This is a genomic window from Novosphingobium sp. TK71, assembly GCF_055361505.1.
Genome location: NZ_CM143962.1, coordinates 119,414 through 577,984 on the forward strand (window position 1 = coordinate 119,414; position 458,571 = coordinate 577,984).

Sequence of the window (458,571 nt, forward strand, 5' to 3'; positions counted from 1 at the left end):
CGCAGAGGCGCATGTGATTGGCGGCGCCTTCATCGCCGAAGGGGGGCGGCACCGGGGCGTGGACGGCGAAATGCGCGTCATTGGCGAAGGCGATTCGGAGCTGCGCCAGCGTCTCCTGCCATTCGTGGCTGCGGTGCGGCATCGTGACGAGGTTCGCCGCAGTGAGATGGCAGCGACCGTCGGCGGTGTCGGGCGCGGGAGAGACAGTGGCGGCATTGGCGGCCCACATCGACGAGGCCGAGAGGGCATTGGCCCGGAGCGTTGCGCTCGCCGTTTCGGGCGTGGTGCCGAGCCGGGCCAGCCAACCTGCATCGGGGCGGCGCTGGGGCAGGAAAAAGCCCTGCGCCAGCCCGCGTTCCAGGTTCGCGCGCATCTTGGCGATGCCCTGCAGGGCTGCGGCGCGCGGGGCTGAGACCTTGCCGAGGTTCCGGGCCGAGGCGAGATTGCCGAGGCTGAGGCCTGCATAGTTGTGGGTCGGGCCGACGATGCCGTCGAAATTGATCTCGGTGAGCATGAAGGGCCTCAGGCGCTGGCGTAAGTGATCGTGTCGCCCGGCGCGACGCCGAGCAGGGCTGCCGCCGCACTGTCCAGCACGACGCCGCCATCCGCCGTGTCGACATGGCCGAGGCAGGAGCGGAACGTGGCGAGATGGCCGGTGGCGACGAGGTGGCTGGCCTCGGTCCCGTCATCCTCCACCAGGGCGGTGATCGGCGCCGTGCGGGCTTCCTGCACGGTGCGGATGTGATCGGTGCGGGCGATCATGGTCGGCCCGCCGTCGAAGATGTCGACGTAATTCTGGAAGGCGAAGCCCTCGTTTTCCAGCATCCGCATCGCCGGACGGCCCGAATAGTGCGGCTGGCCCATGACCTGCCGCGCGGCTTCGGAAAGGAGCGCGGTGTAGATCGGATGCTTGGGCATGAGGTCGGCGATGAACTGGTTGCCGTGCTTGGCGTTGAATTCGTCGGCATCGCGGAAGCTCATGTCGAAGAAGCGCCCGGCGAGCCCGTCCCAGAACGGGGAGTTGCCGGCATCGTCGATGGCGCCGCGCAGTTCGGCCAGCGTGGTGTCGCCGAACCGCGCACGGTGCATCTGGATGAACAGGTAGCGGCTCCGGGCGAGCAGTTTCCCCACGCCCGCCGAACGCTCGGTGGCGTCGAGGTAGAGCCCGCCCACTTCGCTCGCGCCGTCGAGATCGGTGCAGAGGGTCAGCATGTCGGCGCGGAACGTGCGGTCCAGCTCCTTGGAATGCTGGGTGATGCGGCCGATGCGATAGGAATAGAACGGCAGTTCCGTGCCGACTTGCGAGAACGCCTGGCAGGTGCCGCGCACTTTGCCGGATTCGGTGTCCTCGAGAATGAATACGAAGAGATCGTTGGCGATCTCGTCGCTCTCGCGCGCGAAGCTCTTCGCGGTGCGGGTGAGCTTGGCTTCGAGTGTCGGCTTGTCTGGCGGGAGATTGGTGAAGCCGCCCCCGGTGCCCTTGGCCATGCGGTAAAGGGCTTCAAGGTCCTTTTCCTGTGCGGTGCGCAGGAGGAACGTCATGCGGCAAGTACTCCGGTGCGGTCCAGACGGTGCAGGACCAGGGCGGTGAGGCGGGCGCGGGCGTCGAGGGAATCGGCCAGCAGGAATTCGTCGGGCGAATGGATGGCGCCGCCCAGCGCGCCCATGGTGTCGAGCACCGGCACGCCGCAGGCGGCGATATTGTTGCCGTCGCACACGCCGCCGGTGTCCTTCCAGCTCATCGGCTGTCCCAGATCGGCGGCGGCCTTGCTGACGAGGCCGTAGAGCGCCTCGGTCCCCGCGGAGATCGCCTTGGGCGGGCGCGAGACGTGACCGTGCAGGTGGACATGCACGTCGTGGATGGCGGTCACTTCGGCCACCATGGCATCGATCAGGGTCTGCGCCTCGGCGGCGAGTTCGGGGGTGGCGGGGCGCATGTTGAAGTGCAGGATCGCAAGGTCCGGCACGGTATTGTTAGGGGCGCCGCCTTCGATCCTGGCGGGGTTCACGGAAAGGCCCGGGCGCCGCATCGCGGCAAGGCGAAGGGCGAGGTCTCCGGCCGCGACCACCGCATTGCGCCCGTCCTCGGGATTGCGCCCGGCGTGGGCCGAGCGGCCTTGAACGACGACCGCGTAGTTGCCCGAACCGGGCCGCGCCCGCGCCATCTGCCCGCCGGGCAGCGCGGGTTCATAGGTCAGCGCCGCCAGCTTGTCCTTCGCCAGACCGGCGATCAGGGCAGCGGAGGAGAGCGAACCGGTCTCCTCGTCGCTGTTGACGAGGACGTCGTAGCCCAGCGTCGGCCCGGATCGTTCGTAGGCGGCAAGTCCCGCCAGCATCAGCGCGAGGCCGCCCTTCATGTCGGCGGTGCCAGGGCCGTGAAGCGTGTTGTCGTCCAGCCAGTCGCAAGTCTGGAACGGATGTTCGCGAGGGTAGACGGTGTCCATGTGGCCGGTGAGGATCACGCGCCGTTCGGCCTGCGGGCGCACGGAGACCACCAGATGGCGGCCATGGACGACTTCGCGGAGCCGGCCCTGCGCGTCGACTTTTTCGACCGGGGCGGGATCGACCAGCCGGACATCGCCCGGCAGGATCGCGAAGGCATCGGCAAGGCGCGCGGCCATCGCCGCCAGCCCCTCGACATGGGCGGTGCCGCTGTTGATCGCCGCCCAGTCCAGCGTGTGGGCGAGGATCGGTGCACGCGCGACCGGGGCGAGCAGTTCCTGTTCGGCTCCGGTCAGGCCCGCCATCAGCGCAGCTTGCCGGTGAGTGCGCCGCTGTTGCCGGCAACCGTTGCCGCCTCGAAGCTGGCGACCGGATAGGCGCAGTAGTCGGCCGCGTAATAGGCGCTCGGCCGGTGATTGCCGCTGTCGCCCAGACCGCCGAACGGCATCGAGCCTGCAGCGCCCGTGGTGGGGCGGTTGCGGTTGACCACGCCGGCGCGGCTTTCCAGCACGAAGCGGTCCCACAGGGCGTCATCGGCGCTGACAAGCCCGGCGGAGAGGCCGAAGCGGGTCGCGTTGGCGGCGGCCATGGCGGCGTTGAAGCCCGGCGCGCGGGTGATCTGGATCACCGGGGCGAAGATTTCCTCGTCCGGCACCGCGATCCCGGTCACGTCGATCATGCCGGGGGTGACGAAGGCGCCGCTGCGGCCTGCCACGCCGCCGAACGGGCGGACGATCCTGGCACCGCGCGCGGCGAGTTCGGCGAACCGGTCGATCGCGGCCTCGGCGGCGGCTTCCGAGATCAGCGGGCCGATCCAGGGTTCGGGCGTCTCGTTCCATTCGCCGATCGCGATCCGGTCCGCCAATGCGCCGACGGCATCGACGAGCGCGGCACCGAACGGGCTGTCCGGCACGATGACGCGGCGGGCGCAGGAGCAGCGCTGGCCGGTGGTGATGAAGCTCGACTGGACGATGACCGAGGCGGCTTCATCGACGTCGCCGTCCCAGACCACCAGCGGGTTGTTGCCGCCGAGTTCGAGGGCGAGGATCACGTCGGGCCGATCAGCGAAGATCCGCCGGAAATGCGCACCCGCGCCTGCCGAGCCGGTGAACAGCAGCCCGTCGATATGTCCGGCGACCAGCGCCTCGCCGGTTTCGCGGGCTCCGTGGACGATCTGGAACACGCCTTCGGGCAGCCCCGCTTCGGCCCAGGCATCGGCCATGGCCTGCCCGGTCGCGGGGGTCATTTCCGAGGGCTTGAAGACCACGGTGTTCCCCGCCAGCAGGGCAGGAACGATGTGGCCGTTCGGCAAGTGGCCGGGGAAGTTGAACGGCCCGAGCACCGCCATGACGCCGTGCGGGCGGTGGCGCAGAACGGCCTGTCCGAACGGCATGTCGCTGCGCTTCTCGCCGGCACGCTCGGCCTGCGCGGCGATCGAGATGCCGACCTTGCCGATCATCGAGGCCAGTTCGGTGCGGGTTTCCCAGAGCGGTTTGCCGGTCTCGCGCGAGATCGTCTCGGCAATCGCCTCCTTGCGGGCTTCGAGCACGGCCTTGAACCGCTGTGCCGCCTCGACGCGCGCGGCGACGGGAAGCGAGGCCCAGCCGGGGAAGGCCGCGCGGGCGCGGGCGAGCGCGGCGTTCACGGCTTCCGGGGTGGCGATCTCGCCCTCCCAGACGAGCGCACCGCTCGCCGGATCGTAGGACCGGAGCTCGCTCATGCGTTCCTCGTGACGGCGAAGATTCCGGTGGCATTGCCGGAATCGAAAGTGAGATCGAGCTTGCCGGTTTCCGGATCGATATCGCGGGTGATGAATTCGTAGAACGACCCCGGCACTGGCAGCGGCACTTCGGCGCCGTCCGCCTCGCGGAAGGGGCGCACCACCTTGTCGGCAAGGATCGCGGTCTGGCGCACGCGGCCGTTCCGGGAAATCTCGACCGAAGGCTTCATCGGATAGCCGTCCTCCCTCAGTTCCTCGGCCAGCGCGATCACGTTCGCAACGCGGGTCGTGGCATGGTTGAAGGCGTTGCCCTCCGTGGCGATCCAGGCCCCTTCCTTGGTGGCGGGGAGCAGCACCTCGTAATCCGCAAGGGCGGGCGGTTCGTGCTGGCGCCCGAAAGCGGCCAGCGCGCCCTTGAGGGCGGTGACGGCTTCGTCGAAGCTGGCTTCGCCATGCTCGGAAAGGGCACCGAGCGCCTGCCATTCGGCCGTGCCCAGCGGATCGGCCGACGTGCCGAACACATTGGCGCAGGCGGTCTGTGCGGCTTCGGGCAATTCCGAGACGTGGAGTTCCGAAACGAAGAACTGGGGGATCGTCTCTGGCAGATCGCGCTGGACATAGGCGCGCCCGGTCATTTTCAGCGCGGGAAGCGGATAGAGGCCGCCCACTTCATAGCCCAGCGGCGCGAGGAAGCGCGCGAAGGCCGTGTGCCCGCGCGGGAGTTCGCCGGTCTCGCCGTCGATCGTGCGAAGCGCGCCATGGTCGAACACGATGGTTTCGCCCGCGTCGCGGATCGATTGCACGTAGCGGGCCGCGGTCGGCACGCGGTCCAGCAGGTCCACGAACAGCGCCGCGTTGAGCGCCATCGCGACTTGCGCGCGACTGGCGCTGTCTCCGGTGCCGGCAAGCGCGGGATCGATGGCAAGAGTGGTCAGGGCAAGGGTTGCCGGCTGTTCGCCGACGACCGCGGAAAGCAGCCGGTACAGCATCTGGTCCCGGTTCGCGAAAAGGCTGGAGGCAGAGGGCATCGGTTCCCGTCGTTTCTCTGTTGCGCGTTATGGAACGACATAGGAAACGGCCATGGGTAAGTCCATGCCGCCCAGGGGTAAGCGGCGCTTTTTTGTCTATACTTTTAGGCAGCAAGTGCAGCACGATTCCGAGTCGCGACCGTGCAGATGTGAACGCAGGGACGCGGTTCGTTCGGCAGGTCGCCATTTGGCACCGTTTTGGCGCGTTATGTGAAGTTTTTTGCAGTGCAGCGGGAAACTCATGCCATGCTCGCGAATTGAGCAAGCAATCTCCTCCATTATGCAGACGGGGTGCGCATGAACCTGATGCCTCGTGACGATGAACCCGGCCAGAAATCGGGCTCAGACAAGATACGTTCGATTTTCGAAGTTACTCCGCCGGCATTGCCTCCCAAGGGGGAGGAACTGTTGCGTATTGCGCTTGTCGGCAATTTCGCGCCTCGCAAGTGCGGGATCGCGACGTTTACGACCGATATCTTCGAAAAGCTGCGCGAACATCATCCCGAAGTGGCGGTAGAGGTCCATGCCCTCGACGATCCGGCACTGCCGCTCGATTACCGCCACGTCGCCGGCACTATCACCTGCAACGATCCCCAGGACTATGCCCGCGCCGCCCGGCAGATCAACGAATCCGGGGTGGAGGCGGTATGGGTCCAGCACGAATACGGCATCTTCGGCGGGCCGGACGGCGAGATGGTACTCGATTTAGTGGACCGCCTTGCGGCGCCTCTCGTCCTCACGCTGCATACCGTCCTGTCCGAGCCTTCGGAGCGGCAGGACGCGATCATGCGGCATCTGGTCTCGCGGGCTTCGCGGATCATGGTCATGTCACGCCGTTCCCGCGATCTGCTGGAAAGCCGTTACGAGGTGCCGTCCCGCATCGTCGAGGTGATCGAGCATGGCGCGCCGGACCGGCCGTTCGGTCGGCACGAGGAATTCAAGGCGCGTCAGGGCCTGTCTGATCGCAAGGTGCTGATGACCTTCGGCCTGCTCGGACGCGGCAAGGGGCTGGAACATGCCATCGGCGCGCTGCCGGCGATCGTCGCGCGGCATCCCGAGGTGGTCTATCGCATCGTCGGCGCCACGCACCCCAATCTCGTCGTACGAGAGGGTGAGGCTTACCGCGAGGAACTGGAGGCGCTCGCCGCCGAACTGGGCGTGGCGGACCACATCGCGTGGGAAAACCGCTTCCTCGAAACCGACGACCTGCTTGACCAGCTCGAATCCTGCGACATCTATCTTACGCCCTATCCGGGGCTGCAGCAGTCGACCTCGGGCACGCTCAGCTACGCCGTTGCGCTGGGCAAGGCCGTGGTTTCCACGCCTTACGTTCATGCGCGCGAACTGCTGGGCGAGGATATCGGCAAGCTGATCGAGCCCGGCTCCAGCGAGGCGATCGCCGAGGCCGTGACGGCGCTGCTCGACGATCCCGATGAACTCGCCGCGCTGCAACGCCGCGCCTGGGTGCGGGGACGGGAGATGATCTGGCCCCGGTTCGCCGATGCCAGCGTGCGGCTGGTATCCCGCGCCCGCGCGCCCGATCCCGCGCTGCCGCCGATCACCGCGACGCCGGGCCTTTCCGCCATTCTCGCCATGAGCGATGCCACCGGCATGCTCCAGCATTCCATCGGCGTGGTGCCCGATCGCCGCCATGGCTATTGCCTCGACGACAATGCCCGCGCGCTCATGCTCATGAACGTGGCGCGGGGGCTGCCGGTGGGCGAGCGGATGAAATGGAGCCTGGCTTACGCGTCCTTCGTGCAGTTCGCCTGGAACCCGGATGCCGGGCGCTTCCGCAACTTCATGCGCTTCGACCGGTCATGGTGCGAGGACGAGGGTTCCGAGGATTCGAACGGCCGCGCCGTCTGGGCGCTCGGCCAGACGTCCGAGCGGGCCGGGGATCAGGGGCTGGCGGAGTGGGGCCTGCAACTCTTCGACACTGTGCTCCCCTCGCTGGCGGACGTGGACGCGCCGCGCGCCAAGGCTTTCACCATGCTCGGCGCCTGCGCCGTGCTGCGCCGCCATCCGCAGCATCAGGCGGCCATCGCCTGCGTGCGCGAGGGCGGCGACTTCCTGATGCGGCTGCTCGGCCACGGTCGGCGGCCGGACTGGGCCTGGTTCGAGGCCGTGCTCGGCTACGATAATCCGCGCCTCCCGCAGGCTTTGATCGAGGCCGGGCTGGCGCTGGGCCAGGAAGCATGGATCGGCGCCGGGCTCGAAACGCTGGAGTGGATCTGCCGCCAGCAGCTTTCCGCGCGGGGGCAGTTCCGGCCGATCGGTTCGGAGAGCTTCCACAAGCCGCACAGCTATCTGCCGTTCGACCAGCAGCCGCTGGAAGCGCAGGCCGCGATCGAGGCGGCGGCCAGCGCATGGCGCGCCACCAACGGTGCGTTCTGGACGGAACATGCGATGACGGCCTGGCGCTGGTTCTTCGGCGGCAACGACCGCGGCGTCGTTCTGGCCGACATTGCGACGGGCCGATGCCGCGATGGGGTCACGCCGAGGGGAGTGAACGGCAATTGCGGCGCGGAATCCATTCTCGCCTTCCAACTTTCGCACTATGCTCTGGCCGAGCTTGCCGTGTCGGCACCGCTCGGACGTGGAGGAGGATTGCTTGAATCGGCCCGAGAACGTCTGGTCTGAACCGCTCCATGTCTTCGAGACTCGCCTCTATGCCGATCCGGCACGAGTCGTGCTGCGTCCGTTCCACCTTGGCTGGCAGGGCAAGAACGCGCCCGGCGGCCGTGCGAACAAGCTGGTGGAAGATATCGCGGGACTCAGCGAGGAGCAGGTTGCTTCCGAATACGAACGCGTCCTGCGCGATTTCAAGGAACGCCACTGGCAGACCGAGAATATATTCGCCGACCGCTTTCTGGAGGTCGCGGCGAACCTCGAACTCGATCCGGGGCAGTTTTCGGAAACCCGCCAGCGCCTGATCGGGGCCTATTTCTGCCACGAATACACGTTCGCGGCGGCGGCGCTGATGAATCCCTCGATCGTGCCTGCGCCTGACCAGTCGGGCATGCAGGACGGCGCGGTGCGCTTCATCATGTCGCTTCGGGCGGTGGGTGAAGGCCACATCAGTTCCATCGCCTTTCGCGAGGGCATAGCCGAGGCCGACGGGACGTTCTGTCTCTGGCCGCAGGCCTCTTTCGCTACCTCGGTCGAACTCGACGAGGAAGGCGAGGTCGATGCCGACGGCACGGTTGCGGTCCATCGCCATCCGGAGTCCAGCCTGTCCAACACCGTGATCTTCCCCATCACCGAGCAACAGCGCGGCGGACTGGAAGACTTGCGCCTCGTGCGGTTCGACCATGGGGACGGGGATTACGAATGGGTGGGCACCTACACCGCCTATTCCGGCAGCTCCATTCGCTCCGAACTGCTGCGGACCCGCGATTTCCGGGCGTTCGAACTGGAACCGATCCGGGGCAGGGCGGGCCGCAACAAGGGCATGGCGCTGTTCCCGCAGAAGATCGACGGCCAGTTCGCCATGGTCGGCAGGCAGGACGGCAAGAACCTGTTCCTGCTCCGGTCCGACTCGCTCGACATCTGGGATGATGACGGCGTTCTGCTGATGGGGCCGAAGTACCCCTGGGAATTCATCCAGATCGGCAATTGCGGCAGCCCGATCCCCACCGAGCATGGCTGGCTGCTGTTCACGCACGGTGTCGGCGCGATGCGCAAATACGCGCTCGGCTGCGCATTGCTCGACCTCAAGGACCCGTCGAAAGTGCTGGCGCGCACGACGGAGCCGGTGCTGACCGCCGAAAACGCGGATCGCTCGGGCTATGTGCCCAACGTGGTCTATACCTGCGGTGCGCTCAAGGTGGGGGAACGGCTGCTTCTGCCATATGGTATTTCCGACAGTACAGTCGGCTTCGCGACCTGCGAGATCGAGGGGCTTTTGAAGCTGATGGCGTGATGTGAAGCGCAGTGCGGGAGATGCACTGTTTTTTACAAATCAATGCTGCGTCCGGGGAGCGTTGACCGCTCCGATGGCGCGATGTTACGTTTTTTCATATTGTTGAAAGGATGTGCATATGCGCCTGGCTATTTTGCTTGCGGCAGCGGCTCTCGTTTCCACGCCTGCCTTTTCTCAAGTTCTTCAGTCGGGCGCATTGTCCGCCGGAGCGGATCGGTCTCTGGGCGTTCCAGCCTTTTCCGGCATTCCGATGCAGCCTGCCTTCTCCGGGCCGGGACGAGGCGCCGGTCCGCAAATGACGCTGGTGCGCACTCTACTTGCGGAAGGCAAATATGCCGAAGCAGACCGGATATTGACTGATCTCGTCCACCGCTCGAACAATAGCGAGACCTATTTCCTGAAGGGCGTTTCCTCGCTCGGCACAGGCCAGTCGGCGTCGGCCCGGACCTATTTCAAGTCCGTGCTGATGAGCCGGAAAACGCGGCATGCCGGCGCCATGACGGGCCTTGCGCTTTCGGAAATTCAACTGGGTAATAGGCCGGCGGCAGAGCGAATACTCGAAACTCTCAAGTCGCAGGACGATCGCTGCGACGGACGCTGTTCGCGCAGCACTTCGATAGAGCAGGCCGTTTCCACCGTCGAAAAGGCCCTGGGCTAGCCGAAGCTCATGCCCCCGCCCGGATGAGCGGGGGCATTTCCGCTTCTTCACCCGTGGGCGCCGAACTCGTTCGCCAGCGCCGTGGTGATCCGCAGTGAAAGCGCATAGGAGCGTGCGATCGGATCGATGTAGTCGCGGTGAATAGGGGTATATCCGGTCGCGCTTGAATCCGGATAATCGCTTGGCAGTTCCACCTTGAAATCGTCGATCGAGGGGAAGCTCGTCGGGAAGGCGCGGCGAAGCTGGGCGAGGCCGTCCTCGACGCGCAAGGTGAAGAACATCTCCAGCACGTCGTCACGGCTGATATCGTTCGCGCGGCTGAACTGCGGCACCATGACCACACGCAGGAACATGTGCTTGAACAGGGCGATCCGCAGCGATTGCAGCACGCCCAGGCTGCGGCGGGTATGCTCGCGGTCCGGCAGCGGTGCTTCGTTCGGCAGCAGGTCGAGCAGGAAGTGCAGCTTCATCGCATCGACCCTGAGGCGCGAGGCGAGGCGGCGATAGACGCCGGTGCGGTCATCCTTGGTCAGGTATTCGGCCAGCTTGAGGCAAGCCCCCGCGATGTGCTGCTCGTCGCCGCGATAGGGGCGGCTGGCCCAGTAGGCCGAGTTGAACAGTTCGCCATAGGCCGCCACCGTCTTGATCGAGGCCAGCGCGTTGGCATGCCGGGCAAGCCGCATCAACTGCTGCCCGCGCTCGCTTTCGCGCAGCAGGGCGGCCACTTCCTCGCGGTTGCCGTCGGACGCGGTGCCGATCCCGGCGATCACGTTCACCGGATAGCCCAGTTGCTGGAGGATCGCGTTGTGCGGGATCGCGCGGATCTGGCGCAGGCTCATCGAGCGGTCGGCCGCAAGGTCCGACTGGCGGCGCGACTTGCGGCTGCCGGTATCGTTGAGCAGCCCCAGACCGAAGGCCGTGATCGCGCGACTGTAAGTGCTGCTTTCCAGATGCTCGTGCTGCACGCCGCGAATGGCGCGGTAGAAATCGAGGCTGAGGTCGGTGCGGCGATAGAACAGGTCGGTCGGCGCTTCGGCGTCGGCCCCCCACAGCGGCATTTCGGCCATGCGGGTGAGCGTGGCGAGCGCCAGTTCGTCCGACCCGAACCAGAGATAACCGTCACCGCCCTGGAACGAGACTTCGGGCTCCAGCCGGATGCCCGCGCGCAGGAAGCGGCGGCGGGCCCAGGGGCTCATCGGCCAGTCGAACCGGTCCTTGAGGCTGGAGGGATGCGCGCCGCGGCCCATCGATTCGCCGTGGGTGTTGAAGATCAGCGCCGAAACGTCGGTGAGGCCGTTCGCCACCATGGCTTCGGAAAGGCGGCCCTGCAGTCGCTCGATGGCGAGCGCGGCGGGAACTTGCCCGACGAAGCGGCCCGCGTCCGAGAAGCCGGTCTGGATCGAGACGCGGCCGCGCTTGTGGGCATATTCGCGGTAGGCGGGTTCTGCCAGCACCGCGTCGAGGAAGCGGCCGCCATGCTCCAGCGCGCTTTCCGTTTCGAACAGCGGCGAGACGTCGACTTTCTCGTCGATCCCGAACATCCGCGCGAAGTAGAGCGCGGCGAGGATCGTGGTGGGCTCCTCGCACTCGGCCACGAGCATGCGGATCGGCGCATCCGCGTCGATATGGGCGAGGATCTGCGCCATCGCCAGGAACTGGCGCACGGCGGTGGAATTCTCGATGGCGAGTGCGGCGAAGTTCGACCTGAGCGGGCGGACTTCGGCCAGCAGCTCGCGCATGCGGACCAGCGCGGCCTGGCTGGCGAGGTTCAGCTTGCCTTCCGGGTCGATACGCAGGCGGATCGCGTTCTGGAGCTGCGAGGCGTTCACGCGGAAGTGGATCCAGCCCATGCCAAGCCCGTCCGCCCGCATGGCGGCGGCGGCGACCAGCAGTGTGCGGGCCTGGTCCTGATCGGCGTGGCGCGCTTCGTATTCGAGGTCGCTCACGATGCCTTCGAGGCTGACGAGCTTGTCGGGATGTTCGGCGGTGAGCGCGTTGGCTGCTTCCGACAGCGCCTCTGGCGAGGAGAAGTCCTGCGCGAAGTGCGCGGCCATGTCCCCGGCGAGCGTGCCGGCGCGGGCCAGCCTGGCCGCGGTGTCCGGGGCTGCATGTTCCAGCATCGCGGCATAGCCGGCAAGACGCTGTGCCTTTTCCTCCAGCCGGTAGCGGATCGAGGTGGACCAGCCGATATCGGTGCGCCCGTCCATGTCGTAGCCCACCCACGAGGCGAAGCGCACGGGCATGGGGTTCAGGCCCTTCCAGCGCTTGGGCCAGCGGGCGGCGGCAATGTCGAACAGGCGTTCGTTGATACGGTCGCGGGCCTTCTGGCCGCGCGCGATCGCCTCCATCGCCTTGCCGTGCTCGTAATCGAGCGTGATCGTATCACGGTCGGGCGAGGCGGCACAGACGGTGGCCTCGCTGTGATCGCCGGTGGAGGCGGCGTGAGTCACGGCTTCGGTCTGGGCGGTGGAGAGCAGGAAAGTAGGGTGCCCGGTGAAGACGACATGGGCGGCGGGGCGCTGCCAGCGCACGGCGAAGGCGGTGAAGTCTTCTTCGCTGGCGGCTTCGTCGAGCCGCTTTTCGTTTTCGGCCGTGGCGATGGGGGCGAGCATGCGGTCAAGCCGCGCGGCGCGGGCGCGCAGCCCCTCGCACTCCATCTCGGCGACGAGGGCCTCGATCTGGTCGAGGCCCATTTCGCCGTTTTCCAGCTGGCGCGACAATTCGAGCCCCAGCTGGAAAACCGGATTGTAGAGCGGCGTCTGGGCGGTCAGGACATGGAGTTCCTGAAGGCGGCGGTCGAGATCGTCGACCGTGGTCAGCGCCGCCCCCGTCATCGCGGGAGCCCCGCGGCGAGGCGGGCGGCCGCCTCGATCTTCGCCACATCGGGCTTGCCCTTGGGCACCATCCAGCTGCCGCCGACGCAGAGCACCGCATCAAGCGCCAGCCATTCGGGGGCGTTTTCAGGCGTCACCCCGCCGGTCGGGCAGAACTTGGCCTTGAACAGCGGGGCAGAGATCGCCTTCAGGGCCGGAGGACCGCCCGCCGCCATGGCGGGGAAGAACTTCAGCCGGTCGAACCCGCATTCCAGTGCGAACATCACGTCGCTGGCATTGGCGGTGCCGGGCAGGAACGGGATCTGCGACTTGTAGGCGGCTTCGGCCAGCATCGGGGTGAGGCCGGGCGAGACGATGAATTCGGCGCCCGCATCGATGGAGCGCTTCAGGTCGTCGGGCGAAAGCACGGTGCCCGCGCCGACCACGGCTCCGGGAACCTGCTTCATCACCTTGATCGCCTCGATCGCGCATTCGGTGCGCAGCGTCACTTCGAGCGCGGGCAACCCGCCCGCGACGAGCGCTTCGGCGATCGGCAGGGCGTGTTCGATATCCTCGATCACCAGCACCGGGATCACCGGGGCCAGACGCATGACCTTTTCGACGGCTTCGGACGGGCTGCTCATTGAACGTGCTCCCTGACATAGGCGGCAGCCGCGCCGAACAGGCCGGGCTGCGGATGGGTGATGAGCTTGACCGGCATCTGCGCCATCATGCCGGCAAAGCGGCCCTTGGCGCAGAAACGCTCGGCAAAGCCCGAGGACAGAATGGTTTCGCGGATACGGTAGCCGAGCCCGCCGGCGATCACGACGCCGCTGGCACCGTGCGCCAGCGCGCAGTCGCCCGCCGCGCTGCCGAGTGCCAGGCAGAAACGGTCGACGGCGGCGGCGGCCAGCGGGTCGGAAAGGTTGGTGCCCGCAGTCCAGATATCGACGTCGGTCATATCGTGAACCGCGCGGTTCTCCATGGCGGCGAGCGTCTGGTAGATGTCGACGATGGCGGGGCCGGAGACGACGCGCTCGGTGGAGACGCGGTTGTGCCGCTTGCGCAGACGGGCGAGGATCGCGTCCTCGATCAGGTCCAGCGGCGCATAGTCGGTATGGCCGCCTTCGGTCGCCTGCACGTGGTAGAACCCGCCCTGGCCGTGGGGCAGGCCGTTGCGCCACAAGTGCGCCACGCCAAGCCCGGTGCCCGGGCCGAGCACGCTGAGCGTGCCCGATACCGGCAGCGGCACGTCCGGCCCGGCCAGATGCAGGAACTGGTCTTCCGGCGCCAGCGCCACGGCATAGGCCACCGCCGCGAAGTCGTTGACCACGGTGTAGCGTTCCACGCCCAGCTTTTCCGGGATCAGGCCGGGGCGGATGATCCACGGGTTGTTGGTGAAACGGATCACGTCGCCGCCGACCGGACCGGCGATGGCAATCGATACCGCCGGCGGGACTGTCCCGCCGTTCCGCTCACGGAAGGCCTGCCAGGCGAGCTGGAAGCTGCCGTGGTCGCTGGTGTGGAGCGTGACCGGCTCGTCCAGCGTGATCTGGCCCTGTCCATCGACTGCGGCCAGCGCGAAGCGTGCGTGCGTGCCGCCGATATCGACGGCTACGAGTTCGGTACTTCCCTGGGCGCTCACAGTCCCGCGACCTCCAGCATCGAGGAGCCGCCCTGTTCGGCGCCGCCCGCATTCATGCGGAACATCGCGAAGAGTTCGCGGCCCATGCCTTCGGCAGGCGCGGGCAGCGGGGCGGGCGAGCGACCGGAAAGGTCCGCCGTGGTGGAAAGCGTGCCGTCTTCCGCCGAGAGGCGCACGATATCGCCGTCCTGCAGATAGGCGATCGGGCCGTCGGCCAGCGCTTCCGGGGTGACGTGGATCGCGGCGGGAACCTTGCCCGAAGCGCCCGACATGCGCCCGTCAGTGACCAACGCCACCTTGAAGCCGCGATCCTGCAGCACGCCGAGCGGCGGGGTCAGCTTGTGCAGTTCGGGCATGCCGTTGGCGCGCGGGCCCTGATGGCGCACGACCACCACCACGTCGCGGTCCAACTCACCCGCCTTGAAGGCGTTGATGACGGCTTCCTGCGTCTCGAACACGCGGCACGGCGCCTCGATGGTCCAGCGCTCCTGATCGACCGCGCTGGTCTTGAAGGTGGCGCGGCCCACGTTGCCGGAAACGAGGCGCATGCCGCCGTCGGGCAGGAAGGGCTTGGCCACCGTGCTCAGCATGGCGTCATCGCCGCTGACGGCAGGCGCGGGCTTCCACTTGAGTTCGCCATCGTCGAGCGTGGGCTCAGTGGCATAGGCGCGCATGCCGCCGCTGGAGACGGTGAGGATGTCCTCATGGGCCAGCCCTGCATCGAGCAGCTCGCGCACCACCCAGCCCATGCCGCCGGCGGCGTGGAAGTGGTTCACGTCGCCCGAACCGTTGGGATAGACGCGGGTGATGAGCGGCACCGCGCCTGACAGTTCGTCGAAGTCCTGCCAGTCGATGTGGATGCCGGCGCAGCGGGCCATGGCGGGCAGGTGGATCGCGTGGTTGGTCGATCCGCCGGTGGCGAGCAGTCCGACGATGGCGTTGACGATCGCCTTCTCGTCCACGACGTGGCCCATCGGGCGGAAATCGTCGCCCTTGCGGGTCATCTCGGTCACGCGGTGGACGGCGGCGCGGGTCACGGCCTGACGCAGCGAGGTGCCGGGCGGCACGAAGGCGGCGCCGGGCATGTGCAGACCCATCATCTCCATCATCATCTGGTTGGAGTTGGCGGTGCCGTAGAACGTGCAGGTGCCCGCCGAGTGATAGGAGGCGCTTTCGCTGGCCAGCAGTTCCTCACGGCCGACCTTGCCCTCTGCATAGAGCTGGCGGACCTTCTGCTTCTCCTTGTTGGAGATGCCGCTGGGCATCGGGCCGGAGGGGATGAACACCGCCGGAAGATGGCCGAAGCGCAGCGCGCCCATGACCAGGCCCGGCACGATCTTGTCGCAGATGCCCAGGAGGGTCATGCCGTCATACATCGCATGGCTCAGCGAGACGGCGGTGGAGAGGGCGATGGTGTCGCGGCTGAACAGCGAGAGTTCCATGCCGTCGAAGCCCTGGGTCACGCCGTCGCACATGGCGGGCACGCCGCCTGCGACCTGTGCCGTAGCGCCTACTTCGCGGGCGTAGAGCTTCATCTGCTCGGGATAGCGGCCATAGGGCTGATGGGCCGAGAGCATGTCGTTGTAAGCGGTGACGATGCCGACGTTGATCGCCTTGCCGGTGGCGATGGCGGGCTTGTCTTCGCCGCTGGCCGCAAAACCATGCGCGAGGTTGGAGCACGAAAGGAACGAACGGTCCGAATGACGGCCGGCTTCGCGTTCGATCATGGCGAGATAGCGTTCGCGGCTGGGCTTCGACCGCTCGATAATGCGATCAGTCACGCGGGCGACCACCGGGCTGAGATTGCTCATGGGGTTACTCCTGCACTTTCCGTCTGTCTTTTTGTCTCAGCCTCCCGAAGCCGCCGCAACAGGATCTCCCGAGCGAAGGCTTGAAGGCATTTAGGTAACCGGTGTCAACATCTATCTTCCACCGGTTTGCGGGGGAACGGGGGCGCGGGACGACGCGCGCACCCTGGCATATAGGGTGCGCTGCGAGGTCATGCCCGCCCTGGCCTTTTTACTCTGGCCCGGTCACTCATGCCACGTGACGCCGTCGCGCTCGGCGAGGGCGATGGCGGCGGAGGGGCCCCAGCTTCCGGCAGTGTAGGTCTTGGGCTCCTGGGCCTGTTCCTCCCACTCGGCGCGGATGGCGTCGATCCAGTCCCACTGGGCTTCCACTTCGTCACGGCGGACGAACAGCGTCTGCTCACCCTCGATCAGGTCCAGCAGCAGGCGCTCGTAAGCGATGCGGCGCTGCGGGCCGGCGAAAGCGTCGGGCATGGTGATGGCGAGCGGGATCGAGCGCAGGCCGAAGCCGTTGCGATCGAGGCCCGGCACCTTGGCCATGAGCGAAAGCGTGATGTTTTCGCTCGGCTGGATGCCGATGACGAGGCGGTTGGGCACCGTGCGGGCGCCCCTGCCATGGAAGATCGAGTGCGGCACGTCGCGGAACTGGACGACGATCTCGGTCGTGCGCTTGGGCAGGCGCTTGCCGGTGCGCAGATAGAAGGGCACGCCCTGCCAGCGCCAGTTGTCGATATGCGCCTTGATCGCGACGAAAGTCTCGGTGTTCGAATCCTTGCCCAGTTCGTCGTCGTAACCGGGCACGGCCTGGCCGCCGATGGCGCCGGCGCGGTACTGGCCGGTGACGGTCTCGTTGGCGGCAACCTTGCGCAAGGAGCGCAGGATCTTCACCTTTTCGTCCCGCACGCTGGTGGCGTCGTAGCTGACCGGCGGCTCCATGGCGACGAGCGCGAGCAGCTGGAGCATGTGGTTCTGCACCATGTCCCGCAGCGCGCCCGAATCGTCGTAATAAGCCACGCGCGATTCGAGGCCCACGGTTTCGGCCACGGTGATCTGCACATGATCGATATGCGCCGCGTTCCACAGCGGTTCGAACATCAGGTTGGCGAAGCGCAGCGCCAGCAGGTTCTGGACGGTTTCCTTGCCCAGATAGTGGTCGATGCGGAAGATGCGGTCTTCCGGGAAGGCGCGGGCCACAGCGTCGTTGATGACCTTGCTGGAGGCAAGATCGATGCCGAGCGGCTTTTCCAGCCCGATGCGCACATTGTCCCCGGCAAGGCCGCTGGCCTGCAGGCCGCGAATGGTCGGCTCGAACAGGCTGGGCGCGGTGGACAGGAAGATCGAGAGACCGTCCTGCGGCTGTCCGACCTTGGCCGCCAGTGCGTTGAAGCCTTCCATCTGGTTGGCGTCGAGCGTCTGGTACGACAGGCGGTTGAGGAACCGCGCCATGCCGCCGCGCCGGTCGGCGGGCAGGAACTGTTCGAGCGAGGCCCGCGCGAAATTGCGGAACTCGGCGTCGTCATGGTCGGAACGGGCCGTGCCGATGATCTCGACCTTGGGGTCGAGCAGGCCCTCGGCATCGAGGGCGCAGAGCGAGGGAAGGAGCATGCGGCGCGAAAGGTCGCCGGTGGCGCCGAACAGGAGCAGACGATCTGACGTGAATGGGGCCGATATGGAATTGGTCACTGGGCGCAGTCCACCTTCTGGGGGTTATCCACCTATATGGTCATTTTCCGCCGGGGATCGACGGGCTCCTCCTCCAACAATCCAGTCATATGCAACACGAGGAGAAAGGGTCGGCCATGGGATAGAGTCGATCCTGGAAGTGGGCAGGATGTCACGATCGGGGTATCAGGCAGGACGTCTGGTCTTCGCGGTTGCAGCATAACATGGACTGCGTGCGAAGTGCTAGGCGAGAGCGCGGCAAACCTCAACCACGTTTGCACGGATTGAACGCAACAAGTGCCCGTATACGTATTTAGCACCGGCTCGCGGCAGGATTTTCCGCAAGTTCGTTGCCCGGGCGTCTTTGTCCTGTCGTCCGGCGCGGGCATGGAGAAGGATCGGCGCCGATCGGAACGGCGCGCAGAAGGACGGAAGGCGAATAGATCATGGCCGGTGAGGGCGTACACCTCCTCGAACACCTCCAGACACCCGCGATGATGGTTTCGCGGGGCCAGGTCCGTTTCGCCAACAGCGCCGCGCGTGCCCTGCTGGGCGCGCATATCGTGGGGCAGGACGTCCGCATCGCAATCCGCGAGCCGCGCGCCGTGGCGGCGATCCTCAGCGATGAGGGCGGCACCGCCCGCGTCAGCGGGCTGTCCACCGGCGGCAGCGTCTGGGAAGTCGATTGCCGGGTGGTTTCGGTGACGGACCGGCTGGTCAGCCTCTACGATCTTTCCGAACGGGTCAGCGTGGCCAAGTCCCATGCCGATTTCGTCGCCAATGCCAGCCACGAACTGCGCACGCCGCTGGCCAACGTGCTGGGCTATGTCGAAACCCTGCACAACCCCAAGGCGGGCGGCGACGAAGGCGTGCGCAAGCGCTTCCTAGACACGATTCGCCACGAGGCCCAGCGCATGGAGGCGCTGATCTCGGACCTCATGTCGCTTTCGCGGATCGAGGCGGTGAAGCACGAGGTGCCCTCCGAGCGGGTGGAGATGGTGTCGCTCGCCAACGAGATCGCCGGTGAGGCGCGCGGCGACGCGCAGATCGCGGTGCAGTCCAACTGCGAGCAGGCGGTGGTCGCCGGCGATCGCGGCCAGCTTGCGCAGGTCCTGCGCAATCTCATCGACAATTCGCTGAAGTATGGCAAGTCGGGCGGGCCGGTGGACGTGAGCCTGGAGGCGACCGCGACCGGCTGGGTGCTGGTGACCGTGCGCGATCACGGCGAGGGTATCGCGCCGGAGCATCTTCCCCGCGTGACCGAGCGCTTCTACCGCGCCGACACCAGCCGCAGCCGTGCCGTGGGCGGCACCGGGCTGGGCCTGTCGATCGTCAAGCACATCGTCGAGCGCCACCGGGGCCGCTTCGATATCGACAGCCGTCCGGGGCAGGGGACTACCGCCTCGCTGATGCTGCCGCTGCGCAAGGAAGCGGCGGCGGGTTAGGTATACAACCTAGGCGGCGGGCCTGCCTCCCGGCAGGCTGTTCGCCCTCAGAAATCCAGTTCGAACCGGGTGCCGATGACCTGCGCGTCGTAGTCGGTCTTGCCGGAGGGCAGGGCCTTGGCGCCGGTATAGTCCATCAGCGCATAGTTCACGTTGAAGCGCAGGTTCTGGATCGGCTCCCACACCAGCGCGGCGATGTAACCGTTCTGGGTGCCGCCGCGAATGTCACGGTCGTTGAGGTCGAGCCAGTCGTAGCGCAGCGTGAACAGGACCGAGCCGATGCCGCCTTCGCCCACCGGGTGGGCAGGCTTCTCGACGCGGAAGATGCCTTCCTTGTAGCCGCGATGATCGCCCTTGGTCAGGAACAGGCCGGTCTCGGCATAGGCGCCCTGGAAGGTGACGGTGGAGGCGTCGACGCGGTTGGCGGTGAGCGCGTGATATTCGGCGGCGGCGTGCCAGCGGCCACGAATGGCGGCGAATTCCACGCCGTAGTGATCCTCCTCCGAGACGTTCATCGCCGGGGTGCCGATCAGGCGCGTATTGGTCGAATGGACGAAGGGGCGCTGGCGGTAGCGGGTGTCGCTTTCGGCAAGGCGGCCGAGGCGGCGCCAGTGGGCCGAGCCGCCGAAGTGCAGCTGGAGATCGCCGATCTTCGGCGCGAAGACGAGGCGGCCGTCGAGGCCGTAGCTGTTGTTCTCGTCGCCGCCGTTCTCGCCGTCGCTGTCGTTGGCGAGCGCGGAAATGTCGTCGGTGAACACGCCCGCCTGCGCCAGCCACGGCCCCTTGCCGTACTGGAAGGCGAGACCGAGGCGGCGTTCGAAGTTGAAGGCGTCGGTGAAGGCGGCGCGTTCCATCACGCTGCCGGAGGTGTCGCCGGTCAGTTCGTCCAGCGACTGGAAGGAGTTCTGGTTGCCGAGCCGGATCTGCCACGGGCCGGTGTGATAGCCCACATAGGTATCCACCAGATCGACCGCGTTGTCGGACAGTTCCAGTTCCAGCTTGTAGTCGAAACCGGCGCCCAGCGCGCCTTCGGCGCCGAGTCGGATGCGGCGCATCTCGTTGTTGAAGCCAAGGCCCTTGTCGTCGAGGCTGCCGGGCGCGCTGACATAGTTGGCGTCGGCCTGGATGCGGCCCTTGACCTTGAATGCGCGGTCGCCCTGCGCGAACTGCGGGCTGCCCTTCCAGTCGATGCTGGTGGCGTCCTTGTCGCCGGCGCGGGGGGCGGGAGCGGCGGTGCCGGCGGCAATGGCAGGCGTGCCGGCCGGCGCGGCGGCAGGAGCGGCGCTCTGGGCGGCGGTGCCCTGTGCCGCGGCTGCGGCGGGGGAGGCTTGTGCCGCGGCTGCGGCGGGAGAGGCCGCGTTGAGCCGCGCTTCCATCGCCTCCATCTGGGCCTTCATCGTGCGGATCTGCGCGCGGAGAACTTCCGCTTCCTCAGCCGAGATCGCCTGCGCATGGGCGCCGGGGGCGGACAGAACGATGGCGACGGCGGTCGCGCAGGCCATGACGAGGCGCATATCAGGCATTCTCCAGAGCGCTGCACCGATGTGCTGGGCGCGACGAGGCCGACTATTGCCGTTCAGTGACAGTTTGATGACGATTGTGACTGCGAATATGACGAATATGACGATCGGCGCGGGGGGCTTCGTTCGGGTATCCGCGCCCGATCCGGGATTCGGCCGGAGTCGCACCGGCGACATGATCGAGTTTCTCATCGACACGGGCGGGAAACAATCCCGACACGTCGCGCAGGAGAGGCGCCGGGCCGCAGCGCGACTCCGGAACCGGCGGCTGAACGGCCGGGCGCCTCCCTGCGCGACGTCTCACGATTGTCATCCTGCTGACCCGGCCGAGGCCCAGAACAGGTTCGCGGCGCCTGGCCGGGTGGCGGTTCGAAGCGCTGGAACCCCAGCATTTGCGTGACTTGCCGAGTTATGTCACTTCATTGTCATGGAAGTGTCATGCTATCCCAATAGGGGCGTCGCAGAAGAAATCCCAAGGGGTCAAATCCATGCGTCCGACCAAGACAATCATTGTTGCCGCCGTTTCCGTGCTGGCCCTGAGCGCCTGTGGCGGTTCGGGCGGCTCCACCGCGGGTTCGCGCAATTTCGTGCGAGCCGTGGGCTCCTCCACCGTGGCGCCTTTCGCCAACGTCATTGCCGAACAGTATGCGAAGACCGGCGCGCAGTCCCCGGTGGTCGAATCGACCGGCACCGGCGCCGGCATGAAGCTGTTCTGCGCGGGCGTCGGCGCCCAGCACCCCGACGTCGAGGATGCCTCGCGCCGCATCAAGAAGTCGGAATTCGAGGAATGCCGAAAGAACGGCGTGACCGAGATCGTCGAGATCCAGGTCGGCCTTGACGGCATCGCCTTTGCCGAGGGCAAGAACGGCCCCGGCATGAAGCTGACCCCGACCGACGTCTACAAGGCGCTGGCTGCCAATCCCTATGGCAAGCCGAACACCGCCAAGACCTGGAAGGACGTGAATCCGTCGCTCCCGAACGAGCCGATCCTGGTCTATGGCCCGCCTTCGACTTCGGGCACGCGCGATGCTCTCAAGGAACTGATCCTCGAAGCAGGCTGCAAGACCGATGCCGTGACCGCCGCGCTCAAGGAAACCGCCAAGGACAAGTACGAGGCGATCTGCCACGACATCCGCGAGGACGGCCCTTATGTGGACGCCGGCGAGAATGACAACCTGATCGTCCAGAAGATCTCGCAGAACCCCAAGGCGATCGGCATCTTCGGCTTCTCGTTCCTCGAGGAAAACACCGGCACCATCAAGGGCATCACCATGTCCGGGATCGAGCCGACCTACGCCACCATTTCCGATTTCACCTATCCCGGCGCCCGTCCGCTCTACATCTACGTGAAGAAGCAGCACCTCGGCCCGATCAAGGACCTCCAGGGCTACGTGGCCGAATGGGCCAAGTCGTGGGGCCCCGACGGTTCGCTCAAGGCCAAGGGCATGGTGATCGCGCCTGAGGACGTGCGCCGCAAGAGCGCCGAGATCGCCGCCAAGATGACCGTGCTCGACCCGGCCGAACTGAAGTAATCACCTTGGACGACTGGGACGCGAAGGGCGGCCATTCATGATTCTCACCGGAGTTCTCCTGGCCGTCCTCGGCCTCGGTCTCGTCGGCTGGTTTGCCGCACGGGGCCGGGCCCGGCTGCTCCATACCGGCCGGGGCTCGATGCATTCGATGCCCGGCTATCACGCATGGCACGTCGCCCTGTGGATCGTCATCCCGGCGCTGGTCGCCTGGGGGGCGTGGCAGGCGATCATGCCTGGCCTCGTGGACGGGGCGGTCATGGCCGACCCCGCCGCGCAGCAGCTTCCCGCCGATGCGATGAGCCGCGCGGCGATCCTTGCCGAAGCGAAGACCATCGCCGACAATCCCGATGCGGTGGCGTTCAATCCGCTGTCCAACAGCCTGTCCGTCCCGGTCCGCGAGGCGCATGGCCGCTTCGGGCTGATCGGCGGGCTGCTGGTGGCGATCGTCGCGCTGGCCGGCGGCGGCTGGGCCTTCACCCGCATCCGGGCCGGCTATCCCGCGCGCACCCGCGTGGAACGCGGCGTGCTGGGACTGCTGCTGATCGCCTCGCTGATGGCGGTTCTGACCACGTTCGGCATCGTCGCCTCGCTGGTGTTCGAGGCCGGGATGTTCTTCAAGGACGTTTCGCCGATCGCGTTCCTCACCGGCACGCACTGGTCGCCCGGCAATGCACGGCCGGACAACCTGGCCGACAGCTTCGGCGCGGTGCCGCTGTTCTGGGGCACGATCTACATAGGCGCGATCATCGCCATGATCGTGGCGATCCCATTGGGCCTGATGAGCGCGGTCTACCTCACGCAATATGCCTCGGGCACGATCCGCAAGTGGCTGAAGCCCATGCTGGAGATCCTCGCGGGCATTCCCACGGTGGTCTACGGCTACTTCGCCGCGCTGACGGTGGCGCCGATCTTCCGCGACTTTGCAGGTTCGCTCGGCATGTCCAACCCGTCTACCGAGAGCGCGCTGGCTGCCGGCGTCGTCATGGGCGTGATGATCATTCCCTTCGTCTCCTCGATGGCGGACGATGCTCTGGCTGCCGTGCCCCGCGCGATGAGCGACGGTTCGCTGGCGCTGGGCGCCACCAAGTCGGAAACGATCAAGAAAGTGCTGCTGCCCGCCGCGCTCCCCGGCATCGTCGCCGGCGTGATGCTGGCGATCAGCCGCGCCATCGGCGAGACCATGATCGTCGTCATGGCCGCGGGCGCTGCCGCGAACCTTTCGGCCAATCCCTTCGCCTCGATGACCACGGTCACCTACCAGATCGTGCAGATGCTGACCGGCGACCAGGAATTCAACAGCCCCAAGACCCTGTCCGCCTTCGCGCTGGGCCTGGTGCTGTTCATCGTCACGCTCATCCTCAACATCATCGCGCTGCGCGTGGTGAAGCGCTTCCGGGAAGCTTATGAGTAACGCATCTCTCAGTGACGCGCGCGGGGGCACCGCCGGGGGCGCCGTCCCCCACGGCACCCACGGCAATGCACGCTGGCAAACGCCCGAGGCATTGCGCCGGATTTCCCGCCGCAATGCCTCCGAGCGCCGCTTCAAGCTGATCGGTCTTGGCGCGATCGTCCTCAGCCTCGCCTTCCTGGCGCTGCTGCTGGTCATCATGCTGAAGAACGGCCTCGGCGGGCTGGACTGGAACTTCCTCTCCGGCTCCGATTCAACCGATCCCGACGTCGCCGGCGTCTGGGGGGCGGCCAAGGGTTCGCTGCTGACGATGCTCGTCACCCTGCTGCTCTCGTTCCCGATGGGCGTGCTGGCGGCGATCTACCTCGAGGAATTCGCTCCCCGCGCGCGCTGGATCGAATGGGTCGAAGTCTCGATCAACAACCTCGCGGCGGTGCCCTCGATCATCTTCGGCCTGCTGGGCCTTGCGGTGTTCATCAACACGCTGGGCATGCCGCGCTCCTCGCCGCTGGTCGGCGGCCTCACGCTGGCGCTGATGACGATGCCGGTCATCGTCATCTCGGGCCGCAACGCGATCAAGGCGGTGCCGCCCTCGATCCGCGACGCCGCGCTGGCGATCGGGGCGAGCAAGATGCAGACGGTGTTCCACCACGTCCTGCCGCTTGCGCTGCCCGGCATCCTCACCGGCACCATCATCGGCATGGCCCGCGCGCTGGGTGAAACCGCGCCGCTGCTGATGATCGGCATGCGCGCCTTCGTCGTCACCCCGCCGGGCGGGATCACCGATCCCTCCAGCGTGCTGCCGATGCAGATCTTCCTGTGGTCTGACGAGATCGACGCCGGTTTCGTCCAGAACACTTCCGCTGCGATCATCGTCCTGCTGGTTTTCCTGCTGGCGATGAACGGCCTCGCGATTTACCTTCGAAACAAGTTCGAAGTGCGTTGGTAGAGACATGACAAAAGCCAAACTCACCGCCCGTAACGTCGACGTGTTCTACGGCCCCAAAAAGGCCATCAACAACGTCTCTATCGAGATCGACAACGGCCTCGTCACCGCATTCATCGGCCCGTCGGGCTGCGGCAAGTCGACGTTCCTGCGTTCGCTGAACCGCATGAACGACACGATCGCGGATGCCCGCGTCACCGGCGAGATCCTGCTGGACGGCGAGGACATCTACGCCGCCTCGATGGACCCGGTGGCCCTGCGCGCCCGCGTCGGCATGGTGTTCCAGAAGCCGAACCCGTTCCCCAAGTCGATCTACGAGAACATCGCCTATGGCCCGCGCATCCACGGCCTGGCGCCGTCCAGGGCGGACCTCGACGGGATCATCGAAAGCTCGCTGACCAAGGCGGGCCTGTGGGACGAGGTGAAGGACCGCCTGCAGGAGCCCGGCACCGCGCTGTCGGGCGGCCAGCAGCAGCGCCTGTGCATCGCCCGCGCCATTGCCGTCAGCCCGGAAGTGATCCTGATGGACGAGCCGTGCTCCGCGCTCGACCCGATCGCCACCGCGCGCATCGAGGAACTGATCGACGAGTTGAAGGACACTTACGCCATCGTCATCGTCACGCACTCGATGCAGCAGGCCGCGCGCGTTTCGCAGCGCACGGCGTTCTTCCACCTCGGCAACCTGGTGGAATATGGCGACACCAGCCAGATCTTCACTACCCCGCGCGAGGAAAAGACCAAGGACTATATCACCGGCCGCTACGGCTGATCGGCCCGCCGCCGGTGCTATAAGTCAGGGAAATTCAGGGAAGACACCAAATGGTCGATCATACAGTCAAGGCCTTCGACAGCGAGATCGGGCAGCTTCGCGGCCTCGTCGCCGAAATGGGCGGGCTCGCCGAAGTCGCGATCCGCGACGCCATCGTCGCGCTCACGCAGCATGACGAGGAACTCGCCGCGCAAGTCGTCGCGGCCGATGCGCGCCTCGATGCGCTGGAAGCCGAAGTGGACCGGCTCGCCGTCCGCACGATCGCGCTGCGCGCGCCCATGGCCGACGATCTGCGCGACGTGATCGCCGCGCTGAAGATCTCCGGCGTGATCGAGCGCATCGGCGACTATGCGAAGAACATCGCCAAGCGCGTGAATGCGCTGGAAAACCGGGGCAAGATCGAGCCGCTCGAACTGGTGCCGATGATGGCCGAGATCGCCGAGGGCATGGTCCGCGACGTGCTCAATGCCTATGGCTCGCGCGATGCCGCGCTGGCGCAGGAAGTGATCCGCCGCGACGAGAAGCTGGACCAGTTCTACAACACGCTGTTCCGCTCGCTGCTGACCCACATGATGGAGAACCCGGCGACGATTTCCAGCGCCGCGCAGCTTCTCTTCATCGCCCGCAACCTCGAACGCATCGGCGATCACGCCACCAATGTCGCCGAAATGGTCTACTATGCCGCGACCGGCGAATACCACGCCGAGCGCGACAGCCAGACCGACGATACAAGGGACCTGCCGTGAACCCTTCCGTCCTTGTCGTCGAAGACGACCGCGCCCTTTGCGAACTGCTCACCTGGAACCTCAGCGCCGAAGGATACCAGGTGCGCAGCACCGGCGACGGCGAGGAAGCCCTGCTGATGGTGCAGGAACAGGTGCCCGATGCCATCATTCTTGACTGGATGATCGAGCATGTGCCCGGCATCGAGGTCTGCCGCCAGCTTCGCAAGGACAAGGACACGGCGCAGATCCCGATCCTCATGCTCACCGCCCGCGGCGAGGAGGAGGACCGCATCCGCGGCCTCAAGACCGGCGCGGACGACTATGTGACCAAGCCGTTCTCCCCGCGCGAACTGCTGGCCCGTATCGAGGCGCTGCTGCGCCGCGCCCGGCCTTCGCTGGCGGGCAACGTGCTCCAGTGGGGCGACATCGAGCTGGACGCCACCAGCCACCGCGTGCGCCGCGGCGGCGAGGCACTGCACCTCGGCCCCACCGAATTCCGCCTGCTGCGCTACTTCATGGAACGCCCGAACCGGGTGGTCTCGCGCCAGCAGATCCTTGACGGGGTCTGGGGCATGGACTCCGACATCGACGAGCGCACGGTGGACGTTCACATCCGCCGGTTGCGCAAGGCGATCAACCGCGACGGTGACACCGATCCGATCCGCACCGTGCGCGCCGCCGGCTACGCGATGGACGTCACCTGACCTGACGGGAGGGTGAGGGCCGGGCGCCCTCATTCTCCATGGGCGTGAGTGGACTTGTCGAGGTGCGGGCGATGCCCCGTCATCCGCAAGTAGAACCGCGAGAAGTACGACGGGTCCGAGAAGCCCAGTTCGTTCGAGACCTGCACCACGCTGGCATTGGCGAAGCAGAGCAGGCGCTGCGCTTCCAGGGCAAGGCGGGCGTGAAGCAGTTCCTGCGGCGAGCAATCCAGCTTTGCACGGCACAGGCGGGTGAGGGTGCGCGTGGTCATGCCCAGCCGCTGCGCATACCAGCCGATCGGCAGCTGGTCCCGAAAGTGCAGTTCCACGAGGTGGCGCAGGCGCGAGAGGCGCAGGTCGCTGCCGTGGTCGCCGCCGTCGGCCTCGATCTCCGGCACCAGCGAGCGCAGCAGGGCTTCCGCCATGGCCAGGAACAGGCCGCTCGGCCGCCGCCAGTCCTGCGTGATGCCCAGCATTTCGGCGGACAGGAATTCCACCCGATCCTGCACCTCCGCCGGCGTCATCCCGGCGCGCCCGTGCGTGAGGGCATGCAGCATCGGATCCGCGTCGCCGCTGCGGCGCTGCGCGAAGCCGCTCGACAGCGTCAGCACGTAGCCGACCGTTTCCGGCCGGAAACGGAAGCCATGGACGCTGCCCACCGGCACGACGATGTGGCACGGCCCCTCCAGCGTCTCGGTGACATTGTCGATCGTGAGCGTGACCTGTCCCTTCGATACCAGCATGACCTGCACGCTGCGCACATGGCGATGCGGTGCGATTTCCCAGTCGTGCAAGGAACTTCGGGCCGCGATCGTCTCGATATGACCGAATTCCGGCGAGCTGTCGGGTATGTCCTCGCCATAGAGGACATAAGAGGGGACGGGCCGGGCTGTTGTCATGGCATGTCTCGAAAGTACCGGAAGAATGGCCGTCCGGTGCATTCCGCCAGGTGGCGGCGCCTGTCAATCCCAAGGGCGAAGCGAGGCTCCCCCGCAAGAGGAGCGAGAGCCCGCAGGTCTGAAATTGGGAGAATGCGAACATGCGCACTCAAGTCGCCATCGTCGGGGCCGGCCCGGCCGGTCTTCTGCTCGGACACCTACTGCGGGCCGAGGGCATCGACTGTGTCGTCGTCGAGCGGCAGACCGGCGAATATGTCCTCTCCCGCATCCGCGCCGGCGTGCTCGAACAGGGCACCGTCGCACTGATGGAGCGCCTCGGCCTCGATGCCCGGATGAAGGCCGAAGGGCTGCCGCATGACGGGTTCAACCTGGCCGACGGCGAACGCCTGATCCGCATCGACATCAAGGCGCTGACCGGCAAGCAGGTCATGGTCTACGGGCAGACCGAACTCACGCGCGACCTGATGGAAGCGAGCGAGGAACGCGGCCTCGAAGTGATCTACCAGGCCGTCGATGTCGCCCTGCACGATATCGAGAGCGACGCGCCTTTCGTGACGTACGCGAAGGACGGCACGGAGCACCGCATCGACGCGCGCTTCATCGTCGGCTGCGACGGTTTCCACGGTCCCTCGCGCGCGGCGATCCCGGCCAGCGTCGGCCAGACTTTCGAGCGCGTCTATCCCTTCGGCTGGCTCGGCATCCTGGCCGATGTGCCGCCGTGCAATCACGAACTGATCTATGCGCACCACGAACGCGGCTTCGCGCTCGCCTCGCAGCGCAGCCACACGCGCAGCCGCTATTATATCGACGTGCCGCTGACCGAGAAGCTGGAGGACTGGAGCGACGAGCGCATCTGGGACGAACTCTCGATCCGCCTCGGCCCCGATGCCGCCGCGCACATCACGCGCGGCCCTTCCATCGAAAAGTCGATCGCGCCGCTGCGCTCCTTCGTGTTCGAGCCGATGCGGCACGGCAGCCTGCTCCTCTGCGGCGATTCCGCGCATATCGTGCCGCCCACCGGCGCCAAGGGCCTCAACCTTGCCGCCAGCGACGTCTACTACGCCTGCGAGGCGCTCGGCGCGTTCTTCAAGGCGGGCGACAACGACGCCGTGGCGGGCTACTCGGCCAAGGCGCTGCGCCGGGTCTGGGCTTCTGAACGGTTCAGCTGGTCGCTCACCAAGCTCATGCACCGCTTCCCCGACGATGGCCCCTTCGAGCGCCGGATGCAGCTTGCCGAGCTCGACTATATCGCATCGAGCGAACACGCCCGGCGGGTGATCGCCGAGAACTACGTGGGGCTTCCGGTCTAGGTCGTAAACTGGCGGAGCCCCTGCTCGCCGGCCCACGCCGCCTGACCGCGAAGCATTTCGACAACTCTCTTCCGTCCCGTGCGTTCGGTTCCCGAAGCCGAATGCACGGGAGGATGGGACGTTCGATGAATTACGGTCTGGCCAGCGGGAAAACGGGCGCCGAAAGGGATGTTCCGGCCTGCGGCGGCGATGGGGTTTTACCCCGAACTGCAAGAAGTTGGTGCCTTCGCATACGCAGCACGATTGCCTCAGCGAACATTGCTGCTATCGCAGCCAACGTGCGAAACCATGCTGTCATAAGCCGCGCGGGCGGCCCGCTCGTACTGGCGCTGGCCGGTGCGCTGCCCCGTTCGTTGCCCCGTGCCCTGGCCGCTACGGTGCCACTTGCGCTGGCCGCCTGCGCCACGCCGCAGGCGCCCGAAGTTCACGCCAGCCTGTCGCTGGCGCCCCCCGTGGAAGCGCCGACCGATGGGGACTGGTGGAAATCGGCAGGCGATCCGCTGCTCGCGAACCTCGTGGAGCGGGGCCTTGCCGCAGATGGCGATCTGGCCTGCCGGGCCGCGCGGCTTCACCAGCAGGAGGAAAGCGACGCGGCGGCTTCGCGGCGGCTTGCCGGGAAGGTCCGCGCGCTGGTGGGCAAGGACGAGGCGCCCGAGCGTGACGCTGCCCGCTCCGCCTGGGCCTATGCCTATGCGCAGGCCCGCGCCGACCGCGCCAGCGAAGTGGCGCAGGCCTATGTGCAGGTCCGCAGGCTCCAGCTGATCCTCGTGCTGCGGACAGAGCGGCTCGACCAGTTCCGCGACAATGCGGTGATCGCCGAGTTCCGCCGCCAGGCCGGGCTCGTCACCGCGATCGACGGCGGGCTGGGCAACAGCATGGCCGGCGTGGTCGATGCCGATGTCGCTTCCACGCGCGCCCGCTTCGATGCCGCGCGCGCCGCGCTTGCGGCGATGACCGGGATGGACGGCGATGCCCTGCTGACCGCGCTCGGCGAAAGCGCCGAGATTCCCGCTTTCCCGCCGGGCACCGCGCCCGCCCCCGATGCTCCGCTTCACCGGGCGGACCTCATGGCCCTGCGCAGCCGCCTCGAATCCAGCCTTGCGCACGAAAAGGTGACGCAGGAGCAGCTCGACGCGGCGCGTGCCGACCCGGATGGCGCGGCCGTGCCGCCGTCCTTGCGGGAGGCGATTCGCAAGCTCGACAAGACGCAGGCCGATGCCCGCGCCGAGATCGCGTCCGCGCGTCAGGCGCTTGCCGCATTCGGCCCCCGAGAAGCCGCGCTGGCCGATGCGGCCGCGCAGGCGAAGCGCGCGGTTACCGATGCGCGCGCGGCCTATCGCGCCGGTTTCGGCGATTTCGCCACGCTCTACGTCACCGAGGCGGCAGCACTGGCCGCCGAAGAGGCGCGGGTTTCGCTCCATGCCGACCGCGCGGCGGCGGTGATTCGCCTGCACAGGCTGGAAGGCGCGGGCTGGTCCGCCGCCGACCTCGAACCGCCGGTGGGGGGCGCGGCCTGTGACTGAAGCCGAAACGGGCGTACTCGATACATTCCTGGGCGCGGGCAACCGGCGCGGGCGGGGGCACAAGCTCAGCCTCGCGCTGCTGGCGCTGGCGGTGATCGCCTCGATCTTCCTGCTGATGCGGTTCCTGGGCGGCACCGATTCTCCTTATTACACCGCCCTGGTCGAACGCGGCGACGTGACGCCGCTGGTGTCCGAGCGAGGCACCGTCCACGGCAGCGGCGAAGTCGTGCTGGCGGCGGCGCTGGACGGCACCGTCACGGCGGAAGGCGTTCCGGCCGGCGGCAAGGTGGAGGAAGGGCAAGTCCTTGCCACCATCGACGCCGAGCCCCTGCGCAGCACGCTCGCCGCGGACCGTGCGCTGGTGTCCGCCGCCGAATCCGACCTTGCGGCCGCCCGCGCCGCGCGCGAGGAGGCGGCGGCCAAGCTCGGCCGGTTCGAGGATGTCTGGCGGCGCTCCGGCCACCGGGTTCCCGCGATCAACGAACTCGAAGGTGCGCGCGGCGCCGTGGAACGTGCCGGCCGCGAGGTTTCCGCCGCCGAAGCCCGGCTTTCCGCCGCAAGAAGCAGCCTGAAGGCCGATAGCGAGAAGCTGGCCTCCGCCGTGGTCCGCGCGCCGTTCTCGGGCTTCGTGGTCGATCGCAACATCAGCAACGGCCAGCGCGTCCGCACCGGGATGCGCCTGTTCACGCTGGCGGCCAGCGACGAGACGCTGGAGATCGAGGTCCCGCTGGCCAAGGCCGGCAATGCCGAGATCGGCACCGGCACGGTCGCGCGGGTGCGGCTGGATGCGATGCCGGACGAAGCGCAGCAGGCCACGCTGGCGCGCGTGCTGGTAGACCGCGCCGATGCGCCGGGTTCGCGCCGCGCGGCGTTCACGCTGGAAAATCCGGCGCAGACCGTTCGCCCCGGCATGGCCGCCACGGTCGAGATCGCCCTGCCGCCGCGCAAGGGCGTGATGCTGGTGCCCGATGCCGCGCTGACCTTCGAACCGGAAAACTCGGCTGATCGCAGCAGGGCGCGCATTTATCTCGTTTCGGCGGACGGAGAGCCGCGCCGGGTCTATGTTGCGACCGGCGCGGGCGATGGCAAGCGCACCGAAGTCATCGCGAACGACCTCAAGCCTGGCGACGAGGTCATCATCGGATGGCGCAACCCGCCTGCTCGCTGAGACTGCCCGGCTCCCCGAAATCGCCGGCAAGACCGCGCGCCGGGGGCTGCACAACAGAAGGACCTTCACGACGCGGACGAAACTTTGCTTTCGTCCAAGCGTATTGACCGCATGAAGCGAATTAACATGAGGGACGCAGGCACGATCGCGACCGAGGTCGCAAACAGATCGATCGCCCGGCGCGAATTTTCCGGACTTGTGGCCGCGCTCGCCGGTTTCGTGGCCCTGCCGCCGATGGCGCGGGCCGCGGCGCAGCCCCGCTTCGCCCCCGCGCGTCCGTTTTCGTGGGACGTTCTGGTCCAGCAGGCGCGCGCTCTGGCCGCACGGCCATGGGCGGAGCCGCAAGTCTCGCCCCATGCGGTTGCCGATTTCGATGCGGTGGGCAAGCTCACATATGGCCCGGCACAGGCGCTCGGCGGCGATGTCAGGCTGTTTCCCACGGCGCGGGGAACATCGCCCCATGCGGTGACGCTGCATCTGGTGGAGAACGGCTCCGCGCGGCAGCTCGTCGATGCGCGCGGGTTGTTCGTGGGCGGCAAGCAGGCCGATCCCGCAGGTTTCCGCGTCATGACGCAGGACCAGCATTCGGACTGGCTGGCCTTCCTCGGCGCTTCCTATTTCCGCTCCTCCGGTTCGCGCGACCAGTACGGGCTTTCCGCGCGCGGCATCGCGGTGGACACCGCCTTGCCCAAGGCCGAGGAATTCCCCGCCTTCACCGAGTTCTGGATCGAGAATCTCGGGCCTGACCGGGTGCGCATCCATGCCCTGCTCGACGGGCCGAGCGTGACGGGCGCCTATGCCTTCGATTGCCGCAAGGGCACCGCGGGGGTGACGCAGGACATTCGCGCGGCGCTGTTCTTCCGCCGCGATGTCGAGCGGCTGGGCGCCGCGCCGATCACCAGCATGTTCTGGTACGATCAGTCCGATTCCGCCAGGCGCGCGGACTGGCGCCCGGAAATCCACGATTCCGACGGGCTCGCCATATGGTCCGGCAGCGGGGAGCGCATCTGGGTGCCGCTGTCCAACCCCGCGGCGAACCGCACGAATGCCTTGCGGGCGGACCATGTGAAGGGCTTCGGCCTGCTCCAGCGCGACCAGGCGTTCGACCACTATCAGGACGACGGCGCCTTCTACGACCGCCGCCCCTCGCTCTGGGTGGAGCCGCAGGGAGACTGGGGCGCAGGCACGGTCATGTTCTACCGCATGCCCACGGGCAGCGAGACGCAGGACAACGTGGCCGCCTTCTGGGTTTCCGACCAGCCGGCGAAGGCGGGGCAGGGCCGCGAATTCACCTATCGCCTCACCTGGACCTCCCAGGATCCGACGGCGGGCACGGCGGCGCGCTGCGTCGATAGCTGGCAGGGCGCGGCGGGGCGGCCCGGCGACGAGCCCGTCTCGCAGGAGGCGCGCAAGTTCGTGTTCGATTTCGATGGTCCCGCGCTCAGGGGCCTTGGCCGCGACAGCGGCGTGACCGCGGCGACCAACCTGCCGCCCAAGGCCCTGCTTCACGCCGCCGCCTATCCGGTGGCGGGGCAGGACGGGCGCTGGCGGGTCACGCTCGACGTGCGGCCTGCGGCCGTGCCCTCGCCTGAATTCAGGCTCTATCTGAAGCGCGGGGATCAGGCGCTCAGCGAAACGGTAATACAGGGAGTCCAGCCATGAACCGCGCCTTGAGCCCGCTTCCGCCCGAAGCGCCGCTGGCCATGCCGGTGCAGGACCTGGACGGCATCGCGCCGGGCACCATCGCCGTTGCCACCAGTCCGCACGGGATGCTGGTGAAGCGCCTGCTGCTGATCGCGCTGACCGCGATGATCGGCCTTGCCGCCTCCAGCGAAGTGCGTTTCGCCTTCTCGCGCGATGGGCTCGACGCGATCGAAGTGATCCTGCTGCTGTTCTTCGTGCCGCTGTTCTGCTGGATCTCGTTCGGCTTCGTCACTGCGACGATCGGCTTCCTCCAGCTCATCAGCGGCAAGCATCCCGGCTTTACCGCGATCCCCAGCCCGGCATCCTCGCTGCGGCATCGCACCGCCGTGCTCATGCCGGTCTATAACGAGAGCGTCGAGGCCACGTTCGGCCGCGTGCGGGCGATGACCAATTCGATTGCGGCTTCGGGCGCGGCGGAGTGGATCGACTTCTTCGTGCTCAGCGATTCCAACGCCTTCCACGGCAAGCGCGAGGAAGCCGCCTGGCGCGAACTCGCCGCCGAGGCGCCGATCGCGCTCTATTACCGCCGCCGCGAGAAGAACATCGCGCGCAAGCCCGGCAATATCGCCGAATGGGTCCAGCGCTTCGGCGGCGCTTACGAGAACATGCTGATCCTCGATGCGGACTCGCTGATGAGCGGCGATGCCATCGTCGGCATGGCCGCGATCATGGAGGAGCGCCCCTCGATCGGCCTGCTCCAGACCGTGCCGATGATCATCAACGCCAAGACGGTGTTCCAGCGCTGGATGCGCTTCGCCAGCGAGGCCTACGGGCCGATCGCCTCGGCGGGGCTGCTCTGGTGGTCGGGCGCGGAATCGAACTTCTGGGGCCACAACGCCATCGTCCGCACGCGCGCCTTCGCCGAAGCCTGCGGCTTGCCCGAACTGCCGGGCAAGGCGCCGTTCGGCGGGCACATCCTCAGCCATGACATGCTGGAATCCGCGCTCCTGCGCCGCCGGGGCTGGGCCGTCCACATGGTCATGATCGACGGCAGCTACGAGGAATTCCCGCCCACCATCGTCGATCACGCGATCCGTGACCGGCGCTGGATGCAGGGCAACCTCCAGCACTTGCGCCTGCTCGATGCATCGGGCCTGCACTGGGTGAGCCGCCTGCACCTGCTGATCGGCGCATCGGCCTATCTCACCTCGCCGGGCTGGCTGCTGCTGCTGCTGACGTCCATCGCGCAGGCCGCGGCCAGCAAGGGCGGCCAGCTTCTGGGCGTGGGCACCCCGCCGAGCGTGCTGTGGCTTACCGTGCTGCTGCTGTTCGGTCCCAAGCTGATGGGGACGATCTGGGTTCTGGCCGACGGGACGCGCCGCCGCAGCTTCGGCGGCTTCGGCGGCGTCCTGCGCTCGGTCGCGCTGGAAGTGCCGCTGGCGATCCTGCTGGCGCCGGTGACGATGGTGATGCAGGTCAAGGCGCTGTTCGGCCTTGCGCTGGGCATTCCGGCGCACTGGAACACGCAGGAGCGCGATGCCCGCCGCATTTCGGTGCGCGAAGTGTTGCCGGACCTCAAGGAGCACATCGCGCTCGGCCTCGTCTTTGCGGCCACGGCATTCATCGATCCGGTGACGGCGCTGTGGCTTTCGCCGCTGACGCTGGGCCTGCTCGCCTCGCCCTGGCTCATCAGCCTGACGTCGAGCCAGCAGCTTGGCGAACGGGCGGAGCGCCACGGTTGCTTCGCCGTTCCCGCTTCGACGATCGACGATCCGGTCGAACACGCCAACGACGATATTCAGGAGGGCGGCACGCCCCCGCTGGTCATCGGGTAGTCTGCACCTGGGTCAGGCGCTGGCTTCGGCCAGCCTTGCGGGCAACTGCGCGCGCAAGTGCGCCACCAGCGCGCTGACTTTGGGGGAGAGGTGCCGGCGCTGCGGATAGACCGCCCAGATCGGCTCTTCTTCCGGCGCCAGCGCCGCCAGCACCGGCTCCAGTCTTCCGGCGGCCACACGGTCGCCGAGGTAGAACGCCGGTAGCTGGCAAATGCCCATCCCCGCCAGCGCCGCTTCCAGCAGGGCATTGCCGCTGTTGCAGCGCCAGCGTCCTTGCGGGCGAAAGGTCCGGCCGCCCCGGAAATGCCACTGCGCCGCCGAGCCGACGAGGCATTCGTGGCGGGAAAGGTCGGCGATATCGGAAGGACGCCCCCGCGCGTCGAGGTAGGCGGGCGAGGCCAGCGTCACCAATGTCCGCGAGGCGACGCGGGTGGCCACCAGCCGCGAGTCCTCCAGATGGCCGGTGCGGATCGCCAGATCGTAGCCATCGGCGATCAGGTCCACCAGCGAGTTGTCGAGGTCCAGCGTCACCGAGATCGCCGGATAGGCCTGCGACAGTTCGCGCACCAGCGGCGCCACGAACTTCTCGCCCAGCGCATAGGAACAGGTGACGCGCAAATGCCCGCGCGGCTCGCCTTGCGAGGTGATGGCGGCGATGGCCTCGTCCCGTTCCTCGATCAGGCGGCGGCAGGTTTCGAGGAATATCTGCCCCGTCTCGGTCAGCCGCAGCGAGCGCGTGGTGCGGTGGAGCAGTTGCACCTGCAGGCGCGCCTCCAGCCGCGCCAGCGCCCGGCTCATGTGCGTAACCGAAGCGCCGTAGGCCTCGGCCGCCTGCGTGAAGCTGCCGAGGCGCGCCACGATCACGAACTCCTCGATACCGTCCCACTGGCCGAGCATCATTGTCCCCGTATGGTGATAATCCTTTTCAGAACGGCCGCTTTATCACAGCAAGGCGCGGTCCTACAAAGGCCTTCAGAATTTCAGGAGCATACCCCATGAAGACCCGCGCCGCCGTCGCCTTCGAGGCCAAGAAGCCGCTCGAAATCGTCGAACTCGACCTTGAAGGCCCCAAGGCGGGCGAGGTTCTGGTCGAGATCATGGCGACCGGCATCTGCCATACCGATGCCTACACGCTGGACGGTTTCGACAGCGAGGGCATCTTCCCCAGCGTGCTCGGCCATGAAGGCGCGGGCGTGGTGCGCGAAGTGGGCGCGGGCGTCACCTCGGTGGTGCCGGGCGATCACGTGATCCCGCTCTACACTCCGGAATGCCGCCAGTGTAAGTCGTGCCTCTCAGGGAAAACCAACCTCTGCACCGCGATCCGCGCCACGCAAGGGCGGGGCCTGATGCCGGACGGCACCACGCGCTTCTCCTACAAGGGGCAGCCGATCTACCACTACATGGGCTGCTCGACCTTCTCGAACTTCACCGTGTTGCCCGAGATCGCCGTCGCCAAGATCCGTGAGGACGCGCCGTTCCAGTCCTCTTGCTACATCGGTTGCGGCGTCACCACGGGCGTCGGCGCGGTCATCAACACCGCCAAGGTGCAGGTGGGAGACAACGTGGTGGTCTTCGGCCTTGGCGGCATCGGCCTCAACGTGATCCAGGGCGCGCGCCTTGCCGGGGCGAACAAGATCATCGGCGTGGACATCAACCCCGACCGCGAGGAATGGGGCCGCCGCTTCGGCATGACCGACTTCCTCAATACCAAGGGCATGAGCCGCGAGGACGTGGTCGCCAAGATTGTGCTGATGACCGACGGCGGCGCGGACTATACCTTCGACGCCACCGGCAACACCGAAGTGATGCGCACCGCGTTGGAAGCCTGCCATCGCGGCTGGGGCACCTCGATCGTGATCGGCGTGGCCGAAGCGGGCAAGACCATCGAGACGCGCCCGTTCCAGCTCGTCACCGGCCGCAACTGGCGCGGCACCGCGTTCGGCGGCGCCAAGGGCCGTACCGACGTGCCCAAGATCGTCGACATGTACATGACCGGCAAGATCGAGATCGACCCGATGATCACCCACGTCATGGGCCTGGAAGAGATCAATACCGCGTTCGACCTGATGCACGAGGGCAAGTCGATCCGTTCGGTCGTCGTCTTCTGATGGAGACGGTTTCGACCAACCGGGCGTTCGGCGGGGTACAGGGTGTCTACACCCACGCCTCCGCCGAAACCGGCTCACCGATGACCTTTTCGGTCTTCGTGCCGGATCATGCGCCGGGCACGAAGCTGCCGGTGCTGTGGTTCCTCTCGGGGCTGACCTGCACCCACGCCAACGTCACCGAAAAGGGCGAGTTCCGCCGCGCCTGCGCCGAGCATGGCGTGATCCTCGTCGCGCCGGATACATCCCCTCGCGGAGACGATGTGCCGGACGACGAAGGCTACGACTTCGGCAAGGGCGCGGGCTTCTACGTCGATGCCACGCAGGAACCCTGGAGCGCGAACTTCCGCATGCGCTCCTACATCGAGACCGAGCTTCCCGCCGTGATCGTCGAGCACTTCCCCGCCGACATGGCGCGGCAGGGCATCACCGGCCACTCGATGGGCGGCCACGGCGCGCTGACGATCGCGCTGCGCGATCCGTCGCGCTTCCGCTCGGTCAGCGCCTTTGCACCGATCGTCTCGCCGCTCAATTGCCCATGGGGCGAGAAGGCGCTGACCGGCTATATCGGCGGGGACCGCTCGGCATGGCGCGAATACGACGCCTGCGCACTGATCGAGGACGGCGCGCGCCTGCCGGACCTGCTGGTGGATCAGGGCACGGCCGACGGCTTCCTTGAAGGCCAGCTCAAGACGCATCTGCTGGAGGAGGCTTGCGCCAGGGCGGGCCAGCCTGCGACGATCCGGATGCAGGAGGGCTACGACCACTCCTACTACTTCATCTCGACGTTCATGGCCGAGCATGTCGGCTGGCACGCGGAAAGGTTGAAGTAGAAGAGGAAGACCCGGGGGATGATCCCCCGGACCCTCGGAATATCGACCTTGTGCGCGCAGATGCCTCGTGCACTCCCTGCGCCGCAGGCTTTTTATGTCTCCCGATGCAATCGGCGCGCCAACCGCGAATGCGGGGCGCGCCGAGAAAGTCGGGGGTGCAGGGGCGATGGCCCCTGCTTTTCCCTTTATCTTAAAGCTCTTCCGGCCAGTAAAGCCGCATCGGATTGGTCACGAGCAGCTTCTGCTGAAGCTCCACCGTGGGCGCGATGCGGGGGATCATGTCAACGAGGTGGCCGTCGTCCGGGATGTTGTCCTGCATGTTCGGGTGCGGCCAGTCGGTGCCCCAGATCACGCGGTCCGGATAGTCCGCCACCAGCGGCGCGACTGCTTCGGCGAACTTGTCCCACGGGTCATTCGTCGGGTCGAGACGGTCGGGGCAGGTGGCCTTGAACCAGATGTCGTCCCGGCTTTCGAGCAGCGTGCGGAACGCCTTCATGTCCGCGCCGTCCGGCCCCTGCGTCACGTCCGGGCGGCCCATGTGGTCGATCACGACCGGCACCGGGATCGCGGCGATGAAGGCACGCATTTCCTCGAGGATATCGGCCTCGAAGTAGATCACCACGTGCCAGCCTTCGGGCAGGCGGCCGGCGACTTCGAGGAACTTGTCCTTCGGCGCATCGTCCACAAGGCGCTTCAGGAAGTTGAAGCGGATGCCGCGAATGCCGCCTTCATGCAGCTTCGCGAGGTCCGCGTCCGAGATCGCCGGATCGACCACGGCCACGCCGCGCGCCTTTCCGTCCGACCTGGCGATGGCGTCCAGCGTCGCGGCATTGTCGGTGCCGTGGCAGCTTGCCTGCACGATCACGTTGCGGGCGAAGCCCAGGTGATCGCGCAGGGCGAAGAGCTTGTCCGGCCCGGCGTCCTCGGGAAGGTACTTGGCCTTGGCGCTGAACGGGAACTGCGCCATCGGGCCGAAGACGTGGCAATGCGCGTCAATGGCGCCGGCGGGCGGCGTGTAGAGCGGTTTGCTCGGGGCCGCGTGCCACGAGGTGATCCGCTCAGACATACTTGAGGCCTTCTTTTTCGAGGCGCTCGCGCATCTTGTACATGTCGAGGCCGAGCACGCCTGCGGCCAGCTTCTCGCGCTTTTCGCCTTCGTTGGCTTCGCGGGCCTGCGCGGCGGCGAGCACTTCGGCGGCCTTTTCCCGGGGGACCACGACCACGCCGTCATCGTCGGCCACGATCACGTCGCCGGGATTCACGGCGGCATTGGCGCAGACCACCGGCACGTTGACCGAGCCGAGCGTGTTCTTGACGGTGCCCTGTGCGTGGATCGCCTTGGACCAAACCGGGAATTCCATCTCGGTAAGATCGCGCACGTCGCGCACGCCGGCGTCGATGATCAGGCCGCGGCAGCCGCGCGCGATGGCGCTGGTGGCCAGCAGGTCGCCGAAATAGCCGTCCTCGCAGGGGCTGGTGGGGGCAAGGAGCAGCACGTCGCCTTCCTTGAGCTGCTCGATGGCGACATGGACCATCCAGTTGTCACCCGGAGGGGCGCTGATGGTCACGGCCGAACCGGCAATGCGGGCACCGCGATAGATCGGCGTCATGTAGCTGGCGAGAAGGCCGGTGCGACCCTGGGCTTCATGGACGGTTGCGACGCCGCACTTGGCGAGGCCGTCGATCACGGCGGGGTCGGCCCGCTCGATGTTCTGGACGACGATACCACTCATCACGTGCTCTCCTGCATTATCGAAATTTCAGGCCGTCATTCTAGGCCCGGCGCCGCAGGAAAGGCGAAGGGGATTGCCCTGAGAGGCGATTAGTTCTGGCTAATCGTGGTTTCGGCGGCGGGTTCGTCGGGGACGTTGCGCATCCAGTCGGCAAGGCGGGCCATGGCATCGTCGATGGCGCTTCTTGCTGCTTCGTCGGCCACGGTCTGCGCCAGCGCCCCGCGCATGCACAGCAGCCATGCATCGCGCGCGGCGGAATCGATCGGCACGCGCATATGGCGCTGGCGCATGCGGGGATGGCCGCGCACCGGAGAGAACAGCGCCGGGCCGCCGAGCCATTCGGAAAGGTAGTCCTTCAGCACCTGGCCAAGCGGGGCAAGGTCCTGCGGATGCATGGCGCGGATGGTGCGCGCTGCATCGAGTTCGTCCATGCGGGCATAGAAGCTGTCGACAAGGGCATCGATGGTCGGCGCGCCGCCGATCCGGTCGTAAAGCGTGGTCTCGGTCATGGCGCTTGTCCTTTGGACAGGCAGGCGCGGCAGGCAAGCGGGAAATGAGGCGCTTCTGGCACCCTCTGCGGCGTTCTACCCCTTCTCTGTCGCTCTCTGTCAGGTGCATTTTGCAGGAGATTCAGGGCTTAAGTGATGGATTGAATGATTTTTCCAGATCCTCATGCGTTTTGGGTAACGGCTCCGTAATGGCGCAGTGGTCCGTAAAAATGCCTGTATTGGAAAATTCCCATGGTCCATCGCGGAATGGGATGTTAGCGAAGGAACCTCCTTACGAGGAAGGCGAAAACGAACATGCTGCGTCCCTGGCAGGTCACTCTCGGCGAACGTATCGATCCCGAGCGCGGAACGCCGATCTATATGCAGATCATCCATGCGCTCATCCGGGATATCGAGACCGGGCGGCTCGCTTCGGGCACATACCTGCCGAGCAGCCGCGAACTGGCGGGGGCGCTCGGCGTCAATCGCAAGACCGTGGTGCTCGCCTATGAGGACCTGATCGCGCAGGGCTGGCTTTCCACTGAGGGGACGCGCGGCACCGTGGTTTCGCGCTCGCTGCCCAGCAGCCAGTCGCCGGAAGCGGCGGCTGCCGAGGGCGGGCAGGAAGCGGATCGGCGGTTCGAGCAGACGCATTACCGCTTTTCCGAACCGCCCGAGAGGCCGCTGGCGCTGCCCGGCGGCAAGGGCATCAAGCTGGACGAAGGCGCGCCAGACGGGCGGATTTTCCCGGCAGACCAGCTTGCCCGCGCCTATCGCTCGGCGATCAGCCGCGCCTCGCGCGCCAATCGCCTGCAATACCGCGATCCGCGCGGTTCCGAACTGCTGCGGGAACAGATCGCCGAGATGCTGCGCAGCCAGCGCGGACTGCCCGTGACCCCGGCCAATATCTGCATCACCAGGGGCAGCCAGAACGGCCTGTTCCTCGCGCTTCAGGTGCTGATCGAACCGGGCGATGCGGTGATCGTGGAGGAACTGACCTATGAGCCCGCCGTCGCCGCGATCCGCGCTTTGGGCGGCAAGGTGATCCCGGTGGGGCTAGACGACGAGGGGATCGACGTGGGCGAGGTCGAGGCGATGTGCCGCCGCCACTCGGTGCGCGCGGTGTTCCTGACGCCGCACCATCAGTTCCCCACCACGATCGCGCTTCGCCCGGAACGGCGGCTGCAATTGCTTGAAATCGCAAGACAGTTTGGTGTCGCGATCATCGAGGACGATTACGACCACGAATTTCATTTCCAGTCTCAGCCGCTGTTGCCGATGGCGGGCTATGCGCCGGGGCAGGTGCTTTATCTGGGGTCGATGTCGAAACTGCTGCTGCCGGCGCTGCGCATCGGCTTCCTTGCTGCGCCCGAAGCGGTGATCGACGCCGTGGCGCACCGGGTCTCGCTGACCGACGGCATGGGCAATACCGTTACCGAGGAAACCGCCGCCGAACTCATCCGCAACGGTGAACTGCGCCGCCATGCCCGCAAGGCGTGGCGTGTCTATTCCGAACGCCGCCAGTCCTTCGCGGCCTTGCTTGACGCGCATCTCGGCGAACATGTCGATTTCGCGGTCCCGGACGGCGGGCTTGCGTTCTGGGTGAAGTTCCGCGGCGATCTCGACCGGATGGAGGAGCGCGCACGGGCGCAGGGCCTGCGTTTCGCCAGCTACCGCTCGTTCATGGCGCGCGATACCGCGCCGCGGGGGCTGCGGCTCGGCTTCGCCAGTCTCAACGATACGGAAGCGACAAGGGCGATCACCGCGCTGGCGGAGGCTGCGCGGTAGGGAGGCGGACTGGACCCGTCGGGTTTTTTCGAATTGGCCGTTTCGGGCTCCACCGCGCCCGCTCATGTTCGGAAGAAGACTTCCACCACCCGACGGGACGCAAGATGACAGCACTAAACCGCCGAAACTTCATCACCCGCACCGCCGGCGCCGCAGCGGCCGGGCTTTTCTATAGGCAGGCGGCGTGGGCGCGGGGCGTTCCGGTGGATACGATCTACACCAACGGCCGCATCTGGACGGGCGAGGGGCGCGAGATATTCACAGACGCCATCGGCCTCGTCGGCTCGCGCGTGGTGGCGCTGGGGGCAGAGGCCACGCGGAGCCTCGCGGACAAGCGGACGCGGGTCGTCGATCTTGGCGGAGCGTTCGTCACGCCCGGCTTTACCGATTGCCACGTCCACTTCACCATGGGCTCGGCCACGATCGGCCAGCCTTCTCTTCGAGAGGCGCACAATCGCGAGGCTTTCGTGAAAGTGATTGCCGACGCGGCCAAGGCGATGCCGGCGGGGGAATGGCTGCTCGGCGGCAACTGGGACAACGATTCCTGGGGCGGCGAACTGCCGAGCCGCGACTGGTTCGATACGGTGAGCCAGCAGACGCCCGTCGCCGTGGTCCGCTACGACTTGCATATGATCGTGCTGAATTCGTTGGCGCTCAGGATGCTGAACCTCGGCGAGGATACGCCCGATGTGGCCGGCGGCGTGATCGTTCGAGACGGCAAGGGCCGCCTTACCGGCGTGTTCAAGGACGCCGCCAAGGACATGGTGATCGAGCGCATTCCGCGCCCCACCGACGCGCAGATCGATGCAACGAACCGCCGGGGCATCCAGCTTGCCCTGTCAAAGGGGGTGACGCAGGTTCACGAGACCGGGATCGACTGGAACACCTTCGAATCCGCGCGCCGGATGCGGGTTTCTGGCAATCTGCCGTTCCGCTTCTATGCGATGACCCCGCTCAAGGACTGGCAGAAGCTCGACGCGATCATCAAGGCCGAGGGGCGCGGCGATGAATTCGTGCGCTGGGGCGGTTGCAAGGTCGTGTTCGACGGGTCGCTCGGCTCGCGCACGGCGCTGTTCTACGAGCCTTATCTCGACGATCCCAAGACGCAGGGCATCACGGTGACCGATCCTGACGAGATGCGATCGCTCATGCTGGCGGCGGATGCTGCGGGCCTCCAGATCGCCACGCATGCCATCGGGGACCGCGCCAATGACATGGTGCTCGATTTCTGGGCGGAGGTGGTTAAGGTCAATGGCCCGCGCGATCGGCGGGGGCGCATCGAACATGCACAGCACCTCAACCCCGCATCCATCGGCCGTTTCGCCGAACAGGGAGTGATCGCCTCGGTCCAGCCGTTCCATGCCGTGGACGACGGCCGCTGGGCGGTGCGCCGTATCGGCCCGGAACGGCTCAAGACCACATATGCTTTCGAATCGCTCATCAGGAGCGGCGCGCATGTCTCGTTCGGTTCGGACTGGCCGGTGGCGCCGATCGATCCGCTGACCGGGCTCAAAGCGGCGGTGCTGCGCCAGACGCTCGACGGGGCCAATCCGAACGGCTGGTATCCCGAACAGAAGGTCGAGATCCATGACGCGCTGCTCGCCTATACGCGCGGCGCTGCTTTCGCCGGACGATCGGAGGCAGACACCGGCACGCTTTCGCCGGGGAGACTCGCGGACTTCGTGATCTGGGACCGCGACCTGACCGCAATCGATCCGGCCGATCTGGACAAGGCCAAGGTCGTTTCGACCCACCTTGGCGGAACGAAAGTCTACGGCTGAAACGCTTCGATCTTCCCGGATTTCCGTCTCGGTTGCGCAGGATTCGATGGCACGGTTTCCCAATGACGATGTCGATCCCGAAATCCGGTCATGGCTGACCGCGATGTTCGCCGCCTCGGCGGCGCTCGGCTCGCGGCCGGGGATTTCGGTCTCCGAGCGACGTGCGATTGCCGAACGGCAGCGGGAGCCATGGCGAGCGGGCGGCCCGGCGATGGCCGCCGCGGATGAGTTCCATGTCGGAGCCTCCTGCGTGCGAATCCGCATTCACCGGCCCTCCGTCGAAGCGAACCTGCCCGTGCTCGTCTACCTTCACGGCGGCGGATGGACCCTGTTCAGCATCGACACCCATGACCGGCTGATGCGGGAATATGCAGGCCGAGCCGGCTGCGCGGTGCTGGGCATCGATTATCCGCTGGCGCCGGAGCAGCGCTTCCCTTGCGCCATCGAGGCGATCACGGAGGTACTGGACTGGCTTGCCGGTGCAGGGGCGGCGCACGGCCTGGACCCGGCGCGTTATGCACTGGGCGGAGACAGTGCGGGCGCGAATCTCGCGGTTGCCGCAGCCCTGCGCCACAGGACCGTCGGGGCTGTGATGCCGCTTGGCCTTCTGCTCAATTATGGCGCTTGGGACGGCACCTGGACAGGAAGCTATCGCCGTTATGGGGATGGCGATCGCTACATGCTCACCGGGCCGGAGATGGACGAATTCTGGGCGAGCTATCTCGGCCAGGAGCCGGTTGACGATCCGCTCGCCCGGCCGCTTCATGCAGAGCTTGGGGGGCTTGCGCCTTCATGGCTCTGCGTAGCCGAATGCGATGTGCTGCTTGACGAGAACCTTGAGATGGCGGCGCGACTCGCGAAAGCAGGCGTGGCGACCGAACTGCGCGTCTATCCGGGCACCACGCATAGCTTCCTCGAAGCCGTTTCCGTTTCGGGTCTTGCCGATCGGGCGATTGGCGAGGCTTCGCAATGGCTTGCGGGAATTCTCGCCGAAAGGTGATCGACAAGGCGCGCGCTTTTGGGGTGAACCGCCCGGGAAGGTGAACTCTCCCTCACTGCTGCGCTCCGGTTTACGGGCACATCGCCGGGGCGAGGGCGCGTTGTGAGCCGTTGGGGATTTTCTTTCCGCTTCAAGCGGGTTTGCCATAACGGCACCCCGCCGGCCCCGCAAAGCCGTGGCGTCCTGGACCGAACGGGTATAAGGGCCCGCGAATGTTACGCTTGTCCGACCTTACCCTGCCGCTCGACCATGCCCCTGAGGAACTCGACGCCGCCGTCTGCGCGCGGCTGGGGATCGAACCCGGCGCTCTCGAGCGCGTCACGGTGGTGCGCCGCGGTAATGACGCGCGGCGCAAGAACGCGATCAAGCTGGTCTACACGCTGGACGTGCTGGTGAAGGACGAGGCCAAAGTGCTGGCGGCGCATCATGGCGACCAGCACGTGCGCCCGACGCCGGATACGTCATACAAGTTCGTCACCCATGCGCCGGAAGGCTTCGATGGCCCGCGACCGGTGGTAATCGGCGCCGGTCCCTGCGGACTGCTGGCCGCGCTTGTTCTCGCGCAGATGGGCTTCAGGCCGATCATCGTCGAGCGCGGCAAGGCCGTGCGCGAGCGGACGAAGGATACCTGGGGGCTCTGGCGCCGCTCGGTGCTCGATACCGAGAGCAACGTCCAGTTCGGCGAGGGCGGAGCGGGCACGTTTTCCGACGGCAAGCTCTACAGCCGCATCAAGGACAGTCGCCACCTCGGCCGCAAGGTGCTGACCGAATTCGTCAAGGCCGGTGCGCCGGACGACATCCTTACCGAGGCCCACCCGCATATCGGCACGTTCCGTCTCGTCACCATGGTGATGTCGATGCGCGAGACGATCGAGCAGCTGGGCGGCGAATACCGTTTCGGCACCCGCGTCGACGATTTCGAGGTCGCGCAGGGTGAGGACGGCGAGCGCCGCATCACCGGCCTGCATCTCTCCAACGGAGAATTCCTGCCCGCCACCCACGTCATCATGGCGGTGGGCCATTCCGCGCGTGATACTTTCGAGGTGCTGCACGGCCGCGGCGTCCATATCGAGGCCAAGCCGTTCGCGATCGGCGTGCGCATCGAGCATCCGCAGAGCTGGATCGACACGGCGCGTTATGGCGACAACGCGGGCAACAAGATCCTTGGTCCTGCCGCCTATTCGATTGCGCACAAGGCTTCGAACGGGCGCACAGTCTACAGTTTCTGCATGTGTCCGGGCGGGCGGGTCGTGGCGGCGGCAAGCGAGCCGGGCCGCGTCGTCACCAACGGCATGAGCCAGTATTCGCGCGCCGAGTTCAATGCCAATTCCGGCCTCGTGGTCGATATCGATCCGGACAAGGACTACCCCGGCGATCCGCTGGCGGGCATCGCCTTCCAGCGCAAGTTCGAGGAACTGGCCTACAAGGCCGGCGGTGAAAACTACAAGGCGCCCGGCCAGAAGCTGGGCGATTTCCTGGCCGACCGGCCTTCGAGCGAGTTCGGCGAAGTGATTCCGAGCTATCAGCCTGGTGTCCACCTGACCGAACTCAAGCAGTGCCTGCCCGATTTCGTGGTGGATGCGATCCGCGAGGCGCTGCCGGTGTTCGGCCGACAGGTGCCGGGTTACGATCACCCCGACGTGGTGATGACGGGCGTGGAAACGCGCACGTCATCGCCGGTTCGGATCACGCGCGGCAAGGACCTGCAGAGCCTCAATACGCGGGGGCTTTACCCTGCGGGCGAAGGGGCGGGCTACGCCGGGGGCATCCTCTCGGCTGCGGTTGACGGCATCCGCGTGGCCGAAGCGCTCGCGTTGGATCTGGCGCCGGCATGACGGCATCCACGGCGGGCATCGTGCCATACGATGTCATCGTTCTCGGCGCCGGCGCGGCCGGGCTGTTCTGCGCGGCGACTGCCGGACAGCGCGGCAAGCGCGTGCTGCTGCTCGACCATGCCGATCAGCCGGGCAAGAAGATCCTGATCTCGGGCGGCGGGCGCTGCAACTTCACCAACGTTCACACCGCGCCCGACCGCTACCTTTCGGGCAATCCTCACTTCGCGAAATCCGCGCTCAGCCGTTATACTGCGGCCGATTTCATTGCGCTGGTCGATGCCTATGGCATCGCCTGGCACGAAAAGACGCTGGGTCAACTGTTCTGCGACGGTTCGGCCAGGCAGATCGTGGCGATGTTGCTGGAGGAATGCGCCAAGGGCGGCGTCGCAGTGAACTGCGGCGATGCGCTTGGTGAAATCGATCATGCCGACGGGGTCTACCGCGTCGCTTTCGGCGAGCGCATGGCGACGGCCCCGGCGCTCGTGATCGCGACCGGGGGGCCTTCGATCCCGAAAATGGGCGCGACCGGGATCGCCTATGACCTGGCCCGCAAGTTCGGGCTCAAGGTTGTCCAGCCGCGCCCCGCCCTGGTGCCGTTGACGCTTTCGGGCGACGAGGCCTTGTTCCGCGAGTTGTCCGGCGTGTCGACCGAGGTCGTCGCGCGCATAGACGGCAAGGCGGGCGGCAAGGCCGCGTTCCGCGAGGCGGCGCTGTTTACGCACCGCGGGCTCTCCGGCCCGGCCATCCTCCAGATATCGAGCTACTGGCAGCGCGGACAGACCGTGACGACGCAGTTCCTGCCGGACCGGGGCGAAGGCTGGCTGAGGGACGCCAAGCGCGATCGCCCGCGCACGGCGCTCCGCAAGGTGCTGGGCGAAGGACTGCCGGAACGGCTGGTGGATGTGCTGTGCGAAAGGCTCGGCCTGAACGGCGAACTCGGCGCCATGTCCGACAAGGCGCTCGCGGCGGCCGAAGCGAAGCTGGCGCGCTGGCCGTTCGTGCCGGACGGTTCGGAAGGCTTCGCCAAGGCGGAAGTTACCGCCGGGGGAATCGATACCGGCGGCATCTCCTCCAAGACGATGGAGGCTCGCAAGGTTCCGGGGCTGTATGTGATAGGCGAGGCTGCTGACGTGACGGGCTGGCTTGGCGGCTACAATTTCCAATGGGCCTGGGCCAGCGCGCGGGCAGCGGGGTTGGCGGTCTGACGCTTCAGAGCGTCATCAGGATATCCCTGCGGTTCTTGCCCCGCCAGCCCAGCGTCTTGTCGAGCAGGGCGATGGTGACGGCGCAGCGGTTGGCATCGCTGCTCTTGCCCTGCATCGCTTCGGCGACCTCGCTCTGGCTGAGTTTGGTGGCTTTCATCACGTCTTCGATGAGCGTGCCGGGGACCATCGCGCTGTGCTGGTCGCTGGCCTTGGGCGCTCCGAGGGCATGGCTTTCTACCAGTTGCACGGCATAGTCGCGCTCCTTGCCGCGCAGTTCGGGCGAAACCTCCAATGAGTCCAGCCAGCCGGAGTTGCCCAGTTGGCGACAGGCGGATGCTCCCTGTTCGCGCGCCGCGCGAAGTTGGCCGAGGCGCAGCCGCATCGCCTTTTCGAACAAGTCGCCCGAAAGGTCCCGTCCGTTCCGGTAGCTGCGTTCGCGAACGATCGCGATGGCCTTGTCGATCAGGACCGGCTCTTCCTCGCCGGTCTTCACGCCGTTGCGGGCATTGGCGGTGAAGACTTGCGCCAGTTCCGGCTGGAACGTCTGGAGCCAGTTCATGTCGCGATCCTCGCCAAAGGCTTCCCTGATCGAAGCCTGGACGATCCGGGTAACGGCGCCGTCTCCGGGCACCGTTTCCGCTTCCTCGCCCTGAGCTTCCAGCGGGCTTGCGGCGGCGACCCGGTCCGGCCGCGAGGATGGGGAGTTCGAAGTCTGCGCGACGGCGAGCACGATGGCGAAGGCGATGAGGCCGAGGGCGACCAGAAGCCCGGTCATGAACGGATTGCCGCCCTCCCACGAGGCGACGCGTTCGGGAGCGAAATGCGATTCGAGCTCGGGAAAATTCTTGCGCACCCCGCGCAGCAGCGCGTCCACATCCCCCTGGCTCGGGCCGCTGAGCATGCGGAAAGGGCTTGCCTTGCCGGGACGGACAAGTTCGTTCCACGCCTTGTTGTAGCGATGGCCGGGTTGGAGGACGTTCTGCTGGAAGCGGTAGCCACGCAGCCTTGCGCCAAGGAAAGCCACGCCGGCGCGCGCGTCATGGGCCGCCCATTCGCGCTCCCAGCCGAAAGCGGCATTGGCATCTTCCAGAAGCGGCGCGGAGCGCGGCCAGCCGCGTGCCAGGACTTCGGCCAGCCAGTCTTCTATCTGCTGCTGGCGCGTGACGTGGGACTGCGCCGCATCGTCGAGAATCTTGCGCAGGGCCCGCGTCGCCTGCCGGGCTTCGGTCTCGGTCAGAGGCTCTGCCGCGGTCTCGCTCTCGGGATCGAGAAGGATCGCGAGCCGTTCCGCCGGGCTTTCGCCGGGGCGCAGGCCAAGGGCATCGTCGGCTGCGTGATTGCCGGGGAGGAACGGGGCGGTGAAGGGATCGATCGTGGTGAGCGGAATGCCCGCGCCGCTCACGCCTTCCCGCGCGGCGGCCGCCGCCCAGGCCATGCGACCAAGCATCGTCGAATCGTCCGGCTCGCCGGGACGGGCGGCCAGATCGGTACCCGTCTGCCATTCACCCGGAAGTTCCGGCGCGGCGTAAGTCCAGCGTGGAGGCGCCTCGGGTGAGGGGCCGAATTCCGGCTCCGCAGCGGTTTCGGCTTCCTCTTCCACCGGCGGGAGGTCGATGTTGCGGGCGAGGCGCAGGGCCAGGTCCCGGGCTTGCCGCAACTGAGCGAAGCCGGTGACATCCCTGTCCACATCCATCGCCTTCAGCCGCGCGGCATAGGCTTTGCGGATGGCTGCGCTATCGGAGGTCTTCTCGATGCCCAGGATCGACCAGGGCGCGCCGTCGCTCATAATGGCCCCGCGCTCTCGATTTCATCGAGCCGGGCGGCCAGCATCGTGCGGGCATCGGCAATGCGGCGCGGATCCTGCGTGTCGAGCGCGCCGGCGAACTGGGTTATCCAATGGCCGATCGCCTGCCGCACCTCGCCGATGTGGTCTTCGTAGCAGCGTTCCGCGCGCGCCATCAGCGCCACGTTGCCTGCATCCTCGCGCGGATGGAACTTGAGCTTCGCGAGCGCGGCGCGGCGGCTTTCCAGTTCCCTGCGGTCCGGCCGGTCCTCTTCATCGACGATGACGAGATTGCGTTCGATGCCGCTGGCCGGCACGTGGACGTCGATCTCGAGCAGGCCGGAACTGTCGTAGGAAAAACGCACTTCCGCAGAGACTTCTCCGGCCGGGCGCGCCGGGACCGGGATCGTGATCTCGCCCAGCTTGACGTTGCCCTTCACTTCGCGCGCTTCGCCTTGGTAGATGCCGAATTCCAGCTTCTTCTGGTTGTCTCCCAGGGTGGAGTAGACGTTCATGCGGCTGATCGGCACCGGCGTGTTGCGCTCGATCACCGGAGAGAACAGCCCGCGCTGAAGGCCGCCGTAACCGTCCTGCTCGGCCACTTCCACGCCAAGGGTGAAGGGGCAGACGTCGGTAATGCGGATTTCGTCCAGCGCGGCATCGCGGCCTACCAGCGCGGCCTGCATCGCAGCGCCCAGCGCCACGGCATGGTCGGGGTGGACCGAGCTGTTGGGAAACCGGCCGAACAGGCGGGTGATCGCGCGGCGCACCACCGGCATGCGCGTGGCACCTCCCACCAGCACCACTTCGGACAGTTCGGCCGCATCGATCGCGCAGTCACGCAATGCGCGTACCACGGGTTCACGCAGGCGGCGCAGCAACGGCTCACAGGCCGCCTCGAACTCTGCTTCGGTCACGGTGGCGGCAAGGCGCTCCTCGCCGACGACCACGGCGAATTCGGCTTCGTTCGCGGAACTCAGCGTGCGGCGGCAGGCTTCGGCGGCGCGCTTGAGCAGTGCTTCGCGGTGTTCGGCCGAAAGCGATTCAAGCCGGTGCTCCGGATCGATGCGCGGCTTCATCAGGGCGGCCAACACCAGGTCGAAATCGTCGCCGCCAAGACGGTTGTCGCCCGCGGAAGCGCGGACCTCGACGATGCCGTCGAACATCTCGACGATGGAGACGTCGAACGTGCCGCCGCCTAGATCGAAGACCAGGAACGGTTCGCGGTCGCCCTTGTCCTGAAGGCCGAAGGCCAGCGCGGCGGCGGTCGGTTCGTTGATCAGGCGGCGCACGGTGAGGCCGGCCAGTTCGCCGGCGCGGCGCGTGGCCTTGCGCTGGCGGTCGTTGAAGTAGGCCGGTACGGTGATCACCGCCTCTGTCGGGCGTTGACCCATGAGGGCCTCGACATCGCTCACCAGCGCGCCGAGTACCAGCGCGGACAGGTCCTCCGCCCCGTAGTCCCTCCCGCCCAGCCGCGCGGTGCTGGCGGTGCCCATCAGGCGCTTGAAACTGCTGGCGGTATCCTGAGGCCAGTTCGCGAGCCTATCCAGCGCGGAGCGTCCGATCCATGCCTGCCCGCTTTTCTCGATGGAGACAGCCGAGGATGTGAGAAGTTCGCCGAGGGCGTTCGGGACGAGCGTGGCTTCGCCGTCGCGCCAGATCGCAACGGCACTGTTCGTCGTCCCCAGATCGATACCGATCAGCATGGCGCCATGCCGCTCACTTTCAGAGCCACCTGAAAATTTCCCCTCATTGTCGCACTTTGCCGCCGGAAACGTGATTCCGGTTCGGGCCCAACGCTGACTAGCGTCATAGATCCGTTACCGGAAGCATGAAGTGGCGGGGAAAAAGAGTGAGGCGTGAGCGGGTATCAGGCCCGCGTTGTCTGGCGTATCACCAGCTTGGGCGGCATGACGAGGCTGAGGGTGGTTTCACCCTCGATCCGCGCCTTGAGTTTCTCCACTAGCGCGCGGGCGCCCTCCGCTATCTCCTGACGGATGGTGGTGAGGGGCGGCGTTGTTTGCGCGGCGAGAGGAAGGTCGTCGAAACCGACGATGCGGACTTGCCCGGGAACGGACCGGCCCATGTCGTGCAGCGCGCGCAGCGCGGACATGGCGACAAGGTCTGAGGCTGCGACGATCCCGTCTATCTCGAGATCGGCGCGGGACAGGGCTTCCTCGATCTGCGGCCCCATCGATGCATCGGCCAGTTCGACGGGGAGATAGGCGAAGGGCGCGCCCGCCGCTTCGGCAGCCGCTGCCGCGCCGCGAAAGCGGGTGGCGATCTCGATCCCGCCGGTCTGACCGAGGAAGGCGAGATTGCGGGCCCCGCTTGCGAGCAGGTGTTCCACCGCGATGCGGCCGCCTGCTTCATTGTCTGTGCCGACGGCGCAGTGCGTCTGCCCGCTGCGGTAATGGCCCCATACCACCATGGGCCGGTAGCTCTGGGCGGCGCGTTCAATCAGGTGGTACTGGTCGGACTGGCCGATGACGATAAGGCCGTCCACCATGCCGGAGCCGGTGAGACGGTCCAGCCAGTTCGACGTGCCGTCGGGCATGGCGCGGCTGAGCATGACGTCGAAGCCGCTTTCGGTCAGTTCGTCCGCAAGATGGCCGAGCAGGGTCAGGAAGAACGGATCGGAGATGTGCTGGCGTTTCTCGTGGCTCAGCGGAATGACGACGCCGATCACCCCGGTTCGCCCGGTACGCAGCTTGCTGGCCATCTGGTTCGGCTGGAACCCGTGCTGGCGGGCGAGCGCCTGGATGCGATCGCGGGTTTCGGGATTGACGAGCGCTTTCCCCGCCAACGCCCGCGATACCGTGCCCGCTGAAACGCCGGCGATGCGCGCCAGATCGGCGAGCGTGCGCACTTGCAACCTGATGCCACTTTCGCTCGTGCGATCGGTGTCATCCTCTACCGTGATTGTCGGTTCTACCTTGCCGGCCATCCAACTTCCCTTTTTCCGGCCATTAACAGTTCGAATCCCGCGGCGGAAGCGGGGCATCGGAATATCGTTCGCGTGTCCCTTCATGTGGCAGGCGGGAAGGGCCGACGAACCACGTCGCACCTGCACCGGCCAGCATGAAGATCCCGGCCAGGATCAGCGCGGCGCGCGGATCGGAGGCCAGCAGGGGGTTATAGAGCAATGGCACCGTCAGCGTCTCGATCAACATTGGAATCACGATTAAAATATTGAAAATCCCCATGTACACTCCGACCCGGTCATGCGGGATTGCTTCGGCAAGCATGACGTAGGGATTGGCCATCATGCCGGCCCAGCCGAGGCCTACGCCCAGCATCAGGAAAGCGAGCACGGCAATGGAGGGGGCGGCGGGGATCAACAGCATGGCAAGCCCGGACGCGGCGAGGCAGGCGACATGCACTTTCCGGGCTCCCAGACGCCGAACGAGCGGTATCAGTGCCAGCGCGCCCAGGAATGCGACGGTATTGTAGAGCGCGCCCAACTCCTGCGCGGCAAGCGTCGCCGCGCGATAGGCGGGAGTGGCCGGACTGGCAGTGTCGAACAGCGATCGTGCGATCGCCTCGGTAATGTACTGCCAATAGACGAACATCGCGTACCATTGGCAAAGCATCGCCGGGATCATCCTGCGCATCGGCCGCGGCATCTCGTGCAGGGCTTGCACCACTTCGCGCAGCAGGGCGCGGGGCCTGAAGCTCTTTCCGGCGATGGCGGCATGTTCTTGCGGTGCGAGGGGTAGTTCGGGAACGCGCAGGATCGACCAGACGATCGTCGAGACGGAGAGCACGGCCCCGATCGTGAAGGCGGCCCGCACGATGACCGGTATTCCGTTAGGGCCGAGCAGTTCGCGGTCGATCATGAAGGCCAGAAGCGAGGGAGCGAGGTAGGCAAGGGTCTGGGCAAGCCCGGTGAAGGCGCTTTGGGTGAGGAATCCGGTGGCCTGTTGTTCCGGCGAGAGACGGTCGGCAATGTAGGCGCGGTAGGGCTCCATCGTTACATTGTTGCCGGCATCCAGCAGCCAGAGCAGGGCCGCCGCCGCCCAGAGCGCGGGAGAATGCGGCATCGCCAGAAGGCAGAGCGAGCAGAGCACTGCACCGATCAGGAAGTAGGGCGTTCGCCGCCCCATTCTCGATCGGGTGCGGTCGCTCATCGCGCCGATCAGCGGCTGTACCAGCAGCCCGGTTGCAGGGCCGGCGAGCCAGAGCAGTGGCAGGCTGGCCTCGGATGCGCCGAGCGTGCGGTAGATCGGGCTCATGTTGGCCTGCTGCAGGCCGAAGCTGAACTGGAGCCCGAAGAAACCGGCGTTCATCTCGCAAATGCGCAGCAGCGAGAGTTTCGGCCTTCGGGCAGGATGCATAGACTGGTCTCCGAAATGACGCGGCCCATCTGCGGCGTAACCGGACGCACGGCCTGTTCGATTTCGGAATGGCCGCGGTCGGAATTGCAAAGGAATGCAGGATTTTCGGTCCCAAGGCGACCCCGGTTGAATCCACTACGGTTCTATGCGTACTTGACGTGAAGGGAGGGATGTCTTGCAATCCATTGCGCATCCGGGGCCTATTCGTGCGGGGGGACAGCCGTTTCATGTCGGACACCGAGATCGCGATTTCGCCGCTGCGCTGGTCGCCCGCCGATCTTTCCCGTTTGTCGGGCAACACGATCAACCGCGCACCTGTCATCGACAAGGTGGCGCGGGACACGCCGGGGCTCGACGTGTGGGATTCCTGGCCGCTTGCCGATGGTGACGGAAGGCCGGTTCCATGGCGTGGCGGCGAACTGTGGTTCGCGCTTGCCGCTGACGTATTCGACGATCCCGAACAGCGTCACGCCCATGCCCGCATCCATCATTTCCATCGTACTGCCGCAGGCTTCCATCATCTCGGGCAGACCTTCCGGGAAGGTTTCACGCCCGGTAGCCGCGAATGGTCGGGCTCGGCGAAGTTGGATGCCGGCCAGGTCGTGCTGCGCTTCACGGCGGCAGGTGAGAGGGGGGAGCACGTGCCCTCGTTTCGGCAGCGCCTGTTCGCGAGCCGGGCACGACTGGCCGACGAGGGGCAGGTTTTCAGTGATTGGACCGAACCGGAGGAGATCGTTGCACCGGCGGACCTCTTCTACATGAGCCGTCACGAGGGCGCCGGGCGGAGCGGGCAGATCAAGGCTTTCCGCGATCCGGCACCCTATCGCGCGCCCGACGGGCGGAGATACCTGCTGTTCACGGCCTCCTCCGCCGCCAGCGAGGAGGCTTACAACGGCGTCATCGGCTTCGCTCGTCAGGAGGACGACGGAACCTATCGCAAGTTGCCGCCTGCGATCGATGCTGCAGGCGTGAACAACGAACTCGAACGCCCGCATGTCGTTGTGCATGATGGCCGGTGCTACCTGTTCTGGTCCACGCAAGCACACGTATTCGCGCCGGGAGTGGAGGCACCGACCGGGCTCTACGGCGCTGTAGCGTCGGATATCCGCGGTCCGTGGCACCTGCTCAACGGGCACGGGCTCGTCTTTGCCAATCCCGAGCGAGAGCCGTTTCAAGCCTATAGCTGGTGGGTGCTCCCTGACCTGACCGTAGCCAGCTTCGTCGATTACTGGGGGCTCGACGATCCGAACGCCCTTGCCAAGCCCCAAGGGCGCGCGCGGTTCGGCGGGACATTCGCACCTTTCCTCAAGCTGCGGCTGAGTGGCCGGAACGCCTCTCTCGAGTGATACCGGCGGAGCGTTCGTCTTCCAGATGCAAATTATTCAATTTCGCGCGGTTAAACGAATATTGCGCGATAGGGAAATGGCGTTACAACTCCGCCTAACGCCGAACAGACCGGCCGGTCGCTTCGGGCTGCTGTGGTGCAAGGTCGCATCACCGGAAAGGCTACACCGCTACCCTTGCCAAAAAAGGGCTGGCGGTGGATGCCGGATCGCACGACCGGCCCTATATTTGTCGTGGGGCAGCTGACGCGCCGCGAAACGCGCAGTTGCCGCATGCCGTTGATTTGCGGGAGAATGCAATGAGCGCAGACGATCTGACCGCCGCCCCCAAGACCCGATCCAAAGCCGGACGGAAGGCTTCCGCGCTGCAACCGGCGCTGGCTGCGCGCATTCGCGATTCGCTGCTGCCCGGCGATGTGGCGAGCGACACGCCCGATGGCAGTGCCTGGGTTGAAGAAGCGGCGCATGTGCTGCTCGCGCTTGCTGCGCACCGTGAGCCCGGCAAGGCGGTGATCGACATCGCTTCGGAGAACGAGGAGCGGCGTTATCTGCGCATCGCGCTCGTCAACGACGACATGCCGTTCCTGGTGGATTCAGTGGCGGCAGCGGTTGCCGAGGCAGGGCTCGTCATCGATCGCCTGGCCCATCCCGTCGTGTTCGTCGAACGCGATGCCCAGGGTGAACTGGCCGCGCTGCCCGATGCCGCAACGGCCGGTACGCGCCGCGAATCGATGATCTACATCGAGACCGACCGCATCGATGCGCGGCAGCGCCGGGATCTCCAGGCGGCGCTGGAAACCACGCTGGCCGATGTGCGTGTTGCCGTTGCGGACTGGCCCCGCATGGTCGAGGCGATGGACGCCGATGCCGACCGCGTGGACGACAGCGAAGGCGCGGAACTGCTGCGCTGGTTCGCCGGCGGTATGCTGACCCAGCTCGGCCATGTAACCCGCTACCGCGACGGGACGCATGCCGACCTGCTCGGCGTGTGCAAGCGCGACGCGCGCGATCTCCTGTCGGATGCCAGCTACGATCGCGCTTTTGCGGTGTTCGATGCCCAGCTCGCAGCGGGCGAGGTGCGTTCGCCGATGGTCATCAAGGCCAATGTCATCGCCACCGTGCACCGCCGCGTGCCGTTCGACCTGTTCCTGGTGCCGGTGATCGAGGACGGGAAGCTGATCGCGCTTTCGGTTCACGCGGGCATGTGGACGAGCGCCGCGCTCGCGGCAGCGCCTGACCGGGTTCCGCGCTTGCGCCGCCTGCTGGCAGGTCTGGGCGCCAAGCTCGGCTTCGATCCGGGTGGCCATACCGGCAAGGCGCTGGCCCATGCCATGACCAGCCTGCCGCACGATCTGGTTCTCGGCTTCGGCGAGGCTGACGTCGAGCGCTTGGCGACGACGATGACCGCGCTGGTGGACCGGCCGCGTCCGCGTCTGGTCGTTACCACTTCGCCGCTCTCGCGCCACCTGTTCGCCTTCGTCTGGATCGCGCGCGACACGCTCTCCACGCAGATGCGCAAGCGCATTCAGGCAATGATCGAGGAAGCCGCGCAAGCGCCGACGCTGGACTGGTCGCTCAGCGTCGAGGCGGGCAACCTTGCCATGCTGCGCTATACGGTCGATATTCGCGACGGCGCCCAGGTGCTTGACGAAGAGGCGCTCGATCGCCGCTTGCAAGTCATGCTGCGCGGCTGGGGCGAGGCGGTCGAGGCCGCACTTGCCCAGACGCTGGAGCCGGGCCGTGCCGCCGCAATCGCCACGCGCTATGCCGATGCCTTCCCGATGGCCTATCGCAGCGATTATGGCCCGGCCGAAGCCGCGCTCGACATTGCGCATATGCGCGGTCTCGTGGTGGGCGATGCCGGCACCGACTTGCGCGGCAGCCGCGGGGTGCGCCTCTATCAGCACGATGGCGGCGAGGCGCCGCAGCTTCGCCTCAAGATCTACCAGGCCGAAGGCAGTTTGCCGCTGTCCGATGCCGTGCCCGCGCTGGAGAATTTCGGCTTCCGCGTGCTCGCCGAGATGCCTACTCCGCTCGACAAGGGCCGGATCGGCACGATCCATGATTTCACGCTCGCGCTGCCGTCCGGTAGCGAAGTGCGCGAAGTGCTCAAGCTGGCGCCGATGATCGAGGACGCCCTGGCCGGCGTGCTCAATAACCTTGCCGAGAACGATCCTTTCAACCGTCTCGTCCCCGGGCTCGGCCTGTCCAAGCGTGAGGCGGACTGGCTGCGCGCCTGGTATCGCTACTTGCGGCAGGCAGGCATGCATTTCGGGATCGGCACTGTGGTCGATGCTCTTCTTGGCGCACCGGCGGTCACGCTGGGTATCGTCGATCTGTTCCGCGGCATTCACGATCCTGCCTTCAAGGGAGATCGCGCGCAGGCCAAGGCACAGGCGCAGGAGGCGATCCGTGCGGGCCTTGCCAATGTCAGCGCCATCAACGACGACCGCGTGCTGCGCGCTTTCCGCGATGTCGTCATCGCCATGCTGCGCACCAATGCCTTCGCGCCCGCGGCGCAAGTCGCGCTGGCCTTCAAGCTCGATTCCGCGCTGGTTCCGGGGCTGCCCAAGCCGCTGCCGTGGCGCGAGATCTTCGTCTATTCGCGCCGGGTCGAGGGCATTCACCTGCGCGCCGGGCCGGTTGCGCGCGGCGGCCTTCGCTGGTCCGATCGCCGGGACGACTATCGCACCGAAATCCTCGGACTGATGAAGGCGCAGCGCGTGAAGAACGCTGTCATCGTGCCGACCGGCGCCAAGGGCGGCTTCTATCCCAAGCAGCTGCCCGACCCTACCCTCGACCGCGCCGGCTGGGCGGCCGAGGGGCAGGCGAGTTACGAGGTGTTCATCGGCACCCTGCTGTCGATCACCGACAATATCGTGGCGGACAAGGTGGTCCATCCCGAGGCGGTGGTGATCCTCGACGGCGAGGATCCCTACTTCGTGGTCGCGGCCGACAAGGGAACGGCCAAGTTCTCCGACGTGGCCAACGGCATCGCCGAATCGCGCGACTTCTGGCTCGACGACGCTTTCGCCAGCGGCGGCTCCAACGGTTATGACCACAAGGCCATGGGCATTACCGCGCGCGGCGCGTGGCTTTCGGTGCAGCGCCACTTCCTTGAAATGGGCGTCGACGTGCAGAGCGACCCGGTCCGCGTGATCGGCTGCGGCGACATGTCCGGCGACGTGTTCGGCAACGGCATGCTGCTCTCGAAGTCGCTCAAGGTGGTGGCCGCCTTCGATCACCGCCATATCTTCCTCGATCCCGACCCGGATGCGGCAAAGAGCTGGGCCGAGCGCAAGCGCATGTTCGACCTGCCGCATTCGAGCTGGGACGATTACGACAAGGCCCTGATTTCGCAGGGCGGCGGCGTGTTCTCGCGCAAGTCTAAATCGATTACCTTGACGAACGAGGTGCGCGAGGCGCTTGGTATCGAGGCGACGGAACTGGACCCGGAATCGCTGATCTCGGCGATCCTCTGGGCGCCGGTCGACCTGTTGTGGTTCGGCGGCATCGGCACTTACGTGAAGTCCTCGGGCGAGAACAACGCCACCGTGGGCGATCCGGCCAACGACGCGCTGCGCGTCAGCGCCAACGAACTGCGCGTGCGCGTGATCGGGGAGGGCGCCAACCTCGGCGTCACCCAGGCCGCGCGCATCGAATTCGCTTCGCGCGGCGGGCGGATCAACACCGACTTCATCGATAACTCGGCGGGCGTTGATTGTTCGGACAACGAGGTCAACATCAAGATCGCGCTGGCCGCCGCCAAGCGGGCCGACAGGCTCACCGAGGAAGAGCGCGTCGAACTGCTGCGCGAGATGACTGACGAGGTTGCCGAACTGGTGCTGGAGGACAACCGTCTCCAGGCGCTGGCGCTCTCGATCGCCGAGCGCGGCGGGGCCACTGCGATGCCTTCGCACATCCGCCTGATCGAGACGCTGGAAGAAGGCGGCAACCTTGATCGCAAGACCGAAGGGCTGGCCGACAACGAAGCGCTGGGCCGCCGCGCACAGGACGGGCGCGGGTTGACCCGTCCCGAACTCGCGGTGCTGCTCTCGAGCGGCAAGCTGGTGCTGCAAGCCGCGATCGAGGCCTCCGACCTCGCTACCGACGCCACGCTCCAGCCGATGCTGCTCGCGGCGTTCCCGCAGCCGATGCAGGCGAAGTATGCCCGGTTCATCGAAGGCCATCGCCTCGCCGGTGAGATCATCGCGACCAAGCTGGCCAATCGGATCGTCAACCGGCTCGGCATCGTCCATCCCTTCGAACTGGCCGAGGAAGAGGGCGCTGACCTGTCGCAGGTTGCCGCAGCGTTCGCACTGGCGGTGAAGTTGTTCGATCTCGACGTGCTGTGGGAGCGTCTCGAAGTCGCACCGATGTCGGAAGACGCGCGTATTGCGCTGTTCGACCGCACGGCGGGCGTCGTGCGCGGCCACATGGCCGACCTGCTGCGCGCCGGAGCCGGACAGGTTCCGCCGGCCGAACTGCTCGAACGCATCGGTGCCCCGGTCGCCGCGCTGTCGGTGGATACGCATGAACTGCTCGGCGAACGCATCGTCGTGCATTCCAGGAAGCTGCGTGCGGGCCTGCTCGAACTCGGGGCTCCGGAAGAAGAGGCGGCGCTGGTCTCCAATCTCTACGACCTCGACGGAGCGGTGGGCATCGCCGATCTCGCCGCCGAGACCGGGATCGACGCGCGCCGGCTGGTGGGGGCCTTCACCCGCATCGGCGCCGGACTGGGGCTTGACTGGGCGCAGGCCAGCGCCACGATCATGAACCCGTCGGACCCATGGGAACGCCTGCTCGTCGCCGGCCTCGCCCGGGACTTCCAGCAGATGCGGCTCGACTTCCTCAAGCGTCTGGCGCGCACGAAGTCGGGCAAGTCCGACCCGGCGGCGGCGGCCGAGGAATGGGGCCGCGCACATATCGCCGCGATCCAGACTTTCCGCTCGATGGTCCAGCGTGCGGAGAACACCGTGCCGCTGAGCCCGGCCATGCTGGCCCAGATCGCCAGCCAGGCGCGAAACCTCCTCGGACGCTAGGAGCCGGAAAAACAGGGGCAGGAGGCGGCGGCCTCCTGCCCTTTTCCGTTACGGCGCGTCCCAGACGATCGGCAGGTTGCGGATCGAGAGCAGTCCCGGAAACACCGCCGTATCCGCGCCGGGCTTGACCCGGAATTCGGGAATGCGCGTGAACCATTCTTCCAGCAGCAGCCGAAGCTCGCGCCGGGCGAGATGGGCGCCAAGACAGATATGGACCCCGCCGACAAAGGTGAAATGGCGGTTCGCCTTGCGTTCGGGATCGAAGGTTCGCGGATCGTCGAATCGCGCGGGATCGAAGTTGCCGGAAGGATTGAGGCAGGCGAACGTGTCGCCCTTGCGGATTTGCACGCCGTGCCACTCGAAATCCTTCGTGGCGGAACGGGACGAGGAGAGGATCGGCTGGGTGCGCAGGAATTCCTCGACCGCCGAGTTGATGATCGCCGGATTCTCGCGGATGCGCTTTTGCAGTTCGGGCTGGAGCGCGAGGCGGCGGAACATCTGCGCGATCGTGGCCGCCACGGTATCGAGCCCGCCCAGCCACAGGAACCAGACCATGCCGATCTTCTCGTCCTCGGTCGGCGCGCGGCCCTCGATCTTTCCGTGCACGATCGAGGAGACGAGATGCTCGTCGGGATGGACTTCCTTCTCGGCGATGAAGGCGCGCAGGAATTCGAGCACGCCGCGCAGCGCCGCCTGCATCTTTTCGAGGCTGCCCGAGTGAAGGATGTCCCACTCCCAGTCCAGGAACTGCTCGAACTTCTCGTCCGGAAAACCCATCAGGCCCATGAAGATGCGCACGGGATAGACCCGTGCGAAATCCCAGGCCATGTCCACTTCGCCCTTGTCCGCCACGGCGTCGATCATCTCGGTGACGACCTTGCGGATGCGGGGTTCCAGTTCGCGGGTGATCCGCGCCGGTGAGAAATAGGGCATCAGGTAGAGCCGGTACTTGGAATGGTCCGGCGGATCGATGGCCAGCGGGATCGACTTGAACGTCTCTCCGATCAACCGCTGGAATTCCGCCGTGCCCGCGTTCGAGAAGTGCGCGTTGTCGGTATAGACGCGCTCGATATCCTCATAGTGGCTGACGACCCAGCTGCCCGCGCGATTGCCGCTGATCGCGCCGAGGCCGTGGCGGGCGGGCGGATTGTAGAGCAGGCGCGGGATCTCCGGGCCGGATAGCCATTCGCAGGGTTCGTAAGGGTCCAGGAGGTCGTTGGGCTGGCCGCCCATGGCGAAGCCGAGGTCCACGATGCGATCCTTCGGAACGTTGTCCGGTGCATCGAAATCGACTCGGATGTCGTCGAGCGTGTGCATCTGTGGCATAGTGTCGTCTCCCGAGGCCATGGATGCCCGGGCATCCTCCCCGCGGCAAGGCGCAGAGACCGATGCGCGCGGCCCGGCAGCGGCTCCTAGGACATTCATCGTCTCGGCGTTGGGCTCTTCGATTGCTTGCAGCCGCTCAGGTTGCGACATGGGTTCCAACACATCTTTTGGGAGATAAGGCCATGGCCGATGGCGACACGAAGGAAATGCAGGAATCTGCACGCAAGTACTGGTCCGCTGAGGGCTACACCAAGGGCGGCGTGATCCGCGAGGTTGACTATTCCACCCAGTCTGGCGGGCTTGATCCCTCGCTGGAAGGCATCAAGATCGTCGATACCGATACCCACCTCAGCGAACCGCCGACGCTGTTCACCGACCGCGCGCCGATCGGCCTGAAGAGCAAGATGCCGTTCGTAAAGCGTGATGCCGATGGGGTGGATCGCTGGTACATTGGCGATCGCAACTGCGGTTCGCTGGGCGGCAACGTGATCCGCAAGGACAACAACAAGCTGCTCGGCCGCCTTGCCTTCCCCACGCTGGAAGAAGCACATCCGGGCGGTCACGAAATCGCCCCGCGCCTTCAGGCGATGGATGACATGGGCGTCTATGCGCAGATCTGCTTCCAGAACTCGGGCGTCACCCAGGCGGGCATGCTGATGACGCTGGGCGATGACGATCTGGCCGTGACCATCATGAAGACGTTCAACGATTTCAACGCCGACTATCAGCGTGAATCGGGCGAACGCCTGTTCCCGATGGCGCACCTGCCGTTCTGGAACAAGGCGGAGATGGAGAAGGAAGCCCGTCGCTGCATCGACATGGGCCTGCGCGGCTTCGTGCTGCCCGATACCCCCGAACGCGTCGGCGTGCCCAGCTTCAACCACGAATACTGGACGCCGTTCCTGGAGATGATCGACGCCGAAGGCATCTCGCTCAACTTCCACCTCAACGCCGCGATCGACCCGAACACGCTGACCTGGGAAGGTTTCCAGTTCGAACAGACGCTGTCGGTGGTGGCGACGATGTTCTCGATCGGCAATGCGGCAACGCTGGGCAACTGGATGGTTTCTGGCCGTCTCGATCGCCACCCGAACCTCAAGATCGGTCTGATCGAAAGCGGCATGGGCTGGGTGCCCTTCGCGGTGGAAGCGCTGGAGCACCAGTTCCAGGAAATGCTGCCCAGCAAGCGCAACGTACTGAAGAAGCAGCCCTGGGACTACTTCCGCGATCACTTCATGTGCACTTTCTGGTTCGAAAAGGTGGCGCCCAAGCTGCTGCTGGAAACCATCGGCGTGGGCAACGTGATGTTCGAAACCGACTTCCCGCACCCCACCTCGCTCTATCCGGGCGTGCAGGCACACATCAAGGACGTGCTGGGCGGCTACGACTTCGCCACCAAGAAGAAGGTCCTGCAGGACAACGCGGTGCGCTTCTACAAGCTGCCGTTCTAAGGTTCCGGCAAGACCGGGTTCAGGGAAAAAGGCCGGGGCGAGCAATCGCTCCGGCCTTTTCATTTCCAGTCGTTTCGCGGGGCGGATTGCCGCGTTCAGCGGCAGAAGCTCGCGCCGTCGGCTTCCAGGTGGAAGTGATTGCGGTGAGCCTCGTTGTAGTCCGGCCCCAGCGTCGTGCCGAAGCGCTTGCAGGCGCTTTCGTGCACCGTGCGCAGGAAACGGCGCTCGGCCGGGGTTCCGCCGTTCCAGTCTTCCAGCACGCTGATGCGGCGGCCGTCACCCAGCACGAAGGCGGAAACGTCGATGGCATTGGCTATGGCATGGCCGGAGCGGCGGTTGGTGCCCGCGACATTGCGGCAACTGTAGCTGCCGAAGGTCTCGATCCGCACGATGCGGCTTCCCAGGATCTGTTGCGCGGCCCTGTCCACGCCGTAGCGCGTCCAGGCGGCGAAGGGCGTGGCCGTGGCGCATGTCACCGGGCCGAGGTTGGTGACGGTGATCGTGGCATTGTCGGTGTTGAGCGCGGCCAGCTTGACGGTGCCGAGTGTGGCGCAGCCATTGCCGTAGTATTTGTCCGTCACCTGAGTGAACACCGCGTTCTGGTTGCCGAGTGTCGCCATGCACTGGCGCAGTTCGCGCGTGGGCGGCGTTTCCGGGCGTGACGTGGCCGCTGGACGCGAGCCGCGTCCGCGTGGCGGTTCCGGCCGGTCGATACAGCCGCTGAGGACGGCGATCACGGGCAGGGCGAACAGCAATCGGTGCAGCGATTTCATCATCCGGCTCAAGCATCCGGGCCTTGGGTGAACCGGAGCTTACCCGTGCGGGAAGGGCGCGGGAATCGGGCGGTTCGAAGTTTTCCCCCGAATAACCTCTATGCATGAAACCGGCCTTTTCCGCGCAGCGAACCGCCTCGAAAGCCCGCAATCGGGAAACGATCTGGCGCAAGAGGCCGGAGAATCGTTTGACAAATTTCCCGGCCTCTTTAGACGCGGCGCCGGGCCACGCGGTCCCAACGCCGCGCGAGCTCTCTGTAAGGAGAGTCAGAAATGACTGATATTATTAGCGTTCCCGCGCGCAAACCTGCGCGTCCGCACTTCTCTTCCGGTCCCTGCGCCAAGCCGCCCGGATATGCCCCCGAAAAACTGAACACCGAAGCTCTCGGCCGCTCGCACCGCGCCAAGATCGGCAAGACGCGCCTTGCGTACTGTATCGATCTGATGCGCGAAGTTCTGCAGCTGCCCGATACGCATCGCATCGGTATCGTCCCCGGTTCGGACACCGGCGCCTTCGAGATGGCCATGTGGACCATGCTCGGCGCTCGCGGCGTGACCGCGCTTGCCTGGGAAAGCTTCGGTGAGGGCTGGGTTACCGACGCCGTCAAGCAGCTCAAGCTGGAACCCACCGTGTTCCGCGCCGACTATGGCCAGCTGCCCGACCTCGACAAGATCGACTGGTCCGACGACGTGCTCTTCACCTGGAACGGCACTACCTCGGGCGTGCGCGTTCCGGATGCCAACTGGATCCCGGCAGACCGTGAAGGCCTGTCCTTCGCCGACGCCACTTCGGCAGTTTTCGCCTACGACATCGACTGGTCCAAGATCGACGTTGCCACCTTCTCCTGGCAGAAGGTTCTGGGCGGCGAGGGCGGCCACGGCGTCCTGATCCTCGGCCCCCGCGCGGTCGAGCGTCTGGAGAACTACACCCCGGCCTGGCCGCTTCCCAAGGTGTTCCGGCTTGTGTCGAAGGGCAAGCTGGCAGAAGGCGTGTTCAAGGGCGAAACCATCAACACCCCCTCGATGCTCGCCGTCGAGGATGCGATCTTCGCTCTGGAATGGGCCAAGGGTCTCGGCGGTCTCGAAGGACTGAAGGCCCGTTCGAACGCCAATGCCCACGCGCTGGACAAGATCGTTGCCGAGCGTGACTGGCTTGGCCACCTTGCGGTTGATTCCGGCACGCGTTCGAAGACCTCGGTTTGCCTTACGGTCGAAGGTGCGGATGCAGACTTCATCAAGAAGTTTGCCGCCGTCCTCGAAAAGGAAGGCGCGGCTTACGACGTCGCCGGATACCGCGATGCCCCTGCGGGCCTGCGCATCTGGTGCGGCGCGACCGTGGACACCGCCGACATCGAGGCGCTGGGACCGTGGCTCGACTGGGCCTACGCCACCGTCAAGGCTGCCGCCTGATTTTCAACGTCGTCCCAGCGAAAGCTGGGACCGCTTCCAACCGAGCGCCGCGCTTGCGGCCTGCGATCCCGGCCTGCGCTGGGATGACGAGTGAAGGAAAAATTCCATGACCAAGCCCCGCGTCCTCATTTCGGACAAGATGGACCCCAATGCCGCCCGTATCTTCGAGATCCGTGGCTGCGACGTAGACGTCATCACCGGCGAAACGCCCGAGCAGCTGATCGCCCGCATCGGCGACTATGATGGCCTTGCCATCCGTTCGTCGACCAAGGTCACCAAGGAAATCCTCGCCGCCGCGAAGAACCTGAAGGTGATCGGCCGCGCCGGTATCGGCGTCGACAACGTCGATATCCCGGCCGCTTCGGCCCAGGGCGTCGTGGTGATGAACACCCCGTTCGGCAACTCGATCACCACCGCCGAACACGCCATCGCCATGATCTTTGCACTGGCCCGCCAGATCCCCGAAGCCAACGCCCAGACGCAAGCGGGCCTGTGGCCGAAGAACGGCTTCATGGGCGTTGAAGTCACCGGCAAGACGCTGGGCCTGATCGGTGCCGGCAACATCGGCTCGATCGTCGCCAGCCGCGCGCTGGGCCTGAAGATGAAGGTCGTCGCCTTCGACCCGTTCCTCACCCCGGAACGCGCCGTGGAAATGGGCGTGGAAAAGGCCGATCTCGACACCCTGCTCGAGAAGGCGGACTTCATCACGCTGCACACGCCGCTGACCGACCAGACCCGCAACATCCTCTCGGCCGAGAACCTGGCCAAGACCAAGAAGGGCGTGCGCATCGTCAATTGCGCCCGTGGCGGGTTGATCGACGAAGCCGCGCTGAAGACCATGCTCGACAACGGCCACGTTGCCGGTGCCGCGCTCGACGTGTTCCAGACCGAGCCCGCCAAGGACTCGCCGCTGTTCGGCACGCCGAACTTCATCTGCACTCCGCACCTTGGCGCATCGACCACCGAAGCGCAGGTCAACGTGGCCCTTCAGGTGGCCGAGCAGCTGGCCGACTTCCTGGTCAACGGCGGCGTCACCAACGCGCTCAACATGCCTTCGCTTTCGGCCGAGGAAGCGCCGAAGCTGAAGCCTTACATGAAGCTGGCGGAAATGCTCGGCTCGATGGTTGGCCAGCTGACCCGCGATTCGGTTCCCCGCATCTCGATCCACGTCGAAGGCGCGGCTGCCGAACTGAACCAGAAGCCGATAACCGCCGCCGTGCTGGCCGGTTTCATGCGCGTACAGTCGGACACCGTGAACATGGTCAATGCGCCGTTCCTCGCCAAGGAGCGCGGCCTTGAAGTGCGTGAAGTGAAGACCGAGCGCGAGGGTGACTACCACACGCTGATCCGCGTCTCGGTGAAGACCGAAGCGGGCGAGCGTTCGGTGGCCGGCACGCTGTTCAACAACCGCGAGCCGCGTCTGGTCGAGATGTTCGGCATCAAGGTCGAAGCCGAACTCGCCGGTGACATGATGTACATCGTCAACGAGGACGCGCCGGGCTTCATCGGCCGTATCGGCACCCTGCTGGGCGAAAACGCGATCAACATCGGCACCTTCAACCTCGGTCGCCGCGATACCGGCGGCGAGGCGGTTCTGCTGCTCTCGGTTGACAGCGCCGTGTCGGAAGACGTGCTCAAGGCAGCCACTTCGCTGCCGGGTGTGAAGACCGTGAAGGCGCTCAAGTTCGTCTGATCGGGCGGATTTACAAGCTCCCAACGGAAGGGGCCGGTGCGCAAGTGCCGGCCCCTTTTCCTTTGCGAAAATGTGCCTGAACGGGCTGCTTTCAGCAACCAATCGACAATTCTTCCTCATCCCGCTAAGGCCCCGACCATCATGCAGGACAACGACCGCGATCTCTTGCCCGAAGGACTGGGCGACCGTCTTCCGCAGCAGGCCTGGGCCTCCCAGCAAGTGCGCCGCATGGCGCATGACGTGCTGACCAGCCATGGCTACGAACGCGTCGAGACGCCGCTGATCGAATTCGAAAAGGCGCTCGCCAGCCGCATGGCCGGCGTGCAGGTGCGGCGCATGTTCCGTTTCGTCGATCCGGTGTCGATGAGGATGCTCGCGCTGCGCTCGGACATGACAGCGCAAGTCGCCCGCATCGCCGCCACCGGCCTTGCCGAGGCGCCGCGCCCGCTGCGCCTGTCCTATTCGGGTCAGGTCTGCACCATCAAGGGCGACGGGCTCGACCCGCGCCGCGAACGTCTTCAGCTCGGCGCGGAGCTGATCGGCACCGATTCTGTTGCCGCCGCCGGTGAGATCGTGGAACTGGCGATCGAATCCCTTCGCGCAGCGGGCGCGACCGGGATTTCGGTGGACTTCACGATGCCGGACCTCGTTGACGCGCTGTCGGCGGAAGCGCTGCCGCTGCCCGAGGGCCGGATAGAGGCCGTGCGCCAGATGCTGGACGCCAAGGACGCAGGCGGGCTGGTGGATGTTGGCGGCGAAGCCTATCTGCCACTGCTCTACGCCGTCGGCCCCTTCGCCACCGCGATCGAGCGACTGGCCGCCTTCGATGCCCCGGAGGGTGTCAGCGGCGGCGCGCTGGCCAGCCGGATCGCCGGGCTTCGCGAAATCGCGGCGCGCCTGGGCGACAAGGCGCGCATCACACTCGACCCTTCGGAGCGTCATGGCTTCGAGTACCAGTCGTGGTTCGGCTTCACGATCTATGCCGAGGGTATCTCCGGCAGCCTGGGGCGCGGCGGCACCTATCGCATCCTCGGCCAGACCGGGCACCACCCCGAAGCCGCGACCGGCTTCTCGCTCTATCCGGACCCGCTGGTGGACCTGCTGGCCACCGAGCCGCCAGTGCAGCGCAAGCTGTTCCTGCCGCTGGGGCACGATCCGCGCATCGCCGGGCAGCAGCGCGCGGTGGGCTGGGCCACCGTGGCGGCGCTTTCCGAAAGCGACGATCCGGTCGCGCTGGGCTGTTCGCACCTGTTGGAAGGCGCGGAAGCGATACCGCTGGCCTGAGCGCGCTCTTGACTAGCCGGGGGGCTTGCCCCTAGGGCGCCCAACGAAAAGCCGGGGCGCTTCCGCCCTAATGACAATCCATATCGCCGAGTCCTGTCGAAGGGCGTTATTGGATCCACCGAGGCAGGGTGGAGGAGTATATCCATGGCTAACGTAACCGTGATCGGTGCCCAGTGGGGCGATGAGGGCAAGGGCAAGATCGTCGACTGGCTGGCAAGCCGCGCCGATGCCGTGGTCCGCTTCCAGGGTGGCCACAACGCCGGCCACACGCTGGTCGTGGGCGAGCAGGTCTACAAGCTTTCGCTGCTGCCCTCGGGCATCGTCACCGGCACCCTGTCGATCATCGGCAACGGCGTCGTCCTCGACCCCTGGCACCTCAAGTCGGAAGTCGAGAAGCTGCGCGGCCAGGGCGTGGAGATCAATCCCGATAACTTTGCGATCGCGGACAATTGCCCGCTGATCCTGCCGCTTCACCGCGATCTCGACGGTCTGCGCGAATCGGCTGCCGGTTCGGGCAAGATCGGCACCACCGGACGCGGCATCGGCCCGGCTTACGAGGACAAGGTCGGCCGCCGCGCCATCCGCGTCTGCGATCTTGCGCACCTCGATGCGCTTGAGCCGCAGCTCGACCGTCTCTGCGCCCACCACGACGCACTGCGCGCCGGTTTCGGCCAGCCGCCGGTGGACCGTGAAGCGCTGCTCGCCGAACTGCGCGAGATCGCGCCCTTCGTGCTCCAGTTCTCGCAGCCGGTGTGGAAGCGCCTCAACAAGGTGCGCAAGGCCGGCGCCCGCATCCTGTTCGAAGGCGCGCAGGGCGTGCTGCTCGATGTCGATCACGGCACTTATCCCTTCGTCACCAGCTCGAACACGGTTTCGGGCACGGCGGCTTCGGGTTCGGGCCTCGGTCCTGCGGCGACGGGCTTCGTGCTCGGTATCGTGAAGGCCTACACCACCCGCGTCGGCTCGGGTCCGTTCCCGACCGAGCTGGAAGACGAAACCGGCCAGCGCCTGGGCGAACGCGGCCATGAATTCGGCACCGTCACCGGCCGCAAGCGCCGTTGCGGCTGGTTCGACGCGGTGCTGACCCGCCAGTCCTGCGCGATCTCGGGCGTGACCGGCATCGCTCTCACCAAGCTCGACGTTCTCGACGGCTTCGAGAAGGTGAAGATCTGCACCGGCTACCGCCTCCACGGCAAGGTTCTGGACTATTTCCCGAGCCACGCCGCCGATCAGGCCAATGTCGAGCCGATCTACGAGGAAATGGACGGCTGGCAGGGCACCACCGCCGGCGCCCGTTCCTGGGCCGATCTGCCTGCACAGGCGATCAAGTACATCCAGCGCGTGCAGGAACTGATCGAAACCCCGGTGGCACTGGTTTCGACCAGCCCCGAGCGCGAGGATACCATCCTCGTGCGCGATCCTTTCCAGGACTGATCCGGTGCGGCGCGGGTCCAGACTCGCGCCGCTCCTGCTACTGCTCGGTATCGGCGCCGCCGACGCCGAGCCTGCGCCGCCGCTTCCCGAAATCGACCTGATCCGCGTGCGCAAGGCGGCGCGGTTCATGGAACTCTGGTCCGGCGACCGGCTCGTTCACAGGATCGAGCATATCCAGCTGGGCGACGAGCCGACCGGCCCCAAGCGCTTCGAGGGCGACGAGCGAACCCCCGAGGGGCGCTACGAGATCGACTGGGGCAACCCTGCCAGCGCCTATCACCTCTCGCTCCACATCTCCTATCCCGGCCCGCAGGACCGCGCCTATGCACAGGCGCGCGGGCGTTCGCCGGGCGGGATGATCATGATTCACGGGCAGCCCAACTCCCTGCCGCAAGGCCGGGTGCCGGGCGACTGGACCGATGGGTGCATCGCCGTTTCCAATGACGAGATCGAATTCCTCTGGGAATCGGTCGGCGATGGAACCGCGATAGAGATCCTGCCCTGATCGCGCCGATGCAGCCATTGTGGCTGCGATGTCCGCCCGATTTCGCCCGGGATACGCCGTGTCGAGGCTGTCTTGCGTTTTAAGAAATTTAATCCTGCACTATGGATGTGTACGGGGAATCGGGGAGCCGTTGCCGGGATTCGGCCAGGTGAGGCTCGCGCGCCCTTTCGCGACCGGTTCGCACGGCAGGACTATCTGCCGGGAGCCGGTCTCTGGTTCAACATTGCCACCCTTGCGACGGGGCGGCGCGGTCGGAACGCCTCCTCGATGCTCCCGCAAACCATCCTGAACGACGAGCAGGGCCGCCTTGCCGCCCTGCAGAACCTCGAAGTGCTCGACAGCGAGCCGGAGGAGGCTTTCGAGCATGTCGTCTCTCTGGTGCGGGCCGTGCTTCGCGTGCCGATGGCCGCCGTCACGCTGGTCGATGCCGACCGCCAGTGGTTCAAGGCGCGCAGCGGGCTGGACGTTTCGGAAACGCCGCGCAGTGTCTCGTTCTGCACGCATGCGATCCAGCAGACCGCACCGTTCCTGATCTCCGATGCCCGGCTCGACGCGCGCTTTGCCGACAATCCCTTCGTGGCGACCGAGCCCGGCGTGCGCAGCTATGCCGGTATTCCGCTGCTGACGCCGGAGGGTTACAACGTGGGCGTCCTTTGCGCGATCGACGACAAGGTGCGCGATTTCAACGAAGCCGAAGTGGCGATCCTCTCCAATTTCGCCCGTATAGTCATGAACGAGCTGGAACTGCGCCGCATCGCCGAGCGGGACCAGCTTACCGGGGCGCTGACCCGGCGCGGTTTCGTGGACAAGGCGAAGCAGGAGATGACCCGCTTCCAGCGCTACGGCCGTCCGTGCTGCCTCGTGCTGATCGATCTCGACCACTTCAAGCGGGTGAACGACACGCATGGCCATCCGGCCGGAGACGCGGTCCTGCGCGAAATGGCGGCGACGGTGGTCGGCTCGACGCGGCCGGTCGATTTCCTCGGCAGGCTCGGCGGCGAGGAGTTTGCCGTTCTCCTGCCGGAAACCGAACCGTCCGATGCTCTTGCGGCGGTGGAGCGTTTTCGGGAGACGCTTGCCGCCCGTGACATTACGCTGCCGGGCGGCGGCACGATCCGTGTCACGGCCAGCTTCGGCATCGCCCCGCTGAATGCGGCGATCGCCAGTGTCGAGGACTGGCTCGCGGCGGCAGATGGGCCGCTTTACGCCGCGAAGCGGGGCGGACGGAACCGCTGCGAGCTCTTGCATTGAGGACAGGCAGGGGTCTGGCCCCTGCCTGTCCCGATGTTTCTCAATCGAACCGGAACGCCGAGATCGCCGTCTTGAGCACGATATCGGAGTAGACTTTTTCCCCGGCGCCCTGTGCGGCACCTGCAGCCACCATCAGCGGCAGCAGGTGTTCCTCGCGCGGGTGCGAGAACCGCCCTCCGGGAGCATCCGCCCAGCGCGACAGGGCCTTGGCCCGGTCATCCGGTCCGGCTTCGGCAGCCTCGGTCAGCCACTCGTCGAATGCCAGCGAAGGTGCGGTCGAGGCCGGATTGCCGTAGCCGCGCATGTTGTGGAAGCTCATGCCCGATCCCAGGATCAGCACGCCTTCGTCGCGCAGCGGGGCGAGGGCCTGCCCGGCGGCGAGGTGCATTGCCGGATTGAGCGAACGGTCCAGCGACATCTCCACGACAGGGACATCCGCAGCGGGCCACGCCACCTTCAGTGGAACGAACACCCCGTGGTCGTACCCGCGCTGCGGATCGGCGGCTGCCGCGAAGCCGGCCTCGCGCAGGAGCTGGCTCGCGCGGGCTGCCAGCCAGGGTGAGCCGGGGGCATCGAAGCGCAGCTCGTAAGTGTGCTGCGGAAAGCCGTAGTAATCATAAAGCAGCGCGGGTCGCTCGGCGCCGGTGAAGGCGAAGCCGTGCGTTTCCCAGTGCCCGGACACCACGAGGATCGCCTTGGGCGCTTCGGGCAGGCGGGCGGGCAGGCCGCGCAGGAACTCGGCCATCGTTTCCCAGTTGCCTTGCGGGTCCGGCATGAAGAAGCAGGGGCCGCCGCCGTGGGGAATGAAGAAGCTGGGTTGGCGGGTCATGGTGCGTGTTCCTTTCAGCGCCGCGTGGGGATCAGTGCGTGGGCACCGTCTCCGATCAGGGCGAGGACGAAGAGGGTGATCGACCAGAAGGCGGGATATTCCCAGCCGCCACCCTTGGAATCGAAGAAGAAGCCGTTGGCTCCATGCACCATCACGATGGTGCCGAGCAGCAGCGGGATCAAGGCCAGCGCAACGACGCGGGCGTAGATGCCCAGGATCAGCGCAAGGCCGCCGAGAAGTTCGGCCGCCATCGTCACATAGGCAAGGCCGCCGGGAAGGCCGAGACTGCCAAAGAACGCGGCGGTTCCGGCAGGCGTGAAGACGAACAGCTTGAGCGCGAAATGGGCGAGGAACACTGTGCCGAGCGCCACGCGCAGGACGAAGGCGCCGTAAGGTGCGGTCTGGGGGGAGGGGATCGTCGAAGGCTGGTTCATGGGGGGGCTTCCTTTCGAGAGCCGATCTAGACCTTCTCCTGATTGGTGATAATCATGCAGTTTGTTGAATGACTTTTTATCACAGGTGTTGAATGGACCGGCTGAAGGGCATCGAGGTTTTCGTCAAGGCGATCCGTCTGGGCGGCCTTTCGGCAGCGGCGCGCGATCTCTCGATGTCTCCGGCGATGGCGGCCAAGCACCTCAATGCGCTGGAACAGCGCCTCGGCGCGACCCTGGCGAACCGCACGACGCGCCGCCTTGCGCTTACCGAAGTGGGGGCTGCCTATCTCGACAAGGCCGAGCGCGTGCTGGCGGAACTGGAGGATGCCGATGCGGAGGCCATGGCCCAGTCCGCGGCGGTGGAGGGGCTGCTGCGCGTCTCGGGGCCGGCCGCTTTCGGCAGCGCCTACCTCGTCGATCTCGTCACCGCGTTCCACGAACGCCATCCTGCCGTCACCGTGGAACTGGGGCTGAACGACCGTGTGGTCGACCTGCTGGAGGAGCGTTGGGATGTCGCGGTGCGCATCGGCCGACTGGCGGACAGCAATCTCGTCGCCCGCAAGCTCGCGCCCGTGCGGATGGCGATCTGTGCTTCGCCCGCCTATCTCGAAAGGCGCGGGACGCCGCATTCGCTGGACGATCTGGCAGGGCATGACTGCCTCGGCTACACGCTGGGCAACGAGACCGGCACCACGCGCTGGGGCTTCGGCCGGGACGGCAGCCGCGCGGTGGCGGTGCGCGGCTCGCTCCATGCGAACAACGGGCAGGTTCTTGCCCAGGCGGCGGTGGCGGGCATGGGCCTCGTCTACGGCCCGCGCTTCTTCGTGGACCGCGCCATAGGCGATGGGCGACTGGTGGAACTGGACCTGGGAGCGGAACTGCTGGATCTCGGCGCCGTTCACGCCGTCACGCACCGGACGCGGCGCCCTGCGGCCAAGACCCGCGCGTGGATCGATTTCCTTGTGCAGAGACTGCCGGCCATGGCGCAGGACTGGTAGTTCGGCAGCCGCTGCGATCGTTCCACCGTCAATCGATCAGGACGTTGCCCTCTGGATCATGGACCGTCGCCGCCAGCCCCAGCCATTCGGACAGCGACTTGTGGTCTTTGGCGACGCCCGGGCTGTAGAGCGGGCGCATGGAATCGCCGAGTGTAAGGATCAGCTTTCCGTCTTCGCTGCGGATTGAACTGCGCGCGAGGCCCTGCGCGGTGCAGCCGGTCAGGCGGCGGCAGAGGCGCACGGCAAGGCCCCAGCCGATTGCGCGGTCAAGGTCTTCCTGAACGGCGAGCCGGGTGAACTGCTCGGGCACTTCGGTCTGGCCGGAATTGGCGAAGACGGTCATCGCCATCATCCCGCGCCCGTGCATGTCGAGGCCGATCCAGCGTTTGCGCAGAGCCCAGGTCATGGCTTCCTCGGTGCGCAGGTTCGGTTCGGTGCGCATGGCGGCGAGGGCGAGCAGGCCGGAAGCCTGCCGCAACTGGCGATCCTGCGGCTCTTCGCGGCAGACCGGCGCGGTCCAGCGGGCGAGGGCCATGGCATCCTCGGCGGTGACGCGGGCCGAGGCGGAGAAGCCGGCAACGCTGGCCAGCATCGGGTCCTGCGCCTGGATTTCGGCCGGAAGCTGGGCGTGAAGCAGCCCCTCGCGCAGGCCCCAGGATGAAAACACCAGCTTGGAGGGTTCCAGCCGGGTAATAACCTCGACCATCAGCGCGGCGGCGTCCGGCAGGCTGGCGAGGCGTGAACCGGAGATGCGCGGATCGACGTCGTTCAGCTTGCCCTTCGCGAAGATGCGGGCGAGGCGCAGGGCCTCTGCCGCTTCCAGCTCGAAGCCGTGCGGATCGTCCACCGGGAAGTCGAGCGCGCGCATGGCCTGAAGCGCCAGCGCACGCCAGGAACCGCCGACGATATAGAGCGGCTGTCCGCGGCCCTTGTTCCATCCCGCCTTCTGGAGGCGGCTTTGCACGGTTTCGGAAAACGCTGCCTCGCCGGCTGCGCGAAGGTCCGGCAGGCGCAGGGTGCCGAGCGGGAGAGTGATGCCGCCGTTGCTCACGCCATCGGCGATCTCCACCAGTTCGAGGCTGCCGCCGCCAAGATCGGCCGCGATGCCGCGAGCGCCGGGGAAGGCCGCGATCACGCCGGTGGCGCTGGCGCGGGCTTCCTCCTCGCCCGAAAGCAGGCGGGGTTCGAGCCCGAGCTGGCGCACGGCGTCAAGGAATTCCTTGCCGTTCGAAGCGTCCCGCGCCGCGGCGGTCGCCACGCATTCGACATCCTTCACATCCAGCAGGCGGAGTAGCCCGGCAAACCGGCCAAGCGCGACGAGCGCGGTCTTCATCGCCTTTTCGGAGATCGCCCTGGTCTTCCCGAGATCGCGCCCGAGCCGGGCGTTCACTTTCTCGTTCAGGACGACGACCGGCGCACGGGGCGGCCCGTTGTATACGACGAGGCGCACCGTGTTCGAGCCGATGTCGATGATGGCGCGCTTTTCGCTGCTGTGGCTGATGCCGATCATTCCGTTCAGACGTATCGCATAGGCCCGGGTTCCGGGCGACCTGCGTTCCCTATGTCAGATATTACCGCGTCTTAGCGAGAGCTTTGGTACCTTTCGTCCACTGGCGAGTGAAGCGCCGCGGCCCGAGAGGGACGGGTTCGTCATGAAATAACGGTGGAGATTGAACGGGTTGTCGCTCTCGCCCACCCGTTCCGAGGTGCCGTCCGGATGCAGGATCCAAGACTGTTCGGTATCGAGCAGATTGGCCAGCATGACCTGATCGAGCACCTGATCGTGCACCGTCTTGTTGGTGATTGGCACCATGACCTCGACGCGGCGGTCGAGATTGCGACTCATGGCGTCGGCCGAAGTGATGAAGACCCTGGCGCGGCGGTTGGGAAGTTCGGCGCCATTGGCGAAGGCCCAGATGCGGCAATGTTCGAGGAACCGGCCGATCACGGATTTCACCGTGATATTCTCGGAAAGGCCGGTGATGCCGGGGCGCAGGCAGCAGATGCCGCGCACCACGAGGTCGATCTCCACGCCGGCCTCGCTGGCGGCGTAGAGCCGGTCGATCAGGTCCGGGTCGGTAAGCGAGTTGAGCTTGGCCCAGATCGTGGCGGGCTTGCCGGCACGGGCATTCTCGATCTCGCCGTCGATGCATTCGTACAAGGTCGAGCGCAGGGAGATCGGCGAGATCGACAGGCACTCCGTCACCTTGGGCTCGACATAGCCGGTGATGAAGTTGAAGAGCTTGCCCACATCACGGCCGATCGCGGGATCGGCCGTGAAATAGGACAGGTCGGTATAGATGCGCGCGGTGATCGGGTGATAGTTGCCCGTGCCGAAGTGGCAGTAGGTGCGATAGCCATCGCCTTCGCGCCGCACGATCATCGAGACCTTGGCGTGCGTCTTCCAGTCCACGAATCCGTAGATCACCTGGACGCCCGCACGTTCGAGCTGGCTGGCCCAGAGCAGGTTCTGCTCCTCGTCGAAACGGGCCTTCAGCTCGACGACGGCCGTGACCGACTTGCCCTGTTCGGCCGCATAGATGAGCGCGGAAATGATCGCGGACTGCTTGCCCGCGCGGTAGAGCGTCTGCTTGATCGCCACGACGTCGGGGTCGCGGGCGGCCTGGCGCAGATAGTCGATCACCACCTCGAAGCTTTCGTAGGGGTGCTGGACGACGATGTCCTTCTCGCGGATGGCGGCGAAGATGTCGCCGTCATGCTCGAGGATGCGCTCGGGATAGCGGGGGGTATAGGGTTCGAACTTGAGCTCGGGGCGGTCCTCGTCGCAGATCACGGAAAGGCCGGAGAAGCCGATCAGCCCCTCGGTCTTCATGATGAGCGCCTTGTCGAGACCGAGCTGGTTGCGCAGCAGTTCCTCGGCCGAGGGATCGAAGGCGCCCTGCAATTGGAGCACGATCACAAGCCCGCGTCGGCGGCGCTGGATCGCGGTGCGATAATAGCGCACGAGATCCTCGGCATCTTCCTCGATCTCGATGTCGCTGTCGCGCAGGATGCGGAACACGCCGTGGCCGTTCACCCCGAAGCCGGGGAACAGCTGGTCGGCATTGCGGCAGATCAGGTCCTCGATCGAGATCCAGGCCGCTTCCTCGCCCGGAATCCGCACGAAGCGCGGCAGCGGCGCGGGGATCAGCACCATTTCCATGACCGGGGCATCGTCGGCAAGGCGGGTCAGCGCGAAGAGCACGCCGATGCCCTGGTTGGCCACGAAGGGGAAAGGGTGCGCCGGGTCGATCGCCTGCGGGGTGATGACCGGCATGACATGTTCGAGGAAATATTCGCGCTGCCATGCCTCGCGCTCGGCATCGAGACGCTCGTCACCGATGACGCGGATACCTTCCTCGGCAAGCTGGACCTTCAGGCCCGCCCAGGTTTCCTGTTGGATCTGTTCGAGCTGCAGCACTTTCTCGTGCGTTGCGGCGATGGCCTGCGACGGGGTGAGGCCGTCGATCGAGATCTCCTCGATCTGGCGGCGCACCTGGCCGGCGAGCCCGGCGACGCGCACCATCAGGAATTCATCGATGTTGCTGCCCGAGATGGACAGGAAGCGGAGTCGTTCGAGCAGCGGATAGTTCGGATTGGTCGCTTCGGCGAGAACGCGTTCGTTGAACGCGAGCCAGCTCTGCTCGCGATTGAAGAAGCGGGCGGGCAGGGTGGAAAGCTGCGCGATCTCGCAGGTTTCCTGTTCTTCGGGTGTTTCGCGAATTTCGAGCATATCCTTGGTTTTCACGTCTGCTCCGTCCTAGGCGATTGCCCTTGCATGCCACGATGACAGTTTGGCGGCAATCACGACGATCCTCGGGTAATATTGTCTTATACGCAATTTCATCGTCATGCGGGCGTCAATCGTTGGAACATCGTTGCAGTGCAGCATTGTTTCAAGCACAGTCGCTTTCGATGATAAAGGCGGCCCTCCACCATCTCACGCGCTACCGCTATTCGCGGCGAGTGCGCCTCGGTCCCCAGCTGATCCGGCTTCGCCCGGCACCGCACAGCCGCACGGCGGTGCCCAACTATTCGCTGAAGATCAGTCCGCCGGAACATTTCCTCAACTGGCAGCAGGACCCCCATGGCAACTGGCAGGCGCGGGTGGTGTTCCCCGATCCGGTCGATCATTTTTCGATCGAAGTGGATCTGCTGGCCGAACTGGCGGTCATCAATCCGTTCGATTTCTTCGTGGAGCCGGAGGCGGAGAATTATCCCTTCGTTTATCCCGAAACCCTGAAATCGGACCTCGCCGCCTATTTCGAGGTGGAGGAGCAGGGCGAGCTGTTCGAATCGCTGGTGGCGTCCCACGCCGGGTACTCGGGGCGCACGGTCGATTTCCTCGTCGATATCAATCACAGGCTGCAGCAGCGCATCGGCTATGTGATCCGCATGGAAACGGGGGTTATGACCCCTGAGGAAACGCTGGGCGCCGGTATCGGCTCGTGCCGGGATTCGGCCTGGCTCCTGGTGCAGTTGCTGCGCCGCCTCGGCTTTGCGGCGCGCTTCGTCTCGGGCTATTCGATCCAGCTCGTCGCCGACGTGATCCCGAAGGACGGCCCCAAGGGCGTGATGGAGGACGTGACCGACCTTCACGCCTGGGCCGAAGCCTATGTGCCCGGCGCGGGCTGGATCGCGCTTGACGCCACCTCCGGCATGTTCGCGGGAGAGGGGCATATTCCGCTTTGCGCGGCGCCGCACTACAGGTCCGCCACGCCGATCGAGGGCATGGCGGAGCCGGCCGAAGTCGAATTCCACTTCGAGATGGGCGTCAGCCGCATTGCCGAGGCGGTACGCATCACCAAGCCCTTCACCGAGGAGCGCTGGCAGGCCCTGCTCGACCTGGGCGACCGGGTGGATGCGGACCTTGACGCTGCCCGCGCCAATCTGACGATGGGCGGGGAGCCGACCTTCATCGCCGATACCGATTTCGAGGCGGGCGAATGGAACGGCGATGCCGTGGGCCCGACCAAGGCGGCCTATGCGGACAAGCTGATCCGCCTTCTGCGCGAGAAGTTCGCGCCGGGATCGCTGCTGCATTACGGGCAGGGCAAGTGGTATCCGGGCGAGAGCCTGCCGCGTTGGGGATTCTCGATCTACTGGCGCAAGGACGGCACGCCGATCTGGCGCGACCCTTCGCTGATCGCGGACGAGAAGCCACGCGCCCGGGATGCAGAGGCGGAACCCGTGCCGACCGTCGATGTCGCCGTGGCCGAGACGCTGCTGCGCGAGACGGCGCGGGGGCTGGGCGTGGAGCAGAGCTTCGTCCAGCCGGTCTACGAGGATACCGGGGAATGGGCGGAGAAGGAGGCGGAGCTTCCGTTCAACGTCACCCCGCTCGATCCCAAGGTCGATGACGAGGAACTGGCCCGTCGTTTCGTGCGGACCTACCGGCGCGGGCTCGACAAGGCGGTGGGCTATGTCCTGCCGGTGCAGCGCTGGAATGCGGCCGATCTTTCGGTGCCGCGCTGGAAGAGCGAACGCTGGCGGGTACGCAAGGAGGTGCTGACGGCCGTGCCGGGCGATTCGGCCCTGGGCTACCGGCTTCCGCTGGGATCGCTGCCCTATGTGCCGCCTTCCGACTATCCCTATATCCACCCCCGCGATACGGCCGAGCCGCGCTCGCCGCTTGCCGATTTCCGGGAGCAGGTGGTCGAGCGCGGCCATGACACGCGCGAAGCTGCCGCCGATCGCCATGGTCTGCGCGTGCAGCAGGTGGAGCAGGCCGAAGGAGGCCACGCCGCACAGGACGTGGTCGAGCAGCAGATCATCGAGGGTGCGGTGCGCACCGCGATCACCGTGGAGCCGCGCGGAGATTATCTGGCGGTGTTCATTCCGCCGACCGAGCGGCTGGAGGACTATCTCGAACTCGTGGCCGCAGTCGAGGTGGTGGCAGAGACCCACGGCATGCCGATCCGGATCGAAGGCTATCCGCCGCCGCCGGATCCGCGCCTGCAGGTCCTGAAGATCACCCCCGATCCCGGCGTGATCGAAGTGAACATCCACCCGTCGGCATCGTGGCGAGAGACGGTGGAAATCACCGAAACCCTTTACGACTGCGCGCGCGAAGTGGGGCTGACTGCCGACAAGTTCATGGTGGACGGTCGCTCGATCGGCACGGGCGGCGGCAATCACATCGTGCTGGGCGGGCCGAGCCTGCTCGAAAGCCCGTTCATTCGCCGGCCGGACCTGCTCAAGAGCTTCGTGACCTACTGGCAGCGCCACCCATCGCTCAGCTATCTGTTCTCGGGCCTGTTCATCGGCCCGACCAGCCAGGCGCCCCGTATCGACGAGGCGCGGCATGACGCGCTCTACGAACTCGAAATCGCGCTTGCGCAGGTGCAGGGCCCGGTTCCCGGAGCCGGGGAAGCCGACCTTCCGCCGCCCTGGGTGGTGGACCGCCTGTTCCGCAACCTGCTGGTCGATGTCACCGGCAATACGCACCGCACCGAAATCTGCATCGACAAGATGTTCAGCCCTGACGGGCCGACCGGGCGTCTCGGCCTTGTCGAGTTCCGCGGCTTCGAGATGCCGCCGGATGCGAAGATGAGCCTGGCGCAGCAGCTCCTGCTGCGTGCGCTTGCGGCATGGTTCTGGAAGGAACCGCAGGGCGGATCGCTGGTGCGCTGGGGTACGCAGCTCCACGACAGGTTCATGCTTGGCCACTTCGTCTGGGCCGATTTCCTCGACGTGCTTGGCGACCTTTCGCGGGCGGGATACCGGTTCGATCCGGCCTGGTTCGAGGCGCAGCGCATGTTCCGTTTCCCGGTCCACGGCGAAGTGGAAGGCGGGGGCGTGAGCCTTGAAATCAGCCATGCGCTCGAACCCTGGAACGTCCTTGGCGAAACCGGGGCGATCGGCGGCACGGTGCGCTATGTCGACAGTTCGACCGAACGGTTGCAGGTGCGGGCGACGGGGCTGGTGCCCGGCCGCCACGTCATTTCCTGCAACGGCCGGCGCGTGCCGCTGACCGTGACAGGGCCGGGCGAAGGGGTGGGCGGTGTGCGCTACAAGGCGTGGGCGCCGGCCGAGTGCCTGCACCCCATGCTGGCGTCCAATGCCCCGCTAACGTTCGACATCTTCGACTTGTGGAACAATCGGTCGCTGGGAGGCTGCGTCTATCACGTCGCGCATCCCGGAGGCCGCAATTACGACGATGTGCCGATCAACGGCTACGAGGCCGAAGCCCGGCGCAAGGCGCGGTTCCAGCCGCACGGACATTCTCCGGGGCCCCTGGCGGTGCCGCCGGAAGAAGCACCGGGCGAATTCCCGTATTCGCTGGACCTTCGCCGCCCGCCGCGCGTAGTCTGATGCCATGTCCTCAAGTCCGCCCTCCAGCCCGCCGGCCGGCTTGACCGAAATCGCGACGGGCTGGCTGGATGCCTATCCGGTGGCGGTGACCGGCGGCGACCTGTTCGGCGACGCGGCCGAGCCGGTCGCGGCACACTGGCGCGCGGTGGCTTCCGGCCTCTCGGCGCTGGCGGAGGGCGATCCCGCCGTCCTGCAGGACACCGTCACGCGCCATGCCGCCGATCTCGGCCTGACCTTCCGCGTCACTGGCGACGAGGAGGAGCGGGACTGGCCGCTCAACGCCATGCCGCTGGTGATCGGCGCGTCCGAATGGGCGGGGATCGAGCGCGGCCTCGTCCAGCGGGCGAACCTGCTCGAGCGTCTCGCCTCGGACATCTACGGACCCCAGCAGCTGGTGAAGGATGGCCACCTGCCGGCCGCCGTTATCGCGGGGAGCCCGTTCTTCGCGCGCAAGATGCTTGGCCGTGCCCCGCGCGACGGGCGCTATATCCAGGTCTATTCCGCCGATCTCGCGCGCGGCCCGCGCGGCCAGTGGCGGGTCCTGCAGGACCGCGTGCGCATGTCCAGCGGGATCGGCTACGCGCTGGAGAACCGTCTCGCCATGACCCGGACCGGCGGGCACCTTCTGGCCGAGAGCCACGTGCGCCGCATCGTCGAGTTCTTCGACCAGATGCGGGAGGGCATGGTCGCCGCCTGCGGCCGGGATTCGCCGCGCATCGCCCTGCTTACCGCCGGGCGGTTCAACCAGACATATGCCGAACAGGCCCATCTGGCGCGCTATCTCGGTTTTCCGCTGGTGGAAGGCCGGGACCTTTCGGTGATGGACGACCGGCTCTGGGTCGGCACCATCGCGGGGCCCAAGCGGGTCGATGCGATCTGGCGCTGGATCAATACCACCGCGCTCGATCCGCTTTCCTTCGATGCCAAGTCCGAACTCGGCGTGGCCAACCTGTTCGAGGCCTGGGCAGGGGGCGGTGTCGGCATGGTCAACTGGCCGGGAACCGAAGTGCTGGAAAGCCCCGCTTTCGCCGCATTCCTGCCGCGTCTCTGCCGGGTGCTGCTGGGCGAGGAACCCTTGCTGCCGAACGTGGCGACATGGTGGTGCGGACAGGCGACCGAGAGCGCGATCGTGGCGTCCCGGCTTGACCAGCTTGCGCTCGTTCCCGCCTTCGGCCAGCCGGTCGAAGGGCTGGCGCGGCGCGAACCCGTGGCCGGGGCCGAACTGGAAGGCGCCGAACGGGCCGCGCTGCTGGAGGCGCTTTCCCGGCGGCCCATGGACTATTGCGGGCAGGAGATCGTGCATCTCTCCACCACCCCGGCGATCATAAATGGCGAACTGGCACCGCGCCCCTTCACCGTCCGCGCTTTCGTGGCCCGCGACGCGAAAGGGGACTGGACGGTCATGCACGGCGGGTTCGCGCGCCTCTCCTCGGGCAAGGCGCTGCCGACATCGCTGATGGGCGAGGGTGATCTTTCGGCAGACGTCTGGGTGATCGAGGACCGGCCGCCGGATGCGGCCCAGGTTCCCCGTGTCATCGACGAACCGCCGATCTCGCGCGGGGGCGGCATCCTTGCCAGCCAGGCGGCGGACAACCTCTACTGGTTCGGCCGCTACAACGAACGGGCGCAGTACGTTACACGGGTGCTGCGCGCCCTGCTCGACGGTTCGGTGGAGGTCGAAGGGGGCGTGAGCGACCGGATCGGCGTGTCCAATGCGCTGGTCGAACTGCTGGTGGAGGGCGCCGTGATCCCGCGATCGGCGGCCACCCGGCCGGCCGCCGCGATCTGTGCAGCCGCTCTTGTCGAAGCGCAGCTTCCCGGCGGCGTGACGGCGCTGATGCGCCGCCGCCAAGCCGTGGGCCTGTCCCTGCGGGAGCGTTTCGCGCGTGATTTCTGGCGGCTCGTCAGTCGTCCGATGCCGCCTGTCGATATCCATCGTCCGGCCACGCTGCTCGCGGCGGTGCGCATGCTGACGGAGCATTACAGCGCGCTTTCGGGTCTCGTCTCTGAAAACATGGTGCGCTCCGCGGCCTGGCGGTTCCTGGAAATCGGCCAGCGCATCGAGCGGGCGCAGGGCATCTGCCGCATGGTGCGCCGACTTGGCGAGCTGGAAGAGGGCGGGGAGAAAGACGGCGCGCTCGGTGTCCTGCTGGACCTGTGCGACAGCCAGATCATCTACCGGACACGCTACCTGACCGGGCCGATGGCCGGGCCGGTGCGCGATCTCGTCCTGCTTGATCCCGACAATCCCCGTGCGCTGGTGTTCCAGATCGCCGGTATCGTCGAGCATCTGGCCGCCTTGCCGAGCGTCCGCGACGATAATCTGCCCGAACCGCCGATGCGCCTTGCCCGCGCGCTGCTGGGGCAGGTCCAGGCGGCGAATGCGCAGGATACCGGTTCGCAGTGGCTGGCCGGGATCGAGGGGCAGTTGCTCGGCCTCTCGGATGCGATCTCGTCGCGCTATTTCCTCCAGTTCGAGGCGGACGAGGCGGAGAAACGGACGGCCCTGCTGTGATGCGCTATTCGGTCAGCCACCTCACCACGCTGAAATATGCAGCGCCGGTGCAGCTTGCGCAGTTCAACATCCGCCTGCGCCCCGCCGCCTGGCCCGGGCAGGTGGTGAGCGACTACCGGCTCACCGTCGATCCGCAGCCGGCGCAAGTGGTGGACGGCGAAGGCGGCTACTACATCAACGAGGCGCGCTTCGCGTTGCGCAAGCCGATAGCCCAGCTTCGGATCGAGAGCCGCTTCATCGTCGAGCGCGAGCCGCTGCCGTTCTTCGTCACCGGATCGAGCGGGCCGGGGCTTGCCGACTTGCGGGAGCGGGCGATGAAGAAGCCCGATCTCTCGGCGCGCGGCCCCGCGTCCTACATCTTCGCCTCGCCGATTGCCGCGCCGGAGCGTGACATCGCGCTCTGGGCCAGCGGCTTTCTCAACGATGCGATGCCGGTCATGGAAGCCGGCAGGGCGCTGATGTCGGCGATCCATGGACAGTTCGCCTACGATTCCGGGGCGACCGCCGCCGATACGCCCCCCATCGAGGCTTTTCACGCCCGCCACGGCGTCTGCCAGGACTTCAGCCACATCATGATCATCGCCGCGCGCGCGCACGGGATTCCGGCGGCTTACGTCAGCGGCTACCTGCGCACCCTGCCGCCGCCGGGCCGGGACCGGCTGGTCGGGGCGGACGCCATGCATGCCTGGGTCAACTTGTGGTGCGGCGAGGAACTGGGCTGGGTCGGCTTCGATCCCACGAACGACATGCTGGCCGATGCCGACCATATCTTCATCGGCATGGGGCGCGATTACTCGGACGTGGCACCGCTGGACGGTACTTTCAGGGGATCGTCACAGCAGAATATGTTCTTCTCGGTGGACGTGGCACCGCTGAATTGAGAAGGGCGGGGGGATGGACAAGGCTGATCTGGCGGGGCTCTACTTCGGAGCCGTGAACTTCATTGCTTTCGTGGCTTTCGCATTCGACAAGGAGCGGGCGATCCGTGGCGGTCGCCGGGTGCCGGAATCCAAGCTGCTCACATATGCCGCGATCGGTGGCTCCCCCGGGGCCCTGATCGCGCGGCGGATGCTGCGGCACAAGACACGCAAGCAGCCATTCGTGAACCGCCTGCGCCTGATCGTGGGCGTGCAGGTAACGGCGCTGGTCGCCGGACTGCTTGCCGTGAACGGCCTGCTGCCGGGGCTCTGAGCGGTCAGGCGGTGTTCCGGGCCGTGGCCTTCCAGCGCGACAGGTCGAGCCCGCAGATCGCCTCCAGTGTCTCGATGTCGCGTGCGTAGTAATCGGTGAGCCGTTCGCGCAGGGCTGGGCTGAGCGGCGGATAGGTTATCTCGCGTGCCAGCAGGGAACGCACGTTCTCGAACACCTGCTTGCCGCGCAGTGGGCGCACGCTGTCCTTGAGCGGCGCCAGCGCCTTGCGGAGCGGCAGCGGCAGGATGGCGGCCTGGCTGTTGTTCTCGCGTTCCGCCGCGGCTTCCTTCCGGAACACGGGGGCAACGCCGATATGCGCCGAGACCGCCTCGACGATCCGCTGCGGGTGAACGGCCACGTCTTCGTAAAGGTAGATCAGGATCTGCTCGCGGGGGAACAGGTCGAACCAGCGGGACAAGTGGCGGGCGTAAAGGCCGTCTTCCAGAAACCGCGGATAAGGCGATTCGGCGCCCTGGAGGTAATCTTCGGGCGGGCCTTTCGCCTGTCCCCGGCGGAAGAACATCTTGTAGTCCGAATAGGCACGGGCCACCGGGTTGCGAAGCTGCAGCACCAGCCGCGCCTCGGGGAGCGTCTGGGCAATGCGGTGTGCGGCGAGCGGATGGGCGAGATAGTCCGCGGACTTCTCGCCGATCACTTCCGCGGTCTCGGGCCGGTCTCTGAAGAAACTGCGATACCATTGCTCGCCGTGATCGAATCCGGAACTGAAGTAATGGGGTTCCGGGTCGGGCATGAATATCTGCGGATTTTCCTGAAGGCGCGCCTGTATCCAGGTCGTGGCAGCCTTGACCGCGCCGATGACGATGAAATCGGGATGCCAGCTGGGAGCCTTCATTGCGCTTTCGTCTCCATCATCGTTTCGCGCAGCCCTTCGGCGATGCGCTCCATGTCTGCCGTGTTCAGCGTGTGATCGACGGGGAACATCAGCGTCCGTCTCCCCAGGCCGATCGCGTTGCCCAGCCCCCCGTCGCGGCGGATCGGGATGCCGGAAAGGGCGTGCTCGCGGCTCATGTCGGGGCACGATCCGCTTCCCGCCGGGATTCCCCGCGCCAGCAGCCCCGCCAGCACGAGACGGCGGCGTTCCTCCACGATATCGTCGGGGTCCGTCAGCTGGACATAGAACTTGTACCAGGCATGGCCGGCTTCGGATGGCACGGCAGGCAGGAGGATGCCGGGCACTTGCACCAGGAGATCGAGCAGGACCTGCGCATTGCGCCGCCGCGCTTCGAGCCAGCGCGGCAGCTTGGCGAGCTGGCAGCGGCCCAGCGCGGCCTGCATCTCCGTCATCCGGTAGTTCGAGCCCGGCGTGTCGTGAACGTAGCGGAAGGCGCCCGGCGTGCCGCCGCCGTCCACGGTCTTGAGGTAGTTCTTGCCATGGTCCTTGATGGCCCAGGCGCGCAGCCATGTCGGGTGATCGCGAAACAGCAGGAGGCCGCCTTCGCCGCCGGTGGACATGATCTTGTCCGTGCAGAACGAGAAGGACGCCGCCGCCCCGAAGGAGCCGACCGGACGCCCGCGCCAGGTTGCGCCGTGGGCCTGCGCGCAGTCCTCGATCAGGTGCAGGCCATGCGTGTCGCAAAGCTCCGCAAGCGCGTCCATGTCGCAGGGCCAGCCCGCAAGGTGGACGCAGATCATCGCTTTCGTGGCGGAATTCACCAGCCGCGCGGCCGAACGGGGATCGATGTTCTGGCTTACCGGATCGACATCGGCGAAGACGGGGATCGCGCCCACGGCCAGAACGCAGCTTGCCGTGGCGAAGAAACTGCGCGCGGGAACGATCACCTCGTCGCGCGGCCCGATCCCCAGCGCGCGCAGGGCCACTTCGAGAGTGAGCGTGCCGTTGGCGATGCACATGCCTTCCGGCATTCCGATGAAGCGGCTGAATTCCGCTGCGAACGCGCGATTTTCGGTGCCATGGACAAGGGCGTTGACCCTGCCGGACCGCAGCACTTGCGCCACGGCCTCGATCTCGTCGGGTTCGTGATGGGGCCAGCGGCTGTGCACCGGCCGTGGCCGGATAGCGGCCCCGGCGCTTCCGGCACGGCCGCCTGACGGTTCCTCGATCGGAGCCAATGCGGGCGTGGACGCAAGGTTCACCGGCTTCATCTCCTCAGGCCTTCAGCGGTTCGCCGGCGCCGCGCGGGGCGGACAGGCTTTCATTCTCGATCACCTCGAACCCCGCGCTTCCGCTCGGCACCTTGACCAGGGTATGCGTGATGCGGCGCGCCTCGGTATGGTCGCCCAGCTCCACCGCGCGGGCGAGGCGGTCGATGCTGCGGGAGATGAAGGGCAGGGGAATCGGCTTGGACTGCGCCTCGAAGATGCCCTTGATGCCGGAGGGAAGCTGTTCCTCGCAGATGTCGAACAGCTCCTCGTAGAGCTTTTCGCCGGGGCGCAGGCCCACGAATTCCACCGGCACGTCGATCTCCGGCTGAAGCCCGTAGAGCCGGATCATCCGGTAGGCGAGGTCCACGATCCGCACCGCCTTGCCCATGTCGAGCACGAAGATCGTGCCGCGCTGGGAGTTCTGGCTGAGCGCGGCGGAACTGCTCTGCAGGATAAGCTGGACCGCCTCGCGCACGGTCATGAAGAAGCGTTCGATATCGGGGTGCGTCACGGTGAGGGGCCGCCCCTCGCGCAGCTGGCGGTGGAACAGCGGCACGATCGAGCCGCTCGATCCCAGCACGTTGCCGAACCGCACGGTCATGAAGCGCGGCGCATCGGCATCGTCCACCCCGCACATGTCCAGCGCCTGGCTGTAAAGCTCGCCCACGCGCTTGGTCGCTCCCATCATGCCGACCGGGTTCACCGCCTTGTCCGTGGAAACCTGCACCATCGCCTTGGCCGAGAATTCGCAGACCGCATCGGCCACGATCCGGGTGCCCAGGATATTGGTGTGCACCCCGGCGCAGGGACTGGCCTCGACGATGGGCACATGCTTGAGCGCGGCGGCGTGATAGACGATCACCGGCCTGTGCTTCTCGAACACCCGGCGCACTTCGTCCCGCTCGCGGATGTTGCAGAGCTCCGGCTGGACATCGAGATCGGGGAACTGCTCGCGCAGCTTCATCTCGATGGCGTAGAGGTGGTATTCGCTATGCTCGACCAGCACGAGGCGCGAGGGGCGGAAGCTGGCGAGCTGCCAGCACAGTTCACCGCCGATCGTGCCGCCCGCGCCGGTGACGAGCACGCACTTGCCGGTGATCTGGCTGGTGATCTGCTCTCCCTCCAGCGTGAATTCGCTGCGGCCAAGCAGGTCCTTCACCGAAAGCTCGTCCGGCGATGTGCCGTGGTTCCGCTGGAGGATATGGCTCCAGCCATCGCGAATGCGCGAGAGTTCGAGGCCGAGATTGCGCGCGCGCGAGGTGAGGCGCGCCATTTCGCGGTTGGAAAGGTCGGTGCCGTCGTCGCAGGCGATCACCAGCGATGGGCGCCGTCCCTGAAGGTCCAGCGTCTCCACGGCATGGGCAAGATCGTCGTGGCTGCCGAGTACGGGAACGCTGGCGATCTGCAGCAGCGTGTCGTTCACCGAAGGCAGCAGGATGCCGCAGATCGACAGGCTGGGCGTCGATTCGCGCTTCAGCATCTCGATGATGGAGAGCACCCAGTCGGGAGAGCCGACCAGCAGCGCGCCGCGCAGGTTCTTGCCGTCGGAAAAGGCGGGCAGCGCCTTGGCGCCCTGCGTCAGCTTCTCGCGCAGGGCGCGCCGGGCGCCGCGCACGAAGAACAGCGCGGACATCGCGAACAGCCACTGTGCCAGCGCGATCTGCAGAAGCTGGCCATGCTCGGCGCGGACGCCGGGAACCAGCAGGATCGCCACCCAGGCCAGCGCGAAGGACGGTGCGGTCAGCATCGCCAGCTGGATGGCGTGGGCAAAGCTGAAATAGCGCCAGCTCCGCCGGTAGAGACCCGCCGTGTAGAACACCCCCACCACCACGAGCCCGAACGACAGGATTGCGCCGAGATGGCCGTCGGACTTGGGAAAGCCGGTCTTGCCGATGAGTTCGAACGCGAGGGCCAGGGTCAGGGCCACCACCACGAAATCGATCGTCATCAGCACCGTGTTGCGAAAGGCGCGCCGCAGGCTGAACTGGGTGATCGACGATCGCGACCGCGCTTCGGACGAGCCGAACTTGCGCACGCGGAGGAACTTGTTCGCGGAACCGGAGGACATCGACGAGGCGCTGGCCCCCGCGGCGGTTTGGTTCATTGTTTCGACCTTCGCGTTTGTTCGGCCGCGTTTGTTTTGGCCGTATTGGCGTGACGCGCGGTTTTTCCCGGCGAGAAAACGTACCACTGCCCAGTCGGGCCTCATGTCGTTCATGATCTATTGACCATTCTCGGGCCGCGCACTTGTGCATGAAGTCATCAGCCGTAATTGCCGGGGCTCTTGCGAATAGGGGGCGATTTCGACTGTCGGGCAGAACTATGCCTCCAATGGAGCGCCAGTCCCGGTTCCCGCCCCTCCCTTAATCGCCGCCAGTCATCTCTATGGGCTATCAGCCGATAGGTTGCTTGCGGTCAGCGGCCCGGGGGCCATCATTCGGTCGACAAGGACGGGTGGTCACGCGGGGAGGGGCTTGCGCAGACCCGCCGCAGCGGCACCGTCCGTCAGCCTGGGGCTCGATTACGCAATGAAGGTACTTGTCCTGTCCAGTCTCGCCTATTCGCTCACGAATTTCAGGGGAGCGCTGCTGCGCGAACTGAAAGCGAACGGGCATGACGTGATTGCGGTGGCGCCTGACCGGAACCCGGCGGTCGAGGCGGACCTTTCGGCCTGGGGGGTCGGCCTGCGAATCGTGCCGATGGCCCGGACGGGGACCAATCCGGTGAAGGATGCGAGCCTCCTTTCGGCTTACCTGCGGCTGATGACCGCGGAGAAGCCCGATCTCGTTCTGGCCTATACGCAGAAGCCGATCATCTACGGCGGCATCGCCGCGCGGATGCTCTGCGTCCCGCGCTTCTTCGCGCTGATGTCGGGACTCGGCTATGTGTTCAGCGAGGGGAGCGGCGCCGGCAAGGCGCTGCGCTGGGCGGTGGCGCGGCTCTACCGCGAGGCCGTGCGCCGGTCGCGCGGCGTCTTCGTGTTCAACGCCGACGACCGCAAGGACATGATCGACCTGGGTATCGTCACGCCGCGCCAGAACGTGGTCCAGGTTCCCGGCTCCGGTATCGACCTCGAAAGGTTCCACCTCGAACCGCTGCCGCGCAACCGGCTTCGCTTCCTGCTGGTGGGGCGGCTCATGCGCGACAAGGGCATCTACGAGTTCGCTGAGGCGGCAAGGCAGATCAAGCTGGACCATCCGGACGTCGAATTCTGCGTGCTCGGCCATTACGAGCGGGACAATCCGACCGGGATCGACGAAGTGGAATGCGCCCGCCTCGCGCGGCAGTTCCCGGTGCAGTTCATTCCCGGAACCAGCGACGTGCGGCCCTATCTCGCCGGGTGCTCCGTCTTCGTGCTGCCGTCCTACTATCGCGAGGGGCTGCCGCGCACGATCCTCGAAGCGATGGCCACCGGGCGCCCCATCATCACCACCGACATGCCCGGTTGCCGGGAGCCGGTGATCGAGGGCGAGAACGGCTTCCTGGTGAAGCCGCGCGACGCCGGCGCTCTGCGGGCGGCGATGCAGCGCTTCGTCGATGCTCCGCAACTGGTGGCGGGAATGGCGGCGCGTTCGCGCGATCTCGTCGAGAAAATCTACGATGTGCGCAAGGTCAATCATCAGTTGCTCGACGAGATGGACCTCCTGCGCGAACCCTGGAACGAACCCGCGACGCTGCACGAGGCGCCCGACCCGCTGGACGATCTGCCGCGCAGCCCGGCCGGAATGCACGATGCGGCGACTTCACGGGCGATCGCCAGCTAATTTTCGACCGGGATCGAGCGGGGGCGCAAGGTCATGACGATGAAGGCAGTCGTAATCGGCGCAGTAGGCAGCACCGAAGTGCTGGTGGAGGAACTGGTCGCTGTACCGGGATGGGAGCTGACGATGATCGGCACGCTGCCGCCCGAGCTTCACGGGCGGCATTCCGACATCGTCGATCTTTCGGTGCTGGCCGGGCGGCACGGGGTGCGGCTGGCTCCCATCGCGCGAACCAACGATCCGCAAGTGCTGGACATGGTGCGCGCGGAGGCGCCGGACTATGTCTTCGTGGTCGGCTGGTCGCAGATATGCGGGCCGGAATTCCTCTCGATCGCGGCGAAGGGGGCCATCGGCTATCATCCCGCACCGCTTCCCCGTCTGCGCGGTCGGGCGGCGATCCCCTGGACGATCCTGCTCGACGAGCCGATTTCCGCCTCCAGCCTGTTCTGGATCGCCGAAGGCACGGACGACGGCGACATCCTTGCCCAGCAATACTTCCATCTCGCGCGGGACGAGACCGCGCAGGGGCTTTACGACAAGCACATGGCGGCGCTGCGTTCGATGCTGCGCGCGGTGCTGCCGGTGCTGGCGGCGGGAGATCAGCCGAGGCAGGTTCAGGACGAGCGCTATGCGACATGGGCGACGAAGCGCACCCAGGCGGACGGGCTGATCGACTGGCGCCAGCCGGCCTCGGCGATAGACCGCCTGATCCGCGCGGTGGGGCGGCCCTATCCGGGGGCCTTCACCCATGTCGCCGGGCGCAGGATCACCGTCTGGTCATCGCGCCCGGTTTCGGGCGGGGAGCGGCATCATGCCCTTCCCGGGCAGGTCATGGCGAACGGCGGCGGGGTACTGACCGTGCAGACCGGCGAGGGCCTGATCGAACTGGTCGACTGGGAAGTGGCGGAGGGCAGGCCGCCTGCGCTTCACGCCGTGTTGAAAGGATAGCGCTTGGCTTTGCAGCACTATGGAAAAGTCCTTGTCATCGCGCCGCATCCCGATGACGAAATCCTCGGCTGCGGCGGCACCATGGCGCGGATGGTCGAGGAAGGACTGGACGTGCAGGTGGCGGTCATCACCAGCGGCCGCCCGCCCGCCTTCGCTGCCGACGGCGTGGCGAGAGTGCAGGCGGAAATGCGCAGCGCCCATGCTCATATCGGCGTGAGCCGCACGCATATGCTGGATTTCCCGGCCGCCTCGCTCGACATCGTTCCGGCCGCGGAACTGAACGCCGCATTCTGCCGGATCGTGCGGGACGTGCAGCCCGACACGCTCTTCGTGCCGTTTCTGGGAGACATCCACCAGGATCACCAGCTCGCCTTCCTCGCCTCGATGGTGGCGGCGCGGCCGCGGGATCGGCAAGTGCCGACACGGGTGCTCTGCTACGAGACGCTGTCCGAAACCAACTGGTACGCGGCGCCGATGACGCCGCCTTTCGTGCCCAACGTGCACATCGACATATCCGGCACGCTGCAACGCAAGCTCGATGCCTTTGCGATGTTCGAAAGCCAGGTCCGCCCCTTTCCCGACGAGCGTTCGCTCATCACGATCGAGGCGCTGGCCCGTCTGCGCGGTTCGACCGTCTACTGCGAAGCGGCGGAAGGCTTCATCCTCGTGCGCGCGATCGAGCGCTAGGGGCAGGACCTGTTGATCACGCCTGCGAGTGTCCCGGATGGATTTGATCAAAATGGCCCAGTGCAGCGTCGGGAAGGCTTGAAATATCGACATATTCCAGCGCCTTCCCTTCTTGCGCTGAGCCATTTTGCCTCAAGCCTCGATGGTGCCATTTATGAGTTTACGACCTAGGCCGAATTCGTCCACGCCGCCTGGGTCATAACGGCCCGGTCACGGCTGCGTTTTCTTGTCACACGCCGCCTGGCCTTCCGGGGGCGGATGCAGACGGCGATCCTGGTTTTCGCAAGAACCGGACTTTTCAGGCAGCGCTTCAGGTATCCCGGTGTATTCGGAAGTACCCGTTTTGGACAGTCGTCATGTAATGAGTATCTATTACGGTCATTACTTGGAAAAATCAGCGTAGCCGGGGCGGCTGCTTTGTCGTCCGCTTGCGCGATGGGGGCCTTCAGAAGCCTTCGGGACGGAGATTTACCGTGGCTCGCCAACGATTTTCGCTACCTCCGACGCGCTTCGTTAGCTGACGATCGGTCAGCCCGTAAGGTGACGGCCTGTTCGATCCGCAGGGCATTGACGGGATTCGGGCGATGGGCGGTGCCGCGGGCAGGTTCATGGCCCTGGCGGGCCTTGCGTGCGTTCAAACGCATCGATCGGTGGCTTTGCAGCGGATGGCCCGAATGCGCGCAAGCACCGAAATTCGTGAGGGAAGAAGGCCGGACATTCCCGAGTCGCCGTGCTGAAACTGCCGATTTTCGGCTGCCATCCCGGATGATGGCGCCCATCGAACTTGAAGGTGATTCACCTTTGTGGCGATTGACGGTTGCGCAATTTACAGCGCGCAAAGTTAACATATTGAAATGGGTGAGTTTATATCTTTTATACCTCTTTCGGGGTAGGCTGTACCAGAATTATACGGTTCGCGTGTTACCCAGCCAAATGAACTTTCCGAAAGGGGCGTTATCATACTGAACATACGCCTCTTTTAAGAATATACGATTTATCCTTACGGAGCGGTAAGGTCGCCTGTCGGCCTCTCGACTTAAAGACGAGGATATGTTCTAAGGTGGTGTACCTAATGGTGTGGGGCTAAAAGGGGGACACGCAAGGGGGCTGGCCACTCGGTCTGTTCATCCGGTGATTGTCACGTAAAGGTTCATTTCAGGATTTCGAGGTATCGAGATCTTGATGTTCCCTCCTGCATCCGGGTTACGTCAGGGTAATTCAAAAAAATCAATAAGACGTTTTGGGTCGTCCGTATTTCCGCATTCAAGGAGAGAAAGACGATGGCGAATTTCGAAGAAGTCTGCGTGACGATTGTCGGCTTCAATTCCCTTGTCAGAGAGGGAATCTGCAAGATCCTGAATACCTGCGAGTTCAGGTGTTCACGGTTCTTCAAGGACTGCGATGACGTTCTCGCCGGAGAGATCGGCCTTCCGATAGGCCTTACCATTTTCGACATGGGGACCTGTGGGGACCTGCTGGCAAGCCTGCCGGCGCTGAAGGATCGGCATCCCTACATGCGCGCCGTGCTGCTGGCCGACGAATTCGAATTCGGCCAGATGGTGGAAGCATTCCAGCTTGGCGCTCATGCCTATCTGCTCAAGGAGATCGGTTCCGAGCCGCTCATCGAATCCCTTCGCTTGGTTAACCAGGGTGAAAAGGTACTGCCCAGCGCCCTGCTTCAGCACCTGCCGCAAAAGCAGGTCATGTCGGAAGGCCAGGCCGAAGTGCAGGTTCAGCTCAGCGAACTGCTTTCCGAACGGGAAATCGATACGCTGCGCTGCCTTGTGATGGGCTATCCCAACAAGGTGATCGCCTATCGGCTGGACATCAGCGAAGCCACCGTGAAGGTCCACGTGAAGGCGATCCTGCGCAAGCTCATGGTCCAGAACCGGACCCAGGCGGCAATCTGGGCGGTGAACCAGGGTGTCATCACGCAAGTCGGCGAATTCCGCGAAACGGCGGATTACGTGCCTGTCGAAGAAGTCAGCCGCGCTCCGGTGTCACTGGCGCTGGCACGCTGACATCGAGCATGGCCGGGGGTAACGCCCCGGCCTGCTGCCTCCGCGAAACCGGAGGCTTCAGCTTTCCCGAACCACGCAGCGAAAACCGATATGCGTCGTGGCCGTGTCGATCATCTCGGGATGGCGCGCGGCGGGGCGATAGCGCTGGCAGTAGTTCGCCGCGCAGAGGTGCGACCCTCCCTTGATGACCTTGCGCCCGATCCGCACCAGCGGCTGGGCGGGGTCGAAGCTGTCCTTGAGCTTGCCGCCGCGCGGATTGCTCAAGGCGCAGCAGGAACCGCCGGATTTCTTCGGCGCTTCCGGGCGCTCGGCCCACCAGTCGCGCGTCCATTCCCAGGTGTTGCCGATCATGTCGTGAAGGCCGTAGCTGTTCGCGGGGAAGGATCGGACCGGCGAAGTGCGCTCCCAGCCGTCGAGGCACTGGTTGGCAAACGGGAACAGGCCCTGCCAGTAATTGGCCATCATCCTGCCTTCAGGCGCGAGTTCGTCGCCCCAGGCATAGTCGGCGTTTTCGAGACCGCCCCTGGCGGCGAATTCGAACTCGGCCTCCGTCGGCAGATCCTTGCCCGCCCACTGCGCATAAGCTTCGGCATCGGCGTAGGCGACATGGACGACCGGATGATCCCAAAGACCAAGCGCATCGATATCGCTGCCCGGTCCGAGCGGATAGCGCCATGAGGCGCCGAATTCGAAGCTCCACCAGTTGGCGGGATTGGCCGTATCCACCGGCGTCGCGGTCTTGCGGAAAACCAGCGATCCGGCTCGCGCCATTTCCGGCGACATGCCGGGATAGTCCCTGGGATCAGGTGCGATCTCCGCCACGGTCACATGGCCGGTCGCCTCGACGAAGCGGGCAAAGTCGCGATTGGTGACGGGCACTTCGTCGATCCAGAAAGGATCGACAGTGACTCGCCGCAGGGGTGCTTCCTCGGGGTAGAACCTTTCCGAGCCCATCGTGAAGGTGCCGCCCGACACGCGGATCATGCCGTGCAGGCGCTCGCCGACTTCGGCCGAAGTCGGGCGCAGGGTCTGGGTCATTCAGGAGCCTCTCTGTCGATCTCTGTCCTCTCTAGGTTCGCTTTGACCCCACGCCAAATGCGTATTGTCAAAGCGAGCCGGGAGACGGTGCGGATCGACGCCGGCTCAGCCGAGTTCCTTTTCCTTCTCGGCGTAGAGCCGTTCCAGTTCGGCGCGGCTCTTCTTTTCGGCGGCGGTCTTGAGCTGGCCGCAGGCCGCGTCGATATCGCGTCCGCGCGGGGTGCGGACCGGCGCGGAGATGCCGCCCTTGAACACGATGTCCGAGAACGTCCTGATCCGGTCCGGCGTCGAGCACTCGTACTGCGCGCCCGGCCAGGGGTTGAACGGGATCAGGTTGACCTTGGCCGGAAGGTTGTACTTCTTCAGCAGGCGGACCAGTTCGTGCGCGTCGGCGTCGCTGTCGTTCTTGTCCTTGAGCATCACGTATTCGAACGTGATGCGGCGCGCGTTAGAGGCACCGGGATAGTCGGCGCAGGCCTGGAGCAGGTCCTCGATGCCGTACTTCTTGTTGACCGGCACGATCTCGTCGCGGACTTCCTTGGTCACCGCATGGAGCGAGACGGCCAGGTTCACGCCGATTTCCTCGCCGCAGCGGGCCATCTGCGGGATCACGCCCGAGGTGGAGAGAGTGATGCGGCGCTTCGAAAGCGCGAGCCCGTCACCGTCCATGACCAGCTTGAGCGCGTCGCGCACGTTGTCGAAATTGTAGAGCGGCTCGCCCATGCCCATCATCACGATGTTGGTGAGCAGGCGGCCGTCCGAAGTGTAGCTGCCTTCCTCTTCGTCGTCAGCCGCATCCGCGCCGTCGATCCCGTCGCCGAAGCTGAAGTCCATGCGGCCCTTGGGCCATTCGCCCAGCGCATCGCGGGCCAGCATGACCTGGCCGACGATCTCGCCCACCGTCAGGTTGCGCACGAGGCGCATGGTGCCGGTGTGGCAGAAGCGGCAGTTGAGCGTGCAGCCGACCTGCGAGGACACGCAGAGCGTGCCGCGATCGGCATCGGGGATGAACACCATTTCGAAATCATGGGCGTCCGCCGTGCGCAGCAGCCACTTGCGGGTGCCGTCGCTGGAGTGCTGGGCTTCGACGATTTCCGGGCGGCCGATCACGAAGCGTTCTGCCAACCAGGGGCGCATGGTCTTGGCGATGTCGGTCATCGCCTCGAACTCGGTGACGCCACGGTGGTAAAGCCAGTGGTAGACCTGCTTGGCGCGCAGCTTTGCGGCCTTCGCGTCAAGCCCGGCGCTTTCGAACAGTTCCGCGATCCGCTTCTTCGGCAGGCCGATCAGGTCCAGCCGGCCGTCCTCGCGCGGCGTGACCCCTTCGACGAGGTTGGGGCGGGGCACCGGCACGGGGTCGATATGGCCCGGGATCGGCATGGGGGCGCCGGAATGGGAAACTGGGCCGGTGGCGCCGGAAAGGGTGTGGGTCGCGTCTGTCATGATTGGGCGGGCATATAGTGCATCCGGGATAAAAACGGAAGATGCGCGCGCATGGGGGCTCGCGCGAACTGCCGCAAAGCTTGCCGGGTTCCCGCCGCCGGGCGCTTGCCGGGGGCGCTCCGTCGATCAAGTGTGACCGAAAAACATCAGTGTTTTCGTTGTGTTAGGTTCAGGAAACCGAGCCCCCATGACGATCATTTGACCAGTCCGGACGGGCCGGTCGCCATCAACGGATGCCCGCCCGAGAAAACAAGAATGGAGCATCCCATGAAGAAGATTCTCGTCTGCCTCGCCCTTGGAACCGCTGCAGGTACCGCCATCGCATCGGCTCCCGCCATGGCGCAGGATACCGGCCCGGCCCAGCCTTTCTCCGGCTTCCACGTCGAGGCGCTCGCCGGTTACGATGTGACCAAGGCCGGCAGCAGCGTCGATGACGACGTCAATGTCGACAACGACCAGTCGATCGACGGCTTCGCCTATGGCGTCGGCGCCGGCTATGACTTCCGCTCGGGCAACCTCGTCTTCGGTCCGGAAGCCGAAGTGACCTGGTCGACCGCCAAGACGAAGTTCAACGACGGCGATTTCGAAGGCTTCGGCATCGGCAACGTCAAGGCCAACCGCGATCTCTACGTCGGCGCCCGCGTCGGCTACGTCGTCACCCCCAGCACCATGATCTACGCGAAGGGCGGCTACACCAATGCCAAGTTCGACGTGCGCAACGCGGTCGGCACGGTCGAGACGAACCGCGATATCGATGCCGACGGCTGGCGGATCGGCGCGGGTGTCGAGCAGGCGATCACGAACAACGCCTTCGTAAAGCTCGAATATCGCTATTCGAACTACGAGAAGGGTGAACTCGACTACACCGGCGACATTCCGGACGGCAACCGCTTCAACCTCGACACTGACCGTCATCAGGTCATGGCCGGCGTCGGCGTTCGCTTCTGAGCCGCATCTAGATGCAGGAGAGAGGGCGGGGGCGAAAGCTCCCGCCCTTTTTCGTTGCGGTGGCGGAGCCGGCCTATGGCAGTTTGGCGCAGCCGATCAGGGCGGCGTCCATCGCCGAGGCCGCACCCGAAAGAGGCCAGGCATTGACGAAGCGTTTGCCCTGCCGGTCGCGCGCGGTGACGGTCATGCGCGGGGCGGAGCGCATGGCCGCGACGATGGCGGCATTGTCCTGTTCGTCACGTCCCCAGGCATCGCCTTCACCCGAAGCGAGGATGAAGCGCTGTCCGCCCAGCGAAAGGGTGACTTGCGTGCCTTGCGCGATCCGGCGCGACAGCCGGAAATGCACTTGCCCGCGCGCGCCGCGCCGGGGCCATGTGCCGATCGCCGCGAAGGGCTGATATTCCCGTGCCGCCGTGCTGGGTTCGGCCATGGCGATGGCATAGCAACGCGGGATCACCGGATCGCGAAATGCCCCCCAACTGGCGTAGATTCCCAGACTTTCGCGTGCGAGCGCCGGAACACCGGGCAGGGCCAGAGCGAGGCAGGCAGCGGCGGCGGCCAGGTGGCGGAAGCGGATGACAGGCATTGAGGGCGGCTCATGGCACGAAAGCGGCACGCCCGAAAGCCTCAGTGAAGACGGGCGATCAGCGCCGAAACGCCAGCCTCCAGGCCGCCGTCATAGTCGCCTCTGCGAAAATGCGGCACCATCTCCTGCTCCATGATTTCACTGCAAACCGTATCGGGAAGTTGCTCGGTCATGCCTTTGCCGATCTCGATCCTTGCGCCGCGTTCCCGAGGCGCGACCAGCACGATGATTCCATCGTTCACGCCCTTCCGGCCGATACCCCAGCGGTTGCCGAGTTCCCGGGTGTAATCGGAGATCGTCTTTTCACCTAGCGACGGTGTGGTCACGACCACGAGTTGATGACCGGTGGTGCGTTCGAGAGCTTCGGACAGGCGGGTCAGGCGTTCCTCGGCATCGGATGTCAATGCTCCGGCGGCATCGTTCACTCGCCCTTGCAGGGGCAGCGGCGCACCGGAGGGTTGCTCGGTCGATGCGGCAAAGGGCGCGCCCGTCGCATCGGCATCGCCTTTGCAGCCGAGGGTCATGAGCAGGGACGCACCCAGGAGGAGGCCAGCGAAGCCGCGAAATTTCATGAGGAAATTCTGATCGGGCCAGAGGCAGCCGTCAAGCTGCCGGCGCGATCAGGCTTGCGGGTATTCGATCTCCATGACTTCCCATTCCTTCTCGCCGGAAGGCAGGCGCACCATCTTCAGGTCGCCCACGGCGGCGCCGCGCAGGGCGCGGGCGATCGGCGCGCTCCAGCCGATCCGGCCCTTGGCAGCGTCCTGCTCGTCGTCGCCGACGATGGTGAGGGTCTTGTGGTTGTCGTCCTCGTCGGCGATGGTAACCGTGGCGCCGAAGAACACTTTGCCGCGCTCGGTCTGGTCCGCCGGGTTCACCACCCGCAGCGCCTTCATGCGGCGGGCGAGGTAGCCCAGTTCTCGGTCGATCTCGCGCATGCGCTTGCGGCCGTAGAGATAGTCACCGTTTTCCGAGCGATCTCCATTGCCCGCCGCCCAGGACACGATCTCGACGATCTCCGGGCGTTCCTTGCCGAGCAGGTGGTCGTAGCGGGCACGCAGCGCGGCCATGCCTGAAGGCGAGATAGGAGGACCGGCAGGTTTCATGACGAGATCCTTATAAAGCATTGCCGGTCCGGCCAAGTCCCTGATCCGCTTCGTCACCGGCTTGCGCGAAGTCTATTAGTCCGACAAAAGAGCGGCGAATGACGTACCGGGAATTGAGGATCAAGATGGATATTTCACGCCGCACTGCCTTGCTCGCCGCCGCTTCCGCGCCGCTGGCCGGGCTCGCCGCGAAGGCCGGCGCCCAGAACGGCGCACCGCAGGCGATCCTCGAACCGGCGCCCGGCGCCGCGCTCGCCCCGCGCCCACCGATGGGCTGGAACAGCTGGAACAGCTTCGCCGGGACCATTACCGAGGCGCAGGCGCTCGAAACCGCAGCGATCATGCGCACCAAGTTGCTGCCCTTCGGTTACGACGTCTTCACCGTCGACATCCAGTGGTACGAGCCGGAGGCCAGGAGCTACACCTACAACGCCAACCCGGTCCCGGCGCTTGACGCTCACGGCCGGATGATCCCCGCACCGAACCGCTTCCCGTCGTCAAAAGGCGGCAAGGGCTTTGCGCCGCTGGCCGCCAAGGTCCACGCCATGGGCATGAAGTTTGGCATCCACGTCATGCGCGGCATCCCGCGCCACGCCGTGAAGCTCAACCTTCCGGTGCTCGGCACCAAGCTGCGCGCGCAGGATATCGCCGACACCTCCAGCGTGTGCTCGTGGAACCCCGACATGTACGGCGTCGACATGAGCAAGCCCGGCGCCCAGGAATACTACGACAGCATCTTCAAACTCTATGCCTCCTGGGGCGTCGATTTCGTCAAGATGGACGACATGAGCCGACCATACGATGCCCACGCGCCCGAGATCGAGGCCGCTGCCAAGGCCATCGCCCGCTGCGGCCGACCCATCGTGCTCAGCCTCTCCCCCGGCGAGACCCCGGTCCTGCGCGGTGCCCACGTTCGCCAGCACGCACAGATGTGGCGCATTTCCGACGATTTCTGGGACGAATGGGCACAGCTCCACGCCCAGTTCACCCGCCTCGAAAACTGGACGCCGTTCCGTGGTCCCGGCTCCTGGCCCGATGCCGACATGCTCCCCCTCGGCCGCCTCGCGCTGGGAGACCGCGACACCCGCTTCACCCCCGACGAACAGCGCACGCTGATGACGCTCTGGTCGATTGCCCGCTCGCCGCTCATCATGGGGGGCGACCTGCGCCACCTCGACGCGCCGACACTGGCGCTGCTGACCAACCGCGAGGTGCTGGCGGTGAACCAGTCAAGCACCGACAACGCGCCGCTGTTCCTCGATGACGGCACCAAGGTCTGGACCGCGCGCGCGGAGGGCGGGGCGGATCGCTACGTGGCGCTGTTCAACGTAGCGGACCAGCCGCGCGAGGTGGGCGTGGCGCTCTCGCTGCTTGGTCTCGGGCGGAGAGCTTCGGTGCGGGATTTGTGGGAGGGCAAGGACCTTGGCCAGGTCGAAGGGCGCTTTTCGGCGCGGCTTGCTTCGCATGGGGCGGGGCTGTTCAGGGTGAAGGGCATTTAAACAGAGGAAGTCCTGGGGGATGATCCCCCAGACCCTCAAAATGTCAGAGTCGCGCGCGGCTTGACGTTTTGCGCTCCCTGCGGCGCAGCCAATAAGTCTCCCGACGCGACCATGGGCGCGCAGCGGATAGGCTGGGTATGACCTAGACGGTATTGGGGGTGCAGGGAGGCTATGCTCCCCTGCTTCTCGAAGCTTTTAAAACTTCACCCCGGCGACCGCTTCCCGATGAGCTGCGTAAGCGGCGTATTCCCGCGATAGCCCGACTGGCTCGGATACATCGATTCGTAGACCACGGCGTTCTCCAGCACGCGCTGGATGTAGTTCTTGGTCTCGTAGATGGGGATCTGCTCCAGCCAGTCGATCCAGTCGACCGCGCCGGTGCGCGGGTCGCCGTTGGCCGCGAGCCACTTGTTCACATTGCCCGCGCCGGCGTTGTAGGCGCCGACTGCCAGCGGCAGCGAGCCGCCGAAGTAGTTGCGCATGCGGGTGAAGTAAGCATCGCCGAGGCGGATGTTGTAGCTGGCGTCGCTGACCAGCTGGTTCTGGTCGTAGGCCATGCCGAGCTTGCCCGCCTGTTCGCGCGCGGTGGCGGGCATCAGCTGCATCAGGCCGCGCGCGCCGGCGTGGCTGAGCGCGTTCTGGGCGAACTGGCTTTCCTGCCGGGTGAGGGCGTGGACCATGGCGAAATCCGCGCCCGGCGGTACCGGGATCAGCGGATAGGCGATCTGCCCGAAGTCCTGGTATCCGTCGGAATGGGCGCTCTGGCCGAGGATGACGGCGAGATCGCGGCGGCCGATCTGCTGCGCCAGTTCGGCCACGAGGACGTGGTCGGCCTGGCTTTGCGCCTGGTCCGAAATCTCCCGGAAGAACTGGACGGTGGTGCGCCAGTCGCCGTCGCGGGCAACATCGCGCACCGCATTGGTCAGCGGCTTGGCGAAGAAGGCGGAGCGTTCGGCCGGGGTAGGTACGGCGCGGGGGCGGGTGTCGAGATTGGGCAGGGGGCGGCTCAGGCGTTCCAGCGCGAGCTGGCCGTAGAAATAGTGCGGGTAGGCGGCGGCCATCTCGAAGTAGCGATTGGCGCCTGCCGTGTCCCCGGCACGGGCCAGCGCGCGGCCGGCCCAGTAGAAGCCCTTGGAGCGGGTGCCGGGCGTCTGCGCGGCGGCGCCATAGCGATAGAACAGCGGAGCGGCGCGGCGGGCATCGCCCAATTGCCACAGCGCCTTGGTGCCGCCCAGCCAGACAAGCGTCGTGTAATCGTCGCGCAGGCGATAGGAGAGCTGGCTGATATCGGTGCCGGGCGGAAAGGCATCGTCGATCCCGCTGGCGATGCGCACGGCGGCATCGGCGCCAGCGCCCTTCGCGGCGGTCAACAGTTCGCGCACCCACTTTTCCGGTTCGGGAACGGGGGATGTCAGCGTTGGACGAGTGGACAGGAGCGAGATTTCGGCAGGTAGATTGCCGGTTTTCCGCGCCTGAACCGCACGGGCATAGATATATCCGGCGTCGGCATTCATCTGCGGCGTCAGCGCGAGGCCGAGCGATCCCGCCGGCGAGCCCTGAAGCATCGCCAGCCGTTCCATGAACAGGGCGCGGCGTTCGGCCGAGACGAAGGAGACCTGCCGTTCGGCCTGGGAGGTTTCGCTCTGCCAGAGCAGGCGGTCCATCCGCGCGTCGTGATCGGCGGCGGTCAGGGTTCCGCGATATGTGGCGAGAATCAGCGCTTCATCATTGGGTGACAACGTGCCGCCCCGCCATGCCGCGATGGCACGCACTTGCGCATCCGGGCGGCGCAGCGTGGTCAGTGCCGCGGCATAGCGACCGGCTGCCTGATTGGAGAGTGGGGGATAGCGGCTGAAGAACGAGACGACCGAATTGGCGTCGGGTGACTGGTTTATCAGCGCACGCTCTGCCGAAGCGCGAATCTTGTCGGCTTGCGGATAGCCGGGATAGGTCATCAGGAAGCTGGCATAGCTGCCGAAATCGAACTGATCGGACGCCACAAGCTGGCGCCAGCGGTCGATCGACTGGTGCACCACCATGTCGTGCGACTGCATCGCACGGGCCTTGGCGAGATCCCATTCACGACCGTCCTGCGCGGCTGCGGGGCTCCCGAAAACGATGCCAGACAAGGCGGTCGAAGCAAGCAGGACGAGGGGGGCGGCACGCTGCATGCTGGACATTTTGGGAAAAGGCTCCTTATCAGGCGCTGAACATCGGGTCCGTTGGCCCGATCATTGAACATCAGGTGAGGTAAAGTCCATGTTCTCGGGTTCCATTCCTGCGCTTGTTACACCGTTTCGCGACGGAGCGTTCGATGAGCAGGCTTTTCGGCGACTCGTGGACTGGCAGATCGAGTCGGGTTCTTCCGCGCTCGTTCCCTGTGGGACCACCGGCGAAAATTCGACGCTCTCGAACGCGGAGCATCACCGCGTCATCGAAGTCTGCATCGAACAGGCCGCGGGCCGGGTGCCGGTGATCGCGGGTTGCGGCAGCAACGACACGATGAATGCGCTGCTGCACATGAATTTTTCGAAGAAGTGCGGTGCTTCGGCCGCGCTGCTGGTGGCGCCCTACTACAACCGCCCGAGCCAGGACGGTCTGCTGGCCCACTTCAGCTACCTTGCCGAACACAGCGATCTGCCGATCGTGCTTTACAACGTTCCCGGCCGCACGGTCACTGACCTGCTGCCCGAAACGGTTTGCGAACTCGCGCGGCGCTATCCCGACCGGTTCATCGCCATCAAGGATGCCAGCGGCGACCTGTCGCGCGTGACCGATCACCGCATGGGGATCGGCAAGGGCTTCGTGCAGCTTTGCGGCGACGATGAGCTGGCCCTGCCGTTCAACGCGGCCGGCGGCGTGGGCTGCATCTCGGTGACGGCGAACGTCGCGCCGAAGCTCTGCGCGGAATTCCAGGCGGCCTGCGCGGCCAATGACCTCGAAGAGGCGCGCCGCCTTAACGACCTGCTCTATCCGCTGCACTATGCGATGTTCGAGGACAGCTCGCCCGGCCCCTGCAAGTATGCCCTGGCGCAGGTCCATGACTGGATCGAGAACGAACTGCGCCTGCCGCTGGTCCCTTGCAGCGAAAAGGCACGCACGGCGGTGGACGAAGCGCTGGTCCACGCCGGTCTGCTCTGAACAAAGGCATGATATCCCAGGTCCCCCGGATCGTTTCCGGGGGGGCTGGGGTTTTCTGGACGGCTCAGTCCGCCGGGTTATATTTCTGTACGAAGCGCATGGTTTCCAGCAGCATGCGTTTGCGCGTTTCCTCACGGGACAGCCAGTGGTCCTCACCCGGAAGCGTTACCAGTTCATAAGGCTTGCCCGCGTCCTTGAGCGCGTCCGCCATGGCCTGGCTCTGGCGATAGGCGACGACGGTATCGTCCTTGCCGTGGATCAGCAGGACCGGCGCATCGGCCTTCGCGGCGAACCGGCGCGGTGAAACCTCGCCATAGCGCTTCGGATCGCCGAGCTGTTCGCGCAGCGCCTTGCCGAGCATCTTGGAATCGCCGCTCTCCCGCACATCGGTGCTGTACATCATCGGAAGGTCGGCGACGCCCGCAACGGCTACGGAACAGCGATAGAGCCCGTTCTGGAGCGTGACCCCCGCCAACGCCGCATAGCCGCCATAGCTTGCGCCGACGATGCAGGCGCGCCTCGGATCGACCAGCCCGCGCTTTGCCAGTTCCGCGACGCCGTCCGAAATGTCGGTCTGCATCTTCCGGCCCCATTCGCCGTCGCCAGCATGGCGGAACGCGTCCGATCGCCCTGTCGAGCCCCGGAAATTGGGTTGGAATACCGCATATCCGCGTGAAGCGAATGCCTGAGCCCACCAATCGAATTCGGGCTTGTCGTGTGCGGCCGGGCCGCCATGGGGCAGCACGATCAACGGGAGGTTCCTGGCTTCGCGGCCGGGAGGCAGGGTCAGGACCCCGTCCATTTCCAGCCCGTCCTGCGCGGCATAATTGACCAGCGAGATCGGGCCGACCTGTTCGGGCGCGATCTTGGGGTGCTCATCGCCGATGGGGTCCGCGCGCCGATTGGGTACGTCCACGAGGAACCAGGTGCCGCTGTCCTTGTTGCCGGTGGTCCTTACGACCACCTTCGAAAAGTCCGGCGTCCAGTCTACCAAATGGGCTTCGCGGCCGGAGAACGCGCGGAATATCCGGGTCAGCGCACTCTGGTGGGCGGGATCGTCCATTACGGTCTTCCGGCTTTCCCCCGACATCCGGTAGCCGATCATGTTGCCGGTGCTGCGATCGACGAACAGCCGTTCTATGGCGATATCGTTCAGGATTTCCCTGGACTCGCCGCCGGCCAGCGGGACTTCGAACCAGCGGTCGTTACCGTCCTCGTCCTCGACCTGGTAGATCACGGTCGAGCCGCCCTTGCCGAAGGAGACGAGGCTGACGTCGCCGGTCGGGTCCACGCCGCGCGCCAGTTCCTGTCCCTTGGCCGGGGTGATTTTCCAGACGCCGGTGGTTTCGGAGATGTCCAGGGTCACGGCAACGTTGCCGGCCGCATCGACCAGCCAGTCCCGATAGTGATTTTCGGCCGGTGCCGCGGCGGCAATCCGCGCCCGATTGGTCTGTATGTCCACTGCGTAGAGTGTGGCGCGGCCATGGCGGAAGCGGGTTTCCCCGCCATCGACGTCGAGCGCGAGGCCGCCGAAATAGCCTACGGTGCGGCCGGCGATGTTGCGGATGCCGTAGCGGCCTCGCGTGGTCTTCGCGATGGCCTGGTTCTTTGCGAAGACAAGGCCGGATTCGTTGCCCGGCTTCATGGGCAATATGATCGTGCCGCTGAGTTCGTATTTTGCGGCAGCGAAGCCGAAGAGCGAAACCGTGCTGCTGTTGGTCAGCAACACGGTATCACTGTCCGCCCATTCGATGGCGCGCACCTTGGTCTTGCCGGACGAACCGTTCAGCAGGGGCTTGCCGTCCTTCATGACAATGACGCGGCGATCGCCTTCGTCCTGCGCGACGGTGGCGATGGCCTGGCCGTCAGGTGAAATGGCAACGTCCTCGATTCGAGGTAGTTCTCCATAGGCATCGAGCGGCGGTGCTTCCGGCGCAGCCATGGCATGTGCTGGATCAAGAACAAGCAAGGCGGACGGCAGAACCGACCGGAGCAGCATTCTCACGTAAATATCCCCCATTTGTTCTTGGTTATTCCGAGGGAATTTCCCCTTTGCAAGGGTGATTTACTGGTCACTAGGCGTTAAATTGCATTCATCTAAGGCCAACTACTTAGGTTCGTTCAACCGGGCGGGCCGGGGAGCCGAACGCCTTACCGGGCGACGGATCGGATGTGGCACACATCATGACGAAAGAGCGCAAACGGGGCGTTTCCTTTTTGCGCGCGAATCCCTACATGCCGGGACATCATGGCACGTCCGCAACACAAGACATTCGACAAGCACAAGAGCGTCGCGGAAAACCGCAGGGCCCGCTTCGAGTACTACATCGAGGAAACCTTCGAGGCCGGCATCGCGCTGACCGGCACCGAGGTCAAATCGCTGCGGTTCGGCGAGGGTTCGATCGCGGAGTCCTACGCCGAGATCAAGAACGGCGAATGCTGGCTGGTGAACTCCAACGTTCCCGAATTCAGCCACGGCAACCGTTACAATCACGTGCCGAAGCGCCCCCGCAAGCTCTTGCTGCACGAGCGGGAAATCTCGCGTCTGCAAGGCTCGGTGGAGCGCAAGGGCATGACGCTCGTGCCGCTCTCGATCTATTTCAACGGACGGGGGCGCGCGAAAGTCGAACTGGCGCTCGCCAAGGGCAAGAACGCGGCCGACAAGCGCGACACGATCAAGGAACGCGACTGGAAGCGGGAGCAGGGCCGCCTCCTGCGCGAACACAAGTGAGCACGCTGCTGCACCGCCTGGGTGCCTGGCTGCATGGCCAGATGCCCACGCATGCGCAGCTTGAGGCGAATCGCTTCACGGCGCCCTTCACGCGCCGCCCCGAACTGTTCCGCTTTACCCGCCGGTCCGTGCCGCGCGGCGTGGCGGTGGGCATGTTCATCGGCATCTTCGCACTGATTCCGGGAGTCCAGATCGTGGGCGCAGCGCTGATGTGCGTGCCGTTCCGCGGGAATATTCCGCTGGCTGCCGCCGTCACCTTCATCAGCAATCCGGTGACGACCCTGCTTATCATTCTCCCCGTGGCGGTCGCGATCGGCAACAGCTTCGGGTACCACGCCGATATCGCGACGGTAGAGGCGATGGTGCGTGAAGGCGCGGGTCTGGCCGAGTGGCGCAACTGGCTTGTCTCCGACACCGCCCCGGCGGTGGTGATCGGCCTGTTCATCCAGTCGGTGGTGGCCGCGTTCGTCAGCTACTTTCTCACGATGTGGTTCTGGCGCTACTGGATCGGGCGCAAGCATCGGGCGCGCCGCCACCGCTCGTTGTTCCGCCATGGCGAGGGTTCGGCGCCCGAAAAGGCCGGCGACACGGAAGGTACGGAAGGAATCGCATGAACGCAGGCCGGCAGCGCATCGGCGGACTTTCCGACACGGCGGTCGTCGGGATCGCTCTGGTGGCGAGCGCGGCGCTGGTCTGGCTGGTGAGCGGAGACGGGTTGCTCGTCTCCGTCCTTGTAGCCGTGCTGATCGCCTTCTCCGCCCTCGCATGGCTGGTGGCCAACCGCCGCCCGCAAGCGGCAGAGACCGAATTCGCGCAGCCCGACTGGTCGGTTACGGTGGCAGCGATAGACCGTTCCGACACTGCGATCGTGGTGACGGACCGGGCCGGGCGCCTCGCCTGCGCCAATGGCAGCTTCGAGCTGTGGTTCGGTACCGCCAATCCCCCGCCCAGGCTGCCGGTGGACGATGCCGGCCTGGAGCGTCTCACCGATGCCGTGCGCGCGGCTTGGCGGGACGGGCACGCCCGTGCCGACGTGCGTTCGGAAGGCGATCACGCGGCCGACTGGCGCGTGGAAATCCAGCGCTCTGGCCGGGCCGACGACTTTCTGGTGTGGCGTATCCAGCCGGTCAGCTCGGTTGACCTCGTGGGGGAACTGGTCCGGCAGATAGACGGAAAGCTCGGCAAAGGGCTGGCCCGCGCCGGGATTTCGGCGGCGCTCGTCGATCCTGACGGCATGATCCGCGCAGCGAGCGCGGGCTTTGCCCAGCGCGCGACCGGAGACGTGCTGGCCGACATGACCGGCCTGGATTTCGTTTCGCTCATCAGCCAGGACGAGGGCGAACGGATCGGCTGGGCGCGCGATACGGGGCGCGGCGGGCCGCTGGTGCTCTATCACGTTCCCGTGGCCGATCCGGATTCGCCCGTCGAACCCGATCCCAACACCACCCCTTCGCTGATGCTGGTGATGGAGGCGGGACAGGGTATTGGCGCTGGCGGCGGCGGTGGAACTGCTGCGCCGCATCTCGAAGCCCTGCTCAGCCAGTTGCCGCTGGGCCTTGCCATGGCCGACCGGGACGGCCGGCTGCTTTTCGCAAACCCCGCCTTCATGCGCGCGGCCGGGCAGGAGGGGCAATCGCCCCCGACTTATCCTACCGACCTGGTCGTGCGGGATGACAAGCGGGCGCTGTCCGAGGCGATCCGGCGCTTTGCGCAAGGACCGGCCGCGGCCGGCGATATCGCAGTGCGGCTTTCCAGTCAGCCTGACGATCCGGTATCGCTCAGCCTGGCCGGCGTGCGCGGCCTCGGCGAGGCGGCCGTACTGCTCGGCCTTACGGATACTTCGGAGGAAACGCGGCTCAAGCGGCAGGTCGCTCAGGCCACCAAGATGCAGGCCGTTGGCCAGCTCGCAGGCGGCGTTGCGCACGATTTCAACAACGTGCTGACGGCGATCCTGGGCACCTGCGATCTCATGCTGATGCGCCATACGCCCGGCGATTCCGACTATGACGATATCCAGCAAATTCGCGCGAATTCCAATCGCGCGGCGTCGCTGACGCGGCAATTGCTCGCGTTCTCCCGCCAGCAGACGCTGCGGCCCGAAGTGCTCCAGCTTCCCGACGTGGTGGCGGACGTTTCCCAGATGCTGCGCCGCCTGATCGGCGAGAAAATCCAGCTGGTCGTCAGTCACGACCGCGACCTTGGGCCCGTGCGGGCCGACCCGACGCAGCTTGAGCAGGTGATCGTCAACCTTGCCGTCAACGCGCGCGATGCGATGCAGATGCGCAAGGGCAGCGATGGTTCGGGCACGCTGACGCTCGCCACGCGGCGCATCACCAATACCGATGTGCGTGCGATGCGCAGCGAGATCATCCCGGCGGGCGACTATACCGCGCTCATCGTCGAGGATACCGGCGGGGGTATTCCGCCCGAGCATCTCGGCAAGATCTTCGAGCCTTTCTTCACCACCAAGGAGCAGGGCAAGGGCACCGGCCTCGGGCTTTCGACGGTCTATGGCATCGTCAAGCAGTCAGGCGGCTTCATCTTCGCGGAGAGCGAAGTGGGCAGGGGGACGCGCTTCGTCGTCTATCTGCCGGTCCACCATGTTGCGCCGGGGGCGGCGGCTGCGCCCGCACCGGTAGAGGAAGTGGAGGCGGAACCCAGCCAGTGGGCGGGCGGCGGCACGATCCTGCTGGTGGAGGACGAGGATCCCGTGCGCATCGTTGCGGAGCGGGCGCTCACCCGGCAGGGCTACGAGGTGACGTGCGCGCGCGATGGCGAGGAGGGGCTTGAACTGGTGCAGGAAGGCGGCCGGTTCGACCTGGTGGTTTCCGATGTGGTGATGCCCTCGCTCGATGGTCCGGCCATGGCGCGGGAGATCCGCCGCATTGCGCCGGACCTGCCGGTGCTGTTCATGTCGGGCTATGCGGAGGAGCAGCTGCGCAAGGAAATCGGCATCGCCAATGCGTGGTTCATGCCGAAACCCTTCTCGGTTCAGCAGCTCTCTGAAAAAGTCGGGGATGTTCTCGCACGCACGGCAGGCGGCGTTAAAAATAGGAAATAAGCCGGTGTTCGCCTCTTGTTCCGTGAGAACAAAGGCGATACATAGCTTCCCGCGACGTTGACCTTTCCGGTCAGGCCGGTAGCAAAGGGGAAGTGACATGGCTGCTCAGCTCAAGCTGATCCAGGAAGGCAAGGAAAAGGACAACATGGACCGTCAGAAGGCGCTCGAAGCCGCGCTTGCGCAGATCGACAAGGCGTTCGGCAAGGGCTCCGCGATGAAGCTGGGTTCCAAGGAGGCGATGCAGGTCGAGGCGATCTCCACCGGCTCGCTGGGGCTCGACATCGCGCTGGGGGTCGGTGGTCTTCCGCGCGGCCGTGTGATCGAAGTCTACGGGCCGGAAAGCTCGGGCAAGACCACTCTCGCGCTCCATGTCATCGCCGAAGCGCAAAAGTCCGGCGGCACTGCCGCCTTCATCGACGCTGAGCACGCGCTTGACCCGGTCTACGCCAAGAAGCTGGGCGTCAACATCGATGAACTGATCGTCTCGCAGCCCGATACCGGCGAACAGGCGCTCGAAATCACCGATACGCTGGTGCGCTCGAACGCGATCGACGTTCTGGTGGTCGACTCGGTTGCCGCGCTTGTTCCCCGCGCGGAAATCGAAGGCGAGATGGGCGACAGCCACGTCGGTCTTCAGGCCCGCCTGATGAGCCAGTCGCTCCGCAAGCTGACCGGTTCGATCAGCCGCTCGCGCTGCATGGTGATCTTCATCAACCAGCTGCGCATGAAAATCGGCGTCATGTACGGCAACCCCGAGACGACCACGGGCGGCAACGCGCTCAAGTTCTACGCTTCGGTCCGCCTCGACATTCGCCGCACCGGCCAGATCAAGGACCGTGACGACATCGTCGGCAATGCCACCCGCGTGAAGGTCGTGAAGAACAAGGTCGCGCCGCCGTTCAAGCAGGTCGAATTCGACATCATGTACGGCGAGGGTATCTCGAAGATCGGCGAGATCCTCGATCTGGGCGTCAAGGCCGGCATCGTCGAGAAGTCCGGGGCATGGTTCAGCTATGATTCGATCCGCATCGGCCAGGGGCGTGAAAACGCCAAGACCTATCTCAAGGAAAACGTGGAGATCTGCGACCGTCTCGAAAAGGCGATCCGCGCCCGCACGGCCGGCCTTGCTGAAGAGATGATGGTCGGTCCCTCGGCGGAAGATGCCGAATAAGGCATCGGATTATTGGAAATAAGAAAAACCCCGGTCCAAGCGACCGGGGTTTTCTTTTTGCCCTGCTTTGCCTTGTGCCGGTCAGCGTCAGGCGTAACGGGCCTTGACCAGCTGTTCGAGCACGGCGAGCGGCAGTGCACCCTTGAGCAGCACCGAATGGAAGGCGCGAGGGTCCCACTTCGCACCGGCCTTCGCGCGGGCCTCGTCACGCAGCTTCACCCACATCGTGTGTCCGATCTTGTAGCTGCAGGCCTGCCCCGGCCAGACGGTGTAGCGATCGATCTCGCCCTGGCTGCGCCCACGGGCGATGCCGGTGGTCGCTATCAGATAGTCGGTCGCCTTCTCGCGGCTCCAGCGCTTGGCGTGCATCCCGGAGTCCACTACGAGACGGGTGGCACGGAAAAGCAGTGACTGGAGGTAGCCGACCTGGCCAAGCGGATCGCCTTCATACATCCCCATTTCGTCCGCCAGTTGCTCGGAATAGAGCGCCCAGCCTTCGCTGTAGCCGCTGAAGCCACCACGCCGACGGATCATCGGAATGTCCTGCGATTCCAGCGCCAGCATGACCTGGAGGTGATGGCCGGGGACCGCCTCATGATGCGTAAGCGTGGCGAGGCCGAACTTCGGCCGGTCGAAAGTATCGCGCAGGTTTATGTAGTAGATCGCAGGGCGTGAGCCATCGAGCGAGGCGTTCTGATAGTAACCGCCCGGCGCGCCGGCCTGGATGGCAGGCGGCACGCGGCGGACTTCGACGGGCGCCTTGGGGAGCGTGGCGAATTGTTCCGAAAGCCGGGCCTGCATCTTGACGATCTGCGCGTTGAGTTCGCCGAGCAGCGAAGCGCGGCCCTCGTCGGTGTTGGGATAGAGCTGGTCCGGCCGCTGGTTGAGCGCAACGAGGCGTTCCCCCACGGTGCCCTGGCTCATTCCCTGCTTTTTGAGGATCGCATCGATCCGGCCGCCGATCTCGGCCACCTGATCCAGGCCGAGGCGATGAATTTCCTCACCGCTCATGCGAACCGTGGTCGCGGCCTCGGCCGCGGCGGTATAGTAAGCCTCGCCATCGGGCAGCCGCCAGCAACCGGCATCATGAACGGCTTTTGCGCGCAGTTCGTTCACCAATGCGCTCTGCCGGTCGAGCGCCGGGAACACTTTCTCCTCGACGATCCGGGTGGCTTGCGCCGCGCGTTCCGGCGGCAGGTTCGCCTTGGCGAGCTTGGTCGCGAACCCCGTCACGAGCCCGGTCTCTCCGGCAGACTTGTCCCGAAGGGCGGCGAACTGCCTGAGCGTGGTGTCGAGAATATAGTCGGGGGCATAGACGCCCCGCGCAGCATCCTCGCGCTGTCTCTCGCTTTCCTGATCCAGAACGGTTGCGAATGCGCCGAGCCGTGCCAGATAGGCATCCGCGTCTTCGGCGCTGTTCACACGGTGCTGGGTGTCGAGAAAGTCAGGCACATCCTGATAGGCGCCTGTGAGCTGACTGATCAGATAAGGTGTGAAGCGGCCGCCGCTGGAACCGTAAGTGAAGCTTTGCTGCCCGGCGATGCTCCGTTCGAGCTGATAGGTGACGACATCGTAATCGAGCTTGGCATCAGCGCCGAGCCCGCTGCTGCCGATCGCCTTCACCGCTCCGAGTTCGGCGCGGGACCGGGCAAGTTCGCGTGCACTGTCTGCCGTCGAACGGCCCGAAAGCCGGGACTTGAGGGCGGCATTCGCGCCGCTGTCGAGCCCGAGCCGCGTGGCGCCTTCCGGGTTTTCTGCCAGGCGGTCTGTGAAGATCCGGTCCAGCAGGGCTCTGAGAGCAGCGTCGCCATTGCGCGATCCGTTGCTGGCGGCGGCCAGCCCGGCCGGCATGCCTGCGACCAGCGCTGCAACGCTGGCCTGGCCCAGAAACGAGCGACGATCCATGAAATTCCCCTTTGAAATCTGTTTTGAGAGCCGGATCGCGCGAACCTAAGCGGGGCAGCGAGGGCAATGCAATGGCATGGGCGCTCGCTAGATGAACTATGCCCCAAGGTCGTTTCCTGTGGCCGTCAGCGCACACCGCTGCCGATTATCGCAAATCTCGACCAGTCTGACCGCAGCAACCGGCTTGCCGCCGCCGCGTCGCTGGATTATCGGCGCGGGTTATGCACACGACCAACGAAATCCGCCGGTCCTTCCTCGACTATTTCGCCAGCAATGGTCACGAGGCCGTCCAGTCCGCGCCGCTCGTTCCTTATAACGACCCGACGCTGATGTTCGTGAATGCCGGCATGGTGCCGTTCAAGAACGTGTTCACGGGCCTTGAAACCCGCGCCACGCCGCGCGCCACGTCGTCGCAGAAGTGCGTACGCGCCGGCGGCAAGCACAACGATCTCGACAACGTCGGCTACACCGCGCGCCACCACACTTTCTTCGAGATGCTGGGCAACTTCTCGTTCGGCGACTACTTCAAGGAACAGGCGATCACGCATGCCTGGACCCTGCTGACCAAGGAGTGGGGCCTCCCGGTCGAGAAGCTGCTGGTCACCGTCTATCACACCGACGATGAAGCCTTCGATCTGTGGAAGAAGGTCGCCGGCCTGCCCGAATCGAAGATCATCCGCATCCCGACGAAGGACAACTTCTGGGCGATGGGTGACGAAGGCCCGTGCGGCCCGTGCTCGGAAATCTTCTTCGACCACGGCGATCACATCTGGGGCGGCCCTCCGGGTAGCCCGGAGGAAGATGGCGACCGCTTCATCGAGATCTGGAACCTCGTGTTCATGCAGTTCGAACAGGCTGCGGGCGAGATCGTCGGCAATCTGCCCAAGCCCTCGATTGATACGGGCATGGGCCTCGAACGCATCTCGGCGGTCATGCAGGGCGTGCATGACAACTACGATATCGACACGTTCAAGGCGCTGATTGCCGCCTCGGAAAGCCTCACCGGCGTTGCCGCCGAGGGCGAGCAGCGCGCCAGCCACCGCGTGATCGCGGACCATCTGCGTTCCACCAGCTTCCTGCTCGCCGACGGCGTGCTACCGTCCAACGAAGGCCGCGGCTATGTCCTGCGTCGCATCATGCGCCGCGCCATGCGCCATGCTCACCTGCTCGGCGCGCGTGACCCGCTGATGCATCGCCTTGTCCCCGCGCTGGTCGCCGAGATGGGCCAGGCCTATCCGGAGCTCGGCCGCGCCCAGCCGCTGATCGAGGAAACGCTGGAGCGCGAGGAAGTGCAGTTCCGTCGCACGCTCGCCAATGGCCTCAAGCTGCTGGACGAAGCGACCGGCGACATGGGTGAGGGCGGCGAGCTCCCCGGCGAGACCGCGTTCAAGCTCTATGATACTTTCGGCTTCCCGTACGACCTGACCGAAGACGCCCTGCGTTCGCGCGGCATCGCGGTGGACCGCGCCGGTTTCGATGCTGCCATGGCCCAGCAGAAGGCTGCCGCCCGCGCCGCGTGGAAGGGTTCGGGGCAGGCCGCCGACAGCGAAGTGTGGTTCGACATCGCCGAGCGCGAAGGCGCGACCGAGTTCACCGGCTACGCCTCCACGACCGGCGAAGGCCAGGTCGTGGCGCTGGTGAAGGACGGCAAGGAGGTCGCTTCGGCCACTGCCGGCGATCAGGTTGTCGTGGTTACCAACCAGACCCCGTTCTACGGCGAATCGGGCGGTCAGGAAGGCGATCGCGGTGCGATCGCAGGCGCGAATGGCCTGAGGATCGACGTTGCCGACACCGCGAAGCCGCTCGGCCGCCTTCATGCGATGAGCGGTACGGTCGAGGCAGGCACGATCAAGGTCGGCGATGCCGTGAACCTCACGGTCGATGTCGAGCGCCGTGACGCGGTTCGTGCCAATCACTCCGCCACGCACCTCCTTCATGCCGCGCTGCGCAAGCGTCTGGGCGATCATGTTACCCAGAAGGGATCGCTGGTCGCCGCCGAACGCCTGCGCTTCGACTTCTCGCACCCGACTGCCCTCACCGCCGAGGATATCGCTGCGATCGAAGCCGAGGTGAACGCGGAAATCCGTGCGAACGACCCGGTCCTGACTCGCCTCATGACGCCTGACGACGCCATTGGCGCCGGCGCCATGGCACTGTTCGGCGAGAAGTACGGCGATGAAGTGCGCGTTCTTTCCATGGGCCGCACGGCGAAGACCGAAGGCGGCGAGCGCACTTATTCGGTCGAGCTTTGCGGCGGCACGCATGTGCGCGCCACGGGCGATATCGGTGTGTTCCGTATCGTTTCGGAAAGCGCCGTTTCCTCGGGCGTGCGCCGTATCGAGGCTCTGACCGGCGAGGGCGCGCGCCAGTGGCTGGTCGGCCGCGAGGACGCGCTGAAGGGCGCGGCCGGGCTGCTGCGCACCACTCCCGAAGATGTCGAAACCCGCGTCGCCGCGCTGCTGGACGAGCGTCGCAAGCTCGAACGCGAACTGGCCGAAGCGAAGAAGGCGCTGGCGCTCGGCGGCGGCGGTGCCAAGGCTGAAGCTGCCGACGAAGAAGTGAACGGCGTGAAGTTCTCGGGGCAAGTGCTCGAGGGGCTCGATCCCAAGGAACTGCGTGGCCTGCTCGATCAGGCAAAGCAGCGCATGGGCTCGGGCGTCGCCGCGATCGTCGCGGTGAACGAGGGCAAGGCGAGCATCGCCGCTGCCGTCACCGAAGACCTCACCGGCACGATCAGCGCCGTCGATCTGGTCCGCAAGGGTGTGGAAACGCTGGGCGGCAAGGGCGGCGGTGGCCGCGCCGACATGGCGCAGGGCGGCGGTCCCGACGGCGATAAGGCGGCGGACGCCATTGCTGCGGTGAAGGCCGTTCTGGCAGGATAGTTTTCACCTTGGGGGGCGGATGGGCATGAAAAAGAATAAGCTTGGCTATATTCTTGGCGCTGCGGGAATCTTCCTGCAGCCAGTCCTATTCGCGGAAGGGTGCCTGTTTACGATGGAGTGCACTATCGCGGGGTGCCGGTAGTTTGGAAGCTTCATTAAACAAGGGAACTTCGGGCGCTGACGCACCCGGCGCGGTTATCGCCGAAATCGCGGAGGAACTGCGCTTCGCCGACTATCGCGGGAAGGTGGCGGACTATATCCCGCCGCTGGCTGCCGTGCCGGACACCAAGTTCGGGATCGCGGTGGTCATGGCGGATGGCGCGGTGCACACGGCGGGCGATGCCGAAGAGGCGTTTTCGATACAGTCGATTTCCAAGGTCTTTGCGCTGACGCTGGCACTGGGCGCGGTGGGAGATCAGTTGTGGAGCCGGGTGGGCCGTGAACCGTCCGGCAGTGCGTTCAATTCGATCGTCCAGCTTGAAACCGAGCATGGCATCCCGCGCAATCCTTTCATCAACGCCGGGGCCATCGTCGTCACCGATGTGCTGCTCGGGCGCCTGGAGCCGCGCGAGGCGATCGGCCAGATGCTGCGCTTCGTGCGCGAACTGGCGGGTGACGACGGCATCGTCATCGACGAGGTCGTGGCTGCCGCCGAGAGCGAGACGGGTTTTCGCAACCGCGCGCTGGCCAATTACATGCGGGCTTTCGGCAATATCCACGGCGATGTCGAGCGGGTGCTGGGGACCTATTTCCACTTCTGCGCGCTCGCCATGAGTTGCCGCCAACTTGCGCTGGCCGGGCGCTATCTGATGAACGGCGGAATCTCGCACGGGCACCGCGTCATCAATGAGCGGCGTGCGCGGCGCATCAATGCGTTGATGATGTCCTGCGGCCACTACGATAACTCGGGCGATTTCGCCTATCGCATCGGGTTGCCCGGAAAGTCGGGCGTTGGCGGCGGAATTCTTGCCGTGGCGCCGGGCACCGCGAGTATCGCGGTATGGTCTCCCGGGCTCAACCAGAGCGGCAATTCGCACCTCGGGCAACTGGCGCTGGAGCGGCTTGTTCAGCGGACCGGCTGGTCCGTGTTCGAGCCGCGATCGTTGTAGCCCTCTCCGTCTAGGCCCGCTCGGGCTGCTTCAACTGGCCTGACTTGAGCGCAGGTTTCTGCGCCAGGCCGCCCTGTTCCTTGATCTGTTCGCGGAATTCGTCGCGCTTTTCGTGGATCGAGGCGATTACCGGCCCCATGGCGACGCCGATCTCGGTGAGTGCGGCTTCCGAGAGTTGCAACGAGCTTTCGAGCGTTTCGGGCACCGCGTGCGTGGCGCCGGCGCGATAGAGCACGGCAGCATGCTCGGCGTCGCGGGCGCGGGCGATGATCGGCAGGTCGGGAAAATCGGCGCGCAGCTTGCGGACGATGCGCTGGGCGGTGACGGGTTCGTCCATCGTCAGGATCACCGCCGCCGCACCGGCTGCGCCGAAGCGCAGCATGGCATCGCCGCGACCGGCATCCCCGAAGGCCACCGTGTAGCCATGGCGGCGCCCGTCCGTGACGAGGTCGGTATTGCTGTCCACCGCGAGGTAGGGGCGGCCGTGACGGGCCAGCATGTCGGCCACCAGCCGTCCGACGCGCCCGAAGCCGATGATGAGGGTCTGCGGCTTGTCGGTCGCCTCGGCGGGCTGGTGCGGCGTTTCCACGCTGTCCACCTGTTTGGCGAGCAGCTTGCCGATCATCGACAGCAGCGGGGTGACGGTAAGGCCCAGCGCGGTGACGATCTGCCAGAACATCGCCGTGCCTGGCTGGATGAGCTGTGCCGCGCCCGCCGCGCTCAGCACGATCAGCGTCGTTTCCGAAGGGCTCGACATCAGGATGCCGGTTTCGGTCGCGGTGCCGCGCCGGGCGCCCATCATGCGCAGCAGCAGGCCCGTCACCGTGGACTTGAGCAGGATCACGCCAACCGCGGCGATCAGGATCGAGGTGAGGTTCTCCCACACGATCCGAAGGTCGATGCTCATGCCGATGGTGATGAGGAACACGCCGAGCGCGAGGCCCTTGAACGGCTCGATGATCTGTTCGACCTCGGTATGGTATTCGGTCTCGGCGATCAGCAGGCCCGCGACGAGCGCGCCGACTATAGGGGAAAGACCGGTCGCCCCCGTCGCCAGCGAGGCCAGGATCACCACCAGCAGGCTGGCCGCCAGGAACAGTTCGGGGCTCTTGGTGCGTGCCGCCTGCGCGAAGAGCGGCGGGAGCAGGTAGCGGCCCAGCACCAGCAGCGCGGTGACGACCAGCGTGCCCCAGACCAGCGTGTGGATCAGGCCGTCCATTCCCGCGCCCTTGGCGTGGGGTGCCAGTGCGCCCAGCAGGAAGATGATCGGCACCAGCGCGATATCCTCGAACAGCAGCATGGCGAGCGCCGCGCGGCCGACCGGGGTGGTGGTGTCGGTCATCTTGAGGACGAGCGCCGTGGAGGATAGCGCCAGTGCGAGGCCGAGCGCCATCGCGCCGGAGAATCCCTGCCCGATCGCGGCGAAGAAGAATGTGAGGGCGCTGCCGGTCAGGATCAGTTCCAGCGAGCCGAGCCCGAACACGAAGCGCCGCATCGCCCACAAGCGGCCGAACGACAGTTCCAGGCCGATCGAGAACAGCAGCAGGATGATGCCGAATTCGGCGAATATCTCCAGCCCGTCGGGGTCGGTTATCGTCACCCAGGACAGCCACGGCGTATCGAACACCAGCCGGCCGAGACCGAAGGGGCCGACCAGCAGCCCTACGAGGATGAACCCGATCACCGGGGTGATGCGGAAACGGTTGAAAACGGGAATCACGATGCCCGCTGCACCCAGGATAACCAGTGCATCGGACAAGACGGGAGAGGAGAGAGCGTTGCTGCCGGCCATATCGGTCCGACTATGGCAGGCACGCCGCGCCAGACAATGCCGAACTTCGCCGATTCAGCGTCTAAGCCGGGGAAGAAATGCCTTCCTGTCGCCTTGCCGTGCAACTTCACTTGGCGTTCAGCAAAGCGCTGGTTATAGACCCGGCCATGTTCGAACGCTCGCGCTTCAAGATCGCCCTTCTCGCTGCCGCCACCGGCGCGATCGTCCTCACCGCAGGATGCGCAGGCGGGAGGGGCGGAAACAAGGACACCGCCTACGTCGCGCGCGACGTCGATACGCTTTACGCGGCCGCGCAGCAGCGCCTGAATCAGGGCCGCACCAAGCAGGCCGCCGCCCTGTTCGACGAAGTGGAGCGCCAGCACCCCTATTCGCCCTGGGCCCGCCGCGCGCAGCTCATGAGTGCGTTCAGCTACTATGCCGCGCGTGACTATACGAAGTCGATCCAGTCGGCGCAGCGCTTCCTCTCGATCCACCCGGGCAACAAGGACGCGCCTTACGCCTATTACCTGATCGCGATCTGCTATTACGAACAGATCAGCGACGTCACGCGCGACCAGAAGACCACCGAGCAGGCCAAGCAGGCGCTGACCGACGTGATGCGCCGCTATCCCGGCACGCCTTACGCCGCGGACGCGAAGCTCAAGATCGACCTTGTGAACGATCACCTCGCCGGCAAGGAAATGACCATCGGCCGCGGCTACGAGGCCAGCGGCAAGTGGCTCGCGGCAACCCTGCGCTTCCGCAACGTCGTCGACAATTTCCAGACCACCAGCCATGCACCGGAAGCCCTCTTCCGTCTGGTCGAGGGATATCTCTCGCTCGGCGTGCCCGAGGAAGCGCAGAAGGCGGCGGCCGTGCTGGAAAACAACTATCCGAACAGCAAGTGGTACGCACGCGCCTACAAGCTAATGGAAAAGTACGCTCCGAAGAACGTCGCCGCCTGAGGCGCCTGCGGTGCGGCTGCCTGAGCGGTGGGCGCAAAGATGCGTGACGGGCGAATAAGTTTTCGCTAGAACGGATCGCGAACATGCTGAACCGCCTCTCCATCCGCAACATCGTGCTGATCGAAGCGCTCGACCTCGATTTCGCAAGGGGGCTGGGCGTTCTCACGGGTGAAACCGGCGCGGGCAAGTCGATCCTGCTCGATGCACTGGGCCTCGTGATCGGGAACCGTGCCGACAGCGGGCTGGTGCGGGCCGGCGAAAGCCGGGCGATCGTCACGGCCAGCTTCGAATTCGCAGAGCTTCCCGGCGTCGTTCGCAAGGTGCTGGAAGAGGCCGATCTCGAAATCGAGCCGGGCGAGCCGCTGATCCTCAAGCGCCAGCTCAAGGCTGATGGCGGCAGCCGGGCCTTCCTCAACGACCAGCCGGTGGGCGTTGCGCTGCTGCGCGAAATTGCGCCGGCGCTCGTTGAGATCCACGGCCAGCACGACGATCGCGGCCTCGTGAACGCGAAGGGGCACCGCGCCCTGCTCGATCGTTTCGCGGGCGGGGACGTTGCCGGGGTGGAGGCTGCGTGGAAGACCTGGCGCACCGCCCAGAGCGCCCTTGACGGTGCGCGCGCGCAAGTCGCCAAGGCGGCCGAAGATCAGGACCTGTTGCTGGCGCACCTTGCCGAGCTGGATGCGCTGGGTCCGCAGGAAGGCGAGGAGGAAGAACTCGCCCATGCCCGCGCCGAAATGCAGAAGGGCGAGAAGCTTTCCGACGATCTCGTTGCGCTCCAGCATCTGTGGACCGGGTCCGATTCGGCGCTGGCTTCACTGCGCGGCGCGTCCCGCCGGCTTGACCGTATCGCCGGCGAGCATCACCTGCTTGCCGAAGCGCTCGAAGCGCTGGACCGGGCGGTGATCGAGGCGAGCGAGGCGGAAGACAAGCTGGACCGCGCCGCCGAGGCCCTGGCTTTCGACCCCGACGAACTCGACCGAATCGAGACGCGGTTGTTCGATCTGCGCGCCGCGGCCCGCAAGCAGGGCTGCCAGGTGGACGAGCTGCCGGAAAAGATGCGGGAGATGCGCAGTGCGCTGGACGCCATCGAAGGCGGAGAGGAGCATGTCGCCGGGCTTGAACGCACCGCGCAGAAGGCGGCGCTGGCCTATCGCGAACAGGCCGAGGCGCTGCACGACCTGCGCCGGGCCGCCGCCAAGCGGCTCGACAAGGCGGTGGCGGCCGAACTCGCGCCGCTGAAGCTCGATGCCGCCCGCTTCCAGACCTCGGTGATCCGCGTGCCGGAAGACCGCTGGGGTTCGCATGGCATGGATGCCGTCGAATTTCTCATCAGCACGAATCCCGGCGCCGATTTCGCTCCGCTTGCCAAGATCGCTTCGGGCGGCGAACTCTCGCGCTTCATCCTCGCGCTCAAGGTGGCGCTGGCCGAAGAAGGCGGCGCCGCGACGGTGATCTTCGACGAGATCGACCGGGGTGTCGGCGGCGCGGTCGCCAGCGCGATCGGCGAGCGTCTGGCGCGGCTTGCCTCGGAAGGGCAGTTGCTGGCGGTTACGCACAGCCCGCAGGTCGCGGCGCGCGGGCGGCGGCACTACATGATCGCCAAGTCCAGCGAAGGCACCGTCACGCGCACCTCGGTGGCGCTGCTCGACGAGGGCGAGCGCAAGGAAGAGATCGCGCGGATGCTCTCCGGGGCGGAGGTGACGGCCGAGGCTCGGGCGCAGGCGGATCGGTTGCTCGAAGTTTAAAAGGCAAGCCCCGGGGGATGATCCCCCGGACCCTCGGAACTTCAACCTCGCCCGTTGTCTGTCCGTAGTACCCTCCGCTGCTTTTCCTTTTCTTCCCTTTGCACTGCAAGGCAGGAAGCCTAGTGTCCGCCCCGACAATTCCCCCAGACGGACCACATCCCATGCCCAAGTTCCTCCTCGCCTCCGCGCTGCTCGCCGCGACCAGCCTCGTTTCCGCTCCGGCCCTTGCGGCGGAACCGGCCTACGATCTCGCCGTGCAGAAGGCGAAGCTGGCGACGATCCCGATGGAGGTGGACACGAAGTTCCTCTCGGCCGAGGAGCGGGACGTGGTGAACCTCCTCATCAAGGCTTCCGACCTGATGAGCGAGGTCTACTTGCGGCAGCGCTACGCGGAGAACCCGCAAGTGCGCCGCGCGGTCTCGATGAACCGCCGCGCCGACCGCGACCTGTTGGTCGAGATGTTCGACCGTAATTTCGGGCCCTGGGACGAACTGGCCGACCTGCACCCGTTCTGGGGCACCACGCCGATGCCGGAAGGTGCGGGCTTCTATCCCGAAGATCTTACGCGCGCCGATTTCGAGGCTTACCTTGCCGCGCACCCGGACCAGAAGGCGGCGCTGACCAGCCCTTACACGGTCGTCCGCAGGGACGGCGCGAAGCTGGTCGCGGTGCCTTATTCGGTCGCCTACAAGGCGTGGCTGGAACCGGCGGCCGGCCTGCTCGATCAGGCGGCGGCGCGGACGAGCAACGCCAGCCTGAAGAAATTCCTTTCGCTGCGGGCCAAGGCCTTCCGCACGGACGACTACTACGAGAGCGAACTGGCATGGATGGACCTGAAGGACACGCCCATCGAAGTCGCCATCGGGCCCTATGAGGTCTACACCGATCGTCTGATGGGCGCTAAAACGTCGTTCGAGAGCTTCGTGACGCTCAAGGACCCGGTGGAATCCGCTGCGCTTGCCAAGTACAAGGACTACTTGCGCGACATGGAAGCGAACCTTCCGATCGAGGATGCCTACAAGAACTTCCAGCGCGGGTTCGAAAGTCCGATTGCCGTGGCCGAACAGATTCGCGGCGGCGGCGACAATGTGCCGGGGCCGCAGACGGTCGCTTTCAACCTTCCCAATGACGAGCGCGTGCGCGAGGCCAAGGGCGCCAAGAAGGTGATCCTGTCGAATGTGCTGGGCGCAAAGTTCGAGCGTATCCTGAAGCCCATGGGCGCACTGGTGCTGGTGCCGTCGCAGGCGGGTCTGGTCGATCGCAAGTACATGCAGCTCGAAACGCTGTTCCATGAACTCTCGCACAGCCTCGGGCCGGGCACGATCGTCGTGAACGGTCAGACCACCACCGTGGACAAGGCGCTGAAGGAGCAGAACTCGGCAATCGAGGAAGCCAAGGCCGATGTCGCCGGGGTCTGGGACATCCTGTTGATGATGAAGAAGGGCGAGATTCCGGCATCCGAGCGTCCCCAGCTTTTCGCCACTTATGTCGCGGGCATCTTCCGCGCGGTGCGCTTCGGCGCGGTGGAGGCGCATGGCAAGGGCGCCGCGCTCCAATATGGGTACCTGCGCGACAAGGGCGCCTTCACTTACGACGCAGCGGCGCGGCGCTATGCTTTCGACGATGCGAAGATGGAGGCAGGGCTGCGCGACCTGCTGCACGACATGCTGATGCTTCAGGCCAAGGGCGACTACGAAGGCACGAAGGTCTTCATGGCGCGCTGGGCGAAGCTGGATCCCGAGGCGGAAGCCGTGATCGCGAGCATGGCGAGCCTGCCGGTCGATATCCGGCCGGTCTATCCCGAAGGCATCTGACCGCTGCCGGTCAGGGCCGCATAACCACATGGCCGAAGGGCTGGCCGCTGAGGATGAATTCGTAGGCTTCGGCGGCCTCGCACAAGGCGAACTCGTGCTCGATGGGAAGCTGGATGCCGCCCTGGCTTACGCGGGCCAGCAGGCGCGTGACTTCGTCGTGGATATCGGGCTCGCCCAGCGGGCCGGCGGGCGCGATGGCGAAGCGCCTGATCGTGGGGCCGCCTGCGCCTTCCTTGCCATATCCGATCGAGGCCAGACCGTTTCCGGCGGCTGAGATCGCGGCGTAGCGTCCGCCCGGTGCAACGAGACGGGCAAGCTGCGTGGACCTTTCACCGGCGCTGACGTCGAACACGAAATCGACGCCCTTGCCACCGGTCAGTTCCAGACATGCGGCCATCACGTCGTCCTGTTCGGGGTAGAGGGCGTGATGGAGGCCGAGTTCCCTCAGCCTGGCGCCGCGCGCCGGATCTCGGGATATTCCGATGACGGTGGCGCCCGTTTCGGCGGCGAGTTGCAGCGCGACGATACCGAGACTGCTGGTGATGTGATTGATGAGCAGGACTTCGCCGGGTTGCAGCTGGCCCCGTGCGAAAAGCGTCCCCTGCGCGGCGGCCAGCGTGAAAGGCGCGGCCGTCCCGAAGCCCGGATCGATGCCCTGGGGCAGGGGCCAGGTGGAAGCTTCCGGCGCGGCGAACAGTTCGGCATGGCTGCCCCAGCCGTGGCAGGCCACAACCCGGTCGCCGATGCGGAACCGGGTTACTTTCGCGCCGGTGGCGATGACGATGCCGCAGGCCTGGCTACCGGCAATGCCCGAAGGGGGGATCTCCGCAAGGCCGCTTTGATAGAGCGCCAGCTTCACCAGATCGATGGCTTCGATGGAAGCCAGCTCGACACGGATAAGCACCATGTCTGCCGCTACATCCGGTTCAGGTGCATCGCCAAAAGTCAGCATGGGACGTGCTCCGGGCCCGGAGTGAAAAACAGCCTTCAAACGATCCCCGCGTCTCTGGATTGAATTCGATCTTGTTGGACAACACTGTATAAAATCGATTGCACGTCAAGGCATTCCTGCGGGTAAACTGCTGCCATTATGGCTTATCTCTCAGTGTGATCGACGTTTTTCCACCGGCGCGAACCGGCAGGTAGAGCCCGCGTCCGCTGGCCTTGATGGTCCCTGTGTGCGTTTCGGTGACTTCGGCCCGGATCACGAATTCGCCTTCCCGCTTGTCGTCGATGGCGCGCGCGATCTTGCCGAGGAGGTCCCGGTAGTCGTTCTCGAAATTCTGCCCGAGCGCCGCGGAGAGCGTGCTGGACACGCCGGGCGTATTGGCAAGGGCCAGCAGGATATCGCCGCCCACCGCGTCCGTCGTGCCGCCGACATGGAAATCGGCGAAGTCCACCTTGCGCGAATTAGCGGCATTTACCGGGGTTGCGGTGATCCAGACCGTTCCATGTGCCGCCTTCAACCGTTCGGCTACGCCGCGGGCCGTGAAGTTTATACCTACCGCGATTCTGCCGCCGGTGGTTCCGTAGATGGTCGCCTTGTGGAAGGTGGCCATTACCGGGCCGATGTGCGGAACCGCGAACGGCCGCTGCGACCGCTTGACGAGCGCGCGCATCAGGACCGGCTCAAGCTCGCGATAATCGGCGATCACCGGGATGAAGAAAGCCAGCCGGCCGGCTTCCGCTGTCATCGGGCGCAGCGGGGGCAGGGGCGCGGCGGGCGGATCGGGCGGACGGTGGCCAACGAAGGTTTCGGTGAGCGCCTTGAGGCCCAGCCGCAGGACCAGCCGATGTCCATCCAGTTCGTACCCGCCGTACTGCAATTCCTGCGGCGTGATCCGCATCCAGACAGGCGGGTTCCTCTCATTCAGGGCGAGCGAGGTGAAGGCGGAGGCCCAGGCCCTTTCGATCTGCGGTCTCAGTTCCAGGCGGGCAAGCTGCCCGGGGAGAGTTGTTTCAAGCCGGGCGATCACCGGGGCGAGCTTGCGGTCCGCCGGTTCGGTGAGGTCTATGCGCTGGCCGAGGAAATCGAGATGGGGATGCTCGGTCCAGCTATAGCGGATGTCCACCGTGCCGCGCGGGGTCCAGTCCTGCGCGAGCGTGAGGCGGATCGTGGCGCGGGCCGTGGCATCTGCCGTTGCGGTTTCCCGCTTGAGGACGCCGGCGATATCCTCGGCGCGGACGACGGCGTGCAGCGGCATGGTCAGCACGATGTCGCGGCCCTTGCCGGTGAAGCTTACCGGACCGCGCGTGACTTCGCCGATGATGCGGCACTTGATGTCCGGGGTCTTGAGCTTGACGAAAGCCACCTTGACCTTCCTTGACGGAACGCAAGTGCTGTCCGGCCTGTCGATCGACCAGAGCCGGCGGGGAATCTCCCGCTCCAGCGCCCGGGCGAGTTCGCTTACGTCGGCATGGATGGGGACGGTGACGAGCGATGCCTGCGGTTCCATGCGAATGGCGTCGGTGGCGCGGGGCGGCGGCCCTTCATCGGCCCGGCGCTTACACCCCGCGAGCGCGAGCGCGAGGCAAAGCGCGAGCGTCGTCGCTCCCATGGCGCAGTGGCCCGCCGCACGGACCTTTCCTGTCCTCATTGCGCGAATGTCCCGGAAATTGTCCCCTCCGCACAGGACAATACGCGAGAATTGCGGCAGTTCCAATCACGGTGTGAAACGCAGGTAAGCCGCAATCCTGGAGCCTGTGTGGCGGTCGCGATAGCGGCCGGGGGCCAGGTCGTCCCCGATCGATGTCCCGGTATATCGCAGGCCCAGCGCGAGCCGGTCCATCTGCTGTTCGACGCCGAGATAATGGTCCCAGTAACTGCCGTCCGGGCGCAGGCGCTGGACGCGCATGGCGGCAAGAGCGGAATTCCGGGTGGAGCCGGTGCTGTAGCCGCCCCCACCATAGACGGTGAGCGCGGTGCCGGGAATGCCGACGGCAGCATTGGCTTCAAGGTAGAGATCGCTGCCGCCGATCGCCTTCTGCGAAGGCGCGAAGCTGGCGCCGAGGTCGAGACGGGCGGGGCCGATCGTGCGGGAGAGGCGCGTGCCGAGTTCGCCGTAGCTCAGGCCCGAGGCGCCGACGAAGACATGGCCGGTGGCTGCCGCGGAAAGCGTCCATCCGCCGCCGGAGTAGAGCGTCAATTCCGGAGACAGGGTGAGGCCTATGTCGGCGTCGCCGTGTCTTGCGCTGTCCCGCAGGCTGGCGGCGCCGAGATCGATCGAGACATCGGAGGACAAGGGCAGGCTGGCATCCACAGCCATGGCCGCGCGGCCGCCGCTCCAGCTCAGCCCGCGTGCGCGCAAGTCGCTGGTGGCCTCCAGCGAGACGCTGGCGGCGGCGGACTGGGCCTGGCTGTGGGCGGGAAAGACGATTGCGGCGGCCACGAGGGCCGCCGGGAAAGCGTATCTGGTCATCCCGACGCTCTAGCGCGGTTCAGTTCGCGGCGAAATCGCGTGCGGCGTCGATTGCGGCCAATGTATCGTGGTGGTCGGCGGATGCCAGTTCGCGGACGTGATCCGAAATCGCATCGGCCTTGCCCGCCACGAATTCGCCCCTCTGCCGGTCGTCGCGGCGGCAGTCTCCGGGTTGGCTCTGCGTGAAGGTCCTCGTGCCGGGAAGCACGGTGGCGATGGCCCTGGCGCCGCCCGCAGGCTGAATGCGCCGCTCGACCGAGACTTGCGCGGTAAGGATGCAGCGCCGGCTGCTGGTGCGGGCCGGGGGGGAGATGCCGATGGCCTTGGCGCGGGTCTCGATCCGGGTGACGTAATCGACCGTGTAGGCCGCGCCGCGATGCTGGACCTCGAGCGAATGGGCCGGAGCCGCGCGGGGAACTGCGGAGGCGGAGATGGCTGCGGTTGCGGCGAGAACCAGGAAGCTCAAGTGATCACCCTCTCATCTTTGCCTAAATAATAGGCATTAAATGCTTATTGTTTGGGCATCCTCGATAGCAGCGGCTATTGTCCCGTTCGTTTCCCGATCTTGAATTTCATTGTCTTTCCGGGCGGCCGAATTCGCGACACGCGGTTCAGTTTCGGGCGAAGAGCTGGCCAAGATCGGCGAAAGCCTTCATCTCGATGGCATTGCCGGAAGGATCGCGGAAGAACATCGTGGCCTGTTCGCCCGGCTGTCCGGCAAAGCGGATATAGGGTTCGATGCCGAACGCCATCCCGGCGTCGCGCAGACGCGCGGCGAGAGCCTGCCAGTCCTCCATCGCCAGCACGATCCCGAAATGCGGCACCGGCACGCCGTGTCCATCGACCGGATTGGATCCGGCATCGCCGCGCGCCATGTCCGGCACGTGATGGGCGACGATCTGGTGGCCATGGAAGTCGAAGTCGATCCACGATGCACTGCTGCGTCCTTCCCGGCATCCCATGACCCCGCCCCAGAATGCCCGGGCGGCGTCGAGATCGTGGACGGGAAAGGCGAGGTGGAAGGGGCGCAGGTTCATGGGGCGAGAGGTAGCGGGAATGCGCGCGCGCCCCAAATGGAAAAGCCGGCGATGCTTTCGCACCGCCGGCTTTCGCCTGGCCTTCGAAGAAGGAGCCGATCAGATGTGGATCGGCTTGCCCAGCACGGCCATGGCCGCTTCCTTGATCGCTTCCGAATGGGTCGGGTGCGCGTGGCAGGTGTAGGCGATGTCTTCCGAGGTCGCGCCGAATTCCATGGCCTGCGCGGCCTGGCCGATCATCGTGCCTGCCACCGAGGCGATGCACCACACGCCGAGCACGCGGTCGGTCTCGGCATCGGCGATCACCTTCACGAAGCCGTCCGGCTCGTGGTTGGTCTTGGCGCGCGAGTTGGCGAGCATCGGGAACTTGCCGACCTTGATCGCGCCGCGTTCCTTGGCGGCTTCCTCGGTGAGGCCGACGCCCGCGAATTCCGGCTGGGTGTAGACCACGCCCGGGATCACGTCATGGTTCACGATGCCGGTCAGGCCCGCGATGTTCTCGGCCACGGCAATGCCTTCGTCCTCGGCCTTATGCGCGAGCATCGGGCCGGGGATCACGTCGCCGATGGCCCAGACGCCGTCCACCTTGGTGGCGAAGTCGTGGTCGGTTTCGATCTGAGCGCGTGCGTTCAGTTCGATGCCGATCTTGTCGAGGCCAAGGCCTTCGGTGTTGGGACGGCGACCGATCGAAACCAGCACGACGTCGGCCTCGATCACTTCCGCGTCACCGCCCTTGGCGGGTTCGACAGTGACCTTGGCGGTCTTGCCTTCCACGGTCACGCCGGTGACCTTGGTGCCGAGCTTCAGGACCATGCCCTGCTTCTTGAAGATCTTGCCGGCTTCACGGCGCACTTCGCCGTCCATGCCGGGCAGGAGCTGGTCGAGGTATTCGACGACGGTGACTTCCGCGCCGAGACGGCGCCAGACCGAACCGAGTTCGAGACCGATCACGCCGCCGCCGATGACGACCATCTTCTTGGGAACGGAGGCCAGCTCCAGCGCGCCGGTGGAATCAACCACCACGCCGCCGGCATTGTTGATCTCGACGCCGGGAAGCGGGGTGACCGAGGAACCGGTGGCGATCACGATGTTCTTGGCGGTCACGGTCTTGCCCGCGACTTCCACGCTGTGCGCGTCCTTGAACTGGGCGTAGCCCTTCAGCCAGTCGATCTTGTTCTTCTTGAACAGGAATTCGATGCCGCCGGTCAGGCCCTTCACGGCGTCCTTGCGCTGGCCCTGCATGGTGTCGAGGTCGAGCTCGGGGGTCACCTTGATGCCCATCGCCGCCATCGCGCCGCCCTTGGCCGCCTCGAAGTATTCCGATGCGTGGAGCAGGGCCTTGGAGGGGATGCAGCCGACGTTGAGGCAGGTACCGCCCAGCGTCTCGCGACCTTCGGCGCAGGCGGTCTTCAGACCGAGCTGTGCGGCGCGGATCGCAGCGACATAGCCGCCAGGGCCGGCACCGATGACAAGGACGTCGTAATCGTAATCAGCCATTGTTCAGGCCTCCGTACGCTCGTGCTTCGCACTTTGGGCACGAGCGGAAAATAGTCATTTCAACTCAAGTGAAAACCCCGCCCGGCCAGATGTTTTTCAGGACGGGCGGGGTCTGCAACTCAGAGGTCGATGAGGAGACGGGTGGGATCCTCGATCGCTTCCTTGATCGTCTTGAGCGCGGTGACCGCTTCACGGCCGTCGATCAGGCGGTGATCGTAGGACAGCGCGATGTACATCATCGGGCGGATCACGATCTCGCCGTTACGGACGACCGGGCGATCCTCGATGCGGTGCAGGCCGAGCACGGCCGACTGCGGAGGGTTGATGATCGGGGTCGACATCAGGCCGCCGAACACGCCGCCGTTGGAGATCGTGAAGGTGCCGCCGGCCATGTCGGCCATGGTCAGCGTGCCTTCCTTGGCCTTCTTGCCGAAGTTCGCGATCGCCTTCTCGATGCCGGCGAAGCCGAGCTTGTCGCAGTCCTTCACGACCGGAACGACGAGGCCGTTCGGGGCCGAGACGGCGATCGAGATGTCGACGTAGTCGTGATAGACGATCTGTTCGCCGTCGATCTGGGCGTTGACCGCCGGGATGTCCTTCAGCGCCAGGACCGAAGCCTTGGCGAAGAACGACATGAAGCCGAGCTTGATGCCGTGCTTCTTCTGGAACACGTCCTTGTACTTCTCGCGCGCCTCGATGACGGCCGACATGTCGACGTCGTTGAAGGTGGTGAGAAGCGCGGCGTTGTCCTGCGCGGACTTCAGGCGCTTGGCGATGGTCTGGCGCAGGCGCGTCATCTTGACGCGTTCTTCGTTGCGCGCAGCCGGAGCGGCGGCGGCCGAAGCGGCGACAGGCGCCGAGGCGGGCTTGTTCTTGGCGGCTTCAAGGACGTCGTCCTTGGTGATGCGGCCGTCCTTGCCGGTGCCCTTGATGGTGGCCGGGTCGATGCCGTGTTCCAGGATCGCGCGGCGGACGGCCGGCGACAGGACCGAGGCACCGGCCGAACCTTCGTCGGCGGCAGCAGCCGCGGCCGGGGCGACGGCGGCAGCCGCGGGGGCCGGAGCCGGAGCGGCGGCGGCCGGTGCTGCGGCAGCCTTGGGAGCGGCGGCGGCGCCGGTGCCTTCCTCGATCGTGGCGATCAGCGCGCCGACGACGACGGTGTCGCCTTCCTTGGCGATCTGCTGGCCCATGACGCCCGCGTGGGGCGCCATGACGTCGATCGCGACCTTGTCGGTCTCGAGGCTGGCAATGGGCTCGTCAGCGGCAACGGCTTCGCCGGGCTGCTTCAGCCACTGGCCGATGGTGGCTTCGGCGACGGATTCCCCGAGGACGGGGACCTTGACTTCGGTGGTCATGATTTATCTCAAGCCTTCTGCTTGCGACGGAGTTCGGAACGAACGGAAAGATGCAGCGCATCGGCGACCAGCGCAGCCTGTTCGGCAACGTGGCGCTTGGCGAGACCGGTGGCAGGCGAGGCCGAGGCATTGCGACCGGCATAGCGCGGACGCGGCTGGGCGACGCCGGCTTCCTTGGCGGCAGCCTCGATCTGCGATTCGACGAAGAACCAGGAACCGTTGTTCTGCGGTTCTTCCTGGCACCAGACGACCTCTTCGAGGTTCGGCATGCGCGCCAGGCGCTTTGCCAGCGGCTCGCCCGGGAAGGGATAGAGCTGCTCGATGCGGATGATCTGGGTGTCGTCGATCTCGGCGGCATCGCGGGCTTCGAGCAGGTCGTAGAAGACCTTGCCCGAGCACAGGATGACCTTCTTGGTGGCCGCATCTTCCGAAGCCCTGGGGTCGGAGAGGATGCGCGAGAAGGTGCCGGTGGTGAACTCCGAGGCCTGCGACTTTGCCAGCGGGTGGCGAAGCAGCGACTTCGGGGTCATGATGATCAGCGGCTTGCGGAACGGACGGTGCATCTGACGGCGCAGAACGTGGAAGTAGTTCGCGGGCGTCGTGATGTTGCAGACCTGGATGTTGTCCTGTGCGCAGAGCTGCAGGTAACGTTCCAGACGGGCCGACGAGTGCTCCGGACCCTGGCCTTCGTAGCCGTGGGGCAGCAGCATGACGAGGCCGTTGGCGCGCAGCCACTTGGACTCCGCCGAGGCGACGTACTGGTCGATGATGATCTGCGCACCGTTGGCGAAGTCACCGAACTGGGCTTCCCAGAGCACCAGCGTCTTCGGGTCGGCGCTGGCGAAGCCGTACTCGAAGCCGAGCACGCCATATTCCGAAAGCGTCGAGTTCAGGACCTCGAAGCGGCCGTGGGGCAGGGTGGTGAGCGGCGTGTACTTGTGCTCGTCCTTCTGGTCGACCCAGACGGAGTGACGCTGCGAGAAGGTGCCGCGTTCGCAGTCCTGGCCGGACAGGCGCACGTTGTAGCCTTCGGTGACGAGGCTGCCGAAAGCGAGAGCTTCCGCCGTGGCCCAGTCGAAGCCGTCGCCCGACTTGAACATCTCTTCCTTGGCCGCCAGCACGCGGGCCAGCGTCTTGTGGACGGTCAGGCCTTCGGGAACGGTGGTCAGGGTACGGCCGAGGCTGTCGAACAGCTTGGTCTCGATCGTGGTGTCGACGTTGCGGCGCGCGGTTTCGGGATCGGCAGGCTTGTGGAAGCCGCTCCACTGGCCGGAGAACCAGTCGGCCTGGTTGGCCTTGTAGGTCTTGGCCGCCTCGAACTGCTCTTCGAGATGCGCGGTGAAGTCCGCTTCGGTCTTCGCCAGGAAGGTGTCGTCGATGACGCCGTCCTGCTTCAGACGGTCGCCATAGATCTGGCTGACCGGCGGATGCTGGCGGATCTTCTGGTACATCAGCGGCTGCGTGAAGCCGGGCTCGTCGCCTTCGTTGTGGCCGAAGCGGCGATAGCACCACATGTCGATCACGATGTCGCGGCCGAAGGTCTGGCGATAGTCGATCGCCAGCTTGCACGCGAACGTCACCGCAGCCGGATCGTCGCCGTTGACGTGCAGGATCGGGGCCTGGACGCCCTTCGCCACGTCGGACGGGTACGGCGAGTTGCGCGCGAACTGCGGGCTCGTCGTGAAGCCGATCTGGTTGTTGATGATGAAGTGGATGCAACCGCCGGTGTTGTAGCCCTTCACGCCCGAGAGGCCGAAGCACTCCCAGATGATGCCCTGGCCGGCGAAGGCCGCGTCACCGTGGATCAGGACCGGCAGCACCTGCTTGTGCTTGGCGCCGGGGCCGATGTCGTCGCCGATGTCGTCGGCGATGGTCTGGTAGGCGCGGACCTTGCCCAGCACGACCGGGTCGACCGTTTCGAGGTGCGACGGGTTGGGCATCAGGCTCATGTGGACCTTGATGCCGTCGAACTCACGGTCGGCCGAAGTGCCGAGGTGGTACTTCACGTCGCCCGAGCCGCCCACGTCTTCCGGGTTGGCGGTGCCGCCCGAGAATTCGTGGAAGATGACCTTGTAGGGCTTGGCAAGCACGTTGGCGAGAACGTTCAGGCGGCCGCGGTGGGCCATGCCGTACACGATTTCCTTCACGCCCAGCGCGCCGCCGTACTTGATCACGGCTTCGAGCGCCGGGATCATGGCTTCGCCGCCGTCAAGGCCGAAGCGCTTGGTGCCGACGTACTTCTTGCCGAGGAACTTCTCGTACTGCTCGCCGCGGACGACGGCCTGAAGGATTGCCTTCTTGCCTTCGGCGGTGAACTCGATTTCCTTGTTCGCGCCTTCCATCCGCTCCTGGAGGAAACGGCGTTCCTCGACATCGGCGATGTGCATGTATTCGAGGCCGACCTTGCCGCAATAGTTCGCGCGCAGGATCTGCACGATCTCGCGAACGGTCGTCCATTCGAGGCCGAGCGCGCCGCCGACGTAGACCGGACGGTCCTGCGCGGCGCCTACGAAGCCGTGGTATTCGGGCGTGAGGTCAGCGGGAAGCTGGCGCTGGTTGAGGCCGAGCGGGTCGAGATCGGCTGCCAGGTGACCGCGCACGCGATATGTGCGGATCAGCATCATGGCGCGGATTGCGTCGGCCGCGGCTTCGTCTATGCGGGACTGGTCGACCTTCTGGCCGCCCTTTGCCGCTGCCTTCTCGATCTGGACCTTGAGCGCGCTGGGGTCGAGGCCCTGGGTCAGGTCGTCCTCGAATTCCGCTCCTACGAGCGGCCAGTTCTTGCGCTGCCAGCTCGGGCCGGCCTGCGGGCCGTCGAGGGCATCATCGGGGGTGAAGTCGAAACTTTCGTCGCCCATCGGGTGTCACCTTTTGTCGCGCCGGAAAACGGCCGGCGCTACCAAACTCGTTCTAGGACGATGGTCCCGATGGTGGGGGCCTCTTCGTCCGCATCGCGTCCGGCATCTCAAACGTGCCGGATCGCTCGTGGGTCCCGTGGCGGCGCGGGTCCGAAGACACGCGCCGCCCGCGGGGATAGTGTCAGGCGAGTTCCTTGAGGACTTCCACAAGGGTTTCACCCAGAAGCGACGGCGAGGCGGAGACGCGGATGCCCGCTTCTTCCATCGCCGCGATCTTGTCCTCGGCGCCGCCCTGGCCGCCCGACACGATCGCGCCGGCGTGGCCCATGCGGCGGCCCGGAGGCGCCGTGCGTCCGGCGATGAAGCCCGCCATGGGCTTCTTGCGGCCGCGCTTGGCTTCGTCCTTGAGGAACTGGGCCGCTTCTTCTTCGGCGCTGCCGCCGATTTCGCCGATCATGATGATCGACTTGGTCTCGTCGTCGGCCAGGAACAGTTCCAGCACGTCGATGAAGTTGGTGCCGTTGACCGGGTCGCCGCCGATGCCGACAGCGGTGGTCTGGCCCAGGCCCGCGTTGGTGGTCTGGAACACGGCTTCATAGGTGAGCGTGCCCGAGCGCGAGACGACGCCGACCGAACCCTTGGAGAAGATGCTGCCGGGCATGATGCCGATCTTGCATTCGCCGGGGGTCAGGACGCCGGGGCAGTTCGGACCGATCAGGCGCGACTTCGAGCCCGAAAGGGCGCGCTTCACGCGGACCATGTCGAGAACCGGGATACCCTCGGTGATCGCGACGATCAGTTCCATCTCGGCGTCGATCGCCTCGAGGATCGAGTCGGCGGCGAACGGCGGCGGAACGTAGATGCAGGTGGCGGTCGCACCGGTCGCGGCCTTGGCTTCGGCGACGGTGTTGTAGTTCGGCAGACCGATGTGGGTCGTGCCGCCCTTGCCCGGAGTCACGCCGGCAACCATCTGGGTGCCATAGGCGAGCGCCTGCTCGGTGTGGAAGGTGCCGGTGGCACCGGTCATACCCTGGGTAATGACCTTGGTGTTCTTGTTGACGAGAATGGACATAGGGGAATCCTAATTCCTGTTCCTGGTGTAGGCCGATTCCGGCTTGGGAAGCGCCATGGCGCAAATTCCGCGAAGTGCAACCGTCCAAGTCGTAAAATCAACGGGCCAGTAAGCCGAGCCCGGCCCGCTCCGGCACTTTGCCGGGCGGGCCGGGCCGGTCAAACGGATCAGGCCAGCGAGCCGTCGATCGCCTTGCAGGCGACCAGCAGTTCCTTGACCGCGTCGATCGAGACCTGGAGACCGGCCTTCGCCTTCTCGTTCAGCTCGATCTCGATGACCTGCTCGACGCCATCGGCGCCGATCACGACGGGCACGCCGACATAGAGGCCGTCGACGCCGTACTGGCCTTCGAGGTGCGCGGCACAGGGCAGGACGCGCTTCTGGTCGCCCAGGTACGATTCAGCCATGGCGATCGCCGAAGCGGCGGGAGCGTAGAAGGCCGAGCCGGTCTTCAGCAGGGCCACCACTTCGCCGCCGCCGTTGGCGGTGCGCTTGACGATGGCGTCGATGCGCTCCTGGGTGGTCTTGCCCATCTTGATGAGGTCGGGAACCGGGATGCCCTTGACGGTCGAGTATTCGACCACCGGCACCATGGTGTCGCCGTGGCCGCCGAGCACGAACGAGGTCACGTCGCGGACCGAAACGCCGAATTCCCAGGCCAGGAAGGTCGAGAAGCGGGCCGAGTCCAGCACGCCGGCCATGCCGACGACCTTGTTGTGGGGCAGGCCCGAGAATTCGCGCAGCGCCCAGACCATCGCGTCGAGCGGGTTGGTGATGCAGATCACGAAAGCGTCGGGTGCGTTGGCGGCGATGCCTTCGCCGACTGCCTTCATCACCTTGAGGTTGATGCCCAGCAGGTCGTCGCGGCTCATGCCCGGCTTGCGGGCGACACCGGCGGTGACGATGATGACGTCGGCGCCGGCAATGTCGGCATAGTCGTTGGTGCCGGTGATCTTGGCGTCGAAGCCCTCGACGGGACCGCACTGCGACAGGTCGAGCGCCTTGCCCTGCGGCAGGCCTTCTGCGACGTCGAAGAGGACGATGTCGCCCAGTTCCTTCTGCGCGGCGAGGTGCGCGAGGGTGCCGCCGATGTTGCCGGCGCCGATGAGGGCAATCTTCTTACGAGCCATGATGCTTGCTTGTCCTTCCCAGAGGCGGGATCGACGGACGAAAAGGCGGCCTGCTGTGTCCCGCTAAAGGCAGGTGCCGGTGTTCAACGAGGGGCGACCTACGCCCCTCAAACCGACATTGCAACCGTGAAAAGCCCGCGCAAAGGGCTGGTGGGGCAGTTTTTACTGATAATAGTTCGCAATTGCAATAGTGGGCGGGAATGCGCGGAAAACGGGCCCGGGAAGCGGGGTTCGGAGCCTGTTTTGCGCAACCCGGCGGGCGCAGATTGCATCCAAGTGTCTCGCACGGCGGTATGACAGGCAAGCGTCGGGGAGGGCGAGTCGCCTTGGAGGAAGGGCAGGCGGTCGCGAGTCACGGCGGCGGCGGCGAGACTGTCAGGCGTTCGTGGTGAGCCGTCTGGCGAAGGCTTCGGCCATGCGGTGATCGAGCTGCCGGCAGATGGCGATCCACCAGTCGCAGGCCGCGATGTCCCCCGCGAGGCGCGCGGCGGCGGCATTGGCGCGGGCATGGGAGGCGGCGGACAGGCCGTGGCGGGCGAAATGGCGCAAGGCTTCGGCGAAGATGCGCTCGTTCGCGGCCAGGGTGGCCGCATCCTGCTGCTGCGCGGTGGCGTGCCCCTCCGTCCGCTGCCGGCGCGTTCGGCGACGAGTGCCGTTGTCGTTGACCGCGCCGAGCGGCACGGATGGACACAGCGCTCGCACGATCACAGGACACGTCCCGCCTTTGGCGGCGGAGAAGCGGATTGCCATGGTATCGGGCCTCTTGTCTTCGGCGTTAGGGGGTGGTGCCGCGACCCCGTTATAGGATTGCAGGCGCTAAGCCTTAATGAGGGCGTATGGTTGCCGAAACCTTGAGAGGGGAATCGGGAGGTTTACTGAACCGGTTGCCCGATCCAGCGCCCGGAATTGGCATACTCGGGCCTGATCCCATGGGCCTCGGGCAGGTTCCTCGCCCGGTATAGCGCCTCGCCGCCCCGTTCGCGCACGTCGCTGGCATAGGCGGGGACGGCGGCCTGCACGAGGGTGGCCGGAGCGGAGGCGGGCTGGATGGCGGTGTCCGGCCGGATCGGGGTTGCCGCCTCGAAGGCGCGCTGCACCGCGAGCGGGTCCAGCGCGGCGTTGGCCACCGCGCTGGCGGCGGAATCGTCATGGCGATGCGGCGCGGCGAGCGGCTCCCCGCCGAAGTAGGCGAAGCGGAAGGCCGAAGGGCTCCCCGCCGGTCCGCTCAGGGCATAGAAGCGGTGGGCGCCGATCGTCGAGAGATAATGGAGGCTCGGCGCCCAGTAGGGATTGACCTGGACGGTGTGGTAATGGGTGGCCAGGCCGACCGGCGCGTAGACGTAGCCCGAAAGCGCCGCGCGGGCGACTTCCTGCGCACGCTGCCAGAAGAAGCGCTGCGGCGCGCGTGCCAGCGACCCGTCGCAGGTGAAGGAGAACTGGCAGCCGGTCGAGCGTTCGGAGCCCTGGTAGACCACGCCGCAGACGGTCTTGGGATAGGCGGGATGGGCCAGCCGGTTGAGTACGACCTGCGCCACCGCGCGCTGGCCGGCATCCGGCTCGCTGGCGGCTTCGTAGTAGATTGCGGCGGTCAGGCACTGGAGCGCGCGGCTGCGGTCCACCCCGGAATTGTCGATGCGCAGCGCGCGGGCGACCGGGCCGGGGCCGGTCACGCCGTCATCGGCATCGGAATGAATGCCTTCGCCGATCCTGAGCACAGGCTCTTCGGCATCGAGATAGTAGAAGGCCGAACCGGGGAAGCTGGCTCCGGCCTGCTCGAAGGGCATCGGCAGGACCGTCTGTTCGGGGGACCGCGCATCGGCGATGGAGAATTGCTGCCAGGAACCCGGCGAGGCGAAGGCGGGCAGTGCCACGGCGGCCAGTGCGGCGAAACCCAGCGACCAGCGCCGGCGCGCGCGGCGTGCGACATGTCGCCGGCCGCCGCGCGCGAAGTGCCCGCGGAAATCGCGGGGACGCGCTTCCCAGGGTTCGAGGCAGGCAGGAAGGGCGGCAGCGGTCACGAATAGTCCTCTCGGCGCGTCCTTTCGGGGGACGGGCGCATCTTGCGCCTAACCCGCTTTGCGGCGCGCGGCATCCCTGCAGATCGGCACGTCCCGAAGCGGTACAGGCCCTGCCGATAGCCTTAATGGCTTAAGAGAATCTTCCGGTTTTCCCGGCGGCGATACCTGGCGCGGCCTTTACCGGCCCTGCTTGCCAATCCTCGCGCCGGACAGTATCGGCGCAAGCGACGTCATGGGTGGCCCGGAGCCGGGCCCCAGGATTGGAACCTGGTGGGAATTTCGGCGAAAGCCCGAAGCTGCCCCCGCAACTGTGACCGGGGAGCGCCCCCTCCACGCGATGCCACTGGGTCAAACCGGGAAGGCGGAGGCGGCGCGGCGATCCGGAAGCCAGGAGACCTGCCCTTGACGGTCGTTCCGCAGCCGGGCGGGGTGTCCCGGCATGCAGCGAGCACGCGCGCATGAGGAAAGGCGCGCGTCTCCGCCATGGACGGCAATGTCGTTCAAGGTTGGAGGAATTACCGTGAAGTATCTGTTTCTGCTGGGGACGGCCCTGTCCGTCGCCACTCCCGCGCTGGCGGACGAAGCCGCAAACGATAGCATCGCAGCGGACGGCATCGTCGTCACCGCGACCCGCACCGAGACCCCGGTGAGCGAGATCGGCCAGTCGGTCTCGGTCGTCACCCGCGAGGATATCGAGCGTACCCAGGCGGTCACCGCCACCGATGTGCTGGCCCGCCTGCCGGGCGTGACCTTCACCCAGTCCGGCGGCTTCGGCCAGCCCGCCAGCGTGTTCATCCGGGGCGCCGAGAATGCGCAGAGCCTCGTGCTGATCGACGGTGTGCGCATTAACGATCCGGGCGATGTCGGCGGCGGCTTCGACTTCGGCAGCCTGACCGTCGGCCAGTTCGACCGTATCGAAGTGGTGCGCGGCTCTTCCGGCGTGCTCTGGGGCAGCCGCGCCATCGGCGGCGTCGTCAACCTCATCACCGCGCGCCCGACCGAGCAGTGGACCGCGCGCGGCCAGGCCGAATATGGCTGGCGCGACCAGAAGCAGCTCGGCGCCTCGGCGGCGGGCAAGGTGGGCCCGGTCGGCCTGACGCTGGGCGGCAACTGGCTCAAGGGCGACGGCTATTCCGCCTTCGACGAGCGCCTCGGCGGCAAGGAGAAGGACGGCTTCGAAAGCAAGAGCGCCAATGCCCGGGCCGAAGTGGAACTGCTGAGCGGCCTGTCCGCCGACGCCGGGACCTACTGGACCAAGGCCAACTACGATTACGACAACACCGGCGCCGATGCCCTGAACGTGGGTATGAAGCGCGACACGGTGGGCTATGCGAACCTTCGCTACAAGGGGCTCGACGGCCGCCTGACCGCGCGCGTGGGCTACGGCCTCACCGACACCCGCCGCATCTCGGACGACGCGGTCTTCGGTCCCTACACCACCAACGGCCGCGCGGACCGCTTCGAGGGGCAGGTTTCCTTCAGCCCGATCGACATGGCCAGCATCCTGCTGGGCGCGGAGACCGAGAAGCAGAAATTCTCGAGCGATTACGCGAAGGACTCGACCTCGATCGACAGCTACTTCGGCATGCTGACGCTGCGTCCGGTCACCGGACTGACCCTGAACGGCGGGCTGCGCTACGACGACAATTCGGACTTCGGCCACAAGACCACGTTCTCGGCCAATGGCGCCTGGGTGATCGGCGGCGGCGAAAGCGCGCCGATCCTGCGCGCCAGCTATGGCGAGGGCTTCAAGGCGCCGTCGCTTTACCAGCTCTATACCAATGGCGGTTTCCGCGCGCTCGATCCCGAGACTTCGAAGTCGTGGGACGTGGGCGTCGAGCAGCCCTTCGCGGAAGGGCACGGGACGTTCTCGGTCACCTATTTCGACCGCAAGACCAAAAACCTGATCGACTACGATCTGGCCGAATGGAACTACTACAATGTCGGCCGCGCCCGCGCGAAGGGCGTGGAACTGGGCATGCAGGTGCGCGACTGGGAAGGCTTCGACATGAGCCTTTCCGCCACGTACCTCGACGCTACCAACGAGGATACCGGCGCCCGGCTCGCCCGCCGTCCCAAGACCAACCTCTACGCCAGCCTCGACAAGCACTGGTCGGACGGCTTCCGCCTCGGCGCGGACTTGCGCGTGGGCGGGGGGCGCTATGACGACGTGGCGAACACCTACTATCTTGGCGGCAATGTCGTGGTGGGCCTGCGCACGGCTTATGACGTGACGCGGAACATCCAGGTTTATGGCCGGGTCGAGAACCTGTTCGACGAGCACTACGAAGTGGTGCGGACATACGGCACGCCGGGCCGCGCGGCTTATGCCGGGGTTCGGGTGAAGATGTGATCCGAGCGCTTTCCCTGACACGGTCGGGACGGGGAAGGCGCAAGGCCCGCCTGCTCGCCGCCGCGCTGGCTCTTGCCGGCCCGGTGGCGGTGCTGGCGGGATGCGGGGGCGGCGATGCGGCCGACGCGCCCGGTTCCGCGAAGGCCGGTGGTCATCCCACGATCGTCTCGCTCAACCCCTGCACGGACGCGATCCTTGCCGAAGTGACAGGGCCGGGCCAGTTGCTGGCGATCTCGAACTACAGCCACGATCCCGAGAGCAGTTCGATGCCGTTGGAAGCGGCGCGTCGCTTCCGGGCGGTTTCGGGATCGGTGGAGGAAGTGGCGAGGATCGGCCCGCGTGTCGTCGTCGCCAGCGCCTTCCTCGATCCCGCAAGCGAGGCGGCGTTCCGGCGGCTGGGGTTCGAGCTGGTCAAGGTTCCGATAGCCTCCGACCTTCGGGCCGCGCGCGAGCAGGTGCGCCAGCTTGCACGGCTGGCCGGGCATCCCGAACGGGGCGAGCGGCTGGTCCAGCGGATCGATGCGGCCGTGGCCCGAAACGCGCCGCCCGCCGGAATGCGGCAAATTCCTGCACTGGTGTGGGAATCCGGTGGACTGGTGGCCGGAGACCGGACCCTGATCGTTGACATGATGGAGCACACCGGCTTTACGAATATTGCCGGCGCGCGCGGCCTCTCCCAGGCCGATTATCTGCCCTTGGAGCATGTGCTGGCGGACCCGCCGCGCGTGGTCTTCGCGGTAGGCGATCCGCTCGCCGAGGAGGACCGAATGCTGCATCACCCGGCGCTTTCCGCGCTGACCAGTACCCGGCGTTTCTTGCTGAGCCGCTCCATCCTGTGGTGCGGGGGGCCAACCATTCCGCGTGCGCTCGACGAACTCGCGGCGGCGCGCCGGGCGCTGGCCTCGCCGGAGCCATTGGGCGATTGGACTGTTTCCCTCAGACCATGAACCTGCGTTTTGTCCTGCTGCTGGCTCTCGCGCTTTGTGTCGCGGTGCCTTTGTCGCTGCTGGCGGGCCGCGTTTGGATCAACCCTTTTTCCCCGGAACTTCAGAACGCATCGATCATCCTCGTGCAGCTGCGACTGCCGCGCGCGGTATTGGCGCTGGTGCTCGGCGCCGGGCTGGGCGCGGCGGGGGCGGCGATGCAGGGCTACCTGCGCAATCCGCTTGCCGACCCCGGCCTGTTCGGCATAGCGCCCGGCGCGGCGCTGGGCGCGGTGCTGAGCTTCTGGACCGGCTATGCCTCGGCGCCTTGGATGCTGCCGGTCTTCGCGCTGGTCGGCGCGGGCGGGGCGATGACCCTGCTGGCGCTGATCGCCGGGCGCGGCGGCGGTGTGGCGTTGTTCACGCTGGCCGGGCTCATGGTTTCCAGTCTTGCCGGCGCACTGATGAGCCTTGCCATCAGCCTCTCCCCGTCGCCTTTCGCGATGAGCGAGATCGTTACCTGGATGATGGGCTCGCTGGCGGACCGTTCATGGCGGGAGGTCTGGATTGCCATGCCGCTGACCCTGGGCGGCATCGGCGTGCTGATCTACGCGGGGCGCGATCTCGATGCGATGACCCTGGGGGAGATGGCCGCCCGCTCGCTCGGCGTGGAGCCGCTGCGGCTTCAGGCGCTGATGATCCTGGGCGTGGGCCTGATTGTCGGTTCGGGCGTGGCGGTGGCGGGCATCATCGGCTTCGTCGGCCTGATGGTGCCGCATCTCGTGCGACCGATGACGGACCGCAAGCCGTCCTCGCTGCTCGTGCCTTCCGCGCTGGCGGGCGCTTTGCTGCTGCTCATGGCCGACTGTCTCTGCCGCATCCTGCCGCTGACCGGCGGCGAACTGCGGCTCGGCATCGCGCTCAGCCTGCTGGGCGCGCCGTTCTTCCTGCGCCTGCTGCTCAGGATGCGCCAGGGCATGGTGGCATGAGCTTCGGCGCTGACAAGGTCACTGTCGCCGGGCGGCTGGAGGATGTCTCGCTCAACTGCCGCCGCGGCATGATAACCGCGATCTGCGGGCCCAACGGCGCGGGCAAGTCCACGCTGCTTTCCGTGATCGCGGGGCTGCTCAAGCCCGATGGCGGCCGCGCCGTGATGGGCGGGCGGGCGCTTTCCGCGGTATCGCTGGCGCAGCGCGCGCAGTGGATCGGCTACCTGCCGCAGACGCCGGAAGTGGCCTGGGATGTCTCTGTCGAAGTGCTGATCTCGCTCGGCCGCCTGCCATGGCGCGGTGCTCCGGCCGCCGAGACGCAGGAAGCGATCGAGGACGCCATCGCCGCGATGGACCTTCAGGACTTGCGCCACCGTCCGGTCTCCACCCTTTCCGGCGGCGAACGCGCCCGCGCGCTCATGGCCCGCGTGCTGGCTACCCAGCCCGGCTGGCTGCTTGCCGACGAACCTTTCGCCAGCCTCGACCTTGCGCACGGTGCGGCGCTGATGCAGCGCTTCCGCCAGCAGGCGCGGGCCGGGAAGGGCGTCGTCCTCGTGCTTCATGATCTGGCGACGGCGATGAACCATGCCGATCAGGTGCTGGTGCTGGCCAAGGGCCGGGTGGAGGCCGAAGGCCCGCCCGAGATGGCCCTCTCGCGCGAGGTCATCAGCCGCGTGTGGAACTGCCCGGCGCACTGGCTGGGCGACCCCGGCGAACGCGCCCTCTCGATCGGCGCGCCGGCACCGCTGGCGGTGGATTTCCGGCAGCAGTTCTAGGCGGGGTCGGAATGAAACAAAAAACGCCGCCCCGTTTCCGGAGCGGCGTTTCGTGCATGGATTATCCCGGCGTTACTGGGCCTTCGGCGCCAGACCGCGCGCTTCCAGCATCGGTTCGACCTTGGGGTCGTGCCCGGTGAAGTCGCGGTAGAGCTGGGCGAAGTCCTTGGTGTGGCCCTGGCCGAGGAACGACTTGCGGATGTGGTCGCCGTTGGCGCGGGTCATGCCGCCGTGCTTTTCCACCCAGTCCCAGCCGTCGTGTGCCAGCATCTCGGTCCAGATGTACGAGTAGTATCCGGCCGCGTAGCCGTTATCCCAGATGTGGCGGAAGTAGGGCGTCTTGTAGCGCGGCGGGATCAGGTCGGTGTTGAGCCCGGTCGCGGCCAGCGCCTTGGCTTCGAAGGCCATCGGCGGCTGCGCGGCTTCCTCGGGGGAGAGCTGGTGCCACTGGATGTCGAGCATCGCCGCCGAAAGCGTTTCGCCCAGGCCCAGGCCCTGGTTGAAGGTCTTCGCCGCCTCGATCTTGGCGATCAGGTCCGAGGGGATCGTCGCGCCGGTCTGGTAATGCTTGGCGTAGTGGTTGAGCACGGCGGGGATCGTCGCGAAGTTCTCGTTGAACTGGCTGGGGAATTCCACGAAGTCACGCGCGGTGTTGGTGCCCGAGAGCGAGGGGTACTTCTGGCTGGCGAAGAAGCCGTGCAGCGCATGGCCGAACTCGTGGAACATGGTCTCCACGTCGTCGAAGCTGGCGAGCGCGGGTTCGCCATCGGCGGGCGGAGCGATGTTCAGGGTATTGCTGACCACCGGCTTTTCGCCCAGCAGGTAGGACTGCTCGACGAAGTTGTTCATCCAGGCGCCGCCCTTCTTGTTGGAGCGGGCGAAGGGATCATAGTAGAAGATCGCCAGCGACTTGCCGTCGGCGTCGAACACTTCATAGGCGCGCATGGTCGGGTGGTAGACCGGAAGGTCGGTGCGGCGCTTGAAGGTCAGGCCATAAGTCTGGTTCGCGGCGTAGAACACTCCGTCTTCCAGCGTGCGCCAGACTTCGAAGTAAGGCTTGATCTGGCTTTCATCGAGGTCGTACTTCGCCTTGCGGACCTTCTCGGCGTAGTAGGACCAGTCCCACGGCTCCAGCTTGATGGCCTGTCCGTCGGCCTTGGCGGCGGCTTCGAGCATGGCGGCCTCGCGGTCCTGCGTGGCGCGCAGCGCGGGGACGAAGCCCTTCATGAACTCCATCGCCTGACCCGGCGTCTTCACCATGCGGTCGTACATCTGGTACGTCGCGAAGTCGGGCGCGCCGAGCAGCCTGGCCTTCTTTGCGCGCAGGGTGGCCATCTGGGTGACCATTGCGGTGGTGTCGTACTCGTCGCCGCCCGAAGTGCGGTTCACGCTGGCGTCCCACAGGATCTTGCGGCTGGCGCGGTTGTTGAGGCTGGTCAGCGCGGCCTGCTGCGTGGTGTTGCCCAGCGCCAGCATGAACTTGCCGGGATGGCCCTTTTCGGCGGCGAGCTTGGCGGCGGCGGCGATCTCTGCCTGCGAAAGCCCGTCGAGCTGCGCGGCGGTGTCGAAGATCGGCGCCTTGGCGGCGGTGGCCGTGGTCAGCTTCTGCGAGAAGGCGGTTTCGAGCTTGGCGATCTCGAGGTTCATCGCCTTCAGCTCGACCTTCTGTTCGGCCGAAAGCAGGGCGCCGCGGTGGACGAACTTGTCGTAAGTCGTCGCCAGCAGCATGGCGTCCTCGCCGGTCAGGGCCTTGCCCTGCGCGCTGTCGTGCACGGCCTTGACGCGGGCGAACAGCGCGTCGTCGAGGTAGATATCGTCGTTCAGCGCGGAAATCTGCGGGCTTACGGCGGTGTCGATCGCGTCGAGCGCATCGCTGGTGTTAGCCGAAGTGAGCTGGCTGAACACGTTGTAGACGCGGTCATAGAGCGTGCCCGCGCGCTCCATCGCGACGATGGTGTTCTGGAAAGTCGGCCTGGCCGTGTTCGCGGCGATCGCCTTGATCTCGGCGCGCTTGGCGGCAATGCCGGCCTCGATGGCGGGCTGCCAGTCGCTATCCTTGTACTGGGTGAAGTCCGGCGCGTGGAGCGGGAGCGTGCTGGGCTTCGCGAAGGGGCCGGCATAGGCCGGAGTGGCGGTGCCGGTCTTTGCGGTGCCAGTCTTTGCGGTGCCAGTCTTTGCGGTAGCGGTCACGGAAAATCCTCCAAGCAGCGCTGCGCCAAGCACGAAGGGGGCGGCAGCGGCCATGAGCCGGGTCTTCATCGTTGTTTTCTCCTGACTTCGGCAGCCGGTGGGGAATGGAGCGAAAGGGGAGCGGCTGCGCCGTGCCCGAGTGCTGCGAATTGGCTGCCGAGGTATCTAGGAGCAGGGTTGAAGCGCAGAAAACCGGGCCTTGCAAGCGCCGGTCAGGCTTTGGAAAACCTGTTGCTCAAAGGACGTATGCGACATTTCGCGGCGCATACGATTTCGCGCCGGAGCGCAATCAAGTTGCGCTCCGGCGCGTCGTACGGTCGCACCGACAGGGGGAATCGGGTCCGGTCAGTTGGACCGGAAGCGACCGTTGGACCAAACAAGCATGGGATCGGAATCGGGATCGCGTTCCTGCTTTTGCTCTTCGCGCTGGCGGTCCAGGATCAACGATCCGGTCTTGCGCGCGAAGCGACTGCGCCGGAACGGGATTTCGGCTCCGATATTCATTTCAGGCTCTCCTCTTTGGAGGAGGAACGCGGGTACGACGGGAAAGTTCCCGATGATCGGGCCAATTGATCGGACCAGTAATTCTCGAAGAGTTTCGCTTCAGGAAGACTGTAAAAGCGGGAAGGGCAGCCGGGTTCCCATGGCGGCGTCGGCCAGCGTATGCGCGTCGAGTTCGGCGAGAAAGGCGGCCATGGCCTTGCGCAGGATCCCGGTGAGGCCGCAGGCGCCCTGAAGCAGGCAGTTGCCGCAATCGGCGGGGCTCATGTTGGGTTCGGTCAGCCGCACGACTTCGCCCAGCGCGATTTCCCGTGCAGGGCGGCCGAGACGAAAACCGCCGCCCCGCCCGCGAACCGTCTCCAGCAGCCCGGCATTGCCGAGCAGGTTGACCACTTTCATCGCGTGATTGCGCGAGATCGCGTGCGCCTCTGCAACCTGGGCGATCGAGAACAGCCGCTCCGGCTCCACGGCGGCGTGGAGCAGGATGCGCAGGGCGTAGTCGGTGTGCGCGGTGAGGCGCAAGGGCGGTCTCCGGTTAAAATGATGCGCCGTATTTACATCTTTTCCCTTCGGCGTATAGATGCATCAACAATGCATCTTTAAAGGACGAATCGAAATGGCCGCTCCGCTCAGCGAACAGACCGTCGCCACGATCAAGGCAACCGCGCCCGCGCTTCAGCAGCACGGGGTCGCGATCACCACCCGCATGTACGAACGCCTGTTCGAGAATGCCGACGTGCGCGCGATGTTCGACCAGGCCGCGCAGACCTCTGGCGAGCAGCCGCGCCGTCTTGCCGCCGCGATCCTGGGTTATGCGCAGAACGTGGACAAGCTCCAGAACCTCACCGGCGCGGTGGCGCGCATGGTGCAGCGCCATGTCGATACAGGCGTGAAGGCAGAGCACTATCCGCTGGTCGCCGAAGCGCTGCTGCCCGCGATCCGCGACGTGCTGGGCGAAGCGGCAACCGACGAAGTGCTCGCCGCCTGGGGCGAGGCCTACTGGTTCCTTGCTGACATCCTCATCGGCAAGGAGGCCGAAGTCTACGCGGAGCGCGAGGCAGCCTGAACGGGCTGCAATAGTGACAAATGCCGTTCACCGCCCGAATTTTGACGTCGCGCCGGTGACCCGGTCTTGTTGCATCTGGACAAGTATTTGATCGGAGTACTAACACACCGCCAAACGGGGGTGTGACATTCCGATTCAGCATTGGCTGGCGGCAGCGGTCTTGGCGGGCCTTGCCACCGGCGTAAGCGCGCAGGACGCGGCGGGCCAGGGGGCAACCGGCGCGCAGTGGCCTGCGGCGCAACCTGCCACGCATGCGGGCCTTTCGGCCGCGCAGGTTTTCGCACTGGCCGAGCAGGCCCGCGCGGAAGGTGACTTCGCGACTGCGGAGACGGCTTATCGGGCCCTGTCGCAGGACCGGGATCTCGAAGTGCGGACAGAGGCGCGTTTCCGTCTTGGCCTGATGCTGGGCGACGATCTCAAGCGCTATGCCGACGCCGCGCTCGAATTCCGCCGCATCCTTGACGACAAGCCCGGCGCGGCGCGTGTCCGGCTGGAGCTGGCCCGGATGCAGGCCTCGCTCGGCAATTTCGGCGCCGCCCGCAAGGAACTGCGCGCGGCCCAGGCGGCGGGACTGCCGACCTCGGTGGAACAGCTCGTGCGCTTCTATACCCGTGCGCTCAACGCCCGGAAGCCGTTCGGCGGTTCGGTGGAGTTCGCGCTCGCGCCGGACAGCAACATCAATCGCGCCACCCGTTCCGACACGCTGGGCACCGTGATCGGTGACTTCACGCTGGACGACGAGGCGCAGGCGAAATCGGGCGTGGGCCTCAACCTTCAGGGGCAGGGCTACTTCCGCCTCGGCATCCAGCCCGGAGCCGACCTGCTGGTGCGCGCCTCGACCAGCGCCACGCTCTACCGCGAGCCGGACTTCAACGACGTGACCGTGGGGGTGCAGGCCGGCCCGCAATATGCATGGGGCGGCAACCAGCTCACCTTCTCGTTCGGCCCTTCGTGGCGCTGGTACGGCCGTGATCCCTACAGCATGACGATCGGCGGCAACGTAAGCTGGCAGCGCCCGACGGGTAAGCGCAGCCAGATCCGCCTCGACGGCGGGATTTCCCATGTCGACAACAAGCGCAATGCGCTCCAGACCGCCGATGATTTCACGCTTTCCGCCAGCCTCGACCGTGCCTTCAGCGCCCGGTTCGGCGGCGGCCTGCAGGTCTACGGCTTCCGCGAGGCCGCGCGCGATCCCGGCTATTCCCTCGCGAGCGGGGGCGCCTCGGTCTACCTGTTCCGCGAAATGGGCCGAACCACCCTGGTCGGCACCATGGCCTACAGCCATCTGGAGGCGGACGAGCGCCTGTTCCTCTACCCCGAGCGGCGCCGGGAAAACCGCTACAGCGCCAGCATCGCCGCCACCTTGCGCGCGCTGCACCTCGGCAGCTTCGCACCGCTCGTGCGCCTCAAATGGGAGCGCAACCGCTCCTCCATCGAAATCTACGACTACCGCCGCGTTGCCGCGGAATTCGGCGTCACTTCGGCATTCTGAGGGATAAGGACATGAAGCTTTCGCATCCGATATTCGTCACGTCGATCAGCGTCCTGCTCGCGGCATGCGGCGGCGGGGGAGAGGATGTCGCCTCGCTCCCCAAGCCGCCCACGGGCCAGGGGAATGCCACTCTCGCGGAGCTGCGCGTCAGCCAGGACTTCACGGCCTACTACGCGCAGGCGAACTATTCGCTGTCCCGCGCGACCGGGGCCGCCAGCGGAAAGAGTTCGGTCCAGGCGCCGACCGAGGTGCGTTACGATGCCGCGAGCCAGTCCTACACCCTCGTCGGCACGACGATGGGCACCACGATCTTCCGCCCGGCCGACAAGCTCGGCGATACGGCCGCGACGACGGGTTATCGCAAGATTGCCGGCAATACGCAGGAAGACTTCGTCCTGTTCAGGCCGGGCGCGGGCAATCCCGACATGGCGCTCACTTACGCCAGCTACGGCGCCTGGCAGAAGATCGTCGACAAGGGCACCGATCTCGACGTGAGCACGGCATTCTTCACTTACGGCGTGACGACCAGCCCCTCCGACATGCCGAAGTCCGGCTCGGCGACGTATCAGACCAGGATCGACGGCCAGTACGCCGATGGAACCGGTGCCTATGTGCTGTCCGGCGCCAGCAGCTTCGCGGCGAATTTCGCAGCCGGAACCGTCCGCTTCGAGATGAGCCCGACAGGCCAGCACGTGGTCGACGGGCGCACCAAGGTCTTCGGCAATCTGCAGCTCGATGGCATCATCAAGACGCCCAACCAGTTCTACAAAGGCAACGAGTTCGAGGCATCCTCGGATTTGAACGCGGCTTATTCCGCGGACCTGCACGGGTTCTTCTACGGACCGGGTGCGACGGAAATGGGCGGAGCGTTCACGCTGCGCCAGGGCCTCGGCAACCCGGAGATAGGCAACGGCTCGGGCGCGGTCGTCGGCCGGAAGAACTGAAAGCACAGGCTTGTATTCTCGCCGAGGCAAGACGTGGGTGGCTTGCCTTGGCATTCTGAACAGGGGGATTGTTCATGAAGACCGTACCCGTCGCCAAGTTGGCGACCATGACCTCGCTTACGGCGCTCAGTCTGTTGCTTGCGGCCTGCGGTGGTGGCGGCGACGTCAACAGCACGCCGACGCCTACACCCACTCCCACTCCCACGGCAAAGAACGACGATCTCATCGGGCCGCTGGTCTCGGAGAACTTCACGAACGACGCGATCCTTGGCAAGATTTCAGTCTCGACCAAGACGGGCTCCGCGACCCATAGCGCCGGGAAGACGGCGCTGACGATCGCCTACAATGCCGCGAACCAGAGTTACACCCTGACCGATGGCTCGGTCAGCCAAGCATTCCGGCAGGCTGATATCGATCCTGCCCAGTCGAATGCGGCCGTCACCACCTACAAACTGACAGCCAAGTCGACGACCGACTTCCTGACGCTGTCCAAGACAGGGAGCGGAGCCGGCCAGACGCGCTATGTCGGCGCCGGGTTCTGGCAGCGGGTGACCGAAGGCAAGTCGAGCGTTGATGGGCGTTTTGATGCTTTTGCTTATGGTGTGAAGACAGCGGCCGCGGATATGCCGCGCACTGGTGCGGCTAGTTATGACGTCAAGTTGCTGGGCGTTTCGGCGTCCAACATCAATATCCACACTCTCGCAGGCAGCGGTCGGCTCGACGCCGATTTCGCGACGGGGGCCATCCACGCCAACGTGCCTTTCTCCATGACGGAAAGCGAGACGGGGCTGACCGGCTATGGCAGCATTCTCATTGCCAATGCGATGATGAAGTCCGGGACCAACGGCTTTGCCGGCATTCTCGGGACCACCACGAACTACGAAACTGGCACAAGTACGTTTCAGGGATCGTTCTACGGACCAGGAGCGGCGGAGGTGGGTGCTACCTTTTCCAGCGCCTATGCCGATGAAGCAACGGTCGGTGTGGTCTGGGGTGGCCGAAACGACTATCCGCTCAACCAGCACGGTAGCATCTTAAATCCTGAAAACGCCACTTTCTTCCGCGTGCGCGGGCAGAGTGTCTCGCTTTCGCTTGATGGCAACGGAAAGCTCGTTTCGACGGGGCAGGCCAGCGGGTTGTTCGCGAAGTATGCGGCATGGGGCCGCGGCGGACTGTTTTACCGGTCGTCCGGACAGGTCCTTGCCCCGTTGCAGCGCCGCGACGTTGAGGCGACTTACGACGAGACGACAGCCTTCTTGGGGATGGGGCAAGAGGCTGCCGTGGTCGCGGGGCTGCAATATGACCGGACCGGGCCGTCGACGATCCTCGATGCCTATGTCTACGGTGACGAGACGGCCTCCTCGGCTGTTCCGCGAACCGGAACCGGACATTACAATGCCAGGATCGGTGGTGCCGTGCTGGAAACGGGACAGCAATTGCAGACACTGGATGGAACCGGACGTCTTGCAGCCAACCTTGGAACGGGCACGCTATCCGGTTCGGGCGATTATCAACTCAGTCTGTTCAGTCCGGCCAGCATGATCGTGCCGGCGGGATCAGTTTACAGCGGCACAGACAACGGGACCTGGACGACCAGCGCTACGATATCCAGCACGACGAACGCGATTGCGGGCACACTTTCTCTCGATGGTACGAAAGATTATACCGGCAATCTCGATGCGCGGTTCTACGGTGACGCAGGCGATCAGATCGGTGGTACGTTTCTGCTTTCGAGCACGACCGGCGGAAAGGCGAACGGATATCTGATCGGCAGCACCGACCCTGCCATTTCTCCCCCCACGGGCCTGGCCAACATTACAGGCACTACGCTGTTACATGGGATCGGCGCCGAGGTGGCATATAGGGTTACTATAAACAATGACTATTCTGATAATTTCGCGGGTGCGACGACCACCGATTACGCTGTGGAACTGTCGTCCGGCTCGCCTGTCGGAGCGATCCGGGTGACCCGCAATTCGGGCAGCGGCACATACGCCGCCATGCAAAGCTCCGATGTCGACAGCGCGACATCCAATGCCGAGCGTACGGTTTATCGATCCGGGGCGGTGAGCAGCGGAGGCTTCTCCAGCTATGCTGCGGTGGATCGCTATATTTTCGATGGGAAGGGCGGTAGGATCGCTCTCACCTATTCTGGCTTCGCGAAGTACGTGCTGGCGGGAGGCGTGACACAATCGGGCGCCGGAAACTATAACATGGGCTATATCGCCTATGGTCAGGCCACGCCCAAAGGCCTCATGCCGACCACTGGAACGGCGAGCTATACGGGCGTCGCACATGGCAGCGCGGTCATCTACAACAATGATATCAGGATCGACATGTACGACGTTTCCGGGACGTCATCTCTCTCCGCAAATTTCGGAACGGGCAAGATATCCGGTCAACTCGCCCTCAGCGGCACCAATCTCGCCAATGGACGCGATCTGAGTTTCGGGACTACGAGCTTCGCCGGCACTATCGGGGACGTGACCGCCGACGCGCAGCGCGTAGGTGGCTTTTCCGCCACCCGTGGTGGCGGGCTTGAAGGAACCCTCAACGGCATGTTCTTCGGGCCGAATGCCAACGAAGTCGGAGGCAACTTCAATTTCGAGTACTTTTCGCCCAGTGTGGGAGGTGGCACGGTCAGAGGTGCCTTCGTCGCGGCGGGTCGCTGATACCGGTTGCGAGCTTTCTGCCCTCCCGGTTCACCGCGTTCCCACACCGCGCTCGAACTGCGATTGCAGGTTCGCCAGCGTCGCCGGGCTGACCGGGGGCAGTTCCTGCGCCGCCTTGCCCTTGCGCAAGGCGGCGCGGTCCTTTTCGGGGGGCTCCACCACGCGCACGCGCACGGCGGCCTTGCCCTTGTTCCGGATGCCCAGTTCTTCCGCCGCGCCTCGGGAAAGGTCGATGACGCGGGCGCTCTCGCCGAAGGGGCCGCGGTCGTTCACGCGCACCACGATGCGGCGGCCGGTGTCGAGCGAGGTGACCTCGACGTAGCTGGGCAGGGGCAGGGTCTTATGGGCGGCCGTGATCCACCTGGGGCGGAAGCGTTCGCCATTGGCCACTTTGTTGCCGGATTCGCTGCCGTACCATGTCGCATAGCCGAGCACGTCGTAACCGGGCTGGGTGGCGGGCGTGTAGGTCGTGCCGCGCACCTTGTAGGGCGGGCCGACGCGTACCGGCACGTCGCTGACCGGGCGGAACTTCGTGCCGCCGCCGCAGGCTGCCAGCGTGGACATCAGGGCTACTGCGAATAAGGGCTTGAGCGCCCCCGTTAAACTGCCGCTCATGCGCCATCCCTAGCTTTGTGCACTCGGGGCTGTCCACTCCGTCCGACCCCGGAGCAGGGCATGCCGCCGGAACCGGAGCCCCGTCAGCCCGGTTGTCCACCGCTGAAGGAGTGACGCATGTTCAAGTCGATAGCCGTGGCGGCGCGGGACCGGGCGCGGATGGCCGAAGTGTCGGCGGTGATCGTCCGGTTCGGTCTTGAGGCGCTGGCGGTGCGGCTGGGCCTCGGCGAAGGGGACGATGCGGGCCATGAGCCGCGCGACCTGCCGACGCGCACGCGCCGCGCGCTGGAGGCGCTGGGGCCGACTTACGTGAAGCTCGGCCAGATTCTCGCGACCCGGCGCGATCTGCTGCCGGATGCATGGATCGCGGCCTTCGAGCAACTCCAGAGCGATGCGCCGCGCCTGCCGTTCGAGGCGCTGCGCGGTGAAGTGGAGGCCGCGCTGGGCGAGCCGCCGGAAACCGCGTTCGCCCTGTTCGATACCGAGCCGCTGGCGGCAGCCTCGATCGCACAGGTCCACCGGGCGGTGCTGAAGGATGGCACCGAAGTGGTGGTGAAGATCCGCCGCCCGGGCATTCGCGCGCGGATGGAGGCGGACCTCAGGCTCATGCGCCATCTGGCGGCCATGGCGGAGGCGCGCAGCGGGCAGGTGCGGCGGATGCGGCCCACGGCGATGATCGAGCAACTGGGGCGCGAAATCCTCGACGAGCTGGATTTCACCGGCGAAGGGCGCAACGCCGACCTGCTCCGCGCGGACCTTGCCGCGCTCGACCGTGTCGAGGTGCCGCGCATCCATTGGGAATGGACCGGCGAGCAAGTGCTGGTCATGGATTATATCGCGGGCATTCCTCCGCGCGATCCCGAGGTCTTGAGAGCGGCCGGGATCGATCCCTCGCGCATTGCCGCGCTGGGGGCCGAACTGGTGCTGGAGATGGTGCTGATCGGCGGGCGCTTCCACGCCGACCCGCATCCCGGCAACCTGTTGTGCCTTCCCGGAGATCGGCTGGCCTTGCTCGATCTCGGCTCGGTGGGGGTGGTCAGTCCGCGCCGCCAGCACGAGTTCCTGACCTTCATCCTCGCCCTGCGCAGCGGCGATCCCGGCGGCGTGGCGGACATGCTGGCGATATGGTCGGAAAACGGGGAGATTTCGCGGGAGAAGCTGCTGCGTGCCTCCGAACGCCTGGTTGCCCGGCACGGCAGCGGGGCGCTGGTGCTGAACGCGATGGTGGCGGATTTCTTCCCGCTGCTGCGGCAGGAGGGGCTGGTTCTGCCGCCGGACCTCGTGCTGATCTTCAAGGCGATGGTGACGATGGACGGCGTACTGGCCGGAATCGCGCCCGGGTTCGACTTGTCCGAGGCGCTGGAGGGGATGCGCGGCCGGCTCGTCGCCTCGCGGATTTCCGGCCTCGCCGCGCCGGACAAGGTGGAGGCGGCGCTGCTGGAGCTTTCGCGCATTGCCGGGGAAGCGCCGCGATTCCTGCGCGCGGCCTCGGCGCGGATGGAGGCGCCGTCACCGCCCGCGCCTGACAATGGCACGGCGCGGGCGGTGAAACTGGCCGGGTGGCTGATCGGCGGTGCGGTGGTGTTCCATGCGCTCGCCGACCTGCTGGTCCACTGGACCTGACGGTTACTTGCGCACCGCGTCCGACTTGTCGCGCAGGCCCTTGAACTCGGAGCCGGGTTTCCACTGCGGCCACTTCGCCGAATTGGCGAGGTCGCGGCCGATCTCGCGGACCAGTTCCACGTCCTGCACCGCGCCTTCCATCTTCCAGTCGGGCGACCAGGCGTCGCAGGCCTGGTGGTAGCACTGGCCGGTATAGGCATCGATCCAGGCCTGCCCGGCCTTGACGCCGCCGTCCTTCAGGTCGGCCGCTCCGGCAAGGCCCATCATCAGCATTACCGGCACGCCGCGCTTGGCGAAGGAGAAGTGGTCCGCGCGGTAGAACAGCCCGCGCTCGGGCAGGCTCTCTACCGTCACGCGGCGGCCCTGGGTGGCGGCGACGCGCGCCATGTCGTCCTCCAGCGTGTCCTGGCCCTTGCCGATCACCGTCACGTCGTTAGCGGCGCCCGCGGTCTGGAGCACGTCGATGGTGAGGTTGGCGACGGTCTTCTCCATCGGGAACACCGGGTTGGCGGCATAGAATTCCGAACCGAGCAGCCCGCGCTCCTCGGCGGTCCACGCCGCGAAGACCACCGTGCGCTGCGGCGCCGGTTCGCTCTTCATGACGCGGGCGATGTCGAGGATGCCGGCAATGCCGATGCCGTCGTCATTGGCGCCGGCGCGGTAGATGCGGCCCTGCGCATCGGGCGCGCCCTTGCCGTAGGCGTCCCAGTGGGCGCCGAACATCACCACTTCGTCCTTGCGCGCGGTGCCGGGGATCTGCGCCAGCACGTTGTGGCTCATGACTTCCTCGTGGTTCACCGGCACTTCGGCGTCGAAGCTGACGCCCTTGAGCGTCACCGGCCGGAAATCCGGACGGCGCGCGGCGGCGGAGAGCTTGGTCAGGTCCAGCCCGGCAGAGGAGAACAGCCGCGTTGCCGCATCGGCCGAGAGCCAGCCCTGCAAGGCGAGGCTGGTCAGCTTGTCGGGCGAGCGCACGATGTCGTAGTTTTCGCCGCCCGGACTGGTGACGACGTTCCAGCCATAGCCCGCGCCTTCCGTCTCGTGGACGATCAGCGCCGCTACCGCGCCCTGCCGCGCGGCTTCCTCGAACTTGTAGGTCCAGCGGCCATAGTAGGTCATCGTCCGGTCGCCGAACTTTCCGGCGGCAGGCTCACCCTTTCCGGCGTGGAAGTCGGGGTCGTTGATGAGGAAGACCACGACCTTGCCCTTGAGGTCCATGCCCTTGAAATCGTCCCAGCCGCGTTCCGGCGCGTTCACGCCGTAGCCGACGAAGACCACGGGGGCGCCGGCGATGCGGGCGGTGTCATCGGGGCGCACGGTCGAGATGTAGATGTCCTTGGCCACGGTCACCGGCATGGCGCCCCTGGGGCTGGAGAAGGCCAGTGTCGCCGGCGTTTCGAGCCGGGTGTGCAGTAGCGGCACCTTCTGCACCCACTGGCCGTCCGGACCGGCGGGCTGGAGGCCGATATCCTGGAAGCGGGCGATGAGGTAGCCGATGGTCCGTTCCTCTCCCACGGTGCCGGGCGCGCGGCCTTCGAACGTGTCCGAGGCCAGCGTCTTCACATCGGCCACCATCCGCTCGGGATCGATCGCGTCCCTGGCGAGAGCGGGGTGGGCCGTGGCGGCAAGGAGGGCCGCGACCAGCGGGAGGGCGAGGCGGCGGGCGGAGCGGGGCGTGACGGTGGTGTTCATGCCCAGCGCTTTTAGGAGGCGGGGCCGGGGAGGCAAGCCCCGGCGCCCGGCGGCGCGCGCGGGCCGCCATTCTCCATCATCGTAGTTATACTTACGTCTTGATGGTTATTGTGGGTCTACCGGGGGCGGCGTAATTATACGTCAAATAAAAATGTCAGGGCCGCGAGTCTATTTCATGATGACTTGAGGGGAAACGGTCATGGCTGATGAATTCAAAGGGAATTCCGCGCCCTTGTCTGCGGCGGATTACGAAGCGGCCGCCAAGAAGATCGGTTGTTCGGTTGCCGCCATCCGGGCTGTATCGCAAGTGGAAAGCGCAGGCGGCGGTTTCCTTGCGGATGGACGGCCCAAGATACTGTTCGAACGGCACATCTTCCACAAACTGACGAAGGGCAATTACACCGCGGCCCACTCCGATATCTCCTGGCCCAAGCGCGGCGGCTATGTCGGCGGGGCAGGGGAGTATCCACGCCTCAGGCAGGCCATCGCGCTGGACCGCAAGGCCGCGCTCCAGTCGGCAAGCTGGGGCCGGTTCCAGATCATGGGCTTCAATTACGCTTCATCCGGCTATGCCGACGTCGAGGCGTTCGTGAAGGCGATGGTCGATGGAGAAGCGGGGCAGCTTGATGCCTTCGTCGGGTTCATCCGCAAGAACCGGCTGGACGACGAACTGATCCGGCTGGACTGGGCAGGCTTCGCACGCGGCTACAACGGGCCGGACTACGCGGCGAACGACTATCACAACAAGATGCGCCGGGCTTACGAGAGCTTCATGGCGGGCGGCGCGCGCACCGCCAATCCCACGCCGGTGCTGAAGCTGGGAGACAAGGGCCAGCCCGTGCTGCATCTCCAGCAATTGCTGGGATTGCCGATGGACGGCGATTTCGGCCCGGCCACCAAGACGAAGGTGATTGCGTTCCAGAAGGGCAAGGGTCTCTATGCGGACGGGATCGTCGGTGCGCAGACCTGGCTTGCGCTTCAGGCGCCTTCCTCTGCGCCGTCAGCCGCTGCCAGCCCCTCCGTCGATGCCGCGCTTTCACGCCAGCCGCTGCGCTTCGGCGACAAGGGCGAGGATGTCGCCTTCCTGCAGAAGCTGCTGAAGCTCCCCGCCGATGGCGCTTTCGGCTCGATGACGGCGCAGGCCGTGATGGATTTCCAGAAGTCGAAAGCACTCAAGGCGGACGGCGTCGTCGGCGCCGCCACATGGGCGGCGCTGCTGCCGTGAACGGCCATTGTCCGGGAGCTTGCCGTGCCGCCTGGAGGAAAGATCTGTCTCAGCGCTCGCAGCGGGAATAGTCGCCCGCGCGGCAGGCGGCGACATCGCGGCGCCAGCGGGCAAGGTCAGCCTCGTAATCGCGGCGGGCCCTGTCGTATTCGCGGGATTGGCGCGAATAGCTGCTGCCGCGCGGCGCGTCCTCCGCGTCCCCGTTCGCGTCCTCGTCGGCATAGTCGTTGCCGCCCCGGGCGCGGTCGTAATCCTTCCATCCGGCAGCATATTGCGCGTCGCGCTTGCGGACGTACTGCAACTGGTCATTGTTGAGCTTGCGAATGATCGCGCGATCGCGGGCGATATCCTCAGCGCTCATCCGGTCGTGAGGGTCGTCGGCCAGAGCCGGTCCCGCCGCCAGCACGAGTGTGCCGAACGCAATCAGAGCGCGCGCTCCCCTCATCGTAATCTCCATCCCTCGCTGGCTTTCCCGCGCTCTGGCGGGGCGATGGGGCGGATGCAAACGGCTATGCGACGAGCCGTTGCCCGGCGCGACGGAGCGGTTCAGGCGTGAGCCGCGCCGTTAGGCGGCGTGGGCGAATTTGCGGGCAAGAAGCCGCCGGCCGGATTTCTCCGGCCGGCGGAATCCCGATCCCTGGACGGCTCAATGGCTCCTTACGGCAACGATCGAAATCGCGCGGGTATTGGTCGCGATCCGGTCGGGCTGGCCGCGCGCGGCGATCCGTTCGGCGAACAGGGCATCACGCTGTGTGAAGGCCCTTTCCGAGGAATCGTCGCGGCACCGCATCATGTCGGAATATGCCGGCAGGTCGCGCATGTCCGCGCCGCCGCACACCTGGCGTACCGCGACGGTGAGGCGCCGCGTCAGCGAATCCTGACCGCTGGCGGTGGTGAGATCGAGGTCCCCGTAGCGGACCTCGCGGGTTGGCAGGTTCGAGTTGCGGACTTCCTTGACCACCACGTCCGCAAGGACGGGGGTGACAAGCGCGAACGAGGCCATGGCGAACATGGCGGTGGTGACGATTTTCGTGTGAATCCTGGTCATCTGCATTCTCCTGTTGCTCGAGAGTGCAGCCCCCGCACGCAGACCTTCGCGGATCTACGGGGCAGCGAACTGCTGGCGACCTCAATGGATGTGGAAAGTCGTTCCCAAACAGCCACAGGCTGTGGGGAGGGTGTCGACCTAAGTATAAATATGTCTATACTTTAAAAGGCCCCGCGATTATCACCCCGGCGTTCAAGATATGCGCGTAAATTTACTTGTATGAGTAAATTGCCATATCGCAAAAGGTGAGTCGGTACTTTTATCGGGCGATCCTGCTATTGCGCAGAACCATGTCGCTTTCAAGTCATAACGCGGTCTCTGTCGTCGAACGGCATTTGCGGATCGACGGGCGACATGACAGGCCCTGCCGCGCCCGGCGTTGCAATCGCGCAGGGCGTCCCCACATCGCGGCCTGGCATTTCGGCGAGGCGATCGGAGAGCGGCGCGGCTGCTTGCGCTTTGCGAACAAATCTGGAACACGTCACCTCCATGAGTCTCTCCCACATCACGGTGCGCGGTGCGCGCGAGCATAACCTCAAGGGCTTCGACATCGAGCTTCCGCGCGAGAAGCTGATCGTCATCACCGGGCTGTCGGGCTCGGGGAAATCGAGCCTCGCGTTCGACACGATCTATGCCGAAGGGCAGCGCCGCTATGTCGAGAGTCTCTCGGCCTATGCGCGCCAGTTCCTGGAGATGATGCAGAAGCCGGACGTCGAGCATATCGACGGCCTCAGCCCCGCGATCTCGATCGAGCAGAAGACCACCAGCCGCAACCCGCGCTCCACGGTGGCGACGGTGACGGAGATCTGGGACTACATGCGCCTGCTCTGGGCGCGCGTGGGCATTCCCTATTCGCCGGCCACGGGCCTGCCGATCGAGGCGCAGACCGTGTCCAACATGGTCGATCGGGTGATGGAACTGCCCGAAGGCACCCGCGCTTATCTGCTGGCGCCGGTGGTCCGCGGCCGCAAGGGCGAATACCGCAAGGAACTGGCCGAGTGGCAGAAGGCGGGCTACACCCGCGTCCGCATCGACGGCGAACTCTATGCCATCGAGGACGCCCCCGCGCTCGACAAGAAGTACAAGCACGACATCGAGGTCGTGGTGGACCGTATCGCGGTGAAGGACGGCATCCAGACCCGCCTTGCAGACAGCTTCGAACAGGCGCTGAAGCTGGCCGAAGGGCTGGCCTATATCGACCTCGCCGACGGCGTCGTTCCCGGCCGTGAGGAAGAGGGGAAGGGTGCGAAGAAGACCCTCAAGGGAACCGGCCTGCCGCCGAACCGCATCGTCTTCTCGGAAAAGTTCGCCTGCCCGGTCAGCGGCTTCACCATCGAGGAGATCGAGCCGCGCCTGTTCTCGTTCAACGCCCCGCAAGGCGCCTGCCCGGCCTGCGACGGGTTGGGAGAGAAGCTGCTGTTCGACCCGCAACTGGTGGTCCCGAACGAGCATCTCAGCCTCAAGCAGGGCGCCGTGGTGCCCTGGGCCAAGTCGAACCCGCCTTCGCCCTATTACATGCAGGTGCTCTCCAGCCTGGCCGAGCACTTCGGTTTCGACCTCACCACGCCGTGGGACGCGCTTTCGCCCGAGGTGAAGATCGTCATCCTCTACGGCACCGCGGGCAAGGCCGTGCCGCTGACGTTCAAGGACGGCAAGAAGGAATACACGGTCAACAAGCCGTTCGAGGGCGTGATCGGCAACCTCAACCGCCGCATGATCCAGACCGACTCTGCCTGGATGCGCGAGGAACTGTCCAAGTTCCAGACCGCGCAGCCCTGCGAGACCTGCGATGGCAAGCGCCTGAAGCCCGAGGCGCTTTCGGTGAAGATCGCCGGCAGCGACATCGCCGATGCCGCGCGCCTTTCGGTGGCGGATGGCTTCGCGTGGTTCGGGGAGCTTGAGGGCAAGCTGACCAGCCAGCAGCAGCAGATCGCCAAGGCCATACTCAAGGAAATCAACGAGCGCCTCGGCTTCCTCAACAACGTCGGGCTCGATTACCTCAACCTCGACCGCACCAGCGGCACCCTGTCAGGCGGCGAGAGCCAGCGCATCCGCCTTGCCAGCCAGATCGGCTCGGGCCTGTCGGGCGTGCTCTACGTGCTCGACGAACCCTCGATCGGCCTCCACCAGCGCGACAACGACATGCTGCTGGAAACGCTCAAGCGCCTGCGCGACCTTGGCAACACCGTGATCGTCGTCGAACATGACGAGGACGCGATCCGCACCGCCGACCATATTGTTGACCTTGGCCCCGGCGCCGGTGTCCATGGCGGCGAGATCGTGGCCGAAGGCACGCTCAAGCAAGTGCTGAAAGCCAAGAACAGCCTTACCGCCGCCTACCTCAACGGCACCCGCAAGATCGAGGTGCCGACCACCCGCCGCAAGGGCAACGGCAAGCAGATCGTGGTCGAGAACGCCCGCGCCAACAACCTCAGGAACGTGACGGCGGCCTTCCCGCTCGGCACCTTCTGCTGCGTCACCGGCGTTTCCGGCTCGGGCAAAAGCTCGCTCACCATCGACACCCTGCAGGCCGGCGCCTCGCGCCAGCTCAACGGGGCGCGCGTGGTGGCGGGCGCGCATGACCGGATCACCGGGCTCGAACACTGCGACAAGGTGATCGAGATCGACCAGTCCCCCATCGGCCGCACCCCGCGCTCCAACCCCGCCACCTACACCGGGGCCTTCACCCAGATCCGCGACTGGTTCGCGGGCCTCCCGGAATCGGAAGCACGCGGCTACAAGGCCGGGCGCTTCAGCTTCAACGTCAAGGGCGGCCGGTGCGAGGCATGCCAGGGCGACGGCCTCATCAAGATCGAGATGCACTTCCTGCCCGACGTCTACGTCACGTGCGAGGAATGCCACGGCAAGCGCTACAACCGCGAAACGCTGGAAGTGAAGTTCAAGGGCCACTCCATCGCCGACGTGCTCGACATGACGATCGAGGACGCGGAGGAGTTCTTCAAGGCCGTGCCGCCGATCCGCGACAAGATGCACATGCTGAACGAGGTGGGCCTCGGCTACGTCAAGGTCGGCCAGCAGGCGACCACGCTGTCCGGCGGCGAGGCGCAGCGCGTCAAGCTCGCCAAGGAACTGGCCCGCCGCTCCACCGGCCAGACGCTCTACATCCTCGACGAGCCCACCACCGGCCTCCACTTCGAGGACGTGCGCAAACTGCTCGAAGTGCTCCACCGCCTTGTCGAGCAGGGCAATTCGGTTGTGGTGATCGAACACAACCTCGATGTCATCAAGACCGCCGACTGGATCATCGACATGGGCCCCGAAGGCGGCGTGCGCGGCGGCGAGGTGATCGCCGAAGGTACGCCGGAGGATATCGTGAAGGTGAAGAAGTCCTTCACCGGGCACTATCTGAAGCCGCTGCTGGCCAAGTGATCGATCCGCCGCGCCGGGGATTGCTTGGCGCGGCGCTGTCGTTCCAGATCATCTTGAGTTGTTCGAAAGTCGACTTGCCGATCAAGTTCAGCAAGTTTGGCGGTGGCTTTGCGCCCATTACCGCCTCGGGCCGTCCAGTCGATTTCCCTAATAGCTGCCGTTCTCGGACGCCAGATGTTGCCGACGATCCGGTCCGTGGCCGGGTGCACCGGGCGATCGGCATGGTTCGCCCGGTGCCGGAATGGGTGTCTTTGCGCGTCCCCGGAAAGCTCACTCAATATGCTGGGCGAACGCCAGATAGCGTTCGTGCAATTCGTCTTCCTCGCTCTGGCTGAGATTGCGGGCGGCCAGCTTGATGTCCACCCGCTCGATCTTGCCGCCCTTGAAAGCGAAGGGCGGCTTGTAGGCGTCCGATACCGGCGATCCGCTATCCGCCCCAACTCCGAAGGTGTCGATCCCGAACCGGCCCGCGACCGTCTGTTCGATGCGGCCCCGGGCTACTTCCTCACCATCCAGCAGCAGAACCGCCTCGCCGCCCTTGCCCAGCCCGCCGCCGTCATAAGCGAAGGCGACTTCGATGGTCGACGTGCCCTTGGGAAGCGGCTTGCTCGACACGACGTTCAGCCGGTCCTTCTCGAAGAAGTTGTAGTGGTACACCGGCTTGCCATCGAGAATGTAGATGGCATAGCCAGCCGACCCGCCGCCTGCCGCAAGCAGGACGCCCTCGGCTTTGCCCGAATCGTTGTCGACCACCACCTTGATCGAGTGCGACCGGTTCTTGGTATTGGGCGCAGCCGTTTCCGGCAGGCGCGCGGCGCCCTCGTAATAGGTGAAGTCGGTGCGGTTTGGATCCGCGCCGCCCGGTGATGGCTTCGGCTCTGCGAGGCGGCCGGACCCGCGGTCGTCGAGCGGGTAGACGTTGTATTTCTCTGCTTCCTCATCGAAGATCCGCTTCAGTTCCTCCACCTTCTCCGGGTGCGTGGCGGCCAGGTTCTTGGCCTCGCTGAAGTCCTCGTCGATGTTGTAGAGTTCCCAGACATCGTTTTCCCAGTGGCCCGGCGCGAAGTCCTGCCGCCACGGGAATGTGTGCTGCGCGCAGGCGATCCAGCCCTTGTCGTAGATCGCCCGGTTGGAGAAAACCTCGAAGTACTGGCGTTCGCGAACGGCATGGGCATCGGCGCCTGCGAATGTCGACTGGATGGAAACGCCGTCCATCGGCTTCTGTTCGACGCCGTTGACGTAATCCGGCGCGGGAATGCCTGCGGCGTCCAGCAGGGTCGGCACGATATCGATCAGATGGCAGAACTGCGGCCGCAGCCCGCCCTTGTCCTTGATCTTGTCCGGCCATGAAATCACCATCGGATTGCGCGATCCGCCGAAGTGGGAGGCGACCTGCTTCACCCATTGGAACGGAGCGTTGCCGCTCCAGGCCCAGCCCAGCGGATAGTGCGGCTCGGTATTCGGGCCACCGATCTCGTCATAAGCGGCCAGATTGTCCTCGATCGACGAGGGGATGCCGTTGAGGTTCATCACCTCGTTGACGGTCCCGGTCATGCCGCCTTCGGAACTCGCGCCGTTATCGCCGACGATATAGATGATGATCGTATTGTCCGCGTCCGGCAGTCCGTGCACGGCGTCGATCAGGCGGCCACACTCGTGGTCGGCGAAAGAGAGATAGCCAGCAAAGTTCTCCATGAACCGCGCGAACAGCTTCTTCTCATCGCCCGACAGGCTGTCCCAGTTTTGCACCCAGTCCGGCTTCGCCGTGAGTTCGGTGTCCGGTGGGATGATGCCGGCAGCGAGTTGCCGCTGATAGGTTTCTTCACGGACCTTTTCCCAGCCTTTGTCGAACTGGCCCTTGAACTTGTCTCGCCACTCGGCCGGAGCATGATGCGGCGCATGGGCCGCGCCCGGCGCGAAGTAGCAGAAATAGGGCTTATCGGGCGCGACCGACTTCGAATAGCGGATCCAGTTGATCGCGCGGTCGGTCATGTCGGTCTGAAAATGGTAGCCTTCCTCCGGCGACTTGTCGGGCTCCACGGCGACGGTGTTCTCGAAGAGGACCGGGTAGTACTGGTGGGTTTCCCCGGCAATGAAGCCATAGAAATAGTCGAAACCCATGCCGGTGGGCCAGCGGTCGAACGGACCGGCGACACTGCTCTCCCAGTCAGGCGTATTGTGATTCTTGCCGAACCAGCTGGTCGCGTAGCCGTTTTCTTTCAGAATGCGCCCCACCGTAGAGGTCGATTGCGGGATCATATTATTGTAGCTGGGGAAGCCGGTCGCCCATTCCGACAGGAACCCGGTGCCGCAATTGTGGTGATTGCGCCCGGTAATCAGCGCCGCGCGCGATGGACCGCAGATCGCCGTAGTGTGAAACCGCGTGTAGCGCAGCCCGCTCCCCGCCAACTTGTCCAAAACCGGCGTCGGCACCGGCCCGCCGAACGTGCTCGCCTGGCCGAAGCCGACGTCGTCCAGCAATATGAGAACGACATTGGGCGCACCCTTGGGCGGCTGGGGCAATTCCGGCCATTGGCTTTCCGAATCCTGGTAGGTTTTGCCGACTCTGCCGGTGAACGGCGGCCGGGGAAGCGGAAGGCGGCTGCGATCGATCTCGGGCATGGGGCTGCTCCAATCCTTTCGAAGAAAGCCGCATTATGACGTGGTTGACCCTCGCTGGTATCGGGGTTGTCCCCAGCGGCGCGAGTTGAAAGACCTGAGAGCGGCAGCGCACCAGCAGTGACAAATTGGCTCGCTCAACGGCTCAAACCGATGCGCGAGCCCCGCCTTTGCAATGGCAGCTATCTGACGTTTCAATCCGTAACTAGTCGGGCAGGAGTCGGCCCCTTGCAGTCGTTAACCCGTCCGAGTCTTCGATGCTTCGTTTTCCTACACCTCCCCACATGCGATAAATGATCCGGTTCACCCCGGCGCGGCTGCGCCGGGGCTTTGGCTCCAGTCTTGGGGGTGAACCATGTCCGACCATTCAAACTCTTCGTATCCCACCGCTGCCGGGCGGGGGTGGATTCCGGGCTCTCGGGATATCGGGTTGCCGGGGGAGTCCTTTCCGCGCGGGCGGGGTGGGCGCTCGGCTGAGGGCGATCCCGGCTTTCGCCGGGACGACGAAGAAGGTGGCGCTTCGGCTTGCGACGCCTGGCCGGACGAGGCTCTCGGGGAGGGCGCTCCGGGGCGGCGGGGCGCGGCGGAAAGGGGCGGGGAGCGCGAGGGCGATGGCCCTCGCACTTCGCTTTCTTTTTCCCTGGCACCGGATGTCTCGCCCGTGGCCGTCCACGATCCTTCCTTCCGCGCTTCGGCAAGCTTGGGGCTCGCTGTGAGCGGTGATGGTATTCCTCTCCCTCGGGAGGGGGAGCAGGGGTGGTCTCCTGCGCGGAAGGTGCGTTTTCTCGACCGGCTCTCCGGCAAGGGGGATGTGCGGGCGGCGGCTGCGGCGGTGGGGATGTCGCGGCAGTCGGCCTATCTGTTGCGGCGGCGGGACCGGGTGTTCGCGCGGGGGTGGGATGCGGCGCTGGTGCTGGCGCGGCGGCATGTCGAGGACGTGCTGGCGACGCGGGCGCTCGATGGGGTGGAGGAGCCGGTGTTCTATCACGGCGAGCAGGTGGCGGTGCGGCGGCGTTACGACGCGCGGCTGCTGCTGGCGCATCTGGGGCGCCTCGACCGGTTGGTGGAGGCGGATGCGGCGGGCTCGGGAGAGCGGGGCGGCGACCTGGCGGAGCGGTTCGACGAAGTGCTGGCGGTGGTTGCGGGCGAGGCGCCGGCGGAGCTGTTCGAGGTGGCGCCGGTGCGGGCCGGGCGGCCGGAGCCGGTCCTGCCGCCGTCGCGGGAGGTCTATGCCGACCGGGCGGGCGTCATGCTCCAGGACGAGGCCGATGCGGCGTGGGAGCAGGCTGTGGCGGCGGGCGAGGCGGGGCCGGAGGACGAGCCCGATCCGCGCGTGGCGCTCTGGCGCGAGGCGGCGGCGGGTGAGTGGGATGGCTGGCGTCGCCGCGCGGAAGGTGCGGTCGATGCGGTGCTGGGCGGGGAGGGGAGGGTGTGCCGCCGATGGAGTTCAAGTCGGTCGGGGGCGGCTTTTCCTGCTCGGGACAGTGTAAAGCGTGTCAACCTGAGCGGCGCCGGGAACCCGATGCGGGGTGCGATGTTATGATGGGTGAAGGTCGGCGTGGTGCTTCCCCCACCCCCTCCGTTACCGCGTCGGCCTTCCCTGTTTCTGGTCCCGTTTATGGTCCTGCTTCAGGGATTTTCGCGGATTACTCGTCGTTGGCGTCGTCGGAAAAGACGGCCAGTTCGACTTTGCCTGAGCCCATGCGGGCGATGCCGATTTCCTTCGCGGCGGCCTCGGAAAGGTCGATCACGCGGTTGGAGTGGAACGGCCCGCGGTCGTTGATGCGGACCATGACGGAATCGCCAGTGAGCGCGTTGGTGACGCGCAGCTTCGTGCCGAAGGGCAGCGAGGGATGGGCGGCGGTGAGGTCGTCCGGGTTGAAGCGCTCGCCGCTGGCGGTGCGGGCTCCCCGGAGCGAGTGGCCATAGAAGCTGGCGGTGCCGCCCTTGATAGCCTCGAAGTCCTGCTCAAGCGATTGCGGCAGGGCGGCGACGGGCGTGGTGGCTGCGGGTGCGGCGACGATCGCGGCAGGTGCGGGTGCCTCGGCAGCGGCCTTTGCGGGCGCCAGCTTCGACTCGGCGATCGCCGAGGAGGCCGGCGCTACCAGCATGGCAGCGGTGGCTAGAGCAAAGCCGATCCGGGCAATCCGGCGGGCTTTATGCGGTTGGTTGTGCTTCCCCGTCATGGCGAGGAGTCCTACAGGCAGTTCGTCGCGCTGTGGACCCATGCAAAAGCGGCCCGTCGCACTTTGGCAACGGGCCGCCGGATGTCGTTAAGACGTTGAAAGGATTCGGAGGGCCGAATCCGCTGCCTGTTACTTCGCGTCGCGCTGGGCGAGCAGGCGGAGTCGCAGGGCGTTCAGCTTGATGAAGCCGGCCGCGTCCTTCTGGTCGTAGGCGCCGGCATCATCCTCGAACGTGACGTGGCGTTCGGAGTAGAGCGAGTCCGCCGACTTGCGGCCGACGACCGAGGCATTGCCCTTGTAGAGCTTCAGGCGGACGGTGCCGTTCACGCGCGCCTGCGAGTGATCGATCGCGGCCTGCAGCATCTCACGCTCCGGCGCGAACCAGAAGCCGTTGTAGATCAGCTCTGCATACTTCGGCATGAGCTCGTCCTTGAGGTGCGCGGCGCCGCGGTCGAGCGTGATCTGTTCGATGCCGCGATGGGCGCGAGCGTAGATCTCGCCGCCCGGCGTCTCGTACATGCCGCGCGACTTCATGCCGACGAAGCGGTTCTCAACCAGATCGAGGCGGCCGATGCCGTGCTTGCGACCCAGTTCGTTGAGCGCGGTGAGTAGCGAGGCGGGGCTCATCGCCACGCCGTTGAGCGCGACGCCGTCACCCTTCTCGAAGTCGACGGTGATGTATTCCGGTGCGTCCGGCGCGTCTTCCGGGTTGACGGTGCGCGAGTAGACGTAGTCCGGGGTTTCTTCCCACGGATCTTCCAGAACCTTGCCTTCGGACGAGGTGTGGAGGAGGTTGGCGTCGGTCGAGAACGGGCTTTCGCCGCGCTTGTCCTTGGGGACGGGGATCTGGTGCTGCTCTGCCCATGCGATGAGCGCGGTGCGGCTGGTCAGGTCCCATTCGCGCCAGGGCGCGATGACCTTGATATTCGGATCGAGGGCATAGGCCGAGAGTTCGAAGCGGACCTGGTCGTTGCCCTTGCCGGTGGCGCCATGCGCGACGGCGTCGGCGCCGGTTTCGTGCGCGATCTCGATCAGGCGCTTGGAGATCAGCGGGCGGGCGATCGACGTGCCGAGGAGATAGTCGCCTTCGTAGCGGGCATTGGCACGCATCATCGGGAAGACGAAGTCGCGCACGAATTCCTCGCGCAGGTCGTCGATATAGATGTTCTCGTCCGGCAGGCCCATCAGCTTGGCCTTGGCGCGCGCGGGTTCGAGTTCCTCACCCTGGCCGAGGTCGGCCGTGAAGGTCACGACTTCGCAGTTGTACGTGACCTGAAGCCACTTGAGGATGACGCTGGTGTCGAGGCCGCCGGAGTAGGCGAGGACGACCTTCTTGATGCTGTCGGACATGGGCGCAGGCTCCGCAGGAAAGGGCATTGAGATTCGGGGGCGCGCCTATCAGCACGCGCCCCGCTGCGCAATGAAGGAAAGGTGCGGGGCTATGCGCCCAGCAGTGCCGCTTCGGCCACGGGCATGTAGTCACGGGTGAGCGGAAGGGCGAGGCGGCTGCGGGTGTACTGGATCTGATAGTTGCACATGCCGCCGCTTTCGAAGGCCGCGGTGGCGCCGGCGAGGTAGAAGGTCCACATCCGGTAGAAGCGTTCGTCCATGAGGCTGACGATGGCTTCCTTGTTGGCGACGCAGCGCTTGTACCATTCCCGCAAGGTCAGCGCGTAGTGAAGGCGCAGGTTTTCGACATCCGTTGCGATCAGGCGGAATTTCTCGCTGGCTGCAACCGTTTCGCTGAGGGCTGGGATGTAGCCCCCGGGGAAAATGTACTTGCGGGTGAAGGCGTCGGTTGAACCGGGGCCGCCCATGCGGCCGATGGTGTGGAGCAGCATGACGCCGTCGTCCGTCAGCAGGTTGCCGACGGCCCTGAAGAACTGGCTGAACTGTGCCTGCCCGACATGTTCGAACATGCCGACCGAGACGATGCGGTCGAACTTGGCGCCGCGCGCGGCAAGGTCGCGGTAGTCGACGAGTTCGAAGGTGACCTTGTCGGTAACGCCCGCCTGCTCGGCGCGCTCGCGGGCGAGGGCGAGCTGTTCCTCGCTGAGGGTGATGCCCAGCACCGACACGCCGGCGTTCTTCGCAAGGTAGATCGCCATTCCGCCCCAGCCGCAGCCGATGTCGAGCACGCGCTGGCCCGGTTCGAGCGCGAGCTTGGCGGCAATATGCGCCAGCTTGGCGGTCTGCGCCTGTTCCAGCGTGATGCCGGGTTCCGGCCAGTAGGCGCAGGAGTACTGCATGTGCTCGATATCGAGGAACAGGTTATAGAGTTCGTTGCCGATATCGTAGTGGTGCGCGATGTTCTTCTTGGCGCTGGCCGCCTTGTTTATGCCGTCTACCAGCGTGACGACCTTGCCTTTCAGCTTCTTGAAGGCGGTATGTTCATGGAGTTCGCCGCCCTTGTCCCACTTGGCGTTGGCCCGGATCAGTTCGACCATCTCCATGATGTCGCCCTGCTCGATGACGAGTTGCCCGTCCATGAAGGCCTCCGCCGCGCCAAGGCGCGGATCGGTGAGGATGCGGCGTTCGCCCTTGGCATCGGTGAAGCGGATACGGACTTCGGGAAAGCCGGCGGCAGGCGTGCCGAACCGTTTCACGCTGCCATCGGGGCGGACAACCTCCAGAACGCCCTGGCGGACGCCTCTCTGGAGGAAACGATCGAGAATTCCCATTGCCATCAACCATTTGTGAAGGGCACTTTGGCCCGGTGCAAGAGGGTTTCGCTTGCGAACTGCGCAAGCGAAGGCGAGGTATCGTCTACTGCCTTCCTGGAGTTTTCACTGGCGTGCGAGGAACAACACGTCACGCGGCTGGGCGAGGAGGTGCTGGCCGGAATCGACGTAAAGGGTTTCGCCGCTTTCCAGCCATCCTTGCGAGAGGAACAGCGCGGCCGAAGCCACGTCTTCCGGGGTGGTCTTGCGATGGAGGAGGTTCAGCCGGTGCGAGATTTCGGCTTCCTCCTCGGTCTGGTCGTGGCTGGCGAGGATCGCGCCGGGCGCGAGGCCGTAGATGCGGTCATCCTCTGCCATGCGTGCCATCGACAGCATGGGGATCGTGGCCGCCAGTGCGTGCTTGCTCATCGTGTAGGAGAAGAAGTCCGGGTTCGGATTGAGCAGCTTCTGGTCGGTGACGTGGATCACCCGGCGTCCGGCGCGTGCGCGGGCATGGGCGAGGAAGGCTTGCGCGAGCCGGGCCGGGGTACCGGCATTGACCCGCATGGCTTTCTCGAAAGTGGGCGGATCGAGCATGGCGGCCGTATCGAGGTCGAACATGCCCGCGCAGTTCACCAGCACGCGCCAGTCCGGCAGGCGCGCGGCGAGTTCCTCGACCATGGCGGGGCCGGCGTCCCAGTCGTTCAATTCGCAGCCCACGATTTCCGAGGACGGCAGTTCCTGCGCCAGCGCCTCCGCCTGGTCCCGAGAATGTCCGTAATGGATGACGACATGCCATCCCGCCGCGCCGAACGAGCGGGCGATGGCGGCGCCGATCCGCTTGGCGCCGCCCGTTACCAGCATGGCAGGCCGATCGCTCATCGCGGCATCGCCATGCCTGCAGGTTGACACGGTTTACACTGTTCAGAGAGAAATCCGGGGCTAGGGAAAAAGCCGGTCCGCGCCCTGGCGGTCGTTCCGGTCCGGTATTGGAGGTGACGCGGCGAAGGGGGCAGGCGAACGTTCATCGGGCGGCATAGGAGCACAGACTGAAGCTGTAGGAAAGAGACTGTTTGGAAATTGCCGCATGGCCGGCTTTGCCTGCGTCTGGACAGGCGCGGAGGAAGGCATACGATGGCGTCCATGTCGTTCCTCGCACTGCTCGCCGCCGCCGCGCTGTCTTCCGCACCTGCAGTGCCGCCTTCGGCCGCCCCCGCGGTTCAGGCCGATCCCCTGACCCGCGAGGTCGCCGCGCTCGATGCGAAAGTGTTCGATGCCTACAATCGCTGCGATCTGGATGCTTTCGCGGGCTACTTCGATCCCGGCGTGGCCTTCTTCCACGATACCGGCGGCGCCACGTTCGATCGCGATACGGTGGTCGCCAATACCCGCAAGTACATCTGCGGCAAGGTTCGCCGGGAACTGTTGCCCGCCACGCTGCGCATCTATCCGATCAACGACTATGGCGCGATCGAGGAGGGCGAGCATCGCTTCTGCGAACTGGCTGCCGGACAGTGCGAAGGGATCGCCCGGTTCGTGATGGTCTGGGCCCACCGGGCGGACGGCTGGCGCATCACCAACGTGCTCAGCTATGGGCACCGCACGATGACGGAGGAGGAACGCGGCGCGATGCCTTCACCCGGCAAATGACGGGACCGGGGCGCCGATCGGGCCGGTCGCCCGCACGGTTGCCGGAATGCCGGTCAGCGCCTGGTGTCGCAGCGCGAGGTCGGCCTCGTAGAAGCTGTGGAGGAAGTCCAGCTGGCACGCGGTCGGACGTTCGCGGCATTCGCGGCTGCGGTTGAATTCCGGCAGGCTGGCAAGTTCCTCGCGGCCGAGCCTGCGCCCGATATCGCCGATCTGTTCATAGGGGATGAGGCGATCCACGGCCGGGCGTCCGCGGCCATCGAGCACGTACCAGCTTTGCGGGCGGAACACATGGTCGATGTCGAAAGGGGAACGTGCCTCGGCCAGATGGTCGATGGCGTCGTCGATCGTGTGAAATGTGCCGTAGTGCTTCCGGAAGGGGGCCGAAATCGTCCGGTGCCGGGTTCCGCCGGAGCGGGCGTAGCGGAAGGCCGAGAGAAAGCGGTCCACCGGATCGCGGATGATCGCGAAACTGGGCAGGGCCAGAACGTCGGGCGCGCACCTGGCGTAGTAGATTGCCGAGCAGTGCTTCATCTGCGCGCCATAGAGCCGGTCGCAGATCGAGGTTCCGGCGTTCTTGGGGACATGGATGAACAGCAGGCGGCTGTCGCGGATGCGGTCCAGTCGGCGGCGGCGTTTTCCGTCCAGCCAGGGGCGCAGTCCATGGCGGGAAAGCCGCTCGGGAATGTCGCTGACGAGCTTCACGCCGAAAGCGGAGGCGAGGATGCGGTTGACGCCGGTGGTACCGGTAGTCGGTTCTAACTCGGGTGCCATGGGAGCATGGCCTAGGGCGATCGTGTCGCCCGGTGATTTCGAAATATTTCAGTGGTGGCAACCGTGCGGCGCGCCGTCGGGAGCGGCGGCGCGCCGTGGTTCCTGAGCGATCAGCGGCAGCGCGGACGCGAGTTGTTGCGGTCGATCTCGCGGCCCAGCAGGGCGCCGCCGGCAGCGCCGAGGATGGTGCCGGTGGCACGATCGCCGCGGGTGTCGATCGCGCGGCCGGCCAGCGCGCCGGCAACGCCGCCGATCAGCAGGCCGGTGGTGCCGTTGGACTTCTTGCAGCGGTAACGGCCGTCATTTCCGCGCCAGTAACGGATACCGTTGTCGGTGCGGTGATAGCGGTGGCCGTGGTTGCGCGCTTCGGCAACTTCGGTGACGGCGAAAGTCGCGGGGATGGTAAGGGCGGCCATGGTCGCCGCCACGATGGCTTTGCGCATCGGGAAATTCCTTCTCGGTTTAATGTCTTGTTACGACCGACCCCGGCCTTTCCATTGCGCGGCAAAACGAGGGATGAACATTGGCGTCAATTTGACGATACACGGCGAAGTGGCCGAGGGCGGCGACGAACGGCGCCGTCGCAACCCTCCATCCAGCTTTTGCCGCCATGGGTGCGATGACGCCTTGCCGAAAGTGCACAGCCTGCATATGGATCATATATGATTCGTATATTCGGAACGGTTTGATGGGTATCGTCAACATCGAGGATGAGCTGCACGAGCAGCTCCGCAAGGCGAGCAAGGCGTCCTATCGCTCGATCAATGCGCAGGCTGCCTTCTGGATCAGGATCGGCATGCTTTGCGAACTCAATCCGCAGCTCACGTTCCAGCAGATCGTCATCCGCGAACTGCGGGAAGCGGGCGTCGATCCGGGGGATCTCGCGCCGGGAGATGCGGCGCGCAGCAGCGAGCGCGTTCCATGATAAAGTCTTCCGACGAAGTCGAGATCATGGCCGAATCCGGCCGCCTGCTCGCCAGCGTCTTCACGTATCTCGACGGGCTGGCGCTGGCCGGACAGACGACGATGCAGATCAACGACCTTGTCGAGCGCTTCATCGTCGATGAACTGCACGCGCGCCCCGCCAGCAAGGGGCAGTACGGCTACGGCTTCGTGCTGAACTGCTCGCGAAACGAGGTCGTCTGCCACGGCGTCCCCTCGACGCAGGATGTGCTTTCAAACGGCGATATCGTGAACTTCGACATCACGCTGGAGAAGAACGGCTACATCGCCGATTCCAGCAAGACCTACTTCGTCGGCGAGGTTTCACCCACCGCCCGGCGGCTGGTGGAGACGACCTACGAGGCCATGTGGAAGGGCATCCGTGCGGTCCGCCCCGGCGCCCGGCTCGGCGATATCGGCCATGCCATCGAGAAACATGCCAAGCGCGCCGGCTACTCGATCGTGCGCGACTATTGCGGGCACGGTATCGGGCGGGAAATGCACGAAAAACCGGAGGTCCTCCATTTCGGCAAACCCGGCACCGGCCTGACCTTGCGGGAGGGCATGGTCTTCACCATCGAACCGATGCTCAACCAGGGGCGCCGGATGGTGCGGACGGAAGACGATGGATGGACCGTCGTCACCGTCGACGGGAAACTCTCCGCCCAGTTCGAACATACCGTTGCGGTAACGCGCGACGGTGTCCGGGTGCTGACACTGCGCCCGGAAGAGCGATTTGCCCCGAAGTTCTAATCCGTCAGCTTCCCGAACGGCAGCAGTTTGCGTGCGGTTGCGGCGGCCGACTTGCCATCGCCCTTGCGCAAGGCCGGCAGGATGGCGAGGGCGGCGCGTTTCATCAGCGTGTCGAGCGGCGTGGGGGTCGGCGCGGTGGCGGCGTCCTCGGCCCAGCGGCGGGCCTGCGCAACCTGGCCGTGGTCCTTGCGGATCTGCATCAGCGCCGCCAGTCCCGGATAGAAAGCGCGGTCTCCGCCAAGGGCGACGGCGCGGGAGAGAGCCGTCTCGCCGGCCTGCGTCTTCGCGCCGAGCGCGGTGCGGGCCACCAGGCCGCCCAACTGGTCGATCGCGTCGAGGTGCCAGCCGGCGATGACCATCTGGGCTTCGGCGTCGCGCGGGTTCTGTGCGGCGAGACGCTCGAAGATGCCGAGCGAGGTTCGCGCGTCCGACCGGCTCCGGGTCAGCTTCGCGCGGTAACCGATGGCGACGCCGCGCTGGAGAGTGGCCTCATGATCGCCGGGCCGCGCGGCCAGTATCTTGTCGGACGCGGTGATGGCCTGCCCGATCAGGGCGAGCGCCCTGGCCTTGTCCGGTGCCTGGAAGGCGGCGGCGGTCAGCAGTTCGCGCGGCGTATCGGCCATCACGGCAGCCGGGGCCGCAAGCGCGGACAGACCGGTCATGGCACTCACGGCGATCAACGTCGGACGGTACACGCGCACTCCTGACAGGACGGATGCGCGGCACGATGACCGAGGAATCACCCGGTGGGAAGCACTTATTCGGACCTAGAACCCCACGGCCTTGCGCACCGCCATCGGCTTGCCGCCGCGGCGCGGGCGCTCGGCTTCGACCGGGCGCTGGTCCGTGCCCCGCTCGAAGCGGAACTTGCCCACCGTCGTCGCCATGGCATGGGCCTGTTCGGTAAGCGCGCGGGCGGCGGCGTTGGATTCCTCCACCATGGCGGCGTTCTGCTGGGTATTGGTGTCGAGCTGCTGGATCTCGGTGGAAAGCTCGCGCATGGTCTGCGCCTGGGTGGTGGAATAGCGCGAGATTTCGTCCGCCATATGCGTGGTTTCCGCAAGACGGGCGATGATCTCGTCCAGCGCCGAGCGGGTTTGCGCCACGAGATCCACGCCCTGGTGAACGTCCTGGGTCGACTTGGTGATCAGGTTCTTGATGTTGTTCGCCGATTCGGTGGTGCGATGGGCCAGCGCGCGCACTTCGGTGGCGACCACCGCGAAGCCCTTGCCCGCTTCCCCGGCCCGCGCCGCCTCTACCCCAGCGTTAAGCGCCAGCAGGTTGGTCTGGAAGGCAATGGCTTCGATCACGTCGATGATCTGGGCGATCTCCGTGGAGGAATTCTTGATCTTGTCCATGGCGACGACTGCCGATTCCATCACCTCGCCGCCGCGCCGGGCATGGCCGGCCACTTCGGAAACGCTGGAGTCGACGCTCTTGGCGCTGCTGGCGGTCGTGCCGATGGCGCCGGTGACTTCGCGCACGCCTTCTGAAATGCGGGCGATCGTCGCGGCCTGGCTTTCGGTGCGAAAGGCGAGGTCATTGGCGGCGGCGCTGATTTCCTGCGCGCTGACTTTCACGCTGTCGGCGGAATCGGTGATCTCCACCACCAGCGAACCCACGTGGTGGCGCATGTTGTGGAAGTCCTCTCCCAGCTTCTCGTAAGCTTCGGGAAGGTCTCCAAGCTGGGCCTGGAGGTTGCCGGTGGCCATTTCTGACAAGGCTTCGCTCATGGAATCCAGCACGCGGTTGCGGGCTTCGGCTTCGGCGTCGAAATAGGCGCCGAGTGCGATCTGCATGTCGTGGAGCGCGGCCTTGACCAGCGTGCCGATCATCTTGCCCGTGGCGCGGCTGTTCAATGGCGAGATGAAGCGCCTCGCCATCATCGCCTCGATCATGTCCTCCAGCACCAGCGCATAGCTGGTGATGTAATAGTCCGGCGTGAGCCCTACGCGGGCATGGATGTTGCCGATCTTCTCGCTGCGCTTGGCGGCGTCGCTGTCGAACCGGCCGGAGAACATCTTGATCCAGTGCTCGTATTGCGCATCGGAGGCGCGGCGGCGGATTTCGGCATCGGGCAGGAGCTGGCTGAGCGCGGGGGACGATTCGATCCGCCGGTACAGGCTCTTGAGCGCCACCGGAGCATGCTTGCGGATCGCTGCGAGAATGCGCGGGAAGGTCCGGTAGTTGGCTTCGTCGAGCGGCGCGATATTGGCTCTGGCGGCCTGGCCGCTGCCGTGACCCGTGCTGTGCGAGGTAGCGCTCATGTGCTGTCTTCTTCCCCTGCGTTGCATGACGGTGCCTTCCCGGCACCGAGGAGCCGGGAGCATGGGAAGGGCTTTTAGAGCCGATAGACTAAGATGGTTTTCCGCACCGTTTAGGGGGTGACCCTAGGCTGCTGCATGGCGCGGTTAGTTCGCAATGGCGTGAAATGACAAATAATTAACTATCATGCATTACATGCACGCGAGGGTATCAACGGGGTAGGGTTCCATCCGCATGAAGAGTCACGGCTTGCGCAATGTCGCTGCCGGCACCGGATTATCGGTGCTGACCACCGTGCTGCTGTTGCAACTGGCGCACGTCGTGCCGGGGCTGGCCATGGCTGACCGTGCGGCGAGCGGGAACGCAGGGGGGCTGCTGGTGCTGGGCGTGGTGATCGCACTTGCCGTGTCGGCACCGGTCTGCCTCGTGCTGATGCGGCAGCAGGTGCGGATCGCGGCGCTGCACGGGGAACTGGCGCAGGCCTTCAAGCGGTTGGAGCGTATGGCCCGGGTGGATGGGATGACCGGGCTCACCAATCGCGACGTCTTCATCGAGATGACCCGCGAGGCGATGGAGGAGCGTGCGGGCTGGCTGATCGTGGCTGATGTCGATCATTTCAAGCAGATCAACGACGGTTTCGGCCATAGCGTGGGGGACCGGGTGCTGGTGGCCATCGGCGATGCGATCCAGGCCAATCTGCGCGCGGGGGACTTGTGCGGAAGGCTGGGCGGCGAGGAGTTCGGCCTGTTCCTCCATGCCCGCAGCGGCCGTGAAGCCCATGCCGCCGCCGAGCGCCTGCGCGGCACGGTTGCCGATCTCGCGGTTTCGACGTTCTCTGGCGGCAAGGTCGTGCCCACGCTCAGCCTCGGCGTCTCGGCAACGCACGGACTATCGCTGGCGGAAGCCATGCGCCGCGCGGACGAGGCGCTGTACGAAGCCAAGCGACAAGGCCGCAACCGCACGGTTTCCGCAGCGGAACCGTCTCCGGAGCATCATCTCCGGCTCGTCTCGGGTCACCTCTGACGGCAACCCTGACGTTTACGACCTGATAAAAAAACGCGCCGTCCACGGGGACGACGCGCTTTTTCGTTCCTGTCCAGAGGCCCGGAATCAACCGATCAACGGCACTTCACGTCGCCCTTGTCGATCTCGCGGCCGAGCAGGCCACCGGCGACACCGCCGAGGATCGTGCCAAGGGTCTGGTCGCCGCTGCCGGCGATCTCGTGACCGGCCAGTGCGCCCGCGCCCGCGCCGATGATGAGGCCGGTCGTACCGTTGTCGCGCTTGCAGTAGTAGCGGCCGTCACGGCCGCGCCATGCGTGATCGTTGCGGGACATGCGGCGCGGCTCCTTGTAACGGCCGCGCGAATCGTAATCGCGGCGATCGTAACGGTCATGGCCGCGGCGATCGTGGTGCGGCGCGGCGGCCACGGGGGCGGCCATCGGCAGCACGAGCGCGGCCATGGTGAGCGCCAGCAGGGTCTTTTTCATCGAAGTTTCCTTCCTGGAATGGATCTTGTTGCTGTAACGGTCCGCCTGCGATCTTGCTCCTCAACCTTGAATGAACCGCAGAAAAAATCGCGAAGGGCCAAAGACGGGGCGAGGCTGTCCTGCGATGAAACGAGGCTATGCCCGAATGCCGGGATACGAAAGGCTACTCGAAAAAATGCAACTTGATCTGGTGGATGTGTTCGGCTCGGGGCCGCTCAGCGGGAATCCGCTGGCGGTCGTGCGCGGCGGGGAGGATCTCGACAGCGAAACGATGCAGCGGATCACCCGCTGGCTCGGCTATTCGGAAACGACCTTCCTGCTGCCGCCCACCGATCCGGCCGCGGATTACCGGGTGAGGATCTTCTATCCGGCGGGCGAACTGCCTTTCGCGGGGCACCCGACGCTTGGCAGCGCCCATGCCTGGCTGGCGGCAGGCGGCGTGCCCCGGACAGCGGGAACGATCGTGCAGGAGTGCGGCATCGGCCTCGTCGAAGTGCGGCAGGAAAGGGAAATGCTCGCCTTCCGCGCGCCGGCCCTGGTGCGGTCGGGGCCTTTGGACGCGGAGGATCTCGCCGAGACGATCAGGCTTTGCGGTGTTGACGAAGGCGATGTCCTTGCCGGGGTCCATGCCGCCAACGGGCCGGGGTGGAAGGTGCTCCACCTTACGTCGGCCGAAGCGGTGCTGGCGGCCGAGCCGGCGGCACGCGCGCCGCTGCATACCGATGTCGCGCTGCTTGGCCCCATAACGACGACCAGTGCGGCTGGCAGCGCGGCTGGCAGCGCGGCCCAGTGGGAGCTGCGGGCCTTCTTCGCCGATGCGAGCGGGCGCCTTTGCGAGGACCCGGTGACCGGCAGCCTCAATGCGGCGGTCGCGCAGTACCTCTTCGCCAGCGGGCAGGCGCAAGGGCCCTATGTCGCGGCGCAAGGGCGGAAGGTCGGCGCGGACGGGCTGGTCCATTGCCGCCGGGATGCGGATGGCGCGGTCTGGATTGCAGGCAAGGCTACCACGGTTTCGGAAGGCGGGGCACTGCCGGGGCCGTTCTGAGGAAATCTCGTCCCGGAGCGCGCCGGGACGAGTTTCACGATACCGTCGTCAGCCCGCCTTCTTCGGCAGTGCGATCTCCGCCGTGCCGGTGCACATGGTCTTGCCGTTCTGGTTGGTCATGAGGTGCTTGACGTGGACGAGATGGCGGCCTTCCGCGTCGACTGACTTCTCGGTCACTTCGGCGGTCTGGATCGTCACGTCGCCGGTGAGCGCCGGGCCGCGATAATTGGCGATGGAATGGACGACCATGCCATGCTCGCCCGCCCATCCTGCCAGGAAATCCGTGACCCACGAACCCATCGAGGCACCATAGCCGTAGCCGCGCGGCATGCCGATGCGGCGGGCGTATTTCGGGAACAGGTGTCCGCGCGAGGGGCCGTAATAGGCGCCGTCGGTGAGCGAGGGGTTGACCAGCATCATGTCCGGGTCGTTCTCGTACCCGGCCATCTCGCGCGTGAAGCCCAGCGCTTCGAGGTCGTTCTTGCGCAGGTTCATCGTCCCCCAGGTGTTGACGATATAGGCGCGCCACTCGGTCGCGAAGCTGGCGATCGAGTGCGGGCCGAAGACGCGTTCGGGAAGCTGGTCTCCCACCGCCACGTCATCCCACCAGCGCTCCTTGTGGCCAAGGTCGTGAAGCATCTTCACCCAGGCGAACTTGCGGTCTTCGAGTGCGGCGATCGCCTCGTCGGTCCATTCCGGCTCTTCGAATTCTTCGGCCTTCACGGAATCGCCGCCGGCATGGGCGAGGTAGCGGATCGCGGTGGAGCGCTGCGTGGCGATCTGCTCGCCTTTCTGGTTCGAATAGTTGTTGTCCCCGCGCTGGAAGCAGGTGGGGCCGAACCCGGTTTCCTTGACCTTGTAGTCGAAGGGGATGCGGGTGTTCGTCACCACGTCTCCGGCCTCGATGCGGGGGCCGTGGAACCACCATTCGTCACCGCCGAACAGCAGGTGCGAGTTCGGGATGCAGCCCACGCAGGCCGGTGCGGCGCCGTGGCCGTCGTCCGTGGCGATGGCGAAGCTCTGCGGGGCGACCAGGCGGCCCCAGCGGCTGGCCTCGAAAGTGGCCGGATCGAAGTGCAGCAGGTTGGCGTAATGCATGGCATGGACCCAGCGCCGGATGTCGTTGTTGGCGACAGGTTCGCGCATGGGCGAAAAGTCCATGGTCTTGCCGAGGTACTGGTCGATATCCGAAAAGTCGATCGTGGTGGTGCTCATGGCGAATAGATGTCCTGAAAATGCGGTGCGAAAACGGTCAGGCGGTGCGGATGCCGGTGGCCTCTTCGGGCCGGAACACGGGGATTTCGGTTTCCGCCTTCATCAGCACCAGCGGCAGGACCCGTTCGGTCGAGGTCTGGTAGGCGGCGTAGAAGGGGTGGCAGTCCACGAAGAAGTCCCAGACCTTCTCGCGCTCGGCGCCTTCGGGTTCGCGCCATGTGCCCCGGAAGGCCTGCGTGGCGATCTGGAATTCGACTTCGGGGCGGGCAACGAGGTTGAGATACCATTGCGGATGCGTGTCCGCTCCGCCCTTGGAGCCGCAGATCACCACTTCGCCGCCGATATCCGCATAACACAGGGGGGTGATGAAGACCTTCCCGCTCTTGCGGCCGGCGTACTTGACCAGGCAATGCGTGGCGAAGGCCCGGCCGCCGACGGGGGTGATGTCCATGATGTGCCCCTGCGCGCCGCCGGAGCCCAGATACATGTCGCGGTGTTCGGTAACCCAGTCGCGCCGCACGGCGCTGATCGCCGCTGCCGATTCGTCGCTCATGACGCGTTCCTCTCCTGATTTCGGCGGGAGGATCGCGAATGGCGCAGGCAGGGTCCAGCAGCGATGGACCGATGCCGCGCAGGTATCACCGGGGCGTAGTCCGCGCCCCGGTGATCAGGTCATGACCCATTGACCTTTCAGGCGTTGACCTGCCGGATCATCGGGGTCTGGTTGCGCCAGGAGTCCATCCAGTCGAGCACGTCGTCATAAGGCATCGGCTTGCAGATGCCGTAGCCTTGCCCGGCGTTGCAGCCGAGCGAGACGAGCAGTTCCTGCGTCTCGGGATTCTCCACGCCCTCGGCCACCAGCGGGATGCCGAGGCTTTCGCAGAGCACCACGAGGCTGTTGACGAGGGACTGGTCGAAGCGGTTCTCGGTGAAGCGCGAGATGAACGAGCGGTCGATCTTGATCTCGCTGATCGCGAATTCGCGCAAATAACCGAACGAGGTGAAGCCCGCCCCGAAATCGTCGATGGAGAGCGGGATCTTGTGCTCGTGCAGGCTTTCGATCACCCGCTTGGCCTGTGAGGGGTTGGTGATGAGCGCGGTTTCGGTCAGCTCCAGCGTCACCCGCTCGGGGGCGATGCGGTGGCATTCGATCAGTTCGACCACGCTGTCCACGAAAGTCGGCCGTTCGAGCATCCGGGCCGAGACGTTGATGGCGATGGACGCGCCGTCCACCTTGTCCTGGATGCGGGCGAACTGGGCCAGCACGGTATCGAGGCACTGGTTGGTGAAGGTTTCCAGCAGGGGCGACTGTTCGACCGTGCGGATGAGCTGGTCGGCGGGGATGTTGCCGCTGCGCGGATGGCGCCAGCGGACCAGCGCCTCGAAGCCGAGCACGCGCCCGTCGCGAAGGTCGACCTTGGGCTGCCAGTGCCATTCCAGGGCATCGTGGGAGATGGCCTGGTCGATCTCCTCCAGCATGTCCTTGGGATCGAAGGCAGGTGCGGCGGGCAGATTCTCGCGGCTGGTCACGAGCTTGTCGAGCCCGCGCTTGGCCGCATACATCGCATCGTCGGCGGCGGAAAGCAGGCCGGTGGGGGCATAGCCGCGCTGCGGGCACATGGCGATGCCGATCGAGGCGCCGACATGGAGGATGCGGTTCTCGTGGACGATCGGCTGTTCGATTACCCGTGCCAGCTTCCCGGCAAGGCCGGTTGCGGTGTCGTAGTCGGGCACGTCCTGAAGCAGCAGTGCGAATTCGTCGCCGCCGAGCCTTGCCACCGTATCGACCTCGCGCAAGTGGCCGCGCAGCCGCCGGCCGATGGTGGTGAGCACGACATCGCCGGCGGCATGGCCGAAGCTGTCGTTGATCTCCTTGAAGCGGTCGAGGTCGATCATCATCACCGCAAAGGAACTGCCGTTGCGGCGCGCGCGGGCACAGGCCTGTCCCAGCCGGTCGAACAGCAGGGTGCGGTTGGGCAGGTCGGTGAGCGGGTCGTGCAGGCTGCGGTGAGTGAGTTCCTCCTCGGTACGGCGCAAGTCATGCCGATACTTGCGCCAGGCGATCCCTTCCTCGACCGAGGCGGCCACCCGTTCGGGGGAAAGCGCGCGCTTGGTGAGATACTCGGTCATGCCCGCCTTGATCGAATCCGCGGCGATCTGCTCGTCGGCATTGCCGGTGACGGCGACGATCGGGCAGTCCTGATCGACTTCGGCACGGATGGTGGGAACGAGATCGCGCCCGTCCCCGTCGGACAGCCCGAAGTCGAGGAACACGATGTCGAGCGCGGGCTCGGCATGGCGGATGATCTGGAGCGCTTCGGCCTGCGAACTGGCCTCGATCACGTTGATCGACCTTGGCCCGCGCTGGAGCATGCGGATCAGCCGCTCCCGGTCGACGTCGTCGTCGTCCACCACGAGGGCGTGGATTTCGGTCTTGCCGTTGTGAGAATATTCCATCGTATTCGAGTCCTCCGGGGTTGGGCGACCGTGAGGCAAGCTCATGGGATCGTGTCGATCGGCCTGTTTCAGGGCAGGTTCTGGGTCGTTGCGTACTTGGTGATGAACTGGGCGAGCTGGGCGAACTGCGGGCCGACGGCGGACTTCACCATGTATCCGGCGACATGTTCGTCGTAGGCGCGTGAACGGTCCTGCTCGCGCGCGCTGGTACTGAGGATGAAGACCACGGTGCGCTTCAGCTCGGGATCGGCGCGCAGGGCCTCCAGGAACTGGAAACCGTCCATGTTCGGCATGTTGAGATCGAGCAGGACGATCACCGGGGTGGCGAGCTGCTTGGCGGGATGGCGGCCGCGCAGCACGTCCAGCGCCTCGCATCCGTCTCCGGCGGTCTGGCTGCGGCACGGCACGCCGTGGCGGCGGAAGCTGCGCAGCACGCCTTCGAGCGCCACGTCGTCGTCGTCCACGACCAGCACGGTGTAGTCGCAGGTGGTTTCGGGTGCGGGGCGGGTCTCATTCATCCTCGTGTTCCTTCAGGAGAATGCGCGGCCAGTGGATCTCGAACGAGGCGCCGCCGAGCGCGCCGGGCGAACGCACCGTCACCATGCCGCCGTGCGCGTTGATCATGCGCCGGGTGAAGGCGAGGCCGACGCCGTCTCCATTGGTGCCGGGCGAGGCGCGGTGGAACAGCTTGAAGATGCGCTCCTCGTTGCCGGGGGTGACGCCCTGACCGTCATCGTCGACCGTGAAGACCGAGAAGCGGCCTTCCTCGCGCATCGTGATGCGCACGCGGCCGGACGCGCCGCCGTGGTGCTTCACGGCGTTGCCGATGAGATTGCGCAGCGAGGTGGAGAGCGGCGCGCGCGGGGCGACGATATCGCCGCCCTGCAGGTCCACCTCGATCGTGAAGCTGTCCGGCACCAGGGCGAGGGCGAGCGCCTCTTCCACCAGTTCGGCGGGGGAGATCGTCTCCATGTCGGTGTCGCGCACGCCGGCGCGGGCATAGCGGAGGAGATCGTCGATCATCTGTTCGGCCCGGTCGATCCGCAGGGAAATCCGGTCGAAGTTGTACTGCACGTCGTCCGGCAGTTCGAAACCGCTCAGGTCCTCGCGAATCCAGGTGACGAGGTCGCCGATCCCGCGCAGTGGAGAGCGCAGGTCATGGCTGGCGACGTAAGTGAACTCCTCAAGCTGGGCATTGGTCTGCTGGAGCGCCGTCTCGCTGCGCTTGCGCGAGGAGATGTCGCTGACGATCGCCATGAACATCGGCTGCGCCGCGTTTTCCAGCCGGGTGAGGGCGATCTCGACCGGGATTTCCTGGCCCGAGCGGTGGAGCCCGGTGAGATCGCGGCCGGTGCCCATCATCCGCGATGCCGGCGCCGCGACATAGCCTTCGACATGTTCACGGTGCGCCGGACGGCAGCGGGCGGGCAGCAGCGTTTCGAGCGGCTGGCCGACCAGTTCCTCGCGCGGGTAGCCGAACTCGCTGGCGAGCGCGGAATTGACCTGGACGATGCGCTGGCGGGTATCGACCACCAGCGCGCCGAGCGGCAGGTTCTCGAAGACCTGGGAGAAGCGCTTTTCGGCGATGGTCTGGCGGGTCAGGCTCTGGAAATAGAGCAATGCGCGCTTGTCGAAGTCCCCCGGCGCGCAAGTCAGCGTCAGTTCCGCGGTTTGCCGGATGCCTTCCATCGTCTGGATCGGGACCACGCGGGACCAGGTGGGCCGGGCATCCGCCGGGGCGGCGAAGAACATGTCCAGCATCTGGCGCAGGACCTCGGCATCGTCTTCGGGCAGCCAGACGAAGGCCAGCGTCAGGCGCAGCGCCGCAGGGTCCGGTTCGCCGAGCAGGGCCGCGACCGCCTGGTTCGCCCAGGAGATGACGCCGGCTTCGTCGATTATCATGGCGCCGATCGGCGCATGAGCCAGCGCGGCGTGAACCTCGGCCTGATTCTGAAGCGCTATCGACACAGTCACTCCCTATTGCAGCGAATGGCCCGCTCCCCGCGAAGGGAGCCGGCGTAACGGTGCGACCGGGAGGTCGTGTTGCGTTCTTGAAACGACGCAGGATCGGCCTCCTGCGGCAATGATTAGGGGCAGCCCCTTTGCACCTGACGAAAGGTGCTTTCCGGGGATCTCCCTAGTTAACGATCATTAGCAACGATTGCGGTGTCAAATTGCCACGAATTTTCCGGCTTCGCGGTCCTTGCGGACCTTGAGCCCGTTAAACACCGAACCGTTCATCGTGATCCATACGCCTTCGGGGGCGGACTGGGTGCAGGCGAAGGCCATGCCGAGGTTGAAGGTGGCGTCGCTCTCGGCGAAACGTGCCGGGGCCAGCGCGCCGGTCAGCACCATGGTCTTGTCGGGGATGTCGGCAAGCACCTTGGCGGTGTCGGTCATGGTGTCGGTGCCGTGAGTGATGACGACATGGGTTTCCGGCGCGGCGGCGATGGTCGCCGCGATCAGCGCGCGGTCCTCTCCGGTGAGTTCGAGACTGTCCTTGCGCAGCAGCTCGACCACGCGGAACGGGTGGGCGACGCGCGCGACCTTGAGCAGCTTCTCGATCACGCTCTCGACGATCTGATATTCGCTGAGCGCGTCGAAGTACTGCTTGTCGAAGGTGCCGCCGGTGGTGATGACGAGAATGGGTGCCTGGGTCATCCCGCGCCTTTAAACCGGAAGGCGGGTGCGGAGCAACGTCCGAACACCGCCCGCCACCGGCCTTGCACTCAGCCTTTCGCCATTTCGCCCAGGGTCACATAGTCGATCTTGCCGGTTCCCAGCACCGGCAAGGCACCGAGCACCCGGATATCGCGCGGGATCATGAGCTCGGCAACGCCGTTGGCGCGGCCCCATTCCTGAAGCGCCTTGTGATCCGCGCCCCCGGCCGTGGTGTAGAGCACCAGTTGCTCGCCCTTTCTCGGGTCGGGCCGGGTGACGACCGCGTTCTCCGCATCGGGCCAGACTTTGGCGGCATAACCCTCGACCGCGGGAAGGGAGACCATTTCGCCCGCGATCTTGGCGAAGCGCTTGGCGCGGCCGCGAATGGTGACGAAGCCGATCTCGTCGATGGTGACGATATCGCCGGTGTCGTGCCAGCCCTCGGCGGGCGGCTGGAGCACGCCGGGCTCGCTCGCCAGCAGGTAGCCCGCCATGACATTCGGCCCGCGCACGTAAAGGCGGCCGCCCTCGGTGATGCCGGGCACTTCCTCGAGCCGCGCTTCCATCGCCGGCAGCATCCGGCCGACGGTGCCCGCCCTGAAGTGCATCGGCGTGTTTACCGCGATCACCGGCGCGCACTCGGTGGCGCCGTAGCCTTCGAGGATGCGCAGGCCGAACTTGTCGGCATAAGTACGCCGGGTTTCCTCGCGCACCTTCTCCGCGCCCGCGAAGATGTAGCGCAGCGAGTAGAAGTCGTAGCTATGCGCCATGCGGGCATAGCCGGAGAGGAAAGTGTCGGTGCCGAACAGGATCGTGGCATTGGCGTCGTAGGCGAGCGCGGGCACGATGCGGTAGTGCAGGGGGCTCGGGTAGAACACCGTGCGGATGCCGTTCAGCAGCGGCAGCAGGGTGCCCCCGGTCAGCCCGAACGAGTGGAACACCGGCAGCGCGTTCAGCACCACGTCTGCGGGGTTGAAGTCGATCCGCGCGGCAAGCTGCGCGCAGTTGGACAGCAGGTTGCGGTGAGTGAGCACCACGCCCTTGGGCGCGCCTTCCGAGCCCGAGGTGAACAGGATCACCGCCGGCGCATCGGGAGAGACCTTGCGGCGGGCGTGGCGGCCATCGGCGGCGCGGGCCGAAACCATGTGCCAGAGCTTGGCGAAAGTGCCGATCTCGGCGGCCAGGTCTTCGAGGTAGAGTACCTCGCGCCCGTCCGCCTCCAGCGCGGCGATCGTGGCTTCCAGCTTGCCCTGCTCGATGAAGGCGCGCGCGGTGACCACCGTTTCGATCTTCGCGGTGGCGCAGGCGGACACCAGGCTGGCCTGGCCCACGGTGAAGTTCAGCATGGCCGGAACCCGGCCTTCCGCCTGAAGCGCGAAGAAGGCCAGTGCCACGCCGCTGACGTTCGGCAGCAGCAGGCCCACCGCCTCGCCGGGGCGGGTGCGGAAGGCGAGGCGCTCGCCCAGCAGTTCGGCGCCGAGGATCAGGCGGTCGTAGCTGAGCGGGGTGCGCTTGATGTCCTCCACCACCCTGGTCTTGCCGCCATGCACTTCGCGCGCATCGCAGAGCGCGGCGAACAGGGTGCGGTCCGTGTGGCTGGTGTCGAAGATCATCCGGCTCATCTCGTCATAGAGACGGCGCCCGGCGATGGCGCGGCGCTGGCGGGCGGTCATCTCGCCCTCGATCGAGAAGCGACGCGCGGGCAGCACTTCGATCGAGACCTTGGGGAACCAGCGCTGGCGGACCTTGCCCTTGAGGTGGGAGAAGGGCGTGTACTGCGGCCCGTCCAGACGGACGGGCACGATCGGCGCGTCGGCCTTGTCGGCCACCATGCCGGGGCCGTCGAACACTTTCATCAGTGCGCCGGTCACGGTGATGCGGCCTTCGGGGAAGATCACCAGCGTCCGGCCTTCCTTTACGGCGCGGACCATCGCCTTGGCCGCCATCGGGTTGGTGGGATCGACCGGGAAAGCACGGAACAGCTTGAGGAAGGGCTGGATCCACCAGCTTTTGGCGATGGCGGTGTGGACCGCGAAAGTCGGCTTGCCGGGAAGGAAGGCGCCCAGCAGCAGGCCGTCGAGATAGGAGAGGTGATTGACCACGACGACCGCCGGTTGGCCGGGCTTCGGCATGTTTTCCATGCCCGTCACCTCGACCCGGTAGAGCGCCTTGAGCACGGCCCGGATCACCGCCTTGAACAGGGTTTCGGGCAGCAGCCAGATCGAGACCACCGCCACCGCCAGCGTGGCGAAGCCGAGAACGCCGATGACGCCCGGCACGCTCATGCCGCTGCCCAGCAGCACCGCGACAATGGCGATGGCGGCCACGGTCATGCCTGCGTTGAGGATGTTGTTGGCGGCAATGACCTGCGAACGTTCCTCCGGCGCGGAATGGATCTGGAGGATCGCGTAGAGCGGCACGATGAACATGCCGCCGGAGAAGGCGATCACCACCAGGTCCGCGAAGATCTTCCACGATTGCGGATCGGCGGCGAACTGGCGCACGGTGGCGTCGATCGCAGTGGGCACGAACCCGCGCGTGGAGAGCCACAGGTCGATCAGGCCGATCGACAGCATCAACGCGCTGACGGGAACGTAGCGGGCGGAAACCTCGCCCTTGAGCAGGCGGTTCACCGTCATCGAGCCGAGCGCGATCGTTACCGAGAAGATCACCAGGAACAGCGTCGCCACTTCCTTGCGCGCCTGCAGCGTGTCGGAGACGAGGGGAACGAACTCGGTCAGCAGCACCGCGCCTGCCGTGAAGAACCAGCTTATGCCGAGCACCGCCAGCCAGATGCCCCGGCCCTTGTGCGCGGCGACCAGCACGGCCCAGGTCCCGCGCGCGATGTTCCAGTCGATCGGATGGCCGTCACGGCTGGGCGGCGCGGGCGGAACGGCCAGCGCGGCCAGCCAGCCCACCACCGCAAGGCCCATGGCGACCAGCCCGGCTTCCCACGGCACCACTTGCCCGGCCAGCAATTGCCCGCCGAGGATCGCCAGGAAAGTGCCGGCCTCGATCAGGCCGGTGCCGCCCATGACCTCACGCTCGGACAGGTGCTGGGGCAGGATCGAGTATTTCACCGGCCCGAAGATCGTCGAATGAAGACCCATCAGGAACAGGCTGGCGAGCAGCAGCGCGATCGATTCCAGCGCGAAGCCGAGGAGCGCGATGCCCATGATCCCCACTTCCGCCGCCTTGATCCAGCGCACGAGGCGGGCCTTGTCGATCCGGTCGGCAATCTGCCCGGCCAGCGCGGAGAACAGGAAATAGGGCAGCGTGAACAGCCCGGTCGCCACGACCGAGAGCATCCCCGCCTTGTCCGGCGCATCGCGCAGCAGGCCGTAATTGGCCAGCAGCAGCATCGCGTATTTCAGCAGGTTGTCATTGAAGGCGCCCAGGAACTGGACGCAGAACATCGGCGCGAAACGCCGCCTCGAAAGCAATGAAAAATCAGGTGCCGACACGCCTATCCCCCTCGGTTGCCGTGGACGTTTCCATGGGCTCGGGAAAATTCACAAGCGGTAAATGCCCGAAGGCACTCCCGCCGTGACGATCGTGTGACACAAAAATATACGGCGCTCAATTTAATTCTGAGCGCCGATCAATTTCCTCGCGCGGCGTTCAGTCCGCAGCTTGCGGGCAGGGGCGGCGGGGCCAGTCGATCAGGCCGATGAGATCGTCCACGAAGCCTTCGCGTTCCTTGAGGGTGGGGCGCGCGGGCCGCATCAGGATGTCGGAGCGAAAGCCCACCAGCGCCGAAACCGTAAGCTGGGTCAGCCGCTCTGCCTCTTCGCGGGTGAACTGGGTTTCGTAGAACGAGGTCACGCAAGCCCGGAATTTCGACGGGCCGCGTTCGTAGAACATCTCGTTGATCTCGGGGAACCGTTCGCCCTCGCTGACGACGAGCCGGAAGAGCTGCACCGAATTCTCGCGCAGCAGGCAGTCGAGGAAGCGCAGGCAGGCGCGCCGCAGCGCGGCGAACGAGAAGGTCTGCCCGGTGAGCACCTCGTTCACGTCCTGCGAGAAGCTGTCGACCTTGTTGTCCACCACGGCGGCGAAAAGCTCTTCCTTCGAGCTGAAGTGCGCCCAGAGCGTGGCTTTCGAGCCGCCCAGTTCATCGGCGATCGAAGACATCGTGGTGGCGGCATAGCCCCGCTCGAAGAAGGACTTCGTTGCAACTTCCACGATGGCGGCGCGCTTTTTCGCCTTGTTGAGTTCTCTCTTGCCCGGATTTTCTGTCATAGTGGTACTGGTCAGTACACTTTTCCGTTGACAGGCGCAAGCCGGGCTCCGATAAAAACTGTACTGATGAGTACGATCAATCTTCCCCGAGTCGCGGCAGCTTCGATGCTCGCCGTAGGCCTTTCGCTGTCCGCCTGCGCCGTGCCCGACCTCGGGCCGAAGCCGCAGATGCGGGCTCCCGCAACCCTGGACAGCGCCCGTTCGCTGGCGTCGCCGCCGGGCGCGGCGTCCGACGGGGCATGGCCGCAGCAGCAGTGGTGGACCGCCTATGGCGATGCCCAGCTCGATGCCCTGGTGGCCGAGGCACTGGCCAATTCGCCCGACGTGGCCGAGGCGCAGGCCCGCATCATGCAGGCGCGCGGCGCAACCCTGGTGGCCGGGGCTTCCACCCTGCCGACCGTCAACGGGCAGGGTTCAGCGGGCGGTACCAAGCAGAGTTACAACAACGGCATCCCGGCCGACTTCGTGCCCAAGGGCTGGAAGAGCACCGGCGATCTGGCGCTCTCGGGCGATTTCGACCTCGATCTCTGGGGCAAGTACCGCAAGGCGCTCGCCGCCGCGACTTCCGAGGAGAAAGCCGCCGAGGCCGATGCCCGCCAGGCCGAGCTGATGCTCTCCTCGAACGTGGTCTCCTCCTACTTCGACCTCGCCCGCCTCGTGGCGCGCGGAGAGGCGCTGAAGGAAGCGGTGAAGGCGCGCGAGGCGATGGTCACGCTCAGCGACCAGCGCAACCGTCAGGGCCTCGACAGCGAACTGCCGCTGCGCCAGTCGCAGTCGCTTTCGGCTTCCGCACGGGCCGCGCTTTCCGCCAATGACGAGCAGATCCTGCTGCGCCGCCACGCGCTTGCCGCGCTGCTTGGCGCCGGGCCGGATCGCGGCCTCGCCATCGTGCCGACCGCGATTACCAGCCTGCCGGTCACGCCGGTTCCCGCCGATGCCGGCATCGGCCTGGTCGGTCGCCGTCCCGACATCGTTGCGGCGCGTCTTCGCGCCGAAGGCGCGGGCAAGCGGATCGATGCCGCCAAGGCCGCCTTCCTGCCCGATATCTCGATCAGCGGCCTGTTCGGCCTCCAGTCGCTCGGCCTCTCGAACCTGTTCAAGAGCGGGTCCACTTATGGAAACGCCGGCGGCGCGATCAGCCTGCCGATCTTCCAGGGCGGCCGGCTCAAGGGCGAATACACCAAGGTTCGCGGCGCCTACGATCTTGCGGTCGCGGACTATAACGGCACCGTGATCGGCGCGCTGCAGGACGTGGCCGATGCGCTCGCCACCCGCAATGCGGCGGCCGAGCAGGAACAGGCCTCGGCGGACGCGCGGGACCAGTCGGCCCGCGCTTACGACATCGCCATGAAGCGCTACAAGGGCGGCCTTGGCAACTACCTCGACGCGCTGAGCGCCGAGACCACCGCGCTCGATGCGCGGCAGGCCGCCGTCGATGCCCATTTCCGGACCCTTGCCAGCGAAGTCGCGCTCAAGCGCGCGCTGGGCGGCGGTTACGAAGACAATTCAAGCAAGAAGGCTCCCGAGTAATGAGTGACGAACAAACCAATGAGCAGGGCTCCGGGAGCGTTCTCAACAAAAACAAGCGCAAGCCGCTCCTGATCGGCCTCGCCGTTGGCGTGGCGGCGGTGGGCCTGATCTATTTCGCTTACGATGTCTTCATCGGCAGCCGCTCGGTCTCGACCGACAATGCCTATGTCGGCGGCGACAATGCGCAAGTGACCCCGCTGACTTCGGGCCGCGTGGTCGAAGTGCTCGTGACGGACACCCAGCCCGTCCGCAAGGGGCAGCTGCTGTTCCGCATCGAGGATGCCGACCAGCGCATCGCGCTGGCGCAGGCCGAAGCCGAACTCGCCGCGGCGCAGCGTCGCTACGGGCAGTCGCTGGCGCAGAACCGCGCGCTCGGCGCTTCGGCGGACGCCAGCGACGCGCAGATCAATTCGGCCAAGGCCAGCGTGGCTTCGGCGGAGGCCACCCTGACCAAGGCGAAGACCGACTTCGCCCGCCGTCAGGCCCTTGTCGGCAGCGGCGCGGTTTCGGGTGACGAACTGACCACCGCCCGCCAGCAGCTGTCTTCGGCGCAGGCCGCCGCCAGCGAGGCGCGCGCCATGCTCGCCCAGATGCAGGCCGCCGCCGTCAGCGCCCGCCGTCAGGAAGAGGCCTCGGTCGCTCTCACCAAGGGCACCACGGACACCACCGCCCCCGAGATCCGCCAGGCCCAGGCCAAGCTCGATCAGGCGAAGCTCGACCTCGAACGCACCGTCGTGCGCGCGCCGATCGACGGCGTGATCGCCAAGCGCGCCATCCAGGTCGGCCAGAAGGTCCAGACCGGCGGCGTGGCGATGACCGTGGTTCCGGTGGGCCACCTCTATGTCGATGCGAACTTCAAGGAGACGCAGCTCGGCAAGGTCCGCCCCGGCCAGAAAGCGACGCTCAAGTCGGACTTCTACGGCAGCGGCGTGGTCTACCACGGCAAGGTGATCGGCTTTGCGGGCGGCACCGGTTCGGCCTTCTCGCTGATCCCGGCCCAGAACGCGACCGGCAACTGGATCAAGGTGGTGCAGCGCCTGCCGGTTCGCATCGAGCTCGATCCCAAGGAGCTTGAGGCGCATCCGCTGCGCATCGGTCTCTCGATGGATGCCGAGATCGAACTGGCGGACGCCGACTGATGGCCAGCGCACCTGCTGCCGGAGCCGGAGCAGGCGAGGAAGGCACTCTGACGGGCGGGAAGCTGCTGATCGCGGGCTTCCTGCTGGCCATGGCGAACTTCGTCGTCGTGCTGGACATGACGATCGCCAACGTCTCGATCCCGCACATCGCGGGCGGGCTTGGCGTTTCGGTGTCCAACGGCACCTGGGCGATCACGTCCTACGCCGTGGCCGAGGCGATCTGCGTTCCGCTGACGGGGTGGCTTTCCGGCCGCTTCGGCACCTTGCGCGTGTTCCTCATGTCGCTGGTGGGCTTCGGCGTGTTTTCCGCGCTTTGCGGCATCGCGCACACTTTCCCGCTGCTGGTGGTGTTCCGCCTCGGGCAGGGGTTCTGCGGCGGTCCGCTGATGCCGCTTACCCAGACCCTGCTGCTGCGGATCTTCCCCAAGCACATGCACCCGCGCGCCATGGCGATGTGGGCGATGACCGTGGTGACGGCCCCGATCGCGGGCCCGATCCTGGGCGGCTACATCGCCGACAACTGGTCGTGGGAGTGGATCTTCTTCATCAACGTGCCGATCGTGATCCTGGTGTTCTTCGCGCTCGCCACGATCCTCAAGGGCATGGAGACGCCGACGCGCTCGCTGCCGATCGACATGGTGGGGCTGTTCCTGCTGATCTGCTGGGTCGGCGCATTCCAGATGATGCTCGATCTCGGCCGTGAGCACGACTGGTTCGGTTCGCCCTTCATCGTGGCGCTGGCCTGTATCGCGGTGATCTTCTTCATCGCCTTCGTGGTGTGGGAACTGACCGAGGAGCATCCGGTGGTGGACCTGAAGGTGTTCCGGCACCGGGGGTTCAGCGCGGCGACCTTCTCGCTGACCATCGCCTTCGGCACCTACTTCTCGTCCGTGGTGGTGATCCCGCAATGGCTCCAGACCTCGATGGGCTACACCGCCACGCAGGCGGGCGAGGCGATGGCCTTCTCCGGCGTGCTGGCGGTGATCGCATCGCCCTTCGTGCCCAAGCTGATGCAGCGTTTCGATCCCAGGCTGCTGGTGTTCATCGGCATTTCGTGGATCGCGATGTGCGCGGTGTTCCGCACCGGCTGGTCCAGCGATTCCACGTTCTGGGCGATTTCCTGGCCGCAGCTGGTGCAGGGTGTCGGGGTGTCGCTGTTCATGGTGCCGCTCACCACGATCAGCCTCAGTTCGGTGCGGCCCGACGAAACCGCATCGGCTGCGGGCATCGCCAACTTCGGCCGCACCCTGGCGGGCGCCATCGCCACCGCACTGGTCACGACGACCTGGGACGACATGTCCCGCCACAACAAGGCCGAACTTTCGGGAATGCTCAACGGTTCGGAGCAGACCGTGAACCAGCTTCAGCAGGCAGGCATGTCCATGGAGCAGGCGCGCGGCACGATCGACAACCTCGTTACCGCGCAGGGGACGGCGCTGGGCACCGTCCACGTCTTCGCCCTCTGCGCCATCCTGCTGCTGATCGCAGCCATGACCATCTGGATCGCCCCGCGTCCCCCGCGCGGTGCGAAGCCGGCTTCGGGCGGGCACTGATCCCTCGTCCCGCCTGAGGCCAGGAGAGCCGTCGATGCCATCCCCCCCGGCGTCGGCGGCTTTTCTCTGTCAGCCTGCGCCGCAACGGGCCAGCACGTCGGCCGCGAGATCCTCCAGCTTGAGTTCCGCATCCACCGCGCCCGCTTCGACCGCGGCGGCGGGGGCCTGCGGCACCGTGGCGCTCGCCCGGTCCTGCGCAAGGGTGCGGCAGCCCGCCGCCTGAAGCAGCTTGAGCCCCTTGGCGCCGTCCTCGCCCATGCCGGTCAGCACCGCGCCGATGGCGGGCATGCCGCCCCGGCCGATGGAGCCGAATAGCAGCGTGGCAGATGGACGGAAGCCCTCGACCGGATCGCGTTCGACCAGGCGAATGCGCGCCGGGGCGCCGGGTTCCACGATGACGTGGCGGCCGGGATCGAAAGCGATGTGGACCACGCCCGGCACCAGCTCGGCCCCGTCGGCAGCGGCCTTGACGGCGCAGGCGCTGTCCTTGTCGGCGCGGGCGATGAACATCTCGGCGAGCGCCGGTTCGGTCTGGAGCACGATCACCGTCGGCGGGCACGACTTCGGATAGTGGGAGAGCACTTCGGTCAGGGCGTCGACACCGCCCATCGATGTGCTGAAGGCGGCAAGCCGGCCATTGGCGACATAGCCGCCGTTGTTCTCGGCGGGCTTGGCGGCGCGGTGGCGGGGACGGTCCCTGACGTTGGAATTGGCGGCGGCAAGGACGATCTTGCCGAGCTTGCCCACGGTCTTGGCGAATTGTTCGGGCGTCGCCTTGAGCGGCTTGGGGAAACATTCCACCGCCCCCAGCTCAAAGGCTTTCAGTGACGTTTCAGTGCCGCTCTGTGTCAGGGCGGACAGCATGACCACGGGCATCGGATTGGTGCTCATGATCTCCTCCAGGAACTCGATTCCGCTCATTCCCGGCATCTCGACGTCGAGCGTGACGACATTGGGCAAAAGCTCGGCGATCTGGTCGCGGGCTTCGGCGGCGCTGGCGGCAGTGCCGACGACGCGCACGTTCTTGGACTGCTCCAGCACGTCGCAGAACAGCGCGCGCATGGCGGCTGAATCGTCGACTACCAGCACGCGGGCGTCATGCATGAGGGGGGCCTTCTCGTTTGCGAAAAACCGCATTGGGGCGCCCGCGATAGCGCCAAGGATGGAACGAAATCCCTCCATCCCGATACGGGACTCGCCTGAGCCCGGGGAAAACCCGCTGTTGGCATCGCGGCGGATAGGTGGATCGGACCGATCTTCTTTTGCGGGGCCCGACATGACCAGCATCATCCTTCCTGCCCGCTGCGACCGGGCCGCCGCCGAGGCGCTCTGGCCGGAACTGGCGGCGGCCATGGGCACCGAGCCCATGGGGATCGACGGTTCGGGGGTGGAGCATATGGGGCAGGCCATGTTGCAACTGCTGGTTTCGGCACGTCGCAGCGGCGGCGGGGCGGTGATCGCACCGTCTCCTGTCCTGCGCGATGTGGCGGCGCTGACCGGGCTGACCGCGGAACTCTTCGAGGATGCCGCGGCATGAGCCCCGAGGAAATCCAGCAGATCTTCTTTGCCGAGTGCGAGGAATCGCTTGCCGCCGCCGAAGCCGGTCTCGCCGCCTGCAAGGCGGGCACCCAGGACGCCGATACGGTCAACGCGGTGTTTCGCGGTGTCCATTCGATCAAGGGCGGGGCAGGCGCTTTCGGCTATGCCGCGCTCCAGGCCTATACCCATGTCTTCGAGACGCTGCTCTCCGACGTGCGGGAGGGATTGGTGCCGATCGAACGCAAGCTGGTCGACCTGCTGCTGCGCGCGCTGGACACGCTTTCCGACCATGTCGAGGCCGCGCGGGAGGACGGTGCGCCGCCGGCCGATGCGGCGTTGATTGCCGAGATGGAAGCGGCGATGGCCAATCCGCAGCACGCCCACGCCCATGCGCCTGAGCCGGAACCCGCCGCCATGCCCGCGCCGGAAGCCCCGGCCGCCGAGGATTTCGCGCTCGACCTCGATGCATTGCTTGACGATCTCACCGGCGGGTTCGACCTGCCGCCGCGCGAACAGCCGCGCTGGCAGGTCCACATTCGCCCCCGCGCAGGTGCCATGCGCAACGGCAGCGAGCCGCTGCTGATGCTGCGCGATGTGGCTGCGCTCGGCGGCGAATGCCTGCACTGCGACATTTCGCACGTGCCGCCGCTGGACCAGCTTGACGTTTCGCAGGGCTATCTCGGCTGGAGCTATGCGATGCCGGGCGATGTCGCCGAGGACATGGTACGCGAGATATTCGACTTCATCGGCGAGGACTGCGTGCTGGCGATCGGGGAGGGCGAGGCGATCCCGCCTGTCGAACCCGCCGAAATCGCCATGCCCCCGGCCGAAGCGGCGGCGAAAACGGTCCCGTCCGAAGCGCCTGCCGGCAGGGCCGAGCCGCTGCCGGGGAAGGGCGAGCCCGCCGCCGCGTCTGCCGCCGGGCAGTCGATCCGCATCGATCTTTTCAAGCTGGACCGCCTGATCGACCTGGTGGGCGAACTGGTGATCGCGCAGGCCATGCTCGTGCAGCGGCTGGAGGGGGCGGGCGTCACCGCGAGCGAGGAACTCTCGCTGCTCGAAGGCCTCACGCGGGACATGCAGGAAAGCGCCATGTCGATCCGGGCCCAGCCGATCGCCAGCGTGTTCAGCCGGGTTCCCCGCATCCTGCGCGATCTGGCCGCGACCACCGGCAAGCATGTGCGGCTGGAAGTGCTGGGGGAAACCACCGAACTCGACAAGACCGTGATCGAACGCCTCGGCGAGCCGCTGACGCACCTGATCCGCAACGCGGTGGACCACGGCATAGAAAGCGCCGAAGAGCGGATCGCCGCCGGAAAGCGTCCCGAAGGCACGCTGACCCTTGCTGCCGAGCATCGCTCCGGCCGCATCCTCATCTCCATCGCCGATGACGGCGCGGGCATCAACCGGGAGCGCGTGCTGGCCAAGGCCATCGACAAGGGCATCGTCGGCAGCGACACGCAGCTTTCCGCCGAGGAGATTGACAACCTGATCTTCGCGCCGGGCTTCTCCACCGCGGAAGTCGTCTCGAACATCTCGGGGCGCGGGGTCGGCATGGACGTGGTGCGGCAGAACGTGAAGGAACTGGGCGGACGGATCACGATCGAGAGCACGCCGGGGCAGGGCACGAAATTCATCCTCACGCTCCCGCTAACCCTCGCCATTTCCGACGGCATGATCGTCAACGTCGGCGACCAGACCCTGGTGGTGCCGCTCTCCCATGTCGTGGAGAGCCTGCGTCCCGGCGAGAACGAGGTGCAGGGCATCGGCACGAGCCGTCAGGTGCTCAACGTGCGTGGACGCTTCATCCCGGTCATCGCCATGCACGAGGCGCTGGGCGCGTGCGGCGGCGCACCTTCGGCGGGGGCAGGCGTGCTGGTCGTCGTCGATACCGAGAGCGCCGGGCAGGCTGCGCTGCTGGTGGACGACATCCAGGACCAGCGCCAGTTCGTCATCAAGAGCCTGGCGACCAACTTCCGATCGGTGGAAGGCGTGGCCGGGGCGACCATCCTGGGTGACGGGCGGGTGGCCCTGATCGTCGACGTGGACGGTCTGGTTGCCTGCGTCCTGTCGTCTCCGGCGATGCCGGGACCGGAGGCGTCCGGCCCGGAAAGGCAGGCGGCGTGATGGCCACGAGCGCGATGACCGACCCGGTTCCCGGCGTCAGCCCGGAAATCTACAGCACCGCCGATTTCACGGCGGTCTCGCGGATCGTCCACGAGGCGGTCGGCATCGTCCTGCCGCACGGCAAGGCGATGCTGGTCTATTCCCGCCTCGCCCCGCTGGTACGCGCGGCGGGGGCGGTCACGTTCTCGCGCTATATCGAGATGATGCGCGCGAACGGTGAGGAAATGGGCAGGGCGGTGGCGGCGCTCACCACCAACCACACCTTTTTCTACCGCGAGGCGCACCACTTCGAGCATCTGCAGGGCGAGGTCCGCCCGCGCCTCGTGGAAAAGCTCCACCAGCGCGACCCCGTGCGGCTGTGGTCGGCGGGATGTTCAAGCGGCGAGGAAACATGGTCGATCGTCATGACCCTGCTGGGCCCGGACCGGGCGGCGGGAATAGACCTCGCGCGCCGCGACCTGCGCGTGCTTGCCAGCGACATCGCCCCGCACGCGCTGCAGAAGGCGGCGGGCGCGACTTACGCGGCCAAGGATCTCAAGCCGGTGCCGCAGGACTTGCGCAGGCTCTGGACGGCCGAGCAGCACGGACACGTGACGCTGGCCGAGCCGCCGCGCTCCATCGTTCGGTTCCGCGCGCTCAACCTGCTTGGCGAATGGCCGATCCGGGGCCGGTTCGACGTGATCTTCTGCCGCAACGTCATGATCTATTTCGACGCCGCGACCAACGAGCGGCTCGTGCGCCGCTTCGCCGAGGCGCTGCTTCCGGGCGGCCACCTCTACATCGGCCATTCCGAGCGGGTGACCGGATCGGCGGCGGACCTGCTCGAACTGGTCGGCCCGACGATCTACCGCCGGAGGGGCGCATGAGCATCCGCGTCCTCATCGTCGACGATTCCCCCACCATGCGTGCGATCCTGATGTCCCGGCTGCGAGAGCAGGGCGACATCGAGGTGGTTGCCGCCGCATCCAACGCCGCCGAGGGGCGCGAGATGATCAAGCGGCTCGATCCCGATGTGGTCACGCTCGACATCGAGATGCCGGGTATGAACGGGCTCGATTTCCTCGAGAAGATCATGACCCTGCGGCCAACTCCGGTGATCGTCGTCTCCGGCGCGACGCAGGAGGGCAGCGAGGTTACGGCGCGCGCCCTCGGCCTCGGCGCGGTGGACTGCTATGCCAAGTACGATCGCTCGGGCCGCCTGACGCTTCAGGATGGCGGCGAACTGGCGGCGATGATCCGGCAGGCTGCGCAAGTCCGCTTTCACCGCCCGGCGACCCGGGCCGTGGCAGAGAAGGGCCGCCGTTCGATCCGGCGCGACACGCGGCTGATCGCGGTCGGCTCCTCTACCGGCGGGGTCGAGGCGCTGCAGGTTCTGCTGCGCGATTTCGCGGAAGACTGCCCGCCGACGCTGATCGTCCAGCACGTCAACCCGCGCTTCGCCCCGGCCATCGCGCGCACGCTCGACCAGGTGTGCCCGGCGCGGGTGCAGGTTGCGGCGCAGGATATGCCGCTGCGCCATGGCAACGTCTATCTCGCCGCCGAAGCGGACTGCCACCTCACAGTGAAGGCGGCGATGAGCGGTGGGGGAGGCGGCGCGCTGCACGCAAGGCTGCGCCGGGGGGAGCCGGTTTCCGGGCACATCCCGAGCGTGGACGCGCTGTTCGCTTCGGTTGCGGCGGAAGTGGGAAGCGGGGCCGTAGGAATCCTCCTTACCGGCATGGGGCAGGACGGCGCGCGCGGGCTGCTGGCGATGAGCCGCGCCGGAGCACACACCATCGCGCAGGATGAAAGCACCTGCACGGTTTTCGGAATGCCGCGCGCGGCGATTTCGCTCGGCGCTGCCAGCGTCGTCGCGCCGATCGACCGCATTGCGCGTCATGCATTGCATCAGGCGGCCTGAGGCGATGCTTGACAATCGGCTGGACGGCATGAGCCATGTCACCGTGCTCCAGGGGCAGTTCCGCGTGAGCGCCTCGCCGGCGGACGAGTTCGGCACCGTGCTGGGCAGCTGCGTCGCCACCTGCCTCCACGATCCCGCCGCGGGACTGGGCGGAATGAACCATTTTCTCCTGCCCAAGCCGCTGTCCGGCACCGAACGGGGCGAGGTCGACGTGCATTACGGCGTCTACCTCATGGAAATGCTCATCAACGAGATGCTGCAGCAGGGCGGGCGCAAGGACAGGATGCGCGCGCACCTGTACGGCGGCGCCAACCTCCACCGGGGGATGCAGCGGATCGGCAGCGCCAATGCCGAATTCGCGCGCAGCTTCCTCCTGCGCGAGGGGATCGATCTGGTGCGCGAGGATCTTGGCGGCCTTGCCGCACGTCGCCTCGATTTCCGCCCGGCTTCCGGTCTCGTGCGCTGCCGCATGGTGGCGGCGGCCGATGCGCCCGAGCCGGTCGTCCAGCCCCCCGTTCGCCCGGCCGCGCGCGGCGAAGTCGAACTGTTCTGAAGAAACGAGGCTCCCTATGTCCCGTAGCACCCGCATCCTGACCGTAGACGACAGCGCCTCGATGCGCGCGCTGCTCAACCATGCGCTTTCCACCAATGGCTTCGACGTGGCGCAGGCGGATGACGGCCTTTCGGCGCTGGAATGGCTTGCGGTGAACGAGGTGGACGTGGTCATCACCGACATCAACATGCCCCGGCTCGACGGGTTCGGCCTGATCGAGAAAGTGCGCGGTGGAACCCGCCACCGCGACCGGCCCATCCTGGTTCTCACCACCGAAAGCTCGGACGAGAAGAAAGCCCGTGCCCGGGCCGCCGGCGCTACCGGATGGATCGTAAAACCTTTCGACACCGACAAGCTTGTCGCGGCAGTTCGCCGCGTCGCACATTGAGGACAGGCTCGCCATGCACCGCGAACTCATCACTTTCGAAGTCGCCGGACAGATCTTCGCGCTCGACATCATGGCCATCCGCGAAATACGCGCCTGGACCCCGGTGACACCCATGCCGCGTGTGCCGCGCTATGTCGCCGGCGTGGTCAACCTGCGCGGAACCGTCCTGCCGGTGATCGACCTCGCGGCGCGGCTCGGCTGGCCCGCCACCGAGGCCACTGCGCGCCACGCCATCATCGTCTGCCAGGTGGGTGGGCAGGCGCAGGGGCTGATCGTGGATTCGGTTTCTGACATCGTCGCGCTCCAGTCGGAAACCTTGCAGCCCCCGCCCAATGCGGGGCAGGACGAGGTGACGCCGTTCCTCGAAGGGCTCGTCGCCATCGACGAGCGAATGGTCATGGTGCTCGACCTGCGGGCGCTGAGCGAAACCGGCGGTACGCCGGGCGACGTGGCGGCGGCGGCCTGAGCGGATGATCCACCAACCGATTTTCGAGCCGCGCTTCATCGCCATGGCCGAAGTCCTGGGCGAACTCGGCGCCGAGATCGAAGCCCTGGGCGAAGTGTTCTGCCGTGACGAGACTTTCGTTGCGCGGCACTTGCGCGAGCTTCAGGCGATAGACCTTATCGCCCAGAAGCAGCGTGCGCTCGCCGCGATCCTTGCGGCCGGGTTCAGCGAAGTGGAGATGCGGCGCATCAATCTTGAAACCCTGCATGAACGCTTCTGCGGGTTCATGGACGGAACCGCCGAGACTTGCTGCGAAGTCCCGATCGAAGACACCGCCGGGTGCGATCCGCTGGGCTTGTGGGAGTGATGCGGCGGGACTAGTCCCGCCGCATGAACGACGCTCGCCGCCATGCTCCCGCCGTTGCCCGCAACCGCGATCCTATCCTCGCCGTACTACGCGGTGCGTTGCCATCGAGCGGCCTTGTGCTGGAGATCGCCTCGGGCACCGGCGAACATGCGGTATACTTCGCACGGGCCATGACCGGGCTCGACTGGCAGCCGACAGATCCGGATGCTGCCGCCCGCGCCTCCATCGAGGGCTGGCGGGAGACGGAGCGCTTGCCCAACCTGCTGGCGCCCCTCGAACTCGACGCTGCCGCGCAGGACTGGCCTGTCGGCAGCGCCGATGCGATCGTGTGCATCAACATGGTCCACATCAGCCCCTGGCAATCGGCGCTGGGGCTCATGGCGGGGGCGGGACGTTTGCTGACCGCGGGGGCGCCGCTCGTGCTTTATGGTCCCTACCGCCGCGAGGGACATGCGATCGAACCGGGCAACGCGGCTTTCGACGAGGACCTCAAGCGCCGCAATCCCGAATGGGGCCTGCGCCTGCTCGAAGACGTCGCGGATATCGCCGCCGTCAGGGGGCTCGATCTGGAACAGGTGATCTCCATGCCTGCCGACAACCTGAGCCTGGTGTTCAGGAAACGCTGAAGCTGCGCCTTGCGAGGCGGGGCAGCACCACAGCCTGCCCCAGCCCGCGAATGACGAAGAACATCGTGAAGGCCGCCCAGAGGCCGTGGTTGCCCAGCGGATGGAGCAGCCAGAGCAGCAGCGCGTAACCTGCCATTGCGGCCAGCATCGTCCCCATCATCGCCCGCGTCCACCCGGCGCCAACGAACACCCCGTCAAGAACATAGGCCGAGACCCCGAGCAGTGGCAGCAGGGTGAGCCATGGCGCGTAAACCGCAGTGGCCGCGATCACCCCCGGATCGGTGTTGAATGCGGCCGCCAGCGCCTTGCCTCCCACCGCGTAAGCGAGCGTGAGGGCAAGGCCCATCACGCCGCCCCATAGCAGTGCCGAGCGAACCGTTGCCGCGAAGCCAGCCCGGTTTCGCGCGCCGAGCGCCTCGCCGCAGAGCACTTGTGCGGCGCTTTCGAAGCCGTCGAGCAGGAGGGTGGCGAGCATGAAGAGCTGGAACAGGATGCCATTCGCCGCCAGCGTCAGCGGCCCGGCCTGCGCACCGGCACGGGCGAATGCGAGCAGCACGGCGGTGAGCAACAGGGTTCGCAGGAACAGGTCGCGGTTGAGTGCGAAAAGGCGGGCCAGTTCGCCGCGCCGCCACGTTGTCCGGCACCGGGCCAGGGCGAAGGCCGTGCCGGCTTCGGGGCGGCGCAAGACGATGGCGGCGAGAACCAGAAACTTGAACAGTTCCGACGTCAGCGTCGCGGTTGCCACGCCGGCAACGCCCCACTTCGCGACGAGGACGAGCAACAGGTCGAGCGCGATGTGCAGGATATTGGCGCCGATTTCCACCACGAGGACATGGCGCACCAGTCGCTGTCCGATCAGCCATCCCACCAGCACGCAGTTGCCGAGCCAAAGCGGCCCTGCCCAATAGCGGATGGCGATATAGTCCCCGGCGCTTTCGCGCAGCGGCCCCCTCGCTTCGAGCAGGTCGAGCCCGAACGGGATCGCCACGGGCATCAGGCAGAGCAGCAGCACCCCGATGCCCATCGCCACGGCCATGGCGCGGGTTAGTGTTTCCGCCTGCGCTTGCCGGTCGGCGCGACCGGTCCCCTGAGCCGTCAGCGCGACGGTGCTGGTGCGCAGGAAGTTGAACACGTTGAGCAGGCCCATCATGTACTTCGCGCCGAGTTCCACCGCGCCTTGCGCCGGTGCATCGCCGAGGCGGCCTATGGCCCACATGTCGGCCAGCCCGAACAGGGCGGTGGCAACGTTGGTGAGCATCGCGGGAAGCGCGATGGACCAGAGCAGCCGGGCCTGTCCCTTGCGCGGCGGAGTGGGGTGGGGGACGGTCGGCTGGGTCAAGAACGGGCTCGCTGCTGATGTACCCCGCGGCTAGCCCAGGCGTTCCATGCCCGCAATCGAGATGCGGCCGGGCGGCGCGGCGAATCACTTCCTCCTGCGTCGCCACGCGATGAAGCCGCAGCAGGGCATGCTGCATCCGCTAACAAGCGGTGCTTCATGCAGCATGGCATCGATAACCCTGCCCCGCAATTTTGCGGAACAGGGTTGTCAAAACCGAATATTTGGATGATGTTGCACCTGCGAAGTATCGGCGCGCCGGAAAGGAAGTAGACCTCCCTCCCGGCGCGCTCTCTCCCAACGCCGGTAAAGCCGCTAGCGGCCTTTCGCCAAGCACTCTGCAACAATTTCTCGCGATCTCAAAGCGGAATTGCATGATCCGCGCTCGTTTGTGCATGGCTTTTGCGTGCGCAACGATTGCATCCTCGGTGCTGCAAGGCCGGGCACGAGGCCTTGCCCGGCTGCGGCGGCGCTCGCGGCCCTGGACTCCGGGTTGACTCAAGTGCGCCCGTTTCCGTTCGATTAACCACAGGCACTGGGCGGTGTCCCGCGCGCGCAGCGGGCTGTCGGACGAAAACGGAGTTAACTGACCTTCAATCCCGGCCGCTCGCGTGACAGCCATGGGGAAAGCTTCAGAACTTGGGAGAAAGCCCATGGACGAAGAGGCCCCGGGTGAAGAGCTGCCCGGAAGCAAGGGGAAAGGATCAAACCCCCGGAGCAACCGGTCGTTGCAGGACTCGGGGTCGCGAAAAGCTGCCGGGGACAGATCGAAACCGGAAACGCGGCGCGGGAAAGGCATAGCCGAACGGCATCTGCAGACTGACCCTCGGGGCGCATCGGGGCAGCACGCGACGAAGCGTGTGCGGAAACTGGCGTTGGAGCGGCGTGGGCCTTCGATGGTTCCGGCTGCCAATGATGACGGGAACGCCAGTGGGGGCGCTGAAAGCGGAGCGGCGCTGTGTCATGATCGCGGATGGATCTGGACCGCCCCCAGGCTGTGCACTTGCGGCCTGCGCGCCGGGTACGGTGCCTCGCAGGATCCGCTGCTCACCCTGCTCCGATCCTTGATGCAGCCGGTAGTAAAGGGGCGCCGGGAGGCCGCAAGGGCCAAGCCCGTACTGGCCGGAAACGAGCCGGTTTCCTGTGCGAAGGGCCACGGGCGGGGGACGGGTTCACTTCGGCAGGCGCGGCCAGGCCGTGACGGTCATCATGGGAGTTCAGGGCGCGCCGCCGGACTGTGGGCGGCGAAGTCCGGGGAGCAGGCGCCAAGGGTCGTCCCGCGCGCTGCTCGTGCGGCGCAGGCCTGTCAGGAGGCCTGCGCCGCTTTATCCGTGGACGAAGCCTTCGCGATGCCAATGTCCTCTGGGCCGGAACCCCTCACAAGCGATCGTGCGCCGGCCATCTGGCGCGATGGCGCGCTTGTCCTGATGGAGGCGTGGGTTCGTGCCTCGGCCAATCGGATTGCGGCCATGTTGCGGAGTGCCGCCCCGAATGCCGGCCCGCCGAAACGTAGGCCTGAACCGTCTCGGGTGGCTGTGCCGGCCATCGTCCGCGCCCACCGCGAGATCACCGCGCTGCGCGCAGAAAACGAAGGCCTGAGGCTGCAACTCGCAGCGATGGAGATCGCGCGGGATGCAATGACATGAAAAGGGAGCCGCACCGATTGGCGCGGCTCCCTTGGCTCGGTGCCCTTACCAGACCAGCGGCACGGCTTCGGGGCCGATCACGCCGCCGGGGCGGTACTCGATCCGGGTGCCGGGCTTGAGCGTGAAGTCAGGCACGCGCTTCAGCCATTCCTGCAATGCGATCTTCACTTCGAGCCGTGCAAGGTGCCCGCCCATGCAGCTATGAACGCCGACCGTGAAGGCGAGGATCGTCTTGCGGGGGCGGTCGAAGTTCACCGTCATCGGGTCGGGGAACACCTCAGGGTCGAAGTTGCAGGCAGGCAGGATGAAGGTGACGCGATCGCCCTTCTTCATCTGCACGCCGCGCATTTCATGATCCTGGTCAAGCACCCGGCCGGAGAAGGTCACTGACCAGCGGCGGAGCAGTTCCTCGACGATCCTGTCGATGTCCTGCGGACGGTCGATGATTTCCTGACGCTTCTCGGGGTTTTCCGCCAGCCAGGCCCAGATATTGTTGAGCGTGGCGAAAACGGTGTCGAGACCGGCGATGAACAGGAAGCAGACGAAGCCGAAGATTTCCTTGTCGGAAAGCGGCACGCCGTCTGGTTCCGCATGGGCGATCAGGCTGACGACGCCGTCGTCCGGGTTGGCCTTCTTCTCGGCGATGGCTTGCTTGAGATAGGCGGTGATCTTGGCCATCGACTGGCCCATGATCGCGCGGTCGTTCGAATGGAGCAGTTCCATTGCCCATTCCACGAACGTATCGCGCATGTCCTGCGGCAGGCCCATGATGTCGAGGAACACCGCAACCGGCAGTGGCCGCCCGAAGTCCTCGGTGAACTCACACTCGCCGCCTGCCGCGACCTTGGCCTCGATCTCGTCGATCAGGTCGTTCGCGCGCTGGTGGATCAGCCGTTCGAGCTTAAGCACGCCCTGCGGGCTGAACACCGGGTCCACGATGTTGCGGTACTTGCGGTGATGCGGGGGATCGATCTCGATCGGGATGAAGTAGAAATAGTCGTTCGGATCGCGCGGGAAGGGTGTGGCGCCTTCGTTCGAGAAGATCTGCGGATGGCGCAGACCGAACAGCGCGTCCTCATGCTTGGTGAGGTGCCACATGTTGCCCATCGGGCTGACGTCGTAATAGATCGGCGGCTGCTTTTCGTGCAGCGCGGCCATGAAGTCATGCGGGTTGGCCAGGAAATCGGGGCCGAAGGTGAGGCCGGACTGGCGGATCAGTTCGGGGGGGACATGATCGGGCACCTGGTCCATGCCGACATGGCGCGGAAAACTGGGCGGAACCGGGTTGGCGGCGTCGATAGGCATCGTTCTCTCCCTGTGTCCGGCTTCAGAACTGATGCTCGGGCATGTGCACCACGAGCCCGTCGAGGCTCTCGGTCATGTCGATCTGGCAGGAGAGGCGGCTGCTCGGCTTCACTTCGGCAGCAGCCGATTCCAGCAGTTCCTCCTCCGCCTGGGACGAAGGCCCGCCCACCGCTTCGGTCCAGTTCTCGTCTACGTAGCAATGGCAGGTGGCGCAGGAGAGGCCGCCGCCGCATTCGCCGGTGATGCCCTCTATTCCATTATAGACCGCACCGCGCATGACGTTTTCGCCGATCGCCACGTCCACGTCGGTCGTGTGACCTTCGTGATCGACATAAGTGACCTTGGGCATCGAACTCTCCTGTCCTTCATCCGTTGAGCGCGTTTCTGAGAACGCTGTTCTCCATTTTCTAGCCGCTCCCCCCCGGTGAAGTCAATCACCGGCGAGAACTTCGCAATTGCGGGCACTGGACCGGCGCGGACGGAGGGCCTAATCCATCGCCCATGGCCACTGTTCGACCGTCTCCCACCCAACTTGCCGAATTCGATGACGGCGAACGCGATCGGACGCGCCTGCTGATAGAGGCGGCGCATGACCTGCTTGACGAAGGCGGGCTCGAAGGCCTGACGATCCGGGCGGTGCTGTCACGCACGGGCCTGGCGCGGCGTGCCTTCTACGAGCGGTTCCAGAGCAAGGACGACCTCGTGCTGGCGGTATTCGATGCTTCGCTGCGGGCGGCGGCGTTGCAGTTCCGGGATATCTCGTCGCGCGCAGACAATCCTGTGGAGGCGTTGCAGGTTATCGTTTCCGGCATCGTCGTGGGCCAGTTGGGGCAGACGCGGAGCAGCGGCGCGCACTTGCGCAGCGCCGCGCTCAGCCGCGAACACCTCCGGCTTGCGCAGTCTCGCCCGGCCGAATTGCAGGCGGCGCTGCAACCGCTACTGGACCTGATTGCCGGCCATGTCGCCGAAGGCATCGAACAGGGGTTGCTCCTGCAGGCCGATCCCAGCCTGCAGGCACGGCTGATCTACAACCTCGTCTCGACCACGGTTCACACCGTGCTGCTTCAGGAGGAAGGCGGCGCCCCCGATCTTGCCGAGCGTGAAACGCTTGGGGTGGCAATCTGGGAGTTCTGCCGCCGGGCGATCGTAGTCTAGGTCGTAAACTCATAAACGGCACCATCGAGGCGCCCAAATGGCGAACAGCTCGGGCCGAAGCTCCCGCCGGGCGGGCTGGTTGCCCGTCCAAGGCAGCTTCGGTTCGAGATGGAAGCCATTTGGGCGTCCCTTCGGGATTTACCTTGCGGTGAACTACGTTTGACCAAAATGGCCCATCGCTGCGTCGGGAAGTCTTGAAATATCGACATATTCCAGCGCCTTCCCTTCTTGCGCTGAGCCATTTTGCCTCAAACCTCGATGGTGCCGTTTATGAGTTTACGACCTGGAGCGGTTCCACCCGTTCCAGCAGCCGGTCGATGTCTTCGGCGCGGGCGAGATCGGTGCCGGCGCGCAGCACGGCGGCGGAGCCGCCGGCCATGCCGCGGCGGAATGCCTCGAGTTCGCCGTCGCCCCGGCACAGGGCATGAACCATCGCCGCGACGAAGCTGTCGCCCGCGCCCACGGCGCTTGCCGCGTCGACCTTGAGGGCAGGCAGGAACAACGGCCCCTCGGCGCGCGCCAGGACCGCGCCTTCATGGCCCATGGTCACGGTGACGAACCTGGCCTTCTCCGCCTCGACGATTTCCATCGCCGCAGCCCCGATCGCGCCGACCGAGTCGAGCGTGCGTCCGGCATAATGCTGCAATTCGCTCTGGCTCGGTTTGACCAGCAGCAGCCCTCCGGCATCGATTCCGGCGACCAGCGCAGCGCCCGAGGTGTCGAGAACGACTTCGATACCGCGCGGGCGCAACAGGCGGGTGGCACGGGCGTAGAAGTCCTCCGGGACGCCCGGGGGGAGCGATCCGCTCATGACCATCACGTCGCAATCGGCTTCGGCGACGCGATCGAGGCATTCCCGCCATTCCGCTTCGCTGATTTCGGGTCCGGCGGGGGTGAATCGATATTCCTTGCCTGTTTCGTGTTCGAGGATGTCGGCAGCGATACGCGTGGATCCCGCGATGGGAATGCGGGTTCGGACCAGTTGGTGAAGGTCGATCAGGCCGTCGAGGGCAGGGCCGGTGGCGCCGCCGGAAAGATAGTAGCAGCGCGCATTGCCGCCGAGCCGGACGAAGACACGCGCCACGTTGATGCCGCCGCCGCCGGGAGCGTAATGCTCGTTGTCGGTACGCATCTTGTTGGTGTGGCGAACCTTGCCGACGTCATAGGATGCGTCGATCGTCGGGTTCATCGTCAGGGTGGCGATGTTCTTCATCCAGCGGCTCCTTGGACGGCTCTGGCGTGGGTCACGGCTTCATGCCCTGCCTCGCGCCGGATCGCAAAGTATTCGCCGGATTCAGTGACAGTTGCGGGAAGGATCAGGCGGCGTCGAGCGCGCTCGATGGCTGCGACGAAAAGCGCAGCATCGTGCCTGGCTGAGGGCGGCCGAACAGGAAGCCCTGGCCTTGCGTGCAGCCTTCGGCCCGAAGGTATTCGCGCTCCACCTCGCTTTCGATCCCTTCTGCCGCCACGGTGAGGCCGAGGCTGCGGCCCAGACCGATCACTGCCCTGATCACCGCGCGCGAATTGGCCTCTTCGTGGAGGTTGAGGATGAAGGACTTGTCGATCTTGATCTTGGTGAAAGGGTAATTGAGCAGGTAGCTCAGCGATGAATAGCCGGTCCCGAAATCGTCGAGCGAAATGCCGATACCGAAGGAGCGCAAGTTGCGGATGATCGCGGCAGGACGGGGGCCGCGCTCCATCAGCACGGCCTCGGTGATTTCCAGTTCAAGCCGGTCTGCGGCGAGGCCGGAACTGGACAGGGCGTTGATGACGGTGCCCAGGAGGTTTCCGTTGCGGAACTGGACCGGCGAGACATTGACCGAGAGGCGCACATCGTCAGGCCATTTCATGGCTTCGTGGCAGGCAGTCTGGAGCACGAAGCGTCCCAGCTTGTCGATCAGCCCGAGTTCCTCGGCAAGCGGGATGAACACTTCGGGCGAGACCTGGCCGCGCTCGGCGTGGTTCCAGCGAAGCAGCGCTTCGCAGCATTCGATGGTGTTCGTTTCGAGATTGAGCAGCGGCTGGTAATGGACTTCGAGTTCGCCGTCGCGGACGGCCTGGCGCAAGTCCTTTTCCAGCCGGCTCTTGGCCTGTGCGGCTTCGTCCAGCGCCATTTCGAAGGCGCGGCAACTGCCCCTGCGCTCGGCCTTGGCGGCATAGAGCGCAAGGTCCGCGAAGCGCATGAGCGTTTCGTGGTCGGTACTGTCGAAGGGCGCGCTGGCAAAGCCGACGGTGGCGCCGATGTGCAGGGTGTTGCCGTGGACGTGGAAGGGTTCGGAAAGCGTGGCGATGATCGCCTTGCTCACGAATTCGGCTTGCGTAAGGCTCGACCGGCGGAAGATGATCGCGAATTCGTCTCCGCCGATCCGGCAGAGCAAGGCGCCTGGCGGCACGAGTTCGCGCATTCTGCGCGCCGCGTCGGTTAGCAGGGCATCGCCGAAATGATGGCCGTAAGTATCGTTCACTGTCTTGAAGTGATCGAGGTCGATCAGAGCGAGCGTGACGGTTTCGGCAGGCGAGGCACTGCCGAGCATGTTACGCAAGGTATCGCGGCAGTGCGAGCGGTTGGCGAGGCCGGTCAGTTCGTCATGGCGCGCCATGTGTTCCATGCGCTGCTCGATCCGGCGGCGCTCGGTCACGTCGAAGATCGAGACGATCGTCACTTCCACGCCATCGAGGAGCAGGCGGCGGGTGGAGACAACCGCTTCCACCACTTCGCCGTCGCGCCGCAGCATCTGCCATCCGGCATCGCGGGTGGGGTTCCTGGCAGCCAGCATTCTGGCGGCGGCAGCCCAGTTATCCTCGCCGAACAGCTTTCGGGCGTTGAGGCCCGACATTTCGGCGGCGGAATAGCCGAACAGGCGGCAGGCGGATTCGTTGGCGGTATTGATCCGGCCGGTGCCGGAATCGTGAACCAGCATGGCCAGCGGGTTCTGTTCGAACAGCAGCCGGAAGCTTTCTTCCTTCTGCTTGAGGTCGGTAATGTCGACGCGAAGGCCGATCGAGCCGCCGTCCTCCGTCTTGCGTTCCTCGATCAGGATGCAGCGGCCATTGGACAGGCGCTGTTCGTGACGGCTGGTGGGCTGCTGGATAAGCGCAAGGCGGTCGTTCAGCCATTCTTCCTCGCGGCCCATGGCTTCGGGATAGTCGCCGCGCTGGACGCCCACTCGCAGCGTATCGGCCAGCCTGGCGCCCGGTTCCAGCAGGTCGGCCGAGCGGCAGTAGATTTCCTCGTACTTGCGGTTCCACAGGATGTATCGGCCTTCCTCGTCGAGGAACACCACGCCTTGCGGCAGCACGTCGATCGCTTCGCGCAGTCGCTGATCCGCCCGCGAAGCAGCAGCCAGTGCGGCTTCGAGCGTTCCGGTCGGCAGGTCGCCGTCCGGCATCACGTACTCTTTCTCAGCATTTCCCAGAACCAACGACCAAGCCCCTGTGCTGAAATCACCTTATGCCACAAGATGTTAATTTTTCTGCCAACGCAGGGCGGAGCATTTGGTTGCCGATGGGGAAGCGCATTCGAAGATAAAGTTAACTGACACGAGAAGCCCGCCGCACCGGAGTGCGACGGGCCTTGGCTTTCCTCCCCAGGAAAACGCTTGAGTGGTTATCCGGTCCCGAGGGGCCGGTCGCGCGGGTCGTCGGCGTTATCGATGCCGGCGTTCCCTTGCGGATTTCACTGGCTCAGCGCCGACCCGCGGTTCCGAGGCGGTGGTAGAGGTTCGAATAAGTCGACGAGACCGGATCGTCCTCGTGTGCACGCATGTAGAACAGCACGGCTTCCTGAAGCAGCTTGAAGTCCTGGTTCGAAAGCACCGCGCGGGCGCGGGCCGGTTCGGTGGTCATGGTGGTCATAGTACCTTCCTTTCCTTGCTATGCGGGGATCTTCCCCAAGGGCCTGAGGCCGCGAACTGGTTCGCCCGCTGCCTCAGAGCGAACTGGTTCCCTCCGCTGCCTCAGGCAGCGAACTGGTTCATCGTGTTGCCTGAGGCAGCGAACTGGTTCCCCCCGCTGCCTCAGGCAGCGAACTGGTTCCCCCCGCTGCCTCAGGCAGCGAACTGGTTCATCGTGTTGTGCGTGCCGCCGGCCTTGAGGGCGGCCTCGCCGGCGAAGTATTCCTTGTGGTCGTCGCCGATGTCGGAGCCGGCCATGTTCTGGTGCTTCACGCAGGCGATGCCCTGGCGGATCTCCTGACGCTGCACGCCCTTGACGTAGCCGAGCATGCCCGCCTCGCCGAAGTACTCCTTCGCCAGATTGTCGGTCGACAGGGCGGCGGTGTGGTAGGTCGGCAGGGTGATGAGGTGGTGGAAGATCCCCGCCTCGCGCGCCGCGTCCTTCTGGAAGGTGCGGATGCGCTCGTCGGCTTCTTGGCCCAGTTCGGTGCCGTCGTAGTCCACGCTCATCAGCCTGGCTCGGTCATAGGCGCCGGTGTCACGCCCTTCCGCTTCCCAGGCATCGTAGACCTGCTGGCGGAAGTTGAGGGTCCAGTTGAAGCTGGGCGAATTGTTGTAGACCAGCTTGGCATTCGGGATCACCTCACGGATGCGGCTGACCATTCCGCCGATCTGGCCGATGTGCGGCTTTTCGGTTTCGATCCACAGCAGATCCGCGCCGTTCCTGAGGGATTCGATGCAATCGAGCACACAGCGGTCTTCGCCGGTCCCGGGGCGGAACTGGTAGAGATTGCTGGGCAGACGCCGGGGCTTCATCAACTTGCCGTCGCGGCTGATGAGGACTTCGCCGTGGCCGAGCGTATCAGGCGACACCTCCTCGCAATCGAGGAAGCTGTTGTACCGGTCGCCGATGTCGCCTGCCTCGCGGGTAAAGGCGATCTGCTTGGTCAGTCCTGCACCCAGCGAGTCGGTCCGTGCCACGATAAGCCCTTCGTCCACGCCCAGTTCCATGAAGGCGTAACGAACCGCGCGGATCTTCGCGATGAAGTCCTCATGCGGAACGGTGACCTTGCCGTCCTGATGGCCACACTGCTTCTCGTCCGAGACCTGGTTTTCGATCTGGATGCAGCAGGCGCCCGCCTCGATGAACTTCCTGGCGAGCAGGTAGGTCGCCTCGGCATTGCCGAAGCCCGCATCGATATCGGCGACGATGGGCACGACGTGGGTTTCGTGGCTGTCGATCGCATGTTCGATCCGCTTGGCCTCGACTTCGTCTCCGGCGTCTCGCGCCTTGTCGAGATCACGGAACATCATGCCAAGCTCGCGGGCATCGGCCTGGCGCAGGAAGGTGTAGAGTTCCTCGACCAGTGCCGGAACCGATGTCTTCTCATGCATCGACTGGTCGGGCAGGGGGCCGAACTCGCTGCGCAGCGCCGCGACCATCCAGCCCGACAGGTAGAGGTAGCGGCCCTTGGTCGTGCCGAAGTGCTTCTTGATGGAGATCATCTTCTGCTGGCCGATGAATCCGTGCCAGCAACCCAGCGACTGGGTGTAGCGGGCAGGATCGGCGTCATAGGCGGCCATGTCCTCGCGCATGATGCGCGCGGTATGGCGGGCGATGTCGAGGCCGGTCTGGAAGCGGTTCTGCAGACGCATGCGGGCGACCGATTCCGGTTCGATGCCGTTCCAGGTGGGCTCGGTGCCGATGGTCTGGCCGGCTTCGCTGATCTTGCTCTGGTAGGTCACTGCCAAAAGTCCCCGTCGAAAGTGTTTGGGCGATGACCTTGAGTTAGGCTGGGATTGTGCAGTGCGAAACGCGCGGCGAAGTCCGGTTGTCAAACTTTACAGATATTCCTTGTAAAGATGTGTGGGCATGACAAGATTGCCGTCATGGCTGAATCGCGCCCTCTTTATCTCGGTCCCCGACTGCGCCGCCTGCGCCGCGAACTGGGGCTGACACAGCAGGCCATGGCCGACGATCTGGAGATTTCGCCCAGCTACGTCGCACTGCTGGAACGCAACCAGCGGCCCGTTACGGCGGACATGCTGCTGCGCCTTGCGCGGACCTACCGGCTCGACATGGCCGACATCGCCGGAGACGACGGCGAGGACTACGCCCGCCGCGTGGGCGAGGTACTGCGCGATCCCTTGTTCGCGGATATTGACCTGCCGCCGCTGGAGATCGCCGACCTTGCGATGAGCTTCCCCGGCATTTCCGAAGCGCTGCTGCGCCTGCACGGCGCCTATTCCCGCGAAAGCCAGGCGCTGGCGGAGCAACGCGCATCCGGCCCGGCGGCGGAGGAAAGCGAGCCCGTTCGCGAAGCGCAGCGCTTCCTTGGCCAGTCTCGCAACTATTTCCATGCGCTGGATGTTCGTGCCGAGGAACTTGCTGCCGAAATCGAGCAGGCGGGAGGGGCTGCGGCATGGCTGGGCGCAAAAGGCGTGCGGGTGCGCTTCCTGCCGCCGGATGTCATGGTCGATTCCCTGCGGCGGTTCGACCGTCATAACCAGCAACTCCTGATCGACGACACGCTTGGCCCCGCCAGCCGGGCGTTCCAGATCGCCACGCACATCGCTCATACCGCCATGCGCAGCGATATCGTGTCGGTCGTGCGCGCTGCGGCTTTTGCGCAGACCACGACCGCCACGCTCGTGCGGCGCGCGCTGGCCGGTTACGCGGCGGCGGCGATCCTCATGCCTTACGGCCGGTTCGCCCGTGCCGCAGAGGCGCGCGGTTACGATATCGATGCGCTCGGCGCCCTGTTCGGTGCCAGTTTCGAACAGGTCGCGCACCGACTGACCACACTCCATCGGCCGGGAGAGGAACGGGTGCCGTTCTTCTTCCTTCGCGTGGATGAGGCCGGCAATGTCTCAAAGCGGCTGGACGGCGCAGGCTTCCCTTTCGCGGCGCATGGCGGCGGCTGCCCCCTGTGGTCGGTACATCAGGTATTCCGCTGGCCGGGAGAGATACGCACCCAGTGGCTCGAACTGCCGGACGGGCAGCGCTTCTTCTCGATCGCGCGCACGGTGACGTCTGGCGAGGGGCGATATGGGCGCGCCAGGGTGACACGCGCCGTGGCGCTTGCCTGTGCGGCGGACGAGGCGGACAAGCTTGTCTATGCGGCAGGTGTGAAGGGTGGGACCGTCGCGGGAACGCCTATCGGGGTGACTTGCCGCCTCTGCCAGCGCGCGGAATGCGCCGCGCGTTCGGTTCCGCCGATCGGGCGGGACGTACTGGCCGACGACTACCGCCGCGCAGCGCAGCCCTATACTTTTGCCGAAAGCTGACAATTCCCTATAGTGAACGTATGTTCTCATATAGGGAATGACGCAGGGGCGATGCCCTTTGCCGGAAGCTTGCCCAGCCCTGCCGCAAGCCGCAGGATCGCTCTCGACAGGGCATGACCCCAGCGAGAGGATGATCGGGCAGTGACCAGCGAAGCGTGCGCGGAAGATGCGCCGGGCAAGGCCCGCACTTTCCCGGAACTGATCCGGTCGGCTGCGCGCGTCCATCGCGGGACATGCGCCATCACCCTCGAAACCGAGTCCGGTGTCGAGAGCGCCACGTTCACCGGTCTCGACCGCGATTCTGCGGCCCTTGCGAAGGGTTTGCTGGCCCGCGGGGTGGGCAAGGGTACGCGCGTCGGTTTCATATTCGGCAATGGACCGGGATTTGCCGTTACCTTGGCCGCGATAGCGCGGATCGGCGCCGTCGCCGTTCCGATCAGCACCATGATCCGCGCCAATGAACTGGTCCGCGTGCTGCGCCAGTCCGACGTGCAGGGCCTGGTGGTCCAGCGCGAGATGTTGGGCAAGGATATGGCGGCGCGATTGGCCGAGGCGGTTCCCGAACTGGATGGGCAGGTGGCAGGGGCGCTGCTCATCCCCCGCATTCCCTATTTGCGCTGGATCGTTTCCGATGGAGAGGCGCTTCACGAGGCTATCGCGCCGACGGCCTGGCTGATCGAGGCCGGGACTGGCGTGAGCGAAGACCTGCTCAGGGCGGTCGAGAGCGAAGTTCATCCGACCGACCAGATGATCGAGATCTACACGTCCGGATCGATGGCCCTGCCCAAGGGCGTGCGCCACCTCCATGGAGCGGTCATGGCGCGTGGCCATTGGCTGGCGGGAATGCTGGGAATCAAGGCGGGCGAGCAACGCGCCGCGCAATTGCCGATGTTCTGGGTTGGCGGGCTGATGCTTTCGCTGGTGCCGAACTGGGAAGTGGGTGCGGTAACGGTCTGTACCGAACGCACGCTCAGCAACAGCCGCTTCGCCATGGGGAGCGTACTGGCCGAGGAGGATCTGGAACGCATCCGGGGGCCGCAACCCTGGTGGGGCCTCGGCATGAGCGAGACTCTGGGGCCATACGGCTGGGGGGATGAATTCCGCGTGCCCGGCCGCCCCGTCTGCGCGCCGATGGACCATTTCGCCCCCGGCTACGACATCCGCATAGCCGATGAGGAGGGCAATTCCGTAGGTGACGGCGAAGTGGGCGAGATGCAGGTGCGCGGGCTCGCGGTTGCACCCGCCCTGCACAAGATAGAGCGCGCCGATCACTATACCGCCGATGGTTACTTGCGCACGGGGGACATGTGCCTGGTCGAGGATCATGCCGACGGGCGCCGCATTCATTTCGTCGGGCGGGGTGGGGACATGATAAAGGTGTCCGGCTCCAATGTTTCTCCCGCCGAAGTCGAGATGGAGCTTCAGGCGCTTGGCGGAGTGCACAGCGCCTATGTCGTCGGCCTGCCGGACCGGGAGCGCGGAACGCTGCTGGCGGCGGCGGTGGTTCCGCGCGAGGGGGCGGTGCTGGACTTTGCCGCCATCGAAGCAAGGATGCGCGCCAGCCTTTCCGGCTACAAGGTGCCCCGTGCTTGGGTGGAAATGGCGCGTGAGGACGTGCCGCTGCTCCATTCCAACAAGGTGGCCCGGCGGGAGATCGCGCGGGTCGTGGCGGAACGGCTCCGGCGGCAGGGGTAGGGCGCTATTGACGAAGATCGGTGCAGGGCATACCCGACGAATTCGAAATAGCGAAAGTGCCCATGTCGCGTTCCTCTCCCGGCGTCGCCCGCATGGCCGCCATCCTGAATTTCATCGCCGACCATCCGGGGCAGGCCTTCGCGCTGACCGATCTCGTCCGCGCGCTCAAGCTCAGCCGCGCGACCTGTCACGCCTTGCTGACCGGCCTTGTCGACGTGGGCTACCTCTATCGTACCAGCGACAAGACTTACGTGCTGGGCCCGGCGCTGGCGGCGATCGGCCGTACCGCCGCCGAGCATTTCTCGCCGCTACAGGTAGCCCAGCCGGAGATGCGCAAGCTGGCGGACGATTTCGATGTCGTCTGCGGCGCCTATTTCCTCGAAGGCGATGTGATCCACTTGCGCGAGCGTGCCGCTTCGGTGAGCCATGTGGGATATCCGGTTCCGCTGGGTACGCGGATGCCGCTGCGCTGGGTGCAGGCAACGGCGTTCTACGCGCGCAGCCCGCGTGACGCGGACGCCGCCCAGGCACGGATAAACCCGTCCCCCACGGCCGAGCAGATCGAGCAGCTTGCCGGCGGCATGGCCTTCGTGCGCGAGCACGGCTTCATCGCGCTGACCCGCCGGCCGGACAGTATCCCGGGCGAAAACGCGATCGTCACCAACCTGGAAGATCCGCCAGTCCTGCCTGAAACCGCTTTGGACGATGCGCGCAATTATCCGTTGATGGCGATCATGGCGCCGATCTACGAAGCGAGGGACAAGGTCTCGATCTCGCTGGTGCTGGCCGGATTCAACGGCCCCATGACCGGTGTGGAAATCCGCAGGGCGGGCGATGCGCTCGCCGAAGCCTGCACCCGCATTTCGCGCTTCCTGATCGGACATCCCGAAACCGACTGACACCCCGCTCCACGCGGCTTTCCTTTCAGGCGAGGCTCGCCTCGCTTGACCGCATCCGTGCGGCATCTTACAAATACCGAAAATAAATTCGCGATATCGAATAATCGTGAATGCAGGTGGGAGTAGGACTGGATGTCGGACGTGATCGTCGCGCCGGAGACCCGGAATCTCGAACAACTGGCGGTGACGCTCGCGCGCTGGCTCGGTGCGCGCATGCCGCAGGCGGCAGATGTCGAAATCCGCGATGTCGCCTATCCGCGCGGGGCCGGGCAAAGCCATGAGACGGTCCTGTTCGATGCCTGCTGGCGCGAACAGGGTGCCGAACGCCGGCAGGGCTGCGTGGTCCGTATCAAGCCGCGCGCTTTCACGGTCTTTCCCGACGACCTGTTCGACGAGCAGTACCGGGTCATGCAAGTCCTGGCCGATGACGGACAGGTTCGCGTCGCCCGGCCGCTCTGGTTCGAGCCTGACCCGGCGCTGCTCGGCAATCCGTTCTTCGTGATGGAGAGGAAGGTCGGGCGGGTGCCGGTTTCGGTCCCGCCCTATGCCCGTGAAGGGTGGCTGCGGGATGCGAGCCCCGCGCAGCGCCGCGTGCTCTGGCGCAATGCAGTGGGGCAGCTTGCTGCGGTGCAGGCGGTTCCGCTCGGCTCTCTCGATTTCCTTGCCGGGCAGCCGGACGCGCCGCGCGGGCTCGATCAGGAATGGGCCAAGTACAATCGCTTCGCGCGCTGGTTGCAACAGGTCGAGCCGCTGCCCGTGCTCGACGCGGCGCTGGCGCGCCTTCGCTCGCTCTGGCCGGATAATCAGCCCGAGGGCCTCGTCTGGGGCGATGCGCGGGTCGGCAACATGATGTTCGATAAGGATTTCGACGTGGTGGCGGTGATGGACTGGGAACAGCCCTCGCTTGGCGGGGCTCTTCATGACCTCGCGTGGTTCTGCGTACTGGCGGAAACGATGCATGGTCCGCGCTCGGCCCACGGGGCTCCGCTGGAAGGCATGGGCAGCCGTGAGGAAACAGTCGCGCTGTGGGAGGAACTGACCGGAAAGTCTGCCGCCGACCTTGAATGGTATGAGGACTTTGCGAAGTTCAAGATGACGTGCACGGGTATCCGGCTTGGCCATCTGCGCGGTTCGCCGATGATGGATGCTTCGGCGATGGCTGCGAGATTGAAGGTGGGGTGAGGGCGCTGGCGAAGGGGGAGCGCCCGCTGCGCTCACCGCCCCTGCTTTCGTTACGTCAGCCCCAACATCCGCCGGCAATTGTCATGGATGATCGCCCGTACATCCGCCTCCGGCACGCCCTCGAAGTCACGCAGGATAACCTCGCGCGAGCGGGGGAAGGTGGTTTCCGAGTGCGGATAGTCCGATGACCACATGATGTTGCGGCCGCCCGGCAGGTCCCGGTTCAGAATACCGGCGCGGTCCTGGATGAAGGAACCGTAGACGTTGCGGTCCATGTACCAGCTCGGCGGGTTCTTGAGCGGGGATTCCGTCCAGAAGCGCTGCTTTTCCCAGGTGCGGTCGTTGTATTCGGCGTACCATGCGAACCAGCCGACACCGCTTTCCATCGAGCCTATGCGAAGGGATGGGAAACGGTCGAACACGCCGTTGTAGATCAGGATGCCGAGCGGTTCGGCCATGGCCAGCTTGCTCATCGGCATGTCGGGCAGGAAGAACTGCTTCTCACCGAAGCGCGGCACCCGGGCACCCAGGTGAAACGTGACGACGAGATCGTGATCGCAGATCGCTGACCAGAGGCGATCGAACTCCGGCTGGTAATATTGCAGGCTTCCCTTCGGATCGCCGGTAAGCGCGGAGACCTGCCCCGGTTTGAGCGCGGCGACGCCGGAACTGGTGTTCCAGGCTTCGGGGTTCTGGGGGAAGGCAGGCAGGTTGATGGCGCGAAAGCCCTTGGCCGCAAGGCGGCGGACGTGGGCAACGGTTTCGCCGACATCGCGCATCGGCACGTAGCCCACTGGATAGAGCCGGTCCGGTGCGGCGGCGCAGAAGTCCAGAACCCAGTTCTGATAGGCTTCGTAGCTGGCGACGTAGAGTTCGTTGTCGAACGAGCCGAGCGGCCCGCCGCCGAACAGCAGGGCGGCGCCCATGCCGTCCGCGTCCATGTCGGCCAGCCGCGTTGTGGGTTCCCAGACCTTGCGCTGATCGGCGAGGCGGCCCTTCATCTTGAAGTTCCTGCCTTCCCGCCCGGCCTGGTTGTTTATCATCATGAAGGGACGGCGGTTGCCTTCGAAGCAGATGTAGTCGCCGTCCTCGGCGTGCTCGATGAAGGGCGCGCGGTCCTTGAGCCGCGCAGGAAGGTAGTCCTTCCACATGTCGTGGGGGGGATCGATATGCGCGTCGGCATCGAAGATCGGGCCATAGGGCCAGGATGCGGCTTGGGCGCCTTCCGGGGCCGGTTTCAGTGCCAGATCGGCTTCGCTCATCTCCCGATTCCTTTTTATTCGCAATACCGAACAAATGATCGCAATTAAGAACTGTCTAGTCAATTGGGCGACTCGGTCCGGCTGATACGATCAGTCGCGCCGCAGGATCATCGCGCCGTATCCATAGCCCCCGTTCGAGACGATTGCGGTTCTGGCGCCGGGCACCTGCCTGCCGCCACCGCGTCCCCAGAGCTGGACGGTTGCCTCATGAATGTGGCCATATCCGTGAAGCCGTCCGGCGGAGAGTTGGCCCCCGCCGGTGTTCAGCGGCAGTTCCCCCCCGATCGCGATACGTTCGCCGCCGCGTGTGAAGCGGCAGGCCTCGCCGCGGGGAACGAGGCCGAGCGCTTCCATCCAGAGCCAGACGAAGATGGAAAACCCGTCGTACATCTGCGCGCAGTCCATCTCGCGGGGCTTCAGGTCGGTACGGGACCACAGCATGTCTCCGGCGCGGCGGGCGGCGGGCAGCTGGGTGAAGTCGCCTTCGTGCTGTCCGGTCCAGAGGCCGCCCACGGCCATGCCCATGGCTTCGATATGGAGGGGCGGGTTCAGCAGGTCTTTGGCGGCATCCCGGTGGGACAGCACCAGCGCGGTGGCGCCGTCGACGTGCGCGTCGCAGTCGAACAGCCGCAGCGGCGAGGATATCACGCGGGCGGCCATGTACTGGTCCAGAGTGATGGGTTCGCGGTAGATCGCGGAAGGATTGTGCGCGGCGTTCGCGCGGGCGTTGACGGCGATGGCGCCGAGTTCCTCTGCCGCCGCGCCGTAGCGTTCGAAGTAGGCCTGGGCGTAAAGCGCGAAAGTGTTGACCGGCGAGAGGGCGTTGAAGGGTACCGTCCAGGCATTGTTGCCATCGACGCGCTCCCGGCTGGCCGCCATCAGCGTGGAGCCGCGGGCGTGCTGCCGCGCGCTCGCCTGAGCCACGGTGCGGAAAATGACGACATGGCGCGCAAGGCCGCAGGCGATGGCGGTGATCGCGTTGAAGATCGGCGCCATGTGGCTGAAGCCTTCCGAGGAAGCGAGAATCCAGCGTGGAGCGATCCCCAGTACGGCAGCGGCCTCGGATGGGCTGACCGGCGCGATCCCGCCGCCTTCGGATGACTTGCCGGGATAGGTGGCGATGCCGTCGATCTCGCGCGGGGAAAGGCCGGCGTCGGCGATGGCGGCGAGACAGGCGTCGGCGGTCAGTTGCAGCGCGGTTCGCCCGGATGGACGTGCGATCTCCGATAGGGCGGCGCCGGTCACGCAGACGTGTTTTTCGGGAAGCAGGGTCATGCGGTCTCGGGTGTGAACAAGGGCAGCCAGATATCCTCGTGTCGTTGGAACACGACCGTGACAGGAAGTCCGATGCGAGCGGTCGCCACGTCGGCAAGAAGGTTGCTGAAAACGTAGAGCCCGCGTTGCTCGGGCAGTTCGATTGCACAGAACACGAAGGGCACTTCGAGGCCGGGCAGCCATGGTTCGTTGTTGATCGTGAAGCTGGCCAGCACGCCTCTGCCTGAAACCGGTTCCGGCGAGACATCCTCGCTGCCGCACTGGGCGCACCGGGGCAGGGGAGGGTGCTGCCATGTCCCGCAGGCGAGGCAGTGCTGTATACGCAGCTTTCCGTCTTGGCCCGATGTCCAGAAGAAGGCGCTTTCCGGTTCCAGCATGGGCAGTTTGCGGGGCAACATCAGAACACCACGCCCTGCACCTTCAGGTCGATGATTTCGTCTTCGCTGTAGCCCAGTGCGGCAAGCACGGTGTCGCTGTCCGCGCCGAGTTCGGGCGAGCGGTCAGAGGGCAAGGCCTCGCCTTCGAACAGCATCGGCACCGAAACCATCGGGATCGTGCTGCCGTCCGCGCAGTGCACCGCCTTGAGATAGCGATTGGCGCGAACCTGTTCGTCCTGCGCCAGTTCGCCGACATCCTGCACCACATCCCATTGGCCGTCCTGCCGGGCGAGGATCTGCTTCCACTCCGCGAGCGTTTTCGAGGCGAACAGGGAGGTCACTTCGGCATGACAGGCGGCAAGATTCCGGCGCCGGGCCTCGGCATCGGTAAAGCGCGGGTCGGCGGCAAGGTCGGGGCGGCCCGAAACCTCGCAGAAGCGGGCCCAGTAGCGATCCGCCTGCAACATGCACAGCGCAAGGAAGCGGCCGTCGCGGGTGCGGTAGTTGGCGACCAGTACATTGTGCGGGTGGGCCGCATCGGGGCGCGGGAACTTCCGCACCCCGTCGGCAGTGGCCTGGCAGATCAGCCGCTGCTGCGACCACATGGCGGCGGCCAGCAGGGAAACATCGACTTCGCCTGCCTCGCCGGTCATCGCGCGGCGGGCTATGGCGGCGCAGATCCCGCCGGCGAGCATGGCAGCGGACAAGGTATCGCCGAAGGCCGGGCCGGGCGGGCCGACCGGATGCGGCGCCTCATCCGCGGTGAGCGAGGATGCGATGCCGCCGCGTGCCCAGAAAGTGATCGCGTCGTAGCCTCCACGGTCGCTTTCAGGGCCGTTGGGGCCGAGTGCGCTGCCGCTGGCGTAGATCAGGTTCGAGAACGTGCGGCGCAGCGTTTCCGCATCGATCCCCATGGCGCGCCGGGCCGGAGGCAGCAGGTTGGTGAGGAACACGTCGGCATCGGCGAGCAGGCGATCCAGCACGGCGCGGCCCGCCTCCTGCTTGAGATCCAGGGTGACGGAGCGCTTCCCCCGGTTGTAGCTCTCCCAGGAATAGTCGATCGTGCCTTTGCCCGATAGCGAGCCGATCGTGAGGCCGCGCAAGGGGTCTCCGCTGGGTGGTTCGACCTTGATGACGTCCGCGCCGAGATCGGCCAGCATGCCGCCGCAAGCCGGCACGAATGCCCACATCGCGACCTCCACGACCTTGATGCCTTCCAGCGGCCTGCCCATCGGCGATCCTTCTCCATCTCGCGAATTTCCGCAGCTTTCCCGGTCATTCGGGACTATTTGCGCGGGCACGATAAATTCTCTATTGCGAATTATGTACCGAAATAGAGAATTGTACAAGCCGGACGGAACCGGCCACGGGAGAACAGACATGCCGGAAGCCGCCATTCGGAAGAGGCCGCAGCAGATTAGCGCCCATGTTCCCCGCACACTCGCGGAGGCGCTCGATCCTGCCTGGTTGACCACGGTGCTCGCCGGGTTCTCGGGCGGGAGGGTGGTATCCGGGGTCGAGACCGTCGAAGTGATCCGCACGGTCGCGACCAAGGTACGGTTCACCGTCACTTTCGAGGGCGGGGAGAGCGGCGCGTTCTGTCTCAAGGGCCTGCTCGACGTGGACGAGACGACCGCACGCGGCGGACCGACCTGTGTTCTGGAGGCTGACTTCTACGGACGGATCGCGCCGACCGTCGATCTCACCGTGCCTGACTGCGTGGCGACGGTGATCGACCGGGGGGGCAGGCAGGCGGTGACGGTGATGCTCGACCTGATCGGACAGGGCGCGACGTTCTGTTCCGCTCTGGATAGTTTCAGTGCCGATGACGCGGTGCTCAGTCTGGGGCAACTCGCACAGCTTCACGCGCGCAGCGACCTGCTGGAAGGGGCAGACTGGATCCGCCCGCGCGTTTCGCAACTGGCGGAGATGACCTACGTTACACCGGAAACGCTCCAGGAGCTGCTGGACGGACCGCGCGGCGACGGTCTTTCCCGGCAAGTCCGCAGCGCACCGCGCCTGATCGCGGGAATCCGGGCGCTGGCGGCCCGCGATGGACAGTGCCCGCAATTCCTCGTCCATGGTGATGCCCATGCCGGAAACGTCTTCCGCCTTGGCGGGGGGGTGGGCCTGATCGACTGGCAACTGCTTCAACGCGGCGGCTGGGCGCTGGACGTGGCCTATCACGTCAATGCGGTGCTCTGCGTGGATGTTGCCGAAGCCGAGGAGCGCAGGCTGCTCGGTGAATATCTCTCGATGATGCGTGGCCACGGCCTGGCAATGCCCGGCGACGAGGAGGCGTGGCGGCAGTACCGCGAAGCGGCGATCTACGGCTATTATCTCTGGGCGATCACCCGCCGCGTCGATCCGCCGATCATCGCCACTTTCGTCGATCGCCTTGGCAAGGCGGTTACTCGCCATGAAAGCCATGCCCTGCTGGGGATCTGACTGCCGAAAGCGGAAGGGCCACGCCGGTGAAGGCGCGGCCCTGCCGGGTCTCTTACATTCCGAAGTGGTACTTGAGGCTCATCCCGTACATGCGCGGTGCGCCGACCGATGCGGTCTCGAAGCCGGTGCCGGATACGAGGCCGGGGTAGAAGTTGTAGTACTTCTCCTTGGTGACATTGGTGGCGAAGAGGGCAAGATCGACCGGGGCTCCCGCGATATTGTTCCAGTTGAAGTTCAGGTTGAGCAGGTCCGTGCTCTGGATGCGGCTGAGGCTCTGGATATAGGCGACCGTGGCAGGGTCGGAGACCGCGCCGGTCTGACAGTTGGGCATGTAGGTATTGGCCGTGCCGTTGCAGCCGAAGTAGAAGCGGTTGGACGGATTGCCGAACATGCTGTCGGTGTGCGTGAATGTGGCACCGAACGAGACCGCACCCACGGATTCCGGCAGCGGCAGCGTGTAGGTGCCGGTTATCGTGACCTTGTTCCTGGGCGAAAGCGCCAGTGGATCGCCCTTGGTATAGGCCCCGGCCAGCACATAGGGAGACCCGGGTTCCAGCGAGAAGGTGTCGATCGAGGTCAGTCTCGTGTTCAGGTAGGTATAGCCCACCTGAAGCAGCAGCCCCGCGAACGGATTGAACGAGGCTTCCACTTCGACGCCCCAGATACGCGACTTGCCGGCATTGACCGGCGCAGCCGTGGGCGAAACCGGCGCCGCCACGCAGTTGCCGTTGGCGTCGACCGACTGGCAGGGGTTGGCGTTGAAGCCGAGCTGGAGCTGCTGGTTCTGGAAGTCGTTATAGAAACCGGCGACATTGAACGTGCCCGGCATGGAACCGTGCCAGCCGGTCTTGGCGCCGATTTCGTAGGCATCGACTTTCTCGGGCTCGAACACGGCAAAGGCCGAGGTCACGTTCGGTGCGATGCCACCGGTGCGGTAGCCACGGGCATATTTGGCGTAGATCAGAACGTCGGTCGTGGGGGTATAGTCGATATCGATCAGCCAGGTCGGCGCCTTGGATTTCTGCTTGATATCGCGGCGGCAGCCGTCGATCGCGCCGGGATCCTGCACGGGCGCATCGGGATAAGTGCAGAACGTGGCGAGGGGGCCTGCCGGGATCGGCTGGAATCCGGGGAAGCTCAGCGGATAGCCGGTAATCGTGGTGGTCTGGACGCTGGTGTTCTTTTCGCGATCCCAGGTGTAGCGGAAGCCGCCGGTGATCTTGAACTGGTCGCTCAGCTTGTAAGTTGCCTGCGCGTAAAGGCCGACGTCGTGGAACGAGGTCCGGCCCGCCGTGGTGTTGATCGCGCCTGCGTGAGAGGTGGGGTCGAAGGCGCCGCCGGAAAACACCGGGGTGATCGCGCCCAGATAGCCCAGGATGTCGTAGCATTCGCTGGCTGCCACTTGCTCCGGCCCGGCGCAGGACTGGATGACCGGTGACTTGGACCCGACCACGTCGAGCGGACGCACCGATTCCAGATAGGCGCCGGCCTGCCAGTTCAGCTTGTCGTCCGTGCTGCGGCCCTGGAGCTGGAACTCTTCGGTGAAGGTCGATTCGTCGGCAGTGCGATGGCCGGGAAGCGACTGGCTGCTGGCGAAGCCGAAGCGATAGCTCGGCAGGCCGATCGGAGCGATGGCGGGGCTTTCGAAGGCGGTGCCGAAGATCGGATTGTTGAACAGGTCGCGCAGTTCGCCATAGCTCACGATGTTCTTCACCGTCAGCGTGTCGCTGGCGTGCCAGGTCGTGGTGTTGATGATCTGCCATGTCGTCAACAGGGAGCGGGCGTTCGGAAGGTCCTGCGCGAAGTCGTAGAAGCCGCCGCCCTGATAGTTCGGACTGTCGGGATCGAGCTGTTCGGCGGCGAAATGGCCCAGCGAATAGGCGGCGTCGGCCGCAATGAGCTTCTGCGCGTCACCATGCGTGTCAGACCGGCTGTACGTCGCGATCGTGTAGTTCTCCAGATCTGGCGTCAGTTCGGCAACCACGCTGAGGCGCGCGGACAGGTAGTCGACATCGTTGAAGTCTTTCGGCCCAACGCCGCTGTTGTTCTTCAGGTAGCCGTCGCGCTTCATGCGGTCGACGCCGAGGCGAACCTTGAACGTCTCGGCCAGTGGAACGTTCAAGACGGCCTGGACGCGGCGCATGTCGTAATTGCCGATCGAGCCCTGGACGTAGCCCTCCAGCACATCGGTGGGCTTCTGCGGCACCAGCAGGATCGCGCCGCCCGTGGTGTTCCGACCGAACAACGTGCCTTGCGGGCCTTTGAGGACCTGGACGTTCTGGAGATCGAAGTAGGCGCCAGGACCGGCGCCGTCGCCTGACGGAAGGCCGTTCGATGCGCCGCGCGGGGAAACCACGTCGGCGAAGTAGACGCCCACGGCCGGTGCGGTGCCGATTTCCTGCACGAAGCCGCGGATCGCGAAGGACGAGTTCTGCGAGCCGAAATTGTTGTTCGCCGAAAGCGAAGGCGTGCTCGTCGCAAGGTCGCTGGCGCTCACCACGTTCCGATTGTTGAGCTGCTCCTGGTTGAACACGGTGATGGATATGGGAACGTCTTGCAGGCGCTCTTCCGTGCGGCGAGCCGTCACGATGATCTCGCCCGGATTGATGGTCGGCGAACTCTGCGCCAGCGCCGGCATTGCCGCCGTGGTGCCGCCAAGCGCAGCGCCAGCCATCAGCGCTGCCCTGAAATTCCTTGCAACCATGTTCGTCCTCTCCTCCGGAAACTGTGTTCTCAGTTGTCGCCGAATTGAACGCCGGGTAGCCGGTCATTGCCGGTCCGTGAGTTACTGCGGTTGTCCAGGGTTGGATAAAGGTGCGGAATTACGACCCGAACTGGGCGTGATCCCGTAATTCCCCAGGTGCCGTCCCTCCCAAATCCCGAGCCGTATTCGGCTTCACAGGTCTTTGCTTCTCAATCCCAAAAGTCCCGCCCGCGTTGATTTTGCGCAGATGGCCGAGACCTCTCTTATGTTTTCGTTCTTTCGTCCGTGCCGGCTTTCAGACCGGGCACGGGATGGAAAATATGCCTCGAAGAGAACTTGCGCAATTCTCTCCTGTAGCGGGTCAGCGCGCTTTTTCGGGTATTCGTTGCTGTAAGGTAACATTTGATGGCGCATCTTCGCCGACCGTTTCGGCTAGCAGCCCAAGAGTGCCCATCCAGGCAATTCTGTGTGCTATTCGGTCATAGGCGATACCGGGTCCGAAGCCATCATGATCGGGATCGGTGAAGGCGTGCCTGGCTTTCGCAAAGCGCGTGACCTGATAGCGGGCGCGGGCGGCACCGAGTTCTGCTTGCAGGGCCTCGACATCTTCTTGCGGGACATAAGGGTCTTCTCCGCCGGTCCAGATCGAGATTTCGGCCTGGATCGTATCCGGCTGGGCAGGCGCATCGGTGGCCAGCAGGCCGTGGAAGCTGGATATTGCCCTTACCGGCTCTCCGCTGCGTGCCAGTTCGAGCACGCATTTCCCGCCGAAGCAGTAGCCGATCGCGGCGATGCGTTCGGGGTCGACACCGTCGAGCCCGCGAACGTGCCGGAACCATGCGACGGTGCGGTCCCGCAATAATCCCGGGGCGGCCATGAGGGCTGCGAACTGCGCGCCTGCGGCTTCTCGCGAAGAGAGGTCGGCACCTGCCTCGTACATGTCCGCGCTCACCACCAGATAGCCCATTGCCGCCAGTTCCCGGATCGCGCGGTCGAAGCTGGGGCCGGGGCCGGTTGCGCCTGGAAACATCAGGACGGCGGCGCCGTTCCATCGGCCTTGCGGCCGTGCGAGGCGGCCCGACAAGCGCGTGCCGTCATGAATGCATGGCAGTGGTTCGAAGCCGGTCATCGGTTCGCTCTCTCCTCGCGCGTTTCACCCTCGTTTTCGAATCGCGTCGAATTGGTGAATTTATGTTCGCAAATCGAGAATGGCTTCAATCAGTGGTCATGTCAAAGCACAGCCGGACATTGCCAGGGATGGCGGCGGCGTGGCATTCGAAGGCATGACCGGGGCCGATCTGAAACCGGCGCGCAAGGCGCGTCTTGGCGCGATAGCGCTGGTGACGATCCTTCATCTTGCGGCGATCGCGGTGCTGATCAGGGCCTTTACCCCGGAGATCGCCGCTTCGATCGCGGGTAGAGTGACGCAGGCCTTCGACATCCCGCTCGACCCGCCCCGGCCTTCACCGGAACCTCGCCCTGAACCCACGCTGGCGGTGACGCCGGTGGCTCCGGCCGCGGAAGGCGGCGCAGGGAGCCCGGGAAAGCGGGCCGCGCCGCGCGCCGTCGCCGTGCCCAGGGCGGTCATTGCCATCAGGCCCACGCAAGCGCCACAAGTCGTGGGGAAAGGGACGGAAAATGCGTCCGGCGCGCGGGATCAGGGAGACGGAACCGGGGCGTCCGGTCAAGGAACAGGCACGGGGGCCGGCACGGGCGGCTCCGGGCGAGGGGGAGGCGGAGCAGCCTCGGGGCCGGTCAAGATCGGCGGCGATATCAATTCGGCGCGCGATTATCCCCGCCGGAGCCGTGATTTGCGATTGGGCTCGGAAGTCATCGTGTCCTTGAAGGTGGGGGTGGATGGACGTGTGAAGGGCTGCCGCGTCATCAGGGCCAGCCCGGATGACGAAGCCGATCGCATCACGTGCCTGCTTGCTGCCGAGCGGTTTCGTTTCCGTCCGGCCCGCGATGCTGCCGGCAAGCCGGTGGAAGCGGAATTCGGATGGCGCCAGCGCTGGTTCCTGAGGGATGCCGGGTGAGGGATCTTCCGGCTGCCTCGCCGCGTTGATCCGATATGGTGGTGTCGATCCTCGCGAGGCAACTCGTCATCCTTTAGCTGATCTGGATCTCCGGAAGCCCCGGATCGGACTAACCGAGCGAAGGCAGGGCAGCCTCTGCCCGAAAGAGATGTTGCCCCGGCAGGAGCTTTGGATGAAATCGAACCTGATCGACTCCGTTGCATTGATGGAAGGTGCTACCATTAACGCGCCCAATGACGCCGATTTGGCCCCTTCATCGAGCCCCATGTCCCAGATCGTTCCAGTTATTCTGTGCGGAGGCAGCGGCACGCGGCTTTGGCCGCGCAGCCGCGTTGCCAAGCCCAAGCCTTTCCTGCCGTTGGTGGGAGAGAGCACGCTGTTCGAGGCGACGGTGTCGCGCTGCCCGCCGGATCTGGGTTTCGCGGCGCCGGTGGTGGTGACGGGACGGCAGCACCTCGAACATGTCGAGGCGCAGCTTCATGGACAGGAAGGCGCCTCGGTGATCGTCGAGCCGGCCGCGCGCAACACCGCTGCCGCCATCGCGCTGGCCGCCTGCCGCCTGCCGGATGACGCGGTGATGCTGGTCTGCCCGAGCGACCACCATATCGGCCGCCCGGACGTGTTCGCCCGTGCCGCGGCTGCTGCCGCCGCGCTCGCCAGGGACGGCTGGCTGGTGTCCTTCGGCATCGAGGCGACCGCGCCGGAAACCGGCTTCGGCTACCTCAGGCGCGGCGAGGCGATCGAGGGCACGCCCGGTTTCCGCACGGCCCAGTTCGTCGAGAAGCCCGACCTCGAACGTGCCCGCGCCTTCCTGGCTGAGGGCAATTACGCCTGGAACGGAGGCATCTTCGCTTTCCGGGTGAGCGATTTCATGGCCGAACTCGCCGAGCACCGCCCGCAGATCGCCGCCAAGGTGCGCGAGGCCGTGGCGAAAGGCACGCTCGACGGCCACCGCTTCCATCCCGACGCGGCGACTTTCGCCGAAGTGGAAAGCGATTCGGTGGACTATGCGGTGATGGAAAACACCCGCCGCGCGGCGCTGGTGCCGGCCGACATGGAGTGGTCGGACATCGGCAACTGGCACGCCCTGCACGAAGCGCTCGATCGCGACGCCGACGGCAACGCGGCGCGCGGCGCGGGTGAGGCGGAACTGGTGGATTGCCGCAATGTCCTGGTCGACAGCGACGGCCCGCGCGTCTCGGTCATCGGCCTCGAAAACGTCGTCGTCGTCGTCGATGGAAACGACATACTGGTCACCACCGTCCAAGGTGTGCAAAAGGTCGGCAAGCTATCCGGTGCCGTCAACCAGTAAGGACAAGTCGATGAATGCTGCGCTGCCTATCCGCCAGGTTGAAAAGCCCTGGGGTAAGGATGTCCTGCCCGCGCCGTTCAAGGCGCCGGAGGGGAAGCGCATTGGCGAGATCTGGTTCGAACCGCCTGCCGCGCTGCCGGACCTTCTTGTGAAGTACATTTTCACGAGCGAGAAGCTATCGGTGCAGGTCCACCCGAGCGACGCGCAGACGCTCGCCAAGGGGATCGGCAGGCAGGGCAAGGAAGAATGCTGGTTCATCCTCGCCGCAGAGCCCGGCGCCACGCTGGGGATCGGTTTCAACGCGCCGATCAGCGAGGAGGACATGCGCGAAGCTGCGCTTGACGGTTCGATCGAGGGATTGATGACCTGGCACGAGGTCGTGCCGGGGGATTTCTTCTATATTCCCGCCAACACAGTTCACGCCATCGGTATCGGCGTCAGCCTGATCGAGGTGCAGCAGAACAGCGACATCACTTACCGCCTCTACGACTATGGCCGGCCGCGCGAACTTCACCTTGAAGAAGGCATGGCCGTCTCGAAGGGCGAAGTTTACGATCTGGCGAAATGGCACAAGCGGGTGGCGGCGCATGCCACTGAAACCCTGGTAGATGGTCCCCTATTCCTGCTCGACCAGGTTGAAGGGCGCCCTTCGGCCGAAATCGCCGGCCGTTATCCCGACGCCTTGCTGGTCATCCCGCGCGAAGGCACTGTCAGGGTTGCGGGCGAGGCCATAGGGCCGGGCGGCTGCGGCTTGGCAGCCGCGCTGGAGGACGTCGAATTTGCGGAAAACGGCGTCTGTCTGCTGGCCAGGGCCTGTGCAGTCTGAGGCGTGTTTGCCATACAGGACACCATGATCGTCCAGACCATCCAGTTGGCCCTGACGCCGGTGTTCGTCCTCGTGGCGATCGGCAATATTCTGAATATCCTCTCGACGCGCCTCGGCCGGGTGGTCGATCGTGCGCGGACCTTGCAGCAGCTCCATAACGAAACGCAGGGCGCCGAGCATGACATGGTCGTGCTGGAGATTCGCCTTGTCGACAGGCGCATCACGATCATCACCAAGGCCATCCGCTTCATGGTGCTGTCGGCCCTGGCGATCGGCACGACCGTGGCGATCCTTTTCCTGCAAGGCCTGGCCGGGCTCGATCTCCATGGGCTGGCCGCGGTGATCTTTCTGGCCTCGATCGTGCTTCTGCTCGTGGCGCTGGTGCTGTTTCTGCATGAAACGCAAGTCGCCGCTCAGGCGCTCAGCATCCCGCGCGACTATCTGGAACTGCACCGCACCATCTGACCAGCGCTCTCGCGGGTATCGTCCCTGCGGTTGGTGATTTCCGCTTTCCCTTTAGGCTTCTGCGCCGAGGGAGAGAATTGCCATGAACAAGCCGCGCGTGCCGGGGCAGGCCGGGGAATGGAAGTCGGGCTGGACGCTCGTGCTTGCCTCGTCGATCGGATTTTCGTTCCTGTCCGTGCTGCTGGCGGGGACCGGCCTGTTCATGGAGCCGCTGTCGAAGGAATTCGGTTGGAGCCGCTCCCTGCTATCCGCCGGGCCCGGGCTGGCGACTTTCATCACTGCAATTCTCTCGCCATTCTACGGTGTCCTGATCGACAAGCTGGGATCGCGAAAGCTGGCCCTGCCGGGCCTCGTTGCCGTCATGGCGGCAACTTGCACCTTCGCATTGGCAAATGGATCGAAAGTGCAGTGGATCGCGCTCTGGCTGGTGTTCGGCGTGCTCCTTACCAGCATCAAGTCCACGATCTGGACCGCTGCGGTTGCCAGTGTGTTCGACAAGGGGAGGGGGCTCGCGCTGGGCTTTACCGTTGCCGGCACCGCGCTGGCGCAGGCGATCGTGCCGCCGCTCGGCAATTTCCTGATCGACGAAGTGGGATGGCGCGGGGCGTTCGTGTGGTTCGGGCTGGGGTGGGGCGGGCTGTCGCTGCTGCTCTGTGTGCTTTTCCTTTACGATGCGCATGACCGCGCGGCCAGGCGGGGCGAGACGGGCGTTTCGCGTGGCGGCGCCCATCTTCCGGGCCTGACCCGCAAGGAGGCCCTGCGCAGCCGTCCGCTATGGCAGGTGGCGATCTCGACGTTCGTGGTCATGTTGCTGACCATCGGTCTGGGTATCCATCTTTTTCCGATCCTTACCGAATCGGGGATGAGCCGGACCAATGCCGCCTGGCTCAGTTCGCTGACGGGCGTTGCCGGGATCATCGGCAAGCTGGCGACGGGCGCTCTGCTTGACAGGTTCCGGCCCAACTGGATCGGCGGCCTGACCATGGGGGTGACGGCCGTGACCTTCTTCCTGCTGACCGTGGCGATGGGATCGACGGCAGCGATCGTATTCGCCTTGCTGGTCAATGGCTATGCCGCCGGCACCAAGATGCAGATCTGCGCCTATCTGACGGCGGGCTATGCCGGCATGCGCAGTTTTGGCGCGATATATGGAATGATGTCCGCCATCGTTGCGCTCGCCTCGGGTCTAGGGCCGCTGATAGCGGGCGCGATCTACGACTATTCGGGAGGATATGGTCCGTTCCTGTGGGCCGGGACGATCGGCTGCATTCTCGGCGGCGGGCTGCTGGTGACGCTGCCGGCCTACCCGCGCTGGGATAGCGCTGAGCCTATGGACGAAGCAATCGCCTGAGCCGCCTGAAAACGAAACGGGCCGGAAAAGCGTGTAGCTTTCCGGCCCGTATTCCATTCAGGTTCCGCGGTTCAGGCGGCGAGCTTGAACGGTTCGATCTCGCCCGAAAGATAGAGCTTCTTGGCCTTGGCGCGGCTGAGCTTGCCCGAGCTGGTACGCGGCAGGCTCTTGGGGGGCACCAGTTCGACCACGCAGTTCATGCCGGTGATCGAACGCACCTTGTCGCGGATCAGGTCGCGCAGTTCGATGCGCTTCACCGGATCGGAGACGCGGCAGTGCACGAGAACGGCGGGGGCTTCTTCGCCATTGTCCATTTCCACCGAGAAGGCCGCGATGTCGCCATGGTTGAAGCCCGGCAGCTGTTCCACGGCCCATTCGATGTCCTGGGGCCAGTGGTTCTTGCCATTGATGATGATCATGTCCTTGGCGCGGCCGACGATGAACAGATAGCCGTTCGCCATATAGCCCATGTCGCCGGTGTCGAGCCATCCGTCGACGAGGCAGGCCTCGGTCGCTTCGGGATCGCGGAAGTAGGAATGCATGACGCTGGTGCCGCGGCACCAGACCTTGCCGATCTTGTGATCCGCAAGGCTTGCATCATTCTCGCCCCGGATCACCACTTCCATGTCGAGCACGGGCTTCCCGCAATTGACGATGGCGCGGTAGCGGGCCGGGCGGCTGAGGTCGCGCGGGCTACCGGAGAGACGTTCTTCCTCGACCAGTTCGACGCGGATGCCTTCGCCCGGGGGCATGATGGTGACGGCCAGCGTCGCTTCGGCAAGGCCGTAGCTGGGCAGGAAGGCAGAGGCCTTGAAGCCCGCATCGGCGAAGGCGTTGACGAAGTTCTGCATGACGTCCGGGCGGATCATGTCGGCGCCGTTGCCGGCGAGCCGCCAGCGCGACAGGTCGAAGCGGTCGTCGACATGGCTCTGGCTGGAAATGCGGCGTGCGCAGATGTCGTAGCCGAACGTCGGCGAGTACGAGATCGACGTGCCTTCGTTGCGGGTGATGAGGTCGAGCCAGGCCAGGGGACGGCGGGCAAAGTCCTCGGTCTTGAGGTAGTCGCCCGAGACCTGGTTAGCGATCAGCGAGAGGAAGCAGCCGACCAGGCCCATGTCATGGTACCAGGGCAGCCACGAGATGCAGCGGTCGTTTTCGGCCAGTTCCATGCCGTGGCTGTGCGCGGCAAGGTTCGACATGAGCGAACGATGCGTGACCGCGACGCCGTGCGGGAAGCGGGTCGAGCCGCTCGAATACTGGAGGTAGCAGATATCGTCCGGGCTGGCCTTGGGCAGTTCGACTTCGGGGGCGTCCTTGCCCGCGAAGTCGGCCCAGGTGGCGTGGCCGCAACCCTGGCGTTCGGCCGCCTTGGCTGTCATTTCGGCGATCTCGTCGGGGCCGACGAGCAGGATCGGGTCCGAGCTGGAAAGTTGGACGGCCAACTGCTCGATATAGTTGTCCTTGCCGCCGAAGCTGGTCGGCAGCGGGAGCGGCACCGGCCAGGCGCCAGAGTAGACCACGCCGCAGAACAGTGCCGCGAAATCGGAGCCGGTTTCGGCGATGAGCGCCACGCGTTCACCCGGTTTCACGCCGCGAGCGACCAGCGCATGGGCGACCTTGATCGAATCCTCGCGCAGCGCGCTATACGGATAGACCTGCTTCAGCGTGCCGCGCGGGTCATGAAAATTGAATCCACGCTGGCCCTGCGCCGCATAGTCGAGCGCATCGCAGAAGGTGTCGAAATCGGCAAACCGGCGGGCAAGCGCGTCCCTGTTGGGGGTGGCGACAAGTGCTTCGCTCGTTTGCGGCACCATGTTGATGGTGTCGTTCATTTCGTTCTAACCCGTTGTTGTTATAACGTTTATCTTATCGGAACCGGGCGCTTCTAACCGGCGTTACATGAACCGGAGATAGCTGTTCCACATGCCAAGTTCCGCGCGCTCTCCCCATTCCGAGCCGACTGTGGCACGAATAGGGCAAGATGTCCGCCAAGCGTCACAATCCACAGCCCCTTACGGGACCCCGCCTGGAAGAATTGGCGCTGGCCTATGTCGCGCGTTTCGCCACTACGCAAGGCAAGTTACGCGATTATCTCCAGCGCAAGCTGCATGAGCGTGGCTGGGACGAGGAGGAACGGCCCGATATCGACCGGCTGATCGCACGCTACGTGGAACTGGGTTACGTTGACGATGCCGGCTGGGCGCGGATGAAGGCGGGAAGCCTGCTGAGGCGCGGTTATGGGGCGCGGCGTGTGGGCGAAGCGCTCGGCCAGGCCGGTCTTGGCGAGGAACTGCGCGACGAGATGCGGCCCGATGCCGCGGCGGAGCGTCAGGCGGCGGTGGTCCTGGCGCGGCGGCGGCGGCTGGGGCCCTTCGCGCGGGAATTGCCAGATCGGCCTACGCGGGAAAAGCATATCGCGGCCATGCTTCGGGCCGGCCACCGGCTCGACATTGCCCGCAGGGTCGTCGAAGCCGACGATCCTGAAGCGGCCGAACAATGGGCCGAATCTGACTGCGGAGACTATTGAGTGCGCCTGACACGTTGCTTCGTTTTCGTGCTGGCCGGTCTGATGGCGGCCACGGGATGCTCTCAGGGCGATGACAAGGTGGCGGCCGGTCAGGCTTCGGGCAAGCCCGCGGTTCATTCCGAATCAGGTTTGCCGGTGGTTCCGCTCAAGGTGCAGTCGGGCGGCAGAACGCACACCTTCATGGTCGAAGTGGCGCGCAGCGAAGCGGAGCAGGCCAAAGGGCTGATGTTCCGCACGCAAATGGGGGCTGACGAGGGCATGATTTTTCCGGAGCAGACGCCGCGCCGTGCCGCTTTCTGGATGCGAAACACAGTGATCCCGCTCGATATCATCTTCATCGGGACAGATCACCGCATCCTCAATATTGCGGCGAATGCGGTGCCCTACGATGAAACCCCGCTGCCGGCGAAGGGCGTGGCGATCGGCGTTCTCGAACTCAATGGCGGACGTGCGGCGCAGCTGGGTATCAAGCCGGGCGATGAGGTGCGCTGGTAGGGCAGCGGACGGCGGGGCACGGGTCAGTCTTCCCCGCCCAATCGCTCGACCATGGCACGAACCGAACTGAGCTGCGGGCCATAGCGCGTGGCAAAGGCGGTTGACCCGGTATAGCCCCACCAGTCCCAGCAGCCCATCGGGTTGAACGGCAGGGGCTGGCTCTTCTCGACCTGAGGGTAGAGCACGATCAGCCCGTTGGTATCCGCCCAGTTATTGAAGCCGAGTTGGCCGTAGACATCGTCACCCACATATTTCGCGGCCTGACCGCACCCGTGGAATACGACATGTACCGCGCACTTCGCGCCGGATTTCCGGCATCCGGCGGGGACGTAGACGTAGCCGGTGTCGGCCATAGCGCTGAACGGGCTCAGGTAGGGGCGCTGGTCGAAGCTGCGCACTTTGCCGGAGAGCGTTTCGGCGCGCGCGCTCAGAGCCTGGCCGAGTATCTGCGTGAGGATTGCGCCGGGCTGATCGTAAGGCTTGTCGTCCACCTTGCAGCGATTGACGTAGGGATCTGCATTGGCATCGCAGGCCCCGCCCAGGGCGATGGACAGAAATGCGTGCCCGGCGGGCAAGTCTGCGATGTAGGCGAGATTGGCCGGCGGGACATGCAGGTCGGTGTAGAAATCGTGCACGGCCTTCATCGTTGCCGAGCCCACGATGCTGTCGGCAGTGCCATGGAAAAGGTAGATGCGCTGCCGGGCGATGTGGGCGATCGGATCGATTGCGCCCAATCCCTGATACCAGTTTGCGGCCCAATAGCTTCCGCTTCCGGAAGGTGTACCCTTCATGCAGGGCAGGGTGGCTGCCAGCCCCATGAGGCCGCAGCCGTAAGGCCCGCCAGCAACGATGCCGGCGCCGATGGTGCTTGCCGAATAGGTCACGGCGTACTGCACGGCCATGAACCCGCCCGAGGACAGGCCCGAGACCGAGGTTCTTGCCGAATCGGCACCCAGCTTCGGCAGTTGGGTGAGTGGCGGCGGCGTGCGGGCTGCCGCAAGGCCGGCATGTGCTGGTGCGAAAGTCGCAAGCACAAGAGCGCAAAGGACAATCCGGAAGAGTGACCATGGAGGCATGCGAACATTCCCCTGTTCGATATGGCGCTTCGATATCGATCAAACGCAGCTTTCGGCATTTCTCCCGAAGGCACGGTGTTCCCCGGCTTGCCACATGTCCAGCCTTGAGGCGGCCGGGTCGTATCGGAAACGGAGGTACTGCCGAATGGCGGAAGCTCGTATGGCTGTTTTGGGCATGTCTCGCGCGGATGGAGCGAATATGCCCGGTGTCCGCTTTCAACACGCTTGGCATCCGCTGCGAACAGCGCTAACGCGCCGCTCATGGGAATCCTGTCCAAGATCTTCACCTGGTGGGACGGCGCCACCATCGGCACCTCGCTCTGGAGCTCGCGCAATGGCGAGCACGTCGGCACCGACGCGCAGGGCAACAAGTACTATCGTTCCAAGCGGGACAAGGTGCGTACCACCGAGGGCTATGAACGCCGCTGGGTGATCTATGCCGGCGCGAACGATGCCAGCAACGTGCCTTCCGAATGGCACGGCTGGCTGCACCATTCCTATGACGGCGTGCCGGAAAGCCATCTGGCGCCGCCGCGCATCTGGGAAGTGGACTATACGCCCAACGCCACCGGTACCGCCGCCGCCTATCGCCCCCAGGGCGCGCTCGAGCGCGGCGGGAAGCGTGCCGCCGCCACCGGCGACTACGAAGCGTGGTCGCCCGACGCCTGAGGGGCGCTGCCTTGAAGCCGGTTCATGCCCTCGCACCCGTTCTCGTCCTGCTGCCGCTCCTCGCGGGGTGCGGTAGCGGCGAACCTGCGCCCGAGGCGCAGGACACCAGCGTTCCCGATGCCATCGCGGGGATGCAGGCTGGACCGGCGCAAGCCGCCAAGGGGCAGCAGATCGGCACGCCGAACAAGGACCGCGTGGTCACGCTCGGCGTCCTCAACAAGCGCAACAACCTGACGCAGGACCTGGTGATGAAGCCGGGCGAGGCGCGCCGCATCGGCAACCTCGTCGTCAAGGTGGCCACTTGCGAGAAGTCACTCCCTTGGGAGCGGCCGCAGGAAGAGGGTGCGTTTGTGCAGGTCTTCGCCGAGGAACGCCGCAATGCCGCCGAAAAACTCGGCTGGCGCAAGGTGTTCTCGGGCTGGCTGTTCAAGAATTCGCCGGCGCTCAACGTCGTCGAGCATCCGGTCTACGATGTCTGGGTCAAGGCCTGCGCTATGACCTTCCCGGGTGAAGAAGCCTTGCCCACGGCAGAGGCATCCTCCAGCAATGCCGCAAAAGCCGCCGGCAGTGCGAGCACGGCTTCCGCGCCTGCCGCTGTATCTTCGCCGACCGCCGCGCCATCGGCCGTCGCTCCGGCTCCTGTCGCGTCCCCCGAGGCTCCCGTCGAGGATTGAGCCTGCTGTAATAGCGCAAGATAGCGCTTCTGCGGCATTTCCACAGCGCCCAGCGATGCAAGGTGCGGCGTCATGAACTGGCAGTCCAGCAAGGTCGCACCGGCCCGCCGCAGCGCCGCTACCAGCCAGCATAGCGCCACTTTCGACGAATCGGTCTCCCGCGAGAACATGCTTTCGCCGCAGAATACCCGGTCGAAGCCGACGCCGTAGAGCCCGCCTACCAGTTCGCGTTCGCTCGATTCGCGTTCCAGCCAGACTTCGATCGAATGGGCATGGCCCAGTGCATGAAGGCTTTCGTAGCTGGACTGGATGCGATGGCTGATCCAGCTTCCGCCTTCGTCGTCGCTATCCGGGCGGACGCGGCGCGGCGCGGCGCAGGCGTCCATGACCTGCGAAAAGGCGGCGTTGCAGGTGACCGTGAAGCGTCCGCGCCGCAAGGTGCGAGCGAGTGAATGCGACATGTGAAAGCCATCGAGCGGAAGAGTCGCGCGGAGGCGTGGCTCGATCCAGAAGATTTCCGGATCGTCGCGGCTGTCCGCCATCGGAAAAATTCCGCTGCGATAGGCCAGCATCAGGAGTTCCGGCTCGATCGTGGTGGGGGAGCGGGGGGCGTGCACGTGTTTATCCTGAAGGGTTTCTGCGGAATTCCATCTTGAGTTGGGGCTTCTCCACGTCAAATTGCAAGGGGCGGGAATATCTTGTCATCATGCTGCTGCACCCTCTTGTATTCCTCTCCATCTCCTTCTAGAGGCTGCCTCGCCCGCAGGAGTGTAGCTCAGTTGGTAGAGCATCGGTCTCCAAAACCGAGGGCCCACGGTTCGAGTCCGTGCACTCCTGCCAGCTTTTTATGAAAAGCGGCGATATCGCCCGCCCCGGAATACTCCGCGGCGGGCGTTTTGCTTTTAAGGGTTTTTGCGCGGCTCATTCCGGCATTTGCGATGAACGGGGAAGCACGATACCGTGTCGCCCTTGTCAAACGCGGTGCTGTGACTAGGAGGGCCGCGTTTGGCGAATCGGGCATTTGCGCGGCTTCGGTCGACAGTGCGGCCCAGATTCGTTCGGCAACTTGCTCGGGAAAGAATCAGCGTAGATGCACGGAACCGCGCGACCGCAGACGGAACAGATCGGTCTCACACGGGCCTCATGGCGAGCCCGATGGCAACGCCTCGCCGAATTGCTCGGAGGGGACCGGGCGCTGTTGCTGGGCGTGCTGCTGGCCGCGATCGCGGCCTTGCCGGCGCTGGTTGCCTGGGCTCCGCAGATGACGGACTATCCCTCGCACCTTGCGGGATACAAGGTTGCGCTGGACCACGGCCAGGACCCCTACCTGACACGCTATTTCGTGTTCAACTGGGAGTGGACGGGGAACCTCGGCGTCGAACTGCTGATGGTGCCGATGGCGCCGCTCTTCGGTCTTGAGCAGGCCGGGCGAATCATCGTGGTGATGATTCCGTTCCTTTCGGGCCTGTCGATCATCGCGGTCTGCCGCTCGCTGGGCCGCCGGGTCGATGTCGGCCCGATTCTCGCCTTCGCGATGATCTGGTCGCCCTCGCTGCTGATGGGCTTCCTCAACTATTCGCTGTCGGTGGCCTTGGGGCTGCTGGCATTCGCGCTCTGGATCAGGCTTGAAGACCGGCCCTGGCGCTGGGCCGTGATGGTGCCGATCGGCTTCGTCGTCTGGCTCTGCCACGTTTCCGGCTGGGGCGTGATGGGCGTGCTGATGTTCGGCTATGAATGGAGCCGCCGCCGTAACTGGCTGGACTGGCGGCCCTTCATCAAGCCCTGGCCGCTGATCTTCCCGCTGTTCCCGATGCTGCTCGGCGTAGGCGCGAATTCCAAGGTTTCCTACGGGCGCTACGTCCTCGATTACAAGTTCGGCATCCTGTACAAGGCGATGCGCAGCTATGACTATTGGTTCGACATCGCCAGTGTCAGCGCGGTTGCCGCCTTGCTTGCAGTCGCCATCTTCCGTCGCCATTTCGACGGCAGGTTGGGCTGGGCAGCGGTCATCCTGCTGGTACTGACGCTGGCGGTGCCGCGCCAGATCTTCGGCGGCGATTATGCCGACTATCGTCTCAGCACGACCGCGCTTCTCGTCGCCTGCCTGGCGATCGACTGGAGCCTGCCACGCTGGGCGATCGTGGCTGCGGCTTCGCTGTTCATCTCGCGCACCGCTGTTACGACGGTCGTGTGGTATCAGGATGCGCAGACCGCGCGGCAACTGATCGCGGCGCTGGACCAGGTGCCGGAGGGCGCGCGAGTCGCTACGGCCGTCGCCATTCCGCGCGTCCAGTGGCGTTTCGGTCCGTTCGAGCACTTCGGCTCCTATGCCGTGGTCCGCCGCAGCGCGATGGAGAATTCGAATTTCGCGCTCCCCGACGTGCACATGCTGTCTATGCGCGATCTTTCCTATCGGTTTGCCGATCCGAGCCAGCGCATCCTCTATTCGCCGCGCCAGCATATCGACCTGCGCAAGTTCGCGCCGGCCCGTCATGCCGAGTACCTCTGGTATATCGGCAGGATAAAGCCCGTGGCGCTGCCGGACGGCGCGCGTATCCTCTACTCCAGCCCCAACTCGTTCCTGGCGCGCCTGGCCGATCCGGCGGATATCGCCAACTAGATCGTCCGGCGATGGGAAGGGCGACCCTTGCAAAATGCAGGGAGCGGGGCTAAGTCCGCGGTTCCTTCCGATATGCGGATCACGAATTGCCCCTCCCGGCCTCGGCCGGGGCGGCGATGGCCCCTATCCGGAAGAAACGAGACACATTTCTGCTCAGGCAGCAGGCAAGACGCGAGAACGACTGAAATGGCCAAGACCAGTCCCGGCGAATTCATCCGGCAGGTGCGTAACGAAGCCTCCAAGATCTACTGGCCCTCGCGCCAGGAGACGGTGACGACGGGGATCTTCGTCGGGCTGATGACTGTCCTGCTTGCGGTGTTCTTCCTTGGCATCGATGCGCTGTTCGGCTGGATCGTCACCTCGATCCTGTCGCTGCTGTGATCGCCTGAACCAGACAACGAAGAGAGAACCATGGCCCGCTGGTACATCATCCACGCCTACTCCGGATTTGAGAACAAGGTGAAGGAATCCATCCTCTCGGAAGCCGAGCGGATGGGTCTTTCGCAGCTCGTCGAGGACGTTCAGGTCCCGCACGAGACCATCACCGAGGTCAAGCGCGGCAAGAAGGTCCAGGTCGAACGCAAGACCATGCCCGGTTACGTGCTCGCCAAGCTCGCGCTGAATGACGACGTATACCACCTCGTCAAGAACACCCCGAAAGTCACCGGCTTCCTGGGGTCGAGCGGCAAGCCGCAGGCGATCAGCGAAACCGAGGCCGCGCGTTACTTCGGCGCCGCCGAAGCCGCTGCCGCCGCGCCGCGCAAGCAGATCAACATCGACTATGAGATCGGTGATTCGGTGAAGGTTCTTGACGGTCCCTTCGCCAGCTTCAACGGCCTGGTCGAGGAACTCGACTTCGACAAGAACAAGGTCAAGGTTGCAGTCTCGATCTTCGGCCGCGCCACGCCGGTCGAGCTCGATTTCGAGCACGTCGAACTCAGCAAGTAATCGGGGCCGGGCTTTCGGCCCGGCACCTCGCTCAAAGCGCCCCGCTCGCCGTCAGGCCTGCGGGGCGTATTGCGTGAAGCGTACAAGGCTGCGCTCGGTAAAGCCAAGCCGGCGATAGAGCGCGCGTGCAGTCGCGTTGTCGGTGTAGCTGTGAAGCACCGGTCGGCGCCCTTCCGCCCGGATCGCCGCCACCACGCGCCGGGAGAGCAGGGCGGCGAGGCCTCGTCGGCGTCCATCCGGATGAGTGCAGACGGCGCTGACTTCAATATGATGGCGGGTGCGCATTCGCTGGCCTGCCATCGCGAGCAGTCGCCCGTCCTCACGCAAGCCCCAGAACCGTCCCAGGTCACCGGTACGTGCCGCGAAGGGGCCGGGCTCGGTCAGGGATGCCAGGGCAAGCATTTCCGGATAGTCGCTTTCGCCGAGAGGCACGATGCGGGGATCGGCGACGGCGTGCTCCACCGCTTCCAGTGCAGCCTCGTCACCGGCGAAGACCATTTGCACGCCTTGCGCGCCGCGCACGATCTCGAGGTCCGGGATGATCGTGTCCTCGGCGACCCGGCTGCGGGCGAGGGCTAACGGGCCTGTAGTGCGCACAAGGTCGGCGAATTCGGCCAGGCATTCCGGGGAGAAATCGCGTACCGCCGCAAGCGGGCCGATTTCGGGGCGGAAGCGCCGTGCGTTCGCGGTTCCGATCGCAAAGCCGGCTTGCTCGCCCTCGAGGGCGTTCCAGATGAGGTTGTCGAGTTCGTGCCCGTGGTCACGGTCTCGGCCGGCGTCCTGTTTCTCGTGCATGCTGGCTTTCTATGGCGGTTGCACCGGGCGAGAGAAAGCCGGAAATCCTGCCCTTTCCTTTTATCCCGATATCGTTTAGGGGCGCGCACTTCGGATCGGCCTCGTGCCGGTGCGATTCCCTGCGGGAGGATGCTCCAGCGTCCGTAAGACCGCTAAACATGAGCATCTGCCGTGCAGGTGTGAAAGTGTGAAAGGAGTGGCCAAATGGCCAAGAAGATCGAAGGTTACATCAAGCTGCAGGTCAAGGCCGGCAGCGCCACGCCGTCCCCGCCGATCGGCCCTGCGCTGGGTCAGCGCGGCGTGAACATCATGGAATTCTGCAAGGCGTTCAATGCTGCCACGCAGGAGCTCGAAAAGGGCATGCCGATCCCCACCATCATCACGGTGTATGCGGATCGCAGCTTCACGTTCGTCACCAAGACCCCCCCGGCGACCTTCCTCATCAAGAAGGCCGTGAACCTGAAGTCGGGCTCGAAGGAGCCGGGCAAGATCAGCGCCGGTACCGTCAAGCGCTCGCAGCTTGCCGAGATCGCCCAGGTCAAGATGGCCGACCTCAATGCCAACGACATTGAAGCCGCCACCAAGATCATCGAAGGTTCGGCCCGCGCGATGGGCCTGCAAGTGGTGGAGGGCTGATTCCATGGCCAAGGTGACCAAGAAGCAGAAGTCGCTGACCGAGAAGCTCGGCGAAAACCTCAAGCACTACCCTGTCGCTGAAGCGCTGCAGACCCTGCGCGACCTGAAGACGACCAAGTTCGACGAAACCGTCGAAGTCGCGATGAACCTGGGCGTTGACCCGCGTCACGCCGACCAGATGGTTCGCGGCATGGTTTCGCTTCCGGCCGGCACCGGCAAGACCGTTCGCGTCGCCGTGTTCGCCAAGGGCGACAAGGCTGCGGAAGCTCTCGCCGCCGGCGCCGACAAGGTTGGTGCGGAAGACCTCATGGACGACATGCAGGCCGGCAACCTCGACTACGACCGCGTCATTGCCACCCCGGACATGATGGGCGTCGTCGGTCGTCTCGGTAAGCTGCTGGGTCCGAAGGGCCTGATGCCGAACCCGAAGCTCGGCACCGTGACCCCGAACGTCACGCAGGCCGTGAAGGACGCCAAGGGCGGCCAGATCGAGTTCCGCGTCGAAAAGCAGGGCATCATCCACGCCGGCATCGGTAAGATGTCGTTCTCGGACGCCGACCTGCTGACCAACTTCAGCGCGTTCGTCGATGCGATCGTCAAGGCCAAGCCCTCGGGCTCCAAGGGCAAGTACGTTCGCAAGATTTCGCTTTCGTCGTCGATGGGCCCCGGCCTGAAGATCGACACGACCGAAATCGCCGGCGCCTGATAGGCACCTGATCCTTCGGGATCATGCGAAACGGATAGAAGGGCCGGAGGGAAACCTCCGGCCCTTTTTTCGTTGCGGCGATCCTTCGGCAGGGCGCTCCTTCTTGCACCGTTCCGCCGAGCGGTGTATTTCGTGCTGAACAACTGTTCAAAACGATAAACTGGAGAGCGTGCCGCCATGGCCATCCGATTCGAGGACATCAAGGAACACATCGGTTCGCGTGTCGTATGGGACGACCGAGCGGACATCTTCACGCCGGAAGCGGCTGAGGCGATCCGGGCCAAAGTGGAAGAGCGTACCGTCGTGGTCTTTCCCGAACTGAACCTCACCGATGCCGAGCAACTTGCCATTACCGACGCGATGGGCGGCACCGTCAAGCTGACCGCGCGCAACAACGTCCAGCAGAACGACGAAAACGTCTATCAGGTCACGCTGGATGAGAAGATCAATCCTCAGCCGGAATATGTGCTGGGGACGTTCTTCTGGCACATGGACGGGATCACCGTGGACATGCCGCCGCCTTTCGCCACGCTGCTGTCGTGCCGCATCGCGCCTGCCATCGGCGGGGAAACCGAGTTCGCCAGCACTTATGCCGCATACGAGGGCCTGCCCGAGGAAGAGAAGCAGGCGCTCGAAGGGCTCAAGGCCGTGCACTCCGTGCGCGCCAGTCTGTCGCCGATCGCCGATGCCATTCCGGAAAAGCATCGTGAGCGCGTGCTCGGCATCGGGCTCGTCAAGGAGCATCCGCTGGTCTGGACACACGGATCCGGCCGAAAGTCGATGGTGATAGGGACTACTGCCGATCATATCGTCGGCATGGAGGTTCCGGCGGGCCGGGCGATGCTGATCCGCCTGCAGGAATGGGCGGCGCAGCCGGCGTTTTCCCTGCGCCACAAGTGGACCAAGGGCGATTTCGTGATCTGGGACAATACCGGGGCGATGCACCGGGCCATTCCCTATGACAAATCGACCGGTCGCATGATGCACCGTACATCGATCGCCGGCACTGAGACCGTGGCCGCCTGATCCGGGTCAGGCGTTCAGGAACGCCGCTCCGAATACTCGCTTTGCCAAGGCTGGCGGGTCACGGGCGGCGTCAGGGCTCCAGGTTGGCCGCCGTATAGCACTCGACCAGATAGGCCAGCGGCCGTCCATCGGGCAGCAGCAGCATCGCCTGATGGGTGGAAATGGTCTCGGGCGGGCAGTTCGCGGCCGCACCGGCGACTGTCGAGAGCGGCTTGCGGCGGAATTGGAGGGCGGCGACCGCCTTGCCGAAGGGGATATCGGTAGACCCCAGCGCCGCGTTCATGGCCGGCGTCAGGCGCTCCGGGACATACCAGTTCCATGCCACTGACAGGACCTTGGCGCCGCAGTTCAACCGAACATTGCGCAGGCTGACGGTGTCGCCATGTCCGATCGCCAACACCGTGCGAATGTCGTCCGGTGCCGGCTGATCCGCTCCCTGGACGAGGTGCGCCGTGATCCGCGCAGGATCGCCCAATCCTCGTGCGGCACACCATTCCTCCAGCGCCAGCGTGGCGCTGTCATGGCGGCTCAGCACAGCCTCGAATGCGTCCAGTGTGGGCGCGGCAGTCAGGGAAGGGGCAGGCGTGGCCATCAGCGCAAACGCGGCGGCAAGCTCAAATGCCACCTAGCACCGCGGCTCGGCCCATCGCTTCGAGGCCCTCGACCAGCGCGCGTGAACAGGCGGCGAGATCGTCGGCGCTGACGGAGCGGATCACGAAGTTGGCGCCGGTCTTGCCTTCCGCCCAGAACGGGTAGGAACCGATCTGGCAGCTCTCATGTGTCTTCTCGGTCTGCCGGAGCAATTCGGCGACTTCGCTTTCGCCCACCCAGCAGCCGATGGTTTCGGACAGCAGCGGCGCTCCGCCTTCGAGCTGCCCGGACAGGGCGTCAAGCATTCCGGCCGTTATGCTCGGGACGCCTGCCATGATGAAGACGTTTTCGTAACGGATGCCCGGGGCGCCGGTGTAGCGGTTAGGGATCAGGCTGGCGCCTTCCGGCGTGCGTGCCATGCGCAGCCGTGCCTCGGTCAGTCCGCCGCGAGTCTCGTAGTAGCCTTCCAGGATTGCGCGCGCTTCGGGGTGTACGCTTGCCGGTACACCCAGGGCCTCGGCGATCGCGTCCACCGTGATGTCGTCGTGCGTGGGACCGATTCCGCCGGTTGTGAAAAGGTAATCGTTGCGGGCGCGAAGGACGTTCACCGCTTCGACGATCGCGGCAGTGTCGTCCGCGACGACGCGCACTTCCTTCAGGCGGATACCTTGCACCTGAAGCCAGGTTGCGACTTGCGCGATGTTCTTGTCGTGCGTGCGACCCGAAAGAATCTCGTCACCGATGACGACGAGGGCGGCTGTGTAGATTCGCGAGGATTCGGCCATGGCGCATGGCTAGGACAAAGCTGCGCGCGCCGCCAGTCGTGCATTTGCTTCTCTTTCGCACGCGCGGGACCGGGGCAAAAAGAAAGGGCCGATCCGAAGACCAGCCCTGAAAAGTTTTGGGAGAGGATGCCTGAAAGGCCCGATCCTTATGATCCCGGACACGTTTTGCTGCAAATGCGAAAAACTTTCCTGCTGTTGCGTGGCGTGCAACCCATCGCTCAGGCGCTGGAAAACCGGCATTCCCTTCGGCTTCAGGACTTGCCGGAATTGCACATGAGGAAGGGCAAAGTGAACGATGCCGAGGCGCTCGTTCCTTGCGGCTGATGCACGAGGCATGATCGAATCTGGATCGGGGTTGCCTTGTCCTCAGGCCTCTTGCGTTCTCGCACGCACTTCTTGGTCCGAGAGCGATACCGATCGCCAGGCAAGGAAAGCCGGCAAAAAAATGGGCCGGTCCGAAGACCAGCCCTTTGAAAGTTTTTGGGAGAGGATGCCTGAAAGGCCTGCTCCATATGCTCCCGACACCGATTCGCCGCAAATGCGAAAAGATTGGGCAATGTTGCAAGACGTGCAACTCAGGCGTCTACCGCCGATGTCGTCAGCCGGTGGTGATCGCTCCATAAAGATCGTGCTCGTCGGCATCCTCGATGAGAACATCAACGATATCACCGACTTGCATGTCCTTCCCTGCATTGCGGAGGAAGACGTTGCCGTCGATCTCGGGAGCGTCGGCCTGAGAGCGGCCGGTTGCGCCGATGTCGCCATCCTCGTCGGCCTCGCCCACTTCGTCGATGATGACGGGCAGGATACGGCCGACTTTACCCTGGAGCTTGGCAGCGCTGATCGCGGCGGTCTTCTCCATGATCCGGGCGTAGCGTTCTTCCTTGACCTCTTCCGGCACGGCGTTCGGCAGGTTGTTGGCGCTGGCGCCTTCGACCGGCTCGAAGCGGAACGCGCCGACACGGTCGAGCTGCGCTTCGTCGAGCCAGTCGAGCAGGTACTGGAAGTCCGCCTCGGTCTCACCGGGGAAGCCGACCACGAAGCTGGAGCGGATGGCGATATCCGGGCAGATTTCGCGCCACTTGCGCAGGCGATCAAGCACCTTGGCTTCGTTGGCCGGGCGCTTCATCGACTTGAGCACCGAGGGTGCCGCATGCTGGAACGGAATGTCGAGGTAGGGGGTGAGCAGCCCTTCCGCCATGAGCGGGATCACCGCGTCGACGTGCGGGTAAGGGTAGACGTAGTGCAGGCGCACCCAAGGCTTGCGGCCTTGCGAATCGCGCAACTGGCCAAGCTCGCGGGCGAGATCGGTCATGTGGGTGCGGACCTCGTGGTCCTTCCACGTGCGCGTTTCATGGCGCACGTCAACACCATAGGCCGAAGTGTCCTGGCTGATGACCAGCAGTTCGCGCGTGCCCGCCTGCACGAGCTTTTCCGCCTCGCGCAGCACCGCGTCGATGCGGCGGCTCGCCAGCTTGCCGCGCAGGCTGGGGATGATGCAGAAAGAACAGGCGTGGTTGCAGCCTTCCGAGATCTTCAGATAGCTGTAGTGGCGCGGCGTCAGCTTCACGCCCGCTTCGTCGTAGATCTGCGGGATCAGATCGACATAGGGCGAAATCTCGGGCGGGGCGGCGTCGTGCACGGCCTCGACCACGGCTTCGTACTGGTGCGCGCCGGTTACGGCGAGCACGTCCGGGAAGCGCGCGCGGATCACGTCGGCCTCGTTGCCCATGCAGCCGGTGACGATCACGCGGCCGTTTTCGGCAATGGCTTCACCGATCGCAGCCAAGCTCTCTTCCTTTGCGGAATCGAGGAAACCGCAAGTGTTGACGAGCACGACATCGGCGCCGGCATAGTCCGGGCTCATCGTGTAGCCGTCGGCGCGCAACCGGGTGAGAATGCGTTCGGAGTCGACAAGCGCCTTGGGGCAGCCGAGGCTGACCATGCCGACCTTGGGCGGAGAGGGGATTTCAATAGCCATAGGAATGGCCGGCCCGATACGCTTATTACGGCCAAGAGTCACGAAAAACGAATCGTGCCCGCACTGCGGCCCCGCCAGTGCGCCTCACGATCTCACCGCGGCCTTGCGCCACGGCAACGAGCCTGCGCAAGGAAGGTCCTGTTGGAAAAAGGAATGTGGCAATGGGTCCGGTAAACTGGTTGGCCGTGGTTCTCGCAGCAGTGCTCGCCGTGGTAGTGGGCTTCGTCTGGAACGGACCGCCGTTTCAGAATGACCGCCGACTGGCGCCGGGAAAATCGGAACGCGCGGGGAACTACGGAATCGTCTGCTTCGTGTTTCTCGTCAGTTCGATCATGCTCGGGCACAACTTCGCGCGGATCGGCGCGGAAACGCTGGCGGCAAAGCCCTGGCTCTATTTCATGCAGACCGGCGGCGTCGCCATTGCCTTCGTCCTGCCCGCGATCTGGCTGACGCATGTTCGCTACCGTGCCGAGCCGATTCGCCGTGTGATGGACTGCCTGTTCTGGCTGGTTGCCTATCTGGCGATGGGGCTGGTGTTCTGGGCGCTAGGCTGACGGCTCGTCGTCGCTGCTCTTCGTAGGCGTGATCTCGACCACGATATCGCCCGGTTGCAGGGACTGCGCCTCGTCTTCCCAGAAGCCGATCGTGCGGTTTCCGCGATAGATCCTGAGGCCCTTGCCGCCGGTCGCAAGCTGGTCGAGCGAACGGCCCACTTCCGACGGTTCAACCGGTCTTTCGACAAGCTGGACGCGGCCTGCCACCGAAGCGAGGTCGGAGAAATAGTCCGCCACATGCTGCCCATCGGCCGAGCCGGCCAGCAGGAGGCCGGTGAAGCGAACCGGATTGATGACGTTGTTCGCCCCGGCCTGCCGGGCGAGCAGTTCGTTGTCGTCGGCGCGGATGACAACCGTGATCGGCACCTTGGGGGCAAGGTGCCGGGCGGTAAGGACGATGAGCACCGAGGTATCGTCTCGTCCGGCTGAGACCAGCACGGTTCTTGCCGTGGTCACGCGCACCGCGTTCTGGATCTCGTCGCGCGTGGCGTCTCCCTGGAGGACGTTGCAGCCCATCCTTTCGGCTTGCGCAAGCCGGGCCTGTACCGGATCGACGACAACGATGCAGGCCGGTTCGGTTCCCCGTTCGACGAGTTCCTTCACTGCTTCCGAGCCGCTGACGCCGAAGCCGAGCACGACGATGTGGTCTTCCAGCCGTTCCTGGATGCGCTTCATGCGCCATGTCTCCCAGCTGCGCTTGATGATGAAATTGTAGGCGGTGCCGACGAAAATGGTGATGACGGCGAGCCGGATCGGCGTGACCAGTACGGCCTCGATCAGGCGGGCACGATCACTGACGGGGGCGATGTCTCCAAAGCCTGTCGTCGTGATCGAGATCATCGTGAAGTAGACGACATCAAGGAAGCTGACCTGCCCGTCATGGACATCGTGGAGGCCCGCCCGGTCGCTCCAGTGGACCATGATGACGACGAAGATCAGGAAAAATGCGCCGCCCAGCCGCAGGGCCACGTCGGCCCACACCGGAACCGCCAGCGAGCGGCGCAGCGGCTTGAAAACGGGCGCCTTTGGCGGATTGGAGGCAGAGCGTCTCTTCGACATGCCCGGCGAGCTTACGGAGCCTTGGGCAGCTCGTCCAGCGGGTCAACCGGCTTGCCGTCCTGCCGGACTTCGAAGTGCAGTTCGTTGCCCTTGGCAAGGCCGGTGCTGCCGACCAGGCCGACGCGCTCGCCAATGGCGACTTTCGCGCCTTCCTTCACCGTGACCCGGCTGAGGAAGGCATAGGCGGTGAACCAGCCCTGGCCATGATCGATCACGACGAGGTTGCCGAACTGCTCCTTCTCCATTCCGGCGAACCGGACGGTGCCGGCGGCGGCGGCGCGGACCATCGTGCCTTCAGGCGCCTTGATGTCGAGCCCGTCGTGATGGTCGGCGCCGGTCGCGAAACCGCGGCGCACGGGGCCGTTCACCGGCCAGGCGAAACGCGCTGTCCCGGTGGACGGCGCTGCCTTCGGCGGGGGCGGCGCTGTGACCGCGGTGACGGGGGCGGCGCTGGTCGCGGGCGGATCGAGCAGGGTGGGGATCAACAGCGACTGCCCCGCCTTTACCGGAGCCGTTGGATCGAGGCCGTTGGCGAGGGCGATCTGCTCCCATGGCACGGCATATTTGTAGGAGATCGAGAAGCCGGTATCGCCTGCCTTTACCGCATGACGGCGGGTGCGCGGGATTTGCAGCTTCTGGCCCAGGCGCACATTGTAGGGCGGCTGCAGGCCGTTGGCCTCGGCGATCAGGATGCGCGGTACTTGGGCGGCGAGTGCGATGCTGCCGAGCGTCTCTCCGGGCTGGACGACGTGGACGCTCTCCTGCTCGGGCGGCCCGGCAGCGGCGATGGCGGCTCTTGCAGTCGAATTTGCGGCGGCTGCGGCCTTCTTTGCCGGCGCTGCCGGGTTCGCCGCGCTTTTGGCGGGCACCGGAGCGGCCTTGGTCGCAGCTACCTTGGCGCGAGGGATCGTCAGCTTCTGGCCGAGCTTCACGACGTAAGGAGCCTTGAGGCTGTTTGCGCTGGCCAGCGCCTCGGCGGAAACGCCCGCACGGTTGGCGATGCCGTTCAGCGTCTCGCCCGCCACGACGACGTGCACGGCCTCGCTTTCTTGCCTAGGGGGCGCGGCGAAGGCGGGCGCGATCGGCAGCGCGAGCGCCGCCAGCAGGAGAAGGGACTTCCGCATCATGCTTCGAAGCGGCTCGCGATCTCGGCCAGCGATGCGTCGTGCGTGAGGTCGAGTTGGAGCGGCGTTACCGAGATATAACCCTCGGAGATCGCTTCGAGGTCGGTGTTGTGGCCGGCCGTATGCTCGATGCCGTGAAGGCCGAACCAGAAGTAGGGGAACCCGCGAGGGTCCACGCCTTCGACCACCGAACCGCGTGCATAATCGTGAAAGCCCTGGCGGACCACGCGGATGCCCTTGACCTCGGCCCCGGCGACGGGCGGAAAGTTGACGTTGACCAGCGTTCGCGGCGCGAATGGCGCATCGAGCAGGGGCTTCAGTACCTTTGCGCCCCATTCCTCGGCAGCGGAGAAGCTGACGTTGTTGCCGTGCCCTTCGCCCGCATAGACCTGGCTCAGCGCGATCGAGCGGATGCCTGCGAGCGCGCCCTCCATCGCGGCCGAGACGGTGCCCGAATAGGTCACGTCATCGCCGAGGTTGGCCCCGCGGTTGACGCCGGAGAGGATCAGGTCGGGCGGTCCGGGCATGGCCTTCTTGATGCCCATGGTCACCGAATCGGTAGGCGTGCCGGTGACAGAGAAGCGCTTGGGCGCGTGTTCGCGCATGCGCACCGGACGACCGAGCGTCAGCGAATGGCCGGCCCCCGACTGTTCCTCGCTCGGCGCGCAGATCCAGATATCGTCCGAAAGCTGCGCGGCGATCTTTTCAAGAACGTAGAGGCCGGGGGCGTTGATGCCGTCGTCGTTGGTGAGCAGAATGCGCATGGTGTCTTTCTCGCAATGTGGCGCGGGCTTGGTGGTCCAAGCGAGGCGCCGGTCCATTCATCCTTCGACAAGCTCGGGATGAGCGGAGGGGAGGCTCGGCCTGCGTGAAATGGGAGGATGCCCCACTCAAATCCGCTCAGGCCGAGCTTGTCGAAGCCCCTTAGAAGCGGGGCTCCAGCTTTTCGATCCCGCCCATCCAGGGCTTGAGCGCCTCAGGCACCAGTACCGAGCCGTCCTCCTGCTGGTAATTCTCCAGCACGGCAACCAGCGTGCGGCCCACCGCGAGGCCCGAGCCGTTGAGCGTGTGCAGGAACTCGGTCTTCTTGGAGCCTTCCGGCTTGAAACGTGCGTTCATGCGGCGGGCCTGATAGTCGCCGCAGTTCGAGATCGAGCTGATCTCGCGGTAGGCCGCCTGGCCGGGCAGCCAGACTTCGAGGTCGAAGGTCTTCTTCGCGGTGGCGCCCATGTCGCCCGAGCAGAGCAGCACCTTGCGATAAGGCAGTTCCAGCGCCTGCAAGATCGATTCGGCGGCGGCGACCATGCGCTCGTGCTCGGCTTCCGACTGGTCGGGCTGGCAAACGGTGACGAGTTCGACCTTCTCGAACTGGTGCTGGCGGATGAACCCGCGTGTGTCGCGGCCCGCAGCGCCCGCTTCCGACCGGAAGCAGGGGGTGAGCGCGGTCATGCGCAGGGGCAGGGCGGCAGTATCGACGATTTCGTCCTGCACGGCATTGGTCAGCGAAACTTCGGCGGTGGGGATCAGCCAGCGGCCATCGGTGGTCTTGAACAGATCTTCCGCGAACTTGGGAAGCTGGCCGGTGCCGAACACGGCCTCGTCCTTGACCAGCAGCGGCACGATGCATTCCATGTAACCGTTGGTGCCGGTCTGGGTGTCGAGCATGAACTGCGCGAGCGCGCGGTGGAGGCGGGCCATCTGGCCCTTCAGGAACGTGAAGCGGGCGCCGGAAATCTTCGCGCCTGTCTCGAAGTCGAGACCGAGCGCCGGACCGAGATCGGCGTGTTCCTTCGGCTCGAACGCGAACGTGCCGGGCGTGCCCCACTTGGCGACTTCAAGGTTCTCGGTCTCGTCCGCGCCGTCCGGCACGTCGGCTACCGGGATGTTCGGCAGGGCGGCGAGCGCATTGTGCAGCTGCGCCGAAAGGTCTTTCTCCTCGGCTTCGAGCGCGGGGAGGGTGTCCTTGAGCTGGGCGACTTCGGCCTTCAGAGCTTCGGCCGTGGTGCTGTCGCCCTGGCCCATGGCCTTGCCGATCGCCTTCGAGGCCTCGTTGCGGCGATTCTGCCCTTCCTGCATGCGCGTGGCGACGGAGCGGCGCTGCTCGTCGAGGGCGAGGATTTCGGCGGCCACGGGGGCTACCCCACGGCGGGCGAGGCCGGCGTCGAATCCTTCGGGATTCTCGCGGATCAGGCGGATATCGTGCATGGCGCGCGCTATGCCGCCTCATGCCCGCACAAGCAAGATTTGTGCGGCCCGTTTCGACCGGAGTTGCATCGTGTTTTTGGGGAAATGTCCGCCTTTTTCAGCCATCCCGGATATAAGGGATGGTGGGCGCGGCAGGGATTGAACCTGCGACCCCACCCGTGTGAAGGGTGTGCTCTACCACTGAGCTACGCGCCCGCTGCTGGACTGTGTCCGTTGCGGAAGCGCGCCTCTAGATGAGTCGGATCGAATTGACAAGCGCCCATCTCCATTTAAATCGCGAGACATGACCGAAGAGACAAAAACCGGCGCCGACGTGCCGCCCGACCACCTTGCGATCAACCCGAAGAGCCCGTTCTTCGACGAGGAAAAGCTGCAGCGCGGCGTGGGCATCCGTTTCAAGGGAACGGTTCGCAACAATGTCGAGGAATATTGCATTTCCGAAGGCTGGGTGCGCGTTCAGGCCGGCAAGACGCTGGATCGCAAGGGTAATCCCCTGACGGTCAAGCTCGCAGGGCCTGTCGAAGCCTGGTATGAGGATCTCGGCGAAGACGCGCCTGTCGCCAAGGCCTGATGACGCATGATCGGCTGTCCGAAACGGGCGGCCGGTTCGCGGACCTGTCAGTAGTTTCCGGCGATGATGTCGCCGATAGGGTCGCTTCGGCGGCCCTTTTTCCTGGCTTTCACCCGTTCCCGGGGGGCTGCGGCCGCATCGGCTGTCTGGAACGCTCCGTCCTGCACCGTGCCGGGACGGGCGTTGTAGATGAAGCCTGTTACCGGCCAGTGCGTGTTGCCGAGATTGTGGATCGGCGCATACCAGACCCGCACTTCGCTCCAGTCATTCAAGGGAGATACGTCGAGAACGGTAACGTTCTTTTCGATCCGCCCCCGCTGCCCCTCGATGGGCGACCAGTTGGCATGGCTCACCAGGATCGTGCGCGAATCGACGACCTTGCTGACCGTGGCGACATGGCCGAGCTGCGAGCCTGCGTAAGGTTCCATCGCCATGACCGCGCCGATGCGCGGTGCGCGGCCGGTGGCGTAGCGACCCTTTGCCTGCTTCCACCAGGTATGGGCGTCGCCGTATATCTGGATGCCGGAAAGCTGGCGTGCATAAGGCACGCATTCGAGGTAATCCGGGCCTTTGGCGGCGGCGGAGCGGTCGTCGTCCATGCCGGCCAGGGCGTCGTCGATCGCGGAGCGGGCGCTGGCCGGAGAGGAGGCCGCGGCAGCCAGGCTCAACATGATTGCTATCGGATAAACCTTCATGTTTTCCAGATTTGCCCGATACGGTTAGGGGATTCCTTCGGCACATGGTTAACGCCGAAGTAAGAATTTGTTCCCGGGCTTCCCTGTTGCGCTGCGAAAATGCAGACGTTTCCATCTGCGCCGAATTCCCCTAGGGGCCGGAATCCTTTATCGAGTTATCAACATGCTTCCTCAGGTGATCATCATCGGCCGACCCAACGTCGGCAAGTCCACGCTGTTCAATCGGCTCGTCGGCAAGAAGCTCGCGCTCGTCGACGATCAGCCGGGCGTGACGCGCGACCGTCGTTTCGGCGACGCCGAGTTGCTCGGCCTGAAATTCCAGATCGTCGACACGGCGGGCTGGGAAGACGACGAGGCCGAAACCTTGCCCGGCCGTATGCGCAAGCAGACCGAAGCGGCGCTGGAAACCGCCGATGTCGCGCTTTTCGTGGTCGATGCGCGCGCCGGCCTGACGCCGCTCGACGAGGAGATCGGCCAGTGGCTGCGCGCCTCGCCGGTGCCGGTGGTCCTGCTGGCCAACAAGGCCGAAGGGCGCGCGGGTGAGAGCGGCGTCCTCGAGGCCTATTCGCTTGGCCTTGGCGAGCCGATCACGTTTTCGGCCGAACATGGCGTGGGCATGGCCGACCTGTTCGAATCGCTCCTGCCGCATCTCGATCCGCTTCAGCCCGAAGAGCCGGAATTCGAGGAGGAAGTTGACGAGGAGGCGCTGCTGCGCCGTCCGCTCAAGCTTGCCATCGTCGGCCGTCCAAACGCGGGCAAGTCCACCCTGATCAACCGGATTCTGGGTGAGGACCGGCTGCTTACCGGACCGGAAGCGGGCATCACCCGCGATTCGATCACGGTGGATTGGGAATGGACCGATCCCAAGACGCAGGAAGTCCGCCAAGTCAGCCTGATCGACACCGCCGGCATGCGCAAGCGCGCCAATGTCACCGAGAAGCTGGAGCGCATGGCCGTGGCCGACGCGCGCCATGCGATCGACTTTGCAGAAGTCGTCGTGCTGCTGCTCGATGCCACGCGCGGGCTGGAGCACCAGGATCTCACCATCGCCTCGAAGGTGCTCGAAGAAGGCCGTGCGCTGATCATCGCGATCAACAAGTGGGACGTTGCGGAAGGCGCCTCTGCGCTGTTCAACGGCATTCGCGGCGCGCTTGACGATGGCCTTGCCCAGGTGCGCGGCGTGCCGCTGCTGGCGGTTTCGGCGCGGACCGGAAAGGGGCTGGACGAACTCATCGCCGCCGGATTCTCGATTCGCGAGGCATGGAGCAAGCGTGTGCCCACAGCGGCGCTCAATCGCTGGTTCGACGATGCGCTGTCGGCCAATCCGCCGCCGGCGCCGGGCGGCAAGCGCATCAAGCTGCGCTATATCACGCAGGCCAAGACCCGCCCGCCGGGCTTCGTGCTGTTCGGCACCCGGCTCGACCTGCTGCCGGAAAGCTACCGCCGTTACCTGATCAACGGCATCCGCCGGGAACTCGGGTTCGACGCGGTGCCGATCCGGCTCAATTTGCGGATGCCCAAGAACCCGTTCGCCAAGTAACGAAAAAGGCCGCCGGAGATCGTCTCCGGCGGCCTGTTTCGTATCAGGAGGGGTGCGCTGCCACTTCGGCTTCGGAGCTGGGGGATTCGGCCTGTCTTTCCTCGACTTCCACTTCCTCGATGTCGATCGCGTCGGGTTCCAGCAGGCCGTCGCTGTTCTTGATCTCGCGCATGAGGTTCCACACCGCGATGAACAGGGCCGCGATCACCGGGCCGACGATGAAGCCGTTGAGCCCGAAGATCTGCAGGCCCGCCAGCGTTGCGATGAGCACCACGAAATCGGGCATCCGGGTATCGCGGCCGACCAGGATCGGGCGCAGGATGTTGTCGATCATGCCGATGATGAACATGCCGCAGAAGGCCAGGACCGCGCCTTGCCAGACCTGCCCCGTCGCGAAGAGGTAGCCGGCCATGGGTACCCAGACGAGGCCGGTGCCGACGGCTGGCAGCAGCGAGAAGAAGCCCATCATTACGCCCCAGAGCAGCGATCCCTCGATGCCCAGCAGCGAGAAGATCGTACCGCCCACCACGCCCTGCGCCACCGCGACAACCACGGTGCCCTTCATCGTTGCGCGCACGACGACGATGAAGTTGCTCACCAGCCGGTCCCGCAGATGCGGGCGCAGCGGCATGGCATCGCGGATCAGGGCGCCGTACCGGTCGCCGTCGCGCAGGAGGAAGAAGGTGAGGTAGAGCATCACGCCCAGCGCCGCGAGGAAGCTGAGCGCGCCTTGGCCCACCGAAAGCAGCCTTGCGGCGAGCCCTTGCAACCCGTTGGCGATGCCCGCGCCGAACTGGCGGCGAAGGTTCTCGAAATCGGTGAGCCCGTAGCGGTCGATCATCCGTTCCAGCGAATCGGGCAGGGCCGCGCGGAACTGTTCGAGCATGTGCGGGACATTGATCTGCCCGTCCCGGACCTTTTCGTAGATCGTCGAGACTTCCTGCACGAGGCTGGCGCCCAGCAGCAGGGTGGGAATGATGAAGATTGCCAGCAGCATCAGCAGCATGAGGCCTGCCGCCAGATTCTTGCGGCCGCCGAGGTGGGTGGCGAGCCTGGCGGTCAGGGGCTGAAAGAGGATCGCGGCGACCACGCCCCAGAGCACGGCTCCGAAATAGGGCAGCAATAGCCAGGCGAATGCCGCGGTGACGAGAATGACGAGGACGCCGAAACCGTAGTCCTCGATGGTGTAAGGTGGCCGTTCAGGTTGCTCCATGACCCTGTCTTAGCACGATTTCGGGAGAGGCAATCCCGGTAGGCATCCTGACTGGATTTTTCATCGGCTCTGCGCGACAGAGTGTCATCCTACAATTCGAGCGGGGAGCTCTCCATCTTGCCCAGATCTCTGGCCTATCGCGCCTTGCCCTTCCGGCTGGCTGTACTCGCGCTTTCCTGCGCGGCTGTTCCGCTTTCGCCCGCGCTGGCGGCGGAGGACACCGCGGCCAAGGGGCCCGAGCGCGGGTTCACTCCCGACGATCTCTTCAAGCTGTCCGGCGTTACCGATCCGCAGATTTCCCCGGATGGCAGCCGCATAGCCTACGTTCGCGCCGCGGCCGACGTGATGGCGGACAAGGTCGTTCCTTCGATCTGGCTGGTCGATGCGGCAACAGGGGTGCAGCGGCCTCTCGTCACGGGTGCGGGCGCGCACTTTTCGCCGCGCTGGTCGCCGGATGGCAAGCGGCTCGCCTTCGTTTCCAGCGACGGAACCGGCGCGCCGCAGCTTTACGTGCTCTGGCTGGACAGCGGCGCGAAAGTGAAGGTGACGGGACTTCCTGACAGCCCCGGCGGTCTTTCCTGGTCGCCAGACGGCCGCCAGATCGCTTATACCATGCGGGTGCCGGGCGAGGGTGCCAAGATGGGTTCGCAGCCGGCGAATCGGCCGGAGGGTGCGCAATGGGCTGAACCGCTCCAGGTGATCGACCGCGTGACTTACCGTTTCGACGGCGGCGGTTATGCGCAGCCCGGCTATGACCACCTGTTCCTCGTCTCCGCCGAGGGCGGCGCACCGCGCCAGCTCACTTTCGGCGATTTCGACGATGGCGGGCCGCTGTCGTGGACCCCGGACGGAAAGCGTATCCTGTTCAGCGCCAATCGCCACGAGAACTGGCAGCGCGATATCAACAACTCGGAAGTCTACGCGCTCGACCTCGCCAGCGGCGCGGTTACGGCGCTGACCTCGCGCAATGGGCCAGACGCCGGCGCCGTGGTTTCGCCGGATGGCAAGCATGTCGCCTATGTGGGCTTCGATGACGTCAACCGTTCCTACGAGAATTCAGACCTCTACGTCATGAATATCGACGGCACCGGTTCGCGGTTGCTGACCAAGGGCTTCGACCACTCGATCGATGCGCTCGACTGGGCGGGCAATTCGGCGATCATGGTTCAGTATGACGATCACGCGAAGACCCATGTCGCGCGGGTGGGGCTGGACGGTTCGATCAAGAACGTCGTCGAGGGGCTGAGCCCGGGTGATCACTTCGACCGTCCCTATACCGGAGGCGCCTTCAGCGTGTCCGGCAACGGGCGCATCGCCTATACCTCGGGCACGGCCCAGCGGCCAGCCGATCTCTGGGTGTCGGGCGGCGGGGCAGGGCGCAAGCTGACCGACATCAACGGCACATGGATGGATGCGAAGGCATTGGCGCCCGTTCGCAAGCTTGCCGTAACCGCGCCGGACGGCCGTTCAATCGATGCATGGCTGGTGACGCCGCCGGGCCTGGCGCCGGGCAGGAAGGCGCCCCTGATCCTTGAAATCCATGGCGGGCCGAACACGGCTTATGCACCGGGCTTCTCCACGGATTACCAGCTCTACGCGGCGCACGGCTATGCGGTGCTCTATACCAATCCGCGCGGGAGCACGTCCTACGGCGAGGAGTTCGCCAACCTGATCGACCGGGCTTATCCCGGCACCGACTACGACGACCTCATGGCTTCGGTTGACGCCGCGATCGCGGACGGGGTGGCGGATCCTGACAACCTCTTCGTCACCGGGGGATCGGGCGGCGGCGTGCTGACGGCGTGGATCGTCGGCAAGAACGACCGTTTCAAGGCAGCCGTCACGCAGAAGCCTGTGATCAACTGGATCAGCGAAGCCCTGACGATGGATGCCACGCCGTTCACATCGCGTTACTGGTTCGACAAGAAGCCCTGGGAAGATCCCATGGAATACTGGCGCCGCTCGCCGCTGAGCCTGGTCGGAAACGTCAAGACGCCGACCATGGTCGTGGTGGGATCGGACGACTATCGCACGCCCGTCAGCGAGGCTGAGCAGTATTACGCGGCGCTGCAGATCCGCGGCGTGCCCACCGCGCTGGTCAAGGTGCCGGGGGCTAGCCATGGTGGCATTGCCGCACGGCCCTCGCAATCGGCGGCGAAAGCCTCGGCGATCCTTGCGTGGTTCGACAAGTATCGCACCGACAAGGCCGCTGCTCCTGCTGCTAAGGCCGAGTAGACGAGAGTTCGGCGGCCAGCAGGGCAACCAGCTGCGCCGCCGGCAAGGCGCGGGACAAGGGTGCGCCCTGTCCCGCCCATTGCGCGCCGAACAGGGCCTCTCCTTGGCTCAGGGCAGCGGCGTTGAGCGCCTTTCCGGCATGATAAGTGCGCGGATAGGCCGGAACCGGCGGAAGATTCGCGCGCTGCCCAAGCTGCGTGAAGCGATTGGCGAGGCACCGCGCCGGACGGCCCGAGATCGCCCGGGTCATCACCGTGTGCCATGCGGCATCGGAGGCCAGCAGTGCGCGGTAGCCGTCATCGGCGTTGCTCTCGGGGCAGGCGACGAAAGCGGTTCCGAGCTGCGCGGCCACTGCGCCGAGATCGAGGGCGGCGCGAATGCCGCGGCCGTCCATGATCCCGCCCGCTGCGATCACCGGCAGTTTGCCCCATGAAACGAGCAGGCGTGTCAGCGCGAAGGTGCCGAGCCGGTCGTCCGGCGCATCGGGGGTGAACATGCCGCGATGACCGCCGGCCTCCCACCCTTGCGCAACGAGCACGTCGATCCCGGCGCTGCGCGATAGTTCGGCCTCGGCCAGACTGGTGACGCTGCCGAGCAGAAGGCATCCTGCCCGTTTCAGCGCATCGATCGTGGCGGCTTCCGGCAGTCCGAAATGGAAGCTGACGACCGCTGGCCTGGCCTCGAGGACCACATCCACCATGGCCGCGTTGCCGGCGAAGCTTTCGTAGATCGTTTCCAGCGCGGTGGGCGGCTGCGCGCCGTACAGCGCGAAAGTGGGAGCCAGCGCTTCGAGCCAGGCCTGCTCTCCGGCGGGATCGGGCCGAGGTGTCTCGTGAACGAAGAGGTTGAGGTTGAAAGGCCGGGCCGTGTGGCTGCGCAACTGGGCGATCTGTTGTCGCGCCGCTTCAGGGCCGATGGCGCCGAGGGCAATTGAGCCCAATGCACCGGCTTCGCAAACCTGAGCGGCGAGCGCGGGTGTCGAAGTGCCCGCCATCGGTGCCTGTATCAGGGGGACCGAAAGCTGGAGGCGCGCGAGAAAATCCATGCGGTCTTGCGCGCCTCCGGTTTCGGTCAGTCCTCGGCCGGCTTGCTCTGGAGCTGGCAGTAGTTCTGGATGCCCATACGTTCGATCATGTCGAACTGCTTCTCGAGGAAGTCGACGTGTTCTTCCTCGCTTTCGAGAATGCGGGCGAAAATCTCGCGGCTGACGAAGTCCCGCACGGTTTCGCAGTGTGCGATCGCATCCCGGAGCAGGGGGATGGCATCGTATTCCAGCGCGAGATCGGCCTTGAGCACTTCCTCGACGCTTTCGCCGATGCGCAGCTTGCCAAGCGCCTGGAAGTTGGGGAGGCCATCGAGATAGAGAATGCGATCGGCCAGCACGTCGGCGTGCTTCATCTCGTCGATCGATTCGTGGCGTTCGTACTCCGCCAGCTTCTTGATGCCCCAGTTGTCGAGCATGCGGTAGTGCAGCCAGTACTGGTTGATCGCGGTAAGCTCGTTGAAGAGCGCCTTGTTGAGATAGTCGATGACCTGCTGGTCGCCCTTCATGGGGGGATGCTCCTGAATTTGTTCGGGCGGATTATGGCCCCTCCGAACTGACAAGGCAAGCAGGCGCGCGAAAACACCCGACCGAAGCCGGGTTTGACCGCCTTGTTACAGGGTCAGGCTGCCGCGCTCAGTGGCGCGTTGGCGGTTGCCGATTCCTCGGCGATAATATCTTCGGCTTCGTCCAGGCACTGTCCGCACTGCGGCGCATGTCCGAGAGCCCCGTAAAGCGCCGTGGCATCGCCGCGGCAGCAGCGGGCAACGGTACGCAGGTCGGTCTCACGAATGGCATTGCAGATGCAGACGTACATGATGCGAATCCTCTTGGGAGACCATCATATGCAAATGCAAATGGATCGCAATAGCGTTCTTCATTTGCCTTTCAAGCCGTTGCGGGGAGGCGATTTTTCAACCGTTTTTGCAGTACGAGAGCCCTCCAGAGCAGCTCCAGCGGGCCTCTTTGGAAGCGACTCAGCCACAATTCGCTCCATCCCAGCATGGCCGCGCATCCAATCGCCACGAAGAGCCATTGGCCCAGCGGACCGACCTGTCCGTAAAGCCCCAGCCCCCATCCGTAGAACAGCCAGCACATCAGCAGGCTGGTCCCGATATAGTTGCTGAAGGCGACGCGCCCTGTCGCCATGAGCCGTCTTCCCAGGCCGGTGCGGGTCAGGCGCGGAGCGGCCAGTATCAGCAGGGATGCGTAGCCCAGCGCCGTCAGCAGGTGCGGCACGAACAGTCCTTCGCCCAGCAGCGCGGCCATGGCGATCGGCGGGAAGTGCCGGGACCAGCTCCACCAGAGAACGGCGCTCGTGAGAGCGAGGCCGGTCGCGCCAGCGCCAAGGCCCAGCGCGCATATCCTGCGGCGGGGCCATGTGCCGGAGAAGAAGCCGCCGCGAAGCAGCACGACGCCGATGAGCATGAGCGGCAGCACTTCGCTCCAGGCGTGGGCCGTCATCCGGAACAGCCAGAACGGATCGCCGCGCAGCTTGGTCAGCGCGATATCGGTGAAGTCCGAGTGGTACAGGAGGGCCTGCGCCGCGACATTCTGGCGGTAGAGCTCCAGCCGCGCGAAGACGTCCTGTTGCTGGGAGAGGCTGGCGGTTCCCAGCCTTACTGCTTCTTCTGCGCGAACGAGCGGGAGCGTGGACCAGAAGTCGATGGCCATGGCGGTGAGGGAAATACCTGCGGCAATGCCGAGCAGAACAGGGCCGGAAAGGCGCCGCAGGAACAGGAGGGCAAGGCCGCAGCAGGCGTAGACGAACAGGATGTCGCCCCACCAGAGCAGCAGGTAATGCAGGGTGCCGAATACCATGAGCCATGACAGGCGGCGCACCTGGATCACGTCGCCGTCGCGTCCTGCCGTATCCATGCGTTCGCATTGCAGGGCGATCCCGGCGCCGAACAGCATGGCAAAGAGTGCCCGCATCTTTCCTTCGAAGAACAGGAATCCGAAGCCCCACGCGGCTTCGTTGGCGAAGTTGCTTGGGGAAGGAAAGTCCGGCGATAATGTGCCGATGGCAGGCCCGGCAAAGCCGGACACGTTTATCGCGAGAATGCCGAGAATGGCTACGCCGCGGATCAGGTCGAGCGTGACGATGCGGCCGCCGCCGGGTGCGGGCGGTGTTTCGGGCGCACGGTGGACTGCACGGGCATGTTCGCCCGTGATCGTTTTCGGCATTCCTCATTCTCCCGGCCGGGAGAGTAAGCGATCAACCGTTTCGAGTCGACGGTGAGCCGAAGACTACGAGGTGACGATGCATTCCTTGCCCGAAGCCCTGAGCGCCCCGCAGGCCTTTTCCGCCTGTGCCTTGCTGGAAAAACCGGTGGCATAGAGTTTTGTCAGCTTGCCTGCGGGCACCAGTTGGCGCCGGCTTCCTGCCATTTCCGGGCGGCCTGAAATGGAGGCCCAGAGTTTTTCGGCATTGCCGGACACGCCAAAGGCGCCAAGCTGGAGCCGCCAGGAGCCACCGGCCGCGGCGGCCGGTGAAGTTTGTGGTTTCGGAGCTGGCGCTTTCGGAGCCGGCGCTTTCGGCGGCTGGGCCTTTACGGGCTCGGCCTTGGGCACCGGAGTTGCGGCGGCGATGCGCGATGGCGTGGAGGTGGCGGCCGGGCGGGGTGACGGGGCGAGCGTATAGTCCGCACCGGCATTGGCGGGTCCGTTCACCGCAGCCACCCTGGGAAGCGTGGGCGTGGGCGCAGCGCGCGCCGGGCTGCCAAGTTCGGCGCCCGCCGTCTGCCTGGCGCGATTCGCCTCGGCCTCACTGGAAAGCTGGGCGGCGAGCTGGACGCTTTTCTGGCGATCTTCCAGCGGGATATGCTCATCCATTTGCGCCAGCGCATTGGCGGCCTGGGGCAGTCCGGCTTGCCGGGCAAGGCTGACGAGCGCGTAAGCCCGGACCCAGTCCTTCGTCGCGACATCCCCGTTGAAATGCGCAACGCCGAGAATGTATTCCGCCCGTGCATCGCCCCTCGCGGCGGACGCCTCCAGATAGGGAAGGGCCTTCTGGCGCTCGCCCCGCTGGAACAGCATGAGCCCGTAAGTGTCGGCCGCCTGGATGTGGCCCTTGGCCGCTGCCTTGCCGTAGAGATCCTCTGCCTTGGCCGGATCGAGCGGAACGCCGCGGCCCATCTTGTAGGCCTGCGCCAGGTTGAATTCGGCGTCGGCGTCACCCTTGTCGGCAAGGGGTTTCCACTGCTGGACGGCGGCCTGGTAGTTCCCGGCGGACCAGGCATCGACTCCGGCCTTCACATCGGCCAGCGCCGGTGTGAAGGCGATTCCCGCCAGTGTGCAGCCGCACAGGCCGAGCCGAAGGGAGCGTAGATTTTTCCGCACGTTGCTTTGGCCCCAATTTCGTCGCCGGGTCCCGGTCATGGTAAGCGAAGGTGTTCGCCGTTCCATCCGAAGATCCTGGAAAATGCCCATGTAAGGGCGAAAGTCGCGTTAACCTCGATGGTAAAATAAATGTTGCGGCCGCGTCTGCCCCACCGCGGCCAACGGGGCGGACGCGGCATGGGAGAGGCCGGAACGGTCCCTCGGGATTAACCCTAAATTAGGAACGATCTGCGATCCAGCCTCTTGTGGGTCGCCGATTTTTTCCGGCGGCGTCCTCGGGGGGTAACGGCTTTGCGCGTACTGGCATTGGCATCGCAGAAGGGTGGTTCGGGCAAGACCACGCTTTCCGGTCATCTCGCCGTGCAGGCGCAGCGTGCCGGAGCTGGCCCCGTCGTCCTCATCGATATCGACCCGCAGGGCTCGCTTGCCGACTGGTGGAACGAGCGCGAGGCCGAATATCCCGCTTTCGCCCAGACTACCGTGGCCCGTCTCGCCGGCGATTTGCAGGTGCTGCGCCAGCAGGGCTTCAAGCTCGCCGTGATCGATACGCCGCCGGCGATCACCATGGCGATCCAGAGCGTCATTTCGGTGTCCGAACTAATCGTGGTGCCGACACGCCCCAGCCCGCACGACCTGCGCGCTGTAGGGGCGACCGTCGACTTGTGCGAACGTTCCGGCAAACCGCTGATCTTTGTCGTCAATGCGGCCACGCCCAAGGCCCGCATCACTGCCGAGGCTGCCGTCGCGCTGTCGCAGCACGGGACGGTCGCGCCGGTCACGCTGCACCAGCGGACGGACTTCGCCGCCTCGATGATCGATGGCCGCACGGTCATGGAAGTCGATCCCAACGGGCGCTCGGCACAGGAAGTGACGGCGCTGTGGAACTACGTTTCCGACCGTCTCGAACGCAATTTCCGCCGCACCGTCTTTTCCGCGCCCCAGCTTGCCGGACAGACGGCCACGCCCGGTGCGCCTCGTCCCGTCGGTGGCTTCGGCCGCCGTGTTGCAGGGTCCTGACGATGACCGGAATGAGCGAACACGGCTTTGCCTCGCTGACGCCGGGCCTGCTTGCCCGCAAGGGCCGCGCCCGCCCGGCGATGCGCCGTCAGGACGCGGCGAACTTCGGAATCGGCGGATTTCCGGTCGATACCGCACGTATCGAGGATCTCGGCTGGAACGACTGGGGCCAGAGCGAGGGCGCTCGGAACGATCCGGAGCGGTGCGATCGGGAACTTGCTGGTCTGCCGGAAACGGCGCCGCTGCCCGGTCCGAGCACCGAACTGCCTGCCAGCGCGCCGGTGCCTGACGTGGTCCGCCAGATCGAGGCGATCTCCGAGCGCATGAATCGCGGCGCCCTGCCGACGCGTTCGTCCGGGCTGGAAGGTCGCCGCGCGGCCTTCACGCTGCGTCTTGATGCGGAACGTCACTTCCGGCTCAGGATGGCCGGTGTGCTGCTGAACCGCAGCGCGCAAGTCCTCGTGACCGAGGCGCTCGACAAGTTCCTCTCCGAAATGCCGGAAATCGCGCCGCTGACCGTCACGGTCGGCGGGCGAGGTTGATGCCGGGCCAAAGGGTCGATCCGATGAACCGCCTCAACATTCGTGCCCGCAATGCCGGACTTGCCGTCTGCACCGCGATGGCCGCGGCGCTTCTTGTGAGCTGCGCGGGGCAGATGCCGCTGGCGGCGACCGGAGCGACTGCCATTTCAGGTGACGCCGAGGCCGGTCGGAGCGCCGACAGGGATCTCGCCCGTGCCGAACAGCGCGTGGCCCGCTCCCCGCGCGATGGTTCGGCCCGTGCTGCACTGGCGCAGGCCTATCTTTCCGCGGGTCGGTTCGATTCGGCGGCGACCACGTTCGAGGATGCCGTTTCGCTGGGCGACCAGAGCCCCCGGACGGGGCTCGGCACCGCGCTTGCCTATATTGGCGCAGGGCGCTCCGCCGAAGCGACGGCAGTGCTGGCACGCCTTCACGACCGGATTCCCGCCAGCGACTATGGCCTTGCCATCTCGCTTGCAGGGCAACCCGCCGAAGGCGTCGCCGTGTTGACCGACGTCGTGCGCGGCGGCGAGAATACACCCAAGGCCCGCCAGAACCTCGCCTATGCCTATGCGCTTGACGGGCGTTGGAGCGAAGCTCGCCTGATCGCTTCGCAGGACGTTCCGGCGGACCAGCTCGATGCGCGCCTCGGCCAGTGGGCTGCCGCCGCGCGGCCCGACCAGTCCCGCGCCCGCATCGCCGGCCTTATCGGCGCACCGCTGCGCAGCGATCCGGGGCAACCGGCCATGCTTGCGCTCGATACGCCTGCGGGCAACGTCCAGATGGCGCGTGTGGAAGCGCCCGAACCGGCGCCTGCCGCACCGACCGGCGAATTGCCGCCCGTCCAGACCGGCGAGAGCTTCTGGGGCACCAGCCGTACCGCCGAAGCGGCACCCGCACCGGTGGCCATGCCTGCCGCGCCGGTTCGGATGGCTGCCGCGAATCCCGCTCCGGTCCGCAAGGCAGTGCCTTCTCGCAAGCCGCAGACTGTGAGCTCAACCCAGGCTACGCATCTTGTCCAGCTCGGTTCCTTCCGCACGATGGACGGTGCCCGCCGCGCCTGGGGGATCATCCAGTCCCGCAATCCCGCGCTCAAAGGCCACGGTCTTCGCATTACCGAGGCGAAAGTGAACGGGCAGACCTATTACCGCGTCGCGGCCGAAGGCTTCGACCAGCGCGCCGCCCAGTCGGTATGTTCCAGCGTGCGACAGGGCGGCAATCCCTGTCTCGCCTATGCCCAGCAGCGGCCGCTGCCGGGCGGCGTCGGCACCAACCAGATGCGCCGCGCCGAGCTTTAGAGTTTCCGCGAGGCCCTGGCCTCGCACCTGAGTTCCATGTGAACTAAACGGCTCCTGTCTTCGGACAGGAGCCGTCTTTTTTTGGTTTCAGGGGAATTGGGGGCAGGGGCCTAAGCAGATACTTGGGGCCCGCCTATCCCTTACTTCGCCTTCACGGCAACGCCGCCCTTGAACAGCGCCAGCACGCGGCCCTGCACGGGTTGCTTGTCGAACGGGGTGTTTCCGGCAGCGGCCGCCATCTTGTCCGAATCGACGATCCACGGCCGGTCTGCATCGACGATCGCAATATCCGCTTCGGCCCCGATTTCCAGCTTGCCCGCATTGACGCCGAGGAGCCTTGCCGGATTGGTCGCGATCAGTTCGAAGGCGCGCGAGAGCGAGATCACACCGTCGCGCACGAGATTCATCGTCAGCGGCAGCAGGGTTTCGGCGCCGGCCATGCCGGGGGCGGAATCCGCGAAGGGCAGGCGCTTGTCCTCGGGGCCGCGGGGGTCGTGGCCGGAGGCGATCACGTCGATCGTACCGTCGCCGATCGCGGCGATCACGGCCTTGCGGTCGTCTTCCGAGCGCAGCGGGGGCGAGAGGTGCGCGAAAGTCCGGAAGCCCGCCAGCGCGAGGTCGGAGAGCATGAAGTAGGCGGGCGTGACACCCGCCGTGACCCTGAGCCCGCGATCCTTCGCACGGCGCACGAGGTCGAGGCCCCGGGCGGTCGTGACCTTGCGGAAGTGGATCGCGGCGCCCGCCAGTTCGGCAAGGGCGATATCGCGCGAAATGGCGATGGCTTCGGCTTCGGCAGGCGCGGAGGGCAGGCCGAGGCGGGTTGCCATCTCGCCCGAGGTGGCAACGGCTTTGCCCGTGATCCCGGCATCTTCCGGGTGCGAGAGCACGACCATGCCAAGCATGCCGGTATACTGGAGCAGACGGAGCATCGTGCCCGAATCGCCGATCCATTGGCGGCCGGTGGTCACGGCCTTCGCACCGGCGTCACGCATCAGGGCGATTTCGGCAAGCGCCTTGCCTTCAAGGTTCTGCGTCGCGGCGGCGAGCGGGTGGACCCAGAGGTCCGGCTTGCCCGACTGGGCCGCGAAGCGAACACGCGCCGGCACGTCGAGCGGCGGGTTCTGGTCCGGCATCAGTGCGGCGCGGGTGATCCCGCCGAAATGGAAGGCGGGCTTGTCGATGGCAAAGACGCCGATATCGACGAGGCCGGGAGCGATCAACTTGCCGCGGGCGTCGTGAACTTCGTCGCCGGGTTGCGGGGCGACGTCGGCGCCGAGGGCGGTGATGAAGCCGCCTTCGCTGCGCAGCGCGCCGGCGGTTACGGTGCCATCGGGCAGGATCAGCTTGCCGCCGGTCACGGTCAGGGGCGCGTTGTTGCTCATGCCCAGCCCTCCACACCGCGTGCCCGTCTGGTCAGAACTTCCAGGCAGGCCATGCGCATGGCGACGCCCATTTCCACCTGGGTGGTGATCTGCGAGCGGCCGACGAGGTCGGCGACATTGCTGTCGATCTCGATGCCGCGGTTCATCGGGCCGGGGTGCATGACGAGGGCATTGCCTTCCGCTTTGGCAAGACGATCGAGCGAGAGGCCGTAGAGGTGGCGATATTCGCGGGGCGAGGGGATGAACTGGCCTTCCATGCGTTCGAGCTGGAGGCGCAGCATCATCACCACGTCGGCACCTTTCAGCGCCGCGTCGAAATCGTGGAAGACCTTGACGTTCATTCGCTCGATATCGGCGGGCAGCAGGGCGGGCGGCGCGCAGACGCGCACCTCGGCACCCAGTGAATTGAGCGAGAGGATGTTGGAACGGGCAACGCGGCTGTGCAGGATGTCGCCGCAGATCGTTACGCGCAGGCCGTTGAAGGCGCGCTTGGCCTGGCGGATCGTCAGCGCGTCGAGCAGGGCCTGGGTGGGGTGCTCGTGCTGGCCGTCTCCGGCGTTGAGCACGGGGCAATCCATGAGATCCGAGATAAGATGCACCGCGCCCGAGCTGGCGTGGCGGATGACGATGGCATCGGCGCGCATGGAGTTGAGGGTCATCGCCGTGTCGATCAGGGTTTCGCCCTTCTTCACGCTGGACGTGGCGACCGCCATGTTCACGACATCGGCGCCCAGGCGCTTTCCGGCGATCTCGAAGCTCAGCAGCGTACGCGTCGAGTTTTCGAAGAAGGCGTTGATGATCGTCAGGCCGGAAAGCAGGTCCCGGCGCTTCTGCGTGCCCCGATTGAGATCGACCCATTGCTGGGCCTCGTCAAGCAGGAACATGATCTCATGCGGGGCGAGCCCGCCGATGCCCACGAGGCTGCGATGCGGGAAGGCTGCGGAGCCTTCCGGGTAAATGAATTCTGGTGCTGTCATCGAAGACAAGGCCTTAGGCTCGGGTGGGGGTGGGCTCAAGGTGTATTTTGGGTCGGCGGGCTATCTCTTGGGTACAGCGGCCTTGCTTGCGGGTTTGGCACGGACGGGAACTTGGGCGGTATCGGTTCCTTCCCTTTCGCTTGCTCTGGCCGCGCCGCCGTTCGGGCGTTATGGCATGGGGATCGAAAGGCTGGTGAATTCATGACGTTCGCGCGCAAGATCTGGAAACTGCTGGTGGGCGTGAAGGATGCCCTGGCGTTGATTTTCCTGCTGTTGTTCTTCGCGCTGCTCTATGCTGCGCTCACCGCACGGCCTTCGGCGGGCAAGATCGAGAACGGCGCGCTGCTCCTCGAACTCGACGGGAACATCGTCGAGGAGAAGAGCAACATCGATCCGCTCAAGCTGCTGATGAGCACCGAGGCACCTGCCGGAGAGTATCAGGCGCGCGATATCGAACGCGCGTTGACGCTGGCGGCAACGGATTCGCGGATCAAGGTGGTCGTGCTCGATCTGTCGCGCTTCCTCGGGGGCGGCATGGTGCACATCGAGGAGATCGGAAAGTCGCTCGACGCGGTGCGAAAGGCCGGCAAGCCGGTGCTCGCATTCGCCAATGCCTATGCCGATGACGGCGTCCAGCTGGCGGCCCATGCCAGCGAGGTCTGGGTCGATCCGATGGGCGGTGCCTTCGTCGCCGGGCCGGGTGGGAACCACCTCTACTTCAAGGGCCTGATCGACCGCTTCAAGGTCAACGCCCATGTCTACCGCGCCGGCACCTACAAGAGCTTCGTTGAACCCTATATCCGCAGCGACATGTCGCCCGCCGCGCGTGAGGCCTATCAGGATATCTACGGTGCGCTTTGGAGCGGCTACAAGGCCGACATCGCGCGCGCCCGTCCGCAGGCCCGGCTTGACCAGATGACCGGCGATCCGATCGCCTGGGCCAAGGCCTCGGGCGGCGATTTCGCACAGGGCGCCAAGGCTTCGGGTCTGGTCGACCGTATCGGCGACCGTACCGAGTTCGAGAACCGGGTCGCCGAAATCGCGGGCAAGGACGAAAACGGCGACTTGCCTTACAAGGCAACCCGCCTTCAGCCGTGGCTCGCTGCGAATCCCGAGAAGGGTGAGGGCGCCAAAATCGGTGTCGTCACCATCGCGGGCGAGATCGTCGATGGCGATGCCGGACCGGGACAGGCCGGGGGCGACCGTATCGCCGACCTGCTGGACGACAATATCGACGAGGGCTTCAAGGCACTTGTTGTCAGGGTCGATTCGCCGGGCGGCTCGGCCATGGCGGCTGAGCGGATTCGCCGCGCGATCGAGCGCTACAAGGCGCGCAAGATCCCGATCGTCGTATCGATGGGCAACATGGCGGCCAGCGGCGGCTACTGGGTCGCGACGCCCGGCCAGCAGATTTTCGCGCAGCCCGAAACGATCACGGGCTCCATCGGCGTCTTCGCGGTCGTGACCAGCTTCGAGAAGACGCTGGCGGACTACGGCGTGACGAGCGACGGGGTGACGACCACGCCGCTTTCCGGCCAGCCTGATGTTTTCGCGGGCCTCACGCCCGAGGTCGAAGGGATGTTGCAGGCCTCGATCGAGAGCACTTATCGCAAGTTCGTCGGCCTTTCCGCCGCCGCCCGCAAGACGACGCCGGAAAAACTTGACGCGATCGCGCAGGGGCGGGTCTGGCCGGGCGAGGAGGCGCGCCGCATCGGTCTGGTCGACAAGATCGGCAATCTCGATGCGGCCCTTGCAGAGGCAGCGCGCCTTGGCGGTGTCGGCAACGGCAAGTTCCAGGCCGTCTACCTCAAGGGCGAGGAGGATTCGATCACCCGCTTCGTCAATGGCCTGACCTCGAAGCCGCAGCAGGCGCGGCTGGGCGGAATGGGCGCCTACGATTTCGCCAGCCTGGTTTCCCTGCGCCGGGACCAGCAGGCGGACCGGGCCATGCAGCAACTGACCGCGATGCTCTCTACCCGGGGCGCGCAGGCCTATTGCCTGGAATGCCCGGTGGTGACGGGCTCGGCACAGCCGCGGGGCGCGAAAGCTATCTCCCTTCTGGAGACGTTCTCGCGCCTTGCCGGGCGCGACTGAGGTTCAGTCCGGAGGAGGCATTTCGATCGGCCCGGTTTCGGGCCGGTCGAAATCCGGACCGGTTTCGGGGATCTCGGTGGGTGCGTCCGGCTCGCCGGGGTCGGCCGGGGGCACAGGCGTTTCCGGCGGGGTGTCACCGGGATTGTCGGCTGGTTGCGTGGCCATCGATTACCTCTCATTTCTGCACTGTTCCATCCAAGGTGGGCAGCGTGCAGGGCAGGGGCAAGACGGCGGAAGACGGGGTGGCGGCAATCCATCCCGCAGCGGGAACGCCGCAACGGACTTGCACATAGCGCGACTCGCGGCGCTTGCCCTTTTCCGCGTGTCCTTATAAGGGCACGTCCCTTGAGTTTCAGGCTTGATCTTTGCGGGCGTGGCGGAATGGTAGACGCGCTGGTTTTAGGTACCAGTATCGAAAGATGTGGGGGTTCGAGTCCCTTCGCCCGCACCATTACGCCGCCCTGGGGGAGATAAGTCGCGAGAATTGGCCCGTAAGGCCCGTTGAATTGCACAGGAAGGCATTTGAAATGCAGATCGTCGAAACCACCAACGAAGGCCTGAAGCGCGCCTACACGGTGACCATTCCCGCCACGACCATCACGGCCCGTGTCGAAGGCGAAATCAAGAAGATCGCCCCGCAGGTGAAGATGCCCGGCTTCCGCGCCGGCAAGGTCCCCGCCAATCTCGTCAAGAAGATGCACGGCGAAGCGATCCACCAGGACGCGCTGAACGCGGCTATCCGCGAAGCCATGGACAAGCTGGTCGCCGATCACGCCCTGCGCCCCGCGATGAACCCCGACGTCGCCCTCGGCGAGGGTTACGAGCAGGGCAAGGACGCCGAGCTGACCGTCAGCCTCGAAATCCTCCCCACGATCGCAGCCCCCTCGCTTGACGGCCTCAAGCTCGAGAAGCTGGTCGTGCCCGTCGCTGAAGACGCCGTGACCGAAGCGGTCGAGCGCATTGCCTCGCAGCAGCAGCGTTTCGAAACCAAGGACGGCGCGGCTGAAGACGGCGATCAGGTCATCATCGACTTCACCGGCAAGCTCGACGGCGTCGAGTTCGAAGGCGGCAAGGCCGAGAAGGCTCCGCTGGTCATCGGCGCCGGTCGTTTCATCCCCGGCTTCGAAGAGCAGCTCGCAGGCATCAAGGCCGGCGAAGAGCGCGTCATCACCGTGACCTTCCCCGAGGACTACCAGGCTCCGAACCTTGCCGGCAAGGAAACCACCTTCGACATCGTGGCGCACGAAGTGAAGGCTCCCGCCGAAAGCAAGATCGACGACGATTTCGCCAAGGAACTGGGTCTTGAGAGCCTTGAGCAGCTCCAGGGCCTGCTCAAGGGCCAGCTCGAGCAGGAAACTGCCGGCCTTACCCGCACCGCGATGAAGCGTCAGCTTCTCGACCAGCTTGCCGCCGGCCACGACTTCGACGTGCCGCCGACCATGGTGGAAGCCGAATTCGCGCAGATCTGGCAGCAGCTCACGCACGAAGCCAGCCACGAGGAAGACCCGGAAGCCGCTCTCGCCGAGATCGAGGCCGAGAAGGACGACTACCGCAAGATCGCCGAGCGCCGCGTGCGTCTTGGCCTGCTCCTGTCGGAAATCGGCCAGTCCAACGGCGTCGAAGTGACCGCGCAGGAAATGCAGATGCTCGTCGGCCAGGCTGCCCAGCAGTATCGCCCGGAAGATCGTCAGCGCTTCTTCGAATATGTCCAGCAGGACCCGATGATGGCCGCCCAGCTGCGCGCGCCGCTTTACGAAGACAAGGTCGTCGATTTCCTGATCGAGAAGGCCGAAGTCACCGAGCGTGAAGTGACCCGCGACGAGCTCCAGGCCGCCATCGAGGCCGACACCGACGGCGAAAAGACGGTCGAAGCCAAGAAGCCGGCCAAGAAGGCTCCGGCGAAGAAGGCTGCTGCCAAGAAGGAAGAGGCCGCCGAGGAAGCTCCTGCTGCCGAGGAAAAGCCGAAGAAGGCTCCCGCCAAGAAGGCCGCTGCCAAGAAGGATGAGGCTGCCGAAGCCGATGCCGAGGCAAAGCCGGCCAAGAAGGCTCCGGCCAAGAAGAAGGCTGCCGCCAAGGAGGATTGATCTCCTTTCGGCTTGATTTCGTGAAGCGGCCCGGCGCAGGAGATGCGCCGGGCCGTTTTTCGTATGGCCGATGCCTTCCCATCCCGCCCGCCTGCCTGCCGCGTGAGGACGTTATCCCACATCCATCCGCGTTAGATCGTTAAAGCCCTTGAACATCGGCGATGGGCACGCGACATAGGCGGTCCAAACCAGAAGAGGACTCCCATGCTCGACCTGTTTGGCGCCACGGGCGCCCAAGGAAAGTTCACTACCGATCCCGTGACCGGCGCGCTGGTGCCGATGGTCGTCGAGCAGACCAGCCGCGGTGAGCGCAGCTTCGACATCTACTCGCGCCTCCTGCGCGAACGCATCGTCTTCATCACCGGCCAGGTCGAAGACCACATGGCGTCGCTGATCGTCGCGCAGCTCCTGTTCCTCGAGTCGGAAAATCCCTCGAAGGACATCTCGATGTACATCAATTCGCCGGGCGGCGTCGTTACGGCGGGCATGGCGATCCACGACACGATGCAGTACATCAAGCCGCGCGTGTCGACCGTGTGCATCGGCCAGGCCGCCTCGATGGGCAGCTTCCTGCTGGCCGCCGGCGAGCCCGGCATGCGTATCGCGCTGCCGAATGCCCGCATCATGGTGCACCAGCCCTCGGGCGGCGCGCAGGGCATGGCTTCGGATATCGAGATCCAGGCGCGCGAAATCCTGCGGATGCGCAAGCGCCTGAACGATCTCTACGTGAAGTACACCGGCAAGTCGCTCGACGAGATCGAGAAGGCGATGGACCGCGACACCTTCCTCGAAGCCGAGGAAGCGCTGGCGTTCGGCCTCGTCGACAAGGTCTTCGAAACGCGCCCTGATGGCGACAAGCCGGCCGACGCCTGAGCATGACCGGAAGGGTGGGGTCTTCGAACCCCGCCCTTCAGTCCTCTTGAAGGATTACGGGGGCAAGGGAATCGGCCTAGGATTGCAAAACCGGTCCGGAGCAGGGTAGACTGGACGAGTCGCCTCGAACGGGCCTAAAGACGGAAAATGACGAAATTGAGCGGATCTGACGCGAAAAGCACCCTCTACTGCAGCTTCTGCGGCAAGTCGCAGCACGAAGTGCGCAAGCTGATCGCGGGACCCACGGTCTTCATCTGCGACGAATGCGTCGAGCTTTGCAACGACATCATTCGCGAAGAGACCAAGGCCGGGATCGCGGGCAAGAAGGACGGCGGCGTGCCGTCTCCCCGCGAAATCTGCGAGACGCTGAACGACTACGTGATCGGGCAGGAACGTGCCAAGCGCGTTCTGTCGGTAGCGGTGCACAACCACTACAAGCGGCTGAAGCACAGCGGCAAGCAGGGCGACGTGGAACTTTCCAAGTCGAACATCCTGCTCGTCGGGCCGACCGGTTCGGGCAAGACGCTGCTCGCGCAGACGCTCGCCAAGACGTTCGACGTGCCCTTCACCATGGCCGACGCCACCACGCTGACCGAAGCCGGTTACGTGGGCGAGGACGTGGAGAACATCATCCTCAAGCTGCTCCAGGCTTCCGACTACAACGTCGAGAAGGCGCAGCACGGCATCGTCTACATCGACGAAATCGACAAGATCAGCCGCAAGGCCGAGAATCCGTCGATCACGCGCGACGTTTCGGGCGAAGGCGTGCAGCAGGCGCTGCTCAAGCTGATGGAAGGCACCACCGCTTCGGTTCCGCCGCAGGGCGGCCGCAAGCACCCGCAGCAGGAATTCCTGCAGGTGGACACGACCAACATCCTGTTCATCTGCGGCGGCGCCTTTGCGGGTCTTGAAAAGATCATCGCCGACCGCCTCCAGAAGCGTTCGATCGGTTTCGGCGCGCATGTCGCCGATCCGGACAAGCGCCGCGTGGGCGAACTGCTCCAGAAGGCGGAGCCGGAAGATCTGCTCAAGTTCGGCCTGATTCCCGAGTTCGTCGGCCGTCTCCCGGTCATCGCGACCCTCAACGACCTCGACATCGAGGCGCTGGTCAAGATCCTGAAGGAACCGCGCAACGCTCTCATCAAGCAGTACGCGAAACTGTTCGACCTCGAAGAAGTCGAACTGACCTTCACGGACGAAGCGCTTGAAGCGATTGCCCAGAAGGCCATCGATCGCAAGACCGGCGCACGCGGCCTGCGCTCGATCGTGGAAGGGCTGCTGCTCGACACCATGTTCGACCTGCCGACCGAAGGCGACATCGCCGAAGTCGTTGTGGACAAGGACGTGGTCGAAGGCCGCAAGGAACCCGTTCGTGTGCTCAAGGGCGACAAGACCGAAGCGGCTGCCTGAGGCAGTCGCGATGGCTTGAACTCTTCAAGTTCAGCCCTCATGAAAAAGGCCCGTCCGGTTGTTCCGGGCGGGCCTTTTCATTGGAAATGAACCGCTGCCGTCCTTTCGGAGGGGCAGCGGGGCTGCAGATCAGCGGCTTCCCGGGGCTGGGGCCGGTGGGCCCATGCTGCCGCGGCGGCCCTGGGCCATCGCCTCGCCCTTGTTGATCGTGCGCATGACGGTACCGTCACGGGAAATCGTCATCGATTGGGTCTCCGTCGTCCGGAGCAGCCAACCCTTTTCGCTCTTCACCCAGGTATCGTGGGAGATCGAAGTCATCCCGAACGTATGCGTTTGCCCGTCGCGCCCTTCACGGGTGTCGCTGGCGACCTGCTGCTGATCGACCTCGGCAACATCGCCCTTGAGCGTGACCGACTGCACGGTAGTGGCTGATTTGCGGTCCGGGTCCACCGGAACCATCGTCAGCCCTTCGATCATCTGTTCGGCAGACATCTTGTTGCCGCCAAGATCGGTGCGTACGAAGTCGGCGGCGAGCAATGGCTTGATCTGCGCAGGCTCCCGGGAATCCATGGCGACGCGAAGTTGCTCATAGCGCGCCTCGATGTCGCCTTTGGTATCCGCCAGGGCGATGCCCGGCACGAGCGCACAGCCCAGCGCGGCGGCCAGCAGAATTCGGGAATTGGAAAGTCGGGTCATCCTGATCGTGTCCCATGTCGCGGAGGTCTATCGTCTGGAGGGACAACTCCTAATCGCCGGCCGCGTTGCCGCAATCACGATATTGTACCCGATTGTCGCGGCCCGGCTTGGCATGGGCGGCGCACCCGCGCACCCTGCCGCAAAACGAAGAGGAGGGGCCATTGACCGGGCGTATCGCCGTTTCGCGGATCATTCACACGATCCATGCGACCACCGACATCTATACATGCCGATTGCTCTACCAGGATGCACTGGGCGGGCTGGTCTTCGCGGAAAACTACTTCCCTGCCGAAGACCGCGATGCGGTGCTGCTTTACGTGACGGATCACATGGTGGAGCCGATGGCGCCGCGCCATCCGGAAGACCTGACCAAGCCCTATGCCCGGCAGGCCGCGCGGATCGGGCAGGCGTTCCATTCGTTCGAGATCAAGGTGGCGGACGGCAAGGCAGCCAGCACGGCCTTCCGCGAGGCCGGGTGCACTGTCGCCAGCGACTATGGCGTGTTCTTCTTCGTCCGTCCCGAATCGACCGGCGGCGTGCTTCTGGAAGTCTGCGAACTGCCGATGCCGAACGATCCGTGGGATCGCGGCAACTGGGACCCGCGCGTCGGGGCAGGGCACCACTGCACCGTGACGGGGCTGGACCACATCGCTTGCGTAACGAGAGACATGGCCTCGGCCCTGCATTTCTTCACCGAAATCGTCGACGGCGAAGTTCTGGAAGACACGCGGACCACGATGCCGCAGCCGGCGCGGCGCGTGCTGCTGCGCGTCGGTGACACGCGGGTCGCGTTCATCGCACCGGACGATGCGGAGGCAGGGCCGCTAGGCGCGTTTCTGGCGAAGGAGCAGAACGGCATCTACGCGCTGGTCTGGAAGATCGCCGATGAAACGCGGGCCCGGTCGCATTTCTCCGAAAAACTCAAGCTGCGCCTGACGCATTCCGGCTGCGTTTCATCCGGCTTCGCGATCGACCCAGACGATTTCCTCGGTGCGCGGCATGAATTCGTGAGCTAGACGACCGTCTCGCTCGCCAGTGCGCACGGGGAATCGAGGTCGGTTTCGATCTGGACGGTCGGGTGGCCGATGCCGAAGCGGTGCTCAAGATCATGGCTGAGGGCATGGAGGAAGCCGTCGCCTCGCTCGGCCCCCGGCATGACGAGATGCGCGGTGAGTGCGGTTTCGGTTGTGCTCATCGGCCAGACGTGAAGATCGTGGACGCGCGTCACGCCGGGCTGGCTTTCCAGGAACGTGCGGACGGCGGCGATGTCGATGCTTTCGGGCACGCCCATCATTCCCATTCGCAGCGATTCGCGCAGGAGGCCCCAGCTCGACCAGGCAATGACGGCGGTGATGATGAGCGAGGCCAGCGGGTCGACGAGCTGCCAGCCGGTGAACATGATGACGATGCCGGCGATGACCACGCCAGCCGATACGGCGGCATCGGCCATCAGGTGGACGAATGCCGCGCGCAAGTTCAGGTCGGACTTGCTGCCCTTGGCGAAGAGAAGCGCCGACAGCGCATTTACCGCGATGCCGATCGCGGCAACCACGATCATCGTCGTGCCGCCGACAGGAGCCGGTTCCGCGAAGCGCCGCACCGTTTCGACCAGGATCGCACCGATCGCGACCCACAGCAGCGCGGCGTTGGCAATTGCCGCCAGTATGGATGAACTCTTGAGGCCGTAAGTGAACCGTTCCGATGGCGGACGGGCCGCCAGCACACTGGCCGCCCAGGCGAGCAGGAGCGAGAGGACGTCGGACAGATTGTGCCCGGCGTCTGCAAGCAGTGCCATCGAGCCGCTGATGAGCCCGGCCGCGCCTTCGGCGATCACGAAGCCGACGTTCAACGCTACCGCAATTGCGAAGGCCTTCCCGGCATCCCCCGGGGCCGGGGGGGCATGGTGGTGATGCCCATGCGAATGGCCGTGACCATGCGCATGGCCATGTCCGTGGCCATGTTCATGATCGTCGTGAGCGTGGTGATTATGCGCGGTTCCCATGGCGATGGCTTCGCATGCTCAGGGCCTTATCAGCAAGCTATGACGTATCATTACACGGATCGCTCAACTCGTCCCGCTTTCGCAGCACGGACCGGGATCTGCTGTGACGTGACATTTATGCCGCACCGCAAATCGTCATATTGGCATTTAAGATATTGAATATATATGATAAAATGCTGTCTGTGACAAATTAACTCTGCTCACGTCAGAAAATTGCGCGTTGCGGATCAGAAATGAATCCCGTGCGTCAGAAGATTGTCATATTGCCCTGCTCTTAGCAGCCGCAGCAATCCTGCGGCGGGGCAACCTCTCCGCATTTTCGCGCAAACCCATTCTGAAAAGCTCAGGGGGCTAAAATGAAGTTCCAATCGATTCTCTCCACCGCGACCAGCACGCTTGCCGTTGGCGTCGCATTCCTGGCGGCTCCCGCCTTCGCCCAGTCGACCGGTTCGCAGGACTTCGATAACGAGATCGTCGTTTCCGGCAGCACCGACCGTGGCGTCGCCGGTATCGAGATCCCCGATTCTCCGAAGGCGAAGCAGGTCCTGACGCAGGAACTGATCTCGCGTGGCACCCCCGGGCAGACGATCAACGAAACGATCAACCTGATCCCCGGCGTCAACTTCCAGAACTATGACGGTTTCGGCTCTTCGGGCGGTAACCTGATGATCCGCGGTTTCGACGACACGCGCATCTCGCAGACCTTCGACGGCCTGCCGCTGAACGATACGGGCGGCTACGCGCTCTATTCGAACCAGCAGCTTGACCCCGAACTGATCGAGCAGGTCAACGTCAACCTCGGCACCACCGACGTCGACTCGCCGACCGCAGCCGCTTCGGGTTCGACGGTGAACTACCGCTCGATCAACCCTTCGGAAGACTTCGGCGCCCGCATGGTCGGCACCGTGGGCGACCAGAACAAGATGCGCGTGTTCGGCCTGATCAACACCGGCAACCTGAACTCTTCGGGTACGCGCGCCTGGTTCTCGGCTTCGAAGGACACCTACGACGCGCTCTATGGTAACTTCGGCAAGATCGACAAGACGCAGTTCAACGCGAAGATCTACCAGCCGCTCGGCAGCAACGGCGATTTCATCTCGCTGGCCGGCCACTACAACTACAACCGCAACAACATGACGTCCGACTGGACCATGACCACGGCAACCCCCTTCTCGGCCGGCGGCATTCCGCTGAACAAGAAGCAGCGCGATGCCTATGAAGTCGCGCGTTGCACCATTCCTGCAGGCGTGGCCGGCGTTACCGATACGGCCTCCAGCTGCGGTTCGGCCTGGGAATACCGTTACAACCCCTCGAAGACTGCGAACGTTCGCCTGAACTCGCGCTTCACGTTGAGCGACAAGCTGACGCTGAGCGTCGACGGTTCCTACCAGTACACTTCGGCCAACGGTGGCGGCACCGTGATCGGCTATGAAGGCACCACCACTGCTGGCCTTTCGGGCTACATCGGCGGTTCGCCCTACTTCGGCGGCGTTGACCTCAACGGCGACGGCGACATCGGTGGCGGTGACGACGTGCGTGGCGACGCAGTGCGTCTTTCCGCTCCGAGCCAGACCGAAACCAACCGTATCGGTGCCGTCGCCTCGCTGCGCTACGACATCGACGACAACAACCGCGTTCGCGTAGCCTACACCTACGACCGTGGCCGCCATCAGCAGACCGGCGAAGTCGGCTTCCTGAAGGCCAACGGCGAGGCCGTGCACTACTTCAACTCGAAGGGTGGCCTGACCGACGTGGACGGCAACATCCTTCAGAAGCGTGACCGCCTTTCCTATGCGATCCTGCATCAGGTTTCGGGCGAATACTCGGGTGACTACGTGGACAACCGTCTGCATGTCGCCGTTGGCGTGCGCGTTCCGTTCTTCCGTCGTAACCTGACGCAGAACTGCCTCACCACCAGCGTGAGCGGCAACGTGAACTGCTTCACCACCAACACGACCGACCAGCAGGCGAATCTGGACGCAAACACCAGCTTCGCTGGCCCGGACAACCGCGTGTTCAACTACAACCGCGTGCTGCCGCAGGCAGGCTTCACCTTCGACGTCGCGCCGAACGCAAGCCTGTACTTCAACTACTCGAAGGGCCTTCAGGTCCCGGGTACGGACAACCTCTATAACTCCTTCTTCTTCGACGAAGGCGTTGTTAAGCCGAAGCCCGAAACCTCGGACAACTTCGACGGCGGCGTGCGTTATCGCAGCGGCATGATCCAGGCCTCGCTCGGCGGCTGGTACACGAAGTTCTCGAACCGCCTGTCGTCGGCTTATGATCCGTCGGTTGACCGCACGACCTACACCAACCTGGGCACCGTGGACCGCTACGGCATCGACGGCACCTTCGCCGTCGCTCCGAGCACCCACTTCAAGGCCTATGTCTTCGGTTCGTACCTCTGGTCGAACATTCGCGACGACGTGGCGACCGGTGCAACCTCGGTCGCCGAGACCGGCGGCAAGATGGAAGGCGGCGTGCCGTCCTACAGCTTCGGTGGCCGTCTCGAAGGCAACTATGGTCCGCTTTCGGTCGGTACCGAGCTGAAGCGTACCGGTTCGCGCTACTACAACAGCCTGAACACCGCCGTCGTGAACAGCGCCGGCGACCAGATCTGGACTGCAAAGATCCCCGGTTACACCATTGTGAACCTCGATGCGCGTCTGGACCTCGGCTTCCTGGGCATGGGCAAGGACACCTATCTCCAGGCGAACGTGACGAACCTGTTCGACAAGTACTACATCGGTTCGTTCGACGATGCTGGCGTCGTCGCAACCAACACGACCTTCGCATACCTCGGTGCGCCGCGCACCTTCTCGGCCTCGATCAACTTCCAGTTCTGATCGAAACCACCGGGTTTGAAAACGACGGGGGAGGAAGCGCAAGCTTCCTCCCCTTTCGTTTGTGCGGTTGCCGGGCAGCATGGTCCTGAAAAGCGCCGGTGATCGGCGCGGTGCGCGTAAGCTTTCCTACATCCCTTGAGGGGCGCTATGCCTGAGCGGATGACAAAGCGCCCACTTGCTCAACTTTCGATGATGGTGGCTGGGAGAGGCTGGTGCCTTGCGTCGTATCAGCGCGCGGGAATGGCGCCTGAATCCGGCAGGCACGGGTCGTCCGGCTGCCTCACGGCGGAAGGAGAGTTTTTTATCCCAGGACTGTGTCAACCGTGTCAACCTGCGCCCTGGCCAAGGGCTTACTCGTAGACGCAGGAATCGAAGCCTTCGCGCTTCACGGTACCGATCCGTGCGGCGATGGTGTTGCCGTAGCGGCGGGTGAAGCCCGAGGGGCTTTTCACGCTGCGGGTCTTGGGGCTGGGCAGGGCGGCGGCCATGCGGCCGGCCTCGGTCGTCGTCAGGTTGGAGGCGGACTTGCCCCAATAGCGCTGGGCGCCGGCCTCTACGCCGTAAGTGCCGATTCCGGTCTCCGCGACGTTAAGATAGACCTCCATGATCCGCCGTTTGTCCCAGAGGTTCTCGATCAGGAAGGTGAACCAGACCTCGAGGCCCTTGCGCAAGTAGCGCGTCCAGCCGTCACCCTGCCAGAGGAACACGTTCTTGGCGGTTTGCTGGCTGATGGTCGAGCCGCCGCGCAGGCGCCCGCCGGTGGCGTTGCGCTCGAAAGCCTTCTCGATCGCGGCGGTGTCGAACCCGTTGTGCGTGCAGAACTTGCCGTCCTCGGCAGCGATCGCGGCGGCGACCATGTTGCGGTCTATCCGGCTGAGCGGCTGCCAGTCCTTGGTGATGCCATTGCCATCGACCAGCATCGTCACCGTCACCGGAGGGGGCACGAAGCGATAGAGTACGGTCAGCCCCACGCTGATCGCGACGAACCAGAAGACGGTCTTGGCAAGAATGCGCAGCAAAGGAAGGAAGCCCCACGTTCCGATTGTCCGGCGCGCGGGAGTGCCGCCGTCCGGGCCCTGACTAGCGAGGTTGCGCGGTGCGGGAAAGATGCCTGCGCGTTCAATCCCTCGCGTCGAATGCGGCGCGCGCGGAAGAGACCGTTTCGAGGTTGCCTTCCGCCCAGAGCCAGACACCGCAGAACGCCTCGCCCAGACTGTGCCCCAAAGGCGTGAGGCGATAATCGACGCGGGGCGGAATGACGGGGTGAACCGTGCGGTGGACGAAGCCGTCGCGCTCCATCTGGCGAAGCGTTTGCGTGAGCATCTTCTGACTGATGCCCGGCACGATGCGGGCGAGGGCAGTAAAGCGCGATTCGCCTTGTTCCTCAAGCGCTTCAAGAACCAGCAGGGTCCACTTGTCGGCGACGCGCCCGATCAATTCGTTTACGAGTGCATCGACGCCGGGTGTCGAGGAATAGCTTGTGACAGGCGGATTTTCCATTTCTTACTTTCAGGTGAGTACGGCACATTCCGGTGCCTACTTTCCAAAAGAGAGTATTGGACTACATCGCTTTTCGCAATCTCTCGTCACAGGAGCTTTCCCATGAAGATCAGCGGCAACACCATTCTTCTCAGCGGCGGCGGTACCGGCATTGGTCGTGAACTGGCCCAGCGCTGGCATGACGCGGGCAATGTCGTGATCGTGACCGGACGCACGCTAGCCAGCCTTGAGGAAACGGCAAAGGGACGGGAGAATATCCATCCGGTGGTCCTGGATGTCGCCGATCCGGAAGCGATCAGGTCGTTTGCGGCAGGCTTGCTGGCGAAATTCCCGGCGCTCAACGTGCTCGTCAACAATGCGGGCGTCATGCCGCTGGAGGATACCTCGGTCCCCCGTGATCTTTCGCGCGCCGAAGCCTGTGTCGTGACCAATCTGCTGGGCCCGATCCGCATGACCGATGCCTTCATCGGCCATCTTCGCGAACAGGCGGATGCGGCGATCGTCAATGTGAGTTCGGGTCTGGCCTTCGTTCCACTGGCTAGCGCTGCAGTTTACTCTGCGACCAAGGCGGCCATCCATTCATGGACCGATTCGCTTCGCTTTGCGCTGTCCGGGAAGGTCGAGGTGATCGAACTCGCCCCGCCTGCGGTGCAGACGGAACTGACGCCGGGGCAGTCAGACCGTGAGGGTTACATGCCGCTGGGTGCATTCATTGATGAAGTGATGGGCCTTTTCGCAAAAGTGCCAACGCCGGAGTTGATCGGTGTCGAGCGTCTCGCGTTCTTGCGAAACGCCGAAGCGGAAGGGCGCTATGCCGATACGTTCGCCGCGCTCAATTCGTCGCCGGCGTAATAATGGCCCCGCCGCCCGACTCCATCCGGGCGGCGCTACTTTGCTGGCCAGCAACCCGGACCGATGCTATGAATGGCCATGTTGCGATGCAGCATGGGTGAGAACATCTAATGCCGGTTCACTCTCTCGACCTTGCGCTGCAAGGGGGCGGCGCCCACGGTGCCTTTACCTGGGGCGTCCTGGACGCACTGCTCCAGGATGAACGTCTTCAGTTCGGTGCGGTCAGCGGTGCCAGTGCCGGTGCCATGAATGCGGCAGTGCTCGTTTCGGGTCTCGTTTCCGGCGGGCCGGAAGGAGCACGCGAACGGCTGCGTTCTTTCTGGAAGGACCTTAACCGGACAGGCCGCGAGGCAGGGCCGCTGATCCCCATGATCGAGGCCTTTCCGCAGACTTCACGCGCGATGTCTTCATGGTGGAGTACGGTTTTCGGTGATCTCGGCATGGCGCATGCCTCGCCGGAACTGGGCCGTGAAATGCAGGAGATCCTCCGCAAGGTCATCGAGGATCATGTCGATTTCGCTGCGATATCGAAGGAAGAGGCTCCGCGGATCTTCGTTTCGGCAACCCATGCCGAGAGCGGCGCGGTGCGGATCTTCCGCAATGAGGAGCTGACGGCGGACGCCTTGCTCGCTTCCGCATGTCTGCCGCTGTATTTTCCGCCGGTGACGATCGAGGGCAAGGATTACTGGGACGGTGGCTACAGCGCCAACCCGCCGCTCGTCCCGCTCGTGCGGGAAAGCCCGAACGACGACCTCCTGCTGATTACCGTCAATCCCCAGCTTCGCGACCACACTCCGCGCAATGCCGCCGCGATCGTGGACCGCATAACCGAGATCGCCTTCAACCAGTCGATGCGCAAGGAGTTGCAGGGGCTGTTCCTGCTCAAGTCGTCGATCGGGCATTACCGGGCTGGCGAGGGACTCATCGCGCAAGTGGAGCGGTTGCGCCTACATGAAATTCATGACGAGCCGACACTGGCGGCGATGCCGGCGCAGACCAAACTGCTGCCGGTGCGGCATCTTCTGCTCAAGCTGCGCGATGCGGGGGAAGCGGCGGCCAAACGCTGGTGCGAGACGTCGATCAAGCATCTCGGCAAGCAGAGCACGGTCGATCTGGCGGGGCGTTTCGGTTTCGGTCTGACCTGACCTTGCATCCGGGATCGAGCGGCGCCGGCACAAGCAAAACCGGGCCGTCCTGCGGACGACCCGGTCATGCATTTCCGTCAAATGGCGATCAGCCCGCGGGCAGCAGCTTACGATCGCTGGCGATCCGGTTCATCGCCTTTTGCAGCTTTTCGAAAGCGCGCACCTCGATCTGGCGGACGCGCTCGCGGCTGACATGATAGACCTGGCTCAGCTCTTCGAGCGTCTTCGGGTCCTCGGTCAGGCGGCGTTCCATCAGAATGTCACGCTCACGCTCATTGAGGCCGTCCATCGCCTCGACCAGCATGGCGTGGCGAACGGTCGCTTCCTCGGCGTCGGCAACGGTTTCGTCCTGCAACGGGCGATCGTCCGCAAGGATATCCTGCCATTGGCCTTCGCCTTCCTCGCGCAGGGAGACGTTCAGCGAAGCATCGCCGCCCATCATCATGCGCCGGTTCATGTTGACCACTTCCTGCTCGGAGACGCCGAGCGTGGTTGCGATCTTGGCGACGTCGTCAGGGTGAAGGTCGGAATCCTCGTAGGCGTCGAGATTCTTCTTCATCCGGCGCAAGTTGAAGAACAGCTTCTTCTGCGCGGCGGTGGTGCCCATCTTCACGAGAGACCACGAACGCAGGATGTACTCTTGAATCGAAGCCTTGATCCACCACATCGCATAAGTGGCGAGACGGAAGCCCCGATCAGGTTCGAACTTCTTCACGCCCTGCATCAGGCCGATGTTGCCTTCGGAAATGAGTTCCGAAACCGGCAGGCCATAGCCGCGGTAACCCATCGCGATCTTCGCGACGAGGCGAAGATGGCTGGTCACGAGCTGGCCCGCTGCGGCGGGGTCCTCATGCTCCTTGTAGCGCTTGGCGAGCATGTATTCCTGCTCGGGCGCGAGAAGCGGGAACTTGCGGATCTCGGACAGGTAACGGTTGAGGCTCTGCTCACCGCCCAGTGCCGGCACCGCCGGGAGATTTCGTTCCTTGCTCACAATATCCGTCCTTTCCGGTCGGCCCGCGGTCGAAGACCCTTGCGAGGCGTCTTAGCTTGGGGCCACCTTTTCAAGATAGCACATTTATCCGATTTCAGTGTCGCAGTTCATCGATCAGTGTCCGCATGTCGTCGGGAAGCGGGCTGACGAGATGAACGTTCTCTCCAGTAACGGGATGGACGAAGCCAAGTTCCGCGGCATGAAGTGCCTGACGGGAGAAACCGAGTCGCTGGAGAATCGGACGAATCGCTGGAGGTGTACGACCATATACAGGGTCCCCCACTAGCGAATGTCCGATTGACGACATGTGAACGCGGACCTGATGCGTGCGTCCCGTCTCCAGGCGGCATTCCACCAAACTCGCGGTCTTCAGCGATTCTATGGTTCTGTAATGCGTGACCGCATGCTTGCCGCGACCATCCTCGACCAGCGCCATCTTCTTGCGGTTGGAACTGGACCGGCCGATTGCGCCCGTTACCGTGCCCGCCAGCGGAATCGGCCTGCCGGACACGACGGCCCGATAGGCACGTGCGATCGAATGATCGGCGAATTGCGCGGCCAGCCCCTCATGCGCCTTGTCGGTCTTGGCGACGACGAGCAGGCCGGACGTGTCCTTGTCGATCCTATGGACGATTCCCGGACGGGCCACGCCGCCGATCCCGGAAAGCTGGCCCCGGCAGTGATGCAGCAGCGCATTCACCAGCGTGCCGTCGAGATTGCCTGCGGCAGGATGCACGACCAGCCCCGCCGGCTTGTCTACCACGATAAGGTACTCGTCCTCGAACACGACGCTCAGCGGAATGTCCTGCGCCACCGCCTCGGCGGCGGCGGCTTCCGGCACATCGATGGCGAAGGCTGTGCCTCCGGCCACCTTGAGCGAGCCCTGCGAAACCGGTTTACCGGCAAGCGAGACCCGGCCTTCGGCCATAAGCGCCTTGATGCGCTCGCGTGAAAGTCCGCTCGCCTCGGCCAGCGCCTTGTCCAGCCGGCCGCCATCGTTGCCGATCGAACCCTGGATGATGTTTTCGTAAGCCCCCATTGCCTGTAGGATTTGGGGATGAATGTCGAAGTGACAAGTGACGTGATCGCAAGACTGCGTGAAGAATCGTTACGTGCCCATCCGGAGGAGTGCTGCGGCCTGCTCCTGGGCGAGGGTATGCGGGTCGATCGGGCGATTCCGGCGGCGAATGTCGCCGCTGAACCCAACCGTCATTTCGAGATCGATCCCTCGGTTCTGCTCGCCGCCCATCGCGGAGCAAGGCAGGGCGGTCCGCAAGTGCTGGGCTATTATCATTCCCATCCCGTCGGCCATCCCGTGCCATCGGCCACTGATTGCGAACATTCCACCGGGGATTCGCGCGTTTGGGCGATCATCGCGGGCGGGCAGGTTGCTTTCTGGCGCGATACCGGGAATGGATTTGCGCCGATACCATGCCGTATTGTCGGATGAACGTTCGGCAACGGCCTGAACTTGAATGATTACTGCAAAGGGAAGTCCTCGATCCATGACGACGAGCTCGCTCGAACTTGCCAGCCTGCTGTGTTCGCGACTGTGCCATGACATGCTCAGTCCGGTGGGCGCGCTGACCAACGGGTTGGAGCTGCTGGCGGATGAGAAGGACCCGGAGATGCGCCAGCGCTGCTTCGAACTGCTCGACCAGAGCGCTCGGATTTCGGCGGACAAGCTCAAGTTTTTCCGCCTCGCCTTCGGCGCCGCGGGTGGCTTCGGCGACATGGTTCCGGTCAGTGAGGCCCGCGCGCTGATCGATGCGCTCGTTGCCAACAATGCCCGCATCGTGCTGAATTGGGCGCTCGCAAGCGAAATGCTGCCCAAGCCTGCGGTCAAGACGCTGCTGAATTTCGGCCTGATCGGCATCGAGGCGCTGCCGCGCGGCGGTACGCTGGAACTGGCCGCCGAATTTCGCGACGGCGTCAGCGAGATCGTGGTGCGCGCCGTCGGGCCGCGCATCGCTTTCGACCGCGATATCGGCCGCGCCCTTGAAGGGGCGCTGCCCGAGGGCGATCTTTCGAGCCGGACGGCGCCTGCCGCGATGATCCAGCAACTGGCGCACAGTCAGGGTGGTCGCCTGCAATATGCCCTGGCGGAAGATGCTCTCGTGCTTGGCGCCGTGTTGCCGGGGGCCTGATCGGAAGGAGGCAGGACGATGAACCGATGGTTGGTCAATCGCATCGTCAGGTCGCCGAACTGCAACGAGCGCAAGCTGCCGATCTCGATGGTCGTGCTGCACTATACCGGCATGAAGTCGGCCGAAGAAGCGCTTGAGCGGATGTGCGATCCCGAGGCCGAAGTCTCCGCGCATTACATGATCGACGAGGAGGGCACGGTCACTTCCCTCGTCCCGGAGGATCGCCGGGCATGGCATGCCGGGCGATCATACTGGCGCGGGGTGACTGATGTGAATTCCGCTTCGATCGGCATCGAACTGGTGAATCCGGGGCATGAATGGGGATATCGCCCATTTCCCGAGCCGCAGATGGACGCTCTCCTGCCGCTTCTGGCGGACATCATGAACCGTCACGACGTTCCTCGCGCCAATGTGGTCGGCCACTCCGATATCGCGCCTGCCCGCAAGCAGGACCCCGGCGAGTACTTCGACTGGGCGAGGCTGGGCGAACTCGGGCTCGCGCTGGAGATCCCGGCGGCGAAGATGAACCTCTTCTACGACAACCCCGGCGCTTTCTATCTCGCCCTCGAACGCTTCGGTTATGACATCACCGATGGCCGCGCCGCGGTTACGGCGTTTCAGCGGCGTTGGCGTCCGGAATTGATCGATGGCGAGATCGATGGAGAAATCGGCGCAATTCTGTTGGAACTCCTGTTGGAGCGTGACACCGGCCGTGCTAGGTGACCGCTCGCACCGGGGAGCCGGGCAGCCGCGGGCGTCTTCTTGACGCGCGAGGAAAGTCCGGGCTCCACGAAACAAGGGTGGCGGGTAATGCCCGCCGGGCGAGTCGGGTTTTCAGGCCCGGCGAAGCTTAGGGAAAGTGCCACAGAGAGCAGACCGCCTCGCCTCGCAGGGTTCGCCCCTGAATGGCAGGTAAGGGTGAAAGGGTGCGGTAAGAGCGCACCGCGCTTCCGGTAACGGAAAGCGGCATGGCAAACCCCACTCGGAGCAAGACCGAATAGGGGCTGCGCGCTGTCCGCGCTACGAAAGTAGAGCGGCGGCGGGTCTGTTTCGGACCCAGGCAGCCCGGGTTGGTCGCTTGAGCGGCGCAGCAATGCGTCGCCTAGAGGAATGGCTGCCGCCGCGGCGTAAGGTCCCTCCTTGGGGAGACCACGCCAGGAACAGAACCCGGCTTACAGGCTCCCCGGTGCGTTTCTCCCCTTGCGGGGCGGGTCAGGCCGCGACTTGGACGGAGATTCCGCTCTCGTTTTCGCACGCCTGGATGAACCAGCGCTCGCTGCCCTGAAGTCCGATAGCCGTGAGCCGCCCATGCACATAGGCGCCCGTGTCGATGCCCACGCGATTGGCCCGCATTTCCGGTTCCTCGGTGATGGTGTGGCCGTGGACGATGAAGGCCCCGAACTCGCCATTGTGGCTGAGGAAGGGCTCGCGAATCCAGCGGCAGTCGTGACCCAGTTGGTGCTCCAGCGGAGTATCCGGGCGAATCCCGGCATGGACGAACAGATAGTCGCCAAGCCGCACCATCTTCTGGAAGCTGTCGATGAAGTCGAAATCGTCCTGCGGGATGACCTCGATCATGGCGCGTTGAAGATCTTCCAGTTCGGCTTCCATGACGAAGGCCGGATCGAGGCCGTAGGAAAGGATCGTCTCGCGGCCGCCGAACTTCAGGAAACTGCGGAAGGCATCGAGCTTGCGCGCCGCCACCAGAAGCATTTCCTCGTGATTGCCCTGGATGAATTCGACGCGGCGCTTGCTGGCCCATTGCCGGGCGCGCGCAATGACGCCGGCGCTCGCCGGGCCACGGTCGATCAGGTCGCCCAGCAGAACCACGATGCTTTGTGAACTGTCGCGGCCGGCGTTGTCGCGCTCGATCGCGTCGATCAACTGCTCGAACAGGTCGAGCCGGCCGTGGATATCGCCCACGGCATAAGCACGTTGTCCCGGAGGGATGTGAGGAAGCCGCACTTCGGCGGGCCGGCTCAGGAGATTTCTGATTTTCGCAAGCATTAGATACCCGCTCTATTACGAAGACGAACATTAACAAACAAGGAACAGGCGGCAGGGAGGATTCCGCATGGGCCGGACCGTGCCTGATGCGGTCGCAATCATGACCGCCAAGCGGGCAGTGGCAAAAAGTCCACACAACATTGCCCGAATGTTGCTCATCTGAAATTTTTCTTGTGCCGTTGGTTGGTGCGGTGCAGCAATATTGTGCTGCCGCAATCGGGCCCGGGAAGAGGATCGAGGCGGCGGAGCAGGCTGGGACGAGACACCAAAGAAGAATTTAGTGAGGGAATGACCATGCTTATGTCCGTCCGTGGCGCTATCGCCGCCTCTCTTCTTGCGGGTACTGCACTCGCAGCAACACCGGCTTTCGCAGACGAGGCGGACGCCCCCTCGGAAATCACCGTTACCGGCAACGTCGCGCTGACCAGCGACTATCGTTTCCGCGGCGTTTCGCTCTCGGGGGGCGATCTTGCGGTCCAGGGCGGCATTACGGTTTCGCATCAGAGCGGCTTCTATGCCGGTATCTGGTCGTCGTCGCTTCACAGCAGCGAAGTGGACGTCAACGGTGACGGCATCGGCGACGGTTCGGTCTACGGAGACCAGGAACTCGACCTCATGGCTGGCTGGACTGGCGAAGTGACCTCGGGCCTCACGCTCGATGCCGGCCTCCTTTACTACGTCTATCCGAGCGGCAAGATCGGCGATGCCAACTACTGGGAGCCCTACGTCTCGGTGAGCGGCCAGGCCGGACCGGCGAAGCTCAAGGTGGGCGTGGCCTATGACTGGAAGCAGAAGGGCCTGCTCGACAACAATGGCGACAAGTCGGACAACTTCTACGTTTACGGTAACGTCGACGTGGCCATTCCCAATACCCCGGTGACCGTTTCGGGCCATATCGGCTACACCGACGGCGTGCTGTCGCCCTGCTACTACTGCACCGGCACGGGCACGTTCAACGACAAAACCGGCATCGATTATTCGATCGGCGCCTCGATGACGCTGTTCGGCCCGCTTTCCGCCAGCCTCAGCTACGTCGGCGTGAGCGGCGCGGCGATTGACAGCTACACGGACGACACTGTCGTCGCGACGCTGACCGCGTCCTTCTGAACCATCGCATAGGTTAACGCGTTTTGCAGGAGGACCCGCCCGGAGCTTTCCGGGCGGGTTTTTCGTGCCTCTGTGAGAAGGCGGTCAGCGGAGATAGAAATCCACCGTCGTGACAACGCGGACTTTCTTGTAGGGCGTGTCCGAAACACCCCAGCCGCCGCCGGAATCGCCATCCCGCGCCTCTACGGTGAAGTATCCCTGAGTGGCGCCCTTGATGGAGCCGACTTCCGCCCCGCTGTCATTGGCAAACTGCTCCGCGGCGGACCGTGCGTCCTTGGTGGCAGCAGCGACCATGGGCGGCTTGATGTCGTTGAGCTTGGTGAATGTATAGGCCATCCCCGAACCTTCTTCGAGAATGACGCCGCGCCGAACGAGTTCGAACTGACGTCTTACCGCGTCCTGCGCACGCTTGATGTCCTGACTGCGCAAGGTCATCCGCTGACGGACGGTGAAGCTCGCGATGCCGTTGTTGTCCTTGGACTGCGAGACATTGGCGCCCGTCGGCTGGATGGCATCTGCGGGAAAGCCGAGTTCCTTGAAGAAGGTGCGAATCTGCGCCGTATCATTCTCGACGCTCGCCTGCGCTCCGGCAAGGTCGTTGGCGGTGGCCGAGTAGGCGATCGTCCAGGTGGCGAGGTCGGCGGTGACGTCCCGCTCCGCCAGGCCCCGCACGGTAACGGAGCGGTCTGCCCGGTGCGCGCGCTTCAGGCCGTCTCCCAGCAGATAGCCGCCAGCGACAACGCCGATGGCCAGGATGGTCGAGGCGAGAAGCCATCGTCTGGTAGCGGATTCGGCCAAGAAGGTGGTAGAGTGATGAGGGCTCTCTGGGCTATCGTCGGTCATCGCAGCTTCTCCCTGAAGTCCCTCGGAACATGCCGTCAGACGGCTGTATCGTCCATGAACCGTTCTCTACATGCGATGAATTGAAGGAATGCCCGTGACCAAATATCTCCACACCATGATCCGCGTAAGCGATCCGGAAGCCACGATCCGCTTCTTCGAACTGATCGGCCTTCAGGAAACCCGGCGTTTTTCAAGCGAGCAGGGGCGCTTCACGCTGATCTATCTTGCAGTTCCGGGCGAGGAATCCGAGGTCGAGCTGACGTATAACTGGCCGGCCGAGGATGGTTCCGCCGAGGAGTATTCGGGCGGGCGCAACTTCGGGCATCTCGCGTTCCAGGTCGACGATATCTACGCCACCTGCCAGACCTTGGCCGACGCAGGCGTGGTCATCAATCGTCCGCCTCGCGACGGTCACATGGCGTTCGTGCGCACGCCGGACGGCATTTCCGTCGAACTGTTGCAGGATGGCCGGCTGGATCCCGCCGAGCCATGGGCGTCGATGCCGAACGTCGGCGTCTGGTAATTGGGCCTGATCCCTGCCCGTCAGGTGGGCGGGCAGGGATCAGGCCGAGGGCGCTTTCGCGAATCGCAGGATCACGAAGCCCAGAAGGGAAGAGGCCAGCGATCCTGCCAGCACACCCAGCTTGGCTTCATCCACGAGCAGAGGCGTAGTCGGGAAGGCGAGGGCGCCGATGAACAGGCTCATGGTGAACCCGATGCCGCACAATACTGCCGTCCCCCAGAGTTGCAGCCAGCTTGCACCGGCGGGGCGCGGGGCGATGCCCAGGCGGTGCGCCAGATAGATCGCCGCGAATACGCCCGCTTGCTTGCCGATGAAAAGGCCCAGGCCAATGCCCAGGGGCACCGGGGCGAACAGTCCTGCCATGCCGATTCCGGCCAGTGCCACGCCGGCATTGGCAAAACCGAACACAGGCACCACGAGATAGCCGATCCATGGCGCCAGCGCGTGTTCGAGGCGCAGCAGCATGCTGTCTCCGTGCTGTGTTCGCAGCGGGATCGTGAAGGCGAAGAGAACCCCGGCGATCGTCGCGTGAATGCCGGAGTTGAGCACGCAGAACCACAGGCCCAGGCCGAGCGCCAGATAGAGGCTGATGAACTGGATGCGTGCGCGATTGACTGCGAGAAGCGCTGCGAACAGGCCGATCGCGGCCAGCGCCCAACCCAGTTCGATCTGCGCGGTATAGAACAGCGCAATGATAATGACAGCGCCCAGATCGTCGACGATCGCGACCGTCAGCAGGAACAGCCTCAGCGAGGATGGTACCCGCCGGCCAAGCAGTCCTAGCACTCCTACGGCAAAGGCGATGTCCGTGGCGGCAGGGATGGCCCAGCCCCTCTGTTCGGGTTGTTGGGTTCCGGCGGTAATGAGGTAGATCAGCGCGGGCATCGCCATGCCTGCCGCCGCGGCGAGTACCGGCAGGCGGCGCTTTTCGGGGCTCGACAGTTCACCGCCGAGAACCTCGCGCTTTATTTCCAATCCGACCACAAAGAAGAACAAGGCCATCAGTGCGTCGTTGATCCATGCATGAACAGAAGTGAGCCTGGAGATTGGAGTCCAGGGAAGCTCATGATGGAAAAGGGCGTGATAGCCATCACTCAGAGGTGAGTTCGCGGCGGACATCGCCAGTACGGCCATGATGATCAGCAGGATGCCTGAACCTGCTTCACCGCCCATTAACTTTATGAAACGGCGCGCCAATTCATTGGCGTAATGTCTATCCATTCTCATAAACCATGTCGTGAGTGAGTTCCAGGCATCGCCGGGAGGCATGGACCTGCCTGAGAAGAGGTCCGGTAATTCTGATTCCAAGGAGGGGCACCGTGGAACCGGCGGGCATGTTTCAGCAAGGAATTTATTGCCTGCATCTGGTTGAGCAGGAGCTTTTGTTGTTCGCTGCCTTCTGGGTTCTGGTCGGTACGGTCGATGAAATGGCCGTGGATTGCTGCTGGGCCTGGTTCAGACTGTCCGGCCGGGCGAGTACGGGCCGGATTTCCCTCGAGGTCAGCCGGGCGCCGTTGAAGGGACATGCTGCGGTTCTTATCGCTTGCTGGCAGGAAGAACAGGTCATCGCCCATACTATCCGCCATGCCCTTTCCGCGTGGCGGCAAACCGGTTTCACGCTCTACATCGGTTGTTATGGCAACGATTCCGCGACAGTCGCGGCCGCGATGTCGGGGGCGGGGGGTGACAACCGCGTCAGGGTCATCATTCATGACCGCGAAGGCCCGACTACCAAGGCGGATTGCCTGAACCGGCTCTATCATGCGCTGTGCGAGGATGAGCGACGTCGCGGATGCCGCTACCGCAGCGTGCTGCTCCACGATTCCGAGGACATGGTGCATCCCGCGGAGTTGGCCGTTGTCGACGGGGCGCTCGCCAAGGCTGATTTCATTCAATTGCCGGTCCGGCCCGAGCCGCAGGTCAGGTCGCGATGGGTCGGTGGCCATTATCTGGACGAATTCACCGAGGCTCATGCGAAATCACTGGTGGTCCGGGATGTGCTGGGCGCGGCGGTGCCGGCAGCCGGCGTCGGCTGCGGCTTTGCTCGGGATATCCTGGAGCGGATCACGCGTCGGCGCCGGGCTGAAGGCAGCGCCGGACCTTTCGCTGCCGAGTGCCTGACCGAGGATTATGAACTGGGTGTTCTCGTCTGGCGGGAAGGCGGCCGTGCCCGGTTCCTGCGTGTCCGGGATGAGAAGGGGCAACTCGTCGCCACGAGGGCTTATTTCCCCGCGACTTTCGAGGATTCGATCCGGCAGAAGACGCGCTGGGTCCACGGAATTGCCTTTCAGGGGTGGGATCGCCTTGGCTGGAGCCGTCTCGCATGGCGCCGTCCGGGGCGCGTGGGCAAGCTTGCCGATGCCTGGATGGCGATGCGCGATCGCCGCGGCCCGCTGACGGCAATCGTGCTCGCCAGCAGCTATGCGCTGCTCATTGTCGAACTGCTGCTCGGGATCGTGCGGGTGGCGGGATTGGCGGATGAGATACCCGTCCCGAAGTCGCTGAACCCGGTACTGACCATCTGCCTGGCCAGTTTCGTCTGGCGTTGCGGCGTGCGTGCAGGCTTTACCGCGCGCGAGTATGGTGCGTGGGAAGGTGTCTGCGCGATACTGCGCATTCCCGTGGCGAACCTGATCGCCATCTTCGCCGGGCAAAGGGCCCTGGCATCCTACATACGCACGCTGAACGGCGGAATGATCGTCTGGGACAAGACCCGCCACGATGCGCACCCGGCCGCGATGTCGGTAGCCGGAGGGCCGGTCCTGTGAGTGCCTCGACGCGCGTTCGCGGGCAGCCGCTGGTGGCTCTGCTCGCGGTTCTTGCAGGGTGGGCCGGAGGCCGGATCTCGACATGGGAATCGCCCTTGCAGCTTGCATCGCCTGCGGCCCAGCAGGCAGAGGCTGCCGTACCAGGGCCGCAGACGGAAGGGGGCTTCTTCCTCGACCAGAAAGCCGGACCGCAGAGCCCGCCACTGAGTGATCAGGACTACTATTCGGGCAATGGATACGGGCCGGACGCGTTCGGCTATATGCCTGCGGGCATGGTTCAGCCGAGTAACGGGTACTTTCAGGCATTATGGCCGGCTTCGCGCCGCCGACCGAGATCGTCAGCAATCGACCCTCGCGGTGCATGGTACGGTCCTAACGGGAACTCGGCCGAACCCGGCGGTTGGTATGGCATTGACCGCCTGACCGATCGTTACCCGACAGGGCAGCAGTTCCCAGCGGATCATGGCGAGGGCGGACTGACGTTCGATCGGCGAGAAGGACTTCCTGCCGGATTTTCCTCGCTTTCGAGCTTCGCCGCCCAGCCCTATCCGTCCGGTTCGGTTGCGACAGGGCCGATCGCAAGCCAGCTCAAGCCCCGGCGCTGGTCGGCCGACAGTTGGGCGCTCATGCGCAAAGGGGGCTCGGGGCCGCTGGTGATCGGCGCCATGCCCGCGACTTACGGGGCAAGTCAGGCGGGCGCCGTGCTGCGCTACAGACTCGCCATGCGCGCACGCTACAATCCGGTCATCTATATGCGAACGACGTCAACCCTGGGACAGCAGATGCGGGAAACCGCTGCCGCAGTCGGATTTTCCGCGCGGCCTTTTCCGTCAATTCCTGTGATCGGCGCAGTCGAGGGAAGGCTGACGGAGCAGGCCGGGCGGCGGCGACTTCAGCCCGTGGTAATGGCGGTAACCGAATTTCCGACTTTCAGGATGCCTGCCGATTTTCGCGGAGAGGCCTACCTGCAGGCAGGCTATGTCGCGGGGAAGTTCGCCACGCCCTTTGCTGACGGGCAAGTCCGTGTGGATCGCCGTCTGCTGCAGCTCGGACCGGTTGAGACGAGAGTCGGTGCCGGTCTGTGGGGCGGCGCGCAGAGAGGGGCCGGGCGGCTTGATGCAGGGCCATCGGCAGCGGTTGCATTCCCGCTTGGCAGAGGGACTTTCGGCCGCCTAGCCGTCGATTGGCGGTTTCGTGTCATCGGAGATGCGCAGCCGGGTTCGGGGCCTGCGCTGACTCTATCCGCAGGTTTCTGATTCCCGGCTTTCCTCGGACTTGATGCTGCGGTAGCGAGAGGGGTGGAATGGATGTCTATCTCCCCATAGCCAATCTCTCGGTCAACGGGATCATCATCGTTGGACTAGGAGCGATCACTGGCCTGCTTTCGGGCATGTTCGGCGTGGGCGGCGGGTTTCTCACCACGCCGCTGATGATCTTCTACGGCATCCCGCCCACGGTGGCGGCCGCCTCGGCGGCCAGTCAGGTGACGGGGGCAAGCGTTTCGGGCGTTTTCGCCCATACCCGGCGCGGCGGCGTGGATTATCACATGGGCACGGTCATGGTTGCCGGGGGCATCATTGGCACCGGTATCGGCGCCCTGCTGTTCAGCCTGCTGCAGCGGCTCGGCCAGATCGATACGGTCATCAATATCCTCTACGTACTGATGCTCGGCTCCATTGGCGGTCTGATGGCCAAGGAGAGCATCCAGACCATCCGGGCCGAGCGTTCCGGCATTCCCATCGCGGCAAGAAAGCGGCGGCACCATCCGATGGTTGCAAGCTTGCCGATGCGGTGGCGGTTCTATCGCTCGGGTCTCTACATCTCGCCTTTGGCACCGCTCCTGCTGGGAATCGGCACAGGCATCCTGACAATGCTGATGGGGGTCGGCGGCGGCTTCATTCTCGTGCCGGCGATGCTCTATATCCTGGGCATGAGTGCCAACGTCGTCGTGGGCACTTCGCTGTTCCAGATCCTGTTCGTCACTATGGCCACCACGATGATGCATTCCATGACCACACATGCGGTGGACATCGTGCTGGCCTCCCTGTTGCTGCTGGGCTCGGTGACGGGCGCGCAACTTGGCGCGCAGTTCGCCCAGAAAGCCAGTCCGGTGAAGCTGCGCCTGGTGCTTGCCATCATCGTGCTGCTGGTTGCCGGACGGATGGCCATCGGGCTGGGTTACCGTCCGGATGAGATCTACACGGTTGCCCCCCTGTGAAGGACCGGCTTGTTTCGGCAGGTTTCGCACTGGCCGCATTGGTCATGCTGGGAGGTGCCCGGGACCCCATCCTCGTACCTGAAATATCGCAGCACGAAGTAGACCTGCAACAGGGGTTCACCGGAACCGAACTGCTGCTGTTCGGTGCGATCCTGACGCCGGAAGGGTCGCGCGCGGCGCAGGACTACGACATCGTCATCGTGCTGAAGGGGCCGACGCAGTCGATCGTCCTGCGTGAGAAGCAGAAGGTCGCGGGCATCTGGATCAATGCCGACAGTACGGAGCTTCGCTCGGCACCTTCCTATTATGCGTTCGCTTCTACCCGGCCGATCAAAGATATCGTCGACGACAAGACGGCGGCGATTTACGAACTCGGCCTGAAGTGGCTGCAACTTTCGCCGATCGGCGCCATCGATCCCGCTGAGCAGACCCGCTTTTCCGATGGGCTCGTCGATCTCAATCGCCGCAATGGCCTGTATCGCGAAGAGGAGGGCGGGGTGAAGGTGAGTGAGCAGGTGCTCTATCAGGCCCGCATCGGCCTACCCTCGCGAGTGCCGACCGGGACTTATACGGCCGAGACTTTCGCGATTTCAAAGGGGCGTGTCGTTGCTTCGGCCAGCAGCCAGGTGCAGGTCCGCAAGCAGGGTTTCGAACTGGCCATCGCCGACTTCTCCGAAAATTACGGCTTTGCCTATGGCTTGCTGGCGGTCCTGGTGTCCGTGGGCATGGGTTGGCTTGCCGGACGCCTGTTCGCCTTGCGTTGAGTTTGAGCGAAGCAAGGGCTTAGCCGGAAATTAACTGTGCCGGACTAGCCATGCCCGACGAATTTTCTGTTCGGGGGCTTGATGAATCAGATGCGAGTGGAAGGCTTCGATCCCGCGCGGACGTCGCAGGGAGAGCAGCTTGCGCCGAATGCGGCGCGAAGCGATACCGGTCGGGAGCCGATCGGTGTGGTGCTCGAGATTTCCGGCGCCGGAACCCGCATCGCCTTCGACCTCAACCGCCTGGCCGAAACGGCGCAGGATAACGATCCCTGCGTTGCGACTTCGGGGCAGGTGGGGAACCAGATCAAGATCCGCGTCGGTCGCGGCTGGTTGCTTGCCAGCGTGCGGAACCAGAAAAGCGACAACGCCATTCCCGGAGGCATCGTCGCCGAGGCGGACTTTCTGGGCGAGGGCCTGGAAGAGCGTCTGACCGGGCGGATCCATGGTTTCAGGCGCGGTGTCACCCGCTATCCCACTCCGGGAGCATTGGTCTATCCCGCGAGCACTGACGATTTGCGGCAGATCTACGCCAGTGACGGGCGCAAAGCGATCCAGATCGGCAATGTCTATCCGACCAACGACATTCGTGCCGGGCTCTATGTCGACGCTCTGCTGGGCAAGCACTTCGCGCTGTTGGGATCGACCGGTACCGGCAAGTCCACTGGCGCGTCGCTGATTCTGCACCGTATCTGCGAGCAGGCGCCGGAAGGCCATGTCATCATGATCGACCCGCATGGCGAATATGCCGCGGCCTTCCGCAATACGGGTGTGATCCTCGACGTTTCGAACCTGCAGATGCCCTACTGGTTGATGAACTTCGAGGAGCACTGCGAGATATTCGTCACCTCGCATGGCGATGACCGGCAGCTCGATTGCGAAATTCTCGGCCGCTGCCTGATGGAAGCGCGTTTGCGAAACCGGCTCGCCGAGCAAGTGGGCAAGATCACCGTGGATTCGCCGATCCCCTATCTGCTTTCCGACCTGTCGGTCATTCTCGGCAATCACATGGGCAAGCTCGACAAGGGACATTCCAGTGCCCCTTACTTGCGGCTCAAGAACAAGCTCGACGAGCTGAAGGGCGATCCGCGCTACCAGTTCATGTTCTCGGGCATGCTGGTGGGCGATACGATGACGGAGTTCGTCTCCAAACTGTTCCGCCTGCCTTCGCGCGGCCGGCCGATCTCGATCATCGACGTTTCCGGCGTGCCTTCGGACATCACCAGCACCGTGGTCGCCGTGATAAGTCGCCTGGTGTTCGACTTCGCCGTCTGGGCGCGGGAGGAGAAGACGAGGCCGATCCTGCTCGTTTGCGAGGAAGCGCATCGCTACGTTCCCAGCGAAAAGAACGCCGACGGTTCCTCTGTCGGGCGCATTCTCTCCCGCATTGCCAAGGAAGGCCGCAAGTACGGCATCTCGCTGGGCCTGATCACCCAGCGTCCGTCCGACCTTGCCGAGGGCGTGCTCTCGCAGTGCGGGACGATCATCTCGATGCGTCTCAACAACGAGCGTGACCAGGCCTTCGTCCGGGCGGCCATGCCGGAAGGCGCGCGCGGGTTCCTCGATTCGATTCCGGCACTGCGCAACCGCGAATGCATTATCTGCGGCGAGGGCGTGACGATCCCGATCCGCGCCTCGTTCGATGAACTCGAGGAATTCAAGCGCCCGGCCTCGGCCGATCCCTCCTTCACCGAGCTGTGGAGCAGTTCGGGCGGGGAGGAGGAGATGGTCCTGCGCACGGTACAGCGGTGGCGCGCGCAGGGGCGGTGACGGCTACACCGTGAAGTCGGCGCGCCACTTGCCCCAGCGGTAATAGCCGACGGTGAAGGCCACCGTCAGCACCGAACCGACCGGATAGGCCCACCACACCGCCTCGCTGCCGATGAACGGGCGGGCAAGGTAGTAGAAGCCGAGGCGGCCGGGATAGAGGCCCAGGAACATGATGACGAGCGGGGCCACCACCGCGCCATAGGCGCGCATGGTCCCGGTCAGGATCATCGTGATCGAGACGATCACGAAGCTGGCCGTGCAGACGAGCTGGATGTGCTCGGCAATGGGCATGGCCGGGCTGTCGCCGCCGAGGAACAGGGCGAGCAGGGGCCGGTCGAACGCCACGATCAGTGCCGCCACCAGCGTGGAGAAGGCGAGATTCGCGACGAGGCCCACCTCTGTCACCTTGCCCACGCGCTTGTGGTCGCCCGCACCCAATGACTGTGCCACCATGGCGCTGACCGCTGAGCCGATAGCGAAGGCGGGCATCTGGAGGTAGTTCCACAATTGCAGCGAGGCGCCGTAGGCGGCCGCCGCATCCAGGCCTTCGCGATTGACGAGGCTGACCATGATGAGGCCGGCGGAAGAGACCAGCAGCATCTGCGCGCCCATCGGCAGGCCTTTGAGGATGACATAGGCCAGTTCGGCGCCGCGCGGGGCAAGGTAGCCCAGTTCCGGGCCGCGCAGGCGCATCGGCAGGTCCTGCCGGTAAATGCGCCAGAGCTGGTAGATGAGCCCGGCAAAGTTCGCGAAAGCCGTCGCCATGGCGGAGCCGGCGATGCCGAGCGCGGGGATCGGGCCGGGCCCGATGATGAGCAGCGGATTCAGCACGATATCGAGCGCAACTGTCAGGATCATCGCGTAGAGCGGGGTCTTGGAATCGCCCGCGCCGCGCATGCCCATCGAGACCATCATCGACATCGAGCCGAGCGGGATGGTCACGAAGATAACGCGCAGGTACGCGAGCGCCTCGATCCGGCTGGCGTCCGGCGTGCCCAGCGAATGGAGCAGGGCGTCCGCGCCAAGCCAGCCGCCGAGGCCGCAGAGCCCCGACAGCAGGAAGCAGAAGCCCAGGCCCGATCCGAAAGTCTTGCGCGCCGCGTCGATATCGCGCGCGCCGAAGTGCTGGCCCACGCGTACCGTCGTGGCCATGCCGAAGCCGAAGACCAGTGCGAACAGCAGGAACATGATGACATTGGCATTGGCCGTTGCCGCCAGCGCCGCTTCGCCCAGCAGCCGACCCACCCAGATCGCGTTGACCGATCCGTTCAGGGTCTGGAGAACGTTGGAAATCAGCATGGGGATCGAGAAGAGCATCAGCGTCTTCAGGATCGGCCCTTGCGTGAGGTCGCCTTTCATCCGCGCCATTTGCGCCGGGGTAGGTGCTTCCTCGGGTTCTGTTTCCCCGGTCGGGATCGGCGATGCCTCGTTCATTTGCCCCTCAAGTTCCCCGCGTATCGCCCCAGATATGAATGTGCAGGCGGTCGGTGAAGCGATAGCCTTCCTGCGTGCAGATATCCGAGAGCCAGCCTGACCGCTGCCGGATAACATCGCTGGAGCGACCCTCGGGCATCAGGAATATCCGCTCTGCGGGAATGGCGTAGCGCTGCTGGAGCGCGCGGACCTCGTCCACGTCGGCAGGTTCGGCCACCACGAACTTGAACCATGCACGCGGTTCGGCCGCCCAGGCCGCCAGTCGTTCCGGCACCAGCGCGAGCTCGGCCGGATTGCCGCTGTGCGAAAGTTTCGGGCTGACGTTGTACTGCTGCACCCGCGCATCGAGCGCCGCATGCGGGGCCACAGATCCGTTGGTTTCGATTTCGACATGCATCCCCGGCCGCGCGTCGTCCAGCGCGACCAGCATCCGCGCCAGTTGCGGGCCCTGAAGCAGCGGCTCGCCCCCGGTCACGACAAGGCGATCTGGCGGCAGGTCGGCCACCATGCGCGCTACGTCGGCCTCTTCGGCCATGACCTGATTGGCCTTGCGTTCGAAAGCCAGATCGTCGCGGTGGAAGCGATTGTCGCCCGTGAAGCGCCATGTGTACGCGGTGTCGCACCACTGGCAGGCGAGATTGCAGCGCGACAGCCGGACGAACGTGCTCGGCCGCCCCATGCTGGCGCCTTCGCCCTGAAGCGAAGCGAACACTTCGGGTTCGCCGGGAGTGGTGGTGGCAAGGGCAAGAGTCACGGATCGTCTCGGTGTAAGATTACGATTTTGAGGGGCGAGGTTGACACAGTTTACACGGTCCAGAGGGAAAAGTGTCACCTTGCGTCGAGGGTGTCACCTTGTGTCTGGCTTCGTGGAGAAAGGGTAGGGCGTTCACGCGCGCGAAAGTGTCAGATGCGTGAGGTGTAGGAAAACGAATAAGAGAGAAGTCCTGGGGGATGATCTCCCAGACCCTCGGAATGTCTGCGTCGTGCCCGGCCTCGCCGTTGCGCGCTATTGGGGGTGCAGGGGGTCTAGACCCCCTGCCTTAACCCTTACTTCTTCAACCCAGTCGCACCAGCGCCGCGGCCAGACGCTCGGCCTCTGCGGAGTGATGGGCATGGTCGGCACGGGCCTTATCGATGGCCTCCGGCTTGGCCTTCTCTACGAAGGCCGGGTTGCCCAGACGCTTGTCGAGCGAGTCCCGTTCCTTGACCGAAGCGGCCATGGCTTTTTCCAGACGGGCCTTCTCCGTGGCGATGTCGATCACGCCTTCCAGCGGGATCGCCAGCGTCGCATCGCCCGCGCCCACCTGCATGGCGGCACCGGCCGGAGCCGCTTCGAACACAATCGCATCCAGACGCGCCAGACGGTCGATAACCGTGCCGTTACGCCCGATCACCGCGCGGGTCGCGTCCGAGGGATTGGCGACATAGGCGGTAAGGCGCGCGCCCGGCGCGATGCCGAGTTCGGACTTGGCACCGCGCAAGTTGCCGATCAGCGCGATCAGCCATTCGACTTCGGCCTTGGCCTCGGCGTCCACCGAGGCTTCCGGCGCGGGCCATGCGGCGACGATCAGGTCCTGTTCGCGCGCGCCCATCTTGCTCCACAGCTCTTCGGTGACGAAGGGCATGAAGGGGTGGAGCATGACGAGGATCTGGTCGAGCACCCAGCCTGCGACGGCCTTGGTCTCTTCGTCGAAGTTGCCCTTGATCAGTTCGATGTACCAGTCGCAGAACTGGTTCCACACGAAGTGGTAGATCGCATTGGCAGCCGCGTCGAAGCGCAGGTCGGCCATGGCCTTGTCCAGCGCGGCAACGGTTTCAACGACTTCGCCGATGATCCACTTGTTGACGGCGGAAGTGGCTTCGGGCGCCTTGATCGAGGTGCTGGCGACGATGCCGTTGGACTGGCAGAAACGCGCGGCGTTCCAAAGCTTCGTGGCGAAGTTGCGGTAACCCTCCACGCGCTTTTCATCCATCTTCACGTCGCGGCCCTGGCTTTCCATGGCGGCCATGAAGAAGCGCAGCGCGTCGGCGCCGTACTTGTCGATCAGGCCCAGCGGATCGACCACGTTGCCCTTGGACTTCGACATCTTCTGGCCGTCGGCAGCACGCACCAGCCCATGGAGGTAGAGCCGCTTCCACGGCACTTCCTTCATGAAGTGAATGCCCTGCATCGCCATGCGCGCATCCCAGAAGAACAGGATGTCGAAGCCGGAAACCAGCAGGTCGTTCGGGTAGTGCTTCTTCAGCAGCGGCGCATCTTCATCCGGCCAGCCGAGCGTGGCGAAAGGCCAGAGCGCGGAGGAGAACCAGGTGTCGAGGACGTCCTCGTCGCGGGTCAGCTTCTTGTTGCCGGCCTGCGCCTGTGCTTCTTCTTCGGTTTCGGCGACGAAGATCTCGCCGTCCTCGCTGAACCACGCCGGAATGCGGTGGCCCCACCAGAGCTGACGCGAGACGCACCAGGGTTGGATGTTTTCCATCCAGTTGAAGAAGGTCTTTTCCCAGGTCTTGGGAACGATCTCGATCGCGCCGGAGCGGACGGCTTCCAGCGGCGGGCCGGCCAGCGTCTGCGCATCGACGTACCACTGATCGGTCAGCCAGGGCTCGATCACCACGCCGCTGCGGTCGCCGAACGGGGTCTGGATCACGCGGTCCTCGACCTTTTCGAGCAAGCCGTCGTTATCGAGCCACTCGACGATCGCCTTGCGCGCCTCGAAGCGGTCCATGCCGATGAACTGCGAAGGCACGAGGCCGTCCTGCGTCTGGCAGACCTTGGCATCGGCATCGAGCATGTTGAGCATGTCGCCGGCCTTGAAGCCGGCGCGCTTGCCGACCTCGAAGTCGTTGAAGTCATGACCCGGGGTGATCTTCACTGCGCCCGAGCCCAGTTCGGGATCGGCGTGCTCGTCCGCGACGATGGGAATCTCGCGGCCGGTGAGCGGCAGGGTGACGGTGGCGCCGCGCGCCAGCAGTTCCTTGTAGCGCTCGTCCTCGGGATTAACCGCGACGGCCATGTCGGCCAGCATCGTTTCCGGGCGGGTGGTGGCGACGTGGATATGGCCCGAACCGTCCGAAAGCGGATACTTGATGTGCCAGAAGTGGCCGTTGGTCTCGCGCGTTTCGACCTCAAGGTCGGAAATGGCGGTGCGGAACTTCGGGTCCCAGTTCACCAGGCGCTTGTCGCGATAGATCAGGCCCTGCTTGTGCAGGTCCACGAAGACCTTGACCACGGCCTTGGTGAAGTGCGGATCCATCGTGAACTGCTCGCGGCTCCAGTCCATCGAGCAGCCGAGGCGGCGCAGCTGACCGGTGATGGTGCCGCCGGATTCGGCCTTCCATTCCCAGACCTTCTCGATGAACTGTTCACGCGTGTAATTCGCGCGCTTGTCCTGTTTCGCCTCCATCTGGCGCTCGACCACCATCTGGGTGGCGATGCCGGCATGGTCGGTGCCGACCACCCAGAGAGCGTCCTTGCCCTTCAGGCGCTCGTGACGGATCACGATGTCCTGCAGCGTATTGTCCAGCGCGTGGCCGATGTGGAGCGAGCCGGTAACGTTCGGCGGCGGGTTCACGATGGTGAACGGCTGCGCGTCGGCGCGCTCGGGGCGGAACAGCCCTTCGCTTTCCCAATGCTGGTACCACTTCGCCTCGATCTGGGCGGGGTCGAAGGTCTTGGCCAGCCCAGATTCGGGCCCAGCTTCGAGGGTGCCTTCGGGTGCGGTTTCTGGAGTGTCGGTCATGGCGCGGCGCTTTGCCAGTGCGGCGCTTCGCGCGCAAGTCTCCGTAAGTTCACCCGCGCAGATGCGCGCGCGAGGCAGATTGCTCCACTACGGTTGCAATTGCGAAATGAACAATCTGCCGCACCGGGGGAACCCCTTGCCGGTACAGGCATTTTCCCCCAATACGAGCGCACATGCGGGAATGGGCTGAATTCACTCTGTCGGAAAGCGACCAGGATGGCGTCCAGACCGTGGCGCTGAAGGGGCCCTTGCGCGTTCATTCGCTGGGTAACCTTGGGGCCAAGCTGGCCGCGCTGCACGGGCCGTTCGCCCGGGTGGACATGTCCGGCGTAACCGATATCGACACGACCGGCGCCTGGCTCGTCTGCCGCTATGCCAGCGAGCATGACCTCGAAGTGATCGGCCAGAGCGAGCAGGCGAAACGCCTGTTCGCCGCCATCGGCAAGGTGCCGGAGGAAGAGGCGGACATCGAACCGGAGCAGCCGCTGCTGCTGCGCACGGTGGGCGAACTCGGCGATCTCGTGGTCGGCTGGGGGCACGGGCTGATCCGCTCGGTGGGTTTCCTCGGCGAACTGATCTCGGCGCTGGGCACCGCCATCCGCCATCCATCGCGGCTGCGCGGCACGGCGCTGGTGCATCACATGCAGCATGTGGGCATCAACTCGCTGTGGATCATCGGGTTGATGAGCTTCCTGATCGGCATCGTCATCGCCCAGCAGGGCGCGGTGCAGCTCGCGCAGTTCGGTGCGGAAATCTACACCATCAACCTCACCGGCCGCCTTGCGATGCGCGAACTGGGCATTCTGATGACCGCAATCATGGTCGCGGGGCGATCCGGGTCGGCCTTCGCCGCGCAGATCGGCACGATGAAGCTGACCGAGGAAGTGGACGCCATGCGCACCATCGGCGTTTCGCCGATGCAGGCGCTGGTCGTTCCGCGGGTGCTGGCGGCGATGCTGATGATGCCGCTGCTGGGGTTCTATTCCACCGTTCTGGCGATCATCGGCGGCGCCTTCATCGCCAATTTCGCGCTCGACATTCCGTTCTGGACCTTCCTTCAGCGCACCCAGGAAGTGGTGCCGATCACCGATGTGTGGGTCGGGCTGATCAAGGCGCCGGTCTTTGCGCTGATCGTCGCGCTCGCCGGTTGCTACCAGGGCATGCAGGTGACCTCCAACGCAGAGGAAGTCGGCGCGCGCACTACCCAGGCGGTGGTCACGGCGATCTTCACGGTGATCGTGCTCGACGCCTTCTTCGCCATCTTCTTCACCAAGATCGGCTGGCAATGAGCGAAACCGCAAGCCTCGAGGCCGAACGGCCCATGCCGGGCGACAATCCCGCCGACGAATTTCCCATCGTCGTCGAGGGGCTGCGCAACGTCTTTGGCGAGCATGTCATTCACGACGATCTCTCGCTCAAGGTCCGCAGGGGCGAAATTCTCGGCGTCGTCGGTGGTTCGGGCACCGGCAAATCGGTGCTGATGCGCTCGATCATCGGCCTGCAGCAGCCTGCCGAGGGCGAGATCACCGTGCTCGGCCACCGCATGGGCGATTCCACCGACGAGGAAGGGATCGACTTGCGCTCGCGCTGGGGCGTGCTGTTCCAGGGAGGGGCCCTGTTTTCGACCCTGACCGTGGGCGAGAACGTGGAAGTGCCGCTCAAGCAGTTCTATCCCGAGATCGACGATACCCTGCGCAGCGAGATCGCCCGCTTCAAGGTGCGCCTCGCCGGGTTGGCCGAGGAATCGGCCTTCAAGTATCCGAACGAGCTTTCGGGCGGCATGAAGAAGCGCGCCGGCCTCGCGCGGGCGCTGGCGCTCGACCCTGAACTGCTGTTCCTCGACGAGCCGACCGCGGGCCTGGATCCGATCGGTGCGGCCGCTTTCGACGGTCTGACGCGCGAACTGGCCGATACGCTGGGCCTGACGGTGTTCCTCATCACGCACGATCTCGACACGCTTCACGCCATCTGCGACCGCGTGGCGGTGCTGGCGGACAAGCAGGTGATCGCCGTGGGTACGATCCCCGAACTTCTCGCGCTCGATCACCCGTGGATACAGGAATACTTCAACGGCCCGCGCGGCCGTGCCGCGCTCGGCGCGAAGGACGAGATTTCGATGCAGCATGACGCGCCGGTCGCGCAGGACGGTCCCGCCCCCGAGGCGCCGACCCTGAATACTACCAACGAAAGCGGGGCATAGGGCACACAGCATGGAAACACGGGCCAATCACATATGGGTCGGAGCCGTCACGCTGGTGCTGCTGGCGACGCTGGCGGCGTTCATCATCTGGATCGCGCGGATCAACGACACCGCGCGAAACGAGTATGACATCTTCTTCAAGCAGTCGGTCGACGGGCTCGCCAAGGGTTCCGGCGTCGATTACGCGGGCGTGCCAGTCGGGCAGATCAAGGAGATCGAACTCTGGCCGCAGGACCCCAGCTTCATTCGCGTGCGCGTGAAGGTGGACAAGAAGGTGCCCGTCACCGTCGGCACCACTGCCACGATCCAGGGCAGCTTCACCGGCGTGGCCGACATCCAGCTCGAAGGCGCCGTGAAGGGCGCGCCGCTGCTGACCGAGCCCGGCCCGGAAGGCGTGCCCGTGATCCCGACCAAGCGCGGCGGCCTGGGTGAAATCCTCTCCAACGCGCCGCTGTTGCTCGAACGGCTGGCGACGCTGACAGAGAACCTCAACCTGCTGATGTCCGAAGAGAACCGCCGTTCCATCACCGGCATTCTCAAGAATACCGACAAGATGACGAAGGATCTCTCGGCCGCGACGCCGCAAATGAAGCAGACGCTGGCGGAACTTCAGGGAACGCTGAACCAGGCCACCAGAACGCTGGTCGCGTTCGAGGGCGTGGCAGGCAAGGCGGACAGCCTGCTGGGCGATCAGGGTAATTCGCTGGCGGCCCAGCTTCGCGAGACGCTGGGCGCTGCGCAGAAGTCGATGGAGACCCTCGACCAGACGCTCCAGCATGCGCAGCCTGCCTTCGACCAGGTATCGCAGCAGACGCTTCCTGCCGCCGAAGCCGCGATCCGCGATCTGCGCGCCACCAGCAAGGCGCTGCGCAGTGTGACCGAGAAGATCGACGAGCAGGGCGCGGGCGCCCTCATCAAGGGGCAGAAGCTGCCCACCTACAAGCCATGAGTGCGCCAGTCGTGAACGGGCGTGCTTCGGCCGGGAAGAAGAAAACGGGAAAGACGATGGGAACCGCGATGAAGCTCCGGCACAAGACCCCGATTTTCGGCGGCGCGCTAGCGGCCGTGGCGGCACTGGCGCTTTCCGGTTGCATCAGCCTCGCGCCCAAGCCGCCCGAGCTGCTGTTCCGTCTCACTCCGCAGGACAAGGCTCCCGCAGGGTCGCAGGCCACGGGGCGGATTACCGATGCCATCGTCGTGCTGGACCCTGAGGCGGATCGCAGCCTCGATGTGCTGCGGGTTCCGGTAAGGATAGATGCGTCGAGCATGTCCTATCTCAAGGATGCCTGGTGGATCGAGAAGCCGAGCCGCCAGTTCCGCTCGCTGTTGGCTGAAACGCTGCGTGCCGATACCGGGCAGCTCGTGGTCGAAGGCGGCGATTTTGAGGTCACCGGCAAGACCCTGATCGGCGGGCGCCTGCTCGACATGGGCTACGATGTCGCCACTTCCTCGGTCGTCGTGCGCTTCGATGCAATCCGTACCGAACGCAACGGGCCGATCGTGACCAAGCGGTTCGAATCGGTGGTGCCTGGCATCAAGCCGGAAGCCGCCCTCATCGGGCCGGCTATCAATCAGGCTGCCAACGTCGTGGCGAAGGACGTTGCTGCATGGGTGAAATCCGGCGCCTGAAGACGCCGGTTTCAAGGATTGCGCAGGAAGAGTTCGTCCTGAAAACGCGGGGATCTGCGCGGAATCTTTCCGAAAATGACAATATCTGTAAGGTATTGTGCATCTTGGGATCGTCCGTGCGCGTTTTAAAGGGCTATTGAAGATTTAATTTTCTGTCGCGGTTTCCGATTTTACAATAGTGCGTGCAAAAGGCGGATTTCCGTTACTTTACCTTGTTTTTCGAGTTTCTGGTTGTGGCTGTCATGCCACAATGGCAGTTTTATGACGATGCTGTGCAAGCATCTGTATTGAACCGATTTCCCGGCCCTGTATTCGGCCCCCCGATCCCGCCGCCACGAATGCCGCGGGGCAAACAGAATGCAGGAGCATACGCATGAACAAGATCGCCCTTCTCGGCGCTGCCGCCGCCCTTTTCGCCGTTCCGGCCGCCGCCAATGCGCAGGCCTACGTTCAGGCACAGACCGGCCTCGACAGCGTTTCGATCGACGGCGGTTCGTCGGAAGGCCTCACTTACGGCGTTGCTGCCGGTTACGACTTCCCGGTTCGTGAAGCGCTGTTCTTCGGTATCCAGGCGAGCGTATCGGACAGCACGACCAAGGAATGCGCACGCGACGTCATCGCTCTGGGTGACAAGCTCTGCGTCCGCGCCGGGCGCGACCTTGCCGCTGTTGCCCGCATCGGCACCAACGTTGGCGAAACCAGCAAGCTCTACGTCCTCGGCGGCTACACCAATGCCCGCCTGCGCGTGACCTATACCGATGGCACCAACAAGGACAGCGACGGCACGAACCTTGACGGTTTCCGTCTCGGTGCCGGCTTCGAGCACAACTTCGGCGGCAACCTGTTCGGCAAGATCGAGTACAACTATTCGAACTACGAACAGGGCTTCAGCCGTCATTACGGCCTCGCCGGTCTCGGCGTGAAGTTCTGATCTCAAGAAGAACGGGACCGCGCGGAGGCAACGCCGCGCACCGTTCGGAAGACCCGCTCCGGTTAGTCCGGGGCGGGTCTTTTCTTTGGAATAGCAGCGAAGGGGGCGCCATGAAGCCCGGGGCAGGCCCCGGCGTCCTGTGCCTACCTCGAAAGTTCTGCCAGTCGCATGGCCAGCTTGAACGCCTCGAAGCGCGCGGCGCGGTGCTCGGCGGCTTCCCAGTCTTCGCCCCAGAGCTCGACTTGCCAGTCTTCTTCCAGGTTGGCGGCTTTCCACAGCGCTTCCGCATCGGCGCCCGGCCGGATCGCAGCCATGGCGATCACCAGCGAGGCGGCGAGGCTGGAGAGCATCTTGAGCGCGGCCAGCGAGAAGTCGCTCTCGGCGGCAAGGGCGAGTTCGATGCGGGCCAGCGTCTCGGCCGGCTGCGGCTTGGGAATGATTCCGGAGATCCGCGTGAAGTGCACGTCGTAGCGGGTTTCCGCTTCGACAAGCAGGGGCTCCCACACGGCCAGCTGGCGCTCGTGAAACGCCTCGCCCGGCTCGGCGCGGTAGCAGAGCGTGTCCGTCTCGGCATAAGGCAGGAGATCGCGGATCGTCTGCTCGCGGTCGTCCGAAACCGCATCCACGGCAAAGTCGGCCAGATCGCGCAAATGGAAGCTCCGCGCGTCGATCTGCTCGCCTTGGGCGGTCCACTCGGCGGCAAGCGCTTCCGCGAGCGCCCTTGTCGGCACGACCTGGGGGCGGCCACCGGCGGTCTTGATCGGTCGGCCGTCCAGCAGCACGCGCCACGCCTGCCCGCCTTCGGTCTCGCCGGTCGAGGCCTCCTTGTAGAAGCGCTTCATTTCGGGCTCCGCCACTTGCGCGCCAGCACCTTGGGAATGACGAACACGTCGATCAGTCCATTGGCGATCAGGAGGTATCCAAGCCAGAGCGGCGCGGCGAGCTTTTCGGCGCCGATCGCCATGCCCGCGATCACGCAGGCGACGCCGAAGATACGCACGAGCTGGATGGTGGCGAAGCGGGCCCTCGCCGGATCTTGTTCGGTCATGCCAGGAGGTACTCCGCAAGTTCGCCCGGCGCTGCGACGACCTTCTCGGCGCCGGCCTCGGTCAGTTCGCGCGGGTGGTGATAGCCCCAGTCCACGCCGACGGCGCGGGTTCCGGCGGCTTTCGCCATCTTCATGTCATAGGCGGTGTCACCGATCATCACCGTTTCGCCGGGCAGGGCGCCCGCATCGAACAGTGCTTCCTCCAGCATCGCGGGATGCGGCTTGGAGGGGTGGCGATCCGCCGTCTGGAGGGTGACGAAGAGGTCGGAAATGCCGTTGGCCGCAAGGCAGTGGCCCAGGCCCCGGTCCGACATGCCGGTGGCCACGCCAAGCGTCCATCCGCGCGCGTGAAGAGTGCGCAGGCAGTCCTCGATGCCGGGAAACAGCGGTTGCGAGACGCGCCCTTCCTCTCGTGCCTGTCGGAATGCGACCTTGTAGGCTTCCGCCATCGCATTTTGCTGCTCTTCGCCGCTATCGGGCAGGAGCTGCCGGATCGCCTGCGGCAACGAGAGGCCCACCGCGCGGCGGATCAGGCCGCGCGAGGGAGCGGGCAGGCTGAAGCGGGCGAAACTCGCTTCCATCGCCTCGCAGATCGGTGCCTGCCCGTCGACCAGGGTACCGTCGCAGTCGAAGACGGCGAACTTTACCGCCGCGGTCACCGCTTTCCTCGCGGACCGGAAGGCCGTCCGCCGGAAGGTGCCGAGCCGCCGGGTTTACGCGAGGCGGGGCGGGCAGGCGCCGATCGGGCTGCGCCGGGGCCAGTCTTGCTGCCGGGACCGGTCTTGCCGGGTTTTCCGCCGGGCTTGCCTGCGGACTTTGCGCCCGGGCGCGATGCGGTCTTGCCCGAGGGCTTGCCGCGTGAGGGACGGTCGGAAGGGGTATCGCGGCGCGAGCGGCGCTCACCCCGGCGTTCCTTGCGATACTGCTTGGCGTGAGCCTTGGCGGCGCGCTTCTCGTCGTCCTTGGTGAACTCCGGCGCGGATTCGGGCAGTTCCGCGCCGTCCGCCTCGTCGAAACCGAGCGAGGCCAGCGAATTGGCGAAATGCTCGGGCAGGGGGGCGGTCACGTCCAGCGGGGTGCCGTCCGGGTGCTCGATGATGAGCCGGCGGGCGTGGAGGTGCATCTTGCGGCTGATCGTGCCCGAAAGAAACGCTTCCTGCCCGCCATACTTGCCGTCACCTACGATCGGGTGGCCGATTGCCGCCATATGGACGCGCAACTGGTGCGTACGGCCCGTCAGCGGGTGCAGTTCGACCCAGGCGGCGCGGTTGCCGGCACGGTCCAGCACGCGGTAACGGGTGCGGGCGGACTGGCCGCCTTCCTCATCCACATGCATCTTCTCGCCGCCGGTGCCCGGCTGCTTGGCGAGCGGCAGTTCGATCATGCCGTCGTTGATGCTCGGCACGCCGACCACCAGCGCCCAGTAGATCTTCTTGGCGGTGCGCCCGGAAAAGCGCTTGGAGAAGAACGCCGCGCTTCCGGGCGTGCGGGCGATCAGCAGGACGCCGGAAGTGTCCTTGTCCAGCCGGTGGACGAGGCGGGGGCGCGGGCCCTTCTCCGCATAGGCGTCAAGCAGGCCGTCCACGTGCTCCTTCATGCCCGATCCGCCCTGCGTGGCGAGGCCCGGCGGCTTGTTGAGCACGATCGCCGAGCGGTCCTGCGTGAGGACCATCGAATCGGCGAGTTCGATCTCTGCTTCCGTCAGTTCGCGGCGCGGGCGCGAGCCACCGAGGCCGGGCTTGGCCTCGCCGCCCGGCGGCACGCGCAGGACCTGGCCCGCGACGAGCCGGGTGTCGACATCGGCGCGCTTGCCGTCGACACGGATCTGTCCGGTGCGCGCCCAGCGCGACACCATCGCGAAGCCGACTTCGGGCAGGTGGCGCTTGAACCAGCGGTCGAGACGGATGTCTTCGTCGTCGCGGCCGACGGTGAACTGGCGGACGGAATCTGAATTGTCGCGGCTCATGCGGCGACTCCCTTCGTGATGGAAAAGCCGGCAAACAGCGCGGCGAAGCCCGCGATCAGCGAGATCGCGACATAGAAAGCCGCAAGACCGAGCTGCCCGCGCATGGCAAGGGCAATGGTGTCGAGGCTGAACGAGGAAAAGGTGGTGAAGCCGCCCAGCACGCCGACACCGATGAGCAGGCGGGCAGTCTCGCCCTCTGCGGTGTGGCGCAGGAGCCAGCCTGCCAGCAGGCCCATGGCAAGGCTGCCAAGGACATTGACGGTAAGGGTGCCATAGGGAAACGCACCGGCTCTTGCCGGGCCGATCACGGCGGTCCAGCCGAGGCCGGTGAGAAAGCGCAGCCATGAGCCGACGCCGCCGCCCAGCGCCACAAAGAGCGAGGAGGCTAGAAAGGAAGGTTGGGACATTGGGCCGCCTTAGCCGTGAATGCGCGGATTTCCAATCGTTCCATCCGACCGGACGGCACGCGGCCCTTCTATAAGTGTCATTGGGTGCGACCCCACTCCGCAAGGAGACATAATGATGCAGATATCATCTTCCACAAGCGCGCTGAGCACGCTGTTCAATCCGAGTCAGGACATGGAGGACAAGCTGGCCTCCGCCGTGAGCAACGGTTCGGTCAGCGACAGCGATGCCGCGGCGCTCGAATCGGCGCTCGATTCGATCGACGACGCGCTCGGCACGGCGTCTTCGGGCAGCAAACTCGACCCTTCCCAGATGAAGGATCGGATCGATTCGCTGATTTCCGACCAGGTGGAAAACGGCACCCTGACCGAAGATCAGGCCTCCACCCTGCAATCCCTGTTCGCGCAGGGCGCGTCGCAGGATGGCGGTGAGGCCGGCGGAGCCGGCGGCCCCGGTGGACCCGGCGGCGCGGGTGGTCCCGGCGGTCCTCGCGGTGCCGGCGGTCCGCCGCCCGGCGGTTCGTCCGTCGAGGAAACCGACGAGACGGAAGAGACCGAGGAAACGGACGACACCGATGAGACGGACGACACCGATTCCACCGATGACACGGAAGAAGCCGATGAGGCCGATGCCACGCTGGCCGCGGTCCAGGCCTTCATCGAGAACCTGAAGGCCCAGCAGGCCGAAGGCGCGACCTACACGGCTTCCGCGGCGACTTCCGCCACCGTTTCGGCAGCAGGTCTGATCGTCGATCAACTGGCCTGACGCGCGGGATTGGTGTATGAGTACCCTCCATCGGGGAGTCCCACCCTCGGTGGAGGGCGCATTTTGGCCGATCTTTCGCCAAGATTGCTTGCCTTCCGGCCTCGGCGATGCTAGCGGCCCCCAACTTCGAGCCGACCCCGACAGGGATTCGGTGCAATTACGTTTTTTCTTTCAAGGTGCCTTCCGCGTCGGAATGCGGAATTCGTGCCTTCGATTTGTGAGGTGTGTCGGTTTATGCAGATTCTCGTCCGCGACAATAACGTCGATCAGGCTCTTCGGGCTCTCAAGAAGAAGCTGCAGCGTGAAGGCGTCTACCGCGAGATGAAGCTGCGTCGTCACTTCGAGAAGCCCTCGGAAAAGCGCGCTCGCGAAAAGGCCGCTGCTGTGCGCCGCGCCCGTAAGCTGGAGCGCAAGCGCATGGAGCGTGACGGCGTCAAGTAAGATTGATGTCGGCCCCGTCTCCGGGCGGGGTTTGCGGCATCCGTTTTCTCGTTTCCGAGCGAGGAGCGGGGAAATGCCGCGCTACAGTCAGGATCGTATGATTACGATTGTGATTGGCACATCTTAAATTGCTCGGCTTGCGGCTTGAACCCCGCTCCGGCTTGAGCCATGAGGGCGCGGAAATTCCATCCGCGCCCTTTGTGCATCTGCCGTGCAGTTACCGCGCAGCTGTACTCGCCGGGCGAACCCGAACGAGGCCCTAGACCATGACTGAGATCACCCGCGTTCCGCTGCAGCCGATTGCCAAGGGCTCGCTGACCAAGATCTGGCTCGGCGTTGCCGCAGTCGCGCTGGCCGCCGGCGGCGTCGCCTATGCTGCCCTGCCGCCGCAGGTCCACGTCAAGACGCTGACCGCCGGTTCGGGCGAATCGCCGACGATCGCTGACGTCGTGCTCATCAACTACAAGGGCACGCTGCCGGACGGAAACGTCTTCGATCAGGCGCAGCAGGTTCCGATGGCCCTCAATGAGGTGATCCCCGGCTTCACCAAGGCGCTCGTCAAGATGCAGCGCGGCGGCAAGTACGAGGTCGAGATCCCGGCCAAGCTGGCTTACGGCGACAAGGCGGTCGGCAAGATTCCGGCCAATACCGACCTGAACTTCGAAATCGAGCTGCTCGACTTCAAGAGCCGCGCCGAGATCGAGCAGCAGCAGCGCCTGATGCAGCAGCTCCAGCAGATGCAGGGCGGCGCACCGGGCGGTGCCATTCCCGGCGGTGCGATTCCGGGTGGCGCGATTCCCGACGGTGCCGTTCCGGGCGCCGAAGGTCCGGCACACTGATCGCCGCCATGATCCGCACGTTCCGTCCGGCGCTCCTGGCGCTGGCCGTCGTCCTGCCTGTTGCGGCTTCGGCCGCGGCACCGGGCCAGACTGCACCTTCTCCGGCTCCTGCGCCCGCACGCCAGGTCGTGGTCACCACGCTGACCGCGGGGCAGGGCGCCAAGCCTACCCGCGAAGACTATGTGCTGGTGAACTACAAGGGCATGCTCAAGGACGGCACCGTGTTCGACCAGAACGAACAGATGCCGATGGCCGTGGGCGAAGTCGTTCCCGGCTTTGCCGACGGGCTCGTGCAGATGCAGCGCGGCGGCAGCTACCGCATCCTGATCCCGGCGGAACTGGCTTACGGCGCGGAAGGCGGCGGGCCGATCCCGCCCAATTCCGACCTCGTCTTCGAAGTGACCCTGCTCGACTTCAAGACCCGCGCGGAACTCGACGCGATGATCGCCGCGCAGCAAGGGCAGGCGCAACCGGCCCAACCCGGCTCGCAATGAGCCGGGCCGGACGCACTCCCGGAGGCGTCCATGCTTGAAGCAATTTCGGACGGGTGCTAGCTGCCCGATCCTGATCTCCCGGCGCGTGCAGAGCCGCGCCGGTCAAACTGAAGGAACGCCATGTCGGTCGATACCGCAACCGTTGCGAAGATCGCCAGCCTCGCCCGCATCAAGGTGAGCGAGGCCGAAATCGAGGCGATGGTCCCCGAACTCAACGGCATTCTCGCCTGGGTCGAGCAACTCGGCGAAGTCGATACTTCGAACGTCGAGCCGATGACCGCCGTCATCCCCAACACGCTGCGCCTGCGCGACGACGTGATCGACGCCGATCCGCTGACCGGCGGCGACAAGCGCGATGCCGTTCTGGCCAATGCTCCCGCCGCCGAACACGGCTTCTTCGGCGTGCCCAAGGTGATCGAATAATGACTGATCTTACGGAACTCGGCGTTGCGCAGATCCGCGACGGTGTGGCCGGCGGCGATTTCTCCGCCGTCGAAGTGGCGGAAGCTTTCAACGCCAATGTCGCCGCCGCGCAGGAAGCGCTGAACGCCTTCATCATCGCCACGCCTGAAAAGGCCATCGAAGCGGCAGCTGCCACCGACGCCAAGCGTGCGCGCGGCGAGGCTCTCGGCAAGATGGGCGGCGTGCCGATCGGCATGAAGGACCTGTTCGCCACCTTCGGCGTGCAGACGACGGCCGCCAGCCACATGCTGGAAGGCTTCAAGCCGCAGTACGAATCGACCGTCTCGCAGAAGCTGTGGGATGCCGGTGCGGGCATGCTGGGTAAGCTGAACCTCGACCAGTTCGCCATGGGCTCGTCGAACGAGACCAGCTATTTCGGCAACGTGATCTCGCCGTGGAAGCGCAATGACGGTGGCAATGCACCGCTCGCGCCCGGCGGTTCGTCGGGCGGTTCCTCGGCTGCACTCGCCGCGCGTCTCTGCCCGGCGGCGACCGGCACCGACACCGGCGGCTCGATCCGCCAGCCGGCTGCTTTCACCGGCACTACCGGCATCAAGCCGACCTACGGCCGCTGCTCGCGCTGGGGTGTGGTGGCGTTCGCCAGCTCGCTCGACCAGGCAGGCCCGATGGCCCGCTCGGTGCAGGACTGCGCGATCATGCTCGAAGCCATGGCCGGTTTCGACGCCAAGGATTCGACCAGCCTCGACATGCCGGTGCCGAACTGGGAAGCCGCGCTTTCCGGCGACATGAAGGGCAAGAAGGTCGGCATTCCCAAGGAATACCGCGTTGACGGCCTGGACGAAGACGTCGCCAAGTCGTGGGACGACGGCATTGCCTGGCTGAAGGATGCCGGCGCCGAGATCGTCGAGATTTCGCTGCCGCACACCAAGTACGCGCTGCCGACCTACTACATCATCGCGCCTGCCGAAGCCTCGTCGAACCTCGCGCGCTATGACGGCGTGCGCTACGGCCTGCGCGATCTGCCGGACGGCGCCAACCTTCAGGACATGTACGCCGCGACCCGCGCCGCCGGTTTCGGCCCCGAGGTCAAGCGCCGCATCCTGATCGGCACTTACGTGCTCTCGGCCGGTTTCTACGACGCTTACTACACGCAGGCCCAGAAAGTCCGCGCGCTGATCGCGCAGGACTTCGCCAAGGCCTTCGAAGAGTGCGACGTGATCCTCGCGCCGACCGCGCCCTCGGCCGCCTTCGGCCTTGGCGAGAACGTCGACGATCCGCTGAAGATGTACCTCAATGACGTCTTCGCAGTGCCGGCCTCGCTTGCGGGTCTTCCGGCGATGTCGGTCCCGGCCGGCCTCAACCGCGAAGGTCTGCCGCTGGGCCTTCAGGTCATCGGCAAGGCTTTCGACGAACAGGGCGTGCTGAACGCCGGTCTCGCCATCGAGGCCCGCGCACAGTTCGCGGCGAAGCCGGAAAAGTGGTGGTAATATGAGCACTTATCGCATCCAGGGCGCCACCGGTGACTGGGAGGTCGTGATCGGCCTCGAAGTCCACGCGCAGGTCACCTCGAACTCCAAGTTGTTCTCCGGATCGGCGACGGCATTCGGCGCAGAGCCTAACAGCCAGGTCTCGCTGATCGACGCGGCGATGCCGGGCATGCTGCCGGTTCCGAACCGCGAATGCATCCGTCAGGCCGTGCGTACCGGCATGGCGATCGAGGCGCAGATCAACAAGTGGTCGCGCTTCGACCGCAAGAACTACTTCTACGCCGATCTTCCGCAGGGCTACCAGATCAGCCAGCTCTACCACCCGCTGGTCGGCGAGGGTTCGCTGACCATCGAGGCGGACGAGAAGGCGGGCATTCCCGCCGACAAGGTGATCGGCATCGAGCGCATCCACGTCGAGCAGGACGCGGGCAAGCTGATGCACGACCAGCATCCGACGATGTCCTATGTCGACCTTAACCGCTCTGGCGTGGCGCTGATGGAAATCGTCAGCCGTCCGGACATGGCTTCGCCTGCGGAAGCAGGGGCTTACCTGTCGAAGCTGCGGACGATCCTGCGCTATGTCGGCTCGTGCGACGGCAACATGGACCAGGGCTCGATGCGCGCGGACGTCAACGTCTCGGTGCGCAAGCCCGGTGACGAACTCGGCACCCGTACCGAGACCAAGAACGTCAACTCCGTGCGCTTCGTCATGCAGGCGATCGAGCACGAGGCAAACCGTCAGGTCGACGTGCTGGAAGGCGGCGGCAAGATCGTGCAGGAAACGCGCCTGTTCGATCCCACCACCGGCTCGACGCGTTCGATGCGTTCGAAGGAAGACGCGCACGACTATCGCTACTTCCCCGATCCGGACCTGCTGCCGCTCGAACTCGACGATGCCTTCCTTGAGGCCTGCCGCGCGAGCCTGCCCGAACTGCCGGACGCCAAGCGCGCCCGCTACGAAGGCGAACTGGGCCTTTCGGCCTACAACGCTGCCGTGCTGACCGCCGATGTCGATACTTTCGCATGGTTCGAGGCGCTGCTGGCCGAAACCGCTTCGGCACAGGGCAAGCAGCCCGCCGAAGTCGCCAAGCAGGCCGCCAACTGGCTGATCTCCGAATTCTTCGGCGCGCTCAACAAGCAGGGCAAGAGCCTTGAAGACTCGCCGATCAGCCATGAGCAGGCGGCGGAGCTTCTGGCGCTGGTGGGCAAGGGCACGATCTCGGGCTCGATCGCAAAGCAGGTTCTCGAAACGATGTTCGAGACTGGTGACAATGCCGGCGTCATCGTCGAGCGTGAAGGGCTGAAGCAGGAATCGGACACCGGCGCCATCGAGGCCAAGGTGGACGAAATCCTCGCCGCCAATGCCGACAAGGTCGCCCAGTACCGCGAAGGCAAGGTTGCGCTGTTCGGCTTCTTCGTCGGCCAGACGATGAAGGCGATGGCCGGCAAGGGCAACCCGCAGGTGGTGAACGAGATCCTGAAGGCCAAGCTCGGCTGACGCAGGGTATCATAGACATAAAGAAGGGCCGGAAAGCGCTGTGCTTTCCGGCCCTTCTTCGTTTGAAGCGGCTTACTTCGCGGCTACCTTCTTGGGAGCGGCGGTAATGGCGTTGTGTGCATATTCGACGAAGTTCTTCTGGTAGACGGTACCCAGCTCGCCAAGTGCCGCAACGGCGTCCTCACCTTCTTTCGGCGGGAACAGCGACAGGCCATTACCGCCCCATGCCTTGTATTCCCAGGTGATCTTCTGGGCGGCATCGAACCGGCGATACATGAACAGCGTGCGCAGCGAGCGGCCATAGATTGCCGCCTTCATGTAGAACACATCGGCGACGATGAGTTCGGAGTAGCATGCGGCGGCCGAATCCGAGCGTCGTGTCTTGATCTTGTTCATCGTCTTGCGTTCGAGCGGCTGCTCGTGACGAATGATGGTGGTGCCCGGTGTCAGCGGCAACAGGGTGCGCAGATCCATCGCCACGAGTGCGTCGAGCTGCGAGGGACTGTCGAGTGCGCTTGCCATCAGCGACTGATTGCTCGAATCCCGGTCGGCATGCAGCGCTGCATCGAGCAGGCCGCCGCCAAGCAGGCCTGTGGTCTGGGATCGCATGCGTTCGGCCGGCCATAGATGCAGTTCGCAACCGTCCGCAGCTGCGGCAGGCTGCAGTCCGGGTACAGGAGCTGTTGCTGCCGCAGGGGCTGCTGCGTCCTGCGCGTGAGCGGCAGGCGCAAAGACCAGTGCCGCGAGCAGACATGCACGCGAGATCATTTTCATTACAGTCGCACTCCGTGGTTGAATGGGTCAGCGTTTCTTTTTCGGCGGCGCCGCCAGCGCCTTGCCGAAATCGTGGATGCTGATGGAATAGGCGGACGCCAGTTCGGACACGATCGCATCGGATGACCTGTCGATAGCCTTGTCGGCAATGCGAACCGGCACCTGGATATAGGTGCCGAAGCTGCGGCCGGACACGTCACCATCGAATTGGCGGAAGCGGTAAAGGATGTTGAGCGCTTGCGTGCCGGTGAAATTCTTCTGCAGGACGAGGTCGTCGATCATCAATTCGGCGTAGCAGCGCGGCGTATCCAGTGCGTGGCGGGCAAGGCCGGTGCGGATTTCGCGGCTGGACAGCGGCGTTTCGTGGATGACCGTGCGATATCCGGCGAGGCTGAGCGTGGCGGCAAGATCTGCCGAGCCGAGTATCTTGACCTGTTCTCCCGCCGAAAGCGGTTCATGCGGTACATTCTCGTATCCGTCGCGTCCCTTGGCTGCTCCGTCCACGGTGCCGCCGTGTGCCCAGCCGTAATAGACCGAATGGAAATCGTGGCCCGGCCAGACATGCAGTTCGCAAGCAGCAGAAGCGGCAGCAGGCGCGGCCAGCGTTTCAGGCATCTGGGCCTGCGCGCTCGCCGTCGCCACGAAAGGCTGCACGCAACAGGCGGCCGCGAAAATCGCGTGCCGAATAGTGGAACTCATCAAGTTTAAACCCCCGGCAAGGTAGCGGCCGATGTTCCCCAACGTCGGTCTTTCCTGCGCGATCAGCCAATATTGGGCCTGGTGCAAACTGGCAAGAGACTTGATGTTAAAGAATAGAATTCAGCTCTGCCGCGCGGGGCGATCATGTGGGAATGGCAGCGGCCATGAAAAAAGGGCAGCCATCGCTGGCCGCCCTTTTTCTTGTCTGCGGGTTCGCCGGTTCAGGCGATTTTGTTGCCTTCCAGCTTCATCGTACCGAAGAAGCCGGCTTTGATCGTGCCGGTGAGGTCGGTGCCGTCGACCGTGGCCTTGCAGTCGAGATCGATCGGCATCGGTGAGGTCATCTTCATCTTCCAGCTCAGCGTGTTGCCGCTGATCTTGCCGTCCCGCAATTCCATCGTGCCGAGGTCGCCGGTGATCTGGCCGGTGAAGGTGTCACCTGCCGGAATGATGGTAAGCGTGCCCTTCTGATGCCCCATCGGGGTCTTGGTCGAGCATTCGTAAGTTCCGCCGAGCAGCGACATTCCTGGTCTCCTTATTCCTGGCCTTCAGGCGCTGCAGGTGCCGCGCGCACTTCGACGGGCAGGCCGAGGCCCTTGAGTTGCGGTTCAACCACCTTGCGATCGCCCACGATCACGAATGTCAGGCCCTTGGGCTGGAGATATTGCGTGGCGGCAGCGCCGATCGCCTTGGCGTCTATCGTGCGATACCTCGCGGCAAGGCCGACGTAATATTCTTCCGGGCGGCCGAGGCGGTCGTTCTTGCGGATCGCTGCCTGCACGGCGGCGTCGGTTTCGAACAGGTTGGGAAGCTGCCGGATCGCGCCTTCGGTAACGCGCTGGAGTTCCTCCGCGGTTACCGGCCGGCCTGCCGGAAGCGCGCCCATGTCGGCGATGATGGCCTTGATCGCCTCACCGGTCTTGTCGGACTGGACCGGGGCCGCGACCTGGACCGAGCGTGGGCCGACGGGCTGAGCCACGCCGCTATGGACGCCGTAGCTCCAGCCCTTGTCCTCGCGCAGGTCCTTGTTGAGGCGCGAGAGGAAGCCGCCGCCGAGCACGTCGTTGGCCAGTTGCAGGGGTTCCGCGTCCGGGGTCTTGCCGGTCATCGGCAGGACGCGGCCCGCCACGATCACTGATTGCGGCGAATTCGGCCGGTCGATCAGGACGATCCGGCTGCCGGTGGCGGCGGGCACGGCGGCGTCGAGCGGCTTTACGGGTTTTGGCACGGCGGGGGCCTGCCACTGGCCGAAGGCGCGTTCCAGCATCGGCTTCAGTTCGGCCATCGTCACATCTCCCACCACGGTGATCCGGGCGAGATCGGGGCGCAGCCACTTGTCATGCGCGGCCTTGAGCTGGGCAGGCGTGAGCGCGGCGAGCGACGCGGCGTTGCCGAGGCCGTCCGAGGGCTGGGCGTAAGGGTGATTCCCGAAGAGTTCGCTGCCGAGCGAGCGGGCGGCGAGATCGTCCGGCGTTGACAGTGCCTGCGCCAGTTCGGCTTCCGACTGGGACTTCACGCGCTCCACTTCGGACGGGCTGAAGGCGGGATCGCGCACGATCTGGGCCATGAGGTCCAGCGATGGCGAGAGATTGGCCGAGAGCGCCGAGAGCGTCACGCTGCTGGTATCCAGCGAGCCGTCGATCGAAATGCTGGCGCCGAGGCGTTCCTGCGCCTCGGCGATGCGGGTTGCGTCGAGCTTCGAGGTGCCCTGGTCGAGCATGGCCAGCATCAGCCCCTGCGTGCCCGGTGTATCGAGCGCATCGGCGGCATAGCCGGCGTCGAAATCGAGCGAGAGCACCAGCTTGGGAACCGCGGTACGGCGCGCAAGCGCCACCGGGATGCCGTTGGAAAGCGTCGTGCGCTCGATCGCCGGGAAAGTCAGTGCGCCGATCTGGCCGAGTTGCGGGAATTCGCGCTTGGGTCCGGCGGCGAGGGCAGGCGCCTTGGCCTTGGGATCCGGGCGGGGTGCGGGCTGTTTCGCCTCGTCGCCCCAGCCGCCCATGGCATCGCCGCTTTCGGTGCGGGCGCCGGGAACGACGTCGAGGGCATAGACCGGGCGCGAGAGCCACTTGTTCATTGCCGCCTTGACTTCCGCCGGGGTGAGCGCGGCCATGCGGGCAAGGTCCTGCTTGTACTTGGCGGGATCGTCCGAATAGACCTGACCCTCGGCCAGGGTGGCTCCCTTGCCGCTGAAGCCGCCGACGCGTTCAAGGCCGCCGATCTCGCCGGAAAGGGTGCTGACGACGGCACGGCGCACTTCATCCTCGGTCGGCCCGTCGCGCAAGTAGTCGGCGAGGACCTTGTCGAAGGCGGCGTTGGCCTTGGCGCGGTCCACGCCGGGCTTCACGTCCATGGCCATGGTGAGCATGCTGAGCTGCTGGAACACCTGCGAATAGGCGGTCACGGCCACCGCAAGCTGCTGTCCGCGTACCAGTTCATTGTCGAGCCGCGAACTGGCAAGGCCGCCGAGCACCCGCATGCCGATCTGGAGCGCGGGGGTATCGGCATCGTTCAGGCCGGGAGCGGTCCAGTTGCGGGTAAGGCGCAGGACCGGCACCTGGTCGACGATTTCGCGCTTCACCGGCGCCGAAAGCGTCACGGGTTCGGCAGTGACGGGCTTGATCTCGGGGCCGCGCGGAATGTCGCCGAACCATTTCTCCACCTTGGGGCGGGCGGTGGCGGCGTCGATGTCGCCCGAGAGCACGAGCACGACGTTGTTCGGGCCGTAGTGGTCGGTAAACCACTTGCGAACGTCCGTGAGGGTGGCGGCGTCGAGGTCGGCCATCGAGCCGATGGTGGAGTGGCGGTAGGGGTGGCCCACCGGCAGCAGGCCTTCGGCCTGGGCATATTCGAAGAGGCCGTAGGGCTGGTTGTCACCCTGGCGCTTCTCGTTCTGGACGACGCCCCGTTGCTTGTCGAGTTTGTCCTGGGTGACTGCGGGCAGCAGGTGGCCCATGCGGTCGCTTTCCATGAACAGCGCAAGATCCAGCGCGCCGGTGGGCACGGTTTCCACGTAATTGGTGCGGTCGTACCAGGTGGAGCCGTTGGTGGGCGTGGAGCCCGCGCCTTCCAGCGGCACGTCGAAGTCCGGCACGTTGGCCGATCCGCCGAAGAACAGGTGCTCGTAAAGATGCGCGAAGCCGGTCTTTCCGCGCGGCTCGTTCTTGGAGCCGACCTTGTAGTACGCCGTCACCCCGACGATAGGGGCCTTGCGATCGGTGTGGATGATCGTGGTGAGCCCATTGGCGAGCACGAACTTCTCGTAAGGGATGTCCACCCTGGCGACGAGTTCGGCCGGGGAGGCCGGTGCCGGGGCGGCATTCTCCGACGGTGCCGGCGGTGGCGAGGCGACACTGGCCGTGGGGGCGCTGGCGCAGGCGGAGAGAGCGAGGGCGGCGGCGAGCGCAATGGCGCTGGAACGGGGAGCAAGTCGCATGGCCGAAGGTCTAGCACGTTGTTCGGCAAGGACCAGCGACAAAGGCGATGGGATGCAAGAGGGGCGGCGGGAAGAGAGAGGTCGTCCCGGATCGGGTCCGGGACGACGAACAATTCCCCCCGCCGTTGATTACCCCCGCTTGAAGATCTGGCCGGAATCGAAGCGGGTGATGCGCCATTCCCCGTCGCTGTCGCGGCGGCATTCCATCTTCACGTCGGCGACTGCCAGCGGATCGCAGTATTTCTCGAACGGCGCCTCGCCCACGGCGGCGAAGAACACCAGGAGATAGCCGACTTTCGCATGGTCGGCATCGTCGAAGGAAACCCGCAGCGAAGTGATGATATGGCGCATGGTCATCAGGCCCGCGCCTGCCCGCAGCGCTTCGGCGCGGCCTTTGTAGAAGGTCTCGACCGCGGCCAGCCCCTCGCGCCATTCGCCGCCGACGTTATAGGCCACATCCTCGGCCAGAACGTCGGCGCTGCGCATCTCGAGGCCGTTGTGAATGTCCAGTTCGTCGCCCCATTCATAGACGACCTGCTTGATGGCAAGCACGTCCGCTGCCTGCTGGGGAGTGAATTTCGCCACGTCTGATGCCTCTTCCCATTGGTTTTCGGGTCTTGTCGGGAGAGGCTAGGCAAGGGCAACCTTCGCGCCAAGCGAATGCGCAACGGCAGGCACGTTCAACGCCACGGCGACGTTTTCGAGGGGGTGGCATTCCGCGCGGCGCTTCCCATCTTGTGACAAGCCGGTTCCGGCTCTTGAGAATCCACGCTTTCTTCCCATCTGCGCGCCATCAGAATGTGCCGCGCGAAAAATGTCATGGCACACCTTGTGTTGCAAATGTGCAACACTATATGGTCGAGATCAGGAGGCAATTCATACCATGAATCTCGAAAAGTTCACTGACCGGGCCAAGGGTTTCCTTCAGGCGGCGCAGACTGTTGCGATCCGCATGAATCATCAGCGCATCAGCTCCGACCACATCCTCAAGGCCCTTCTTGAGGATAGCGAGGGCATGGCTTCCGGCCTCATCCAGCGCGCGGGCGGCAATCCGGCCTTCGCGGTGCAGGAAATCGACAAGGCGCTCGGCAGGATTCCCACGGTTTCGGGCAGCGGTGCCCAGGGCGCTCCGGGGCTGGACAACGATGCCGTGCGCGTGCTCGACCAGGCCGAGCAACTCGCCGCCAAGTCCGGCGACAGCTTCGTCACCGTGGAGCGCATGCTGCTCGCGCTGGCGCTGGCCACCACGACTTCGGCGGGGCAGGCGCTCAAGGCCGCCAACCTCACGCCCCAGGCGCTGGAGGCGGCGATTTCCGAACTGCGCGGCGGCCGCAATGCCGACAGCGCTTCGGCCGAAAACGCCTATGACGCGATGAAGAAGTATGCCCGCGACCTCACGCAGGCCGCGCGCGACGGCAAGCTCGACCCGGTGATCGGCCGTGACGAGGAAATTCGCCGCACCGTCCAGATCCTCGCCCGCCGCACCAAGAACAACCCCGTGCTCATCGGCGACCCCGGCGTTGGCAAGACCGCCATCGCCGAGGGCCTGGCGCTGCGCATCGCCAATGGCGATGTGCCCGACAGCCTCAAGGACCGCAGCCTCATGGCGCTCGACATGGGCTCGCTGATCGCGGGCGCCAAGTATCGCGGCGAGTTCGAGGAACGCCTGAAGGCCGTGCTCGACGAAGTGAAGGGCGCGGACGGCCAGATCATCCTGTTCATCGACGAGATGCACACGCTGATCGGCGCGGGCGCTTCCGAAGGTTCGATGGATGCGGGCAACCTGCTGAAGCCCGCCCTCGCGCGCGGCGAACTGCACTGCATCGGCGCGACCACCCTCGATGAATACCAGAAGTACGTCGAGAAGGACGCGGCCTTGCAGCGCCGGTTCCAGCCGGTCTTCGTGGGCGAGCCGACGGTGGAGGACACGATCTCGATCCTGCGCGGGCTCAAGGAGAAGTACGAGCTGCATCACGGCGTGCGGATCACCGACGGCGCCATCGTGGCGGCGGCGACGCTCTCCAACCGCTACATCACCAACCGCTTCCTGCCGGACAAGGCGATCGACCTCATGGACGAGGCCGCCAGCCGCATCCGCATGGAAGTGGAGAGCAAGCCCGAGGAGATCGAGAAGCTCGACCGCCGTATCATCCAGCTCAAGATTGAGGAAATGGCCCTCGGCAAGGAGACCGACGAGGCATCGAAGGACCGCCTTGCCTCTCTGCGCGAGGAACTGGCCAATCTCGAACAGCAGTCGAGCGAACTGACCACGCGCTGGCAGAACGAGCGCGACAAGATCGCCGCGGAAGGCAGGATCAAGGAGCAGCTCGATGCCGCGCGCGTCGAGCTCGATCAGGCCCAGCGGACAGGCGACCTCGCCAAGGCGGGCGAGCTTGCCTATGGCACGATCCCCTCGCTGGAGCGCAAGCTGTCCGAGGCGCAGGCCCAGGCCGGAAACGCGCTCCTGCGTGAAGAGGTGACCGAGGACGACATCGCCGGCGTTGTTAGCCGCTGGACCGGGGTTCCGGTGGACAAGATGCTGGAAGGCGAGCGCGAGAAGCTCCTCAAGATGGAGGACGTGATCGGCGCGCGCGTGATCGGCCAGAAGGATGCGGTCTCGGCCGTTTCCAAGGCGGTGCGGCGCGCCCGCGCCGGGCTTCAGGATCCGAACCGACCGCTGGGCTCGTTCCTGTTCCTCGGCCCGACGGGTGTCGGCAAGACCGAGCTGACCAAGGCGCTCGCGGGCTTCCTGTTCGACGACGACAGCGCGATGGTCCGCATCGACATGAGCGAGTTCATGGAGAAGCACGCGGTGTCCCGCCTGATCGGCGCGCCTCCGGGCTATGTCGGCTACGACGAGGGCGGCGTTCTGACAGAGGCGGTGCGGCGCCGGCCTTATCAGGTCGTGCTGTTCGACGAGGTCGAGAAGGCGCACCCGGACGTGTTCAACGTGCTGCTGCAAGTGCTCGACGACGGACGCCTGACCGATGGGCAGGGCAGGGTGGTGGATTTCACCAACACCCTGATCATCCTGACCAGCAACCTCGGCAGCCAGTACCTGACCCAGCTTGACGAAGGGCAGGACGTGGACACCGTGGAGCCGCAAGTGATGGAAGTGGTGCGCGGGCATTTCCGCCCCGAATTCCTCAACCGTCTCGACGAGATCGTGCTGTTCCACCGCCTCGGCCAGGAGCACATGGGTCCGATCGTCGATATCCAGGTGGCGCGTGTCCAGAAGCTGCTCAAGGACCGCAAGATCGTGCTCGACCTGACCGACGCGGCCAAGCGCTGGCTCGGCCGGGTGGGCTACGATCCGGTCTACGGCGCCAGGCCCTTGAAGCGGGCGGTCCAGCGCTACGTCCAGGACCCGCTGGCAGAGAAGCTGCTGGCAGGCGAAGTGCCGGACGGTTCGCACGTCCACATCGACGACGGCGACGGCGCGCTGGCGATCAGCGTGGAGTAAAACGAAAAGAGGGTGCGAGATTGATCTCGCACCCTTTTCCTTACAATCGTTGCGGCAGGTCAGTTGACCCGATGTGCTTTCAGCGCTCGGCCGCCCTTGAAGCGGACCCAGTAGGACCCGAGAGCGGCGGCTTCCAGTTCAACGTCGTCGCCCACCTTGGGCATGCGAACCGTGCCCAGTGCTTCGTTGGTCTGCCACTGTGCTCCGTCTGCCAACGTGAAGAGCAGCTTTCCGCTGGCCGCTCCCCGGACCGAGGAAAGCGTGGTCTTGATGAGCTTGACCTCTTCCTCGCCGCTTCTTTCCCCGCCCCCGAAAAGATCGACGCGAGGAAGGGTGAAGCCGAAGAGCGAGCGGCGGACTTCACGAATGCCTTCCTTGTCCACGACCTTCACACTGCCGGTTTCGATCGCTCCCAGCAATATTCGGCTTTCGCGATCGAAGCAGGCGAGGCGTTCGCCGGAATCGGCGATTGCTCGACACGCCGCAAGCTTGGCCACATCCGGAGGAAGCGCTCTGTCGGAATCCTTGGCCTGCGCTGGACATGCGGCGAAAGTCGCGAGAAGTCCCACCGCGCCAATGGCCGCGCTGGGCAGAAATCGGTGTGCCATGCTGGAAACAGTCCCCTCGGAATTCTTCACCCGACCCTAGCGGGCGACCGCCGGTTTGCAAGCGCGGCTCGGCCGGATGCGCTTGCCTGGGTCGGGAGAGCAGGTGTTTCAGCGCTGGCCTTACTGGCCGCCGGGGCGACTGCGGCTGTAATCGACGATGTCCCTTGCCGCTTCGCTGCCGCGTTCGCGCAGGCGGCGCCATTCACCGACGGGCTTGCAGACACGTTCTCCGGCGAGGCGGCTGCCGGTAACCTTGATCATGCGGCACTTGATGACGTCATCGGGGTCGGTCAGCGCATTCGGTGCGGCTGCCACCGGTGTTGTTGTTGCGGCGGCTGGTTCGGCGGCCTGCGCAGCCGCGCTGACACCGAGGCAGCCGAGCAAGGGAAGTGCGGCAGTAGCTAGAACGATTCGGAACATGTGGAGATCCTGATTTTCATCTAAAGGCAAAGTACCGCGAGCAGCGTTGCGGCGCAAATGAACTGTCGCGGCGTTCCAAGCGGACTTAGCGGCCGATATCGTGTTCCTGGGGAGAAAGTCCCAGTGAGTCCGCTACATCGCAGAACTCGATGATCGCGTCCTGTTCAACCTGCGAAAGGTGAGGGTTCCAGGCATCGAAGATCAACAGGATTCTATCCTCTTCTCCGTGGTTCCATGCTTCGTGGTCGATCGTGTCGGAGAAAGCGAAAGGCTTTCCCTCGATCCATTCCCGTTCTTCGCCGCCCACGCGAAAGCCGCATTTTGGGGGTACTACGAGCGGCAGGTGGATGATCGCCCGGGTGTTGGTTACGCCTGTGTGTGGCGGGATGACTTTGCCGGGTTTCAGGACGGAGAAGAACGCGGTTGGCGCGCGATTGGGAATGCGGGCCATCGGAACCGCGTCAAGCGCCGCGAAGGTGGCAGGGCAATGCTCTGCAAGTGCCTCGTTGCGGGTGCCGTATTCCCAGAGGAAGCAGGCGCTCCAGTCAAGCTTCCCGTCGAGCACGGCCCATGGGCCAGCATGGCCGCCCTTGGGCATCTGGACATACGGCCTGAAGAGATGCCGGCAGTTCGCAAGCACATGAACCGCTTCTGCGCGAATCTTGTCAGCCTGGGCGGCGAGCTGGTCGAACCATGGGAACAGATCGTCATCGAAGAACTCGTCCGCTGGCAGAAATGGGTAATGCAGCCCCGAACAGCGATCGTTGAAGATCTGGCGCTTGCCGGTCGCTGCGTCGAGAAAGGCGCGGGCACGGCGCGCGTCGCGGCCCTGAAGCATTTCCAGCCTGCTGGAGACGCGGGTTTCCATGCCCTGTGTCAGCGTCGCCTGAATGCCGGCGATCACCCGCTGGCCTTGCGCCACTTCCTCTGCGAGCAGGGGCGGCAGTTCTCCGATCGCCTGACTCATTTGAATGACGGCGTGCCACGCGGAGAGGGCTTGCGATTCCTCACCGCGTCGTGTCCGCAATTGGGCGGTGCGCAGCCAGGCAATGAAATCGCGCGCGTCCAGCGCGATCGCGGCCTTCAGCGCCGCAATTTCGCCTTCGTCGTCTCCCGCCGCCCTGCAGGCCGTCGCCAGGTTCCGTTGCAGCGCGCCTGATTCCGGGTCGGCCTCTGCTGCGACCCGATGACAATCGATTGCGGTGGCAAAGTCGCCACTTCGTAACGCTGCAAGGCCTCGCGCGTTGGCGCTTGCCGCGAGTTCGTTGACTTGGGAATCCCCCATTGATGCCCCCTGAATTTACCCCTTGCCCTCGATCTTGCCATTGCCTCTCGGACGTAGCAAGAAGGCCGTCATGACGCTGTCAACAGATATGCAGGTTCCCGAGGCGGCCTGGCTCGCCCACCGTTACGATCCCGCTCAGGACAGCTACCAGTTCCGCCGGATCGAGCGGTCAGGGCGCCAGCAGGTCCCGTTCCTGACTGACGAACATCTGGGGGTGGAGACAAGCCCGGTCGTCATCCGCCGGCAGGCACTTGCCGACTGGGATCGGGCAGCGGGATGCCAGCCGCATTTCATCTTCCATTCGGCATTCTGCGCCTCGACCATGTTGGTCCAGGCGCTGGACCTGCCCGGCATCGCGGCGGGGCTTTCGGAGCCGGTTCTTCTCAACGACCTGATCGGATGGCGTCGCAGAGGCGCAGACCCGAGACAGATGGGGGAAGTGGCGGCGGATATGCTGGCGCTCATAGCCCGCCCGTTCGTGAAGGGAGAGCGGACGGTGATCAAGCCGTCCAACATCGTGAATCCGATCATTCCGGCGCTGATGAACCTTGCCCCTGATTCAAGGGCGGTTCTTCTCTATGCTCCGCTTGAGCCGTTCCTGCTTTCGGTCGTGAGAAAGGGATTGTGGTGCAGGATCTGGTGCCGGCAGCTTGCGAAGGGATATCTCGTAGATCGTTACCTGGATTTCGGTTTCAGTCCCGAGGAACTGTTCCTGCAAACCGACCTGCAGATCGCCGCATTGGGCTGGCTCGCGCAGCAGCGTCATTTCGCGCAAATCGCGGCTCAGATGCCTGACCGGGTCGCCACCCTGGATAGCGAGGCCTTGACGCGTCGCCCCGTGGATTCGGTGGCGGCGGTCTTGCGCCATTATCGCCTTCCGGTGCCTGACCGGGACGTGCTGGCCGGTCAGCCTGCCTTGCACCGCGACAGCAAGAGCGGGGACGCATTCTCGGCCGGGCAGCGCCAGCGCGATCAGGATACCGCGCGCATGGCTCACCGCGATGAAATCGGGACAGTCCTGGAATGGGCGTCCACGATTGCCGCGGCTCAGAATATTCCGCTGGAACTTCCAAACGCCCTGAATTTCGGCTGATTGCCGATGGCGCGGCGGCCGCCGCCTGCACGTCCAGGGCTATAGCCTTGGCGTAGGCCGCGGTGCGCACCTGAATTCTCGCGCTTTCATGTGCCGCAAAGAAAAAGGGGCGGACGTTGCCGTCCACCCCTCAATCTCAAATCGTCGGTAACGATTAGAAGCGCAGCTTTGCAGCCACGGCAAAGCGACGGCCCAGAGCGTCGTAGGTCGACGGGTAGGTGTTGCCGCTGTTGTATGCGGTCGAACCGATGTTCGAGCCGACGATCGGCGGCTTCTTGTCGAACAGGTTCTGGATCGTGACCGTGAACGTGACGTTGTCGGTCGCGTTGAAGCGGGTCGTCAGGTCGAAGTAATCGAACGCCTTGATCCGGTTGAAGTCGACGTTCTTGCCGGCAAGCGCGCCGACGTCGTCGCCAAGGGTGCCCTGGAACGCTTCGCCGAAGTCTTCGTACTTGAAGCTGTCGATGTGGCGCCACAGCAGCGAGACGTCGATGTTCTCGAATGCCAGGGTCGTACGGGTCGACCACTGCCACTTCGGCTGAAGCGAAGCGCAGTTTTCGGAGTAGAGGCCGACGCAGTCACGTGCAACGCCAGTCGGCGAGGACTGGAACACGCTCTTGTCGGTCCAGTTGCCGTTCAGCGCCAGGATCAGGTCCGCGAAACCGATGTTACGGCGATAGTTGGCCGTGAAATCGATACCGGCGGTCGACAGCTTGCCCTGGTTGCTGAGGTTGAGGGCAAGGCCCGGCGTGGTGGCCGGATCGCCGCTCAGGCCGCCGTCGAGCGGGTTACGCTGGATGGCAAGGCAGGCAGGGTTGGTGACGCTGAGGTTGTCGAAGCAGGCCGACATGGCGTCGCCCGGCGTCGGCGTGGTGATCGCGTCCTTGATCTTGATGTTGTAGTAGTCGACCGTGAGCGACAGACCGGGAACGACGCTGGGCTGGAAGACGACACCAAGGGTCCAGGAGTCCGACTTTTCGGGCTTCAGGTTGATGTTGCCGCCGCCCGTGTAGTTGGCCTGGCCGGCTGCCGGCTGGAAGATGTTTCCAACGTTGGCGGCAGTCGCACCCTGAGCGATACAGACGTCACGAAGAACGCCGGTCGGAGCCGAGCGGCCCGGGATCGCGCCGCCGGTGTCTGTGAAGGTGGCGCAGGGATCGTCCGACAGGTTGGTGAGGGCGGTGGTGACCGGGTAGAACAGCTCGTAGATGTTCGGGGCGCGAACGGCACGGCTGTAGTTACCGCGCAGCTTGATGTCCGAAACCGGACCCCAGACGCCGCCGACGGTCCAGGTCGTGGTATTGTACTTCGGGCTGCTTGCAGCGTCGACTTCGTAGTGCGACTGGCGGACGCCTGCGTTCAGCGAGAGTTCCTCGAAGAACGGCTTGTCCTGAACCAGCGGAACCTGAAGTTCGCCGAAGACTTCGTAGACCTTGTAGCCGCCCTTGATGTTCGGGGCCGCGCCGCCGGCACCGCCGAGGTCGCCGGTCTGGGCAAGCGTGTCAGAAGCCTGGCTGGCGTTGTATTCGCGGAATTCGACACCGGCCGCGAACGAGATCGGGTCGGAGGCGAACGGCGAACTGACGCCGATGTTGCCGCTCAGTTCCGCAGTGGCCTGGGCCAGCGAGAAGCGGTTGATGACAGTCGATTCCTCGGTGAGGAAGTCGATCTGCTCAGCCGTGAGCGTGGTGGCATCCGGGGTGAACCAGTTGACCGGGATACAGCCATCGGTCGTGCCTTCGAGGCAGGTGGAGCTGTTGGTCGCCAGCAGCGAGTCGCGAATGCGGCTGTTGAGCGTGTAGCCCTTGATGGTCTGGATGTTTTCGGATTCGCCATAAGCGCCCGAAACGTCGAACTGGATGTTGCTGGTTACGTCACCGCGAATACCGGCACGATAGTCGAACATCGTGGTCTGGTAGTCGGAGATACGCGGACCGACTTCGACGGCACGACGGTACATCGAGGTCGTGGCGGTGCGGTAGTTCGGGTCGTTGGGATCGGTTGCGGCGGCTGCGAGGGCGCAGGACGCAGCGTCGAGGCCGGCGATCGAGCAGAACGAGCTGCGCAGGCCGTCGTTCAGGAACGGGTTCGAGATCGGAATGTCGACCGAGATGCCGAATGCGCCCGAGGGGGCGATGACCGTCGAGACGGTCTGCTTCGAGAACATGCCGCGGCTGTAGATCTCGATGTTGTCGGCAACTTCATACTTCGCGGAGCTGAAGATGTTGAAGCGTTCGAACGGCGTGCTGAAGATGTTCGACGGGTTGAAGTTGTAGGGCTGGTAGTAGGGAACCAGGCTCTGGCCGTCAGGCGCGATCTGCTGGGCGCCGAAGCGGGTCGGAAGGGTCGTGCCCGAACCCGAGGCTTCGCCCGAGAAGCTGTCGACGTTGTAGACCGAGTAGCCGCGCTGGCCCTGGTAGACAGGGTCTGCCTGCTGATAGCCGATGCCCAGGATCACGTGACCGCGGCCATCGTCGAACGAGGCGCCGGTCGACAGGTCGGTACGGAAGGTGGCGCCGTCGCCCTGTTCGGTGATCTGGTAGCTGCTGTTCAGCTCCAGGCCTTCGAATTCGTTGTTGATGACGAAGTTGACGACGCCCGAGATGGCGTCGGCACCGTAGGTGGCCGATGCACCGCCGGTCAGGACGTCAACGCGCTCGACGAGGGCGAGCGGGATGTTGTTGAGGTCGACACGGCCGACCAGTTCGGCGGGGACGATGCGCTGGCCGTCCAGCAGGACGATGTTGCGGTTCGAACCGAGGCCGCGAAGGTCGACGTAGCTTGCGCCGCCGTTGCCGTTGTTGACCGCGGAACCGATCGACGGGACGATGCCCGGAATTTCGCGCAGGACTTCTTCGGCAACGTTGTTCTGGGCCAGCTGGATCGTGTCTGCGGTCGTGACGTTGACCGGGGCAGCTTGCGTCAGGTTCGGGTTGTTGATGCGCGAACCGGTGACGACGATGGCTTCGCTCGCGGGTGCTTCTTCAGTCGCCGCGTCCTGCGCGTAGGCGCCGGTTGCGGTGAACGTGAAGGCGGCAACGCACGTTGCGCTCCGGAGAGCGGCCTTCTTCAGAGATGTTTTCACTTTTGTGTCCCTTGTTGCTTTCGTCCGCCTGTCAGGTGCGTGACCAATCCTGATGGGCGAGCCGGATGCCAGCAGTGGGTGTGTATGCACATGCCCCTGCCATGTCGGAGGTTGTCGCGGCAGGCGATCCGGCTTTCAATCCCCTTCGCCGCGTTGCGCAAATTGTCTCGGAGGCTGTGATCTTGCTGCAACAGTGCTACGGTATTGCACGCAGTTTGCAGTCTTGCCCGGAAGAATTCAGGTGTTTGCCGAAGGAAATGCAATGTTGCATTTCGGCATGTCGGGTGCCGCAAAATTGCTCTGCGTATCGCTGCGGTGAAATCGTGTTGCGTGCGGGTGCTGCGCCGCATCGAATGGATTGACCGCATGAGCACCGGCTTTTAACCGGGTGCTTAAATCGGCCGGATGGCCCGCTGCCGGGCTATTGTGACGCGGAATTAAGCATTTGGTGCCTGGAAAGTAGGCACGGGCGAAAGGGATTGTGGATGAAACTGGATAGCAGCATGGCCGCGGTCGTTACCGGCGCGGCGTCCGGGCTGGGTGCCGCCACTGCGCGGGCGCTTGCGGCGCAGGGTGTCAAGGTTGCGGTGTTCGACCTCAACGTGGAGGCAGGGGAAGCTGTCGCCGCGGAGATCGGCGGCGTGTTCTGCGAGGTCAACGTCACGGACGATGCCAGCGTCGATGCAGGCTTCGCCAAGGCGCGCGCCGCGCATGGACAGGAACGTATCCTCGTCAACTGCGCGGGCATCGCGCCGGCCGCCAAGACGGTGGGCAAGAACCGCGAGACGGGCGAACCGCGCGCGCATGACATGGCGCTGTTCGAGAAGGCCATCGCCATCAACCTCGTCGGTACGTTCCGTTGCATCAGCAAGTCGGCGGCGGGCATGGTGACGCTCGATCCCCTGGACGAGGCCGGTTCGCGCGGAGCCATCGTCAACACCGCATCGGTCGCGGCGCAGGACGGCCAGATCGGGCAGGCGGCCTATGCGGCATCCAAGGGCGGCGTGCTTGCCATGACCCTGCCGGTCGCGCGCGATCTCATGGGCGAGGGTATTCGCGTCAACACGATCCTGCCGGGCATCTTCGAGACGCCGATGATGGCGGGCATGCCGCAGCAGGTGCAGGATGCGCTCGCGGCGATGGTTCCCTTCCCCAAGCGACTGGGCAAGCCCGCCGAATATGCCAAGCTGGCGCTCTTCATGCTGGAGCACGACTATATGAACGGCGAATCCGTCCGCCTCGACGGTGCGATCCGACTGGGGCCGAGGTAAGGGCCGCAAGGGCGCGCGGGCCGATGGCGCAGGGCACTTCCTCCACCGAATCCGGCACGCCGCCCCCCGGCGCGCGGGCGCAGCTGCTGGAAACGGCCAGCGCGATCATGCGGGATGGCGACGTGATCGACATCTCGCTGTCCGAACTGTCGCTGCGCTCGGGGCTCAATTCCGCGCTGGTGAAGTATTACTTCGGCAACAAGGCCGGGCTGCTCAAGGCGCTGCTCGATCGTGACTGGCAGGCCATCGTCACCAGCGTGGACGCGCTGCTGGCGAAGGACGGCTGGTCGCCCGAGGCCAAGTTGCGGCGCCATCTCTGGAAGGTCGTCGATACCTTCTACGAAGTGCCTTATCTCAACCGCCTGACGATGCGGATGGTGCGCGAAAGCGACGATGCCGAGGCGCGCCGCATCGCCGACTGCTATCTCTCGCCGATCTACCGCGCCTATGAACAGCTCATCGGCGACGGGGTGCGGGCGGGTGTCTTCCGTGAAATCGATCCGCAACTGTTCTACTTTACCGTGACCGGGGCGGTGGACCGGTTCTTCTCGGCGCGGCTGGTGCTGAAGCATTGCTTCGACCAGGACACATTGACCGAGGAACTGCGCGACCGCTACCGCGAGCACACGATCGACATCATCATGGCAGGTATCCTTGCGCGCTGAGAAAAGCAGCTTCTGGCACATCGGCATCATCGGCGGCTCCGGCCTGGCTGCCGGCATCGAACTGGAGGATGCGCAGGAGATCGCCGTCTCCAGCCCCTTCGGCCAGGCGTCCGGCCCGGTTACGACCGGGCGGCTGGGCGAGGTGCGCTTCACGTTCATCGCCCGCCACGGCGCCGGCCATGCGATACCGCCGTCGGCCGTGAACTACCGCGCGAATATCGACGTGCTCAAGCGTTGCGGCGTGACGGACGTTCTGGCGCTCTCGGCGATCGGTTCGCTGCGCGAGGAGATGGCGCCGGGCCATATCGTCATGGTGGACCAGTTCATCGACCGGACGGCGGGCCGCGCCGGCAGCTTCTTCGGCACCGGCCTTGTCGCGCATGTCAGCCTTGCAGATCCGACCTGTCCGCGGCTTTCGGCCATGGCCGGGGCGGCGGCGGAGCTGGCGGGCGCGCATGTGCATCCGGGCGGATGCTACCTTGCCATGGAAGGGCCGCAATTCTCGACCCGCGCGGAAAGCCGCATGTATCGCGGCTGGGGTGCGGACGTCATCGGCATGACCGCCATGCCCGAGGCGCGACTCGCCCGTGAGGCGGAACTGCCTTACGCCGTGCTGGGCATGGTTACCGACTACGATTCATGGCGCGAGGAAGAGGCCGGCGTCGAAGTGAGCCATGTCCTGGAGGTCATGCATGCCAATGCCCGCCTCGCGCGTCACGCGCTGAGGGCGCTGGCTGCCAGCCTGCCTGCGCGGCGGGAGCCGAGCCCGATCGACACCGCGCTCGAACATGCGCTCATAACCGCTCCGGAAGCCCGCGATCCGGCGCTCGTCGCCCGGCTGGACGCAGTGGCCTGCCGTTTGTTCGGCGAGCGGGACTAACCCAGCTGGGCACCGCCATCAGTGCGACGGCGGCGGGTGCGGGTCTCCGCCGGAGAATGCGTCCGCGATCGAGCAGGCCGCCGGGCCGAGGATGACCACGAAGAGCGTGGGCAGGATGAACAGGATCAGCGGAACGGTCATGATCGCGGGCAGGCGCGCGGCCTTTTCCTCGGCGCGCATCATGCGTTCGTTGCGGAATTCGGCGGAGAGCACGCGCAGCGCCGAGGCGAGCGGGGTGCCGTAGCGCTCGGTCTGGATCATGGTGGTGACGACGCCGCGCATCGCGTCGAGATCGACGCGGTAGGCGAGGTTCTCGAACGCCTGCCGACGCTCGGTGAGGAACGAAAGCTCGATCGAGGCGAGCGAGAACTCCTCGCCCAGTTCGGGGTAGGCGCGGCCCAGTTCGCGGGCGACACGGTCGAAGGCGGCGTCGACAGTGAGGCCCGCCTCCGCGCAGATCACCAGCAGGTCGAGCGCGTCGGGCAGGCCCTTGCGGATCGCGTCGGTCCGCTTGGTGATCATGTTCTTGATGAAAACGTCCGGGCCCTTGTAGCCGGCGATCAGCATCGCGGCGAAGCCCATGAACTTCTTGAAGCTGCTCCATTCGGGAAAATAGTCGATCGCGTAGATGACCAGCGCGGCGGTGCCGCCCATCACGATCGGTGCGACGAGGCGGGCGAAGACGACCGCGACGGCCCATTCCTTGTTGCGGATGCCCGCTTGCGCCAGCTTCTGCTCGATGTCGCGAAGCTGGCTGTCCTGAAGCACCTTGAGCGAGCCGAGGAAGGCGCCCATGCGGTCGGTCGTATCGTTGCGGCGGACCACGCTCTGGCGCTTGCGCGGGGCGGTGGCGATCCCGGCCTTGAGCGCTTCGCGGCGCTGGTTCAGCGCTTTCACGCGCTTGGCCATGGGATCGCGCACGGTGACCGCGGCATAGATCGCCAGCAGCACCGAGGCGGCGGCAACGATGGCGAGCAGCGTGCCGACGAAGATCACGTCGAAGCCGAGGAGCGTCGGACCGGCGGGTTGGTTTGGCATCTTGCCTGCTATCCTTCGCTCAGATCTCGAAGCTGACCATCTTGGCCATGATGAAGGCGCCGATCCCCATCCACACCGCGCCGCCCATGCCGGCGACCATCAGGCGCTCGTCGATGAAGAACTTGCCGATGTAGCCGGGGTTGATCCACCAGATCATGCCGAAGACGATGAAGGGCAGGGCGCCGACGATATAGGCCGAAGCCTTCGATTCCGAGCTCATCGCGCGGATCTTGAGCTTCATCTGGGCGCGCTTGCGCAGTACGTCGGCAAGGTTCGCAAGGGTTTCGGCGAGGTTGCCGCCGGTTTCCCGCTGGATCGCCAGCGTGATGCAGAAGAAGTTGAATTCCGGGATTTCGAGCCGATCGGCAGTTTCCTGGAGGGCGTCCTCCATGGTCTTGCCGATCTTGATGCGCTCGGTCACGAGCTTGAATTCCTGGCCCACCGGGCCGGGTATTTCCTTGGCGACCACGCCCAGCGTCTCGGTGACGGGCAGGCCGGAGCGCAGGCCGCGCACGAGCAGTTCGATGGCGTCCGCGAACTTGACGATGAAGCCGTTGGTGCGGCGCGCAATCAGCTTGTTCAGCACGAAGTGCGGCACGCCGCCGCCGATGAACAGGCCCACTGCCAGCGCCAGCAGCGGGGCGCCGGACTTCAGAAAGACGAGCGCGGCGACGACCAGGCCCACTCCGGCCGAAACCGAGATGTACTGCTTCAGCGTCCAGCTCCTGCCGGAGCGGTGCAGGCGCAGGGCCAGCGCGTCGATCCGAGAGCCCGAGCCCGCCGTGCGGTGGACCTTGGGCTTGCGGGCCGCCACGGCCTTGCGCATCTGCGCTTCCATCCGGTCCGTCGCGCTCTGCGAATGGCGATAGCGGACGGCCTTCAGCCGGCGTGACGATTCCTTGGCCGGAGACGGGCCGGAGAATGCCGCCAGGATGAGCCCGATCATGCTCAGCAGGCCAACCGCCACCAGCAGAAGCTGCATCATGTTCATCTACGCCCGCCTTCCGTGAACCGCGCGCCTCAGCGGGCGGCGGTTTCCTTCCGGGCGGCCTTGCCCATGAAGGACTTGAGATCGAACTTGCCGAGCAGCGAAGTCTTGCCGGCGGTGCTCTTGCCGGGCTGCGCCTTTCCGGCAGAAGCCAGTTCCGCCGCCTCGCCGCCTACCTCGATGATGAGGCGCGACAGGTCGCGCATCGCCGCACCCGCCCGGTTCGAGCGGTTGGCGTCGGCAAAAGTCTGGCCGAGCTTGGCTGCCATCGAGGCGGCCTTGAGGTCATAGGGGATCGAAAGCTGGATCGGCGCCTCGATCGAGGCTTCGAAATCGGCGCGGGTGATTTCCGCAAGGCTCGGCTGAACCTTGTTGGCCACCAGGATCACGCGGGCCTGCGGCGCATTCGCCTTGAGCCAGGACAGGATGCGGATGGTGTCGCGCGCCGAGGCGAGGCTGAGTTCGACCACCAGCACCACCACGTTCACATTGGCGACGAGCTGGGGGAAGTTGATCAGCATGTTGCGCGGCATGTCGATCACGGTCATCTCGAAGGCCTGCCGGAACTCTTCCTCAAGCTGGAGGAAGGCGGCGCCGTCGGTCATCAGCGGGGTGCTGATCGGCGCTTCGGCCGAAAGCAGCGCGAGATTGTCGTTGGCCCGGATCATGGCGCGTTCGATGAACAGGCCGTCGATGCGGCTGGGGTTCTCGATCGCGTCGGTCAGGCCGCGGCCCGGTTCGAGATCGAGGCAGAGCGCGCCGGTGCCGAAATGGATGTCGAGGTCGAGCAGGGCGGTCGGCAGCTTGTTGTCGGCGCTGAACAGCCATGCGATCGAAGTGGCCAGCGTGGATGCGCCGACACCGCCGCGCGTGCCGATCACGGCGGTGGAAACATGGGTTCCGGCGGAACCGGCCTCCGACGGGCGCGGTGCGGAGAACACGGCCTGCGCATGGGCCAGCGCATCGCGCACCTGCCCGGGCGAGAGGGGCTTGAGCAGGTAGTCGTGAATGCCGCTGGCGAGCAGGTCGCGGTAGAGGCGCACGTCGTTGACCTGGCCGATGGCGATCACCACCGTGCCCGGCTCGCAGACTTCGGCCAGCGCGTTGATGTCGTTCAGCGGATCGCCGCTTTCCGACAGGTCCACCAGCAGGATGTTCGGGCTCGCCGTGATCGACAGGGACTGGACCGCGTTGCGCAGCCCCCCCTTGTTGCACTTCTCCGGCTGCCAGCCCATTTCGAGGGCAATCGGGCGCAGCACGTCGAGCGAGGCCTCGTCGCAGAGATAGGCGGCGAAGGGGTCGCGTCCGCTCGGGCCACCGGATTTCCAGGGTGCGTTCATGACTCAGTTGTCCTTGCTGGAAGTCGCCTTGACGGTGGCCCCGCCGGTTGGCGCCGCGTTACGATAGGCGTCGATCGCCTTGGATGCGCTCATCACCGTGGTCTGGCCGGTCGTCTGCGCGCCGTGGAGCAGGTCCTCCGGGTTGGCGATCATCGCGGCGAGATTGGAATTGGTGGCGCAGCCGTAATTGCTGGTGAGGCCGTTGTTCGGATTGAAGTCGCTCTTGGCAGACCAGTCAGGGCAGCCGGGCACCGACGCCCGGGTACGGGCCACCACGATGCGTGCGCTGCCGGCGGTGACATATCCCTCGGTAACGGGTGTGCCCTCGGCCAGGGTCAGGCCGTAACGTCCGGCCACGGCTTCCACCGCGCTGCGCACGGCTGGATTGCGCGAGGGATCGTCGATGAAGACGCGGTCGCCGTACTTGAGTCCCATCGCGTCGAACCAGCCGGCAAGACGGCTCTGCTCGCCCTGTGCCAGCCCGCTGTCGCCCGCTCCATTGCCGTTCGTGGCGAGGTCGAGCGTGTAGTTCACTTTCTCGACGACCGGCTGGTGCACGCTGTTCATCGAACGGTTGGTGGCCATGCCGCCGCAACCGGCTACGAGCAGGCCGAGCGAGAGGGCGATCGAGCCGGCGACGAGGCGCCCGGACCGCGCAATCTGGATGGACATCGGGTTCATCTTTCTCACTTCAGGCTGAAGCCGGGCTGGGGGGCGGTGCCAGTGGCGGCGGAGCGCTTCGACTTGCCCTGTGCAGGAGCGGACCCGTCGGCATCGCCGATTCCCGGCGCTGCTGCTGCGGCGGGCTGGCTGCCCTTGCCCTTGCTCACCCCATCGCTCTCCATGTTGCCGAGGAGGCGTTGCAGGTCGTTCGGCGCGTTGAAGCCGTCTGTCGGCAGCACGATCTGCGAGGCGTCCACCGGGTTGACGAGATAGGGCGTGACGATGATGACCAGTTCGGTCTCGCCGCGTTTGTAGCTGGTCGAGCGGAACAGCGAGCCGAGGATCGGCAGGTCGCCCGCGCCCGGCAGCTTCTGGATGGTGTTCTGCGAATTGTTGCTCAGCAGGCCCGCGATCATGAAGCTCTGGCCCGAGCCGAGTTCCACGGTCGTCTCGGTGCGGCGCACGGTGAGTGCCGGCACTTCGTACCCGTTGAAATTGACCGCGCCCTGGCTCGAAAGCTCGGAAACCTCTGGGCGCACGCGCATCGAGATACGGCCGTTGGCCAGCACCGTGGGCGAATAGCTGAGGCTGACACCGTACTTCTTGTATTCGATCGAGGTGGTGCCGAGGGCCTGGCTGATCGGGATCGGATATTCACCGCCCGCCAGGAACTCCGCCGTCTCGCCTGAAAGGGCGGTGAGGTTGGGCTGGGCGAGCGTGGTGACGAGGCCGATGGTCTCGCCCGCGTCGAGCGAACCGAGGATGTTGACCCCGAACAGCTTGCCCGCTGCGGCAAGAGTGGAACCGGTGGTGATCGGATTGACGCCGGAAGCGCCGTCGGGCGGAGTGGCTGTGCCGAGAGATCCGCCCGGGACATGCTGCTCGAACCATCCGCTGCGGCCCTGGCCGACGCCGAACTTGAACCCGCCCGTGCTGTCCACGGTGGTCAGGTTGGTCTGGAGCGACTTCACCAGCGAGCGGCTGACTTCGGCGATGCGGACCTGGAGGTTGACCTGAAGCGGGGTCGCCATGCGCAGGCGGCTGATGACGTTCGAATCCTTGCCCGCGTAGGCCTGGACGAGGCGCTCGGCCTCGGCCGCGTCTTCCGGGGTCTTGATCGTTCCCGTAAGCAGGAAGGTGTTTGAGCCCATCGTGGAAACGCCGATCTTTGCCTCGGGCATGGCGAGCCGCAGCATGGCGTCCACGCTGTCGAGGTTGGAGCCGACCCGGACGGTTGCCGACCAGATCACCGCGCCCGCCGAATTGCTGGCGTAGACGGTAGTGGTGCCTCCCGCCTTGCCGAAGACGTAGAGCTGGCGGGCGGATTTGACCTGCACGTCGGCCACAGCGTCATTGGCGACGAAGACGTCGGCCATGGCGCCCGGCACGTTGACGAGCTGGCCGTTGCCGATCGAGAGCGTGAGATCTTGTGCGGGCTGGACGACGGACTGGGCGCTGGCGGGCGTTGCCGCGATCGGCGAGGCCAGCGGCGCAATCGCGCAGGCGGCGACCAGCATGGACTTGAGAAGGCGCGTCTGCATCGTGTGATCCTTCGTCGGATGGATGCGGCCAATGGCGGTGAGGGCAGGCATCAGCGGCTGCTCACGGGGACTTCGACGGTTTCCTTGCCGCGCGTGACGCGGACGACGGGCCCCGTGCGGACCGGCGCCGCCGAGGACGGGCCCTGCGGCGCGCTGGCGACAGTGACCGTGCGCGCGGCCACTTCCGTGCTCGTCGCCGGGCGGCTGGAGCGCTGGAAGCGGGAAACGTCGCCGCCGGTCATGTAAGTGGAGATCCCTTCGAGCGGGCGCTCCATGGCCTGCTTCATGATCTTCTCTTCCTGCTCGCGGGTCGCGCCTTCGGGCACCTTGATGTCGCCGCTGGCGAGGATGCGCTCGAACTCGCCCTGGTTGTCGGCTATGGCGCGCAGCGAGAGGCTGAGCGTGCCGATCTCCTGCGCCACGGCGACTTTCTCGGCGATGCGCGGCGTGACTTCGAGCGTGACGGTGCTGAAGGCGTGAACCACGGTCTTGCCGTCCACCACTTCGTTGTCGGTGGCCTGGTCGGTGGCGAGCACGCGCAGGTTGCGCAGGATCGTTTCCGAGGCGCGCAGGGCGTCGCCGCCGTCGCTGCCGCGCACTTCCTGCGTCAGCACGAGGTCTACATGGTCGCCGGGAAAGACGAAGCCGCCCACGCCGGTCTTGGCGGATACGGGAATGGTCACGGCGCGCATGCCGGGGCCGAGCGCGGCGGCAAGGAAGCCGCGATCGCCCGGCGCCACCAGCGCGCCCTGCGTCACCGGCTGGCCGGCGGTGATCTGGAAGCGGACGACGGTGCCGAGCAGCTTCTGCATGTCGGATTCGCCGTCGATGAAATAGGCGTCCTTCACCAGTTCCTTCGGCCAGTCCTGATAGGACACGGCGTCCGCGGTGATGATCGTGCCCACCGGCAGGGCGCGCTGGGCGACGAGGACCTTGGGGCCGGTCGGCTGGGCCTGCTGGGCGGCCTCCGCCTGGGGCGCGGCTGCCCCGGCGAACATCGAGCGGGCTGCCATCGCGGTCACCACTGCAATCAGCAGCGCGGTGGCCAGCAGCACCAGCTTCTTCCTATCCATGCTTATGCGACCCCTTCAGAATACCCGAGTCCCGAAATCCTCGAGCAAGTCCCTGCATTTTCATCCGGATTGGTTAAAATCGGGTTCATCCAACAAGGCTGGTGGAAAGCGCCTGCTCTCCCATCACCCAGAGCGCGGCCGCCGAGATCGCGACTCCGTAGGGAATGGGGAGGCGGGACTTCTGGCGGCGCATGATGTGGCGGAAGCCCGACAGGAACAGCGCAGCCACCGCGAGCGCGGCAAGGGCGAGCATCCAGCCCTGCGGGACCGCCGCATGGATTGCGGAGAGTCGTTCCGGCGAAACCACCGGCCGATGCACGGCAAGGGCATAGACGATGGCCCCCGCCGCCCAGACCCAGCCGAGCGCGACGAGCCAGCCCAGCGCGTCCCGCAGCTTCTCGCCGGGAACGCGCTCCATGTTGAAGGCGGCCATGGCGATCGAGGCGCCGCCGCCGATCATCGCCATCAGCACGATGAGCTGCCCGAAACTGGCGGGCACGAACCACAGCGCCAGCGCGGCGAGCAGCTTGACGTCGCCGCCGCCCATCTGGCGCAGCGCGAACAGCACGCAGGCCAGCGCGAAAGTCACGGCGGCAAGGCCGATCTGCCATGCGATGTCGGCCCAGCCGAAACCGGCGGCCCACCACCACAGCGGGGCGGCAAGGGCAATGGCGAGATTGAGCCCGTTGCCGATCTCCCGCCGCCTGATATCGGTGAAGGCGGCGCGCAGCAGGGCGATTGCCAAGGCCAGCAGCAATGCATACGAAAAGGCTGTGCCCGGCATTCGTGAATTCCCCTTTGCCCGTGCCACGATCTAGCGGATACCGCTTACCAAACAGTAACCACTGTGCTGAGGCCGAATTCGCCACGTGACCATTGAAACCCTTGAGAACAAGCCCGTTTCCCCAGAGCCTGCAAGCGCCGCGCGCGCCCGCCGGGCGATCCCGGAAGATGCGGTGGAAAGCCGCTGGAACGGTCCGTCCGGGCCGGAACCGCTGCGCCGGATCGACTGGCCGGCGCCGTCCGCTCCCCGCGGCTCGCTGCTGTTCCTGCCCGGGCGGGGCGACACTTACGAGAAATGGCTCGAATCGCTTGATCAGTGGCACCGGGAAGGCTGGGCGGTCAGTTCGATCGACTGGCGCGGACAGTCGCTGAGCGGGCGGCTGGGTTTCGATGCCACGACCGGGCACGTCGCCGATTTCGGCCTCTGGATAGACGACCTTGCCGCTTTCTGGAGCGCCTGGGCGGCGGAGCAGCCGGGGCCTCATGTTCTCGTCGGCCATTCGATGGGCGGTCATCTCGCCATGCGGGCGGTGGCGCAGGGCAAGGTCGCCCCGGACGCGCTCGTGCTGTCCGCGCCGATGCTGGGCATCCATCCTGCATGGCTGCCCGCGAACCTGCTCCATGTCGCCGCGCGCGGGCTTGCGGCGCTGGGCGATCCGCGCCGTCCGGCATGGAAGCATAACGAGAAACCGGGGCTGTTGCCGCAGGCCCGCTCACGCCTGCTCACTCATGATGACGACCGCTATGCCGACGAGGCATGGTGGCGCCGCGAACGGCCGGGAATCGCGATGGGCCCGGCAAGCTGGGGCTGGATCGAACGCGCGCTCGCCTCGATACGCCTGCTGGAGGGCAGGGGCGTGCTTGAGGCGGTGGAGGTGCCGGTGTTGCTGCTGGCGACACGGCATGACGGGCTGGTGTCCTGGCCCGCCATTCGCCGTGCCGCGCGGCGTCTGCCAAGGGCCGAACTCGTCGTCTTCGGGGGCGAATCGCGCCACGAAATCCTGCGCGAAAGCGATGTCGTGCGAGACCGGGCGCTCTCTGCCATACGGGACTTCCTGAACCGGACTGCGCCCGCTAGGGGCTGAAACCCTTATGGATGCGAGGTTCGATATCGTCATAGTGGGCGCCGGCATGGCCGGTGCCTCGCTGGCCGCCCGCGTGGGCGCGCAGGCACGGGTGCTGGTGATCGAGGCCGAGGAAAGCCCCGGTTATCACGCCACCGGACGCTCCGCCGCGTTCTGGACCGAAAGCTACGGCGGCCCGCAGGTCAAGCCGCTGACCACCGCCTCCGGCCCGGAACTGCGGCGCCTTGGCGTCCTCGCGCCCCGCGGCGCACTCACCATCGGGCGCGGCGGGCAGGAGCGCGAGATATCCGATTTCGCCGAGACATATGGCGCGGTCGGCATCGATGTCTCGGTGCTGGGCCGGGCGGAAATCGCGGCGCGCATACCCGATCTGCGGCCGGAATGGACTTGCGGCGTACTTGAACCGAGCACGTGCGACATCGACGTTGCCCGCCTGCACCAGCACTATCTCGCCGCCGCGCGCAGGGCCGGCGTGGACTTGTGGTGCCGCTCAGGCCTCGCCGCTGTCGAGCGCGTTTCCGGCGGCTGGGCGCTCTCACTGGCCGACGGCCGCCGCGTGGGCTGCGAACTGCTGGTCGATGCTGCCGGTGCCTGGGCCGATCCGGTGGCGGAGAAGGCGGGGGTGCGCCCGCTCGGTATCGCGGCCTATCGCCGCACGATAGCGCAAGTCGCAATCGAACCTGCCGCGCCTGACAGCCTGCCGCTCGTTCTCGACGTTTCAGGCACGTTCTACTTCAAGCCCGAGAGCGGCCGCCTCTGGCTGAGCCCTCACGATGAGACGCCCAGCACCCCGTGTGACGCCGCGCCCGAGGAACTCGACGTGGCGCTCGCCGTCGACAGGTTCGAGCAGGTCGTGGATCGCCGGGTTCGCCGTGTCGAGCATCGCTGGGCGGGCCTGCGCTCCTTCGCGCCGGATCGCTTGCCGGTCTATGGTTTCGATCCCGATGACGATGCGTTCTTCTGGTTCGCCGGGCAGGGCGGCTTCGGGATACAGACCGCGCCCGCCGCTGCGCAGCTCGGCGCCGCCCTGCTGCTGGGCGCGGCCGGGGGCGCGATCGAGCCCGCTCCGTTCGCGCCGGGCCGGTTTCGGCGGCGATAGTCGGCAGGCCTGTTTTCCCTTTCCACTTCGCCGGGAAACTTGCACAAGTGCGCACAGGGTGTGTTCCTGCAAGGAGACCTGAGATGGCTCATCGCTTTGAAATCCGCCAGAACAAGGCGGGCGAATATGTTGCCTACTTCCTCTACAATTCCGAAACCATGTTCTGGACGGAAGGCTATTCGAGCAAGGCTTCCGCGAAGAACGCGATCGAATCGATCAAGAAGAACGGTCCCCCGGCCGACGTGGTCGATGCGACCACAGGCTGATCCTCACTCGTTGTTTTCGGCCTCGGCGCCGCGCTCGGCGGGTTTCCTGCCGGGCGCGACGAAGTGCCATGCCAGCAGCACCGGCTCCAGCACGGCCATGCCGACGAAGATGCTCGCCAGCCGGTGGACGGCGGGCATGATCCGGGCATCGGCGTAGGAATCGGGCACGAGCACGACCAGCACGGCAAGCGTGAACTGCAGGCCCAGGTAAGTGACGTTCGGGAGGCCGTTCTCGATATGGCGGCCGATGACGATGCCAAGGCAGGTGCCCGCGATCAGGACGGGCGTGCTGCCCTGTGCCAGCAGCAGCACTGCAAGCGAAAGGCCGCCGCCCGCCAGGCAGCCGAGCGTGCGCTGGAACAGGCGCCGCGTCACCGGCACGAAGCCGCTCGCGCCGATGCCGGTGACGGGAACGATCATCACCGCCATCACGGTCACGGCGGCCTGCGCCATCTGCGGCATTTGGAACAGGGCGTGGAGCACCGGCAGCACGGCGATGGCGATGCCGGCCTGCGCTGCGTGGCGCGCGGCGTGGGGGTGCCATTTCATCCGGTCCGGCGCGGGTTTGCGGCCTGCCAGCCACTTCCTGCCCGAAAGCGTCGCGGCGGAAAGGCTGACGATCACGCAGGCCACGGTGCCCGCGATCACTTCGAGCATCCGGGTCTGCGCGAAGTGGATGGTGTCGAGGTCGGGATGTTCGAGCTTGTCCAGCAGGATCATCTCGAACGTCAGTCCGAACAGCAGCCATGCATAGGCGCGCCGGGCGGTAATCATGCCGTAGAGGCCCACCGCGCCCACCAGCGCCGCGCTCGCCATGGCGAGCGGCAGGGAGTGGGCCGCATAGGGCACGATCGCCAGGGCCAGCAGAGATCCTATCGCGGTTCCCGCAATGCGCAGCACGCCGCGAAGCAGGGTTTCCGCAGTCTCGCTCTTGAGCAGGACGAAGGCCGTGAAGGCGGCCCACGCCACCATCTGCGCACCTATCAGGTGCGCGATGAGGATAGCCAGCATGACCGAGGCCACGCAGGCCCATTCGTCCGCCATGCGCGGACCCGGCGTCACCAGCGCGCGGGCTTCCCGCTTGAGCGCGTCCGCAAAGCCGCGAGGCGCTGTAAGCCGGTGGTCGAAGGCATGTGGCACGCGCCGGGATTAGCCGCGCTTCACGGCGCTGACAACCATATGCCGGGGAGCGCTATCTTCGTTCAGCAGGGAACTGGGACTGGCAGGCATATGCCGGATTGTCGACGGCCTTGCGAACCTCGAAGACAAGGTTGGTGAAGGCGACCGGATCGGTAACCGGATTTCCGCCTTGCGGCACCGAGACGGAACCCCCGCTACACGCCATCTGGAGCCGGAGCCGCTGTGCTTCGTCGCTTTGCTCCATGGTGATGATGGAGGCGAGGATGGAGGGAAGCTTCGAGGACTGCTTCAGCCCGTTCATGGTGAATTCGGCATAGTGGTCATTGTTCTGATCGAACAGGACCAACTGCGCGGCTGTCGCCGTTGCCGCCTCCGGCGCCTTGCTCCTGGATGTGGCAGACCCCGTTCCCTCGGCGCTGATCGTGGCGAGATGCGATTTCGTGCGATAGTAGCCTTCGGCGACCAGCGATTGTGCGGCCGATGCTCCGCCGTCTCCCAGATTGAGCTTCACGTTGCCGTTGATCGCCTTCAATTCCGGCAGGCCCGACTTGTAGCTGATGCGGGCGTTGGGGCGTGGATTGAGACAGGCTGCGGCGAGCATGTCGTTCATCTCCTTCGCTGCCGCGAGGATCGCGGGCGAAGGGTCGATTTTGCCTTCCTTTACGGAGCGGTCGACCTTGCGAAAATTGATGACTTGCGGGCATATGGCGGGGGGCGTGACCGGTCTCTTGGCGAGGCTTCGGCGCCAGCGCTCGAACGCGGCCGACATGCGGCCCGAGGCCGTCTGATAGTAGGCCTGAGTGACAGTGGGTTGCATGTCCAGAGCGCAGAGCAGTGCGCTCTCGGGGTCGAGATCGTCGGTCTTGCAATTGGCCGGACTTCCATTGGCATCTTTCAGACTGTCAGGTGCGATGCCGATGATGGATGCGGAGAATTGCGTGATCCCGGCCTGGCCGGCGGCGTTGGCGGGCAAGCCGAACAGTACGCCGTTGCCGTCGATCCGTGCGTCGCGCTGCTTGGCGAAGAGCACGTAACCGAAACCGATCTGATACTCGAGCTGGACACTGTCGACCTTGCGGATCACTTCGGTGTAGTGGAGTTCTTCGCCGGTTCCCCAGAACGTCAATCCGCTGCCGACGCCGAGGAATCCGGCGCTGGCCGACCGTTCCCGGTTGCTTCTCGCATAGCGCTCGAAATGATCGAGGCATGTCTGGCCGGAATTCGCGCAATCGCGCCTGATCGCGGCGATTTCCAACTGCCAGCCGTTTTCGGGACCTGCTTCCTCCAGCGTGGTGGGCGAGGCATCACGGGCCACTGCCGGAGCGGTTGCAAACGTCAGGCCCAGCGCGAAAACGCCGCGCGGCAGCCAGCGTACAGATTTACGATTCATGATTCGATCCCCCCTCAGAGACTGGGAGGATCATATGGAGAATAGAGACAAGCGCCAGTCATAAGCGCTTTGTCGATGCTGCCTAAGGGGGTTATTCAGTATTATCCGGCCATGCGTGCTTGTGCGCTACGGGACTGTTCGCTTTTTTCGGACCTGCGCGAACATCGAGCTACTTGCCTGCGGCGACCGCCGCGTCACTGGCGAGCTTGTCCACGCGCTCGTTCTCGGCGTGGCCGGAATGGCCGCGGACCCATTCCCACTGGACCTTGTGGCGGGCGACCGCCTCGATCAGGTCATGCCAGAGGTCGGCATTGCGGACCGGCTGCTTGCTGGCGTTCACCCAGCCCTTCTTCTTCCAGCCGTGGACCCACTTCGTGATACCGTCGATCACGTATTTGCTGTCGGTCTGCAGCGTGACTTCGCACGGCTCGGTCAGGGCGTTCAGGCCCTTGATGACGGCGGTCATCTCCATCCGGTTGTTGGTGGTGTCGGGTTCGCCGCCGGACATTTCCTTCTCGTGCTGGCCCATGCGCAGCAGTACGCCCCAGCCGCCGGGGCCGGGATTGCCCTTGCAGGCGCCATCCGTGAAAATCTGTACTTGCTTCATGCGCCGAATATCCCGGAATTGGCCGGATCTGCATAGAACTGAAGTCGCCGTGCGAAGGCCATCGGGTCCTTCGGGGTGACGAGGGCGTCTTCCGGCGTGTTCAGCCAGTCGTAGGCGCGGGTGGCGAGGAAGCGCACCGCCGCGCCGCGGGCCAGCACCGGCAGGCTTTCGCGCTCTGCCGGGGTGAGCGGCCGGACGGCCTCGTAACCCTCGATCAGCGCAAGGGACAGGTCGGGGCGGAACTGCGTGCCGTCAGTGCTGAAGCACCAGGCCGCATGAGTAACGGCAACATCGTAGGCTAGCAGGTCGGTGCAGGCGAAGTAGAAGTCGATCAGGCCCGTCACCTTGTTGCCCAGCATCAGCACGTTGTCGGGGAACAGGTCGGCATGGATCACGCCGGCCGGAAGGTCCGCCGGCCATTCGCGCGCCAGCACGCCGAGTTCGCGTTCGACGAGGCGGCCGAGTTCGGGGTGGATCGATTCGAGCCCTTCGGCGCCGCAGTCTCCCAAAAGCTGCTGCCAGGCCGGCAGGTCGAGCGAGTTGGTGCGGGCCTGGCCGAAGTCCGCCGAGGCGAGGTGGATCTGCGCCAGCGCCGCGCCGACCGCGCGGGCCTGTTCCGCCGTCGGTTCCGACACCGAGACGCCGGGCAGGAACTCGATCAGGGCCAGCGCCTTGCGGCCTTCGCCTTCGCCGATGAAGCGGTGGCTCGCGCCGTCGCGGTCATGCATGGTGCGGGGGACCGGGCAATCGCGCGCGGCCAGATGGTCGAGCAGGTCGAGGAAGAAGGGCAGGTCGGAAATGTCCGTCCGGCTCTCGTATACGGTGAGGATGAAGCGGCGGGCGCTTTCGCCGTGCTGCGTCTCGATCAGCCAGTTGCTGTTGGACACGCCCTCGGCGATGCCCTTGGCGGAGATCAGCGAGCCGACGTCGAAGGTCTCGACGATCGCGGACATTTCTTCCGCGCCGAGTCGGGTATAGACAGCCATTGATGTGGATCCTTCAGCGGGCGAGCTGGCGCGGCAGCTTGAACGTGATGGTTTCCTCTGCGGTCACCCGTTCCTCGGATTCGACCGTGCGCAGTTCCTTGATGCGCGCGATCACTTCGTTCACCAGCGCTTCCGGCGCCGAGGCCCCGGCGGTGAGGCCCAGTGTGGCGATGCCCGTCAGCCATTCCGGAGCGATGTCGCTCGCGCGCTGGATCATCTGGCCGCGCGAACCAGCCCGCTCCGCCACTTCGACGAGGCGCAGCGAGTTCGAGCTCTTGGGCGAGCCGATCACCAGCACCATCTCGCAGTCCGGCGCGATCTGTTTCACCGCGGTCTGGCGGTTGGACGTGGCGTAGCAGATGTCTTCCTGCTTGGGTGCAACGACATCGGGGAAGCGCGACTCGATGGCGGCGATGATCGCTGCGGTATCGTCCACCGAAAGCGTGGTCTGTGACAGATACGCGAGTTCGACGCCTTCCGGCACCTTGACCGTGGCGACATCTTCCACCGTCTCGATCAGCGACATGGTGCCTTCGGGAACCTGCCCGAAGGTGCCGATGACCTCGGGGTGGCCGGCATGGCCGATGAAGAGGATATGGCGGCCGTCCGCGATCTGGCGTTCGGCCTGGCGGTGCACCTTGCTGACCAGCGGGCAGGTCGCATCCAGCCATTCGAGGCCGCGCGCGGTGGCTTTTGCCGGCACCGACTTGGGCACGCCGTGGGCCGAGAAGATCACCGGCACGCCGTCCGGCACCTGGTCCACGCTCTCGACGAAGACGGCGCCCTTGTCCTTGAGATTGTCCACCACGAACTTGTTGTGAACGATCTCGTGGCGCACGTAGACCGGCGCGCCGTAGATTTCGAGCGCACGCTCGACGATCTCGATGGCGCGATCGACCCCGGCGCAGAACCCGCGCGGGGCGGCGATCAGGAGGCGCAGGGGCTGCTCCGAACCGGACGGCACGGGCGCGGACGTAGGCGATGGAAAGGGCGCGTTCATGAATGGGCCTCTAGCGCTTTGCCGCTTGCGCCGCTAGGGCAAGCCGACGTCTTCGAGGAACCTCACGATGAATGCACGCCGCCTGACTGCCACTATCCTCTGCTCCGCCGTCGCGGTGACCGCGCTGAGCGGCTGCGCCAAGAAGGGCGAGATCGTGGTCGATTCGGGTGTGGGCATCACGGCGGTCCGCTCGACCTGCCCGGCGGTCGGCATTCCCGAATATACCGGCGATATCACGCTGTTCCGCGCTCCGAACGATCGCACCGCAGCCAATATCGACGTGGTTGCCGCGATGACCAACGTGCGCACCCAGTGCAACGACCAGAGCGGGGACAAGGTTTTCGCCAAGGTGGACTTCGACATTCTCGCCCGCCGCAACGACACGCAGGGCGCGCGTCAGGTGACGCTGCCCTATTTCGTCTCGGTGCTTCAGGGCGGCACTGCCGTCATTTCGAAGCGCGTCGGCCAGGTGACGGTGAACTTCGCTGACGGCCAGGACCGCGCGCAGGCGCACACCACCGCTTCGGCCTATATCGACCGTGCCGCAGCAACGCTGCCCGCCGATATCCGCGAGCGTATCACTCGCAAGCGCAAGGCCGGCGATACTGACGCGGCCGTCGATCCGCTGTCGGATCCCACCGTGAAGGCCGCCGTCGCGCGCTCCAGCTTCGAAGTTCTGGTGGGCTTCCAGCTTGACGAAAAGCAGCTCGCCTACAACGCCACGCGTTGATCCGGGGCTGATGACCGCCGGGGGCATTGTCTCCCGGCCGGCCATTCAAACTCCATGTAAACGTCCGTTTGCGGCGTTGTTAGGCCGGCTCAGTCCGGATCGAGCCCCATGGCCCGTGCGATCGCCCGCCGTGCGCCGTGCGCCATGGTTTTGCGGTTCGTCCGTTCTTCCCCGGTCAGCGGCGGCAGGAAATGCAGGGTGAGCGGGATCGGCCGCCAGCGGGCCAGGATGTGCAGCGCATTGTCGAGGCCGGGTTCGTCTCCCACCCAGGCGATCTCGCGCGCTTCCGGGCCATAGTCGAGCCAGACCGGCTGCACGGCGACGTGCCGGTCGTGGCCTTCTATCGCGGAGAGCAGCGAGGATTTGAAGGGCAGCAGTTCGACGCCGCCCGATGTCGTGCCTTCGGGGAACACAGCCAGCGCGCCGGTTTCGTGCATGGCGGCGCGAATCTGCTCGATCTGGATGGACACCGTTGCGCGCTGGTGGCGGGCGATGAACACGGTGTCGTTAAGTTCGCAGAGCCAGCGGAGCGGGCCGAACCCGGCGAGGCCGTCATGCGCGACGAATGCGGTGCCGGTGGCGCCTGCAAGCGCGGGAATATCCAGCCAGCTCACATGATTGGCGATGAAGAAGCTGCCGGGGACGGGCAGCGCGCCCAGTTTCCTGATGCGCAGCCCGCAGATCGTGCCGACCGTGCGCAGGAACAGGCGCGGCACCGGATTGTGTCGGGTGATAGGGGCAAGGGCGTAATAGGCGGGAATGCAGAGCGTGAGCAGCAGCAACAACGCAAAAAGGCGGACCGCGACCAGGGCCCAGCCCCGGGGTGCGATCCGCCTTTTTGAAAGCAGGTCCGGGGCCGGAGCCTCGGCCGTCACTTGCGGGTTTCGCCGTCCTCGCGCTCGATACGGACGCCGAAGAGTTCCATGCGGTGGTCGACGAGGCGGAAGCCGAGCTTTTCGGCGATCTGGCGCTGGAGCGATTCCAGTTCCGGGTCGACGAATTCGATGACCTGGCCGGTTTCCACGTCGATCATGTGATCGTGGTGTGCTTCGGGCGCGGCTTCGTAGCGGGCGCGGCCGTCGCCGAAGTCGTGACGGTCAAGAATGCCGGCTTCCTCGAAAAGGCGCACGGTGCGGTAGACCGTGGCGATCGAGATGCCCGGGTCCAGCGCGGTTGCGCGTTCGTGGAGCTTCTCGACATCGGGGTGGTCGGTACTCTCGGAAAGAACCTTCGCGATGATGCGGCGCTGTTCGGTAATCCGAAGGCCGCGTTCAGCGCAGAGGGCTTCGATGTCGATTGGTTGATGCACGTTTGACCTGTATCAATGAAAAGGCACGGCCACCTAGATAGGCGGCCGTGCCCTTAATCACAACCTTCGAACGCCCGTTTGCCGGGCGTAAGTCGGCGCGGCCTGAAATCAGGCGGCAGCCTTGGGCTTGCGGCCGCGGCGCGCGTTGGGCTTGCGGCCCAGGCCGATCTTCTTGGCCAGTTCGCGACGCTTCTCGGCGTAGTTGGGGGCAACCATCGGATAGTCGGCGGGCAGGTTCCAGCGCGCGCGATATTCTTCCGGGGTCATGTTGTAATGGGTCATGAGGTGACGCTTGAGCATTTTCAGCTTCTTGCCGTCCTCAAGGCAGACGATGTAGTCGGGCTTCACCGAAGCGCGCACCGAAACGGCGGGCTCGGGCTTTTCTTCCTCGACGACGGGCGTACCGCCAAGTCCGGCGAGAGCGCCGTAGACATTGGTGATGAGCGTGGGCAGGTCTTCTACGTTGACGTTGTTGTTGCTGACATGAGCTGCAACGATGTCGGACGTGAGCGTGATCAACGTCTCGTTGGCATCAGCCTGAATGATTTCCATTTTACGACCTCTTTTTTTGCGACCATTACTGGATCGGGCGAGCCTTTTAGGCCTGCCGTTTCGCCTTGGACCATTTCAATCTGGAATACAAGATCAATTACAAGTCGTCCCTAATTGTGACAATTGTAACGAAATCAATCCGATTAATACTGTTAGATTCCGTCAGTCTATGTCGCAAGCAAAGGTCAGTGCATCGATTCTCTCGCCGTTCGGTGTACGGTAGTAATCTTTCCGTTCGCCGATGGCATAGAATCCGAAGGTTGCGTAAAGAGACTCTGCCGAGTTTCCTCTTCTCATTTCAAGTAGAAGTCGTTTAGCGCCCCGTGCTCCTGCGGCAAGTCTAAGTGCGTCCAATATGGATCGCCCAAGTCCTTTCCGGCGGAACTGCGGATCTACTGCGAGAAGCAGTAACTCTTCTTCTTCGTATCCGGTTCGCGACAGCGAAAATCCGGCCGCGATTTCCCCTTCCGTCAGGGGTTTTCCTTCGGGCGAAACGAGGAAATAGTGACAATTTCCCAAGGTGAGCGCGTCTTCGACCTGGCGCCTGTTCCATGCCTCGCCCCAGGCCGGGTCGAACGCCGTGGCCATCACGGCCATGATCTGGTCGAGATCGTCAAGCATCCGGGGTTATCCTTGCGGTCCGGGAAGGCCGCCGGGCAGCTTGGCGTCGGGCGCGCGGCCATAGAGGGGGCGGGTGTCGGCGGTCAGGGCATGGGCGGGCAGGAGCGGGAAGGCGCGGGCATCCGGCCAGATGGCGAGGGCGGCTCCGTTTCCGCGCGCGGCGACAAGGGCCTGCGCCTGCGTGCCGGCGACCACCTCCTCGGCAACTGCGGCAGCCGCCGCGTCGGGACGCAGCGAGGTGAGGGGCCGGGTCACGCTGCCGTCTTTAGCGAAGCCTTCGATGAACCATTCGCCGTGGCCACCGGTCATCGCCGTTGCCACCGGAACGACCCCGGCCTGATCGCGCGCTATCGCCGAGACCATGGCGAGGGTCGAGTATCCGATCACCTCGGAGCCCCAGGCCAGCGCCAGCGCGCGGGCGGCGGCCAGGCCGACGCGCACGCCGGTGAAGCTGCCGGGGCCGAGCGCCACCACGATGCGGGCGGCGCGGCCGCGATCGGGAAGCTGTGCGATCATCGGCACGAGCGCTTCGGCATGGCCGCGCCCGAGCATCCGAAAGTCTCCCGCGAGAAGCGCGCCGTTCTCGAACAGCGCAACCGAACAGGCTTCGGTAGCGCTGTCGATCACCAGTGTGCGGCCGTGGAACGGCTCTGCGGTCGTCTCCGTCGTCACGCCTTCGTCATCCCTTTGGGGTCAGGCGGCGCGGACTTCGGTGACTTCGGGAACGTAGTGCTTGAGCAGGCTCTCGATCCCGTGCTTGAGCGTGGCGCTGGACGAAGGGCAGCCCGAGCAGGCGCCCTGCATGGCGAGATAGACCACGCCATCGCGGTAGCCGCGATAGACGATGTCGCCGCCGTCGTTGGCCACGGCCGGGCGCACGCGGGTCTCGATCAGTTCCTTGATCTGCTCGACGATGTCGGCATCGGCGGGATCGTCGCCATAGTCAGCCTCGTCCTCGGCGGGGACTGAGAAGCCGCTGGCGTTGCCGCCCGCGAACAGCGGGGCTTCCGACACGAAATGATCGAGCAGGATCGAGACGACCTGCGGCTTGAGATCAGACCATTCCGAGCCCGGCGCCGCCGTGACCGAAACGAAGCCCTGGCCGAAGAACACGCCTGTCACGTCGCCAAGGTCGAACAGGGCCTGCGCCAGCGGCGAGACTTCCGCGTCCTCGGGCGAGGTGAACTCGCGGGTGCCTGCCGCCATGACCTGCCGGCCGGGCAGGAACTTGAGCGTGGCGGGATTGGGCGTGGCTTCGGTTTCGATATACATGATGCACGCGATTTAGGTGTTGCTGGCAGAGGGTCAAGTCCACAAGCAGCAATTGACTTTGAATGAGGCGGGAACAACGCTGCGACTTGGCGCTTTCTAGGCCGCTACTTTGCACCCCTGCGGGGCCGGGGAACAGTCTCGCGCTATTCACTGGCCCTTAATCGAACCGGAACCTATACCCCTCCCGATGACGAAATCTTCGCGCGCCGCCCGCTCGCTCGCCTGCCTGCTCCTGCTGGCTCCCCTCCCGGTTCAGTCCGTTCTTGCGCAAGTGCCCGGCGCAGCCGCGCCCGCGCCGGAAACCCTGCCGGGCGACAGCGATCCGTGGCTCTATCGCGGCAGCGACATTCCCCGCGATCCCGAATGGCATTTCGGCGAGCTTTCCAACGGGCTGAAGTATGCGGTGCGCCGCAACGGGGTGCCGCCGGGGCAGGTCTCGATCCGTATCCGCGTCGATGCCGGCTCGCTTTACGAGACCGATTCGGAGCGCGGCTACGCGCACTTGCTGGAGCACATGCTGTTCCGCCAGTCGAAGTACATTCCCGAGGGGACGGCGATTGCCGCCTTCCAGCGCCTCGGCGCGACTTTCGGCAGTGATACCAATGCGGTGACCTCCACCACGCAGACCGTGTTCAAGCTCGATCTGCCCAATGCCACGCCCACTTCGCTGGACGAGACCTTCAAGCTGATGAGCGGCATGGTGACCGCGCCCACGCTTTCGGCCTCCAACCTCAAGTCCGACTTGCCGATCGTGCTGGCCGAGATGCGCGAGCGCGGCGGCGCCGCCAAGCGCGTTCAGGACGCCATGCAGAAGACGCTCTACGCCGGGCAGCCGCTTTCGGCGCGTGAGCCGATCGGCACTGTCGAAACGCTGACTTCGGCAACCCCGGATTCGGTGCGTGCCTTCTATTCGCGCTGGTATCGCCCGGACAACGTCGCCGTGATCGTTGCAGGCGATGCCGATCCGGCGACGCTGGAAGGCTACGTGAAGAAGTGGTTCGCCGACTGGAAGGCGACCGGCAAGCTGAGCGCCGCGCCCAGCTTCGGCGATCCGGCGGCGCCCGCAGGGGCCGATCCGAAGAACCCGGTGGGCGAGACCAAGGTCCTGATCGAGCCCGATCTGCCGCCTTCGCTGATGTATGCGATCCTGCGCCCCTGGCGGCAGGTGACGGACAACGTGGTCTACAACCAGGGCTTGATGGTCGATTCGATCGCGCAGGCCATCATCAACCGCCGCCTGGAATCCAAGGCCCGCGCGGGTGGCAGCTTCCTGTCGGCTTCGGTCAACCAGGATGACGTCTCGCGCTCGGCGGACGCCACGTTCGTTTCGGTCACGCCGCTGGGCGAGGACTGGCAGGCGGCGCTGCGCGACGTGCGCGGCGTGATCGCCGATGCGATGACCAAGCCGCCGACGCAGGCCGAGATCGACCGCGAGGTCGCCGAACTCGACGTTGCGTTCCAGGTCCCGGTCGAACAGCAGCGCATCCTGCCCGGTTCGAAGCTGGCGGACGACATGGTCAACGCGCTGGACATTCGCGAAACCGTGGCGGCCCCGAACGACGTGCTGCGCATCTTCCGCGAATCGAAGCCGCTGTTCACGCCGGCAGACGTGCTGAAGCACACGCAGCAGCTCTTCAGCGGCTCGGTGACGCGGGCGATCTTCACCACGCAGAAGCAGGGCGGCGCCACTGACGATGGGCTGCGCACCGCGCTGCTCCAGCCGATCCGGCCCGACGCCTCGATCCGCACCGCGGTCAACGAGAAGCCGGTGTCGTTCGAGAAGCTGCCCGCCATCGGCGCGCCCCACAAGGCGACCGCACAGGCGCCGACCGGCCTGCTCGATATCGAGCAGCTCACTTTCGCGAACGGCGTGAAGGCGCTGCTCTGGCCGGTTCAGGAAGAGCCGGGCCGTGTCACCGTGAAGGTCCGCTTCGGCGGCGGCAAGCGGTCGATCGCGCCGCAGGATGCCCCCTATATCGCGCTTGGTGAATTCGCGCTGGTCGGTTCGGGCCTTGCCACGCTGGGCCAGGAGGACCTCGACCGCATCTCGACCGGGCGCAAGCTGGGCTTCGATTTCGAGGTGCAGGACGCCAGCTTCCAGTTCCAGGCGGAAACCCGCCCGCAGGACCTGGCCGACCAGCTCTATCTCTTCGCTGCCAAGCTCGACCTGCCGCGCTGGGACCCGCAGCCGCTCGTTCGCGCCAAGGCCGCGGCGAAGATCCAGTATGCAACTTATTCCACTTCGCCGCAGGGCGTGCTGAACCGCGATCTGGAATTCTACCAGCGCGGCAAGGACGCCCGCTTCGCGACGCCCACGCCGGGGGAGATCGAGAAGACAACGGCGGCCGGCTTCAGGAAGGTCTGGAGCAAGGCACTGGCGAGCGGCCCGGTCGAAGTGCAGATCTATGGCGACTTCGACAAGGCCTCCACCATCACCGCGCTGGAGAAGACGTTCGGCGCGCTCAAGGCCCGCACGCCCGCGCCGTCGACGGCCAATCTCGCCGAAGTCTCGGTGCCCAAGCCTTCGGACGTGCCGGTGGTGCTGCATCACCACGGCGACCCGGACCAGGCCGCGGCGGTGATCTCGTGGCCTACCGGCGGCGGCGCCATGGGCATTCGCGAATCGCGCCAGCTCGAAATCCTGACGCAGCTCTTCACCAACCGCCTGCTCGATGCCGTGCGCGAGAAGCTGGGCGTGGCCTATGCGCCTTACGTCTATTCGCAGTGGCCGGTGGACATGGCGGCGGGCGGTTCGATCACCGCCATGGCGCAGCTCGATCCCAAGTCGGCGACGGTGTTCTTCCAGACCGCGGACGAGATCGCCCAGGACCTCATCAACAATCCGCCCACCGCGCAGGAACTGGCGCTGGTCACCGAACCGATGCGCCAGCAGGTGACGCGCGCGGCTTCGAGCACCTCGTTCTTCATGGGCCAGCTCGAAGGTGCGACTTACGATCCCTCGCGGATCGGCACGGTCCGTACGATCCTCTACGACTATACCGCCACCACGCCGCAGCAGATGCAGGCGCTTGCCGCGCGCTACCTCGGCAAGAACAACTCGTGGCGGCTTGAGGTCATGCCGGAAGGCAAGAGCTCGGGAACGGTCGCGGTAAAGTAGGAAAAGCAGGGCGGGATTGTTCGCAAGTTACGCGGGCAATCCTGCCGCCTGTAACATTGTTCCGTTACGCCGGGGCGCTGTGGCGCAATCGATCACCGTGATCGCCTAAACCGGCTTTGCAAAAATTACCGGGGGAGGCTATGGCGCGCCTCTTGTTTGCGGTTCTTGCCGGTTTGGCCCCATGCATTCGGCGCGGGGAGAGAAGGCAAAGGAACCGCCAGGAGTACGTGACGTGGCTAGCAATTGGACCCCGGAAAGCTGGAAGGCTAAGGAAGCCCGCCATCTTCCGGTATATGGCGATGCGGAGAAGCTGGGCGAGGTAGAGGCCACGCTTGCGAAGTTTCCGCCGCTGGTCTTTGCGGGCGAGGCGCGCGAACTCAAGAAGGACCTGGCCGAAGTGGCTGCCGGTCGCGGTTTCCTGCTTCAGGGCGGAGACTGTGCGGAAAGCTTCGCCGAGTTCAGCGCCGACAATATCCGCGACACGTTCCGCGTGCTGCTCCAGATGGCGGTGGTGCTGACTTTCGCCAGCAAGCAGCCGGTGGTGAAGCTGGGCCGCATGGCGGGCCAGTTCGCCAAGCCACGTTCGGCCCCGACCGAGACGATCGGCGGACTGGAACTGCCCAGCTACTTCGGCGACATCATCAACGGCATCGAGTTCGAGCCGGAAACCCGCCGCAACGATCCCGAACGGATGCTCAAGGCCTATGGCCAGTCGTCCGCCACGCTCAACCTGCTGCGCGCTTTCGCGCATGGCGGCTATGCGAACCTGCGCCAGGTCCACCAGTGGACCATGGAGCACATCGGCCGCAGCCCCTGGGGCGAGCGTTTCTCGCAGATGGCCGACCGCATCAGCGAAGCGCTGGACTTCATGGCCGCCTGCGGCGTGGACCCGACCTCGGTTCCGCAGCTTCAGGGCACCGATTTCTACACCAGCCACGAGGCGCTGCTGCTTCCTTACGAGGAAGCGCTGACCCGGCGCGATTCGCTGACCGGCGACTGGTACGACTGCTCGGCCCACATGCTGTGGATCGGCGACCGTACCCGCTTCGAAGGATCGGCCCATGTCGAGTATCTGCGCGGCGTCGGCAATCCGATCGGCATGAAGTGCGGCCCCAGCCTCGAGCCCGACGCGCTGCTGCGCATGCTCGACACGCTGAACCCGGCGCGTGAACCCGGCCGCATGACCCTCATCAGCCGTTACGGCTATGACAAGGTAGAGGCCGGCCTGCCCAAGCTGGTGCGCGCGGTGAAGGCGGAAGGTCATCCGGTGGTGTGGTCGTGCGATCCGATGCACGGCAACGTCATCAAGGCCGACAGCGGCTTCAAGACCCGCCCGTTCGACCGCATCCTGGCCGAAGTGCGCGGCTTCTTCGCCGTTCACCGTGCCGAGGGCACCCATGCGGGCGGCATCCATATCGAGATGACCGGCCAGGACGTGACCGAATGCACCGGCGGCGCCATCGCCATCACCGACGAGGCGCTGAAGGACCGTTATCACACCCACTGCGACCCGCGCCTCAACGGTGCGCAGTCGATCGAACTCGCGTTCGAGCTGGCGGACCTGCTCAACCTCGAAGCGACCGAACGGCAGAAGCAGGCGGCGTAAGGCAGCCGCTCAGGACAAGATCGAAAGGGCAGGGGAGCCGGGGCTCTCCTGCCCTTTTGCTTGTCCGCAGGCCGTTACTTCGGGGCTGCGGCTGCCGCTTTCGCATCGGCGGATGCGTGGGCCAGGCAGGGAACGCTGTCAGCCGTCCAGTCTATCTCGTAAGTGGCGGGCACGTTCTTCGTGCCGCTTTCCACGGTTCGCGATGTTTCGGGGTTATAGAAGATCCACGCCATGCTGTTGTCGAAGGCGGCGATGCGCGCATTGTCCTTCTTCGCGGTCGCCGCGTCGATTTCCTTCTGCTCCACGCGTGAGCCGCGGATCATGCGAATGGCGCCGTCACGCTGTTCGAAGGCGCGGTAATAGGTCCGGCCGAACAGCTGCGTGTCATAGCCCTTCTTGAACGTCCATCCCGCCGGACGGGCCGTGGACGGCAGCCGAACGGTCGTTACCCGGCAGTCGAATTCGGGCTTGTTGGCGTAAGGCAGTTCCTGATCCTGATCGGCCGAGCGCGTGCGCCGTTCGGGCGGGCTGAAGCCGCCTCCAGGCAGGGCGAGCGACCTTGATCCGTCCCCGTCGTCATCCCAGTCCACCGAACCGGTGCCGCTGATGGTCAGCACGCTGGCCTGCGCCTTCTGGTCGTAGCGCCACTGGACATCCTCGATCGCCTGCCAGGTGCTGCCGACCAGTTGCTGGCGGAAGCTGCCGAGCATCTGGTCGTGCGCGAGGCCGGAAAGCTGCATTTCCTGCTGCAGGCCCTCGATCCCGCGGGTGATCGTGGTGTTGGTGATCCGGGCGGGTTCATCGAAACCGGCCCTTGCGTCGATCTCGTAAAGGGTGATCTGGTCGGGCCTTTGGGCGGGCTGCCACGCGAGCTGCTCGATCGAGCTGCCCTGTTCCGTAAGCGGCAGCACCCACTGGTAAGGCATGATCGGCGTGGTGGAGGGCGGCACCACCGGCGGCAGCGTGCCGTCCAGCCAGTAGACCGCGCCGTCTATATGCGCGCGCACGATGACGTGATCGAACAGGCGCGGGCTCGGCAGCCGCTGGTCGAACCCGTCGTCCCCGCCGCCGGTGTTGACCAGCACGGCTTCCGCCTGGATGCCCAACTGGCCCAGGAGCGCCAGCAGCAGCGCTGTCTTGCCCTTGCAGTCGCCATAGCGGCGCTGCCAGGTCTCGTCCGCGGTGGCGGGCACGAGGTTCCCGTTGCCGAGGCCGACGTAGATATAGCGCACGTCCTGCTGCACCAGCTTCAGCGCCGCGCTTGCGCGGTCCAGCGGCAGCGCGTGGGCTGCGGCGATGCGGCTCGCCTCGCGCCGGAGCGGCGAAGCATCGGGCAGCTTCGCGGCCTTTGTGTAAAACGGCGCGAAACGCCTTGAAATTCCTGCCCAATCGGCAAAGTCGCTATATTCGACCACACGCTGCCAGAGATAGCGGGCCGGAGCATCCTTGGGCGGGACGATGGTGGCCGGATTGTCCAGCCGGACTTCGAGCGCGTGTTCGCTCTTGCGGGCGAAGGCGTTCATGTCGGGCGTCATGCGCAGTTGCGGTTCTGCCCGGTCTTCCCAGCTGAGGCCCAGCAGGAAGCGGCCCGGCACCGGGCTGGGCGCGATCAGCAGCATTCCCGCGTCGCTGGCGCCCAGCGTGGGATCGGTCGTGCGGATGGTGAGGGCGACTTCCAGTTCATCGCCGACGCGCAAGTCGGCAATGCGCAGCACCGCGGTCAGGGTGCCGTCCAGCTTGGCCGTTTCGAGCTGGTCTTCCCGGCGCAGGATCTCGAACGCAGCGGTTTTCAGCACGTCGATGACTTCGCCATCGCGGTGGATCCGGATGGCGTGCACGGTGGGCGCGCCCGCCGCCGGGTTCCAGGCGATGGACAGGTTGCCGAGTTGCAGGGCGCTGGGGTGCAGGATCCTGATGCGATAGCCGGTGTATTGCGCCTGCCCCTGCTTATCGAGATGGATCAGGGTATCCTGATGGCGCACGAAGACGGCGCCGGTGGCGTTTTCCGGCACGGGCAGGTCTTCGGAGGGTGAAACCCAGCGAGGAACGGGGCCGCGCTGGACCTGATCGTCGCGAGCGAAAGCCGGGCCGCAGACAAGCGCGGACGCCAGAAATACCGAAATCGGAAAACGCACATCAACCCCCGTGATTACACCTCATAATGTCCGGTATTTTCGGCAAGGCAAGACTATTGCCGGATGAAAATTCGTTTTTTAATTCAATTGGATAGCCTTGTTTCATGGGCTGTTGCAGTTCTTGCCGAAACTGTCGCGCGCGCGCCTGCACCTCGCGGCCGGGCGCGCAAGGCGGGGGCAGGGCAGGCCCGGCGCTGCTGTTTCGCGCGGCCGCTCGTCTTCACGCTTGACCGCCGGAAATGCACGGGCCACCAATCGGGCCCATGACAAAAAGCCTTCGGATCGCCGCGTGCCTTGCAGCCGCGCCGCTTGCACTCGCCGCCGCCCAGCTTTCCGCACAGGACAGCGCCCGCGCGCCCACCGACACCATGATGAACGAGCAGGTCGAATCGTACGACTGGGTACGCCCGCAGGCGGACTACATCCGCCGCGAGGTGATGATTCCCATGCGGGACGGCAAGAAGCTCTTCACCGTCATCGTCATGCGCAAGGGCACGAAGGACGGTCCGATCCTGCTCAGCCGCACGCCCTACAACGCCGGCGGCATGACCAGCCGCAACCGCAGCCAGAAGATCGAGGAAATCCTGCCCGTCATGGACGCGGATTTCGTCAACGACGGTTATATCCGGGTCTATCAGGACGTGCGCGGGCTTGACGGTTCCGAAGGCGACTACGTGATGAACCGGCCGCTGCGAGGCCCCCTCAACAAGACCAAGGTCGATCACGCCACCGACGCTTACGACACCATCGACTGGCTGGTGAGGAACGTGAAGGAGAGCAACGGCAAGGTCGGCATTACCGGCTCGTCCTATCTCGGCTTCACCTCGCTCATGGCGCTGATCGATCCGCACCCCGCGCTCAAGGCCGCCGTGCCGCAGAGCCCGATGGTGGACGGCTGGATGGGCGACGACTGGTTCCACAACGGCGCCTTCCGCATGTTCGGGTTCGACTACGACCTTGGCCAGACGGTCAAGAAGGGCGGCGGCGCGGTGCCCAAGGGCACGGGGGACGAGTACCAGGCCTATCTCGATGCCGGTTCGGCCATGGAATATGCCAAGGCATACGGCCTCATCGACCTGCCGGTGGTGCGCAAGGTGCTGGAGCATCCCGGCTACGATGCGTGGTGGCAGGGGCAGGCGGTGGACAAGCTGCTCGGCGCGCGCAAGCTGACGGTGCCGACCATGCTCGTGGTGGGACAGTGGGACCAAGAGGACAGCTACGGCGCCCCGGCGGTCTACCAGGCGCTCAAGGCGAACGGCACGCCGGACGACATGGTGAGCCTTGCCATCGGCCCCTGGCGCCACTCCCAGGTCAACTACGAAGCGCGTGAGCTTGGTCCGCTCAAGTGGGAAGGCGATACCGGCGGCCAGTTCCGCCAGCGCTACATGAAGCCCTTCCTCGACTGTCACCTGAAAACCGTGGCGCCGGCCTGCAACACGCCGCCGGTGATCACCTATGCCACCGGCGCCAAGGGCGACAAGGGCGGCTGGGAAGTGTCGCAGAAGTGGCCGGCGGGCGATTACACGCCGCTCTACCTTGCGGGGAACTACGGCCTCTCGTGGAGCAAGCCGGTGGCGGGCAGCGACAGCTACGTCTCCGACCCCGCCAAGCCGGTGCCGATGCTGCCGCGCCCGGTGCACATGCAGGGCGAGGAGTGGAAGACCTGGCTCGTCCACGACCAGCGCTTCGTTGACGGCCGTCCGGACGTGCTGAGCTATACCACCGGCACGCTGGACAAGGCGGTCCACATCAAGGGTGCGCCCAAGGTGGAGCTGCACGCCTCCACCAGCGGGCGGGACAGCGACTACGTGGTCAAGCTGATCGACGTCTATCCGCAGGAAAACTCGGCCAATCCGGAACTGGCTGGCTACCAGCTCGGCATCGGCATCGAGATCTTCCGCGGCCGCTACGTCCACGGCTTCGACAAGCCGCAGCCGCTTGAGCCGGGCAAGGGCTATACCTTCCAGTGGTCACTGCCGAACGTCGATCACGTGTTCCTGCCGGGCCACCGGATCATGGTGCAGGTGCAGTCCAGCCTGTTCCCGCTCTATGACCGCAACCCGCAGTCCTGGGTGCCCTCGATCATGGAGGCCAGGGCGAGCGACTATGTGAAGGCGACCGAGACGGTGACTTATGGCGGCGATGCGGCCAGCGCCGTGTGGCTGCCGGTGGCTAGGGACTAGGAGCAGGTCCGGGGGTGCGGGGGCGATGGCCCCTGCATTCCTCCTGCTTCAGCTTTCGCCGAACAGTTCCCGCTGCGAGGCCTCGATCTCCTCGAAGTAGCGGCGGCGCGCGTGGCGTTCGGTCACGACGCCGACGACATTGCCGATACCGTCCACCACCGCCAGTTCGTCGGCCACGGCCACGTCGAAGGCCTTGATCATCGCGCGGATGTCGGTGGTGGGGGAAAGCGTGGTGCCCTTCAGCGTCGCCAGCCCGCCCACCGCGCTGTCCTGCGCCAGTTCGGGGTTGTAGGCGGCGGAGGTGGTGACGATCCCGGCATAGTGTTCCTCCTCGTCCAGCAGGATCGCCTTGCTGGCCGAGCCGAGCGGCACGCGGGCGCGGAAATCGGCGATGGAAAGGGTTGCGGGCACCGAGATCCAGTCCTTGCGCATGATGCGTCCGGCGGTGAGGCTGAGCATCCAGCCGATATCGCGCGGGGAACGGATGATCGAGCCGCGAATGTGCAGGCGCCAGGTGGAGAACGAATAGCCGAACATCTCGCGCGTGAAGGCGCTGGATACGAGCGAGGCGGTCAGCACCACGCCCATCAGCGCGAAGTCGTGCGTGGTTTCCAGCATGAGCATCGCCAGCGTCATCGGGCCGCCGACGATGGAGACGGCCAGCGCGCTCATGCCGACGAGGGCGGCTTGGGTGGGGTCCAGTTCGATGCCCAGCGGCAGCATCTGCACGGCGGCGGCGAAGATCAGGCCGACCAGCGATCCCAGGAACAGCGAGGCGAAGAACAGGCCGCCGCGAAAGCCGAAGCTGAGCGAGATCACCGAGGCGGCGATCTTGAGCGCGAGAACCACGAGCAGGAACTGGATCGCCGGCTGCATCACGAGATTGAGATGCATCGCCCCGTGCCCCGCCGAAAGCGATTGCGGCGATACCCATGCGAGCGGCATCAGCAGCAGTCCGCCAACCAGCGGTTTCCAGCGCGTGAAGCGGGTGAAGCGCTGGACGTGAAGCTCGGTAAACGTCACCAGCCGCATCACGAGGATGCCCACCAGGGCGCAGACCAGCCCGAGCACGGCATAGATGAAATAGTCCCCCGTGGTCAGCTCATGCGTGCTCGATGCGGCGATCAGGTAGGGTTCCACGCCGAGCTGGCGCGTGATGAACGCAGCGCCGAGGGCGGCGGCGATGACCGGGGCGATGGCGGCGGGGGTATAAGTGCCGATCACGATTTCGAAGGCATAGAAGGCGCCCGCCAGCGGTGCGCCGAAGGCGGCGCCCACGGCCGCGCCCGCGCCCGCGCCCACCAGCGTCCGCATGTCGGCGCGGCGCAGCTTGAACCACTGGCCCAGCACCGAGGCCACGCCGCCGCCCATCTGCGCATAGGCCGCCTCCAGCCCGACCGATGCCCCGGCGCCGTTCGAGATGATCGTCTGTGCCGAGATGATGAGATTGTCGATGAAGGGAATCCGGCCGCTGTGCAGGGCATTGGCCTCCACCACGTCGATCGGCGCGCGGCGGCGGCGGCGCAGCAGATAGCCGATGCCGATCAGCACGAGTCCGCCGAAGGGGAGTGCCAGCAGGCGCCAGGGATGGCGGATTTCGCCGATCGCGCTCAGCCGGTTGCCGGTGACGCCGTAGAAGAGCTGCTGGAGGGCGTGGGCGAGGAACCCTTGCAGGTTGGTCAGCCAGCCAGCCGCGATCCCGGCCAGAACGGCCAGCACGATGAACGCCAGTTCGCTTTCGCGCATGCGCTGCCGCTGGCGGATGACCAGGGCTTTCAGGGCGTTAACGGCGGGACGTCGCATCGATCGTCGATTGGGCCTGCGCGCGCGGCGCTGTCAAGGCGGGTATCGGGAGGGGAAGGAAGAAAACGCGAAGGTGGCGGGCAGCCGGGCGGCCTCACGCCCCGAAGTAGCCCCTGGCCCGCGCCGTCTCCAGTTCCGCTTCGAGATAGTCCCACAGCGCGGGCGCGCCGCGGCTGATCTGCGGCTTCAGGCGCTTCACCACCCGCTCGTGGCTGATCCCGTTCTCGCGCCAGCTCTGCCCCTCGTTGCGCAAGTTGAGCAGGGCGGGCATCGCACGGTCGATGGCATGGGCGAAGCGGGCCTCGTCGGTCCGTTCTTCCTCGAACTCGGTCCAGAGGCCGCGCAGGTAATCCGCCTCGGCATCGGGCAGGATGCCGAAGATCCGGTCGATGGCCGCGCGCTCGGCCGCCTTGCGGTCCGCCAGGCCTTCCTCGAAGAACACCATGACATCGCCGGTCTCGATCTCGCCGATATCGTGGACCAGCAGCATCGCCATGACCCGCGAGATGTCCGGCGTTCCCGAGGCATGGGGTGCGAGCGCCACGGCGAAGAGCGCGATCTGCCAGCTATGCTCGGCCGAATTCTCGTAACGGTCGAGGCCGATGGGCTTCACCTTGCGGGTGACGGCCTTGAGCCGGTCCAGCTCCATCACGAAATCGATGACGTTCTGCATTGTCGCTGGGCCCCCTTACCGACCGGATGGCCGCTCTGGAGGCTCGTTCGACGATTCTCAAGCGGAAGCGGTCATTTCGGCGGCATGCGGATGCCGCCGTCAAGACGGATGCACTGGCCGTTGAAATAGGTGTTGCGGGCCAGTTCCATCACCAGCGAGGCGAATTCCTCGGGATTGCCGAGCCGCTTGGGGAAGGGCACGGCCTTGCCGAGGCCATCGTAGACCGCCTCGTTCATTTCCTTGACCCGCAGCATCGGCGGCGTGGCGAAAGTGCCGGGAAGGATGGCGTTCACCCGGATGCCGAGGTCCATGAGATCGCGGGCCATCGGCAGGACCATGGCATTCACCGCGCCCTTGGCGCCGCCGTAAGCGACTTGCCCGACCTGTCCGTCCTGCGATGCGGCCGACGAGGTGAACACGATGCAGCCGCGTTCGCCGTCGTCATTGAGCGGGTCGGCGCCCGCCATGCCCAGCGCGGCGATCGAGGCGACGCGGTAGGACGCGGTGAACACGCCTTCGGCCGTTCTGGCGATCTGCTCGGTGGCGGCGCGCTTGTAGCCGCCGGTGGTCTTGTCGAACGAGACGGTCTTGCCGCCGCCGGCCACGACGGCGCAGTGGACGACGATCCGTTCCTGCCCGTGAGCGGCGCGGGCCCTGGCGAAGCCGGCTTCCACGCTTTCCTCGTCAAGGATGTTCACCTTGCAGAACACGCCGCCGATCTCGGCCGCGAAAGCTTCGCCCGCTTCCTCGCTGATGTCGAACACGGCCACTTTCACGCCGGCATCGGCAAGGGCCTGTGCGCTGGCGCGGCCGAGGCCCGAAGCGCCGCCGGTGACGACTGCGGCGAGGGTATTGTCGATCTTCATGAAGCAGGCTCTCCCGAGCGGGTTTGATTCGTGTTTGGCCCAAGGGCTAGCGCAATTCGCGGCCGGAAAGGTGCGATCGAATGCGGTCGGCGCGCAAGTATCGCCCCTGCGCACTTGATGGGCGCGGCGCGGCGGCGCCTTGCGTCCACTGCCGATGCGGCTGCACCTACGGACAGGCGCCCGCCGCGTCGCGGGTGAAGATCGGACGGGACGGGTTCGGCACTGCCGCAAAGGGCAGGCCGCGAGAGATCGGAGAGAGAAATGGCCGAAGGCGATGTGTTCCTCGACACCAGCGATGTCGATCGGTGGGTCGGCAAGCCGGTGATCTTCGCCGAGTTCTGGGACCCGTGCAACGCCACGGACATCCGCCGCTGGGCACAGGCGATGGATTACGCCAATCCCCTGCACTGGGACGAGAATTTCGCGCGGGCCAGCCGCTTCGGCGGTATCGTCGCCCCGCAGAGCTTCACCGTCGCCATGGACTACGGCCACGGCTGCCATCCTTCCTGCGTCGGCCGGATTCCGGGATCGCACCTGATCTTCGCAGGGGAGGAATGGTGGTTCTACGGCAATCCCGTCCGCCCCGGCGACAAGCTCGTGCAGGAGCGCAGCTTCGCGGGCTATCGCATTGCCGAAACAGGCTTTGCCGGGCCGACGATGTTCGCCGATGGCGATACGGTCCACCGCAACCAGCACGGCGCGCTCGTCGCCAAGGAGCGGGCGACCTCGATCCGCTACCTCGTGGAGGAGGCGAACAAGCGGAAAGTCTACGACAAGGAGAATCGCGCGCCCAGGTCCTGGACAAGGGAGGAACTGGACGAAGTGGCGAAAGTGCGGCTGGACTGGATCAGGTCGGGCCGCGAAGGCATCTCGCCGCGCTGGAGCACGGTCAAGGTGGGCGATACTTTGCCGCGCCGGGCGATCGGGCCGCACAGCCGCGTGACTTTCGCGCTCGAATGCCGTGCGCACCGGCAGAACATCTGGGGCACCTGGCGCTGGAACGCACCTGAAGGCGTGCACGATCCCGCCCAGGAAGACGCAGGCTTCGGCGGCGACATGAGCTACGACTTCGAAGCCCGCAAGATCGATCCGCGCCAGGGTGACGGCCTGTTCCACGGGCCCAGCTCCGGGCACATCAATCCCGAGAAGGCCGAGAAAGTCGGCATGGGCGGTGCTTATGGCTACGGCTCGTCGATGAATGCCTGGCACCTCGATACGGTGGCCTACTGGGCCGGGCACGAAGGCTATATCTGGCACTCGAAGACCCAGTTCCGCAGCCCCGCTTTCGAAGGGGACGTGACTTACGTGGATGCCGCCGTGATCGACAGGCAGGAGACCTCCGAATTCGGGATGCCGGTGGTCACGGTCGAGACGCGGATGACCACGCAGGACGGCGCCACCATCCTCAAGGGCACCGCGACGGTATCGTTGCCGCTCTGACCGGGAGGACGACCATGGCGGACCGTGAGGACATCGTCGAAGTGCTCAATCTCTACGGTCTCGCCATGGACACCCGGCGCTGGGATCTGTTCGGGCGGGTGTTCACGGCGGACTGTGCGGTCGATTACGGGCCCGGTTCGTGCTGGAACGACCTAGGTGCCTTTCAGCATGCTTTCGGTGCCTTTCACGAAATGTTCGATGCAACCCAGCATGTGATGAGCAATCACCTCGTTCGAGTGGAGGAAGATAGAGCTTTTACAGTAACATATGGCCAGTGGCGGCTCATCCGTCATGCCGCTGGAGAGCCGCCGGTGTGGGACGGCAGCGGCTACTACGACGATGAACTGGTCCGCACCGAAAACGGCTGGCGCATCGCCCGGCGGAGCTGCCGGGTGATCTACTGGACGGGCAATCCCCGCGTCCAGATGCCCGAGGGCGACATCGCCTTCGAACTGGACCTCGCCGCGCTCCACGAGGAGGAACGGGCAGGCCGGATCGGCTATCTGCCGACCTGACAAGGGGGGCGGGCGGAGCCCCTCGCGTATCGCCGGGCCGGATTCGACCTCCGCAAATTGGCGTCCTGCCGGCGATCGGGCTATCCAGCGCAGACAAGAGAAATGTGAGAGGAACGCTGCCCGCAGGGGCGCGTAAGCTGGGATGTGGGCTAGATCGCACGATGCTCAAAACAGCGGGTACAGCCCCCTGAAGGCGCAGTCCGCGCAGGCTGACGGCCACGTCATGCCTCACCGATTCCGGCGCATTTTCGACCGCCTTTCGAAAAGCCATGGGCGAAAGCCCGCGGCGGTTTCGAACGCGCAAGACGCTTTCGTGGCATGGCGGCCGGGGCCTTCGAACGCAGGGATGCCGGGTGCGGAATATGTTCGCAAAGGTGCCGGTTCTTTGCGGATGTGACGTGAACCACGCCTGGCATGTCCCGAACCGGCAGCAGCGATGGACAGGCGATGTCGTCTGCTCGAACTGCCGGTCGGGGACTGCCCGGGAACCAGAACAATTGCCATCAGGCACGAACGGGAAGGAGCCACGGTGACGTATCTTGCGGAGTTGAGATCGAATTGGCGACCGTTGCTTGCCGCAACGGTCGGCGTGGGCACGGGTATGTCGCTGGCGGGAACCGTCACCAGCGCGATCGCGCCCAGCATGATCGCCGCCAACGGGTGGAGCAAGGCGGACTTCGCGATGGTGGGAAGCCTCGGGATCGTCAGTTCCCTGGCATTTCCGTTCATAGGCCGGATCGCCGACGTTCTCGGTGTCCGGTGGACGGCGCTTATCGGGCAGGTGACGCTGCCGCTGATGTATCTGGCATACAGCCTGATGGGCGGCTCTCTACAGACCTATATCGTGATCTTCCTGATCCACAGCGTGGTGTGCCTTACCACGACCTCGACCGTGTATACCCGGTTGCCGGTCCAGTGCATTTCCGCCGCAAGGGGGGCCGCCCTTGCCATCGTGGCATCCGGTCCCGCGCTCGTGAGTGCGATCGGCGGCCCCCTGCTCAACGCTTACGTCGAGGCGAACGGGTGGCGCGCCGCTTATCAGTTGCTGGCGATCTTCGCCGTGGTGGCGGGCACGATCACATTCCTCCTCATTCCCGCGGAAGCGGACCGGCAGGCAGGTGCGCGCGCGCCCCGGCGGCCTGCGCGCGAGGATTATCCGGCGATCTTTCGTGCACCCGCGTTCTGGATCCTGCTGGCGGCCATGCTTCTTTGCAACATTCCCCAGGTCATCATGCTGACGCAGCTCAAGCTCGTGCTGCTCGACAACGGCGTGACAGGTCGCGGGGCGTCGGTGATGATCAGCGCGCTGTCCATCGGGATGCTTGCGGGCCGCCTGATCACCGGTGTTGCGCTGGACCGGTTCAATCCGTTCGCGATCTCGTTCTTTACCCTTGCCCTGCCGAGCCTTGGACTGTTCATCATCGCCTCAAGCCTTGATGCCCCCGCGGTGTTGACGGGGGCGGTCTTCTTCCTGGGCTTCGCATTCGGTGCCGAGGGCGACATCATCGCCTTCCTCGTGGCGCTGTGCTTCCCCATTCGGATCTATGGTTCCGTCATGGGGCTGATGACCGCGACGATGTCGGCTTCCGCTGCGATCGGCGCCGTGGGGCTGAGCATCATTCTGGCACGGACCGGCGGCTACAGCACCTTCCTGGTGATTGCCGGTACTGCGGTACTGGTGGGCGCGTTCCTGCTTTTGACCCTGGCGCGGGCTCCGCGACCGCTAGATCTGGAAGGATGCCCGGCATGACTAAAGTGATGGAGGGCATTCGCGTCCTCGAAGTTGCCCAGCACACGTTCGTGCCGGCAGGCGGGGCCATTCTCGCCGACTGGGGCGCGGATGTCATCAAGATCGAACATCCCACGCGCGGGGATGCGATGCGCGGCTTCATCAACATGGGGGGGATGAAGATCAACCCGCTGCGCCATACGATGATGGAGCATCCCAATCGGGGCAAGCGTTCGGTCGGCGTCGACATCTCGACGCCTGAAGGGCAGGAGGTCATCTACGAACTGGCCCGAAGCTGCGACGTCTTCCTGACCAATTATCTGCCCTATCTGCGGCAGAAGCTGAAAATCGATATCGAGCACATTCGCGCGGCCAATCCCGATATCATCTACGCCCGTGGCAGCGCCTATGGCGACAAGGGCCCGGAGCGCGACGTCGGCGGTTTTGACGGCACCGCGTTCTGGACCCGAAGCGGGGTGGGCTGGTCGATGAGCCCGGGAGAGCTTGAGGGGCCGCTGTCCCAGGGCATTCCGGCCTTTGGCGATTCCACGGGCGGCATGAATCTCGCCGGCGGGATCGCCGGTGCGCTGTTCCATCGGGAGCGAACCGGCAAGCCCAGCGAAATCGACGTCTCACTGCTGTCCACCGCCTGGTGGTCGGCGGGCAGCGCGCTCGATATCCAGCTTGAGAACAAGCGGGCGATGCGTGTCGGAATGCCGCGTTCGGGTTCCAATCCGGGCAATCCCTTCATGGGTAACTTCGCCACGTCCGACGGCGGGACCATCAATTTGTGCACGCTCATTCCGGGCCCGCATATCCGCAGCCTGTTCGAACATGTCGGCGTGCCGGAAGCCGCGGACGATCCCCGCTTCTCGACGGCGGAAAAGCTGCTTGAAAACTGGGAGGCCGCCGGCGAGATCATCAACGCCCGGTTCAATGCCATGCCGTTCGCCTACTGGCGCGAGCATCTGAAGACCTACACGGGCCAATGGGCGCCCTACCAGAGCCTGCTGGACCTCGCGCATGACGAGCAGGCGCTGGCCAACGACATGCTCTTCGAGGTCGAGGCCATGGACGGCGGCGATCCCATCAAGCTCGTTCGAGGGCCGGTGCAGTTCGATCATGCTCCCGTCGACACGATCCGGGCTCCGCAGGCTTCCGAACATACCGAACTGGTGCTGATGGAGATCGGGCTGCCGTGGGACCGGATAGAGGAGCTCAAGGCATGCGGCGCCATCGCATGACGGCCGGTGCAGCCGTGCTTCCAAGCTGAACGGCTGCCGTGAGCGAAGCGGACTTCGAGCGGCTGAACACCCCGCTGTTGCGGCACTTCACGGCGCTTTTCGGCGAACTGGGAGGCGATCTCCCCGCGCTACTCGAGGAAGTGGAGATTGTGCCTCGGGATTTTTCGGAAGGTTCCGGAAGGCTGACTTATCGGCAGGCGATCCGCTTGCTCGACACGGCGGCGAGGAGGCTGGATTGCCCGGATCTGGGCATGCGACTTGCGCTTCGCCAGCGCGGGGGAGCGGTTTTCGGCCCTCTCGGCAACGTAATGCGCAATTCCAGAACGTTCGGCGATGCAGTGCGGTCCGCCTGCGAGCACAGCGGGGCACACAGCCGGGCCGTGCGGGTCTGGCTCAGCGCCCATGCGGAGCCCTCGGCCACCTTCGCGGGCCATGAACTGCTGCTTGGCGACACGGCAAATCGCGCGCAGGCCATCGAGCAGGTCCTGCTGATCGGGCATCTCGAAGCGATGGAAATGACGGGCGGCCTATCGCGGGCGCGGCGCGTTTGCTTCCGCCACGAACCGGTATCCACGCGCTCCGCCTATCGCCGGAATTTCGGCTGCGAGGTGCTGTTCGGGGAGCCGGCCGACGGTCTTGTGTTCTTCGAGGAAGACCTGACACGGCCCATCCTCAGCCAGGACGAATATGTCTATCGGGACATGCTGCGCTACCTTGAGGAGCATTTCCCCAAGCGCCAGCTTCCCGTCGATGCGGAAGTTCGCGGACTGGTGCTGCGATCGCTCGCCCTGGGAGACAGTTCGACGGACAGCGTGGCCCATGCGCTCAATCTTCACGCCCGCACGCTCCGCCGCCGGCTTCGCGAGGAAGGCCTTGGTTTCCAACAGGTAAAGGACAGCGTCCGGCGCGAATTGACCTGTTACTACCTGGAGCGGACGGACCTCGATTTTCGGGGCATTTCGGAAAAGCTGGGCTTTGCGGAACAGTCCATCTTCTCGCGGAGCTGCCGGCGCTGGTTCGGCAAATCGCCCACCGGATTGAAGGACGAGTTGTGCCGGCGCGAGAGGCTGTCCGGATAGGTCAAGCCAAACGCCGCCAAGTTGGCGCATGAACCGTTACACAAAAAGACGGGACACGCTGCCGGCCTTCACGGGCATGGCGGCGAATGGAAGGGGGAAAGCCGGGGCTGCCTGAGAAGCAGCCGATATTCCGACCATCCCGAAATGCGGAGGCGCAACCGCAAGTCTCGATCAAGGCGTTTCGTTGCCTCGATCGGCCGCAAAGGCCGACGGGTTTGATTGTACCAGGGGAGGATGAGGAATTGGCAATCAATTACAAGTGTTCGGTCGGTCGTCTCGCGCTCTGCGCGGCTTCGGTCGCTGTCATGCCGGCAGCGGCAATGGCCCAGGCCGACGCGCCGCCGCCTGCGCAGGACCAGTCGGCTGCCGACCAGGTGACCAGCGAACCGATCGTCGTGATCGGTACTCTCATCCGCGGCATCGCCCCGGCCGGCAACAATGTCATCGACATGAGCGCGGAACAGATCGCGGCCACCGGCGCTGCCACGACGAGCCAGGTTCTCAGCTCCATTCCGCAGGTCGGCAACTTCTTCAACGGACTGCCGGCCGGCGTTTCGCAGCAGCCGGGCGCCAATGGAAGCAACCCGATCAATCGTCCCAACCTTCGTAGCCTTCCCGGCGCGAACACCAGCGGCGGCGCCCAGACGCTCGTACTGTTCGACGGCCAGCGCGTGGTTGGCGCGGGCATCCAGCAGGTTGCCGTCGATCCCGACATCATCGCGCCGGGCGTGATCCAGCGCGTGGAGGCGATGACGGACGGCGGTTCTGCCGTCTATGGCTCGGATGCGCTCGGCGGCGTGATAAACTTCGTGTCGCGCGATCGTTTCGACGGCGTCCAGATGGATGCGCGATACGGGATCGGTGACGATTTCCAGTCGGTCGAGGCGAGCGGGATGGCCGGCAAGGACTGGGGCTCGGGTGGCTTCTATGTGGCCTACGGCTATTCCCACCATGACAGCGTCTTTGGCGCCGACCGGGACTGGGTGAAGCAGGTCGACTGGAACACCGGTGTACCCACCGGCCGCAACTGTGCGGCGCCCAACGTGACCATCGGAACGACCTCCTATGTGCCTTCGGGAGGCGGGCTCACCGCCGGCGGTCCCAATTCCTGCGATTTCTCCGACCCTGTCGCCATCTATCCGACCACGACTTTGCACACCGTGTTCGCCCGTCTCAACCAGCGCCTCTCGGGCGGGGTGCGTTTCGACGTGACCGCGCTTTATGCCAATCGTTCGATCGAGCAGATCGGCGGGACTCTGGGAACGGGAGCGCTGGGCACCGGCGCTGCGGGTCAGGCCACGCTCGCGGCAAGCTCTCCCTTCTACCGTCCGACCGGCGACGCCAATGACGGGCTGCCCCAGGTCGTCCGGTATGACTACAGCCCGCTGTTCGGAACCGCTTCGTCCACGCAGAATACCGACCTCGAAACATGGCGGGTTGCTCCCTCGATCTCGGTCGAGCTGGGCTCCGATTGGGAATTCAGCGGGCTGTTTAGCTATGGCCTTGCCACGACGTCGTTCTCGAATGCGCAGATCAGCGCGGCGGCACAGTCTGCCGCCCTGGCCGGGGGGACGCTGAATCCCTACGATGTGGCTGCAACAGCGCCCAGCGTGGCTTCGGGCCTGCTTCGCTACAACAAAGGCACCGGCCGGAACGAACTGTTCGATTATAGGGCCATCGTCAACGGGCCGCTGTTCGAGCTTCCTGGCGGCACGCTGCGCGCGGCGGCCGGCTACGAGCACATGCAGGACAACTTCAACAGGCGGTCGACGAATGCATCGACGTATCTGTTGCAGGACCCGACGAGCTACACCCAGAAGGTGGATTCGGTCTTCGGCGAGCTTTCGATCCCGATCGTCGGCGATGAAAACGCCATGTCGTTCATCAACGAACTGACGCTTTCGGCCTCGGCACGTTACGACAAGTACAACGACTTCGGCGACACCTTCAATCCGAAGTTCGCCGCAACCCTGCGCCCGGTCGAATGGATCGCGATCCGGGGGAACTGGGGCAAGTCCTTCACGGCTCCGTCGCCGGTGGACCAGCTTGGCGTCATGGCCTCTGCCGTGGCCACGGTGCCCGCTGCATTCCTGCGCACGCCGCCCGGCGTAACCGCCGCTCCCGGCGAAATCGGGCTCTTCGTGTCGGGTACCGCTCCCGGAATTCAGCCGCAGAAGGCGACGAACTGGTCTGTCGGCGCGGAGATCGAGCCGCCGTTCCTGCCGGGGCTGACGCTGAACGCGAGCTATTACAACATTGACCTCACGGGAACGATCGGGAGGCCGGTAACCGGAGCGGACCTCAGCGACTACTATGCGAACTTCCCGCAGCTCTATTCGGTTCGCCCGAGCGGCCAGGAACTGGCGGCCTATCTGACGCAGTTCGATCCGGCCAACTTCAACTTCACGGTGGCGAACCCGACCTCGACCGGTCAGGCGATCATCACTTCGGGCGGTACGAACTCGCCTGTGCTGGTCTCGCTGGACACCCGTGCAAGGAACCTGGGCACCGCGAAGCTCGACGGCCTGGATTTCTCGGCCAACTACGTGCTCGATACCCGCTTCGCTTCCTTCGATGCGAGCGTCACGGGGAACTACCGACTTTCGCAGAAATCGCGCGCCTTGCCTTCGCTGCCTGTCGCCGACGATCTGGCCTTCAACACTCCGGTGTTCCGCATCCAGGGAACGCTGGGAACCCGGATCGGCGGGCTGCGCGCGCAGGTCATCTGGAACCACACCTCGGGATACAAGCGGGGCACGGTCGAATTCGGCCAGACCCGGGTTTCGGCCTTCGATGCGATCAACCTGTTCTTCAAGTATGACGTGAAGTCCAAGTCCGCGTGGGGGAGCGACCTGTCGTTCACCCTGAACGTGCAGAACCTGTTCGATGTGTCGCCGCCCGAGTTCCGTTCGGCAGCCGGTCTGGGCTTCGATACCACGCAGGGAAGCGCCTTCAGCATCGGGCGTATCGTCCAGTTCGGCGTCAGCAAGAAGTTCTGACCCTCACAGGGCCGCTCGGGCACTTTGCCCGGGCGGCCCGAAGGTCGATGCCGCGACCTTGCGGGTTCATCGCTGTTTGCAGTCGTTGCTGTGGAAGCAATAAGTGACGACATAGCCAATGTGATCCGAAAGCGCGTCGGCGCCGGGATGGGCGCCGAACGGTACGTCCATGGCCCCGAATGCGAGCTTCGTGGCAGTGCCGGAACGGTAATATTGCTTGTCCTTGCCGCGCTTCACGATTGCCGCAAGTTCCGGCCGCAAGGTCGTTTCCGCACCCGGCAGCCGGGACGAGGCTTCAGCGGTGCCCAGTGCATCGCCGATCAGGCTTTTCGCTCCGGAGATGCGGTCCGGGTCGTGGCCGACATTGAAATCCCCGGCGAAAACCAATGCCTGGCTCGCAGGAACCTGGGCGTGGATAAATGAGAAGGCAGCGGCCAGTTGCAGCTTGTAGGCCTGGTTGGCCCGATCGACCGAGACGCCTGAGGCGCGGCGGGAGTTGAGATGGGTATTCGCAACCGCGACGGGTTGCGCCTGCCCCGGAACCCTGACCCAGGCCACCAGCAGTCCCTTGGAGGCGAGACAGTCGAAACCCGCGCAGAGGGACGCGGGAAAGGCCATCCGTCTTGCAGCGATAATCGGATAGTCCGACATGATGACGAGGCCGCTGTCCACCCATTTGCCCTCGGTCTCGCCCCTGGTCCACGACGCGCCGTTCGCAAGATTGGCGGAGGCCAGCCTTTCCGAGCGATCCGATGGCTTGCCGAGAGCTTCCGAGGGCTGCGGTCCGATCGCGATCCACTTGTAACCGGCGCGAGCGGCGATCGCCTTGGCTTCGGGGACGAATGCTTCCTGCAAGGCCACGACATCCGGCTGGCGGCCGCTCAGCCTGAGGCTTCCAAGCTGCTCCGCGATCTTTTCCAGCGCGGCCGGGCGGCCCAGCGCGGCGGGGAAGGGCAGGCCCTTCACATTGTAGGTCATGACGGAAAGTGTGCCAGGCGCTCCCGAAGCAGCTTTGGCTCGCGGCTGGTAGACAGCGGCCGGAAGGGGGCGGGCGATGTTGGAAGCGGAAAGACCGGCAACCATGGCAAGGGTGATGAAACCAAGTCGTGACACGCAGGAGAACTCCAGCTTCGATCTCGCCTAGACGCCGGGAACCCGCATTTCCCGCATCACGCATTTTCAGGTGCGGGTTCGGGCTCGCACCGGAGTCTCTCCAAGGTCCCGCCGCTCGGGACGGGGAACGGAGCTCCAGCCATGAGGCGATCCAGGATGACCGGCGTTGCATGCGCATTGCTTGCGATGGGGCCGAACATTGCCGAGGCGCGGACCGAGAAGGTCTGGGGCATGAGCGGCGCGCGCTATCTGCCGCAACTCGTCGAGTGGTCGCTGTCCGATATGTCCATGCCGGATCAGGTGAAGGTCATGCGCCTTGAAAACGATTCCGGCGATGCGGGCTGGCGTTTCGACCTGCTGGCGATCCGTTCGCTCGATCCGGTAGAGCTTCCCGGCGATCCGGACGGGGCGCGGTTCCGGGGGCGGCACATGAGCTTCAGTGCCTGGCATTCGCTGGGAGACAGCAGTATTCTGCGGCTGAACGGCGTTGCCGGCCGTGTAAGCCGGCGAAGCGGTTCCGGCATCCTGCTTCCGGCCAAGACCCGCGCCGGATATGCGGCGGCGGAACTTTCGCTGGATCATGGGCGCGACTGGTCGGTTTCGGCCGGCATCTACCGGCAGGGCGGCTGGGGTGGGCGTTCGCTCGAAAACGACCTCCTTCGCATGACCAACGGCGAGCCCGCGGCAGCCATGGGTGTTCACGCTGCCGCCCGCGTCGCCGTTTTCAACGGCTCGGGCGAGCCGCGGACCTGGCTCGGGCTCGACGTGCATTCCGGTAGAAGGGCGGCGGGCCTTGGGCAGGCACTGCGAGCCGGCAGCGATGTCAGCCTCGTGCTGACGTCCAGCTTCTGAGGGTGCCATGACGGTCGCTGGAAGATCACCGGAACATCTGCTTTACCTGAGAGAGGAAAGAGCGCTTGCGCAGGAAGGACGGGCTATGACGTCGCTCGGGCAGGAGGTGCCTGCCGATGGAGGACTACGGCAGGTATGCCTCGCCATGCGGGGCGAACTGCGGCGCTTCCTGCTGGCCCGCCGGGTAAGCGAGGCGGATGTCGAGGACTTGTTGCAGGATCTGTTCCTTCGCCTTGAAACCACGGTGACGGGGCCGGTCCGCGCACCGCGCGCCTATCTCTACCAGATGGTCAACAACATGGCTCACACTCGGCGGCGCACGGAAACGCGCCGCCAGTCCCGCGATGCGGGCTGGATCGACGCGCGGGACGGCGAGGAACAGGCCGATGCCGCGCCCGACGCCGAAGCCACGCTCGTGGCCCGTGACCAGCTGGCCCGCGTGGAAGCCCGGCTTGCCCAGTTGCCGGAGCGGACCGCCTACGTCTTCCGCCAGTTCAGGATCGAAGGCGCGTCGCAGAAGGACATCGCGGGGCATCTCGGGATAAGCCTGAGCGCGGTGGAAAAGCATTTGCAGCGCGCCTATCGCGCGGTGCTCGAAATTCGCGCCCGGCTGGACGATGCAGCCGGCGGGGCCGGAAGAACAGGAGGGTTCGATGATTCGTCCCGATGACGAGGGCATTCATGGGCAGGCAATCGCCTGGCATGTGCGGCTCGCCGATGCGAGCGAGGAGGACTGGGGCGAGTTCGCCGCCTGGCTCGAGGCGGATGCGCGCCACAACGATGCCTACGAGGCCGTTTGCGACGAGGATCTGGCGCTCTCTCCCGCCGTGGCTTTGGCGAGGCAGGAGAATTTTCGGACAGAGGCGGAAGCCGGGCATCGGGATGCTGCCGTCTCGCCGATCGGCGCGCGGCGGCCCGGACGCTGGATGTGGCCGGCCATGGCGGCGACCGTGGCGCTTGTCGCCGCCGGGTCATGGATGGCCGTGGGAGGATGGGACCGGTCCTACACCGTGACGACGGCGCCGGGCGAAGCACGGACGATCGCGCTATCCGACGGCAGCAGGATCATGCTGAACGGCGGCACCGAACTGGTGCTGCGCCAGTCCGACCCGCGCGTTGCCGAACTCAAGGCCGGGGAGGCGCAGTTCTCCGTCCGTCACAATGCGGAAAAGCCCTTCACCCTGACCGTCGGTTCGCAGCGCGTGGTCGATGTGGGGACCGTGTTCAACGTTCGCTCCGGCAGCGGCGGGGTGCAGGTGGAAGTGTCCGAAGGGGCGGTCCGGTTCGAGGACGGCATTACGCGCCTTCGCCTCAATGCCGGCGATACCCTGAAGGCGAGCGGCGACAGGCTGATGGAAGGAAGCAAGGCCGCCGCCGACATCGGCGCATGGACGCGCGGCAAGCTGGTCTACCGCGATGCGCCGCTCGTGGAAGTCGCGGGCGACATTACCCGGGCGCGGGGGATTGCCATCGAACTGGGCCCCGATCTATCGAAGACAAGTTTCACGGGCGTGATACAGCTGGACGGGGACAATGCGGCGCTGCAACGGCGTGTCGAGGTCCTGATTGGTGCGAAGGTGACCGAAACTGCCGATGGTTGGTCGATCACACGTTAACCGGTTCCTTCCCGCTCTATTGGCGGTCGCCGTCAACACGATGCAGGCCGCTCCGGCGCTGGCAGCGGAGACGCATGTTTTCGCGGTGCCGGCGGGGCGGCTTTCGGACGCCTTGCTGGCCCTTGCGCAGCAGGCGGGAATCTCGATCGCGCTCGGCGATCCCAGGCTGGATACCCTGCGTTCGCGCGGGATTTCGGGCCGTCACGATGTAGCCGAGGCGTTGCGGCGAATTCTCGCCGGAAGCGGGTACGACTTCGTCTTCGTCGATTCCCGTACCGTGCGGCTGGTGAAGCGCGCCGCTGCGCCCGCCATCGCTCCCAGGGCGCCGCGCATGGGGGCGGCTCCTGCTATCCGGCCAGTGCCTGTCCCGGAGGTGGCGGGGCCGGACATTCTCGTCACGGCGACCAAGCAGCGCCTTGGCCTTGCCGACTATCCCGCCAGCCTGGCGGTGGTGGAGCCTGACCGCGAGGAACTGGCACGGGCAGGCGGGCGCGGAACCGGCTATATCCTGGGCAAGCTGCCGGAGCTGTCCTCGACCAATCTGGGGCCGGGCCGGAACAAGATATTCATCCGCGGCATCGCCGACAGCAGCTTCAACGGCACCAGCCAGTCTACGATCAGCCAGTATCTGGGCGAGATGCGGCTGATCTACTCCGCGCCTGACCCCGATCTTGCCTTGCATGACATCGCCCGCGTCGAAGTGCTGGAAGGGCCGCAGGGCACGCTCTACGGGGCGGGAACCCTTGGCGGCATCATCCGCCTTGTCCCGACGCCGCCCGATCCGGGAAAGACCTCGCTCGAAGGGGCGTTCGGCGTCCGCCTCACGCAGGACGGCGCGCCGGGCGGCGACGGGGCGCTCGTGGCGAACCTGCCGCTGGCAAGGGATCGACTGGCCCTGCGCGCCGTGGTCTACCGCACCGTCGACGGCGGCTATATCGACGATGCCGCGCGCGGTCTGAGGGACATCAACCGCAACGTCATGACGGGGTTTCGCGCGGCGCTTCGCTGGCAGCCGGATGCGGCATGGACGGTGGATGTCACTCTGGCCGGACAGGACCTCAATTCCCGCGACGGGCAATATACCCTGCGCGGAGAGCCCGATCTGGTTCGTTCGTCCGCGATCGCGCAGCCGTTCGACAACGACTATCGCCTGGCCGGCGTGACCCTGTCCCGCGATTGGGGTGAAACCCGGCTGACTTCTGCCACCGGCTATGCCCGGCAGAGCATCGACACCGTGTTCGATGCCACCACCTCCGCATCGCCGCAGATCCGGCAGTACGAGGAGGATGTCGCGGTAAAGCTGCTCTCGCACGAGACGCGGCTGAGCGGGAACTGGGGCAATGGCGGGACATGGCTCGTGGGTCTGGGCCTGGTCAACAATATCGACCGTGCGGTGCGCAGGCTCGGCGCGCCCGGTGCGCTGGACACGCTCTCCAATCTCGCCAACACGACACTGGATGCGGCAGCTTTCGGCGAGTTCGGCATTCCTCTGCGGCGCAATGTCCAGCTCACGCTCGGGGGGCGGTTCAGCTACGTTCGCCAGACCAGCGAATTCATGGGGCAGGGTGGCCTCGATTTCGAGCCGGTGCGCCGCCAGCAGCGTTTTCTGCCCTCCGTTGCGTTGTCATGGAAGCCGGGAGCAGGGGTGCTGGCCTATGGCCGATATCAGCAGGGCTATCGCCCCGGGGGTCTTCAGGTAACCGGCTCCGCGGCCGATCCCAGCGCGGATCGCTTCGTGTCCGACCGCATCCAGACGGTTGAGCTGGGCCTGCGCTTCGGCATGGAGAAGGGCGCCCGCCTGTCCGGCAGCCTGACCGCTTCGCTCGCTCGCTGGCGGAATATCCAGGCCGATCTCGTTGCCATAGACGGGCTGCCCTACGTGGCGAACATCGGTTCGGGCCGGGTAGGAAATCTGGCCTTTTCGCTGGCCTGGCGCCCGGTGGACGCCCTGTCGCTGGAGGCGGCGGGTTTCCTCAATTCCAGCAGCCTGTCCGATCCCGCCCCGGGCTTCGACAACATCAGCGACCGAGACTTGCCCAACGTCGCCGACCAGGGATGGCGCACGGCGGCCAAGTTCGTCCATTCGCTTGGCTGGGCGGACCTCACGCTCGATACGGCGATACGCCATGTCGGGCGTTCGAAACTGGCGATCCTTTCCCCCTTCGCGCTGACACAGGGGCGTTACTACGACCTCTCGGCGGGCGGCCGGCTGTCATTCGGCCGCTGGGGGCTGTCGCTCGACCTTGCGAACATTCTCAACGACCGGGGCAACACTTTTGCCTTCGGCAATCCCTTCACGGTGGCTCAGGGTCTGCAGCAGACACCGATGCGCCCGCGTTCCCTGAGGATCGGCGTCGATGCCCAGTTCTGAACTCCGCAATAGCGCTGAGACCCGGCGCCTGCTCGTCTCGATCCACGATGTCGCCCCTTGCTTCGAAAGCGAGGTGGACCGGCTTGTCGAGATTCTGGAGGCCCGGCTGGGCGCGGCGCGTTTCGCCATGCTGGTCGTGCCCGATCACTGGGGGCGGGCATCGCTTTCGCAAGCGCCGCGTTTCCAGGCACGGCTAAGGGGCTGGGCCGAGGCCGGGGTCGAGATGTTCGTTCACGGCTGGTACCATCGCGACGATGCCGTCCACGGCGGCGGGGCGGGCTTCAAGGCGCGCCACATGACGGCGGGAGAGGGCGAATTCCTTGGCCTTTCCCAAGCCGAAGCCTTGCGGCGAATGCGCGACGGCAAGGCCCTGCTGGAAGACATCGTGGGCATGCCGGCGGCCGGTTTCATCGCTCCGGCCTGGCTTTACGGGCCGGGCGCGATGGCGGCGATGGAAGAATGCGGTTTCGCGCTGGCGGAAGACCATTTCCGCGTCTGGCAGCCGGGCAACGCGGACCGGCCGCTCGCGCGCGGCCCGGTCATCACCTGGGCAAGCCGCAGCACCATGCGCACGGCCTCTTCGCTGTTCTTTGCCGCGCTCGCCCGGCGGGCCATGCAGCGCCAGCGCGTGGTGCGCATCGCCGTCCATCCCGGAGACGTGACGAAGGCGTCATTGGTGCGCAGTATCGATCGCACCCTTGCCGCATTCTCCGCCGGGCACGTTCCGGGCCGCTACGCCGAACTGCTCGCCTGAAAAAATCCTCCGGGGCGCAGTGTGGGTCCGGAGGAATGCCGGAGTCATATCGGCATGACCGAACCTCTCAGGATCGTCCTTCCCATTCACAGCTTTGAGCCGGGCGGGGTTGAGCGCGTCGCGCTGAACCTGGCCCGGCACTGGCAGGACGCCGGGCACGACGTGGTCGTCGTGCTGGGGCGAAACGAGGGCCCGGACCGCGCCTGCGCGCCGCCCGGCCTGCGGTACTGGAGTTGTCGCAGCTTCATCCCCACCGCGCCTTTCGAAACGATCTGGATGATGTGGTGCCTGTGCCTCTATCTGGCGCGGGGCCGGGCCGATGTGCTGTTCTGCCCCGGCAACACCTACACCGTGGTCTGCGTGGTGATGAAGCTGCTGCTGGGCGATCGCTGCCCGCCGGTTGTGGTGAAAGTGAGCAACGACCTTGTTCGCGCCGACAAGCCGCTGCTCCGCCGGCTGTGGTACCGGCTCTGGCTGCGCCTGAACGGACTGTTCCTCGATCGCTTCGTGGCGCTGGCCGAGCCGATGTTCGACGAAGTCGTCAAGGGCATGGGCGTCGCCGCGCATCGGGTGACGACGATCCACGATCCGGCGCTGGACCGGCGCCGCTTCGAACGGTTGCAGGCGATGCCTCGAGAGCGCGCGGCGGGCCGGGCGCTGCGCTACCTCGCGGTAGGGCGGCTGGCGGCGCAGAAGAATGTCGAGATGTTGCTGATGGCTTTCGCCTCGGGGTTCAGGCCGGGTGACCGGCTCACCATCGTTGGCGCGGGGCCGGAGCTTGGCGCGTTACGGCGGGTCGTGCGGACCATGGCGCTGCGGGGTATCGTGACGTTCACCGGCCACCTTCCGTCTCCAGACGAGCATCTCCGGACCTCGGACTGCCTGCTGCTCTCCTCGAACTACGAAGGGGTGCCCGCCGTCGTGATCGAGGCCATCGCCGCGGGCCTGCCGGTCATCGCCACCGATTGCTGCGCCAGCATGAAGAGCTTGCTGGGGGGCGGCACGCGGGGGGTGCTGGTGCCTGTCGGCGACGTGCACGCCATGGCGCAGGCCATTGCCCGCCCGGAACGGCTGCCTCAGCCGGGCCCCGGCGAACGGGCATATGCTGCACGGTTCTCGCTCGAACTGGCCGCAACTTCGTATCTTGCGGTCATGCGCGAGGCCGTTGCCGTGTCCGATCAGGTGCGCACCGCACTCCTCCCGGAGCTGCTGCGTTAGGTCGCGGCCCCACTCCCTTCACAAGACCCGAGGACGATCCGTTTGCTCCCATCTGCCATGCCTGCTGCGCCGTCGCCGCGCTTTCCCCCGCTCCAGGCCCAGGACAGGGCTTCGCGTTTTCGCATGGCGGCCTTGTTGCCGCTGCTGTTCTCGGTGCTCGTGGCGCTGGCCGTGGTGCTGGCGATGAGAGGCATGGACCCGGCGCGGATTTACGCCATGGTCCCGCGCGCGCCGTCCTTCTGGATCGTGTTCGCCGTGTTCTACCTTGCCGGACCGCTCAGCGAATGGGCGATCTTCCACCGGCTCTGGAACCTGCCCGCAGGCGGACTGGTGCCGCTGCTGCGCAAGCTCGTGTGCAACGAACTGCTCTTCGGCTATCTGGGAGAGGCCTACTTCTACACATGGGCGCGCCGCCGCCGCGCGATGACCGCGGCGCCGTTCGGCGCGATCAAGGACGTGGCGATTCTTTCCGCCATGGCCGGCAACGGGGTGACGCTGTTCCTGCTTCTGGCGGTGGTGCCGTTCGTTTCCGCCGGCGATCTCGGGCTGGAGAACGATTCCGTCCTCGTCTCGCTGGGCGTGGTGCTCGTCACCTCGATCGCGGCGATGTTCCTGCGCCGACGCATCTTTTCCCTACCGCGAGAGGAACTGGGCGCGATCCTGGGCATCCATCTGCTGCGCATCGCCGCAACCACGATCCTGTCCGCGGTGCTCTGGCACATGGTGCTGCCGCATGTGCCGGTGGCCTCATGGCTCCTGCTTTCGACCCTGCGCCTGCTGGTTTCCCGGCTGCCCTTCGTGCCCAACAAGGACGTGGCTTTCGCGGGGCTCGCGGTCTTCACGCTCGGGCATGAGACAAGCATCGCCGCCCTGATGACGATGATGGCCTCGGTGATCCTGCTGGTCCACGTGCTGCTCGGCCTCGCGTTGGTGGCCCTGGATGTCCTGCGCCATGTCTCGGGCCCCGCCGGAGCGGAGGAAGCAGGGCACCCATAAAAAATCGAGGCGGCGGGATGCGGGTGTGCTGCCGGTGCGGAGTCCATGCACCATGCGCATAGGATTCCTGTTCAACCACGACCAGATTCACCAGGTCGCCCACAGCCTGCCGATTGCCATGGCCATGGCCGATCAGGGTTTCCCGGGCGAATTGATCGTTGCGACCACGAACGCGGCCCTCGCCGCCGAAGTGCGCCGCCTGGCCGGTGACTATCTCGGCAGGACGATCCGGCATGTCGAACTGGGCCCTTCCACGCTGTCGCGCAGCATGGACGCCTTGCTGGGGCGCGTCGTGCCTGCCGCCAAACTGCTCATCTACCGCGACAATCTCCCGTTTTTCCGCAGTCTCGACGTGCTTGTGGTGGCCGAGAAGACCTCGCTCATCCTCAAGAAGCGCTACGGCCTTCACGATCTCGCGATCGTTCATACCAGACACGGCGCCGGAGACCGGGCGATCGGCTTCGACAAGGCCAGTGCCTGTTTCGATCATGTGCTCTGTTCGGGCACGAAAGTCCGCGACCGCCTGGTGTCCGAAGCCCGGGTCGAACCCACGCGGATCAGCATCGTCGGCTATCCCAAGTTCGACGTCCTGCCCAGCCGGATCGCCAGACGCTTCCTGCCGGCGGGGGAGCGCGTGGTGCTCTACAACCCGCATTGCTCGCCGCATCTGTCCTCGTGGTATCGGCACGGGCACGGCGTTTTCGAGCATTTCCTGAACGACGAGGGCAGCGGGCTGGTCTTTGCACCGCACGTCATGCTGTTCCAGCGGCAGTTCGTCGTGGCCATCGACAAGCTCAGCATCGAAAAGGCGGGGGCCATTCCGCAGCGCTTCCTGCGGGGCGAGAATATCAAGATCGACCTCGGCAGCCGCGCCTCGACCGACATGACCTATACGCTGTCCTCCGATATCTACCTCGGCGATGCCAGCAGCCAGGTCTACGAATTCATGCTGCGCCCGAGGCCCTGCATCTTCCTCAACAGCCACGGGCACGAATGGCGCGGCGATCCCAATTTCCTCCACTGGACAGCGGGCGAGGTCATCCGCAAACCGGACGAGCTGCCGGCCGCGATCGACCGTGCCGAGCAACTGCACGAGGAGCACTATCGCGCGGTGCAGGAGCAACTTTTCGCCAGCAGTTTCGATCTGCAGGACACGCCGTCCTCGGTTCGCGCCGCCATCGCCATCGCGACCTTCGCAGAGCATCGGTCGCCGTCCTTCCGCCCCATGAACCGTCTTTCGGCATGAAGCCGCTCGACGCATTCTTCTGGCGCCGCGCGGCCGGTGAAGGGCCGATCCGCAGGCAGGACAGCCCGGTTCGGCCGGAGGCGTTGCCCGGCGGCATAGTGGGCCGCATCTTCGCCTCACTCGGCATGGTCCTGGGCGGGAAGGCCGGCGCGGGGCTGGTCAGCCTGGCCTATCTGCTGCTGGCGACGCGTTTCCTGGGGCCGACCGAATATGGCGTGCTCGTGCTGGTCCATGCCTATATCACCACGGTTTGCGGCATCGTCGAGTTTCCGTCGTGGCAGGCCATCGTGCGGTATGGAGCCGAGGCCCAGCGGCAGGAAGATCCGCATCGCCTCGTCCGCCTGCTGCGCTTCGGGGCGAAGGTTGAGCTGGTCGGCGGCGTGCTGGCGATACTTTCCGCGGCTCTGCTGGTGCCGCTGGTGGGCGGGCATCTCGGCTGGCCGCCGAAAGCCATGGCCTTCGCACCGTTCTATGCCCTGGCCGTGCTGGGATCGGTGCGCTCTACTCCGGCGGGATATCTCCAGCTCTGCGGGCGTTTCGACCTGCTGGGACTGCACAATCTGGTGCAGCCGCTCTTCCGACTTGGCGGCGCGCTGATCGTCATTGCCTGCGGCTGGGGTATCCGCTCCTTCCTGTTCGCATGGCTGGTCGCCGCGCTGGCCGAGTTCGCGCTCATGTGGGGCATGGGGATATGGCTCGCCGCCCGCAATCTCGGCGCGGCCTTGCCGCATCCTGCGGGTAGCGCCGCGCCCGGCGGCGCGGCGCAGGAGAACCCGGGAATCTGGCGCTTCCTCATCGCCAGCAATGCCGACGTGACTCTAAGCGAACTGGCGGGAAGAGTGGCGCCGCTGGTGGTGGGCTGGGTGCTGGGACCGGCGATGGCGGGGCTCTATTCGGTCGCGCAGCGCGCGACCGTCATCATCGCGCAGCCGGCCCAGATACTGGGCAATACCGCATATGCAGAACTGGCCCATGTGGTTGCCGATGGCCGGGGCGGCGAAGCGCTGCGCCGGATATTGCGAAAGATCGTGACGGTCGGTCTGGTCGCGGCAACGCCGGTGGTGCTGGTCGTGGCGGTGTTCCCGCAGCAGATCCTCCAGCTCCTTGCGGGCCGGGCCTTCACCGAGGCTGCCGGCGTGATGATCGTGCTGGTACTGGCCCGGGCGATAGCGCTGATCGGACCGCCGTGCAGTTCGGCCATTTCCGCGCTGGGCCATCCGTCGCGGTCGATGGCCGCGAACCTTTTCGCAAGCCTCGTATTCCTCTCGGCCATGCCCTGGCTGCTCCAGCGCTACGGGCTGATGGGGGCAGGTATCCAGGCACTGGGACAGGCCATTCTTGCCAGCGGGCTGCTCGTGCTGCTCGTCTGGCGCAGCAGCCTGGGCCGCTAGGACGATGCGGATCGCCTATATCATCAATTCGGTGGAAGGCGGCGGCGCGGCGCTGCCGGTGCCGTCGATCGCGCGGGTGCTGGCAGAGGCCGGGGCCACGGTTCGCGTCTTCGCGCTGACCCGGCGGGACGGCAGGGCGCTTGCCGCGATGGAAGCCGCCGGGCTCGACCCCTGCGTGCGTGACGGCGGCGACAAGGACCACGCACAGGCGCTGCGCTGGCTCCTGCGCGAGTTGCGGGCATGGCACGCCACGCACTTGTGGACCTCGCTGAGCCGGGCGACGGCGCTGGGCCTGCTGGCCGGCCCGAGGCTGGGCCTGCCGGTCGTCTGCTGGCAGCACGCAGCCTTCCTCAAGCCGTGGAACTTCCGCCTGCTGCGCGCGCTGCAACCGCGGGCGAGGCTGTGGGTCGCGGATTCGCAGACCGTTGCCGGGTTCATGAAGGACCGGCTCGGGATAAGGCCGGAACGGATCGCGACCTGGCCGATCTACGCCGTCGATCCGCGAATGCCGGTCGCCCGCGCCTGGCAGCCGGGGCAGGTGCTGCGGATCGGCAGCCTCGGGCGGCTTCATCCGGTAAAGGGCTACGATGTCCTGATCGAGGCGCTGGCGCGGTTGCGGCAGAACGGCTTTACGGCGCCGGTGCCCTGGACGCTGGACATCGCCGGCGAAGGAAGCGAGCGCGGCGCGCTGGAGGCACAGGCGAAGGCGGCGAGGATCGGCGACATTCGCTTGCCGGGCTATGCCGAGGATCCAAAGCGATTTCTGGCAACGCGGCACCTCTACGTGCAGCCTTCCCGTTCGGAAGGGTTCTGCATCGCGGCGCATGAGGGGCTTACCGCAGGCCTTCCCGTCATCGCCTCCAGCGTGGGCGAACTGGTCCATTCGGTAAGGCCTTTCGAGACAGGCTGGCTCTGTCCGCCGGAAAGCCCCGCCGCGCTGGCCGAAAACCTGCGTCAGGCGCTGAGCTATCCCAGCAGGCTGGCCGACATGGGGCAGGCAAGCCGCCGGGATATGCTCGCCCGCTTTTCTCCGGCAAACTTCGCGCGCGCGGGGACTTCTATCTGCGAGCGTATCGCCCCGCCGCCCGTTTGAGATCGAGCGCCATGCCCGCCAGCGAACGGTCGATGGTCTTCACATCGATGAGGGTGACGGCGCCGCACGCGCTCAGGGTATGCATGCCTTCGTACCGGCCCGAAGGACCGGAGGGGATAGCCATCGCATCGTCTGCTTCGGCCGAGAATCCGGTCTCGTCGAGGCGATCGATCCAGAGCGGACGGATCGCGCCGCCGTAAGTCCGCACGCAGTCCTGCGTCGGGAGCATGATGCGACCCTCCACGACAAGCGGGGTTCCGCCGGGGCGCGAGGATTGCCGCCCGCGTCGCACCGGATTGCCGGGGTGCGGCGTCCACCGGCCCGTGAGTGTATCCGCCCAGGCGACGTGAAGCGTGCCCAGCTTGGTGTCGCGACTTTCGGCCGACGAATAGAACAGCCACCAGCGGCCCTCATGTCGCAGGATCGATGCGTCGACCGGCAGGCAGTCCACCTCGATCGTGCATTCCGGGCGCCAGCGGTCCAGCGCGTCATTGCCGCGATAGAGCGTCAACTTGCCCGAGCGATGCGCCTCCGGCAGCATCCAGACCGCGCCTTCGCCCTGAAAGACTTGCGGATAGGACAAGTGCCAGGGCTCCTCCAGCACCAGTCGGCGATCGATCAGCGTGAAGCTCCGGTCGAACGTCAGCCGTTCGATCACCCCGTGACGTGTGCGGTAATCGTATTGCTCGGCAAAGACGTGAAGCCGGTTGCCGTCGTCGAAGCCGAAAGGGTCGGCCAGGAAGGTGAACGCGGGTTCCTGCGGGAACCACACGATGTCCGCTGCGGCATAGTCCGCCGCGAGCACCCGGCTTGCCGGGTGCGGCAGCAATCCGCACTGCCAGATGTCCTTGCGTCTAGGCATGGGCCCTCATAGCTCGCTGCCCGGCTTCGGCAAGCGTGCATGTTCGATCAGAATTTCACCGGAACCGCCGGAAAGCTGGAACCTCACGCTTATTCGCAGGCCGGGCCGATTGTCCTCCAGCAGAAGCGGGGCGTCATGCAGGGCCGCGATGGCGCGCACCAGCGACAGGCCGAGGCCGGAACCCGGTGTGCTGCGGCTCGCGTCCAGGCGGTAGAACCGGACCAGCACCTTGTCGCGCTCCTCGGGCGGGATGCCGGGGCCGTCGTCGGCCACTTCGGCAAGCACCGATCCGCCGCGATGCGCGACGCGCAGGGTCAGCCGCGTTCCCGGCGGTGTGTGGATCAGCGCGTTTTCCACCAGGTTGGTGAACATCTGGGCCAGCAATTCGCCATCGCCCAGCACCGCAAGTCCCGGCTCGATGCAGGTCTCCAGACGCTTGCCGGCATCTTCCGCGACCGGCTCGTAAGCCAGCCCCACCCGTTCCACGATCTCGCTGATGTCCACCGGGGCGAGCCTGCCGCGTCCGGCGCCGCCCTCCAGCGTGCCGATGCGCAGCAAGGCCCGGAAGATGGCGAGGATTTCGTCGGTCTGCTCCAGCGAAACGTCGATGCCGGCATCGTAGGCATCGATCGTCTGCTGGCCGCGTAGGGCCTCCAGCTGCTGGCGGAGACGGGTGAGAGGGGTTCTCAGGTCGTGCGCGATGTCGGTAGATACCTGGCGCAGGCCCTCCATCAGGCCCTGGATGCGGTCGAGCATGAGATTGAGGTTGCTGGACAATTCGTCGAACTCGGGCCCCATGCCGATGGCCGGAAGCCGCTCGTCCATGGCCCCGGCCATGATCCTGCTCACCGAAGTGTTGACCCCGTGCAGACGGCGCACGAACAGACTGCCGACGAAGTAGCCTCCGACCAGCGCGAACAGGGTAATGCCGACCCCGCAGGCCAGCGTGAACGCCCGCAGCCGCGCCATCAGCGCGCGGACATCGAACGTGTCCGTGGCAACCACAAGATGGAGCCCGTCCGGCAAGGCTGTGCCGAGGGTCTGGAAGGTTTCCATCGCCTCGCCCCGCACGGCCACGTTGACTTCCCTGACGCTGAGCGTGCCGCGCCCGTCGAGCCGGACGCCGGAGGGCAGGTCGCCCGCGATCCGGATGCCGTCGCCGCGCACCAGGCGGAACCGGAACTGGGGATCCTTGCCGGTGTGGGAATGGCGGCGGATGGCGTCGGTGAGGCCGGAGAGGCCGAGTGCCCGATATTCCGATGCCAGCACCTTGGCCTCATTGCTGAGAGTCCCGTCCGTTGCCGCGACGGCATAGCCTTCGATCTGGCGCTGCACCGCCACGAGCACGAGCAGCGAGCCCACCGCGAAGACGGCGGCAAACAGCACGGCGAAGCGGAACGCCCCGCTGCGCAGGACATTGCGGCTAAGCGGCTCAGCCACCGTCGATCCGATATCCCGCCCCCCGGACCGTCTGGATCAATTCGCGATCGAAGCCGCGATCCACCTTGGTGCGCAGCCGGCTCATGTGGCTCTCTATGATGTTGCTGCGCGGATCGAAGTGGAACGACCAGACGTTCTCCAGCAACATCGTGCGCGTCACCAGTTCGCCGGCGTGGCGCATGAGGTATTCGAGCAGCTTGAACTCCTGCGCCTGCAGTTCGATCTTTCCGCCCGCGCGCATCACGGTGCGGCGGATCAGGTCCACTTCCAGATCGGCGACTTTCAGGACCGCTACGGCGTCGGGAATCGGAGGGCGCCGCAGCAGCGCATTGAGGCGCGCCACGAGTTCCGATACGGCAAACGGCTTCACGAGATAGTCGTCGGCGCCCGCTTCGAGGCCCTGTACCCGGTCGTCCACGCCATCCATCGCCGTCAGCAGCAGGACCGGCGTGCGAATGCCGGCGGCACGCAGCGCCTTCATCACGCTGAGGCCGTCAACGCCCGGGACCATGCGATCGAGCACCAGCACATCGTACTGGCCGCTCGTCGCCATGAACAGCGCATCGGCGCCAGAGCTGCAGCCGTCGATCACATGGCCCGCGGATTCGAGCGATCGTCCGACGTGCCTTTGCAGCTCTTCATCATCCTCAAGGAAGAGGATTTTCATCTCGGCCCGTTCTCCGCGGCAGGTACTTGTATCGCCTCCATTATGGCGCACACTCGGCATCGCCATGCAAGTTGGGAATTCCTAACATTCGGCTCACCTTGGGCGAATGTACCTGCTCTTATTACGCGTCCGAAGGTCTTGCCGGAGGTGATTGGCGATAATGGCATGCAGCGCATCGAAGATCGTCCTTGCGGAACAGGCATAGCGCCGTGGCACGCTCTTTCGCCGCCATGCGTCCGCATCGCCTTGCTCCCGTCCCGACCCGGGGCGCGATGAAGGTTCTGATCGGCCTCGCCGTGGCCACGGTCAGCGGCTGCGCGCATTACACGCCGCTTCCGCTGCCGACTTCGGCGCCGCTGGCAAGCGATGTGCAGGGCCTGTCCGGCGAGGCGCCGTCCGCGCCGCTTTCGGTGAACGAGGTGGCGTTGCTGGCGCTGGCGAACAATCCCGATCTCCAGGCCGTCCGGGCGGGCAGGGCGGTCGCCTCGGGGCAGACGAGGCAGGCGGGCCTGCTGCCCAATCCGTCGTTGTCTGCCGCCTTTCTTCCGCTTCTGTCCGGTGCGGGCACGGTGCCGGGCTGGAACATCGGCATCGCGCAGGACATCAAGGCGCTGATCACCTACAAGTCGCGGCGCCGCGCCGCATCGGACAGCGAGCGGCAGGTCGCCGCAGACGTGGTCTGGCAGGAGTGGCAGGTTGCCGGAAAGGCCCGCCAGCTCGCGGCGAGCCTGATAATGGGCGCGCGCAGCCGCCCGGTCTACGTCGAGGCCTATGAACTGCTCCGCAGCAGGAACGCCCGGCTGGAGACCGCGCTGGCCGCGCGGACCGTGACCTTGAGCACCGTCGCGCCCGATCGCGTGGCGCTGCAATCGGCCCGCGCCGCGCTCGATGCGCTCGATCAGAACCAGCTTGCCCTGCGCCACCAGCTCAATGCCTTGCTCGGGCTCCGGCCCGATGCGGTGATCGCGCTGGCGGACAAGGCGGAGCTGCCGCCTTTCGATCCTGCGCAAATCAGGGCGACCCTTGCCGACCTGCCAGGTCGGCGCCCGGATCTGCTCGCCCTGCGCATGGGCTATGCCTCTGCTGACGAGTCCGTCCGGCAAGCCATCCTGTCGCAGTTCCCGGACTTCGTGCTGGGCGGCAGCGCGGCGAGCGACAATTCCAAAGTGGTCAGCGGCGGCCCCAACGTCACCCTCGGCCTGCCGATCTTCGACCGCGGGCAGGGCAACATCGCCATCGCCAATGCGACGCGGGCCAGGCTTCATGCCGAGTATGCCGCGCGTCTGGCGGCGACTGTCGGCGAAGTCGGCGCTTTGCTGGCGGAGACGGAACAACTCGCGGCCCAGCTCGAAAATGTGCGCCGCGACCTTCCTGCCGCCCGCATGGCTGCGGAACGGGCAAGGACCGCTTTCTCCGCATCGAACCTCGATGAGCGCGCCTACCTCGATCTCGCCGCGAACCGCTTCGCCAAGGAACAGGAAGCGATGACGCTGGAAGCTGCCCTGCTGGACCGCAAGATCGCGATCCTGACGCTTACGGGGGCCGGGCTGCCCACTGCCGACCTTCCCTCGGAGCCCGCCCCGGAACCCGGAGTGAACCCTTGAAAATCATGCATTTCCCGATTGCCGCTACCCTGCTGGTACTCAGCGCCTGCGGGAGCGGCCCTTCGGAGCCCGACAGGACGCCAAGCGTCCTCGTCACGGTCGTGCGGCCGGTGCGCGGGGCGCTTCCAGCCACGATCACCGCCTATGGCTCCGCCTCGCCGTCCGAGGCGGGTACATCCTCCATCAGCATGGCGCAGCCCGGACAGCTCACTTCACTGGCGGTGACGCAGGGCACTGCGGTGCGGGCGGGGCAGGTGCTGGGCACCTTCGCCGTCGCGCCTTCCGCAAGGAGCGCCTACCTGCAAGCCGCCGATGCCCTTGCGGCGGCAGAGAAGCAGCGCCGCTCGGCCGCGCAGCTCCTGTCCCAGCAACTTGCGACGTCCGACCAGCTCGTCCAGGCAGACAAGGCAGTTGCCGATGCGCGCACCGCGCTGGCCGCGCTTGCGGCCGAAGGCGCGGGCAGGTCGGTTCAGACGCTCACGGCGCCGTTCGCCGGTATCGTCACTTCGGTTACGGCCGCGAGCGGCGATCGCTTGCAGCCCGGCGCTGCGATCATGACCCTTGCCCGTCAGGGCGGAATAGTCGTGACCGTCGGCATCGATCCCGCGGAGCGGGGCGGCGTGGCTCCCGGGCAGGCGGCCAGCATGAAACGCCTTTCGGGCGGCGGCGGCATCGCCGGAAAGGTGGTGCGGGTGGACGGCATGCTCAACCCGAAGACACGGATGGTCGATGTAGACCTCGGCTTCCCGGCCGGTGCGCTGCTGCCGGGAGAGGGCATGGAAGTTGCCATCCGCACCGGCGACGTGGCGGGATGGGTCGTGCCTCATGCGGCGGTCGTCACGGCAGGAGGCCCCGCGCGCATCTTCCAGGAGGCCGGTGGCAAGGCCAAGGCCGTGCCGGTGCAGGTCCGGCTTTCCTCCCCCGAGGGTGACGTGGTGGACGGGCCGGTAGATCCCCGTCGGCCGATCATCGTCGAGGGGGCCTATCAGGTGAACGACGGCGATGCCGTGCGGTGGGGGCGTTGATGCTCGAACGTCTGCTGCGCTCGCAATCGCGCGCCTTCGTGCTGGTTGCGCTGGCGATGGCGCTGGCCGGGCTGATCGCGGCGTTCTCGCTGCCGATCGGGTTGTTTCCGCAAGTCTCGTTTCCCCGCGTCGTCGTCGATCTCGATGCAGGCAGCCGTCCCGCCGACCAGACCGCGCTGACGGTGACCCGTCCGGTGGAGGAAGCCATTCGCGCGGTGCCCGGTGTGCAGGACGTGCGCTCGGAAACCAGTCGCGGTTCGGCGCAGATCTCCATCGACTTCGGCTGGGGCCGCGACATGGTGTCGAGCACGCTGATGGTCGATTCCGCCATCGCCCGCATCCTGCCGACCTTGCCCGCCGGAACACAGTACGACGTGCGCCGGATGGACCCGACGGTGTTCCCGATCATCTCCTATGCGCTGGTTTCCGACACCGCCGATCCGGTCGCCCTGCAGGACTTCGCGCGCTATCAGGTCACGCCGCTGCTGTCCTCGATCCCCGGCCTTGCCCGCGTGGGTGTGCAGGGCGGCGAGACTGCCGAAGTCCAGGTTCTGGCCGATCCGCAGCGCCTTGCCGATCACAACCTCGCCATGGCGGACCTTGCAGCCGCGATCCGGGGCGGCAACGTGCTCAGCGCGGTGGGCCAGGTGCAGGATCGCGGCCGCCTGTCTCTGGTGATCGCCGACCGCAGCGTGCCGGGCGCGGATCAGGTCGGCAATATCGTCGTCCAGTCGGACCCCGCCGGAATCGTCCGCGTGCGCGACGTGGCGACCGTCCAGAACGGCACCGTGCCGCAATGGCAGCGCATCGTCGAGGATGGGCGGCCGGCGGTGCTCTTCAACATCTATGAGCAGCCGGACGGCAATGCCGTGCAGATCGCGCGGGAAGTGCAGGCCAAGCTGGCGACCCTGAAGCTGCCTGCAGGCGTCAGGCTGGTGAACTGGTACGACCAGAGCGAACTGGTCACGCAATCCGTGGCGAGCGTTCGCGACGCGGTGCTGATCGGCCTGGTCCTTGCCGGGCTGGTGCTGCTCTGGTTCCTGCGCAGCTGGCGCGTGACGCTGGTGGCCGCGATCGTGGTTCCCGCCACGCTGGCGGCCACGGTGCTGGTGCTCAGTGCGCTCGGAATGTCGTTCAACATCATGACGCTGGGCGGCATCGCGGCGGCTGTCGGCCTGCTGATCGACGACGTGATCGTCATGGTCGAGCACATCGCCCGGCGCGCCGGTGCCAGCGGCAAGGACGGCGCGGTGGCGGGCAAGGATGCAGTGTTCCCCGCCGCACGCGAATTCATGGCGCCGCTCACCGGATCGAGCCTGGCAACGCTGATCGTGTTCCTGCCACTCTCGTTCCTGACGGGCGTGACCGGGGCCTTCTCCAAGGCGCTTTCGGTGACCATGGCCGCCGCGCTTGCAATCTCATGGGCGATGACGGCCTTTGTCGTGCCGGTGCTGGTCCACCGGCTGGTGGACTTCGGCAAGTGGCGCGATCCGGGCGAGGCGGGAGAGGGGCGCCTGGGACGCGCGCACGACCGGACGCTCGATGCGCTGGGGCGCAGGCCGTGGCTGCTGGCCGCTATCCTCGTGCCGCTGCTGATCGTGGGATATCTTGGCTACAGCAATGTGCCCACCGGCTTCATGCCCCGGGTCGACGAGGGCGGTTTCGTCATGGATTACTACACTGCGCCGGGAACCTCGCTTGATGAAAGCACGCGGCAGATCGCGCAAGTCGACCGTATCCTGAGCGGCAATCCGCAAGTGCTCACGTTTTCCCGCCGCCTCGGCACCGGGCTGGGCGGGGACCTTGGCCAGAGCTACCACGGAGATTATTTCGTCCGCCTGAAGCCCGGCCATGCCACGCCGACCGAGGAACTGGCCGCCGCCGTCGCGGACGAGGTTTCCGTGAAAGTCCCCGGTGTCGAGGTCGAAGTGGCGCAGCTCATGGAAGACCTCATCGGCGACCTGACCACCGTGCCGCAGCCCATCGAAGTGAAGCTGTTCTCGTCCGATCCGTCGGTGCTCGACGATCAGGCGAAGAAGGTGGCTAAAGTCGTTTCCGGGATTTCCGGCGTGGTCGAGGTCAAGGACGGCGTACAGCTTGCGGGCGATGCCATCGATGTGGCCGTCGATCCGGTGCGTGCCGGAATGGAAGGCGTCTTGCCCGCCGATGTCGAGACCCAGCTAGCAGACGCGCTCAGCGGCACCGTCGCCACAACGCTGCCCCAGGCGAGCAAGACGGTCGACGTGCGGGTGCGCCTGCCGAATGCCACGACCATGAGCGAAACCGAACTCGCCCGCCTGCCGATCCGGGCGAGCGATGGACACCTGTTTCCGCTGTCGCGCGTGGCCAGCCTGACATCGGTCGCCGGCCAGCCACAGATCGCGCGTGAGAATCTGGAACCGATGGTGGCGGTGACGGGCCGCATCCAGGGACGCGGCATCGGCGCGGCGGTTGCCGACGTTACCGCCGCGCTCGACAGGCCCGGTGTTCTCGCGCCCGGGGTGCGCTACGAGATGGGCGGGCTCTATCAGCAACAGCAGATCGCTTTCTCCGGGCTTCTGCATGTCTTCGGTGCCGCTCTGGTCGCCGAATTCATCCTTCTGCTCGTGCTTTACCGGCGCCTTTGGCTGCCGGTCATTATCATCGGCTGCTCGTTGCTTTCGACGACAGCGGTCTTCACCGGGCTGTGGCTTGCCGGGGTGGATCTCAACATTACCGCGCTGATGGGCATGACCATGATCATCGGTATCGGCACCGAAATGGCGATTTTCTACGTTTCCGAGTTCGAGGAAATGTCCCGCCACATGCCGCCCGCAGAAGCCGCGCGCGAGGCGAGCCGCAACCGTGTGCGCCCGATCACGATGACGACGCTGGCCGCCATTCTCACGCTGCTGCCGCTTGCGCTGGCGATCGGGCAGGGCTCCGGCATCCAGCAGCCGCTTGCCATCGCGATCGTCTCCGGCCTGCTGCTGCAATATCCGCTGGTCCTGCTGGCCATGCCGCTCCTCGTGCGGCTGACCTTGCCGAAGGCAGGAAACGGGCCGGGACGCAAACATTGGGAATTTGTATAGGGACGTCCAGCGCCGCCCAATGCGCGCCGGGTAAGCGTCGGCCATGCGCCAGCTTGCCTATCTGACCCTGCCGATCGCCCTTGCGGCCTGTAGCAAAACGGATTCGCGGAGCTCCGCGCCGCCATCCCATGCCGAACTGATCGCTCATGAAAGCGAATTGCTGAAGTTGACGTTGACGCCGGAGGCGCAGCACCGGCTCGGCATTGTCACGGCGCGGCCGGGAGGCGGCGCGGCCGGGCAAGTCCGGCAGGTGACCGGCGAGATCGTGGTTCCTCCCACCACGGCCAACGGGGTGCCGACCAACTCGCTCACCAACCTCCAGCAGGTCGGCGCGCAGCAGGCGGCGGCCGATGGCGAAGTGGCGCGAACCGAGGCTCAGGCGCGACTGGCGCGGATCGCCCTGACCCGCGCCGAAAACCTCGTGCGGGAGGAAGCAGGAAGCATCCGGGCGCGGGACGAAGCGGCGGCGGCCTTCGCGGCAGCGCAGGCCGCGCTTGGCGCCGCAAGGCAGCAGAGAGCGCTGCTGGGGCCGGCGATAGGATCGCTCGGCAATCAGTCCGTTCTCTGGGTGAGGGCCTCGGTCTTTGCCAGCGATGTCGGCGCGATCCAGCGGGGCGGCTCCGCCACGGTTCGGGCGCTCGGCGCGGATGCGGTGTCGCACAGCGCACGCCCCGTCCAGGCCCCGCCCTCCGCCGACGGAACGGCCGGCACCGTGGATATCTATTACGCGCTCGGCAACGACGGGCGCAGCTTCCGTGTCGGGCAGCGCGTGGCGGTGGACCTGCCGCTTTCCGGCAGAACCCAGGGTCTTTCGGTCGCCTCCTCGGCTATCGTTCGGGACATCTACGGCGGGGAATGGCTCTATCGGCGGACAGGCAAGGACACTTTCGTCCGGCAGCGCGTCGAAGTGGCGAGTGAAACCGGCGGCACCGCATTGCTCGCGCGGGGGCTGGAGCCGGGCGCCGAAGTCGTGACGGTAGGCGCGGCAGAGCTGTTCGGCACCGAATTCGGGGCGGCTCACTGATGCTGGCCGGTCTTGTCCGTTTCGCGCTGGTCCAGCGCGTGCTCGTGCTTGCCCTGGCCGCATTGCTTGTCGTGCTGGGCGTAAGGGCGGGCCGCGATGTCCCGCTTGACGTCTTTCCAGAATTTGCGCCGCCCATGGTCGAAATCCAGACCGAGGCGCCCGGCCTGTCCACCGAAGAAGTGGAAAGCCTTGTCACCGTGCCGATCGAGACCGCGGTCAATGGCGTGCCCGACCTGATGACGCTGCGCTCGAAGTCCGTGCTTGGGTTGTCCTCGGTGCAGATCCTTTTCGCGCGCGGGACCGATGTGATGCGCGCGCGCCAGATGGTGGGGGAGCGCATCGCGCAGGTCCAGCCCCGCCTGCCGGTGGCGGCGCGCCAACCGGTGCTCATGCCGCCGCTCTCTTCCACCAGCCGCGCGATGAAGATCGGGATCACCTCGGCCAGGCTGGATCAGATGAAGCTTTCGGAGCTGGTTCGCTGGACCATCCGCCCCCGGCTGATGGCGGTCCCCGGCGTTGCCAATGTCGCCGTCTGGGGCCAGCGCGACCGCCAGCTTCAGGTCCTCGTCGATCCGGACCGGCTTCGCGCCGCGGGCGTCACCCTTGCCGAAGTGCGGGCTGCAGCAGGAGACGCGGTTCTGGTGGGCGGCGGCGGCTTCATCGACACGCCGAACCAGCGTCTTGCCGTTCAGCAGGGCGGCATGGTGCAGGACGCCGCGCAACTGGGGCAGGCCATCGTGCGCCAGTCCGGCAATGCGCCGGTGAGGATTGCCGATGTCGCCCGCGTGGTGGACGGTCACGCACCGCCCATCGGCAACGCCATCATCGACGACGTTCCCGGCATCATGCTGATTGTCGAGAAGCAGCCGACCGCCAATACGCTGGAACTGACCCACGCGGTCGAAGCCGCTCTTGATGAACTGAAGCCGGGCCTGACGGACGTGAAGGTCGACACGACCATCTTCCGTCCCGCCACGTTCATCGAGCGTTCGATCGACAACCTGACACGGGCGCTGCTGATCGGCTGCGCACTGGTGGCGGCGGTCCTGTTCCTATTCACCAGGGACTGGCGGCAGGCGGTGATCAGCCTCACGGCGATTCCGCTTTCGCTGCTTGGCGCGGGGCTGGTGCTGCTGTGGAGCGGGGCGACGATCAACGTCATGGTGATCGCCGGGCTGGTCATCGCGCTGGGCGAAGTGGTGGATGATGCGATCATCGACGTGGAGAACATCGCCCGGCGGCTACGGCTCAACCGCGAGGCGGAAGATGTCAGGCCCGCCTTTGCGGTGGTGCTCGCCGCCTCGCTGGAAGTGCGCTCGGCGGTCGTTTTCGCCTCGCTGATAGTGATGCTCGTGTTCCTGCCGATCTTCTTCCTCGGCGGCGTGGCGGGCACCTTCTTCCAGCCCCTGGCGGTCGCCTACGTACTTGCGATCGCGGCTTCGCTGCTGGTTGCGCTGACGGTGACACCGGCGCTCTGCCTTTTGATCCTTCCCAACGCTCCGGTGACGCAGGAACGCGATACCCGCTTCGTACGCTGGCTGAAGCGCGGCTATTCCGGCGCGTTGCCCTGGGTCTTGATGCGCTCGCGCATGGCGGGGGGTGTCGTTGCAGGAGGACTGGTGCTCGCGGGGCTGGGCTATGCGGGGTTCAAGGACCAGTTCCTTCCCGACTTTCGCGAGACAGACTTCCTCATGCATTTCGTGGAGAAGCCGGGCACTTCGATCGAGGCGATGGACCGCATCACCATGCGTGCCTCGAAGGAACTGCGCGCGATACCCGGTGTGCGCAATTTCGGAGCGCATATCGGCCGTGCCGAACAGGCTGACGAGGTCGTCGGGCCGAACTTCACCGAATTGTGGATCAGCCTTGACGAACAGGCAGACTATGATGCGTCCGTTGCCCGCATCAAGCGCGTGATCGACGGCTACCCCGGCCTGTTCCGCGACGTCCTCACCTATCTGCGCGAGCGTATCAAGGAAGTGCTCACAGGCGCGGGTGCCACTGTGGTCGTGCGGATATACGGGCCCGATCAGGCGGAACTGCGCGCCGCAGGTGAGCGTGTTCGCGATGCCGTGGCAGGGGTGGGCGGTGTTTCCGATCTCAAATTGGAAAGCCAGGTGCTCGTGCCTCAATTGCGCATCCGACCGCGCCCGGAGGAGCTGGCCCGTCTGGGGCTGACCGCCGGCGAGGTGCGCCGTCAGGCCCAGACGCTTGTGGCGCAGCAGAAAGTGGGCGAGATCTACCGGGACCAGAAATCGTTCGACGTCACGCTCTGGGGCGAGCCCCGGGTTCGCGGCTCTATCCACGCCTTGCGTGACCTGATGATCCAGTCGCCCGCCGGAGCACCCGTGCGCCTTTCGGACGTCGCCGAGGTGGAAGTGGTTCCCGCGCCTAACGAGGTGAAGCGTGAAAACGGCCAGCGCCGCCTCGACGTGACCATGAACGTTGCCGGAGCGGACCTTGGAACGGTGGCGCGCGGGGTGGAGGCTGCCGTTGCCAAAGTGCCCTTCGCCGCGGGTTATCATCCCGAAGTGCTGGGTGAATACGCTGCCTTGAAGGAATCGCGCCAGCGGCTCTGGACGACCGGCGCGCTCTGCCTTCTCGGCGTGCTGCTGCTGGTCTGGATCGAGTTCCGCTCGCGCCGGATCACGGCGCTGGTCGGCGTCAGCCTGCCTTTCGCGCTTGTCGGGGGCGTCGTCGCGGTCGCGCTCACCGGTGGGGTGCTGTCGCTGGGCTCGCTCGTGGGCTTCGTAACGGTGATCGGCATAGCGGCGCGCAACGGCATCATGCTGCTTTCGCATTACCGGCATCTTGAACGTGAGGAGGGCATGGCATTCGGCCGCGAACTCGTGCTGCGCGGCGCCGAGGAAAGGCTGGTGCCGATCCTGATGACCGCCGCCTGCGCCGGTCTGGCGCTGGTTCCGCTGATTGCGGCGGGCAATGCCCCGGGCCACGAGATCGAACATCCCATGGCCATCGTCATTCTTGGCGGGCTGGTATCGTCGACCTTGCTCAATCTCTTCCTGATGCCCGCGCTCTACGCAAGGTACGGCCAGGAACGCGCAGAAGGACCGGTCCGGGGCGCGGAGGTATCGGCATGATCTTGCGCCTTCCACTATGGGCCGGTCCGCTCGCCGCGCTGGCCGTGACCGGATGCATGGCCCCTCCCGCGCCGATCAAGCCGGAAATTCCGCCAGCGGCTGCCGGCCGCTTCGCCGATCTCCCGGTCGCGACGCTCGACCCGGTGCCCGAAGACTGGTGGCGCCTCTACGAGGATCCAGCACTGGATTCCCTCGTCGAAGCCAGTCTCCTGGCCAATGCCGATCTGCGCGTCGCTTATGCCAATCTCGAAGGCGCGCGCGCGGCCTCGAGATTGGCGCGCGCTGCGCGGCTTCCCACCACGACGATCGAAAGCGCGCTCACCGTCGACGATCCCGGCAACCAGCCCGGTGCGGTGTCCGTTCCGGCGAGCGACTGGGATATCGCGGCGACCGCAAGCTGGGATATCGACCTGTTCGGTCGGCTCCGGTCCGGCGCGCTCGCCGCCAGCGCCGATGCCGAAGCGCAGGCGGCGGCGCTTGATGGAGTCAGGGTTGCGGTCGTGGCCGATACGGTTCAGGCCTATCTCGAATCCTGTGCCGCCTCGCAGGCAATCGCAGAGGCTGGGGCGGTGGCAGCAGCGCAGGAGCGCTCGCTTGCGCTGGTTCGCGAACAGTTGTCGGCCGGGGAAGTCTCGCCGCTGGAAGTTTCGCAGGCAGCCACCCTGGCTGCCTCGACCAGAGCGGGTATCGCGCCGTTCGAGGCGGCGCGCGCGAATGCGCTCTATCGGCTCACCACGCTGAGAGGTCGCCCCCCCGCCGAGGCGCGCGTCGATGGGCCGGGCTGCACGATGATCCCGCGCCTGAAGGTGCCGGCGCCGGTCGGGGACGGCACTGCACTGCTGCTCCGCCGGCCCGATGTGCGCGAGGCCGAACGCAGGCTGGCAGCCTCTGCCGCCCGGATCGGCGTGGCGCGCGCCGACCTCTATCCCCGCGTCAATCTGGGCGGGGCGCTGGGCCTGCTCTCGGGCGGTTTCGACGCGGCCATATCGCCGCTGATAACCTGGGCCTTTCCCAATCAAGGGCCGGCACGGGCGAAGCTTGCTCAAGCCCGGGCTGCGGAGCAGGCCGCCCTTGCCGGCTGGGATGTAGCGGTCCTGAAGGCGCTCCGGGAGGTCGAGACCGCGCTTGCCGCCTACGATGCCGAACTGCGACGCAATCGCGATCTCGGGGCTGCGGCAGATGAGGCACGCGCTTATGCCCGCCGGTCCGCGGCGCGCGTCCGGCTGGGCGATGCGGCAAGCCTGCTCCAGATCGATGCCGAGCGCACCCTGGCTGCCGCGCGCCTTGCGAAAATCCAGAGCGATCTTGCGGTCGCCCAGGCGGAAGTCGCGCTCTTTCGCGCGCTCGGTGGCGGCTGGCGTAGCGGGTCGCAGGCGCGCTAGGCTGCGTCCATGCGAATCCTGATAGTGGAAGATGACGAAGAAACCGCCTGCTTCATCGCGAAGGGACTTGAGGAAGCCGGGCAAGCCGTCGTCCTGAGCCGCGATGGGCGCGATGGGCTGTTTCAGGCGACCGGTGGCGGATTCGATGTCATTGTGCTCGATCGCATGCTGCCGGGGCTCGACGGGCTTTCGTTGCTCAAGGCGCTGCGCGCGGCGGCGGACGCAACGCCGGTCCTGATGTTGACCGCGATCGGCGGAATTGCCGACAGGGTGGACGGGCTGGAGGCCGGGGCTGACGATTATCTGGTGAAGCCCTTTGCCTTTTCCGAACTCGCCGCGCGGATCAATGCTCTGGGCAGGCGGCCGCAGGCCCGGATGGAGGGGCACTTGCTCGCTGTGGGCGACATCCTGCTCGACCTCCATCGCCGCACGGTCGAACGGCGGGGAAGCCGCATTGCCTTGCAGCCGCGCGAATTCGCGCTGCTGGCCGAATTGATGCGCAATCCCCGGCGGGTGATGACGCGCACGATGCTGCTTGAACGGGTGTGGGATTTCGATTTTGATCCCAAGACGAACATTGTCGAGACCCACCTCAGCCGCTTGCGATCCAAGCTCAACGCCGGGTTCGAAGAGGATGCCATCGAGACGATACGCGGGGCCGGCTACATGATCCGGGGCGGATAGATGCTGCGGAACCTCTGGCGAACCACTTCAGGGCTGGTCGGGATCGTCGCCGTCGCATTTGCGCTTGCCACGCTAGCGATCGGCCTCGCGGCTTACGAAGTCACTCACGAGGCGCTGGAGCAGCAGCTCGACCATCGTATCGCCACTGAAACCGCCGGGTTGCTGGCGGAAGCACATTCCAGCGGACTCCCGGCGCTCGCCGCTGCCATCGGTCGCCGCGAAGCCGCGCGGTCGACCTCCAGCCTCGAGTACCTGCTGGTGGACGAAGCCGGTGAAAGACTGGCGGGCTCTCTCGATGCCCCGGTTCCCGGAAAACAGGGCTTCGAGGAGTTTCTCCACTATCGGCGGCAAGGGCAGGGCTACCTTAGCGAGGATGCCATCGCACAGGCCCTGACAACTGCGGTTCCGGGCGGCACGCTCGTGATTGCAGCTGATCGCTCCGACCTCGACGAGATCGACCGGACGCTGGCCGCGCTGTTCGCAAGCTCGCTCGCGGCCATGCTCATCCTCGGGTTGGCGGCGGCGGTCCTGATCGGTTGGATTACCCGGAGACGCCTGAGCCGGATCGATGCGACGGCACAGGCGATCATCGGCGGCGATCTGGCCCGGCGCATTCCCCGGGACAATTCCGGAAGCGAGTTCGATCGGCTGGCCGGCACGCTCAACCGGATGCTCGACCGGATAGAGAGCCTGATGGAAAACCTGCGACAGGTATCGAGCGATGTCGCTCACGATCTGCGCACGCCGCTTACGAGGCTCTGCAACAAGCTCGATGAAGCGGCGCGCGAACCGGAAGCGCGAATTCGCGCAGATATCCTCGACACAGCGCGTGCGCAGGCGGGCGAATTGCTCGAACTGTTTTCGGCCTTGCTGCGGCTGGCGGAAATCGAGGGCTTGTCCGACCGGCTTCCGCGCCGCCGCGTGGATATGTCGGTGCTGCTCGACCAGATGGCAGAGAGCTACCGCCCCGACATCGAGGACAGCGGCCGCACTCTCCAGGTTGATTTCCCCGCCGGACTGGAAATCGAAGGCGACCGCCGCCTTGTGAGCCAGGCAATCGCCAACCTTCTCGACAATGCCTTGCGTCACACGCTGGGCGGCACCGCAATCTGCATGACGGCCAGTTCCGGCGACGAGGGCATAAGCGTCGAGGTCGCGGATAACGGTCCCGGTGTGGACGAGGTCGAAGGACAGCGCCTGTTCGAGCGGTTCGCCCGCAGCGAGCAGGCGCGGTCCAGTCCGGGGCATGGGCTGGGCCTGAGCATGGTTCGCGCCATCGCGCAGGCACATGGCGGGCGGGCCGAGTTGAGGAACGGCGCTCCCGGTCTTGCCGTGGTCCTCCATTTCCCGCCGATATGAACGATCTCAGCCTGTTTTCGGGGCAGGAATTTCCGGCGAAGCATTCATGCCCCGCCGGAGAAAACCGGGTGAGGGTCGGCCTTAGAAGTGGGTCGAAAGGCTCAGCTTGACGCTCGGCGGGAGCCCCTGGGCAAGAAGGCTCGAGCCGGTCGACGCCCAGTAGCGCTTGCCTGTCACGTTATCCGCATAGACGCGGATCGTCGTCGGGCTTCCGGCAAGGTCGAAGTTGTAGCTCGCTCCGAGGTCGAAGGTCACGTAGCCCGGCACGAAAGCCTGGTTGAGCGCATTGACCGCGCGGCGGCCGACATGGAACATACCGGCCGAGACCCGCAGGCCCTCGATCACGGGGACGCGGTATTCGGCGAAGATCGAACCCGAATACTTCGAGACATTCTCGATCAGCTTCCCGACAACAGTAGCGTTCCCGGACTTCTGCTGGGCGTCGAGATAGAGGGCGCTGGCGGAGATCGACAGGCGCGGAAGCACTTCACCGACTGCGCTTACCTCGATGCCCTCGTACACGGCCTCGGCATCCTGGACGAAGTAGTTCGCGCTGTTGAGGTAGGCCGAGGGACGCTTGATGTGGAAATAGGCGGCCGTCATCAACATGCCCCGGATCGGCTCGACCTTGAGGCCCACTTCCTTCTGCTTGCTGACCGCCGCCGGGAGGATTTCACCCGCATTGTTGGCGATCTGCTGCGCGATCGGTCCGGGTTCGAGGCCTTCGATATAGTTGGCATAGACATTCGCCCAGGCCACCGGCTTTACCATCAGCCCGTAGGACCAGGTTCCCGGCTTGATCTTGTAGTCCGAGGTGCGGCTGACATCGCTGTAGTCGGTCTTGCGATAGCCGATGGTCGCCTGAAGCCAGTCGCCGAGCGAGGCCCTGTCGAAGATGTAGACGCCAAGGTCCTCGACCCGCGACGGGTTGGGAATGATACGTGGCGGCTTTGGCTGCTGCGGAATGGCAACCGGGTCGTAAAGGTTCTGGGCAAAGCTGTATCGCACCGCCGTCGGCACGTTGCTGTCGCGGGTGTAGTAGGAGACGCCGACCATGACATTGTGCGTGATCGGTCCGGTCCGGAACGAGCCGGAAATATCGCTGCGATAGATATTGTTCTTGTAGTCGTTGCCGCTGGTCATCGCCACCGATACGGTTCCGTCCCCGGTGCCGAGATTGTAGCCACCGAAGGAGGAATAATAACGGCTTCGCGTCAGGTAGGATTGGCCGACGGCGAAGGCGATGCGCCAGTTCCGCGCAAAATCGTAATTCACGCGCGCCAGCAGGTTCGTCGAATGCCCGCTACCCTGCATCCATGACGCGCCCAGGTTTTTCGAAGGGGACTGGAGGGGCGGAAGCGCGATGGTTCCGTTCACGGCGGCGGGCAGGCTGAACTCCGTCGGCTCGGTCACGGACTTGTAGTTGTATTCGGCGTCGAGCAGGATTTCGAGGCCATCGAGGGGGCGCCAGTCGAACGCTCCCGAAATGAAGCGTCTGGCGCCGGAACTGCGCTTGATCCCGGTTTCGATCGAGGATGTCCCGGCATTTACCCGCAGGCCTGCCGATCCGAAGCTGCGGCTGACATCGAAGTTCGCGCCGACGGATCCGTTGGAATCGCCCATGAAGTCGATACGGTTGATCGGTGCATCCTCAGGGCGTTCGGTCACAAGATTGACGATGCCGGAAGGGGTTGCGAAGCCGTAGTAGAGCCCCGCCGCACCCTTGAGGACTTCGATGCGGTCCTTGCTCTCGATCGGTTGCTCGATCAGGTTGACGATCGGCAGGACGCCGTTCCAGCGCACGTTCGTGAAGTTGTTGAGAGTGATGCCGCGGATCGCCAGGTTGCTGTAGATGGCACTGTTGATCTGGGCCTGCGTGACGCCGGGGGTGTTCCGCACGGCGTCGATCAGGGACCGGGCCTGCTGCGCTTCCAGCAAGTCCTTGGTCATGACTGCGATCGTCAGCGGCGTATCGCGCAGGCGTGCGTCGCGGAAGGTGCCGGCCTGCACGAAATCCGCGCTGAAGCTGTCTCTGCGGTCTGCCGTGACAACGATATCCTGGGCGGGAGCGCTAGTTTCCTCAGTGCCTTGAGCCGCTGCGACACCGGGCATCGCAGCGAGGGCAATCGCCGGAATCGATGCGCCGACAAGGGCCATGCAGATCCCGGGCCGAGCACGCGTGACTGATGACAAAACTAATCTCCCTGAACATCAAACTTATGGTCGCGCAAATACGCAAATGCGAAACATTTGCAATAGTGCCGTCGCGAAACGTCTCGGCATTTCGCGGTCGGCGGTGTTCGGGAAGGTGGTTGCGCCGGTGGGCAGCCCGAGGGTGCACGGCTATGAGCCCGGCCTTGTCTGGCCGGTGCAGGGCAGCAGTTTGCTGTGGGCGCCGCTCGCATTCTGAGACGCGATCAGGTGATGGGGCGCGAGGGTTTGATTTGGGGATACGGAACTTAAAGCTCAACGCCGCTAATGCCGAATGGAGGACATGCCGCAGGATTGGCATATCATAACTTCAGCAGAACTACCTGGCTGGGGCGGCAGGATTCGAACCTGCGAATGCCGGTACCAAAAACCGGTGCCTTACCACTTGGCGACGCCCCAGCAGGGAATGCGCGCTTAGCGGCTAATGCAGGCGCTGAAAAGCCCTTTGAAGAGAGTTTTCCAGCGCCGGCATTTCAGCAGGCTCAGGCCTTGAGAACAATGTCGATATCGGCGGCGGAATGCCGTTCGCGGACCATGCCTTCACCGTTGCGGTTTACGATCCGGCCGCGTTGAACCGGCGTGCGGGCGCCGACTTCCTCGCCCCAGCGCATCAGGTTTTCGTAGCTGGCAACGTCAAGGAAAGTCGCCGCATCTCCATAGGCGTCGCCGCGCACGAAGCCGCCGAACCAGCCATAGGCGGCTATGTCAGCGATAGAATATTCGCTTCCCGCCAAATAGCGCGACTCGCCGAGGCGCTTGTCCGCCACGTCGAGGATGCGCTTGGTTTCCATGGCATAGCGATTGATCGGATATTCGAACTTCTCGGGCGCATAGGCGTAGAAATGTCCGAAACCGCCGCCGATCAGCGGAGCCGTCGACATCTGCCACATCAGCCAGGACAGGCACTCCGCGCGCTCGGGATAGTTGGCGGGCACGAACTTGCCGAACTTTTCCGCAAGATAGAGCAGGATAGCGCCCGATTCGAAAATTCGCACCGGCTTGTCTGCGGAATAGTCCAGCAGGGCGGGGATCTTCGAGTTCGGATTCACCGAAACGAAGCCCGAACCGAACTGGTCGCCTTCGCCGATATTAATGAGCCAGGCGTCGTATTCCGCCTCCGCTACCCCTGCGGCAATCAGTTCTTCCAGCAGGATCGTGACCTTTTGCCCATTGGGAGTACCTAGCGAGTAGAGTTGCAGGGGGTGCTCTCCGCGTGGCAGTTCCTTGTCGTGCGTCGCCCCGGAAACCGGACGATTGATGCTCGCCCATTCGCCGCCGTTCCCCTTGTCCCAGGTCCAGACTTTCGGCGGCGTGTAAGTGGGATCGGACATGAGCAACTCCTTGATGTCGTGGGGGCTGATCTAGGAATGGCCTTCCCGGGCGGCAACCCCGATGCGGCTGATTGCGACCTTTGTGCTGTGGGCGACACAATAGTCCGAAGAGATACTCGACTGTCGGTGATTTCGATTGTAAATCAATCAGCTAGTGGTTTTATACGGCACTCGGCAAAACGGCGCCGGCAAACTGGCAGGAGGCGAATGACTAAACAGATCGACGCACCGGGAACTCCGGCGGGCCGGCGGCAGCCCTCGCGCCGCCGCAACAAGGGCTTCGAGGAAACCCATGGGGTCCTGATCGACACGGCTGTGCGGCTGATGTCGGAAAAAGGGACCGAAGCGCTGTCGCTGTCCGAAGTGGCGCGCGAAGCGGGTGTTAACCGCACCACCGTCTATTACCATTTCGACAGCCGCGATGCCTTGCTGGTGGCGGTTCGGGAATGGTCGGCAAACCAGTTGGCGGCCGCATTCGCACCGTCCGACACGGCAGAGAACCGCACCCGCTTCATCACCCGCTTCGTGCTCGAAAATCCCGAGGTGATCGCGCTCTGGACCGAGGAATTCCTCGCGCCGGGCCGTATCGGCAATCGCTACCCCCATTGGGATGCCCTTGTGGCCGGCTTGCGCGAGCAGTTCGCGGAGATGGGAGAAACGGACATCGACGCGGAATCGTTCAGCACATTGCTGCTGACATGGGCGATGATCGGGCCGCGCGTCTATCGCAATAGCGTCCGGCCTGACCTGCCGCTGGACGATGTCGTCGAACGGCTGGCGAAGAGCCAACTCGCCATGCTGCGCCTGATAGGCGTTACGCCAGGCCGCGATATTACGACAGATGTGTTGTAAGAATCGATAGGCCACCATATCCTGCTCCCGACAAAAGCAAGGGAGAGGATGCAATGAACGGGCAGGACGCGGCCTTCGAGCCGGTGGGCAAGGACGAACTGGCGTGGCTTGGCACGCGGCCTGTGCCCGCCGCACCCTACCACGATCCGGACTGGTTCGAACTGGAGCGAGAGGCGGTGTTTCGCCGTAATTGGCTCCAGATCGGCCATGTCTGCGAGGTTCCCGATCGTGGCAGTTTCATCCGCCGCGAGGTCGAGGTGCTCAAGGCGTCCATCCTCGTCACGCACGGCAAGGACGGGGTGATCCGGGCTTTCCACAATGTCTGCACGCATCGCGGCACCCAGTTGGTCGATGCCTGCGAGGGAAAGCAGAGCACCTTCAGTTGCCCCTATCACATGTGGACTTTCGGGCTGGACGGCGGACTGATCTCCGCGCCGGATTTCGAATCCTTCCACGTTTCCAAGTCGGATTGCGCTTTGCCCGGCCTGGCCTGCGAGGTGATTGGCGGCCTCATCTTCGTTCACTTCGGAACGCCCGCGATGAGCCTGCGTGAGGAACTGGGACCGCTTGCGGAAAAGCTGGAGCAGATGCCGGTGGGCCGCGCCACCACCTTCTCGGAATATGTCTACGAGATCGACGCGAACTGGAAGCTGACGTTCGATAATTTCCAGGAAAACTATCATCTGCGCTTCATTCACCCTGCTGCCGCGCAACCGGTTTGCAGCGCGGACAATCCGTTCGGTTATCCGGTCTCCTACGATTTTCATGGGGCCCACCGAGCGCAACGGATCTGGACGAACCCGAATATGCCTCCCCCCGCGCCGATACAGGGCGAGGCTTTCAGGCGCGGCGGGGTATCCGCCATGGCGGATGGTTTGTTCGGCGCCGAAACCGTGAAGGACTATCTGGCGCTGTTCCCGAACTTCTTCCTGTTCGGCTCACCGGTGCAGCATTTCTCGCACGTGGTCATGCCGCTCGCCCATGATCGTTCTCGTGGGGTTATCCGGCTTTACTGGGTGGGGGAAGACGAGAGTGCGAGTGAGCGGTTCGCTCGTGAATATGTCATGGCGACGGCCCGGGATGTTCATGCCGAGGATAGATCGGTGATCGAACGCGGGCACAAAGGGCTCGCCAGCGGGGCCTTGCGGCATATCCATTTCCAGTCTCAGGAATCGCTTTGCCGGCACCTGTTCAACGAGGTCGAGCGTATGGTGCAGGCCTTTCGCGCCGAGCGGCTGGAGGTGGTGCGATGAGCGTATCGCTTCCGGCGGGATTCGCGGTGCTGGAACCCTTCGTGTCGCAATGGGCCATCGGTGGCTCCGCCGCGCGTGCCGAGCAACGTGGCCGTTCTTTGAAAGAGCAGCGTGAGGCGTTCTACGTGGCGGCCAGCGCGCATCTTGGCGCCGCTCTCGATCATCTCGATGCGCGCGGGCTGCACGAGTTCGATCAGGGGGATGACAGGCTGATGAACCTCATGCTGAGCCTTGCGCACGTTGCGCTGGCGGAAGAGCTTCAGAAGGACGCCGAGGCGACACATGCCACTTTTCGCAAGTTCATGGAGATCACGCGGACACCGGCAGGGGCTTGAACGCCGAGGCCGACGATGTCCGATGCAATCGGCGCGCCAACCGCGAGAGCGGGGCGCGCCGGAAAGGTAGAAGTAAAGCATCAGGGAGAATGGCTCCCCGATGCTTGCTTCATGTTCAGGAGACCTTGCGGATCCAGCCATGCGTATCGGCAGCTTCGCCACGCTGGATCGAGACCAGGCGGTTCTTGAGCTTGGCGGTAAGCTGGCCGGGGCCGCCCGAACCGATGGTGAATTCACCGTCGCGGCCCGAAACCTTGCCGACCGAGGTGACCACGGCGGCGGTACCGCAGGCAAAGGTTTCGATCAGCTTGCCTGAATTCGCATCGTCGCGCCACTGATCGAGGCTGTACTTGCCTTCCTCGACCTTGAGGCCTTCCTCGCGGGCGAGCTGCAGCAGGCTGTCGCGGGTGATGCCGGGCAGGATCGTGCCGGTCAGCGCTGGCGTGAGCAGGGTGCCGTCCTCAAACACGAAGTAGAGGTTCATGCCGCCCAGTTCCTCGATCCACTTGTGCTCGGCAGCATCAAGGAAGACGACCTGGTCGTGCCCGCGAGCGATGGCTTCGGCCTGGGGGACGAGGCTGGCAGCGTAGTTGCCGCCGCACTTGGCCGCGCCGGTGCCGCCGGGGGCGGCGCGCGTGTAGTCGGAAACCCAGATCGAGACGGCAGGCGCGCCCGACTTGAAGTAATTGCCTGCCGGGCTGGCAATGACGATGAACTTGTACTGCTTGGCCGGGCGCACGCCGAGGAACGCCTCGGTGGCGATCATGAAGGGGCGCAGGTAGAGCGAGGCGCCTTCGCCGTCCGGGATCCAGCTGCGATCGATCTTCACGAGGCGTTCGATGGCTTCGACGAAAAGGGCCTCGGGAAGCTCGGGCATGGCGAGGCGCTGGGCCGACTGGTTGAAGCGCGCGGCGTTCGCCTCGGGGCGGAACAGAGCCACCGAGCCGTCGGTCTGGACATAGGCCTTGAGGCCTTCGAAGATTTCCTGCGCGTAGTGCAACACTGCTGCCGCGGGATCGAGCGCAATCGGCTGGCGCGGGCCGATGACCGCGTCATGCCAGCCCTGGCCTTCGGTCCATTCGATGACCACCATGTGATCGGAGAAGTTCGTGCCGAAACCGGGGTTGGCAAGTACGGCCTCACGCTGTTCCGCGCTGGCGGGCGAAGGGTGGGGCAGGGTGGTGAAGGTCAGGCCGGCATCGGCGAGAGTCGCCATCGAACGAAATCCTCTTGTAGACGTTCCGGCTCCGTTGAATGAAAATTACACTCAAGGCAACCGAAAAGTAATTTTGATACTCAATTTTATAGTATTACCACGCTGCAGCGGGCGGAGCCATGGCATGGGCCATCCGCAGATCGGCGGGAAAACTGTCGCGGAACGGCCTTAGCCCCGGAAAACCCGCAAGTGCCAGTGCGAAATTCGCTTGCCGCGATGCGGGGAGGATAAGCCGGAGGCGTGACCTTGCGAGGCGACAGCCCGAGAAACCCTGCCCGGAGACGGCGTTCGACCTGCGGGAATCAATTCGCGCCATGCAAATGAGAAGGGCCGCCCCGGTTGCCCGGTGCGGCCCTTCGCATGGTCAGCGGCCGGGAAGTGCCGCCAGCGAAAGCCTTTATCGCTTCATCAAAATTTAGCGATAATGCCTCGCGACGGAAATTGCCGACCTCTCTGCTGAACCATGAGACATCGGATCACCTCCTTTCGCGCTGTTGAGCCAAGGTTGCCGCACTGAAGCGGCCGGACTTCGGTAACTCTCGGGCGCGTTTCCCGGGGCCCGTCGTCCTGAGAAAATTTGTGTCCGATTCCGCACCGCACAACAAGTCTTGAATTCATATTTTTTGCGGTCATTATCGACGCTTCGGGTGAGTTTTCCCCAGCCTTCGCGCCGCATTGACGGCTCGATTTCGGGGGCTGGAAAGTGCGGCCCGAATGCCCTTGAAATGACGTGAAAACATTCCGGAAGGGCGAGAAGTTATGGGCTATTTATCCGCCTTCTCGCCACGATTCCTGTTCAATTTTGCACGTTGCGCTCTCAGCGACAGTCCTCGATGACGCGCGAGATTTCGGTCCAGCTCGGGATATAGAGCGGCGCCATGCCCTGGACTTCGGCGGCAAAGCGACCGCGGCTGAAGGCCATGGCGTCAAGCAGGCGGTCCCGTGCCGGCAGGTCCACCTGAACGCCGCCGTTCACGGGCGATGCCGTGAGCACGCGGCTGGTGTCCGAGGTGGAGATGGAAAGCGGTACCGGGCCGTTCGCCGCGCCGCTGCGGAACAGTGATACCGTGGCCGATCCTCGGTTGCAGCGTATTCCGAAAGTGCCATTGGCGAAGCTGGCGATACCTGGCGAGGCGATGCTCCAGTCGCCCGGTGTCTGCGGGGCGTCTCGCCAGTCTGCGGCAGGCGGGGCTGTCGGAGCGGGAGGCGCGACGGGGGCGGGCGCCGGGCGCGGAGCGGGCGGCGGGCTGCTCGGCGCTACGCAGCCGGCGACCATCGCCAGCGCGGCGAGCGGGGCGAAAGCGAGTTTCTGGGGGAACGCGGAGAGAGCCGGGCGTCGGCGCGGATTTGCCTTCATGAGCCCGGTATGGAATGAGGCGCGCTTCATCTCAAGTATGCAAAGCCATGACTGACCCGTCCGAACCCCGCTCCGTCGAAAAGAAAGCACCGCATTCCAAGGGGGCATCCGCAAAATTGCGTGTCGATCAGGCGTTGGTGGACCGCGGGCTTGCCGAAAGCCGCACGCGTGCGCAGGCGCTGGTGCTGGCAGGGCTGGTGTTTTCCGGCGAGACCAAGATCGCCAAGCCCGGGCAGAGCCTTAAGGCCGACGCGCCGCTTGAAGTGCGCGGGCGCGATCACCCCTGGGTTTCGCGTGGGGGCATCAAGCTGGCTCATGCGATCGAACATTTCGGCCTCGACCCGGCGGGGGCTGTCGCCATGGACATCGGCAGTTCCACGGGCGGGTTCACCGACGTGCTGCTCAGCAATGGCGCTGAGCGCGTGTTTGCGGTGGATTCGGGCACCAATCAGCTCGCCTGGAAACTGCGTCAGGACCCGCGCGTAACCGTGCTGGAACAGACCAGCGCCCGCGTGCTCACGGCGCAGCAGATCGATGCATCGTGCAACTGGGTCGTGTGCGATGCGAGCTTCATCGGGCTCGCAAAGGTTCTCGAAGTACCGCTCCGCCTTGCCGCACCCGAATGCAGGCTGGTTGCGCTTATCAAGCCGCAGTTCGAAGTCGGACGGGGCGAGGTGGGGAAGGGCGGAGTCGTGCGAGACCCCCTGTTGCACGAGCGAGTCTGCAGCGAGGTGCGGGACTGGCTCGAAGGCGATGGCTGGGTGATCCAGGGGATCGTCGAAAGTCCGATCAAGGGCCCGGAAGGTAACGTCGAGTTTCTCGTTTCGGCGCAACGTGGATGAATTTCGGGATATCAGGTGATTGCGCGCCGGGCAGGCTCGTTACACAACTTGCCGGAATCCACCGCCTGATGTCGCGGTTTTCCTGATTCGGGAGTTGCTAGGGGAATGAACCTGATCGCTTCGTCGGGCCAGTTGCGCGCCAGCCTGCTGCGCTGGTCGCTTGTGCTCGTCCCGCTGGTCGTGCTGCTGGGCTTCATCTCGGGCAAGGTTTCGCAGAGCGGGCCCGGCAATGCCTGGTTCGATGCATTGGCAAAGCCCGCCACTTATCCGCCGCCCATCGCCTTCCCGATCGTCTGGACGCTACTCTATGTGTTGATGGGCGTGGCGCTGGCGATGGTCTGTTCGGCGCGCGGCGCGCGCGGACGCGGGCTGGCGGTGGCCGCGTTCGTCCTGCAGTTCGCGCTTAACCTGGCGTGGAGCCCGGTGTTCTTCGGCGCCCATCAGATGACCATCGGACTCGCGGTGATCGCGGCGATGGATTTCGCGGTGCTTCTGACGATAGCGCTGTTCTGGCGGATTCGCCCCGTCGCGGCGCTGCTGCTCGTGCCCTATCTCGTGTGGATCTGCTTCGCGACATACCTGAACTACGCGTTTCTTGAGGCGAATACCTCTCTCGATGGTGCTGAAGGGCCGCGGGCGGTGGAACGCTTCGAGATTTGAGCAAAGGGCTCTTGCGCGGCTTCGCGCAACATACCAAATAGGCTCCCATGCAAAGCGAAAACCCTTTCGTCGCCGACTTCGTCAAGATGATGAACAGTGCCGCCGGCACGCTCGCCGGCGTGGGCCGGGAAGCCCGCGACAATGCGCGTGAGCGCTTCAAGGAATTCATGGGCGACATGGACTATGTCACCCGTGAGGAATTCGAAGCGGTAAAGGAACTTGCCGCCACCTCGCGTGCCGAAGTGGAAACGCTCAAGGACCGGATCGCCGCACTCGAAGCCAAGTCCGGTTCGTAGTTCCGGCCCCGCGAAGGCCGGGTCGTCCCACGCCTTCTCGCGTTTCGTTTCCCTGATCGTGCGTCGCTGTAGCTGAGGCCCTGCAAGCCGCATCATGCAGCTTCGCGCTTCCGCCATCGTTTGTGCCTCCCGGCCTCACGGCGAAACAGCCGCCATCGTTCGCCTGTTGACGGCGGAAGCGGGTCTCGTCGCGGCCTATGTCGCCGGAGGCAGGGGGCGTGAACTGCGGCCGGTGCTGATTCCCGGCAACGGCGTCGAGGCGGAAATCCGCTCGAAAAGCGATAGTCAGCTTCCTTTCGCCCGCATCGAACTGGTTTCCAGTCGCGGCCCATGGCTGGGTGAACCGCTCCCCGCCGCCGCTATCGCCTGGGTCACGGCGCTTACCGCCACCTGCCTGCCCGAGCGCCATCCCTATCCCGCGCTTTACCAGGCGCTTGGCGCGCTGCTGGAGGCGATCTGCGTTGCCCCCTCCGCCCGGGGCTGGGCGCTGCCGCTCCTGTCCTACGAAGTCCTCCTGCTGCGCGAGCTTGGCTACGGCGTGCCGGTTGCGCGTCCCGAGGATGACGACTGGGGGGCGATACTCACTACTTTCGACCTGCTCGGCCGCGAACTGGCGCGCTATCCGCTTGCCGATCGGCGTGGAGACGCTATGGGGGCGCGCGTCCTGCTGCGTGAGCGGCTGGGGCGGATTCACGGTTGACGCCAAGCGGAGAACGACATGCGCATTGCGGTATTTGCAGGAGACGGGATCGGTCCCGAGGTCACCGAGCAGGCAGTGCGCGTGCTTCAGAAGCTCGATCTTCCAGGCCTCGAACTCGTCGAAGGCGATGTCGGCGGCGTCGCCTATCGCAAGCATGGCCATCCGCTTCCGGCCGAAACCCTGGAAATCGCGCGTTCGTCGCAGGCGATCCTGTTCGGCGCGGTGGGCGATTTCTCGTGCGATCATCTGGAGCGTCACTTGCGCCCGGAGCAGGCCATTCTTGGCCTGCGCAAGGAGCTCGGCCTCTTCGCCAACTTGCGCCCGGCGCAGGTTTTCGCGGGCCTCGAGGACCTGACCACGCTTCGTCCCGAAGTCGCCAGCAAGATCGACCTGCTGATCGTGCGCGAACTCAACGGCGATGTGTACTTCGGCGAGAAGGGCATGCGCACGCTGGAAGACGGCCGCCGCCAGGGCTGGGACATGATGTCCTACGCCGAGGATGAAGTGCGCCGCATCGCGCATGTCGGCTTCACGGCGGCAATGGGGCGTTCGAAGAAGCTTTGCTCGGTCGACAAGGCGAACGTCCTCGAGACCTCGCAGCTCTGGCGCGATGTCGTGATCGAGGTCGCCAAGGAATATCCCGAGGTCGAACTCAGCCACATGTACGTCGACAATGCGGCGATGCAGCTGGTGAAGAACCCCGGCCAGTTCGACGTGATCGTCACCGGCAATCTGTTCGGTGACATTCTTTCCGACCAGGCCTCTATGTGCGTGGGCTCGATCGGGCTGCTGGCTTCGGCCAGCCTTGCCGAGGGTACTTACGGCCTTTATGAGCCGATCCACGGTTCGGCGCCGGACATCGCGGGCAAGGGCCTTGCCAATCCGATGGCAACGATCCTCTCCGCGGCGATGCTGCTGCGCCATTCGCTTGGCCTCGAAGTCGAAGCTGCCCGTATCGAGGCGGCCGTGGCGAAGACCCTGGCGGACGGCATCAAGGGCGGCGATCTGGGCGGTTCTGCGGGAACGCGGGAAATCGGTGACGCGGTCGTCGAACGCCTGTAAGGTCCCGCGACCTTAACTGACGATAGATTTTTATTCAGGTTTTCCACCTAGTACGGGGCGCATGAACATTACTCGTTCGGATCTCGCAGAGGCGCTCGACGTCGCAGCCAAGCCGCTTGAGCTGGCCATCGTCCTGCCCACCTACAACGAGCGCAAGAACATCGCGACGATGATCGAGCGGCTCGACGCCGCGCTCAAGGGCGTGGTGTGGGAGGCTGTCTTTGTCGATGACAACAGCCCCGACGGCACCTCGGACGAGGCGCGCCGCCTGTCGCTGGACGATCCGCGTGTACGCTGCATCCAGCGCATCGGTAGGCGCGGCCTTGCCAGCGCCGCCATCGAGGGCATGTGCTCCACCGCGGCGCCGATCGTCGCGGTGATGGATGCCGACCACCAGCATGATCCCGAGCTGCTGCCGCAGATGCTGAAGGCCGTAACTTCGGGCGAGTATGACCTTGCCTATGCCTCGCGCTTCGCCGAAGGCGCCAGCACCGAGGCATGGGGTCGTCCCGATCGCGTCAAGGCGTCGGGCCTTGCCAACCGGATCGCCAACAAGGTGACCGGCGTTGAGCTGACCGACCCGATGAGCGGCTTCTTCATGCTGCGCACCGAGACGCTGCGTGCGGATGCCCACCGCCTGTCGGGGGTGGGCTTCAAGATTCTTCTCGATATCCTCGCAACTGTCGATCGTCCGCTTCGCGTCAAGGAGTTTCCGCTCCATTTCGCGGCGCGAGCCGAAGGCGAAAGCAAACTGGACCAGACCGTCGTGTTCGAATTCCTCGTGGGCCTTTACGACAAATGGCTGGGCCGGATCATTCCGACCCGTTTCGCGCTGTTCGGCACCGTTGGCGCCTTGGGCGTGCTGGTGCAACTGAGTGCGCTGTGGATCATGCTCCACCTCGTGTTCGCCGAGCGCTTCGTCTACGGAAACTGGTCGGAAAGCGCGACATTCAACATCGCGAACACCATTGCTGCGGTCGTGGCGATGACGTTCAACTTCGTCCTGAACAACGAACTGACTTATTCTGACAAGCGCCTGCGCGGCTTCGGACCGCTGATGCGCGGCTGGGCGCAGTTCGCGGTGACCTGCTCGCTGGGCCTGTTGACCAACATCGGTTCGGCCGCCGTGCTCAAGACCATCGGCATCCATGCCGTGGTGGCAGTCATCACCGGCATCGTGCTGGGTTCGGTGTGGAACTTCGCGCTGTCCTCCAAGTTCGTCTGGGGCAAGTACTGAGCGTGAATATGCCGCGGCACGCGGTGCCGCGCATTCAGGTTCTGTGGCTCGTGCTCACGGGCGTAGCGGCGTTGTTCAGCTTGCTGGACACGCCGTTTCCGCGTCTGGCGCCGATGCAGAATCTTCCCACTCTGGCGATTCTCGGCGCGATCTTCTGGTCTTTGCGGCGGTGGCCTCTACCGACCAGCGCCGTCGCCTGCATCTGCCTGTTTCTTGTGCTGCACACGATCGGTGGGCGTTACGTCTACTCCCATGTCCCCTACGAGGATTGGGCGCGGGCGCTCGGTCTGCCGTCGCCGGCGGCGACGCTGGGCCTGGAGCGCAACACCTGGGACCGGCTTGTCCATTTCAGTTTCGGTGCGCTGTGGGTCCATCCGATCTCGGTATGGCTCGTCCGGCATAAGGGGCTGTCGCTGTCCCTTGCCACTTATATCTCAGTCGAGTTCGTGCTGGCGGGCAGCGCTCTCTACGAGATATTCGAATGGCTGCTGACGGTGTTCATGGCCGGGCCCGATGCGCTGGCCTACAATGGACAGCAGGGCGATCCCTGGGACCCGCAGAAGGACATGGCAATGGCAGGGCTCGGGGCGGTGGTCAGCGCGTCGGCCCAAGCAATCCGGTTGCGGCTGCGGGCCGATCTCTGAGGATCAGCGCCAGTTCGGCAGCCACATCCAGAAATTGTAGAATTCCTTGGTGGGCAGCGGGGCGCCTGAAATGATCGGGTAGAACAGGACGAACATGCCGACGGAGCCCCACATGGCTATCGTTCCGGCACGGCGCCACTTGTCGCGGCGATCCCACAGGGCATCCAGAGCGAATGCCAGAATGGCCATGAGGAAAGCGCCCGGCAGCAGATAGTGATAGTAGAACTGGATGGGCTTGCCGTTGACGATCCACATGCCCAGCGTCCCGGCATAGAGCGCGATGAGCACCGTGAGCTCCGATCGGCGGCGGAACGTCGCGGCCCAGATGCTCCAGATCAGGGCGAAAAGTCCCGCGATCATGGAGAACGGGTTGCCGAGCATGACGATGCCATGCTGACGCCCTTCGATACTCTCGAACTGGTACCAGATCGGCCGCCAGTCGACCATCCACTGGTACCACTGGCTGCGATAGGGGTGGAGCTTCTTCACGCTGTCCTGCAGCGCTATCATGTGGCGGTGCTGTTCGATGAAGCCCCAGGGCGAGACGGGACGAACGCTATAGAACATCGCGGGCAGGTAGGTCGCCCAATAGACCGCCAGGGGTAGCAGGCCGAGCCAGAACCCCGCCTCGATCAGCGATATCCCGGGAATCGGGCCTGCTTTCCTGCTGCCGACGATCTTCCAGCCATTCTCCCGGATGCGCAGGGCCAGGAACCAGAGCCCGGGAATGGCAAGCGCCGGCGCGCTGCTCCACTTGGCGCCCAGCGACAGCCCCAGCGCGATCCCCGTCATCGCCAGCCGCGCCCTCGCGGCTCCTGCCGAACCCGATCGAAGCGCGGCGGCGAACTGCCAGAGGCCGACCATGCAGAGCGACGCCTCCACCATGTCGAGCATCGCGATCCGGCTTTGCACGAACCATGTGAAATTGGTCGCGAGAAGCACCGTGGCGGTGATCGCGGCGCGGCGGCGGCCGGAAATGAGCCAGATGAAGCGCGAAAAGGCCAGCAGGCCGAACGTTCCGAAGAGCACCGGGCCGATGCGCCATGCAAAGGGCCGGTCGCCGATGAGGGCGATGAACCCGGCGATCACTTCCTTGGCGAACATCGGATGCTCGCGATTGGCGGGAACCATGTCCAGCAGCTTGAGCGCTGCGGGAACGTAATGGATCTCGTCGAAGTAGTACCGTCCCGGCTCGGAAATGCGGAACAGGGCGAGGGCCAGGAACAGGCCCGTCACGATCAGGCTCCAGCCGATCGGGTCTCGGTCATTACGGGAAACGGTCGGCATCGGCTCGGCGGAATAGGGAGGAAAGCGAGCGACTGCAAGGCCGGCTGAGATGGGGTTGAACGGCACCTAGACTTGCACTGCGTCGCTCACGATCCTAGAGGCATGGCCCATGAAACGCACCACCGGACAGGACCGCACCAAGACCCGCAACTGGCGCCCTGCCACCCGCGCGATCCGCGGGGGCACCTGGCGCTCCGAAATGGGGGAGACCAGCGAAGCGCTGTTCCTCACTTCGGGCTACAGCTACGACGACGCAGCCACGGTCGCCGCCCGCTTCATGGGCGAGGACGACGGCATGACGTACTCGCGGTTGCAGAACCCGACGGTGCAGATGCTGGAAGAGCGCATCGCGCTGCTTGAGGGTGCCGATGCCTGCCGCACGCAGGCTTCCGGCATGGCTGCGATGACGGCGGCGCTGCTGTGCCAGCTTTCGGCCGGCGACCATATGGTTTCCGCGCGCGCCGCTTTCGGTTCGTGCCGCTGGCTGGGCGATAGCCTGCTGCCGCGTTTCGGCATCGACGTCACCGTGATCGACGCGACCGATACGGCTGCATGGGAAGCGGCGATCCGGCCTAACACCAAGGTGTTCTTCTTCGAATCGCCCGCCAATCCGACGATGGACATTGCCGACATCGAAGGCATCTGCGCGATCGCCAAGGCGCACGGCATCACTACCGTGGTCGACAATGCGTTCTGTTCGCCGGTTCTCCAGCGTCCGATGGAGTTCGGCGTGGATGTCGTTGCCTATTCGGCCACCAAGCTGATGGACGGGCAGGGCCGCGTTCTGGCGGGCGCCGTTTGCGGCACCGAGGAATTCATCAACGACAAGCTCCTGCCGTTCCAGCGCAACACCGGCCCCAACCTTTCGCCGTTCAACGCCTGGGTCGTGCTCAAGGGTCTCGAAACGCTTGACCTGCGGGCGAAGAAGCAGAGCGAGAACGCGCTGAAGGTCGGTGAGTTCGTTGCCGGCCGGGTGCCGCGGATCCTGCATCCCTGGCTCGACAGCCATCCGCAGCAGGCGCTGGCCCGCAAGCAGATGGATGCCTGCGGCCCGATCTTCAGCTTCATCGTCGATGGCGGGCGCGAGCAGGCCCATGCCTTGCTCGACGCGCTGGAACTGGTCGACATCTCGAACAACATCGGCGACTCGCGCTCGCTGATGTGCCACCCGGCATCCACCACGCACCACAACATGGGGCCGGAAGGCCGCGAGGCCATGGGCATCTCCGAGGGGATGCTGCGCATCAACGTGGGCCTGGAAGATGCCGACGATATCATCGAGGATCTCGACCAGGCACTGACCAGGGCGGGGCTCTGAGGCCTGCAATACCTTGCTTTTCGGGCGGTGAATCGGCCGGATATGGATGTTGTTTCCTGTCCGGCCGGCGCTTCGCCGGAATGTGGCTAAAGGTGATCGCATCCGGGACAGGGGTGGCCGCCTAGCCTGTTGTAGGCATCCCGATTCGTCGTTAGGCTGGCGGGTGTTATGAAGGAACTGTTCCAGCATACCGCACTGACCGACGGCGTGACTGTCAGGGTCGCCGTGAATTTCCTGCCCGAGCAATCTCGGATTGAGGCGGGCAAGTGGTTCTGGGTCTATCACATCCGCATCGAGAATGATTCGGACGATACGCTCCAGCTTCTCACCCGGCACTGGCGCATCACGGACGGAAACGGCGATGTCAGCATCGTCGAGGGTGAAGGCATCGTCGGCGAACAGCCGGTCATTCGCCCCGGCGCCAGCCACGATTACGTGTCGGGCTGCCCGCTTTCGACCCCGCAGGGCTCGATGGAGGGGTACTACACCTTCACGCGAAGCGACGGCGAGCAGGTGGAGGCGGCAATTCCCTTCTTCCCGCTGGCCGCTCCCGCAACGGCGGGTTGAGGCATCGCCTTCGCCGGGATTGCGGCATCGCCCTCGCCGGGATTGCGGCATCGCCCTCGCCGGGGTTGCGGCAGAACATTCCCGACGGCCAATACATTCCAGATGCCCATTGCCCGCTATGGCGACTGCGCATAGGGAACTTCCATGAAGCGCACGCACCTGCCCCTCAATGCCCTGCGCGTTTTCGATGCAGCGGCACGCCACCTTTCCTTCACCCGCGCGGCCGACGAACTGGCGGTGACTCCCGCCGCCGTCGGTCAGCAGATTCGCGCCCTTGAGGATCTCCTCGGCGTGGTCCTGTTCCGGCGGACCAGCAAGGGTCTGGAGCTGACCGAGGAAGCGGGGGCGGGGCTGGCCGCGCTGAGGACCGGTTTCCTGCATTTCGAGGATGCCGTGCAGGCCATGCAGGCCGGGCAATCCAGCCATGTCTATACCATCGCCGCGCCGCGCGAATTCTTCGCCGCATGGCTGGCGCCGCGCCTTGCGCAGTTCCGTGCCGACAATCCGCAGGTGCGCTACGTCATCGTCGATGGCGAACTGACCGATTTCACCGAGGCCAATCTCGATCTCGCCGTCCGCTGGACTGATGGGCCCGGCGAACTGGAAGGCGCTGCACTGGGCGCGGCCGAATGGGTCGAAGTCGGTGTGGGAGACTGGATCGGCTGGCCGGGCGATCCCACGCCCGGCGGCGAACTGGGCCAGGAGAACGAGGAGGCCAAGCCCGCGATCGCCGTCAGCGATGCCGGCCAGGCGATTGCGGCGGCGCGTTCCGGGCTGGGCCGCGCGCGCGTTCCGGGGCTGCTGGCGCGGGGCTTGATGGGGGCGGACGAACGCGCCGCCATTCAGGCCACCGTTCCGTCCCGGCGCGGATACTGGCTGGTGGCGCCGCTGCCGCAATGGCGGCAGAAGAAGGTCAAGGCGCTGGTCGCGGCGCTGACCGGCGAAGCCGGGGCCGACTGAGCAGGCCGATCCGCATTCCGGTGATGGCGGTCAGGGCCATCCTGCCGGAACGCGGGATCAAGGGGAGGGAGCCCCGCCCGGACGGGCAGGGCTCCGGCCGTTATCAGAAGCCGAGATCCTCGATCTTCCCGTCGAAGTTGCCGCCGAGCTTGTGGATGGCTTTGGCGAGCTTGTCCTGCGGCACGCCTTTCAGATAGCCGTCCACGATCCGCTGGTAATTGCTGATCATGCCTTCGACGTCCTTGGACAGGCGCATGAATTCAAACCCGGTGGCGTGCAGCCCCTTCTGCTGGATGGGGATGTTGCCATAGTCCTGCCGCGGGATCGGCGGGAATTCGGGGCTGTTGTAAGGCAGGTCGACCGGCTCCATGACGGGCTCCGGTTCTTTGCCTTCCGGGCAGTAAGTGAGCGACCAGATCTCGAAGTAGCAGCTTTCCGGGCCCAGCGGGCGAATGCGGTAGGCCGACATCGAGGTGAAGTACGGCAGCAGGAAGTAGTGCGGGAAGAGGAATTCCACCGCATTGACGGGGTGCGTCTGCGACAGCGTGCAAAGATCGGGCACCGGCTCGCCGCGTGCTTTGAGCTGTTCCGTGATCTGGTGCATGACGATGCCGAGCCAGTGGAACATCGCCATGTTCTGGTCTTCGGGCAGGCCTTCCTCGATGCCGATGAGGCCGCGGGCGATTTCCACTTCCTTTTCGTGGACCATGCCCGCCATGCCTTCGCTGAGGAGCGCCATCGAGTTGACCTGCAACTCCTGGTTCTCGCGATAGGAGAGGTGGGCTTCGGCCATGATCGGAACCGGGCCGCGCGGGGTCTTGTACATGGAATCGTACATCATCGGCGCGGCGTGCTGGAGCTGCGGATGCGTCTGCATCACGTGGTAGCCTTCCATGAAGGCTTCCATCGCGATCTTCCAGTTGGCCGGCAGCACGGCGCCGTAGCACCATTCGGCCCGCATCTTGTCGAGCCCGCGCGCTTCGAGGTTTTCGGCGATCGGGCCGAGCGATTCCCGCACGGAAGGTGCGTCATGGTCATGATTGATCCATACGCAGCCGATGAAAGTCTCGGCGCGGCAGGGGATCAGGTTGATGTCGTCTTCCTGGAGCTGACGCTCCGAGAACATGTGCTTGCCGTAGACCTGCGTGGATTCGCCGTCCATGTTCCAGCGCCAGCCGTGGAACGGGCAGACGAAGCCGGACTTCGAGCAGTTGCCATGGGCATTGCCGGTGCCGCCCGCGAAAGGCACGCCGCGATGGCGGCAGGCGTTATGGAACGCCTTCACGCCGCTGGCGGTGCGCACGATGATGACGGACTTGCCGACGTTCTCGTACTCGATCCAGTCGCCTACTTCGGGGATCTGTTCCTCGCGGCAGGCCATCTGCCAGACGTGAGGCCACAGATGGTCAAGCTCCGCCTGGTAGAACTCGGCGTCGTAGTAGCGCTTGACCGGGATCCGTTCGGGATCATCGATCGGAAACGGGACGGACCGCAGCCCGCCGTCGACAGATTTAAGCACTCCGACACCTCTCAGATGGTTCTTCATTCGTGTTGAACGAATGTACAACCGTGGGCGAGGCAGGCAATGGCCGGGCGCGTCCCGAGCATCGTGGACGCGCTTTTTGAAACGAGGGATCGGGGGCGGTCGGGAGGAAGGGGCGGGCGCTCCTTGCTGGCGGTGCCTGCCCCGGTTTCGCTGGCCTCTTGCGCTAGCTCCGGTTCGGATCGAGCGCAGAGGCGGAGCGCCGTGACGGTTGAGCCATGCCGCGGTTCTCCATCGCCATGAGCGCGGCGATGCGCTTCTCGGTCGCCGGGTGGGTCGAGAACAGGTCCGATACCGAAGTCGGCACGATGTAGAGCTGGGCGGCTGCCGGGTTGCGCTCGGACGCGGCGTTCGGGACGGCTTGTGCAGGGCCTGCGATCCTGGCCAGCGCCGAGGCGAGGGCGCGCGGGTTGCCGCTGATTTCGGCGCCGGCCTTGTCCGCTCCGAATTCGCGGGTGCGGCTGATCGCCATCTGCACGATCATCGCCGCGAAAGGCGCCATGAACACCGCTGCCATGGCGGCGAGCGGATTGGGCCGATTCTCGCCGCTGCCTCCACCAAGGTGGCCGCCGAAGAACAGGCCGAAGTTGGCGATCATCGAGATGGCGCCGGCAATCGTCGCCACCATGGTCATGATGAGGGTGTCGCGGTTCTTCACATGGCCAAGCTCGTGAGCCATGACCGCGGCCACTTCCTCGCGGTCCAGCATGTCGAGCAGGCCGGTCGTCGCGGCTACGGCGGCGTTTCGGGGATTGCGGCCGGTGGCGAAGGCGTTCGGGTTGGGGCTCTCGACCAGATAGACGCGCGGCATCGGCAACTGCGCGCGGCGGGCCAGCCCGGCGACGAGATTGTAGAACTCCGGCGCGGTGCGTTCGTCCACTTCGCGCGCGTTGTGCATCCTGAGCACGATGCTGTCGGCGTTCCAGAAGGTGAACAGGTTCATCCCCGCCGCCACGACCAGCGCGATCGCCGCGCCGCCGCTGCCGCCGAAGATATAGCCCAGCCCCATGAACAGCGCCGTGAGCGCCGCCAGCAGCATGGCCGTCTTGAAACCGTTCACTTCGTCAAACTCCCTGAAATCGTGGAATGCGGGATCTGGGTATCAGATGCCGGCTTTCAATATCCGGAACGCGCCCTGCATCGCCCGCGCGAATTGCTTCGTCCTTTGCGCCTTGGGTGTCCCCAAGCGCGGCAATCCCCCCTAGGACCGCCGGAAAGAGGCTTTTTGGGAGTTCACAGGCAATGGCGTTCAAGACCCGCGTCACCGAGATGCTCGGTATCGAGCATCCGATCGTGCAGGGCGGCATGCAGGGGGTGGGTCTGGCCGAACTTGCCAGCGCCGTGTCCAATGCAGGCGGCCTCGGCACGCTGACCGCGCTCACCCAGCCCAGCCCGCATGCGCTGCGCGAGGAGATCGAGCGTTGCCGGTCGATGACCGACAAGCCGTTCGCCGTGAACATCACCGTGTTCCCGACCATCCTTCCGCCCGATTACAAGGCCTATGCCCAGGCCGCGATCGACGGCGGCGTGAAGATCATCGAGACCGCCGGCACGCAGCAGGTTCGCGAAATCTGGGAGATGGTGAAGCCGCACGGGATCACCGTGCTTCACAAGTGCACCGCCGTGCGCCACGCGCTTTCGGCCGAGAAGCACGGCTGCGACATCATCTCGATCGATGGTTTCGAATGCGCCGGCCATCCGGGCGAGGATGACATTCCCGGCCTGATCCTGATCCCCTCGGCGGCGGACAAGGTGAAGATCCCGATGCTGGCCAGCGGCGGTTTCGGCGATGGGCGCGGTCTCGTCGCGGCGCTGGCACTGGGGGCGGAGGGCATCAACATGGGCACCCGCTTCTGCGCCACGCGGGAAGCGCCGATCCATGACAACGTGAAGGCCAAGTACGTCGAGAACGACGAGCGGGGCACCAACCTCATCTTCCGCAAGTTCAAGAACACCGCGCGCGTCGGCAAGAACGACGTATCCGACGAGGTCGTCGAGATTTCGGCGCGGCCCGATGCGGTCTTCGACGATATCCGCCACCTCGTGGCAGGCGCCGTCGGGCGCGAACTGCTCCAGAGCGGCGATCTCACGAAGGGCATCTTCTGGGCCGGAATGGTGCAGGGCCTGATCCACGATGTTCCCACCTGCAAGCAACTGATCGACAGGATCGTTGCCGAGGCCGAGGAAATCGTGAATGGCCGTCTCGGAAAGATGCTGGCCTGAGCCGGTACGGATTACGGAGCGATGCCTGAAATGACCTACGAGAAAGTCCTCTACAGCCTCGAAAACGGTGTCGCGCGGGTTTCGATGAACGATCCCGCCACCCGCAATGCCGGCTCCGCGCAGATGGGCGAGGAATTGTTCGACGCCATGACCCGCGCCTCGTTCGAGGCACGGGCTGTGGTGCTGACGGGCGAGGGCAAGGCGTTCTGCTCGGGCGCGAATCTCGGCGATGCGTCCGACATGCTGGCCGATCCGCGCCGCGACGTGGGCACTCTGCTGGATCGTCACTTCAATCCGGTCATCATCGCCATGCGCAACATGGAGCAACCGGTCGTCACCGCCGTTCGCGGCGCGGCAGCGGGCGTGGGCGCGGGCCTCGCCATGGCGGGCGACCTGATCCTCTGCGCCGAAAGCGGCTTCTTCCTTCAGGCCTTCCGCCACGTCGGCCTTGTGCCCGATGGCGGTTCCTCGTGGCTGCTGACCCGCGCGGTGGGCCGCGTGCGCGCCATGGAAATGATGCTGCTGGGCGAGCGTCTCCCCGCCGCCAGGGCGCTGGAATGGGGCCTCGTCAACCGCGTGGTGCCTGACGAAGACCTCGATGCCGCTGCCCTCGCGCTGGCGGGCGAACTGGCGCAAGGTCCGTGGTCGCTGCGCCGGATCAAGCAGGTCGCTTGGGCGGCGACCGACTGCACGCTGGAACAGGCCCTCACCAACGAACGCCTCGGCCAGCGCGACGCCTCCCGCACGCAGGATTTCGTGGAGGGCGTCACGGCCTTTGCCGAAAAGCGCAGACCGGTGTTCAAGGGGCGCTGAACGCGGGCACCGTTTATTGGCCGTTGTTTCAGCTTGCGCTGGGATGGCGGCTTACGCCCCATTGCGGACGTTCGATCACGCGCTACGATATGACGATGGCGGTTTGGCAATTCGTTCTTGACTTCGTTCCAGCATCATCGGCCCGTATCGCTGGAGCCACTGCTGCACGGATGAGGCGCGAGCAACTCGATGAAATTCGTCTGGGTTTCTCAAGCACCGATGCCGATGTGCTGTTTGCCAGGCTTGGCACACTACTACCCGAGAAAAATTCTTGGTCCGCCAGCCTACGAATTTGGGGCGATGAGAAGACCGATGACATTCAGGTCTTCTTCGATGGGCAGGTCATTGAGGACATTCAGTTCCGCCTTAATGTGGCAGACCTCTCATTACATTTAGTCGGTGGTATCTGCGGACTCGCGCGCCATTTCGATTGCATCCTTGCCACGAGGGATGGGGCGATCCTTCTGCCGAACCGGGAAGCTGTCGTCAGAACGATCATGCAATCGCGGGCCATGAAGTTTGTTCGAGAACCGCAACGTTTTTTGGAAGAGGCAATCCGTTTGGACCGAGACGGCGCGTAGCGGCAGCTTACCACCCTTCATCGCCTTTCCGGGGCGCCGATCGCATCGTTTGGCGAGGTAAAGCCGCCCGACCGTTTTCAGGCAGTCCAAATCCGCGGCTTTAGCGGCGATGAGGGGTGGTGAGTGGACGTTAGCTTCCGACCTTCCAACGATCACCGAAAATTGCTGCCAGCTCCGCCAAATGCCAGAACTGCGGTGAAAATCGTCTGGAGCCAAAACCCAATTGGATGATCAATCCTCGGAAAATTAGATATAAATAAAAATCATATTAAATTCAGGCTGAGTGCTTTGATAGTACATTGGTTCGCTAATTCTGTTCAGCATGAAGGTCACCTCCCCGGCTTCGGGGTCGACGCTCATCACGGCCAGGTCGTATCCCGCAACATTAAGCAGTGGAATAGGCTTACCTGTTCCATATGCGACGTTCAGTTTATCTTTGAAGGGGCTCTCGGCGCCGGTCCTGACATCCCATAAACTAAACTTACCCCACGACGTTTCCTTTCCGTCGCGCATAGGGCGTAGATAGATCAGGAGATTGTTGCGGTCAGCCTCGATCCGCTTAAGCGTGAGATGGAATTGCTTCCCTTCTGCGTCTGGAGTGAGTTCCAGCGTATGGAACGGCACTGGCTCGATCTCGCGAGCGGCTTGCAATTCCTTGGACTTCGCCCCCCCAAGAAAAACATGGTCGAGCAGTCCGTCGGCGTTCTCGTCAGCAAAGCAGAAACGCACATACTGTTCCACATTTGAGAAGACGCTAGCGACCAGCTGGTATGACAGATCGTTGTGGGCCTTGATCTCCGCAGAACAATAATAGTGGTCGCTATTAAGCCCAGTTCGCTTCGCGGAGGCCCCCGTGGCAGCAAATCCTTCCAAATCGAGATCTGCACCAACGTCTTGGACGAACCTATCGATCGAGACGGTTATTTTACGATCAAGGCGGCCCAAATTCCAACGCATAAACCGGCTAGAAGCGATAGATTCCCCTACCTTGATCTTAAATGGCGTACCAACCGGGGAATTGGTTTCCATTGGCACGAGCACGGATCGTGCAGATTGCAGCGGCAATCGCCCTGCCGTTAGGGTCGTCAAAAGCGCAAAGAGCCCCAACGCCTTGACCAGTTTCGATCGACGCCCCCAACACACCAGCATTGCCATTACCCCATGATGATATTGATTCCGACTCTAGCTAACAGCAATGGTTCCATGCTCCAATTCGGTTTGTTCCATTCCCCCACACATAACTGCACTCGTCAAAGACGATCGAATAAAGATCATATGTAGAATTTGGGTTAGCCGAATGGTGCTCGACTGACGCGGAGATGAGAGTTTGTATATCCGGCATGGGGCGTGTCCGGAATGGCAGGAAATCTCCTTTGTCGGCGATGCGCTATACCGAAGGCGATGGGCAGCTATCTGCCGATCTGAGCCGGTGAGACGCCTATTTCGCAACCGGCCTCCACGTTGTCATCCTGAACTTTTGTCAGGATCCATGTCTAGACCCATGTTTGTTGTTGGGCAGGGAGACTTGCCCTCGGTTTGGGCGATTTGGCGGCGAAGCTTTCGGTGGGATGGATCCCGAAACAAGTTCAGAATGAGGAACTGCGCGGACGGCACCTTGCCTTTGCAACAACCATCTTCGCCATCCTTGCGTCGGCGGGGATTCCGCTATTCCTACGGAGGCGGCGCGGCAAAAGGCCGCGGGCCCCAGCCTGGGCGACGGAGTTTGAGCGTTGGGCAGGCGTCTACCCAGCAAGCCCTCAGATCGCGCCCACTTCTCGCAATTCCGCCATCCTCGCTTCATCGATACCGATCTCCGCCAGCACTTCGGCGGTATGTTCGCCCAGCATGGGCGGGGCCATGCGGATGGTTGCCGGGCTGGCCGACATCTGGGCGAGCGGGCTGGCGATGAGGTCCACCGAACCGCTTTCGGCCCAGGCGTGCGGCGTGGTGGCGCGCAAGTTTCGGTGCTTGACCTGCTCATCCTCCCACACGTCCGCCAGTTCGTTGTAGCGCGCGGCGGGAATGCCGACGCCGTCGAGCATGTCTTGCATCCGGGTGACGGTGAAGCCCGCGCTCCAGGCGTTGATGAGGTCCATCAGTTCGGCGCGATTGGTCTTGCCGCGCTTCAGGTTGCTGTCGAAGCGCGGGTCGGTGAAGAGTTCGGGCTGTTCCATCAACACGGTCAGGCGGCGATAGTGCTCGTCGGTGCCGGCGGTGAGGTAGATGATGCCGTCGGCGCAGCGCATCAGGTCTGCCGGGCCGCCGCCGTTGCCGCCGTTGCCGAGGCGGGGAGGGGCCTGGCCGCTGATGAGGTAATCCTGCATGATATGGCTGACCATCGCCACCGAACTGTCGAGCAGGGCGATGTCGATGAACTGGCCCTCGCCAGTTCGATTGCGGTATTGCAGTGCGCCGAGGATGGCGAGGGCGGTGTTGTGGCCGGTCACGAAATCGACGAGGCTGGGTCCGGTCTTGAGCGGGCCGCCGCCGGGCTGGCCTTCAGGAAGGCCGGTGACGGCCATCATGCCCCCGGTGGCCTGGAACAGCCCGTCATAGCCGGGCCGCGCCGCCATCGGGCCGGTCTGGCCGAAGCCGGTCACCGAGCAGTAGATCAGGCGCGGGTTGATGGCCTTCAGGCTCTCGTAATCGAGGCCGAAGCGCGCCAGATCGCCCACCTTGTAATTCTCGATCAGGACATCCGCAGTCTTCACCAGCTCCTTGAGGATGGCCTGACCTTCCGGCTTGGAATGGTTGAGCGTGATGGAGCGCTTGTTGCGGTTGGACACGGTGAAGAAGCTGGAATGGCGGGTCTCGATCCCGTCCTTGCCGGGCACCCACGAGAAGCCGTAGCCGCGCCCGTCGTCCCCCACGCCGGGGCGCTCGATCTTGATGACGTCGGCGCCGAGGTCTCCGAGGATCTGCGCGCCCACGGGGGCGGCGAAGACGCGGCTCATGTCGATCACGCGGATGCCGGCCAATGCCGCCTTGGCGGCGCTCTTGTCGTTGTTGCTCATCGTCCGAACCTAGTCAGAGCGGAGAGGCGGGCCAAGGCGGGGGGCGGCGCTTATCGCAGCGACGATCAAGGCGGCCTGCCGCTCAAGTCAGGGCTTATCCCGCCCGCCAAAGCCGGTTAGCGCGGGCGCAACGGACACATGAAAAAGGGACTGGGCGAGATGAAGACGGCCATCATCACCGGGGCAGGCAGCGGCATCGGCCTTGAAACCGCAAAGATACTCCATGGCGAAGGCTTCGCCATCGTCGGCGTCGGTCGCAGCAAGGACAAGCTGGCCACGCTGGAGGCAGAGATCGGCAATCCCGACCATGTGCTGGCGATATCGGCGGACCTTACCGACCCGGCCGCGCCCGCGCGGATCGTGCAGGCCACGCTGGACCGGTTCGGCCGGATCGATGCGCTGGTGAACAATGCCGGTGTCGGCAGTCCGAAGCCGCTGGACGAAACCGACGATGAAACGCTGGACGATTTCCTCGACATCATGCTGGTGGCCCCGTTCCGCCTGTGCCGCGATGTGATCCCACACCTATCGCAGGGCGCGAGCGTGGTGAACGTCACCAGCACTTTCGCGCATATCGGCGGGCGGCGTGGCGGCGCCTACTCGGCGGCGAAGGGCGGTCTCAAGTCGCTGACCGAACACATGGCCTGCGAATACGGACCGCGCGGCATCCGCTCGAACTGCGTGGCGCCGGGGGTGACGATGACCGACATGGTGCGCCACCGTTTCGAGGATGAGGGCTTCAAGCGCGCCAATGTCGAAACCACGCCCTATCCGCGGCTTGCCCAGCCCGGGGATATCGCTTCGGTGATCGCGTTTCTCTGCCTTCCCGGCAGCGAGATGATCAATGGCCAGTCGATCGTCGTCGATGGCGGCTGGACGGCGACGAAATACCTCTCGCCCCGCGTCACCCGCACCACATGGGTCGAGCCTGACGGACAGTAAGCGGGGTTAAGGCGCGGTGCAGACCACGTTGCCGCCGCGCCGTTTCGCCTCGTAAAGCGCCGCGTCGGCCCGGTGGAACAGGGCTTCCGGATCGACGCCTCCGGCGCGGTCGGGGAAGGCCATGCCCGCGCAGGCGCCAAGCGGGAGGTAGCGTTCCTGCCAGATCACGGGAGAGGCCAGGGCGCTCATGCGGTGCCGCACGCATATCTCGAGCCCCATCCGCGATCCCGTGCGGCCCAGGATCATCGCGAATTCGTCACCCCCGATGCGGGCGATAAGCCGGGCTTCGGGGAACGTGGCGCGCAGCCGGCGGGCGAAGCCGGTCAGGCAGGCATCGCCGGCGGCATGGCCCCACCTGTCATTGACGGCCTTGAAGGCGTTCATGTCGAACAGCACGATGGCGCCGATGTCCGAAAGGCTGTCGTCGCCGGCGGGCCGGTCGAGGAATTCGGACTGGAAACGGGCGCGGTTGGAAAGGCCGGTCAGCGCGTCATTCTCGGCCATCTGGCGAAGCCGTTCCCAGCGCAGGCGTTCCTCGGTGATGTCCTGCTTCATGCCGTAGAGGCTGACGGGGCGGCCGTTCTCGACACGGGTTGCCGCGGTCAGGCGCATCCAGCGCAGTTCGCCGTCGGCGCGCCTGATCTGCGCTTCCATCGAGAATCCGGAACGCGCGGCAATGGCCTGCGAGCGTAGCCGCTCGAGCGTGGCGCGCGAATCCTCGGCGTAGAATTCAAGCGTTTCGCGGCGGTCCATCTGGCGGTGGAGCGGGGCGCCGAAGATCTGGAACACACCTTCCGTCCAGGAAAGCTCTTGCGTCCGCAGATCGCAGGACCAGGCGCCGATCGATGTCAGTGCCGCTGCCTGCGCGTATAGCTGCGCCGGATCGCTTGCGATCATGCGGGCAGCGCCGGGCGCGGGGATCGTGCGAGACTGGATGACGGCGTGATCCAAAAGGCGGGAACCTCGGGGGGAAGAGGGTCGCGCTCCGTTACGGGAGCTTGGCTTAGGGGTAAGCACTTAAGGTAAAAGGAATACTAAGCATAGGGTCTTGAATGGTCGCCGGGTGGCATCATTCATTGCCGTTTCGCCAACGGCGATGCTCCCTCCCGGTCAAGCTGGCGCGGTTGTTCGCCGGCCACCGGGCGCCGATAATGCCGCCTCAATCGATCGGGAAGAGGCGATGATCCGGGGCATCCATCATGTCGGCGTGAACTGCCGCGACCTTGCGCGAATGACGCGTTTCTACTGCGAAGCCTTCGGTTTCGCGCCGGTGGACGAAGGGTTCGGCTGGGCGGACGAGCCGGTGATGGACCGCATCGTCGATGTGGCCGGATCGGCGGCGAAGGGCGTGATGTTGCGGGCGGGGCAGTGCTATCTCGAACTGTTCGAGTATTCCGCTCCGCCTTCCGACATCGCCCGGCCGCTCAGGCCCAACGATCGCGGCTATACGCATTTCTGCATCGATGTGACCGATATCGAATCGGACATTCTCCACCTGAAGGCCTGCGGCATGACCTTCGGCGACCGGGATTTCGTTGACGTGGGCCATGTAAGCACGATCTACGGCTACGATCCCGAGGGCAACGTGATCGAGGTGCAGCAATGCATGCCGGGCAACGGCTTCACGCTGGAGGAACTCGGCCAGGGAAATGCGCTGCGCGCCCGGGCGGAATGAGGGGATCGGAGCCGATGCCTTCCCCGGTGTAGCGGCTGACCGAGCCGCGCAGGCTGAGGTCGGCCGCGAAGGTGTGGCGGGCGATTGCTCCGTCCGTGATCCGGGTGAGCGCCTCTCGCGCGATGGCGGCCCAGGGGACGCGCATCGATGTGAGTGGCGGCAGGGTCCGGGCCGCCAGCGGCGTATCGCCGAACCCCACGACCGAGAGTTCACCCGGCACCGAAGTTCCGGTTCGCGCGGCGGCATGGAGAACGCCGGCCGCCATCTCGTCGTTGCAGCAGACGATCGCGCTGGGGCGGGGGCTGACGTCGAGCAGGAGCAGGCCCGCCTCGATCCCCGATTCGAAAGTGCCGTTCCCGGAAACGACGAGGGGCGGCCCCCTTCCGCCCCGGTCCGCCATGGCATCGAGGTAGCCCTGTTCGCGCAGGCGCGGTCCGGGCGAGGTTTCCGGTCCGGCGACAAGGCCGATGCGGCGATGCCCTTCGGCCGCCAGCCAGTGCACGAGTTCGGCCATCGCCGCGCGGTCGTCACAGGCAAGGCCGGGTTCGCCGGGCCGGGAGCAGGGCACGCCCGCCGCTGCGCACATTTGGGCAAGGGCGGGATCGGACGAGAGCGGCGGCAGCAGGATCGCGCCGCTCGGGCGGTGAGCGGCCAGGAACCGCTGCAATCGCTGTGCGGGATCGGCGGCGAGCAGATGGACGGCCAGGGCCGGGCCACCGTCCTGAAGTTGTGTGAGAAGTTCGGTTTCCATCACGCTGGCAAGGGCGGGGTCCGAGCCGTCGTGCAGTAGGACGATGAGCGCGGGGCGAAGCCCTGCGCTGGCCGGTTGGCGATGCGCGAAGCCCAGTTCCGCCATCGCCGCCTCGATAAGGCCGCGCGTATGTTCGCTGATGGTTGCAGAGCTGTTCACCAGGCGGCTGACGGTCTTGCGCGAAACCCCTGCGAGCCGGGCGACATCGTCCATGGTGGGGCGCGAAGGAGGTGGCATCCGGCCATCATGGGAGGGCTGCGCAGACCCCCCAAGCACAATCCGCCCCGATCCGGATCGGTCGCCCGGCAATGCCCCTGCGACGACCTGATACAACCCCGTTATTGCGGAAAACGGGCGAAATCCCTAAGTGGGCCGTGCTTCCGCACTGGCGGATCCGCCCACCCCACCGGAGAATGATGAAGCCCGTCCCGTCGCAACGCCACTATGGAATGGATTGGCTGCGCGTCGGCGCGTTTGTTCTGCTGATCTTCTATCACGTCGGCTTTTCGTTCACGCCGTGGGGCTATCAGACCCCCACGCGCGGTGTCGTGGCGTGGGCCGAGATCCCGCTGCTCGGCCTGAGCGCATGGCGTCTGGCGCTGCTTTTCGCGATCTCCGGCTATGCCAGCGCGGCGCTACTCAAGAAGGACGGCAACAACCGCGTTTTCCTGAAAAGCAGGGTGCTGCGCCTTGGCATTCCGCTGCTGTTCGGGTTGACCGTGGTGGTGCCGCCGCAGCCCTACATGGGGCTGATCAACAGCGGCTACGCGCATGGCTACGGCTATTTCCTGCTGCACGACGCCTTCAGCTTCCGGAAGGTGGGCTATGAAAGCCTTCCTGCGACGATGCACATGTGGTTCGTGATCTACCTGCTGGTCTACACGCTCCTGCTCTGCTTCGCCCTGATGGCCTTGCCCGATGCATGGCGTGCCAAGCTGCAAAAGGCCGCGGAGCGCGTGCTGTCCGGTCCGGCCCTGCTTCCGGTGGGCATCGGCCTGATCTTCCTTGTCCGCCTGATCCCTTATGGCTGGACCGACATCCACAACCTGCTGCAGGATCGGGCCGCGCATCTGCATTACGGCGGGATGTTCCTGTTCGGCTTCCTGCTTCGCGGATCGGTGCCGATCCAGCAGGCGATAGCGCGGCAGTGGAAAGTGGCGCTGGTGCTGGGGATCGCGGGCTATGCGTGGGTGATCCGGGATTCGCTGCTCTATCCGGGAAATATTCCGACCCCGGCTGCCTGGGAGCAGCCGCTTTCCTTCGCCAAGTCGATGCAATGCTGGGGCACCGTGATCGCGCTGTTCGGCATTGCCGACCGGTTCTGGAACTTCGACAGCCGCTGGCGCGTGACGCTGGTGGAAGCGGTCTTCCCGATCTACATCGCGCACCAGACGGTGATGGTCTTCGTGAGCTACGGCCTGCGCGACATGGGACTGACCGCGCTTCCGGAATTCCTGACTCTCTGCCTCACCGTGGCGGGCGGTTCCTGGCTGTTCTATCTCCTCGGGCGCGAAATCGGCCCGCTGCGCCCCCTGATCGGGCTCAAGCGGCACCGCACCCGCAAGCCTGTAGGTGAAAAGGAACCGGCGCTGGCCTCGATCGGCTGAGTTTCGGTTCTAGCGTGCTTCGGCAAGTTGCCGGTCTCGCCCCCGCAGGACATCCCCGACCTCGCAGGAGGAGAGCCCGCGAGGTCGGAGTCTACAAGTCAATCGCGCGCCAGCAGCAGCGCTGCCGCCATCGGGCCGCCGCCCGAGGTGGCGACCGCGAGCTTGGGGTCGCCGCCGATCTGCCGTTCGCCGGCTGCGCCGCGAAGCTGGGTCACGGCCTCGTGCGCGAAACCGAAACCGTGCAGCCGGCCCGCGCCGAGCTGCCCGCCGAACGTGTTGAGCGGCAATTCGCCATCGCGCGCGATGCGCTTTCCACCTTCGATGAAGCGGCCGCCTTCGCCCTTGGGGCAGAACCCGAGCCCTTCCAGCCAGGTGATCGGCAGGAACGCGAACCCGTCGTAGAACTGCACGGTATCGACATCGGCCGCCGTGTAGTCGGTGCGGGTCCAGAGATCGGCGCCGGTTTCGTAGGCGGCGAATTCCTCGACCTGATCCCACGAGTAGCGATCCACCGAACCGGACATGGCGGCGATGCGGATCGGCGTTGCCGTGACTTCGTCCAGCGCGTCACCCGCCGAGACGATGACGACGGTGGAAGCGTCCGAGAAGCGGTCGCAATCGTAGAGGCACAGCGGCGTGGTGATCATCCGCGCCGACATGTACTTGTCGAGCGTCAGTTCTTCCTTGGTGATCGCCCGGGCGCGCGGGTTGGCCATGGCGTTCTTCGAACCGTTGATGGCGATCTGGGCGAGCTGTTCGCGCGTCATGCCGTAGCGGTGCATGTGCCGGGCCGCGTACTGCGCCGTCCAGCAGGCTGCCGATGTGGCCCAGAACGGGCTGGTCCACTGCGAGGACCCGGTGACGGTATCCTGCTTCGCGCCGGACATGTACTGAGCCGGATCGGCCATGCCGCCCGCTTCGTAGACCGTGCGGAAGCAGATGACGTGGCGGCAGACCCCCTGCTTCACAGCCATGGCCGCCATGCCGATGGCGGAGAGCTGCGCGGGCTGTTCCATCGCGCCCATGTGCCACTTCGACTTGATGCCGAGCACTTCGATGAGGTCTTCGCTGCCGACCGGGGAGAAGGCGGTATAGCCGTTCATCTTGCCGGGGTAAGTGAAGACGCCGTCGATCTGGTCGAGCCGGAGCCCGGCATTGTCGAGCGCTTCGCGCACCGCATCGACCGTGAGAAGCAGCGGATGGCGCGGCAGGCGCACGCCGACTTCGGACTGGCCGACGCCGGTGATATAGGCTTCCTTGCTGGCCATCAGGCGACTTTCTCGAAGAGGGGATAGAATATGCCGTCCTGTTCCTCGAAGGTGACGCGAACCTTGTCCTCGAAGTCCACGGTTTCCACGGGGCTACCGACGATGTTGGTGGTGAGAAACACGCCGGGCGCGCCGTCCAGCTTCACGCGGGCGATTACGTAAGGCACTTCCAGCCCCTTGGCCCAGGGCTGGTGGTTCACCGTGAAGCTGTCGATCGTGCCGGTTCCGGGAACGGCGTGGGGGGCAACGTTCTCCGACTGGCAATGGCGGCACAGAATGCGCGGCGGATGCGTGAATTCTCCGCAATCGCCGCAACGGGTGATGTTGAGCTGTCCTTGGCCACCGCCGGTCCAGAAGGCGGTGTTTTCCTGGTCCAGCTTGGGCTTGGGCCTGGGTGGATTCATGTCGGGTCTCTCCCCTGTTTTGCCGGGACAGTTCGGTGTGGCGGGGCTTTGCGTCAAGGCGAGCGGGGGATTGATCGCGGGGGCGCGCGCGATCCTTTCCCCGCATTCACCGCTCAGCGCAGGCCGGGCATGATCTCCTCGGCGATCCACTGGGTGTAATCGCGATAGGCCTCGATTCCCGGCAGATTCGGGATCGGGATCGAGCTCCAGGTAACGCCCCATTCGGCCAGTTGGCCAAGCCGGTCCAGAAGCTGCTGCCCGGTCTGGCCGGGCCGGGCGGAAGGGTCGTGCTGTACTTTGTGCCCCTCACCGACGCGCGCTGTGGAAATGCCGTAGAACACGTCCGCAAGCTGACCGTTGTAGTCCGGCTGCGAGCGGATGAAGTCGATCCTGTCGGGGATCGTCTCGGGCTTCGTCAGGAACGGCCACCAGCCTTGCGCATAGCGCGCGGTGCGCTTCAGCACGGCATCGGCATCGCCGCCGAACCATACCGGGATATGCGGTTTCTGCACCGGCTTCGGTTCGAAAGCGACATCGCGGAAGGAGACGTATTTGCCCTCGAATTCCGGGTTTTCCTGGGTCCAGAGCGCGAGGATCGCCTGGATGTATTCCTCCGCCATGGCGCCGCGTTCGTGGAAGGGGATGCCGAGCAGGGCGAATTCGTCCTCCAGCCAGCCGACTGCGAACGTGATCGTCACGCGGCCGGAAGAAAGCCAGTCCATCGTCGCCAGCGCCTTGGCGGTGACGATCGGGTGCTGCGCGGGCAGGATGGCGATGCAGGAATTGACCCGCACCCGCTCTGTGGCCCCGGCGAAGTGGCTCATCGCGGTATAGGCGTTGAAGTAGAATGGGCCGGACAGATCGACGTGGGCTTTCGGGATCACGTGATGCTCGGGCACCGCGATCATCTCGAACCCCAGCTTTTCCGCCCATTTGGCAAGGGCGGTCTGGTCCGCGCCGGTTACGGCCAGTTCCCATGGCTGCATCGTCGCCTTGAGTTCGAGCATGTGCGGCATCGCGAATGCGAGTTTCAAGAATTCACCCTTCAGTCGATCACTTTGCGGGCTATCAGATCGTCCATTTCGCTTTCCGACAAGCCCAGAAGCTCGCGGTAGACATAGCTATTGTGCTCGCCGAGGAGTGGTGCACCGCGTTCGACCTGCGGGCCTTCGGGGCTGATCCGCCATGACGGGCCGATGATCGGACGGGTGCCGTTGCGGTGATCGCTGACCATGCGGAAGGCGTCGCGGCCCCAGAGGAAACCGTCCGAGCAGAGGTCCATCGAACTCATCGCCTTGAACGCCGGAACGCCTGCGTTTCTGAGCTTTTCGGCAAGGTCTGCGGCGTGGTGCGGGCGGGTGAGCGCGGAGAGTTCGGCATCGAGTTCGGCGCGGTTGGTCAGCCGGTTTGCCAGCGTCGTAAAGCGCGGGTCGGTGGCGAGGGCAGGGGCGCCCAGCGTGTTGCAGAGTGCGCGCCATTCGGCCTCGTTCGCCACCGCGATACTTGTCCAGTCGCTCTCGCCGCAGGGGTAGAAACCGTGCGGGGCCATCTCCGGGTGGTGGTTACCGTCGGCCTTGGGCACGTCTCCGGTGACGCTGGCGGCGAAGAGGCTGTCTCCGACGAGGCTGGTCATCGCCTCCACCGCCGACAGGTCGATGAACTGGCCTTCGCCGGTGCTCTCGCGGTGGTGGAGCGCGGCCACGCAGGCGAGTGCGGCAAGCGCGCCGGCGGTGGAATCGCCGTAGCGGATGTTCATGCCCTTGGGGGTCTCGCCCTCATGCCCCGCCAGCGCGGTGAGGCCGGAGAGCGCGGCGAAGCAGGGGGCGTAGCCGGTCTGATAGCCCAGCGGGCCGTCGCTGCCCCACATCTTGATCGCGCACTGGATGAGGTCCGGCTTGATCGCCTTGAGGCTTTCGTAATCGAGGCCGGACCGCTCCATCGCGCCGGGGCGGATGTTGTCGATCAGCACGTCGGCCTCGGCGATCATGCGCTTCACGAGGTCCAGCCCCTCGGCGGTCTTCATGTTGACCTGAACCGAGAGGATCTCCTGATTGATCGACAGGAAATAGGGCGCGGCGTCGATGTCCACGCCGCCATAGGCGCGCATCTCGTCGAGGTTGGAGCGGGATTCGATCTTGATCACTTCCGCGCCGAGGTGGGCGAGCAGCTTGCCCGCGTAAGGACCGGCCCAGACTTTGGTGAGTTCGACGACGCGGATGCCGGCGAGGGGGCCTTTCCGGTCAGGAAGCGGCATCGAGGATCTCCTCCTGATCGGCGCCGAGACAGGGTGCTGCGGCCTTCACCGAAACCGGCGTGGCGCTCATGCGGTAGGCAGCGGTGGGGTAGGAGACGTCTCCGAACGCCGGATGCTCCCCCTGCTGGAAGAAGCCGCGATGGACGAACTGTTCGTGGCGGGGCAGGTCATTCGCGGTCTGGACCGGCACCATGGCGACACCCGCTTTCTGTGCGGCCTCGGTAATCGGATGCTTGTCCTGCCGGGCGATCCAGCCTGTGAAGTGTTCGCGGAATTTCGCGACATTGGGCGGCGTACAATCGAACTCCAGCCAGTCCTCCCGCAGTTCCCGCCTCCACTCCGGATCGCCCATCAGCGCGCAGAGGCCCTTCCAGTGCGCGCGGCTGGTCATCAGCAGGAAGACATGCCCGTCGCGGCAGGCAAAGGACGTGCCGGGGCCGCCCATGTCGTAGGCGGTGCGCGCGTCGCTGGGCTCCGCCTCGCCCGCCAGCATGCGGTCCAGCACGCAGTCAATGCGGTTCAATTGCACTTCCACTTCGGAAATATCGACGAACTGGCCCTGACCTTTGCGGCGCAGGCGCAGCAGCGAGGCGAGCGTGGCCAGCGCGGCGTCGATCCCGGCTTCGTAGTCCGAGAGGAACCGGCCCGCGCCTTTGAGCGGCGGCTTGTCGGCAGGCGTTTCGCTGGGGCTGTGGTAGGCCCAGCCGCCAGCGGCGATGACGTTGATCGGGCGGGCGGATTGCCAGCCTTCCGGCGCATCCTGCCCGAACGGCGTGACCAGCGTGTGCACCAGCGCGGGATGCGCGGGGGCGACCGCTTCGGGCAAGAGGCCCATCGCCCTGCACCAGCCCGCGTTGTGATCGTCGATCAGGCCATGGGCGCGAGCGAGCAGGCGGTCCAGCACCTTGCGATCCGCGGCATCGGCAAGGTTCAGCATGACCGATTTCTTGTTGGTATTGAGGTAGGCGAACAGCGTCGATTCCCCCGCCGCGAAAGGCCCCATGGCGCGCGTCGGAGCGCCGCCGGGGCGTTCGATCTTGATCACTTCGGCGCCGAGATCGGCCAGCAGCTTGCCGGTATATTCCCCGCTCACCCGCTCGGCGACCTCGATCACGGTAAGCCCTTCGAGGGCGCCTCTGCTCGTCATAGCGATTGCCCGTCGTCGATCGTGAATGTGGCGCCCGTCACTTGCGCGGAGGCATCGGAAAGCAGGTAGAGCAGGGTGGGCGTCAGCGCCTCGGCATCGAGCAGGCGGCGGCGGTGGAGGGCGGCGATATCGGCTTGTCCGCGCTCGCTGGCGAACCAGTCGGTGTTGATCTCGGTGGCGATCCAGCCGGGTTGCAGGGTGTTGACGTTGATCCCCTGCCGTACCCATTCGCGCGCCAGTTGCCGGCCCAGGTGGGCAAGACCCGCCTTGGTGGCCGCATATAGGGCATCGCCGGTGCCGTTCTGCAGCGCGGTGATCGATCCGATCAGCACCACGCGCCCGCGTTGATGCTCGCGACTGCCGCCTGCGATCAACCGCCGTCCGGCCTCGCGCGCGACCAGCATCGCGCCGAGCAGGTTGGTATCGAGCACGCGGCGCAGCCCGTCTTCCGGCACGTCGGTCGAGCGGCCGCCGGTGCCGACACCGGCATTGCAGATCACGCCATCGATCGTGCCGAACCGGGCCCCTGCCGCATCGAAGGCGGAGCGCACCGAAGCCTCGTCCGTCACGTCCAGTTCGACGGCCAGTGCCTCGCCCATTTCCGCCGCCAGCTTGGCGCAGCGGTCCACCCGCCGCGCGCCCAGCACGACGCGTCCGCCCGCAGAGGAAATGGCGCGCGCGAAACCGGCGCCGATCCCGGAGGAGGCGCCGGCGACGAAAACAGTGCGACCCGATAGTGAAAACGTCATCAGCGTTGAAGGGCCCTAAAGTCAGGTTGATAGGGCGGCAGCGCCATGTACTTGTCGATGGTCTGTTCGAAGTGGCGCACGCGCACTTCCTGATAGTCGCCCAGGGTGATGCCGGGCTTGGCGCTGGCTTCCAGACCTTCCTGCTGGGCGTAGAGGTTGTCGGTATCCTGATCGAGGATATGGCCGAAACCGGGGTCCATGCCCTGCGCTTCTGCAAAGGACTGGTGATCCTGAAGGATCTCCACCTCGGCAGTCTCTACCTCGCCGCCGTCCTTGGGCTTGGGCCGCATGAACATCACTTCGTAGATCGTGCGGCGATGGTCGCGCGCGTCGGGGCGGAAACGGTAGATCATCGGCAGCGAGATGCCGGGGAACAGGAACAGGTTCGGGAAGAATGTGTAGCTGTAGGTATCGAGCAGTTCGGTATCCGAAACGTGGCTGAGATCGGTGTTCGTTGCCGTTTCGAACATGTCGCGGAACATGTCCGCCATCACTTGCCGCGCGCGCTGGCCCGCCTTCAGTTCGGGCTTGCTGCCGCCCAGCGAGGAACTGTCGCCCAGCGTGAAGTTGGCGATGATGTCCGCCTCGCTGTACTTGTCGCGCAACTTTGGGCTGACCACGCCGAGCGTGGAGATGAAGCGGTCCACATGATCGCCGTAGACATCGTACTGCGAGTTTACGTCGCCATTGGCGGGCGCGACTTGCGGGTGCGTGTCGCCGACGTGATAGGCCTCCATGAAGGCCTCCATCGTCAGCTTCCAGTTGGCCGGATAGCTCTTCTGGACGTGGAGGTAGATGTAGCGATCCTCCAGCTTCCACGCCTTGAGATGGGCGAGGGCCTCGGCGCCGAGGTACTCCTCAAGGCTGGGCGCGGCGGGGTCCATGTTGACCCAGACGAAGCCGCCCAGCCGCTCCACCCGTGCTTCGGGCAGGCACATCTTCCGCGTGGCGACATGGGCGAAGTCCCACTTTTCGGGGATTTCCTTCAGCGATCCGTCGAGGTTCCAGGTCCAGCCATGGAACGGGCACTTCAGGCTCGCCGCGAAGCCCGCCGTGCCGGAGGGCTTGAGCTTGGTGCCGCGATGGAGGCAGGCGTTGAAGTAGGCGCGGATCTCGTCATCGTCACAGCGGGTGACGATGAAGGAGTACGATCCGATGTCGTAGACGTAATAGTCGCCCACTTCGGGAATGTGATCCTCTCGGCAAGCCATCTGCCAGGTGCGCGTCCACATCCGCTCGAACTCCGCTTTGGCGAAGGCGGGATCGGTGTAGCGCTGCTTGGAAACGTCCTCGCTGCCGAGGTAGTGGTAGCTCTCGCTGGCGGCCCAGGCGGGGGCTGCGTTGCGGTCGGCGGCGATGATGTCCTGCGTTGATTCGGCGGGGCAGCGGGCCTCGCCGGGCTGCAGCGTTCCGGTGGCGACGTTCATTCCGAGGCTCCTTATTCCGCCGCTTCGAGCGTCGGCGTGCTCGCATGTTTTGCGAGGGCAGGGCTGATTTTCTGAACCGCGCCGTCCTTCATCACGAAGGCGACCTTTTCCGGCCCGGCGAGGATGGAAATGTCCGCAAGCGGATCGCCGTCGACCAGGATCAGGTCGGCCAGCTTGCCCGGCGCCAGCGTGCCGAGTTCGCCGCCGTATCCCATGGCGAGGCCGCCGTTGCGGGTGGCGCAGACCAGCGCCTCGGCCGGGGCGTAGCCGTAGAAATCGACGAAGGATTTGAGGTCGCGCCCCTGCGTACCTTGCGGGCTCCAGCCGAAGCCATAGTCGCCGCCGATCAGGTGGCGGATGCCGCGCTTGCGCAGTTCGGTATGCGTCTTCACCGAGTTTTCCAGCAGATCCGGAATGTTCATGTAGCCGCCCAGTTCGGGGGAGAGGCCATGCGCCGAAGCCTCGCCCGCCATGATCTGCGCGAAGAGGCCGACGGTGGGCACCACGAAGATGCGGTCCCGCGCCTCCTCCATCATGTCCAGCAGCTCCTCGTCCACGTATTCGCAGTGGAACAGGCCGTCCACGCCCGCGCGGACGCAGTGCTTGGAGCCTTCGATGGAGCGGGTGTGGGCGTTGATCTTGCGGCCATAGGCATGGGCCGTCTCGGCGGCGACGCGCACTTCCTCGAACGTCATCGGCGTCGTGTTGCCGGGGGTGCCGGGGTAGAACGGATCGCCCGAGACATCGAGCTTCACATTGTCGATCCCCTCGCGGCAGTGGAGGCGCACGGTCTTGCGCATCTCTTCCACGCCGTCGACGATGGCGGAGGGGCCGATCCGCGGATTGTGGAGCTTGCTCTCATCCCCCATCGCGCCGGTGACGGAGATTTCGAGGCCGCCTGCACGGATGCGCGGGCCGGGCAGACGGCCGGCGTTGACCTCGTCCCGCACGGCGACGGCCAGTTTCAGCTTCGCTTCGGACGCACCGTAGGCAGAGGTAAAGCCCGCCTCGATCAATGCCTTGGCCCCGCGCGCGGCGGTGAAGACTTGCGTTTCGGGACAGGGGGTGATCAGATCCTCGGTCGCGCAGACATTCTCGAACGAGAGGTGCGCGTGGCCTTCGACCATGCCGGGCATCAGGAACATGCCGCTGGCGTCGATCGTGATGTCGTCCGGCTGCGCGACGGTTGCGGTGCCGACTGAGGTGATACGGTTGCCCTCGACCACAAGGTCGCCCTTGATCGTGCTTTTGCCCGTCCCGTCGAATATCGTGGCGTTCTGGATCAGTGTCCGTCCCACGGTTTTTCTCCTTCTGGCCACGGGTGTTCTCGTGGCTCTTGGGGAGGCAGGTTAGGAGGGAGGTGCGGCGCGGCAAATGACGGGCCGGGCAGAGGGCTTGTCCTGTACCGGAAGGCCCGGCGGCTACGTGGTGGCGGTTTTCCCGCTGGGGCAAGTCGCAAGGCACGGGGAGCGCTTTGCGCGGCCTCCCGGCTGCGGCATCACCTATGAAAACCAAACGAAGAGGACCGGGCCGGACTTATGGGCAACCTTCATGTCACCATGACCGACATCGACGGCGTGAAGCACGAATTTTCCGATGTGGATGAGGGCGTGAGCCTGATGGAACTCGGCCGTGGGCGCGGGGTTGCCGGGATCATGGGCGATTGCGGGGGAGGCTGCGCCTGCGCGACCTGCCACGTCTACATTTCGCAGGACTGGTGGGACGAAGTGGGTGAGCCGGACGAGGTGGAGTTCGCCATGCTCGACATGGTGGCGGACGTCATGAAGGACACCAGCCGCCTGGGCTGCCAGATCAGGATGAGCGATGATCTGGACGGCTTGGAAGTCACCGTGGCACCTGCGTCGGGGTACTGATCCTTCCCCTCGGGGCAAGCCTTGGTTCGAGGGCGGGCATGGCTGGCCGTCGCGGCGCGGTCCATAGGACATGACAAGAGGCGGCACGAACCGCTGCATCAATTCACGGGACAGGGAACATGGCAACGTCAACGCAAATTGGGGCAAGCGAAGACCGGATCAGCGTGCGGCGGGAACTCACCGCCGAAGAGCAGGCGCTGCTGGGCAGCGGTTCGCTGGCCGATACCGCGATCCAGGCGCAGCCGAACCCGTTCTACCGCGTCATGCGCCACGGCGATCCGATCCACTATGACGAGCGTCTCGGTTCCTGGCTGGTGACGCGGCACGAGGATATTGCGCAGATCCAGTCCGACCCGGTGACCTTCTCGGTGAAGCACGGCTATTCCGAACAGCAGGCGCGCGGGATGCGGGAGGAGTTTCAGGCTTACCTCGAAGAGCATGGCGGGGGCTATTTCCCGGACGCGATCATGTCCGATCCGCCCTATCACACACGCATCCGCAAGCTGATGGAGCAGGCCTTCACCGCGCACCGCGTGAAGGAACTGGAGCCGCGCATCACCGAAGTGGTGCGCGGGGTGATCGCCGATGTGGTGGCGCGCGGCGATGGCCGGTGCGACGGTGTGAAGGACATCGCGATCCCGCTGACCATCCGGGTGATCGTGGAGCAACTCGGGCTGGATCAGGGCATGGAGGAGCAGATTTCGCGCTGGTCGGTCGCGGTCACCGCGCAGATCGGCGCGATGCAGAGCCGCGAGACGATGCTGGCCAACGCCGCGCAGATCGCGGAACTTCAGCAGTATCTGATCGCCAAGATGAGGCAGCGCGAGGCGAACCCGTCGGAAGACATGCTTTCCGATCTGGTTCATGCGCAAGTTACCAATGAGGATGGCGGCAAGGAGAAGCTGACCTTCGCAGAGGCTGTCTCGCTGGTGCGCGCCACGCTGATCGCGGGCAACGACACCACTGCGACCGCCATCGGCAACCTGTTCTACGTCCTCACCACGCGCCCCGGCATGGCCGAACTGCTGGAGAGCGTGGCGGACGACGATCGCCAGCTGGGTCGCTTCGTGGAGGAGCATTTGCGCGCCGAACCGCCGGTGCGCGCGCTCAGCCGCATGACCACGCGCGAAGTCACCGTGAACGGCACGACGATCCCGGCCCATGCGCATATGCTGCTGGTCTACGGATCGGGCAACGATGACGAGACGGTGTTCCCGGAGCCGCGCAAGTTCGATCTGACGCGCCCCAATCTCGGCCGTCACGTGGCCTTCGGCGGCGGCCCGCACCGCTGCATTGGGCTGGCGCTGGCGCGCATGGAAGTGAAGGTGGCCGCGCGGGAGATCGTCCGGCAGATGAAGAACCTGCGTCTCGCCATTCCCGAAAGCGCGATCCGCTACACGCCCACCGTCGCCACGCGCACCATCGAATCGCTGCCGATCACGTTCGAGGCGCGCTGATGGAACTTGCGGGCAAAGTGGCGGTCGTGACCGGCGGCGCCAGCGGCATCGGCCGCGCCACCGTGGAACTGTTCGCGGCGGAGGGGGCAAAGGTCGTCATCGCCGATATCGCCGACGAGGCAGGCGCGGCGCTGGCGGAAAGGCTGGGCGCTTCGGCGGTCTACCAGCGCACCGACGTATCCGATCCGGCGGCGGTGGAGGCGATGATCGAGGCCGCCGTCTCCCGCTTCGGCGGGATCGACGTGCTGTTCAACAATGCGGGCATGTCCTGCGGCGCGTTTCCCAGCTTTCTGGACGATACGCTGGAGGATTTCGACCGGGTGATGCGCGTCAACGTGCTTGGGCCCATGCTGGGCACGCGCAATGCGGCGCGGATCATGGCGAAGGCAGGCCCAAATGGTCAAAAACGGGGCGGCGTGATCCTCAACAATGCCTCCATCGCCGGCACGCTCGCAGGCCATGCGATGATGACCTATCGCGCGTCGAAGGCGGCGCTGATCCAGTTCTCCAAGTCCTCCGCCATCGATCTGGCGCGGCACGGCATCCGGGTGAACTGCATCGTGCCGGGCCATGTGCGCACCGAACTGTCCTCGTTCGGAGAGAAGGGGGCCGAGAACGGCCTTGCCGCGCGGATCGAGGAAGGAGTGAATGCGGTCTACCTCTCCAACCAGCTCATCAAGCGGCGCGGAGAGCCGGAGGATGTGGCGCAAGTGGCGCTGTTCCTCGCCAGCGACCGTTCGCGCCACATGACCGGCGCGGTGATCCCGGTGGAAGGCGGTGTGACCGTGGGCGATCCGGTCAACCATCTGGAGCAGATATTCGACGCTCGCGCCGCGGCATTCGCGGCGATGGAGCGGCTCGACGGCTGAAGACCCCGAAGACGGGGCGAAGCATTGGAAGCGGTGGTGTGCCGCTTTCCGGGGAGGAGAGGGACCATGAGGAACTGGCTGAAGGCCGCGCTGGCGGCTGGAACGGTGCTGTCTGGAATGGACGGCGCCTATGCACAATCGCAGCAGGCATCGCCGGGCGGCGTTACCATCCACGAAGGCGATATCGTCGTCACCGCGCGGCGGCGTGACGAGAGCCTGTCCACCGTGCCGGCGGCGATCACCGCCCTCAATGCCACCGATCTGGTCGAGCGCGGGGTGAAGACCGATTCCGACCTGCAACGCATCGCGCCGGGCCTGACGATCCGCCAGACGCAGGGCAACAACTCGCTGACCTATTCGATCCGTGGGCAATCGGCGGATACGTTCTCGGGTTCGCCCTCGGCGGTGATCGCCTACCTCAACGAAGTGCCGCTGACGATCAACAGCGCCTCCTCGTTCTACGATCTCGAGAACGTGCAGGTGCTGAAAGGCCCGCAGGGCACGCTGTTCGGCCGCAATGCCACCGGCGGCGCGGTGCTCTACAATTCGGCCAGGCCCAGCGACAAGCTGGAGGCGGCGTTGACCGGCCGGGTCGGCAATTACGGCATGTGGGAAGGCGAGGGGATGCTGAACGTGCCGCTGCTGGCGGACAAGATCCTGCTGCGCGGCGCCTTCGACGTGATCCGTAAGGACGGCTACATCCGCAACCTGCTCAACGACGAGCGTCTGGGCGACATCCGCCGCGACAGTGGCCGTGTGACGCTGACGGTGAAGCCCACCGACACGATCAGCAACACCACCATGCTGCAATATACCAACACGCGCGCCACGAATACCGGTGCGTCCTACACTTACAGCGTCTATTCCTGCGGCCAGACCAACAACGGCTTCGCGCTGACCTGCGGGGCAGGGCTGCTGTTCGGGCCGACGCTCGATTCCGTCGCCGGACCGGGCGCGTGGGAGGCTTATCTCGCCGCGCATCCGGATGCCTATGCGCCGGGCCTGATCGACTACGTGAACGAACAGCGCCGCATCGGGCCTTACAAGACGCGCCATCCCGGCGGGGCCAGCCACCATGGCAAGGACTGGTTCCTCACCAACACAACCGAAGTCGACCTGAGCGACAGCGCCAAGCTGCGCAACATCTTCGGCTGGTCGGATTCGAAAACCCGCTCCGAACAGCCGCAGCTCGGCGCGCCTTTCGTGACGATCCTGACCGCCAATGCCGCTGCGGGCGAATTCGGAAACCAGCTGAAGGTTCGCTCCGTCTCCGAGGAACTGCAACTGGTCGGCGATGCGATGGGCGGCAAGCTGGACTATATCTTCGGCTATTACTTCCAGAAGCAGCGCAGCGACACGCTCTGGCCGCAGACCTATTTCGATGTCTCGCCGATCATTCCGCCCAGCTACGTCACCAACAACTTCCGCATCCGCAACCGGACCAATGCGGTCTACGGCCAGGTGTCCTATGCCGTGTTGCCCGACCTGAAGCTGACCGGCGGCCTGCGCTACACCTGGGAGCGGGTCTCGATCGCCCAGTTGCCCGGCGCGACCTATACTTACGGCGCGCCGGACCAGAAGAAGACCTTCTCCGATCCGTCATGGGAAGTGGGGCTGGAGTACAAGGTTTCGCCGGAGTGGTTCGCCTATCTCAAGACGCGCGGCAGCTTCCGTTCGGGCGGCTTCAACGGTGCGGCCCCGCCGGTCAACGCGACGGCTACCGATGGCGGCAACCTGTTCAATTCCGAACATACGCAGGATATCGAAGGCGGCCTGAAGTTCGCCGGTGACGTGATGGGCCGCCCCGCGAACTTCGCCAGCGCCGTGTTCATCCAGTGGGTGCAGGATGTGCAGCGCGTGGAGTTCCCCGATCCGGACGGCCCCGGCGGGCTCGCCTCGATTGCGGTGACCGCCAATGTGCCTTCGGAACGCATCTGGGGCTTCGAGGCGCAGGGCAATCTCCGCCCGGCGACGTGGCTCGAACTGGGCGGTTCGGCGGCCTATACCAAGGCGACGTTTACGAACGGAAACATCGAACTGTTCGGTACGCCCTATTCCTATGGTCCGGTAGGCGATACGCCCGAATTCTCCGGCACGGCCTATGCGCAAGTCTTCCTGCCGGTGGGTGAGGAGGCGGGCGAAGTCTCGCTGCGCGGCGACCTTTACGGGCAGACGGCGCAATACTTCTCCAATGCGGCCAACTCGATCGCGCCGGGAACGAAGCTGCCGGGCTATGTGCTGGTGAACGGGCGGCTCGACTGGAACGGGATCATGGGATCGGACTTCTCAGCCGCGCTCTTCGTCAAGAACGTGACCGACAAGGCCTACTTCGTCGGCGGCATGACGCTGGCCGCAGCGCTGGGCCACAATGCCGCCGCCGTGGGCGAGCCGCGCACTTACGGGCTGGAGATCCGTTACCGGTTCTGAATGAAGGCGGTGATGTCCCCCGCCAGCCTGGCGGGAATTTCGAGGTTGAGCAGGTGGCCGGCACCTTCATGGTCGATCCGGGACACCTGTTCGCTCGCGGCATCGATCAGGGCGGCCATGAGCCGGAAGTCCTCGGTGTCGCGGCTGCCGGTCAGCAGCAGGGTCGGCGTGGCGAGATCGGTCAGCCGCTCGGCCTCGGGCAGTTCCGGGCGCTGGTCGTCCTGTATCCATTGGCGGCCGTGAAAGGCTTCTATCCCGGCGCGGAGCCGCTGCGATCCGGCGCTTTCGCGCGTGGTTTCGAACAGGGGGTGATTCCACCAAAGCTCCCGGGCGGACGCGATATCGCCGTCCCGTGCGGCGCGGCCGATCGCTTTCCAGCGCTCGATCCAGTCTGCGCTCCAGGACCAGCCCAGCATGAGCGGGCTGACCAAGACCAGCCGCCGCACGCGCTCCGGGTGGTTCAGGGCGAAGTTCAGCACGGTGCCCCCGCCAAGCGAGAGGCCGCACAAGTCCGCCTGCGCAATGCCGAGGGTGTCGAGCAGGGCGAGCAGGTCGTCCGAATGGGAGAACGGCACGCCGGGAGCGCCGGTGGAATCGCCGAAGCCGCGCTGGTCGTAGGCGATCAACGGAAGGTCGGCGGGCAGGGCGGCCACGATCGGCTCCCAGTCGTGCCGGGAGCCGCCGAAACCGTGGACCAGTACGAGCGGCGTCCCGGTTCCCTCGCGGCGGTATCCCGAGAGCGTGGCTCCGCCGGTTTCGATGCTGAAGTCTTGCGTCATGCGCAGGAGGCTAGCGCCCCCGCACGCATGACGCACTGATCAAATCAGGCAGAGCCCATGTAGCGGCCGCCATTGGTGCTGATCGTCTGCCCGGTCATGTAGCTGGCTTCCTCGGAGGCGAGGAAAGCTGCCGCCGCCGCGATGTCCTCGACCTTGCCGAGGCGCTTGACCGGGAGGGACTTGCCATAGGCCTCGGCGTCGATCGGGGCCTGGCGCAGCATCGGCGTGTCGATCGAGCCGGGCGGGATCATGTTGGCGGTGATGCCGGTGCCGCCCAGTTCCATCGCCAGCGCCTTGGTCATGCCGAGCAGGCCGCCCTTCGACGAGACGTAGTGGCTCTGCGCAAAGGAGCCGGACTGGGTGGAAGAGGAAGTGATGTTGATGATCCGCCCCCACTGGGCTGCCAGCATGTCCGGCACGATTTCCTTGGTAACCAGCCACGGCCCCTTGAGGTTGATGCGGATCACCTTGTCGAACTCGTCCTCGCCGATATCCAGGAAAGGCGTGAAGGGTGCGATGCCGGCATTGTTGACGAGGATGGTGATCGGGCCGAACGTGCCGCGTGTTTCGTCGGCGGCGGCCTTGATCGCGGCCTTGTCCGAACAGTCGGCGGTGATCGCCAGGGCCTTGCCGCCGGCTTCCTCGATCAGCCGCACCGTTTCGGCCGCGCCTTCGGGATTGAGGTCCCATACGGCGATGGCGGCCTTGTCCTCGGCAAGGCGCAGCGCGATGCCGCGCCCGATGCCCGAGCCGCCGCCCGTGACGACGGCGACCTTGCCTTCAAGCGAACGTGTCATGAAATTCTCTCCCGCGGATGCACTCGATTTGCGCTGAACGGGTGAACAGCGAGCGCCCCAGGAGTCAAGAACCCTTGTTACATGCGTTCGGCGAAACCGCCGTAGCGGCCTTTGTGGAACAGCATGGGATCGTTCTCGCGCACTGCTTCCATGCGCAGCACTTCGCCCAGCACGAACCAGTGATCGCCCGCTTCGGTTACCGAATAGAGCCGGCATTCGATTGCGGCGATCGAGTCCGCGATGATCGGCAGGTTATGGTCCGATACCGTATATTCCACGCCGACGAACTTCTGGTCGCCCTTGGCCGTGACGGCCCGGCAGACGTCTGTCTGGTCGCTGGCCATGACGTTGACGCAGAAATGCCCGGCTTTCTCGATCAGCGGCCAGGACGAGGACTTCCTGTCGGGGAAGAAGCCGACCAGCGGCGGATCGAGCGAAACGGAGGTGAACGAGCCGACGACCATGCCCGCGGGCTTGCCATCGTCGAGCGCGGTGATCACGCAGACGCCGGTCGGGTAGCTGCCCAGGACCTTGCGGAACTCGGCCGGGTCGATGGTGGTCGTGGTCACTGGGTCTGTCATCCTGTTACTGCGATGTTGCGACGCATCATGGCTTGAGAACTCCCTCCATCCGTCGGGCGGTTTCGTCAAGCCATTGGCGGAAGAGCGTCACCCGCGGAAGCTTGCGGATATCCTGGTGAGTCACGAACCAGAATGCGCGGGTTATCCGGCATTCGGGTAGGACCTGAACCAGTCTCGGATCGGAATCGGCCATGAAGCAGGGCAGGACGCCCAGCCCGCCGCCGCTGGCGACGAGACTGTGCTGCGCGGTGATGCTGGGCGAGCGGATCGCCGCCTTCAGGCCCGGCTGGATCTCGTCGAGATAGCGCAGTTCGGGCGAATAGAGCAGGTCGGGAATGTAGCCGACCATGGCATGGCCCTCCAGCAGGTCGGCCGGGCGCGCGGGGCTGCCGTGGGCATCGAGATAGTCCCGCGTCCCGTAGAGGGCGAGCGTGTAGTCCGACAGCTTGTGCGCCACCAGCGGCCCGGTGCGGGGGCGGGAGAGCATGACAGCGACATCCGCCTCGCGGCGGGTCGGGCTGAGGAACCCGCTGCTGGCGACGAGATCGATGGCGAGGCGCGGGTGTTCAGCCTGGAATCCGGGCAGGTGCCGGGCAAGGAACCAGCAGCCGAATCCCTCGGACGTGCTGATGCGCAGGGTGCCGTAAAGGCCGTCGCTGCCCTGGGCGGGTTCGGTGATCCGGCCGGCCGCGCTGGCCATGGCCTCGACCGAGGAGAGCAGGGTTTCGCCTGCCTCGGTCAGTTCCTGGCCGCTGCGGGTCTGTTCGAACAGCGTGGTGCCGAGCGCGGCTTCAAGGCGGCGCAGGCGGCGCCCTACGGTGGTGGGGTCCACCCCGAGCAGCCGTGCCGCTCCCGCCAGTTGCCCCGCCCGGGCGATGGCGAGGAAGGCCTGGTAGTCGCTCCAGTCAATGGAATGCATCGTCAAGGTATCGTCACTGCGGAGAATTGTCCGTCCGGCTGCAAATGTGCAGTTATCGATGGCGTATTTTCAGCTTGCCTGCAAATCGGACCGGGACCACCTACCCCTCAAAGAGCGCTTGCGGGCGTTCGGGGAAAGAAATTGCGAAAGGATGAGGAATGCGGCTGATTGACCACTTCGTTGTCGGCGGAAGCGGCGGTTCGGCCGCCCGTCTGGGCGATGTCTTCAACCCCAGCACCGGGCAGGTCCAGGCCCAGGTCCCGCTTGGCGACAAGGCGCTGCTCGACCGTGCCGTGGCCACCGCCCATGCCGTGCAGCCCAAGTGGGCCGCCACCAATCCCCAGCGCCGCGCGCGCGTGCTGTTCAAGTTCAAGGAACTGATCGAGCAGAACATGCAGTCGCTTGCCGAAATGCTCGCTTCCGAGCACGGCAAGGTGGTGGACGATGCCAAGGGTGACATCCAGCGCGGCCTTGAAGTGGTGGAGTTCTGCTGCGGAATCCCGCACATGCTCAAGGGTGAATACACGCAGGGCGCCGGTCCGGGCATCGATGTCTATTCGATGCGCCAGCCGCTCGGCGTCGGCGCGGGCATCACGCCGTTCAACTTCCCGGCGATGATCCCGCTGTGGATGTTCGCCCCGGCTGTGGCGGTGGGCAACACCTTCATCCTCAAGCCGTCCGAGCGCGATCCTTCGGTGCCGAACCGCCTCGCCGAACTCTTCATCGAAGCCGGCGCGCCGGAAGGCGTGCTGCAGGTCGTCCATGGCGACAAGGAAATGGTCGACGCGATCCTCGATCACCCCGGTATCGCCGCGGTCAGCTTCGTCGGGTCGTCGGATATCGCGCAGTACGTCTATTCGCGCGGCGTTGCCGCCGGCAAGCGCGTGCAGGCGATGGGCGGCGCGAAGAACCACGCCATCGTCATGCCGGATGCGGACATGGATCAGGCCGTCAACGACATCATGGGCGCAGCCTATGGCTCGGCTGGCGAGCGCTGCATGGCGCTGCCGGTCGCTGTCCCGGTGGGTGATGAAACCGCCGAAATCCTGCGCGAAAAGCTGGTCGCCGCGATCGACAAGCTCAAGGTCGGCGTGTCCAACGATCCCGAGGCCCAGTACGGCCCGGTCGTGACCGCGGTTCACAAGCAGAAGATCGAGAACTGGATTCAGACCGGCGTCGACGAAGGCGCGGAACTGGTCGTCGATGGACGCGGTTTCTCGCTTCAGGGTTATGAGGAAGGCTTCTTCGTAGGCCCGTCGCTGTTCGATCATGTGACGACCGAGATGAGCGCCTACAAGGAGGAGATCTTCGGGCCGGTGCTTCAGATCGTCCGTGCCAGGAACTTCGAGGAAGCCCTGGAGCTTCCCACGAAGCACCAGTACGGAAACGGCGTCGCCATCTTCACCCGCAACGGCCACGCCGCGCGCGAGTTCGTGCAGCGCGTGCAGGTCGGCATGGTCGGCGTGAACGTTCCGATCCCGGTGCCGGTCAGCTATCACAGCTTCGGCGGCTGGAAGCGTTCCGCCTTCGGCGACCACAACCAGTACGGCATGGAAGGCGTGCGCTTCTGGACCAAGGTGAAGACCGTGACCCAGCGCTGGCCCGATGGCGGCGCGGGTGACAGCGCCTTCATCATCCCGACCATGGCCTGAGGCCGACTGGCGGAACATGGGGGCTTGCGCGGGCGTTGCCCTGGCAATGCCCGCGGAACGAAAAGGACGTTTGATGATGCAGATCAGGAACGCACTCGCCCCCATGGCCGCAGCGGCGCTGGTCCTCGGACTTGCGGCCTGTTCGAAGGAGCCGGCCGAGCCCGCCGCGCAGGAAACCGGAACCGCCTTGCCGCAGCCCGCGCCGAGCAGCGCTGCCGCCACCGGGCCAGCGGTGATGCCCACCGCCATTCCCGGTGCCCTGCAGGGTCGCTGGGGGCTCGTCGACGCCGATTGCACCAGCACCCGGGGCGACGCCAAGGGCTTGCTGACGATCAGCGGCGATACGCTGACCTTCTACGAATCGGTGGCGAAGCTGGCGACGATCAGGTCCGGTTCGCCTTCCTCGCTCGATGGTGAATTCGCCTTCACCGGGGAAGGGCAGAGCTGGAACCTTGACGTTGCGCTGACATCGCCCGACGGCGGCAAGACATTGATCCGAAAGGATACCGGACCGGACGCGATGCCCGGTCCGCTCACTTACACAAAGTGCCCCTGAGGGCACCTAACCGCACCTGACAGGGACAGAGATGACCGAACAGTTTGGGCTGACCGAGGACCAGCTTGCGATCCAGGAGACCGCGCGCAAGTTCACCGCCGACCGCATCACGCCTTACGCGGCCGAGTGGGACGAGAAGCACCATTACCCGGTCGATGTCTGGAAGGCCGCCGGCGAACTCGGCTTCGGGGCGATCTACGTTTCGGAGGAAAGCGGCGGCATCGGCCTCGGCCGTCTCGACGCGGCGCTCATCATGGAGGCCATGTCCTACGGCTGCCCGGCGACCAGCGCCTATATCTCGATTCACAACATGGTCGCCTGGATGATCGATACTTTCGGTGACCAGCAGCTCAAGGACCGCTATCTTCCCGATCTGGTGACGATGGAGAAGATCGGCTCCTATTGCCTCACCGAACCCGGCTCCGGCTCGGATGCGGCGGCGCTCAAGACTTCGGCGCGGCTGGACGGCGACCATTATGTGCTCAACGGCACCAAGCAGTTCATCTCGGGCGGCGGCTACAATGATGTCTATGTCGTCATGGCCCGCACCGGCGATCACAAGTCGCGCGGGATTTCCTGTTTCGTGGTGGACAAGGACACGCCCGGCGTCTCCTTCGGCGCGCCTGAGAAGAAGCTCGGTTGGAACGCATCGCCCACCGCGCAGGTGATCTTCGAGGATGCCCGCATTCCGGTCGCCAACCGCGTCGGCGCCGAGGGCGACGGCTTCAAGTTCGCCATGGCCGGGCTCGACGGCGGCCGCCTCAACATCGGCGCCTGTTCGCTGGGCGGCGCGCAGCGCTGCCTCGACGAGGCGGTCCAGTACGTGAAGGACCGCAAGCAGTTCGACGTGGCCCTGGCCGAGTTCCAGAACACCCAGTTCCGCCTCGCCGAAATGGCGGCCGAACTGGAGGCAGCCCGTGCGCTGCTGTACCTCGCCGCAGGCAAGGTCACCGCCGGATCGCCCGACAAGACCCGCTTTGCCGCCATGGCCAAGATGATGGCCAGCGACACCGGCTCCTCGGTGGTCGATCGGGCGCTGCAACTGTTCGGCGGATACGGCTATCTTCGCGACTATCCCATCGAGCGGTTCTGGCGCGACCTGCGTGTCCATCGTATCCTCGAGGGAACCAATGAGGTCATGCGGATGATCATCGGCCGCGACCTCCTCAAGTAAGGGGCCCGAGGACATGACGACCGACCTGTTGAGCACCGAAGCCCTTGCCCGGGAACTGCTGACCCGCCGCGAGGGCGTGGCGGGCGTGATCTCGCTCAACCGACCCAAGGCGATCCATGCGCTGACTCTGGGCATGTGCGAATCGATGCGCGAATCGCTTGATGAATGGGCCGGCGAACCGGGCGTGAAGGCCGTGATGATCGAGCATAGCGAGGGGCGCGGTTTCTGCTCGGGCGGGGACATCAACCTGCTGCGCCGTTCCGCGCTGGAGGATCACGGCGCGGCGGGGCGCAGGTTCTTCCATGAGGAGTACCGGCTCAACCACCAGCTCTTCACTTACGAAAAGCCGGTGGTTGCCTTCATGGACGGCGTGACCATGGGCGGCGGCGTCGGCATCTCGCAGCCGGCGCAGTTCCGCGTGGCGACCGAACATACCCGCTTCGCGATGCCCGAAACCGGCATCGGCCTGTTTCCCGACGTCGGCGGCGGCTGGTACCTTTCGCGTCTCGACGGCCGCCTCGGGCAGTTCCTGGCGCTGACCGGCGCCCGGCTGGACGGTGCGGAGTGTCTCTGGGCGGGCCTTGCCACGCATTATCTTCCCAGCGAAGCCCTGCCGGAAGCCAAGCGCCGCATCGCGGCCGGGCATGAAATCGGCGGCGTGCTCGGCGCCCTGTCGGCCAAGGCGCCGGAACCCAAGATCGCTGCGCACGAGGGCCAGATCCGCAGGCACTTCGCCTTCGACACGCTGGAGCAGGTGCTGGCCTCCCTGGAATCCGACCAGAGCGAGTGGGCCGCGCGCGAGCTTGCCACCTTGCGGACCAAGAGCCCGCAGGCCTGCAAGGTCTCGCTGCGCCAGCTCGCCACTTCGCTGACGCTGGATACCTTCGCCCGGAACATGGCGATGGAATACCGCATCGGCAGCCGGGTGATCGTGCTGCCCGATTTCGCGGAAGGCGTGCGCGCGGTGATCGTGGACAAGGATCATGCGCCGAAGTGGAATCCTGCGGCGCCCGAAGATGTAACCGAAGCGATGCTGGACGCGATCTTCGCGCCGCTGCCCCAAGAGGAGGAATGGAAGCCCCTATGAGCTATGAAACGATCCTGGTTGAAACGCGCGGCGCCGTCACTCTCATCACGCTCAACCGCCCGCAGGCGCTCAATGCGCTCAACTCGGTGGTGCTGGAAGAGCTGATCCGGGCCTTCGCGGCGTTCGAGGCGGACAAGACCCAGGGCTGCGCGGTGATTACCGGCGCGGGGGAGAAGGCCTTCGCCGCAGGTGCCGATATCAAGGAAATGGCCGACAAGCCCGGCGCCGAGTTCTATTCGGAGGACTTCTTTGCCGGTTGGACCAGCCATCTGGTCAAGGCCACGCGCAAGCCCTGGATCGCGGCAGTAAACGGCTTCGCGCTCGGCGGCGGGTGCGAGGTGGCGATGATGGCGGACTTCATCATCGCTTCGGAAAACGCGAAGTTCGGCCAGCCCGAGGTGAAGCTGGGCGTGGCGCCGGGTATGGGCGGTTCGCAGCGCCTGACCCGCGCAGTCGGCAAGTCCAAGGCCATGGACATGTGCCTCACCGGCCGCATGATGGACGCCGCCGAAGCCGAGCGTTCGGGCCTCGTCAGCCGCGTGGTGCCGCTGGAGCAGCTTCTCGACGAAGCGCTCAAGGCCGCCGCCGCGATCGCGGCCATGCCGCCGCTTGCTGCGATGATGAACAAGGAACTGGTCAACATGGCCTTCGAGACGACGCTGGACACCGGCCTCGTCATGGAGCGCCGCATGTTCCAGGTTCTCACCGCCACCGAGGACAAGGCCGAAGGCATGGCCGCCTTCGTCGAGAAGCGTCCCGGAGTCTGGAAGGGCCGCTGACGCCGTTCCTGCTCGTCCAAGGTATGCACAAGGGCGCAACCCGATCCCGTTCCGGCCCATATCGTTCCGGCCGGCGGCGGGATGACAGGTTGCGACCCAGGGAGAGAATGTCATGAAAATCGCCTTCATCGGACTCGGCAATATGGGCGGCGGCATGGCTGCCAATCTCGTGAAGGCGGGCCATGAGGTGCGGGCCTTCGACTTGTCCGCCGAAGCCGTAGCCAAGGCGGCGGAACAGGGCTGCGAGACGTTCGCCGCGGTCTCCCAGGCCGTAGAAGGTGTGGATGCAGTGGTGACGATGCTGCCTAACGGCGCGATCGTGCGGTCGGTCTATACGGCCGAAGTCTTCGGCCATGCTCCGCGCGGGGCGCTGTTCCTAGATTGCTCGACCATCGACCTCGAAACCGCGCGCGAGGTGGTGGGGCTGGCGCAGGCCGCCGGCTACGCGATGGCCGATGCCCCCGTATCGGGCGGCATCGCGGCGGCCAATGGCGGCACGCTGACCTTCATGGTCGGTGGCAGTGCCGATGTGTTCGAGCGCGCGAAGACGGTGCTCCAGCCCATGGCCAAGGCCGTGATCCATGCCGGGGATACCGGTGCGGGGCAGGTCGCCAAGATGTGCAACAACATGCTGCTGGCGATCCACATGATCGGTACCTGCGAGGCGCTGGCGCTGGCGGAAAAGGCCGGGCTCGATCCGCAGACGTTC

Annotated in this window: 389 protein-coding genes, 4 tRNA genes, 1 other RNA gene, 1 pseudogene and 1 riboswitch (2 of these 396 only partly in view); of the genes and pseudogenes, 209 read left to right on the plus strand and 186 right to left on the minus strand. The window is 65.3% G+C overall.

The genetic code is table 11. The features are described from left to right. The 5 genes in view from ACXJ16_RS00580 to ACXJ16_RS00600 are tightly spaced (at most 8 nt apart) and all read right to left on the minus strand, a layout consistent with a single transcriptional unit that may run on beyond the window. A protein-coding gene (locus ACXJ16_RS00580; RefSeq protein ID WP_185996822.1) for an N-succinylarginine dihydrolase crosses the window boundary here: on the minus strand, positions 1–514 show its beginning. It extends 749 nt beyond the left edge of the window; 514 of the gene's 1,263 nt are visible here — the first part of the coding sequence; the start codon lies at positions 512–514; its stop codon lies off the left edge, out of view. Positions 515–522: 8 nt separating this feature from the next. After that, positions 523–1,542, minus strand: coding sequence for an arginine N-succinyltransferase (locus ACXJ16_RS00585; protein ID WP_463920980.1), 1,020 nt, complete (start codon positions 1,540–1,542; stop codon positions 523–525). After that, the gene (locus ACXJ16_RS00590) at positions 1,539–2,747 is read right to left on the minus strand and encodes a hydrolase (protein ID WP_463920981.1); all 1,209 of its coding nucleotides are present in this window, start codon (positions 2,745–2,747) and stop codon (positions 1,539–1,541) included. The genes ACXJ16_RS00585 and ACXJ16_RS00590 overlap by 4 nt, the downstream gene beginning before the upstream one ends. After that, positions 2,747–4,162 carry a succinylglutamate-semialdehyde dehydrogenase gene (astD, locus tag ACXJ16_RS00595; RefSeq protein WP_463920982.1) on the minus strand — a complete coding sequence of 472 codons (1,416 nt, stop codon included), beginning with the start codon at positions 4,160–4,162 and terminating at the stop codon, positions 2,747–2,749. The genes ACXJ16_RS00590 and astD overlap by 1 nt, the downstream gene beginning before the upstream one ends. Beyond that, on the minus strand, positions 4,159–5,190 hold the full coding sequence (locus tag ACXJ16_RS00600) for a 2-oxoadipate dioxygenase/decarboxylase family protein (protein WP_463920983.1): 1,032 nt from the start codon (positions 5,188–5,190) through the stop codon (positions 4,159–4,161). The genes astD and ACXJ16_RS00600 overlap by 4 nt, the downstream gene beginning before the upstream one ends. A gap of 297 nt (positions 5,191–5,487) precedes the next feature. Here ACXJ16_RS00600 and ACXJ16_RS00605 point away from each other — a divergent pair, with 297 nt between their 5' ends. From ACXJ16_RS00605 to ACXJ16_RS00615, 3 genes are all read left to right on the plus strand, one after another. Then, the gene (locus tag ACXJ16_RS00605) at positions 5,488–7,833 is read left to right on the plus strand and encodes a glycosyltransferase family 4 protein (protein ID WP_463920984.1); all 2,346 of its coding nucleotides are present in this window, start codon (positions 5,488–5,490) and stop codon (positions 7,831–7,833) included. Further along, positions 7,805–9,115, plus strand: coding sequence for a glycoside hydrolase family 130 protein (locus ACXJ16_RS00610; RefSeq protein WP_054439310.1), 1,311 nt, complete (start codon positions 7,805–7,807; stop codon positions 9,113–9,115). The genes ACXJ16_RS00605 and ACXJ16_RS00610 overlap by 29 nt, the downstream gene beginning before the upstream one ends. A gap of 352 nt (positions 9,116–9,467) precedes the next feature. Continuing rightward, a complete protein-coding gene (locus ACXJ16_RS00615; protein WP_165913253.1) occupies positions 9,468–9,773 on the plus strand; it encodes a tetratricopeptide repeat protein in 306 nt (101 codons plus the stop codon). Positions 9,774–9,820: 47 nt separating this feature from the next. Here ACXJ16_RS00615 and ACXJ16_RS00620 read toward each other — a convergent pair whose 3' ends face one another. The 5 genes from ACXJ16_RS00620 to zwf form a co-directional block, all read right to left on the minus strand. Then, positions 9,821–12,607: a phosphoenolpyruvate carboxylase gene (locus ACXJ16_RS00620; protein WP_463920985.1), complete on the minus strand. Its 2,787-nt coding sequence runs from the start codon at positions 12,605–12,607 to the stop codon at positions 9,821–9,823. Further along, a complete protein-coding gene (eda, locus tag ACXJ16_RS00625; protein WP_185996829.1) occupies positions 12,604–13,230 on the minus strand; it encodes a bifunctional 4-hydroxy-2-oxoglutarate aldolase/2-dehydro-3-deoxy-phosphogluconate aldolase in 627 nt (208 codons plus the stop codon). The genes ACXJ16_RS00620 and eda overlap by 4 nt, the downstream gene beginning before the upstream one ends. Beyond that, positions 13,227–14,231 carry a glucokinase gene (locus ACXJ16_RS00630; protein ID WP_324696485.1) on the minus strand — a complete coding sequence of 335 codons (1,005 nt, stop codon included), beginning with the start codon at positions 14,229–14,231 and terminating at the stop codon, positions 13,227–13,229. The genes eda and ACXJ16_RS00630 overlap by 4 nt, the downstream gene beginning before the upstream one ends. After that, positions 14,228–16,042, minus strand: coding sequence for a phosphogluconate dehydratase (edd, locus tag ACXJ16_RS00635; protein WP_324696483.1), 1,815 nt, complete (start codon positions 16,040–16,042; stop codon positions 14,228–14,230). The genes ACXJ16_RS00630 and edd overlap by 4 nt, the downstream gene beginning before the upstream one ends. A 222-nt stretch (positions 16,043–16,264) precedes the next feature. After that, positions 16,265–17,722: a glucose-6-phosphate dehydrogenase gene (zwf, locus tag ACXJ16_RS00640; RefSeq protein ID WP_255351673.1), complete on the minus strand. Its 1,458-nt coding sequence runs from the start codon at positions 17,720–17,722 to the stop codon at positions 16,265–16,267. Between the two features lie 425 nt (positions 17,723–18,147). Between zwf and ACXJ16_RS00645 the strand changes: the two genes are divergently transcribed. Next, positions 18,148–19,146: a sensor histidine kinase gene (locus tag ACXJ16_RS00645; RefSeq protein WP_185996832.1), complete on the plus strand. Its 999-nt coding sequence runs from the start codon at positions 18,148–18,150 to the stop codon at positions 19,144–19,146. A gap of 47 nt (positions 19,147–19,193) precedes the next feature. Here the strand turns inward: ACXJ16_RS00645 and ACXJ16_RS00650 are convergent, their stop codons facing one another. Beyond that, entirely contained in the window at positions 19,194–20,669 is a 1,476-nt protein-coding gene (locus tag ACXJ16_RS00650; RefSeq protein WP_463920986.1) for an OprO/OprP family phosphate-selective porin, read from the minus strand. A gap of 485 nt (positions 20,670–21,154) precedes the next feature. On the opposite strand from ACXJ16_RS00650, the gene ACXJ16_RS00655 reads away from it, so the two are divergent. The 6 genes from ACXJ16_RS00655 to phoB are packed head-to-tail and all read left to right on the plus strand — an operon-like array spanning position 21,155 to position 26,750. Further along, positions 21,155–22,198, plus strand: coding sequence for a substrate-binding domain-containing protein (locus tag ACXJ16_RS00655; RefSeq protein WP_185996833.1), 1,044 nt, complete (start codon positions 21,155–21,157; stop codon positions 22,196–22,198). Between the two features lie 37 nt (positions 22,199–22,235). Beyond that, complete coding sequence (gene pstC / locus ACXJ16_RS00660; RefSeq protein ID WP_324696477.1) at positions 22,236–23,609, plus strand: phosphate ABC transporter permease subunit PstC; 1,374 nt, start codon at positions 22,236–22,238, stop codon at positions 23,607–23,609. Further along, the gene (pstA, locus tag ACXJ16_RS00665) at positions 23,602–24,555 is read left to right on the plus strand and encodes a phosphate ABC transporter permease PstA (protein WP_132469284.1); all 954 of its coding nucleotides are present in this window, start codon (positions 23,602–23,604) and stop codon (positions 24,553–24,555) included. The genes pstC and pstA overlap by 8 nt, the downstream gene beginning before the upstream one ends. Before the next feature lie 4 nt (positions 24,556–24,559). After that, the gene (gene pstB / locus ACXJ16_RS00670) at positions 24,560–25,321 is read left to right on the plus strand and encodes a phosphate ABC transporter ATP-binding protein PstB (RefSeq protein ID WP_054439330.1); all 762 of its coding nucleotides are present in this window, start codon (positions 24,560–24,562) and stop codon (positions 25,319–25,321) included. A gap of 50 nt (positions 25,322–25,371) precedes the next feature. After that, entirely contained in the window at positions 25,372–26,067 is a 696-nt protein-coding gene (gene phoU, locus ACXJ16_RS00675) for a phosphate signaling complex protein PhoU (protein ID WP_054439332.1), read from the plus strand. Continuing rightward, the gene (gene phoB / locus ACXJ16_RS00680) at positions 26,064–26,750 is read left to right on the plus strand and encodes a phosphate regulon transcriptional regulator PhoB (protein WP_054439334.1); all 687 of its coding nucleotides are present in this window, start codon (positions 26,064–26,066) and stop codon (positions 26,748–26,750) included. Before phoU ends, phoB begins: the two co-directional genes overlap by 4 nt. Before the next feature lie 29 nt (positions 26,751–26,779). Here the strand turns inward: phoB and ACXJ16_RS00685 are convergent, their stop codons facing one another. Next, complete coding sequence (locus ACXJ16_RS00685; RefSeq protein ID WP_185996836.1) at positions 26,780–27,646, minus strand: helix-turn-helix domain-containing protein; 867 nt, start codon at positions 27,644–27,646, stop codon at positions 26,780–26,782. A gap of 140 nt (positions 27,647–27,786) precedes the next feature. Here ACXJ16_RS00685 and pobA point away from each other — a divergent pair, with 140 nt between their 5' ends. The 5 genes from pobA to mdoH all read left to right on the plus strand — a co-directional run bounded on the left by pobA (position 27,787) and on the right by mdoH (position 35,126). After that, positions 27,787–28,956: a 4-hydroxybenzoate 3-monooxygenase gene (gene pobA / locus ACXJ16_RS00690; protein WP_324696469.1), complete on the plus strand. Its 1,170-nt coding sequence runs from the start codon at positions 27,787–27,789 to the stop codon at positions 28,954–28,956. A 278-nt stretch (positions 28,957–29,234) separates the two neighbouring features. After that, positions 29,235–30,479: a TolC family protein gene (locus ACXJ16_RS00695; RefSeq protein WP_324696467.1), complete on the plus strand. Its 1,245-nt coding sequence runs from the start codon at positions 29,235–29,237 to the stop codon at positions 30,477–30,479. Continuing rightward, positions 30,472–31,647, plus strand: a complete 1,176-nt coding sequence (locus ACXJ16_RS00700; protein WP_185996839.1) for an efflux RND transporter periplasmic adaptor subunit — start codon at positions 30,472–30,474, stop codon at positions 31,645–31,647. The genes ACXJ16_RS00695 and ACXJ16_RS00700 overlap by 8 nt, the downstream gene beginning before the upstream one ends. A gap of 126 nt (positions 31,648–31,773) precedes the next feature. Then, positions 31,774–33,309 (plus strand): OpgD/OpgG family glucan biosynthesis protein, encoded by a 1,536-nt coding sequence (locus ACXJ16_RS00705; protein WP_463920987.1) that lies wholly within the window; start codon positions 31,774–31,776, stop codon positions 33,307–33,309. Continuing rightward, entirely contained in the window at positions 33,306–35,126 is a 1,821-nt protein-coding gene (gene mdoH, locus ACXJ16_RS00710; RefSeq protein WP_054436339.1) for a glucans biosynthesis glucosyltransferase MdoH, read from the plus strand. Before ACXJ16_RS00705 ends, mdoH begins: the two co-directional genes overlap by 4 nt. A 12-nt stretch (positions 35,127–35,138) precedes the next feature. On the opposite strand, the gene ACXJ16_RS00715 is transcribed toward mdoH, so the two are convergent. Next, complete coding sequence (locus ACXJ16_RS00715) at positions 35,139–36,026, minus strand: LysR substrate-binding domain-containing protein (protein ID WP_185996842.1); 888 nt, start codon at positions 36,024–36,026, stop codon at positions 35,139–35,141. A 95-nt stretch (positions 36,027–36,121) separates the two neighbouring features. Here ACXJ16_RS00715 and ACXJ16_RS00720 point away from each other — a divergent pair, with 95 nt between their 5' ends. Then, positions 36,122–37,234, plus strand: coding sequence for an S-(hydroxymethyl)glutathione dehydrogenase/class III alcohol dehydrogenase (locus tag ACXJ16_RS00720; RefSeq protein WP_454797596.1), 1,113 nt, complete (start codon positions 36,122–36,124; stop codon positions 37,232–37,234). Next, positions 37,234–38,064, plus strand: coding sequence for an S-formylglutathione hydrolase (fghA, locus tag ACXJ16_RS00725; RefSeq protein ID WP_463920988.1), 831 nt, complete (start codon positions 37,234–37,236; stop codon positions 38,062–38,064). The genes ACXJ16_RS00720 and fghA overlap by 1 nt, the downstream gene beginning before the upstream one ends. A 190-nt stretch (positions 38,065–38,254) precedes the next feature. Here the strand turns inward: fghA and ACXJ16_RS00730 are convergent, their stop codons facing one another. The 3 genes from ACXJ16_RS00730 to ACXJ16_RS00740 form a co-directional block, all read right to left on the minus strand. Further along, the gene (locus ACXJ16_RS00730; RefSeq protein WP_185996845.1) at positions 38,255–39,130 is read right to left on the minus strand and encodes an amidohydrolase family protein; all 876 of its coding nucleotides are present in this window, start codon (positions 39,128–39,130) and stop codon (positions 38,255–38,257) included. Then, a complete protein-coding gene (gene ligK / locus ACXJ16_RS00735; RefSeq protein ID WP_185996846.1) occupies positions 39,123–39,797 on the minus strand; it encodes a 4-carboxy-4-hydroxy-2-oxoadipate aldolase/oxaloacetate decarboxylase in 675 nt (224 codons plus the stop codon). The genes ACXJ16_RS00730 and ligK overlap by 8 nt, the downstream gene beginning before the upstream one ends. 89 nt (positions 39,798–39,886) lie before the next feature. After that, on the minus strand, positions 39,887–40,306 hold the full coding sequence (locus tag ACXJ16_RS00740) for a group II truncated hemoglobin (protein WP_185996847.1): 420 nt from the start codon (positions 40,304–40,306) through the stop codon (positions 39,887–39,889). Between the two features lie 294 nt (positions 40,307–40,600). Between ACXJ16_RS00740 and pdxR the strand changes: the two genes are divergently transcribed. The 5 genes from pdxR to ACXJ16_RS00765 all read left to right on the plus strand — a co-directional run bounded on the left by pdxR (position 40,601) and on the right by ACXJ16_RS00765 (position 47,894). Further along, the gene (pdxR, locus tag ACXJ16_RS00745; RefSeq protein WP_185996848.1) at positions 40,601–42,073 is read left to right on the plus strand and encodes a MocR-like pyridoxine biosynthesis transcription factor PdxR; all 1,473 of its coding nucleotides are present in this window, start codon (positions 40,601–40,603) and stop codon (positions 42,071–42,073) included. 104 nt (positions 42,074–42,177) lie between these two features. Further along, positions 42,178–43,854 (plus strand): amidohydrolase, encoded by a 1,677-nt coding sequence (locus ACXJ16_RS00750; protein ID WP_463920989.1) that lies wholly within the window; start codon positions 42,178–42,180, stop codon positions 43,852–43,854. 46 nt (positions 43,855–43,900) lie between these two features. After that, positions 43,901–44,854 carry an alpha/beta hydrolase gene (locus ACXJ16_RS00755; RefSeq protein ID WP_463920991.1) on the plus strand — a complete coding sequence of 318 codons (954 nt, stop codon included), beginning with the start codon at positions 43,901–43,903 and terminating at the stop codon, positions 44,852–44,854. Positions 44,855–45,066: 212 nt separating this feature from the next. Further along, the gene (locus ACXJ16_RS00760) at positions 45,067–46,689 is read left to right on the plus strand and encodes an NAD(P)/FAD-dependent oxidoreductase (RefSeq protein ID WP_463920993.1); all 1,623 of its coding nucleotides are present in this window, start codon (positions 45,067–45,069) and stop codon (positions 46,687–46,689) included. Next, positions 46,686–47,894: a BaiN/RdsA family NAD(P)/FAD-dependent oxidoreductase gene (locus tag ACXJ16_RS00765; RefSeq protein ID WP_463920995.1), complete on the plus strand. Its 1,209-nt coding sequence runs from the start codon at positions 46,686–46,688 to the stop codon at positions 47,892–47,894. The genes ACXJ16_RS00760 and ACXJ16_RS00765 overlap by 4 nt, the downstream gene beginning before the upstream one ends. A 4-nt stretch (positions 47,895–47,898) precedes the next feature. On the opposite strand, the gene ACXJ16_RS00770 is transcribed toward ACXJ16_RS00765, so the two are convergent. From ACXJ16_RS00770 to ACXJ16_RS00785, 4 genes are all read right to left on the minus strand, one after another. Further along, positions 47,899–49,680 carry a hypothetical protein gene (locus tag ACXJ16_RS00770; protein WP_185996853.1) on the minus strand — a complete coding sequence of 594 codons (1,782 nt, stop codon included), beginning with the start codon at positions 49,678–49,680 and terminating at the stop codon, positions 47,899–47,901. Continuing rightward, on the minus strand, positions 49,677–51,383 hold the full coding sequence (locus ACXJ16_RS00775) for an Hsp70 family protein (RefSeq protein WP_463920997.1): 1,707 nt from the start codon (positions 51,381–51,383) through the stop codon (positions 49,677–49,679). Before ACXJ16_RS00775 ends, ACXJ16_RS00770 begins: the two co-directional genes overlap by 4 nt. Positions 51,384–51,547: 164 nt before the next feature. Continuing rightward, positions 51,548–52,624: a LacI family DNA-binding transcriptional regulator gene (locus ACXJ16_RS00780; protein ID WP_054436329.1), complete on the minus strand. Its 1,077-nt coding sequence runs from the start codon at positions 52,622–52,624 to the stop codon at positions 51,548–51,550. A gap of 22 nt (positions 52,625–52,646) precedes the next feature. Beyond that, on the minus strand, positions 52,647–54,014 hold the full coding sequence (locus ACXJ16_RS00785; protein ID WP_463921000.1) for an MFS transporter: 1,368 nt from the start codon (positions 54,012–54,014) through the stop codon (positions 52,647–52,649). Between the two features lie 227 nt (positions 54,015–54,241). Here ACXJ16_RS00785 and ACXJ16_RS00790 point away from each other — a divergent pair, with 227 nt between their 5' ends. Continuing rightward, the gene (locus tag ACXJ16_RS00790) at positions 54,242–55,360 is read left to right on the plus strand and encodes a glycoside hydrolase family 68 protein (protein WP_463921002.1); all 1,119 of its coding nucleotides are present in this window, start codon (positions 54,242–54,244) and stop codon (positions 55,358–55,360) included. Between the two features lie 296 nt (positions 55,361–55,656). Next, on the plus strand, positions 55,657–60,399 hold the full coding sequence (locus ACXJ16_RS00795; RefSeq protein WP_324696442.1) for an NAD-glutamate dehydrogenase domain-containing protein: 4,743 nt from the start codon (positions 55,657–55,659) through the stop codon (positions 60,397–60,399). A 48-nt stretch (positions 60,400–60,447) separates the two neighbouring features. Here the strand turns inward: ACXJ16_RS00795 and ACXJ16_RS00800 are convergent, their stop codons facing one another. After that, a complete protein-coding gene (locus ACXJ16_RS00800; RefSeq protein WP_185996858.1) occupies positions 60,448–61,725 on the minus strand; it encodes a cytochrome P450 in 1,278 nt (425 codons plus the stop codon). Between the two features lie 182 nt (positions 61,726–61,907). On the opposite strand from ACXJ16_RS00800, the gene ACXJ16_RS00805 reads away from it, so the two are divergent. Then, complete coding sequence (locus tag ACXJ16_RS00805; RefSeq protein WP_054436325.1) at positions 61,908–63,176, plus strand: amidohydrolase family protein; 1,269 nt, start codon at positions 61,908–61,910, stop codon at positions 63,174–63,176. A gap of 95 nt (positions 63,177–63,271) precedes the next feature. Here the strand turns inward: ACXJ16_RS00805 and ACXJ16_RS00810 are convergent, their stop codons facing one another. Then, entirely contained in the window at positions 63,272–63,949 is a 678-nt protein-coding gene (locus tag ACXJ16_RS00810) for an extensin-like domain-containing protein (protein WP_132469291.1), read from the minus strand. 273 nt (positions 63,950–64,222) lie between these two features. Between ACXJ16_RS00810 and ACXJ16_RS00815 the strand changes: the two genes are divergently transcribed. From ACXJ16_RS00815 to ACXJ16_RS00840, 6 genes are all read left to right on the plus strand, one after another. After that, positions 64,223–65,359: a phosphoserine transaminase gene (locus ACXJ16_RS00815; RefSeq protein WP_054436323.1), complete on the plus strand. Its 1,137-nt coding sequence runs from the start codon at positions 64,223–64,225 to the stop codon at positions 65,357–65,359. Positions 65,360–65,465: 106 nt separating this feature from the next. Then, the gene (serA, locus tag ACXJ16_RS00820) at positions 65,466–67,052 is read left to right on the plus strand and encodes a phosphoglycerate dehydrogenase (RefSeq protein WP_054436322.1); all 1,587 of its coding nucleotides are present in this window, start codon (positions 65,466–65,468) and stop codon (positions 67,050–67,052) included. A 141-nt stretch (positions 67,053–67,193) separates the two neighbouring features. After that, on the plus strand, positions 67,194–68,336 hold the full coding sequence (locus tag ACXJ16_RS00825; protein WP_324696438.1) for an ATP phosphoribosyltransferase regulatory subunit: 1,143 nt from the start codon (positions 67,194–67,196) through the stop codon (positions 68,334–68,336). A 144-nt stretch (positions 68,337–68,480) separates the two neighbouring features. Continuing rightward, a complete protein-coding gene (locus ACXJ16_RS00830; RefSeq protein ID WP_054436320.1) occupies positions 68,481–69,770 on the plus strand; it encodes an adenylosuccinate synthase in 1,290 nt (429 codons plus the stop codon). A gap of 4 nt (positions 69,771–69,774) precedes the next feature. After that, entirely contained in the window at positions 69,775–70,275 is a 501-nt protein-coding gene (locus ACXJ16_RS00835; protein ID WP_054436319.1) for a L,D-transpeptidase family protein, read from the plus strand. A gap of 267 nt (positions 70,276–70,542) precedes the next feature. After that, positions 70,543–71,526: a GGDEF domain-containing protein gene (locus ACXJ16_RS00840; RefSeq protein WP_185996861.1), complete on the plus strand. Its 984-nt coding sequence runs from the start codon at positions 70,543–70,545 to the stop codon at positions 71,524–71,526. A 40-nt stretch (positions 71,527–71,566) separates the two neighbouring features. Here the strand turns inward: ACXJ16_RS00840 and ACXJ16_RS00845 are convergent, their stop codons facing one another. Both ACXJ16_RS00845 and ACXJ16_RS00850 read right to left on the minus strand, forming a co-directional pair. Then, positions 71,567–72,355, minus strand: coding sequence for a DODA-type extradiol aromatic ring-opening family dioxygenase (locus ACXJ16_RS00845; protein WP_324696437.1), 789 nt, complete (start codon positions 72,353–72,355; stop codon positions 71,567–71,569). 14 nt (positions 72,356–72,369) lie between these two features. After that, positions 72,370–72,789 (minus strand): DoxX family protein, encoded by a 420-nt coding sequence (locus ACXJ16_RS00850; RefSeq protein ID WP_324696435.1) that lies wholly within the window; start codon positions 72,787–72,789, stop codon positions 72,370–72,372. 92 nt (positions 72,790–72,881) lie between these two features. Here ACXJ16_RS00850 and ACXJ16_RS00855 point away from each other — a divergent pair, with 92 nt between their 5' ends. Then, positions 72,882–73,787 (plus strand): LysR family transcriptional regulator, encoded by a 906-nt coding sequence (locus ACXJ16_RS00855; protein WP_185996863.1) that lies wholly within the window; start codon positions 72,882–72,884, stop codon positions 73,785–73,787. A gap of 28 nt (positions 73,788–73,815) precedes the next feature. Here ACXJ16_RS00855 and ACXJ16_RS00860 read toward each other — a convergent pair whose 3' ends face one another. Further along, positions 73,816–75,297, minus strand: coding sequence for a Ppx/GppA phosphatase family protein (locus ACXJ16_RS00860; protein ID WP_463921007.1), 1,482 nt, complete (start codon positions 75,295–75,297; stop codon positions 73,816–73,818). Positions 75,298–75,351: 54 nt separating this feature from the next. Then, positions 75,352–77,520: an RNA degradosome polyphosphate kinase gene (locus ACXJ16_RS00865; protein WP_185998705.1), complete on the minus strand. Its 2,169-nt coding sequence runs from the start codon at positions 77,518–77,520 to the stop codon at positions 75,352–75,354. A gap of 182 nt (positions 77,521–77,702) precedes the next feature. Between ACXJ16_RS00865 and ACXJ16_RS00870 the strand changes: the two genes are divergently transcribed. The 4 genes from ACXJ16_RS00870 to ACXJ16_RS00885 are packed head-to-tail and all read left to right on the plus strand — an operon-like array spanning position 77,703 to position 84,807. Then, positions 77,703–81,101 carry a transglutaminase family protein gene (locus tag ACXJ16_RS00870; protein ID WP_463921009.1) on the plus strand — a complete coding sequence of 1,133 codons (3,399 nt, stop codon included), beginning with the start codon at positions 77,703–77,705 and terminating at the stop codon, positions 81,099–81,101. A 4-nt stretch (positions 81,102–81,105) separates the two neighbouring features. Further along, entirely contained in the window at positions 81,106–83,616 is a 2,511-nt protein-coding gene (locus ACXJ16_RS00875; RefSeq protein ID WP_420719846.1) for a circularly permuted type 2 ATP-grasp protein, read from the plus strand. Next, the gene (locus ACXJ16_RS00880) at positions 83,616–84,497 is read left to right on the plus strand and encodes a transglutaminase family protein (protein WP_185998706.1); all 882 of its coding nucleotides are present in this window, start codon (positions 83,616–83,618) and stop codon (positions 84,495–84,497) included. The genes ACXJ16_RS00875 and ACXJ16_RS00880 overlap by 1 nt, the downstream gene beginning before the upstream one ends. Before the next feature lie 13 nt (positions 84,498–84,510). After that, a complete protein-coding gene (locus tag ACXJ16_RS00885) occupies positions 84,511–84,807 on the plus strand; it encodes a DUF1294 domain-containing protein (protein WP_185996867.1) in 297 nt (98 codons plus the stop codon). A 4-nt stretch (positions 84,808–84,811) separates the two neighbouring features. On the opposite strand, the gene ACXJ16_RS00890 is transcribed toward ACXJ16_RS00885, so the two are convergent. From ACXJ16_RS00890 to ACXJ16_RS00900, 3 genes are read right to left on the minus strand one after another with little or no spacing between them, the layout of a single operon-like run. Further along, positions 84,812–85,660, minus strand: a complete 849-nt coding sequence (locus tag ACXJ16_RS00890; protein WP_054436311.1) for a sulfotransferase family protein — start codon at positions 85,658–85,660, stop codon at positions 84,812–84,814. Further along, positions 85,657–86,922, minus strand: a complete 1,266-nt coding sequence (locus ACXJ16_RS00895) for a DegT/DnrJ/EryC1/StrS family aminotransferase (RefSeq protein ID WP_324696424.1) — start codon at positions 86,920–86,922, stop codon at positions 85,657–85,659. Before ACXJ16_RS00895 ends, ACXJ16_RS00890 begins: the two co-directional genes overlap by 4 nt. Before the next feature lie 13 nt (positions 86,923–86,935). After that, positions 86,936–89,035: a nucleoside-diphosphate sugar epimerase/dehydratase gene (locus ACXJ16_RS00900; protein ID WP_324696422.1), complete on the minus strand. Its 2,100-nt coding sequence runs from the start codon at positions 89,033–89,035 to the stop codon at positions 86,936–86,938. Between the two features lie 370 nt (positions 89,036–89,405). Between ACXJ16_RS00900 and ACXJ16_RS00905 the strand changes: the two genes are divergently transcribed. From ACXJ16_RS00905 to ACXJ16_RS00920, 4 genes are all read left to right on the plus strand, one after another. Continuing rightward, positions 89,406–90,695, plus strand: coding sequence for a glycosyltransferase family 4 protein (locus ACXJ16_RS00905; protein WP_185996871.1), 1,290 nt, complete (start codon positions 89,406–89,408; stop codon positions 90,693–90,695). 39 nt (positions 90,696–90,734) lie between these two features. After that, positions 90,735–91,640 carry a methionyl-tRNA formyltransferase gene (locus ACXJ16_RS00910; RefSeq protein ID WP_324696419.1) on the plus strand — a complete coding sequence of 302 codons (906 nt, stop codon included), beginning with the start codon at positions 90,735–90,737 and terminating at the stop codon, positions 91,638–91,640. Positions 91,641–91,643: 3 nt separating this feature from the next. Then, positions 91,644–92,327 carry a PIG-L deacetylase family protein gene (locus tag ACXJ16_RS00915; RefSeq protein ID WP_054436306.1) on the plus strand — a complete coding sequence of 228 codons (684 nt, stop codon included), beginning with the start codon at positions 91,644–91,646 and terminating at the stop codon, positions 92,325–92,327. Between the two features lie 1,280 nt (positions 92,328–93,607). Further along, positions 93,608–94,348, plus strand: coding sequence for a LuxR C-terminal-related transcriptional regulator (locus tag ACXJ16_RS00920; RefSeq protein ID WP_054435814.1), 741 nt, complete (start codon positions 93,608–93,610; stop codon positions 94,346–94,348). Positions 94,349–94,405: 57 nt separating this feature from the next. Here ACXJ16_RS00920 and ACXJ16_RS00925 read toward each other — a convergent pair whose 3' ends face one another. Then, positions 94,406–95,332: a formylglycine-generating enzyme family protein gene (locus ACXJ16_RS00925; RefSeq protein WP_463921743.1), complete on the minus strand. Its 927-nt coding sequence runs from the start codon at positions 95,330–95,332 to the stop codon at positions 94,406–94,408. Between the two features lie 159 nt (positions 95,333–95,491). After that, on the minus strand, positions 95,492–96,766 hold the full coding sequence (rlmN, locus tag ACXJ16_RS00930) for a 23S rRNA (adenine(2503)-C(2))-methyltransferase RlmN (protein WP_054435838.1): 1,275 nt from the start codon (positions 96,764–96,766) through the stop codon (positions 95,492–95,494). A gap of 330 nt (positions 96,767–97,096) precedes the next feature. Here rlmN and ACXJ16_RS00935 point away from each other — a divergent pair, with 330 nt between their 5' ends. After that, a complete protein-coding gene (locus ACXJ16_RS00935) occupies positions 97,097–97,777 on the plus strand; it encodes an outer membrane protein (RefSeq protein ID WP_054435839.1) in 681 nt (226 codons plus the stop codon). A gap of 73 nt (positions 97,778–97,850) precedes the next feature. Here the strand turns inward: ACXJ16_RS00935 and ACXJ16_RS00940 are convergent, their stop codons facing one another. Genes ACXJ16_RS00940 through greB form a run of 3 tightly spaced genes read right to left on the minus strand, consistent with a single transcriptional unit; the run spans position 97,851 to position 99,469 of the window. Next, on the minus strand, positions 97,851–98,363 hold the full coding sequence (locus tag ACXJ16_RS00940) for a hypothetical protein (RefSeq protein WP_243692717.1): 513 nt from the start codon (positions 98,361–98,363) through the stop codon (positions 97,851–97,853). A gap of 41 nt (positions 98,364–98,404) precedes the next feature. Continuing rightward, complete coding sequence (locus tag ACXJ16_RS00945) at positions 98,405–98,935, minus strand: TPM domain-containing protein (protein ID WP_463921015.1); 531 nt, start codon at positions 98,933–98,935, stop codon at positions 98,405–98,407. 48 nt (positions 98,936–98,983) lie between these two features. After that, the gene (gene greB / locus ACXJ16_RS00950; protein WP_132469613.1) at positions 98,984–99,469 is read right to left on the minus strand and encodes a transcription elongation factor GreB; all 486 of its coding nucleotides are present in this window, start codon (positions 99,467–99,469) and stop codon (positions 98,984–98,986) included. A 125-nt stretch (positions 99,470–99,594) separates the two neighbouring features. Between greB and ACXJ16_RS00955 the strand changes: the two genes are divergently transcribed. After that, the gene (locus tag ACXJ16_RS00955) at positions 99,595–100,968 is read left to right on the plus strand and encodes a glycoside hydrolase family 27 protein (protein WP_420719886.1); all 1,374 of its coding nucleotides are present in this window, start codon (positions 99,595–99,597) and stop codon (positions 100,966–100,968) included. A 203-nt stretch (positions 100,969–101,171) separates the two neighbouring features. On the opposite strand, the gene ACXJ16_RS00960 is transcribed toward ACXJ16_RS00955, so the two are convergent. Further along, a complete protein-coding gene (locus ACXJ16_RS00960) occupies positions 101,172–103,148 on the minus strand; it encodes a lytic transglycosylase domain-containing protein (protein WP_185996874.1) in 1,977 nt (658 codons plus the stop codon). A 79-nt stretch (positions 103,149–103,227) separates the two neighbouring features. Between ACXJ16_RS00960 and dapA the strand changes: the two genes are divergently transcribed. After that, a complete protein-coding gene (gene dapA, locus ACXJ16_RS00965; RefSeq protein WP_054435818.1) occupies positions 103,228–104,109 on the plus strand; it encodes a 4-hydroxy-tetrahydrodipicolinate synthase in 882 nt (293 codons plus the stop codon). A gap of 64 nt (positions 104,110–104,173) precedes the next feature. Here dapA and ACXJ16_RS00970 read toward each other — a convergent pair whose 3' ends face one another. Then, a complete protein-coding gene (locus ACXJ16_RS00970) occupies positions 104,174–106,051 on the minus strand; it encodes an alpha/beta hydrolase family protein (RefSeq protein ID WP_463921018.1) in 1,878 nt (625 codons plus the stop codon). Positions 106,052–106,357: 306 nt separating this feature from the next. Here ACXJ16_RS00970 and smpB point away from each other — a divergent pair, with 306 nt between their 5' ends. The 4 genes from smpB (at position 106,358) to recA (ending at position 111,072) form a co-directional block, all read left to right on the plus strand. Then, positions 106,358–106,840, plus strand: a complete 483-nt coding sequence (gene smpB, locus ACXJ16_RS00975; protein WP_054435819.1) for an SsrA-binding protein SmpB — start codon at positions 106,358–106,360, stop codon at positions 106,838–106,840. Continuing rightward, entirely contained in the window at positions 106,837–107,454 is a 618-nt protein-coding gene (locus ACXJ16_RS00980; RefSeq protein ID WP_054435820.1) for a DUF2062 domain-containing protein, read from the plus strand. The genes smpB and ACXJ16_RS00980 overlap by 4 nt, the downstream gene beginning before the upstream one ends. Beyond that, entirely contained in the window at positions 107,451–109,901 is a 2,451-nt protein-coding gene (locus ACXJ16_RS00985) for a hybrid sensor histidine kinase/response regulator (RefSeq protein ID WP_185996876.1), read from the plus strand. Before ACXJ16_RS00980 ends, ACXJ16_RS00985 begins: the two co-directional genes overlap by 4 nt. 97 nt (positions 109,902–109,998) lie before the next feature. After that, positions 109,999–111,072: a recombinase RecA gene (recA, locus tag ACXJ16_RS00990; RefSeq protein WP_054435821.1), complete on the plus strand. Its 1,074-nt coding sequence runs from the start codon at positions 109,999–110,001 to the stop codon at positions 111,070–111,072. Between the two features lie 87 nt (positions 111,073–111,159). Here recA and ACXJ16_RS00995 read toward each other — a convergent pair whose 3' ends face one another. Further along, complete coding sequence (locus ACXJ16_RS00995) at positions 111,160–112,977, minus strand: DUF885 domain-containing protein (RefSeq protein WP_463921021.1); 1,818 nt, start codon at positions 112,975–112,977, stop codon at positions 111,160–111,162. Between the two features lie 221 nt (positions 112,978–113,198). On the opposite strand from ACXJ16_RS00995, the gene alaS reads away from it, so the two are divergent. Next, positions 113,199–115,859, plus strand: a complete 2,661-nt coding sequence (gene alaS, locus ACXJ16_RS01000; RefSeq protein ID WP_463921023.1) for an alanine--tRNA ligase — start codon at positions 113,199–113,201, stop codon at positions 115,857–115,859. Between the two features lie 143 nt (positions 115,860–116,002). Further along, on the plus strand, positions 116,003–116,968 hold the full coding sequence (locus ACXJ16_RS01005; protein ID WP_463921025.1) for a glutaminase: 966 nt from the start codon (positions 116,003–116,005) through the stop codon (positions 116,966–116,968). A 10-nt stretch (positions 116,969–116,978) separates the two neighbouring features. On the opposite strand, the gene ACXJ16_RS01010 is transcribed toward ACXJ16_RS01005, so the two are convergent. After that, positions 116,979–118,760 carry a cation:proton antiporter domain-containing protein gene (locus ACXJ16_RS01010; RefSeq protein ID WP_185996880.1) on the minus strand — a complete coding sequence of 594 codons (1,782 nt, stop codon included), beginning with the start codon at positions 118,758–118,760 and terminating at the stop codon, positions 116,979–116,981. 146 nt (positions 118,761–118,906) lie between these two features. Between ACXJ16_RS01010 and ACXJ16_RS01015 the strand changes: the two genes are divergently transcribed. The 3 genes from ACXJ16_RS01015 (at position 118,907) to ACXJ16_RS01025 (ending at position 123,263) form a co-directional block, all read left to right on the plus strand. Then, positions 118,907–119,704: an outer membrane protein assembly factor BamD gene (locus ACXJ16_RS01015; RefSeq protein WP_054435825.1), complete on the plus strand. Its 798-nt coding sequence runs from the start codon at positions 118,907–118,909 to the stop codon at positions 119,702–119,704. 83 nt (positions 119,705–119,787) lie between these two features. Then, positions 119,788–121,449, plus strand: coding sequence for a DNA repair protein RecN (recN, locus tag ACXJ16_RS01020; protein ID WP_185996881.1), 1,662 nt, complete (start codon positions 119,788–119,790; stop codon positions 121,447–121,449). A gap of 161 nt (positions 121,450–121,610) precedes the next feature. Beyond that, on the plus strand, positions 121,611–123,263 hold the full coding sequence (locus ACXJ16_RS01025; protein ID WP_324696389.1) for a DUF8614 domain-containing protein: 1,653 nt from the start codon (positions 121,611–121,613) through the stop codon (positions 123,261–123,263). Between the two features lie 10 nt (positions 123,264–123,273). Here ACXJ16_RS01025 and ACXJ16_RS01030 read toward each other — a convergent pair whose 3' ends face one another. The 12 genes from ACXJ16_RS01030 to ACXJ16_RS01085 all read right to left on the minus strand — a co-directional run bounded on the left by ACXJ16_RS01030 (position 123,274) and on the right by ACXJ16_RS01085 (position 137,649). Further along, a complete protein-coding gene (locus tag ACXJ16_RS01030) occupies positions 123,274–124,215 on the minus strand; it encodes a quinone oxidoreductase family protein (RefSeq protein WP_082370186.1) in 942 nt (313 codons plus the stop codon). A 136-nt stretch (positions 124,216–124,351) separates the two neighbouring features. After that, complete coding sequence (locus ACXJ16_RS01035; protein ID WP_231635653.1) at positions 124,352–125,860, minus strand: DUF4403 family protein; 1,509 nt, start codon at positions 125,858–125,860, stop codon at positions 124,352–124,354. A 66-nt stretch (positions 125,861–125,926) separates the two neighbouring features. Next, positions 125,927–126,682 (minus strand): TorF family putative porin, encoded by a 756-nt coding sequence (locus ACXJ16_RS01040; RefSeq protein WP_132469617.1) that lies wholly within the window; start codon positions 126,680–126,682, stop codon positions 125,927–125,929. A 19-nt stretch (positions 126,683–126,701) separates the two neighbouring features. Continuing rightward, complete coding sequence (locus ACXJ16_RS01045) at positions 126,702–127,148, minus strand: hypothetical protein (RefSeq protein ID WP_324696383.1); 447 nt, start codon at positions 127,146–127,148, stop codon at positions 126,702–126,704. Between the two features lie 145 nt (positions 127,149–127,293). After that, positions 127,294–127,719: a VOC family protein gene (locus tag ACXJ16_RS01050; RefSeq protein ID WP_054435831.1), complete on the minus strand. Its 426-nt coding sequence runs from the start codon at positions 127,717–127,719 to the stop codon at positions 127,294–127,296. Positions 127,720–127,818: 99 nt separating this feature from the next. Continuing rightward, positions 127,819–129,216 carry a dihydrolipoyl dehydrogenase gene (gene lpdA, locus ACXJ16_RS01055; protein WP_324696381.1) on the minus strand — a complete coding sequence of 466 codons (1,398 nt, stop codon included), beginning with the start codon at positions 129,214–129,216 and terminating at the stop codon, positions 127,819–127,821. Between the two features lie 119 nt (positions 129,217–129,335). Next, positions 129,336–130,571 carry a 2-oxoglutarate dehydrogenase complex dihydrolipoyllysine-residue succinyltransferase gene (gene odhB / locus ACXJ16_RS01060; protein WP_463921029.1) on the minus strand — a complete coding sequence of 412 codons (1,236 nt, stop codon included), beginning with the start codon at positions 130,569–130,571 and terminating at the stop codon, positions 129,336–129,338. Between the two features lie 8 nt (positions 130,572–130,579). Continuing rightward, positions 130,580–133,429 carry a 2-oxoglutarate dehydrogenase E1 component gene (locus ACXJ16_RS01065; RefSeq protein ID WP_324696379.1) on the minus strand — a complete coding sequence of 950 codons (2,850 nt, stop codon included), beginning with the start codon at positions 133,427–133,429 and terminating at the stop codon, positions 130,580–130,582. A 181-nt stretch (positions 133,430–133,610) separates the two neighbouring features. Continuing rightward, positions 133,611–134,501 carry a succinate--CoA ligase subunit alpha gene (gene sucD, locus ACXJ16_RS01070; protein WP_132261868.1) on the minus strand — a complete coding sequence of 297 codons (891 nt, stop codon included), beginning with the start codon at positions 134,499–134,501 and terminating at the stop codon, positions 133,611–133,613. A gap of 167 nt (positions 134,502–134,668) precedes the next feature. After that, positions 134,669–135,631 (minus strand): malate dehydrogenase, encoded by a 963-nt coding sequence (gene mdh, locus ACXJ16_RS01075; RefSeq protein WP_185996889.1) that lies wholly within the window; start codon positions 135,629–135,631, stop codon positions 134,669–134,671. A 375-nt stretch (positions 135,632–136,006) separates the two neighbouring features. After that, positions 136,007–136,381, minus strand: a complete 375-nt coding sequence (locus ACXJ16_RS01080) for a hypothetical protein (protein WP_054435836.1) — start codon at positions 136,379–136,381, stop codon at positions 136,007–136,009. 122 nt (positions 136,382–136,503) lie between these two features. Beyond that, a complete protein-coding gene (locus ACXJ16_RS01085) occupies positions 136,504–137,649 on the minus strand; it encodes a cell wall hydrolase (RefSeq protein WP_292635994.1) in 1,146 nt (381 codons plus the stop codon). 217 nt (positions 137,650–137,866) lie between these two features. Continuing rightward, positions 137,867–138,067, plus strand: a riboswitch (cobalamin riboswitch). Positions 138,068–138,142: 75 nt separating this feature from the next. On the opposite strand from ACXJ16_RS01085, the gene ACXJ16_RS01090 reads away from it, so the two are divergent. The 4 genes from ACXJ16_RS01090 to ACXJ16_RS01105 are packed head-to-tail and all read left to right on the plus strand — an operon-like array spanning position 138,143 to position 142,690. Continuing rightward, positions 138,143–140,002 (plus strand): TonB-dependent receptor domain-containing protein, encoded by a 1,860-nt coding sequence (locus ACXJ16_RS01090; protein WP_463921032.1) that lies wholly within the window; start codon positions 138,143–138,145, stop codon positions 140,000–140,002. Continuing rightward, positions 139,999–140,949 (plus strand): ABC transporter substrate-binding protein, encoded by a 951-nt coding sequence (locus ACXJ16_RS01095; RefSeq protein ID WP_463921034.1) that lies wholly within the window; start codon positions 139,999–140,001, stop codon positions 140,947–140,949. Before ACXJ16_RS01090 ends, ACXJ16_RS01095 begins: the two co-directional genes overlap by 4 nt. Continuing rightward, positions 140,946–141,914 carry a FecCD family ABC transporter permease gene (locus ACXJ16_RS01100; RefSeq protein WP_132469620.1) on the plus strand — a complete coding sequence of 323 codons (969 nt, stop codon included), beginning with the start codon at positions 140,946–140,948 and terminating at the stop codon, positions 141,912–141,914. The genes ACXJ16_RS01095 and ACXJ16_RS01100 overlap by 4 nt, the downstream gene beginning before the upstream one ends. Further along, positions 141,911–142,690, plus strand: coding sequence for an ABC transporter ATP-binding protein (locus tag ACXJ16_RS01105; RefSeq protein ID WP_054436881.1), 780 nt, complete (start codon positions 141,911–141,913; stop codon positions 142,688–142,690). The genes ACXJ16_RS01100 and ACXJ16_RS01105 overlap by 4 nt, the downstream gene beginning before the upstream one ends. 72 nt (positions 142,691–142,762) lie before the next feature. Here the strand turns inward: ACXJ16_RS01105 and ACXJ16_RS01110 are convergent, their stop codons facing one another. Next, positions 142,763–144,949, minus strand: a complete 2,187-nt coding sequence (locus ACXJ16_RS01110) for a M3 family metallopeptidase (protein ID WP_443477932.1) — start codon at positions 144,947–144,949, stop codon at positions 142,763–142,765. A 108-nt stretch (positions 144,950–145,057) separates the two neighbouring features. Between ACXJ16_RS01110 and ACXJ16_RS01115 the strand changes: the two genes are divergently transcribed. Further along, positions 145,058–145,453, plus strand: coding sequence for a hypothetical protein (locus ACXJ16_RS01115; protein WP_324696364.1), 396 nt, complete (start codon positions 145,058–145,060; stop codon positions 145,451–145,453). A gap of 30 nt (positions 145,454–145,483) precedes the next feature. Here ACXJ16_RS01115 and ACXJ16_RS01120 read toward each other — a convergent pair whose 3' ends face one another. After that, entirely contained in the window at positions 145,484–145,903 is a 420-nt protein-coding gene (locus tag ACXJ16_RS01120) for an Rrf2 family transcriptional regulator (protein ID WP_324696362.1), read from the minus strand. A gap of 94 nt (positions 145,904–145,997) precedes the next feature. Between ACXJ16_RS01120 and ACXJ16_RS01125 the strand changes: the two genes are divergently transcribed. The 4 genes from ACXJ16_RS01125 (at position 145,998) to ACXJ16_RS01140 (ending at position 151,555) form a co-directional block, all read left to right on the plus strand. Then, the gene (locus ACXJ16_RS01125; protein WP_054436877.1) at positions 145,998–146,447 is read left to right on the plus strand and encodes a globin domain-containing protein; all 450 of its coding nucleotides are present in this window, start codon (positions 145,998–146,000) and stop codon (positions 146,445–146,447) included. Between the two features lie 160 nt (positions 146,448–146,607). Next, on the plus strand, positions 146,608–147,939 hold the full coding sequence (locus ACXJ16_RS01130; protein ID WP_185996896.1) for a surface lipoprotein assembly modifier: 1,332 nt from the start codon (positions 146,608–146,610) through the stop codon (positions 147,937–147,939). A gap of 11 nt (positions 147,940–147,950) precedes the next feature. Beyond that, positions 147,951–148,883 carry a transferrin-binding protein-like solute binding protein gene (locus ACXJ16_RS01135; protein ID WP_463921038.1) on the plus strand — a complete coding sequence of 311 codons (933 nt, stop codon included), beginning with the start codon at positions 147,951–147,953 and terminating at the stop codon, positions 148,881–148,883. 74 nt (positions 148,884–148,957) lie between these two features. After that, complete coding sequence (locus ACXJ16_RS01140) at positions 148,958–151,555, plus strand: transferrin-binding protein-like solute binding protein (RefSeq protein ID WP_463921039.1); 2,598 nt, start codon at positions 148,958–148,960, stop codon at positions 151,553–151,555. Positions 151,556–151,585: 30 nt separating this feature from the next. Here ACXJ16_RS01140 and ACXJ16_RS01145 read toward each other — a convergent pair whose 3' ends face one another. Next, positions 151,586–152,170, minus strand: coding sequence for a septal ring lytic transglycosylase RlpA family protein (locus ACXJ16_RS01145; protein ID WP_185996899.1), 585 nt, complete (start codon positions 152,168–152,170; stop codon positions 151,586–151,588). Between the two features lie 117 nt (positions 152,171–152,287). Here ACXJ16_RS01145 and ACXJ16_RS01150 point away from each other — a divergent pair, with 117 nt between their 5' ends. Continuing rightward, the gene (locus ACXJ16_RS01150) at positions 152,288–153,793 is read left to right on the plus strand and encodes an ABC1 kinase family protein (RefSeq protein WP_463921041.1); all 1,506 of its coding nucleotides are present in this window, start codon (positions 152,288–152,290) and stop codon (positions 153,791–153,793) included. A 3-nt stretch (positions 153,794–153,796) separates the two neighbouring features. Here ACXJ16_RS01150 and ACXJ16_RS01155 read toward each other — a convergent pair whose 3' ends face one another. Beyond that, entirely contained in the window at positions 153,797–155,485 is a 1,689-nt protein-coding gene (locus ACXJ16_RS01155; protein WP_463921043.1) for a M28 family metallopeptidase, read from the minus strand. A 199-nt stretch (positions 155,486–155,684) separates the two neighbouring features. Here ACXJ16_RS01155 and ACXJ16_RS01160 point away from each other — a divergent pair, with 199 nt between their 5' ends. Beyond that, a complete protein-coding gene (locus ACXJ16_RS01160) occupies positions 155,685–156,710 on the plus strand; it encodes an N-acetylmuramidase domain-containing protein (RefSeq protein ID WP_443477929.1) in 1,026 nt (341 codons plus the stop codon). A 49-nt stretch (positions 156,711–156,759) separates the two neighbouring features. Here ACXJ16_RS01160 and ACXJ16_RS01165 read toward each other — a convergent pair whose 3' ends face one another. Continuing rightward, a complete protein-coding gene (locus ACXJ16_RS01165) occupies positions 156,760–157,155 on the minus strand; it encodes a hypothetical protein (protein WP_185996902.1) in 396 nt (131 codons plus the stop codon). A gap of 201 nt (positions 157,156–157,356) precedes the next feature. Beyond that, positions 157,357–157,758: a UrcA family protein gene (locus ACXJ16_RS01170; protein WP_185996903.1), complete on the minus strand. Its 402-nt coding sequence runs from the start codon at positions 157,756–157,758 to the stop codon at positions 157,357–157,359. A gap of 489 nt (positions 157,759–158,247) precedes the next feature. Here ACXJ16_RS01170 and uvrA point away from each other — a divergent pair, with 489 nt between their 5' ends. Continuing rightward, positions 158,248–161,148: an excinuclease ABC subunit UvrA gene (gene uvrA, locus ACXJ16_RS01175; protein ID WP_185996904.1), complete on the plus strand. Its 2,901-nt coding sequence runs from the start codon at positions 158,248–158,250 to the stop codon at positions 161,146–161,148. A 270-nt stretch (positions 161,149–161,418) separates the two neighbouring features. Here the strand turns inward: uvrA and ACXJ16_RS01180 are convergent, their stop codons facing one another. Continuing rightward, positions 161,419–163,770 carry an arylsulfatase gene (locus tag ACXJ16_RS01180; protein ID WP_054436869.1) on the minus strand — a complete coding sequence of 784 codons (2,352 nt, stop codon included), beginning with the start codon at positions 163,768–163,770 and terminating at the stop codon, positions 161,419–161,421. Between the two features lie 772 nt (positions 163,771–164,542). Between ACXJ16_RS01180 and ACXJ16_RS01185 the strand changes: the two genes are divergently transcribed. After that, positions 164,543–165,310, plus strand: a complete 768-nt coding sequence (locus tag ACXJ16_RS01185) for a hypothetical protein (RefSeq protein WP_463921045.1) — start codon at positions 164,543–164,545, stop codon at positions 165,308–165,310. 103 nt (positions 165,311–165,413) lie between these two features. Here the strand turns inward: ACXJ16_RS01185 and ACXJ16_RS01190 are convergent, their stop codons facing one another. From ACXJ16_RS01190 to ACXJ16_RS01205, 4 genes are all read right to left on the minus strand, one after another. Beyond that, positions 165,414–165,878: a septal ring lytic transglycosylase RlpA family protein gene (locus tag ACXJ16_RS01190; protein ID WP_463921046.1), complete on the minus strand. Its 465-nt coding sequence runs from the start codon at positions 165,876–165,878 to the stop codon at positions 165,414–165,416. Between the two features lie 204 nt (positions 165,879–166,082). Next, a complete protein-coding gene (locus ACXJ16_RS01195; RefSeq protein WP_185996906.1) occupies positions 166,083–167,303 on the minus strand; it encodes an argininosuccinate synthase in 1,221 nt (406 codons plus the stop codon). A gap of 89 nt (positions 167,304–167,392) precedes the next feature. Further along, on the minus strand, positions 167,393–168,640 hold the full coding sequence (locus ACXJ16_RS01200; RefSeq protein ID WP_463921047.1) for a class I SAM-dependent methyltransferase: 1,248 nt from the start codon (positions 168,638–168,640) through the stop codon (positions 167,393–167,395). Between the two features lie 99 nt (positions 168,641–168,739). Continuing rightward, on the minus strand, positions 168,740–169,495 hold the full coding sequence (locus tag ACXJ16_RS01205; RefSeq protein ID WP_185996908.1) for an SDR family oxidoreductase: 756 nt from the start codon (positions 169,493–169,495) through the stop codon (positions 168,740–168,742). 252 nt (positions 169,496–169,747) lie between these two features. Here ACXJ16_RS01205 and ACXJ16_RS01210 point away from each other — a divergent pair, with 252 nt between their 5' ends. Beyond that, on the plus strand, positions 169,748–170,263 hold the full coding sequence (locus ACXJ16_RS01210) for a nuclear transport factor 2 family protein (RefSeq protein ID WP_463921049.1): 516 nt from the start codon (positions 169,748–169,750) through the stop codon (positions 170,261–170,263). Here the strand turns inward: ACXJ16_RS01210 and ACXJ16_RS01215 are convergent. Both ACXJ16_RS01215 and ACXJ16_RS01220 read right to left on the minus strand, forming a co-directional pair. Continuing rightward, a complete protein-coding gene (locus tag ACXJ16_RS01215; protein WP_463921051.1) occupies positions 170,249–171,034 on the minus strand; it encodes a sulfotransferase family protein in 786 nt (261 codons plus the stop codon). The two genes, ACXJ16_RS01210 and ACXJ16_RS01215, sit on opposite strands and share 15 nt — an antisense overlap. 110 nt (positions 171,035–171,144) lie before the next feature. Next, positions 171,145–171,477 carry a glycine zipper 2TM domain-containing protein gene (locus ACXJ16_RS01220; protein WP_054436853.1) on the minus strand — a complete coding sequence of 111 codons (333 nt, stop codon included), beginning with the start codon at positions 171,475–171,477 and terminating at the stop codon, positions 171,145–171,147. 245 nt (positions 171,478–171,722) lie between these two features. Here ACXJ16_RS01220 and ACXJ16_RS01225 point away from each other — a divergent pair, with 245 nt between their 5' ends. Next, entirely contained in the window at positions 171,723–171,959 is a 237-nt protein-coding gene (locus tag ACXJ16_RS01225; protein ID WP_324696330.1) for a ParD-like family protein, read from the plus strand. Further along, positions 171,956–172,729, plus strand: coding sequence for a type I methionyl aminopeptidase (gene map / locus ACXJ16_RS01230; RefSeq protein ID WP_324696328.1), 774 nt, complete (start codon positions 171,956–171,958; stop codon positions 172,727–172,729). The genes ACXJ16_RS01225 and map overlap by 4 nt, the downstream gene beginning before the upstream one ends. On the opposite strand, the gene ACXJ16_RS01235 is transcribed toward map, so the two are convergent. Together ACXJ16_RS01235 and ACXJ16_RS01240 are read right to left on the minus strand one after the other, a co-directional pair. After that, a complete protein-coding gene (locus ACXJ16_RS01235; RefSeq protein ID WP_132469637.1) occupies positions 172,726–173,391 on the minus strand; it encodes a hypothetical protein in 666 nt (221 codons plus the stop codon). The genes map and ACXJ16_RS01235 overlap by 4 nt on opposite strands. Before the next feature lie 105 nt (positions 173,392–173,496). Further along, positions 173,497–174,996, minus strand: coding sequence for a methyl-accepting chemotaxis protein (locus ACXJ16_RS01240; protein ID WP_324696326.1), 1,500 nt, complete (start codon positions 174,994–174,996; stop codon positions 173,497–173,499). A 232-nt stretch (positions 174,997–175,228) separates the two neighbouring features. Here ACXJ16_RS01240 and ACXJ16_RS01245 point away from each other — a divergent pair, with 232 nt between their 5' ends. Then, positions 175,229–176,017, plus strand: coding sequence for a GGDEF domain-containing protein (locus ACXJ16_RS01245; protein ID WP_324696324.1), 789 nt, complete (start codon positions 175,229–175,231; stop codon positions 176,015–176,017). A gap of 95 nt (positions 176,018–176,112) precedes the next feature. On the opposite strand, the gene ACXJ16_RS01250 is transcribed toward ACXJ16_RS01245, so the two are convergent. After that, positions 176,113–176,484, minus strand: a complete 372-nt coding sequence (locus ACXJ16_RS01250) for a glycine zipper 2TM domain-containing protein (protein WP_054436846.1) — start codon at positions 176,482–176,484, stop codon at positions 176,113–176,115. 175 nt (positions 176,485–176,659) lie between these two features. Here ACXJ16_RS01250 and ACXJ16_RS01255 point away from each other — a divergent pair, with 175 nt between their 5' ends. Then, a complete protein-coding gene (locus ACXJ16_RS01255; protein ID WP_324696321.1) occupies positions 176,660–177,529 on the plus strand; it encodes a PhzF family phenazine biosynthesis protein in 870 nt (289 codons plus the stop codon). A 48-nt stretch (positions 177,530–177,577) separates the two neighbouring features. On the opposite strand, the gene ACXJ16_RS01260 is transcribed toward ACXJ16_RS01255, so the two are convergent. From ACXJ16_RS01260 to ACXJ16_RS01295, 8 genes are all read right to left on the minus strand, one after another. Beyond that, positions 177,578–178,744: an FAS1-like dehydratase domain-containing protein gene (locus ACXJ16_RS01260; protein WP_454797538.1), complete on the minus strand. Its 1,167-nt coding sequence runs from the start codon at positions 178,742–178,744 to the stop codon at positions 177,578–177,580. A gap of 37 nt (positions 178,745–178,781) precedes the next feature. Beyond that, positions 178,782–179,297 carry a nitroreductase/quinone reductase family protein gene (locus ACXJ16_RS01265; RefSeq protein WP_054436842.1) on the minus strand — a complete coding sequence of 172 codons (516 nt, stop codon included), beginning with the start codon at positions 179,295–179,297 and terminating at the stop codon, positions 178,782–178,784. Positions 179,298–179,434: 137 nt separating this feature from the next. Beyond that, positions 179,435–181,201 carry a putative bifunctional diguanylate cyclase/phosphodiesterase gene (locus ACXJ16_RS01270; protein WP_054436840.1) on the minus strand — a complete coding sequence of 589 codons (1,767 nt, stop codon included), beginning with the start codon at positions 181,199–181,201 and terminating at the stop codon, positions 179,435–179,437. Positions 181,202–181,269: 68 nt separating this feature from the next. Further along, positions 181,270–181,719: a response regulator gene (locus ACXJ16_RS01275; RefSeq protein WP_054436838.1), complete on the minus strand. Its 450-nt coding sequence runs from the start codon at positions 181,717–181,719 to the stop codon at positions 181,270–181,272. Further along, positions 181,712–183,169, minus strand: coding sequence for a sensor histidine kinase (locus ACXJ16_RS01280; protein WP_324696313.1), 1,458 nt, complete (start codon positions 183,167–183,169; stop codon positions 181,712–181,714). Before ACXJ16_RS01280 ends, ACXJ16_RS01275 begins: the two co-directional genes overlap by 8 nt. A 201-nt stretch (positions 183,170–183,370) precedes the next feature. Then, on the minus strand, positions 183,371–183,862 hold the full coding sequence (locus ACXJ16_RS01285) for an asparaginase domain-containing protein (protein ID WP_463921054.1): 492 nt from the start codon (positions 183,860–183,862) through the stop codon (positions 183,371–183,373). A gap of 68 nt (positions 183,863–183,930) precedes the next feature. Beyond that, the gene (locus tag ACXJ16_RS01290; protein WP_463921056.1) at positions 183,931–187,326 is read right to left on the minus strand and encodes an acyl-[ACP]--phospholipid O-acyltransferase; all 3,396 of its coding nucleotides are present in this window, start codon (positions 187,324–187,326) and stop codon (positions 183,931–183,933) included. 157 nt (positions 187,327–187,483) lie between these two features. Then, positions 187,484–188,104: a TetR/AcrR family transcriptional regulator gene (locus ACXJ16_RS01295; protein ID WP_054436833.1), complete on the minus strand. Its 621-nt coding sequence runs from the start codon at positions 188,102–188,104 to the stop codon at positions 187,484–187,486. A 66-nt stretch (positions 188,105–188,170) separates the two neighbouring features. Here ACXJ16_RS01295 and ACXJ16_RS01300 point away from each other — a divergent pair, with 66 nt between their 5' ends. From ACXJ16_RS01300 to ACXJ16_RS01310, 3 genes are read left to right on the plus strand one after another with little or no spacing between them, the layout of a single operon-like run. Continuing rightward, entirely contained in the window at positions 188,171–189,634 is a 1,464-nt protein-coding gene (locus ACXJ16_RS01300) for an efflux transporter outer membrane subunit (protein ID WP_185996915.1), read from the plus strand. Continuing rightward, positions 189,634–190,773: an HlyD family secretion protein gene (locus ACXJ16_RS01305; protein WP_054436831.1), complete on the plus strand. Its 1,140-nt coding sequence runs from the start codon at positions 189,634–189,636 to the stop codon at positions 190,771–190,773. The genes ACXJ16_RS01300 and ACXJ16_RS01305 overlap by 1 nt, the downstream gene beginning before the upstream one ends. Next, a complete protein-coding gene (locus ACXJ16_RS01310; protein ID WP_054436828.1) occupies positions 190,773–192,326 on the plus strand; it encodes a DHA2 family efflux MFS transporter permease subunit in 1,554 nt (517 codons plus the stop codon). The genes ACXJ16_RS01305 and ACXJ16_RS01310 overlap by 1 nt, the downstream gene beginning before the upstream one ends. Before the next feature lie 69 nt (positions 192,327–192,395). Here ACXJ16_RS01310 and ACXJ16_RS01315 read toward each other — a convergent pair whose 3' ends face one another. Further along, a complete protein-coding gene (locus ACXJ16_RS01315; RefSeq protein ID WP_324696306.1) occupies positions 192,396–193,463 on the minus strand; it encodes a chemotaxis protein CheB in 1,068 nt (355 codons plus the stop codon). Between the two features lie 139 nt (positions 193,464–193,602). On the opposite strand from ACXJ16_RS01315, the gene ACXJ16_RS01320 reads away from it, so the two are divergent. The 9 genes from ACXJ16_RS01320 to ACXJ16_RS01360 are packed head-to-tail and all read left to right on the plus strand — an operon-like array spanning position 193,603 to position 200,271. Next, positions 193,603–193,863 carry an STAS domain-containing protein gene (locus ACXJ16_RS01320; RefSeq protein ID WP_165913301.1) on the plus strand — a complete coding sequence of 87 codons (261 nt, stop codon included), beginning with the start codon at positions 193,603–193,605 and terminating at the stop codon, positions 193,861–193,863. After that, on the plus strand, positions 193,860–195,992 hold the full coding sequence (locus tag ACXJ16_RS01325; protein WP_324696303.1) for a chemotaxis protein CheA: 2,133 nt from the start codon (positions 193,860–193,862) through the stop codon (positions 195,990–195,992). Before ACXJ16_RS01320 ends, ACXJ16_RS01325 begins: the two co-directional genes overlap by 4 nt. Next, complete coding sequence (locus ACXJ16_RS01330) at positions 195,992–196,858, plus strand: CheR family methyltransferase (protein ID WP_443478168.1); 867 nt, start codon at positions 195,992–195,994, stop codon at positions 196,856–196,858. The genes ACXJ16_RS01325 and ACXJ16_RS01330 overlap by 1 nt, the downstream gene beginning before the upstream one ends. Next, positions 196,855–197,892, plus strand: a complete 1,038-nt coding sequence (cheB, locus tag ACXJ16_RS01335; RefSeq protein ID WP_463921058.1) for a chemotaxis-specific protein-glutamate methyltransferase CheB — start codon at positions 196,855–196,857, stop codon at positions 197,890–197,892. The genes ACXJ16_RS01330 and cheB overlap by 4 nt, the downstream gene beginning before the upstream one ends. A 4-nt stretch (positions 197,893–197,896) precedes the next feature. Further along, complete coding sequence (locus tag ACXJ16_RS01340; RefSeq protein WP_054436822.1) at positions 197,897–198,445, plus strand: chemotaxis protein CheD; 549 nt, start codon at positions 197,897–197,899, stop codon at positions 198,443–198,445. Between the two features lie 16 nt (positions 198,446–198,461). Further along, complete coding sequence (locus ACXJ16_RS01345; protein WP_082370293.1) at positions 198,462–198,833, plus strand: response regulator; 372 nt, start codon at positions 198,462–198,464, stop codon at positions 198,831–198,833. 13 nt (positions 198,834–198,846) lie between these two features. After that, on the plus strand, positions 198,847–199,299 hold the full coding sequence (locus ACXJ16_RS01350) for a chemotaxis protein CheW (protein WP_054436821.1): 453 nt from the start codon (positions 198,847–198,849) through the stop codon (positions 199,297–199,299). A 4-nt stretch (positions 199,300–199,303) separates the two neighbouring features. After that, positions 199,304–199,645, plus strand: a complete 342-nt coding sequence (locus ACXJ16_RS01355) for a hypothetical protein (protein WP_054436819.1) — start codon at positions 199,304–199,306, stop codon at positions 199,643–199,645. A gap of 23 nt (positions 199,646–199,668) precedes the next feature. Further along, complete coding sequence (locus tag ACXJ16_RS01360) at positions 199,669–200,271, plus strand: DUF938 domain-containing protein (protein ID WP_443477922.1); 603 nt, start codon at positions 199,669–199,671, stop codon at positions 200,269–200,271. Here the strand turns inward: ACXJ16_RS01360 and ACXJ16_RS01365 are convergent. From ACXJ16_RS01365 to ACXJ16_RS01375, 3 genes are all read right to left on the minus strand, one after another. After that, complete coding sequence (locus tag ACXJ16_RS01365) at positions 200,258–201,610, minus strand: MATE family efflux transporter (RefSeq protein ID WP_324696295.1); 1,353 nt, start codon at positions 201,608–201,610, stop codon at positions 200,258–200,260. The two genes, ACXJ16_RS01360 and ACXJ16_RS01365, sit on opposite strands and share 14 nt — an antisense overlap. A 1,688-nt stretch (positions 201,611–203,298) precedes the next feature. Then, positions 203,299–204,558 (minus strand): cytochrome P450, encoded by a 1,260-nt coding sequence (locus ACXJ16_RS01370; RefSeq protein ID WP_054436811.1) that lies wholly within the window; start codon positions 204,556–204,558, stop codon positions 203,299–203,301. Between the two features lie 22 nt (positions 204,559–204,580). Beyond that, the gene (locus tag ACXJ16_RS01375; protein WP_054436809.1) at positions 204,581–204,907 is read right to left on the minus strand and encodes a 2Fe-2S iron-sulfur cluster-binding protein; all 327 of its coding nucleotides are present in this window, start codon (positions 204,905–204,907) and stop codon (positions 204,581–204,583) included. Positions 204,908–205,059: 152 nt separating this feature from the next. On the opposite strand from ACXJ16_RS01375, the gene ACXJ16_RS01380 reads away from it, so the two are divergent. After that, positions 205,060–205,713 (plus strand): TetR/AcrR family transcriptional regulator, encoded by a 654-nt coding sequence (locus tag ACXJ16_RS01380; RefSeq protein ID WP_054436807.1) that lies wholly within the window; start codon positions 205,060–205,062, stop codon positions 205,711–205,713. A 268-nt stretch (positions 205,714–205,981) separates the two neighbouring features. On the opposite strand, the gene ACXJ16_RS01385 is transcribed toward ACXJ16_RS01380, so the two are convergent. From ACXJ16_RS01385 to ACXJ16_RS01400, 4 genes are all read right to left on the minus strand, one after another. Continuing rightward, the gene (locus ACXJ16_RS01385) at positions 205,982–206,926 is read right to left on the minus strand and encodes a 1-phosphofructokinase family hexose kinase (RefSeq protein ID WP_463921060.1); all 945 of its coding nucleotides are present in this window, start codon (positions 206,924–206,926) and stop codon (positions 205,982–205,984) included. A gap of 103 nt (positions 206,927–207,029) precedes the next feature. Next, a complete protein-coding gene (locus tag ACXJ16_RS01390; RefSeq protein ID WP_454797527.1) occupies positions 207,030–209,102 on the minus strand; it encodes a putative bifunctional diguanylate cyclase/phosphodiesterase in 2,073 nt (690 codons plus the stop codon). A gap of 295 nt (positions 209,103–209,397) precedes the next feature. Then, positions 209,398–209,568 (minus strand): hypothetical protein, encoded by a 171-nt coding sequence (locus ACXJ16_RS01395; protein ID WP_165913302.1) that lies wholly within the window; start codon positions 209,566–209,568, stop codon positions 209,398–209,400. A gap of 191 nt (positions 209,569–209,759) precedes the next feature. Further along, positions 209,760–211,352, minus strand: coding sequence for an isocitrate lyase (locus ACXJ16_RS01400; RefSeq protein ID WP_463921063.1), 1,593 nt, complete (start codon positions 211,350–211,352; stop codon positions 209,760–209,762). 144 nt (positions 211,353–211,496) lie between these two features. Here ACXJ16_RS01400 and ACXJ16_RS01405 point away from each other — a divergent pair, with 144 nt between their 5' ends. From ACXJ16_RS01405 to ACXJ16_RS01420, 4 genes are all read left to right on the plus strand, one after another. Next, the gene (locus ACXJ16_RS01405; protein ID WP_463921064.1) at positions 211,497–212,894 is read left to right on the plus strand and encodes a helix-turn-helix domain-containing protein; all 1,398 of its coding nucleotides are present in this window, start codon (positions 211,497–211,499) and stop codon (positions 212,892–212,894) included. A 141-nt stretch (positions 212,895–213,035) separates the two neighbouring features. Continuing rightward, the gene (locus ACXJ16_RS01410; RefSeq protein WP_463921065.1) at positions 213,036–214,589 is read left to right on the plus strand and encodes a class I adenylate-forming enzyme family protein; all 1,554 of its coding nucleotides are present in this window, start codon (positions 213,036–213,038) and stop codon (positions 214,587–214,589) included. Between the two features lie 62 nt (positions 214,590–214,651). Beyond that, entirely contained in the window at positions 214,652–215,488 is an 837-nt protein-coding gene (locus tag ACXJ16_RS01415; protein ID WP_185996924.1) for an IclR family transcriptional regulator, read from the plus strand. Between the two features lie 132 nt (positions 215,489–215,620). Continuing rightward, on the plus strand, positions 215,621–216,670 hold the full coding sequence (locus ACXJ16_RS01420) for a phosphotransferase family protein (protein ID WP_324696276.1): 1,050 nt from the start codon (positions 215,621–215,623) through the stop codon (positions 216,668–216,670). A gap of 50 nt (positions 216,671–216,720) precedes the next feature. Here ACXJ16_RS01420 and ACXJ16_RS01425 read toward each other — a convergent pair whose 3' ends face one another. From ACXJ16_RS01425 to ACXJ16_RS01440, 4 genes are all read right to left on the minus strand, one after another. Further along, the gene (locus tag ACXJ16_RS01425; protein WP_324696274.1) at positions 216,721–217,932 is read right to left on the minus strand and encodes an amidohydrolase family protein; all 1,212 of its coding nucleotides are present in this window, start codon (positions 217,930–217,932) and stop codon (positions 216,721–216,723) included. A gap of 90 nt (positions 217,933–218,022) precedes the next feature. Beyond that, a complete protein-coding gene (locus tag ACXJ16_RS01430) occupies positions 218,023–219,207 on the minus strand; it encodes a thiolase family protein (RefSeq protein ID WP_324696272.1) in 1,185 nt (394 codons plus the stop codon). Beyond that, on the minus strand, positions 219,204–219,605 hold the full coding sequence (locus tag ACXJ16_RS01435) for a Zn-ribbon domain-containing OB-fold protein (protein ID WP_054436790.1): 402 nt from the start codon (positions 219,603–219,605) through the stop codon (positions 219,204–219,206). The genes ACXJ16_RS01430 and ACXJ16_RS01435 overlap by 4 nt, the downstream gene beginning before the upstream one ends. Beyond that, on the minus strand, positions 219,605–220,816 hold the full coding sequence (locus ACXJ16_RS01440; RefSeq protein WP_324696269.1) for a CaiB/BaiF CoA transferase family protein: 1,212 nt from the start codon (positions 220,814–220,816) through the stop codon (positions 219,605–219,607). The genes ACXJ16_RS01435 and ACXJ16_RS01440 overlap by 1 nt, the downstream gene beginning before the upstream one ends. 148 nt (positions 220,817–220,964) lie before the next feature. Between ACXJ16_RS01440 and ACXJ16_RS01445 the strand changes: the two genes are divergently transcribed. Further along, positions 220,965–222,032: a phosphotransferase gene (locus ACXJ16_RS01445; RefSeq protein WP_324696267.1), complete on the plus strand. Its 1,068-nt coding sequence runs from the start codon at positions 220,965–220,967 to the stop codon at positions 222,030–222,032. Positions 222,033–222,084: 52 nt separating this feature from the next. Here the strand turns inward: ACXJ16_RS01445 and ACXJ16_RS01450 are convergent, their stop codons facing one another. Next, on the minus strand, positions 222,085–224,736 hold the full coding sequence (locus ACXJ16_RS01450) for a TonB-dependent receptor (protein ID WP_185996931.1): 2,652 nt from the start codon (positions 224,734–224,736) through the stop codon (positions 222,085–222,087). Positions 224,737–225,097: 361 nt separating this feature from the next. Then, complete coding sequence (locus ACXJ16_RS01455) at positions 225,098–225,865, minus strand: dienelactone hydrolase family protein (RefSeq protein WP_054436781.1); 768 nt, start codon at positions 225,863–225,865, stop codon at positions 225,098–225,100. Between the two features lie 154 nt (positions 225,866–226,019). Here ACXJ16_RS01455 and ACXJ16_RS01460 point away from each other — a divergent pair, with 154 nt between their 5' ends. The 5 genes from ACXJ16_RS01460 to ACXJ16_RS01480 all read left to right on the plus strand — a co-directional run bounded on the left by ACXJ16_RS01460 (position 226,020) and on the right by ACXJ16_RS01480 (position 230,726). Then, positions 226,020–226,772: a TonB family protein gene (locus ACXJ16_RS01460; protein WP_443486823.1), complete on the plus strand. Its 753-nt coding sequence runs from the start codon at positions 226,020–226,022 to the stop codon at positions 226,770–226,772. Between the two features lie 265 nt (positions 226,773–227,037). Then, on the plus strand, positions 227,038–228,084 hold the full coding sequence (locus ACXJ16_RS01465) for a mannose-1-phosphate guanylyltransferase (RefSeq protein ID WP_324696262.1): 1,047 nt from the start codon (positions 227,038–227,040) through the stop codon (positions 228,082–228,084). A gap of 10 nt (positions 228,085–228,094) precedes the next feature. Next, the gene (locus tag ACXJ16_RS01470; RefSeq protein ID WP_324696261.1) at positions 228,095–228,910 is read left to right on the plus strand and encodes a class I mannose-6-phosphate isomerase; all 816 of its coding nucleotides are present in this window, start codon (positions 228,095–228,097) and stop codon (positions 228,908–228,910) included. Positions 228,911–228,934: 24 nt separating this feature from the next. Further along, positions 228,935–229,375 (plus strand): DUF2721 domain-containing protein, encoded by a 441-nt coding sequence (locus ACXJ16_RS01475; RefSeq protein ID WP_054434356.1) that lies wholly within the window; start codon positions 228,935–228,937, stop codon positions 229,373–229,375. 82 nt (positions 229,376–229,457) lie between these two features. After that, the gene (locus ACXJ16_RS01480; RefSeq protein ID WP_463921067.1) at positions 229,458–230,726 is read left to right on the plus strand and encodes an MFS transporter; all 1,269 of its coding nucleotides are present in this window, start codon (positions 229,458–229,460) and stop codon (positions 230,724–230,726) included. Positions 230,727–230,797: 71 nt separating this feature from the next. Here the strand turns inward: ACXJ16_RS01480 and ACXJ16_RS01485 are convergent, their stop codons facing one another. After that, positions 230,798–232,558 carry a fatty acyl-AMP ligase gene (locus ACXJ16_RS01485; protein WP_132469342.1) on the minus strand — a complete coding sequence of 587 codons (1,761 nt, stop codon included), beginning with the start codon at positions 232,556–232,558 and terminating at the stop codon, positions 230,798–230,800. A gap of 149 nt (positions 232,559–232,707) precedes the next feature. Between ACXJ16_RS01485 and ACXJ16_RS01490 the strand changes: the two genes are divergently transcribed. Next, positions 232,708–233,253, plus strand: coding sequence for a regulatory protein RecX (locus tag ACXJ16_RS01490; protein ID WP_054434360.1), 546 nt, complete (start codon positions 232,708–232,710; stop codon positions 233,251–233,253). A 42-nt stretch (positions 233,254–233,295) separates the two neighbouring features. Then, positions 233,296–233,748 carry a DUF192 domain-containing protein gene (locus tag ACXJ16_RS01495; protein WP_054434366.1) on the plus strand — a complete coding sequence of 151 codons (453 nt, stop codon included), beginning with the start codon at positions 233,296–233,298 and terminating at the stop codon, positions 233,746–233,748. Between the two features lie 23 nt (positions 233,749–233,771). Here the strand turns inward: ACXJ16_RS01495 and ACXJ16_RS01500 are convergent, their stop codons facing one another. Next, positions 233,772–234,782, minus strand: coding sequence for an extracellular catalytic domain type 2 short-chain-length polyhydroxyalkanoate depolymerase (locus tag ACXJ16_RS01500; protein WP_463921068.1), 1,011 nt, complete (start codon positions 234,780–234,782; stop codon positions 233,772–233,774). Between the two features lie 303 nt (positions 234,783–235,085). Between ACXJ16_RS01500 and ACXJ16_RS01505 the strand changes: the two genes are divergently transcribed. Next, on the plus strand, positions 235,086–235,493 hold the full coding sequence (locus ACXJ16_RS01505) for an NADH:ubiquinone oxidoreductase subunit NDUFA12 (protein WP_324696249.1): 408 nt from the start codon (positions 235,086–235,088) through the stop codon (positions 235,491–235,493). A 248-nt stretch (positions 235,494–235,741) separates the two neighbouring features. Beyond that, positions 235,742–235,924: pseudogene (locus ACXJ16_RS01510) on the plus strand (DUF2155 domain-containing protein); the annotation flags it as partial. A 35-nt stretch (positions 235,925–235,959) separates the two neighbouring features. Here the strand turns inward: ACXJ16_RS01510 and aat are convergent. Next, the gene (aat, locus tag ACXJ16_RS01515) at positions 235,960–236,784 is read right to left on the minus strand and encodes a leucyl/phenylalanyl-tRNA--protein transferase (RefSeq protein ID WP_324696247.1); all 825 of its coding nucleotides are present in this window, start codon (positions 236,782–236,784) and stop codon (positions 235,960–235,962) included. A gap of 147 nt (positions 236,785–236,931) precedes the next feature. Between aat and ACXJ16_RS01520 the strand changes: the two genes are divergently transcribed. The 4 genes from ACXJ16_RS01520 to nusG all read left to right on the plus strand — a co-directional run bounded on the left by ACXJ16_RS01520 (position 236,932) and on the right by nusG (position 239,735). Then, a tRNA-Trp gene (locus ACXJ16_RS01520) sits at positions 236,932–237,007 on the plus strand. Between the two features lie 334 nt (positions 237,008–237,341). Continuing rightward, positions 237,342–238,787 (plus strand): hypothetical protein, encoded by a 1,446-nt coding sequence (locus ACXJ16_RS01525; protein ID WP_243692669.1) that lies wholly within the window; start codon positions 237,342–237,344, stop codon positions 238,785–238,787. A gap of 186 nt (positions 238,788–238,973) precedes the next feature. After that, on the plus strand, positions 238,974–239,168 hold the full coding sequence (secE, locus tag ACXJ16_RS01530; RefSeq protein ID WP_054435447.1) for a preprotein translocase subunit SecE: 195 nt from the start codon (positions 238,974–238,976) through the stop codon (positions 239,166–239,168). 30 nt (positions 239,169–239,198) lie between these two features. Then, entirely contained in the window at positions 239,199–239,735 is a 537-nt protein-coding gene (nusG, locus tag ACXJ16_RS01535; RefSeq protein WP_054435445.1) for a transcription termination/antitermination protein NusG, read from the plus strand. A 51-nt stretch (positions 239,736–239,786) separates the two neighbouring features. On the opposite strand, the gene ACXJ16_RS01540 is transcribed toward nusG, so the two are convergent. Further along, positions 239,787–240,530, minus strand: coding sequence for a GNAT family N-acetyltransferase (locus ACXJ16_RS01540; protein ID WP_324696243.1), 744 nt, complete (start codon positions 240,528–240,530; stop codon positions 239,787–239,789). Positions 240,531–240,734: 204 nt separating this feature from the next. On the opposite strand from ACXJ16_RS01540, the gene rplK reads away from it, so the two are divergent. The 3 genes from rplK to ACXJ16_RS01555 all read left to right on the plus strand — a co-directional run bounded on the left by rplK (position 240,735) and on the right by ACXJ16_RS01555 (position 242,898). After that, positions 240,735–241,166, plus strand: coding sequence for a 50S ribosomal protein L11 (rplK, locus tag ACXJ16_RS01545; RefSeq protein ID WP_054435442.1), 432 nt, complete (start codon positions 240,735–240,737; stop codon positions 241,164–241,166). Between the two features lie 4 nt (positions 241,167–241,170). Then, on the plus strand, positions 241,171–241,872 hold the full coding sequence (gene rplA / locus ACXJ16_RS01550) for a 50S ribosomal protein L1 (RefSeq protein WP_132469337.1): 702 nt from the start codon (positions 241,171–241,173) through the stop codon (positions 241,870–241,872). A gap of 177 nt (positions 241,873–242,049) precedes the next feature. Next, positions 242,050–242,898 carry a TauD/TfdA dioxygenase family protein gene (locus tag ACXJ16_RS01555; protein WP_463921070.1) on the plus strand — a complete coding sequence of 283 codons (849 nt, stop codon included), beginning with the start codon at positions 242,050–242,052 and terminating at the stop codon, positions 242,896–242,898. A gap of 70 nt (positions 242,899–242,968) precedes the next feature. Here ACXJ16_RS01555 and ACXJ16_RS01560 read toward each other — a convergent pair whose 3' ends face one another. Then, positions 242,969–243,490: a hypothetical protein gene (locus ACXJ16_RS01560; protein ID WP_221937079.1), complete on the minus strand. Its 522-nt coding sequence runs from the start codon at positions 243,488–243,490 to the stop codon at positions 242,969–242,971. A 22-nt stretch (positions 243,491–243,512) separates the two neighbouring features. Further along, positions 243,513–244,274, minus strand: coding sequence for a competence/damage-inducible protein A (locus tag ACXJ16_RS01565; protein WP_185996941.1), 762 nt, complete (start codon positions 244,272–244,274; stop codon positions 243,513–243,515). A gap of 126 nt (positions 244,275–244,400) precedes the next feature. Here ACXJ16_RS01565 and ACXJ16_RS01570 point away from each other — a divergent pair, with 126 nt between their 5' ends. Then, positions 244,401–244,598: a hypothetical protein gene (locus ACXJ16_RS01570; RefSeq protein WP_463921072.1), complete on the plus strand. Its 198-nt coding sequence runs from the start codon at positions 244,401–244,403 to the stop codon at positions 244,596–244,598. Between the two features lie 274 nt (positions 244,599–244,872). On the opposite strand, the gene rimO is transcribed toward ACXJ16_RS01570, so the two are convergent. Further along, positions 244,873–246,255 carry a 30S ribosomal protein S12 methylthiotransferase RimO gene (gene rimO / locus ACXJ16_RS01575; protein ID WP_463921073.1) on the minus strand — a complete coding sequence of 461 codons (1,383 nt, stop codon included), beginning with the start codon at positions 246,253–246,255 and terminating at the stop codon, positions 244,873–244,875. A gap of 161 nt (positions 246,256–246,416) precedes the next feature. Here rimO and ACXJ16_RS01580 point away from each other — a divergent pair, with 161 nt between their 5' ends. Then, positions 246,417–246,809 carry a DUF1761 domain-containing protein gene (locus tag ACXJ16_RS01580; RefSeq protein ID WP_054435430.1) on the plus strand — a complete coding sequence of 131 codons (393 nt, stop codon included), beginning with the start codon at positions 246,417–246,419 and terminating at the stop codon, positions 246,807–246,809. Here ACXJ16_RS01580 and ACXJ16_RS01585 read toward each other — a convergent pair. From ACXJ16_RS01585 to ACXJ16_RS01605, 5 genes are all read right to left on the minus strand, one after another. Further along, positions 246,801–247,868, minus strand: a complete 1,068-nt coding sequence (locus tag ACXJ16_RS01585) for a potassium channel family protein (RefSeq protein WP_463921074.1) — start codon at positions 247,866–247,868, stop codon at positions 246,801–246,803. The two genes, ACXJ16_RS01580 and ACXJ16_RS01585, sit on opposite strands and share 9 nt — an antisense overlap. A gap of 11 nt (positions 247,869–247,879) precedes the next feature. Further along, positions 247,880–248,992, minus strand: a complete 1,113-nt coding sequence (locus tag ACXJ16_RS01590) for a LysM peptidoglycan-binding domain-containing protein (RefSeq protein WP_463921075.1) — start codon at positions 248,990–248,992, stop codon at positions 247,880–247,882. Further along, a complete protein-coding gene (surE, locus tag ACXJ16_RS01595; protein WP_054435428.1) occupies positions 248,992–249,756 on the minus strand; it encodes a 5'/3'-nucleotidase SurE in 765 nt (254 codons plus the stop codon). The genes ACXJ16_RS01590 and surE overlap by 1 nt, the downstream gene beginning before the upstream one ends. Before the next feature lie 160 nt (positions 249,757–249,916). Beyond that, positions 249,917–251,197 carry a serine--tRNA ligase gene (gene serS / locus ACXJ16_RS01600; protein ID WP_324696226.1) on the minus strand — a complete coding sequence of 427 codons (1,281 nt, stop codon included), beginning with the start codon at positions 251,195–251,197 and terminating at the stop codon, positions 249,917–249,919. A 120-nt stretch (positions 251,198–251,317) separates the two neighbouring features. Next, positions 251,318–251,392: transfer RNA gene (locus tag ACXJ16_RS01605), tRNA-Val, on the minus strand. An 88-nt stretch (positions 251,393–251,480) separates the two neighbouring features. Between ACXJ16_RS01605 and ACXJ16_RS01610 the strand changes: the two genes are divergently transcribed. Beyond that, positions 251,481–251,768, plus strand: coding sequence for a DUF3297 family protein (locus ACXJ16_RS01610; protein WP_054435425.1), 288 nt, complete (start codon positions 251,481–251,483; stop codon positions 251,766–251,768). Positions 251,769–251,815: 47 nt separating this feature from the next. Here the strand turns inward: ACXJ16_RS01610 and ACXJ16_RS01615 are convergent, their stop codons facing one another. Next, positions 251,816–252,439, minus strand: a complete 624-nt coding sequence (locus tag ACXJ16_RS01615) for a CHAP domain-containing protein (RefSeq protein WP_324696223.1) — start codon at positions 252,437–252,439, stop codon at positions 251,816–251,818. 187 nt (positions 252,440–252,626) lie between these two features. Here ACXJ16_RS01615 and der point away from each other — a divergent pair, with 187 nt between their 5' ends. Next, the gene (gene der, locus ACXJ16_RS01620; protein ID WP_185996946.1) at positions 252,627–254,003 is read left to right on the plus strand and encodes a ribosome biogenesis GTPase Der; all 1,377 of its coding nucleotides are present in this window, start codon (positions 252,627–252,629) and stop codon (positions 254,001–254,003) included. Positions 254,004–254,046: 43 nt separating this feature from the next. Here the strand turns inward: der and ACXJ16_RS01625 are convergent, their stop codons facing one another. Further along, complete coding sequence (locus ACXJ16_RS01625; protein ID WP_054435422.1) at positions 254,047–255,216, minus strand: AI-2E family transporter; 1,170 nt, start codon at positions 255,214–255,216, stop codon at positions 254,047–254,049. 117 nt (positions 255,217–255,333) lie between these two features. Between ACXJ16_RS01625 and ACXJ16_RS01630 the strand changes: the two genes are divergently transcribed. After that, positions 255,334–257,451: a prolyl oligopeptidase family serine peptidase gene (locus ACXJ16_RS01630; protein ID WP_463921077.1), complete on the plus strand. Its 2,118-nt coding sequence runs from the start codon at positions 255,334–255,336 to the stop codon at positions 257,449–257,451. Here the strand turns inward: ACXJ16_RS01630 and ACXJ16_RS01635 are convergent. From ACXJ16_RS01635 to ACXJ16_RS01655, 5 genes are all read right to left on the minus strand, one after another. Continuing rightward, on the minus strand, positions 257,438–258,496 hold the full coding sequence (locus tag ACXJ16_RS01635; protein WP_463921079.1) for an NAD(P)H-dependent flavin oxidoreductase: 1,059 nt from the start codon (positions 258,494–258,496) through the stop codon (positions 257,438–257,440). The two genes, ACXJ16_RS01630 and ACXJ16_RS01635, sit on opposite strands and share 14 nt — an antisense overlap. Before the next feature lie 26 nt (positions 258,497–258,522). After that, a complete protein-coding gene (gene bfr / locus ACXJ16_RS01640) occupies positions 258,523–259,002 on the minus strand; it encodes a bacterioferritin (RefSeq protein WP_054435419.1) in 480 nt (159 codons plus the stop codon). Between the two features lie 113 nt (positions 259,003–259,115). Next, positions 259,116–259,310: a (2Fe-2S)-binding protein gene (locus ACXJ16_RS01645; protein WP_054435417.1), complete on the minus strand. Its 195-nt coding sequence runs from the start codon at positions 259,308–259,310 to the stop codon at positions 259,116–259,118. A gap of 71 nt (positions 259,311–259,381) precedes the next feature. Continuing rightward, a complete protein-coding gene (locus ACXJ16_RS01650) occupies positions 259,382–260,680 on the minus strand; it encodes a DUF418 domain-containing protein (protein WP_463921082.1) in 1,299 nt (432 codons plus the stop codon). A gap of 63 nt (positions 260,681–260,743) precedes the next feature. After that, entirely contained in the window at positions 260,744–261,835 is a 1,092-nt protein-coding gene (locus ACXJ16_RS01655) for an SPOR domain-containing protein (RefSeq protein WP_324696214.1), read from the minus strand. A 291-nt stretch (positions 261,836–262,126) separates the two neighbouring features. Between ACXJ16_RS01655 and ACXJ16_RS01660 the strand changes: the two genes are divergently transcribed. The 3 genes from ACXJ16_RS01660 to ACXJ16_RS01670 are packed head-to-tail and all read left to right on the plus strand — an operon-like array spanning position 262,127 to position 264,671. Next, positions 262,127–262,852 (plus strand): AAA family ATPase, encoded by a 726-nt coding sequence (locus ACXJ16_RS01660; RefSeq protein WP_132469333.1) that lies wholly within the window; start codon positions 262,127–262,129, stop codon positions 262,850–262,852. A gap of 2 nt (positions 262,853–262,854) precedes the next feature. Continuing rightward, positions 262,855–263,394, plus strand: coding sequence for a hypothetical protein (locus tag ACXJ16_RS01665; protein WP_243692667.1), 540 nt, complete (start codon positions 262,855–262,857; stop codon positions 263,392–263,394). Between the two features lie 23 nt (positions 263,395–263,417). Then, entirely contained in the window at positions 263,418–264,671 is a 1,254-nt protein-coding gene (locus ACXJ16_RS01670) for an SPOR domain-containing protein (protein WP_463921084.1), read from the plus strand. A gap of 140 nt (positions 264,672–264,811) precedes the next feature. Here the strand turns inward: ACXJ16_RS01670 and ACXJ16_RS01675 are convergent, their stop codons facing one another. Beyond that, positions 264,812–266,053, minus strand: coding sequence for a dihydroorotase (locus ACXJ16_RS01675; RefSeq protein WP_463921086.1), 1,242 nt, complete (start codon positions 266,051–266,053; stop codon positions 264,812–264,814). Then, positions 266,050–267,030, minus strand: a complete 981-nt coding sequence (locus ACXJ16_RS01680; RefSeq protein WP_054440661.1) for an aspartate carbamoyltransferase catalytic subunit — start codon at positions 267,028–267,030, stop codon at positions 266,050–266,052. The genes ACXJ16_RS01675 and ACXJ16_RS01680 overlap by 4 nt, the downstream gene beginning before the upstream one ends. Before the next feature lie 201 nt (positions 267,031–267,231). On the opposite strand from ACXJ16_RS01680, the gene sppA reads away from it, so the two are divergent. Next, on the plus strand, positions 267,232–269,124 hold the full coding sequence (gene sppA, locus ACXJ16_RS01685; RefSeq protein WP_463921087.1) for a signal peptide peptidase SppA: 1,893 nt from the start codon (positions 267,232–267,234) through the stop codon (positions 269,122–269,124). A 3-nt stretch (positions 269,125–269,127) separates the two neighbouring features. Here sppA and ACXJ16_RS01690 read toward each other — a convergent pair whose 3' ends face one another. Next, the gene (locus ACXJ16_RS01690) at positions 269,128–269,289 is read right to left on the minus strand and encodes a hypothetical protein (protein ID WP_165913258.1); all 162 of its coding nucleotides are present in this window, start codon (positions 269,287–269,289) and stop codon (positions 269,128–269,130) included. Between the two features lie 202 nt (positions 269,290–269,491). Here ACXJ16_RS01690 and ACXJ16_RS01695 point away from each other — a divergent pair. The 4 genes from ACXJ16_RS01695 to clpX all read left to right on the plus strand — a co-directional run bounded on the left by ACXJ16_RS01695 (position 269,492) and on the right by clpX (position 273,491). Next, positions 269,492–269,575, plus strand: a tRNA-Leu gene (locus ACXJ16_RS01695). A 76-nt stretch (positions 269,576–269,651) separates the two neighbouring features. Then, complete coding sequence (gene tig / locus ACXJ16_RS01700; RefSeq protein WP_054440658.1) at positions 269,652–271,208, plus strand: trigger factor; 1,557 nt, start codon at positions 269,652–269,654, stop codon at positions 271,206–271,208. 204 nt (positions 271,209–271,412) lie between these two features. Beyond that, entirely contained in the window at positions 271,413–272,081 is a 669-nt protein-coding gene (gene clpP, locus ACXJ16_RS01705; protein WP_054440656.1) for an ATP-dependent Clp endopeptidase proteolytic subunit ClpP, read from the plus strand. A 147-nt stretch (positions 272,082–272,228) separates the two neighbouring features. Further along, on the plus strand, positions 272,229–273,491 hold the full coding sequence (clpX, locus tag ACXJ16_RS01710) for an ATP-dependent Clp protease ATP-binding subunit ClpX (protein WP_054440653.1): 1,263 nt from the start codon (positions 272,229–272,231) through the stop codon (positions 273,489–273,491). A 129-nt stretch (positions 273,492–273,620) separates the two neighbouring features. Here the strand turns inward: clpX and ACXJ16_RS01715 are convergent, their stop codons facing one another. Beyond that, positions 273,621–274,187: a nuclear transport factor 2 family protein gene (locus tag ACXJ16_RS01715; protein WP_324696202.1), complete on the minus strand. Its 567-nt coding sequence runs from the start codon at positions 274,185–274,187 to the stop codon at positions 273,621–273,623. Positions 274,188–274,348: 161 nt separating this feature from the next. Between ACXJ16_RS01715 and ACXJ16_RS01720 the strand changes: the two genes are divergently transcribed. Further along, positions 274,349–275,203, plus strand: coding sequence for a VOC family protein (locus ACXJ16_RS01720; protein WP_324696200.1), 855 nt, complete (start codon positions 274,349–274,351; stop codon positions 275,201–275,203). Here the strand turns inward: ACXJ16_RS01720 and ACXJ16_RS01725 are convergent. Next, entirely contained in the window at positions 275,200–276,189 is a 990-nt protein-coding gene (locus ACXJ16_RS01725; RefSeq protein ID WP_463921090.1) for a cation diffusion facilitator family transporter, read from the minus strand. The two genes, ACXJ16_RS01720 and ACXJ16_RS01725, sit on opposite strands and share 4 nt — an antisense overlap. Positions 276,190–276,545: 356 nt before the next feature. Here ACXJ16_RS01725 and ACXJ16_RS01730 point away from each other — a divergent pair, with 356 nt between their 5' ends. Next, a complete protein-coding gene (locus tag ACXJ16_RS01730; protein WP_324696198.1) occupies positions 276,546–279,035 on the plus strand; it encodes a TonB-dependent receptor in 2,490 nt (829 codons plus the stop codon). Between the two features lie 350 nt (positions 279,036–279,385). Here the strand turns inward: ACXJ16_RS01730 and mtgA are convergent, their stop codons facing one another. Further along, positions 279,386–280,051 carry a monofunctional biosynthetic peptidoglycan transglycosylase gene (gene mtgA / locus ACXJ16_RS01735; RefSeq protein WP_054440704.1) on the minus strand — a complete coding sequence of 222 codons (666 nt, stop codon included), beginning with the start codon at positions 280,049–280,051 and terminating at the stop codon, positions 279,386–279,388. A 103-nt stretch (positions 280,052–280,154) separates the two neighbouring features. Continuing rightward, the gene (locus ACXJ16_RS01740; protein ID WP_454797490.1) at positions 280,155–280,535 is read right to left on the minus strand and encodes a winged helix-turn-helix transcriptional regulator; all 381 of its coding nucleotides are present in this window, start codon (positions 280,533–280,535) and stop codon (positions 280,155–280,157) included. 102 nt (positions 280,536–280,637) lie between these two features. Between ACXJ16_RS01740 and ACXJ16_RS01745 the strand changes: the two genes are divergently transcribed. After that, the gene (locus tag ACXJ16_RS01745) at positions 280,638–281,387 is read left to right on the plus strand and encodes an SDR family oxidoreductase (protein WP_054440640.1); all 750 of its coding nucleotides are present in this window, start codon (positions 280,638–280,640) and stop codon (positions 281,385–281,387) included. Positions 281,388–281,497: 110 nt separating this feature from the next. After that, on the plus strand, positions 281,498–282,532 hold the full coding sequence (locus ACXJ16_RS01750; protein WP_463921092.1) for a patatin-like phospholipase family protein: 1,035 nt from the start codon (positions 281,498–281,500) through the stop codon (positions 282,530–282,532). A gap of 88 nt (positions 282,533–282,620) precedes the next feature. On the opposite strand, the gene rpoH is transcribed toward ACXJ16_RS01750, so the two are convergent. Both rpoH and ACXJ16_RS01760 read right to left on the minus strand, forming a co-directional pair. Next, positions 282,621–283,523 (minus strand): RNA polymerase sigma factor RpoH, encoded by a 903-nt coding sequence (gene rpoH, locus ACXJ16_RS01755; RefSeq protein WP_132469330.1) that lies wholly within the window; start codon positions 283,521–283,523, stop codon positions 282,621–282,623. 94 nt (positions 283,524–283,617) lie between these two features. Beyond that, the gene (locus tag ACXJ16_RS01760; protein ID WP_185996960.1) at positions 283,618–284,562 is read right to left on the minus strand and encodes an RluA family pseudouridine synthase; all 945 of its coding nucleotides are present in this window, start codon (positions 284,560–284,562) and stop codon (positions 283,618–283,620) included. 18 nt (positions 284,563–284,580) lie between these two features. Here ACXJ16_RS01760 and ACXJ16_RS01765 point away from each other — a divergent pair, with 18 nt between their 5' ends. From ACXJ16_RS01765 to rnpB, 4 genes are all read left to right on the plus strand, one after another. Next, positions 284,581–284,973 (plus strand): M67 family metallopeptidase, encoded by a 393-nt coding sequence (locus ACXJ16_RS01765; RefSeq protein WP_324696192.1) that lies wholly within the window; start codon positions 284,581–284,583, stop codon positions 284,971–284,973. A gap of 55 nt (positions 284,974–285,028) precedes the next feature. After that, complete coding sequence (locus ACXJ16_RS01770; RefSeq protein WP_054440630.1) at positions 285,029–285,670, plus strand: histidine phosphotransferase family protein; 642 nt, start codon at positions 285,029–285,031, stop codon at positions 285,668–285,670. An 18-nt stretch (positions 285,671–285,688) separates the two neighbouring features. Further along, the gene (locus ACXJ16_RS01775) at positions 285,689–286,393 is read left to right on the plus strand and encodes an N-acetylmuramoyl-L-alanine amidase (RefSeq protein WP_463921094.1); all 705 of its coding nucleotides are present in this window, start codon (positions 285,689–285,691) and stop codon (positions 286,391–286,393) included. 9 nt (positions 286,394–286,402) lie between these two features. Beyond that, positions 286,403–286,861: RNase P RNA component class A (gene rnpB / locus ACXJ16_RS01780), an RNA gene on the plus strand. Between the two features lie 21 nt (positions 286,862–286,882). On the opposite strand, the gene ACXJ16_RS01785 is transcribed toward rnpB, so the two are convergent. Next, positions 286,883–287,635 carry a metallophosphoesterase gene (locus ACXJ16_RS01785; RefSeq protein ID WP_367142790.1) on the minus strand — a complete coding sequence of 251 codons (753 nt, stop codon included), beginning with the start codon at positions 287,633–287,635 and terminating at the stop codon, positions 286,883–286,885. 336 nt (positions 287,636–287,971) lie between these two features. On the opposite strand from ACXJ16_RS01785, the gene ACXJ16_RS01790 reads away from it, so the two are divergent. Then, entirely contained in the window at positions 287,972–288,784 is an 813-nt protein-coding gene (locus ACXJ16_RS01790; RefSeq protein ID WP_054440702.1) for a TorF family putative porin, read from the plus strand. An 84-nt stretch (positions 288,785–288,868) separates the two neighbouring features. Here ACXJ16_RS01790 and ACXJ16_RS01795 read toward each other — a convergent pair whose 3' ends face one another. Beyond that, the gene (locus tag ACXJ16_RS01795) at positions 288,869–289,627 is read right to left on the minus strand and encodes an SIMPL domain-containing protein (protein WP_324696187.1); all 759 of its coding nucleotides are present in this window, start codon (positions 289,625–289,627) and stop codon (positions 288,869–288,871) included. A gap of 94 nt (positions 289,628–289,721) precedes the next feature. On the opposite strand from ACXJ16_RS01795, the gene ACXJ16_RS01800 reads away from it, so the two are divergent. After that, positions 289,722–290,150: a VOC family protein gene (locus tag ACXJ16_RS01800; protein WP_054440621.1), complete on the plus strand. Its 429-nt coding sequence runs from the start codon at positions 289,722–289,724 to the stop codon at positions 290,148–290,150. 39 nt (positions 290,151–290,189) lie between these two features. Here the strand turns inward: ACXJ16_RS01800 and nhaA are convergent, their stop codons facing one another. Continuing rightward, positions 290,190–291,377 (minus strand): Na+/H+ antiporter NhaA, encoded by a 1,188-nt coding sequence (nhaA, locus tag ACXJ16_RS01805; RefSeq protein WP_420719885.1) that lies wholly within the window; start codon positions 291,375–291,377, stop codon positions 290,190–290,192. A gap of 107 nt (positions 291,378–291,484) precedes the next feature. Between nhaA and ACXJ16_RS01810 the strand changes: the two genes are divergently transcribed. The 5 genes from ACXJ16_RS01810 (at position 291,485) to ACXJ16_RS01830 (ending at position 297,667) form a co-directional block, all read left to right on the plus strand. Further along, the gene (locus tag ACXJ16_RS01810) at positions 291,485–292,918 is read left to right on the plus strand and encodes a glycosyl transferase family protein (RefSeq protein WP_443477910.1); all 1,434 of its coding nucleotides are present in this window, start codon (positions 291,485–291,487) and stop codon (positions 292,916–292,918) included. Then, complete coding sequence (locus ACXJ16_RS01815) at positions 292,915–294,174, plus strand: hypothetical protein (protein WP_324696180.1); 1,260 nt, start codon at positions 292,915–292,917, stop codon at positions 294,172–294,174. The genes ACXJ16_RS01810 and ACXJ16_RS01815 overlap by 4 nt, the downstream gene beginning before the upstream one ends. Positions 294,175–294,221: 47 nt before the next feature. Next, a complete protein-coding gene (locus tag ACXJ16_RS01820) occupies positions 294,222–295,136 on the plus strand; it encodes a sulfite exporter TauE/SafE family protein (protein WP_054440619.1) in 915 nt (304 codons plus the stop codon). A 44-nt stretch (positions 295,137–295,180) separates the two neighbouring features. After that, positions 295,181–295,900 carry a TIGR02186 family protein gene (locus ACXJ16_RS01825; RefSeq protein WP_132469351.1) on the plus strand — a complete coding sequence of 240 codons (720 nt, stop codon included), beginning with the start codon at positions 295,181–295,183 and terminating at the stop codon, positions 295,898–295,900. A 90-nt stretch (positions 295,901–295,990) separates the two neighbouring features. Then, positions 295,991–297,667, plus strand: a complete 1,677-nt coding sequence (locus ACXJ16_RS01830) for an ATP-binding protein (protein WP_420719884.1) — start codon at positions 295,991–295,993, stop codon at positions 297,665–297,667. 3 nt (positions 297,668–297,670) lie between these two features. Here ACXJ16_RS01830 and ACXJ16_RS01835 read toward each other — a convergent pair whose 3' ends face one another. From ACXJ16_RS01835 to ACXJ16_RS01845, 3 genes are all read right to left on the minus strand, one after another. Further along, positions 297,671–299,101, minus strand: a complete 1,431-nt coding sequence (locus ACXJ16_RS01835; RefSeq protein WP_082370509.1) for an MATE family efflux transporter — start codon at positions 299,099–299,101, stop codon at positions 297,671–297,673. 7 nt (positions 299,102–299,108) lie between these two features. Next, positions 299,109–299,855 (minus strand): 7-carboxy-7-deazaguanine synthase QueE, encoded by a 747-nt coding sequence (locus tag ACXJ16_RS01840; RefSeq protein WP_463921096.1) that lies wholly within the window; start codon positions 299,853–299,855, stop codon positions 299,109–299,111. 301 nt (positions 299,856–300,156) lie between these two features. Next, complete coding sequence (locus tag ACXJ16_RS01845) at positions 300,157–302,838, minus strand: valine--tRNA ligase (protein ID WP_463921097.1); 2,682 nt, start codon at positions 302,836–302,838, stop codon at positions 300,157–300,159. Between the two features lie 173 nt (positions 302,839–303,011). Between ACXJ16_RS01845 and ACXJ16_RS01850 the strand changes: the two genes are divergently transcribed. The 5 genes from ACXJ16_RS01850 (at position 303,012) to ACXJ16_RS01870 (ending at position 307,598) form a co-directional block, all read left to right on the plus strand. Further along, positions 303,012–304,127: an ABC transporter permease gene (locus ACXJ16_RS01850; RefSeq protein ID WP_132469327.1), complete on the plus strand. Its 1,116-nt coding sequence runs from the start codon at positions 303,012–303,014 to the stop codon at positions 304,125–304,127. Continuing rightward, entirely contained in the window at positions 304,124–305,038 is a 915-nt protein-coding gene (locus ACXJ16_RS01855; RefSeq protein WP_082370508.1) for an ABC transporter ATP-binding protein, read from the plus strand. The genes ACXJ16_RS01850 and ACXJ16_RS01855 overlap by 4 nt, the downstream gene beginning before the upstream one ends. 10 nt (positions 305,039–305,048) lie before the next feature. After that, positions 305,049–305,987: an MlaD family protein gene (locus tag ACXJ16_RS01860; protein WP_054440612.1), complete on the plus strand. Its 939-nt coding sequence runs from the start codon at positions 305,049–305,051 to the stop codon at positions 305,985–305,987. Between the two features lie 56 nt (positions 305,988–306,043). After that, positions 306,044–306,667 carry an ABC-type transport auxiliary lipoprotein family protein gene (locus ACXJ16_RS01865; RefSeq protein WP_054440694.1) on the plus strand — a complete coding sequence of 208 codons (624 nt, stop codon included), beginning with the start codon at positions 306,044–306,046 and terminating at the stop codon, positions 306,665–306,667. Between the two features lie 373 nt (positions 306,668–307,040). Continuing rightward, positions 307,041–307,598, plus strand: a complete 558-nt coding sequence (locus ACXJ16_RS01870) for an outer membrane protein (RefSeq protein WP_463921099.1) — start codon at positions 307,041–307,043, stop codon at positions 307,596–307,598. Between the two features lie 143 nt (positions 307,599–307,741). On the opposite strand, the gene ACXJ16_RS01875 is transcribed toward ACXJ16_RS01870, so the two are convergent. The 5 genes from ACXJ16_RS01875 to crcB are packed head-to-tail and all read right to left on the minus strand — an operon-like array spanning position 307,742 to position 311,019. After that, positions 307,742–308,440 (minus strand): ATP12 family chaperone protein, encoded by a 699-nt coding sequence (locus tag ACXJ16_RS01875; RefSeq protein WP_463921100.1) that lies wholly within the window; start codon positions 308,438–308,440, stop codon positions 307,742–307,744. Beyond that, a complete protein-coding gene (locus tag ACXJ16_RS01880; protein ID WP_054440606.1) occupies positions 308,437–308,646 on the minus strand; it encodes a hypothetical protein in 210 nt (69 codons plus the stop codon). Before ACXJ16_RS01880 ends, ACXJ16_RS01875 begins: the two co-directional genes overlap by 4 nt. After that, complete coding sequence (locus ACXJ16_RS01885) at positions 308,643–309,305, minus strand: HAD-IA family hydrolase (RefSeq protein WP_185996973.1); 663 nt, start codon at positions 309,303–309,305, stop codon at positions 308,643–308,645. The genes ACXJ16_RS01880 and ACXJ16_RS01885 overlap by 4 nt, the downstream gene beginning before the upstream one ends. Next, positions 309,302–310,612, minus strand: a complete 1,311-nt coding sequence (locus ACXJ16_RS01890; protein WP_054440599.1) for an RluA family pseudouridine synthase — start codon at positions 310,610–310,612, stop codon at positions 309,302–309,304. The genes ACXJ16_RS01885 and ACXJ16_RS01890 overlap by 4 nt, the downstream gene beginning before the upstream one ends. After that, entirely contained in the window at positions 310,609–311,019 is a 411-nt protein-coding gene (gene crcB / locus ACXJ16_RS01895) for a fluoride efflux transporter CrcB (RefSeq protein WP_185996975.1), read from the minus strand. Before crcB ends, ACXJ16_RS01890 begins: the two co-directional genes overlap by 4 nt. A gap of 115 nt (positions 311,020–311,134) precedes the next feature. Here crcB and ACXJ16_RS01900 point away from each other — a divergent pair, with 115 nt between their 5' ends. From ACXJ16_RS01900 to gatB, 7 genes are all read left to right on the plus strand, one after another. Next, positions 311,135–311,782 carry a hypothetical protein gene (locus ACXJ16_RS01900; protein ID WP_463921101.1) on the plus strand — a complete coding sequence of 216 codons (648 nt, stop codon included), beginning with the start codon at positions 311,135–311,137 and terminating at the stop codon, positions 311,780–311,782. A 234-nt stretch (positions 311,783–312,016) separates the two neighbouring features. Then, on the plus strand, positions 312,017–312,223 hold the full coding sequence (gene rpsU / locus ACXJ16_RS01905; protein ID WP_054440590.1) for a 30S ribosomal protein S21: 207 nt from the start codon (positions 312,017–312,019) through the stop codon (positions 312,221–312,223). Positions 312,224–312,489: 266 nt separating this feature from the next. After that, on the plus strand, positions 312,490–313,062 hold the full coding sequence (locus tag ACXJ16_RS01910; protein ID WP_185996976.1) for an FKBP-type peptidyl-prolyl cis-trans isomerase: 573 nt from the start codon (positions 312,490–312,492) through the stop codon (positions 313,060–313,062). 8 nt (positions 313,063–313,070) lie between these two features. Further along, positions 313,071–313,556, plus strand: a complete 486-nt coding sequence (locus ACXJ16_RS01915) for an FKBP-type peptidyl-prolyl cis-trans isomerase (protein WP_324696157.1) — start codon at positions 313,071–313,073, stop codon at positions 313,554–313,556. 120 nt (positions 313,557–313,676) lie between these two features. Beyond that, the gene (gatC, locus tag ACXJ16_RS01920) at positions 313,677–313,979 is read left to right on the plus strand and encodes an Asp-tRNA(Asn)/Glu-tRNA(Gln) amidotransferase subunit GatC (protein ID WP_054440581.1); all 303 of its coding nucleotides are present in this window, start codon (positions 313,677–313,679) and stop codon (positions 313,977–313,979) included. Continuing rightward, entirely contained in the window at positions 313,979–315,466 is a 1,488-nt protein-coding gene (gatA, locus tag ACXJ16_RS01925) for an Asp-tRNA(Asn)/Glu-tRNA(Gln) amidotransferase subunit GatA (RefSeq protein WP_463921103.1), read from the plus strand. The genes gatC and gatA overlap by 1 nt, the downstream gene beginning before the upstream one ends. A 1-nt stretch (position 315,467) precedes the next feature. Beyond that, positions 315,468–316,964 (plus strand): Asp-tRNA(Asn)/Glu-tRNA(Gln) amidotransferase subunit GatB, encoded by a 1,497-nt coding sequence (gene gatB, locus ACXJ16_RS01930; RefSeq protein WP_463921105.1) that lies wholly within the window; start codon positions 315,468–315,470, stop codon positions 316,962–316,964. 72 nt (positions 316,965–317,036) lie between these two features. Here gatB and ACXJ16_RS01935 read toward each other — a convergent pair whose 3' ends face one another. The 5 genes from ACXJ16_RS01935 to ACXJ16_RS01955 all read right to left on the minus strand — a co-directional run bounded on the left by ACXJ16_RS01935 (position 317,037) and on the right by ACXJ16_RS01955 (position 322,458). After that, positions 317,037–317,573: a hypothetical protein gene (locus ACXJ16_RS01935; protein ID WP_054440571.1), complete on the minus strand. Its 537-nt coding sequence runs from the start codon at positions 317,571–317,573 to the stop codon at positions 317,037–317,039. A gap of 192 nt (positions 317,574–317,765) precedes the next feature. Continuing rightward, the gene (locus tag ACXJ16_RS01940) at positions 317,766–318,437 is read right to left on the minus strand and encodes a hypothetical protein (RefSeq protein WP_132469325.1); all 672 of its coding nucleotides are present in this window, start codon (positions 318,435–318,437) and stop codon (positions 317,766–317,768) included. Positions 318,438–318,658: 221 nt separating this feature from the next. Beyond that, complete coding sequence (locus ACXJ16_RS01945) at positions 318,659–318,961, minus strand: hypothetical protein (RefSeq protein WP_324696149.1); 303 nt, start codon at positions 318,959–318,961, stop codon at positions 318,659–318,661. A gap of 11 nt (positions 318,962–318,972) precedes the next feature. Further along, positions 318,973–321,873 (minus strand): M16 family metallopeptidase, encoded by a 2,901-nt coding sequence (locus ACXJ16_RS01950; RefSeq protein WP_463921107.1) that lies wholly within the window; start codon positions 321,871–321,873, stop codon positions 318,973–318,975. Between the two features lie 129 nt (positions 321,874–322,002). Continuing rightward, positions 322,003–322,458, minus strand: a complete 456-nt coding sequence (locus tag ACXJ16_RS01955; protein ID WP_185996984.1) for a nuclear transport factor 2 family protein — start codon at positions 322,456–322,458, stop codon at positions 322,003–322,005. A 298-nt stretch (positions 322,459–322,756) separates the two neighbouring features. On the opposite strand from ACXJ16_RS01955, the gene clpB reads away from it, so the two are divergent. After that, positions 322,757–325,336 carry an ATP-dependent chaperone ClpB gene (gene clpB, locus ACXJ16_RS01960; RefSeq protein WP_054440566.1) on the plus strand — a complete coding sequence of 860 codons (2,580 nt, stop codon included), beginning with the start codon at positions 322,757–322,759 and terminating at the stop codon, positions 325,334–325,336. A gap of 59 nt (positions 325,337–325,395) precedes the next feature. Here the strand turns inward: clpB and ACXJ16_RS01965 are convergent, their stop codons facing one another. From ACXJ16_RS01965 to ACXJ16_RS01975, 3 genes are all read right to left on the minus strand, one after another. After that, the gene (locus ACXJ16_RS01965) at positions 325,396–325,944 is read right to left on the minus strand and encodes a hypothetical protein (protein ID WP_324696143.1); all 549 of its coding nucleotides are present in this window, start codon (positions 325,942–325,944) and stop codon (positions 325,396–325,398) included. 120 nt (positions 325,945–326,064) lie between these two features. Next, positions 326,065–326,364, minus strand: a complete 300-nt coding sequence (locus tag ACXJ16_RS01970; RefSeq protein WP_324696141.1) for a hypothetical protein — start codon at positions 326,362–326,364, stop codon at positions 326,065–326,067. Between the two features lie 85 nt (positions 326,365–326,449). Continuing rightward, positions 326,450–327,649 carry an aspartyl/asparaginyl beta-hydroxylase domain-containing protein gene (locus ACXJ16_RS01975; RefSeq protein WP_324696140.1) on the minus strand — a complete coding sequence of 400 codons (1,200 nt, stop codon included), beginning with the start codon at positions 327,647–327,649 and terminating at the stop codon, positions 326,450–326,452. A 70-nt stretch (positions 327,650–327,719) separates the two neighbouring features. On the opposite strand from ACXJ16_RS01975, the gene ACXJ16_RS01980 reads away from it, so the two are divergent. After that, positions 327,720–328,742 carry a hypothetical protein gene (locus ACXJ16_RS01980; RefSeq protein ID WP_324696138.1) on the plus strand — a complete coding sequence of 341 codons (1,023 nt, stop codon included), beginning with the start codon at positions 327,720–327,722 and terminating at the stop codon, positions 328,740–328,742. A gap of 154 nt (positions 328,743–328,896) precedes the next feature. Here ACXJ16_RS01980 and ACXJ16_RS01985 read toward each other — a convergent pair whose 3' ends face one another. After that, positions 328,897–331,827, minus strand: coding sequence for a TonB-dependent receptor domain-containing protein (locus ACXJ16_RS01985; RefSeq protein WP_132469320.1), 2,931 nt, complete (start codon positions 331,825–331,827; stop codon positions 328,897–328,899). A 485-nt stretch (positions 331,828–332,312) separates the two neighbouring features. Here ACXJ16_RS01985 and ACXJ16_RS01990 point away from each other — a divergent pair, with 485 nt between their 5' ends. The 3 genes from ACXJ16_RS01990 to ACXJ16_RS02000 are packed head-to-tail and all read left to right on the plus strand — an operon-like array spanning position 332,313 to position 334,643. Continuing rightward, the gene (locus ACXJ16_RS01990) at positions 332,313–333,098 is read left to right on the plus strand and encodes an SDR family oxidoreductase (RefSeq protein WP_054440562.1); all 786 of its coding nucleotides are present in this window, start codon (positions 332,313–332,315) and stop codon (positions 333,096–333,098) included. Between the two features lie 23 nt (positions 333,099–333,121). Further along, positions 333,122–333,763, plus strand: coding sequence for a TetR family transcriptional regulator (locus tag ACXJ16_RS01995; RefSeq protein WP_054440557.1), 642 nt, complete (start codon positions 333,122–333,124; stop codon positions 333,761–333,763). Beyond that, a complete protein-coding gene (locus ACXJ16_RS02000; protein WP_324696125.1) occupies positions 333,753–334,643 on the plus strand; it encodes a phosphorylase family protein in 891 nt (296 codons plus the stop codon). Before ACXJ16_RS01995 ends, ACXJ16_RS02000 begins: the two co-directional genes overlap by 11 nt. Positions 334,644–334,661: 18 nt before the next feature. Here ACXJ16_RS02000 and ACXJ16_RS02005 read toward each other — a convergent pair whose 3' ends face one another. The 7 genes from ACXJ16_RS02005 to ACXJ16_RS02035 all read right to left on the minus strand — a co-directional run bounded on the left by ACXJ16_RS02005 (position 334,662) and on the right by ACXJ16_RS02035 (position 342,070). Next, positions 334,662–335,681, minus strand: coding sequence for a type II secretion system F family protein (locus ACXJ16_RS02005; RefSeq protein ID WP_054440556.1), 1,020 nt, complete (start codon positions 335,679–335,681; stop codon positions 334,662–334,664). 19 nt (positions 335,682–335,700) lie between these two features. Further along, positions 335,701–336,672 carry a type II secretion system F family protein gene (locus ACXJ16_RS02010; RefSeq protein ID WP_454797469.1) on the minus strand — a complete coding sequence of 324 codons (972 nt, stop codon included), beginning with the start codon at positions 336,670–336,672 and terminating at the stop codon, positions 335,701–335,703. 29 nt (positions 336,673–336,701) lie between these two features. Continuing rightward, complete coding sequence (locus tag ACXJ16_RS02015) at positions 336,702–338,009, minus strand: CpaE/TadZ family protein (protein WP_324696118.1); 1,308 nt, start codon at positions 338,007–338,009, stop codon at positions 336,702–336,704. A gap of 3 nt (positions 338,010–338,012) precedes the next feature. Further along, the gene (locus ACXJ16_RS02020) at positions 338,013–338,681 is read right to left on the minus strand and encodes a CpaD family pilus assembly protein (protein ID WP_324696115.1); all 669 of its coding nucleotides are present in this window, start codon (positions 338,679–338,681) and stop codon (positions 338,013–338,015) included. 14 nt (positions 338,682–338,695) lie between these two features. After that, positions 338,696–340,213, minus strand: coding sequence for a type II and III secretion system protein family protein (locus ACXJ16_RS02025; RefSeq protein ID WP_324696114.1), 1,518 nt, complete (start codon positions 340,211–340,213; stop codon positions 338,696–338,698). A gap of 50 nt (positions 340,214–340,263) precedes the next feature. Further along, positions 340,264–341,286, minus strand: a complete 1,023-nt coding sequence (cpaB, locus tag ACXJ16_RS02030) for a Flp pilus assembly protein CpaB (RefSeq protein ID WP_054440549.1) — start codon at positions 341,284–341,286, stop codon at positions 340,264–340,266. Positions 341,287–341,371: 85 nt separating this feature from the next. Beyond that, positions 341,372–342,070 carry an A24 family peptidase gene (locus ACXJ16_RS02035; RefSeq protein ID WP_324696111.1) on the minus strand — a complete coding sequence of 233 codons (699 nt, stop codon included), beginning with the start codon at positions 342,068–342,070 and terminating at the stop codon, positions 341,372–341,374. A gap of 91 nt (positions 342,071–342,161) precedes the next feature. Here ACXJ16_RS02035 and ACXJ16_RS02040 point away from each other — a divergent pair, with 91 nt between their 5' ends. The 3 genes from ACXJ16_RS02040 (at position 342,162) to ACXJ16_RS02050 (ending at position 344,519) form a co-directional block, all read left to right on the plus strand. After that, complete coding sequence (locus ACXJ16_RS02040; protein ID WP_463921746.1) at positions 342,162–343,154, plus strand: alpha/beta fold hydrolase; 993 nt, start codon at positions 342,162–342,164, stop codon at positions 343,152–343,154. Positions 343,155–343,161: 7 nt separating this feature from the next. Next, on the plus strand, positions 343,162–344,253 hold the full coding sequence (locus ACXJ16_RS02045) for an NAD(P)/FAD-dependent oxidoreductase (RefSeq protein ID WP_463921112.1): 1,092 nt from the start codon (positions 343,162–343,164) through the stop codon (positions 344,251–344,253). An 83-nt stretch (positions 344,254–344,336) separates the two neighbouring features. Further along, positions 344,337–344,519, plus strand: coding sequence for a YegP family protein (locus ACXJ16_RS02050; protein ID WP_463921114.1), 183 nt, complete (start codon positions 344,337–344,339; stop codon positions 344,517–344,519). A 3-nt stretch (positions 344,520–344,522) separates the two neighbouring features. Here ACXJ16_RS02050 and ACXJ16_RS02055 read toward each other — a convergent pair whose 3' ends face one another. From ACXJ16_RS02055 to ispH, 5 genes are all read right to left on the minus strand, one after another. Further along, positions 344,523–345,659 (minus strand): FUSC family protein, encoded by a 1,137-nt coding sequence (locus tag ACXJ16_RS02055; RefSeq protein ID WP_231636123.1) that lies wholly within the window; start codon positions 345,657–345,659, stop codon positions 344,523–344,525. Between the two features lie 52 nt (positions 345,660–345,711). Continuing rightward, entirely contained in the window at positions 345,712–347,049 is a 1,338-nt protein-coding gene (locus tag ACXJ16_RS02060) for a hypothetical protein (RefSeq protein ID WP_185996995.1), read from the minus strand. Positions 347,050–347,218: 169 nt separating this feature from the next. Then, entirely contained in the window at positions 347,219–347,656 is a 438-nt protein-coding gene (gene rnhA / locus ACXJ16_RS02065; protein ID WP_054440540.1) for a ribonuclease HI, read from the minus strand. After that, positions 347,653–348,642 carry a homoserine kinase gene (gene thrB, locus ACXJ16_RS02070; RefSeq protein ID WP_324696102.1) on the minus strand — a complete coding sequence of 330 codons (990 nt, stop codon included), beginning with the start codon at positions 348,640–348,642 and terminating at the stop codon, positions 347,653–347,655. The genes rnhA and thrB overlap by 4 nt, the downstream gene beginning before the upstream one ends. A gap of 13 nt (positions 348,643–348,655) precedes the next feature. Continuing rightward, the gene (gene ispH, locus ACXJ16_RS02075) at positions 348,656–349,642 is read right to left on the minus strand and encodes a 4-hydroxy-3-methylbut-2-enyl diphosphate reductase (protein ID WP_324696100.1); all 987 of its coding nucleotides are present in this window, start codon (positions 349,640–349,642) and stop codon (positions 348,656–348,658) included. A gap of 67 nt (positions 349,643–349,709) precedes the next feature. On the opposite strand from ispH, the gene ACXJ16_RS02080 reads away from it, so the two are divergent. After that, the gene (locus ACXJ16_RS02080; RefSeq protein WP_185996998.1) at positions 349,710–350,372 is read left to right on the plus strand and encodes a hypothetical protein; all 663 of its coding nucleotides are present in this window, start codon (positions 349,710–349,712) and stop codon (positions 350,370–350,372) included. A gap of 89 nt (positions 350,373–350,461) precedes the next feature. Here the strand turns inward: ACXJ16_RS02080 and ACXJ16_RS02085 are convergent, their stop codons facing one another. The 6 genes from ACXJ16_RS02085 to ACXJ16_RS02110 all read right to left on the minus strand — a co-directional run bounded on the left by ACXJ16_RS02085 (position 350,462) and on the right by ACXJ16_RS02110 (position 354,126). Continuing rightward, positions 350,462–351,157 carry a lysophospholipid acyltransferase family protein gene (locus ACXJ16_RS02085; protein WP_324696098.1) on the minus strand — a complete coding sequence of 232 codons (696 nt, stop codon included), beginning with the start codon at positions 351,155–351,157 and terminating at the stop codon, positions 350,462–350,464. Between the two features lie 86 nt (positions 351,158–351,243). Further along, positions 351,244–351,681: a Fur family transcriptional regulator gene (locus ACXJ16_RS02090; RefSeq protein WP_054440532.1), complete on the minus strand. Its 438-nt coding sequence runs from the start codon at positions 351,679–351,681 to the stop codon at positions 351,244–351,246. 108 nt (positions 351,682–351,789) lie between these two features. Next, positions 351,790–352,233, minus strand: coding sequence for a Ros/MucR family transcriptional regulator (locus tag ACXJ16_RS02095; protein ID WP_054440529.1), 444 nt, complete (start codon positions 352,231–352,233; stop codon positions 351,790–351,792). A 162-nt stretch (positions 352,234–352,395) separates the two neighbouring features. Continuing rightward, the gene (locus tag ACXJ16_RS02100; RefSeq protein ID WP_185996999.1) at positions 352,396–352,854 is read right to left on the minus strand and encodes a GNAT family N-acetyltransferase; all 459 of its coding nucleotides are present in this window, start codon (positions 352,852–352,854) and stop codon (positions 352,396–352,398) included. A gap of 6 nt (positions 352,855–352,860) precedes the next feature. Then, complete coding sequence (gene tsaB, locus ACXJ16_RS02105) at positions 352,861–353,526, minus strand: tRNA (adenosine(37)-N6)-threonylcarbamoyltransferase complex dimerization subunit type 1 TsaB (protein WP_463921115.1); 666 nt, start codon at positions 353,524–353,526, stop codon at positions 352,861–352,863. Between the two features lie 21 nt (positions 353,527–353,547). After that, on the minus strand, positions 353,548–354,126 hold the full coding sequence (locus tag ACXJ16_RS02110) for a NifU family protein (protein ID WP_054440521.1): 579 nt from the start codon (positions 354,124–354,126) through the stop codon (positions 353,548–353,550). Between the two features lie 187 nt (positions 354,127–354,313). Between ACXJ16_RS02110 and ACXJ16_RS02115 the strand changes: the two genes are divergently transcribed. Both ACXJ16_RS02115 and ACXJ16_RS02120 read left to right on the plus strand, forming a co-directional pair. Then, positions 354,314–357,244 carry a M16 family metallopeptidase gene (locus ACXJ16_RS02115; RefSeq protein WP_185997000.1) on the plus strand — a complete coding sequence of 977 codons (2,931 nt, stop codon included), beginning with the start codon at positions 354,314–354,316 and terminating at the stop codon, positions 357,242–357,244. A 232-nt stretch (positions 357,245–357,476) separates the two neighbouring features. Then, positions 357,477–358,850, plus strand: a complete 1,374-nt coding sequence (locus ACXJ16_RS02120; RefSeq protein WP_054440681.1) for a class II 3-deoxy-7-phosphoheptulonate synthase — start codon at positions 357,477–357,479, stop codon at positions 358,848–358,850. Positions 358,851–358,924: 74 nt separating this feature from the next. On the opposite strand, the gene ACXJ16_RS02125 is transcribed toward ACXJ16_RS02120, so the two are convergent. Next, a complete protein-coding gene (locus ACXJ16_RS02125; RefSeq protein ID WP_463921117.1) occupies positions 358,925–360,985 on the minus strand; it encodes a DUF3857 domain-containing protein in 2,061 nt (686 codons plus the stop codon). Between the two features lie 263 nt (positions 360,986–361,248). Between ACXJ16_RS02125 and ACXJ16_RS02130 the strand changes: the two genes are divergently transcribed. Next, a complete protein-coding gene (locus tag ACXJ16_RS02130) occupies positions 361,249–363,168 on the plus strand; it encodes a CocE/NonD family hydrolase (protein ID WP_463921119.1) in 1,920 nt (639 codons plus the stop codon). Positions 363,169–363,216: 48 nt separating this feature from the next. Here ACXJ16_RS02130 and ACXJ16_RS02135 read toward each other — a convergent pair whose 3' ends face one another. The 3 genes from ACXJ16_RS02135 to ACXJ16_RS02145 all read right to left on the minus strand — a co-directional run bounded on the left by ACXJ16_RS02135 (position 363,217) and on the right by ACXJ16_RS02145 (position 366,510). Further along, a complete protein-coding gene (locus ACXJ16_RS02135) occupies positions 363,217–364,971 on the minus strand; it encodes a chloride channel protein (RefSeq protein ID WP_054440515.1) in 1,755 nt (584 codons plus the stop codon). Positions 364,972–365,065: 94 nt separating this feature from the next. After that, positions 365,066–365,644 carry an HD domain-containing protein gene (locus ACXJ16_RS02140; RefSeq protein WP_463921121.1) on the minus strand — a complete coding sequence of 193 codons (579 nt, stop codon included), beginning with the start codon at positions 365,642–365,644 and terminating at the stop codon, positions 365,066–365,068. Positions 365,645–365,715: 71 nt separating this feature from the next. Continuing rightward, positions 365,716–366,510, minus strand: a complete 795-nt coding sequence (locus ACXJ16_RS02145) for an SDR family oxidoreductase (protein ID WP_324696083.1) — start codon at positions 366,508–366,510, stop codon at positions 365,716–365,718. Positions 366,511–366,771: 261 nt separating this feature from the next. On the opposite strand from ACXJ16_RS02145, the gene ACXJ16_RS02150 reads away from it, so the two are divergent. The 6 genes from ACXJ16_RS02150 to ACXJ16_RS02175 all read left to right on the plus strand — a co-directional run bounded on the left by ACXJ16_RS02150 (position 366,772) and on the right by ACXJ16_RS02175 (position 375,516). Next, positions 366,772–367,950 (plus strand): FAS1-like dehydratase domain-containing protein, encoded by a 1,179-nt coding sequence (locus ACXJ16_RS02150; RefSeq protein ID WP_463921123.1) that lies wholly within the window; start codon positions 366,772–366,774, stop codon positions 367,948–367,950. 14 nt (positions 367,951–367,964) lie between these two features. Then, positions 367,965–368,465 (plus strand): nuclear transport factor 2 family protein, encoded by a 501-nt coding sequence (locus tag ACXJ16_RS02155; protein ID WP_463921124.1) that lies wholly within the window; start codon positions 367,965–367,967, stop codon positions 368,463–368,465. A 568-nt stretch (positions 368,466–369,033) separates the two neighbouring features. Further along, positions 369,034–370,215 (plus strand): MFS transporter, encoded by a 1,182-nt coding sequence (locus ACXJ16_RS02160; RefSeq protein WP_443477901.1) that lies wholly within the window; start codon positions 369,034–369,036, stop codon positions 370,213–370,215. After that, positions 370,212–371,438: a CaiB/BaiF CoA transferase family protein gene (locus ACXJ16_RS02165; protein WP_324696074.1), complete on the plus strand. Its 1,227-nt coding sequence runs from the start codon at positions 370,212–370,214 to the stop codon at positions 371,436–371,438. The genes ACXJ16_RS02160 and ACXJ16_RS02165 overlap by 4 nt, the downstream gene beginning before the upstream one ends. Positions 371,439–371,476: 38 nt before the next feature. Continuing rightward, entirely contained in the window at positions 371,477–372,517 is a 1,041-nt protein-coding gene (locus ACXJ16_RS02170; protein ID WP_463921126.1) for an AraC family transcriptional regulator, read from the plus strand. A gap of 242 nt (positions 372,518–372,759) precedes the next feature. Beyond that, positions 372,760–375,516 carry a TonB-dependent receptor domain-containing protein gene (locus ACXJ16_RS02175; RefSeq protein ID WP_463921127.1) on the plus strand — a complete coding sequence of 919 codons (2,757 nt, stop codon included), beginning with the start codon at positions 372,760–372,762 and terminating at the stop codon, positions 375,514–375,516. A gap of 66 nt (positions 375,517–375,582) precedes the next feature. Here the strand turns inward: ACXJ16_RS02175 and ACXJ16_RS02180 are convergent, their stop codons facing one another. Next, complete coding sequence (locus ACXJ16_RS02180; protein WP_454797454.1) at positions 375,583–376,629, minus strand: endonuclease/exonuclease/phosphatase family protein; 1,047 nt, start codon at positions 376,627–376,629, stop codon at positions 375,583–375,585. A gap of 156 nt (positions 376,630–376,785) precedes the next feature. Between ACXJ16_RS02180 and ACXJ16_RS02185 the strand changes: the two genes are divergently transcribed. From ACXJ16_RS02185 to ACXJ16_RS02230, 10 genes are all read left to right on the plus strand, one after another. Further along, positions 376,786–377,481, plus strand: coding sequence for a hypothetical protein (locus ACXJ16_RS02185; protein WP_443477900.1), 696 nt, complete (start codon positions 376,786–376,788; stop codon positions 377,479–377,481). An 85-nt stretch (positions 377,482–377,566) separates the two neighbouring features. Next, positions 377,567–378,151: an RNA polymerase sigma factor gene (locus ACXJ16_RS02190; RefSeq protein ID WP_185997011.1), complete on the plus strand. Its 585-nt coding sequence runs from the start codon at positions 377,567–377,569 to the stop codon at positions 378,149–378,151. Next, positions 378,135–379,097 carry a FecR family protein gene (locus ACXJ16_RS02195; RefSeq protein WP_324696063.1) on the plus strand — a complete coding sequence of 321 codons (963 nt, stop codon included), beginning with the start codon at positions 378,135–378,137 and terminating at the stop codon, positions 379,095–379,097. The genes ACXJ16_RS02190 and ACXJ16_RS02195 overlap by 17 nt, the downstream gene beginning before the upstream one ends. Before the next feature lie 19 nt (positions 379,098–379,116). Further along, positions 379,117–381,468 (plus strand): TonB-dependent receptor, encoded by a 2,352-nt coding sequence (locus ACXJ16_RS02200; RefSeq protein WP_443486820.1) that lies wholly within the window; start codon positions 379,117–379,119, stop codon positions 381,466–381,468. Beyond that, entirely contained in the window at positions 381,455–382,222 is a 768-nt protein-coding gene (locus ACXJ16_RS02205; protein WP_324696059.1) for a polysaccharide deacetylase family protein, read from the plus strand. Before ACXJ16_RS02200 ends, ACXJ16_RS02205 begins: the two co-directional genes overlap by 14 nt. A gap of 54 nt (positions 382,223–382,276) precedes the next feature. Continuing rightward, positions 382,277–383,440 (plus strand): glycosyltransferase, encoded by a 1,164-nt coding sequence (locus tag ACXJ16_RS02210; protein ID WP_324696057.1) that lies wholly within the window; start codon positions 382,277–382,279, stop codon positions 383,438–383,440. Between the two features lie 57 nt (positions 383,441–383,497). Continuing rightward, positions 383,498–384,436 carry a hypothetical protein gene (locus ACXJ16_RS02215; protein WP_185997015.1) on the plus strand — a complete coding sequence of 313 codons (939 nt, stop codon included), beginning with the start codon at positions 383,498–383,500 and terminating at the stop codon, positions 384,434–384,436. A 52-nt stretch (positions 384,437–384,488) separates the two neighbouring features. Then, positions 384,489–385,682 (plus strand): CDP-glycerol glycerophosphotransferase family protein, encoded by a 1,194-nt coding sequence (locus ACXJ16_RS02220; RefSeq protein ID WP_324696052.1) that lies wholly within the window; start codon positions 384,489–384,491, stop codon positions 385,680–385,682. Beyond that, on the plus strand, positions 385,679–387,073 hold the full coding sequence (locus ACXJ16_RS02225) for a lipopolysaccharide biosynthesis protein (protein ID WP_463921129.1): 1,395 nt from the start codon (positions 385,679–385,681) through the stop codon (positions 387,071–387,073). The genes ACXJ16_RS02220 and ACXJ16_RS02225 overlap by 4 nt, the downstream gene beginning before the upstream one ends. A gap of 4 nt (positions 387,074–387,077) precedes the next feature. After that, on the plus strand, positions 387,078–388,166 hold the full coding sequence (locus tag ACXJ16_RS02230; RefSeq protein WP_463921130.1) for a glycosyltransferase family 4 protein: 1,089 nt from the start codon (positions 387,078–387,080) through the stop codon (positions 388,164–388,166). On the opposite strand, the gene ACXJ16_RS02235 is transcribed toward ACXJ16_RS02230, so the two are convergent. The 3 genes from ACXJ16_RS02235 to ACXJ16_RS02245 are packed head-to-tail and all read right to left on the minus strand — an operon-like array spanning position 388,132 to position 391,135. Further along, positions 388,132–389,028 (minus strand): glucosamine inositolphosphorylceramide transferase family protein, encoded by an 897-nt coding sequence (locus tag ACXJ16_RS02235; RefSeq protein ID WP_463921132.1) that lies wholly within the window; start codon positions 389,026–389,028, stop codon positions 388,132–388,134. The two genes, ACXJ16_RS02230 and ACXJ16_RS02235, sit on opposite strands and share 35 nt — an antisense overlap. Before the next feature lie 6 nt (positions 389,029–389,034). Next, the gene (locus tag ACXJ16_RS02240; protein WP_463921133.1) at positions 389,035–390,468 is read right to left on the minus strand and encodes a sensor histidine kinase; all 1,434 of its coding nucleotides are present in this window, start codon (positions 390,466–390,468) and stop codon (positions 389,035–389,037) included. Next, entirely contained in the window at positions 390,461–391,135 is a 675-nt protein-coding gene (locus ACXJ16_RS02245; RefSeq protein ID WP_443477898.1) for a winged helix-turn-helix domain-containing protein, read from the minus strand. The genes ACXJ16_RS02240 and ACXJ16_RS02245 overlap by 8 nt, the downstream gene beginning before the upstream one ends. Before the next feature lie 272 nt (positions 391,136–391,407). On the opposite strand from ACXJ16_RS02245, the gene ACXJ16_RS02250 reads away from it, so the two are divergent. Genes ACXJ16_RS02250 through ACXJ16_RS02285 form a run of 8 tightly spaced genes read left to right on the plus strand, consistent with a single transcriptional unit; the run spans position 391,408 to position 404,385 of the window. Further along, the gene (locus ACXJ16_RS02250; protein WP_463921747.1) at positions 391,408–392,739 is read left to right on the plus strand and encodes a TolC family protein; all 1,332 of its coding nucleotides are present in this window, start codon (positions 391,408–391,410) and stop codon (positions 392,737–392,739) included. Positions 392,740–392,744: 5 nt separating this feature from the next. Beyond that, on the plus strand, positions 392,745–393,764 hold the full coding sequence (locus ACXJ16_RS02255; protein ID WP_185998737.1) for an efflux RND transporter periplasmic adaptor subunit: 1,020 nt from the start codon (positions 392,745–392,747) through the stop codon (positions 393,762–393,764). Then, positions 393,764–396,835: an efflux RND transporter permease subunit gene (locus ACXJ16_RS02260; RefSeq protein ID WP_463921134.1), complete on the plus strand. Its 3,072-nt coding sequence runs from the start codon at positions 393,764–393,766 to the stop codon at positions 396,833–396,835. The genes ACXJ16_RS02255 and ACXJ16_RS02260 overlap by 1 nt, the downstream gene beginning before the upstream one ends. Before the next feature lie 43 nt (positions 396,836–396,878). Beyond that, positions 396,879–397,859, plus strand: coding sequence for an efflux RND transporter periplasmic adaptor subunit (locus ACXJ16_RS02265; RefSeq protein ID WP_463921135.1), 981 nt, complete (start codon positions 396,879–396,881; stop codon positions 397,857–397,859). After that, entirely contained in the window at positions 397,859–400,960 is a 3,102-nt protein-coding gene (locus ACXJ16_RS02270; protein ID WP_463921137.1) for an efflux RND transporter permease subunit, read from the plus strand. Before ACXJ16_RS02265 ends, ACXJ16_RS02270 begins: the two co-directional genes overlap by 1 nt. Continuing rightward, complete coding sequence (locus ACXJ16_RS02275; protein ID WP_324696036.1) at positions 400,957–402,342, plus strand: TolC family protein; 1,386 nt, start codon at positions 400,957–400,959, stop codon at positions 402,340–402,342. Before ACXJ16_RS02270 ends, ACXJ16_RS02275 begins: the two co-directional genes overlap by 4 nt. A 9-nt stretch (positions 402,343–402,351) precedes the next feature. Beyond that, positions 402,352–403,026, plus strand: a complete 675-nt coding sequence (locus ACXJ16_RS02280; RefSeq protein ID WP_054440456.1) for a response regulator transcription factor — start codon at positions 402,352–402,354, stop codon at positions 403,024–403,026. Continuing rightward, positions 403,027–404,385, plus strand: coding sequence for a HAMP domain-containing sensor histidine kinase (locus tag ACXJ16_RS02285; protein ID WP_463921139.1), 1,359 nt, complete (start codon positions 403,027–403,029; stop codon positions 404,383–404,385). 81 nt (positions 404,386–404,466) lie between these two features. Here the strand turns inward: ACXJ16_RS02285 and ACXJ16_RS02290 are convergent, their stop codons facing one another. The 3 genes from ACXJ16_RS02290 to yghU all read right to left on the minus strand — a co-directional run bounded on the left by ACXJ16_RS02290 (position 404,467) and on the right by yghU (position 407,927). Further along, on the minus strand, positions 404,467–406,542 hold the full coding sequence (locus ACXJ16_RS02290) for a TonB-dependent siderophore receptor (protein ID WP_463921140.1): 2,076 nt from the start codon (positions 406,540–406,542) through the stop codon (positions 404,467–404,469). A 378-nt stretch (positions 406,543–406,920) separates the two neighbouring features. Continuing rightward, positions 406,921–406,995, minus strand: a tRNA-Gln gene (locus tag ACXJ16_RS02295). An 83-nt stretch (positions 406,996–407,078) separates the two neighbouring features. Beyond that, the gene (yghU, locus tag ACXJ16_RS02300; RefSeq protein WP_324696030.1) at positions 407,079–407,927 is read right to left on the minus strand and encodes a glutathione-dependent disulfide-bond oxidoreductase; all 849 of its coding nucleotides are present in this window, start codon (positions 407,925–407,927) and stop codon (positions 407,079–407,081) included. Between the two features lie 207 nt (positions 407,928–408,134). On the opposite strand from yghU, the gene ACXJ16_RS02305 reads away from it, so the two are divergent. From ACXJ16_RS02305 to ACXJ16_RS02315, 3 genes are read left to right on the plus strand one after another with little or no spacing between them, the layout of a single operon-like run. Beyond that, the gene (locus tag ACXJ16_RS02305) at positions 408,135–408,779 is read left to right on the plus strand and encodes a TetR/AcrR family transcriptional regulator (protein ID WP_463921142.1); all 645 of its coding nucleotides are present in this window, start codon (positions 408,135–408,137) and stop codon (positions 408,777–408,779) included. A gap of 53 nt (positions 408,780–408,832) precedes the next feature. Continuing rightward, on the plus strand, positions 408,833–410,032 hold the full coding sequence (locus tag ACXJ16_RS02310; RefSeq protein ID WP_185997028.1) for an aromatic ring-hydroxylating oxygenase subunit alpha: 1,200 nt from the start codon (positions 408,833–408,835) through the stop codon (positions 410,030–410,032). Then, complete coding sequence (locus tag ACXJ16_RS02315) at positions 410,029–410,367, plus strand: hypothetical protein (RefSeq protein ID WP_463921143.1); 339 nt, start codon at positions 410,029–410,031, stop codon at positions 410,365–410,367. The genes ACXJ16_RS02310 and ACXJ16_RS02315 overlap by 4 nt, the downstream gene beginning before the upstream one ends. A 115-nt stretch (positions 410,368–410,482) precedes the next feature. On the opposite strand, the gene ACXJ16_RS02320 is transcribed toward ACXJ16_RS02315, so the two are convergent. After that, complete coding sequence (locus ACXJ16_RS02320; RefSeq protein ID WP_054440437.1) at positions 410,483–411,583, minus strand: branched-chain amino acid aminotransferase; 1,101 nt, start codon at positions 411,581–411,583, stop codon at positions 410,483–410,485. A gap of 817 nt (positions 411,584–412,400) precedes the next feature. Further along, positions 412,401–412,940 carry a hypothetical protein gene (locus ACXJ16_RS02325; protein ID WP_454797433.1) on the minus strand — a complete coding sequence of 180 codons (540 nt, stop codon included), beginning with the start codon at positions 412,938–412,940 and terminating at the stop codon, positions 412,401–412,403. A gap of 47 nt (positions 412,941–412,987) precedes the next feature. On the opposite strand from ACXJ16_RS02325, the gene ACXJ16_RS02330 reads away from it, so the two are divergent. The 7 genes from ACXJ16_RS02330 (at position 412,988) to ACXJ16_RS02360 (ending at position 418,381) form a co-directional block, all read left to right on the plus strand. Beyond that, positions 412,988–413,782 carry a TlyA family RNA methyltransferase gene (locus ACXJ16_RS02330; protein WP_463921144.1) on the plus strand — a complete coding sequence of 265 codons (795 nt, stop codon included), beginning with the start codon at positions 412,988–412,990 and terminating at the stop codon, positions 413,780–413,782. A 105-nt stretch (positions 413,783–413,887) separates the two neighbouring features. Beyond that, entirely contained in the window at positions 413,888–414,442 is a 555-nt protein-coding gene (locus ACXJ16_RS02335) for a TspO/MBR family protein (RefSeq protein ID WP_324696019.1), read from the plus strand. A 47-nt stretch (positions 414,443–414,489) separates the two neighbouring features. Next, positions 414,490–414,738, plus strand: coding sequence for an accessory factor UbiK family protein (locus ACXJ16_RS02340; protein WP_054440429.1), 249 nt, complete (start codon positions 414,490–414,492; stop codon positions 414,736–414,738). 94 nt (positions 414,739–414,832) lie between these two features. Continuing rightward, the gene (gene recO, locus ACXJ16_RS02345; protein ID WP_054440427.1) at positions 414,833–415,438 is read left to right on the plus strand and encodes a DNA repair protein RecO; all 606 of its coding nucleotides are present in this window, start codon (positions 414,833–414,835) and stop codon (positions 415,436–415,438) included. 18 nt (positions 415,439–415,456) lie between these two features. Further along, positions 415,457–416,500 (plus strand): 3-isopropylmalate dehydrogenase, encoded by a 1,044-nt coding sequence (leuB, locus tag ACXJ16_RS02350; RefSeq protein WP_324696015.1) that lies wholly within the window; start codon positions 415,457–415,459, stop codon positions 416,498–416,500. A gap of 61 nt (positions 416,501–416,561) precedes the next feature. Beyond that, positions 416,562–417,737, plus strand: coding sequence for a glycosyltransferase (locus tag ACXJ16_RS02355; protein ID WP_463921145.1), 1,176 nt, complete (start codon positions 416,562–416,564; stop codon positions 417,735–417,737). Positions 417,738–417,745: 8 nt separating this feature from the next. After that, a complete protein-coding gene (locus tag ACXJ16_RS02360) occupies positions 417,746–418,381 on the plus strand; it encodes a DUF2238 domain-containing protein (RefSeq protein ID WP_463921146.1) in 636 nt (211 codons plus the stop codon). A gap of 3 nt (positions 418,382–418,384) precedes the next feature. On the opposite strand, the gene ACXJ16_RS02365 is transcribed toward ACXJ16_RS02360, so the two are convergent. Beyond that, a complete protein-coding gene (locus ACXJ16_RS02365; protein ID WP_463921148.1) occupies positions 418,385–419,668 on the minus strand; it encodes a phospholipid carrier-dependent glycosyltransferase in 1,284 nt (427 codons plus the stop codon). Between the two features lie 109 nt (positions 419,669–419,777). Here ACXJ16_RS02365 and ACXJ16_RS02370 point away from each other — a divergent pair, with 109 nt between their 5' ends. The 3 genes from ACXJ16_RS02370 to ACXJ16_RS02380 all read left to right on the plus strand — a co-directional run bounded on the left by ACXJ16_RS02370 (position 419,778) and on the right by ACXJ16_RS02380 (position 422,513). After that, entirely contained in the window at positions 419,778–420,986 is a 1,209-nt protein-coding gene (locus tag ACXJ16_RS02370) for a trans-sulfuration enzyme family protein (RefSeq protein ID WP_054440416.1), read from the plus strand. Between the two features lie 168 nt (positions 420,987–421,154). Continuing rightward, the gene (gene apaG, locus ACXJ16_RS02375) at positions 421,155–421,553 is read left to right on the plus strand and encodes a Co2+/Mg2+ efflux facilitator ApaG/CorD (protein WP_185997035.1); all 399 of its coding nucleotides are present in this window, start codon (positions 421,155–421,157) and stop codon (positions 421,551–421,553) included. Between the two features lie 144 nt (positions 421,554–421,697). Then, positions 421,698–422,513, plus strand: coding sequence for a LysR family transcriptional regulator (locus ACXJ16_RS02380; RefSeq protein ID WP_054440412.1), 816 nt, complete (start codon positions 421,698–421,700; stop codon positions 422,511–422,513). Between the two features lie 103 nt (positions 422,514–422,616). Here ACXJ16_RS02380 and ACXJ16_RS02385 read toward each other — a convergent pair whose 3' ends face one another. Both ACXJ16_RS02385 and htpX read right to left on the minus strand, forming a co-directional pair. Further along, positions 422,617–424,032, minus strand: a complete 1,416-nt coding sequence (locus ACXJ16_RS02385; RefSeq protein ID WP_324696002.1) for an aromatic ring-hydroxylating oxygenase subunit alpha — start codon at positions 424,030–424,032, stop codon at positions 422,617–422,619. A 190-nt stretch (positions 424,033–424,222) separates the two neighbouring features. Next, complete coding sequence (gene htpX, locus ACXJ16_RS02390) at positions 424,223–425,116, minus strand: zinc metalloprotease HtpX (protein WP_324696000.1); 894 nt, start codon at positions 425,114–425,116, stop codon at positions 424,223–424,225. A 182-nt stretch (positions 425,117–425,298) separates the two neighbouring features. On the opposite strand from htpX, the gene ACXJ16_RS02395 reads away from it, so the two are divergent. From ACXJ16_RS02395 to ACXJ16_RS02405, 3 genes are all read left to right on the plus strand, one after another. Next, positions 425,299–426,279: an NAD(P)H-dependent flavin oxidoreductase gene (locus ACXJ16_RS02395; protein ID WP_185997038.1), complete on the plus strand. Its 981-nt coding sequence runs from the start codon at positions 425,299–425,301 to the stop codon at positions 426,277–426,279. A gap of 21 nt (positions 426,280–426,300) precedes the next feature. Further along, a complete protein-coding gene (locus ACXJ16_RS02400; protein ID WP_324695996.1) occupies positions 426,301–427,092 on the plus strand; it encodes an enoyl-CoA hydratase-related protein in 792 nt (263 codons plus the stop codon). An 89-nt stretch (positions 427,093–427,181) separates the two neighbouring features. Continuing rightward, positions 427,182–427,673: a hypothetical protein gene (locus tag ACXJ16_RS02405; protein WP_443486842.1), complete on the plus strand. Its 492-nt coding sequence runs from the start codon at positions 427,182–427,184 to the stop codon at positions 427,671–427,673. A 246-nt stretch (positions 427,674–427,919) separates the two neighbouring features. Here the strand turns inward: ACXJ16_RS02405 and ACXJ16_RS02410 are convergent, their stop codons facing one another. Continuing rightward, a complete protein-coding gene (locus tag ACXJ16_RS02410; protein WP_463921150.1) occupies positions 427,920–428,702 on the minus strand; it encodes a hypothetical protein in 783 nt (260 codons plus the stop codon). A 728-nt stretch (positions 428,703–429,430) separates the two neighbouring features. After that, positions 429,431–430,687: a CaiB/BaiF CoA transferase family protein gene (locus ACXJ16_RS02415; protein ID WP_463921151.1), complete on the minus strand. Its 1,257-nt coding sequence runs from the start codon at positions 430,685–430,687 to the stop codon at positions 429,431–429,433. A 138-nt stretch (positions 430,688–430,825) separates the two neighbouring features. Between ACXJ16_RS02415 and ACXJ16_RS02420 the strand changes: the two genes are divergently transcribed. Continuing rightward, positions 430,826–431,629 (plus strand): SDR family NAD(P)-dependent oxidoreductase, encoded by an 804-nt coding sequence (locus tag ACXJ16_RS02420; RefSeq protein WP_463921152.1) that lies wholly within the window; start codon positions 430,826–430,828, stop codon positions 431,627–431,629. A gap of 6 nt (positions 431,630–431,635) precedes the next feature. On the opposite strand, the gene ACXJ16_RS02425 is transcribed toward ACXJ16_RS02420, so the two are convergent. Further along, positions 431,636–432,580 carry a GGDEF domain-containing protein gene (locus ACXJ16_RS02425; RefSeq protein ID WP_463921154.1) on the minus strand — a complete coding sequence of 315 codons (945 nt, stop codon included), beginning with the start codon at positions 432,578–432,580 and terminating at the stop codon, positions 431,636–431,638. A 229-nt stretch (positions 432,581–432,809) separates the two neighbouring features. Here ACXJ16_RS02425 and ACXJ16_RS02430 point away from each other — a divergent pair, with 229 nt between their 5' ends. Continuing rightward, a complete protein-coding gene (locus tag ACXJ16_RS02430; RefSeq protein ID WP_185997042.1) occupies positions 432,810–433,304 on the plus strand; it encodes a VOC family protein in 495 nt (164 codons plus the stop codon). Here the strand turns inward: ACXJ16_RS02430 and ACXJ16_RS02435 are convergent. Beyond that, positions 433,252–434,292, minus strand: coding sequence for a substrate-binding domain-containing protein (locus tag ACXJ16_RS02435; RefSeq protein WP_324695982.1), 1,041 nt, complete (start codon positions 434,290–434,292; stop codon positions 433,252–433,254). The two genes, ACXJ16_RS02430 and ACXJ16_RS02435, sit on opposite strands and share 53 nt — an antisense overlap. Positions 434,293–434,468: 176 nt before the next feature. Between ACXJ16_RS02435 and ACXJ16_RS02440 the strand changes: the two genes are divergently transcribed. Further along, complete coding sequence (locus ACXJ16_RS02440; RefSeq protein WP_324695980.1) at positions 434,469–435,662, plus strand: acyltransferase family protein; 1,194 nt, start codon at positions 434,469–434,471, stop codon at positions 435,660–435,662. Between the two features lie 98 nt (positions 435,663–435,760). Here the strand turns inward: ACXJ16_RS02440 and ACXJ16_RS02445 are convergent, their stop codons facing one another. The 8 genes from ACXJ16_RS02445 to ACXJ16_RS02480 all read right to left on the minus strand — a co-directional run bounded on the left by ACXJ16_RS02445 (position 435,761) and on the right by ACXJ16_RS02480 (position 444,209). Beyond that, positions 435,761–436,930: a thiolase family protein gene (locus ACXJ16_RS02445; RefSeq protein WP_454797421.1), complete on the minus strand. Its 1,170-nt coding sequence runs from the start codon at positions 436,928–436,930 to the stop codon at positions 435,761–435,763. Continuing rightward, positions 436,930–437,334 carry a Zn-ribbon domain-containing OB-fold protein gene (locus ACXJ16_RS02450; RefSeq protein ID WP_054440887.1) on the minus strand — a complete coding sequence of 135 codons (405 nt, stop codon included), beginning with the start codon at positions 437,332–437,334 and terminating at the stop codon, positions 436,930–436,932. Before ACXJ16_RS02450 ends, ACXJ16_RS02445 begins: the two co-directional genes overlap by 1 nt. A gap of 113 nt (positions 437,335–437,447) precedes the next feature. After that, a complete protein-coding gene (locus ACXJ16_RS02455; RefSeq protein WP_463921155.1) occupies positions 437,448–438,368 on the minus strand; it encodes a TIGR03619 family F420-dependent LLM class oxidoreductase in 921 nt (306 codons plus the stop codon). 11 nt (positions 438,369–438,379) lie between these two features. Further along, complete coding sequence (locus ACXJ16_RS02460) at positions 438,380–439,588, minus strand: CaiB/BaiF CoA transferase family protein (protein WP_463921156.1); 1,209 nt, start codon at positions 439,586–439,588, stop codon at positions 438,380–438,382. Then, entirely contained in the window at positions 439,575–440,735 is a 1,161-nt protein-coding gene (locus tag ACXJ16_RS02465; RefSeq protein ID WP_463921158.1) for a CaiB/BaiF CoA transferase family protein, read from the minus strand. The genes ACXJ16_RS02460 and ACXJ16_RS02465 overlap by 14 nt, the downstream gene beginning before the upstream one ends. Then, on the minus strand, positions 440,732–441,484 hold the full coding sequence (locus tag ACXJ16_RS02470; protein ID WP_463921159.1) for an SDR family NAD(P)-dependent oxidoreductase: 753 nt from the start codon (positions 441,482–441,484) through the stop codon (positions 440,732–440,734). The genes ACXJ16_RS02465 and ACXJ16_RS02470 overlap by 4 nt, the downstream gene beginning before the upstream one ends. Next, on the minus strand, positions 441,484–442,911 hold the full coding sequence (locus ACXJ16_RS02475; protein WP_463921160.1) for an aromatic ring-hydroxylating oxygenase subunit alpha: 1,428 nt from the start codon (positions 442,909–442,911) through the stop codon (positions 441,484–441,486). The genes ACXJ16_RS02470 and ACXJ16_RS02475 overlap by 1 nt, the downstream gene beginning before the upstream one ends. Positions 442,912–442,922: 11 nt before the next feature. After that, on the minus strand, positions 442,923–444,209 hold the full coding sequence (locus ACXJ16_RS02480; protein WP_463921162.1) for a metal-dependent hydrolase family protein: 1,287 nt from the start codon (positions 444,207–444,209) through the stop codon (positions 442,923–442,925). A gap of 261 nt (positions 444,210–444,470) precedes the next feature. Between ACXJ16_RS02480 and ACXJ16_RS02485 the strand changes: the two genes are divergently transcribed. From ACXJ16_RS02485 to ACXJ16_RS02500, 4 genes are all read left to right on the plus strand, one after another. After that, positions 444,471–444,785: a 2Fe-2S iron-sulfur cluster-binding protein gene (locus ACXJ16_RS02485; RefSeq protein ID WP_054440888.1), complete on the plus strand. Its 315-nt coding sequence runs from the start codon at positions 444,471–444,473 to the stop codon at positions 444,783–444,785. A gap of 119 nt (positions 444,786–444,904) precedes the next feature. Next, positions 444,905–446,242, plus strand: coding sequence for a cytochrome P450 (locus ACXJ16_RS02490; protein ID WP_463921163.1), 1,338 nt, complete (start codon positions 444,905–444,907; stop codon positions 446,240–446,242). Continuing rightward, a complete protein-coding gene (locus tag ACXJ16_RS02495; RefSeq protein ID WP_454797412.1) occupies positions 446,242–447,111 on the plus strand; it encodes an SDR family NAD(P)-dependent oxidoreductase in 870 nt (289 codons plus the stop codon). The genes ACXJ16_RS02490 and ACXJ16_RS02495 overlap by 1 nt, the downstream gene beginning before the upstream one ends. Before the next feature lie 66 nt (positions 447,112–447,177). Beyond that, positions 447,178–449,538, plus strand: a complete 2,361-nt coding sequence (locus ACXJ16_RS02500) for a TonB-dependent receptor (protein ID WP_463921165.1) — start codon at positions 447,178–447,180, stop codon at positions 449,536–449,538. On the opposite strand, the gene ACXJ16_RS02505 is transcribed toward ACXJ16_RS02500, so the two are convergent. From ACXJ16_RS02505 to ACXJ16_RS02520, 4 genes are all read right to left on the minus strand, one after another. Continuing rightward, positions 449,526–450,317: an alpha/beta fold hydrolase gene (locus ACXJ16_RS02505; protein WP_463921166.1), complete on the minus strand. Its 792-nt coding sequence runs from the start codon at positions 450,315–450,317 to the stop codon at positions 449,526–449,528. The two genes, ACXJ16_RS02500 and ACXJ16_RS02505, sit on opposite strands and share 13 nt — an antisense overlap. Positions 450,318–450,361: 44 nt before the next feature. Further along, positions 450,362–451,114 (minus strand): SDR family NAD(P)-dependent oxidoreductase, encoded by a 753-nt coding sequence (locus ACXJ16_RS02510; RefSeq protein WP_185997055.1) that lies wholly within the window; start codon positions 451,112–451,114, stop codon positions 450,362–450,364. Between the two features lie 77 nt (positions 451,115–451,191). Beyond that, positions 451,192–451,683: a flavin reductase family protein gene (locus tag ACXJ16_RS02515; protein ID WP_324695952.1), complete on the minus strand. Its 492-nt coding sequence runs from the start codon at positions 451,681–451,683 to the stop codon at positions 451,192–451,194. A gap of 37 nt (positions 451,684–451,720) precedes the next feature. After that, complete coding sequence (locus ACXJ16_RS02520) at positions 451,721–452,614, minus strand: LysR family transcriptional regulator (protein ID WP_054440737.1); 894 nt, start codon at positions 452,612–452,614, stop codon at positions 451,721–451,723. Between the two features lie 158 nt (positions 452,615–452,772). Between ACXJ16_RS02520 and ACXJ16_RS02525 the strand changes: the two genes are divergently transcribed. The 6 genes from ACXJ16_RS02525 to mmsB all read left to right on the plus strand — a co-directional run. Beyond that, positions 452,773–454,266, plus strand: coding sequence for a CoA-acylating methylmalonate-semialdehyde dehydrogenase (locus ACXJ16_RS02525; protein WP_054440739.1), 1,494 nt, complete (start codon positions 452,773–452,775; stop codon positions 454,264–454,266). Between the two features lie 76 nt (positions 454,267–454,342). Continuing rightward, positions 454,343–454,822: a hypothetical protein gene (locus ACXJ16_RS02530; protein WP_463921167.1), complete on the plus strand. Its 480-nt coding sequence runs from the start codon at positions 454,343–454,345 to the stop codon at positions 454,820–454,822. 31 nt (positions 454,823–454,853) lie between these two features. Then, on the plus strand, positions 454,854–455,996 hold the full coding sequence (locus tag ACXJ16_RS02535) for an acyl-CoA dehydrogenase family protein (protein ID WP_185997057.1): 1,143 nt from the start codon (positions 454,854–454,856) through the stop codon (positions 455,994–455,996). A 13-nt stretch (positions 455,997–456,009) separates the two neighbouring features. Then, entirely contained in the window at positions 456,010–457,083 is a 1,074-nt protein-coding gene (locus tag ACXJ16_RS02540; protein WP_463921169.1) for an enoyl-CoA hydratase/isomerase family protein, read from the plus strand. After that, positions 457,080–457,862 (plus strand): enoyl-CoA hydratase-related protein, encoded by a 783-nt coding sequence (locus ACXJ16_RS02545; protein ID WP_454797407.1) that lies wholly within the window; start codon positions 457,080–457,082, stop codon positions 457,860–457,862. The genes ACXJ16_RS02540 and ACXJ16_RS02545 overlap by 4 nt, the downstream gene beginning before the upstream one ends. Positions 457,863–457,974: 112 nt before the next feature. Next, positions 457,975–458,571: the 5' portion of a 3-hydroxyisobutyrate dehydrogenase gene (gene mmsB / locus ACXJ16_RS02550; RefSeq protein WP_185997059.1), read on the plus strand. 273 nt of this gene lie beyond the right edge of the window; 597 of the gene's 870 nt are visible here — the first part of the coding sequence; the start codon lies at positions 457,975–457,977; the stop codon falls past the right edge of the window.

Bases quoted from the DNA above. Each gene is read 5' to 3' on its own strand.
- ACXJ16_RS00585 (WP_463920980.1), bottom strand. From the start codon at position 1,542: ATGACGTTCCTCCTGCGCACCGCACAGGAAAAGGACCTTGAAGCCCTT.
- ACXJ16_RS00590 (WP_463920981.1), bottom strand. From the start codon at position 2,747: ATGGCGGGCCTGACCGGAGCCGAACAGGAACTGCTCGCCCCGGTCGCG.
- astD (WP_463920982.1), bottom strand. From the start codon at position 4,162: ATGAGCGAGCTCCGGTCCTACGATCCGGCGAGCGGTGCGCTCGTCTGG.
- ACXJ16_RS00600 (WP_463920983.1), bottom strand. From the start codon at position 5,190: ATGCCCTCTGCCTCCAGCCTTTTCGCGAACCGGGACCAGATGCTGTAC.
- ACXJ16_RS00605 (WP_463920984.1), top strand. From the start codon at position 5,488: ATGAACCTGATGCCTCGTGACGATGAACCCGGCCAGAAATCGGGCTCA.
- ACXJ16_RS00620 (WP_463920985.1), bottom strand. From the start codon at position 12,607: ATGACGGGGGCGGCGCTGACCACGGTCGACGATCTCGACCGCCGCCTT.
- eda (WP_185996829.1), bottom strand. From the start codon at position 13,230: ATGAGCAGCCCGTCCGAAGCCGTCGAAAAGGTCATGCGTCTGGCCCCG.
- edd (WP_324696483.1), bottom strand. From the start codon at position 16,042: ATGAGCAATCTCAGCCCGGTGGTCGCCCGCGTGACTGATCGCATTATC.
- ACXJ16_RS00645 (WP_185996832.1), top strand. From the start codon at position 18,148: ATGGCCGGTGAGGGCGTACACCTCCTCGAACACCTCCAGACACCCGCG.
- ACXJ16_RS00650 (WP_463920986.1), bottom strand. From the start codon at position 20,669: ATGCCTGATATGCGCCTCGTCATGGCCTGCGCGACCGCCGTCGCCATC.
- ACXJ16_RS00655 (WP_185996833.1), top strand. From the start codon at position 21,155: ATGCGTCCGACCAAGACAATCATTGTTGCCGCCGTTTCCGTGCTGGCC.
- pstC (WP_324696477.1), top strand. From the start codon at position 22,236: ATGATTCTCACCGGAGTTCTCCTGGCCGTCCTCGGCCTCGGTCTCGTC.
- pstA (WP_132469284.1), top strand. From the start codon at position 23,602: ATGAGTAACGCATCTCTCAGTGACGCGCGCGGGGGCACCGCCGGGGGC.
- pstB (WP_054439330.1), top strand. From the start codon at position 24,560: ATGACAAAAGCCAAACTCACCGCCCGTAACGTCGACGTGTTCTACGGC.
- phoU (WP_054439332.1), top strand. From the start codon at position 25,372: ATGGTCGATCATACAGTCAAGGCCTTCGACAGCGAGATCGGGCAGCTT.
- ACXJ16_RS00685 (WP_185996836.1), bottom strand. From the start codon at position 27,646: ATGACAACAGCCCGGCCCGTCCCCTCTTATGTCCTCTATGGCGAGGAC.
- pobA (WP_324696469.1), top strand. From the start codon at position 27,787: ATGCGCACTCAAGTCGCCATCGTCGGGGCCGGCCCGGCCGGTCTTCTG.
- ACXJ16_RS00705 (WP_463920987.1), top strand. From the start codon at position 31,774: ATGAGGGACGCAGGCACGATCGCGACCGAGGTCGCAAACAGATCGATC.
- mdoH (WP_054436339.1), top strand. From the start codon at position 33,306: ATGAACCGCGCCTTGAGCCCGCTTCCGCCCGAAGCGCCGCTGGCCATG.
- ACXJ16_RS00715 (WP_185996842.1), bottom strand. From the start codon at position 36,026: ATGATGCTCGGCCAGTGGGACGGTATCGAGGAGTTCGTGATCGTGGCG.
- ACXJ16_RS00720 (WP_454797596.1), top strand. From the start codon at position 36,122: ATGAAGACCCGCGCCGCCGTCGCCTTCGAGGCCAAGAAGCCGCTCGAA.
- fghA (WP_463920988.1), top strand. From the start codon at position 37,234: ATGGAGACGGTTTCGACCAACCGGGCGTTCGGCGGGGTACAGGGTGTC.
- ACXJ16_RS00730 (WP_185996845.1), bottom strand. From the start codon at position 39,130: ATGTCTGAGCGGATCACCTCGTGGCACGCGGCCCCGAGCAAACCGCTC.
- ligK (WP_185996846.1), bottom strand. From the start codon at position 39,797: ATGAGTGGTATCGTCGTCCAGAACATCGAGCGGGCCGACCCCGCCGTG.
- ACXJ16_RS00740 (WP_185996847.1), bottom strand. From the start codon at position 40,306: ATGACCGAGACCACGCTTTACGACCGGATCGGCGGCGCGCCGACCATC.
- pdxR (WP_185996848.1), top strand. From the start codon at position 40,601: ATGCTGCGTCCCTGGCAGGTCACTCTCGGCGAACGTATCGATCCCGAG.
- ACXJ16_RS00750 (WP_463920989.1), top strand. From the start codon at position 42,178: ATGACAGCACTAAACCGCCGAAACTTCATCACCCGCACCGCCGGCGCC.
- ACXJ16_RS00755 (WP_463920991.1), top strand. From the start codon at position 43,901: ATGGCACGGTTTCCCAATGACGATGTCGATCCCGAAATCCGGTCATGG.
- ACXJ16_RS00760 (WP_463920993.1), top strand. From the start codon at position 45,067: ATGTTACGCTTGTCCGACCTTACCCTGCCGCTCGACCATGCCCCTGAG.
- ACXJ16_RS00765 (WP_463920995.1), top strand. From the start codon at position 46,686: ATGACGGCATCCACGGCGGGCATCGTGCCATACGATGTCATCGTTCTC.
- ACXJ16_RS00770 (WP_185996853.1), bottom strand. From the start codon at position 49,680: ATGAGCGACGGCGCGCCCTGGTCGATCCTGGGCATCGAGAAGACCTCC.
- ACXJ16_RS00775 (WP_463920997.1), bottom strand. From the start codon at position 51,383: ATGCTGATCGGTATCGATCTGGGGACGACGAACAGTGCCGTTGCGATC.
- ACXJ16_RS00780 (WP_054436329.1), bottom strand. From the start codon at position 52,624: ATGGCCGGCAAGGTAGAACCGACAATCACGGTAGAGGATGACACCGAT.
- ACXJ16_RS00785 (WP_463921000.1), bottom strand. From the start codon at position 54,014: ATGCATCCTGCCCGAAGGCCGAAACTCTCGCTGCTGCGCATTTGCGAG.
- ACXJ16_RS00790 (WP_463921002.1), top strand. From the start codon at position 54,242: ATGTCGGACACCGAGATCGCGATTTCGCCGCTGCGCTGGTCGCCCGCC.
- ACXJ16_RS00795 (WP_324696442.1), top strand. From the start codon at position 55,657: ATGAGCGCAGACGATCTGACCGCCGCCCCCAAGACCCGATCCAAAGCC.
- ACXJ16_RS00800 (WP_185996858.1), bottom strand. From the start codon at position 61,725: ATGCCACAGATGCACACGCTCGACGACATCCGAGTCGATTTCGATGCA.
- ACXJ16_RS00805 (WP_054436325.1), top strand. From the start codon at position 61,908: ATGGCCGATGGCGACACGAAGGAAATGCAGGAATCTGCACGCAAGTAC.
- ACXJ16_RS00810 (WP_132469291.1), bottom strand. From the start codon at position 63,949: ATGAAATCGCTGCACCGATTGCTGTTCGCCCTGCCCGTGATCGCCGTC.
- ACXJ16_RS00815 (WP_054436323.1), top strand. From the start codon at position 64,223: ATGACTGATATTATTAGCGTTCCCGCGCGCAAACCTGCGCGTCCGCAC.
- serA (WP_054436322.1), top strand. From the start codon at position 65,466: ATGACCAAGCCCCGCGTCCTCATTTCGGACAAGATGGACCCCAATGCC.
- ACXJ16_RS00825 (WP_324696438.1), top strand. From the start codon at position 67,194: ATGCAGGACAACGACCGCGATCTCTTGCCCGAAGGACTGGGCGACCGT.
- ACXJ16_RS00830 (WP_054436320.1), top strand. From the start codon at position 68,481: ATGGCTAACGTAACCGTGATCGGTGCCCAGTGGGGCGATGAGGGCAAG.
- ACXJ16_RS00840 (WP_185996861.1), top strand. From the start codon at position 70,543: ATGCTCCCGCAAACCATCCTGAACGACGAGCAGGGCCGCCTTGCCGCC.
- ACXJ16_RS00845 (WP_324696437.1), bottom strand. From the start codon at position 72,355: ATGACCCGCCAACCCAGCTTCTTCATTCCCCACGGCGGCGGCCCCTGC.
- ACXJ16_RS00850 (WP_324696435.1), bottom strand. From the start codon at position 72,789: ATGAACCAGCCTTCGACGATCCCCTCCCCCCAGACCGCACCTTACGGC.
- ACXJ16_RS00855 (WP_185996863.1), top strand. From the start codon at position 72,882: ATGGACCGGCTGAAGGGCATCGAGGTTTTCGTCAAGGCGATCCGTCTG.
- ACXJ16_RS00860 (WP_463921007.1), bottom strand. From the start codon at position 75,297: ATGATCGGCATCAGCCACAGCAGCGAAAAGCGCGCCATCATCGACATC.
- ACXJ16_RS00865 (WP_185998705.1), bottom strand. From the start codon at position 77,520: ATGCTCGAAATTCGCGAAACACCCGAAGAACAGGAAACCTGCGAGATC.
- ACXJ16_RS00870 (WP_463921009.1), top strand. From the start codon at position 77,703: ATGATAAAGGCGGCCCTCCACCATCTCACGCGCTACCGCTATTCGCGG.
- ACXJ16_RS00875 (WP_420719846.1), top strand. From the start codon at position 81,106: ATGTCCTCAAGTCCGCCCTCCAGCCCGCCGGCCGGCTTGACCGAAATC.
- ACXJ16_RS00880 (WP_185998706.1), top strand. From the start codon at position 83,616: ATGCGCTATTCGGTCAGCCACCTCACCACGCTGAAATATGCAGCGCCG.
- ACXJ16_RS00885 (WP_185996867.1), top strand. From the start codon at position 84,511: ATGGACAAGGCTGATCTGGCGGGGCTCTACTTCGGAGCCGTGAACTTC.
- ACXJ16_RS00890 (WP_054436311.1), bottom strand. From the start codon at position 85,660: ATGAAGGCTCCCAGCTGGCATCCCGATTTCATCGTCATCGGCGCGGTC.
- ACXJ16_RS00900 (WP_324696422.1), bottom strand. From the start codon at position 89,035: ATGAACCAAACCGCCGCGGGGGCCAGCGCCTCGTCGATGTCCTCCGGT.
- ACXJ16_RS00910 (WP_324696419.1), top strand. From the start codon at position 90,735: ATGAAGGCAGTCGTAATCGGCGCAGTAGGCAGCACCGAAGTGCTGGTG.
- ACXJ16_RS00920 (WP_054435814.1), top strand. From the start codon at position 93,608: ATGGCGAATTTCGAAGAAGTCTGCGTGACGATTGTCGGCTTCAATTCC.
- ACXJ16_RS00925 (WP_463921743.1), bottom strand. From the start codon at position 95,332: ATGATCCGCGTGTCGGGCGGCACCTTCACGATGGGCTCGGAAAGGTTC.
- rlmN (WP_054435838.1), bottom strand. From the start codon at position 96,766: ATGCCGATCCCGGGCCATATCGACCCCGTGCCGGTGCCCCGCCCCAAC.
- ACXJ16_RS00935 (WP_054435839.1), top strand. From the start codon at position 97,097: ATGAAGAAGATTCTCGTCTGCCTCGCCCTTGGAACCGCTGCAGGTACC.
- ACXJ16_RS00940 (WP_243692717.1), bottom strand. From the start codon at position 98,363: ATGCCTGTCATCCGCTTCCGCCACCTGGCCGCCGCCGCTGCCTGCCTC.
- ACXJ16_RS00945 (WP_463921015.1), bottom strand. From the start codon at position 98,935: ATGAAATTTCGCGGCTTCGCTGGCCTCCTCCTGGGTGCGTCCCTGCTC.
- greB (WP_132469613.1), bottom strand. From the start codon at position 99,469: ATGAAACCTGCCGGTCCTCCTATCTCGCCTTCAGGCATGGCCGCGCTG.
- ACXJ16_RS00955 (WP_420719886.1), top strand. From the start codon at position 99,595: ATGGATATTTCACGCCGCACTGCCTTGCTCGCCGCCGCTTCCGCGCCG.
- ACXJ16_RS00960 (WP_185996874.1), bottom strand. From the start codon at position 103,148: ATGTCCAGCATGCAGCGTGCCGCCCCCCTCGTCCTGCTTGCTTCGACC.
- dapA (WP_054435818.1), top strand. From the start codon at position 103,228: ATGTTCTCGGGTTCCATTCCTGCGCTTGTTACACCGTTTCGCGACGGA.
- ACXJ16_RS00970 (WP_463921018.1), bottom strand. From the start codon at position 106,051: ATGGCTGCGCCGGAAGCACCGCCGCTCGATGCCTATGGAGAACTACCT.
- smpB (WP_054435819.1), top strand. From the start codon at position 106,358: ATGGCACGTCCGCAACACAAGACATTCGACAAGCACAAGAGCGTCGCG.
- ACXJ16_RS00985 (WP_185996876.1), top strand. From the start codon at position 107,451: ATGAACGCAGGCCGGCAGCGCATCGGCGGACTTTCCGACACGGCGGTC.
- recA (WP_054435821.1), top strand. From the start codon at position 109,999: ATGGCTGCTCAGCTCAAGCTGATCCAGGAAGGCAAGGAAAAGGACAAC.
- ACXJ16_RS00995 (WP_463921021.1), bottom strand. From the start codon at position 112,977: ATGGATCGTCGCTCGTTTCTGGGCCAGGCCAGCGTTGCAGCGCTGGTC.
- alaS (WP_463921023.1), top strand. From the start codon at position 113,199: ATGCACACGACCAACGAAATCCGCCGGTCCTTCCTCGACTATTTCGCC.
- ACXJ16_RS01010 (WP_185996880.1), bottom strand. From the start codon at position 118,760: ATGGCCGGCAGCAACGCTCTCTCCTCTCCCGTCTTGTCCGATGCACTG.
- ACXJ16_RS01015 (WP_054435825.1), top strand. From the start codon at position 118,907: ATGTTCGAACGCTCGCGCTTCAAGATCGCCCTTCTCGCTGCCGCCACC.
- recN (WP_185996881.1), top strand. From the start codon at position 119,788: ATGCTGAACCGCCTCTCCATCCGCAACATCGTGCTGATCGAAGCGCTC.
- ACXJ16_RS01025 (WP_324696389.1), top strand. From the start codon at position 121,611: ATGCCCAAGTTCCTCCTCGCCTCCGCGCTGCTCGCCGCGACCAGCCTC.
- ACXJ16_RS01030 (WP_082370186.1), bottom strand. From the start codon at position 124,215: ATGCTGACTTTTGGCGATGCACCTGAACCGGATGTAGCGGCAGACATG.
- ACXJ16_RS01035 (WP_231635653.1), bottom strand. From the start codon at position 125,860: ATGAGGACAGGAAAGGTCCGTGCGGCGGGCCACTGCGCCATGGGAGCG.
- ACXJ16_RS01040 (WP_132469617.1), bottom strand. From the start codon at position 126,682: ATGACCAGATACGCTTTCCCGGCGGCCCTCGTGGCCGCCGCAATCGTC.
- ACXJ16_RS01050 (WP_054435831.1), bottom strand. From the start codon at position 127,719: ATGAACCTGCGCCCCTTCCACCTCGCCTTTCCCGTCCACGATCTCGAC.
- lpdA (WP_324696381.1), bottom strand. From the start codon at position 129,216: ATGGCTGATTACGATTACGACGTCCTTGTCATCGGTGCCGGCCCTGGC.
- odhB (WP_463921029.1), bottom strand. From the start codon at position 130,571: ATGACCACCGAAGTCAAGGTCCCCGTCCTCGGGGAATCCGTCGCCGAA.
- ACXJ16_RS01065 (WP_324696379.1), bottom strand. From the start codon at position 133,429: ATGGGCGACGAAAGTTTCGACTTCACCCCCGATGATGCCCTCGACGGC.
- sucD (WP_132261868.1), bottom strand. From the start codon at position 134,501: ATGTCCATTCTCGTCAACAAGAACACCAAGGTCATTACCCAGGGTATG.
- mdh (WP_185996889.1), bottom strand. From the start codon at position 135,631: ATGGCTCGTAAGAAGATTGCCCTCATCGGCGCCGGCAACATCGGCGGC.
- ACXJ16_RS01080 (WP_054435836.1), bottom strand. From the start codon at position 136,381: ATGGCAATCCGCTTCTCCGCCGCCAAAGGCGGGACGTGTCCTGTGATC.
- ACXJ16_RS01090 (WP_463921032.1), top strand. From the start codon at position 138,143: ATGTCGTTCAAGGTTGGAGGAATTACCGTGAAGTATCTGTTTCTGCTG.
- ACXJ16_RS01100 (WP_132469620.1), top strand. From the start codon at position 140,946: ATGAACCTGCGTTTTGTCCTGCTGCTGGCTCTCGCGCTTTGTGTCGCG.
- ACXJ16_RS01105 (WP_054436881.1), top strand. From the start codon at position 141,911: ATGAGCTTCGGCGCTGACAAGGTCACTGTCGCCGGGCGGCTGGAGGAT.
- ACXJ16_RS01110 (WP_443477932.1), bottom strand. From the start codon at position 144,949: ATGAAGACCCGGCTCATGGCCGCTGCCGCCCCCTTCGTGCTTGGCGCA.
- ACXJ16_RS01125 (WP_054436877.1), top strand. From the start codon at position 145,998: ATGGCCGCTCCGCTCAGCGAACAGACCGTCGCCACGATCAAGGCAACC.
- ACXJ16_RS01135 (WP_463921038.1), top strand. From the start codon at position 147,951: ATGAAGCTTTCGCATCCGATATTCGTCACGTCGATCAGCGTCCTGCTC.
- ACXJ16_RS01140 (WP_463921039.1), top strand. From the start codon at position 148,958: ATGAAGACCGTACCCGTCGCCAAGTTGGCGACCATGACCTCGCTTACG.
- ACXJ16_RS01145 (WP_185996899.1), bottom strand. From the start codon at position 152,170: ATGAGCGGCAGTTTAACGGGGGCGCTCAAGCCCTTATTCGCAGTAGCC.
- ACXJ16_RS01150 (WP_463921041.1), top strand. From the start codon at position 152,288: ATGTTCAAGTCGATAGCCGTGGCGGCGCGGGACCGGGCGCGGATGGCC.
- ACXJ16_RS01155 (WP_463921043.1), bottom strand. From the start codon at position 155,485: ATGAACACCACCGTCACGCCCCGCTCCGCCCGCCGCCTCGCCCTCCCG.
- ACXJ16_RS01160 (WP_443477929.1), top strand. From the start codon at position 155,685: ATGGCTGATGAATTCAAAGGGAATTCCGCGCCCTTGTCTGCGGCGGAT.
- ACXJ16_RS01165 (WP_185996902.1), bottom strand. From the start codon at position 157,155: ATGAGGGGAGCGCGCGCTCTGATTGCGTTCGGCACACTCGTGCTGGCG.
- ACXJ16_RS01170 (WP_185996903.1), bottom strand. From the start codon at position 157,758: ATGACCAGGATTCACACGAAAATCGTCACCACCGCCATGTTCGCCATG.
- uvrA (WP_185996904.1), top strand. From the start codon at position 158,248: ATGAGTCTCTCCCACATCACGGTGCGCGGTGCGCGCGAGCATAACCTC.
- ACXJ16_RS01180 (WP_054436869.1), bottom strand. From the start codon at position 163,770: ATGCCCGAGATCGATCGCAGCCGCCTTCCGCTTCCCCGGCCGCCGTTC.
- ACXJ16_RS01190 (WP_463921046.1), bottom strand. From the start codon at position 165,878: ATGCTGGTAGCGCCGGCCTCCTCGGCGATCGCCGAGTCGAAGCTGGCG.
- ACXJ16_RS01195 (WP_185996906.1), bottom strand. From the start codon at position 167,303: ATGTCCGACAGCATCAAGAAGGTCGTCCTCGCCTACTCCGGCGGCCTC.
- ACXJ16_RS01200 (WP_463921047.1), bottom strand. From the start codon at position 168,640: ATGGCAATGGGAATTCTCGATCGTTTCCTCCAGAGAGGCGTCCGCCAG.
- ACXJ16_RS01205 (WP_185996908.1), bottom strand. From the start codon at position 169,495: ATGAGCGATCGGCCTGCCATGCTGGTAACGGGCGGCGCCAAGCGGATC.
- ACXJ16_RS01210 (WP_463921049.1), top strand. From the start codon at position 169,748: ATGGCGTCCATGTCGTTCCTCGCACTGCTCGCCGCCGCCGCGCTGTCT.
- ACXJ16_RS01215 (WP_463921051.1), bottom strand. From the start codon at position 171,034: ATGGCACCCGAGTTAGAACCGACTACCGGTACCACCGGCGTCAACCGC.
- ACXJ16_RS01220 (WP_054436853.1), bottom strand. From the start codon at position 171,477: ATGCGCAAAGCCATCGTGGCGGCGACCATGGCCGCCCTTACCATCCCC.
- ACXJ16_RS01225 (WP_324696330.1), top strand. From the start codon at position 171,723: ATGGGTATCGTCAACATCGAGGATGAGCTGCACGAGCAGCTCCGCAAG.
- map (WP_324696328.1), top strand. From the start codon at position 171,956: ATGATAAAGTCTTCCGACGAAGTCGAGATCATGGCCGAATCCGGCCGC.
- ACXJ16_RS01235 (WP_132469637.1), bottom strand. From the start codon at position 173,391: ATGACCGGTCTGTCCGCGCTTGCGGCCCCGGCTGCCGTGATGGCCGAT.
- ACXJ16_RS01240 (WP_324696326.1), bottom strand. From the start codon at position 174,996: ATGAGCGCTACCTCGCACAGCACGGGTCACGGCAGCGGCCAGGCCGCC.
- ACXJ16_RS01245 (WP_324696324.1), top strand. From the start codon at position 175,229: ATGAAGAGTCACGGCTTGCGCAATGTCGCTGCCGGCACCGGATTATCG.
- ACXJ16_RS01250 (WP_054436846.1), bottom strand. From the start codon at position 176,484: ATGAAAAAGACCCTGCTGGCGCTCACCATGGCCGCGCTCGTGCTGCCG.
- ACXJ16_RS01255 (WP_324696321.1), top strand. From the start codon at position 176,660: ATGCAACTTGATCTGGTGGATGTGTTCGGCTCGGGGCCGCTCAGCGGG.
- ACXJ16_RS01260 (WP_454797538.1), bottom strand. From the start codon at position 178,744: ATGAGCACCACCACGATCGACTTTTCGGATATCGACCAGTACCTCGGC.
- ACXJ16_RS01265 (WP_054436842.1), bottom strand. From the start codon at position 179,297: ATGAGCGACGAATCGGCAGCGGCGATCAGCGCCGTGCGGCGCGACTGG.
- ACXJ16_RS01270 (WP_054436840.1), bottom strand. From the start codon at position 181,201: ATGGAATATTCTCACAACGGCAAGACCGAAATCCACGCCCTCGTGGTG.
- ACXJ16_RS01275 (WP_054436838.1), bottom strand. From the start codon at position 181,719: ATGAATGAGACCCGCCCCGCACCCGAAACCACCTGCGACTACACCGTG.
- ACXJ16_RS01285 (WP_463921054.1), bottom strand. From the start codon at position 183,862: ATGACCCAGGCACCCATTCTCGTCATCACCACCGGCGGCACCTTCGAC.
- ACXJ16_RS01295 (WP_054436833.1), bottom strand. From the start codon at position 188,104: ATGACAGAAAATCCGGGCAAGAGAGAACTCAACAAGGCGAAAAAGCGC.
- ACXJ16_RS01300 (WP_185996915.1), top strand. From the start codon at position 188,171: ATGAGTACGATCAATCTTCCCCGAGTCGCGGCAGCTTCGATGCTCGCC.
- ACXJ16_RS01305 (WP_054436831.1), top strand. From the start codon at position 189,634: ATGAGTGACGAACAAACCAATGAGCAGGGCTCCGGGAGCGTTCTCAAC.
- ACXJ16_RS01310 (WP_054436828.1), top strand. From the start codon at position 190,773: ATGGCCAGCGCACCTGCTGCCGGAGCCGGAGCAGGCGAGGAAGGCACT.
- ACXJ16_RS01315 (WP_324696306.1), bottom strand. From the start codon at position 193,463: ATGCGGTTTTTCGCAAACGAGAAGGCCCCCCTCATGCATGACGCCCGC.
- ACXJ16_RS01320 (WP_165913301.1), top strand. From the start codon at position 193,603: ATGACCAGCATCATCCTTCCTGCCCGCTGCGACCGGGCCGCCGCCGAG.
- ACXJ16_RS01325 (WP_324696303.1), top strand. From the start codon at position 193,860: ATGAGCCCCGAGGAAATCCAGCAGATCTTCTTTGCCGAGTGCGAGGAA.
- ACXJ16_RS01330 (WP_443478168.1), top strand. From the start codon at position 195,992: ATGGCCACGAGCGCGATGACCGACCCGGTTCCCGGCGTCAGCCCGGAA.
- cheB (WP_463921058.1), top strand. From the start codon at position 196,855: ATGAGCATCCGCGTCCTCATCGTCGACGATTCCCCCACCATGCGTGCG.
- ACXJ16_RS01340 (WP_054436822.1), top strand. From the start codon at position 197,897: ATGCTTGACAATCGGCTGGACGGCATGAGCCATGTCACCGTGCTCCAG.
- ACXJ16_RS01345 (WP_082370293.1), top strand. From the start codon at position 198,462: ATGTCCCGTAGCACCCGCATCCTGACCGTAGACGACAGCGCCTCGATG.
- ACXJ16_RS01350 (WP_054436821.1), top strand. From the start codon at position 198,847: ATGCACCGCGAACTCATCACTTTCGAAGTCGCCGGACAGATCTTCGCG.
- ACXJ16_RS01355 (WP_054436819.1), top strand. From the start codon at position 199,304: ATGATCCACCAACCGATTTTCGAGCCGCGCTTCATCGCCATGGCCGAA.
- ACXJ16_RS01360 (WP_443477922.1), top strand. From the start codon at position 199,669: ATGAACGACGCTCGCCGCCATGCTCCCGCCGTTGCCCGCAACCGCGAT.
- ACXJ16_RS01370 (WP_054436811.1), bottom strand. From the start codon at position 204,558: ATGCCTATCGACGCCGCCAACCCGGTTCCGCCCAGTTTTCCGCGCCAT.
- ACXJ16_RS01375 (WP_054436809.1), bottom strand. From the start codon at position 204,907: ATGCCCAAGGTCACTTATGTCGATCACGAAGGTCACACGACCGACGTG.
- ACXJ16_RS01380 (WP_054436807.1), top strand. From the start codon at position 205,060: ATGGCCACTGTTCGACCGTCTCCCACCCAACTTGCCGAATTCGATGAC.
- ACXJ16_RS01385 (WP_463921060.1), bottom strand. From the start codon at position 206,926: ATGAAGAACATCGCCACCCTGACGATGAACCCGACGATCGACGCATCC.
- ACXJ16_RS01390 (WP_454797527.1), bottom strand. From the start codon at position 209,102: ATGCCGGACGGCGACCTGCCGACCGGAACGCTCGAAGCCGCACTGGCT.
- ACXJ16_RS01395 (WP_165913302.1), bottom strand. From the start codon at position 209,568: ATGACCACCATGACCACCGAACCGGCCCGCGCCCGCGCGGTGCTTTCG.
- ACXJ16_RS01405 (WP_463921064.1), top strand. From the start codon at position 211,497: ATGGCTGAATCGCGCCCTCTTTATCTCGGTCCCCGACTGCGCCGCCTG.
- ACXJ16_RS01415 (WP_185996924.1), top strand. From the start codon at position 214,652: ATGTCGCGTTCCTCTCCCGGCGTCGCCCGCATGGCCGCCATCCTGAAT.
- ACXJ16_RS01420 (WP_324696276.1), top strand. From the start codon at position 215,621: ATGTCGGACGTGATCGTCGCGCCGGAGACCCGGAATCTCGAACAACTG.
- ACXJ16_RS01425 (WP_324696274.1), bottom strand. From the start codon at position 217,932: ATGAGCGAAGCCGATCTGGCACTGAAACCGGCCCCGGAAGGCGCCCAA.
- ACXJ16_RS01430 (WP_324696272.1), bottom strand. From the start codon at position 219,207: ATGACCCTGCTTCCCGAAAAACACGTCTGCGTGACCGGCGCCGCCCTA.
- ACXJ16_RS01435 (WP_054436790.1), bottom strand. From the start codon at position 219,605: ATGTTGCCCCGCAAACTGCCCATGCTGGAACCGGAAAGCGCCTTCTTC.
- ACXJ16_RS01440 (WP_324696269.1), bottom strand. From the start codon at position 220,816: ATGGGCAGGCCGCTGGAAGGCATCAAGGTCGTGGAGGTCGCGATGTGG.
- ACXJ16_RS01445 (WP_324696267.1), top strand. From the start codon at position 220,965: ATGCCGGAAGCCGCCATTCGGAAGAGGCCGCAGCAGATTAGCGCCCAT.
- ACXJ16_RS01450 (WP_185996931.1), bottom strand. From the start codon at position 224,736: ATGGTTGCAAGGAATTTCAGGGCAGCGCTGATGGCTGGCGCTGCGCTT.
- ACXJ16_RS01455 (WP_054436781.1), bottom strand. From the start codon at position 225,865: ATGACCGGCTTCGAACCACTGCCATGCATTCATGACGGCACGCGCTTG.
- ACXJ16_RS01460 (WP_443486823.1), top strand. From the start codon at position 226,020: ATGACCGGGGCCGATCTGAAACCGGCGCGCAAGGCGCGTCTTGGCGCG.
- ACXJ16_RS01465 (WP_324696262.1), top strand. From the start codon at position 227,038: ATGTCCCAGATCGTTCCAGTTATTCTGTGCGGAGGCAGCGGCACGCGG.
- ACXJ16_RS01470 (WP_324696261.1), top strand. From the start codon at position 228,095: ATGAATGCTGCGCTGCCTATCCGCCAGGTTGAAAAGCCCTGGGGTAAG.
- ACXJ16_RS01475 (WP_054434356.1), top strand. From the start codon at position 228,935: ATGATCGTCCAGACCATCCAGTTGGCCCTGACGCCGGTGTTCGTCCTC.
- ACXJ16_RS01480 (WP_463921067.1), top strand. From the start codon at position 229,458: ATGAACAAGCCGCGCGTGCCGGGGCAGGCCGGGGAATGGAAGTCGGGC.
- ACXJ16_RS01485 (WP_132469342.1), bottom strand. From the start codon at position 232,558: ATGAACGACACCATCAACATGGTGCCGCAAACGAGCGAAGCACTTGTC.
- ACXJ16_RS01490 (WP_054434360.1), top strand. From the start codon at position 232,708: ATGTCCGCCAAGCGTCACAATCCACAGCCCCTTACGGGACCCCGCCTG.
- ACXJ16_RS01495 (WP_054434366.1), top strand. From the start codon at position 233,296: ATGGCGGCCACGGGATGCTCTCAGGGCGATGACAAGGTGGCGGCCGGT.
- ACXJ16_RS01505 (WP_324696249.1), top strand. From the start codon at position 235,086: ATGGGAATCCTGTCCAAGATCTTCACCTGGTGGGACGGCGCCACCATC.
- secE (WP_054435447.1), top strand. From the start codon at position 238,974: ATGGCCAAGACCAGTCCCGGCGAATTCATCCGGCAGGTGCGTAACGAA.
- nusG (WP_054435445.1), top strand. From the start codon at position 239,199: ATGGCCCGCTGGTACATCATCCACGCCTACTCCGGATTTGAGAACAAG.
- ACXJ16_RS01540 (WP_324696243.1), bottom strand. From the start codon at position 240,530: ATGCACGAGAAACAGGACGCCGGCCGAGACCGTGACCACGGGCACGAA.
- rplK (WP_054435442.1), top strand. From the start codon at position 240,735: ATGGCCAAGAAGATCGAAGGTTACATCAAGCTGCAGGTCAAGGCCGGC.
- rplA (WP_132469337.1), top strand. From the start codon at position 241,171: ATGGCCAAGGTGACCAAGAAGCAGAAGTCGCTGACCGAGAAGCTCGGC.
- ACXJ16_RS01555 (WP_463921070.1), top strand. From the start codon at position 242,050: ATGGCCATCCGATTCGAGGACATCAAGGAACACATCGGTTCGCGTGTC.
- ACXJ16_RS01560 (WP_221937079.1), bottom strand. From the start codon at position 243,490: ATGGCCACGCCTGCCCCTTCCCTGACTGCCGCGCCCACACTGGACGCA.
- ACXJ16_RS01565 (WP_185996941.1), bottom strand. From the start codon at position 244,274: ATGGCCGAATCCTCGCGAATCTACACAGCCGCCCTCGTCGTCATCGGT.
- ACXJ16_RS01570 (WP_463921072.1), top strand. From the start codon at position 244,401: ATGCCTGAAAGGCCCGATCCTTATGATCCCGGACACGTTTTGCTGCAA.
- rimO (WP_463921073.1), bottom strand. From the start codon at position 246,255: ATGGCTATTGAAATCCCCTCTCCGCCCAAGGTCGGCATGGTCAGCCTC.
- ACXJ16_RS01580 (WP_054435430.1), top strand. From the start codon at position 246,417: ATGGGTCCGGTAAACTGGTTGGCCGTGGTTCTCGCAGCAGTGCTCGCC.
- ACXJ16_RS01585 (WP_463921074.1), bottom strand. From the start codon at position 247,868: ATGTCGAAGAGACGCTCTGCCTCCAATCCGCCAAAGGCGCCCGTTTTC.
- ACXJ16_RS01590 (WP_463921075.1), bottom strand. From the start codon at position 248,992: ATGCGGAAGTCCCTTCTCCTGCTGGCGGCGCTCGCGCTGCCGATCGCG.
- surE (WP_054435428.1), bottom strand. From the start codon at position 249,756: ATGCGCATTCTGCTCACCAACGACGACGGCATCAACGCCCCCGGCCTC.
- serS (WP_324696226.1), bottom strand. From the start codon at position 251,197: ATGCACGATATCCGCCTGATCCGCGAGAATCCCGAAGGATTCGACGCC.
- ACXJ16_RS01610 (WP_054435425.1), top strand. From the start codon at position 251,481: ATGACCGAAGAGACAAAAACCGGCGCCGACGTGCCGCCCGACCACCTT.
- ACXJ16_RS01615 (WP_324696223.1), bottom strand. From the start codon at position 252,439: ATGTTGAGCCTGGCTGCCGCGGCCTCCTCTCCGGCCAGCGCCCGCTCC.
- der (WP_185996946.1), top strand. From the start codon at position 252,627: ATGCTTCCTCAGGTGATCATCATCGGCCGACCCAACGTCGGCAAGTCC.
- ACXJ16_RS01625 (WP_054435422.1), bottom strand. From the start codon at position 255,216: ATGGAGCAACCTGAACGGCCACCTTACACCATCGAGGACTACGGTTTC.
- ACXJ16_RS01635 (WP_463921079.1), bottom strand. From the start codon at position 258,496: ATGGATTTTCTCGCGCGCCTCCAGCTTTCGGTCCCCCTGATACAGGCA.
- bfr (WP_054435419.1), bottom strand. From the start codon at position 259,002: ATGAAGGGCGACCAGCAGGTCATCGACTATCTCAACAAGGCGCTCTTC.
- ACXJ16_RS01645 (WP_054435417.1), bottom strand. From the start codon at position 259,310: ATGTACGTCTGCATCTGCAATGCCATTCGTGAGACCGACCTGCGTACC.
- ACXJ16_RS01650 (WP_463921082.1), bottom strand. From the start codon at position 260,680: ATGCCGAAAACGATCACGGGCGAACATGCCCGTGCAGTCCACCGTGCG.
- ACXJ16_RS01665 (WP_243692667.1), top strand. From the start codon at position 262,855: ATGACCGGAATGAGCGAACACGGCTTTGCCTCGCTGACGCCGGGCCTG.
- ACXJ16_RS01670 (WP_463921084.1), top strand. From the start codon at position 263,418: ATGAACCGCCTCAACATTCGTGCCCGCAATGCCGGACTTGCCGTCTGC.
- ACXJ16_RS01675 (WP_463921086.1), bottom strand. From the start codon at position 266,053: ATGAGCAACAACGCGCCCCTGACCGTGACCGGCGGCAAGCTGATCCTG.
- ACXJ16_RS01680 (WP_054440661.1), bottom strand. From the start codon at position 267,030: ATGACAGCACCAGAATTCATTTACCCGGAAGGCTCCGCAGCCTTCCCG.
- sppA (WP_463921087.1), top strand. From the start codon at position 267,232: ATGACGTTCGCGCGCAAGATCTGGAAACTGCTGGTGGGCGTGAAGGAT.
- ACXJ16_RS01690 (WP_165913258.1), bottom strand. From the start codon at position 269,289: ATGGCCACGCAACCAGCCGACAATCCCGGTGACACCCCGCCGGAAACG.
- tig (WP_054440658.1), top strand. From the start codon at position 269,652: ATGCAGATCGTCGAAACCACCAACGAAGGCCTGAAGCGCGCCTACACG.
- clpP (WP_054440656.1), top strand. From the start codon at position 271,413: ATGCTCGACCTGTTTGGCGCCACGGGCGCCCAAGGAAAGTTCACTACC.
- clpX (WP_054440653.1), top strand. From the start codon at position 272,229: ATGACGAAATTGAGCGGATCTGACGCGAAAAGCACCCTCTACTGCAGC.
- ACXJ16_RS01715 (WP_324696202.1), bottom strand. From the start codon at position 274,187: ATGACCCGACTTTCCAATTCCCGAATTCTGCTGGCCGCCGCGCTGGGC.
- ACXJ16_RS01725 (WP_463921090.1), bottom strand. From the start codon at position 276,189: ATGGGAACCGCGCATAATCACCACGCTCACGACGATCATGAACATGGC.
- ACXJ16_RS01730 (WP_324696198.1), top strand. From the start codon at position 276,546: ATGAAGTTCCAATCGATTCTCTCCACCGCGACCAGCACGCTTGCCGTT.
- ACXJ16_RS01740 (WP_454797490.1), bottom strand. From the start codon at position 280,535: ATGGAAAATCCGCCTGTCACAAGCTATTCCTCGACACCCGGCGTCGAT.
- ACXJ16_RS01745 (WP_054440640.1), top strand. From the start codon at position 280,638: ATGAAGATCAGCGGCAACACCATTCTTCTCAGCGGCGGCGGTACCGGC.
- ACXJ16_RS01750 (WP_463921092.1), top strand. From the start codon at position 281,498: ATGCCGGTTCACTCTCTCGACCTTGCGCTGCAAGGGGGCGGCGCCCAC.
- ACXJ16_RS01760 (WP_185996960.1), bottom strand. From the start codon at position 284,562: ATGGGGGCTTACGAAAACATCATCCAGGGTTCGATCGGCAACGATGGC.
- ACXJ16_RS01765 (WP_324696192.1), top strand. From the start codon at position 284,581: ATGAATGTCGAAGTGACAAGTGACGTGATCGCAAGACTGCGTGAAGAA.
- ACXJ16_RS01770 (WP_054440630.1), top strand. From the start codon at position 285,029: ATGACGACGAGCTCGCTCGAACTTGCCAGCCTGCTGTGTTCGCGACTG.
- ACXJ16_RS01775 (WP_463921094.1), top strand. From the start codon at position 285,689: ATGAACCGATGGTTGGTCAATCGCATCGTCAGGTCGCCGAACTGCAAC.
- ACXJ16_RS01790 (WP_054440702.1), top strand. From the start codon at position 287,972: ATGCTTATGTCCGTCCGTGGCGCTATCGCCGCCTCTCTTCTTGCGGGT.
- ACXJ16_RS01795 (WP_324696187.1), bottom strand. From the start codon at position 289,627: ATGACCGACGATAGCCCAGAGAGCCCTCATCACTCTACCACCTTCTTG.
- nhaA (WP_420719885.1), bottom strand. From the start codon at position 291,377: ATGAGAATGGATAGACATTACGCCAATGAATTGGCGCGCCGTTTCATA.
- ACXJ16_RS01810 (WP_443477910.1), top strand. From the start codon at position 291,485: ATGTTTCAGCAAGGAATTTATTGCCTGCATCTGGTTGAGCAGGAGCTT.
- ACXJ16_RS01820 (WP_054440619.1), top strand. From the start codon at position 294,222: ATGGATGTCTATCTCCCCATAGCCAATCTCTCGGTCAACGGGATCATC.
- ACXJ16_RS01825 (WP_132469351.1), top strand. From the start codon at position 295,181: ATGCTGGGAGGTGCCCGGGACCCCATCCTCGTACCTGAAATATCGCAG.
- ACXJ16_RS01830 (WP_420719884.1), top strand. From the start codon at position 295,991: ATGCGAGTGGAAGGCTTCGATCCCGCGCGGACGTCGCAGGGAGAGCAG.
- ACXJ16_RS01835 (WP_082370509.1), bottom strand. From the start codon at position 299,101: ATGAACGAGGCATCGCCGATCCCGACCGGGGAAACAGAACCCGAGGAA.
- ACXJ16_RS01845 (WP_463921097.1), bottom strand. From the start codon at position 302,838: ATGACCGACACTCCAGAAACCGCACCCGAAGGCACCCTCGAAGCTGGG.
- ACXJ16_RS01850 (WP_132469327.1), top strand. From the start codon at position 303,012: ATGCGGGAATGGGCTGAATTCACTCTGTCGGAAAGCGACCAGGATGGC.
- ACXJ16_RS01855 (WP_082370508.1), top strand. From the start codon at position 304,124: ATGAGCGAAACCGCAAGCCTCGAGGCCGAACGGCCCATGCCGGGCGAC.
- ACXJ16_RS01860 (WP_054440612.1), top strand. From the start codon at position 305,049: ATGGAAACACGGGCCAATCACATATGGGTCGGAGCCGTCACGCTGGTG.
- ACXJ16_RS01865 (WP_054440694.1), top strand. From the start codon at position 306,044: ATGGGAACCGCGATGAAGCTCCGGCACAAGACCCCGATTTTCGGCGGC.
- ACXJ16_RS01870 (WP_463921099.1), top strand. From the start codon at position 307,041: ATGAACAAGATCGCCCTTCTCGGCGCTGCCGCCGCCCTTTTCGCCGTT.
- ACXJ16_RS01875 (WP_463921100.1), bottom strand. From the start codon at position 308,440: ATGAAGCGCTTCTACAAGGAGGCCTCGACCGGCGAGACCGAAGGCGGG.
- ACXJ16_RS01880 (WP_054440606.1), bottom strand. From the start codon at position 308,646: ATGACCGAACAAGATCCGGCGAGGGCCCGCTTCGCCACCATCCAGCTC.
- ACXJ16_RS01890 (WP_054440599.1), bottom strand. From the start codon at position 310,612: ATGAGCCGCGACAATTCAGATTCCGTCCGCCAGTTCACCGTCGGCCGC.
- crcB (WP_185996975.1), bottom strand. From the start codon at position 311,019: ATGTCCCAACCTTCCTTTCTAGCCTCCTCGCTCTTTGTGGCGCTGGGC.
- ACXJ16_RS01900 (WP_463921101.1), top strand. From the start codon at position 311,135: ATGCAGATATCATCTTCCACAAGCGCGCTGAGCACGCTGTTCAATCCG.
- rpsU (WP_054440590.1), top strand. From the start codon at position 312,017: ATGCAGATTCTCGTCCGCGACAATAACGTCGATCAGGCTCTTCGGGCT.
- ACXJ16_RS01910 (WP_185996976.1), top strand. From the start codon at position 312,490: ATGACTGAGATCACCCGCGTTCCGCTGCAGCCGATTGCCAAGGGCTCG.
- ACXJ16_RS01915 (WP_324696157.1), top strand. From the start codon at position 313,071: ATGATCCGCACGTTCCGTCCGGCGCTCCTGGCGCTGGCCGTCGTCCTG.
- gatC (WP_054440581.1), top strand. From the start codon at position 313,677: ATGTCGGTCGATACCGCAACCGTTGCGAAGATCGCCAGCCTCGCCCGC.
- gatA (WP_463921103.1), top strand. From the start codon at position 313,979: ATGACTGATCTTACGGAACTCGGCGTTGCGCAGATCCGCGACGGTGTG.
- gatB (WP_463921105.1), top strand. From the start codon at position 315,468: ATGAGCACTTATCGCATCCAGGGCGCCACCGGTGACTGGGAGGTCGTG.
- ACXJ16_RS01935 (WP_054440571.1), bottom strand. From the start codon at position 317,573: ATGCGATCCCAGACCACAGGCCTGCTTGGCGGCGGCCTGCTCGATGCA.
- ACXJ16_RS01940 (WP_132469325.1), bottom strand. From the start codon at position 318,437: ATGAGTTCCACTATTCGGCACGCGATTTTCGCGGCCGCCTGTTGCGTG.
- ACXJ16_RS01945 (WP_324696149.1), bottom strand. From the start codon at position 318,961: ATGTCGCTGCTCGGCGGAACTTACGAATGCTCGACCAAGACCCCGATG.
- ACXJ16_RS01950 (WP_463921107.1), bottom strand. From the start codon at position 321,873: ATGCGACTTGCTCCCCGTTCCAGCGCCATTGCGCTCGCCGCCGCCCTC.
- clpB (WP_054440566.1), top strand. From the start codon at position 322,757: ATGAATCTCGAAAAGTTCACTGACCGGGCCAAGGGTTTCCTTCAGGCG.
- ACXJ16_RS01965 (WP_324696143.1), bottom strand. From the start codon at position 325,944: ATGGCACACCGATTTCTGCCCAGCGCGGCCATTGGCGCGGTGGGACTT.
- ACXJ16_RS01970 (WP_324696141.1), bottom strand. From the start codon at position 326,364: ATGTTCCGAATCGTTCTAGCTACTGCCGCACTTCCCTTGCTCGGCTGC.
- ACXJ16_RS01975 (WP_324696140.1), bottom strand. From the start codon at position 327,649: ATGGGGGATTCCCAAGTCAACGAACTCGCGGCAAGCGCCAACGCGCGA.
- ACXJ16_RS01980 (WP_324696138.1), top strand. From the start codon at position 327,720: ATGACGCTGTCAACAGATATGCAGGTTCCCGAGGCGGCCTGGCTCGCC.
- ACXJ16_RS01990 (WP_054440562.1), top strand. From the start codon at position 332,313: ATGAAACTGGATAGCAGCATGGCCGCGGTCGTTACCGGCGCGGCGTCC.
- ACXJ16_RS01995 (WP_054440557.1), top strand. From the start codon at position 333,122: ATGGCGCAGGGCACTTCCTCCACCGAATCCGGCACGCCGCCCCCCGGC.
- ACXJ16_RS02005 (WP_054440556.1), bottom strand. From the start codon at position 335,681: ATGCCAAACCAACCCGCCGGTCCGACGCTCCTCGGCTTCGACGTGATC.
- ACXJ16_RS02010 (WP_454797469.1), bottom strand. From the start codon at position 336,672: ATGAACATGATGCAGCTTCTGCTGGTGGCGGTTGGCCTGCTGAGCATG.
- ACXJ16_RS02015 (WP_324696118.1), bottom strand. From the start codon at position 338,009: ATGAACGCACCCTGGAAATCCGGTGGCCCGAGCGGACGCGACCCCTTC.
- ACXJ16_RS02020 (WP_324696115.1), bottom strand. From the start codon at position 338,681: ATGTCCATCCAGATTGCGCGGTCCGGGCGCCTCGTCGCCGGCTCGATC.
- ACXJ16_RS02025 (WP_324696114.1), bottom strand. From the start codon at position 340,213: ATGCAGACGCGCCTTCTCAAGTCCATGCTGGTCGCCGCCTGCGCGATT.
- cpaB (WP_054440549.1), bottom strand. From the start codon at position 341,286: ATGGATAGGAAGAAGCTGGTGCTGCTGGCCACCGCGCTGCTGATTGCA.
- ACXJ16_RS02035 (WP_324696111.1), bottom strand. From the start codon at position 342,070: ATGCCGGGCACAGCCTTTTCGTATGCATTGCTGCTGGCCTTGGCAATC.
- ACXJ16_RS02045 (WP_463921112.1), top strand. From the start codon at position 343,162: ATGGATGCGAGGTTCGATATCGTCATAGTGGGCGCCGGCATGGCCGGT.
- ACXJ16_RS02050 (WP_463921114.1), top strand. From the start codon at position 344,337: ATGGCTCATCGCTTTGAAATCCGCCAGAACAAGGCGGGCGAATATGTT.
- ACXJ16_RS02060 (WP_185996995.1), bottom strand. From the start codon at position 347,049: ATGAATCGTAAATCTGTACGCTGGCTGCCGCGCGGCGTTTTCGCGCTG.
- rnhA (WP_054440540.1), bottom strand. From the start codon at position 347,656: ATGAAGCAAGTACAGATTTTCACGGATGGCGCCTGCAAGGGCAATCCC.
- thrB (WP_324696102.1), bottom strand. From the start codon at position 348,642: ATGGCTGTCTATACCCGACTCGGCGCGGAAGAAATGTCCGCGATCGTC.
- ispH (WP_324696100.1), bottom strand. From the start codon at position 349,642: ATGAACGCGCCCTTTCCATCGCCTACGTCCGCGCCCGTGCCGTCCGGT.
- ACXJ16_RS02080 (WP_185996998.1), top strand. From the start codon at position 349,710: ATGAATGCACGCCGCCTGACTGCCACTATCCTCTGCTCCGCCGTCGCG.
- ACXJ16_RS02095 (WP_054440529.1), bottom strand. From the start codon at position 352,233: ATGGAAATCATTCAGGCTGATGCCAACGAGACGTTGATCACGCTCACG.
- ACXJ16_RS02100 (WP_185996999.1), bottom strand. From the start codon at position 352,854: ATGCTTGACGATCTCGACCAGATCATGGCCGTGATGGCCACGGCGTTC.
- ACXJ16_RS02110 (WP_054440521.1), bottom strand. From the start codon at position 354,126: ATGTATATCGAAACCGAAGCCACGCCCAATCCCGCCACGCTCAAGTTC.
- ACXJ16_RS02115 (WP_185997000.1), top strand. From the start codon at position 354,314: ATGACGAAATCTTCGCGCGCCGCCCGCTCGCTCGCCTGCCTGCTCCTG.
- ACXJ16_RS02130 (WP_463921119.1), top strand. From the start codon at position 361,249: ATGACAAAAAGCCTTCGGATCGCCGCGTGCCTTGCAGCCGCGCCGCTT.
- ACXJ16_RS02135 (WP_054440515.1), bottom strand. From the start codon at position 364,971: ATGCGACGTCCCGCCGTTAACGCCCTGAAAGCCCTGGTCATCCGCCAG.
- ACXJ16_RS02140 (WP_463921121.1), bottom strand. From the start codon at position 365,644: ATGCAGAACGTCATCGATTTCGTGATGGAGCTGGACCGGCTCAAGGCC.
- ACXJ16_RS02145 (WP_324696083.1), bottom strand. From the start codon at position 366,510: ATGAAGATCGACAATACCCTCGCCGCAGTCGTCACCGGCGGCGCTTCG.
- ACXJ16_RS02150 (WP_463921123.1), top strand. From the start codon at position 366,772: ATGGCCGAAGGCGATGTGTTCCTCGACACCAGCGATGTCGATCGGTGG.
- ACXJ16_RS02155 (WP_463921124.1), top strand. From the start codon at position 367,965: ATGGCGGACCGTGAGGACATCGTCGAAGTGCTCAATCTCTACGGTCTC.
- ACXJ16_RS02165 (WP_324696074.1), top strand. From the start codon at position 370,212: ATGACTAAAGTGATGGAGGGCATTCGCGTCCTCGAAGTTGCCCAGCAC.
- ACXJ16_RS02185 (WP_443477900.1), top strand. From the start codon at position 376,786: ATGACCGGCGTTGCATGCGCATTGCTTGCGATGGGGCCGAACATTGCC.
- ACXJ16_RS02190 (WP_185997011.1), top strand. From the start codon at position 377,567: ATGACGTCGCTCGGGCAGGAGGTGCCTGCCGATGGAGGACTACGGCAG.
- ACXJ16_RS02195 (WP_324696063.1), top strand. From the start codon at position 378,135: ATGATTCGTCCCGATGACGAGGGCATTCATGGGCAGGCAATCGCCTGG.
- ACXJ16_RS02205 (WP_324696059.1), top strand. From the start codon at position 381,455: ATGCCCAGTTCTGAACTCCGCAATAGCGCTGAGACCCGGCGCCTGCTC.
- ACXJ16_RS02210 (WP_324696057.1), top strand. From the start codon at position 382,277: ATGACCGAACCTCTCAGGATCGTCCTTCCCATTCACAGCTTTGAGCCG.
- ACXJ16_RS02215 (WP_185997015.1), top strand. From the start codon at position 383,498: ATGCCTGCTGCGCCGTCGCCGCGCTTTCCCCCGCTCCAGGCCCAGGAC.
- ACXJ16_RS02220 (WP_324696052.1), top strand. From the start codon at position 384,489: ATGCGCATAGGATTCCTGTTCAACCACGACCAGATTCACCAGGTCGCC.
- ACXJ16_RS02225 (WP_463921129.1), top strand. From the start codon at position 385,679: ATGAAGCCGCTCGACGCATTCTTCTGGCGCCGCGCGGCCGGTGAAGGG.
- ACXJ16_RS02230 (WP_463921130.1), top strand. From the start codon at position 387,078: ATGCGGATCGCCTATATCATCAATTCGGTGGAAGGCGGCGGCGCGGCG.
- ACXJ16_RS02235 (WP_463921132.1), bottom strand. From the start codon at position 389,028: ATGCCTAGACGCAAGGACATCTGGCAGTGCGGATTGCTGCCGCACCCG.
- ACXJ16_RS02245 (WP_443477898.1), bottom strand. From the start codon at position 391,135: ATGAAAATCCTCTTCCTTGAGGATGATGAAGAGCTGCAAAGGCACGTC.
- ACXJ16_RS02250 (WP_463921747.1), top strand. From the start codon at position 391,408: ATGAAGGTTCTGATCGGCCTCGCCGTGGCCACGGTCAGCGGCTGCGCG.
- ACXJ16_RS02255 (WP_185998737.1), top strand. From the start codon at position 392,745: ATGCATTTCCCGATTGCCGCTACCCTGCTGGTACTCAGCGCCTGCGGG.
- ACXJ16_RS02260 (WP_463921134.1), top strand. From the start codon at position 393,764: ATGCTCGAACGTCTGCTGCGCTCGCAATCGCGCGCCTTCGTGCTGGTT.
- ACXJ16_RS02265 (WP_463921135.1), top strand. From the start codon at position 396,879: ATGCGCCAGCTTGCCTATCTGACCCTGCCGATCGCCCTTGCGGCCTGT.
- ACXJ16_RS02270 (WP_463921137.1), top strand. From the start codon at position 397,859: ATGCTGGCCGGTCTTGTCCGTTTCGCGCTGGTCCAGCGCGTGCTCGTG.
- ACXJ16_RS02275 (WP_324696036.1), top strand. From the start codon at position 400,957: ATGATCTTGCGCCTTCCACTATGGGCCGGTCCGCTCGCCGCGCTGGCC.
- ACXJ16_RS02280 (WP_054440456.1), top strand. From the start codon at position 402,352: ATGCGAATCCTGATAGTGGAAGATGACGAAGAAACCGCCTGCTTCATC.
- ACXJ16_RS02285 (WP_463921139.1), top strand. From the start codon at position 403,027: ATGCTGCGGAACCTCTGGCGAACCACTTCAGGGCTGGTCGGGATCGTC.
- ACXJ16_RS02290 (WP_463921140.1), bottom strand. From the start codon at position 406,542: ATGGCCCTTGTCGGCGCATCGATTCCGGCGATTGCCCTCGCTGCGATG.
- yghU (WP_324696030.1), bottom strand. From the start codon at position 407,927: ATGTCCGATCCCACTTACACGCCGCCGAAAGTCTGGACCTGGGACAAG.
- ACXJ16_RS02305 (WP_463921142.1), top strand. From the start codon at position 408,135: ATGACTAAACAGATCGACGCACCGGGAACTCCGGCGGGCCGGCGGCAG.
- ACXJ16_RS02310 (WP_185997028.1), top strand. From the start codon at position 408,833: ATGAACGGGCAGGACGCGGCCTTCGAGCCGGTGGGCAAGGACGAACTG.
- ACXJ16_RS02315 (WP_463921143.1), top strand. From the start codon at position 410,029: ATGAGCGTATCGCTTCCGGCGGGATTCGCGGTGCTGGAACCCTTCGTG.
- ACXJ16_RS02320 (WP_054440437.1), bottom strand. From the start codon at position 411,583: ATGGCGACTCTCGCCGATGCCGGCCTGACCTTCACCACCCTGCCCCAC.
- ACXJ16_RS02325 (WP_454797433.1), bottom strand. From the start codon at position 412,940: ATGAAGGCAAATCCGCGCCGACGCCCGGCTCTCTCCGCGTTCCCCCAG.
- ACXJ16_RS02330 (WP_463921144.1), top strand. From the start codon at position 412,988: ATGACTGACCCGTCCGAACCCCGCTCCGTCGAAAAGAAAGCACCGCAT.
- ACXJ16_RS02335 (WP_324696019.1), top strand. From the start codon at position 413,888: ATGAACCTGATCGCTTCGTCGGGCCAGTTGCGCGCCAGCCTGCTGCGC.
- ACXJ16_RS02340 (WP_054440429.1), top strand. From the start codon at position 414,490: ATGCAAAGCGAAAACCCTTTCGTCGCCGACTTCGTCAAGATGATGAAC.
- recO (WP_054440427.1), top strand. From the start codon at position 414,833: ATGCAGCTTCGCGCTTCCGCCATCGTTTGTGCCTCCCGGCCTCACGGC.
- leuB (WP_324696015.1), top strand. From the start codon at position 415,457: ATGCGCATTGCGGTATTTGCAGGAGACGGGATCGGTCCCGAGGTCACC.
- ACXJ16_RS02355 (WP_463921145.1), top strand. From the start codon at position 416,562: ATGAACATTACTCGTTCGGATCTCGCAGAGGCGCTCGACGTCGCAGCC.
- ACXJ16_RS02360 (WP_463921146.1), top strand. From the start codon at position 417,746: ATGCCGCGGCACGCGGTGCCGCGCATTCAGGTTCTGTGGCTCGTGCTC.
- ACXJ16_RS02365 (WP_463921148.1), bottom strand. From the start codon at position 419,668: ATGCCGACCGTTTCCCGTAATGACCGAGACCCGATCGGCTGGAGCCTG.
- ACXJ16_RS02370 (WP_054440416.1), top strand. From the start codon at position 419,778: ATGAAACGCACCACCGGACAGGACCGCACCAAGACCCGCAACTGGCGC.
- apaG (WP_185997035.1), top strand. From the start codon at position 421,155: ATGAAGGAACTGTTCCAGCATACCGCACTGACCGACGGCGTGACTGTC.
- ACXJ16_RS02380 (WP_054440412.1), top strand. From the start codon at position 421,698: ATGAAGCGCACGCACCTGCCCCTCAATGCCCTGCGCGTTTTCGATGCA.
- ACXJ16_RS02395 (WP_185997038.1), top strand. From the start codon at position 425,299: ATGGCGTTCAAGACCCGCGTCACCGAGATGCTCGGTATCGAGCATCCG.
- ACXJ16_RS02400 (WP_324695996.1), top strand. From the start codon at position 426,301: ATGCCTGAAATGACCTACGAGAAAGTCCTCTACAGCCTCGAAAACGGT.
- ACXJ16_RS02405 (WP_443486842.1), top strand. From the start codon at position 427,182: ATGACGATGGCGGTTTGGCAATTCGTTCTTGACTTCGTTCCAGCATCA.
- ACXJ16_RS02410 (WP_463921150.1), bottom strand. From the start codon at position 428,702: ATGGAAACCAATTCCCCGGTTGGTACGCCATTTAAGATCAAGGTAGGG.
- ACXJ16_RS02415 (WP_463921151.1), bottom strand. From the start codon at position 430,687: ATGAGCAACAACGACAAGAGCGCCGCCAAGGCGGCATTGGCCGGCATC.
- ACXJ16_RS02420 (WP_463921152.1), top strand. From the start codon at position 430,826: ATGAAAAAGGGACTGGGCGAGATGAAGACGGCCATCATCACCGGGGCA.
- ACXJ16_RS02430 (WP_185997042.1), top strand. From the start codon at position 432,810: ATGATCCGGGGCATCCATCATGTCGGCGTGAACTGCCGCGACCTTGCG.
- ACXJ16_RS02435 (WP_324695982.1), bottom strand. From the start codon at position 434,292: ATGCCACCTCCTTCGCGCCCCACCATGGACGATGTCGCCCGGCTCGCA.
- ACXJ16_RS02440 (WP_324695980.1), top strand. From the start codon at position 434,469: ATGATGAAGCCCGTCCCGTCGCAACGCCACTATGGAATGGATTGGCTG.
- ACXJ16_RS02445 (WP_454797421.1), bottom strand. From the start codon at position 436,930: ATGGCCAGCAAGGAAGCCTATATCACCGGCGTCGGCCAGTCCGAAGTC.
- ACXJ16_RS02450 (WP_054440887.1), bottom strand. From the start codon at position 437,334: ATGAATCCACCCAGGCCCAAGCCCAAGCTGGACCAGGAAAACACCGCC.
- ACXJ16_RS02460 (WP_463921156.1), bottom strand. From the start codon at position 439,588: ATGCCGCTTCCTGACCGGAAAGGCCCCCTCGCCGGCATCCGCGTCGTC.
- ACXJ16_RS02465 (WP_463921158.1), bottom strand. From the start codon at position 440,735: ATGACGAGCAGAGGCGCCCTCGAAGGGCTTACCGTGATCGAGGTCGCC.
- ACXJ16_RS02470 (WP_463921159.1), bottom strand. From the start codon at position 441,484: ATGACGTTTTCACTATCGGGTCGCACTGTTTTCGTCGCCGGCGCCTCC.
- ACXJ16_RS02475 (WP_463921160.1), bottom strand. From the start codon at position 442,911: ATGAACGTCGCCACCGGAACGCTGCAGCCCGGCGAGGCCCGCTGCCCC.
- ACXJ16_RS02485 (WP_054440888.1), top strand. From the start codon at position 444,471: ATGACCGACATCGACGGCGTGAAGCACGAATTTTCCGATGTGGATGAG.
- ACXJ16_RS02490 (WP_463921163.1), top strand. From the start codon at position 444,905: ATGGCAACGTCAACGCAAATTGGGGCAAGCGAAGACCGGATCAGCGTG.
- ACXJ16_RS02495 (WP_454797412.1), top strand. From the start codon at position 446,242: ATGGAACTTGCGGGCAAAGTGGCGGTCGTGACCGGCGGCGCCAGCGGC.
- ACXJ16_RS02500 (WP_463921165.1), top strand. From the start codon at position 447,178: ATGAGGAACTGGCTGAAGGCCGCGCTGGCGGCTGGAACGGTGCTGTCT.
- ACXJ16_RS02505 (WP_463921166.1), bottom strand. From the start codon at position 450,317: ATGACGCAAGACTTCAGCATCGAAACCGGCGGAGCCACGCTCTCGGGA.
- ACXJ16_RS02510 (WP_185997055.1), bottom strand. From the start codon at position 451,114: ATGACACGTTCGCTTGAAGGCAAGGTCGCCGTCGTCACGGGCGGCGGC.
- ACXJ16_RS02520 (WP_054440737.1), bottom strand. From the start codon at position 452,614: ATGCATTCCATTGACTGGAGCGACTACCAGGCCTTCCTCGCCATCGCC.
- ACXJ16_RS02525 (WP_054440739.1), top strand. From the start codon at position 452,773: ATGCGGCTGATTGACCACTTCGTTGTCGGCGGAAGCGGCGGTTCGGCC.
- ACXJ16_RS02530 (WP_463921167.1), top strand. From the start codon at position 454,343: ATGCAGATCAGGAACGCACTCGCCCCCATGGCCGCAGCGGCGCTGGTC.
- ACXJ16_RS02535 (WP_185997057.1), top strand. From the start codon at position 454,854: ATGACCGAACAGTTTGGGCTGACCGAGGACCAGCTTGCGATCCAGGAG.
- ACXJ16_RS02540 (WP_463921169.1), top strand. From the start codon at position 456,010: ATGACGACCGACCTGTTGAGCACCGAAGCCCTTGCCCGGGAACTGCTG.
- ACXJ16_RS02545 (WP_454797407.1), top strand. From the start codon at position 457,080: ATGAGCTATGAAACGATCCTGGTTGAAACGCGCGGCGCCGTCACTCTC.